The organism is Pantoea sp. JZ2 (genome assembly GCF_035191405.1).
In the GTDB taxonomy this organism is placed as follows: domain Bacteria; phylum Pseudomonadota; class Gammaproteobacteria; order Enterobacterales; family Enterobacteriaceae; genus Pantoea; species Pantoea stewartii.
Genome location: NZ_CP045247.1, coordinates 2,464,109 through 2,925,481, shown reverse-complemented (window position 1 = coordinate 2,925,481; position 461,373 = coordinate 2,464,109). Strand labels below are relative to the sequence as shown.

410 protein-coding genes, 3 tRNA genes, 1 other RNA gene, 17 pseudogenes and 1 other annotated feature (2 of these 432 only partly in view) are annotated in these 461,373 nt (G+C 54.1%); of the genes and pseudogenes, 227 read left to right on the top strand and 204 right to left on the bottom strand.

All coding sequences use genetic code 11. The annotated features are described in order from the left end of the window. Positions 1–384, top strand: the 3' portion of a protein-coding gene (locus GC087_RS13975) for a nuclear transport factor 2 family protein (protein ID WP_324028543.1). The gene continues 24 nt to the left of window position 1, outside the view; 384 of the gene's 408 nt are visible here — the last part of the coding sequence; the start codon falls outside the window, past its left edge; the stop codon is at positions 382–384. 221 nt (positions 385–605) lie between these two features. On the opposite strand, the gene GC087_RS13970 is transcribed toward GC087_RS13975, so the two are convergent. Further along, a complete protein-coding gene (locus GC087_RS13970) occupies positions 606–1,349 on the bottom strand; it encodes an SDR family oxidoreductase (RefSeq protein WP_324028542.1) in 744 nt (247 codons plus the stop codon). A gap of 160 nt (positions 1,350–1,509) precedes the next feature. Next, positions 1,510–2,361: a LysR family transcriptional regulator gene (locus GC087_RS13965; RefSeq protein ID WP_162286851.1), complete on the bottom strand. Its 852-nt coding sequence runs from the start codon at positions 2,359–2,361 to the stop codon at positions 1,510–1,512. A gap of 174 nt (positions 2,362–2,535) precedes the next feature. Here GC087_RS13965 and GC087_RS13960 point away from each other — a divergent pair, with 174 nt between their 5' ends. Next, a complete protein-coding gene (locus GC087_RS13960) occupies positions 2,536–2,940 on the top strand; it encodes a TetR family transcriptional regulator C-terminal domain-containing protein (protein WP_226376979.1) in 405 nt (134 codons plus the stop codon). A 159-nt stretch (positions 2,941–3,099) separates the two neighbouring features. Here the strand turns inward: GC087_RS13960 and GC087_RS13955 are convergent, their stop codons facing one another. The 8 genes from GC087_RS13955 to GC087_RS13915 all read right to left on the bottom strand — a co-directional run bounded on the left by GC087_RS13955 (position 3,100) and on the right by GC087_RS13915 (position 12,025). Next, a complete protein-coding gene (locus tag GC087_RS13955) occupies positions 3,100–3,594 on the bottom strand; it encodes a GNAT family N-acetyltransferase (protein WP_324028541.1) in 495 nt (164 codons plus the stop codon). A gap of 277 nt (positions 3,595–3,871) precedes the next feature. After that, positions 3,872–5,146 (bottom strand): MFS transporter, encoded by a 1,275-nt coding sequence (locus GC087_RS13950; RefSeq protein WP_039340877.1) that lies wholly within the window; start codon positions 5,144–5,146, stop codon positions 3,872–3,874. Then, a complete protein-coding gene (locus GC087_RS13945) occupies positions 5,121–6,191 on the bottom strand; it encodes an amidohydrolase family protein (protein ID WP_324028540.1) in 1,071 nt (356 codons plus the stop codon). The genes GC087_RS13950 and GC087_RS13945 overlap by 26 nt, the downstream gene beginning before the upstream one ends. Before the next feature lie 607 nt (positions 6,192–6,798). Then, positions 6,799–7,743: a cytochrome d ubiquinol oxidase subunit II gene (locus GC087_RS13935; RefSeq protein ID WP_324019957.1), complete on the bottom strand. Its 945-nt coding sequence runs from the start codon at positions 7,741–7,743 to the stop codon at positions 6,799–6,801. Continuing rightward, positions 7,740–9,101: a cytochrome ubiquinol oxidase subunit I gene (locus GC087_RS13930; protein ID WP_324028539.1), complete on the bottom strand. Its 1,362-nt coding sequence runs from the start codon at positions 9,099–9,101 to the stop codon at positions 7,740–7,742. Before GC087_RS13930 ends, GC087_RS13935 begins: the two co-directional genes overlap by 4 nt. Then, on the bottom strand, positions 9,101–9,454 hold the full coding sequence (locus tag GC087_RS13925) for a DUF1641 domain-containing protein (protein ID WP_110267641.1): 354 nt from the start codon (positions 9,452–9,454) through the stop codon (positions 9,101–9,103). The genes GC087_RS13930 and GC087_RS13925 overlap by 1 nt, the downstream gene beginning before the upstream one ends. An 858-nt stretch (positions 9,455–10,312) precedes the next feature. Next, the gene (locus tag GC087_RS13920) at positions 10,313–10,639 is read right to left on the bottom strand and encodes a four-helix bundle copper-binding protein (protein ID WP_110267640.1); all 327 of its coding nucleotides are present in this window, start codon (positions 10,637–10,639) and stop codon (positions 10,313–10,315) included. Between the two features lie 327 nt (positions 10,640–10,966). Further along, on the bottom strand, positions 10,967–12,025 hold the full coding sequence (locus GC087_RS13915; protein WP_324028538.1) for an SDR family oxidoreductase: 1,059 nt from the start codon (positions 12,023–12,025) through the stop codon (positions 10,967–10,969). 98 nt (positions 12,026–12,123) lie between these two features. Here GC087_RS13915 and GC087_RS13910 point away from each other — a divergent pair, with 98 nt between their 5' ends. Further along, a complete protein-coding gene (locus GC087_RS13910; RefSeq protein ID WP_324028537.1) occupies positions 12,124–13,014 on the top strand; it encodes a LysR family transcriptional regulator in 891 nt (296 codons plus the stop codon). Positions 13,015–13,153: 139 nt separating this feature from the next. Then, positions 13,154–14,104, top strand: coding sequence for a bifunctional helix-turn-helix transcriptional regulator/GNAT family N-acetyltransferase (locus GC087_RS13905; protein WP_324028536.1), 951 nt, complete (start codon positions 13,154–13,156; stop codon positions 14,102–14,104). Positions 14,105–14,211: 107 nt separating this feature from the next. Here GC087_RS13905 and GC087_RS13900 read toward each other — a convergent pair whose 3' ends face one another. Further along, positions 14,212–14,634, bottom strand: coding sequence for a MarR family winged helix-turn-helix transcriptional regulator (locus tag GC087_RS13900; protein WP_058709223.1), 423 nt, complete (start codon positions 14,632–14,634; stop codon positions 14,212–14,214). Between the two features lie 198 nt (positions 14,635–14,832). Between GC087_RS13900 and GC087_RS13895 the strand changes: the two genes are divergently transcribed. After that, positions 14,833–15,396 (top strand): non-oxidative hydroxyarylic acid decarboxylases subunit B, encoded by a 564-nt coding sequence (locus GC087_RS13895; protein ID WP_324028535.1) that lies wholly within the window; start codon positions 14,833–14,835, stop codon positions 15,394–15,396. A 33-nt stretch (positions 15,397–15,429) separates the two neighbouring features. After that, positions 15,430–15,522: pseudogene (locus tag GC087_RS13890) on the top strand (4-hydroxybenzoate decarboxylase); the annotation flags it as partial. A gap of 74 nt (positions 15,523–15,596) precedes the next feature. Here the strand turns inward: GC087_RS13890 and GC087_RS13885 are convergent. Together GC087_RS13885 and GC087_RS13880 are read right to left on the bottom strand one after the other, a co-directional pair. After that, a pseudogene (locus tag GC087_RS13885) lies at positions 15,597–15,893 on the bottom strand (NUDIX domain-containing protein); the annotation flags it as partial. 87 nt (positions 15,894–15,980) lie between these two features. Beyond that, entirely contained in the window at positions 15,981–16,562 is a 582-nt protein-coding gene (locus GC087_RS13880; RefSeq protein ID WP_324028534.1) for a DUF6886 family protein, read from the bottom strand. A 198-nt stretch (positions 16,563–16,760) separates the two neighbouring features. Between GC087_RS13880 and GC087_RS13875 the strand changes: the two are divergent. Then, positions 16,761–16,943 (top strand): annotated as a pseudogene (locus GC087_RS13875) (helix-turn-helix domain-containing protein); the annotation flags it as partial. A gap of 86 nt (positions 16,944–17,029) precedes the next feature. On the opposite strand, the gene GC087_RS13870 reads toward GC087_RS13875, so the two are convergent. Next, a complete protein-coding gene (locus GC087_RS13870) occupies positions 17,030–17,581 on the bottom strand; it encodes a GNAT family N-acetyltransferase (protein ID WP_324028533.1) in 552 nt (183 codons plus the stop codon). A 308-nt stretch (positions 17,582–17,889) separates the two neighbouring features. On the opposite strand from GC087_RS13870, the gene GC087_RS13865 reads away from it, so the two are divergent. Then, the gene (locus GC087_RS13865; RefSeq protein ID WP_164481820.1) at positions 17,890–18,465 is read left to right on the top strand and encodes a YceI family protein; all 576 of its coding nucleotides are present in this window, start codon (positions 17,890–17,892) and stop codon (positions 18,463–18,465) included. A gap of 28 nt (positions 18,466–18,493) precedes the next feature. On the opposite strand, the gene GC087_RS13860 is transcribed toward GC087_RS13865, so the two are convergent. The 4 genes from GC087_RS13860 to GC087_RS13845 are packed head-to-tail and all read right to left on the bottom strand — an operon-like array spanning position 18,494 to position 20,984. Then, a complete protein-coding gene (locus GC087_RS13860; RefSeq protein WP_058702771.1) occupies positions 18,494–19,300 on the bottom strand; it encodes an anti-sigma factor family protein in 807 nt (268 codons plus the stop codon). Beyond that, positions 19,297–19,854: a sigma-70 family RNA polymerase sigma factor gene (locus GC087_RS13855; protein ID WP_164483174.1), complete on the bottom strand. Its 558-nt coding sequence runs from the start codon at positions 19,852–19,854 to the stop codon at positions 19,297–19,299. Before GC087_RS13855 ends, GC087_RS13860 begins: the two co-directional genes overlap by 4 nt. Beyond that, entirely contained in the window at positions 19,835–20,386 is a 552-nt protein-coding gene (locus GC087_RS13850) for a tetratricopeptide repeat protein (protein WP_039340843.1), read from the bottom strand. The genes GC087_RS13855 and GC087_RS13850 overlap by 20 nt, the downstream gene beginning before the upstream one ends. 13 nt (positions 20,387–20,399) lie before the next feature. Continuing rightward, positions 20,400–20,984 carry a cytochrome b gene (locus GC087_RS13845; RefSeq protein ID WP_284181312.1) on the bottom strand — a complete coding sequence of 195 codons (585 nt, stop codon included), beginning with the start codon at positions 20,982–20,984 and terminating at the stop codon, positions 20,400–20,402. Positions 20,985–21,204: 220 nt separating this feature from the next. On the opposite strand from GC087_RS13845, the gene GC087_RS13840 reads away from it, so the two are divergent. From GC087_RS13840 to GC087_RS13825, 4 genes are all read left to right on the top strand, one after another. After that, positions 21,205–22,173: a D-2-hydroxyacid dehydrogenase family protein gene (locus tag GC087_RS13840; protein ID WP_324028532.1), complete on the top strand. Its 969-nt coding sequence runs from the start codon at positions 21,205–21,207 to the stop codon at positions 22,171–22,173. 318 nt (positions 22,174–22,491) lie between these two features. Beyond that, complete coding sequence (locus GC087_RS13835; protein WP_054633974.1) at positions 22,492–22,821, top strand: DHCW motif cupin fold protein; 330 nt, start codon at positions 22,492–22,494, stop codon at positions 22,819–22,821. 225 nt (positions 22,822–23,046) lie between these two features. Next, positions 23,047–23,502, top strand: a complete 456-nt coding sequence (locus GC087_RS13830) for a GNAT family N-acetyltransferase (RefSeq protein WP_033738395.1) — start codon at positions 23,047–23,049, stop codon at positions 23,500–23,502. 391 nt (positions 23,503–23,893) lie between these two features. Next, positions 23,894–24,460, top strand: a complete 567-nt coding sequence (locus GC087_RS13825) for a hypothetical protein (protein WP_033738394.1) — start codon at positions 23,894–23,896, stop codon at positions 24,458–24,460. 775 nt (positions 24,461–25,235) lie between these two features. Here the strand turns inward: GC087_RS13825 and GC087_RS13820 are convergent. The 5 genes and pseudogenes from GC087_RS13820 to GC087_RS13800 all read right to left on the bottom strand — a co-directional run. Beyond that, positions 25,236–25,568 (bottom strand): hypothetical protein, encoded by a 333-nt coding sequence (locus GC087_RS13820; protein ID WP_324028531.1) that lies wholly within the window; start codon positions 25,566–25,568, stop codon positions 25,236–25,238. Then, the gene (locus GC087_RS13815; RefSeq protein WP_324028530.1) at positions 25,561–27,105 is read right to left on the bottom strand and encodes a methyl-accepting chemotaxis protein; all 1,545 of its coding nucleotides are present in this window, start codon (positions 27,103–27,105) and stop codon (positions 25,561–25,563) included. The genes GC087_RS13820 and GC087_RS13815 overlap by 8 nt, the downstream gene beginning before the upstream one ends. 1,154 nt (positions 27,106–28,259) lie before the next feature. After that, complete coding sequence (locus GC087_RS13810) at positions 28,260–28,667, bottom strand: hypothetical protein (RefSeq protein ID WP_033737925.1); 408 nt, start codon at positions 28,665–28,667, stop codon at positions 28,260–28,262. Between the two features lie 751 nt (positions 28,668–29,418). Next, positions 29,419–29,910, bottom strand: a pseudogene (locus GC087_RS13805) (methyl-accepting chemotaxis protein); the annotation flags it as partial. Between the two features lie 98 nt (positions 29,911–30,008). After that, a pseudogene (locus GC087_RS13800) lies at positions 30,009–30,887 on the bottom strand (dihydrodipicolinate synthase family protein); the annotation flags it as partial. Between the two features lies 1 nt (position 30,888). Between GC087_RS13800 and GC087_RS25830 the strand changes: the two are divergent. Continuing rightward, positions 30,889–31,269, top strand: a pseudogene (locus tag GC087_RS25830) (methyl-accepting chemotaxis protein); the annotation flags it as partial. Between the two features lie 482 nt (positions 31,270–31,751). On the opposite strand, the gene GC087_RS13790 reads toward GC087_RS25830, so the two are convergent. Continuing rightward, positions 31,752–32,189, bottom strand: a complete 438-nt coding sequence (locus tag GC087_RS13790) for a VOC family protein (protein WP_324028528.1) — start codon at positions 32,187–32,189, stop codon at positions 31,752–31,754. Positions 32,190–32,524: 335 nt separating this feature from the next. Then, positions 32,525–33,448, bottom strand: coding sequence for an alpha/beta hydrolase fold domain-containing protein (locus GC087_RS13785; protein WP_324028527.1), 924 nt, complete (start codon positions 33,446–33,448; stop codon positions 32,525–32,527). 70 nt (positions 33,449–33,518) lie between these two features. Here GC087_RS13785 and GC087_RS13780 point away from each other — a divergent pair, with 70 nt between their 5' ends. Next, positions 33,519–34,475 carry a LysR family transcriptional regulator gene (locus tag GC087_RS13780; RefSeq protein WP_324028526.1) on the top strand — a complete coding sequence of 319 codons (957 nt, stop codon included), beginning with the start codon at positions 33,519–33,521 and terminating at the stop codon, positions 34,473–34,475. 174 nt (positions 34,476–34,649) lie between these two features. Then, positions 34,650–35,579, top strand: a complete 930-nt coding sequence (locus GC087_RS13775; RefSeq protein WP_324028525.1) for a flagellin N-terminal helical domain-containing protein — start codon at positions 34,650–34,652, stop codon at positions 35,577–35,579. Positions 35,580–35,898: 319 nt separating this feature from the next. Here the strand turns inward: GC087_RS13775 and GC087_RS13770 are convergent, their stop codons facing one another. Further along, a complete protein-coding gene (locus GC087_RS13770; protein ID WP_162285599.1) occupies positions 35,899–37,065 on the bottom strand; it encodes a methyl-accepting chemotaxis protein in 1,167 nt (388 codons plus the stop codon). Positions 37,066–37,457: 392 nt separating this feature from the next. Here GC087_RS13770 and GC087_RS13765 point away from each other — a divergent pair, with 392 nt between their 5' ends. Continuing rightward, a complete protein-coding gene (locus GC087_RS13765) occupies positions 37,458–38,033 on the top strand; it encodes a histidine phosphatase family protein (protein ID WP_205951782.1) in 576 nt (191 codons plus the stop codon). A gap of 152 nt (positions 38,034–38,185) precedes the next feature. Here the strand turns inward: GC087_RS13765 and GC087_RS13760 are convergent, their stop codons facing one another. Then, the gene (locus GC087_RS13760) at positions 38,186–39,760 is read right to left on the bottom strand and encodes a methyl-accepting chemotaxis protein (protein WP_324028524.1); all 1,575 of its coding nucleotides are present in this window, start codon (positions 39,758–39,760) and stop codon (positions 38,186–38,188) included. Positions 39,761–40,419: 659 nt separating this feature from the next. Here GC087_RS13760 and GC087_RS13755 point away from each other — a divergent pair. The 5 genes from GC087_RS13755 (at position 40,420) to GC087_RS13735 (ending at position 50,291) form a co-directional block, all read left to right on the top strand. After that, entirely contained in the window at positions 40,420–41,664 is a 1,245-nt protein-coding gene (locus GC087_RS13755; RefSeq protein WP_205951784.1) for a sensor domain-containing phosphodiesterase, read from the top strand. Positions 41,665–42,596: 932 nt separating this feature from the next. Next, a complete protein-coding gene (locus GC087_RS13750) occupies positions 42,597–43,730 on the top strand; it encodes a glutathione-independent formaldehyde dehydrogenase (RefSeq protein ID WP_033741031.1) in 1,134 nt (377 codons plus the stop codon). A 715-nt stretch (positions 43,731–44,445) separates the two neighbouring features. After that, entirely contained in the window at positions 44,446–47,412 is a 2,967-nt protein-coding gene (fdhF, locus tag GC087_RS13745) for a formate dehydrogenase subunit alpha (RefSeq protein ID WP_164481841.1), read from the top strand. After that, a complete protein-coding gene (locus GC087_RS13740) occupies positions 47,412–47,894 on the top strand; it encodes a helical membrane plugin domain-containing protein (RefSeq protein ID WP_039340755.1) in 483 nt (160 codons plus the stop codon). The genes fdhF and GC087_RS13740 overlap by 1 nt, the downstream gene beginning before the upstream one ends. Before the next feature lie 813 nt (positions 47,895–48,707). Further along, on the top strand, positions 48,708–50,291 hold the full coding sequence (locus GC087_RS13735) for an APC family permease (protein WP_033741033.1): 1,584 nt from the start codon (positions 48,708–48,710) through the stop codon (positions 50,289–50,291). 230 nt (positions 50,292–50,521) lie between these two features. Here the strand turns inward: GC087_RS13735 and GC087_RS13730 are convergent, their stop codons facing one another. The 4 genes from GC087_RS13730 to GC087_RS13715 form a co-directional block, all read right to left on the bottom strand. Next, on the bottom strand, positions 50,522–50,770 hold the full coding sequence (locus tag GC087_RS13730; protein ID WP_006119678.1) for a DUF2543 family protein: 249 nt from the start codon (positions 50,768–50,770) through the stop codon (positions 50,522–50,524). A gap of 107 nt (positions 50,771–50,877) precedes the next feature. After that, the gene (locus GC087_RS13725) at positions 50,878–51,570 is read right to left on the bottom strand and encodes a haloacid dehalogenase type II (RefSeq protein WP_033741034.1); all 693 of its coding nucleotides are present in this window, start codon (positions 51,568–51,570) and stop codon (positions 50,878–50,880) included. Between the two features lie 160 nt (positions 51,571–51,730). Then, positions 51,731–53,209 carry a SulP family inorganic anion transporter gene (locus GC087_RS13720; RefSeq protein WP_324028523.1) on the bottom strand — a complete coding sequence of 493 codons (1,479 nt, stop codon included), beginning with the start codon at positions 53,207–53,209 and terminating at the stop codon, positions 51,731–51,733. A gap of 640 nt (positions 53,210–53,849) precedes the next feature. Next, positions 53,850–54,110: a hypothetical protein gene (locus GC087_RS13715; protein WP_006119675.1), complete on the bottom strand. Its 261-nt coding sequence runs from the start codon at positions 54,108–54,110 to the stop codon at positions 53,850–53,852. Positions 54,111–54,465: 355 nt separating this feature from the next. Here GC087_RS13715 and GC087_RS13710 point away from each other — a divergent pair, with 355 nt between their 5' ends. Continuing rightward, on the top strand, positions 54,466–54,669 hold the full coding sequence (locus tag GC087_RS13710) for a hypothetical protein (RefSeq protein WP_072209556.1): 204 nt from the start codon (positions 54,466–54,468) through the stop codon (positions 54,667–54,669). Between the two features lie 257 nt (positions 54,670–54,926). Here the strand turns inward: GC087_RS13710 and GC087_RS13705 are convergent, their stop codons facing one another. After that, positions 54,927–55,202, bottom strand: coding sequence for a hypothetical protein (locus GC087_RS13705; protein WP_324028522.1), 276 nt, complete (start codon positions 55,200–55,202; stop codon positions 54,927–54,929). 90 nt (positions 55,203–55,292) lie between these two features. Continuing rightward, entirely contained in the window at positions 55,293–55,526 is a 234-nt protein-coding gene (ycgZ, locus tag GC087_RS13700; protein ID WP_006119672.1) for a regulatory protein YcgZ, read from the bottom strand. Between the two features lie 498 nt (positions 55,527–56,024). Between ycgZ (GC087_RS13700) and GC087_RS13695 the strand changes: the two genes are divergently transcribed. Next, positions 56,025–56,522 carry a glutathione peroxidase gene (locus GC087_RS13695; RefSeq protein ID WP_054633931.1) on the top strand — a complete coding sequence of 166 codons (498 nt, stop codon included), beginning with the start codon at positions 56,025–56,027 and terminating at the stop codon, positions 56,520–56,522. Between the two features lie 103 nt (positions 56,523–56,625). Here GC087_RS13695 and GC087_RS13690 read toward each other — a convergent pair whose 3' ends face one another. Together GC087_RS13690 and GC087_RS13685 are read right to left on the bottom strand one after the other, a co-directional pair. Then, complete coding sequence (locus GC087_RS13690; RefSeq protein WP_054633963.1) at positions 56,626–58,050, bottom strand: alpha,alpha-trehalose-phosphate synthase (UDP-forming); 1,425 nt, start codon at positions 58,048–58,050, stop codon at positions 56,626–56,628. 118 nt (positions 58,051–58,168) lie between these two features. Beyond that, a complete protein-coding gene (locus GC087_RS13685) occupies positions 58,169–58,720 on the bottom strand; it encodes a GNAT family N-acetyltransferase (RefSeq protein WP_054633930.1) in 552 nt (183 codons plus the stop codon). A gap of 683 nt (positions 58,721–59,403) precedes the next feature. On the opposite strand from GC087_RS13685, the gene GC087_RS13680 reads away from it, so the two are divergent. Then, complete coding sequence (locus GC087_RS13680; RefSeq protein WP_324028521.1) at positions 59,404–60,522, top strand: alkene reductase; 1,119 nt, start codon at positions 59,404–59,406, stop codon at positions 60,520–60,522. Positions 60,523–60,536: 14 nt separating this feature from the next. Continuing rightward, complete coding sequence (locus GC087_RS13675; protein ID WP_006119667.1) at positions 60,537–60,851, top strand: ArsR/SmtB family transcription factor; 315 nt, start codon at positions 60,537–60,539, stop codon at positions 60,849–60,851. A 308-nt stretch (positions 60,852–61,159) separates the two neighbouring features. Here the strand turns inward: GC087_RS13675 and GC087_RS13670 are convergent, their stop codons facing one another. Further along, positions 61,160–62,704, bottom strand: coding sequence for a methyl-accepting chemotaxis protein (locus GC087_RS13670; protein ID WP_033741048.1), 1,545 nt, complete (start codon positions 62,702–62,704; stop codon positions 61,160–61,162). 586 nt (positions 62,705–63,290) lie between these two features. Here GC087_RS13670 and GC087_RS13660 point away from each other — a divergent pair. The 7 genes and pseudogenes from GC087_RS13660 (at position 63,291) to GC087_RS13630 (ending at position 70,271) form a co-directional block, all read left to right on the top strand. Continuing rightward, positions 63,291–65,255, top strand: a pseudogene (locus GC087_RS13660) (methyl-accepting chemotaxis protein). Positions 65,256–65,901: 646 nt separating this feature from the next. Further along, entirely contained in the window at positions 65,902–66,894 is a 993-nt protein-coding gene (locus GC087_RS13655) for a DUF6387 family protein (RefSeq protein WP_324028518.1), read from the top strand. 148 nt (positions 66,895–67,042) lie between these two features. Then, the gene (locus GC087_RS13650; RefSeq protein WP_105077413.1) at positions 67,043–67,249 is read left to right on the top strand and encodes a helix-turn-helix transcriptional regulator; all 207 of its coding nucleotides are present in this window, start codon (positions 67,043–67,045) and stop codon (positions 67,247–67,249) included. Between the two features lie 32 nt (positions 67,250–67,281). Next, complete coding sequence (locus GC087_RS13645) at positions 67,282–67,512, top strand: hypothetical protein (RefSeq protein ID WP_324028517.1); 231 nt, start codon at positions 67,282–67,284, stop codon at positions 67,510–67,512. 83 nt (positions 67,513–67,595) lie between these two features. After that, positions 67,596–67,871, top strand: a complete 276-nt coding sequence (locus GC087_RS13640; protein ID WP_145393378.1) for a hypothetical protein — start codon at positions 67,596–67,598, stop codon at positions 67,869–67,871. 316 nt (positions 67,872–68,187) lie between these two features. Continuing rightward, positions 68,188–68,817, top strand: coding sequence for an ADP-ribosyltransferase (locus tag GC087_RS13635; RefSeq protein WP_324028516.1), 630 nt, complete (start codon positions 68,188–68,190; stop codon positions 68,815–68,817). Positions 68,818–69,179: 362 nt separating this feature from the next. Further along, a complete protein-coding gene (locus GC087_RS13630) occupies positions 69,180–70,271 on the top strand; it encodes a hypothetical protein (protein WP_324028515.1) in 1,092 nt (363 codons plus the stop codon). 228 nt (positions 70,272–70,499) lie between these two features. Here the strand turns inward: GC087_RS13630 and GC087_RS13625 are convergent, their stop codons facing one another. After that, positions 70,500–70,874, bottom strand: coding sequence for a hypothetical protein (locus GC087_RS13625; protein ID WP_324028514.1), 375 nt, complete (start codon positions 70,872–70,874; stop codon positions 70,500–70,502). Next, positions 70,861–71,457: a hypothetical protein gene (locus tag GC087_RS13620; RefSeq protein WP_063879300.1), complete on the bottom strand. Its 597-nt coding sequence runs from the start codon at positions 71,455–71,457 to the stop codon at positions 70,861–70,863. Before GC087_RS13620 ends, GC087_RS13625 begins: the two co-directional genes overlap by 14 nt. A gap of 1,283 nt (positions 71,458–72,740) precedes the next feature. Between GC087_RS13620 and GC087_RS13615 the strand changes: the two are divergent. Beyond that, positions 72,741–73,176, top strand: a pseudogene (locus tag GC087_RS13615) (replication protein); the annotation flags it as partial. Positions 73,177–73,261: 85 nt separating this feature from the next. On the opposite strand, the gene GC087_RS13610 reads toward GC087_RS13615, so the two are convergent. From GC087_RS13610 to GC087_RS13600, 3 genes are read right to left on the bottom strand one after another with little or no spacing between them, the layout of a single operon-like run. After that, positions 73,262–73,651 (bottom strand): hypothetical protein, encoded by a 390-nt coding sequence (locus tag GC087_RS13610; protein ID WP_324028513.1) that lies wholly within the window; start codon positions 73,649–73,651, stop codon positions 73,262–73,264. A gap of 11 nt (positions 73,652–73,662) precedes the next feature. After that, positions 73,663–77,874 (bottom strand): RHS repeat-associated core domain-containing protein, encoded by a 4,212-nt coding sequence (locus GC087_RS13605; protein ID WP_324028512.1) that lies wholly within the window; start codon positions 77,872–77,874, stop codon positions 73,663–73,665. 18 nt (positions 77,875–77,892) lie between these two features. Then, positions 77,893–78,330 carry a DcrB-related protein gene (locus tag GC087_RS13600; protein WP_324028511.1) on the bottom strand — a complete coding sequence of 146 codons (438 nt, stop codon included), beginning with the start codon at positions 78,328–78,330 and terminating at the stop codon, positions 77,893–77,895. Between the two features lie 413 nt (positions 78,331–78,743). Between GC087_RS13600 and GC087_RS13595 the strand changes: the two genes are divergently transcribed. Together GC087_RS13595 and GC087_RS13590 are read left to right on the top strand one after the other, a co-directional pair. Beyond that, entirely contained in the window at positions 78,744–79,028 is a 285-nt protein-coding gene (locus GC087_RS13595) for a hypothetical protein (RefSeq protein ID WP_146109183.1), read from the top strand. A 96-nt stretch (positions 79,029–79,124) separates the two neighbouring features. Further along, complete coding sequence (locus GC087_RS13590; protein ID WP_324028510.1) at positions 79,125–79,700, top strand: hypothetical protein; 576 nt, start codon at positions 79,125–79,127, stop codon at positions 79,698–79,700. Between the two features lie 57 nt (positions 79,701–79,757). On the opposite strand, the gene GC087_RS13585 is transcribed toward GC087_RS13590, so the two are convergent. The 6 genes from GC087_RS13585 to mobQ all read right to left on the bottom strand — a co-directional run bounded on the left by GC087_RS13585 (position 79,758) and on the right by mobQ (position 88,790). Beyond that, on the bottom strand, positions 79,758–80,147 hold the full coding sequence (locus GC087_RS13585) for a hypothetical protein (RefSeq protein ID WP_180254947.1): 390 nt from the start codon (positions 80,145–80,147) through the stop codon (positions 79,758–79,760). Further along, positions 80,140–81,006, bottom strand: coding sequence for a hypothetical protein (locus GC087_RS13580; protein WP_324028509.1), 867 nt, complete (start codon positions 81,004–81,006; stop codon positions 80,140–80,142). The genes GC087_RS13585 and GC087_RS13580 overlap by 8 nt, the downstream gene beginning before the upstream one ends. A gap of 82 nt (positions 81,007–81,088) precedes the next feature. Then, complete coding sequence (locus tag GC087_RS13575) at positions 81,089–84,328, bottom strand: type I restriction endonuclease subunit R (RefSeq protein ID WP_324028508.1); 3,240 nt, start codon at positions 84,326–84,328, stop codon at positions 81,089–81,091. A gap of 58 nt (positions 84,329–84,386) precedes the next feature. Next, entirely contained in the window at positions 84,387–85,652 is a 1,266-nt protein-coding gene (locus tag GC087_RS13570) for a restriction endonuclease subunit S (protein ID WP_167430943.1), read from the bottom strand. Beyond that, positions 85,649–87,196 carry a type I restriction-modification system subunit M gene (locus tag GC087_RS13565; protein WP_324028507.1) on the bottom strand — a complete coding sequence of 516 codons (1,548 nt, stop codon included), beginning with the start codon at positions 87,194–87,196 and terminating at the stop codon, positions 85,649–85,651. The genes GC087_RS13570 and GC087_RS13565 overlap by 4 nt, the downstream gene beginning before the upstream one ends. A gap of 112 nt (positions 87,197–87,308) precedes the next feature. Beyond that, complete coding sequence (gene mobQ / locus GC087_RS13560) at positions 87,309–88,790, bottom strand: MobQ family relaxase (protein WP_324028506.1); 1,482 nt, start codon at positions 88,788–88,790, stop codon at positions 87,309–87,311. Positions 88,791–89,178: 388 nt separating this feature from the next. Here mobQ and GC087_RS13555 point away from each other — a divergent pair, with 388 nt between their 5' ends. From GC087_RS13555 to GC087_RS13545, 3 genes are all read left to right on the top strand, one after another. Next, entirely contained in the window at positions 89,179–89,724 is a 546-nt protein-coding gene (locus tag GC087_RS13555) for a hypothetical protein (RefSeq protein WP_324028505.1), read from the top strand. 176 nt (positions 89,725–89,900) lie between these two features. Next, positions 89,901–90,365 carry a conjugal transfer protein TraD gene (gene traD, locus GC087_RS13550; RefSeq protein ID WP_324028504.1) on the top strand — a complete coding sequence of 155 codons (465 nt, stop codon included), beginning with the start codon at positions 89,901–89,903 and terminating at the stop codon, positions 90,363–90,365. After that, positions 90,358–90,705: a hypothetical protein gene (locus tag GC087_RS13545; RefSeq protein ID WP_324028503.1), complete on the top strand. Its 348-nt coding sequence runs from the start codon at positions 90,358–90,360 to the stop codon at positions 90,703–90,705. Before traD ends, GC087_RS13545 begins: the two co-directional genes overlap by 8 nt. 339 nt (positions 90,706–91,044) lie before the next feature. Here GC087_RS13545 and GC087_RS13540 read toward each other — a convergent pair whose 3' ends face one another. The 3 genes from GC087_RS13540 to pth all read right to left on the bottom strand — a co-directional run bounded on the left by GC087_RS13540 (position 91,045) and on the right by pth (position 94,221). Continuing rightward, positions 91,045–92,220, bottom strand: coding sequence for a tyrosine-type recombinase/integrase (locus GC087_RS13540; RefSeq protein WP_324028502.1), 1,176 nt, complete (start codon positions 92,218–92,220; stop codon positions 91,045–91,047). A 214-nt stretch (positions 92,221–92,434) separates the two neighbouring features. Continuing rightward, positions 92,435–93,526, bottom strand: a complete 1,092-nt coding sequence (ychF, locus tag GC087_RS13535; RefSeq protein WP_033741049.1) for a redox-regulated ATPase YchF — start codon at positions 93,524–93,526, stop codon at positions 92,435–92,437. 107 nt (positions 93,527–93,633) lie between these two features. After that, positions 93,634–94,221 (bottom strand): aminoacyl-tRNA hydrolase, encoded by a 588-nt coding sequence (gene pth / locus GC087_RS13530; RefSeq protein WP_185199531.1) that lies wholly within the window; start codon positions 94,219–94,221, stop codon positions 93,634–93,636. Between the two features lie 258 nt (positions 94,222–94,479). On the opposite strand from pth, the gene ychH reads away from it, so the two are divergent. Then, positions 94,480–94,755 carry a stress-induced protein YchH gene (gene ychH / locus GC087_RS13525; RefSeq protein ID WP_033741052.1) on the top strand — a complete coding sequence of 92 codons (276 nt, stop codon included), beginning with the start codon at positions 94,480–94,482 and terminating at the stop codon, positions 94,753–94,755. Here ychH and GC087_RS13520 read toward each other — a convergent pair whose 3' ends face one another. From GC087_RS13520 to lolB, 4 genes are all read right to left on the bottom strand, one after another. Further along, positions 94,756–95,904, bottom strand: coding sequence for a GGDEF domain-containing protein (locus GC087_RS13520; protein WP_058701701.1), 1,149 nt, complete (start codon positions 95,902–95,904; stop codon positions 94,756–94,758). 220 nt (positions 95,905–96,124) lie between these two features. Beyond that, the gene (gene prs, locus GC087_RS13515) at positions 96,125–97,072 is read right to left on the bottom strand and encodes a ribose-phosphate diphosphokinase (RefSeq protein ID WP_006118899.1); all 948 of its coding nucleotides are present in this window, start codon (positions 97,070–97,072) and stop codon (positions 96,125–96,127) included. 136 nt (positions 97,073–97,208) lie between these two features. Continuing rightward, positions 97,209–98,066, bottom strand: coding sequence for a 4-(cytidine 5'-diphospho)-2-C-methyl-D-erythritol kinase (ispE, locus tag GC087_RS13510; protein ID WP_324028501.1), 858 nt, complete (start codon positions 98,064–98,066; stop codon positions 97,209–97,211). Next, complete coding sequence (lolB, locus tag GC087_RS13505) at positions 98,063–98,689, bottom strand: lipoprotein insertase outer membrane protein LolB (RefSeq protein ID WP_006118901.1); 627 nt, start codon at positions 98,687–98,689, stop codon at positions 98,063–98,065. The genes ispE and lolB overlap by 4 nt, the downstream gene beginning before the upstream one ends. A gap of 216 nt (positions 98,690–98,905) precedes the next feature. On the opposite strand from lolB, the gene hemA reads away from it, so the two are divergent. Genes hemA through kdsA form a run of 6 tightly spaced genes read left to right on the top strand, consistent with a single transcriptional unit; the run spans position 98,906 to position 104,244 of the window. Beyond that, positions 98,906–100,162, top strand: coding sequence for a glutamyl-tRNA reductase (hemA, locus tag GC087_RS13500; RefSeq protein WP_033741057.1), 1,257 nt, complete (start codon positions 98,906–98,908; stop codon positions 100,160–100,162). A gap of 42 nt (positions 100,163–100,204) precedes the next feature. Further along, on the top strand, positions 100,205–101,287 hold the full coding sequence (gene prfA / locus GC087_RS13495; protein ID WP_006118903.1) for a peptide chain release factor 1: 1,083 nt from the start codon (positions 100,205–100,207) through the stop codon (positions 101,285–101,287). After that, positions 101,287–102,129: a peptide chain release factor N(5)-glutamine methyltransferase gene (gene prmC, locus GC087_RS13490; RefSeq protein WP_006118904.1), complete on the top strand. Its 843-nt coding sequence runs from the start codon at positions 101,287–101,289 to the stop codon at positions 102,127–102,129. Before prfA ends, prmC begins: the two co-directional genes overlap by 1 nt. Before the next feature lie 30 nt (positions 102,130–102,159). Then, positions 102,160–102,558: a SirB2 family protein gene (locus GC087_RS13485; RefSeq protein WP_039340706.1), complete on the top strand. Its 399-nt coding sequence runs from the start codon at positions 102,160–102,162 to the stop codon at positions 102,556–102,558. After that, complete coding sequence (gene sirB1 / locus GC087_RS13480) at positions 102,555–103,364, top strand: invasion regulator SirB1 (RefSeq protein ID WP_033741062.1); 810 nt, start codon at positions 102,555–102,557, stop codon at positions 103,362–103,364. Before GC087_RS13485 ends, sirB1 begins: the two co-directional genes overlap by 4 nt. 25 nt (positions 103,365–103,389) lie before the next feature. Next, a complete protein-coding gene (kdsA, locus tag GC087_RS13475) occupies positions 103,390–104,244 on the top strand; it encodes a 3-deoxy-8-phosphooctulonate synthase (RefSeq protein WP_324028500.1) in 855 nt (284 codons plus the stop codon). 63 nt (positions 104,245–104,307) lie between these two features. Here the strand turns inward: kdsA and chaA are convergent, their stop codons facing one another. Next, positions 104,308–105,399, bottom strand: a complete 1,092-nt coding sequence (gene chaA / locus GC087_RS13470; protein ID WP_006118908.1) for a sodium-potassium/proton antiporter ChaA — start codon at positions 105,397–105,399, stop codon at positions 104,308–104,310. A gap of 364 nt (positions 105,400–105,763) precedes the next feature. On the opposite strand from chaA, the gene chaB reads away from it, so the two are divergent. Together chaB and GC087_RS13460 are read left to right on the top strand one after the other, a co-directional pair. Beyond that, the gene (gene chaB / locus GC087_RS13465; RefSeq protein ID WP_006118909.1) at positions 105,764–105,994 is read left to right on the top strand and encodes a putative cation transport regulator ChaB; all 231 of its coding nucleotides are present in this window, start codon (positions 105,764–105,766) and stop codon (positions 105,992–105,994) included. A gap of 427 nt (positions 105,995–106,421) precedes the next feature. Then, positions 106,422–107,096 carry a gamma-glutamylcyclotransferase gene (locus tag GC087_RS13460; protein ID WP_324030631.1) on the top strand — a complete coding sequence of 225 codons (675 nt, stop codon included), beginning with the start codon at positions 106,422–106,424 and terminating at the stop codon, positions 107,094–107,096. 29 nt (positions 107,097–107,125) lie between these two features. Here GC087_RS13460 and GC087_RS13455 read toward each other — a convergent pair whose 3' ends face one another. The 7 genes from GC087_RS13455 to icmH are packed head-to-tail and all read right to left on the bottom strand — an operon-like array spanning position 107,126 to position 115,504. Next, positions 107,126–108,532, bottom strand: coding sequence for a serine/threonine protein kinase (locus GC087_RS13455; protein ID WP_185199527.1), 1,407 nt, complete (start codon positions 108,530–108,532; stop codon positions 107,126–107,128). Between the two features lie 44 nt (positions 108,533–108,576). Next, positions 108,577–109,518 carry a hypothetical protein gene (locus tag GC087_RS13450; protein WP_185199526.1) on the bottom strand — a complete coding sequence of 314 codons (942 nt, stop codon included), beginning with the start codon at positions 109,516–109,518 and terminating at the stop codon, positions 108,577–108,579. A gap of 10 nt (positions 109,519–109,528) precedes the next feature. After that, positions 109,529–110,308, bottom strand: coding sequence for a PP2C family protein-serine/threonine phosphatase (locus tag GC087_RS13445; RefSeq protein WP_324028499.1), 780 nt, complete (start codon positions 110,306–110,308; stop codon positions 109,529–109,531). After that, positions 110,305–111,432 carry a type VI secretion system-associated FHA domain protein TagH gene (tagH, locus tag GC087_RS13440; protein WP_039340694.1) on the bottom strand — a complete coding sequence of 376 codons (1,128 nt, stop codon included), beginning with the start codon at positions 111,430–111,432 and terminating at the stop codon, positions 110,305–110,307. Before tagH ends, GC087_RS13445 begins: the two co-directional genes overlap by 4 nt. Before the next feature lie 34 nt (positions 111,433–111,466). Next, the gene (gene tagF / locus GC087_RS13435) at positions 111,467–112,165 is read right to left on the bottom strand and encodes a type VI secretion system-associated protein TagF (RefSeq protein WP_006118915.1); all 699 of its coding nucleotides are present in this window, start codon (positions 112,163–112,165) and stop codon (positions 111,467–111,469) included. Between the two features lie 13 nt (positions 112,166–112,178). Beyond that, positions 112,179–114,287, bottom strand: coding sequence for a type VI secretion system membrane subunit TssM (tssM, locus tag GC087_RS13430; RefSeq protein ID WP_033741079.1), 2,109 nt, complete (start codon positions 114,285–114,287; stop codon positions 112,179–112,181). Next, complete coding sequence (gene icmH / locus GC087_RS13425; protein ID WP_324028498.1) at positions 114,287–115,504, bottom strand: type IVB secretion system protein IcmH/DotU; 1,218 nt, start codon at positions 115,502–115,504, stop codon at positions 114,287–114,289. The genes tssM and icmH overlap by 1 nt, the downstream gene beginning before the upstream one ends. 109 nt (positions 115,505–115,613) lie before the next feature. Here icmH and GC087_RS13420 point away from each other — a divergent pair, with 109 nt between their 5' ends. The 8 genes from GC087_RS13420 to cobA all read left to right on the top strand — a co-directional run bounded on the left by GC087_RS13420 (position 115,614) and on the right by cobA (position 128,402). Next, complete coding sequence (locus tag GC087_RS13420; RefSeq protein WP_146212546.1) at positions 115,614–115,811, top strand: hypothetical protein; 198 nt, start codon at positions 115,614–115,616, stop codon at positions 115,809–115,811. Between the two features lie 644 nt (positions 115,812–116,455). Then, positions 116,456–117,679 carry a nitrate- and nitrite sensing domain-containing protein gene (locus GC087_RS13415; protein ID WP_324028497.1) on the top strand — a complete coding sequence of 408 codons (1,224 nt, stop codon included), beginning with the start codon at positions 116,456–116,458 and terminating at the stop codon, positions 117,677–117,679. A 260-nt stretch (positions 117,680–117,939) separates the two neighbouring features. Then, positions 117,940–119,202, top strand: a complete 1,263-nt coding sequence (locus tag GC087_RS13410) for a CmpA/NrtA family ABC transporter substrate-binding protein (RefSeq protein ID WP_058701709.1) — start codon at positions 117,940–117,942, stop codon at positions 119,200–119,202. Next, complete coding sequence (gene ntrB, locus GC087_RS13405) at positions 119,202–120,074, top strand: nitrate ABC transporter permease (protein ID WP_006118920.1); 873 nt, start codon at positions 119,202–119,204, stop codon at positions 120,072–120,074. The genes GC087_RS13410 and ntrB overlap by 1 nt, the downstream gene beginning before the upstream one ends. A gap of 10 nt (positions 120,075–120,084) precedes the next feature. After that, positions 120,085–120,873, top strand: a complete 789-nt coding sequence (locus GC087_RS13400) for an ABC transporter ATP-binding protein (protein ID WP_006118921.1) — start codon at positions 120,085–120,087, stop codon at positions 120,871–120,873. Positions 120,874–120,883: 10 nt separating this feature from the next. Next, the gene (gene nirB / locus GC087_RS13395; protein ID WP_324028496.1) at positions 120,884–124,957 is read left to right on the top strand and encodes a nitrite reductase large subunit NirB; all 4,074 of its coding nucleotides are present in this window, start codon (positions 120,884–120,886) and stop codon (positions 124,955–124,957) included. After that, positions 124,954–127,575 carry a nitrate reductase gene (locus tag GC087_RS13390; protein WP_324028495.1) on the top strand — a complete coding sequence of 874 codons (2,622 nt, stop codon included), beginning with the start codon at positions 124,954–124,956 and terminating at the stop codon, positions 127,573–127,575. Before nirB ends, GC087_RS13390 begins: the two co-directional genes overlap by 4 nt. Continuing rightward, positions 127,572–128,402 carry a uroporphyrinogen-III C-methyltransferase gene (gene cobA, locus GC087_RS13385; RefSeq protein ID WP_324028494.1) on the top strand — a complete coding sequence of 277 codons (831 nt, stop codon included), beginning with the start codon at positions 127,572–127,574 and terminating at the stop codon, positions 128,400–128,402. The genes GC087_RS13390 and cobA overlap by 4 nt, the downstream gene beginning before the upstream one ends. A 34-nt stretch (positions 128,403–128,436) precedes the next feature. Here cobA and GC087_RS13380 read toward each other — a convergent pair whose 3' ends face one another. After that, complete coding sequence (locus tag GC087_RS13380) at positions 128,437–129,249, bottom strand: DeoR/GlpR family DNA-binding transcription regulator (RefSeq protein ID WP_033741089.1); 813 nt, start codon at positions 129,247–129,249, stop codon at positions 128,437–128,439. 343 nt (positions 129,250–129,592) lie between these two features. On the opposite strand from GC087_RS13380, the gene GC087_RS13375 reads away from it, so the two are divergent. The 8 genes from GC087_RS13375 (at position 129,593) to GC087_RS13340 (ending at position 138,103) form a co-directional block, all read left to right on the top strand. Continuing rightward, entirely contained in the window at positions 129,593–130,390 is a 798-nt protein-coding gene (locus tag GC087_RS13375) for a GolD/DthD family dehydrogenase (RefSeq protein WP_006118926.1), read from the top strand. A gap of 54 nt (positions 130,391–130,444) precedes the next feature. Beyond that, positions 130,445–131,380, top strand: coding sequence for a D-ribose ABC transporter substrate-binding protein (locus tag GC087_RS13370; protein ID WP_033741095.1), 936 nt, complete (start codon positions 130,445–130,447; stop codon positions 131,378–131,380). Positions 131,381–131,424: 44 nt separating this feature from the next. Next, on the top strand, positions 131,425–132,036 hold the full coding sequence (locus GC087_RS13365; RefSeq protein WP_324019866.1) for a DUF2291 family protein: 612 nt from the start codon (positions 131,425–131,427) through the stop codon (positions 132,034–132,036). Between the two features lie 10 nt (positions 132,037–132,046). Then, entirely contained in the window at positions 132,047–133,573 is a 1,527-nt protein-coding gene (locus GC087_RS13360) for a sugar ABC transporter ATP-binding protein (protein ID WP_324028493.1), read from the top strand. A 16-nt stretch (positions 133,574–133,589) separates the two neighbouring features. Next, the gene (locus tag GC087_RS13355; RefSeq protein ID WP_324028492.1) at positions 133,590–134,657 is read left to right on the top strand and encodes an ABC transporter permease; all 1,068 of its coding nucleotides are present in this window, start codon (positions 133,590–133,592) and stop codon (positions 134,655–134,657) included. A 12-nt stretch (positions 134,658–134,669) separates the two neighbouring features. Continuing rightward, positions 134,670–135,464, top strand: a complete 795-nt coding sequence (locus GC087_RS13350; RefSeq protein ID WP_172912407.1) for an SDR family oxidoreductase — start codon at positions 134,670–134,672, stop codon at positions 135,462–135,464. A 164-nt stretch (positions 135,465–135,628) separates the two neighbouring features. Further along, entirely contained in the window at positions 135,629–137,101 is a 1,473-nt protein-coding gene (locus GC087_RS13345) for a YchO/YchP family invasin (protein WP_133745311.1), read from the top strand. A gap of 96 nt (positions 137,102–137,197) precedes the next feature. Continuing rightward, positions 137,198–138,103: a bestrophin family protein gene (locus GC087_RS13340; protein ID WP_324028491.1), complete on the top strand. Its 906-nt coding sequence runs from the start codon at positions 137,198–137,200 to the stop codon at positions 138,101–138,103. Between the two features lie 68 nt (positions 138,104–138,171). On the opposite strand, the gene GC087_RS13335 is transcribed toward GC087_RS13340, so the two are convergent. Then, entirely contained in the window at positions 138,172–139,263 is a 1,092-nt protein-coding gene (locus GC087_RS13335; protein ID WP_058701715.1) for a porin, read from the bottom strand. Between the two features lie 875 nt (positions 139,264–140,138). Between GC087_RS13335 and GC087_RS13330 the strand changes: the two genes are divergently transcribed. The 6 genes from GC087_RS13330 to spy all read left to right on the top strand — a co-directional run bounded on the left by GC087_RS13330 (position 140,139) and on the right by spy (position 146,999). Further along, positions 140,139–141,359, top strand: coding sequence for an aspartate aminotransferase family protein (locus GC087_RS13330; protein WP_058701716.1), 1,221 nt, complete (start codon positions 140,139–140,141; stop codon positions 141,357–141,359). Further along, positions 141,356–142,387: an arginine N-succinyltransferase gene (gene astA, locus GC087_RS13325; protein WP_033741105.1), complete on the top strand. Its 1,032-nt coding sequence runs from the start codon at positions 141,356–141,358 to the stop codon at positions 142,385–142,387. Before GC087_RS13330 ends, astA begins: the two co-directional genes overlap by 4 nt. Then, positions 142,384–143,853 (top strand): succinylglutamate-semialdehyde dehydrogenase, encoded by a 1,470-nt coding sequence (astD, locus tag GC087_RS13320; RefSeq protein WP_324028490.1) that lies wholly within the window; start codon positions 142,384–142,386, stop codon positions 143,851–143,853. Before astA ends, astD begins: the two co-directional genes overlap by 4 nt. Beyond that, positions 143,850–145,175 carry an N-succinylarginine dihydrolase gene (gene astB, locus GC087_RS13315; protein WP_058708706.1) on the top strand — a complete coding sequence of 442 codons (1,326 nt, stop codon included), beginning with the start codon at positions 143,850–143,852 and terminating at the stop codon, positions 145,173–145,175. Before astD ends, astB begins: the two co-directional genes overlap by 4 nt. A 49-nt stretch (positions 145,176–145,224) precedes the next feature. After that, positions 145,225–146,220, top strand: coding sequence for a succinylglutamate desuccinylase (gene astE / locus GC087_RS13310; RefSeq protein ID WP_054633910.1), 996 nt, complete (start codon positions 145,225–145,227; stop codon positions 146,218–146,220). A gap of 290 nt (positions 146,221–146,510) precedes the next feature. Continuing rightward, a complete protein-coding gene (spy, locus tag GC087_RS13305; RefSeq protein ID WP_324028489.1) occupies positions 146,511–146,999 on the top strand; it encodes an ATP-independent periplasmic protein-refolding chaperone Spy in 489 nt (162 codons plus the stop codon). Positions 147,000–147,198: 199 nt separating this feature from the next. Here spy and cho read toward each other — a convergent pair whose 3' ends face one another. The 4 genes and pseudogenes from cho to GC087_RS13285 form a co-directional block, all read right to left on the bottom strand. After that, positions 147,199–148,062: an excinuclease Cho gene (cho, locus tag GC087_RS13300; RefSeq protein WP_033741457.1), complete on the bottom strand. Its 864-nt coding sequence runs from the start codon at positions 148,060–148,062 to the stop codon at positions 147,199–147,201. 67 nt (positions 148,063–148,129) lie between these two features. Next, positions 148,130–148,640, bottom strand: a pseudogene (locus tag GC087_RS13295) (hypothetical protein). Positions 148,641–148,719: 79 nt separating this feature from the next. After that, positions 148,720–149,544: an NAD(+) synthase gene (gene nadE / locus GC087_RS13290; RefSeq protein ID WP_033741113.1), complete on the bottom strand. Its 825-nt coding sequence runs from the start codon at positions 149,542–149,544 to the stop codon at positions 148,720–148,722. Positions 149,545–149,672: 128 nt separating this feature from the next. Beyond that, positions 149,673–150,863, bottom strand: coding sequence for a multidrug effflux MFS transporter (locus GC087_RS13285; RefSeq protein WP_324028488.1), 1,191 nt, complete (start codon positions 150,861–150,863; stop codon positions 149,673–149,675). 244 nt (positions 150,864–151,107) lie between these two features. Between GC087_RS13285 and osmE the strand changes: the two genes are divergently transcribed. Then, a complete protein-coding gene (gene osmE, locus GC087_RS13280) occupies positions 151,108–151,443 on the top strand; it encodes an osmotically-inducible lipoprotein OsmE (RefSeq protein ID WP_006118944.1) in 336 nt (111 codons plus the stop codon). A 53-nt stretch (positions 151,444–151,496) separates the two neighbouring features. Here the strand turns inward: osmE and GC087_RS13275 are convergent, their stop codons facing one another. From GC087_RS13275 to hxpB, 4 genes are all read right to left on the bottom strand, one after another. After that, complete coding sequence (locus GC087_RS13275) at positions 151,497–151,907, bottom strand: DUF6515 family protein (RefSeq protein WP_324028487.1); 411 nt, start codon at positions 151,905–151,907, stop codon at positions 151,497–151,499. Positions 151,908–152,100: 193 nt separating this feature from the next. Next, the gene (locus GC087_RS13270) at positions 152,101–153,492 is read right to left on the bottom strand and encodes an L-cystine transporter (protein WP_006118946.1); all 1,392 of its coding nucleotides are present in this window, start codon (positions 153,490–153,492) and stop codon (positions 152,101–152,103) included. A 149-nt stretch (positions 153,493–153,641) separates the two neighbouring features. Further along, on the bottom strand, positions 153,642–154,232 hold the full coding sequence (locus tag GC087_RS13265) for a metal-dependent hydrolase (RefSeq protein WP_033741117.1): 591 nt from the start codon (positions 154,230–154,232) through the stop codon (positions 153,642–153,644). A 131-nt stretch (positions 154,233–154,363) separates the two neighbouring features. Then, positions 154,364–155,032, bottom strand: coding sequence for a hexitol phosphatase HxpB (gene hxpB / locus GC087_RS13260; protein WP_205956386.1), 669 nt, complete (start codon positions 155,030–155,032; stop codon positions 154,364–154,366). Between the two features lie 153 nt (positions 155,033–155,185). Between hxpB and GC087_RS13255 the strand changes: the two genes are divergently transcribed. Continuing rightward, complete coding sequence (locus tag GC087_RS13255) at positions 155,186–155,722, top strand: YniB family protein (RefSeq protein WP_006118949.1); 537 nt, start codon at positions 155,186–155,188, stop codon at positions 155,720–155,722. A 4-nt stretch (positions 155,723–155,726) separates the two neighbouring features. On the opposite strand, the pseudogene GC087_RS13250 reads toward GC087_RS13255, so the two are convergent. Continuing rightward, positions 155,727–156,619, bottom strand: a pseudogene (locus tag GC087_RS13250) (fructosamine kinase family protein). Positions 156,620–156,698: 79 nt separating this feature from the next. Then, positions 156,699–157,001 carry a type V toxin-antitoxin system endoribonuclease antitoxin GhoS gene (ghoS, locus tag GC087_RS13245; protein WP_006118951.1) on the bottom strand — a complete coding sequence of 101 codons (303 nt, stop codon included), beginning with the start codon at positions 156,999–157,001 and terminating at the stop codon, positions 156,699–156,701. Positions 157,002–157,352: 351 nt separating this feature from the next. Between ghoS and GC087_RS13240 the strand changes: the two genes are divergently transcribed. The 15 genes from GC087_RS13240 (at position 157,353) to GC087_RS13170 (ending at position 171,049) form a co-directional block, all read left to right on the top strand. Further along, positions 157,353–158,114, top strand: a complete 762-nt coding sequence (locus tag GC087_RS13240) for a DUF481 domain-containing protein (protein ID WP_006118952.1) — start codon at positions 157,353–157,355, stop codon at positions 158,112–158,114. A 247-nt stretch (positions 158,115–158,361) separates the two neighbouring features. Next, complete coding sequence (gene thrS / locus GC087_RS13235; protein ID WP_006118953.1) at positions 158,362–160,290, top strand: threonine--tRNA ligase; 1,929 nt, start codon at positions 158,362–158,364, stop codon at positions 160,288–160,290. 3 nt (positions 160,291–160,293) lie between these two features. Then, positions 160,294–160,845, top strand: coding sequence for a translation initiation factor IF-3 (infC, locus tag GC087_RS13230; RefSeq protein ID WP_006118954.1), 552 nt, complete (start codon positions 160,294–160,296; stop codon positions 160,843–160,845). Between the two features lie 100 nt (positions 160,846–160,945). Continuing rightward, positions 160,946–161,143 carry a 50S ribosomal protein L35 gene (gene rpmI, locus GC087_RS13225; RefSeq protein ID WP_006118955.1) on the top strand — a complete coding sequence of 66 codons (198 nt, stop codon included), beginning with the start codon at positions 160,946–160,948 and terminating at the stop codon, positions 161,141–161,143. A gap of 44 nt (positions 161,144–161,187) precedes the next feature. Continuing rightward, complete coding sequence (gene rplT / locus GC087_RS13220) at positions 161,188–161,544, top strand: 50S ribosomal protein L20 (protein ID WP_006118956.1); 357 nt, start codon at positions 161,188–161,190, stop codon at positions 161,542–161,544. Positions 161,545–161,660: 116 nt separating this feature from the next. Beyond that, positions 161,661–161,786: a sequence feature (Phe leader region), on the top strand. Then, positions 161,666–161,710, top strand: a complete 45-nt coding sequence (gene pheM, locus GC087_RS13215; protein ID WP_201770422.1) for a pheST operon leader peptide PheM — start codon at positions 161,666–161,668, stop codon at positions 161,708–161,710. Its footprint overlaps the feature before it by 45 nt. Before the next feature lie 71 nt (positions 161,787–161,857). After that, a complete protein-coding gene (gene pheS, locus GC087_RS13210) occupies positions 161,858–162,841 on the top strand; it encodes a phenylalanine--tRNA ligase subunit alpha (RefSeq protein ID WP_033741123.1) in 984 nt (327 codons plus the stop codon). A 14-nt stretch (positions 162,842–162,855) separates the two neighbouring features. Then, on the top strand, positions 162,856–165,243 hold the full coding sequence (gene pheT / locus GC087_RS13205) for a phenylalanine--tRNA ligase subunit beta (RefSeq protein ID WP_324028486.1): 2,388 nt from the start codon (positions 162,856–162,858) through the stop codon (positions 165,241–165,243). Between the two features lie 4 nt (positions 165,244–165,247). Then, entirely contained in the window at positions 165,248–165,550 is a 303-nt protein-coding gene (gene ihfA / locus GC087_RS13200) for an integration host factor subunit alpha (protein ID WP_006118960.1), read from the top strand. A 100-nt stretch (positions 165,551–165,650) separates the two neighbouring features. Next, positions 165,651–166,658, top strand: coding sequence for a vitamin B12 ABC transporter permease BtuC (gene btuC / locus GC087_RS13195; RefSeq protein ID WP_324028485.1), 1,008 nt, complete (start codon positions 165,651–165,653; stop codon positions 166,656–166,658). A gap of 15 nt (positions 166,659–166,673) precedes the next feature. Continuing rightward, positions 166,674–167,219, top strand: coding sequence for a glutathione peroxidase (locus GC087_RS13190; RefSeq protein ID WP_039340642.1), 546 nt, complete (start codon positions 166,674–166,676; stop codon positions 167,217–167,219). Beyond that, positions 167,220–167,969, top strand: a complete 750-nt coding sequence (gene btuD, locus GC087_RS13185; protein ID WP_324028484.1) for a vitamin B12 ABC transporter ATP-binding protein BtuD — start codon at positions 167,220–167,222, stop codon at positions 167,967–167,969. A gap of 66 nt (positions 167,970–168,035) precedes the next feature. Continuing rightward, positions 168,036–168,494 carry an NlpC/P60 family protein gene (locus tag GC087_RS13180; RefSeq protein ID WP_324030629.1) on the top strand — a complete coding sequence of 153 codons (459 nt, stop codon included), beginning with the start codon at positions 168,036–168,038 and terminating at the stop codon, positions 168,492–168,494. Between the two features lie 292 nt (positions 168,495–168,786). After that, entirely contained in the window at positions 168,787–169,521 is a 735-nt protein-coding gene (locus tag GC087_RS13175; protein ID WP_006118964.1) for an EAL domain-containing protein, read from the top strand. A gap of 91 nt (positions 169,522–169,612) precedes the next feature. Next, positions 169,613–171,049, top strand: coding sequence for a protein adenylyltransferase SelO (locus GC087_RS13170; RefSeq protein WP_324028483.1), 1,437 nt, complete (start codon positions 169,613–169,615; stop codon positions 171,047–171,049). A gap of 1 nt (position 171,050) precedes the next feature. On the opposite strand, the gene GC087_RS13165 is transcribed toward GC087_RS13170, so the two are convergent. Together GC087_RS13165 and GC087_RS13160 are read right to left on the bottom strand one after the other, a co-directional pair. After that, complete coding sequence (locus GC087_RS13165) at positions 171,051–172,097, bottom strand: 3-deoxy-7-phosphoheptulonate synthase (protein WP_324028482.1); 1,047 nt, start codon at positions 172,095–172,097, stop codon at positions 171,051–171,053. Positions 172,098–172,248: 151 nt separating this feature from the next. Further along, positions 172,249–173,076 carry a posphoenolpyruvate synthetase regulatory kinase/phosphorylase PpsR gene (locus GC087_RS13160; protein ID WP_006118966.1) on the bottom strand — a complete coding sequence of 276 codons (828 nt, stop codon included), beginning with the start codon at positions 173,074–173,076 and terminating at the stop codon, positions 172,249–172,251. Between the two features lie 439 nt (positions 173,077–173,515). On the opposite strand from GC087_RS13160, the gene ppsA reads away from it, so the two are divergent. Next, positions 173,516–175,900 carry a phosphoenolpyruvate synthase gene (gene ppsA / locus GC087_RS13155; RefSeq protein ID WP_033741141.1) on the top strand — a complete coding sequence of 795 codons (2,385 nt, stop codon included), beginning with the start codon at positions 173,516–173,518 and terminating at the stop codon, positions 175,898–175,900. A 204-nt stretch (positions 175,901–176,104) separates the two neighbouring features. Here ppsA and rprA read toward each other — a convergent pair. Together rprA and ydiK are read right to left on the bottom strand one after the other, a co-directional pair. Further along, positions 176,105–176,214: antisense sRNA RprA (gene rprA / locus GC087_RS13150), an RNA gene on the bottom strand. Between the two features lie 259 nt (positions 176,215–176,473). Then, on the bottom strand, positions 176,474–177,568 hold the full coding sequence (gene ydiK, locus GC087_RS13145) for an AI-2E family transporter YdiK (RefSeq protein ID WP_006118968.1): 1,095 nt from the start codon (positions 177,566–177,568) through the stop codon (positions 176,474–176,476). 207 nt (positions 177,569–177,775) lie between these two features. Here ydiK and GC087_RS13140 point away from each other — a divergent pair, with 207 nt between their 5' ends. Continuing rightward, the gene (locus GC087_RS13140; RefSeq protein ID WP_324028481.1) at positions 177,776–180,829 is read left to right on the top strand and encodes a D-2-hydroxyglutarate dehydrogenase YdiJ; all 3,054 of its coding nucleotides are present in this window, start codon (positions 177,776–177,778) and stop codon (positions 180,827–180,829) included. 30 nt (positions 180,830–180,859) lie between these two features. Here GC087_RS13140 and GC087_RS13135 read toward each other — a convergent pair whose 3' ends face one another. After that, positions 180,860–181,264, bottom strand: coding sequence for a hypothetical protein (locus tag GC087_RS13135; protein ID WP_054633897.1), 405 nt, complete (start codon positions 181,262–181,264; stop codon positions 180,860–180,862). Between the two features lie 391 nt (positions 181,265–181,655). Between GC087_RS13135 and sufA the strand changes: the two genes are divergently transcribed. The 7 genes from sufA to GC087_RS13100 are packed head-to-tail and all read left to right on the top strand — an operon-like array spanning position 181,656 to position 188,255. Beyond that, positions 181,656–182,030 (top strand): Fe-S cluster assembly scaffold SufA, encoded by a 375-nt coding sequence (gene sufA / locus GC087_RS13130; RefSeq protein WP_006118971.1) that lies wholly within the window; start codon positions 181,656–181,658, stop codon positions 182,028–182,030. Positions 182,031–182,037: 7 nt separating this feature from the next. Then, positions 182,038–183,531 (top strand): Fe-S cluster assembly protein SufB, encoded by a 1,494-nt coding sequence (gene sufB / locus GC087_RS13125; protein ID WP_033741147.1) that lies wholly within the window; start codon positions 182,038–182,040, stop codon positions 183,529–183,531. Between the two features lie 46 nt (positions 183,532–183,577). Next, positions 183,578–184,324 carry a Fe-S cluster assembly ATPase SufC gene (gene sufC / locus GC087_RS13120; protein ID WP_006118973.1) on the top strand — a complete coding sequence of 249 codons (747 nt, stop codon included), beginning with the start codon at positions 183,578–183,580 and terminating at the stop codon, positions 184,322–184,324. Continuing rightward, positions 184,299–185,576, top strand: a complete 1,278-nt coding sequence (gene sufD, locus GC087_RS13115; protein ID WP_324028480.1) for a Fe-S cluster assembly protein SufD — start codon at positions 184,299–184,301, stop codon at positions 185,574–185,576. The genes sufC and sufD overlap by 26 nt, the downstream gene beginning before the upstream one ends. After that, the gene (sufS, locus tag GC087_RS13110; protein ID WP_324030627.1) at positions 185,576–186,799 is read left to right on the top strand and encodes a cysteine desulfurase SufS; all 1,224 of its coding nucleotides are present in this window, start codon (positions 185,576–185,578) and stop codon (positions 186,797–186,799) included. The genes sufD and sufS overlap by 1 nt, the downstream gene beginning before the upstream one ends. Positions 186,800–186,820: 21 nt before the next feature. Next, positions 186,821–187,237, top strand: coding sequence for a cysteine desulfuration protein SufE (gene sufE, locus GC087_RS13105; RefSeq protein ID WP_006118976.1), 417 nt, complete (start codon positions 186,821–186,823; stop codon positions 187,235–187,237). Between the two features lie 55 nt (positions 187,238–187,292). Next, positions 187,293–188,255: a L,D-transpeptidase family protein gene (locus tag GC087_RS13100; RefSeq protein WP_033741150.1), complete on the top strand. Its 963-nt coding sequence runs from the start codon at positions 187,293–187,295 to the stop codon at positions 188,253–188,255. Between the two features lie 244 nt (positions 188,256–188,499). Here the strand turns inward: GC087_RS13100 and GC087_RS13095 are convergent, their stop codons facing one another. From GC087_RS13095 to GC087_RS13070, 6 genes are all read right to left on the bottom strand, one after another. After that, positions 188,500–188,736 carry a major outer membrane lipoprotein gene (locus GC087_RS13095; RefSeq protein ID WP_006118977.1) on the bottom strand — a complete coding sequence of 79 codons (237 nt, stop codon included), beginning with the start codon at positions 188,734–188,736 and terminating at the stop codon, positions 188,500–188,502. Positions 188,737–189,041: 305 nt separating this feature from the next. Further along, positions 189,042–190,454, bottom strand: a complete 1,413-nt coding sequence (gene pykF / locus GC087_RS13090) for a pyruvate kinase PykF (protein ID WP_033741152.1) — start codon at positions 190,452–190,454, stop codon at positions 189,042–189,044. 344 nt (positions 190,455–190,798) lie between these two features. Next, positions 190,799–190,875: transfer RNA gene (locus GC087_RS13085), tRNA-Val, on the bottom strand. 10 nt (positions 190,876–190,885) lie between these two features. Continuing rightward, positions 190,886–190,962 (bottom strand) — tRNA-Val (locus GC087_RS13080). A 3-nt stretch (positions 190,963–190,965) separates the two neighbouring features. After that, a tRNA-Val gene (locus GC087_RS13075) sits at positions 190,966–191,042 on the bottom strand. A 152-nt stretch (positions 191,043–191,194) separates the two neighbouring features. Next, positions 191,195–192,568, bottom strand: a complete 1,374-nt coding sequence (locus tag GC087_RS13070; RefSeq protein WP_006118979.1) for an MATE family efflux transporter — start codon at positions 192,566–192,568, stop codon at positions 191,195–191,197. A 193-nt stretch (positions 192,569–192,761) separates the two neighbouring features. Here GC087_RS13070 and GC087_RS13065 point away from each other — a divergent pair, with 193 nt between their 5' ends. Beyond that, positions 192,762–193,430 carry a riboflavin synthase gene (locus tag GC087_RS13065; RefSeq protein WP_033741155.1) on the top strand — a complete coding sequence of 223 codons (669 nt, stop codon included), beginning with the start codon at positions 192,762–192,764 and terminating at the stop codon, positions 193,428–193,430. Between the two features lie 187 nt (positions 193,431–193,617). Here GC087_RS13065 and cfa read toward each other — a convergent pair whose 3' ends face one another. Next, a complete protein-coding gene (gene cfa, locus GC087_RS13060; RefSeq protein ID WP_033741158.1) occupies positions 193,618–194,766 on the bottom strand; it encodes a cyclopropane fatty acyl phospholipid synthase in 1,149 nt (382 codons plus the stop codon). A 284-nt stretch (positions 194,767–195,050) separates the two neighbouring features. Then, a complete protein-coding gene (gene punC / locus GC087_RS13055) occupies positions 195,051–196,253 on the bottom strand; it encodes a purine nucleoside transporter PunC (protein ID WP_205950100.1) in 1,203 nt (400 codons plus the stop codon). 108 nt (positions 196,254–196,361) lie between these two features. Here punC and punR point away from each other — a divergent pair, with 108 nt between their 5' ends. Next, the gene (punR, locus tag GC087_RS13050) at positions 196,362–197,267 is read left to right on the top strand and encodes a DNA-binding transcriptional activator PunR (protein WP_110267577.1); all 906 of its coding nucleotides are present in this window, start codon (positions 196,362–196,364) and stop codon (positions 197,265–197,267) included. Here the strand turns inward: punR and purR are convergent. Then, the gene (gene purR, locus GC087_RS13045; protein ID WP_006118983.1) at positions 197,264–198,289 is read right to left on the bottom strand and encodes an HTH-type transcriptional repressor PurR; all 1,026 of its coding nucleotides are present in this window, start codon (positions 198,287–198,289) and stop codon (positions 197,264–197,266) included. The two genes, punR and purR, sit on opposite strands and share 4 nt — an antisense overlap. A gap of 282 nt (positions 198,290–198,571) precedes the next feature. On the opposite strand from purR, the gene GC087_RS13040 reads away from it, so the two are divergent. Further along, positions 198,572–198,661: a cytochrome bd-I oxidase subunit CydH gene (locus GC087_RS13040; protein ID WP_100208612.1), complete on the top strand. Its 90-nt coding sequence runs from the start codon at positions 198,572–198,574 to the stop codon at positions 198,659–198,661. 306 nt (positions 198,662–198,967) lie between these two features. Here the strand turns inward: GC087_RS13040 and GC087_RS13035 are convergent, their stop codons facing one another. Next, positions 198,968–199,786, bottom strand: a complete 819-nt coding sequence (locus GC087_RS13035; RefSeq protein WP_164481865.1) for a C40 family peptidase — start codon at positions 199,784–199,786, stop codon at positions 198,968–198,970. Between the two features lie 364 nt (positions 199,787–200,150). On the opposite strand from GC087_RS13035, the gene GC087_RS13030 reads away from it, so the two are divergent. After that, positions 200,151–200,486 (top strand): Grx4 family monothiol glutaredoxin, encoded by a 336-nt coding sequence (locus GC087_RS13030; RefSeq protein WP_170317969.1) that lies wholly within the window; start codon positions 200,151–200,153, stop codon positions 200,484–200,486. 38 nt (positions 200,487–200,524) lie between these two features. On the opposite strand, the gene rnt is transcribed toward GC087_RS13030, so the two are convergent. The 4 genes from rnt to GC087_RS13010 form a co-directional block, all read right to left on the bottom strand. Then, positions 200,525–201,196: a ribonuclease T gene (gene rnt, locus GC087_RS13025; RefSeq protein ID WP_006118986.1), complete on the bottom strand. Its 672-nt coding sequence runs from the start codon at positions 201,194–201,196 to the stop codon at positions 200,525–200,527. Positions 201,197–201,318: 122 nt separating this feature from the next. Beyond that, positions 201,319–201,726 (bottom strand): lactoylglutathione lyase, encoded by a 408-nt coding sequence (gene gloA / locus GC087_RS13020; RefSeq protein WP_033741163.1) that lies wholly within the window; start codon positions 201,724–201,726, stop codon positions 201,319–201,321. A gap of 113 nt (positions 201,727–201,839) precedes the next feature. Beyond that, on the bottom strand, positions 201,840–202,937 hold the full coding sequence (locus tag GC087_RS13015; RefSeq protein ID WP_324028479.1) for an alkene reductase: 1,098 nt from the start codon (positions 202,935–202,937) through the stop codon (positions 201,840–201,842). Positions 202,938–202,983: 46 nt separating this feature from the next. Beyond that, a complete protein-coding gene (locus GC087_RS13010) occupies positions 202,984–203,586 on the bottom strand; it encodes a TetR/AcrR family transcriptional regulator (RefSeq protein WP_006118989.1) in 603 nt (200 codons plus the stop codon). A 124-nt stretch (positions 203,587–203,710) separates the two neighbouring features. Here GC087_RS13010 and GC087_RS13005 point away from each other — a divergent pair, with 124 nt between their 5' ends. The 4 genes from GC087_RS13005 (at position 203,711) to GC087_RS12990 (ending at position 206,154) form a co-directional block, all read left to right on the top strand. Beyond that, entirely contained in the window at positions 203,711–204,001 is a 291-nt protein-coding gene (locus GC087_RS13005; protein ID WP_191091045.1) for a DUF1289 domain-containing protein, read from the top strand. A 65-nt stretch (positions 204,002–204,066) separates the two neighbouring features. Further along, positions 204,067–204,963, top strand: coding sequence for an aldo/keto reductase (locus GC087_RS13000; RefSeq protein WP_033741168.1), 897 nt, complete (start codon positions 204,067–204,069; stop codon positions 204,961–204,963). 82 nt (positions 204,964–205,045) lie between these two features. Then, entirely contained in the window at positions 205,046–205,564 is a 519-nt protein-coding gene (sodC, locus tag GC087_RS12995; RefSeq protein ID WP_324028478.1) for a superoxide dismutase [Cu-Zn] SodC, read from the top strand. Between the two features lie 122 nt (positions 205,565–205,686). Continuing rightward, entirely contained in the window at positions 205,687–206,154 is a 468-nt protein-coding gene (locus GC087_RS12990; RefSeq protein ID WP_039340576.1) for a hypothetical protein, read from the top strand. On the opposite strand, the gene GC087_RS12985 is transcribed toward GC087_RS12990, so the two are convergent. From GC087_RS12985 to GC087_RS12975, 3 genes are read right to left on the bottom strand one after another with little or no spacing between them, the layout of a single operon-like run. Next, the gene (locus GC087_RS12985) at positions 206,155–208,161 is read right to left on the bottom strand and encodes an FUSC family protein (RefSeq protein WP_324028477.1); all 2,007 of its coding nucleotides are present in this window, start codon (positions 208,159–208,161) and stop codon (positions 206,155–206,157) included. Beyond that, a complete protein-coding gene (locus GC087_RS12980; protein ID WP_216850765.1) occupies positions 208,158–209,015 on the bottom strand; it encodes an efflux RND transporter periplasmic adaptor subunit in 858 nt (285 codons plus the stop codon). Before GC087_RS12980 ends, GC087_RS12985 begins: the two co-directional genes overlap by 4 nt. Before the next feature lie 5 nt (positions 209,016–209,020). After that, the gene (locus GC087_RS12975; RefSeq protein ID WP_006118996.1) at positions 209,021–209,263 is read right to left on the bottom strand and encodes a DUF1656 domain-containing protein; all 243 of its coding nucleotides are present in this window, start codon (positions 209,261–209,263) and stop codon (positions 209,021–209,023) included. Between the two features lie 143 nt (positions 209,264–209,406). Here GC087_RS12975 and slyA point away from each other — a divergent pair, with 143 nt between their 5' ends. Continuing rightward, on the top strand, positions 209,407–209,844 hold the full coding sequence (slyA, locus tag GC087_RS12970) for a transcriptional regulator SlyA (protein WP_006118997.1): 438 nt from the start codon (positions 209,407–209,409) through the stop codon (positions 209,842–209,844). A gap of 46 nt (positions 209,845–209,890) precedes the next feature. Here the strand turns inward: slyA and slyB are convergent, their stop codons facing one another. Next, on the bottom strand, positions 209,891–210,358 hold the full coding sequence (slyB, locus tag GC087_RS12965) for an outer membrane lipoprotein SlyB (RefSeq protein WP_006118998.1): 468 nt from the start codon (positions 210,356–210,358) through the stop codon (positions 209,891–209,893). Between the two features lie 282 nt (positions 210,359–210,640). Between slyB and anmK the strand changes: the two genes are divergently transcribed. Then, positions 210,641–211,762 carry an anhydro-N-acetylmuramic acid kinase gene (anmK, locus tag GC087_RS12960; protein WP_006118999.1) on the top strand — a complete coding sequence of 374 codons (1,122 nt, stop codon included), beginning with the start codon at positions 210,641–210,643 and terminating at the stop codon, positions 211,760–211,762. A 49-nt stretch (positions 211,763–211,811) separates the two neighbouring features. On the opposite strand, the gene GC087_RS12955 is transcribed toward anmK, so the two are convergent. Further along, positions 211,812–212,045: a DUF4060 family protein gene (locus GC087_RS12955; RefSeq protein WP_006119000.1), complete on the bottom strand. Its 234-nt coding sequence runs from the start codon at positions 212,043–212,045 to the stop codon at positions 211,812–211,814. Between the two features lie 228 nt (positions 212,046–212,273). Next, entirely contained in the window at positions 212,274–213,485 is a 1,212-nt protein-coding gene (locus tag GC087_RS12950; RefSeq protein ID WP_006119001.1) for a diguanylate phosphodiesterase, read from the bottom strand. A 701-nt stretch (positions 213,486–214,186) separates the two neighbouring features. Here GC087_RS12950 and GC087_RS12945 point away from each other — a divergent pair. Continuing rightward, positions 214,187–214,462 carry a hypothetical protein gene (locus GC087_RS12945; RefSeq protein ID WP_033741176.1) on the top strand — a complete coding sequence of 92 codons (276 nt, stop codon included), beginning with the start codon at positions 214,187–214,189 and terminating at the stop codon, positions 214,460–214,462. Positions 214,463–214,629: 167 nt separating this feature from the next. On the opposite strand, the gene GC087_RS12940 is transcribed toward GC087_RS12945, so the two are convergent. From GC087_RS12940 to GC087_RS12915, 6 genes are all read right to left on the bottom strand, one after another. After that, entirely contained in the window at positions 214,630–215,394 is a 765-nt protein-coding gene (locus GC087_RS12940; RefSeq protein ID WP_033741178.1) for a meso-2,3-butanediol dehydrogenase, read from the bottom strand. 138 nt (positions 215,395–215,532) lie between these two features. Next, positions 215,533–217,605, bottom strand: coding sequence for a glycogen debranching protein GlgX (glgX, locus tag GC087_RS12935; RefSeq protein WP_033741181.1), 2,073 nt, complete (start codon positions 217,603–217,605; stop codon positions 215,533–215,535). A gap of 59 nt (positions 217,606–217,664) precedes the next feature. Further along, entirely contained in the window at positions 217,665–220,196 is a 2,532-nt protein-coding gene (gene treY / locus GC087_RS12930; RefSeq protein ID WP_324028476.1) for a malto-oligosyltrehalose synthase, read from the bottom strand. Next, positions 220,193–221,980: a malto-oligosyltrehalose trehalohydrolase gene (gene treZ, locus GC087_RS12925; RefSeq protein ID WP_324028475.1), complete on the bottom strand. Its 1,788-nt coding sequence runs from the start codon at positions 221,978–221,980 to the stop codon at positions 220,193–220,195. Before treZ ends, treY begins: the two co-directional genes overlap by 4 nt. Positions 221,981–222,445: 465 nt before the next feature. Then, on the bottom strand, positions 222,446–224,710 hold the full coding sequence (katE, locus tag GC087_RS12920) for a catalase HPII (RefSeq protein WP_039340551.1): 2,265 nt from the start codon (positions 224,708–224,710) through the stop codon (positions 222,446–222,448). 513 nt (positions 224,711–225,223) lie between these two features. Continuing rightward, positions 225,224–225,400 (bottom strand): con-10 family general stress protein, encoded by a 177-nt coding sequence (locus GC087_RS12915; RefSeq protein WP_072021692.1) that lies wholly within the window; start codon positions 225,398–225,400, stop codon positions 225,224–225,226. A gap of 326 nt (positions 225,401–225,726) precedes the next feature. On the opposite strand from GC087_RS12915, the gene GC087_RS12910 reads away from it, so the two are divergent. Further along, on the top strand, positions 225,727–226,695 hold the full coding sequence (locus tag GC087_RS12910; RefSeq protein WP_058701997.1) for a UV damage endonuclease UvsE: 969 nt from the start codon (positions 225,727–225,729) through the stop codon (positions 226,693–226,695). A 46-nt stretch (positions 226,696–226,741) separates the two neighbouring features. Here GC087_RS12910 and GC087_RS12905 read toward each other — a convergent pair whose 3' ends face one another. Then, a complete protein-coding gene (locus tag GC087_RS12905) occupies positions 226,742–227,599 on the bottom strand; it encodes a manganese catalase family protein (RefSeq protein ID WP_039340546.1) in 858 nt (285 codons plus the stop codon). A 237-nt stretch (positions 227,600–227,836) separates the two neighbouring features. Further along, positions 227,837–228,094, bottom strand: coding sequence for a biofilm development regulator YmgB/AriR family protein (locus GC087_RS12900; protein ID WP_033741464.1), 258 nt, complete (start codon positions 228,092–228,094; stop codon positions 227,837–227,839). A gap of 590 nt (positions 228,095–228,684) precedes the next feature. Between GC087_RS12900 and GC087_RS12895 the strand changes: the two genes are divergently transcribed. Further along, positions 228,685–228,909: a hypothetical protein gene (locus GC087_RS12895; protein ID WP_039340544.1), complete on the top strand. Its 225-nt coding sequence runs from the start codon at positions 228,685–228,687 to the stop codon at positions 228,907–228,909. A gap of 248 nt (positions 228,910–229,157) precedes the next feature. Here GC087_RS12895 and GC087_RS12890 read toward each other — a convergent pair whose 3' ends face one another. Beyond that, positions 229,158–229,946: a BPL-N domain-containing protein gene (locus tag GC087_RS12890; protein WP_058701996.1), complete on the bottom strand. Its 789-nt coding sequence runs from the start codon at positions 229,944–229,946 to the stop codon at positions 229,158–229,160. 228 nt (positions 229,947–230,174) lie between these two features. Beyond that, positions 230,175–231,056 (bottom strand): class A beta-lactamase, encoded by an 882-nt coding sequence (bla, locus tag GC087_RS12885; RefSeq protein WP_052133179.1) that lies wholly within the window; start codon positions 231,054–231,056, stop codon positions 230,175–230,177. Between the two features lie 271 nt (positions 231,057–231,327). On the opposite strand from bla, the gene GC087_RS12880 reads away from it, so the two are divergent. Then, the gene (locus tag GC087_RS12880) at positions 231,328–232,194 is read left to right on the top strand and encodes a LysR family transcriptional regulator (protein WP_058708767.1); all 867 of its coding nucleotides are present in this window, start codon (positions 231,328–231,330) and stop codon (positions 232,192–232,194) included. A gap of 213 nt (positions 232,195–232,407) precedes the next feature. On the opposite strand, the gene GC087_RS12875 is transcribed toward GC087_RS12880, so the two are convergent. Further along, entirely contained in the window at positions 232,408–232,626 is a 219-nt protein-coding gene (locus GC087_RS12875; RefSeq protein WP_033741197.1) for a helix-turn-helix transcriptional regulator, read from the bottom strand. Positions 232,627–233,359: 733 nt separating this feature from the next. On the opposite strand from GC087_RS12875, the gene umuD reads away from it, so the two are divergent. The 5 genes from umuD to GC087_RS12850 all read left to right on the top strand — a co-directional run bounded on the left by umuD (position 233,360) and on the right by GC087_RS12850 (position 237,149). After that, positions 233,360–233,779, top strand: coding sequence for a translesion error-prone DNA polymerase V autoproteolytic subunit (gene umuD, locus GC087_RS12870; RefSeq protein WP_033741198.1), 420 nt, complete (start codon positions 233,360–233,362; stop codon positions 233,777–233,779). 2 nt (positions 233,780–233,781) lie between these two features. Further along, the gene (umuC, locus tag GC087_RS12865) at positions 233,782–235,047 is read left to right on the top strand and encodes a translesion error-prone DNA polymerase V subunit UmuC (protein WP_324028474.1); all 1,266 of its coding nucleotides are present in this window, start codon (positions 233,782–233,784) and stop codon (positions 235,045–235,047) included. 127 nt (positions 235,048–235,174) lie between these two features. Next, entirely contained in the window at positions 235,175–236,020 is an 846-nt protein-coding gene (gene hchA / locus GC087_RS12860) for a glyoxalase III HchA (RefSeq protein ID WP_039340538.1), read from the top strand. A 140-nt stretch (positions 236,021–236,160) separates the two neighbouring features. Further along, complete coding sequence (locus tag GC087_RS12855; protein ID WP_369974372.1) at positions 236,161–236,802, top strand: TetR/AcrR family transcriptional regulator; 642 nt, start codon at positions 236,161–236,163, stop codon at positions 236,800–236,802. Between the two features lie 143 nt (positions 236,803–236,945). Beyond that, entirely contained in the window at positions 236,946–237,149 is a 204-nt protein-coding gene (locus GC087_RS12850; protein WP_033741206.1) for a hypothetical protein, read from the top strand. Between the two features lie 144 nt (positions 237,150–237,293). Here GC087_RS12850 and ycgZ (GC087_RS12845) read toward each other — a convergent pair whose 3' ends face one another. The 4 genes from ycgZ (GC087_RS12845) to GC087_RS12830 form a co-directional block, all read right to left on the bottom strand. Then, positions 237,294–237,533, bottom strand: a complete 240-nt coding sequence (gene ycgZ, locus GC087_RS12845) for a regulatory protein YcgZ (protein ID WP_033741208.1) — start codon at positions 237,531–237,533, stop codon at positions 237,294–237,296. 238 nt (positions 237,534–237,771) lie between these two features. Beyond that, entirely contained in the window at positions 237,772–238,029 is a 258-nt protein-coding gene (locus GC087_RS12840) for a hypothetical protein (RefSeq protein ID WP_324028473.1), read from the bottom strand. A gap of 563 nt (positions 238,030–238,592) precedes the next feature. Next, positions 238,593–238,820, bottom strand: coding sequence for a YgdI/YgdR family lipoprotein (locus GC087_RS12835; protein WP_033741210.1), 228 nt, complete (start codon positions 238,818–238,820; stop codon positions 238,593–238,595). Between the two features lie 31 nt (positions 238,821–238,851). Beyond that, positions 238,852–239,085: a YgdI/YgdR family lipoprotein gene (locus tag GC087_RS12830; protein ID WP_033741212.1), complete on the bottom strand. Its 234-nt coding sequence runs from the start codon at positions 239,083–239,085 to the stop codon at positions 238,852–238,854. A 219-nt stretch (positions 239,086–239,304) separates the two neighbouring features. Here GC087_RS12830 and uraH point away from each other — a divergent pair, with 219 nt between their 5' ends. The 5 genes from uraH to pdxY all read left to right on the top strand — a co-directional run bounded on the left by uraH (position 239,305) and on the right by pdxY (position 243,319). Beyond that, complete coding sequence (uraH, locus tag GC087_RS12825; RefSeq protein WP_006119009.1) at positions 239,305–239,721, top strand: hydroxyisourate hydrolase; 417 nt, start codon at positions 239,305–239,307, stop codon at positions 239,719–239,721. Between the two features lie 275 nt (positions 239,722–239,996). Continuing rightward, the gene (locus tag GC087_RS12820) at positions 239,997–240,311 is read left to right on the top strand and encodes an MliC family protein (RefSeq protein ID WP_324028472.1); all 315 of its coding nucleotides are present in this window, start codon (positions 239,997–239,999) and stop codon (positions 240,309–240,311) included. A gap of 23 nt (positions 240,312–240,334) precedes the next feature. Continuing rightward, on the top strand, positions 240,335–240,991 hold the full coding sequence (gene pdxH / locus GC087_RS12815; protein ID WP_033741468.1) for a pyridoxamine 5'-phosphate oxidase: 657 nt from the start codon (positions 240,335–240,337) through the stop codon (positions 240,989–240,991). A 136-nt stretch (positions 240,992–241,127) separates the two neighbouring features. Next, positions 241,128–242,402 carry a tyrosine--tRNA ligase gene (gene tyrS, locus GC087_RS12810; protein WP_110267562.1) on the top strand — a complete coding sequence of 425 codons (1,275 nt, stop codon included), beginning with the start codon at positions 241,128–241,130 and terminating at the stop codon, positions 242,400–242,402. Between the two features lie 56 nt (positions 242,403–242,458). Continuing rightward, positions 242,459–243,319 (top strand): pyridoxal kinase PdxY, encoded by an 861-nt coding sequence (gene pdxY, locus GC087_RS12805; protein WP_324028471.1) that lies wholly within the window; start codon positions 242,459–242,461, stop codon positions 243,317–243,319. Positions 243,320–243,348: 29 nt separating this feature from the next. Here the strand turns inward: pdxY and gstA are convergent, their stop codons facing one another. Together gstA and dtpA are read right to left on the bottom strand one after the other, a co-directional pair. After that, the gene (gene gstA, locus GC087_RS12800; RefSeq protein WP_172912631.1) at positions 243,349–243,954 is read right to left on the bottom strand and encodes a glutathione transferase GstA; all 606 of its coding nucleotides are present in this window, start codon (positions 243,952–243,954) and stop codon (positions 243,349–243,351) included. A gap of 153 nt (positions 243,955–244,107) precedes the next feature. Continuing rightward, positions 244,108–245,592 (bottom strand): dipeptide/tripeptide permease DtpA, encoded by a 1,485-nt coding sequence (dtpA, locus tag GC087_RS12795; RefSeq protein ID WP_033741223.1) that lies wholly within the window; start codon positions 245,590–245,592, stop codon positions 244,108–244,110. A gap of 597 nt (positions 245,593–246,189) precedes the next feature. Between dtpA and GC087_RS12790 the strand changes: the two genes are divergently transcribed. Next, positions 246,190–246,894, top strand: coding sequence for a CTP synthase C-terminal region-related (seleno)protein (locus GC087_RS12790; protein WP_039340525.1), 705 nt, complete (start codon positions 246,190–246,192; stop codon positions 246,892–246,894). Positions 246,895–246,937: 43 nt separating this feature from the next. On the opposite strand, the gene nth is transcribed toward GC087_RS12790, so the two are convergent. The 9 genes from nth to ydgT form a co-directional block, all read right to left on the bottom strand. Next, on the bottom strand, positions 246,938–247,570 hold the full coding sequence (nth, locus tag GC087_RS12785; RefSeq protein ID WP_006119017.1) for an endonuclease III: 633 nt from the start codon (positions 247,568–247,570) through the stop codon (positions 246,938–246,940). Beyond that, positions 247,567–248,271 (bottom strand): electron transport complex subunit E, encoded by a 705-nt coding sequence (locus GC087_RS12780; protein ID WP_205954520.1) that lies wholly within the window; start codon positions 248,269–248,271, stop codon positions 247,567–247,569. The genes nth and GC087_RS12780 overlap by 4 nt, the downstream gene beginning before the upstream one ends. Further along, the gene (gene rsxG / locus GC087_RS12775; protein ID WP_006119019.1) at positions 248,264–248,896 is read right to left on the bottom strand and encodes an electron transport complex subunit RsxG; all 633 of its coding nucleotides are present in this window, start codon (positions 248,894–248,896) and stop codon (positions 248,264–248,266) included. The genes GC087_RS12780 and rsxG overlap by 8 nt, the downstream gene beginning before the upstream one ends. A 3-nt stretch (positions 248,897–248,899) precedes the next feature. Further along, positions 248,900–249,958 carry an electron transport complex subunit RsxD gene (gene rsxD / locus GC087_RS12770; protein ID WP_006119020.1) on the bottom strand — a complete coding sequence of 353 codons (1,059 nt, stop codon included), beginning with the start codon at positions 249,956–249,958 and terminating at the stop codon, positions 248,900–248,902. Further along, positions 249,959–252,568 carry an electron transport complex subunit RsxC gene (gene rsxC / locus GC087_RS12765; RefSeq protein WP_324028470.1) on the bottom strand — a complete coding sequence of 870 codons (2,610 nt, stop codon included), beginning with the start codon at positions 252,566–252,568 and terminating at the stop codon, positions 249,959–249,961. After that, positions 252,561–253,139, bottom strand: coding sequence for an electron transport complex subunit RsxB (gene rsxB / locus GC087_RS12760; RefSeq protein WP_033741239.1), 579 nt, complete (start codon positions 253,137–253,139; stop codon positions 252,561–252,563). The genes rsxC and rsxB overlap by 8 nt, the downstream gene beginning before the upstream one ends. After that, the gene (rsxA, locus tag GC087_RS12755; protein WP_013025663.1) at positions 253,139–253,720 is read right to left on the bottom strand and encodes an electron transport complex subunit RsxA; all 582 of its coding nucleotides are present in this window, start codon (positions 253,718–253,720) and stop codon (positions 253,139–253,141) included. The genes rsxB and rsxA overlap by 1 nt, the downstream gene beginning before the upstream one ends. 123 nt (positions 253,721–253,843) lie before the next feature. Beyond that, positions 253,844–254,287, bottom strand: coding sequence for a DUF2569 domain-containing protein (locus GC087_RS12750; RefSeq protein ID WP_033741245.1), 444 nt, complete (start codon positions 254,285–254,287; stop codon positions 253,844–253,846). 107 nt (positions 254,288–254,394) lie between these two features. After that, positions 254,395–254,610 carry a transcription modulator YdgT gene (ydgT, locus tag GC087_RS12745; RefSeq protein WP_058701988.1) on the bottom strand — a complete coding sequence of 72 codons (216 nt, stop codon included), beginning with the start codon at positions 254,608–254,610 and terminating at the stop codon, positions 254,395–254,397. 665 nt (positions 254,611–255,275) lie between these two features. Here ydgT and ytfQ point away from each other — a divergent pair. The 4 genes from ytfQ to yjfF are packed head-to-tail and all read left to right on the top strand — an operon-like array spanning position 255,276 to position 259,796. Next, positions 255,276–256,232 carry a galactofuranose ABC transporter, galactofuranose-binding protein YtfQ gene (gene ytfQ, locus GC087_RS12740; RefSeq protein WP_033741249.1) on the top strand — a complete coding sequence of 319 codons (957 nt, stop codon included), beginning with the start codon at positions 255,276–255,278 and terminating at the stop codon, positions 256,230–256,232. Positions 256,233–256,286: 54 nt separating this feature from the next. Then, positions 256,287–257,807 (top strand): sugar ABC transporter ATP-binding protein, encoded by a 1,521-nt coding sequence (locus tag GC087_RS12735; protein WP_324028469.1) that lies wholly within the window; start codon positions 256,287–256,289, stop codon positions 257,805–257,807. Then, positions 257,800–258,816, top strand: coding sequence for a galactofuranose ABC transporter, ATP-binding protein YtfT (gene ytfT, locus GC087_RS12730; RefSeq protein ID WP_033741250.1), 1,017 nt, complete (start codon positions 257,800–257,802; stop codon positions 258,814–258,816). Before GC087_RS12735 ends, ytfT begins: the two co-directional genes overlap by 8 nt. Further along, complete coding sequence (gene yjfF / locus GC087_RS12725; protein ID WP_033741251.1) at positions 258,813–259,796, top strand: galactofuranose ABC transporter, permease protein YjfF; 984 nt, start codon at positions 258,813–258,815, stop codon at positions 259,794–259,796. Before ytfT ends, yjfF begins: the two co-directional genes overlap by 4 nt. A gap of 211 nt (positions 259,797–260,007) precedes the next feature. On the opposite strand, the gene GC087_RS12720 is transcribed toward yjfF, so the two are convergent. The 5 genes from GC087_RS12720 to GC087_RS12700 all read right to left on the bottom strand — a co-directional run bounded on the left by GC087_RS12720 (position 260,008) and on the right by GC087_RS12700 (position 265,785). Next, on the bottom strand, positions 260,008–261,660 hold the full coding sequence (locus tag GC087_RS12720) for a methyl-accepting chemotaxis protein (RefSeq protein WP_324028468.1): 1,653 nt from the start codon (positions 261,658–261,660) through the stop codon (positions 260,008–260,010). 490 nt (positions 261,661–262,150) lie between these two features. Continuing rightward, positions 262,151–262,654 carry an Lrp/AsnC family transcriptional regulator gene (locus GC087_RS12715; protein WP_033741252.1) on the bottom strand — a complete coding sequence of 168 codons (504 nt, stop codon included), beginning with the start codon at positions 262,652–262,654 and terminating at the stop codon, positions 262,151–262,153. A 15-nt stretch (positions 262,655–262,669) separates the two neighbouring features. Next, complete coding sequence (locus GC087_RS12710) at positions 262,670–264,031, bottom strand: aspartate aminotransferase family protein (RefSeq protein WP_054687794.1); 1,362 nt, start codon at positions 264,029–264,031, stop codon at positions 262,670–262,672. Positions 264,032–264,045: 14 nt separating this feature from the next. Continuing rightward, positions 264,046–265,095: a phosphotransferase gene (locus GC087_RS12705; RefSeq protein ID WP_324028467.1), complete on the bottom strand. Its 1,050-nt coding sequence runs from the start codon at positions 265,093–265,095 to the stop codon at positions 264,046–264,048. 24 nt (positions 265,096–265,119) lie between these two features. Then, positions 265,120–265,785: a haloacid dehalogenase type II gene (locus GC087_RS12700; RefSeq protein WP_039340502.1), complete on the bottom strand. Its 666-nt coding sequence runs from the start codon at positions 265,783–265,785 to the stop codon at positions 265,120–265,122. Between the two features lie 267 nt (positions 265,786–266,052). Between GC087_RS12700 and GC087_RS12695 the strand changes: the two genes are divergently transcribed. Then, positions 266,053–266,535 carry a cold-shock protein gene (locus GC087_RS12695; RefSeq protein WP_033741260.1) on the top strand — a complete coding sequence of 161 codons (483 nt, stop codon included), beginning with the start codon at positions 266,053–266,055 and terminating at the stop codon, positions 266,533–266,535. A gap of 223 nt (positions 266,536–266,758) precedes the next feature. Further along, positions 266,759–267,298 (top strand): DUF2058 domain-containing protein, encoded by a 540-nt coding sequence (locus GC087_RS12690; protein ID WP_324028466.1) that lies wholly within the window; start codon positions 266,759–266,761, stop codon positions 267,296–267,298. Positions 267,299–267,374: 76 nt separating this feature from the next. Here GC087_RS12690 and GC087_RS12685 read toward each other — a convergent pair whose 3' ends face one another. Beyond that, positions 267,375–268,061 (bottom strand): RluA family pseudouridine synthase, encoded by a 687-nt coding sequence (locus tag GC087_RS12685; RefSeq protein ID WP_058701981.1) that lies wholly within the window; start codon positions 268,059–268,061, stop codon positions 267,375–267,377. 118 nt (positions 268,062–268,179) lie between these two features. After that, entirely contained in the window at positions 268,180–268,311 is a 132-nt protein-coding gene (locus GC087_RS12680) for a hypothetical protein (protein WP_263758101.1), read from the bottom strand. Between the two features lie 287 nt (positions 268,312–268,598). On the opposite strand from GC087_RS12680, the gene GC087_RS12675 reads away from it, so the two are divergent. The 3 genes from GC087_RS12675 to GC087_RS12665 all read left to right on the top strand — a co-directional run bounded on the left by GC087_RS12675 (position 268,599) and on the right by GC087_RS12665 (position 271,653). Beyond that, positions 268,599–269,273 carry a hypothetical protein gene (locus GC087_RS12675; RefSeq protein ID WP_241492903.1) on the top strand — a complete coding sequence of 225 codons (675 nt, stop codon included), beginning with the start codon at positions 268,599–268,601 and terminating at the stop codon, positions 269,271–269,273. 177 nt (positions 269,274–269,450) lie between these two features. Beyond that, on the top strand, positions 269,451–270,074 hold the full coding sequence (locus tag GC087_RS12670) for a protein phosphatase CheZ (protein ID WP_033741267.1): 624 nt from the start codon (positions 269,451–269,453) through the stop codon (positions 270,072–270,074). Positions 270,075–270,585: 511 nt separating this feature from the next. Next, a complete protein-coding gene (locus GC087_RS12665) occupies positions 270,586–271,653 on the top strand; it encodes a mechanosensitive ion channel family protein (protein WP_033741268.1) in 1,068 nt (355 codons plus the stop codon). 317 nt (positions 271,654–271,970) lie between these two features. Here the strand turns inward: GC087_RS12665 and GC087_RS12660 are convergent, their stop codons facing one another. After that, positions 271,971–273,515: a methyl-accepting chemotaxis protein gene (locus GC087_RS12660; RefSeq protein ID WP_058701978.1), complete on the bottom strand. Its 1,545-nt coding sequence runs from the start codon at positions 273,513–273,515 to the stop codon at positions 271,971–271,973. 285 nt (positions 273,516–273,800) lie between these two features. On the opposite strand from GC087_RS12660, the gene GC087_RS12655 reads away from it, so the two are divergent. The 4 genes and pseudogenes from GC087_RS12655 to GC087_RS12640 all read left to right on the top strand — a co-directional run bounded on the left by GC087_RS12655 (position 273,801) and on the right by GC087_RS12640 (position 281,397). Further along, a complete protein-coding gene (locus tag GC087_RS12655; protein WP_324030625.1) occupies positions 273,801–275,231 on the top strand; it encodes a purine-cytosine permease family protein in 1,431 nt (476 codons plus the stop codon). Between the two features lie 585 nt (positions 275,232–275,816). Beyond that, entirely contained in the window at positions 275,817–277,361 is a 1,545-nt protein-coding gene (locus GC087_RS12650) for a methyl-accepting chemotaxis protein (RefSeq protein WP_324028465.1), read from the top strand. A gap of 1,259 nt (positions 277,362–278,620) precedes the next feature. Beyond that, a pseudogene (locus tag GC087_RS12645) lies at positions 278,621–280,275 on the top strand (methyl-accepting chemotaxis protein). Positions 280,276–280,698: 423 nt separating this feature from the next. Continuing rightward, positions 280,699–281,397: a hypothetical protein gene (locus tag GC087_RS12640; protein ID WP_058701974.1), complete on the top strand. Its 699-nt coding sequence runs from the start codon at positions 280,699–280,701 to the stop codon at positions 281,395–281,397. Between the two features lie 89 nt (positions 281,398–281,486). Here the strand turns inward: GC087_RS12640 and GC087_RS12635 are convergent, their stop codons facing one another. Continuing rightward, on the bottom strand, positions 281,487–282,560 hold the full coding sequence (locus tag GC087_RS12635) for a LacI family DNA-binding transcriptional regulator (protein ID WP_324028464.1): 1,074 nt from the start codon (positions 282,558–282,560) through the stop codon (positions 281,487–281,489). 196 nt (positions 282,561–282,756) lie between these two features. Between GC087_RS12635 and GC087_RS12630 the strand changes: the two genes are divergently transcribed. The 4 genes from GC087_RS12630 (at position 282,757) to GC087_RS12615 (ending at position 289,383) form a co-directional block, all read left to right on the top strand. After that, positions 282,757–283,926, top strand: coding sequence for a Gfo/Idh/MocA family protein (locus GC087_RS12630; RefSeq protein ID WP_324028463.1), 1,170 nt, complete (start codon positions 282,757–282,759; stop codon positions 283,924–283,926). A 10-nt stretch (positions 283,927–283,936) separates the two neighbouring features. Then, positions 283,937–285,001 (top strand): Gfo/Idh/MocA family protein, encoded by a 1,065-nt coding sequence (locus GC087_RS12625; RefSeq protein ID WP_324028462.1) that lies wholly within the window; start codon positions 283,937–283,939, stop codon positions 284,999–285,001. A 99-nt stretch (positions 285,002–285,100) separates the two neighbouring features. Beyond that, positions 285,101–286,651, top strand: a complete 1,551-nt coding sequence (locus GC087_RS12620) for an MFS transporter (RefSeq protein ID WP_058709181.1) — start codon at positions 285,101–285,103, stop codon at positions 286,649–286,651. 401 nt (positions 286,652–287,052) lie between these two features. Beyond that, positions 287,053–289,383 carry an FdhF/YdeP family oxidoreductase gene (locus GC087_RS12615; protein ID WP_039340474.1) on the top strand — a complete coding sequence of 777 codons (2,331 nt, stop codon included), beginning with the start codon at positions 287,053–287,055 and terminating at the stop codon, positions 289,381–289,383. A gap of 427 nt (positions 289,384–289,810) precedes the next feature. Here the strand turns inward: GC087_RS12615 and GC087_RS12610 are convergent, their stop codons facing one another. Both GC087_RS12610 and GC087_RS12605 read right to left on the bottom strand, forming a co-directional pair. Next, positions 289,811–290,470 (bottom strand): MerR family transcriptional regulator, encoded by a 660-nt coding sequence (locus GC087_RS12610; RefSeq protein WP_324028461.1) that lies wholly within the window; start codon positions 290,468–290,470, stop codon positions 289,811–289,813. A gap of 140 nt (positions 290,471–290,610) precedes the next feature. After that, positions 290,611–290,778: a con-10 family general stress protein gene (locus tag GC087_RS12605; RefSeq protein ID WP_006119050.1), complete on the bottom strand. Its 168-nt coding sequence runs from the start codon at positions 290,776–290,778 to the stop codon at positions 290,611–290,613. Positions 290,779–291,505: 727 nt separating this feature from the next. Between GC087_RS12605 and GC087_RS12600 the strand changes: the two genes are divergently transcribed. Continuing rightward, a complete protein-coding gene (locus GC087_RS12600; RefSeq protein WP_269750921.1) occupies positions 291,506–291,628 on the top strand; it encodes a hypothetical protein in 123 nt (40 codons plus the stop codon). A gap of 332 nt (positions 291,629–291,960) precedes the next feature. Continuing rightward, positions 291,961–292,128, top strand: a complete 168-nt coding sequence (locus GC087_RS12595) for a con-10 family general stress protein (protein WP_006119054.1) — start codon at positions 291,961–291,963, stop codon at positions 292,126–292,128. Between the two features lie 239 nt (positions 292,129–292,367). On the opposite strand, the gene GC087_RS12590 is transcribed toward GC087_RS12595, so the two are convergent. The 3 genes from GC087_RS12590 to GC087_RS12580 all read right to left on the bottom strand — a co-directional run bounded on the left by GC087_RS12590 (position 292,368) and on the right by GC087_RS12580 (position 295,811). Beyond that, positions 292,368–293,396, bottom strand: coding sequence for a methionine synthase (locus GC087_RS12590; RefSeq protein WP_133745206.1), 1,029 nt, complete (start codon positions 293,394–293,396; stop codon positions 292,368–292,370). Positions 293,397–293,422: 26 nt separating this feature from the next. Further along, entirely contained in the window at positions 293,423–294,406 is a 984-nt protein-coding gene (locus GC087_RS12585; protein WP_324028460.1) for a DUF1852 domain-containing protein, read from the bottom strand. 502 nt (positions 294,407–294,908) lie between these two features. Next, complete coding sequence (locus GC087_RS12580) at positions 294,909–295,811, bottom strand: AraC family transcriptional regulator (protein WP_205950127.1); 903 nt, start codon at positions 295,809–295,811, stop codon at positions 294,909–294,911. A gap of 114 nt (positions 295,812–295,925) precedes the next feature. On the opposite strand from GC087_RS12580, the gene GC087_RS12575 reads away from it, so the two are divergent. The 4 genes from GC087_RS12575 (at position 295,926) to GC087_RS12560 (ending at position 299,447) form a co-directional block, all read left to right on the top strand. Continuing rightward, the gene (locus GC087_RS12575; protein ID WP_324028459.1) at positions 295,926–296,810 is read left to right on the top strand and encodes an SDR family oxidoreductase; all 885 of its coding nucleotides are present in this window, start codon (positions 295,926–295,928) and stop codon (positions 296,808–296,810) included. Positions 296,811–296,883: 73 nt separating this feature from the next. Next, a complete protein-coding gene (locus GC087_RS12570) occupies positions 296,884–297,711 on the top strand; it encodes an MBL fold metallo-hydrolase (RefSeq protein WP_039340466.1) in 828 nt (275 codons plus the stop codon). Between the two features lie 62 nt (positions 297,712–297,773). Continuing rightward, complete coding sequence (locus GC087_RS12565; protein WP_110267814.1) at positions 297,774–298,211, top strand: bifunctional diaminohydroxyphosphoribosylaminopyrimidine deaminase/5-amino-6-(5-phosphoribosylamino)uracil reductase RibD; 438 nt, start codon at positions 297,774–297,776, stop codon at positions 298,209–298,211. 240 nt (positions 298,212–298,451) lie between these two features. Beyond that, complete coding sequence (locus tag GC087_RS12560) at positions 298,452–299,447, top strand: hypothetical protein (RefSeq protein ID WP_282498753.1); 996 nt, start codon at positions 298,452–298,454, stop codon at positions 299,445–299,447. Between the two features lie 260 nt (positions 299,448–299,707). On the opposite strand, the gene araA is transcribed toward GC087_RS12560, so the two are convergent. Together araA and GC087_RS12550 are read right to left on the bottom strand one after the other, a co-directional pair. Continuing rightward, positions 299,708–301,198: an L-arabinose isomerase gene (gene araA, locus GC087_RS12555; protein ID WP_039340462.1), complete on the bottom strand. Its 1,491-nt coding sequence runs from the start codon at positions 301,196–301,198 to the stop codon at positions 299,708–299,710. A gap of 12 nt (positions 301,199–301,210) precedes the next feature. Then, complete coding sequence (locus tag GC087_RS12550) at positions 301,211–302,896, bottom strand: ribulokinase (protein ID WP_058701963.1); 1,686 nt, start codon at positions 302,894–302,896, stop codon at positions 301,211–301,213. A gap of 365 nt (positions 302,897–303,261) precedes the next feature. Here GC087_RS12550 and GC087_RS12545 point away from each other — a divergent pair, with 365 nt between their 5' ends. From GC087_RS12545 to GC087_RS12525, 5 genes are all read left to right on the top strand, one after another. Beyond that, positions 303,262–304,245, top strand: coding sequence for an arabinose ABC transporter substrate-binding protein (locus tag GC087_RS12545; protein ID WP_006119064.1), 984 nt, complete (start codon positions 303,262–303,264; stop codon positions 304,243–304,245). Between the two features lie 118 nt (positions 304,246–304,363). Continuing rightward, the gene (gene araG, locus GC087_RS12540; protein WP_033741304.1) at positions 304,364–305,884 is read left to right on the top strand and encodes an L-arabinose ABC transporter ATP-binding protein AraG; all 1,521 of its coding nucleotides are present in this window, start codon (positions 304,364–304,366) and stop codon (positions 305,882–305,884) included. A gap of 12 nt (positions 305,885–305,896) precedes the next feature. Beyond that, entirely contained in the window at positions 305,897–306,883 is a 987-nt protein-coding gene (gene araH / locus GC087_RS12535) for an L-arabinose ABC transporter permease AraH (RefSeq protein ID WP_324028458.1), read from the top strand. Positions 306,884–306,955: 72 nt separating this feature from the next. Next, positions 306,956–307,873 (top strand): arabinose operon transcriptional regulator AraC, encoded by a 918-nt coding sequence (araC, locus tag GC087_RS12530; RefSeq protein WP_006119067.1) that lies wholly within the window; start codon positions 306,956–306,958, stop codon positions 307,871–307,873. A 78-nt stretch (positions 307,874–307,951) separates the two neighbouring features. After that, a complete protein-coding gene (locus GC087_RS12525; RefSeq protein ID WP_324028457.1) occupies positions 307,952–308,992 on the top strand; it encodes an oxidoreductase in 1,041 nt (346 codons plus the stop codon). Positions 308,993–309,040: 48 nt separating this feature from the next. Here the strand turns inward: GC087_RS12525 and add are convergent, their stop codons facing one another. The 3 genes from add to manA form a co-directional block, all read right to left on the bottom strand. Continuing rightward, complete coding sequence (add, locus tag GC087_RS12520; RefSeq protein ID WP_039340455.1) at positions 309,041–310,036, bottom strand: adenosine deaminase; 996 nt, start codon at positions 310,034–310,036, stop codon at positions 309,041–309,043. A gap of 227 nt (positions 310,037–310,263) precedes the next feature. Further along, a complete protein-coding gene (locus tag GC087_RS12515) occupies positions 310,264–311,763 on the bottom strand; it encodes a YdgA family protein (protein ID WP_324028456.1) in 1,500 nt (499 codons plus the stop codon). A gap of 121 nt (positions 311,764–311,884) precedes the next feature. After that, positions 311,885–313,060 (bottom strand): mannose-6-phosphate isomerase, encoded by a 1,176-nt coding sequence (gene manA, locus GC087_RS12510; protein ID WP_054633837.1) that lies wholly within the window; start codon positions 313,058–313,060, stop codon positions 311,885–311,887. A gap of 191 nt (positions 313,061–313,251) precedes the next feature. Here manA and fumC point away from each other — a divergent pair, with 191 nt between their 5' ends. Continuing rightward, on the top strand, positions 313,252–314,649 hold the full coding sequence (gene fumC / locus GC087_RS12505) for a class II fumarate hydratase (RefSeq protein WP_324028455.1): 1,398 nt from the start codon (positions 313,252–313,254) through the stop codon (positions 314,647–314,649). Positions 314,650–314,683: 34 nt separating this feature from the next. Here the strand turns inward: fumC and tus are convergent, their stop codons facing one another. From tus to fetA, 4 genes are all read right to left on the bottom strand, one after another. Continuing rightward, the gene (gene tus / locus GC087_RS12500) at positions 314,684–315,586 is read right to left on the bottom strand and encodes a DNA replication terminus site-binding protein (RefSeq protein WP_033741473.1); all 903 of its coding nucleotides are present in this window, start codon (positions 315,584–315,586) and stop codon (positions 314,684–314,686) included. A gap of 356 nt (positions 315,587–315,942) precedes the next feature. Then, positions 315,943–316,560, bottom strand: coding sequence for an undecaprenyl-diphosphatase (locus GC087_RS12495; RefSeq protein WP_162285673.1), 618 nt, complete (start codon positions 316,558–316,560; stop codon positions 315,943–315,945). Positions 316,561–316,888: 328 nt separating this feature from the next. Further along, positions 316,889–317,659 carry an iron efflux ABC transporter permease subunit FetB gene (gene fetB, locus GC087_RS12490; RefSeq protein ID WP_324028454.1) on the bottom strand — a complete coding sequence of 257 codons (771 nt, stop codon included), beginning with the start codon at positions 317,657–317,659 and terminating at the stop codon, positions 316,889–316,891. After that, entirely contained in the window at positions 317,637–318,314 is a 678-nt protein-coding gene (gene fetA / locus GC087_RS12485; RefSeq protein WP_044241999.1) for an iron efflux ABC transporter ATP-binding subunit FetA, read from the bottom strand. The genes fetB and fetA overlap by 23 nt, the downstream gene beginning before the upstream one ends. Positions 318,315–318,817: 503 nt before the next feature. Here fetA and GC087_RS12480 point away from each other — a divergent pair. After that, a complete protein-coding gene (locus tag GC087_RS12480; protein WP_324028453.1) occupies positions 318,818–320,002 on the top strand; it encodes an MFS transporter in 1,185 nt (394 codons plus the stop codon). Positions 320,003–320,189: 187 nt separating this feature from the next. Next, a complete protein-coding gene (locus tag GC087_RS12475; protein WP_006119082.1) occupies positions 320,190–320,684 on the top strand; it encodes an RrF2 family transcriptional regulator in 495 nt (164 codons plus the stop codon). A gap of 261 nt (positions 320,685–320,945) precedes the next feature. Here the strand turns inward: GC087_RS12475 and oqxB are convergent, their stop codons facing one another. Together oqxB and GC087_RS12465 are read right to left on the bottom strand one after the other, a co-directional pair. Continuing rightward, positions 320,946–324,101 carry a multidrug efflux RND transporter permease subunit OqxB gene (gene oqxB, locus GC087_RS12470; RefSeq protein ID WP_054633833.1) on the bottom strand — a complete coding sequence of 1,052 codons (3,156 nt, stop codon included), beginning with the start codon at positions 324,099–324,101 and terminating at the stop codon, positions 320,946–320,948. Positions 324,102–324,113: 12 nt separating this feature from the next. Further along, the gene (locus GC087_RS12465; RefSeq protein ID WP_394564877.1) at positions 324,114–325,226 is read right to left on the bottom strand and encodes an efflux RND transporter periplasmic adaptor subunit; all 1,113 of its coding nucleotides are present in this window, start codon (positions 325,224–325,226) and stop codon (positions 324,114–324,116) included. 359 nt (positions 325,227–325,585) lie between these two features. Here GC087_RS12465 and GC087_RS12460 point away from each other — a divergent pair, with 359 nt between their 5' ends. From GC087_RS12460 to GC087_RS12450, 3 genes are all read left to right on the top strand, one after another. After that, a complete protein-coding gene (locus GC087_RS12460) occupies positions 325,586–325,933 on the top strand; it encodes a helix-turn-helix domain-containing protein (protein WP_006119087.1) in 348 nt (115 codons plus the stop codon). Between the two features lie 90 nt (positions 325,934–326,023). Next, positions 326,024–326,461: a ribonuclease domain-containing protein gene (locus tag GC087_RS12455; protein WP_006119088.1), complete on the top strand. Its 438-nt coding sequence runs from the start codon at positions 326,024–326,026 to the stop codon at positions 326,459–326,461. Positions 326,462–326,463: 2 nt separating this feature from the next. After that, positions 326,464–326,727, top strand: coding sequence for a barstar family protein (locus tag GC087_RS12450; protein WP_033741324.1), 264 nt, complete (start codon positions 326,464–326,466; stop codon positions 326,725–326,727). Here GC087_RS12450 and GC087_RS12445 read toward each other — a convergent pair. From GC087_RS12445 to GC087_RS12430, 4 genes are all read right to left on the bottom strand, one after another. Further along, complete coding sequence (locus GC087_RS12445; protein ID WP_324028452.1) at positions 326,724–329,099, bottom strand: virulence factor SrfC family protein; 2,376 nt, start codon at positions 329,097–329,099, stop codon at positions 326,724–326,726. The genes GC087_RS12450 and GC087_RS12445 overlap by 4 nt on opposite strands. Beyond that, complete coding sequence (locus GC087_RS12440) at positions 329,096–332,059, bottom strand: virulence factor SrfB (protein WP_039340438.1); 2,964 nt, start codon at positions 332,057–332,059, stop codon at positions 329,096–329,098. The genes GC087_RS12445 and GC087_RS12440 overlap by 4 nt, the downstream gene beginning before the upstream one ends. A gap of 2 nt (positions 332,060–332,061) precedes the next feature. After that, positions 332,062–333,405 (bottom strand): SrfA family protein, encoded by a 1,344-nt coding sequence (locus tag GC087_RS12435; RefSeq protein ID WP_162285677.1) that lies wholly within the window; start codon positions 333,403–333,405, stop codon positions 332,062–332,064. A gap of 162 nt (positions 333,406–333,567) precedes the next feature. Then, positions 333,568–334,743 carry a benzoate/H(+) symporter BenE family transporter gene (locus tag GC087_RS12430; protein ID WP_205950146.1) on the bottom strand — a complete coding sequence of 392 codons (1,176 nt, stop codon included), beginning with the start codon at positions 334,741–334,743 and terminating at the stop codon, positions 333,568–333,570. 92 nt (positions 334,744–334,835) lie between these two features. Between GC087_RS12430 and GC087_RS12425 the strand changes: the two genes are divergently transcribed. Both GC087_RS12425 and GC087_RS12420 read left to right on the top strand, forming a co-directional pair. Continuing rightward, positions 334,836–335,381 carry a helix-turn-helix domain-containing protein gene (locus tag GC087_RS12425; RefSeq protein WP_205955280.1) on the top strand — a complete coding sequence of 182 codons (546 nt, stop codon included), beginning with the start codon at positions 334,836–334,838 and terminating at the stop codon, positions 335,379–335,381. 194 nt (positions 335,382–335,575) lie between these two features. Next, positions 335,576–336,133, top strand: a complete 558-nt coding sequence (locus GC087_RS12420; RefSeq protein WP_039340433.1) for an isochorismatase family protein — start codon at positions 335,576–335,578, stop codon at positions 336,131–336,133. A gap of 106 nt (positions 336,134–336,239) precedes the next feature. Here GC087_RS12420 and GC087_RS12415 read toward each other — a convergent pair whose 3' ends face one another. Further along, positions 336,240–336,491, bottom strand: a complete 252-nt coding sequence (locus tag GC087_RS12415; RefSeq protein WP_324028451.1) for a PIN domain-containing protein — start codon at positions 336,489–336,491, stop codon at positions 336,240–336,242. Positions 336,492–336,567: 76 nt separating this feature from the next. Further along, positions 336,568–336,943, bottom strand: a pseudogene (locus GC087_RS12410) (hypothetical protein); the annotation flags it as partial. 457 nt (positions 336,944–337,400) lie between these two features. Here GC087_RS12410 and GC087_RS12405 point away from each other — a divergent pair. Together GC087_RS12405 and GC087_RS12400 are read left to right on the top strand one after the other, a co-directional pair. Next, complete coding sequence (locus GC087_RS12405) at positions 337,401–338,252, top strand: NAD(P)-dependent oxidoreductase (protein WP_253275860.1); 852 nt, start codon at positions 337,401–337,403, stop codon at positions 338,250–338,252. Then, positions 338,249–339,031 carry an AraC family transcriptional regulator gene (locus tag GC087_RS12400; RefSeq protein WP_324028450.1) on the top strand — a complete coding sequence of 261 codons (783 nt, stop codon included), beginning with the start codon at positions 338,249–338,251 and terminating at the stop codon, positions 339,029–339,031. Before GC087_RS12405 ends, GC087_RS12400 begins: the two co-directional genes overlap by 4 nt. Here the strand turns inward: GC087_RS12400 and leuA are convergent. Beyond that, positions 338,952–340,667: pseudogene (gene leuA / locus GC087_RS12395) on the bottom strand (2-isopropylmalate synthase). The gene GC087_RS12400 and the pseudogene leuA sit on opposite strands and share 80 nt — an antisense overlap. Before the next feature lie 185 nt (positions 340,668–340,852). Here leuA and GC087_RS12390 point away from each other — a divergent pair. From GC087_RS12390 to GC087_RS12300, 19 genes are all read left to right on the top strand, one after another. Next, the gene (locus GC087_RS12390) at positions 340,853–341,875 is read left to right on the top strand and encodes a dipeptidase (RefSeq protein WP_039340425.1); all 1,023 of its coding nucleotides are present in this window, start codon (positions 340,853–340,855) and stop codon (positions 341,873–341,875) included. A gap of 139 nt (positions 341,876–342,014) precedes the next feature. Next, positions 342,015–342,086 carry a pyrroloquinoline quinone precursor peptide PqqA gene (gene pqqA, locus GC087_RS12385; protein ID WP_009090272.1) on the top strand — a complete coding sequence of 24 codons (72 nt, stop codon included), beginning with the start codon at positions 342,015–342,017 and terminating at the stop codon, positions 342,084–342,086. Between the two features lie 52 nt (positions 342,087–342,138). After that, positions 342,139–343,065 (top strand): pyrroloquinoline quinone biosynthesis protein PqqB, encoded by a 927-nt coding sequence (pqqB, locus tag GC087_RS12380; RefSeq protein WP_033741347.1) that lies wholly within the window; start codon positions 342,139–342,141, stop codon positions 343,063–343,065. After that, positions 343,059–343,814, top strand: a complete 756-nt coding sequence (pqqC, locus tag GC087_RS12375; RefSeq protein ID WP_033741349.1) for a pyrroloquinoline-quinone synthase PqqC — start codon at positions 343,059–343,061, stop codon at positions 343,812–343,814. Before pqqB ends, pqqC begins: the two co-directional genes overlap by 7 nt. A 2-nt stretch (positions 343,815–343,816) precedes the next feature. After that, the gene (pqqD, locus tag GC087_RS12370; protein ID WP_033741351.1) at positions 343,817–344,095 is read left to right on the top strand and encodes a pyrroloquinoline quinone biosynthesis peptide chaperone PqqD; all 279 of its coding nucleotides are present in this window, start codon (positions 343,817–343,819) and stop codon (positions 344,093–344,095) included. Continuing rightward, entirely contained in the window at positions 344,082–345,224 is a 1,143-nt protein-coding gene (gene pqqE, locus GC087_RS12365) for a pyrroloquinoline quinone biosynthesis protein PqqE (RefSeq protein WP_058701944.1), read from the top strand. The genes pqqD and pqqE overlap by 14 nt, the downstream gene beginning before the upstream one ends. Further along, positions 345,224–347,485: a pyrroloquinoline quinone biosynthesis protein PqqF gene (gene pqqF / locus GC087_RS12360; RefSeq protein WP_054687764.1), complete on the top strand. Its 2,262-nt coding sequence runs from the start codon at positions 345,224–345,226 to the stop codon at positions 347,483–347,485. The genes pqqE and pqqF overlap by 1 nt, the downstream gene beginning before the upstream one ends. Before the next feature lie 118 nt (positions 347,486–347,603). Then, positions 347,604–348,188 carry a YceI family protein gene (locus tag GC087_RS12355; protein ID WP_039340419.1) on the top strand — a complete coding sequence of 195 codons (585 nt, stop codon included), beginning with the start codon at positions 347,604–347,606 and terminating at the stop codon, positions 348,186–348,188. 526 nt (positions 348,189–348,714) lie between these two features. After that, a complete protein-coding gene (locus GC087_RS12350) occupies positions 348,715–349,695 on the top strand; it encodes a 6-phosphofructokinase (RefSeq protein WP_054687763.1) in 981 nt (326 codons plus the stop codon). 9 nt (positions 349,696–349,704) lie between these two features. After that, positions 349,705–350,019 carry a PTS sugar transporter subunit IIB gene (locus GC087_RS12345; RefSeq protein ID WP_033741363.1) on the top strand — a complete coding sequence of 105 codons (315 nt, stop codon included), beginning with the start codon at positions 349,705–349,707 and terminating at the stop codon, positions 350,017–350,019. Continuing rightward, positions 350,012–351,379: a PTS sugar transporter subunit IIC gene (locus tag GC087_RS12340; protein ID WP_033741366.1), complete on the top strand. Its 1,368-nt coding sequence runs from the start codon at positions 350,012–350,014 to the stop codon at positions 351,377–351,379. Before GC087_RS12345 ends, GC087_RS12340 begins: the two co-directional genes overlap by 8 nt. Beyond that, entirely contained in the window at positions 351,366–352,208 is an 843-nt protein-coding gene (locus GC087_RS12335; RefSeq protein WP_058701942.1) for a class II fructose-bisphosphate aldolase, read from the top strand. Before GC087_RS12340 ends, GC087_RS12335 begins: the two co-directional genes overlap by 14 nt. Before the next feature lie 63 nt (positions 352,209–352,271). Further along, complete coding sequence (locus tag GC087_RS12330) at positions 352,272–352,541, top strand: hypothetical protein (RefSeq protein WP_039340416.1); 270 nt, start codon at positions 352,272–352,274, stop codon at positions 352,539–352,541. Between the two features lie 9 nt (positions 352,542–352,550). Beyond that, positions 352,551–352,988: a PTS sugar transporter subunit IIA gene (locus GC087_RS12325; RefSeq protein ID WP_054687760.1), complete on the top strand. Its 438-nt coding sequence runs from the start codon at positions 352,551–352,553 to the stop codon at positions 352,986–352,988. Then, entirely contained in the window at positions 352,985–353,626 is a 642-nt protein-coding gene (locus GC087_RS12320; protein WP_039340414.1) for a P-loop nucleotide/nucleoside kinase family protein, read from the top strand. Before GC087_RS12325 ends, GC087_RS12320 begins: the two co-directional genes overlap by 4 nt. Then, a complete protein-coding gene (locus tag GC087_RS12315) occupies positions 353,577–354,008 on the top strand; it encodes a thiol-disulfide oxidoreductase DCC family protein (RefSeq protein ID WP_033741374.1) in 432 nt (143 codons plus the stop codon). The genes GC087_RS12320 and GC087_RS12315 overlap by 50 nt, the downstream gene beginning before the upstream one ends. 151 nt (positions 354,009–354,159) lie before the next feature. Then, a complete protein-coding gene (locus GC087_RS12310; RefSeq protein WP_006119106.1) occupies positions 354,160–354,567 on the top strand; it encodes a DUF2231 domain-containing protein in 408 nt (135 codons plus the stop codon). Positions 354,568–354,579: 12 nt separating this feature from the next. Continuing rightward, positions 354,580–355,881 (top strand): PQQ-dependent sugar dehydrogenase, encoded by a 1,302-nt coding sequence (locus GC087_RS12305; RefSeq protein ID WP_110267525.1) that lies wholly within the window; start codon positions 354,580–354,582, stop codon positions 355,879–355,881. A gap of 628 nt (positions 355,882–356,509) precedes the next feature. After that, the gene (locus GC087_RS12300; protein ID WP_324028449.1) at positions 356,510–357,139 is read left to right on the top strand and encodes a DapH/DapD/GlmU-related protein; all 630 of its coding nucleotides are present in this window, start codon (positions 356,510–356,512) and stop codon (positions 357,137–357,139) included. Between the two features lie 49 nt (positions 357,140–357,188). Here the strand turns inward: GC087_RS12300 and GC087_RS12295 are convergent, their stop codons facing one another. Then, positions 357,189–358,655 carry a catalase gene (locus tag GC087_RS12295; protein ID WP_033741382.1) on the bottom strand — a complete coding sequence of 489 codons (1,467 nt, stop codon included), beginning with the start codon at positions 358,653–358,655 and terminating at the stop codon, positions 357,189–357,191. Positions 358,656–358,981: 326 nt separating this feature from the next. Between GC087_RS12295 and GC087_RS12290 the strand changes: the two genes are divergently transcribed. The 6 genes from GC087_RS12290 (at position 358,982) to GC087_RS12265 (ending at position 365,306) form a co-directional block, all read left to right on the top strand. After that, a complete protein-coding gene (locus GC087_RS12290; RefSeq protein WP_054633809.1) occupies positions 358,982–359,962 on the top strand; it encodes a TIM barrel protein in 981 nt (326 codons plus the stop codon). 64 nt (positions 359,963–360,026) lie between these two features. Further along, the gene (locus GC087_RS12285; protein ID WP_054633808.1) at positions 360,027–361,067 is read left to right on the top strand and encodes a sugar ABC transporter substrate-binding protein; all 1,041 of its coding nucleotides are present in this window, start codon (positions 360,027–360,029) and stop codon (positions 361,065–361,067) included. Positions 361,068–361,083: 16 nt separating this feature from the next. Further along, positions 361,084–362,583 carry a sugar ABC transporter ATP-binding protein gene (locus GC087_RS12280; RefSeq protein ID WP_054633807.1) on the top strand — a complete coding sequence of 500 codons (1,500 nt, stop codon included), beginning with the start codon at positions 361,084–361,086 and terminating at the stop codon, positions 362,581–362,583. A gap of 31 nt (positions 362,584–362,614) precedes the next feature. Beyond that, positions 362,615–363,586 (top strand): ABC transporter permease, encoded by a 972-nt coding sequence (locus GC087_RS12275; RefSeq protein ID WP_324028448.1) that lies wholly within the window; start codon positions 362,615–362,617, stop codon positions 363,584–363,586. After that, positions 363,586–364,443, top strand: a complete 858-nt coding sequence (locus tag GC087_RS12270) for a MurR/RpiR family transcriptional regulator (RefSeq protein ID WP_054633805.1) — start codon at positions 363,586–363,588, stop codon at positions 364,441–364,443. Before GC087_RS12275 ends, GC087_RS12270 begins: the two co-directional genes overlap by 1 nt. 2 nt (positions 364,444–364,445) lie before the next feature. Then, a complete protein-coding gene (locus GC087_RS12265) occupies positions 364,446–365,306 on the top strand; it encodes a PfkB family carbohydrate kinase (RefSeq protein ID WP_054633804.1) in 861 nt (286 codons plus the stop codon). Between the two features lie 47 nt (positions 365,307–365,353). Here the strand turns inward: GC087_RS12265 and GC087_RS12260 are convergent, their stop codons facing one another. The 6 genes from GC087_RS12260 to GC087_RS12235 all read right to left on the bottom strand — a co-directional run bounded on the left by GC087_RS12260 (position 365,354) and on the right by GC087_RS12235 (position 371,427). Next, positions 365,354–366,385 carry an NADPH-dependent curcumin/dihydrocurcumin reductase gene (locus GC087_RS12260; protein ID WP_283786753.1) on the bottom strand — a complete coding sequence of 344 codons (1,032 nt, stop codon included), beginning with the start codon at positions 366,383–366,385 and terminating at the stop codon, positions 365,354–365,356. 367 nt (positions 366,386–366,752) lie between these two features. Continuing rightward, positions 366,753–367,874: an NAD(P)/FAD-dependent oxidoreductase gene (locus GC087_RS12255; RefSeq protein ID WP_375124032.1), complete on the bottom strand. Its 1,122-nt coding sequence runs from the start codon at positions 367,872–367,874 to the stop codon at positions 366,753–366,755. A 28-nt stretch (positions 367,875–367,902) separates the two neighbouring features. Further along, on the bottom strand, positions 367,903–368,976 hold the full coding sequence (locus tag GC087_RS12250) for a Gfo/Idh/MocA family protein (RefSeq protein ID WP_033741388.1): 1,074 nt from the start codon (positions 368,974–368,976) through the stop codon (positions 367,903–367,905). Next, a complete protein-coding gene (locus GC087_RS12245) occupies positions 368,976–369,722 on the bottom strand; it encodes an amino acid ABC transporter ATP-binding protein (protein WP_039340407.1) in 747 nt (248 codons plus the stop codon). The genes GC087_RS12250 and GC087_RS12245 overlap by 1 nt, the downstream gene beginning before the upstream one ends. 1 nt (position 369,723) lies before the next feature. Next, on the bottom strand, positions 369,724–370,530 hold the full coding sequence (locus tag GC087_RS12240; protein WP_033741390.1) for an amino acid ABC transporter permease: 807 nt from the start codon (positions 370,528–370,530) through the stop codon (positions 369,724–369,726). A gap of 75 nt (positions 370,531–370,605) precedes the next feature. Continuing rightward, the gene (locus tag GC087_RS12235) at positions 370,606–371,427 is read right to left on the bottom strand and encodes an ABC transporter substrate-binding protein (RefSeq protein ID WP_039340405.1); all 822 of its coding nucleotides are present in this window, start codon (positions 371,425–371,427) and stop codon (positions 370,606–370,608) included. 194 nt (positions 371,428–371,621) lie between these two features. Between GC087_RS12235 and GC087_RS12230 the strand changes: the two genes are divergently transcribed. From GC087_RS12230 to GC087_RS12220, 3 genes are all read left to right on the top strand, one after another. Continuing rightward, a complete protein-coding gene (locus tag GC087_RS12230; protein ID WP_324028447.1) occupies positions 371,622–372,731 on the top strand; it encodes a LacI family DNA-binding transcriptional regulator in 1,110 nt (369 codons plus the stop codon). Between the two features lie 295 nt (positions 372,732–373,026). After that, a complete protein-coding gene (locus GC087_RS12225; RefSeq protein WP_324019708.1) occupies positions 373,027–374,349 on the top strand; it encodes a methyl-accepting chemotaxis protein in 1,323 nt (440 codons plus the stop codon). A gap of 116 nt (positions 374,350–374,465) precedes the next feature. Beyond that, positions 374,466–376,262: a sensor domain-containing diguanylate cyclase gene (locus tag GC087_RS12220; RefSeq protein WP_324028446.1), complete on the top strand. Its 1,797-nt coding sequence runs from the start codon at positions 374,466–374,468 to the stop codon at positions 376,260–376,262. A 76-nt stretch (positions 376,263–376,338) separates the two neighbouring features. Here GC087_RS12220 and iraP read toward each other — a convergent pair whose 3' ends face one another. Together iraP and GC087_RS12210 are read right to left on the bottom strand one after the other, a co-directional pair. Next, positions 376,339–376,683: an anti-adapter protein IraP gene (iraP, locus tag GC087_RS12215; protein WP_033741400.1), complete on the bottom strand. Its 345-nt coding sequence runs from the start codon at positions 376,681–376,683 to the stop codon at positions 376,339–376,341. Between the two features lie 167 nt (positions 376,684–376,850). Further along, positions 376,851–377,345 (bottom strand): MarR family winged helix-turn-helix transcriptional regulator, encoded by a 495-nt coding sequence (locus GC087_RS12210; protein WP_033741402.1) that lies wholly within the window; start codon positions 377,343–377,345, stop codon positions 376,851–376,853. Positions 377,346–377,595: 250 nt separating this feature from the next. Here GC087_RS12210 and GC087_RS12205 point away from each other — a divergent pair, with 250 nt between their 5' ends. The 8 genes from GC087_RS12205 to GC087_RS12170 all read left to right on the top strand — a co-directional run bounded on the left by GC087_RS12205 (position 377,596) and on the right by GC087_RS12170 (position 385,954). Next, entirely contained in the window at positions 377,596–379,140 is a 1,545-nt protein-coding gene (locus tag GC087_RS12205; RefSeq protein ID WP_033741404.1) for a methyl-accepting chemotaxis protein, read from the top strand. Positions 379,141–379,367: 227 nt separating this feature from the next. Further along, a complete protein-coding gene (locus tag GC087_RS12200; RefSeq protein ID WP_033741406.1) occupies positions 379,368–379,688 on the top strand; it encodes a hypothetical protein in 321 nt (106 codons plus the stop codon). A 24-nt stretch (positions 379,689–379,712) separates the two neighbouring features. Next, on the top strand, positions 379,713–379,913 hold the full coding sequence (locus GC087_RS12195) for a hypothetical protein (protein ID WP_033741409.1): 201 nt from the start codon (positions 379,713–379,715) through the stop codon (positions 379,911–379,913). A 150-nt stretch (positions 379,914–380,063) separates the two neighbouring features. Beyond that, positions 380,064–380,339: a hypothetical protein gene (locus GC087_RS12190; RefSeq protein ID WP_133745223.1), complete on the top strand. Its 276-nt coding sequence runs from the start codon at positions 380,064–380,066 to the stop codon at positions 380,337–380,339. Positions 380,340–380,708: 369 nt separating this feature from the next. Then, a complete protein-coding gene (locus GC087_RS12185) occupies positions 380,709–380,903 on the top strand; it encodes a con-10 family general stress protein (RefSeq protein ID WP_033741481.1) in 195 nt (64 codons plus the stop codon). Positions 380,904–381,599: 696 nt separating this feature from the next. Beyond that, positions 381,600–381,734 carry a hypothetical protein gene (locus GC087_RS12180; RefSeq protein WP_275044815.1) on the top strand — a complete coding sequence of 45 codons (135 nt, stop codon included), beginning with the start codon at positions 381,600–381,602 and terminating at the stop codon, positions 381,732–381,734. 274 nt (positions 381,735–382,008) lie between these two features. Beyond that, positions 382,009–383,673, top strand: coding sequence for a methyl-accepting chemotaxis protein (locus tag GC087_RS12175; protein ID WP_324028445.1), 1,665 nt, complete (start codon positions 382,009–382,011; stop codon positions 383,671–383,673). A gap of 223 nt (positions 383,674–383,896) precedes the next feature. Next, the gene (locus GC087_RS12170) at positions 383,897–385,954 is read left to right on the top strand and encodes a sensor domain-containing protein (RefSeq protein ID WP_058708163.1); all 2,058 of its coding nucleotides are present in this window, start codon (positions 383,897–383,899) and stop codon (positions 385,952–385,954) included. A gap of 97 nt (positions 385,955–386,051) precedes the next feature. Here GC087_RS12170 and GC087_RS12165 read toward each other — a convergent pair whose 3' ends face one another. Beyond that, positions 386,052–386,615, bottom strand: coding sequence for a DUF4142 domain-containing protein (locus tag GC087_RS12165; protein WP_033741414.1), 564 nt, complete (start codon positions 386,613–386,615; stop codon positions 386,052–386,054). A 770-nt stretch (positions 386,616–387,385) separates the two neighbouring features. Between GC087_RS12165 and GC087_RS12160 the strand changes: the two genes are divergently transcribed. Further along, a complete protein-coding gene (locus GC087_RS12160; protein WP_324028444.1) occupies positions 387,386–388,021 on the top strand; it encodes a DUF2268 domain-containing putative Zn-dependent protease in 636 nt (211 codons plus the stop codon). 266 nt (positions 388,022–388,287) lie between these two features. Next, complete coding sequence (locus GC087_RS12155) at positions 388,288–388,527, top strand: XRE family transcriptional regulator (protein WP_033741417.1); 240 nt, start codon at positions 388,288–388,290, stop codon at positions 388,525–388,527. Positions 388,528–388,803: 276 nt separating this feature from the next. Here GC087_RS12155 and GC087_RS12150 read toward each other — a convergent pair whose 3' ends face one another. Both GC087_RS12150 and GC087_RS12145 read right to left on the bottom strand, forming a co-directional pair. Next, positions 388,804–389,145 carry a hypothetical protein gene (locus tag GC087_RS12150; RefSeq protein WP_324028443.1) on the bottom strand — a complete coding sequence of 114 codons (342 nt, stop codon included), beginning with the start codon at positions 389,143–389,145 and terminating at the stop codon, positions 388,804–388,806. Further along, positions 389,138–390,682 (bottom strand): methyl-accepting chemotaxis protein, encoded by a 1,545-nt coding sequence (locus GC087_RS12145; protein WP_058701927.1) that lies wholly within the window; start codon positions 390,680–390,682, stop codon positions 389,138–389,140. Before GC087_RS12145 ends, GC087_RS12150 begins: the two co-directional genes overlap by 8 nt. An 826-nt stretch (positions 390,683–391,508) precedes the next feature. Here GC087_RS12145 and GC087_RS12140 point away from each other — a divergent pair. Both GC087_RS12140 and GC087_RS12135 read left to right on the top strand, forming a co-directional pair. Then, positions 391,509–392,405: an alpha/beta fold hydrolase gene (locus GC087_RS12140; protein ID WP_054687749.1), complete on the top strand. Its 897-nt coding sequence runs from the start codon at positions 391,509–391,511 to the stop codon at positions 392,403–392,405. 446 nt (positions 392,406–392,851) lie between these two features. Then, entirely contained in the window at positions 392,852–393,481 is a 630-nt protein-coding gene (locus GC087_RS12135) for a glutathione S-transferase family protein (protein ID WP_324028442.1), read from the top strand. Between the two features lie 52 nt (positions 393,482–393,533). Here the strand turns inward: GC087_RS12135 and GC087_RS12130 are convergent, their stop codons facing one another. Continuing rightward, a complete protein-coding gene (locus tag GC087_RS12130) occupies positions 393,534–395,153 on the bottom strand; it encodes a rhamnogalacturonan lyase B N-terminal domain-containing protein (protein WP_324028441.1) in 1,620 nt (539 codons plus the stop codon). A gap of 24 nt (positions 395,154–395,177) precedes the next feature. Further along, on the bottom strand, positions 395,178–396,395 hold the full coding sequence (locus GC087_RS12125) for a pectate lyase family protein (RefSeq protein ID WP_058708157.1): 1,218 nt from the start codon (positions 396,393–396,395) through the stop codon (positions 395,178–395,180). A gap of 722 nt (positions 396,396–397,117) precedes the next feature. Here GC087_RS12125 and GC087_RS12120 point away from each other — a divergent pair. Next, entirely contained in the window at positions 397,118–398,779 is a 1,662-nt protein-coding gene (locus GC087_RS12120) for a methyl-accepting chemotaxis protein (RefSeq protein ID WP_324028440.1), read from the top strand. Between the two features lie 169 nt (positions 398,780–398,948). On the opposite strand, the gene GC087_RS12115 is transcribed toward GC087_RS12120, so the two are convergent. Together GC087_RS12115 and GC087_RS12110 are read right to left on the bottom strand one after the other, a co-directional pair. Continuing rightward, positions 398,949–399,410 carry a helix-turn-helix domain-containing protein gene (locus GC087_RS12115; RefSeq protein WP_233255757.1) on the bottom strand — a complete coding sequence of 154 codons (462 nt, stop codon included), beginning with the start codon at positions 399,408–399,410 and terminating at the stop codon, positions 398,949–398,951. 75 nt (positions 399,411–399,485) lie between these two features. Further along, positions 399,486–399,719, bottom strand: a pseudogene (locus GC087_RS12110) (AraC family transcriptional regulator); the annotation flags it as partial. 99 nt (positions 399,720–399,818) lie between these two features. Between GC087_RS12110 and GC087_RS12105 the strand changes: the two are divergent. Continuing rightward, a complete protein-coding gene (locus tag GC087_RS12105; RefSeq protein WP_262959176.1) occupies positions 399,819–400,205 on the top strand; it encodes a nuclear transport factor 2 family protein in 387 nt (128 codons plus the stop codon). Positions 400,206–400,392: 187 nt separating this feature from the next. Here GC087_RS12105 and GC087_RS12100 read toward each other — a convergent pair whose 3' ends face one another. After that, positions 400,393–400,689, bottom strand: a complete 297-nt coding sequence (locus GC087_RS12100; RefSeq protein ID WP_054687746.1) for an NIPSNAP family protein — start codon at positions 400,687–400,689, stop codon at positions 400,393–400,395. A gap of 343 nt (positions 400,690–401,032) precedes the next feature. Next, entirely contained in the window at positions 401,033–401,764 is a 732-nt protein-coding gene (locus tag GC087_RS12095; RefSeq protein WP_262959061.1) for an SDR family NAD(P)-dependent oxidoreductase, read from the bottom strand. 99 nt (positions 401,765–401,863) lie between these two features. Between GC087_RS12095 and GC087_RS12090 the strand changes: the two genes are divergently transcribed. Then, a complete protein-coding gene (locus GC087_RS12090; protein WP_033741436.1) occupies positions 401,864–402,244 on the top strand; it encodes a winged helix-turn-helix transcriptional regulator in 381 nt (126 codons plus the stop codon). Between the two features lie 291 nt (positions 402,245–402,535). Then, positions 402,536–403,069: a GNAT family N-acetyltransferase gene (locus GC087_RS12085; RefSeq protein ID WP_054633783.1), complete on the top strand. Its 534-nt coding sequence runs from the start codon at positions 402,536–402,538 to the stop codon at positions 403,067–403,069. 167 nt (positions 403,070–403,236) lie between these two features. Here GC087_RS12085 and GC087_RS12080 read toward each other — a convergent pair whose 3' ends face one another. Further along, entirely contained in the window at positions 403,237–404,214 is a 978-nt protein-coding gene (locus GC087_RS12080; RefSeq protein WP_262959062.1) for an alpha/beta hydrolase, read from the bottom strand. Positions 404,215–404,226: 12 nt separating this feature from the next. Next, positions 404,227–405,108, bottom strand: coding sequence for an MBL fold metallo-hydrolase (locus GC087_RS12075; protein WP_262959063.1), 882 nt, complete (start codon positions 405,106–405,108; stop codon positions 404,227–404,229). A gap of 116 nt (positions 405,109–405,224) precedes the next feature. On the opposite strand from GC087_RS12075, the gene GC087_RS12070 reads away from it, so the two are divergent. From GC087_RS12070 to GC087_RS12045, 6 genes are all read left to right on the top strand, one after another. Continuing rightward, a complete protein-coding gene (locus GC087_RS12070) occupies positions 405,225–406,136 on the top strand; it encodes a LysR family transcriptional regulator (RefSeq protein WP_262959064.1) in 912 nt (303 codons plus the stop codon). A 633-nt stretch (positions 406,137–406,769) separates the two neighbouring features. Then, positions 406,770–407,225, top strand: a complete 456-nt coding sequence (locus GC087_RS12065; protein ID WP_039340368.1) for a hypothetical protein — start codon at positions 406,770–406,772, stop codon at positions 407,223–407,225. Between the two features lie 304 nt (positions 407,226–407,529). Continuing rightward, on the top strand, positions 407,530–408,552 hold the full coding sequence (locus GC087_RS12060; RefSeq protein WP_262959065.1) for a LacI family DNA-binding transcriptional regulator: 1,023 nt from the start codon (positions 407,530–407,532) through the stop codon (positions 408,550–408,552). 212 nt (positions 408,553–408,764) lie between these two features. Further along, a complete protein-coding gene (locus GC087_RS12055; protein ID WP_262959066.1) occupies positions 408,765–409,688 on the top strand; it encodes a TIM barrel protein in 924 nt (307 codons plus the stop codon). Positions 409,689–409,699: 11 nt separating this feature from the next. Further along, positions 409,700–410,869: a Gfo/Idh/MocA family protein gene (locus GC087_RS12050; protein WP_185199444.1), complete on the top strand. Its 1,170-nt coding sequence runs from the start codon at positions 409,700–409,702 to the stop codon at positions 410,867–410,869. A gap of 115 nt (positions 410,870–410,984) precedes the next feature. Continuing rightward, complete coding sequence (locus tag GC087_RS12045; RefSeq protein WP_039340362.1) at positions 410,985–411,875, top strand: sugar phosphate isomerase/epimerase family protein; 891 nt, start codon at positions 410,985–410,987, stop codon at positions 411,873–411,875. A gap of 207 nt (positions 411,876–412,082) precedes the next feature. Here GC087_RS12045 and GC087_RS12040 read toward each other — a convergent pair whose 3' ends face one another. Further along, positions 412,083–412,979, bottom strand: coding sequence for a LysR family transcriptional regulator (locus tag GC087_RS12040; RefSeq protein ID WP_033742190.1), 897 nt, complete (start codon positions 412,977–412,979; stop codon positions 412,083–412,085). Between the two features lie 375 nt (positions 412,980–413,354). Between GC087_RS12040 and GC087_RS12035 the strand changes: the two genes are divergently transcribed. From GC087_RS12035 to GC087_RS12025, 3 genes are read left to right on the top strand one after another with little or no spacing between them, the layout of a single operon-like run. Beyond that, positions 413,355–414,038 carry a nucleoside recognition domain-containing protein gene (locus tag GC087_RS12035; protein WP_324028439.1) on the top strand — a complete coding sequence of 228 codons (684 nt, stop codon included), beginning with the start codon at positions 413,355–413,357 and terminating at the stop codon, positions 414,036–414,038. Further along, on the top strand, positions 414,031–414,498 hold the full coding sequence (locus tag GC087_RS12030; protein ID WP_033741638.1) for a YjiG family protein: 468 nt from the start codon (positions 414,031–414,033) through the stop codon (positions 414,496–414,498). The genes GC087_RS12035 and GC087_RS12030 overlap by 8 nt, the downstream gene beginning before the upstream one ends. 17 nt (positions 414,499–414,515) lie before the next feature. After that, positions 414,516–415,619 (top strand): M20 peptidase aminoacylase family protein, encoded by a 1,104-nt coding sequence (locus GC087_RS12025; protein WP_324028438.1) that lies wholly within the window; start codon positions 414,516–414,518, stop codon positions 415,617–415,619. Between the two features lie 120 nt (positions 415,620–415,739). Here the strand turns inward: GC087_RS12025 and GC087_RS12020 are convergent, their stop codons facing one another. Continuing rightward, positions 415,740–416,711, bottom strand: a complete 972-nt coding sequence (locus GC087_RS12020; protein ID WP_324028437.1) for a GlxA family transcriptional regulator — start codon at positions 416,709–416,711, stop codon at positions 415,740–415,742. Between the two features lie 134 nt (positions 416,712–416,845). Here GC087_RS12020 and GC087_RS12015 point away from each other — a divergent pair, with 134 nt between their 5' ends. Next, positions 416,846–417,514, top strand: a complete 669-nt coding sequence (locus GC087_RS12015) for a cysteine hydrolase family protein (protein ID WP_324028436.1) — start codon at positions 416,846–416,848, stop codon at positions 417,512–417,514. A gap of 271 nt (positions 417,515–417,785) precedes the next feature. Here GC087_RS12015 and GC087_RS12010 read toward each other — a convergent pair whose 3' ends face one another. Further along, positions 417,786–418,340, bottom strand: coding sequence for a GNAT family N-acetyltransferase (locus tag GC087_RS12010; protein ID WP_277282175.1), 555 nt, complete (start codon positions 418,338–418,340; stop codon positions 417,786–417,788). A 70-nt stretch (positions 418,341–418,410) separates the two neighbouring features. On the opposite strand from GC087_RS12010, the pseudogene GC087_RS12005 reads away from it, so the two are divergent. Next, positions 418,411–418,801 (top strand): annotated as a pseudogene (locus GC087_RS12005) (VOC family protein). 132 nt (positions 418,802–418,933) lie between these two features. Continuing rightward, positions 418,934–419,569 (top strand): aspartate/glutamate racemase family protein, encoded by a 636-nt coding sequence (locus GC087_RS12000; protein WP_324028435.1) that lies wholly within the window; start codon positions 418,934–418,936, stop codon positions 419,567–419,569. A 27-nt stretch (positions 419,570–419,596) separates the two neighbouring features. On the opposite strand, the gene GC087_RS11995 is transcribed toward GC087_RS12000, so the two are convergent. Next, positions 419,597–420,697, bottom strand: coding sequence for an NADH:flavin oxidoreductase/NADH oxidase (locus GC087_RS11995; protein ID WP_054633768.1), 1,101 nt, complete (start codon positions 420,695–420,697; stop codon positions 419,597–419,599). 284 nt (positions 420,698–420,981) lie between these two features. Continuing rightward, positions 420,982–421,293 carry a YdgH/BhsA/McbA family protein gene (locus GC087_RS11990; RefSeq protein ID WP_033741649.1) on the bottom strand — a complete coding sequence of 104 codons (312 nt, stop codon included), beginning with the start codon at positions 421,291–421,293 and terminating at the stop codon, positions 420,982–420,984. 583 nt (positions 421,294–421,876) lie between these two features. Between GC087_RS11990 and GC087_RS11985 the strand changes: the two genes are divergently transcribed. From GC087_RS11985 to GC087_RS11975, 3 genes are all read left to right on the top strand, one after another. Further along, positions 421,877–423,490 (top strand): alkaline phosphatase, encoded by a 1,614-nt coding sequence (locus GC087_RS11985; protein WP_324028434.1) that lies wholly within the window; start codon positions 421,877–421,879, stop codon positions 423,488–423,490. Between the two features lie 211 nt (positions 423,491–423,701). Further along, positions 423,702–424,121 (top strand): hypothetical protein, encoded by a 420-nt coding sequence (locus GC087_RS11980; protein ID WP_033741652.1) that lies wholly within the window; start codon positions 423,702–423,704, stop codon positions 424,119–424,121. A 5-nt stretch (positions 424,122–424,126) separates the two neighbouring features. Further along, complete coding sequence (locus GC087_RS11975) at positions 424,127–424,687, top strand: RNA polymerase sigma factor (RefSeq protein ID WP_058708182.1); 561 nt, start codon at positions 424,127–424,129, stop codon at positions 424,685–424,687. A gap of 55 nt (positions 424,688–424,742) precedes the next feature. Here GC087_RS11975 and malG read toward each other — a convergent pair whose 3' ends face one another. Genes malG through malE form a run of 3 tightly spaced genes read right to left on the bottom strand, consistent with a single transcriptional unit; the run spans position 424,743 to position 428,424 of the window. Continuing rightward, the gene (gene malG, locus GC087_RS11970; RefSeq protein ID WP_162285723.1) at positions 424,743–425,633 is read right to left on the bottom strand and encodes a maltose ABC transporter permease MalG; all 891 of its coding nucleotides are present in this window, start codon (positions 425,631–425,633) and stop codon (positions 424,743–424,745) included. A 9-nt stretch (positions 425,634–425,642) separates the two neighbouring features. Next, positions 425,643–427,181 (bottom strand): maltose ABC transporter permease MalF, encoded by a 1,539-nt coding sequence (gene malF, locus GC087_RS11965; protein ID WP_263757984.1) that lies wholly within the window; start codon positions 427,179–427,181, stop codon positions 425,643–425,645. Between the two features lie 58 nt (positions 427,182–427,239). Continuing rightward, the gene (gene malE, locus GC087_RS11960) at positions 427,240–428,424 is read right to left on the bottom strand and encodes a maltose/maltodextrin ABC transporter substrate-binding protein MalE (protein ID WP_324028433.1); all 1,185 of its coding nucleotides are present in this window, start codon (positions 428,422–428,424) and stop codon (positions 427,240–427,242) included. 365 nt (positions 428,425–428,789) lie between these two features. Between malE and malK the strand changes: the two genes are divergently transcribed. The 3 genes and pseudogenes from malK to GC087_RS11945 form a co-directional block, all read left to right on the top strand. Beyond that, positions 428,790–429,923 (top strand): maltose/maltodextrin ABC transporter ATP-binding protein MalK, encoded by a 1,134-nt coding sequence (gene malK, locus GC087_RS11955; RefSeq protein WP_033741660.1) that lies wholly within the window; start codon positions 428,790–428,792, stop codon positions 429,921–429,923. 16 nt (positions 429,924–429,939) lie between these two features. Further along, positions 429,940–430,914 (top strand): annotated as a pseudogene (locus tag GC087_RS11950) (maltoporin); the annotation flags it as partial. Beyond that, positions 430,904–431,290, top strand: a pseudogene (locus tag GC087_RS11945) (maltose operon protein MalM); the annotation flags it as partial. The pseudogenes GC087_RS11950 and GC087_RS11945, both read left to right, overlap by 11 nt. Before the next feature lie 562 nt (positions 431,291–431,852). On the opposite strand, the gene malQ reads toward GC087_RS11945, so the two are convergent. After that, positions 431,853–433,907 carry a 4-alpha-glucanotransferase gene (gene malQ, locus GC087_RS11940; RefSeq protein ID WP_324028432.1) on the bottom strand — a complete coding sequence of 685 codons (2,055 nt, stop codon included), beginning with the start codon at positions 433,905–433,907 and terminating at the stop codon, positions 431,853–431,855. 5 nt (positions 433,908–433,912) lie between these two features. Continuing rightward, entirely contained in the window at positions 433,913–436,321 is a 2,409-nt protein-coding gene (gene malP / locus GC087_RS11935; protein ID WP_324028431.1) for a maltodextrin phosphorylase, read from the bottom strand. Positions 436,322–436,600: 279 nt separating this feature from the next. Here malP and malT point away from each other — a divergent pair, with 279 nt between their 5' ends. After that, complete coding sequence (gene malT, locus GC087_RS11930) at positions 436,601–439,303, top strand: HTH-type transcriptional regulator MalT (protein WP_324028430.1); 2,703 nt, start codon at positions 436,601–436,603, stop codon at positions 439,301–439,303. A 36-nt stretch (positions 439,304–439,339) separates the two neighbouring features. On the opposite strand, the gene GC087_RS11925 is transcribed toward malT, so the two are convergent. The 3 genes from GC087_RS11925 to GC087_RS11915 all read right to left on the bottom strand — a co-directional run bounded on the left by GC087_RS11925 (position 439,340) and on the right by GC087_RS11915 (position 442,464). After that, on the bottom strand, positions 439,340–440,572 hold the full coding sequence (locus GC087_RS11925) for an MFS transporter (RefSeq protein ID WP_324028429.1): 1,233 nt from the start codon (positions 440,570–440,572) through the stop codon (positions 439,340–439,342). A gap of 120 nt (positions 440,573–440,692) precedes the next feature. Beyond that, entirely contained in the window at positions 440,693–441,130 is a 438-nt protein-coding gene (locus GC087_RS11920) for a GNAT family N-acetyltransferase (protein WP_033741672.1), read from the bottom strand. Continuing rightward, positions 441,127–442,464, bottom strand: a complete 1,338-nt coding sequence (locus GC087_RS11915; protein WP_110267494.1) for a glycoside hydrolase family 10-like protein — start codon at positions 442,462–442,464, stop codon at positions 441,127–441,129. Before GC087_RS11915 ends, GC087_RS11920 begins: the two co-directional genes overlap by 4 nt. A gap of 113 nt (positions 442,465–442,577) precedes the next feature. Between GC087_RS11915 and GC087_RS11910 the strand changes: the two genes are divergently transcribed. The 5 genes from GC087_RS11910 to GC087_RS11890 all read left to right on the top strand — a co-directional run bounded on the left by GC087_RS11910 (position 442,578) and on the right by GC087_RS11890 (position 448,681). Next, on the top strand, positions 442,578–442,742 hold the full coding sequence (locus tag GC087_RS11910; protein WP_072209558.1) for a DUF2256 domain-containing protein: 165 nt from the start codon (positions 442,578–442,580) through the stop codon (positions 442,740–442,742). A gap of 143 nt (positions 442,743–442,885) precedes the next feature. Then, positions 442,886–445,216 (top strand): FdhF/YdeP family oxidoreductase, encoded by a 2,331-nt coding sequence (locus tag GC087_RS11905; protein WP_058701895.1) that lies wholly within the window; start codon positions 442,886–442,888, stop codon positions 445,214–445,216. 304 nt (positions 445,217–445,520) lie between these two features. Continuing rightward, the gene (locus GC087_RS11900; RefSeq protein WP_006119157.1) at positions 445,521–446,234 is read left to right on the top strand and encodes an MgtC/SapB family protein; all 714 of its coding nucleotides are present in this window, start codon (positions 445,521–445,523) and stop codon (positions 446,232–446,234) included. Positions 446,235–446,488: 254 nt separating this feature from the next. Next, on the top strand, positions 446,489–447,022 hold the full coding sequence (locus tag GC087_RS11895) for a C40 family peptidase (protein WP_006119158.1): 534 nt from the start codon (positions 446,489–446,491) through the stop codon (positions 447,020–447,022). Positions 447,023–447,334: 312 nt separating this feature from the next. Beyond that, on the top strand, positions 447,335–448,681 hold the full coding sequence (locus GC087_RS11890; protein ID WP_324030623.1) for an ISNCY family transposase: 1,347 nt from the start codon (positions 447,335–447,337) through the stop codon (positions 448,679–448,681). Between the two features lie 62 nt (positions 448,682–448,743). Here GC087_RS11890 and GC087_RS11885 read toward each other — a convergent pair whose 3' ends face one another. The 12 genes from GC087_RS11885 to GC087_RS11830 form a co-directional block, all read right to left on the bottom strand. Then, on the bottom strand, positions 448,744–448,974 hold the full coding sequence (locus tag GC087_RS11885) for a hypothetical protein (RefSeq protein WP_324028428.1): 231 nt from the start codon (positions 448,972–448,974) through the stop codon (positions 448,744–448,746). Between the two features lie 717 nt (positions 448,975–449,691). Then, complete coding sequence (locus tag GC087_RS11880) at positions 449,692–450,078, bottom strand: hypothetical protein (RefSeq protein WP_058701894.1); 387 nt, start codon at positions 450,076–450,078, stop codon at positions 449,692–449,694. Positions 450,079–450,303: 225 nt separating this feature from the next. Further along, on the bottom strand, positions 450,304–450,714 hold the full coding sequence (locus tag GC087_RS11875) for a VOC family protein (protein ID WP_324028427.1): 411 nt from the start codon (positions 450,712–450,714) through the stop codon (positions 450,304–450,306). A gap of 150 nt (positions 450,715–450,864) precedes the next feature. Further along, complete coding sequence (locus GC087_RS11870) at positions 450,865–451,311, bottom strand: NUDIX hydrolase (protein ID WP_033741683.1); 447 nt, start codon at positions 451,309–451,311, stop codon at positions 450,865–450,867. 44 nt (positions 451,312–451,355) lie between these two features. After that, positions 451,356–452,552 (bottom strand): ABC transporter substrate-binding protein, encoded by a 1,197-nt coding sequence (locus GC087_RS11865; RefSeq protein WP_324028426.1) that lies wholly within the window; start codon positions 452,550–452,552, stop codon positions 451,356–451,358. Between the two features lie 4 nt (positions 452,553–452,556). Beyond that, entirely contained in the window at positions 452,557–453,576 is a 1,020-nt protein-coding gene (locus GC087_RS11860) for a CobW family GTP-binding protein (protein WP_058701891.1), read from the bottom strand. A 20-nt stretch (positions 453,577–453,596) separates the two neighbouring features. Then, positions 453,597–453,881 (bottom strand): hypothetical protein, encoded by a 285-nt coding sequence (locus tag GC087_RS11855; protein WP_006119159.1) that lies wholly within the window; start codon positions 453,879–453,881, stop codon positions 453,597–453,599. 12 nt (positions 453,882–453,893) lie between these two features. Further along, positions 453,894–454,640 carry an SDR family NAD(P)-dependent oxidoreductase gene (locus GC087_RS11850; RefSeq protein WP_058701890.1) on the bottom strand — a complete coding sequence of 249 codons (747 nt, stop codon included), beginning with the start codon at positions 454,638–454,640 and terminating at the stop codon, positions 453,894–453,896. Positions 454,641–454,649: 9 nt separating this feature from the next. After that, the gene (locus GC087_RS11845; RefSeq protein ID WP_006119161.1) at positions 454,650–455,423 is read right to left on the bottom strand and encodes an SDR family NAD(P)-dependent oxidoreductase; all 774 of its coding nucleotides are present in this window, start codon (positions 455,421–455,423) and stop codon (positions 454,650–454,652) included. Positions 455,424–455,432: 9 nt separating this feature from the next. Continuing rightward, on the bottom strand, positions 455,433–456,803 hold the full coding sequence (locus GC087_RS11840) for an MFS transporter (RefSeq protein WP_162285735.1): 1,371 nt from the start codon (positions 456,801–456,803) through the stop codon (positions 455,433–455,435). A gap of 29 nt (positions 456,804–456,832) precedes the next feature. Beyond that, positions 456,833–457,708, bottom strand: a complete 876-nt coding sequence (locus GC087_RS11835) for a polysaccharide deacetylase family protein (RefSeq protein WP_033741691.1) — start codon at positions 457,706–457,708, stop codon at positions 456,833–456,835. A gap of 19 nt (positions 457,709–457,727) precedes the next feature. Next, positions 457,728–459,104, bottom strand: coding sequence for an amidase family protein (locus GC087_RS11830; protein WP_058702018.1), 1,377 nt, complete (start codon positions 459,102–459,104; stop codon positions 457,728–457,730). Between the two features lie 284 nt (positions 459,105–459,388). On the opposite strand from GC087_RS11830, the gene GC087_RS11825 reads away from it, so the two are divergent. Continuing rightward, positions 459,389–460,432, top strand: a complete 1,044-nt coding sequence (locus tag GC087_RS11825; protein ID WP_039340319.1) for a GntR family transcriptional regulator — start codon at positions 459,389–459,391, stop codon at positions 460,430–460,432. A gap of 122 nt (positions 460,433–460,554) precedes the next feature. Here the strand turns inward: GC087_RS11825 and GC087_RS11820 are convergent, their stop codons facing one another. Both GC087_RS11820 and GC087_RS11815 read right to left on the bottom strand, forming a co-directional pair. After that, positions 460,555–461,205: a hypothetical protein gene (locus tag GC087_RS11820; RefSeq protein WP_058701887.1), complete on the bottom strand. Its 651-nt coding sequence runs from the start codon at positions 461,203–461,205 to the stop codon at positions 460,555–460,557. 144 nt (positions 461,206–461,349) lie between these two features. After that, positions 461,350–461,373: the final stretch of a RidA family protein gene (locus GC087_RS11815; protein WP_006119165.1), read on the bottom strand. It continues 366 nt past the right edge of the window; only the last 24 of its 390 coding nucleotides appear in the window; its start codon lies off the right edge, out of view; the stop codon is at positions 461,350–461,352.

The following is a 461,373-nucleotide window of genomic DNA, read 5'->3' as shown; positions in this document are numbered from 1 at the left end:
GTAGTCGAAACCTTCTTTCATCGTATCGCCACCTCAGAGGCGGTGAGCGAGATCGCTGAACTGGTCAGTGAAAAGGTGGACTGGCTTATCGCCGGTAATACACAAGTGGTTCCCTGGATTGGGCGTAAAAAAGGCAGAACAGGTGTGGCCGTATTCTATGCGCAAATCCGGGCGCAGACGACGTCAGAAAAGTTCGACATCAACGACATTCTTATCAACGGCAACCACGTCGTCGCCACGGGCGAGCTTGCCACGCGCGTTAAAAAAACCGGTAAGTTAATTGAGACCGAATTTGTACTCGATATGTACATCGAACAGGGGCTCATTACGCGTTTCCGTATGTTTGAGGACAGCTACGCCGTGTCGGAAGCCTGTCGTGAGTGAGAAGCCTCATCCGGTACGAGGAGAGAGAGGCGGCACGACCAGCAGGCGCAATACGGGTGAGACCGGACGCAAAAGCGCCCCGCAGCATTCGCGGGGCTTCTACCTTTACGGTGAAGGGTGCGCATCTTTCATGGGCCCACGGCTTCCGTCAGGGAAGCAATGGAGAAGATGGCATGTTTCTTGTGCCCCTGCCGACATTCCAGCTTGTCTCAGGGCAATGGTCAAAAGTCTATTGCGGTGGGACGTATAACGATTTCGTTGATGTCGATGGCTTCTGGCTGGCTGATTGCAAACGCGATGGTTTCAGCCAGTTTTTCTGCCGGGATAGCCGTTTCGTGTATCTTTCTGACCTGCTCTGCTACGGCAGCATCTGTCACGCTTCCCGGTAAATCCGTATCAACCGGTCCGGGCGAAATAATCGTGCTGCGAATATTGTATGGCGCCATTTCCATACGCAGGCCCTCTGATATAGCCCGTACCGCAAATTTAGTCGCTGAATAAACAGCCGTAGTAGGGCGAACACGCAGGCCAGCTACAGAAGACACGTTAATGATATGGCCGCTTTTCTGGTCTTTCATAAAGGGCAGGGCTGCGGCAATGCCATACAGCGTGCCTTTAAGATTGATATCAATAGCCTTTTCCCAGTCCTCTACCCGCAACTGGTCCAGTCGTGAATTGGGCATAATACCCGCGTTGTTAATCAGCACATCAATCCTGCCGAACGTGTTTACAGCTGTCTTAATCAGTTTTTCGGCATCCTGACGGTTTGACACGTCCATCTGCACGACTTCTGCTTTTCCGCCCGCCCGAGTCAGTTCATCCGCCAGAGCAGTCAGCTTTTCAAGACGACGGGCACCCAGCACGACACTCGCGCCTGCGGCGCTTAAAAGCCGGGCAGTGGCTTCACCAATACCGCTGCTGGCACCGGTGATAACAATGACTTTTCCACTCATATTACTGTTCATAGAAGATTACCTTTACTGGGTTACCGGAAATGACGAGAGAACCTAAACGGGTCGGGTAATAAACACCGGGTTTATTACCCGTCTTCAGAGTCAGGGAGAGTATAGGAGGCTGCAACGCTGTGTGATATTCCAGATTATCACCTGCTCAGTATGCAAAAATTCACAAGCTACAGGCAGGCTCAAGGCAGCCTTTAAGGAAGTCAAGGACAGTACTGATGCGTCTCGCATACCGGACATCTTCATGAACGCTCAACCAGATGTCCTGAATGAGAACCGGGCCATCGGGATCTGTCGGCACAAGGTGATATTCCTTCGCCAGGTATTCGGGTAACAGCGCTATACCGGCATGGCCAGCCGCCGTAATAGCCTGTATACGTAAATCATTACTGAAGAACACAACTTTCAGCCCCGCGCACTGCGCTTTAAGCCAGGCCTGCTGTGGCGTCTCTGTCACGTCCTCATCGTAAGCGATGACGCTCCGTTCTCCTGGTGCGGCGAGATATTCTGCACTGCCGTAAAGCCTGAACTTAACCTGGCCAACGCGCTGCGTACGAACGGCAGACTCAATGGGGCGGACCATACTGATGGTTATGTCTGCCTCACGACGGGTAAGTGAAAGACGTTCTTTGGTCACCAGGAGACTCAGGCGAAGACCCGGGTGATCCTGACGGAGACTTCCAACGTAAGGGGCTATAAAAGCACCAATGAAAGCCGGAGGAGCAGCAACCACTACGTCACCTTCTGCAACATCCTGTTCAGCACTGGAGTAACGTTCCAGTGAGTAGGCTGCCGCATTCATCTGTTCTCCGTAACGTGCTATCTGATGCCCGTCTTCCGTCAGAACATAGGCCCGCGGCCGACGGTCAACCAGCCTGAGATTAACCGACGCTTCAAGTGAGGCTATCCGTCGGGCAATGGTTGCATGATCGACGCCCAGTTTTTTTGCCGCAGAGGCAAGCGAGCCAGTCTGGGCAAAGGTTGAAAAATAGCGCAGATCTTCCCAGTCAAACATAAGGCCTCTCAATACCGGTAAATCAAACTAAGGGTAAAAAGCGATAACTTGCGACATGCCTTTGCTGCAAGGCAAGACATCGTAACGGTGCATAAGACGGCCCCTGCAACTGAAAGGTAGCCGGAAAAAGCGTAAAAAACAGCGTTGTTAAACGGTTTTTTTGCCTCTGGTCAGATGAACGATTGTCTGTGGGACGACAACCTCGCTCCGCGCGAAGCCATTGAACTGGCGTTGCGCCGTTCGGTAACTATGCAGACAGAGCAGGGGCACCCAAGCGGTTGCCTTATCGCGTTATCCGTCAATACCTGTTCGCCCGGGCATGAGCATATCCGTAAGCTTCTTGAAGCACGCCGCAGCCGTATCCGCGAAGGGTTCCTGAAATGCGTTCTCAGAGCAACAGGCTCGGGCGAACTGGCTGCAGACACGAATGCACAGGCACTGGCCAGGTATCTGCACAGCGTTGAAACAGGTCTGTCAACCGAAGCGCGTGATGGTGCAACAGGCGAGGAACTGAATGCCGCGGTAACCTTCGCGATGAAGGCCTGGGACGCCAGTCGTTTGCAGCATGTTAATGAGTGAGGGCGTGAGGTTGTTTTAGTCTGCCTTTGGTACAGCGCGGACATCTGCATCCTTCATCGACTGCTATGAGCGGAAATGTGACGTTCGCAGTTGCTCTTTCAGGTGACAGTGAGCGTTGTTCAATTGATGGCAAGTGTATCAACTAAGGGAGCGATCTGGTTATGCTGTATCGCTTAATGCCAGCTGGCTCAGGCTCGCCCCATGCAGATAGTAATTTACGATCTTGTCATTTATTCTGCCGCCCAGAGACTGATAAAAACGGTTAGCGTCAGAATTAGATTTCTCAGCGTTCCAGTTGAGGCTATGGCATTCGTGTTTAAGCGCAAGCATGGCTATAAAGCGCATCATCGATTTACCGATACCTTTACTTCGAGCGTCCCTGGAAACATAGAGCTCTTTGATGTGCAACTGACTGCTGTATCGGGGAGAAGGGAAAAGCAGGCTGCAACAGGCCAGTCCAGTAATGCTATTGTCGCTGTGAGCCTTGATTACCATGGTTCCGGAAAGCGGGTTAAACAAAAAATTACGGAGATAATCCTTCATCAGCGATTCATGAATTGTTCCCTTGCCATAATAATGTTCTTCCATTTCAGTAAAAATGGTTACCATGGATTCCCATTCCTCAGGTGGACATAATGCTACCTTTACTTCCATGTTTATTCCCTTTCGTTAATTCAGTATCGTGGTCGCCAGGGGACATTTTCGCGCATCAATCTGCATTATTACCAGAACTTCAGGATGGCTGGCAGATTTGCAGGGGCGGCTTTGTCATTCAGAAAGGCCCGCCCGTTTCTCTCTTGATTGTCCCGATGTGTCGATTGTGGCTCTTTCTCAGTTGTTTAAAAAAGTCTTTAAAGAGCGAGGAGAGCCCATTACATACTAAAAAAGCACGACCAAAACAGTCGTGCCTTATCAGGCTTAAAGAAAAGGGCTATTGCAGCTTAATGCCTTTCGTTTCGGGTGCCATCCACACCACAACCATTGCGGCGATAAAGGCCAGAACCGTGGTCGCCAGCCCTGCGGTAAATCCCCCTATGCTGGCAACATAGCCAATAAGTAGCGGTGCAATAAACCCACCTAAGCGACCACCGTTATAAGCCAGGCCCATTAAAAAGCCGCGTGACTGTGTGTCGCCAATAATCTCGGCAAGGAAGGGCCCGGAGCCGGCAAAAATACCGTTTACACCAAACCCCGCCATAAAGATGGCTGCCATCAGAACCAGTGGCTGGCTTGTCGCCAGATACAGGCCGACTGCCACAGCGCCGATAAACAGGTAGAGCAAAAACATGGGCCTGCGCCCCCATTTATCTGCCAGGAGTGAAAACACAAGAAAGCCGGCAATTGCACCTGTTTGCAAGGCCAGTACAAATTTCAGGCTGTGCAGGAAATCAAGGTGCTTCACTTCACGTAGATAGGTGGGCGTCCAGGTAAAAACACCCCAGAACAGGTACTGAATGAAAAAAATAAAGGTAAAGGCCAGCAACAGTCCTTTCAGATTCGTTTTGCCCGACCGCGCCGTCTGGGTCGGTCTGTGAGCCCGTTCCCGCTGGCGTGCCAGCCAGACTGGCGATTCAGGCGTGATATAGGCAATGACCATCATGATAAAAACCGGCAAGGCGCCAATCATGAAAAGGTATCGCCATCCGCCGTTTTCCAGTTTGCCTGTCATCGCCGTGACCAGTGCCGTCAGCCCAATCGCTAAAATGGCCCCCACCGGCAAACCCATTTGCATCAGTGCACCACCCCGGGCACGGCGTTCAGGGCGCCACGTTTCGGCGATGAGCGCTGCCCCCGAGGTCCACATCCCACCCATTCCCAGTGCCCCGCAAAATCGCAGCAAAGCAAAAGTTTGTTGATGATGGGAAAAGGCCAGCAGTCCTGAGAAAAGCGAATAGATCGTAATACAAATGAAAGCGGTTCTGACTCGTCCGATTTTGTCGGCGACCATCCCGAACAGAATGCCGCCAATGATCTGTCCGCCAGCCGTGGTGCTGATAAACAGACCCAGTTCAGTTTTGCTGACAGCAAATACCACGCCAAGCACAGGCAATAAAAGCGAGAGCAAAAATGAGTCATAGCTTTCAAAAGCCCACCCGAGCCCACCCAGCGCGAGCGTTCGTTTTTCTGCCGATGTTTGAGAGAGCGTCAGGCTGGCTTCATTCTGTTCCAGTGGATGAGCCTCATGCGGTCTTGATTTGATATTCATCAGCATTCTCCAGGGAAGATAAGCGATAGCTCAACGCTGCGGTGCGCCAGAAAAGGTGTGCTTTTTCGTCGGCAGACACGTGTTCAGCCAGCCGTTTGCAGGCGTTCCAGAGCACGCCATAGCTGAACATGCCTTTGTCGACCGGGAAATTGCTGGCAAACATACAGCGTGTGACGCCGAACGTTTCGACCAGCGTTTCAAACAGTGGCCGCCAGGCGAGAGAGAGCGTCAGCGAGTCCGGTGGTGTGGCGTTTTGTGCGAAGGGAAAGCCCATGACAGTCATGCCAAAGCCGCTGATCTTCATGCTGACGTTTGGTCGTTCAGCCAGAGCGGTAATAGCGTTTTGCCACGCCTGAAAGGCGGTATCCCTTTTGCCAGCATAAGGCCCCGTGCCGATCGGCCCGCCGCAGTGGTCCACAATGATATGAAGATCGGGTAGCGCATCTGCCAGCGCAATAATGTCATCAAGCTGGGTGTGGTAAACCCAGACATCCAGCGAGAGTCCGTTCCGGACAAGGCAGGCTGCGCCTTTGCGAAATGCGGTAGTGGTGGCAAGGCCAGCAGGCGGTGTGACAGGGCTTGATACGACGCGGGGATCACTGTGCCAGGCAAGCGGATTACGCATTCCTCGTAAACGTCCCCCTGAGCGCGCCATCATGAATTCAATGACGGGTTGCAGGTCATCTCCTGCCAGCAGACTGGCACCACCTACAATCGCTTCGCAGCCTGCTGCCTTACCATAATGGCCACTGTCAAACATAGCGGCAGCGCCGCTCGCGAACTCAACCTCACCCACGGGCCTGAAAGCTTCAGGTCCGTTACAGCGCAGCATAGAACGGCACTGCACATAAACCGTTGACAGAACCCGGTGTCCGGACTGCTCAATATCGTGGCTGAACTCAGGAACCAGATAACGTCCTGACTGGCGATCCCATAAGTGGTGATGAGCATCCACTATCGTTAGATCGGGCATCAACGCGTTTTCGTGATGCCGTGCCAGCCAGTTTTCTCTGACAGGCAAATGCGGTGCGTTAACTGTCTCCATCGCTTCCTTATGCTTTGTAACCGAACCCAATCTGACGTTGCTGACAGGGCTCGGGAGCCAGTCTGCACGCAATGCGAGGTTTACAGAGTAAAACTGTGTTTTACAGAATAAATTGACTATAGAGTCATCGCCCAGCGGCAAGCCAGCAAAAAGAGGATGTTAATTGTGTAAATAAGATGTTAATCACAAATAGCCTGTCTTAACGTCAAAGCCGCGTTTTTAGCGCGTTGTTACCGCGCAATGTGTACGGGTCAATCAGTACACGTGATAACCCTGTCAGCTGCAGGTTTTAGGCAGAACATCGCGAAGGAGCCCCTGCACCGGGCATAAAGGGAGAACCGACACTTCCGGGGGCATTAAGATGCTGATAGCTACACGCGTCTGGCTGGAATACTGTATTTAACCGGAGGGTTATGTCATGCCGCGTACTTATAAACAGGTAAGACGGGATAGATGGGCGTTTTTCGGTAATGGAAACGGCAAGAAAGCGAATCGATGAAATCGATAGTGCACCGGTTAACCTCATCGCGCAACGCAGCGAATGTGTTAAGGCTGCCGCAGCGTTCAGTTCGTGCGCCAGAACGTATCCATCAGGTTATCCGTGGGATCATTTGACCCGTCCCCGAAAAACCCAGAAAGCCCAGCTATTGTAGGCCAGTGTCAGGGGCATAATGATGGCGATGCCTGCCAACAAGAAATACTGGCCGGAGGCACCTGACGAGGCGTCAGACAGCGTTAACGTACCAGGAATCAGCCATGGATACATGCCGGTCATCAGGGTGATAAACGTGAACGTCACCATCAGCAGCGCAAAAATTAACGGCGATAAAGCGGCGTTACTTTTCAACTTCACGATCAGCCCTGCCCAGCAGAGTGCGACAAGCGCGAGGCTTATTTTTCCGGGAAGCGTTGAGAGGGCTTTCTGCCAGGGGGCAGGTAAATACGCTATGTTAAAAATGAAAAACAGGAAAGTCAGCCCCAGTAACCACCCACTCAGTTGCCTCGCACGTATGTTTGCCTGATCGCCCACGCGCCAGCGTATCCAGCAACAGGCCAGCAGGCTGTTAATCCATACCATGCCCAGGCCACTGATTAATGCATATGCCGACAGCCAGCTAGATTCGGTTTGACCCGGTAAACCGCTCACCAGTAAGCCGGCCATGTAGCCCTGCAAAAAACCGGCCGCAAACGATGCGATAAAAAGGACGAAATCAAGCCAGCGCTTAACGCGAGATGAAGCCTGACCGCGGTATTCCAGCGCCAGCGCACGGCCAAAGAGGGAGAAAAACATCAGAAACAGCGGAACATAGATAGCATTAAAGATCCGACTGTAGGCCGCGGGAAATAATGCTAAAAGCGCACCCGCGGTCAGGACAAGCCAGGTTTCATTAGCATCCCACACAGGCAGGATGGACTGGACCAGGCGGCGGCGATCCTGCTCATTATCAAAAAAAAGAATAACGGAACCGACGCCCAGATCGGTTCCGTCCAGCAAGAGGTAGATGAGTAACGAAAAGGCTACCGTGGCGGCGGACAGATCATCGAGACTCATGAAGAGGCCTCCGTGCTGATTTCGTCGCTGAGCGCATGACTGTCGAACGAATTAACGAGGCGTACGAAATAATAGATTCCCAGGCCAAAGACCAGAGAATACACCCCGATGATGCCGGTGAAAGAGAAGATGACGGTCGATAAGGAAAGGGGAGCTATACTTTGGTCAGTACGTAATAACCCGTAGATCGTCCAGGGCTGACGGCCCACCTCAGTCACGATCCAGCCTGCGAGCAGGGCAATAAAGCCAGCGGGCGTCAGGCCCACAACCCACTTCATCAACCGGCGCGGCCACAGCGCGCGCCGGTAACGCAGCCAGAGCGCGGTCAGGCTGGTCACAAAAATAATGAGCCCCATACCTACCATCACGCGGAAGGCAAAAAAGACCGGCCAGACCGGCGGCTGTTGATCAGGCTGGAATTCGCTCAGACTTTTAATGTGCCCGGTGAGGTTATGGCGCAAATAAAGTGAGGCCACTGTCGGGATCGCCACTTCTGCGTGGTTAACCTGCGCTTTTTGATCGGGCAGGGCGAAAAGGCGTAAAGGCTCCCCCTCACCCTGAGGCGGCCTGCGCCAGCTGCCTTCAATTGCAGCCAGTTTAGCAGGCTGGTAGTCACGGGTTTTTTCGCCCTGCAGATCGCCCGTTACGATTTGCAGCGGCATAGCAATCAGCAGCAGCCAGAGGGACCATGACATCACACATTTCGCGGCACGGTCGGCGGGTTGCTTAAGTAACCGCCATGTACTGGCCCCGGCAGTCACGCAAAAACTCGCAATAAGAGAGGCCAGCACCATATGCGTAAACCGCAGTGGAAACGAGGGAGAGAAGACGATGCTTATCCAGCGCCTGGCATGGAAAATGCCATGCTCATCGCGGAGATAGCCAACAGGCGTTTGCATCCAGGAGTTGGCGGCAAGGATCCAGAATGCGCTGAGGAAAGCCCCTAACGCCACCAGGCAGGTTACAACGAAGTGCAGTTTTGGGTTTATTTTACCCATACCAAATAACATCACGCCGGTCAGGCCTGACTCCAGGAAAAACGCCACCAGGATTTCATAAAACATCAGGGGGCCCATGACGCCACCCACTTTATGAGCAAAGGGGCTCCAGTTGGTACCAAACTGGAATTCCATGACCACACCCGAGACGGCACCTACTGCAACCGTGAGCGAAAAGACTCGCATCCAGAACTGAAGCGCCTGCCAGTGGTGTGAACGGCGGTAGCGTAACCAGGCTCCTTCCAGCAAAACAATGATCAGGCCAAGCCCCAGGGTAAACGCCGCCAGCACAATGTGCATGCCTATCGTCAACGCAAACTGCGCGCGCGATAGCAAGAGTACGATTTCGGATTCAGGCATCAGCTTCGCTGACCACGGTAACGGCTGACACCGTTTCCAGACGATTGTCGGCTCTCCTGGCCCGACGCGCACATGTCTTGCCGGGCCGGTTTTATCTCCCGCCGTAACGTTTCGTCTTTCATTAACCTGATGATGTGCTCATCAGCCCGTCCTGCCATCTGCGCCGTTTTTGCGGCATGAACGATGACTAACACCACCGGATTAAACGCCCCGGACGGAATCGTTACCTGCGGCTCAAAGCGCCGTAACCGCTTCTGCACGGCATTGCGCACACCAGGCGGATGCGGGTCGTTGACTGGCTGCGCATAAATCGATGTGTGGCTATCGGCCTTGCCCGTGACAGGACGCAGCAAACCCTGTCGATGTCTGCTTCCCCGCAACCAGACAGAGCATCTGCTTGCCGTATGCCCGGTGCGGGAAAATTCCGCGCCAGGTCTAGCGGTTCGGCGATAAGAATGTCGCTGGACAGGCCGCCTGTTCAGGGGGCAGGGGGTAACACGGCCGACGCCTGACGGCTGTTCCGCATCGCAGACAGAGGAGTATGTTTCCATCGTATTCGCCTTTCTGACCAACAGGCCCGTGCGCTGAAAGGGTGACTCGCTGTTGCGCATAAACGGACCGGGTAATTTACTCAACGTTTTTTAAATTAGCTGTCAGACGGGAATAAAGCAGGCGAACCGGCAGACTGAATGAATGAAAAACCGCCGTCAAAGATAACAGTCAGAAATTTTTAATAACTGTAAACAGTTAGTTAGCGCAGCTGGATAGACGCTCGGGAATAATCTTAATTTTAGTCATGAGTGGGATGATCACGTTACCGCTTACTCCTGAAATAACAGGCTGCAATAAACGAAGCGCAGACGCTGATCTATTCGTTTGCCGCTGTGCTCTGAATGGTTATTCCAAATGGATTTTGATTCATAAAAGAATACATGTGCTGTAGAAAGTCAGGTAATGACAGAATTTCAACGCTACAGCTTACAACTCCTGTATCCTGTGACAGTCCTTTTAAAATGATTTTATGCACGCATTAAACCTGTCACCGCGCAGAACGTATCAGACAGGGCCTGGCAACCGGTAAACTGAGTCGGCGAGTCATGCAGGATAGCGTTGGCGCGACTGGATCGAGGTGACATCAGCTTCAGGCTGAATATTCACTCTGATCCTTTACCTTTATAAAAACCCGCCAAAGCGGGCCTGATAATCTGTCCTCATGCGGCCATCTTCCTGCAGTGTTCAGCACACTGGTGACAGGCTCTGGCGCAGTCCTGACAATGGTCATGTTTGTGCTGACCACATTCATCGCTACACCGCTGACAGACCTCCGCACAGAGCTGACAAAGCGCTGACGCAAATTCGCTATTAAGCGTCATAAACTGCGCGGCAAGACGACATATATTGGCACATTGCATATCCAGTTTTATGCACGTGCGCATCATATCGACATTTTCTTCTTCAAGGCATGAGGCGGCACAATGGTCGCATGCGGCTGCACACAAATAACAAGCCTCAATACAGCTTTTGTATTCATCACGCATAATATCTCCTTAGTTAAGGTGGATTAATAAGCATGAAGAAGATGGCTGTTTATTCAAGGCTGAAATGACGCAATAACCGGTTATACAGGCTACATGGTTGACTTCCGGTGAATTATTCATGAGTACTTAATTCCGTTATGCCGCGACGGACATAAAACGACGATTAACGTCAAAGAGGGGATAACGCCCGTGCGTCATAATCAACGCACAGGCATCATCAGCGGTTTGCTAAGCCCGCATTTTTTATACGACGGATCTGTTCCCGCGCAAGGGCGTCCCGACTGCCCACTTTTGTTTACGCCGGCCGGAACCCGCGGCGGTCAGCGATTAAGGAATTATGCGGGCAGCTCTGAACTGTCTGAACAGACGGAAGAACATCTCATCTGTTGCCTGCATGCCCCGAAATCCTGCACGGCGCAGCTTACTGCCATCGCCGAACATGTCGTAATCCCAGCTAAAAACAAAGTCTGCGAACTGCCCGTCGTTCAGCTTCAGAATGTCAGATTCTGCCAGACGCTTGCTCAGCGCAAGTTCACGCCAGACTGCGCGGTAATCTTTGAACATACGCTCAAACGACACTCTCACGGGCGGTGCGCATTCAATCTCAAACCAACGCGCAATCAACGGCCAGAGTTCAGCCCAGCGCCAGACATCGCCGTTGTTGACGTTGAACGCCTGGTTTGAGGCCGCGGGTGAGGTTGCTGCCCAGAGCGTTGCTTCGGCGAGTAAACCTGCATCTGTAAAATCAACGATGCTGCCCCAGGTCTGCGGTGATCCAGGAAAACGGAGCGGGAGATTCAGCGACTGACAAAGTGAAGCATACAGCGCGATGCTCAGTGCAAGATTCATGGTATTACCGGGCACGTTACTGCCTACTACGCCCGGCCTGACAGCATTCCATCGCCATAACCGTCCACGTTGATAATCGCTGAGCCACGTTAGTTGAGCCGCATTGAATTCAGCGCCAGCAACGCCAGGATCGCTTTCACACGCAGGCGTTTTAAAGGGACCAAGATGTGCGCCATACACTTTATAACCCTGCATCAGGCTTACCGTTTTTAACGATGCCACGGTATCAATGTTGGACACCAGATTACGCAGCATGGTGACGTTGGGTTCCACCATTTCGGCCCAGGTGGCCGCGTTAAGCCAGGCACTGTAAAAAATATGCGTGACATGCGTTAACGGCTGCAGCGCACGTGCGGCCTGCCCGGCATCCCGTAAATCTACGGTGACAACGGGTAGGTTTTGGAGATGCGGCGATGGGTTACGGCTCAGGCCAATCACCTCCCAGTCATTTTGCAGCAGCGTGTTAACGAGCTGACGCCCGACAATGCCACTGGCTCCCGCGACCAGCGCGACGTTTTTCGTTTGCAGCGTATTCATACATTTTCTCCAGATAAGGTGACGGGAGAGAGTGTGATATATTCATTTTTTTGCGCATATCCCCCTTAACTGATGGCACTTATAAGTGAAATCATTAAATGAACAACAAGCTTAACGCGATGGCGACGTTCCTGCGGGTCGCTGAGGCAGGCTCCTTTTCCGCCGCTGCGCGCCTGATTGGCATGAAACAGTCTGCCGTGAGTCAGCAGATTGCCGCACTGGAAGCAGAACTGGGTGTGGTGTTATTTCGCCGGACAACGCGCGTTATGATGCTCACTGAGCAGGGAGAGAGGTACAGACGCGACATCAAACCTTTGCTGGATGCCATACGGGAAGCCGAGAGGGCGCTCAATCCCGAGGATCAGCAGTGGCAGGGCACGGTGCGCGTGCAGTTGCCCAGCGGCTTAGGGCGCCTTTTTCTTCCCCATCTTCTGGCGCTCCAGAAATCGCACGCCGGATTACATCTTGAGCTTTTACTTGATGATCGTATTGCCGACCTGGTCAGTGAAGGGGTAGATGTTGCGGTGCGGCTGGCGGGCAAACCGCCAGACTTACATGCGGTACGCATGCTGGGCCGTGTGACATCCGGGCTTTATGCGGCGCCGGGATTTAAACAAATTCATTCAGTTGATGAGCTGACGCAGTTGCCTCATATCCGGTTCAGCGGTCTCGCGCTGGACAGGCCTCTGCAGTTAGTTTCAGGAGAGGAGGCAATCGAATTAGAGGTGAACACCGTTTTTCGGGCCAACACCAGCGAAGGGCTCATCGCTGCTATTCAGGCAGGTATCGGGATCGGGGGCATTCAGCATCCGCTGGCAACGGAAGGGCTGGCGTCGGGGTTACTGGTTCCTGTCCTGCCGACATGGCGACTCCCGGATAGATTTCTTTATGCGATTTTTCCTGATGCCCGTTTTATTCCCCCGAGCGTCAGGGGCGTTGTGGATGTGATCGCGCAGTTACTTCCTCAACTGGTGGGTATTCACAGTTAAGCCTGGTCTGTTCAGACGGGCACTGAGCGGGTCAGAAAGCGTTTTAGTCTGCGCCAGCCGCACAGCGGCCTGGCAAGATTGACAGGATCTCCCGTCATATGGTTGTATAATACAACTATATCGTAAAGGGTCTACGCTGATGAACACAGCCTCAAACACCATTAACACTATCCGCGTTGCATCACGTCTGATGGTGCGCGAACTGGGCTTTATGAATCAGACCCTGGCGGCAACCGATTATTCAGCGTCTGCCGTTCATACCTTACTCGAAGCAGAAGCAAAAGGGTGCGTGACCGCGTCCCAGTTGGTAGAGACGCTGGGGCTTGAGAAATCCAGCGTGAGTCGCCTGCTCACTAAACTCGTCGAGGCCGGTGAGCTGGATGAAGCCCCGTCCGCGTATGATGGCAGAACGAAATACCTGCGGCTCACAGACAAGGGGATAAAGACCGTGGGGGCGATTAATCAGTATGCTGATGAGCGGGTCGCCGCTGCGCTGAGAAAGCTTGACCCTGCGCGACAGCACACTGTCTCACTGGGGCTGTCATCCTACGCCCGCGCACTCAAAGCCTGTCGTGAAAACACAGAGCTTGATGAACACAGCCATGTGAGCATCGTCACTGGCTACCAGCCGGGCATGGCAGGCCGCATTATGGAGATGCATGGCCGTTACTATGCCAGAGAGCACAATTTCGGTGCCTTTTTCGAAGCAAAGGTCGCAGCGGGCCTTGCCGATTTTACGGGACGTCTCGGTAATGAAGGCAACCAGATCTGGCTGGCAGTCATGAACGATCGTATCGTTGGCTCTGTGGCCATTGATGGTGAAGATCTCGGGAACAATGAGGCGCATCTGCGCTGGTTCATTCTTGACGATGACTGCCGGGGCAGCGGTCTCGGTCGAAAACTGATGGCAATGGCGATGGCGTTTTGCGATGAGCAGAAGTTCTCTGCGGTGCAGCTATGGACCTTTAATAAGCTAACGGCGGCAAGGCGCTTATACGAGTCATTCGGGTTTGAATTATCGAAAGAGTGGGAAGGGGATCAATGGGGCAGCACGATTACGGAACAGCAATTTACCCGCAAAATCCGCTAACCGCGCCGTAAATATTCCCAGGCGGCGAAGATGGCCCTGGTGGTTTGTCATTCCGCTGCGGGTACGACCCGGCGGTTAAACCTGTTTCTGAAAAGGAAAGGATGCTTTCAGGAAACAGGATTTTTTAACATGATCTTCAGAAGGCTGATGACGTCGTTTTGTTCATTTTTTTCTAACCTGTTCAGAAAATGGGAATCAACGCGTTCAGCTATCGGTGCCGCAGTTTTAAGCATCTCTTCGCCCTGAACCGTCAGCGTAATAAATCTACGACGTTTGTCTTTTTTTCCCTCTGCACGATTGATCAGTCCTTTACCTTCCATTCGTACAAGCAGTTCTGCCAGCGTAGCCTTTGAACTCAACGCCGCCTCCATTAAGTCCAGTTGTTCGATTCCCGGTTGAGCATGAACGGCTGACAGAACAGCGAACTGTTGCTTTGTCAGAAAGGGCATCTTTTCCTGCCATAAGGCGGTATGTTCCTGAAGAAGTTTCCGCGTCAGATGAAAGAAAAGGTTGCTCAAGTCTTTGTGCATTAAGGTTTATTCCTGATTTTTTACCCGCTGTGTCCTGCTAATGTTAAATCATTATTCCCTCCGTTCAACACTCTTTGTCGGCAGACATAAAAGATAATGCTGATAATAGTAACCATAGAAATCAATTGACTTTCAGGGCGTGCCTGACGTACCGTCAATTTCATTCGTACACGAATATTATTTTAATGAGGCAGTCAGATGAGAATTGTCATCGGTATGACGGGAGCCACAGGCGCGCCTTTAGGGGTTGCGCTGCTCAGGGTTTTACAGGAAATCAGCGAGGTTGAAACGCATCTGATTTTGAGCAAGTGGGCTAAAACCACAATTGAACTCGAAACGCCTTTTTCATCGCGTGAGGTGATGAATATGGCTGATGTCGTGCACGGTCCTGCCGACCAGGCCGCTACCCTCTCGTCAGGCTCTTTTCACACCGATGGGATGGTGATTATTCCCTGCAGTATGAAAACGTTAGCTGGCATTCGCATCGGATACGCGGGAGGGCTCATTGGACGGGCTGCTGACGTCATCATTAAAGAAGGCAGAAAACTTGTCCTGGTTCCCAGAGAGACGCCTCTCAGTCCTCTTCATCTTGAAAATATGCTGGCCCTCTCCCGTCTTGGCGTCGCTATGGTTCCGCCAATGCCTGCTTTTTATAACCACCCCAAAACTATTGATGATGTGATCGATCATGTCGTCGCCCGCGTTCTCGACCAGTTTGGAATTGCCTCGCCAAAGGCAAATCGCTGGAAAGGCCTCAACTAGTCTTTAAAAATTTCTGAGTATGGAGAGTGAATAATGGCGTTTGATGACCTACGTAGTTTCCTGAAGGCGCTGGACGAACAGGGCCAGCTTCTTGAAATTGATGAAGAGGTGTTGCCCGAACCGGATAAATATTCGTTGTTCATCGGCGAAGGCAACTTTCTTGCAGAGAAAAATTCAAGCGCAAGTCCTTCTCTGGGGTCGTTGACTAACTCCCCGGACCAACTGTCAGTGAAGTAAAGTGCGGTAATGACATTAATTTCGTCCCGGTTGTGCAGAATGAAACTATAATTCTGCCCTGAAAAAACTTTCAGAAAGTGAAGGCAATGAATATCAATATTGGTCTCTTCTTTTACTTCCCTTAACGCAGTCTGTTCAAGTGATTCTCCCGGTTCAAGCAAGCCGCCCGGCAATCCCCAGGTAGAGTCTTTGCGCTGCTGAAGTAAAATTTTGCCATCATTCCGGACAATGATGACGTTGGCACCCGCAAGCAAAAGCATACGATGGCCGATGATGCTGCGCATCTCAGAGACATAGTCCATATAAACTCCATAATGAGAAAAACAAGCCTGACTGCACAGGCAGCGTCACACAATTACCTGACGGCCTGGTTTTGAATGAGTCCACCCAGGCTTCCCCCAGTCCTGGGCGTTCCTGAGTCTTATGCCGCCCGCGTGCAGCGTGGATTGCCAGATACTTTTCAGGGGCGTCAGCCTGTCCATAACGCGAAGACCAATATTCCTGTCCGTAAGTTCGGTGGGAAGGCTTGAAAAGCATTTAAGGCCGACAGGTACAACTTCTTCAGGACATACCCACATCCCGACCTCACCTGTAGGTTCAAAACCTGCGGTAGGCAGTTCATACCTGAAAATCTGTCCGAGGTTAAACCGCGAAAGCCATGTCTGCTCTATGCAGGCTATAGCCGATGAGCTGATCATATTACCCATCCACAATTCTCTGTCCTCGCGTGTGGTTTCCGCGACAGGCCAATAAACAATGCGAGGGCATTCGCGTGGAAACAGATACAAAAGCTCATAAGCTTCGGCGGTAGCCCATATGAGTGAACCGTTCAGCCATTCCTGACCTGCCGGTCTGTCAACACGAACCTTTAAGGGGCGAGGTCTGAAGACAGCGATGTCGGGATTATCACTGAAATGAAACAGGCGCATTCAGAAGTCCATTTAAAGTAGACGATGTATGATGAATTCATCATTCTATGTTGGAAAAGTTTTATTTAGATGAATACGTCAATGACGGTTTAAGCCACAACTTCTGAAAGATGTGCTGTATTTGCCGTGAGAAATTGTGCTGCTACGTCCAGATCCTCTTGTGCAATGCCTGAGTAACTAAACTGAACTTCAGTCTGGGTCCGTCAGCAGCTCACTGCCGCCGCCGCGAGCTACGCCGTTGGCTACGAGAGCCCGTCGCAGTTTAATCGCGAGTTCAAACGGCTGTTTGGCCTGCCACCGGCAGAAGAGATAAAGCGTATGCAACGTAATTTCGCCTTTCCGCCTTTGCAGCAAAACTCTGCATTTGTGTCATCGCACTGAAGCTGTGATGGCATCGCTGACGAGATGCAAAATGAGCAGGTAGAAAACCGCTCTTTTTCTGATTTATCACTCATATTTAAGCCGTGCTAATACCGGTAGATAACCGTATCATCAATCCGCCCCAGACTATCGAGGCGTTCGTTAACCAGTCTGGCTTCGGGTTTGAAACCGCACTTTAACGCAACAGATTGACTGCGTACGTTACGCCCTGCCGTACGAATTTCGATTCGCTTTGCCTGAAAAAAATCGGCGGCCATGTTTGTGACCAGCTTACAAGCTTCAGACATAATGCCTTTACCCCACATATCAGTGGCGAGCCAGTAGCCGATTTCATAATAAGGAATCGCGCGATTCCTGATAAATAAGCTAATACAGCCTGAGAGGTCATCTGACTGACGATCAATGATTAAAAACTTATATTCAACGTTGTCATTCAGGAAATTCCCGGCCGCCTCCGCCATACTTTTCTCAACAGCATTCAGAGAGTGAAAACCGGGAGACCAGAGCAGGAATTCATGATGAAGGGAACTAAATGCATTCAGTTTTTGCTGCATTTCTTCCGTACGACTCATGTCCGGGGCGATCAGATAAAAGGTTTCATGCTGCCGAAAATTAAGGGGAATATCATTCAGGTACATAACTCATCTCCTGAACTCAGATTAATTTTCTTTCTTATCACAAGCGATGAAGATCTGCATCCGCTTCAGATAACAGGTTGGGCAACCTCCACGCCGGACACCGCGCCAACAACCCGCTCACAGCGGAAAGACGCTCGCGCATCGCCAAAAACCGCCGCACTATCCTGCATCTACCTCACATAACCGTGCCGCTTCCCCATCCAAATGCGATCTCCGGCCTCACGAATGTTATATAACTGTAAGTATTAATCGAATAACGTTGTCACCTGGCGCGTTAACGCGTTGTCTGTTTACTGGAGAAACCTGCTATGACGCGCGCTGTTTCTTTTTTGGTTGCTGGAGTGCTGCTGAGTCCGTTCGCCCATGCGGCCCCGCTTTACTACACGATTTCCACGCCTGACACGGCAATAGGGCTGTCATGGCGTGCCTTTGGCGGGATGTCGCATGCGAAACTGACGGGCGTGACCGGCGAGGTGACGCTGAACCCGGCGAATGAGCTGGATAATCATGTCCGGGTCACCATTCCGGTTTCCACGCTAATCGCCTCAAACAATCTGCTGACCTATCAGCTTAAAAGCAGCATGTTTTTTGATGCGCCGCGCTATCCCAACATCGTCTTTACCAGCACCCGCATCGTGGCGCGCGGCAGCGGTAAATACCGGCTTTTTGGTGCGTTAGCGGTGAAGGACGTCCAGCGACCGGTGATCCTTGACGCGACGATGGAAGAGCATGATCGCACCGCAGAGACTGGCGACAGGATCTCGCTGCATGCGATGACCACGATCTCGCGCTCGGCCTACCATATGGATCGCTTTACCTCGCTGGTGGATGACAGGGTAACCATTACTATCGATATTCAGGCAGAGGCCAGCCATGTCCCCTGAACGCGCCTGGCTAACTGCCGCGTGGTGGTCAGGCGTTAAGCGCGGTTTTCAGGGCACTGGCGCTGGCGGATAACTCCCCGGCCGGATTGCGGCCAATCAGAACAAACTGGTAGCCGCGGTGATGCCACCACACCAGGCGCATATCATGGCGCTGTTCGCGCTCAAGCCCGGTTGAGGTCGGATGCGCATCGGGGGAAATGCACAGCGCCATCGGGCCATATTCCGCATGGATCCAGGCAATCTGCGCAATTGACGTACTGTCATAGCGTAGCATGCGCACCATTTTTAACTCTGCGTCGGGCAGCGTGAGCTGCTGCGTATTCAGATGCAGACCGATATCCTGTGCCGTGCGGGCCAGGCCATGCTGCAAGGCGGCAGGGGAGTTATCGGCATCCAGCAGGGTTTCTGCGCTGTAGAGCGACATGTACTGCGCTTCAAGATCGCGAATCTTCTCACTCTCACTCAGCGCGGTTTTGCCGGGGCGCGCCAGATAACCCAGTCCCGAGCCGATCAGCAGAAAACTCAGCGAGGCGGCGATCAGTGAACGACGACTGACGCCCGTAGTGGACGTCATTTTGGGTTCAGGCGTGGGGGGAGCTGAGAGCGCATCCAGCTGGCGCCGCATGTTGGCTTCCGGGGCTTTGTCCAGTAGCGGCGCAAAGGCCGCCTCAAAGTCGAGCTGGCTTTTCATCAGTTCATCAATGCGCTCAGCCAGATCAGAATCCGTCTCCAGCAGCGCTTCGAGCCTGCGCGCGTCAGCCGGATCCATCTCGCCATCCAGCCAGGCGACCAGGGCTTCGTCGCTGTACGGAGGCGTAAATTGCGACGTGTTCATGAGCGTTTCTCCTTTGCGGCATCCCTATCATCAAACGACCTGGCCAGCGCCGAACGCGCGGTGGCCAGCCTGCTCATGATGGTGCCGACAGGCACGACCAGCGTCTCTGCGGCTTCCTGATAGGTAAAGCCTTCTACATAGACCAGAAACACGGTATTACGCTGGGCTTCCGGTAGCGCACTGACGCGCTGCATGATTTTCTGAAAATGCAGGCGTTTTTCATCACGTTCCTGCGCGTCCGGGGCCAGCAGTTCGTCACTGTCAACAAAGCCCTGTCCCAGCCGCACGCGGCGGGCGCGCAGATCAGAAATCCAGATGGAGTGAAGGATCGTGAACAGCCAGCGATCGATGCGCGTGCCGGGCGTATACTGCGCGCTCTTTTCGAGCGCGCGAACGCAGGTCGACTGTACCAGTTCTTCGGCAACGTCGTGGTTTCGGGACAGCACCAGGCCGTAGCGCCACAGGCGCGTCAGATGGGCAGCAAGCTGTTGACGAACTTCGCTGGTCGTAATATCACTGTCCTCGCATTGCGTATCAGGATTCCGGATGGCCAGCAATGGCGGCCTGCAAATCACGATACTCCTCGCAGCCCGTTCCGCACAGGCGGGCGAGAGTATTTAACTGCGCTTTCGCCAGGTCGGGACGACCTTTAATCAGCCACGCTTCGCCGAGATATTCACGTACTTTGGCATAGCGTGGATTGAGCGCCAGCGAACGCTGATAATACCCGATACCTTCATCGGTTCGCCCGAGTTTTCGGGTGGCATAGCCGCGGTAATTCCAGGCTTCGGCGGTGTCAGGCTGTTTCAGCTTATCCAGCAGCGTCAGCGCGGCCTGGTACTCGCCTTTTTTCGCCAGATGATAGGCATAACGGGTTTTGTCTTCGTCAGTCAGACGCGCCGATTTATCGGGGACGCACTGTTTACGCTTGCTGTCATAAACCTGCCCATGCGGACAGTCCGGGATCGTACTGTTGGTGCTGTCATCCCCTGCGGCCAGCGCGGGTGCGGTGTGGATAACCAGCAGCAGCGCCGGAATCCATAGTTTACGGCCTGTATTATGCAGTATCGATGCAATGTTTTTCATGGCAGAGCTCCAGTTAACGGAAGGGGCGAACGGGCAGCATGCGACGCAGCACGTTATCGCGGAAAACAAAGTGATGAAGCAGGTCGGCCAGGGCATGAAACGCGGCCAGAACGATCAGCGCCCAGGCGATGGTGTTATGCCATTCCCTCAATGAATGTTTAAACAGGGGATCGACATGGACCCGCCCGCTCAGCCCGAAGAGGCCGAAAAAGTGAAACGGCTCCTGCTGTGCCCAGCGGAACAGAAAGCCCAATACAACCTGTGTGAACAGCAACAGACAGCGCGCGCCGTGCACGCAGTGAGACAGAATGGATGCCGTACGGGATATCGACGCCGCAGGCAGGGCATAACGCAGCGAGCATTGACTCATCACCCGCCAGACCGGACGAACCACCATCACCATCACCAGCGCCAGCAAAATACCGCAGGACATGTGCACTGACTGTAAGCCTTTCCTGAGCGGCGTGCCGCGCTCCAGCCATTGCCAGATGTGGGCGCTGGCGAATAAAAAGAGGAGGCTGGCGGCGGTGATCCAGTGCAGCGCCAGAGTCAGCCGGTCATCGTGCTGTCGGGGTTTTACGGGTTGAGCATGAATCATGACATGGGTTCTCTCGTTCAGGTTTCTGCTGAGTAAACGTGCGTCCTGCGATTTCTATTCACTCTTTTTTTCGCAACCCGTTGGCAGGGTCCGCCTTGCTCAAAAGCGTGGACAGAATGCGGCGAAGTCGATTGACGAAACCCTGTTGGTGTTTTAATGATGTAAGACTGCTTACAGGCGGCAGTGAAAAGCGAATCCGACTCTTGAGGCGCGCGTAACGATGACGATACCGGTATGTATTCCCGACGATTATCAACTGGCTACGGCAGGACTGGACTGCCTGAAACGCCATCCGGCCTTTCACTGTACCGCCGTTGGGGATATCCATTGCGATCCCGCCGCCGCTGAAGCGCTGGCAAGTGCTCAGGCCCTGATCCTGATTCGCGAGCGCACCACCATTGACGAGGCGTTTTTACAGCGTACGCCCCAACTGAAGCTGATCAGCCAGACCGGCAAGATCGCCCGCAATATCGATCTTGCAGCCTGTTCCCGGGCTGGCGTGGCGGTGGTGGAAGGCGTGGGTTCGCCCGTTGCGCCGGCAGAGCTGACATGGCTGTTAATCATGGCGGCCCGCAGGAAGTTCGTACAGGCCGTTAACGCCATGCGTGCCGGACACTGGCAGGCAGAACTGGGGCAGGGTGTACACAAACAGACGTTAGGGATTCTGGGCTACGGCAAAATCGGCAAGCGCATTGCGGCTTACGCCCGCGCGTTTGGCATGCAGGTGCAGATTTGGGGCAGCGATCGCGCCCGACAGGAAGCGCAGCAAGAAGGCTTAATCGTGCCAGCCAGACGTGAGGCGTTTTTTGCGACCAGCGATGTGATAACTGTTCATCAGCGGCTGGTGGCCGCCACCGAGGGCAACATCACGCTGAGCGACCTGGTGCAGATGAAGCCCGATGCATTGTTTGTGAACACCAGCCGGGCAGAGCTGGTGGCAGAGGGCGCCCTGCTGAGCGCGCTCCGGCAGGGCCGTCCGGGATTTGCCGCGCTGGATGTCTTTGAGGCAGAGCCCCTTTACGATCCGGCGCATCCAGTGTTATTGATGCCCAACGTACTTTGCACGCCCCACATCGGCTATGTTGAAAAGGACAGTTTCACGCTTTATTTCAGCACCGCGTTTGACAATGTGGTGCGTTTTTTCCAGGGTGACACAAGCCACGTGATCAACCCTGAGGCGCTGGATTAAACGCAATTTGCTGCGCTAAACCGTTACGTGGACGCAGTGTCAATACGTACGGGTGTTCAGGGAAAAGATAACACGTTTAAGAAAGCTAAACAGAAAGCCGGAAAGTGATAAAGCCATCCGCTGATCCGTTTAACTATCGCCAGGTTTGTCATCGAGTCCACTCGTATTCACGGCTCACATACCCGAGCGCAGAGGGTAGGAAATGTTTTAATGGCCTGAAGAAGAAGCGTCGCGTTTACTGAGCCGGCCGTTATCTGCCTGCTCCGCTTTAAATACCCCAGGTGACGTCACTCACCCTCGCGAATAAGGCATAAAAAAATGAAGATGGAAAATATCCCTTTTGGCACAACCGACTGGTCACAGATCGAGGAAGAACGCCATGAAGGTGAATGCGGCTTCGCGCTCTGGCGTGTGGCAAAGTTTGGCGCTATCCGGGTGAGAATGGTTGAGTACTCTCCGGGTTATGTCGCCGATCACTGGTGTTTAAAAGGTCACATTCTTCTGTGCCTGAAAGGCGAAATGACCACGGAACTGGACGATGGACGAGTGTTTGTCCTGACGCCTGGCGTGAGCTATCAGGTGGCGGACAATGCCGAAGCGCATCGCTCGACGACAATGCAGGGCGCAACGCTGTTTATCGTTGATTGAAGGGAGGTAGGGTGACTTTCTTGTTGTACGCCAGTAAAGGGGGAAGCGCGTTTTTTAAACGTGAGACCGGTTGTTGAAATAATGCGCCAGAACCCGGCATGGAGCACGACAGGTGATGGCCTGCGTCATTAAATAAGGCCTGTTCATGTGCTGAGTCAGACAAACAATATAAACAGGTCTGAAATATCGTGATGATTTCATCAGACGAAAATGAAAAGGACTATCATGTTCTACCTGTCAGAAATAAATAAAGATGACGCTGCGTTAGCCTGCCTGGTAAGTGAACTTGATGCGTTTCAACGCGCGCTTTATCCTGCAGAAAGTCATCATTGCCTGGACCTTTCCACCGTCAGTAATAAGAAACTGCGCTGCGTCATTGCGCGTGATGCTAATGGGTTGCCCGCTGGTTGTGGCACTTTACTTCTTCAGGACGGCAACGTAGGCGAAATTAAACGGGTTTACATTCGTCCAGAATATCGGGGACGCCAACTCGGCGAGCAAATTCTGGCCTCACTTGAAAAATTCGCGTCAGAGAACAGCTGTTATCAGCTACGCCTTGAAACCGGCATTCATCAACAGCCCGCTATAGCGCTGTATCGTCGCTGCGGCTACAGGCTTTGTGAGGCTTTCCCTCCCTATATCAGCGATCCTTTAAGCGTGTATATGTGCAAGGACCTGTAGCAGTACGGCTTACACTTCATACCTCCGCTTTTATAACGCGCGGTGACATCTTGAGCGTTTGTCGAGGGAGCTGCGTTGCAACTGAGGGTAAATAATTCAGGAAAGACGGTGCAGTAACCGGTTTGTAACCCCGTCATGTTTGCCTGTAAAGGCGGTCGTTTCCCTCTGCCAGGGTAACGTCTGCTGCTCTGGCACTGTTTCTAATACAAGGTTCGCGAGGAAGGTGTCGCTTGTCTGACGCATGAATGTTTGCGCGGTGGCAGAAGCGGACGTTTCTGACCTGCTTATGTAGTTGTTTGGGGCGCGCAGTCTGCTCACCCTGTCCCGGTTGCCTTGCTCACCCTCGCTCTGCGTCTATGCTTTTTCATTTAAGCTTTACAGGTAAAGTAAAATGCTTCCTTCTTCCGATCCTCAGATGTTGCTGCTGCTCTACTTTGTTTTGCCTGTCTGGCTTATTGCTGGGTTTGCGGACTGGCTTTGTCACAGAGCCACTGATATCGAAACCACCACCGGTCTGAAAGAAACCTATATTCATATTCTGATGTTTCTGGAGATGGGCCTGCCCTTACTCGCGGCCCTCTTTTTAGAGGTAAACGCGTTAGTCATTGCGTTTATGATAGTGCTGTTTTTCTGCCATGAGGCAACAGCGCTGTGGGATGTGACTTATGCTGTGACCGCAAGGCGGGTCTCACCGGTTGAGCAGCATGTGCACAGTTTTTTGGAAATGCTACCTTTAGTGGCGCTTCTGCTGGTGGTTTCCCGTCACTGGCCGCAGTTTTTGGCACTGTTTGGTTTCGGTGAAGAATCTGCACGATTTGAACTTAAACTCAGAACAGACCCGTTGCCAGGCCACTATATCGTGGCTGTGCTTACAGGAATAGTGATGCTTGAATTGCTGCCTTACCTTGAAGAGTACTGGCGCGGCAAAAAAGCAAAACAGCGCACACGAAACATCTGACCTGCCATCTGATACATCAGTCGTCCTGATGCACTAAGCGACGTCCGCTCAGACGCTTAAAGCCGTCGTTTGTTTAATCCTGCCTTGTCGGTATCCGGGGTGCCGATAAGCGTGGCGCAACCGTTATGACGCCGACGTGTTTCGTTGCGCTTCAGGGGGAATTTCACTGGGGTTCATGTGGGGTGCAAAGAGGAGCGGGAAGTCACAGTGTAAGGAAGATGAGCAGCAATGCGCGCGCTTTATGTTTGAAAAATGCCCGGTCAGCACGGGAGTCAAGGTGCTCATACCGCTATTGATGACGATGCCGCACGGAGTCTTGATGTAGTCAAATCTGGAAGCGTAATGCGCCCACAGGGAGGGATGATCCACATGCTGCTGCTCGGGGGCAGGCGCCTGGCGCAAGCAGAGACAATGCCGTGTCATCGTCAGCCACGGCAGGCTTCGGTTTACCCGACTGTCAGCGAATGCTGCCGGTCTGGAAATGGCGACTAACGCAAATCATAAGGGTAATAGTCGGCCCGGTGAGCCGGTAATGTCTGTTTATTCAGTTCGGTCCAGGGCGTCTTCTGACCGTGAAGAAACACGCTACAGGATCGGACAGGCCGGAGGCAGGGAAGAGCAGGGGAAGTCAGGTGCGGGGGCTGTCTGGCAGACATTATGCCTGTAAAAAAAGCCCGTCGGCATAAACGCGACGGGCCAGCCCGAAGGCGATAAGTATCTTTCTGACAACAACCACATCCATCAGAGTTAACTCGCACTTCATGACAGGCATATTTCAGCCCACGTCAGGTTTCGGCTTATCCGTTGTTTCTTTTGCGGCCTGACGGGAAAGGCAGTGAATAAAGTTTCCCAGTATGGCGACCGAACTGACGATACCCAGCAGATCTGCCGTGAGCAGCAAATCAGTTCGCGCCAGGCGATCAATAAGACCGGACTGTGCCAGAAAGGGCTCAATATCCTTAACCATTCGCAGCAGATGATGGAGATTGTTGGCAAAGGTATCCGGGCTGCTGTAGTCACCGCTTTTCAGTTGCGTAAAAAGTACATCAACATCTGCTTTTAGTCTCAGGACGAGAGTCATGTACTCGATGTCACCCTTTTCAGACACGGAATGCCTCCACCATGCCGCGCAGGGCATGCGCCTGCTCAGAGAGGGAGCGGGATGCCGACGATGACTCCTCGACCAGCGCCGCGTTGTTCTGCGTCACGCCGTCCATCTGGCTCACCGCCACGCTGACCTGCGAAATCCCCTGCATCTGCTCCGACGAGGCCAGCGCAATCGTGTCCATGGATTCGGCCAGTTCACCGACCATATCCACGATTTTCAGGATGCTCTGCCCGGTGCCAGTGGCAACCTCCACGCCGCTTTCCACCTGGCTCACGGCCTGTTCAATCAGGGCCTTGATGTCCTTCGCTGCCGTGGCGCTGCGCTGCGCCAGCGTACGGACCTCACCGGCCACCACGGCGAAGCCGCGACCTTCCTCCCCGGCGCGCGCCGCTTCAACGGCGGCGTTCAGCGCCAGGATATTGGTCTGGAACGCAATGCTCTCAATCACCGATGTAATATCCCGGACCTTCAGTGCACTTGCCTGAATGTTATGCATCGTCTCCGTCATGTCAGTGACCTTTGCCTTGTCAGCGTCGACCGTGCGCGCGGTTTCGCGGGCGGACTCCGCAGTCTGCTGCGCACCGGCAGTGTTGCTCTTCACTGTGGCGGTCAGCTGCTCCATGCTGGCGGCGGTTTCCTGCAGCGCGGCGGCCTGTTCTTCGGTGCGGGAAGAGAGTTCGGTGTTCCCCTGAGCAATTTCGTCGGCGGCCAGGGCCACGGAGGCGGCGGCATCCTTGATCTGCGACACCAGGCCGCGCAGGTTGGCCTGCATGCTGTCCAGCGAGGCCAGCATGCTGGTTGTGTCGTTGCGGCGAAGGACGACAGGGGTGGTCAGGTCACCTGCGGCGATGCTGGCAGCCAGCGTCTGCGCCTGAGCGGGCTCACCGCCGAGCTGACGCATCAGCAGCCGGGTAATGAAAACACCGGTGCCTGCCGCAACAAGCACGGATGCGACAGCGAGCAACATCAGGATGAATGAGGCATGTGCGATGGCGGCACTGTTTTGTTCTCCGGATGTGACGCTAACCTTCTTCTGTATTTTTACCAGGTCAGTAAGGGCGCTGAGCATCCTGTCCTGAACCGGATTGACCTCTTTTGCAAGATAGGCAATAAAGGCCTTGTCCTGATTGGCGAGTCCGAGCTGTCTGGCATTTTCAAAAACGGTAAAAAAAGCGTTCTGAGCGTCGTTCAGTCTTTTCAGCGCTTCCTGACCCGCTGGCGTTGAGTCTGCTTCCATGATCTGATGCATTTCTGCAAGGCTGGTCAGAAAGTCGGCTTTACTCTTCTGCATAAGTACATCAGCAGGTTTCATGTCTTCAGGAGTGCTGAGCAGGCCGAGTGTCCTCACCGAGATGGCCATGTCTTTCAGTTCACTGAGCATGAGGGTGGCAAGCTGGCTTTTTTTCATTTTGTAACGAACAACATCATCCAGGCTTTCACGCGCTTTAATGAGGGCATGAAGCGCAGTGCCAGTACATATGGCAGACAGGAGGATAAGAAGGCCGAAACCGGCGGCAAGGCGGGTGGAAATTTTCATGCGCTCTCTCTTTTAAGTTGTTATTTTGCTGTGTTTTTAGTTACTAACTACAATTTACTATCGGCACACCGCTCCGCTTGCTCCACACTTGTTTTGTTAAATTAATATTTCACTTTCCATCCGCAGCCGTCCGACACAGGACTGAGCGGACGTCGCTGGGCGGCGTGCTTTAGCGGATCACGCCTTCGCCTGATGCTGTGCTCTTTAACCCTTCTGCGTTCGTTTTCCGGGGACTGAACCCTCTCTGTACGTTAATGCCTGTGCCACATTTGGCGCGTCGAAAATGTTGGCGCACTGTAGGCTGAGCGCTGTCCTGCTCCCCGCCAGCATCTGACAGGCTGTCTGGCCGGACACCGGAAGGTTAAGCGTGCGTCCGAAGTGGGCGGCAGCCTGGCTGGAGCTCATGGACAGACGAGAGGAGGGCGCAGTGCATAAATTCGGCAGAAGCGGCTGGCAATGCTATCAGCAGGCGCGTCGCCTGATTAACATCTTTACTGACGCTCAGCAGACTGCAAACTTTCGCCACCTATGTCTGCGCAAAACGCGGCAGTGTGGGGTAGTCACCGTTATGAAGGAGTGATGATGCGTATTCGCGGAGCATTGATCCGTGTGATTGGCTGATGCAAACGCGATCGTTTATGAATCTGACCCGGAAGGTGGGTTTACAGAGTAAAAGGCGGTTTAAAACGACGCAACCCAGGCCGCTTTACGTCCGATAGTCGAGTTTCATTATCATTAAACCTGCTCTGCTAACGGGCGCAGAGCAGGTGATCAATCATCACACAGACAATGTAAGCGACTTTCGGCGTGCATCCCGGGCACATTGCTTTTCTGCTGCGGAAAACCAGCTTACCTGCAAAAAAGTGTAAGGTGTCGTGCGCAGAATGGCTGCGTATCGCTGACGTTTATCCTCTGTACGCACGGCGCATTTATTAAACGTCCTGGCTGGCATCAGATACACTCGCTCCCCGCCATCTGCGACTTGCGCATGCTGTAAACGTACGGCAAAGGTAAGACCGCGCAAACATGCCGAACCGCTGCTAACAGGTTGCGTATGGCCAACCAGGCGGAGAACAGGAGTAAGGAGCTGACGCTGATGGTCGGTGACGTCGCTCCGTCATTTGTCCAGGCGGAGGCAGAAAAGATTGGGGGATTTAGCCCGCAAATTTCATATATGCACACCTGATCAGGTAAGGTTCGACTGAATAATATGCCCAGACTGACGACAGGACATTCAGGTCATGCTGACTGTCACCTGAATAGGCTTTTAACAGTTTATCTTTCTTGTCTTTGGACAGTATCACCTCTTCAAGCGTGTCTTTCATCGCTTTCCGGACATCGTCAGGCGCAGCTTTAAAAATCTGGCTTGAAAAAACGGTATCAGACAGCGCTTTCATTTTTTCAGGGTGTCCAAACGCGTCAAAGATGACGGCATCAGAGGCGGCCTGAATTAACGGAATGGACGTGATGTGGCAGTATTCCTGTACTGTTTTAAGGTCTGGCGTCTGAGCCGCGAGAGCATTGCCTGTCATCAATAAGAAAAAATAAATTAATCGTTTCATAACTACCCTAGTGTAAAACCCCTGTTACAGAAACGCGGTCTGCCATAAAGTGAGAACACGACGTCATCGGGATAAAGTGAAAGGGGAAAGGTGCAATCTTTGCCCGTCGGGTATTAAACGCTGAAATATGAAGTATTCAACGCCTCTGCTCAGCGCTAAAAGCCAATCCCTGGTCGCGATCACAAGACGAATATTAAGTGTAATGCTTTTCGCTTTCGTCCTTATGCGGGTTGACGTCAGACGCGTATTCATGCTTTAAAACCACAGAAAAAAGGGGCCCGGACGTGAGCCCCAAATGACTGCATTAACTTGCTATCGATTATAGAGTGTTACTCACCGGTTAGCCGGTTCGATTAATGATAATCGGCAAAGTAAATGTAAATTGCAAGTTTTTGATTATGTTGAAATATAATTTATATATTAGTCCGAATATCTCAAGTAATAGTATATTTCGCTGATGATTTGCGTTGTCAAACCATAATGGACCAGTTCTTTATAGAATGTATAAAGCGCCGGGTGACAGACAAATCATAATGCGAAATGGTATCCGCCAGGACCTGGATTCTGATGTAATCCAGGCCTGCGTCAACATAGTTAATCAACGTGCTGTTCGCATCCTCAATAACGCGCTTAATACAGCTGTTTTATTGCCTGCAATATATTGCTGTGCATTCTGATTTGCCTTCGGTGAGCCGATAGCCCTGAGATGGCGGATATACCGCCGGGGCTGGCCGGCGGTATATCCTGTTTGTCAGAACTGCGTCCAGTTATTCTCGCTACTCTGGTACGTTCCCGCCAGCGGCGTTAAGGTTACTGGTTGCGCGGCAGATCTGCCCGGATGTGGCTTGATATCGGGCTTTCTGACGTTCCCGTCTGCAACAGGCGTAAACGCGGCGACCAGGCCGTTAAGCGCTTCTGCCTGTTCGGTCAGAGAGCGTGCAGCGGACGACGCTTCTTCAACCAACGCGGCGTTCTGCTGCGTCACGTCGTCCATCTGATTCACCGCCTGATGCACCTGGCTTATTCCCAGCGACTGCTCCTGCGCTGCAACCGAAATTTCTTCAATCAGATCGGTGACCTGACGGACTGCATCATCCATTCGCGCCATGTTCTCACCAACGTCACTGGCCTGAGACGCTCCGGCCTCTACAAACGCGATGGATGATTCAATCAGCTCTTTGATTTCATGCGCCGAGGCGGAGGATCGCTGTGCAAGATTTCTGACTTCGCCAGCCACGACCGCAACAGAAGTCGGTAATCGTATTCACTGACAGTCTTTTTGATAAAACATTAACCGGCCCGAAACGTCTGGCCGGCTAATCAAGCCTCAGACGAGGAACACTAATTGACAAGGCCAGGTTCAGCAGAACGCATCGCCGCATGGATTTCTTCTGCTGCGCCATCGCCTAAAGGAAGCAGGGGAGAACGCACTGTCGCATGGTCAAGAATGCCACGTGCAACCAGTGCATGTTTCAGTGCCACCGTGCCTTCCATGTGAGATCCGCGATGGTAAACCGCTTTCGTTACAGGCAGCAGGCGGTCGTGGATTTTACGGGCCTTACTGTAATCCTGATCCTTGCCCGCCTTAATCATTTCAATCCGAGGTTCCGGGGCGATATTACCGTAGCCCACTAGCATGCCATCCACATCAAAAACGGTGTGCAACAAATATTCATCGTGGCAGGTCAGCACCTGAAGATCAGGACGCTCCCGGCGAATCAAGGGGATTTCTGTATCCCAGCGACGCATGTTTCTGACACCGTTCTTCATGGCAAAAACCCCGGGCTGCGCTGAGATATCAAGTAAGGTTTTCAGGTTATAAGTCGCTTTGGTCACATCCGGGTACTGGAACAGAATCAACGGTAGCCCGCTTTCCTCATAAACAACGCGATAGCGGTCCTGAGGAGCACCATCCTGATAACCGAACCGGAGCCAGCCATGTGAAGGATAAAGAAGGCCAGCTGAAGCCCCCGCATCAACAGCCCCCTTAGCTTCAAGCGCTGCCACTTCCGTCCCCTCACCGGTGATACCTGCAATCACAGGAATTTTTCCTTCAACAGACGTAACGAAAGCACGTATTACCGAGGCCTGTTCTTCCTGGGTCAAAAATGTGCCTTCACCCGCACGCCCCAGGACAACACATCCTTTAACACCATTGATGCTGCCCAGCCAGCTCCCCAGGCGCTGAATGGCATCATAATCAATACGTCCGTCGCGCGTTGAAGAAGGCCGTGGTTTTGCCGTGGTGGCTGGCGAGGTGCGTAATCTTGCGCAACGAACCTCCTCCTCGGCAAAGGAAATCAGAGAGCTGATTGATTCGTCGATGCAGTTTATCCATAAAGGTTCGGAACAGACTGAGGGGGTCAGATATAATCTTGACCGCATGAACGATGCGGTGAATCAGGTGAACGACCTTATTAATGAAATATCAGTGGCGGCCAGAGAACAGTCGCAGGGTATCAGCCAGGTTCATCAGGCGGTCAATCAGATGGATGACGTTACACAACAAAATTCTGCACTTGTCGAAGAAGCTTCTGCGGCTGCGCTGTCCCTTAAGGAACAGGCCATGTCACTGAGCAAACTGGTTTCTGCTTTTATTATATCGCCCCGCAAAACCTCAGAAAATAAGAAGCCGGTAATCAGCCCGGAAACGTCAGGGCAGGGGCATGTTTATCCTTCCCCAGGCGAAGCGGGTCGTTCTGATAATAACTGGCAGACATTCCAGGAGCGTGTTCCGTTTAAGTGCCGGGTTGTCACGGTGGATAAATACTTTCCTGTTTATTCAGTAATATGCATCCGCCCTGCGATCAGGATTTGTGTGGATAGCCTGAACTTTATGAAAAGGAAGGATCGGGCCAACGTTAACAGACTCATCTAAGTCAGCTGTTACAGGGAAAAGCAGTGCCGACAGCCTCGCAACACTGCCGGCACAGCTTAACCAGTGTTTATTTTTTTAGAAATTAAGGGGTTATTTGGTAGTGATATACTGATGGCTCATCTTAAATGAGATAACCGGGAGTCTGCTTTGTGCCAGAAGCAAACATTGCAAATATTACTGTTTTAATAAGTCATAACATGTGGGCTTCATTGACTGCGTTCCATCAACTCAAGCGTCTGACCATCGGGGCTTTGTAAATATATTACTCTGGTTCCCTGCATGGGTCCTGACAAAACTGTCTGCGGTTTCCCTAGCGTCTTCCAGCCATAGTCCGATACTTTGCTCAAGAGCACATCAAGATCCTGCACTATAAACGCAAGATGCGCGTAGCCTGGGATATAGGGTGCTGAAGGCTCCTGTGGCTGTTCAATGTTATTGTATTGTAATAATTCAATTTTAATGCCAGCCAGTTCAAGCAAAGCCATTCGGACATCCGCTCCCCTTGCGCCTGTTACTTCATCAATAACAGGTCCAGACATTTTCCCTTCGCGTAATAACTTCCCTCCAAGGATATGGGTCCAAAAGAATAATGAGTCTTCAATATTTTTAACTGAAAAACCGACGTGATCAGCACTTAAAATCATGAGATTACCTGCTGTTTTTGAAAATTGAGCATACAACTATCTTAAATGCCTGTTTTATTTCTTCACGATAAGTGTGAGGGGATTTTTTTCAGGAAAAAAATCACAACCGTGTGTCTGAATAATGTATTTTTCGATTCCTCCATAGCGACAGCTGTACAGGTTAGCTGCTCCCGGTTGACTGATAAGAGGCTGCGTTACAAGTCTTTATCTGATGTAGAAAAACGACGAACGTCCGCTTTTCGCTCATAGCGGACAAAGGAAGAGATCTTAGCGTCCGCTCCGTGCCAGAAGCGGACGTTGGTTTTAAAATGCCGTGCTGATTTATTGTTAGCAGGTTAACCCTCTGTTAAAGCATCATCCAGGAAACGAATCGCATTGCGCAGCGCCTGGTCGGCCTCTGGCAGGGTACCGGCCAGTAAGTGCCATACATGGAACATGCCGGGCCAGACTTCAAGCGACGTGCGCACACGTGCTTCCCCTAAGTTCGAAGCGAGTTGAATCGCCCCACTTAACATAACTTCATTCTCACCCACCTGTATTAGTGTGGGTGCAAGCCCCTGAACATTCCCATAAACCGGAGAGGCATCAGGATGCGTCGGAAGCTCACCTGCAAGAAACTCTCTTGCTAATCGGTTGAGAAAACCAACGCTACAAACAGGATCAATTCCCTCACGGGTCGTGGCTGACAAACCGCTATGAGTGAGATCTGCCCAGAGTGAAATAGCCACTGCCGCAGCGGGGAGCGGAATACCCGCGTCACGCGCCTTGCGCATCACTGTAATTACCATTGCACCTCCCGCTGAATCGCCTGCCAGAACCAGATTCTTGGCATCGATACCACTGTCGAGTAATGACCGATAAGCTGAAAAAACATCATCTACAGTCGTTGGGAAAGGGAAGTCGGGAGCCTGTCGATAGTCTGGGGTATAGACGCTGGCTTTTAACGATGTGGCTATCCTGCCCGTTAATCCCCGATACGCTTCGACACCGCCATGCACATAGCCGCCGCCATGAATGTACAGCGCTACCCGGCTTCCGGCATGTTCTTGATTTTCGCTGATCATTACCGGCACGTTGCCCAATGTGGTGGTGTGACAGGAAACCCCTTCGATAGCAGGAAAAATTTTTTCAAGGTCTTGCATATAGTGTTTACGGATATCAGTCCAGCTGTCTTCAGACTGACCATACAGCTTCTGTACAACCGGGCCAGCGGCAGCTATCCATCCATTCAAGAGCTTTTGTGCATTTTTCGACAGCATTGTTGTGACCTTAATAAGTGAAATTCTACAATTTCACTTTAAAATAATTATTGACGAAAAAGGTTCCCTAATGACGGGCAGGAAAATCGCTTCGACAATGTCTACAGGCTCCGCTCTGGACATCAGGGCAATGCGGATCTTTGTCGCTGTTGCAGAGGCAGGGAGTTTTGTTGCTGGCGGCAAGGCGATGGGGTTAACGCGCTCTGCGGCGGGTAAAGCGATAACCCGGTTAGAAGAGCACCTGCAGACAAGGCTTTTTCAACGCACCACGCGGCGGTTATCTCTGACCACAGAGGGGCATGAATTCTATCACCGCTGCTGCAGATTACTGGAAGACATAGAAGAAGCCGAAGCCAGTATCCGGCATAATTCACCAGTGCCAAAAGGCATTCTGAGACTGACCGTGTCAGAGGGTTATGGCAAAATGGTTATCCTTCCTTTTCTCCAGACGTTTTTACAGAACTCACCAAATATAAACATTGAAGTCAGCTTTAGCGATCGGGTTGTCGATCTGGTGGAAGAAGGATTTGACCTTGCCGTTCGGGTAGGCAGTGCAGCCACAAGCCATCAATACATCACACAGGTGATCGACAGAGCAAGGTCACAGCTATTCGTATCACCGGACTATCTTAAGCAATGGGGTAAACCGGAATCACCCGCTGACCTCAAAGAACATCGTCGTCTTGTTTATGGGTTAGGAGCGGCTTCAGGCGCATGGACACTCTTTGACGAGGAGCATGGGCAAATAACGCTGAACGGCAGGAACCATGTCAGGTTCGACAGCGGCGATGCCATACGCTTAGCTGCCATAGCCGGATTGGGTATCGGTTATTTACCTTCATTCATGATTGAAAAGGATATTTTAGCAGGGCACCTGGTACAGGTATTGGCTGATACACGAGGCGAGGAGGTTGCTATCCATGCTATTTACCCCACTCGCTTACATCTCTCCCTGAGGGTGCGCATTTTTATTGATGGCCTAAAAAACTTTCTGAGTAATCATAAAAAAAGAAATATCTCTCGTTGAGAATATATATCTCCATTTCTCGCTCAACGCGGGCATTATCAGCAACGAGACCGGGTTAAAAAAGCAGCAGTCTATGACAGTTAAATGATTTCTCTGTGACACAGTTAAAGAAAGTAACTATTGTGGCGATAACGGTATAGCGTGATATACACGCTTTAACTACAAGGACTTAACATGGCCGTCATTAACACCAATACGCTTTCACTGGTTACGCAGAATAACCTGACCAAATCACAGTCTGCTCTGGGCACGGCAATTGAGCGTCTCTCTTCCGGTCTGCGCATCAACAGCGCTAAAGACGACGCAGCCGGCGAAGCCATCGCTAACCGCTTTACCTCTAACATCAACGGTATGACCGTTGCAGCCCGTAACGCCAACGACGGTATCTCTCTGTCGCAGACGGCTGAAGGCGCCCTGACCGAAATCAACAATAACCTGCAACGCGTACGCGACCTGACCGTTCAGGCGCAGAACAGCTCTAACTCAGCGTCTGACATTTACTCAATCCAGGCGGAAGTTAACCAGCGTATGCAGGAAATCGACCGCGTCACCAAACAAACCGACTTCAACGGCATTAAAGTCCTGAACACCGGTTCCGGCAGCACCACCTACAACTTCCAGGTAGGCGCAAAAGACGGTCAGACAATCGGCATTACGCTGAGCGCAAGTGACGGCTTCGACCTGGCGGCAGCGGGGCAGTCTGGCACCACCCAGAATACCGAGACAACCACGGGCCAGACCGTAAACGGCAATGCCCGCAGCACCTCTGCTATCGGCTTCGACGTTCTGAAGGGCGCGGTCACCGGCGGCACTGGCGGGACGGCGTCCAGCAATACGCCGCTGGCCGACATTGATAAAGCGATTAAGGCGGTCGACAACCAGCGCAGCCTGCTGGGTGCGTCTCAGAACCGTTTTGAGTCCACCATCAGCAACCTGAACAACACCGTGACCAACCTGACCGCTGCCCGCAGCCGTATTCAGGATGCGGACTACGCGACGGAAGTGTCAAACATGTCCCGCGCGCAGATCCTGCAGCAGGCCGGTTCTTCTGTACTGGCACAGGCCAACCAGGTGCCACAGACCATGCTGTCTCTGCTTCGTTAACAGACGCCGGTGAGCTGCATTCCGTAATGCAGCTCATCAGCATTCAGCGCCGTGAAGCGTAAGCGCTCTTCCTGCCTGCACACCCTGTGATACAGTCCATAAAACAAGCAAAATCCAGTCCATATTTTGTCTCATCGCGCGTTAACGCATATTCACCGATGACCAGGCCCGGTTTTGGACCCGTAGCAGGGGCAGTAAAGGGTATGATGCGCAATTCAGTCCGAGCCCGGCAAAATGGGATGTTGTGTTGAGTAGTGGGCACACTCCCCGGAAGCCAACCAGAAAGTGTGCGATGAAACTGAAGGGTGCAGTGATGATTTTAAAGGCGCGAAGAGGCATCCAGCCGGATTTGCAGACGGCTTATGTTTTCGGTTATCTCCGCGGTTCTGTCGGCCAGTTCGCGGATTTCGCTGGCAATAACAGAAAACCCTCGTCCCTGCACGCCGGCTCTGGCGGCCTCAATGCTGGCATTCAGTGAGATGAGTTTGATCTGAGCGGCAATATTGGCATTTTCAGAGACTAAATCAGCGATCTCACTGACAGAGGCTGATGCCTCATCTCTTCGCTGGCGTTCATGCTCAGCCTGAACTTCCTGGTCTTTCAGCGTCTGTATATCGATCAGCGCCCCGACCGCCCGCAAAGGTATACCCTCTTTGTCCCGTCGGGTCTGCCCACGTGCACGGAACCACCGGTAATTGCCGTTTTTGAGTTTAACGCGGTATTCAACGTCATAACCTGTTGCGCCCGAATGGTCGTTAAGGTGTTTGATAAAGGCATCCAGCGTGTGCTGACTGTCGTCGGGATGGAGACGGGAAGCCCAGCTGTCAATCACATCAGGAAACTCTTCAACGGTTTCGAATCCAAGCAGTTTTCTGAACTGTGGGGACCACCAGAAAACGTTATTCGGATGTAAAGGGTCACCATTGATGATCTGCAGGTCCCAGAGCCCGTCATTCAGCATTTCACGCGACAGGTTGAAGCGGGTCATGACAATGTCATATTCGCTTTCGTGCGCCACGTCCTCACTGATGTTCAGCAACGTACCTGTCAGCCTCTGGTTATGGCCGTCAGCGCCGCGCTCACGTTTAACGGCTACCTGAAACCATTCGTAGCTGCCGCCTGCCGTCATAAAACGGCATTTATGGGTCACACCGGAAGCGGCAGAGGGCTGAACGGTTCGTAAAAGCTGTCTGAAATGACTTTTGTCTTCATCATGAACAAGCGAGCAAAGCGCCGAGAGAGTCAGAATATTGTTGCCCCCTTGCGGAAAATTAAACGGCGCGGCAGATGAAATCCAGAGCGGAGTGCTGTCGGTGATGTCTTTCCCCTCACAGACCCACAAGAATTCTGGCAGCAGAGCCAAAAAACTGTCCAGACGATCGGATAACGCCCCGCATGGCGGCACTTCTTCGACGGGCACCTCCTGGCGTGGCGGTAAAATGACTTCTGGCGCGGGCGGGGATTTCCTGAATAATTTGCCTAACATAACTGCTCCCTGTGATTAAAATTAATTACAGACTGGTTATCGGCCATGTTGCAGGATGCATAAGTCAGCTAAATGATGAAATTTTCTACTGTTTAGCCGGGCAGCTTTGTCTGCAGATCATGTAGGGTAATGCCCGAATGGGGCTTTTTTTCGCGGGCCGGTCTCTTACAACGCAGAGAAAGGAAACGGGGCAGGCCTTATAATCACAGACCGCCGCCAAAAAATATTCGCGCCTGGCAGACGCAGTACAGCCGATAAATCTGACCACATCAACCGCGATATTTTCGCCAGTCTTTTGCTTTTGCCGTCTTACCCATCATTTACCCCTGGTTATTACAGGCCCACGTGAAGTAGGTTATCCACTCCGCCATCATCGCCAACAGGAAACCCGGATGAAAAACGTTTTCGCGCTGTTGTTTGGTCTTGCAACACTTATCCCGTTGCAGGCTTCGGCTGACAGTACATTTGTGTTTTTCCGTCATGGCGAAAAGCCCGACAACGCCAGCGGGCAACTGACCTGCAAAGGGCTGAATCGCGCCCTGAAACTGCCGAGGGTATTGCTCAGCCGTTACGGCAATCCCGATGCGCTTTATGCCTCGGCACCGAAAGAGGATAAAACCGGCAGTTCACTGCGCCCGCTTTCAACCCTTATTCCTCTGGCGGTACAGGTTTCTCAACCCGTCATACTGCGCTTTCACGCCGACAAGCCCAATAAGCTGGTCGCGGATCTGCTGGCAGAAAAAGCGGTGCCTCTGACGTTTATCTCCTGGGAACACAAAAATCTGGTGACCGCTGCGCGCAGGCTGGTTGAAAAAACGGGTGGGGATGCCGGGCAGGTGCCGGACTGGTCAGCAACCGATTTCGATTCTGTCTATGTGGTGAAAATTGACGACAATCAGCATTTTAAATCCTTTAAACAGGATGCCGAGGGACTGAATGGCGTTTCATCTGACTGTCCTGACCGGTAGAAATGAATGCGCAGGTGGTTTGACATGAAAGCCTGTAACGAAGCCGCTAAAAGACAGCGATGCCTGATGGCTGAGAAACGGGAAAGGGGAGAGCTGAGAGCGGCGCGTTGAGCATGAAAGAGGCCAGCATCTGCATCTGGCCTCTGTCGGGGTCAGACCCTGAACGTTTCCACAATCGCCTGGAGCGCATGCGCCTGATCAGACAGACCGTGAGACGCGGTGGAAGATTCCTCAACCAGGGCCGCGTTATTTTGCGTGACGCCATCCATCTGACTGACGGCGATGCTGACCTGCGAAATACCCTGCATCTGCTCAGTCGATGCCAGTGAAATCTCATCCATGGCGGACGCCAGTGAGCCGACCATACCGACAATCTTCAGAATACTTTCCCCCGTTCCCTGTGCGACGCCCACGCCGCTTTCCACCTGCGTAACCGCCTGCTCAATGAGCTGCTTGATGTCACGGGCTGCCGTCGCACTGCGCTGCGCCAGTGTTCTGACCTCCCCCGCAACGACCGCAAAACCCCGGCCATCTTCACCGGCGCGCGCGGCTTCTACGGCGGCATTGAGCGCCAGAATATTAGTCTGGAAGGCGATGCTTTCAATCACGGCGATGATGTCGCGAACTTTAAGCGCACTGGCCGAAATCGTGTGCATGGTATCCGACATTTTCTGCACGTCAGTTTCCCCCTTACGTGCCAGCAATGCGGTCTCACGGGCAGACTCGGCGGTCTTCTGCGCACTGGCGGCATTGTTTTTCACCGTTGTCGTCAGCTCCTCCATACTGGCGGCCGTTTCCTGTAATGCGGCGGCCTGCTGTTCGGTTCGGGAAGACAGCTCGGTATTGCCTCGTGAGATTTCATCGGCCGCCAGCGAGACGGAAGCGGATGAGGCTTTAATCTGCGATACCAGGTCACGCAGGTTGTCCTGCATGCCTGCCAGTGAGGCCATCAGGCTGAAAGCATCATCGCGGCGAAGTTTAACCGGCGTACTCAGATCGCCGGCGGCAATGGCGGCGGCCAGCGCCTGTACCTGGGCGGGTTCTGCGCCCAACTGTTTCTTGATACGGCGCGTAATCAGCCAGCTCATGACAAAGCCCAGAGCGATAAACACCACGGTGAGTACGCTCAGCGACAGGAACACGCCTGCGAGCCCCGTTTCGGTCTTCACTGCCGTACCGCCGGTCACACGATCCTGATAAGCCACCATATCGTTGACGGCTGAGCGGTAGTTCGCCAGGTCCGTCAGTAGCGCGTTGTCGATATGTTCACGGACGGCATTACCGTCCTGTTGCAGGGCTCGCGTCGCACTGGCTTTGAAAGACGGCGATGACGTTTCGATTTTTTTCAAAAAGTCAGAGGCTTCATCCACTTCGCTGAGATTAATACCCGGAATGGTACGCGCTCCGTTAATCAGCGTGCGGAAGTGGGCGGTGGTGTCATCACTGTTTTGTTGTAATGCCGCAAATTTTGCAGCGATATCCTGTATGGATGCGTGCCTGTCACCCGAGGATGCCGCCAGAAGCAGCGTAGTTTGCTGTGCAACATTGTCCTTAATGGTCTGTAAGGTGCGTAAATCATTCAGTCGGGCCACCGTCAGCTTCTGCTGATCTCTGACCGTACTGAGCTTGATACCGGCAAAAAGGGTAATACACACGCCGAGCATGATGACGGTCAGGAAAGCCGCGTTGAGCATCATGTTGAGTGACATTTTTCCTGGTCTGAACATAAGGTTCTCCATAAGAATTGTTTCCGCTAATGCTGCAAAAAGGTTATCGGCAGGCCCGGCCAGACAAGGAATAATTTACATAGTCAGCCTCTGTCTTTACAAAACCTACCCGCGTGGCGGCTTGTTCAGGATGAAGCAAGGCAGCGGTAGCACCGCGTTTTTGCTGCGGGGACAAGCCAGTCTGCCGTGACGGTGTCCCTCGTCTTCCCGGGGCGTTTGTCAGTGACACGCCACGCAGGACGAAAAAATTTCGCCCCAGCCCGATCATCACGGTCAATGCGCCGCCTGGCTGCGGCTCTTCAGCAGCCTGTCAGCAAGGCAGGGCAGGGGCTTGGCGGGGATCATGCGAGGTGATTCGCAACTGAAAAGCATAAATCACTACGGTTCGCTTGTTTAATGCCGATAACACGATCACAGCGCAAGTGCTGGCAGAAGAATGAAAGGCAAAACGTCCGGCGTTTCCCGACGTGCAGCAATATGATGCGGCCGTCTCACGGTGGCTCAACCTTTCATGACTGACTGAAAGAGAGGGTGACGGCAGACATTCCGCCGGCGCGCCTTTTTCAGATATGAAACCTCGTCATTTTATGAGGACTTAACGACTAACCGATCACCCATAACGGCCGGATGAAAACACGCGGCAGGTTGCAGGCACCTGAATGAACACGAAAAGAAAAAATGCGACATTGCATACCTGCTTTAAGAAACGGCTTCAGGCCGGTGAATTTACGCCTTATTTTCAGCCGATTGTGTCGCTCGAGGATGAGCGGGTCGTCGGCTTTGAAATGCTGGCCCGCCGCGTTTTACCGGACGGGCTTATTATCCCGCCCGATCAATTCATTCCCGAAATGGAACGTCAGGGCCTGCTGAATGAACTGACCGCCGTCCTGTTAACTCAGGGCATCCTGACCGCAGGCACCTGGCCCGAACAGCAGTTTTTATCGGTTAATGTTTCGCCTTCCCAACTGAAGGGCCGTCATCTGCCTGACATCATCAAGCACGTGGCAAATCAGTACGCCTTCAGTTTGCCCAGGCTCAAGATAGAAATCACCGAAACGGCTCTGATAGATGATGTGGATTCAGCGCGTGCGCAGATTGATTACCTTTCAGAGATGGGCTGCATGATAGCAATGGATGACTTTGGCACCGGCTTCTCAAGCCTGGCCTGGCTCATTCAGCTTCCTGCCACCACAATCAAAATCGACAGCAGTTTCATTCGCTCAATGCTGCACCAAAAGGACAGTCGCAAGATTGTTTCCAGCGTTGTCGGCCTGGGACGCAGTCTGGATATGGACGTGATCGCCGAAGGGGTTGAAACAGAGGAAGAGGCGGAAATGCTGCGGAAAATAGGCTGCACCTATGCGCAGGGCTATTTATTCGGCAAGCCGCTGACCGCAGATGAGACGCACGCGTTGCTACTCACCCGACCGGGTAAAAAATTTCATCGCAGGGTACAACGCATGTCTCTCGATCAGCGCGCGCATCAGATCTCGTCCATGTACGCTGCGCCCGGGACCTCCATCTGTTTCCTCAACACGGATCTCCGGATCGTGGATGCCAGTGAGACCTTCGCCGAACGCGTCTGCTGGGAACTGGACGATCTCATCGACCGTTATATCTATGAAGTCATCCCTTCGGAGGCGGATAAACTGTTATGGCTTCAGGATTTCCGCGAAAAAGGGCTGCCTTATCCGCCTTATGAAGTGACGCTGCCGGGCGGCCGTATTGATCTGGTTATCATTACCCGGGTGGAAGATGAAGCCAAAGACTTGCTGGGCTTCTGTGTGTTCGGTATCGACATCAGTAGCCGGATGGGCACAGAACACCCTGTGGAACAGGATTTTTCCGCTAAACAGCAGGGCGCGGAAAGTAAGATATTGCCGGGACGTTCAAAACCAGGCTGAATGGGCACGCTGCCGCATCGTAAAAACCTGCGCCCCCGCAGGCACCTCATCGGATGGGGCAGGCCGGAGATCACTTACCTGCTGTCATCTCTCTGCCTGATAGCGTTGTGCACGTTTATGTCTGCACACCGGTCTGACCCGCCAGACCGGCTCAGCACCGAAGGAAAAAACCGTTAGCACACAGGCAGGATCAGTGTATTGCCTGAATCTGTATTGACAGAGTAAGCATCCGGCAGTCTGTAATTAAAGCCCGGCGGGAACGGGCCACAAGCGCGAATACTGCCATGATAAATTAACACGCAGAAAGGTAATATAAGCCAGGCCGTGATAATCCCCTGCCGGCATAATGCGCAACCTGTGAAAAATAAACACGATTTTCTGTCAGACATAAGGAATGCATGTTTTCGGATACCGTCTGTAATTAATCTGTTCAGGTTTACGGCATTGCTGTGCATTAAATCAGCAGGCGGCTTCGCTTTTCTCCTTTGTAACTTCCGTTCACATAATCACCTTCTCAGATAAGTCATTGTAAAAAAAGTCTAAGTTATTTTTATTTGAATTAATTTTCACGATGAGCAGCAATTTTATTTATCTCAGTTACGCTTTTAAGACTGATTTAAAAAGAACATGAAGGCAAATCTTAACCACGAAGGAGAAATGTATCGCAGGTCATTCCAGAGGGAATCTGTCATTATTCCGCCGTAGTTAAATTTGTCGGAAATATCCGAAAATATTGCGCAACCCTAATTATTTTAAAAACAGGGCAGGCAATCACGCTTTTTAGTCACGCGTATTTTAAGCGAACGGCCTCTTTCCACAGCGAACGCACGATTAGCGTCAGGCTGATTAACCAGCCCAGAAAATCCGATGCCGCTCGCCGTCCCGGTCAGGGCCGGTGGGCGCCAAATCATCCATGACCCGAGGGGAAAAATATGAAAGCAGTCGTTTATAACGGACCATACGATGTGTCAGTAAAAGACGTGCCCGATGCCAAAATTGAGCGTCCCACGGATGTTCTGGTTCGTATCACCACCACCAATATTTGCGGGTCCGATCTTCATATGTACGAAGGGCGTACCAGCTTCGAACAGGGCCGTATCCTGGGCCATGAAAATCTGGGGCAGGTGGTAGAGATCGGCAGCGGTGTGGAGCGCGTGAAAGTCGGAGATTATGTCTGCCTGCCTTTCAATGTAGGCTGCGGATTCTGCGAAAACTGTGAAAAAGGGCTGACAGGCTTCTGCCTGACGACCAATCCAGGCACGGCAGGGGCGGCGTACGGCTTTGCCGAAATGGGGCCCTGGTCTGGTGGTCAGGCAGAATTATTGCGCGTACCCTTTGCCGATTTTAACTGCCTGGTGCTGCCACCCGATGCGGTTGAAAAGGAAGACGATTACGTCATGCTGTCTGATATTTTTCCCACCGGCTGGCATGCCACTGAACTGGCGGGGCTCAAACCCGGTGAAAGTGTGGCTATCTATGGTGCAGGGCCGGTAGGACTGATGGCGGCGCATTCGGCGATTATCAAGGGTGCCTCCGAAGTGTACGTCGTGGACACGCACGCCGACAGGCTGGCGCTGGCTGAAAAACTCGGTGCCATTGCCATTAATGCCACCGGGGCCGATGCGGTAAATAAAATTCTCGACCTGACGGATGGCCGGGGCACCGATTGTGGCTGCGAATGTGTGGGATATCAGTGCTGTAACAAACATGGGGTTGAAGATAACGCCGACACCATGAACAGCCTGGTGGCCTCCACCAAAGCGACGGGCGGCATTGGCGTGGTGGGCGTGTTTGTGCCACAGGATCCCGGTGCTGCCACCGATCTGGCGAAAGAAGGTAAAATGCCTTTCGACTTCGGCAGCTTCTGGTTTAAAGGCCAGTCTGTCCGCACTGGTCAGGCAAACGTCAAAGCCTATAACCGCCAGCTGGCGCGTCTGATCGCGCAGGACAAAGCGAAGCCGGGACAAATCATTTCCCACCGGCTGCAGCTGACAGAAGCCGCAGAGGGCTATAAACATTTTGACAACCGCGACAGCGGGTGGACAAAAGTGATTTTAAAACCCTGAATAATTCGCAGTTAACCGGGCCGCCGCAGTCTGGGATCTCGTCTGAGTACCGGGGACCGGACTGTTGGCGGTTAAAGACGGCCCCTGTGGTTAGCTGACTGACCGATGACGTTTTATCTCAACAGCATGGGTGGCAAAGGACGAGGCCGCCTCGCCTTCACCGTGCCAGCGTAAGTCACAGCCCATACCTGCTGTGGAAAGGTCTGGTACAGGGCGGCGTTTATAACACGAGAGAAACGTGAATATAATCGTTTGGCATCCGAAAGTGTGCACCGAAAAAACGCGGGTCTGTTATATGAGAACGCTACGTCATTTTACTAGCTTTATTTTAGCGAAAAAAAACCGCCGGCGCGGCGGTTAAGTGAAACAGTGAAATTCGGTTTGGGGGAAACCTGTCGCTAAGTTAATTTCACAAAATATTTTTTCGCAAGCGTAAGCGGCAACCAAAAACTATTAGGAAGGGAGCAAAAAAAAGAATTTAAGAGTTTTCCTGGTGGCTGGCTGCCTGTTTCATATTCCGTTGGTATAAGAATCCTGTTTCCGATATTGCGCTTACACTTTGTTACCCCTTTTCCCTCAAATTCTCCTGCCGTCTCGCCTGATTTATCGACTGTGCACAACTAGTTTTAACAGGAAATAAAAATTACCTGGCCTTTATACAGGCAGAAAGCCGATGACCGCTTATCCCATCCGCGAAAAGAAAAAAGGTAAAATCATGGAAACATGCACCATTGTCTACAACGGGGAACGGCTGTCAGGTCAGGCAGGTTTGCCCCTGATTGATTTTCTCGAACTGCACGGCAAAAAACTGCCGCATGTCTGTTATCACCCCGCTCTGAAGCCACTGGAAACCTGTGATGTCTGTTGGGTAGAGCATGCGGGCAAACTGGTGCGGGGATGTACGTTAGAAACCGCACACGACATGGTGGTGAGCAGTGTAGATCCGCAGGCGCAGGCGGCGCAGGAAGAGGGCATGGACCGCGTTTTAGCGCGCCATGAACTTTACTGTACGGTATGCGAGCACAATACCGGCGACTGCACCTTACACAACGCGGTCAGCGATATGGCGATACCGATTCAGTATTATCCCTATGAGCGTAAACCTGCGGAAAAAGACCATACCAACCCCTTTTATACTTACGATCCTGACCAGTGTATCCTCTGTGGTCGCTGTGTAGAGGCGTGCCAGAACGTCGAGGTAAACGAAACGCTGTCTATCGATTACACCGCCGACCATCCGCGCGTATTGTGGGACGGTGGCGAGCGCATAGCCGGATCAAGCTGTGTGAGCTGCGGCCATTGCGTTACCGTTTGCCCCTGCAATGCGCTGCTGGAAAAAACGATGCAGCCCAATGCCGGTCCCTTCACCAATATGCCGGAAACCGTGAAGCGTCCGCTGATTGACGTGGTTAAAAAACTGGAAAACAGCATCGGCGCGGGACCCGTTACCGGTGTTTCACTGATCGATATGGCGATGCGCCAGTCTGAAATTAAAAAAACGAAAACGGTCTGCACTTATTGTGGCGTAGGCTGCAGTTTTGAAATGTGGACGCGTGATCGCCACATCTTAAAAGTGCAGCCGGTTGCAGATGCACCCGCAAACGGCATTTCAACCTGTGTAAAAGGCAAGTTTGGCTGGGATTTTGTGAATGATCCGCACCGCCTGACCACCCCGCTTATCCGTGAGCAGGGGCGCTTTCGTCCCGCCAGCTGGGATGAAGCGCTGGCGGTTATCGTCCAGCGCCTGACGCAGATTCATCGACAGTCGGGCGGCAACAGCATCGGCTTTATCGGTTCCAGTAAAGCCAGTAATGAAGAAGCCTATCTGACACAAAAAATCGCCCGTTTAATCTTTGGCACCAACAATGTCGATAACTCCTCCCGTTATTGTCAAAACCCTGCCACCCAGGGATTGTTCCGGACCGTCGGCCATGGGGGCGACGCGGGAACCATCAAGGATATGCAGCAGGCGTCGCTGATCATTATCGTCGGCAGCAACATTGCAGAAAATCACCCGGTCATTGCCTCCCATATCAAACAGTCCCATAAACATCACGGGCAGCAGCTTCTCGTTGTGGATCCCCGTCGCCATGAAATGGCTGAGCGCGCGGATCTGTACCTGCGGATTAAGCCGGGTTATGACATGGTGTGGGCATCGGCGATGGCGCGTTACATGTTCGATCACGGCTATGCCGATGAGGCCTTTCTTGCCGAAAAGGTCAATAACGTCGCCGAGTTTCGGGCGTCGCTGGCACCTTTCACGCTCGACTATGCCAGTCAGTTAACCGGTCTGAGCGTGCAGGAACTGACGAACGCGGCAGAAATGATAGGCCAGGCCAAAAGCGCCTGTCTGTTGTGGGCGATGGGCATTACGCAGCACAGTCACGGTTCGGATACCAGCACCGCACTCTCGAATCTGCTGCTGGTGACCGGCAACTATGGTAAGCCAGGCACCGGCGGGTATCCCATGCGCGGCCACAATAATGTGCAGGGGGCCAGTGATTTTGGCTGCCTGAGTAATGTCTATCCCGGCTATGAAAGCGTCACGGATCCGGCCGTGCGGCAAAAATGGGCGGCGGCCTGGGGCGTCGATCCGGAAGCGCTTTCGGCGGAAGTGGGCGCAGATAATTACCGGATGATCGAGCAGGCGCATCAGGGCACGCTGAAAGCGATGTACATCATTGGTGAGGAAACGGCATTTGCGGATGCGCATTCCACAAAAGTCCATGAGGCGTTCAGTCGGCTCGATTTTATGGTGGTGCAGGATATCTTTATGAGCCGGACGGCAGAATTTGCGGATGTCGTGTTGCCTGCCTGCCCGAGCGTCGAAAAAGAGGGGACGTTTGTGAACACCGAACGGCGTATTCAGCGCTTTTACGAGGTGCTACCGCCCTTAGGCGACAGTCGTCCCGACTGGCGAATACTGACCGAACTCGCCAGCCGCTTGGGCCATCCCTGGTATTATCAGCATCCCGCCGACATTATGGCGGAAGCGGCGCGCATCGCCGGTATCTTTGCCGGCGTCAGCTATGACCGGCTGGCGGGCTGGCAGTCACAGCTCTGGCCTGTCAGCGCCGACGGCAGTAGCACGCCGTTGCTCTATACCGACGGTTTTCACTTCCCCGATGGCAAAGCGCGGCTCTATCCGTTGCAGTGGGAAGCGCCTGCCGAGGAGAGCGATGCCCATTATGATCTGCTGCTTAACAACGGCCGCATGCTGGAGCATTTTCAGGCCACCAACCAGACGGGGGCGGGGGGACGAATCACCTCGCTGTCGCCTCACTGGTACGTTGAAATCAGCCCCGCACTGGCACAGGAGCGTCACTTGCAGGAAGGCGACTGGGTCAGGCTGACGTCACGGCGCGGTGCGCTTGAGGTGCCGGTGATCATTACTGAACGCGTGGCAGGTAATATCCTTTTTATCCCGATACACCATGGTAAGCCGGGCGTAAACGGACTCACGGGGGATCATCACGATCCTGACGTGCAGACGCCAGCCTATAAAGAAATTGCCATTCGCCTGGAGAAGCTGGCGCGTCCTCCTCACGCTTCACCGCTGCCGTCGCACAATTTTCGCCATGGGCACCGCACGCCGCGCGATCATCTGCCCGTTGAGGATAAATGGCGTCAGCCAGGTTATACGCTGCCGCCTGAACACACCGCCCATCCGGAGAAGTTTTAATGGCTGAACCGCTAAAGTATGACGTGCCGCCCACGCGCACCGAGCCCACAGCAAACGAAGCCCTTGCCACGCTGCTGGAAAGCCTTCACCAACATGGCTTCCTGCGTCTGGCTACAGATATCGTCAATGCCAATACCCAGATTGCCGGAGTGCTGGTTGACGGCCTGAACCAGCCTGGAGCGCTTAATGCCATGCAGAATCTGTCCCTGGTCTTTAAGGCGCTGGCAACGATTCCCCCCGAAGAGTTCAATCCTGTGCTGTTGGGGATCGTTAATGCCGCAAAAGCGATGCGGGGGGCCGGACTGGCCGGGGAAGACAAAAGCGCACCCGGCATCCGCGGCATCATCCGATTACTGAAAGATGAAGAGTTATGGCGCGGGATTAAACCGGCTCTGGCAGGCGTCCGCGCGTTTGGACGTGAGATGAAACAGCCGTCTGAAAAACCGATCAGCCGGTATAGTGGGAAGCCTACCCAAAGTTGAGTATCGGGTAACGGTGGCTTTCCCGGGAGCCTGTTGTGCCGGTAATCCAGCCCGTCCGGGCTGGATTACCGGATCCGTTCAGGACGCTGGCAACAGGCGCAAAATGTGGCCGTTTAATAAAGATGATTCACTGACATCCGCTGTTTAAATAAGGGCACCGCACTGCGCCATTTTCTCACTTATTCTCCCTTAATGTTGCGGACAGGGTATTAACACACCATCAGCGGGCCAAATAAAAAAGTTCCGTGCCGCCTGACCAATCTGTTTTTATTCCCGGCAGGCCAGAACACATCTTTACGTGTCGGCCTGGTGCAAAAAACGCCGTCTGTGACTGCCCGCTCTTATTGATCATATTAATGAGGATGAGGAAAGCCTGTTTTTGCGTCTGACGTTCCCGGATCGGATGGCCCGGCAAAATGCGAACGGCGGGCGTACAAAGCCTGACTAAGGCAGGGCAGAAGGTAGGCGCGTCAGTTTCTCAGGGGGCTGTTTCACCGGCTTTCAGGCTCAGAGGCGTTCAAAACTGTGTCATGACTTTTTTACCGGTGATGGAATGTTTCAATTACCTTCACAATATATTTTTCGGATCATTGCAGTGCGCCTTGCACCGTGATCTCCTGCTTAATTTTGCCCTGATTGTCGACAGATCTGTTTATTTCCGTAGAAAGCATCGCCTGAAACCCTTTATCGCCTGCTTATGTGAACCAGAATGTTTCTTACATAAACCATCACGACAGTAAAATAGTGCTGGCACACAATATGCTTTATTCCCACGCACAACATCTAATAATCAAAATCATACAGGGGCATATTATGGCGTCCACGGGACTTAAAAAGAAATTAGGACTGGTCGATCTGTCGTTACTGGGCATCGGCTCCATGATCGGGTCGGGCTGGCTGTATGCCGCCCTTAACAGCTCCGGTTATGCAGGCAGCCATACCGGCTGGGCCTGGGTACTGGGTGCGGTGATTGTGCTGATGATTGGCCTGGTTTACGCCGAGCTCTCCTCGGCGTTGCCGCGCGCAGGGGGTTTTGTGCGTTATCCCAACTATTCGCACGGCAATATTGTCGGCTTTGTTATTGGTGTCAGTTCTCTGCTGGCGTATACCAGCACCGCCGGAGTGGAAGTGGAGGCTGTTCGTCAGTACGCGATTTACTGGTGGCCTGCCCTGGGGCATACGGACGGCAGCCCAACGGGATTGGGGTTTGTGGTGCAGATTGGGCTGCTGGTGGTATTTTTCCTGCTTAACTACTGGAGCGTGAGTTTCTTTGGTCGTGTGAATACCATTGTTACCACCTTCAAATTTATCGTGCCGGTACTGACCATCATTACGCTCCTGCTTTACTTTCATGCGCCGAATCTTGACGTTCCGCCAGCACCGCCGGGCGGGGCGCATGGTGTTTTTAGCTCGCTGACGGGGGCAGGGATTGTCTTTGCCTACCTTGGTTTTCGCCAGGCCGTGGATTTTGCGAGTGAAGCCAAAAACCCACAGCGCAACGTACCGCTGGCGATTGGTATTGCCATTGCCGTCAGCTTCGTGATTTACCTGGCCCTGCAGTATGCCTTTATGGGCGCGGTGCCGGCCGATTTACTGTCACAACATGGCTGGGCCGGGCTGAAGCAGGTGTTCCAGTCGCCCTATGCCGATTTAGCGCGCAGCCTGGGACTGACCTGGCTGATTAACCTGATTCTTATCGACGCCGTGATTTCTCCGGCCGGAACCGGCAACATCTATCTGGCGGGGGCTGCGCGCGTGCTGTTTGCCTGGGCGCGTAACGGTCATCTGTTTAAAGTGTTTGGTGAAGTGGATGCAAAATCGGGCGTACCACGCGGCGCATTGTGGTTATCGCTGCTGCTGGCCATCGCCTGGACGCTGCCTTCTGAGTTTCAGGTCTGGGGCGGATTAATCGGTGCGGTCACCTCGGCCACCGTCTTTACCTATATGCCGGGCCCGATCACGCTGGGCGCATTTCGTCGTCACCTGCCGGACATGCAGCGCCCGTTTCGCCTGCCGATAGCCGGGCTGCTCAGTCCGCTGGCGTTTGTAGCCAGTACGCTCCTGATTTACTGGAGCGGCTGGTCGGTCAATGAGATTCTTATCCCGATCCTGATTATTGCCTGGGTCGCTTACGCCGTCTTTGGTAAGAAGAACAGCGAATTCAGTCAGGATCTGCGTTGCGCCTGGTGGCTGCTGGCTTACTACATTGTGGTGATGGTGATTTCCATGCTCGGTACCTACGGCGGGAGCGGCGTGATTAGCACGCCATTCGACATGATCCTTATCATTGTCGCCTCCCTGGTCTGCTACTTTTGGGGCGTGAGCGCCAGCCTGGCGAAACCTAATATTACCAATGAGGAGGAGGAGTCGGTATCCTTCGGCAAATACGCGTCCTAGCCTTTATCGTCTGCGCCTGTGCCCGGCACAGGTGCAGTTTCTCATGACGGCGCTCCGTTGTGACATTCACTTTTTTGACCGCCCAATCCCGCCCACATCAGGCATTGTGCCGTTCCTCTTGCTCCTGCTGAGTGTGAAAAATCCTTTTTTTGAGTCCATATATTAAAAGAAACAGAAAGCGGACAGGCAGCCCATAAAACTGATGCACGGACGTGCATCAGTTATCGACATTAGTCCTCATTGCCCCATTGATTCAGAAAGGTGGCGATCTCGTCAATACGCGCCGCATCAATGCCTGCCTCGGCGGCCATCTCCTGCTGCGCGTCTTCGCTGATCGCTTCGTTATTCATCAGCCGGGTAATCAGTAACTGGAAGTAGTGCGCCAGCGCATCATGTTCTGACTCGCTGACCGGCGTTGCTGTTTCTGCCGCGTATTCTTCAGCAATGTCATAATACTTGAGTGGAACATCAGGGGTCATATCAGGTCCTCAGGGAAATTGCTTACTGCTCACAGGCGGCGATCATAGCAGGGTTGCGTGGGTTTTTCTGCCCTGCGGGCTGTCGTTACCGCGGGGCAGGTTCTGTTTCACCGGTGAGTGAACACAGCGGCAAGCGCGCCAATATCCCTGACGATCACATCGGGTTCAGGCGCCAACGGGAAAGGCGTTTGTCCCGGCCGCGCGATAAAGGCGGTTTTCATCCCCGCGCGCTTCGCACCGCCGACATCCCAGCCGTGCGCGGCTACCATCATGCATGATGTGGCTGGCTGTTTCATTTCATCCATTGCCCAGCGATAAACGCGCAAATCCGGCTTATAGACCTGTAATGACTCGACGCTGAGCACCCGGCTGAAAAAAGAGCTTAGTCCCGCCTGACTGAGTTGTTTTTCAGCCAGCGCCTGTGACGAGTTCGTCAACGCCACCAGCGTCAGGCCGTGCGATTTTAATGCGGATAAACCGTCTGCAACGTCAGGAAAAGCCGGCATGGCCGATAAGGCGTCAGCCAGCGAAGTAGCGTCAGGTAAAGGCGTGATCCCATAGCGTTCGGCGGTCATCTGCAGCACGGCTTCTGCGATATCACCAAAGCTGTGCCAGCTGCCTGTGACGGATTCCACCAGCGAGTAATGCAGCAGCGAAGTGAACCAGGCTTCTGCGCGTTCGGGTTTATTGCCCAGGCGACGCACCACACAGGCTTTTAACGGCGCGGTATCCAGGAGGGTTTCATTGACATCAAAAAAAAGCGTGTGGGTATCTTTACGGGTGACAGTCGTGTCTGTCATTTGACCTCCGTTAACCGTTGAATATAAACAGACGGTACAGTAACGCCCATCTGGTCAGGCTTAAGCGTAGAAGGCCCATCCGAAACACTCAACTGCGGGAAAGCGTGGCGCGTCTGGCCACGCCTCCAGTGGCTGGGACAAACAGCCCCAGCCCTGTTTCTCAGTGACCGTTCATCAGTCTTTCAACCTCGTCAGGTTTGTCATGCACGCCGAAGCGGTCAACCAAAGTTTGCGTTGCCGCATTCATTCCCCGCAGCCCGACCTCCGTGCCTTCCCGCCGGAACTTGATCACGATGCGGTCCAGCGCGCTCACTGACGTGATGTCCCAGAAATGTGCATGGGTGACATCAATAATGACGCGTTCCAGCTCTTCGCTGACGTCAAAATGGCGGGTGAAGCGATCGGACGAGGCAAAAAAGACCTGGCCCGTCACGGTATAAATTCGTGTGTTGCCTTGCCGCTCAGAGGACACCGCCATAAAGCGCGCCACTTTAGTGGCAAAGTTCAGCGAGGCAATCAGTACGCCGATCAGCACCCCCAGCGCCAGGTTGTGAGTGGCGACCACAACGACGACGGTGGCCAGCATCACCACGCTGGTGGACATGGGATGGGTGCGCAGGTTGGCAATCGACTGCCAGGAGAAGGTTCCTACAGATACCATAATCATCACGGCGACCAGGGCTGCCATCGGGATCTGAGACACCCACTGGCGCAGAAAGACCACCATCAGCAGTAACACCACGCCCGCCGTCAGGGTGGACAACCGTCCCCGGCCGCCTGACTTCACGTTAATCACCGACTGACCAATCATGGCGCAGCCCGCCATACCGCCAATAAAGGCGGTACAGATGTTGGCGATCCCTTGCGCTTTGCACTCGCGGTTTTTATCGCTGCCTGTATCGGTCATGTCATCCACGATGGTGGCGGTCATCATCGACTCCAGCAATCCCACCACAGCCAGGCCTGCGGCGTAAGGCAGGATGATCAGCAGGGTGTGCAGATTCAGCGGAATGTCCGGGATCAGAAACACGGGCAGGCTGTCGGGCAGCCTGCCCATATCGCCGACGGTGCGCACATCCAGATGGAGCCATACAGAGATTGCAGTCAGAACAATAATGCAGACCAGGGGGGAAGGGATGGCTTTGGTGATCCGGGGGAAAAGATAAATGATGCCGAGCCCGGCAGCGGTCAGGGCATAAACCTGCCAGCTCACATGAGTCAGTTCCGGCAACTGGGCCATAAATATCAGGATAGCCAGCGCGTTGACGAAGCCGGTCACCACCGAGCGGGAGACGTAGCGCATCAGACTGCCTAACCTGAGATAGCCTGCCAGCAACTGCAGAAGGCCGGTCAGCACGGAGGTCGCCAGCAGATACTGCAAGCCTTGTTCTTTAACCAGCGTGACCATCAGCAGCGCCATCGCGCCGGTGGCCGACGAAATCATCGCCGGTCGGCCACCGAGAAAGGCCATAACGAAGGGAATACAGAACGCGGAGTAGAGTCCGACCTGGGGATCTACGCCAGCGATAATCGAAAAGGCGATCGCTTCTGGAATAAGGGCGAGCGCGACCACAATACCGGCAAGGACGTCACCCCGGACGTTACCCAGCCAGTCCTTACGCGTCGAGGACAGCAACATGTTGATTTCTCAGCTTTTTAGATGAAAGTAAGCCCATGCGGGCAAAATTTAGTGATGCAAAAGCACATCCGCAGTCGGGATGTTATTGCGTGCGCGATCGGTTAAGCCGGTGCGCCAGGGAAGGGGGAAAACTCAGGGTGGCGTAAGACGCATGATGGTAATTCTCCTTTACGGCCATAAGGGGCTTTCAGGAAGGACATTCCTGCCGGGACGCGATGTCCGGGGCAGACGGCGATGCCTGTCAGGGGGCAAAATGGTGCTTTCCTGAGCAGAACAGCGACTCACTATAAACAAAACGACACGCAGGTCAACGTTAAATCGTCCTGCATATTTCTGACAGGCTGCAAAGTCAACCCGAAAGTGAGTGTCAGGGGAACACAGTGAGGAAGGGGGGCGGCCGTACTTGAAAGAAAGCGCCACGCGTCGTGAGCCAGCTGTATCCGCGTGTTTGACGCGATCGTTTCGTTTACAGAACGTGTTTTGACCGCACGAGGAGCAAAAGACAACACCGTGGTTATTCGCAACATGCCGTGAAGTGTCGTCCCTGACAGTATCTCCGGCCGGTACACGCTCGCGCGAGACCGATGAGGTTATCTCGTATCGTCGTCTTCCGGCCGGGGCCGGACTACGTCCATTGGCGTTATTTCTTTTCTTCGTTCAGGCCTGCAAGTGTCTGCAGGTAGGGCACTGGCTGCTTTACGAGACCGGGCGTTAAAAATGCTCTTAGCCATGTTCTGGCTTCCAGGATTTTACTCAGGCGATCGTCGCTGCAATTGTCTGTTGCCATGCGTCTCAGTTCATTCATCAGAGAAGTAATGTTTATTTCCCTGTCAGCCAGCGCCAGGTGCAATGCTGCTTCGCCAATAATGACGTGGCCTTTCTCGTCGTCTTGAAGTAACACGGTCAATCCTCCATAAGTACGATTTATGACAACCTCACCACTGACTGTAGTCGTCCCCGCAGATAATGCCTGCTTAAAATATTCAGCACTTACCCTGTTCTGTCGTGATGCGCTCAGAAACAGGTACGCGTAACCCAGACCAGGTCTGTTATTCGTGCGTTAAAGGGAACATAATGGCACTGCGACCGGAAGGGAGAAAATCTTTTTCATTTAAAGTTATTACCGTTAGCGTAATCTCTTCGGGTGTTCAGTTTCATTTGCACTGTCTTAACCTGAAAGCGCAAGAAAGAGCCAGGGTTGGGTGGTGGGATGAAAAGTGATAAACTGTATGTTTATACACCTGCCGGGAGGACGATTGAAAAACAATGAGCACGATATTTCACAAGAGGTGCTTGCTCTGGTAGGCAGAACCGTCAGCCAGCTCCTGAGACGGGAGGGCACTGTCATGCCTGAAGACCTGACGAAGGCCTTGCAGACGATGAGTGAACATAGCGTAGAGGCAAAAACGCGCGCGGACTGCGGTGAACTCATTATCCGGCTTATGAAAAAGATGCATTAATATCCGCTTCACGTCAGGCATCTTCTTATCTGCGTCGCAGTCGGGCCAGTCGCCGTAAGCTACGTGCGCAGAATATCGGGCCTTACTCTCTCTGGTGTCGTTCCGGTCACGGTAATACGAAACGTTTTGTCTTCCAGAAAGCCTTGCCTGGCAGGGATAGCGCTTCGACGCTGTTTTCACCCCCAAACAGACAGCCTGCTTGTGTCGTTAATCGTAAATGACTTGCTTTGACAGACGTGTATAACGCTGAGACACGGTCAGTTCCGTGAGGTTTCATCGGCATCTTGTGACAGATGGGCGGCATGGTCATCGTCCCTGTCATCAAGAGAGCGACGAGCGGCCATATCGGCTTTAATTTCACTGATGGCCATGCTGACTGCGCGGCTTTTCTCTTCGCTGTCAGAAGAACTCATGATGGCATCAAGATTTTCCAGCACGCTCTTGAATGTGACGCTGCCCTGCTCCTCAAGGGATGCCAGGGCAGCCTCTCCAATGAGTGTGTCACGGAGTTTTTCATCTTTACTGTATGTCATTATTACTCTCTGAATAAGTTTTGCCTGCCCGGCTGTCGTGTATGTCAGCCACTGTGCCGCAAAGTCCCTTTCAGAAGGTTCCAGCCAGTATCAGAACAGAAGGCGCAACAGTTCCTGCAGGTGTTCTTCTTCCTGAGGAGAAGAAACATGGCTCATACGTTCAATGAGCGACTTGCAAAGCGCTTTGCGGTTCAGCGTACGACCTGCTCTGAGTATTTCAACCACAACAACGCCCAACGTTTCCTGCTGAGAGGGCAGTGATGCGCGGCTGAAGAAGGATGAAACATCTTTACTTACGCCAGTTACGGGCAGTCTGTGTTGCATAAGTTTCTCCATTGTACAGTTATTATGCTGAGTGTATAGATCTAAGTTATACAACAAATCAGTCATTGTACAGGTTTATTTTGGGTTCTGATTTTTAGAGGCCAAATCATCAGGTTTCAAAGCAACTGATCGCCCAATGACGTTGGGAGAAAGAGACAGGATGAGCCAGACAGCCGCTCTGACGGGACAGGCAACAAACGCCTGTAAACATGGGGGCCGGGCCTTTTTCTTCTTAACGCGACATCGTTCCGCTGTACACCGCTGGTTTAATGACAGGCGTATTTCTCTGTTATGCTTTGGCCACGTCTTTTTAAATATCATAGCCAGTGTTATCCCTGGCTAAGCGCGAAGAGGGTGTGCCATAAAACGGGTGGGCCGGGTCACATCCTGTTGCCAGCGCCTTCGCCGCCGATCAAAAGTCGGCTTGCCGTGCCCCTGTGTTGTGATGTACGGCGCGCCAGTCCTGGCGGTAAATGTTTTTTCTCTGAGGATTACACTATGACGGCCTTTTATCAACTCAGTGCTACCCGTTTACATGGCGAGCGCATTACGATGGCCGACTACGCTGGCAAGGTGGTGTTGGTGGTGAATACCGCCAGTCATTGTGGCTTCACGCCCCAATATGCAGGCCTGGAAGCGCTTTACAAAAAGTATGCCGATCAGGGGCTGGTGGTACTGGGCTTTCCCTGCAACCAGTTCGGCAGGCAGGAACCCGGTAATGCCGACGATATCGCACAGACCTGCCATATCAACTATGGCGTGAGCTTCCCGATGTTCGAGAAAGTCGAGGTCAACGGCGCCGCAGCGCACCCGGTGTTTCGTTTCCTGAAACAGGCATTGCCAGGTGTGTTGGGTGGGCGGATTAAGTGGAATTTCACTAAGTTTCTGATCGCGCGTGATGGTAAACCGCTCAGACGATTTGCCCCCATCACTTCTCCTGAAAAAATGGAAGCCGCGATTGTTGCCGCGCTGGAAAGCACAGCGGCTGTGATTTGAAGCGTTGCTCTGAGTGCCAGCAAAGGACAGCGACCCGGTCAGGTTGTCTGCCGTGCCGCAACCGGCGCCAGGGGGCTGACTGGCGCAGCGTTTGCCTGTCACCTCAGTAGCGCACCCGGCTGCTGCTCAGACGCAACGCGGGCGCGGCTGCCATAACCGGGCCCGGAAGGACCGGCATGCCGCCCAGCACAGACAGAAATGCCTCTGCCCAGTGATGGCTGTCATGCAGATGTAACCCCTTCATCAGGCGCGCGTGCAGGTGTCGCCGTTCACGCAGCGGCATCAGCAGGGCACTGTGAATGGCATCGGCCATGGCATCCGGATCGTAGGGATTGACGATAAGCGCGCCGTCCATCTGCTCCGCCGCGCCCGCAAACTGTGACAGGATCAACACACCCGGGTTTTCCGGATCCTGCAGGGCCACATACATCTTCGCCATCAGACTCATGCCTGACATCAGGGGCGTGACCAGCGCGACGCGTGAGGCACGATAAATACCCGCCTGCTCCTCACGGCTGTAGGCATGCGTCAGGCAATTCACGGGATACCAGTTCATCATGCCATGCACGCCATTACATTCTCCGCACAGGGTTTCTAACGTGTGCGTGACAGCCGCTGCCCGGTCCGCGTAGCCCGCAGCAGGCGGGGCCAGTTGCAGCAGGGTAATATTTTTTTGATAGACGGCATGTTTGCGCAGTAACACTTCTACCGCGCTGATGCGGTAAGGCAGTCCGGCGCTTTCATCAAGATGACCGCCGCTCAGAACGGTGTTTTCCGGTAAGCTTTCACGACACTGCATTTCCATAAACGCACAGCTGTTGCTGTCACGCAGGCAGCGCACATCGTCCAGATCGATCCCGACAGGAAAGACGCCGAGCTTTACAATCCGCCCCTGCACGCGAACGCTGTCTACGCTCAGGCGCTCGGTGCGGAATTCGCTTTCCAGCCAGACGATAAAGTTGTTCAGGTCCTGAACGGTCTGAAAGCCGAGCAGATCACAGCACAGCAGCGACTGTGTGAGCCAGCGCCAGTCGGGAATCGCCTCAAACATCGTGCCTGAGGGAAAGGGCTGGTGCAGGAAAAAGCCCACAGGATTAGTCAGTCCGGCCTCACGAAGGTAATGGGCGCAGCCCAGCAGATGGTAATCCTGTATCCAGATGGTGTCATCGGGCATAGCGTTATCACAGATGACCCGCGCATAGGCTTCGTTAATCTTTTTGTATTCCCGATAGCCGTCAGCAGAAAAGCGGGCCAAATCCGGACGCTGGTGGAAAACCGGCCACAATCCCTGATGAACATAATGGTGATAACCCTCTTTCACTTCGGCGGAAGACAGAGGAAAGGTCAGCGTTTCATAAGGGCCTTTCTGCTGAATGCTCAGCGGTCTTGGTGCATCAGAAGGCAGCACCGTCGTCTCACCATCCCAGCTTATCCAGAGTCCGCCGTGGCGGGAAAGCAGACCTTCATAAATTGCAGACAGCGTGGAACGTTGTGAATGATTATGTGATACCAGGATAAAACCTGACATGGTGTTTTCCTTCTGGGCGGGCAGGGCATCAGTTGCCGTGCCCGGCGTCCAGCCGTTATCGGGTTGAGGTCGGATGAAAAACTGCAGCAGGCCACACATGGCAAAGCGTCCTGTCCGCTTAATGGTGGTGGGCGCGGTCAGCGCTCAACGAGTCGCTCAGGCCGTAAGGCGCAACCGCCCTGAGATAAAGACCCGGCAGTGAGGCATGGCAAATGAATCCGTTGCGTTCAAGAAAGTCCTGGGCGCTGTCGCTCAGTGCAATAATGCGATGACAGCCACTGGCGCCAGGGTGGGTCAGACAGCAGTGGAGCAGCCAGGATCCCAGCCCGATATAGCGATACTCTGGCGAGATAAACAGGTCCTGTATAACCCAGGTTTCGGCCATATCGGTAACGACCCGCGCAAAACCGATCTGCCGGGTATGACGATAGAGGCCAAAGCAAAGACTGCTGTTCAGCGCCAGCGTCAGCAGACGTGCATCGGGAATAGCCGAACCCAGCCACTGGGCAATCAGCCGCGGATTGAGCATGGACGGATCGGTGTTGACCTCCATTGTCTCTCTGAACCATTTACGGGGAGAAAGCAGGCGCAGCCGCTGCTGCTCGGCAAGATCCGCAATCACGGCATCACCACAAACCGGCAGGAAAGAGGCCGCATTCACACATTTCATCAACGGTTTCCTTTTACATGGACGCCTCAGCGCCCGGTGCCGTTGATTTAAGCGCCCGGCGTGTAAAAGTGGCGTAAAAAAGATCGGGTGCGGTGTAAAAAGGGTGCAAAGGAAAGGGCGCAGGCATGGGGCCTGTGCCAGTGAAGAAGCCCCCGTGGCGCAAAGATTACGTGCCGTCGTATCCCCAGCCTGATATATCCCTGTCTTCTCTCCTGAAAAGGGCGGCATGCATATGCTGAGGACGGGACAGAGAAGCAATGTTATGTGCAGGCGACTCGCCTTCGTCTCTGCCCGAGCTGTAGCGCAGGTCGCGTTTCAGGTGACCGGCTCTGACGATTTAACAGGGTATAAAGCGGCTATCTTCTGCTTTATGCGCCGAGCAGCCATTGTTTTGCTGCGTTCATCATCGAGGCTGCATCCGTTCAGACTGCGCTGATAAAGGACAGGGGGAGATTTCCCGACCGGCAGGGTGATGCCGATTTTTGCCGCAAAAAAGCCGAAACAGCCACCATTAGCACGGTCGTTCTGCCGTGAGGATAACGGTGCCGCTTAGGTGAAGGGCGCGGTGAAGGCAATCTGGCAGAGTCATCATGACAACGGGAGATAACCGCACACATTACATATTTACAAATTTAAATGTGTAAATATAATGCCAGCCCTGTTTCTTTTTAAGGATGTTAATTATGTCGTCTCTTTTCACGCCCCTGACGCTGGGTGATCTCACGTTGCGTAACCGCATTGCGCTTCCACCCCTGACCCGTTGCCGTAGCGAGCAGCCGGGCAACATTCCCGGCACGATGATGGTGGAGTACTATCGCCAGCGTGCCAGCGCGGGCTTCATGATCACCGAAGGTACGCAAATTGAACCGCGCGGGCAGGGCTATGCCTGGACGCCTGGCATTCACAGCGACGCACAAATTGCGGGATGGCGAAACGTCACCGACGCTGTGCATGCAGAAGGCGGAACGCTCTTTTGCCAGCTCTGGCACGTGGGCCGCGTATCGCACAATGCGTTGCAGCCCGGTAAACAGCCGCCTGTTGCTCCTTCCGCCGTTGCCGCCAGCGGCGTACGGGTCTTTATTGAAACCGGACCTGGTGCCGGTAAGCTGACGGAACCCAGCATGCCGCGCGAACTGACCACATCGGAAGTCAAAGCGATTGTGGCGATGTACCGCACGGCAGCAGAGAACGCGAAAAAAGCCGGTTTCGACGGTGTCGAGCTGCATGCCGCCAACGGTTATCTGATCAATCAGTTTATTTCTGAACACACCAATTTCCGTACCGATGAATATGGCGGCTCCCTTGATAACCGCCTGCGCTTTCTGCGTGAAGTCACCGAAGCGGTGAGTGCGGTATTTGGCAGTCACCGTGTCGGCGTACGTTTCGCGCCATTGTTCTCAAGCACAGAGGAAGAACGCGTTTATCTGGGGCTGGTTGAACGCGATCCGCATGCTACCTACATACGTGCTGCGCAGATGCTAAACGAGCTTGAAACTGGCTATCTGTCTATCGCCGAAGCGGACTGGGACAACAGTCCGGAGATGCCCGAAAGCTTCCGTATTGCGCTGCGTGAAACCTTCCGTTCCCCCATCATGTATTCCGGACGTTATACCAGGGAAAAGGCCGAACGTATGCTGGAAAAGGGATGGGGCGATCTGTTTGGCTTCGGGCGCACGTTTATCGCTAACCCGGATTTACCGGCGCGTTTCAAAATGGGCTACCCGCTGAACAACGCGGATCCTGCCTCACTGTATGGTGGAAGTGAGAAAGGCTATACTGACTATCCTTTCTATTCTGCTTGAGGTTCTGAGACGGCATGACACCTGAAAATGCCATTAAATTACTGGCTAACCCGACACGGGTTGCGGTGCTCAAATGGCTTAAACGCCCTGACGAAGCCTTTGCTGACTATTCTCAGCTGTATCCCTTCGATCAGTACGGTGTCTGTGCCAGTCTTATTCAGGACAAAGCGGGCCTCTCACAGCCCGCCACCTCGTTATGTCTGAAAGCGCTGCATGATGCCGGCCTGCTTGAGGCAAGCAAGGTCGGTAAATGGACATACTATCGCCGGCGTGAAGAGGCGGTTCACGAGATGAATACGTCAATTATCCAGGCCCTGCAGGATCTGTAGGCGGCTTGTCAACGACAGTCATACGGACGTCCGGTAACGCTGCGTTGTGGCACATCAGGACATGCATGAAAATCAGCGCCAGGCTCACGCATTTCGCTGGCGAGGAAGAGAGGGCGCATGAGCGCCACTCTCTTTTACCGTTGCGACGTTTAGGGCAGCCTGAATAAGTCACGATACAAAGCGCCATCCCTTCGCAACACGCGCCGGAATCTGTCGCAGATACCACAGCCTGTGGACCTGCGACAGACGGATGTGATTGCCCCTGTACCTTCCTGATGAAGCCTGGAACGCCGGCGTTACCTGAATGTTCAGACGCTAAACGACCCAACAATCTGTCGTAATGTTTGGGCCTGTTCAGACAGCGAACGGGAGGCCATTGACGATTCCTGGACCAGCGCCGCGTTATTCTGTGTGACGCCGTCCATCTGATTCACTGCCACGCTGACTTCTGAAATTCCCTGCAGCTGTTCAGAAGAGGCCCGGGCAATCGAGTCCATCCCTTCAGCCAGGTCGCTGACCATACTCATGACCTTCAGGACGCTCTGCCCGGTTAGCGCGGCAATTTCTACGCCGCTGTCAACGTGTGCGACGGCCTGTTCAATCAGACGCTTGATGTCTTTCGCGGCTGTGGCACTACGCTGGGCAAGTGTCCGCACCTCACCAGCCACGACGGCGAATCCGCGACCATCTTCACCTGCACGCGCGGCTTCCACGGCGGCATTCAACGCCAGGATGTTGGTCTGAAAAGCGATGCTTTCAATCACGGACGTAATATCACGGACCTTGACTGCGCTCTCATGGATGTTGTGCATGGTATCGGTCATGTGGCTGACCTTGGACTTGTCGGCGTTAACGGTCTCTGCTGTTGCCCGGGCAGATTCAGCGGTTTGCTGCGCACCGGCTGTGTTGCTCTTCACCGTGCTGGTGAGCTGCTCCATGCTGGCGGCGGTCTGCTGCAGCGCGGCAGCCTGCTGCTCGGTTCGTGATGAAAGTTCTGTATTTCCCCGGTCGATTTCATCGGCCGCCAGCGCAACGGACGCGGAGGCGTCTTTAATCTGCAACACGATCCCGCGCAGTCTGGCTTGCATCGCGTCGAGAGACGCCATGAGGCTGCGGTCATCATTTTTTCGCAGTTGAACCGTTGAGGTCAGATTCCCTTGTGAAATAGCGTAAGCGAGCCGTTGCGCTGTAACCGGCTCACCGCCGAGTTCACGCATAATCTTGCGAATCAGGTAACTTCCCGTCAGCAAGCCCAAAATGACCGCAATGCCCAGCAGAACCAGCAAAATAATATAGGCCTGCTCCGTTGTCTTACTGTTCTGACTGACGGCATTATCAGAGCGCTGAGTGAGCACTTCGCCCATTGAGGTGAGTCCGTCAATCAGGGGGTTCTGGGCTGGTCTGACGGTATCAAGAAGAAATTTCACTGTTGCTGCGTTATTTTTCCCCAATGCCAGAGGAACAGTATTACTGAAGGAGTCCAGGGCATTTTTTTGACTCTTTTCTATTGCCTCAAACGCTTTTTTTTCCTCGTTACTGCCCGACTGGTCAATCATCTGGCCCAGTTGAGAACTGCTGTCAACAAACCGGGCTTTTAATTTTTCAAGACGAGCGGATTGCTCTTCAAGACCTTTTTCATCTGTAAATAAAGACAAATTCCTTACCGTGATTGCCATATCACGCTGAATAAGTGTCAGGTCTGTGATTAATTTTGTTTTCTTCATATCACCCTGAACAATGGCTTCAAGGGTGTTTTTAGACTGGTATAAAGAATGAATGGCTACCACTATGCACAGGGAGAAAAAAATGATTAGCGTGCCAAAACCCAAACCGAGCCGTGTTGCGATCTTCATAAATCTATCCTGATAAAGGGAGAGGGGGACGGTGATCTTTCGGCACAGACAGACCAACCTTTATCGAAACCAGGACAATTAAATGTAAGAAAACACGTCATGGTAATTTCTGGAAAAATTAAATTTTGTCAATGAGTTAAGACGCATTATTCATAGGTTTTTCTTATATCCCTTCCGTCATCAAAGCATCGGTAAATCGCAGTAAAAAAGTCATGTCTTCCCCTCTGTCTTACGGCGTGACAGGTTTTAGCATGACTAAACAGAAGGGCAGATCACTGCGCTGGCCATGAAGGCGTCCGGGCGGAAAGGGCGCGTCGGTTCTGTGCGCATCTTAACTGCGGGCAGGCATCCCAATGAAAATGCAGAGAACCAGCCTGTCGCAACCGTCGCCCTGTCCAGCGCTGACCCATCAATAACAATAATCGCAGTAATCGTTGAAGCAATTGCCTCCTGTGTCGATAACGCATGCTCAGTTCAATGTTGGGGCTGAGCCTGAAGCGTCAAAGCTGATTATTACTCAGTCATTTGTGTGCTTTTTTACGACACCAGTACGTGCATTCCTTTTAATTACAGTGGAAACAAAAATATGTCTGTCATCAAGACAATGACCAGAAGCTTAACCGGTTCACGTTTTGCGGGGGGATCTCAGCCCGCCAACGGGATCTTTAACTGTGAAAGCTTACCCACTTCGCTCTCTGCAGCAGGCCTCAGCAGTCGTGCTGCGGGTATTTTGCTGACGTTTGTGCCGCCAGAGGCCGATTTTCATAAGGTCAGTCAGGCATGGCAACGCTTTACATCAACAGATTTGACCGTCATTACGCTCTCCTCTAACGGAGCGCTCAGCGCCAGCGGCAAGCAAACAACGTAATGCAAAGGCGACGGCCAGGAAGGCAGCTGGCTCTGGTTACCCCGTAACCTGATTGCAGAGCATGAAACACATGTGGTCGATCTGCACCTTCACGATACCCACACGGCGACGGATCGCATTCGTGCCATTCAGGATGAGCTGGCTGCGTTGAGGCTGAGCATGCCGCTCTCTGCTGACCGTACCTTTGCCATGATTTACTGTGACGGGCTGTCTGCATCGGAAGGGTTTTTAATGCAGGCCTGGTATAATACGGGCCGCTTTCCCTGCCTGGCAATCGGCGGATCCGCCGGTGGACGCGTCACCTTTGACGGGACATGGATTGGCGCTGGCGGGCGTGTACTGCAGGGGAAAGCCGTTATTGTTTTCTGCAAAATGGCGGCGGGTAAGTCCTTTTCACCCTTTAAGAGTCAGAACTTCGAGCCACTGAACAAGAGCTGGCTGATTGCCGAGGCGGATCCGGTTAAGCGTACCCTGACTTCCGTGTTCAACCCACAGGGGCAGCAACAGCCCTTCACCCAGGCACTGGCTGAACATCTGGGCTGCAATGAACAGCAGCTGACGGAGCGTCTGAAAGGTTTAACATTTGCGGTGAAGGTAGGTGACGCGTATTTCATTCGTTCTGTAGCGAAGATGGACAGCCACAGTGTACAGTTTTTTTGCGATCTGGAATTTGGCGATCGGCTTTACTTAATGCGTGAAACCGATTTTAAGCAGGCTACGCTGCGGGACTGGCAGGCCTTTACGCAACGTCACGGCAAACCGGCGGCGGTCCTGATGAATGACTGCATACTGCGCCGACAGGGCAATCCCGATAAGCTGCACGATGCGCATTTCTTTAAAGGCATCCCGGCTGCCGGGTTCTCCAGCTTTGGTGAAATTCTGGGCGTACCGATCAATCAGACCTTGTCTGCACTGGTATTCTTCAATCATAACGTAAACGCCATGGCGCAATTTCCGGTGGAATATGCCAGCTATGCCGCGCACTATGCGCAGCGCGCGTTACGTCGCTGGGAAGCGCTAAACCGCGTCCAGTCGGGCGTGCTGGCTCGCGTGGTGAATTATCAGCAGGAGTTGGCACCTATCGTTCAGGCGCTGCCGGTGCTTGAGGCGGCAACCCAGAGCCAGAGCGAAGCGTTGTCGATGGCCGAAAGCAACATTCGCGCTATCAGCACTCTCGCCAAAGAAAGCCAGCAGGCACAAGGGCGCCTGGGGGACGGGCTGGACGATCTGGAAGCGATATCTAACGGTATCAACGTTATTACGCACGGCATCAGCAATATCGCTTTCCAGACCAATATTCTGGCGCTCAATGCCGCTGTCGAGGCTGCACGCGCGGGGGAAGCTGGCAGAGGATTTGCCGTTGTGGCAGGGGAAGTTCGCCGTCTGGCGCAATCCTCGAAAGAGCAGGCTGAAGCGACCGCAAGCAACATTAATGATGCGGTCGACACGATCTCGCGTATCCGCGATGTCGCGACAAACACGGTACAAACCGCGACGGACATGGCAGACCGCAGTATCCAGGCTGCCGATGCGATTGCCGCCATGAGCGATCGAAGCCGCCATGAACGCGCAGGGATGGCGAAACAGCTGGATAATCTGCGCACCTTAACGGCAGGTATGGATGCGATGCAGGAAGCAGTCGCCGAGCTGAAAGTGCTGCAGACACTTTCAGCGTCACGGTAAATCACTGCTGGCGCCGCGACCAGGAAGGCCCTGCACCAGTCTCTGTTAAGCAGGGATAACAACTAAGGTAATGGCAAAGTGAACCCGGGCTTTCTTGTTGTGATTTATCATACCTCGTCAGATTGCTTATTTACCGCCTTATTTTCAAGACGGAAAATTCAGCATAGGTTGCGTTTGATCCTCAATGTTTTAGCGGCTTTTTTCAAACCTGTTCTGTGAAGCTTTAAAACAAAAAAGCCACGCATTCGCGTGGCTTTCACAACCCTGTTCACTCACGTGCAGTTCACTTCACCGTGTGGATTAGACGTTAAACAATGATTTTCTTGATATATTATTGATTTTTATGTTTTATTTATTTTTAATCGTTGTTTGTACTCATCATTGTACTCATTTTAAAGTCGGCTCGCATTCCTAATGTGAAGGTAACAGGTTCGACTCCTATTGTATTTACCATAAACTCAATGAGTTATAAAATCATCTGCCATAAAATCCTCCCATTTTTCCTCTCGCGTACTTACTGGCGTACTTATTTAACACGGTATAGCCCCTTATCATAACTTCCCCTTCTGAGAGCGTTAGCCTCTGACCCTTGGCTGAAATCCGGTTGTTGCATATAGTGGTTGCCTGTCTGTTGATCATGAGATCGATGATGCCAAAGGTAACCCAAAGACAAAAGGTAGAGTTGACTAGGTGGTTTAAACTGGGCAACTATCTGGCGCTGAAAGACCTAACCCTCTGGGAACTGTACTATGAATTCGTTCTTAGGCGTGAAATGCATGAAAGCTATCAGGAAGCGGCTGAGTCCCCGGATGCTGAGTGGTTGCTTCCAGATGTAAACAAGAGTCAAGAAAAGCTGATTTTTGGTGGTAACCCGATACTTAGCAAAAATGTCAATTTCATTGAGTCAGAGGATTTACTTGATGATTTTCATGTAAAGCCGCTTACAGTTAAGCGGGTAAATTTGTTGATACGCAATATCAAAAAAGTGGCGGGTGTGCAATCCGACAAGCACAATATCCTGGCACCAGAACAAACAGACATGCTTGAAATGTCGTTTACTCGATTTTATCTGGAAAGTTTAACAAAAGGGGCTAAAAAATCAGCCAGCACAGGTCGTGAGATTGATTTTGCGCTTAAAAATATGTGGGAACGCCGGATAAAGAAGGCCAAGGAACAGATCTATCTGCAAATCGATCTAGGAACCTCAACGGATAGCCAGATCGTAGGTTCAATCACTCATTTGCTGCCACAATGGCGAAAGGCGATGGAAGTAAAATCACCAAAGCTCCCTTCCTATGGTTTTGGTGAAGTTATGATCCAAAAGCTGATCAACTTCAACGTGATCCCAATGCTTGACCTGATGTATTTTGCGAAGCGAAATGGCTTTAAGTATAGCGATAAGGACATAGAGCAACTCTTGTATCCCTGGGGAGTAGAAAATCCTCGTGACTATGTTCAAATCCGGGAAACCGACAGGCCGATGGCTGAAAGAGCGCTACTGGATGAATTTGATAACCTGTTTACGGCATTCATGTATAAAAAAACAGAATATATACACAAAACTATCAACGGAATCCTGCATGATATAGCTGTACAACAGGCAGCAGCCAGAAGCGATTCTGATACCACTATTGATTAAAAAAATCAAGGGATAGGCCAAAAAAACCATCCCTTGTAAACACACTAATCCCCCCTTCTACGGAAAATCGTTTTTGTCCCGTCACAATTTTTAAACACTTTAAAACCGTATACTTCTCCTCATCAACACAACACAGGAGAAAATAGTAATGAACAAAAACTGCACAACATTAATTCGCTTGCCAGAAGTAATAAAAAGAACAGGCGTCAGCAGGACAACGATTTACCGGTTAATCGATAAAAAATCTTTTCCCTCACCGATAAAAATCAGTGAAAAAATGATTGCTTTCATTGAAAGCGAAGTCAATGACTGGATTGAAAACCTGATTAATTCTTCACGCAATAAAGCAGCATAATTTAAATTAACATAAAAATAAAAGAGGTATCTATGAAAACATTAATTAAAAAAGCAACAAGAGAAATGGATAAACTGGACTGGGGTTATTTGGATATACTAGCAGAGTACTTATACACTCCGCACTGGATTGCCGATTTCGACGATAAAAATAGCAAGTTTTACAATATAATCATAATCTATCGTGATCTTGATCGATTTGGTCAGGAATCACTGAAAAGTTATCTGGCGTATAGAAAAAATAAAATCATTTCAGAGCGGTAATAATATAACAGCAGATTTTAAAAATGGTGAGTAAACGCCATATGTCTGGCGTTTGCCTGAAATAAACAATGGGAGAAACAAAGATGAAAACATTTTATATAAGAAGCTTATGTTTTAAAATTGAAGTGAATGTTTTAGATGAGTTTTATGAAGAGGAACTAAGACATGCAGTGAGACGGGGTTTGGATAAATGGGTTACGGATACAGGGATCTGGAAACGGACAAACAAACAGAAAAAAGCGTCTGACAAAATAACTTTGCAGGATTATTTAAATAAATATGCGATCAAGGAATCGCATGTTAACGCAGTAGAGATTAAAGTAAAGATCATTTGGGATATGCCGTGGGCTAGGCAATAATGTGGAACAGCCCGAGATGGGCTTTCTCATCGTTTTTTATACCAAAAAGTGCTACTGGGTAGTGGTAGTGGCTGAACGGCGTGCTGATTTCTACGCGGAGAATGGGGAAGAAGCTGCACAGCAGTTGAAAATCAAGAAAATGATTTGTCAGATGAAAAGGGATCGGATTTGTTGCTTGATTACGGTGAAGCGGGGTAGTCTCTGAGGAAGGTCTGTTGTGTGTCAACAGCGGACAGTGACTTCAGATTAATTTGTATAATTTTGTTATTAAATTGTAACATAGAGATAAAACAGAAATTCATTTAAGGAGTTCTTAATGCAGCCAGACGATGATTTTTTTAAACATCTTGGAACATTAAACAATGGTTCAGTTCTGCAACAAACCTACGCGACTTATAAGAATTCACCAAACAACAACTCTTTTACATTGAATGGGGCATTGAGGTCTGGGTTCAATCTCAATAATTTTACCAACCAAATAAATAACCTGAATGATATTTTTAGAGCTAAAAATAATACTCCACTGAATTTATATCGAATGACGTCCAGTGCCGAATTCACGCCAAGTGGCGCAGAGGTTGCTCTGGGGCTACCGTTCAGATACCCCGCATTTTTATCTACGACAAGAAACCCGAATGTGTTACGGGGGTTTATCCCTCAAATCGGTATACCAACCATATTAAAAATAAAGTGTCCCATAGGTATTGGCATGGTTCTTATGGAGGCGAATAACAGTTTGCCAAATGAAGAGGAAATTTTATTACAATCTTATACTGAATATAAGATCACAAATGCCAATGTAAACTTTACTCCTTCCACTATAGCTCAGTATTTAGGAAACTATCAGGGTAGTAAACACTCATGCATATATGAAATTGAAATGGACATAACTGCAAATTCATCTTGTTTAAAAAATGTAAACCCGAATGATTTTTACCTATTTTAAATATTATCGAGCACATGCCCATGATTTGTGATTCTGGATTCTGTTCCATTTTTGGATTCATCCTTTACACTTTAACATCTGCTCCTCGCTCTTAGCAGACCACACGGCTCTTCAAGAGGTCCGCTACGTGCTCAGGCTGTGTAAAAACTCGGTTTTTGCTGTATCTGAGTATTATCCCCATATCAAGAATTGTTGCTCATATAACGCCACTGCTCAGACCAAAAGGTAATCAGCAGTTTTCACACAGCCTGTGCCGAAAGCGGACGTTGACTTTTGTCATATAAACATAGGAATATGAATGATAGTAGAATGAAAAGATGTGGCCCTTGATTCCAGTTGGTTTATATTAACGAGTAATATCAATGAAACAAAACCTAACAGCATCAGATATAGAGTTAGCAAAAAGAATAAAAGAGTTGAAAGGAATAACAAGTAAGGACGGATTTGAATCAATTTTGAAGCAACTAGTTCCAGTTGAAAAAATTCCTGAAATCGAGCGGATAATAAGTGGTTTAACCCAAGAAGACGAATTTGCATTGCTTTGCAAAATGTTAAATTGTTGTAGTTCAATAACTCCATTAAATCAAACTCCAATTGTAAGCGAATTCGAACTAACCCCGGATTTTCAAGCAACTTTACACGCTGGGTCTTTTTTTTCAAATATGAGCAGCAGGCAAGCACCTCCGTTTAACTGTATGATTGAGGTGAAGAGCACGGAGAAAATGAAATTTAAGTGCAGTCGAAAAGACATAGACAAGAGAAGAAAGTTTGCGCAAAGGTTTAACCTTCCTCTTATATATGCAATAAGATTCACCTTAATTAAAGAAAATCCACTCTGGCTTATAATACCAGCTGATGATCTTTATAATAAAAATCGTGTAGATATAAATGAAGACTACGTAGACAGCTTAACTCATCTTATCTTCGATAACTATAGCATAATAGCTAACAAAACTTATACGTTTGTTAGAAAGTATTCTTTAAATAAAACTGGTATTGGCGAAATTAGCGATAAATTAGGTCATCTACAAAGCGTTCAAATTATCAGTAATGAAGGAAAGGTTTACATCCCTCCAGATCATGACTCTTTATTGCTCGCGATGATGTATAATTTCTTTACGGTAACTAGTAGCTATACAGAAACGTATCAAGGTGAAAGTGTAGTATATTCAGGGTTTAATATGGGAACTTTTTTAACATTAGTCGATGTAGTTTACTTTTTAAACAAACTGCTCACAAATCCTGACAATAGTGATTACTACGAACCTCTCAGAGCTATTGCGAACATGGATTCAAAGACAAGTCCCACCTTCCTTATTTACCGTGATGATGTGGAAGATGTTATTCGCAGGACTAATGAATCTTGTGAAAACTTTTTCTTTTTCGGCTTGATAGGGAACCATGAAAAGAGAGTAGATAGATTATCCTCCTTAATGACATCGGTAAGAGCCTAAGTTGACTGTCAGGCGTCAGATTTGACGCTTGACAATAATTCTAGTAAATAATTTGTTCTGCATCACTTAATAAAAAATTAAGCACAGCTGATATCGTCCCTGTTGATATAAGTACTGCGGTATGACAATTCCTTTATAAAATAAAAATACGAACTTCTGCTTCTAGCTCACAACGGTCAGTCAGCCTCAACAATGGTGAGGAGTGTAGTATAACCGCTTTGTAGTTTGTTATTGGCTGATTATACTTAGAATCTGCCTATTATCAAAAAGCTCTACCAGAACCGCCTCCAGCGCTGTTGGTTGCCACATACTGGACAGGTAAAGCTCCTCCGTTCCGGTTTTGCCTGTAAGGTCTTCTCGAACTGCTACCATGACAGTGCTAAGGATCTGGTCTTTACATGACAGTAGTTTTTCTTTGTCTAAAAAGTGAAACTGATGACCGGAGAAAATCATTCTCAAGTAGTTTAGATAATTATTCTGGAACTGGTCATGGCTGATGCCATTAACCGAGTAATAACGAATAAGTGACTTTGTTATGACGTTGGCTATACCGTCTTCGTGGGTATGAATGTTTAGTATTTCGTTTATTTCATTTTTTAGCATTTTTATCTCCATTTTTTATTTTTATTTCTTCGATAAATCTGGCTCTGTCTCCATTAAACACCACCGCAGGATTGATATAGTAAATGTACTTGGATTTGCTTGGTGCTATGATCTGCTTATCTATAAGCTCTTTTATTCCTCGATAAAATACAGGATCGGATAAATTGAAATCACACTGACTTGCTATATCTTTTGCTGTTTCAAAATTCATATAAACCTGGTCTTTACCAATCGCGTCAGAAATGGAAAAGAGAAATATGTAAAATAGCTTATTACCTGTCAGGGACAGATCAAAGAGAACACGGATTTTGGAAATGAAAAGCTTAACGAACTTCTCTTTATCAACTTCCTGTATAGAGTGAATGACACTTTCGTATCGTTCTCCCTCTGGTGATTCAAATTTTTCTCCACGAGCTACTGTTCTTCTTTTATCTTTCGTCTGGATCTCAATGCCATTTTGCAATATAAATGGGTTCTTATCATAGGTGTTTTTATTCATCATAGTTCCTTTTTTATTATTATAATATACATATATAACTATGTTTTTTGAAATGTCAAATATATTTTGAAGTATTTTCTTCATTTTAATGCTCAGGAATGAAGAGAAATACAACAAACCCGAAGAGAAAAATAACAAACCCGAAGAAAGATCTACAAACCCGAAGAAAAATCAACAAACATGAAGAAAATGACTTTTTAATGCATTGTTTTATATGAATATTTTTATCTTAAGAAGTATAAGAAATATAAGATCTAAGAGGACAAAAGGAATCCTGTGCGATCTTAATATCGCCACAATGAGATTCCGACTGGAATAAGTTTGCTTAAACTGGACGTCCCGCCAGTTTTATTTATCAGGAAAACGTTTTCCTTAATTGTTTTATTAAACCCCTGCACAATATGAGGTCGTGCCTGTGGGGTTCATGGTAGTTGAAGATCTTCTTTTATTCAGTAACAGAAGACAACAACAGAGCATTTGCTTCTTTGCCTTTTAGGGGCAACCAGCAATGCCTGTATGGGCTATATGAGTAAAATAATAGTTTTACTGAGCTACATGCTCGCTTGCTCGCCCTACGCAAAAATTAAAACCTTGGATAAATGGCTGGTCTTGATTGAGCTAACGCGCTCAATCGCTAAAACCTAGCTCTCGCCCTTTTTATTTAAACTGTGAGGACGTTTTTCTTCACCTGATAAAGTGATTTACTTCATTTATATAGTCAGAAATGAAGAAAAGTCGTCACGCGATGAAGAAAATGGTTTCAACAGCAAACTCATGCTATTTAAGTCGTCAGTGCGCGTGAGCGCATAGCGGTTTTGCTGACAGCAGGAAGCAAAAACAAGACAGCTTCCTTTATCAAAGGGGTTTGATTTTGAAGCAGTATATGAGCAAACTAATGTGCTGCATTGAAAAACTAATTAAATAACAAACCATTATTCCCTGGTCTGCTGGTTGCCCCTAAAAGGCAAATAAGCAGAGTCCAGGATTTTGTGTTCTGATTATAAAATAAAAGAGAAGTAATGAATATTAACCCCAATGACACGGCACAACAACCGTGTTGGGTTACTTAAAATGAAAGAAAACAATCTTTTTTCACTTTATAAAATAAATAAAGAACATCTCTCGCTTCACTCTATAATAATAATGAAGAAGAAAACTGCTTTCAGGCCAGATATAACTTAAAACCAAGTCCGCGATCTCGGGAGTTAAAGTCCGCGGTTTGAGGACTTTAATCAACAATCATTCTAATCATGAAAAGAAAACTTCATTTTTATTCAAAATTTTGATACTTCAAATGTCAGGTGATGAAAATCAATATATTATTTAAAAATAATAACAAGAATAAAAGTAAAGAAAAATGACATGAGAGGGATAAACTCATGGTTGTAAATGAAAATACAGGAGAGCACCTGGGAGGTGCGGTTTTTTTTTCAGTATCAGGAAGTAGATGAAACACAATTTTTAAAACTCAATGTAAATGGCGTTAAAGCTATTACGGAATTGTCTTCCGCAGGAACAAAGGTTTTTGAAATACTGTACAGGGCAATGCAGGATAAAAAGGATATAGATACAATTTTAATGTCGTATGACATTGTAGATAAAACGATTGTTAAAATATCCAGAACGACTTATATTAAAAGTATGAAAGAGTTGGTTGAGAAAAGTTTCATTACTGAAACTATGATCCAGAATTTTCACTTCATTAAACCTGATTTAATATTCAATGGTGATCGCCTGTCATTTATTAAATTTTATATTAAATGCAAATCGAAAAATTTAAACCTAAACAAAAGCCCTTGTTAATGTAGAAACTGTACCTTAATATATTGTCTATATTAAGGTACAGTTCAATTTACTACGTTAGTTTTTTATTGAATATAGAGGTATTTTACAAAAATGCCGTTTCACTACTGCCAATTTTTTCTACATTTCCATTTATCATTTTTACACCAATTCCATGTTCACTATCAATTTTTGTTGAGAACATAAAACCATATTCATTTTCTTTATCTGGGAAAATGTACAGTTTAATAAGTTTAAGTTCAGACGGTTCTTGATTGTAAATTTTGATACAATACTCATGAACTGCTTTTTGAATTTTTTGTAAAAACTCATTTTGGTGATTAATTAGACAAAGTATATCATCTTTCATCTTTTCATCTGATAATTCAGATTCAAGATTAACACATTGTACTTCATCCGGACCGAATGCTTTTAACTTCAAATCGACAGCAATACCTTCATCATCTTCATAAAATTTTAAGTCTTCTGATTGCATAATGCACCTCACTATTTACAATTCAATGATTTTGCAGTTTTCTTCGCTTCAAGTGATTCATATTTAACACCATGATACTGTTCGTATTGGCTCACTGAGCCGGAGTGAGGGAAAGTGGCTTCATGAGCGCTTGTCTCTACAAGTTGCATGGTAGAAGTATTTGTTATGGGATCATAATCATTTAAATGGTGCCAGGTATAGCCATCTGGATGTGATTTACCTGTAATATTCCCAACTGAGTTTTTGTAATTTGCCAATTCGTTTGCTGCCTTAAAGTCGCCATAACGACTGCCTGTCATTGGTATTTTTACAATATTTTCACCATGAGGATAAAGTGCATCACTTCCTGAGAAATCGACCCCAGGATATCTTGACAGTCCCCACGGATCAATCCAACCCAACGGATTCGGTGCATACTGATAAAGATTCCAGCCTCCCAGTAATCCTATGGGGTCCTGTACCGTAAAGCGTCCAATCTGAGGATCGTAATACCTGAACAGATTATAGTGCAGACCCGTTTCACTGTCCGCGTACTGCCCGGCATAGCGCAGTGGCTGATGAGTGAGGGTAGTTTGTTGCGTGAATCTGTGGAAGCCTTCCATCTGTCGTGCAACCTCACCAAAACTCCCGTAATGACCGCTCCACCGGAGTTGTCCCTGTTCATCAGTGATATCCAGCGGTGCACCGTTCAAATCGGTGCTGAACCAGAGAATCTCTCCGCTGTTTTCTTCACGCAAATGGTCAATACGCGCCAGCGGGCTGTATGTTTCGTTCGGGTCGTAAACATATGTCTGACACTGCCCGTTCTGCTGCTGTTCCTGCAACAGTCGCAGGCCCTGCCAGAGGAAGCGGGTTTCTGTGATGCCGTGGGGCGTGGTAATCGTTTTGCGGATGCGTCTGCCCAGCACGTCATAGTGGTAGCGTGCCGTAAACCGGCCTTCCGGGCCGGTGCCTTCTGCTTTTATCAGCCGGTTTTCCGCGTCATATTCATAATGCTGTTCATGCAGGCCGCTGCGACGGCTGACAAGGTTTCCCCACCAGTCGTATTTCATAAACAGATTTTGCCATTGTGTGAGACGGTTATCCGCGAGCGGAAGGGCAGGCAGACCATCATCCGGCAGCAGATTATCCGCTGCGTCGTAGCGGAACGTCCTGTTACTGTGGTCCGGACGGGCTTCGTAGTGCCTGAGAAGACGGCCTTCCTCATCATAGCCATAAATTGTGTTGCCACGCAGGGTGTCACTGACGTCAGACAGTTCTCCCCGCCCGGTATAGTTGAAGGCGCGTTCTAAGATTGTCTGTTCTGGCAGGTCGGGTGTGAAGCTGCGCTGCCGGGTACGTCTGCCCAGACTGTCATACTGGCGGGTCTGTTCACGGGTTCCCTGAGTGCGGGCCACCTCCCTGTGAAGGCGGTCGCGTGTAAATTCAGAGATGATTTCCTGACCGAACCGGATGGCGCTGACGTGGCCGGAACCGTAATGCAGCCAGCTTATCTGCTGGCCGCCGGGCAGAGTCAGCGCAGTAAGATTACCCAGAACGTCATACGCAGAATGCAGTTCACCGTTGACTCCCTGTTCAGCGAGCAGGTTTCCTGCCGCGTCGAAGGTAAACTGAATTTCATCTTCTTCAATTCCCAGCGCCATGCCATCGGCGGTTGGCTTGCTGGTCAGGCCGGTAAGCTGCCCGCTGTTTTTACGCTGGTAATGGTACTGAGCATCGCGGGTAGTGCGTATGGTCAGAAGGCCGCTGCTGTCATAGCTGAAATGCTGAGCGCGTCGTGGGATGCCGCCATCGTCGTCTGGTCTGCCGCTTTCCATAAGCGTGGTGAGCAGTCCACGCGTGTTCCATTGCATCTGCCGGCAGGTGTCGTCCGGGCGGGTTTCGCTCAGTAGATGGCCTGTCGGGTCATAAGTAAAACGGTACTCGCCACCGTTGCCGTTTTCCAGACGCAGCAGATTGCCTCTCGGGTCATAGTGCCAGCGGCGGGTTCGTCCCGTGCGGTCGGTAACGCTTTCTGGCAGTCCAAGCGCGGAATACTGCCAGCGAACCTCACTTTCCAGCGGGTCTCGCCAGGCCGCAAGTTGCCCGTGCTCGTTCCATCGTAACGTTTCATGACTGCCATCGGCCCGAATTAAGGCGGTAAGCTGGCCTGCATCGTTCCATTCGCGGCGTGTGAGGTTGCCTTCTGCGTCCTCACTGGTGATAAGCTGACCGAAGCGGTCATAGGTAAAGCGGGTCACGCTGCCGGAGCAGTCGGTGCGTTGAGTCAGCAGTCCCTGGTGGTTCCACACCAGCAGCACGTCACCACCACTGGCATCGGTGATGCGGTCAGGCAGCGTTTCTTCTTCATCAGGGTAGTGATACGTGGTGGTGTGATTCAGTGCATCGGTTTCCGACAGCAGGCGACCGTTCAGGTCATACACAGACTGAGTGGCTGTTGAATCCGGGAAAACCGTGCGGGCGATTCGGTCAGTATTACGGAACCAGTAATACGCTGTGGTGCGGCCTGCCGGGTCGGTCTCTGACGTCAGGCGACCGTAACGGTCCCACTGGCTGCGCCGCATGGCTCCGTCAGGCAGGATAACATCGCACAACTCCCCATCACGACAGACGAAGCCGGTCCGGCGACCGTCATAATCGGTGAAACGTGCAACATTATCATCGTCGTCAACCAGCCAGTGTGCCTGTGCGCCATCCTCGCGGATGGCGCGGCGGGTGCCGTTTTCAAAATCGTAATCAAAAGTAAGCTGCTCACCCGCGCTGTTGCGGTAAGCCAGCACGCGGGGCAGCCCGTCAAGGCTCTGCCAGAGATACTCGTTCAGCAGACCGTTGCTGTCCTCATGGCTGCGCAGTAAATCCGTGCCGTCTCCGTCATCATACCAGCCAAAGCGGCGGCGTACCTGACCGCCGCGTCCGGTGACGCTAATCAGCCGGGCCTTAGCATCGTAATCGTAGCTGACCAGACAAATCTCATCATCCAGCCAGGCTCCGGCCAGGCGAACCTGTCCGCTGACGGTCTGATAACGGCAGACCACGCGCTGTCCGGCGCTGTCGGTGAGCGCATGCAGCGTATGGTCGTCGTTCCAGTCAAAAAGAATATCGTTACCACAAGGTTCGGTGAGTCGCAGCGGCAGGGAAGGGGAATCACCCTGCAGAGATGCGTAACACCAGCGTTCGCCGCCGATGTCATACACTGACCAGGTATCATCCTGATGGTGTTCCAGCCAGCGTTTTTCGGTTTCGCAGAAGGTACGCTTCCCTTTCGGCACGAGAGGAAATGACACGTAATCGCCGGACGGTGCACGCCACACCAGCCCGTCCTGATATTTTTCCAGTCGCGTTTCCCAGAAAAGTGACCAGCCACGGCCCAGTACGCTGTCGCCGGGATTGCCACTGCGCCAGTAACGCTGCCAGACAACCGGCAGACGGGAGGGTAATACAAAGTCCAGCTCGTCATCACCGGAGAGGAATTTCTGCCCACTGACGATATCAACCGGGCGGGCGATAATGCCCACGGCGGCGGCGCTGGTCATCAGCACGCCAGCGCGGCAGGCGACGCGGGCCAGTTTGTTGATACCCGGAATTTTACTGAACAGCCTTCCCAGCGCACCGACTTTACCTGCCGCTCCGCCCGCTCCACCGAGCAGTCCGGCAAATAACAGCGTCAGGTCAGAGGCTTTATAGAGCCATTCCGGGACTTCTGACTGTATTGGCAGTGTCTGTTCCGGCTCACCACCAATAGTCACATCTGAGGAACCGGTCATGACCTTTCCACCACAGGTGGTCCGATCGCCGAGACGGGCAGCAGGCAGGCCATTGATGTACACGCGTGAGGAGCCTTCGGCCATCTGCTGTGAGCCAGCATCTTTGGCGCATTCCACCATGCTGTCGGTGGCAAGGGCGGCAGGTCTGCCATTAATGAACACGTTATGAGAGCCGGTGGCGATAACGCCTTCCTTCTCCATGCTGGCGGCCCCGGCATCCGCAATGCTGTCCCTGGCCTTCGTTGCCAGTTCGCCCGTAAAATACCCAACCGCCAGACTGGCCCCGACAAGAAGCACACCAATGCCCAGGCATGACGCACCGATACCCGCCACCATAAGCGCACCTGCGGCGATACCCCCCGCTGCGGCAATCAGTCCACCGACAATCGTTCCGGCAATCATCCCTGCCAGCGCATGAGAATGGCCGATATCATCGCCCACGCGTGCCGCTTCAAACATAACAACGTTCCTTAATTGTCAGGTGTTAAAAGAAAAGCTGGCAAGCAGCGCATGGAACTGTTGACTGTCTCCGTCCGTCAGTATTGCGGTGCAGGATACAGTGAACACCAGAATATGGTTTGCAGACGTGTTGAATACCGCCTGTTGCTGGAAGACCCTTTTACCGTCACGCAGATAGCTGGCATGCACACATTCACCCTGCAACAGGTTATTGCCGAGCACAGCAGGCACCCGTTTCGTTTGCTTCCATCCTTTCAGATGCTTCTGCATCAGCGTTAACTGTCGGTCAATATAACCTGACAACGTCTCGTCATCATTCATCGAATCGCGGGAGATGTTAAAGGCTGGCCTGTTCTCACCGGGCAGGGTAAAGACATTAACGGTGCGATCCTGATAGTGGTCAGGAAGGGTGATGTGGCCTTCGGTAAAAACGCAGAGAGGGAGATTATCAGACATTGAGCAGCTTCCATATGCATCAGGACGGTTTAAGTGTGCCACAGGGCCAGGCAGCTTGCTATACAGAGGTTTCATTTACTTACCGAAGGTAAATGTTCTGAGATAAGTATCGGTTCAGCAACAGGCTGATTCAGCCGATGCCCGCTGTCGGAGTGCAAAAGCGGTCAATTAATCACACATTTCATTAACTTATTGATCTGCATAATCGATCAATATATGCATGTTTAATAGGTATCAACAATCAATAAGCTCTTATCGATCGGTCTTTAATTGTCTAAATCGATCGATATAGTTTTTTTGATAGTTTTTGTCTATTGTGAGTTGTGGGTTTGATCGATAAAAACGATATGACAGGCCCTTTGTTCAGATCAATTATATCAATTACTTAGAGTTAATCTGGCGAGGAAAAGAGCATGTCAGAATGTCCATTTTGCGGTACAGAAGTCCAGGAGCATGTGTCAGTGTGCAGGGGATGTGGTGCGGAAAGAGTAAAAGGTTATGTAAGCCAGCAGACTATGAAGGGGCTGGTAGTTGGTGGAACGATTATTGGCATTCCTGCGGGATTTGTCATGGCCTATCTAACCAAATCCACCCCAGTAATGGTGATAACTTTGCTCGCGTTAATGCTTGGCCCCTTACTGATTCTGAAATTTAAAACCAAAGATAAAGTCAGTTGGGTTCGTCCGACCGCACGTTAATGGCTTTGCCAACATCAGGGAAAACAGCACCACTCACTGTTCTGAATGACAAACTCAGGGCAGTGAGTTTTTTACAATCCTGTACAGGTTTTTAAAATGAATAAAACGATCACGGCTTTATTAGCATCTGCCGCTTTTACGCTCGCAGGTTGTCAACAGTTGTCTGACGCAACCGGGAAAGTAGGGGAGTCAATCAACTCTTCCTTATCTTCTTTGGGCGGAGCTTTAAGCCCATCAAACAGTAAGAGCACAACTCTTACCTCTGATAATGTTCCTGTGAACACCGTCAACGGTTTAGGCCCTGTTTGCCTTGATTATGAAGCAAATGCTATGGCAGGCAAAAAGAACTGGATTGGCAAGAAAGTCCGCATCAGCAATGCCACTGTATTAGAAGCGCAGGAAGCCTACGACACAATGAAGTACCTGGGTGCGCAGAGAGACCATAAAACTTACGCCATCATCTTCCAGACGCCTGATACAAACTACTGCGGTGGGGCTGTGCTGTTGTCTTACTATGCGGGTCAGGATGACGATATCCTGAAAATCAGGAAAGGACAGAAGATCACGATTACTGGCATTGTATACGATATTGGCGATAGGACATTTAACACGCATAATAACGGCAACATGGCAGGGAAAGTAATCAAGATGCGTGATGGTGTTGTGCGTTAACCTATGATCATTCTATATAAATGCCTTCATTGGGAAGGCTTTTATATGAGGTATGAACTATCGTTCTGACATTTTATTGATAAGCGTTAGTAGTGGTATATAAAATAGTATGGAGATAATAAAAAACGCCAGTTGGATAACATATGCACTTAATGGTATTTTCAGCACTAGTTGAAAACTTGCATAAAACACAATTGAAAGGATTGATAAAACAAAAACAATCACCTGAAATAATTGAAAGTTGCCATCTTTCTTTTTTGATTCACTAATTAACAATGTTTTTCCAAGTAATTGGCAATACATGATTGATGTTGCAAGAGAATAGTCAGATAATTTTAACATATCACTAATATTGTTTTGCATGAATTTTATGACAAAAAGTACTAAAAAAGGCAATAGTACAAATAATGCATCTGCAATGGCACTTGAATAAATAGACTTATTCATTTGATAAATCCATCACAGCTTGCTCAACATTTTCCTGATGAATTACATTTAACACTTTAATAATTTCATCCTTGAAGATGACCATACCGTTAGTACTTTTAACAATTCTTTTTGTCACAATATCGACGAGTAATGCATCACCTGGCCAAAATTGTACATGGTGGTTCCTCCACTTACTAAGCCATGCTTCATCTAAAATTTTAGCACTTACAGGTTTTGATTTTCTCTTAACACTAAGGAAATCCCACTGAGCATTTCCAACATAGTCCGGGCGTCTTATTATTAATAAATCCTTTGAAGGAAACTCAATGATCTTATCATCAAATAATTCGTCTACACTCTTTGGAAATCGAAAAGATTTACTTACTGAACAAAATTTATCGTTTATCCCAAATTCAGTACTATCAGTTGTTGAGAGTTTCTGTGTCCCTTCATAAATCAGTTTTAAACTTTTTGCAATTTCATAATTACTGGCATCACATCCACAGATAGTATCATCGTTAGCAGGGATATTTTGATAAACTTTCGCTGAAAAACTTTTTATATCTTCTTGAGAATTTATTTGTCCAACAGTTGATATGGATTGTTCCAATCCTTTAAAAATACCATCCCAGATGCGGAATATATTAAGAAACTTTGTTTTGTCTGTTATCTTGTGGGTAATATCAGCAATAAGAGAACCTTCTCTTGTTTCCTCTAAACCCGATTCAATGATTAATTCCTCATCGAATCCTTTAATGAATGCTTCATATAATCCGTTAAATCCTCTGACATAGAAGCTCATGGCTTCGAACACCCTTTCTGGATTCTCCATGAGTGTTTTGTCGAAGTCTATCTTGATTGAATATTTTGATGTCATAAGTGAGCCTCAGCCTAAATCACGAAATATTACTTAACATCTAATGTCAAAGGTAAAATTTGTATATTTATGCGCAAAAAGTTTAAGAAGTAAACTCTCCTGCTAACAACTCGGCCTGCTTCAAAACAGTTTCCGTAGCCAGCAATGACATATCAGGCGGATAACCATATTTTTTTAGCAGACGTTTTACCACCACGCGAATTTTCGCTCTTGCCGCTTCTTTCACTGTCCAGTCCAGACTAACATTGTTGCGGATAGCCTCCGTCAGAACGACTGCCAGTTCTCGTAGTTTTTCCTTTTGCATCAGCTCACGAGCGCTGTCGTTATCCGCAACAGCAGAATAGAAGGCGTATTCGTAGGTACTGAGATTTAACTGGCTGGCAAGGCTGTCGGATTCCTGGATAGTTTTGGCAAGCTTGATAAGTTCATCGATCACTTCCGCAGCGGTCAGTACTTTGTTCTGGTAGCCATTGATTGCAGAGGTCAGCATATCAATCAGTTTTTTCCCTTGTGTGATACTCTGGTTCGAGCGAACCTTGATCTCATCAGCAAGCAACTTTTTAAGCGTTTCCAAAGCAATATTTCTGTGCTGATAATCCTTCATTTCCTGGAGAAATTCATCAGAGAGCACAGAGATATCCGGCTTCTGTATTCCCGCTGCGTCAAAGATATCAACGACTTTATCTGTGACCAGTGCTTGATCGATAGTCTGTTTTACCCGCACTTCCAGACTGTCATTATGTTCCTCTTCTGAGCCGTCTGGGTTTTCAGTGAATTTATTCAGGCGAGCCTTCACTGCCTGAAAGAATGCGACTTCGGGGGCTGCTTCCATTGCTTTATCATGTGGCGTCGCCAGTGCAAATGCCTGGGACATGGCAGCAACAGCGGTAAGGAAACGCATTTTACCCTTGCCATTATCCAGCCCTAAAATGTGGTTTTCTGATTCAAGGATAATCGTCAGGCGCTGTGAAGTCTTTGCAGTAAAGTAGGCTTTGTAATCGTAGCCATGCATCATGCCTTCCAGGATTTCCAGTTTTTCCTGCATGAGCGTCACGGCTTCTTCCTGAACCTCAGCTGGATCACCCCGTCCTCCGGCATCGGAGTAGAACGACAGGGCTTCTTTTAAATCAGAAGCAATACCGAGATAGTCAACCACCAGACCACCGATCTTGTCCTTGTAAACCCGGTTGACGCGGGCAATCGCCTGCATCAGGTTATGGCCTTTCATCGGTTTGTCGATATACAGGGTATGCATGCTGGGAGCGTCAAAGCCGGTCAGCCACATATCACGCACTATCACCAGTTTCAGCTTGTCATCATCATCCTTCATGCGGTTAGCCAGAACCTGACGTTCTTTTTTGGTGGTGTGGTGTCTAGCGATTTCTGGCCCGTCAGCAGCGGAAGATGTCATTACGACTTTGATCACGCCATCGTTTAAATCTTCACTGTGCCATTCGGGTTTAAGGGCGATGATTTCCTTATACAATTCAGCGGCAATACGGCGGGACATGGATACAATCATACCCTTGCCATGATCGGCATTGGACTTTAAGCGTTGTTCAAAGTGCTGAACCATATCCACCGCAATGGCTTTAATACGTTTTGAACTGCCAATCAAACCTTCGATTCTGGCCCATTTAGAACGTTCTTTCTGGGTAATCGTCAGCTCGTCCTCGTTAAACTCATCGTCGAAGTCTTCAATGAGCTGGCGACCTTCGTCACTGATGGCAATTTTCGCTAAACGGCTTTCATAGAAGATACGCACGGTGGCACCGTCTTCAACAGCCTGCGATATATCGTAGATATCAACATAGTTACCGAAAACAGCAGGGGTGTTAACGTCTGTTTTTTCTATGGGGGTTCCGGTAAAGCCCAGATAGGTCGCATTGGGCAAGGCATCACGCATATATTTGGCAAAGCCATAAACGGTGCGTTTGCCTGTTACGTTGCCTTCTCTGTCTTTCACGTCAACTTCTTTGGCGCTGAAACCGTACTGTGAACGGTGAGCTTCATCAGCGATAACAACAACGTTGGTACGAGCTGACAGTAAATCATAGATATTGCTGCCATCATCAGGCTGGAATTTTTGAATAGTGGTAAATATCACGCCACCAGAGGCTACCCGCAAATATTCTTTGAGTTCGTCTCTGTTATCGGCCTGTTTGGGTGTCTGACGCAGTAGCTGGGTAGCGGAAGAAAATGTACCGAATAGCTGATCATCCAGGTCGTTACGGTCAGTAATCACCACTACGGTCGGATTATCCAGCGCCAGTACAATTTTTCCGGTATAAAACACCATCGAAAGTGATTTACCGGAACCCTGGGTATGCCAGACTACGCCCGCTTTGCGATCGCCGGTTTTTTGCGCATTAACGAGATCGTTACTGTTACGTCCCTGTTGGCGGACTGCCACTTCGGCAGAGGGGGAGTCTGCATTCACCGCCGATGCACGAATAGTGGAAAGTACTGCTGCATTGACCGCGTAGTACTGGTGATAAGCCGCCATTTTTTTATCAGTACGGATACTGATAATCCCTTTGTTGTCTTCATGTTTGCTGGCTTCAAACACGATAAAGTGGCGGATCATATCCAGCAGCGTTACAGGATTAAGCAACCCCTGTAATAAAATTTCTAGCTGTGGCTGGGTACTGGTGGCTTGCGTTTTACCGTTAGAGGTTTTCCACGTCATATAGCGGCTGAAATCAGCAGAAACGGTTCCCGCTTTGGCTTCCAGCCCGTCAGAAATCAGATTAAAGGCATTGTACGTAAACAGGCTGGGGATTTGGTTCTGATAGGTTTTAATCTGGTTATAAGCACCTAATACCGTAGCATTTTCATCCGTTGCGTTTTTGAGTTCAATAACGACAAGCGGCAATCCATTAATAAACAGAATAATATCAGGGCGGCGGTTATGACGGTCTTCCCGGATGGTTATCTGGTTCGCCACCAGAAATTCGTTATTGGCTGGATCGTTAAAATCAATTAACCAGGCCAGTTCGCCCTGGTTATTCCCGTCTTTACTGACTTCGATATTGATCCCTTCGGTCAACAGGCGATGAAAGGCCAGATTGTTTGCCATCAGATCAGGTGTGCTGATCTGCATCACCTGTTTTAGAGCTTCCTCACTCTTCTGTTCACTAAGGTGAGGATTTAGGCGTTGTAGGGCAGTACGCACTTTATCTTCAAGGATAACCTGCTGATAGTTACGTAACGGATTGATTCCACTGGGTTCAACGTCCGGGCCGTAAACATATTCATAGCCCAGCCCTTGCAGGTACTCAATCGCCATTACTTCAATATCGGATTCGGTCATCTTTGCCATGCGTACTGTCCTTATTACCGCTAAACCAGAGAGCAGGTTTTGTACCCGCTTAATTATTTTATGCTACTGACGCGATTGCTTCTTCTGCATACTGAACTCGTACTTCACCACTCATCAGTCTGGGGAGGAGAGTGTCGCGCAGAGATTCAATTTTTTTAATTTGTGAGTTGTTATTACTTATTTTGTTCCAGAAGGAAGCAATCTGTGCAGTGAACTCTTTCACCTTATACTCCGGGGGGAGTTTAAATTCTGGGCGTTGTAATCCGTCAGCCGACAACTGATTTACAGTTGAACCGTTTGTTGCAGCAACAACTTGCTCATGCATATCTTTGGCGCAAAGTAAATAGTACATAAAGGCATTAGTTAGGTAACTATCGTCATTGATATTAATTTTAAATAAATGGTGAGTATAGATTGATAATTCACTTTTAGTTTTTGGAATTATAGCAGGATAACCGATGAGTCGATATTCATGACCTTGTTCAGTATTGGCTACAATTATATCCCCAGGTTTTACAATATGTCTTTCTTTGAAATCACCATTGTAATATTTTAAACCAGCACTCTTATAACCACCCCCCTCAAGTACTGAGTTTAAACTAAAAAGTGGAATGCCATTATCCGACATGGTAAGACCAGACCCCTTATAACTTAACCCCTTGGCTACTGTAATATGACAATCCAGTGTCGTTGTTTTCCAATCTGCCTGCGATTCTTCAATAAACCACTGCCGAAAAAGTGTTTCGGCCATAGCTTCCAGTATTTGATTCTGATAATGAAGTAGGTCTATTTTTTCATCGAGCGAGCACAGCACAGAGGCAATGGCTATTTGTTCAGTAAATGGTGGAAGTAATAACTCTGTGTTTTCAATATCTGCTTTTGAAATATTTGCTTGGTTTGCACTTCCGGAAGACTGACTTGCTAAGTAATCATGGGTCGATTTATCTTTAAGAAAATAATAAATGAAATCCTTAAAGGCCAGATCAGGAATTGGATCTATTTTAGCAACTCGTTGATTAATATATGTAAGCGTATCAAACTTCTGCTTTGATACGGCTCCCACAACCTGAGTTAGGGCTTGTGGATGATTACCTGTTAAGGTTATTAGGATATCACCTTTTGAGGAAGTGTATTTCCCGTATTTGCTATCAAATAAGTGATATTGAACATCTTTTAAATGAACATCCCCATTAGCTACATTTTTTATTTTAAGTACCGGCAAAGTATTATATGTTGGGGATGTTAAAAAGTCTTTCGATTTAAATGCAAATCCATTTGTTATATTTACAATAGAACCTAATTTTATAGATGTCCACTGACTCATAAAACCACCTTCGCCAAATTATCAACGATAGCTTTATTTAGATATGCTTCTTCTTTCAATTGTGCTTCAAATTCTGCTTTCAGAACAGTAAATCTTTCTTTAAATTCGAAATCGTCTTCTTCTTCAACAAGACCGACATAACGGCCTGGCGTCAGAACGTAGTCAAGTTTAGCGACTTCATTGATATCGACAGATGCACAAAAACCAGCGACATCTTCGTAGTTGCCACCTTTGTTACGCCAGTTATGGTAGGTGTCAGCAATGGTCTTGATATCGTCGTCGGAAAGCACTTTGCTACGGCGGTTGATTAAATGACCGAGATTACGGGCATCAATAAACAGAATTTCTTTACTGCGATCTCGATACTGACTGCTGTTTTCACGATCACGGCGCATAAACCATAACGCCGCCGGGATCTGAGTATTCAGGAACAGTTTTGCAGGTAAGTTAACGATACAGTCAATCACATTTGCATCTTTAACAAGTGCTGCACGAATATCACCTTCACCAGAACTTTTCGAAGTCAAAGCCCCTTTTGCCAGCACAACGCCAGCCTGACCTTTTGGCGATAGGTGATACAGGAAGTGTTGCATCCAGGCAAAGTTAGCGTTACCAGCAGGCGGAATACCATGTTGCCAACGAGCATCACCACGAAGTTGTTCGCCTGACCAGTCGGAAACGTTAAACGGTGGGTTAGCAATGATAAAATCAGATCTTAAATCTTTGTGGGCATCATTCAGGAATGAGCCTTCACTGTTCCAGCGGACGTGTTCTGAGTTGATACCACGAATAGCAAGGTTCATCTTTGCCAGACGCCAGGTTGTCTGATTGGATTCCTGCCCGTAAATCGAAATATCATCGATATTACCCTGATGAGCTTCAACAAATTTTTCTGACTGAACAAACATACCACCAGAACCACAGCAAGGGTCAAAGACACGGCCTTTATAGGGTTCCAGCATGTTAACAAGCAGGCTTACAATGGATTTTGGAGTATAGAACTGACCACCTTGTTTACCTTCTGCCAGCGCGAACTCACCAAGGAAGTATTCAAACACATGGCCTAAAACGTCAGCAGAGCGTGCTTTGGCATCACCTAATGCAATATTGCCAATCAGATCTATCAGTTCACCCAGCACTGTGGCATCAAGATTCTGGCGAGCATAGACTTTCGGCAATACACCTTTTAGCTGTGGGTTACCCGCTTCGATAAGCTCCATCGCATCGTCTACCAACTTACCGATTTCGGGAAGTTTAGCCTTCGATATCAGGTAACTCCATCGTGCAAGTTCAGGAACAAAGAACACGTTATAGGCAGTATATTCGTCTTTGTCTTCTGGATCTGCACCTGCAAATTCACCTTCGCCCGCTTTCAGCAGTTCGTAATGCGATTCAAAAGAATCTGAAATGTATTTGAGAAAAATCAGGCCCAGTACGACATGCTTGTACTCGGCGGCATCAATGTTCTTACGCAGCTTGTCAGCCGCTTTCCACAGGATGACCTCTAACGGGTCTGTTTTGATTTCTTTGGGTTTTCTAGCCATTATGGTCATTTTCCAGATACGGACGATTGATCTATTTTGCCTTAAAGTTCCAGTTGTTACGAGCTTATCAAAGGATAATAAATCACTCTAAATTGATTGTTTTGATTAAAAATTATTCATCTTTGCCCTTGCTAGAACCAAAGCGAAGTTTTGGCAGTGTGAAACCTTTTGATTTTGTGGAAACTTTCTTTTCCTTTGGTAAAGGTGGAAAGGCAATCGCTTCGCTTGTTTTGTCTGGCTTTTGTTTTTTCTCAGGCTTGTGGTTGTAGTTAGCGTCCGGAGGTACGGAAACGTCTGCTGATTTACTGGTAGTCCCCATCGACTCCCACTGCCTGCGGGTTATCTTCAATTTAGTAACTGGGTCAATCATAATCTCATCCAGCGAAATATCCGTTAGGATTTTTGCGTCTTGCAGCGGATCAGCTACGGTAGGCATCGTAGGTTTTGGTGCTGTGCTGCCAATAGGTTTTTCTGCTTTCTGAACAGGACGTTTAACCAACACACTCATAAAAATTTTAATAAAATCATATAGCTTGTGCAGATTAATCTTACGCTTGCGCCTTAATAGCTTTGGTTTTTCTGTTTTTGACGCAACACCATAGTAAAGGGACATATCCCTTTGCTTCGCTTGGACAGGCTTGAAGCGACGTTTTCTTTCGTGAACAACCAGCTCAGGTAGATGAGCAGATTCTGGCGAACTCTGTATCGGATGTTGTGGTGCTGGTTTCGCTTTCAGACTTTCAATATGGAAGGTGTTGAGGTTAAGGATCATGAGATGACCCACATCACTATTAAACAACTGCCTGAAATCGTTAGCAGCTTGTTTGGTCTGTGCTGCCTGCACCTGTTCTGCGGCACGTAGGGTTTTGGCTCTTTTAGTGTGCCATGATTTGCGGTCTATCCTAGTAAGCGCGGGGCGGTTTAGCTCAATGGCCTTAGCCAGTTGTTCATTAGCGATATCCTGTCTTCCTGTTTCCTGTGCTGCATTCGCAAGAGCAATGGCTTCTTCACGCTGTGCTGCAAGGGAACGGTGATCAATACGATTCGCAGAACCAGTGCGTTCGAGAGCACGGTTGGACATTCTGGCCCATGATGCACGCCACTCGTCCATTAAATCATGCTCGTTCCAGCTTCTGTTCTTGTTGCCAAATCCTTGCGGTGTTATCTCGCGCAGCGTCAGCATCACGTGAGCGTGAGGATTATGACCATCAAGGTCATGGAAAGATATATCGGTAATCATGCCCTTACTGACAAAATTACGTTTGCAGTAATTTTTAACTAACGCGATTTTGGCATCGTTATCCAGTTCAACAGGAATAGCGATATCAAAATAACGTGAGAGCTGGGCGTCTTTCCTTTTTTCAACTTTCTCAATTTCATTCCACAACACAGCAGAGTTTTTAATAATATTCAAAGGTGTGTGTTCTGGGGCGAGAATGCAGTGATGGAATAGGTCGGAACGATATGAATAATCGTACACGTCTCCTGTTCTCACGTCTTCTATTCTTTCTCTTGCGTTATATGCGGCAAGATAACAGGACGATTTTCCTGCGGATCTTTTCAGCATACTAAACGATAAATGAAAAATTGCCATGCTATAATAAATACTCCTGTTGGTTTTAATTTTTTTAAAGGTGTTGACCTTTGCTGCTTTTAATTTTTCGCAAGAAAAACTCTGGTGTTGACTTTAAGGCCCCCGCCAGGCCCACACGTTGCGAAGCAATGTATAAGTGGGCATTGTATTTATTTTTTTCAGCTCGCGCCGAATCAAAATAAAACAATGGTCAAGTTTTTCTCTGGATCTAAGCGCCGAAAGAAGAGGCGCGTAAGCTTGGGGGGTAAAGGGATACAAATCGAAGAAGGGATATTTTCCTGTTGCTTATATTAATAATATAACTCGGTATTTCATATTTGTAAAATTTGCTAAATAAAAAATATGTGATAATTATTTTATTCAGGTTAAGACAACAATAGAGGTAAAGATGAATAAAATAATAAATGTCATTAACAATGAGGATGGTGATCTGGAAACAAAATGGTTTCTGATTGATTACAGCGACAACAGCGAAAGTATGCGCATCAGATTAAAAGAAAACACGGTTAAAGAAGCCTTTACTGCTATCCGCAGCGAATATGAACCTCAACTGCTGGAAGCCAGTGAGCAAACCCGTTTCAGAACCCTGTCAGGGCGATATGGTAATGCTGTCTCTTCACTCAAAAGAAGCATCATGCAGGAGCTGATTATCATTGTAACAGGTATTTTCCTGAATTATTTCAGCATCGACAGTACATATGCTACCGCCAGAGAAGTCATCAGGCAGCTATTTGGCCTTTCGGTTAAACGAGAGGTGATTTTATCTTCCTTTGCATCAGATAGTAGGCGAGCAGACAGGAAAGGCGGGTGGTTTAGTATACAGCAGTATGAAAAATCAATGCTGTTCGACTGTTTTAATGGCGTGATTAATGCCGGGCAACAATATGAAGCGATAAAAAGCCGTCTCGACGTTCTGGTTGCCGCCACTAAATGATAATAAAAAACAAAAAGATATATCCCTTTGTTTTACTAATAAATGGATTGCTGGATAAGAAAAGCTATATGAAGATCAAACCCTTAGTGGTTTTAATGAAAGTACAATGATATTACTGGGCCACAATACTGTTTTTGGTGCCTGGTGATCGGGTTTAATATTACAGGAGAAATTTAATGGAAAGAAAAAATTTACAGCAACTACTTGCATCAGCACAGCAGGAACTGAACAGATTAACAACAAAACAAAAGTCCCTGACACGAAAAGAAACAACACATAAAAAAATTGTATTAGGTGGTGAAGTAGCAAAGTATCTGGGGCTGGATATTAATCATGATATGTTAGTTGGTTTTCTTCTGACTTTCGTCAGTTCGACAGATGTACAACGAAAAACCTGGTTAAGTAACGGGGCCAGAGCCAGAGAGAATGAAAATCTGAGAAAAGAGAAAAAAAACAAAAATTACATTAAAAAAACAGATTGTGAAAAAAATGATACTAATGTACATCATGAATCGGAAAATGTTACTCATCCTGATGCAATGATAAAAAATATTGAAAAGGGAAAGGCAATGCAGCTTAATAACACTTTTTCCGCAATGCTTGAAAAGAAACTGACAGCTAAGAAAAATAAAAATGAATGAAATTAAACTGGAAAGTATAGAAAGCAATGATGAGGTCATCGCGGCAGCAACAGATCATATGGCTTTTTTTCTGTTCTCCATTCTCTCAGATTGTTATCCGGAAATCGCTACATCTGAATTTGAAAATATCTTCAATGATGAGTTTAAGTTTGATATTGAAAATTTTATTAAAAATTACAGAAGAAACATTGGAAGCAGAATTACGATAGCGGGTAAAGATATCGCTCAGGTTTATTCTAATCAGAGATTTTTTGAAAAACTATCAAGAGCACTTGAACAATGTAAAAAAGATAAGGGAGCTTTAACTACCAGAGATCAGGTACATACTGTTAAGTTTTAGCCTTTGATATAACGCTGAGCAGACTAAAACTTGTTTTTTGGCTGTGAAGGGTTGGACAAATTCACCGGGTGCGGCAGTAACTTATATTGTATTTTTCATTGAAGAGGAATATATAATTCCTAGTGCGGAGGGGAAATGTATATTATTTTTACTTCACTGTTTACTACCTTTTTTCAAAAGTGCCTTTTAATTGGATGGTATAATAATCGGTTTTCACATATGAGAAGGGTAAATAAATGGAAATAATTAGCCCTCGACAAAGCCATTCATTTTCTTTTAGCACATAGCGGAGCATGAATAGCGATTTTTATCTGTATGATTTACTGAATGCAATAAGTACTAATCGTATTCTGCTACCCACTCGTCCAGTTTATCTGCCCACTCCTGCATCATCGCTTTTCGTTCATCGATGTAAGTTGCATGATTGTACGTGCGGCGAACATTGTTTGTATCAGCGTGCGCTAACTGAGCTTCGATAGCATCAGCTCGATAGCCCATCTCGTTTAAACGTGTACTACCCGTAGTTCTGGTGGCATGAGGGCTGTAAGTTCCACTCCAACTGAGGCTTTTGAGTAGCTGACGCAGAGAGTGCGATGTCATTGGGCCTAGCGGGTTATCCCTGCCCGGAAAAATATGCTGTCGGTGCCCGGTTAATCCTTGTAGTGTTTTGAGCATGTTGACGGCTTGGGAGGGAAGGGGAATAACATGTTCCCTGCGAGCTTTCATGCGCGTTGCCGGAATGATCCATAGTGCATTGTCAAGATCGAATTCTTCCCACTCTGCCTCGGTGACTTCGGCTGGTCGCGCCAATGTCCACCACATTAGCCACATGCAATAGTTAACCTGATATGAGCCGCGACTGTTATCAAAACAGCTTAAAAGCTTACCGATTTGCTTCGTATTCAATGCTTGTTTGTGCTGTGTCTTATTCGCGGGAAGCGCCTTGCGCACAGACCAGACAGGATCACTATCAGCTCTAAGCGTTGCTACTGCTAACTCGAAAACCGATGATATGGTACGTCGGGCTTCTGCGGCAACAGTTGGTGCGCCGCGTTTAGCAGTTTCCTGAAGAATTTTAAGAATGTGGTGTGAGTTGATTTCTCTGACAGGAAGCTTACCGATTGAGGGAAATACCACACGTTCAAGCATATCCAGTCGGCGAGTTTTAGTTATTTCTGCCCAGTCTTTCATCTGTAACCATTCTTTGGCGACTAGCTCAAATGTGTTTAATGCATCATTGATCTTGCGGATCTTATCTAACTGACGAGCCTGTGCCGGGTTGATTCCATCTGCAACTTGCTTTCTCGCTTGCTCGCATTTCACTCGTGCTTCGGCGAGCTTTACTGCTGGATACTCACCCAACGCAAACATGCTTGATTTACCGTTGAGTTTAAATCGATAACGCCATGCTTTTTTGCCGCTGGGTTTCACTTCCAGGTAGAGACCGTTGAAGTCGTTGAGTCGATAGAGTTTTTCTTTCGGCCTGGCAATGCGGCATTGCGTATCAGTGAGCATAGCGGATCCATGTCTATTTACTAGATTATCATTGTACTCACCTAAAATGATAATGGAAACGGTTTGTACTCACCTATGTACTCATTTTAGAATGCGCTTTCATGGAATAACATGGGACAATATGGAATGAAAAATCCACGCAATGGCGTGGATTTTAAGGGCTTAGGTGGTTTTCATGGGATGTTATGACACCTCATGAGACGACACATTTTATTTAGACGTTAAACAAGAAATTCATCACATCGCCATCTTTAACGATGTACTCTTTTCCTTCTGAACGCATCTTGCCCGCTTCTTTCGCGCCTTGCTCACCCTTATAGGTAATAAAGTCTTCAAACGCGATCGTTTGTGCGCGAATGAAGCCTTTCTCGAAGTCGGTGTGGATTTTACCGGCGGCCTGTGGGGCGGTGGCGCCAACAGGGATAGTCCATGCGCGTACTTCTTTGACGCCGGCGGTGAAATAGGTCTGCAGATTCAGCAGTGCGTAACCGGCACGAATCACGCGGTTCAGGCCTGGCTCTTCGATGCCCAGCTCGGCCATAAACTCGTCACGATCTTCGTCTTCCAGTTCGGCGATATCAGATTCGACAGAGGCGCAGACTGGCACAACGACAGAACCTTCTTTGGCGGCGATTTCGCGCACTTTATCCAGGTACGGGTTGTTTTCAAAGCCATCTTCATTGACGTTAGCAATGTACATCGTGGGCTTAAGCGTCAGGAAGCTCAGATAGCGCAGGGCGGCTTTGTCTTCATCGGTCAGATCCAGCGCGCGCAGCATGCCCGCGTTTTCCAGATGAGGCAGACATTTCTCCAGCGCCGCCTGTTCCGCTTTCGCGTCTTTATCGCCGCCTTTAGCTTTTTTCTGCACGCGCTGCAGTGCACGTTCACAGGTGTCCAGATCCGCCAGCGCCAGCTCGGTGTTGATGGTTTCGATATCATCAGCCGGATCGACTTTATTATTCACGTGGATAATATTGTCGTTTTCAAAGCAGCGAACCACGTGGCCGATCGCTTCGGTTTCACGGATATTGGTCAGGAACTGGTTGCCCAGGCCTTCACCTTTCGATGCACCTTTTACCAGACCGGCAATATCGACGAATTCCATGGTAGTCGGAACCACGCGCTGTGGCTTGACGATCTCGGACAGCTGATCCAGACGCAGGTCAGGCATAGGCACAACGCCCGTGTTGGGTTCAATGGTGCAGAAGGGGAAGTTCGCCGCTTCAATACCCGCTTTTGTCAGCGCGTTAAACAGAGTGGATTTACCGACATTTGGCAGGCCCACGATACCGCATTTGAATCCCATGGTTTAATACCCTTTATAGCTGGATGGGCAACGCCTGAACGCAGGCGCTGCCGGAAACGTAAGATAATTTTCGCGCATTATACACAGATTCGCGACAATCGGGGCGATTAGACAGGCTTAAAGGCATGCAGGCGGTTCATTGCCTTAATGCGATCTTCCTTCAGCCACAGTTCGGTGCAGCGCGCTGCTTCATCAATGGCGTCATCGATCAGCTTTTGCTCGCTGGCGGGCGGTTTGCCTAACACAAATCCGGTCACTTTGTTGCGGTCACCGGGATGGCCGATGCCGATGCGCAGACGATGAAAGTTATTATTATTGCCCAGCTTGCTGATGATGTCTTTCAGGCCGTTATGACCGCCGTGACCGCCGCCTTGTTTGAATTTCGCAATGCCCGGTGGCAGATCGAGTTCATCGTGCGCCACTAAAATTTCTTCGGGCGCAATACGGTAGAAGGTCGCCATCGCCGCGACCGCTTTGCCGCTGAGGTTCATAAAGGTGGTGGGCACCAGCAGTCGGACATCTTCGCCCGCCAGCGCCAGTCGCGCCGTATAACCGAAAAATTTGGTTTCTTCTTTTAACGACTGATTGTGCCGCTCAGCCAGCAAATCCAGATACCACGCACCCGCGTTATGGCGCGTGGCGGCATATTCCGCACCGGGATTCGCCAGGCCGACAATCAGTTTAATGCTGCTCACAAGGAATATCCTGCTGTTATCACCAAAGGGCAGTAGTTTACTGTGCCAGGCTGCGGATCACAAAGTGTGAGCCACGAATTATTAGTGTCGGTGATTAATTGTTTTCCATCTAAATCAATAAGCTGTAATTATGCTTTGGTCACACTTATCCTGCTCTGAGTGTGACGAAGTGCACAAATTAGCCTGCTGTCATTGCCTAAACTACTGACAGGTTAACATTGTGTGCGCTCATCGGACCGCACCGTCAGGAGGTGAAAGATGAAACGTCATCACTCACGTATGGCAGGAAATGCCTTAATGGCACTGGGCTTAGTGACCATGGTACTCGGCGTTGGTTTTTCGATTATCAACCAACTTCCCTCTTTAAATCTGCCGCAGATACTGGCGCAGGGCGCGATGTTTGGGATTTTCTTTGGCGCACTGTTATGGCTGGCCGGTGCCTGCATTAGCGGTCGTGAGAAAGTCGAAGATCGCTATTACTGGGAGCGGCATTATGGCGATAAACGCTGCCGCCGCAGCCATCACTCGTCATAATCACGTTCCCGGCAACGTCAGGCAGGATTGGGTTCGGTTTCTGCCTTTGGCTTTTGCCTGATAGAGCGCTTTGTCAGCCAGCGCCATCAGTTCGCCAAAATCAATGTGGCGATTGTCGGCGGTAGAGAAGCCAATGCTGACGGAATAGGGAATCTGCCCCGGTCGGGAAAGGTGGATCGCCTGGCGCACCTGCTCGCACCAGACGTTAGCCTGTGCTGACATCATCGGCAGAAGGGCGGCAAATTCTTCGCCGCCCAGTCGCGCAAAGCGCGCCCCTTCAGGCAGCATGCCGGACACACGGTGACTGAAATCAATCAGAACCTGGTCGCCCTGATGATGCCCGTAGCGGTCATTAATGCCTTTAAAATGGTCCAGATCGAATAACACCACCGTCAGCGCTTTATTCTGCTTCTGACAGGCTTTAATCATCACCTCGGCCCCGGTAAACAGCGCACGACGGTTCCAGATATTGGTCAGAGGATCGTGCAGTGAAGCCGCTTTCAGCGCATTGCGCGTCCGCTCATTGACCATCGCCAGAATCGTCACGGTAAACCCAATGACAAACAGCATGGATTCCATAATCACATAGACGGAGAAATTCGATCCGCTTATCGCGCCCTGAACGCCGACCGGGCGGGAATTATCCAGAAATATGCGAGCCACATGGAATATCAGGTGAATCCAGAGCAGGAGCTGGGCAGGCCAGAACGTTGCATCCATATTGCGCCGCGCCAGCCAGAGAAAATAGATAAGCGCTCCGGTATACCCGATGCAGAGCAGGCAGAGCACCAGTACGCGCAGCGATAAGCTGTAATAAAATCCCGGAATCAGGCAGAGCAGTGACCAGATCAGCGCCCCGACCAGACCACTCATCCCCGGCTGCTTACCGCAAAAGGTGCGAAACGCGCTGAACAATCCCCCGTAAGCCAGCATAAGCAACACGTTGCTCATGGCCACCGGTAAAAACTGATAGCCCTGGCTGCGCAGGCTACTGAGAATAAAGGCGACCAGCGTCAGTAAAATGGCCACGCAAACATAGCCCAGCGTGCGATCGTAATGCGAACCGACCCAGGCAAATGCCAGGATCAGACTCATAAACCCCAGTACGTAGAGTTCGCAAATAAATAACGTATAGACGTCGAGGTTCATAGTGGAAAACGATCGCAATAAAAAGTGCGGGCAAAGTACCACTCAACGCAGAATGGCAAAAGAGCAGATAAGATAATTTCAGCGAAAGAGTTTTTCGTAGTAAGCGTGACAATAACGGCGGTGACTCATAACGAAAATTTCTGTGAATCAAGCAGCTTTGTCGGAAGGGGAACGGCACAGACAAAAGAAAAGGCCGGACAGCGTGTCCGGCCTGCGAAGATTAGTGTTCGAACATTGCCGAAATGGACTCTTCGTTACTGATGCGGCGAATGGCTTCTGCCAGCATGCCTGACAGCGTCAGGGTACGGACGTTTGGCAGCGACTTCATCTCTTCGGATAACGGAATGGTGTCACACACGATAACCTGATCGATGACAGATTTACGTAAGTTTTCCACCGCGTTACCGGAGAAGATAGGGTGCGTCGCGTACGCGAAGACGCGCTTGGCACCGCGCTCTTTCAGCGCTTCCGCGGCTTTGCACAGTGTGCCGCCGGTGTCGATCATGTCATCGACCAGCACACAGTCACGGCCCGCTACGTCACCAATGATATGCATGACCTGAGAAACGTTCGCACGCGGGCGACGTTTGTCAATGATGGCCATATCGGTGTCGTTCAGCAGTTTCGCAATAGCACGGGCACGAACCACGCCGCCAATGTCAGGCGAAACAACAATCGGGTTTTCCAGGCCAATCTGTAACATATCCTCCAGCAGAATGGGACTGCCGAAGACGTTATCAACCGGGACGTCGAAGAAGCCCTGGATCTGCTCAGCGTGCAGGTCAACCGTTAAAACACGGTCAACGCCGACGCTGGAAAGAAAGTCAGCCACGACTTTGGCGGTAATAGGCACACGCGCAGAACGCACGCGGCGGTCCTGACGGGCATAACCAAAGTAGGGGATAACAGCGGTAATACGACCAGCTGAAGCACGACGCAGCGCGTCGACCATCACGACCAGTTCCATCAAATTATCATTGGTGGGAGCACAGGTGGACTGGATGATGAAAATATCACCACCGCGTACATTTTCATTAATTTGTACGCTTACTTCGCCATCACTGAAACGACCGACAGCGGCGTCGCCCAGGCTGGTGTAAAGGCGGTTGGCAATACGTTGTGCTAGTTCCGGGGTGGCGTTACCAGCAAAAAGCTTCATATCAGGCACGAGAAGAACCTCAGGCTTTGCGTCCAGAGAATGAACGTCATGACAGTAACCGGCGAATACTGTCGTGATCGTTCACACGGGTATGTGAGTGCGAAACGTGCTGTATCTGGAACAGGGTGACACAGTCACGCTATCGCTAATCGCCTTGCAGAGTGCGCTGTAACGGCGAGACGTTAACGCCTCGGGCTACAAAACCGCGCACCCATGACGGGGCAAGTTCCAGCACCTGGCGAGCAGCGTACTCGGTGTCAAATTCAGCAAACACACAAGCACCTGTCCCTGTCAGGCGCGACGGCGCGTATTCTAGCAGCCATGAAACAAGCTCATCAACCTCACGAAAACGTTTTCTTACTACTGATTCGCAATCGTTAAGAAAGGGGGCCTGTAAAAGTGCTGATAAAGTGCGCACGGGCGTGTCACGGGGAAGTGCCGGATCGTTAAAGACCACTGGCGTGGCCACGCTGACGCCGGGATGGGCAACAAGATACCATTTTTCGGCAGGCGATGCGGGAGAAAGCACCTCGCCGACCCCTTCGGCGAAGGCGGCGTGCCCTTTTACGAACACCGGGACATCCGCACCCAGTTTCACGCCCATCTGTGCCAGTTCCGTCGGCGTAAAACCGGTTTGCCAGAGATGATTAAGCGCCACCAGAACCGTAGCGGCGTCAGAAGAACCGCCACCCAGTCCACCGCCCATTGGCAAACGCTTTTCAATGGCGATCCGCGCACCCGCCTGCGCCGGCAGCGTTCCCTTCTCGCGGGCAGCCGCCTTAAGCATGTCGGCGGCACGCACGATCAGGTTTTCAGCATCCGGCACGCCGGACACGGGCGTGAGAAGGGTAATGGCATCGCTCTGATCGGGAACAATCTCCAGACTGTCGCCATAATCCAGAAACTGAAACAGGGTTTGCAGGTTATGGTAACCGTCCGCCCGGCGCCCGGTGATGTACAAAAAAAGGTTCAGTTTTGCCGGAGCAGGCCAGGTGGTGATCATTTCAGCGTCCAGCTATCCATACGTAACTTGATGCGCTGATCGCCTTCTTTCAGCTCCAGGCTGGCGGGCAGCGCAGGGGTGACGTTGCTGTCGTAGCCGGCGATGGTCACCTGCCAGGTCTGGCCATCATGCTGATAGTTCAGGCTGCGCAACTGATACTGATCGTTAAGCTGGTAGTCGGTCGCATCGCCCGGCAGGCCCATCATCCACTGGCGCAGGTTGGTCAGCGGAATATCCATGCCGGTCAGCTGCGAGATCATCTTCTGCGCATCGTTGCTGACATAGCGTTTGCCCTGGCTATCCACGATCTGCACCACAGAACCCTGCGCATCAAGCTGCAGTTCTGTGCTGCCTAACGGGTTGGTTAACAGCAGACGATAACGGTCAGGTGCGGTCTGCTGCCAGTTGAAGCGGGCATAGACTTTTTGTTTGTCCGACAGATAGGCGAACGCGCCGCGCGTCTGGTACTGCGTCACTTTACTGACCGCTTGCTGATGATGTTGCCATTGGGGTGCAGTGGCGCTCGGGCCGGGACCTTGTGGTTTATTGATGCTACAGGCAGCCAGCAGAACAGCACCGGCCAGGGGTAAAAGGCGCAACAGATTGCGTGGGGAAGTAAGCATCAAGTGGTCATCTCCTCGGACTCATTTTTCATTGGTAACAGGTAACGCTAACCATCCGCATTTTAACCGTCAATGCTGTTATACGGCAAAATCGCTATGATCGGCTTAATCTTATTACAGTCATAGCCTTTGTATGGCTTTTCTTGATCTGCTGCATCTTGTAGAATGCGCTTCACAAAACCCTGACATTATTGGGACAACCCAACCTAAATCGCCATGACGCTGCTCGCTCTCGGAATCAATCACAAAACTGCACCCATTGCTCTGCGCGAACGCGTTGCGTTCGGGCCGGAGTCGCTGGAACAGGCCTTAGACAGCCTGTTATCCCAGCCCATGGTGCAGAGTGGCGTCGTGCTCTCCACCTGTAACCGAACCGAACTCTACCTGAGTGTAGAGCAACAGGTCGATCTGCAGGAACGTCTGGTGCGCTGGCTGTGTGACTATCACCAGCTTGATGAAGAGGATGTACGTAACAGCCTCTACTGGCATCAGGACAATGAGGCCGTCAGTCATCTTATGCGCGTCGCCAGCGGGCTGGATTCGCTGGTGCTGGGCGAGCCGCAGATTTTAGGTCAGGTGAAAAAAGCCTTTGCCGATTCGCAGCGCGGTCATGCACTGAGCAGTGAACTGGAACGTATGTTCCAGAAAACCTTCTCGGTTGCCAAGCGCGTGCGTACGGAAACGGAGATTGGCGCGAACGCCGTTTCCGTTGCCTTTGCCGCCTGTACGCTGGCGCGGCAGATCTTTGAGTCCCTCTCCACCGTCAACGTGTTACTGGTTGGCGCGGGGGAAACCATTGAGCTGGTGGCGCGTCATCTGAGCGAACATCAGGTTAAAAAACTGATTATTGCCAACCGTACCCGCGAACGCGCGGACGCGCTGGCGAAAGAAGTGGGCGCGGAAGTGATTGGCCTTGCGGACATCGACGCGCGCCTGGCCGATGCCGACATCGTCATTACTTCCACCTCCAGTCCCTTGCCCATCATTGGTAAAGGCATGATGGAACGGGCGCTCAAAGCGCGCCGTAACCAGCCAATGCTGCTGGTGGATATTGCGGTGCCGCGCGACGTAGAGCCGGAAGTGGGCAAGTTAGCGAATGCCTATCTCTACAGCGTTGACGATCTGCAGGCCATCATTGAGCAGAACCTTGCCCAGCGCAAAGCCGCTGCGGTGCAGGCCGAAAGTATCGTGGTGCAGGAATGCAGCGATTTCATGGCCTGGCTGCGTTCCCAGGGCGCGGTCAACTCTATTCGTGAATACCGTGCTCAGGCGGATGATATCCGCGCTGAACTGGAAGGCCGTGCGCTGCAGGCGCTGCAGCAGGGTGCCGATCCGCAAAAAGTGATGCAGGAACTGGCCCACAAGCTGACCAACCGTTTGATTCATGCACCGACCAAATCTCTTCAGCAGGCCGCGCGCGACGGCGACAGCGAACGCCTGCAGATTTTACGCGACAGCCTGGGTCTCGATTAGGCACACTGCTGTCGTCTTCTGTTACGGGAATCCCACAGTTAAATGAAAACCTCTATTGTTGCGAAACTGGAAGCGCTGCAGGAGCGCCACGAAGAAGTGGAAGCGATGCTGGGCGATGCAGGCGTCATTGCCGATCAGGAACGCTTTCGTGCTTTGTCGCGTGAATATGCTCAGTTGACCGATGTCACGCGCTGCTTCCGCGACTGGCAGCAGAACCAGGATGATATCGAGACGGCTAAAATGTTACTCGACGATCCTGAAATGCGCGATATGGCGCAGGAAGAGCTGCAGGCGGCGCGTGAGAAAACCGACGCGCTGGAGCAACAGTTGCAGTTGTTACTGCTGCCGAAAGATCCGGACGATGAGCGCGACTGTTTTGTCGAAGTCCGTGCCGGTACCGGCGGCGACGAAGCGGCCATTTTTGCGGGTGACCTGTTCCGTATGTATAGCCGTTACGCCGAGTCACGTCGCTGGCGGGTGGAAATCGTCAGCGCTAACGACGGTGAGCACGGTGGCTATAAAGAGGTGATTGCCCGTATTATGGGTGACGGTGCCTATGGCCGACTGAAATTTGAATCCGGCGGCCATCGCGTACAACGCGTACCTGAGACGGAATCCCAGGGCCGTATTCATACCTCTGCCTGTACGGTGGCGGTGATGCCTGAACTGCCGGAAGCGGAGCTGCCCGAGATCAATCCGTCAGATTTAAAAATCGATACTTTCCGCTCCTCCGGTGCCGGTGGGCAGCACGTTAACACCACCGACTCCGCGATCCGTATTACCCACTTGCCGACCGGTATTGTGGTGGAATGTCAGGATGAACGCTCTCAGCACAAGAACAAGGCAAAAGCCTTATCGGTGTTGGGCGCGCGTATCCATGCGGCCGAAATGGCAAAACGTCACGAAGCTGAAGCCAGCACCCGCCGTAACCTGCTGGGCAGCGGTGACCGTTCCGATCGTATCCGCACCTATAACTTCCCGCAGGGCCGTGTGACCGACCATCGCATCAACCTGACGCTTTATCGTCTGGATGAAACCATGGAAGGTAAACTGGACAGCCTGATCGAACCCATCGTTCAGGAATACCAGGCTGACCAACTGGCGGCGCTGGCCGGTCAGGATTAATGGATATTCGCCACTGGCTCAAACAGGCGGTTGCCACGCTGTGTGGGGGCGACAGCCCGAAGCGTGATGCGGAAATCCTGCTGGGTTATGTCACAGGCAAACCCCGCAGCTGGCTGGTGGCTTTTGATGAAACCCTGCTCAGTGACGCGCAGTTACAACAGTTGACGGCGTTGCTGGCACGGCGCGCCCGGGGAGAACCGATCGCCCATTTAGTTGGCGAGCGCGAATTCTGGTCGCTCCCGCTGAGGGTTAGCGACGCCACACTTATCCCGCGGCCGGATACCGAGATCCTGGTTGAACAGGCGCTGGCCCGATTGCCTGCCGCACCTGCGCGCGTGCTGGATCTCGGCACGGGCACCGGCGCCATTGCCCTGGCGATTGCCAGCGAACGGCCCGATTGCACCGTAATCGGCGTTGATCGTGTCCCTGCTGCCGTTGCGCTGGCGCAGGATAACGCTGCGCATCTGGCGATAGCTAACGCGACGTTTGTGCACAGCCACTGGTTTGCACAGCTCACCCCGACCCGATTTGATCTTATCGTGAGTAATCCGCCTTACATTGATGCCAGCGATCACCATCTGGAGGAGGGCGATGTGCGTTTTGAACCGCGCAGCGCACTGGTGGCAGATGAGGCGGGCATGGCCGATCTCCGGTGGCTGATCGCACAGTCACCCGCCTGGTTACAGCCGGGTGGCTGGCTGCTACTGGAACATGGCTGGCAGCAGGATGAGGCGGTGCGTCAACTGATGTGCCAGCACCACTATCAGGCGGTGGACACGGTGAAGGATTACGGTGGCAATCCCCGGGTCACATTTGGGCAGACCGCGCCGATACCGGTATAGTGCCGCAACGTAAAATCACAGGGATGAATGATGTTTACTTATTACCCACTGCTAAAAAACCTGCATCTGCTGACCGTGGCGATCACGGTTTCGCTGTTTCTGCTGCGCTTCTACTGGCAGCGCGTTGGCGCAGCCATACTGCAACGCCGCTGGGTCCGTATTCTTCCACATGTCAACGACACGTTGCTGCTGCTGAGCGGCGCAGCGCTGGTAATGCTGACCCACTTCTATCCGTTTTCACCTCAGGGAAGCTGGCTGACGGAGAAGCTGTTAGGCGTTATTATCTATATTGCCCTTGGGTCCGTGGCGCTGAGCCGCCGCCCTCGTTCTGATCGCACCCGCTGGATGGCCTTTGTGGTCGCCTTAATCGCGCTGGTGACGATCATTAAGCTGGCACTGAGTAAAATGCCGTTATTGGGGATAGTATGAGCTCCACCGAACAACTCGATTACAGTGAAACACCGCTCTGTGAGGCGGTGATGGGTGCAACCAAAGCCATTCGCACCGATTTTCCGACCCTGTCGGTCGAACAACAGTTAGCGGCGTTAGTGGCTGAAGCCCGGGATTACGTCAGCGACCAACAGGATGCGGATTTAAAGCTCGAAAAGCTGCTGGAGCTGTTTTACAAGCAGTGGAAATTTGGCGGTGCCAGCGGCGTGTATAATCTGTCTGATGCACTCTGGCTGGATAAAGTGCTGAAAACCCGTCAGGGAACCGCCGTGTCACTGGGCGTGATTCTGCTGCATATTGCGGCGGAACTGGAACTGCCCCTGATGCCGGTGATTTTCCCGACGCAGTTGATTCTGCGCGCCGACTGGCTGGATGGCGACAAATGGCTGATTAATCCCTTCAACGGGGAAACCCTGGATACGCATACGCTCGAAGTATGGCTGAAAGGCAATATCAGCCCGCTGGCGCGTCTGTATGATGACGATCTCGATGAAGCCAAAACCGTCAGCGTAATGCGCAAAATGCTGGATACGCTGAAAGCGGCGCTGATGGAAGAGAAGCAGATGGAGCTGGCCCTGAACGTCAGCCAGGTGTTGTTGCGCATTGACCCGGACGATCCCTATGAAATTCGCGATCGGGGATTAATCTATGCACAGCTTGAGTGCGATCATATCGCGTTAACGGACTTAACCTACTTCGTTGAACAGTGTCCTGAGGATCCGGTCAGCGAAATGATTAAAGTCCAGATTCACGCAATCGAACAAAAACGCGTGACGCTGCATTAAGCGTCACCCCAGATAAGGAAAGGGCATGACACAGAAAGTTGTCAGTATTGGTGACATCAGGGTCGCAAACGATCTGCCATTTGTTCTCTTTGGCGGCATGAACGTGCTGGAATCCTACGACCTCGCGATGCGCATCTGCGAGCACTATGTAAACGTGACCGACAAACTCGGCATTCCTTACGTTTTCAAAGCGTCTTTTGACAAAGCCAACCGCTCCTCCATCCACTCTTACCGTGGCCCCGGCCTGGAAGAGGGCATGAAGATTTTCCAGGCGCTGAAGCAGGCCTTTGGCGTGAAAATCATCACCGATGTGCACGAAGCGGCGCAGGCTCAGCCTGTGGCGGATGTTGTTGACGTGATTCAGCTGCCGGCCTTCCTGGCGCGTCAGACCGACCTGGTTGAGGCGATGGCGAAAACGGGCGCGGTGATTAACGTCAAGAAGCCCCAGTTTGTCAGCCCCGGCCAGATGGGCAACATCGTGGACAAGTTTGCCGAAGGCGGAAACGACAAGGTTATTCTTTGCGACCGCGGCAGTAACTTTGGCTACGACAACCTGGTAGTGGATATGCTGGGTTTCAACGTCATGAAGAAGGTGACGAATAATTCGCCGGTAATTTTCGACGTGACGCACGCGCTGCAAACCCGCGATCCGTTCGATGCCGCCTCAGGCGGACGCCGTGCTCAGGTGGCCGAACTGGCGCGTGCCGGTATGGCGGTGGGCATTGCGGGCCTGTTTATTGAAGCCCATCCGGAGCCGGACAACGCCAAATGCGACGGTCCGTCGGCGTTACCGCTGGATAAACTGGAACCGTTCCTGGTGCAGATGAAGGCGATTGACGATCTGGTGAAAAGCTTCCCGGAACTGGACACCAGCAAATAAGCCGCAGTGCAGACGAAAAAAGAGCGAATTCTCGCTCTTTTTTTTCGTCTCAGTTTTGTGAGATTACAGCATGATGGTCATCAGATAGCCGACAAATAAGGCCAGGTGCGCGGCACCATTCAGCACATTCGTTCTGCCGGTTGAGAAGCTAATCTGACACAGGATCAGAGAGGCAATCATAATAACCATCTGCGGCGGTTCCAGGCCGAATATCAATTCCTGGCCTGTCAGCGTCGCAATAATAGAGACCGCCGGTACGGTCAGCGAAATCGTGGCCAGCACTGAGCCAAAGAACAGGTTCATCGCGCGCTGTACCTGGTTCATCAGGACGGCCCGGATGGCACCCAGACCTTCTGGTGAGAGGATCAGTAACGCCACCAGGAAACCGGTGAACTGCTTCGGTGCGTTGAGGTCGGTCAGCAGATGCTCCAGCGGGTTAGCATTCATCTTGGTGACGGCAATCACCGCAATCAGATGCACGATCAGCCAGATGGCGTGCCAGAGGCTACTGTGCGCAGAGGGTTTACCGTGGTGGGGATCGCCATCATCACTGTCATCTTCATGCTCATAGACAAACAGGCTCTGGTGCGTTTTGGTCTGAATCAACAGGAAAACGCCATACATCGCGGCAGAAATAGCGGCAATCAGTAAACTTTGCGCAGCGGTGAAATTTCCGCCCGGCAAGGCATTCGGAAACACCAGCACCAGGATGGCTAACGGAAAAATAGCGATCAGGTATTGCTTTACCCCGGCCAGATTCACGTATTGCGTCGCAAACTTTCTGCCGCCCAGCAGTAAGGCAAAGCCCACCAGCCCGCCGGTCACGATCATAATGATCGAGTAGAGCGTATCGCGCATCAGCGCAGGTGCCGCATCGCCGGTGGCCATCAGTGCCGAAATCAGGCTGACTTCCAGAATCACGACAGACAGGCTGAGGATCAGGGAACCATAGGGTTCGCCCAGGCGGTGAGCCAGCACATCCGCATGACGCACCACGCTGAACGCGCTGCTGAGAATAGCAACCAGCGCCAGTAAATTAATGCCGACGACGAGCGGGAGTGAGGTTTGTGCACCAAAAAAATAGAGTACACCCAGGGCAATAAGGGGAAGTATCAGTGAAAACTCTTTGTGACGTGTTTTTTCATGTAAAGGCATTCACTCTCCTCGCTGCTGAATAAAAGGGCAATTCATTTACCCACCCTGACAGGGAAATATATAAGTCAGGCAGTGTAACTTTTCAATCGAACAGCAGGTGAAAATTTACCGCTTTTTACTTTCACACACATTCAGCCTGAAAAGGGGTTTATAAAAATTTATTCCCGCTTTTGTCAGATAAATCAGTCATCAAGTAAATCCTCTTTCGCGATAATCTTCCGCATTATTGCAAAATACATCCCAATAAGGTGATCGTTAATGCCGGAACAGAGAAATAACAAGCGGTGAGGCGCAGAAACCACAGTTTGCATTTTGGCTTATCTGCGCCAGACTTATAAACCATCATGTTAGAGGAGGATAAACGATGCCTTATGCTAAGCGAAGCGACCTGCCAGAAAGCGTTAAGCACGTCCTGCCAGCGCATGCCCAGGATATCTATCAGCAGGCCTTTAACAATGCCTGGTCACAATATAAGGATCCCGATGACCGACGAGGCAATGAATCACGCGAGGAAGTGGCCCATAAAGTGGCCTGGTCAGCGGTGAAACATGACTATGAAAAAGGGGATGACGATAAATGGCATCCCAAAAAATAGTGTGTTGCGTTGTGGGCCTGAACAGCAGGCCCGTTTATATGTCCCGTCCCGCCAGCATCATGTCCGTTCTCACGCGCATTTCTTCCCTCTGATCGCCCACGTTTCAGGCTTCTTGTCGCGCCCACGTTACGCATGTTTACTTCACGTTGCGCGAGCAGGGGTTATCCTGAACGCCAGGATGCCGTGAAGAAACTCATCAGCCCTTACCGTTTTACGCGCTGTAAAACACTTTTTTTGGGTGTTATAGCTGCCGCTTTTAATAGTTAAATAAAGGCTATTTTTTAGCGGATATTCCCACTCTTACTTGAAACTGATTTTGTTAATAATTAATGTCAGTTTAATGAATACAGCGTAAATTTGTGAATGTTCACGCAACAGAACCGAGGAGTGTCTTACACAGGACGTGGTGAAAGTCGAGGAGGTCGCATTGCTTACCCGGGAATTTTTATTAAAAGCGGATTGTAAAACATCATTTGGTGATATTGAGGAGACATTACTGTGGAGTTGTGAACAGCGCGCGGCGTCGCTGGCGGCAACCCTGGCATGTCGGCCCGATCACAGCCCGGTATGGATCTTCGGCTACGGTTCTCTGATGTGGAACCCGGTATTTGAAGCCGATGAAGTGGCATCGGCCTCGCTGCACGGCTGGCACCGTGCCTTTTGCTTGCGCCTCACAGCCGGGCGCGGCACGGCTTCCCATCCGGGGCGCATGCTGGCGCTGAAAGAGGGTGGCATTACGCAGGGACTGGCATTTCGCCTGCCGGAACCACGGCTGCACGACGAACTGGCATTACTGTGGAAGCGTGAAATGATCACCGGCTGCTATTTGCCGACCTGGTGTGAGTTGGTGCTGGACGATCAACGCCGCGTGAAGGCGCTGGTTTTTATTATGGATCCGCGTCATCCGCTTTATGAACCGGATACCTGTCCTCAGGCGGTTGCGCCCCTGATCGCAGCGGCCAGTGGACCGTTAGGCTCGAACGCCCAGTACCTGTTTTCGCTGGAAGAAGAACTGACTAAGCGCGGGATGCAGGAGGACGATTTGATCCGCCTGGCGCACCAGGTGCGTGAACTGCAGCAGCACTGGCCAAGACAGGCGTAATCCGCGCCCGCCAGGCCAGCAGCATCCGGTCACTGGGTTGGGTTAATCAGCCAGGTGCCCGGTCTGTCAATTACCACGGACTGACTGCGCGTCGTATTCCCGGCATGCACATCAATGCGGTACTGGCCTGCCGCCAGGTTCAGCACGGCAAAACCGTTGCTGCTGGCGTGCAAGGCCACGGGCTGACCGTTCAGGACCACCTGTTCATCACCGGCCAGTTTCAGGTAAACCATCGCCAGGCCCGTGGGCACCGTGCCGGTCGCTGGTGCAGCACTGCGTTTCGCCACCTGTGGCACCGAAGCGGTTTGCGAGTTTTCAACCCACACCACCGCGCCGACGGCAATAACGGCAACGGCGGCCAGCGCCAGAAGCCCCGGTGACGGACGACGCACCGTGCGTCCGGTCAGCGGTTCCGCCATCGTCGCCCCGTGATTCATCGCCAGGACCACCGGTGGGACCGTGTCGGCCGCGGCTGCGTCCAGTTGGTTTTGCGCGTCATTGCGCTGTTGCAGACTGTTAACGACCGCCTCCACATCGCTGACCGGTAAGGCAATGAGGGCAGCAAACACGTCGATGCTCTGCGGACGATCGTGCGGTTTCATCAATAGCGCACAGTCAATGGCATGCAGCAGCGGCAGCGAATAGCCTGAAGGCTTACGCACCACCAGCGGTTGATAGTTGTCTTCAATGCAGCGCACCACGCTGACCGGCGGCGGGGAGCCGGTAATCAGCGTGTGCAGTACCGCGCCCAGCGCATAGATATCTGTCCACGGGCCTTGTTCACCTTCGCCTTCTTCGCTGTACTGCTCAATGGGGGCAAAACCCGGTTTCAGCATGATTTCGGTTTCATCAGAGAGATTGCCTATCTCTTTGCGGGCAGAGCCAAAGTCGAGCAGCACCGGCAGTTGATTTTCCTGAATCTGAATATTATCCAGCGAAATATCACGGTGCAGATAGCCAGCCTGATGAATGGTATTGATAGCCCCCAGCAAGGGCGGCAGTAAGCGGCGAATCCAGTCTTCGGTGATAGACTCATGGCTGGTTAACTGCCACTCTTTCAAGGTCATGCCGTTGTAGTAAAGTGTGCCCATATAGGCGGTGCCGTTTTGTTCCCAGAAGCGCAGGACATGCAACAGGCCCGGATGATTGAAGCGTGCCAGCAGTCGGGCTTCCTGAATAAAGCTGTTCAGACCGGCATTAAACAGCTTCTGAAAACGTTCACCGCGCAGCTCCAGCGACATATCCGCCGTCCTGACCGCCAGCGAAACAGGCATGTATTCTTTAATGGCAATGGTGCGTTCAAGTTGATGGTCCCATGCGCGATAGACAATGCCGAAACCGCCGCCGCCAATCACTTCTTTGATTTCGAACTCGTTAAAGCGATATCCGTCAGGCAAGGCATTCGGTACTGCTTTCTGATTGTCATTAGCCGACATAGTGGACTCTCTGAACTGGGCCTGCTTGCCAGGCAACGCGATAATTAATGGATGTTACGCCAGGCACCTGCGCCGGGATCAACCTGATCCGCGCGCAAGGTGTCCACAAGTAACACATTCACTTTCTGTTGTGACGGTAAACTGCCTGCCCACCGGCTTCGCACCATGTCGAGCCGTGCAGACAGGGCGCTGGCATTCTGCTGCGCAGTGGCTTTATCCGCTCTGACCAGAAGGGTGCCCTCAAACCGCCACAGATGTTGCGTATCGTCGAAAGGCAGCACCAGCCAGCTGTCAGGCGCATCAGCACGGGTCACAATCATGCGCTGTTTATTGACGCTAACGATTTGCAGGGCGTTACCGGCAATGGCCAGACTGGCGATCGGGTAACCCTGGTAAAACGTGACGGCAAGCGTCTGCGGTTGGCCGTGTCCACTGACGGTAATATCACTGTTGCCTTCGAGCCAGCCTTCCGACGAGCAGCGCAACCGACCGCCTTGCGGGACAAAGATCGACAATCCGTTTTCGTCCCATGCGGTGCGAAAGCGGCAGCCATCAGGTAACGCAAAATGCTGTAACGGGGTGCTGTCTGCTGGCCGCGACGCGACAACCGGAACGTTACTGCTTGTGGCGGCATCAGCGTTCACAATCAGACGCCAGTTCTGCAATTTACTGGCGCTGCCGGAAGCCAGCACGCTGCCCTGGCTGTTGGTCATTTGCCAGGGCAGAACGTCCAGTTCATTGCACTGATTCGCTAACAGTGTCCCGACGCGCGGCAGGAACGATTTAAGGATCTCTGCATTCTGGCTCTTACCCGAGACAATACGCAGTGGCAGTGTCTCCTGGCACCAGTCGTCGGGCGTTTTGCCTTCAACGTTGTCGATATACACTTCCAGTTCGAGGCTGGGTGAGTACACCACGCGATAATTTTCTGCCTGCGCAGTAAAGGCCATCAACAAGGTAGCCAGAGCGGGCAACCACACTTTCATAGCGTTTCTTTCATCCATCACGAGAGGGCAGAAAACGGGTTGAGTCAGCCAGCGAATAAAGCAGCGTGGCCTCCTGCGGTTCGCCGATCCACACGGCCAGCGCACTCAGATTATCTTTCTTTACTTCACGGCTCACGGCATGTTCCATCAACGTCAGCCACTCTTCACAGGCATTCACCATGCGCAAGGTCTGCTCCATTTCCCGGGTGGTCAGATTGAGCCAAAACCCGTCGCTACAGACTAAAAACGCATCGCCGTCTTCCAGCAGTATTTCGTCAGAAAAGCTCACAGGATGGGCAGGTTCTGTGCCGAGCGCATTATAAAGTAAATTACTGTTAATTCCGGTATTTTCATAGCCTGCCTCGCTCAGTTTTTGCACAAGGCTGTGGTCGCGGGTGACCGCATTGAGCACGCCATGCCGAAAGTGGTAAACCCGGCTGTCGCCCGCGTGCACCCACCATGCGCGCTGTCGGGGGCGGTCGATAAACAGGCCCGCCAGCGTGGTGCACATCGTGGCAAAATTCGGATTATTACCCTGTGCGATTTCAAGCACAGAGCGGCACGTTTCTATCGCCTGCTGTGTGAAGGCGAGGGTAAGGTGCGGACAGGTGTGCAACTGAGTCAGCAGGCTGTCGCATACCAGTTGTGCCGCCTGTTCCCCACCGGGCAGTCCCGCTACGCCGTCGCATACCACGAAGCTGGCCTGATGGGCATTCAGTACCACACCGGTGCGATCTGCATGTTCATCACGCTGACCTTGCTGACTTCGCTGGGCAAACGCGATATTCATGCATCATCCGTACGCGTCTGGGAATCTTTGTACTGATTCACCTCCATGTCGTAAGCATGAAGGAAAGCTTCACCAAACAGCGTATGGAAATCGTCTTCGATTTCACCCGCAGTGCGCTGATAGCGGCGAGTGAAATAGTCCCACAGTGCGGCTTTTTGATAAGGCGTAAACGGGACTTTTGACACGGCACCGTCTGACTTCGCCTGCTCCTCCAGCCCCTGCGGATTAAACGACTGCAACATGGCGGCGATGATGGCGCGGATCCCGGCGATCATGCCCAACTGATGTGCCTGCAGATCCACCAGCGCATCCCGTACCGCCTGTTCAGGCTGCATAAAGCCCGGCATCTGGCTCTGGTACATCTGCATCAATACGGTTTTGCCCGAGGGCAGAATCTTGAACGGGTTATTTGCTTCGTTCAGGATCATCGTCATTTCCGCTTTGACGCCCCGTTTAAGGATAGAGCGCGACGACAGCAATGCCACCGTGCCCTGCGAAAACAGACTTAACATGCGGCCAGTGGTCCGCATCTGTTCTTCGTTAATCACCGTATTGTGGCCGTTGCTTAGTCCCATACCGTCAAGCAGCGCCGCGACCAGGTTATCGTGATCGTGTGCGGCGGGCGAGGGCGCATATCGGGACTCACCGGCCTGGGGATCGATGGCCAGCCTGGCATCGCCCCGGTGGTCGTGGCGTCTGGCGACAGGTTCCTGAGCGACCTCTTCGACTTCAGTAAATTCGGGGATATCCAGCGGATTCGTCTGCGGGCCCGCATGGCTAAAAAACGCCAACGGATCGCTGTTGATGCCCTGTACCGCAGGGTCACGTACGTCGATGGCATAGTCGCCGATGCGCAGAGCATCCCCGTGTTTCAGGCTCACCTGCATTCCCCGGCTGAGCGGCACACCGTTGTGTTCGACCGGTGTCACGCTGCCCTGATTAGTCAGGCGGCACTCTCCGTTACAGGACAGGTGCACCAGCGCCTGCAGACGAGAAATAGAACGGGCTTCATCCGGTAACACCAAATCGTTATCCTGACTGCGGCCGATCGTGCCGCCCGGCGGATGAAACGTGACGGTTTTCACCGGCACATCAGACGTGCATTGAACGATGGTAAATTGCATGAGCTATCCCGTTATGAAGGACAAAGGCAACGTCTCACTCGAACATCGGTGGATAGAGGCCGTTGCGTCCCGGCTGTGCACCTGCTGCCGGATTAAACAGTAATGAGAACAGTTCTGCCGTGAGGGTACCGCTATGCTTGTGTGTCGCATGTACGAAACCGTCACTGCGGTTGCTCCACCAGTAACTTATGTGTTGCTGCGGGTCGAAATGTTCGGCGACGTCCTGCCAGCTCAGTGTGCAGGGCAAATCCGCGAAACCGATTACATCCATAATATCTGACGGCTGCTGGACCGGGACCATCAGCGGAGCCAGGGCCTGGATGTGCTGATCGAGCTGGTCCGGGCTCAGACCGTGAGTCACGGCATTCAGCAGCGTGGCCCCCAAATCCTGATACCAGTCCCCCGAGATCGTTAACTGTGCCGGATGCCACTGACTGAGCGGAAAGCTCAGCAAGGCCAGCAGCGGCCAGGCGCGCCCCACACGATCGCATGACGGTAACAGGCAGCCCATCTGTACCTGCTGACGCGTTGGCGTGATCGGTAACACAAAATTCCACACCGGCGCGCGCAGAAAATCGGCGCTCACGGCCGCGTCCTGCTGATGCCAGTGAATGAGGCCCTGCTGAAACCAGTGATTCCACGGCGTGATGACCTGTTCAGTGAGCCGATGATGTATAAAGTCCCCTGTTGAGGGCAGTTTGCCAAACCAGCCAGGGGCCAGAGATACAGACATGTTCACCTCGCCATTATGGATTATGCGTTGTCGGGCGCTGTGCCTTCGCGGGGGCAATCGCCAGTACCGCGCCGCCGCGCCCCGCATTGTTCAAATTATCAGCCAGCTTGCGCATCATCAGCGCATTGTCACGCGCATAAGGTGAAGACTGAATTTGCTGATCGAGTAGCTGGCTTAAGTGCCAGTCAAGCTGCTGCAAATCCCGCGCGCTGACCTTTTCAGGTAACGAACGCTGCAGATTTTGCAGTAGCCAGGCCCGTAGAAATTCCCCATCGTAGTTTCTGGGCTGATACAGCATCTGATAAGCGCGGAGCGCATTACGACTGTATTCATTGTCATCACCGGGATCGTTACGCAGCAGGTTGGTGATCTGCTGAGCGACCCGGGGCAGCAGTAAAGACTTAAGCGCATTTTGATAAAGCGCCCAGGCGGCATCGCTGACCTGATTGCCACGATATAAGCCTGCCCGCATAGTAAGCGGCGGATTATCGAGAGAAAACTGGTCGGACACCGGTAACTTCACCAGGTTATTCAGAAAGGGTAGCAGATCAAAAATATTATCAGCGGGCTGATGTATCACCTGCTGACTTTGTGCAGAAATTGCCGGTACGCGCGCGGTAACCTGCTGCAGATAATGCTGGTTCTGATAGTAGCTGATCAACCACAGTCCGCTCATGATCACCAGCGCCCCGGCCAGCATACCGTAGCCAATCCAGTGCAGGAGCTGATTACGGTATTCCCAGCGACGATTGCTGCCCGCCAGGCCACTTTCTTTAAACACCAGATTGCTCAGCAAATCACGAATAAAAAAGCTCTGGCCTTTATTGCCGGGAATAGGGCTGTTGCGGTTGACCCGATCCCAGGCGGCAATCGAGTGTGCCCCCGCCTGACGCAGTTGCAGTTTGCGGCTCAGCTCGCCCATCACGCGGTCAAAAGGCAAACCTTCCTGTGTACCGCTGGTAAAGAACAGCCCACGAGGATTCCAGGCCACGGTCTCAGAACGCGGGGAAAAAATGCTGTCCAGGTATTCGCTGAGCAGGGGACGCAGCGAGGCAAACTCCTGCGGAAACAGAAAACATTCTGCCCGCTCATTGAGGTCGCGCTCATGGGTCATTTGCCCGGCCAGTTGCTGCTGCAGTTGCTGTTCTAACTGGGTAAACTGCCCCTCGAAGTGAAGATGCCAGTCCTGCTTGTGTGGCTTACCGGCTTCCCAGGGAAACGTGAAGCCCCAGATAGCATCGCGGCGGGCCTTCTCCATGCTGCCGAAATAACTCATAAAGCCTTTCAGCAGGTCGGTTTTGGTCACCATGACATAGACGGGAAAATGAATACCGGTGTGCTGATGCAGTTCGTTCAGCCGTTCGCGCAGCGCATTCGCCTGTTCGTAACGCGCCTCAGCCGAATCGCTGAGTAAATCCGCGACGCTGATGGTCAGGATGACGCCGTTGATCGGCTGCCGCGCCCGATAGCGCTTCAGCAGATTGATAAAACTCTGCCACTCGCTGGCATCGCGTGCCCGCTGACTTTCCTGTAACGCATAGCGCCCGGCGGTATCGATCAGCACGGCGCTGTCGGTGAACCACCAGTCGCAGTGCCGGGTACCGCCGACGCCGCGAACGGCCTCGTTGCCGAACGTATCGGTCAGGGGAAATTTCAGGCCGGCATTGAGCAGAGCGGTGGTTTTACCGGCACCCGGCGCCCCAATCATCAGATACCAGGGAAGCTGATAGAGATAATTGGCGTTAATCCGTGCCCACAGGCTGCCCTGGCGTCGGCCAAAATGGGTGCGCTTGAGGCGCATGGCCGCCTCACTAAAGCGCTGGCTGAGCAGCGCCTCAGTGGCCTGCCGTTCCGCCGGATCGTCGCTCTCTGCGACCTGCAACCGGTCAAGCAGGCGACTGTTGAACCAGGCACGGTACAGCGCAGGAATCAGCTGGAAACCAATCCAGAGAAGATAAAGCAGACTGACCACAATCTTGCGGTGTAGCGCGGGTTCAAGCGGGCGGGTTTCATTCCACGCGATAAGCGGTCCCAGCATCCACAGCAGGCAACTCAGTGCCGTGACGCCAATAAAGCTCCACAGCAGCCGATGCGTTAAGAATAAGCGGAAAGAAGCGCGCATCAGGGTGTTCCTTGGTGAGTACTCAGTGTTTCAGGTGCGGCAAACAGCGTAATTTCAACACGGCGATTACGGGTACGGTTCTCGCCGCTGTCGTTGGGCAGCAGCGGATCGCTGTCGCCGCGGCCTTCTGACCGCAGCACGTGTGAATCGGCCAGTTGCACCTGCAGTAACTGGCTAATCGCCCGGGCACGGGCGAAAGAGAATTCATAGTTTGAGGCAAACCGACTGCCGTCAACAGGCTGATCGTCGGTAAACACCGACACCAGAATGGTGCCTTTGACGTCTTTCATCGCTGCGGAGACGCGCGCCAGAAGCGCCCGGCCCACCGGATTAATCACCGTGCCCTGTTCGGCAAACAGCTTGTCTGCCGGGATAATCACTTTGCTGCCAAACGCACCGTCGCTGACTTCGAGCTGGCCGGCGGCGATCACGTCATTTAACCGCTGACGTAAGTCGAGCAGCGCCTGTGGCGAAGAAGGGCGACGATTCATCATGATTTGTGGCAACGGCATATTATACAGACTGCGCAGCAGAGGCTCAGCCGCGTTGCCGAGCCGCCAGTTGAGTCCGCTGTAAATCAGGCAGCCGATCAGGGCCACCAGCATGGCACAGGCCCAGAGTGGCACCATCGGACGGGCCAGCGTATTAACCAGCGGATGTACCTGCACCAGCGGCGTGGACTCCGTGGTTTGCTGCGCACGGGTTTCGTCGATCAGCGCTTTTAACCTTGCCCGCAGGCTGTCGCACTGCGCCCGGCCTTTTTCACTGCCCCGGTAACGCCCTTCATAACCCAGCAGCAGGCAGTAATGAATAATTTCCAGCAGCCAAAGGTGCTGCTGAGGGCTTTGTGAAATGCGTGAAAGCAGCTGGAAGAACTTTTCGCCGCCCCAGCTTTCATTATGGAAGGTCACCAGCATGCCGTTGCCGGACCAGACGCCGCGCGTGCCCCATGGCGTTTGCGCGGCGGCTTCATCCAGGGCACTGCACACACAGTACCGTGCACCGATGATCATCTCAAACGGCAGGCCTGCCTGCTTGCAGCGTTGTTCAAACAGGCGGATTTCATCAATCAGAGACTGACGTAAACCTGCCGGGTCATCGTGGGTAGCAGCCTGACGAATTTGCACCACCGCATTCAGCAGAGGCGCGGCCGCTTTAAGTAACAAATTTTCGCGACCAGAGGTCGTCACCTCACGCGGTGAAGATTCCACGCTCATGGCTGTGTGTACTTCCCGCGTTGCGTTGCGCGTCCGGCAGCATGCGCAGGACGGCAGGGGTTAAATTTCATCAGTTCATGATCCAGGTTGCCGTCGTGACAGGACCGCAGTGTCTGCTGTCGCCACCCACGTCAACGCACAGGGGTTAAGTTATCTGGCCATGCAAATGCGTGCTGCCTCGCGTGTCACCGTCAGGACGATGGTTCACACCGGTGGTCAGCTCAACCTCGCCGGGAGCCTGCCCGCGGACATCACCGCAAGGGCATATCCGTATCGGCAACGTCGGGGTGGACCGGGGCTGTGTTGAGCCTTTGCCCGCGCGGCCTGACTCAGGCAAGGGCGGTGGGCATGTCCCGAACAGGGCGCGCACGTTCCACTGCACGTCACCGGCGAATCGGCATTGACCGAGGAGGGGGCGTTTTGCTGCCGGACAAAAAATGTGCAGCTAACGGGCAAAACGCTAAATGATTTTTCACCCTTTTCCTCACGTCAGTGTCTCTGCCTGCACGATGTTTATCACACGTATCGCGCCTCCTCATCGGGAGGCGCACAGCCGGGCAGGTGATCTGTTCAGAGACAAGGCCGCTCATGGTCACTCTTTACAGCGCTCAGTCTACCTAAGACTTTTGAGAATTCAAACCATTGCACCCAATGATATAGCATGGTAATGGCCGTTTAGCCCGTTCCTTGTGCAGGGGCTTCAGGGATGGCGCCTCTGGGGCAGTATCGGGCGCATTACTCGCGACATTTCGCCTCAAAAAAGCGGGTGATCCCATCCCTGCCACGGCCCGGCGGCCTGGGTAAAAGAATAAGCCGCGTTAACCACTTTACACCGCAGTGAGAAACGGAAAGGGCGGAACGTGCGACACAAGCCGTCAGGCTAAGAAAAGACGGGGCGGAAACGGCACGGCTTTTGCTTGACTCCTTTTTTGTACGAAAAGGGGATGAGCAATGGATGACGCACTGAGCTGGGTGCAGGCCTCACGGCAAAGCGATATTGCCAGCCTGCAACGCCTTCGCCAGACCGGTAAACTCATTACCACCGTCAGCGAACTGGTGCATCAGCTTCAGCGTGAGCGGGGGGCGAGCACTCTGTGGATTTGTTCTGAAGGCCGGCTTTACGGTGAGCAGCGGCTCGCCAGTGAGCAGGATGTGACGCGCTGCCAACGGGATTTTTGCCAGGCCTTGCCCAAAGCCGAAGCCCAGCCGGGATACAGCCGGTTCTGTAACCTGATCGCCGCCGCGCTGCAGGCCCTGGCCGGGTTACCGGCGTTGCGCCAGCAGATTACGCAACAACAGATTGCGCACGCGCAGGCCGTTGCGGCATTCAACTCAATTATCCGTAGCTTACTGAACCTGGTCTTTGAAGCCGCCGACACCGCCAGCCATCCTGACATTACCCGCGCGCTCATTGCGCTGTTCAGCTTTATGCAGGGCAAAGAGCTGGCGGGACAGGAACGTGCTCTGGGAGCGGCCGGCTTTGCCGCCGGCCAGTTCAGCGCAGAGCAGCGCAGCGCCATGGTGGCCTTAATTGAAGCACAGGAACAAAGTTTTTCGACGTTCCAGCAGTTTGCCGATGAGGCGGTTTTGCACCACTGGCAGCCGCTGGCGCAGGCCAGTCGCGAGATTGAACGACTGCGGCGCATTGCCTGTACCGACGGGCGGCGGGATGACAGCGGCGCACCGCACTGGTTTTCACTGCTGTCACAGCGTATCGATCAAATGAAACTGCTGGAGGATCAGCTGTCAGCCACGCTGATGTTGCGCTGCCGCGAGGCGATCGCACTGGCACAGCATCAGGCCGCTGAACCCCTGCATGTGGCACAGTCGGGCTGCAATTTTACGTTATATGTCTCGGGGGCGGACTGGCTGGCTGCCGAGTCCGGTGCGCTGAACAGCGACGGGCTGGCGCCCCAGCTCGGTCGCTCGCTGCTGTCGTTGATCGCGGAGCAGTCCCAGCGTTTGCAGCATCAGGCCAATGAGCTGGCCACTCTGCGCGCCACGCTGGAAGAGCGCAAACTGCTCGACCAGGCTAAAAACTGGCTGATGCAGCAGCATGGGTTGAGTGAAGAGCACGCCTGGCAACGGCTGCGTAAAAGCGCGATGGATCAGAACAAACGGCTGCCGGAAATCGCTCAGGCGATCGTCACGGTGGCCGCCACGATGAAGAGGTAACTCGAAAGCGTTAGCTGCACAATGCTTGTGCGTGATCTGCGTCACCAATGTGCAAAATCGGTTAAAAACTCACCAGAGAAAACCCTGAAGCGCCACGCGCAGGACCGTTTCAAAGCTGGCACGCGGTTTGCTTTACCTTACTGAGTGTGTGCATTTGCTTTGCCAACGGCGGTAAAGCGAGTGCTTTGGATAAAGGCGTCCATCTCCCTGTGAAAGCAGTGGAGAGGACGCCTTTTTTTATTTCCTGAGGGTGGCAAAAAATGAGCAAATCGCCAGTTTCACTGTCTCGTCGTCAACTGCTGTTATCCAGCGCCGCCGTTGGCGGGCTGTGGCTGTTGCCGGGATTGCGCAACGCCGTATGGGCGGCGGGTTCCGATGCGCCAGAAAAAGCCACCGTGCGGGTGGGATTTATTCCGCTGACCGACTGTGCGCCGGTCGTCATGGCCTCGGTGAAAGGCTTTGACAAAAAATATGGTCTGACGCTACAGCCCAGTAAAGAAGCCAGTTGGGCAGCCGTCCGCGACAAGCTGATCTCCGGTGAGCTCGATGCGGCACACGTCCTGTACAGCCTGATCTATGGCCTGCAACTGGGCGTTGCCGGCCCGCAGCATGCGATGGCGAACCTGATGACGCTCAATAACAATGGCCAGGCGATCTCCCTGTCGAACCAGCTGAAAGCGCAGAAGGTTACCGATGCCGCCAGCCTGAAAAAGACCATCGACAGCCAGGCCAAAGGCAGTCTCACCTTTGCCCATACCTTTCCGACCAGCACCCACGCGATGTGGCTGTACTACTGGCTGGCGAATGCCGGTATCAATCCGTTTGATGACGTGCGCACCGTCGTCGTGCCGCCGCCGCAGATGGTGATGAATATGAAGATTGGCAATATGAGTGGCTTCTGTGTGGGCGAGCCGTGGAACCAGCGCGCCATCAGCGACGATATTGGTTTTACCGTCGCCACCAGTCAGCAGATTTGGCCCGATCATCCCGAAAAAATTCTCGGCACCCGCGCCGCGTGGGTGAAAGAGAACCCCAATACGGCGCGCGCGCTGACGGCGGCTGTCCTTGAGACGGCACGCTGGATCGATGCCTCCGATGATAACCGCCGCGAAACGGCGCAGGTGCTGGCCGGGCGCGCCTGGATCAACACCAAACCTGAGATTCTGCAAGGCCGCATGCTCGGCCAGTACGAAAACGGGCTGGGACAGAAATGGCAGGATCCGCATGCGATGCGCTTCTTCCATGACGGCAGCGTCAGTTTCCCGTATCTGTCCGATGGTATGTGGTTCCTTACCCAGCTTAAGCGCTGGGGAATGCTGACCCAGGATCCGGACTACCTGGCTGTCGCAAAGCAGATCAACCAGATCGATATCTACAAACAGGCTGCCAGCGCTGTCGGCAACGTCACGTTGCCCGGCAGTGAGATGCGCAGCAGCACCCTGATGGACGGCAAAGTATGGGATGGATCGAATCCTGCCGCTTACGCTGCCAGCTTTGCCATTAACCATAAAGAGAGGTCGTGATGAAAACCCAGACTCGCTCCCTGGCGCAGCCTGAGACGCTGCCCACCCACGCCACCGTGGTGCCCCTTCAGGTGACGCCAAAAAAGATGCGTTCACCTGCGCGCCTGCGTCCGTTTTTGCAGCGTGCCATTCCCGCGCTGTGCGGTGTGCTGCTTCTGCTCCTGATCTGGCAGATTGCGGCGCTTTCCAGCAAAGGCTTTCCCGGCCCGTACGCCACCTGGGAGGCGGCGAAAGTCCTGTTCGCCGATCCGTTCTATAACAACGGTCCTAACGATCAGGGCATCGGCTGGAATGTGCTGGCCTCGCTGCAGCGCGTGGCTGTCGGCTTTGGTCTGGCCGCGCTGGTGGGGATTCCCGCAGGCTTTCTGCTGGGGCGTTTTACCTTTGTGGCACGCATGTTCAATCCGGTTATCGCGCTACTGCGCCCGGTCAGCCCGCTGGCCTGGCTGCCTATCGGCCTGCTGCTGTTTCAGCGGGCCGAACCGGCCTCCAGCTGGACCATTTTTATCTGTTCCATCTGGCCGATGATTATCAATACCGCAGAAGGCGTACAGCGCATTCCCCAGGATTACCTCAACGTGGCGCGCGTGCTGCAACTGTCGGAATGGACCATCCTGCGCCGCATCCTGTTTCCCGCCGTTCTGCCAGCGGTGCTGACCGGGGTCCGCCTGTCGATTGGCATCGCCTGGCTGGTGATCGTGGCCGCCGAAATGCTGACGGGCGGCCTGGGGATCGGCTTCTGGATCTGGAACGAGTGGAACAACCTCAATGTTGAAAACATCCTGATTGCCATTTTGCTGATTGGCGTCGTCGGCCTGCTACTGGAGCAGGGACTGATGCTGCTGGCGCGTCGCTTTAGCTGGGATAAATAAGGGGAACACTATGCAACCTATCATTCGTGTACAGCAGGTCAGCCAGCGTTTTACCACCTCCGGCGGCGATTTTCTGGCGCTCGATAATGTCAGCTTTGATCTTCATCAGGGGGAAACGCTGAGCCTGATCGGTCACTCTGGCTGTGGTAAATCCACGCTGCTCAACCTAATCGCCGGTTTAACCCGGCCTACCAGCGGCGTCCTGTTATGCGATAACCGCGAAGTCACCGGCCCCGGCCCTGAGCGCGCCGTTGTGTTTCAAAACCACTCGCTGTTGCCCTGGCTGACGGCGTATCAAAACGTTGAGCTGGCGGTCGAGCAGGTGTTCAAAGGCAAGATGAACAAGGCCGAAAGGCGTGACTGGATCGAGCACAACCTCAACCAGGTGCAAATGAGTCATGCCATGCATAAGCGCCCCGGCGAGATCTCCGGCGGCATGAAGCAGCGCGTCGGCATCGCCCGCGCGCTGGCAATGAAACCTCGCGTGCTGCTGCTGGACGAACCCTTCGGTGCGCTGGATGCCTTAACGCGCGCGCATCTGCAGGACAGCGTCATGCGCATCCAGCAGGCGCTGAACACCACCATCGTCCTGATTACCCATGATGTGGATGAAGCCGTGTTGCTGTCCGATCGGGTGCTGATGATGACCAATGGCCCGGCGGCGCAGGTGGGCGACATCCTGACGATTGACCTGGCCCGGCCGCGTTCACGCGTGGCGCTGGCGGATGACGTGCGTTATCACCAGCTGCGTCAGAAAGTGCTGCATTTTCTCTACGAAAAACAGACCTCGGCGGCATAAGGACGACACCATGAGACAACGGTTGCTGGTTGTGGGTAACGGGATGGCGGGCATGCACATGGTGGAAACCCTGTTGCAGCTGGCGCCGACGCGTTACGACATCACCGTGATTGGCCGTGAGCCGCACGGCAACTATAACCGTGTGCTGTTGTCGCCACTGCTGGCCGGGGAAACCACCGTTGCGCAAACGCTGATCCACGATCGTGACTGGTATCACCGTCACGGCGTGACCTTGCTGGCGGGAGAGACGGTGGAACAGGTGAATGTTGCTGAGCGGACCTTACGCACCGACCAGCGCCTGCTGCACTGGGACCGCCTGGTACTGGCGACCGGATCGCAGCCCTGTCGGCCGTCAGTCCCAGGCAGCGACCTGCCGCATGTCAGCACCTTTCGCACGCTGCAGGATGTGGACACTTTGCTGGCGGGGCAGGGTCCGGTCGTGGTGGTCGGCGGGGGCTTTCTGGGTATAGAAGCGGCCGCCGGCCTTCAGGCGCAGGGGCGTCAGGTTACGCTGCTTCATCGACAGTCGTGTTTGCTGGACAGACAACTGGACGCCAGGGCAGGAGAATTACTGCTGGCCCAGCTCCGGGCGCGCGGCATTCGCTGTGAACTGAATACCAGCCTTGCGGCGATCCGGACGGATAGCGTGATCCTCCACGATGGCCGGGTGCTGGCGGCGCAGCAGGTGGTGATGGCCATTGGTGTCCAGCCGGCAATCGCCCTGGCGCAGGCCGCCGGGATTCCCTGCCAGCGCGGCATTCTGGTGGATCGCCAGTTGCGCAGTGCGCACGCGGGAATTTATGCCGTAGGCGAATGTTGTGAAATCAGCGGCGAGACCTTCGGTCTGGTCGCGCCCTGTCTGGCCCAGGCGAAGATTCTGGCGGCGCAACTGGCCGATCGGCCTCAGGCGGATTTCTACAGCGCGGCCACGGGCACCCGTCTCAAAGTCAGCGGAATTTCCCTGTTTAGCGCCGGTGACGTTCGCGAAGCCCCGTCTGTCATTAGTTTTGACCCGATCGCCGGGCACTATCGCCGCCTGTTCCTCAAAGACGGCCGGCTGAAGGGCGTGCTGCTGTATGGCGACTGCCAGCAAAGTGGTGCGCTGCTGAACCAACTCCATAATGCCGGACCGGTTTCTGTGAATACGCTGTTCGGCCTTGATGAACCTGAAACGCAGCCGCTGGCTGCAGGAAACCCTGTGATGAGCCAAACGAAACCTGTATTAGCCGTGGTGGGTCACGGCATGGTCAGCCACCATTTTCTGGAGCAACTGGTCGATCGTAACCTGCATCAACATTATCACGTGGTGGTTTACGGCGAAGAGCGCTATCAGGCTTACGACCGGGTTCACCTTTCCGAGTATTTCACCGGTAAAACGGCCACGCAGTTGTCGCTGGTAAGCGAAGAATTTTTTGCCCAAAACGCGATTGAACTGCGTAGCGGTTGCCGGGTAGAGGCGATCGATCGCCAGCAGCGCAGCCTGCGCGACAGCGCGGGCCGTGAGCTGGCCTGGGATAAGCTGGTGCTGGCCACCGGCTCGCGCGCCTTTGTCCCCCCGGTACCCGGCCATGACGGCGAGCGCTGCTTTGTCTACCGCACGCTGGACGATCTGGATGCCATCGCAGCCTGTGCCCGCCAGAGTCAGCGCGGCGTGGTGATCGGCGGCGGGCTGCTGGGCCTGGAGGCCGCCAACGCGCTGAAGCAGCTTGGGCTGGAGACCCACGTGGTTGAGTTTGCGCCGCGCCTGATGGCCGTGCAACTGGACGAAGGCGGGGCGCTGATGCTGCGGCAAAAGATCGACGCGCTGGGCGTGACGGTACATACCGCGAAGCAGACCGAACAAATTGCCAGCCAGCCTGACGGCAGTCTGGTGCTGCACTTTGCCGATGGCGGCGAGCTGGCCACCGACCTGGTGCTGTTCTCTGCCGGTATCCGTCCGCGTGATGAGCTGGCCCGCAGTGCCGACATCAGCGTGGGGCCGCGCGGCGGCATTACCATCAATGACCATTGCCAGACCAGTGACAGCGACATTTATGCCATCGGCGAATGCGCGCTGTGGAACGGGCAGATTTTTGGCCTGGTAGCGCCGGGCTACCAGATGGCGCGAGTGCTGGCCGGGCATCTGGCGGCCGAACCCGCGCAGTTCACCGGTGCCGACATGAGCACCAAACTGAAGCTGCTGGGCGTAGACGTCGCCTCCTTTGGCGATGCGCACGGCAAAACGCCGGGCAGCCTGAGCTACCACTGGGCCAATGGACCAAAAGGCATTTACAAGAAGATCGTCGTGAGCGCCGACAATACACGACTGCTGGGCGGCGTGCTGGTGGGAGACAGCAGCGACTATGCCACCCTCCTGCAAACGATGTTAAATGACATGCCGCTGCCGGCAGCACCGGAAGCGCTGATTTTGCCTGTATTAAATGGCGCGCCGGCCAAAGGGTTGGGCGTCGCTGCGCTGCCGGACAGCGCCCAGGTGTGCTCCTGTCATAACGTCAGTAAAGGCGATATCTGCCAGGCGGTGCAAAGTGGCTGTGGCGAGATGGCCAGTATTAAAAGCTGCACCAAAGCGGCAACCGGCTGTGGCGGCTGCGCTGCGCTGGTAAAACAGGTGATGGAGTTTCAGCTGGAAAACCAGGGCGTCGCCGTTAAAAAAGACATCTGTGAGCACTTCGCCTATTCCCGTCAGGCGCTGTATGACCTGATCCGTATCAATGGCATCAAAACCTTTGACGAGCTGCTGGCCAGCCACGGACGGGGCTGTGGTTGCGAGGTATGTAAACCGCTGGTGGGTTCGCTGCTGGCCTCGTGCTGGAACGATTACCTGCTGAAACCGGCCCATTTACCCTTACAGGACACGAATGACCGTTACTTTGCCAATATCCAGAAAGATGGCACCTATTCGGTAGTGCCGCGGGTGCCAGGGGGCGAGATCACGCCACAGGGCCTGATCGCCATCGGCGAAGTGGCCGCGCGTTACGATCTCTATACCAAAATTACCGGCGGCCAGCGTATCGATCTGTTTGGTGCGCGACTGGACCAGTTGCCTGCTATCTGGGAAACCCTGCTGGAAGCCGGCTTTGAAACCGGTCATGCCTACGGAAAATCCCTGCGTACGGTGAAATCCTGCGTTGGCTCGACCTGGTGTCGTTATGGCGTGCAGGATTCTACCGCCTTCGCCATCGCGCTGGAGAACCGGTATAAGGGCCTGCGCGCACCACATAAGATCAAGATGGCCGTGTCCGGCTGTACCCGCGAATGTGCGGAAGCGCAAAGTAAAGATATCGGGGTCATCGCCACGGAAAACGGCTGGAACCTGTATGTCTGCGGCAATGGCGGCATGAAGCCACGCCATGCGGAACTGTTTGCCAGCGATCTGGACGATGACACGTTGATCCGGTACGTCGACCGGATTCTGATGTTCTACGTGCGCACGGCGGATCGCCTGCAGCGTACCAGCGTCTGGATGGATAACATGGAGGGCGGGCTGGACTACCTGCGTGAGGTGGTGATTCATGACAGTCTGGGGATCGCCGCCACGCTGGAACAGGACATGCAACAGGTGGTGGACACCTGGCAGTGCGAATGGCAGACCACGCTGGCCGATCCTTCGCGACGTGCGCTGTTTACCGCCACAGTGAACAGCGATCACCCGGATGAAACGCTGCACTATGCGCGCGTGCGCGGACAGCGCCAGCCCCACAAGGCCAGCGGTATTCCCCTGATGCATCTGCCCGCCGAACCCTGGAGCGAAATCTGCCCACTGGAGGCCATCCCGCCAGAGGCCGGCATCGGGGCCCGTCTTGGCAGCGTCCGTATTGCCTTATTCCGTCTGGGTGATGACTGTTATGCGCTGGAGGATCGTGAGCCAGGCAGCGAAGCCAGCGTGCTGTCACGCGGCATCCTTGGCGATGTTGCCGGGGAGCCGGTGGTGATCTCTCCGCTTTACAAACAGCGGGTGCGCCTGCGGGACGGACAGAGCCTGGATAACCCTCAGCATCAACTGCGCTGCTGGCCGGTCAAACTGGAGAACGGCCAGGTGTGGGTCGCCAACCGTCCGCTTAACCTGATGGCGCAGGCATCATGAAAACCACCTGCGCTTATTGCGGTGTGGGCTGCGGCGTCGAGGTCACGCAGTCGCAGAGCGCGTCGGCTCAGGTCCGGGGCGATGCCAGTCATCCGGCGAATGCCGGGCGGCTGTGCGTGAAGGGCGCGGCGCTGGGCGAAACCCTGACACAGGCCGGACGGTTGCTGCATCCTCAGCTTCATCACCAGCGCGTCAGCATGGAGACGGCGCTGGATGCCGCGGCTGACGGACTGCGCAGGATTATCGATACGTACGGCCCGGAGGCGGTGGCTTTTTACGGTTCCGGCCAGTTGCTGACCGAGGATTACTATGTGGCGAACAAGCTGATGAAAGGTTTTCTCGGCGTCGCCAATATCGATACCAATTCACGCCTGTGTATGGCCTCAGCGGTGACGGGCTATAAACGGGCGTTCGGCGCGGATGCCGTGCCGTGCTGTTACGAGGATCTGGATCAGGCCGAGGTGGTTATCCTGGTCGGCTCGAACGCCGCCTGGGCTCATCCGGTGCTGTTTCAGCGCTTGAAGCAGGCAAAAACGCAGCGCCCTGAGATGCAGGTTGTGGTGATCGATCCGCGCCGCACGGCCAGTTGTGAATTCGCCGATCTGCATTTACCGCTCCGGCCGGGCAGCGATCCGGCCCTGTTTTCGGGCCTGTTGCACTGGCTGGAACAGCATGGCGGCATTGACGCCACGATGCTGCCGCATCTGGACGGTGTAGACACAACCATACAGGCCGCGCGGCAGTGGGATTGTGCGACGGTGGCAGCCCATTGTGATATCAGCCACGACATGATCGCCGCGTTCTACCGGTTGTTTACCCGGCATGAGCGCGTACTGACCTTATGGTGTATGGGCATCAACCAGTCACAAAGCGGCAGTGACAACAACAATGCCATTCTCAATGCGCATCTGCTCAGCGGCAAGATAGGCCGACCCGGCTGCGGCCCGTTTTCGCTGACCGGACAGCCGAATGCGATGGGCGGGCGGGAGGTTGGCGGACTGGCCAACCAACTGGCGGCTCATATGAGTTTCACTGCGGAAGACTGCGACCGTTTACAGCGTTTCTGGCGCAGTCCGTGTATGGCGCGTCAGCCCGGCCTGACGGCGGTCGATCTGTTCGACGCCATTGATCGCGGGGCGATCAAAGCCGTATGGATTATGGGCACCAATCCGGCGGTTTCGATGCCAGAAGGCAATCGCATTGCCCGGGCGCTGGCTGCCTGTCCGCTGGTGATAGTGTCAGACGTACTGGCGCAAACGGATACCACCGCCTTTGCGCATATTTTGCTACCCGCGCAGGGCTGGGGGGAAAAGAACGGCACCGTGACCAATTCTGAACGTCGGATTTCCCGCCAGCGCGCGTTTATGCCCCCGGCCGGAGAAGCGAAACCGGACTGGTGGTTACTCGCCCAGGTCGCCCAGCGTCTGGGCTTTCATGAAGGCTTTGCCTGGACGCACCCGGCAGCCATCTTCCGCGAACACGCGGCGTTGTCGGGGTTTGAGAACAACGGCCAGCGCGCGTTTGATATCAGCGGTCTGGCCGGGATGAGCGACGCACAGTGGGATGCACTGACGCCGGTGCAGTGGCCGGTCAACGCCCGCTATCCCCAGGGTTGCGCGCGGCTGTTTAGCGACCGGCACTTTTACCATCCTGATGGTAAAGCCCGCCTGTTGCCACCGGCCACGCCGCAGCCCGTCGCGTGCAGGGCGGCGTATCCGTTATTGATGAACAGCGGACGGATCCGCGATCAGTGGCACACCATGACACGCACCGGTCTGGTTCCCCGGCTCATGCAGCATTGTGATGAGCCGTTTGCAGCACTGCATCCGCAGGACGCACAACGCTATGGCCTGTGCGCGGGGGCACTGGCACGGGTGCAGTCCGACGCGGGCTGGATGACGGTGCGCGTGACGCTGGACAGCGGTCTGCGACGCGGTGAGATCTTTGTCCCTATGCACTGGAACCGACAGTTCAGTCTGCAGGGCACGGTCGGCGGGCTGGTGGCCTCAACCCGCTGTCCGGCCTCGGCACAGCCTGCCTTTAAACAAACCGCCGTGCGTATCCAGCCGCTCCACACCCGCTGGCAGGGCTGGCTCTGGCAGCGCGACGTAAGCCCGCCTGACGGACTGCGCTACTGGGCGCGTACACCCTATGAGGGCGCGCAACGTTTTAGCCTGGCCGGAGACGGTTCCCCAGAACAGTGGCTCACGGCAACGATCCCGCTGGACGGGCTGCAACGGCAAACCGCCCACGCGGCGGAACCGCATTACCGCCTGCTGGCCTGGCGCAACGGTGAGCTGCAGCTGGCCTTTTATACCGGCGCGTCGTTACCCGCGATCGATCATGACTGGGTTGCGCAGGCTTTTCGCCAGGCGCCGGCGAATGCGGCGGAACGGCATGCTCTGCTGGCGGGACAATCGGCACAACGTGCCGTGGCTGGCCGGACGATCTGTAGCTGCTTTGGCGTCGGAGAAAACACGATCTTACAGGCGATTAAACAGGGCTGTCACAGCACCCAGGCACTGGGTAACGCACTCAACTGTGGTACTAACTGCGGCTCCTGTCTGCCGGAGCTAAAACACCTTTTGCTTTCCGTTGCTGTACCGGAGGAAGAATGACGATCGCGATCAACGCTTTAGATAAACTGCTGGCGCCGGAAAACGCGTCCAGCCCGGGCAAGGTCTGGCTGGTCGGGGCCGGGCCGGGGGATGTGGAGCTACTGACAGTCAAGGCGCTGCGTCTGCTGCAATGCGCGGACGTCGTGGTTTATGATCGCCTGGTCAGCGAAGCGGTGATGGCGGAAGTCGCCAGCAGCGCGCTCTGTATCGACGTTGGTAAACAGCCGGGTCATCACGGCCTGAAGCAGGCACAGATCAATCAACTGCTGGTGGATCTGGCCGCCAGCGGGCGCAATGTCGTGCGGTTAAAAGGCGGCGATCCCTTTATCTTTGGCCGTGGCGGCGAAGAGATGGTCAGCCTGCAGCAGGCGAATATTGTCTGCGAGGTGGTACCCGGCATTACCGCCGCCGTGGGCTGTGCGGCTGCCAGCGGCATTCCGCTGACGCACCGTGACTGCGCCCAGTCATTGCGCTTTATCACCGGGCACGGGCGCAGCGGCGAACCGCAGCTGGATGCGGCGGCGCTGACCGCCACTAATCAGACGCTGGTGTTTTACATGGGGTTAAGCTGGAGCAGCGTGATTAGCGCCCGGTTACGGGAATATGGCCGCAGTGAGGCGACGCCGGTGGCAATCATTGAAAACGGTACGCGCCGGGACCAGCGGGTGCTGATCACCACGCTGTCCGGGTTGCCTGATACGGTCGAACAGCAAAAACCGGTGTCGCCGTCGTTACTGATTGTGGGCGACGTGGTGCGCTATTACCGTGCCGATCTTATGGCTGCCCAATCGCGCGAGACGGCGATGAGCGTGACGGCATCGCACTGACGATGACGGCGTCGGGGGAAAAATCAGGGACAGGCTATCCTGACCGGCGGGTCGGAGTGGGCGCAACCAGCACCCTGACGCCCAGCGCTTCAAAGGCCGCAATATGCGACGGGCTGATCCCACTGTCGGTGATCAGATAGTGGATGTGGCTCCAGTCGCAGGGCAGGGCAAACATCGAGACCTTGTCGATTTTGCTGGAGTCCGCCACAACATAAACGGTACTGGCGGAGTTAATCATCGCCATTTTCACTTTAATATCGGTTTCACTGGGGAAGCTCAGGCCCAGCCGCGGCGAAATACAGGCGGTGGCGAGAAACAGCTTTTCCGCCAGCACATTTTCAAAAAAGCTGGCCGCTTTCTCGCCCGACGTTGACAGCGTCGGAAACTTAAAGGTGCCGCCTGTCAGCAACACATTAATGCCCGGCTCACCGCCCAGTTTCAGGGCGATGTTGACGGCGGTGGTGACCACAGACAGACGGCGAATGTGGCTGATGGCATCGGCAATCGCCGTCGTTGTCGTACCGGAATCGAAAATCACCGTATCGCCATTTTCGATGTGCTGTGCGGCCAGACGACCAATGGCGTCTTTCTCTTCCAGATGCGTCTGACGTTCAAGCTGCAACAGGCCGGTGTTCTGCTTGCCTGTCATCAGCGTTGCGCCACCATGATAGCGTTGTACAAATCCCTGTTTTTGCAGCATGCGCAGGTCGGTCCGCAGCGTGGCCTCGGTAAGCCCAAAGGTTTGGGTTAACGCTTTAACCGTTACCGTGCCGTCTTCCCGAATCATCTCTAAAATCTTTTCACGCCGCTGCTGCATTTCAGCTAACTGCTCAGTTTTGCTTTTCAATCGAAATGCTCCCTCTTTTACTTGCATCGGGCTTCGTGCATTCACGCGCTGTGAAAGAGTTTACCTTGCCGGTTTCGCGTTGGCGAGTGAGCGCCGATTCTCTGTTTGTTTTCGAACGAAAATGAACGTGACTTATTGTCGCCTCCTGTCTCTCACCCTGTCACCGTTTGCACCGCCTGTTTCACGGGATCTGTAATCTGGATCACGGGATTTTAACGGGCTGTCGCTGCCTGAAGGGCATTTTCGCGAAATTTGATCTTAGCCACATTAACCATCAATTCGATAGCATATATTTTTGTTCGAAAATGATTGTGGGGAATTAAAAACCTGAGAGGACAGTCGGATGAGCAGTGAATATGACGTTAACCTGCGTTATGGCGTAGACAACAACATGGATCTCAGCGGCAAAGTAGCCGTGGTGACGGGCGGTCTGGGCGGCATTGCCATGGCCAGTAACGAGATGTTGTTGAAGAAAGGGGCTCGCCTGGCGCTGCTTTATCCGCCTTTTGAAGCCGAAAAAGCGGAACACCTGCGTGAGACGTTCGCCGGTCAGCCGGTGCAGCTGGTGTGCTGTGATGTGACGGAACCTGCCGACGTTGAACGGGCGTTCGGGGAGGTGGAAAACCACTACGGACATATCGACATTCTGGTGAACTGCGCGGGCTATGTGATGCTCCAGCCGGTGCTGGACACCGAATTTGCGGAATGGCAAAAGCAGATCGCCGTCAATCTGACCGGGCCTTTTCTGTGCTCGCAGGCAGTGGCGAAACGCATGGTCCGGGCTGGCAACGGCGGCAAGATTATTAATATCGCCTCTCAGGCGGCCTCCATCGCTATCGACAACCATGTGGCCTATACCTCGGCGAAAGCTGGCCTGCTGGGTATGACAAAGGTGATGGCGAAAGAGTTCGCCCCGCACCGCATTAACGTCAATACCTTATCACCGACGGTGGTACTGACGCCCATGGGCGAAAAAGCCTGGCGCGGTGAGAAGGGCACAGAAATGAAAAAACTCATCCCCTTAGGCCGCTTTGCCTATACCGACGAAATTGCCGCCGCCGTCCTGTTCTTTGCCAGCAATGGCAGCGACATGATCACCGGTGCTGACCTGATGATCGACGGTGGATTCACCATCTGGTAAGGCGACCGGCCCGTCATCTTTTCCCTGCCACAACGATAATAGCGAGACATCACCATGAAAAAAACGACGTTGCTCTGTACTTCGATTGCCGCCTGCCTGTTTTCCCACGCGGCGCTTGCCGTGGAAAAGGGCACCATCATGATTTTGGTTAACTCCCTGGATAATCCCTATTACGCCTCAGAAGCGAAGGGGGCCAATCTGAAAGCGCAGGAACTGGGCTACAAAACCTCGGTGCTGTCTCATGGTGAGGATGTCAAAAAACAAAACGAGCTGATCGATGCGGCCATCGGCAAAAAAGTGCAGGGCATCATTCTGGATAACGCGGACTCGACAGCCAGCGTCGCGGCCATTAAGAAAGCGAAAGACGCCGGGATACCGGTGGTGTTAATCAATCGCGAAATCCCGGTAGACGATGTGGCGCTGGAACAAATCACCCATAACAATTTTCAGGCCGGTTCGGATGTGGCCAACGTGTTTGTCGAGAAAATGGGTGAGAAAGGCAAGTATGCCGAGCTGACCTGTAACCTCGCAGACAACAACTGCGTCACCCGTTCAAAATCCTTCCACCAGGTGCTGGAACAGTATCCCGATATGCAAAGCATCGCCCGTCAGGATGCCAAAGGCACGCTTATCGACGGCAAACGCATCATGGACAGCATTTTACAGGCCCACCCGGACGTAAAAGGGGTGATTTGCGGTAATGGTCCGGTTGCGCTGGGCGCGATTGCCGCGCTGAAAGCGGCAGGCCGCAACGATGTGGTCGTGGTCGGGATTGACGGCAGCAATGACGAGCGTGATGCGGTGAAAGCCGGGACCTTAAAAGCCACCGTCATGCTGCAGGCCCAGGCGATTGCCGCGCAGGGCATGACTGACCTGGATAACTACATCCAGAAGGGCGTCAAGCCGGAGAAACAACGTGTGATGTTTCGCGGCATTCTGATCACGCCAGACAATGCCAAAAACGTACAAGATTTTAACTACAAGTCGTAATTCACGCGTATTGCGCCCGTCTTTACGGACGCCAGGGAGAATGTATGTACAACCGACTCTGTCTGATACTGGTGACCGCCGCGCTGAGTGGCTGCCGTATTGTCTCGCAGCAGGAACTGGCCGATCTCAAGAATCCCCCCAATCCGCACATGGCCAACATCCACGCCCTCTGGCAGCAGAAGCTGGTTCCGCAGATCGTCGCTCAGGCCAGACCGCTGGGCGAGTTGATGCAGCGGCTGCAGGCAGAGAAGGATCTGGACAGCGCCTGTAAGGCGCTCGGCTATCGCTCACAAAGCGAAAACCCCTGTGTCTTTAGCGTCAGTGTCAGCGGCGATGTCACGGCGCTGGAGACCACCTCGCGCAACGGCAAAATGAAAGTCAAAGATGCATCAGGTGACACTGTCACTATTCAGACGGGCCCGATCATTCGTGGTACGGCGCTGCGGGATGCGTATAAAGGCACCAGCTATCAGGACTTCAACAATCAGGATCTGTTCAGTGATTTTGGCAAAGCCATTAATCAGCAGGCCGTCAACATGATGAAGGACAGCCATATCAAAACCGGTGATCACGTCCAGGTGGTAGGGGTGTTCAGTAGTTGGGATATTCCGCGCGCCCTTCCTGCTATCACGCCAGCCCAGATTACGCGTCAGTGAGGAGGTGATCATGCCTGAAGCGCAACCGCAAGACGACGTCATTATTGAAACGCGTGGCCTGTCACGCGTGTATCCCGGTGTGACCGCGCTGGATCAGGTCAATTATCGGGTGTATCGCAACAAAGTAAATGTGCTGATCGGGGAGAACGGCGCAGGCAAATCCACCATGATGAAGATGCTGGCGGGGGTTGAAACGCCCTCATCAGGTGAAATCTGGCTGGATGGCAAGCCGGTTGCGCTCAGTTCTACTCATCAGGCTGAGAAGTTGGGCATCAGCATTATTTTTCAGGAACTGAACCTGTTTCCCAATATGAACGTGATGGACAACATCTTTATCGCCAACGAATTCTTTCAGCGCGGCGTCATCAATGAAAAGTACCAGTATCAGCTGGCCCAGGCGCTGCTGGAGCGGCTGGAGCTGGACGTCGATCCCTTTGCGCCGCTGGATGAGTTGGGCATTGGTCATCAACAACTGGTAGAGATCGCCCGGGCGCTGTCAAAGGACACGCGCGTGCTGATCATGGACGAACCCACCAGCGCCCTGAGTCAGTCGGAAGTCAAAGTGCTGTTCAACGTGATTGAGCAACTCAAGCGACGTGGTGTCACCATCATTTATATCTCCCATCGGTTGGAAGAACTGATGGAAATTGGCGACCACATCACCATTTTCCGGGACGGGCGCTTTATTGCGGAACGGGAGGTGCGCGAGGCCAGCGTGCCCTGGATCATTGCGCAAATGGTGGGCGACAAGACAAAACATTTCGACTATCAGCCTGCCGTACAGGGCGAAACGGTACTGAAAGTCGACGGGCTGACGGCGCTGCATCAGAACGGCGGTTACCGCCTGAATGCAGTCAGTTTTAGCCTGCGCAAAGGCGAGGTGATTGGGATTTATGGTCTGCTGGGTGCCGGGCGAACGGAGCTGTTTAAAGGTCTGATCGGGCTACAGCCCTGTCAGGACGGGCATATCTGTCTGGGTGAGCAGCGACTGGATACCTGTAATTTTCAGCAGCGGCTCAGGCGTGGGATTGCGCTGGTGCCGGAGGATCGCAAGGGCGAAGGCATCGTGGGGTTGATGTCGATCACCGCCAACATGACGTTGTCCGATCTCAGCCTGCGCGGGTTTCGACGCGCGCTGGGCCTCGTAAACCCTGAACGGGAGCAGCAGCGGGTGAATGACATGATTCGGCAGTTGGCCATTAAAGTCAGCGACAGCGAACTGCCCATCACCTCGCTGAGCGGCGGCAACCAACAGAAAGTGGTGCTGGGCAAAGCGCTGATGACCGGTCCTCAGGTCGTCCTGCTCGATGAACCCACGCGCGGCATTGATGTGGGCGCCAAAACCGATGTGTACCACCTGATTGGTCAGCTGGCGCAACAGGGGCTGGCGGTCATGTTTTCTTCGTCTGAACTGGATGAGGTCATGGCGCTGGCCGATCGCATTCTGGTGATGGCCGACGGACGTATTACTGCCGATCTTCCCCGCGCGGATGCCACGCGCGAAAAACTGATTAGCGCGTCAACCCCGCAAGCCTGAGGTGCCGGAGAACTCCATGAACCAAAAATATCTGCTTTATATGTATTTGCTCAAGGCGCGTACCTTTATTGCCTTACTGATCGTCGTCGGTTTCTTTAGCGTCATGGTGCCGAATTTTCTGACGCCCTCTAACGTACTGATCATGACGCAGCATGTGGCGATTACCGGCCTGCTGGCGATTGGCATGACGCTTGTCATCCTGACCGGCGGCATTGATCTCTCGGTGGGCGCGGTTGCCGGTATCTGCGGTATGGTCGCGGGGGCGTTGCTGACCGCAGGCATCCCGTTATGGGACGGGAACCGGCTCTTTCTGAACGTGCCGGAGGTGATTCTGGTGGTAGCGCTGTTTGGTGTGCTGGTGGGCATGCTTAACGGGGCGATGATTACCCGGTTGGGCGTCGCCCCCTTCATCTGTACCCTGGGCGTGATGTATGTCGCCCGTGGCGCGGCGCTGCTGTTTAACGATGGCGCGACCTATGCCAACCTGGTGGGCCTGCCTGCGTTAGGCAACACCGGCTTCGCGTGGTTAGGATCGGGCACCTTCCTGGGCGTGTACATTCCGATCTGGCTGATGATCGGCTTCCTGCTGCTTGGCCTTTATCTCACCCGTAAAACGCCGCTTGGTCGCTACATCTATGCGACGGGCGGCAATGAACCGGCCGCAAGGCTGGCCGGTGTGCCGATTATCAAAGTGAAAGTATTCGTCTATGCCTTTTCGGGCCTGTGTGCCGCACTGGTCGGCCTGATCGTTGCCTCCCAGTTACAGACTGCGCATCCGATGACCGGCAATATGTTTGAAATGGATGCTATCGGTGCAACGGTGCTGGGCGGTACCGCGCTGGCGGGGGGGCGCGGTCGTCTCTCCGGCTCAATCATCGGGGCCTTTGTTATCGTCTTTCTGGCTGACGGCATGGTCATGATGGGCGTCAGTGATTTCTGGCAAATGGTGATCAAGGGCGTGGTGATAGTGACCGCCGTGGTGATTGACCAGTTCCAGCAGCGCCTGCAGAGCAAAGTGATACTGCTGCGTCGTCATGAAAAAAAGCAGCCGGTCACGCCACGGGCTGATATCAGTCATGGATAACAGGGGAGCAGCATGAACCGCAATTTTAGTGGAAAAACCGTGGTGATCACCGGCGCCTGCCGCGGGATTGGTGCCGGCATCGCCGCCCGCTTTGCGCAGGACGGCGCAAACCTTGTGATGGTCTCCAATGCTGATCGGGTATTTGCCACGGCCGACAGTCTTCGCGCCACCGGGGCCGCTATCCTGGCCCTGCAGGCGGATGTCACGGATGAAGCGCAGGTACAACGCCTGTATCGGCAGGCCGCAGAACGTTTTGGCGGCATTGACGTGTCGATTCAAAACGCAGGGATTATCACCATTGATGCGTTTGATGCGCTGCCGAAAAGCGATTTCGAGCGTGTGCTCGCCGTCAATACCACCGGTGTCTGGCTGTGCTGTCGTGAGGCGGCCAAATACATGGTGCAGCAAAACGGCGGCAGCCTGATCAATACGTCCTCCGGCCAGGGACGCAAAGGCTTTATCTACACGCCGCATTACGCCGCCAGTAAAATGGGGGTAATCGGTATTACACAAAGTCTGGCACTGGAACTGGCGCGCTGGAACATTACCGTGAATGCGTTTTGCCCGGGCATTATCGAAAGTGAAATGTGGGATTACAACGATCGGGCCTGGGGGGCGATTCTCAGCAGCGATAAGAAAACTTATGGCAAAGGCGAGCTGATGGCGGAGTGGGTCGAGACGATTCCGTTGAAGCGCGCCGGACAGCCGCAGGATGTGGCCGGGCTGGTGGCGTTTTTGGCCTCGGATGATGCGCGCTATATTACCGGGCAAACGATCAATGTGGACGGCGGATTGATTTTCTCCTGATGTTTTCCCCGGCGCGTTACGTCGGTGAAGGGTGATCTTAACCCCGTTTCATACGGGGTTTGCCCCTTCGCTGAGCACAAATATCGCTTCAAATCATTAATCTGGGTCACATTATGCTAAAATAGTCTGCGCTGGTTTTGTCATTCTCGTTGAGAAACCACCTGATAATGTTTATGCCCGGACCTGATGATGTGATTTACAGACCTGTTCTCCTCGCGTTGACTGTCATGACGGCCATCGCCGCCGCCCCTGTTCGTGCGCTGCAAGCCGACAGTCAGATTCCTGCCACCCCGTTTGGCGATCCTGCTCGTTTCCGGCAGTCGCTTGACGACCTTCCGTCGCTGGGGCATGTCGAAGAGGATCATCAGTGGAGTGAAAAACTGGCGAAGGCGGCGAAAAGCATTGCAGAAGCCAGTGAAAGCAGCAGCGATGTGACCTTTGGTCAGCAGGCCGGGCAGTGGGCGTTTAATCATCTGCGTGACGAAGTTGCGACGCGGGTGGAAACGGAAGGGCAGTCGCTGCTCTCTCCCTACGGCAACGCAGAATTCGACCTGAAAGTCGACATGGACGGCAATTTTGACGGGACCGGCGGTAATCTGTTTAGTCCGCTGGCCGATGAAAACCGCTATCTGACGTTTAGTCAGCTTGGTCTGCACGATACGGTGGAAGGGGTGGTCGGTAATGCGGGACTGGGCCAGCGCTGGGATCTGGGCAACTGGCTGTTAGGCTACAACAGTTTTATCGATCGCAGTTTTCGCAGCGGCCTCCAGCGCGCATCGGTGGGAACGGAAGCCTGGAGCAACAACCTGCGGCTCTCCGCTAATTACTATCATCCGCTTTCAGGATGGCGCAATCGTGACAGCAGCCAGCAATACCGCATGGCCGAAGGTTACGACATCACCACTCAAAGCTATCTGCCTTTTTACCGTCAACTGGGCGTGTCATTCAGTTATCAGCAGTATCTGGGTGAAAAGGTTGATCTGTTTAACAGCGGTAATCGCTACCACAATCCGGCGGCACTCTCGCTCGGGCTGTCTTACACGCCCGTGCCGCTGGTGACCTTCACGGCCAGCCACAAAACCAGCAGTGCCGGCGAGACCCAGGATCAGGTTGGGCTGAAACTGAATTATCGTTTTGGCGTGGCTTTAAGCCGCCAACTGGATGCCAGTAACGTCGCCGAGATGCGTTCGTTGCGTGGCAGTCGCTACGATACCGTCACGCGCAGCCAAACGCCGGTAATGGCTTACCGGCAGCGCAAAACCCTCTCCGTGTTTCTGGCGACGCCGCCATGGCAGCTCAATCCGGGCGAGAGCGTTCCACTTAAGCTGCAGGTACGCGCCAGTCATGCGATTAAGGGGCTGAGCTGGCAGGGCGACACGGCGGCGCTGAGTCTGACTGCTCCTCCGAACAACAGTGCAACGGACGGCTGGAGCGTGATTGTGCCGCCGTGGGACAGCACGCCAGGGGCCAGCAATACTTACCATCTGTCGGTTACGGTCGAAGACAGTAAACAACAGCGCGTCACGTCCAACTGGATCACCCTCAGGGTCCAGCCGCCGTTGTCGCTGGATGAGCCGCCCGCGGAACAGGCGGAGGCGCGCTCGCCGGTTACCGATCCGCTGAGCTTCAGCGACTAACGTCACAATAAAGTGTGATTTTTGTCACACTTTTTCACTGGTAAAAGCACACGCACACTCGCAGAATCGGCAAAAATACCCATTCATCTGCACACCATGATTCTTCGACCACCTAACCATTGGTTTATCCGCCTGTTTGCCTGGCATGGCTCTGTTCTGCCCGATATCCTGTTCCGCCTGTTTCTTAACCTGTTAATGTCGCTGCTCGCCCTGGCGTTGCTGGACTGGTATGAAACCCTGGGCATTAAGCTCACGCTGGCGCCGTTCAGCCTGTTGGGCGTCTCCATCGCTATCTTTCTGGGTTTCCGTAACAGCGTTTGCTATGCGCGATTTAGCGAGGCCCGCCTGTTACTGGGGGCGTTGCTGATTGCCTGCCGTAATATTTTGCGTCAGGTTATTGCCTTCTGTCCGGCAGATGCGGAGCGGGTGCAGGCCATGCTGCTGGCATTCTGTGCCAGTCTGAAACATCAACTCCGTCATACGGATGCACGTGACGACCTGACGCGCCTGCTGGGCAGCGAGGCCGAGGTGCTGCTGGGCCAGCACTCGGCGGCAAATATGCTGCATCTGCAATTGTCGCAGTGGCTGGCAAAGCAGCGACAAATAGGGGTAATCAGCGATATTGTCTGGAGCACGATTGACAACAACCTCAACCAGATTGCGGCAGTGCTGGGAGGATGTGAACGGCTGGCCAGCATGCCGGTGCCGTTTGCCTATGGCTTGCTGCTACGGCGTACCGTTTATCTGTTTTGTGCGTTGCTGCCGTTTGCGCTGGCGCCGGACCTGCATGCGATGACGCCGCTGGTGTTGATGTTTATTTCCTACACCTTTTTGTCACTCGATACGCTGGCGGAAGAGCTGGAAATGCCGTTTGGCTATAAGAATAACCATCTGCCGATGGATGCTATCTGCATCAACATAGAAATCAATTTGCGGGAAATGTCGGGAGAGAAGGATCTGCCCCAACCGATGCAGCCGGACTGTCACTATCGCCTGAGCTGAGAGGACGGGGTAAAGAGAAACGGCCCGTCAGACACAGGCCGGGCCGTTTAACAATGAGGGGGTAACGCTTAGAACTGGTAGGTCAGACCGACGCCAGTAATATCGTCTGTTGCTCTGCCCAGCGCATTGTTTTTCTTCAACAGGTTAAATTTGTACTCTGCATAGACGGACATGTTTTTGTTGAAGTAGTAGGTGGCACCCACAGAGGTGTACTTGTAAAGGTCACCGTCGCCAATCCCTTCGACATCTTTCGCTTTCGATGTGACATAACCCACGGAAGGACGGAAGCCGTTCAGGAACTGATACTGAGCCACGAGTTCCAGATTTTGCGTTTTATTCGCAAAGCCCGAAGAATTACCCACTTTGATTGGGGTGGCGTTGAGCGTTTCACCGTACATTGCGGCCAGGTAAATCTGGTTAGCATCGTACTTGGCGGCCGTTGCCCACAGCTGCGCTTTATCACCGCGACCAAAGACCGCGCTGTTCTGTGCCGTAATGCGGTTCAGGCTGGCAAAGGAGCCGACAAAGCTCAGACCAAAGTCAAAGTCATAGGATGTTGACAGGGCATAACCATCGCCATTCGAACGACGGACTTCCAGACCTGCATCCGTGGTGCTGGTACGGTCGTTTTTGCCTTCATACTGCGCCGCGACGTTCCAGCCCTTAACCAGACCGAAGAAATCTTTGTTGCGCCAGGTCAGCAAACCGCCTGAACGCAGGCTCAGGAAGGCATCGGTGTTAGCGGAGTCACCACCAAATACCGGCAGCATGTCTGTATAGCCCAGTGCATCATAGACCAGGCCATAGTTACGACCATAATCCAGTGAACCCAGTTGACCAAATTTCAGACCGGCATAACCCAGACGGGTTTTGTTGGTGTTGTTGGCATCTGACCCTTCAGAGTTAGACAGACTGTACTGATACTGCCAGAAACCATAACCGGTGAGTTGATCGGTGATGGCGGTTTCACCTTTGAAACCGATACGAGTGTAGCTGGAGTCGCCATTATTCGAATCGTCTTTAGAAAAAAGACGCATGACGTTGACCTTGCCTGTTAAATCCAGCTTATTCCCGTCTTTATTATAAATTTGTGCAGCCTGAGCAGTCGGCAGGCCGATCAGTAACGGCATTAATGCCGCCACTAAAGTGCGCTTCATCATTTATTATTTACCCTGTGGTTGTCTTATTATTTGCCCCTCTGGTGGGGTGAAAAGAAAATGACACAAATTGTTAATCCAGCCTAGCGCAATAAGTGTAACTAATTGTGTATTCAGGGAACTAAACGATAAAATCGCCATTGCTGAGTAGTGTTTACCCGGTGTTATTGTTTTTTCTTATGATTTATCTGCCAATGAAAAGAATGAAATATCATATATAACAGTGGCTTGTTTGGTGTTGCTCGCCCGCCTTATTCAGCATGACAAAAAAATAAAAATGCCAGTAGGTGTGGTGAAATAATCACCCATATCTGGTTAATAAATAATCTTAAAAGGTAGCGATCATACCATTAGTCTGCATATTAATAATCGACCTGGCCTGGCAAAGGGTTATTAACTTCCTGATAGTCACCCAGGAAATAAAATAATAAAACAGATGAATAAATAATAATTATGGCGTCGTGAATGCGTTATTTTCAGCCTTTCTTTTATTTTTTATTTGAGTTTATTCATCCCGACCACGGCATTTTTCTTTTTTATGCACAACAACCATGCAAGCGCCCCATTGTGAGGCGCACTTTGCACGCTTTTAAACAAATAATTTATCAGCGATCACAAAAGCAATATTTCATATCGCCGTTGCATAATTCCGCTATAAAAAACGCTACTATCCCGTCTTCCTCAGACTATTATTCACTATTTATGCATTTTAAATGAATAGGCGCCACTCGTAAGTTATTGATAATTGGTTATGCGCTCCATTTTATGCATTTTAGTCCTTGGCTGGCACGCTATCTGCAATCTATCGTAGGACGAGTCTTTACATTCTTAACATTTAACAAACAAACAGATTACCCCTGGGGTACAGGAGAAGGACTATGCCACTGCAGGTTTCGCGTCATGATTTTGATCACTGGATGATGCCGGTTTATGCACCCGCCAGTTTTGTACCGGTCCGCGCAGAGGGCTCAACCGTCTGGGATCAGCAGGGAAAAGACTATATCGATTTCGCCGGCGGTATCGCCGTTAATGCACTGGGCCATGCGCATCCCGCGCTTCAGCAGGCGCTTCAGGAGCAGGCTTCACGTCTGTGGCATACAGGCAATGGATATACCAATGAACCCGTTTTACGTCTGGCGAAACACCTGATCGATGCCACCTTTGCTGACCGTGTGTTCTTTTGCAACTCCGGGGCAGAGGCAAACGAAGCGGCGCTGAAGCTGGCCCGAAAAGTGGCACATGACCGGTTTGGTAACCATAAAAGCGGCATCGTCGCATTTAAAAATGCCTTTCATGGCCGCACGCTGTTTACCGTTTCTGCGGGAGGGCAGCCTGCCTATTCAAAAGATTTTGCGCCACTTCCGGCAGATATTCAGCACGCGGAATTTAACGATCTTGCGTCTGCTGCCGCACTGATTTCCGATCAGACCTGTGCCGTCATTGTCGAACCTGTTCAGGGCGAAGGCGGTGTTGTTCCGGCAGAGCCCGCGTTTCTGCGCGGCCTGCGTGAACTGTGCGATAAACATCAGGCCTTGCTGATTTTCGATGAAGTGCAGAGCGGCGTTGGCCGGACCGGCTCGCTGTACGCCTATATGCACTATGGCGTGACGCCGGATGTCCTGACCAGTGCCAAGGCGCTGGGCGGTGGGTTTCCCATCGGTGCCATGTTAACGCGTGAAGACCTGGCGCAGGTGATGGGCGTGGGCACGCATGGCACAACCTATGGCGGTAATCCCCTGGCGAGCGCGGTGGCAGGGAAAGTCATGGAACTGATTAACCGGCCTGAAGTGATGGACGGCGTGAAGATGCGCCATGACTGGATTGTGGCGGCGCTGAATGACCTCAATCAACGTCTGCATCTGTTTAAAACGGTGCGCGGGTTAGGGTTATTGATTGGGGCCGTACTGAACGACGACTTTGCGGGGAAAGCCAAACAGATCAACCTCGCCGCCGCTGAACAGGGCGTTATGGTACTGATCGCCGGGGCTAACGTGGTGCGTTTTGCGCCGGCGCTGAATATCAGCGAACAGGAAGTAAAGACCGGTATGGCGCGCTTTGCCCAGGCCTGTGAACAGCTGTTTAAGGGCCAGGCATCATGATGGTGATTCGTCCGGTCGAGCGGGATGATCTGAGTCAGCTGATGGCACTGGCGGCAAAAACAGGCGGCGGACTGACCTCCTTGCCGGTTGACAGCGCCACGCTACAGGCCCGAATCGAACGCTCGCTGCATACCTGGCAGGGCACGCTGCCGCGTGCTGAACAGGGCTATGTGTTTGTGCTGGCTGACAGCCAGGACAATCGCGCGGTGGGGATCTGCGCCATTGAGGTGGCTGTAGGTCTACAGGAACCCTGGTACAACTTTCGGGTCGGCACACAGGTGCATGCCTCAAAAGAGCTGAACGTGTACGCCACGTTGCCGACACTGTCATTAAGCAATGACCATACAGGCAGTAGCGAACTCTGCACGCTGTTTCTGGATCCCGACTATCGTGACGGTAAAAACGGTTATCTGTTATCGAAGTCCCGTTTTCTGTTTATGGCGAACTTTCGCGACTGCTTTATGGCGCGGGTGGTTGCCGAAATGCGCGGCGTCAGCGATGAACAGGGGCATTCCCCGTTTTGGGACAGCGTGGGCATTCACTTTTTCTCGATGGAATTTCGCAAAGCCGATTTTCTGAGCGGTACCGGGCAGAAAACGTTTATTGCGGAACTCATGCCCAAGCACCCGCTTTATCTGCACTATTTAACCCCGGAAGCGCAGGCCGTCATTGGTCAGGTCCATCCTAAAACCGCGCCTGCACGGGCGGTACTGGAGGCGGAGGGTTTCCGCTACCGCCAGTATATTGACATCTTTGATGGCGGGCCGACGCTGGAATGTGACATTGATGACATCCGCGCCGTGCGGGACAGTCGGTTACTGACGGCACGAAAAGGCGAGGCCCGGCAGGATGCGCCACTTTGTCTGGTCGCCAACACCGATTATCACCGGTTTCGTGTCGCACTCATACCGGTCGATCCGAGCGCTGAACATATTCAGCTTAATGACGAACAGTTACAGGCGTTGCAGTGCCAGCCGGGTGACAGCCTGCGCGTAGTGACGCTGTGTAGTGAGGAGAAAAAGGCATGACGCACCTGATTAACGGACAGTGGCTCGCTGGCGAGTCAGATCACTTTTCCAAACAGGACCCGGTCAGCGGCGACACGCTGTGGCAGGGGTGCGCGGCTTCATCGGAGCAGGTTACAGCGGCCTGCCAGGCGGCCCGGTCGGCCTTTCCGGCGTGGGCAAGACAGCCTTTTGCCGCCCGTCAGGCCATCGTTGAACGTTTCGCGGTACAACTCGAGAACCATAAAACCGCCCTGGCCGACTGCATTGCGCAGGAAACGGGGAAACCGCGCTGGGAAGCGCTGACGGAAGTGACCGCGATGATCAACAAAATTGCGATTTCCGTTAAAGCCTATCACGCTCGCACCGGGGAGCAGCAACAGGGCGAAAATGCCCTGCGTCATCGTCCTCATGGCGTGCTGGCGGTATTCGGCCCGTATAATTTCCCGGGCCATTTACCGAATGGTCACATTGTGCCCGCCTTGCTCGCCGGTAACTGTGTGGTGTTCAAACCCAGCGAGCTGACGCCGGCCACCGCTGAGAGAACGGTACAGCTGTGGCGGGAGGCGGGCCTGCCAGATGGCGTCATGGGACTGCTGCAGGGCGGACGTGAAACCGGCCAGGCGCTGGCGGCTGAGCAGGGCATTGACGGCCTGCTGTTTACCGGTAGCGCACATACCGGTTATCAGCTTCATCGCCAGTTTTCCGGGCAGCCTGAAAAAATGCTGGCGCTGGAAATGGGCGGCAACAATGCACTGATCGTGGACGATCCCGCGGATATCGACGGGGCGGTGCATATCGCCATTCAGTCAGCCTTTATCACGGCAGGCCAGCGTTGTACCTGCGCGCGCCGCTTACTGGTCAAACGGGGCGCGGCCGGTGATGCCTTCCTGACACGGTTGGTTGAGGTGGCCGGGCGGTTGCAACCCGGCGCCTGGAACGCCGATCCGCAACCTTTTATGGGCAGCGTGATCTCCTGCGCCGCTGCCGAAAAAATTTATGCCGAATGGCAGCAGCGCGTCGCGGCGGGCGGCAAGATACTGCTGGCAATGCGCTGGCCCAACCGGCAACAGGCGCTGTTAACGCCCGGCATTATTGACGTGACCGCGGTAGACAATTTGCCGGATGAAGAAGTATTTGGCCCGCTACTGGCGGTGATGCGTTACGACGATTATCCGCGGGCGATTCAACTGGCTAACCAGACGCGTTACGGCCTGGCGTGCGGGTTAATTTCACCTTCCCGCGAGCAGTTTGACCAGCTGTTGCTGGAAGCGCGTGCCGGTATTGTGAACTGGAATAAGCCGCTGACTGGCGCTGCCAGTACGGCACCGTTTGGCGGGATTGGCGCCTCGGGTAACCATCGCGCCAGCGCCTGGTATGCCGCAGACTATTGTGCCTGGCCGATGGCCTCGCTGGAATCGCCGCAGCTTACGCTTCCGGCAACACTGTCACCGGGCCTGGATTTTTCACCGCAAGGAGGTCGCCCATGAAAGCCACAGAAGCCAACTTTGATGGGCTGGTCGGACTGACGCACCATTACGCGGGGTTGTCATTCGGTAACGAAGCCTCGACGCGCCATCAACACCAGCCGTCGAATCCGCGGCTGGCGGCAAAGCAGGGCTTACTGAAAATGAAAGCGCTGGCCGACATGGGATTTGTTCAGGGCGTGATCCCGCCGCATGAGCGGCCCGGCATTGCCGTGCTGCGTCAGTTGGGTTTTAGCGGCAGCGATGCGCAGGTTCTGGAAAAAGCCCATAAAACGGCCCCCGCGTTACTGTCAGCCGCCAGCTCGGCCTCGGCGATGTGGGTGGCCAATGCGGCAACGGTATCACCCTCAGCCGACAGCGCTGACCGTCGGGTGCATTTCACCGTCGCGAATCTCAACAACAAATTTCACCGTTCCATTGAAGCCCCGCAAACGGCCGCTCTGCTGCGAGCGCTGTTTCGCGATCCGCGACATTTTGTTGTGCATGATGCGCTACCGCAGGTGGCCAGGTTTGGTGATGAAGGGGCGGCCAACCATAACCGTCTGGGCGGCGACTATGGTGACGCGGGTGTACAACTGTTTATCTATGGTCGCGACGGCCAGTCTGATACGGCCCCCCGACGCTACCCGGCCCGGCAAACCCGTGAAGCCAGTGAAGCGGTCGCCCGCCTGCATCAGCTCTCGCCTGAAAAAGTCATTTTTGCGCAGCAAAATCCGGCGGTCATCGATCAGGGCGTTTTCCATAACGATGTCATTGCCGTGAGCAATCAGCAGCTGCTGTTTTGCCATCAGCAGGCTTTTGTTGATCAGCCCGGTTTACTGGCGCAACTGCGCGACCGTGTGCCGGGTTTTGTCGCCCTGGAGGTGCCAACAGCCCGGGTCTCCGTGCAGGATGCCGTCAGTACCTACCTGTTTAACAGCCAGCTGCTGACGCGCCCGGATGGCAGCATGATGCTGGTGCTGCCGGAAGAGTCGCGCCAGCATCCCGGCGTCTGGGAATACCTGCGTGAACAGGTGGAAGGCGGCGGTCCGTTACAGTCCCTGCAGGTGTTTGACCTGCGGGAAAGTATGCACAACGGTGGCGGCCCCGCCTGCCTGCGGTTGCGCGTGGTATTAACCCCCGAGGAGCGCCAGGCCGTTAACCCGGCGGTGCTGATGAACGATCACGTGTTCGCCACGCTGAACCGGTGGGTCGATAAGCACTATCGCGACAGGCTGACGCAAAGCGATTTAGGCGATCCGCAATTACTGGAAGAAGGGCGGGTTGCCCTTGATGAATTGACCAGGCTGCTAGACTTAGGAAATGTGTATACATTTCAGCAGTGAAGCAGGTGGTGCCGTCAGGGTTGCCCGCTTCCGCTTTTAAGGAGAAACGATGCAGGACTTTTTGCAGCAAACGCTGTCGGGTGAAGCGCCACGTTTGCGTAGCGGTGAGACGGCGCATCTTCGCTGGCAGTGGTTATACCATGGTCTTTTGCTTATGGAGCCAAAGGCACCGGTTAACCAGGCGCTGGTACTCTCTGCGGGCATTCACGGAAATGAAACCGCCCCGGTTGAAATCCTTAATCAGCTCATCACGCCTTTACTCCGGGGCGAAAAACCACTTCAGCAGCGTATGCTGGTGGTGTTAGGTAATCCTTCGGCGCTGCGCGCGGGGAAGCGTTATGTGACCAGTGACATTAACCGACTGTTTGGTGGCCGCTGGCAGCAGATTGATGATGGCGATGAAGCGCGGCGGGTGCTGCGGCTGGAACAAACGCTGGAAAACTTCTGGCAGCGGGGGGCATGTGACGAAACTCGCTGGCACCTGGATATGCATACGGCACTGCGCGGCTCTTACCATCCCCGCTTTGGCGTACTGCCGCATAATCCGCGTCCCTGGCCGGACGCGTTTTTGCACTGGCTGGGCGCAGCCGGTCTGGATGCGCTGGTATTTCATCGTTCGCCGGGGGGCACCTTTACCCATTTCAGCTGCGAACATTTTGGCGCAGCCAGCTGCACCCTGGAGTTGGGGCAGGCGCGGCCGTTTGGCGAAAACGATCTGTCGCAGTTCAGCGCCGCGTCTCAGGCCCTGGCTGCTCTGCTGTATGGTGAAACATTGCCTGAGCCCGCCGGTCGCCCGCGCCGTTATCGGGTCTGCCAGCAGATCACGCGCTTAAGTGAGGCGTTTCAGCTGCATATGCCGGATGACACGAAAAATTTTACCGCGTTTCCGCAGGGGGCGTTGTTAGCTGAGGATGGCGAGACGCGCTACTTTGTCCAGCAGGCGCGGGAATACGTGCTCTTTCCCAATCCCCATGTCGCGCTGGGATTGCGGGCGGGTTTAATGCTGATTGAAGAGAGCGAGCAGACTCAGGCGTTACCTCTCTGAACGGTCTCACCGCGCAGTATAAAAAAAGAGCGGAAGAGACCTTCCGCTTTACTGCTAAAGGCATTACAATTCTCCACGATTTATCCGAAATTTCCTGATTATTCATACTCTTTTGCAATTCCTGACGCCATTCTTCTTATTCCCTCCATGATCGCCTGAAATATGACTTTTGTGCTTTCACGCTTTTACGCTCACTCGCAGTAGTTGACGTTCAACGTCGTATGCTTGTTTCCGAAGACGCGACAGCGCGCTGTCGTAACGAAAGTGAACAAGTAAAAAAGGACACTGTTATGCGTAAACTGACTTCTCTGTTACTGGCTTCTACCCTGGCATTTGGTGCGGCATCTGTAGTGCATGCCGAAGCGGATAACCTGACGCCACCGCCAGCAGGCAGTGAGAAACCTATGCACAAGCCGATGCACCGGGGTGGGATGGACATGATGTTTGGCGGACTGAATCTGACGCCAGAACAAAAAACAAAAATGCATGAAATTATGAAAGCGGGCCGTGGCGAGATGCAGCGCCCGTCAATCGAAGAGCGTCGCGCTAACCATGCGATTATCGCCTCTGAAAGCTTCGACAAAGCGAAGGCCGAAGCCCAGGCGGAGAAAATGACCGCCAACGCCAAAGCGAACGCGGTGGCAATGATGGAAACCCAGAACAAACTGTACAACGTACTGACGCCAGAGCAGAAAAAGCAGTACAACGCGAATTTTGAAAAGCATCTGACTGAAAAACGCCCGATGCATGACAAAGCGGCTCCGGCCCCTGCTGAATAAGCTTCGGGTTAATCACTAAAACCGGTCTGAGACCGCCGGCCTTGTCCACGTTGCGTGGGCAGTGTCGGCGGTTTTTTTATGCACGCGCGCCAGCGGGAAGGCGGTTAAGGAAAAGGGCGGTTCTGTCGCGTCACGCGGTCAACTCAGGGTTGCGTTGCAGGTCGTCATATGTCCGCCTTTTGTGCCGTCAGCAGGCGCTTCAGAGCGGAATGACCGGATACTGGCCGGACAACACCGGACGGCACAGGATCTTATAACCATCGTGGTCGAACCCGCCTTTACCCCGTTTCAGCCGTCTGGCTTCTTCAATCGAGTCAACTGAGCCCAGATAGAACCAGTGGTCAATGACATGAATCTGCGTCATCTGTTTCCCTTCTTCCACCAGCGCCACCGCCCCCTGCCAGGGCCAGCAGAAGACGCGGACGTTTTCCAGCGCCGCCAACAGTCGGTCCTGATGATCGCTCACGGACTCTTTGCCACAGCAGGCACCCGCACAGCGGCGTAACGCTGAGCGGAAACAGCCCCGGCTGGGGCTCAGTGCTTCCAGACCTAATAAGCCGTGGCAAAGCTGATACTCATCGGCCAGCTGTTTCAGCCGTTCCAGGGCAGCGAAGCGACTGCGGTATAAACCAAACAGGTTGGGCGACTGACTGAAATCGACATCGCGCGCATACACGACCTGTGGTTTCCCTTCGGGCGTAATTTGCAGCGAGCAGAGCTGGCGATTTTTGCGCAGGCGTTTATTGAAGAGCGGCTGCTGAGTTTTAATCATCTGCGCCTCCAGTAGCAACGCGCCGAGATCGCCCGCCGTGGGGATCCAGCTAACGCGTCGCGACTGGCGCAACATTTTGGCTTCATCAGGTGTTCGGAAATGAGACATGACGCGCGAACGCAGGTTAACGCTTTTGCCAATGTATAACGGCAGCGTGTCGCTTTCGCCATGAAAGGTATACACGCCGGGCAGGTTGGGCAAGCCTTCCAGCCATTCACGCAAATGTTCCGGGTATTCATAAATCGCTGCCGCATCAAATTCGAGGCGGTGGGTTGCTGCACGTCTTGCCAAAACGAACTCCCTATACTGGTTGTCCATACAGCATAACAGGCAGGTTAAATGATCGCCAGCCTCAGATTCATAACCGGTATGTTGCCCGCCAGCCGATCAGCGAGCCTGCGGTGATCAGGGCAACACCTTGCCAGAAGCTGGCGGGCGGTGTCAGGCCCAGCCATAAGCTGGCCAGCAAGGCGGACAGCACGGGCGTAAAACAGGAGGCGGTCGCCAGCAGGGGCAAATTTCCCTGCTGAATGCCGTCGTTCCAGGCAGAGTAGGCCACGGCGGTAGAGGCATCCACGAACAGCACTTGCGCCAGCGCGGTGACGATAAAAAACAGTGAAACACCGTTGCTACCGCATGCATAACGGCGTGTCACATTGTTATAAAGCGCCCGGGCCAGGGCTGCCGCCCACCAGCAGATAGCGACGGGGCAGGACACGCGGATCGGGCAGGCCTCTTGTCAGGCACAACAGCAGGGCGGTGATGGAATAGATCAGGGCGGCACCGCCGGTGGGGCCAAAAGCCTCACTGACGCTACGCAGCAGACCCAGGGTGGTGCTCCAGAGTAAAATTGCGCTCAGCCCGGTCAGGGTGGCGTTCGTGTAACGTTACGGACATGGAGTTTCAGCAGTTAAGGCAACCCTTGCCGGGCGGCAAGGGTCGGCGGCGTTATTTCCAGAAATCGTCGAAAACAGTGATAGGCGGTCGACGTTTGTGCTCGGTTTTCAGATACCAGCCTTCAATGATTTTCGCGCTGTCCGGATCGATCGTTTTCCCTTCAAGGTAGTCATCGATCATGTCGTAGGTGACGCCCAGTGCGACTTCATCCTGCAGACCGGGGCGATCGTCTTCTAAATCGGCGGTCGGTTTTTTCAGATACAGATGTTCCGGGCAACCCAGCGTTTTCAGCAGCAGTTTGCCCTGGCGCTTATTGAGGCGGAAGATAGGGTTAATATCGCTGCCGCCATCGCCGTACTTGGTAAAGAAGCCCGTGACGGCTTCTGCGCCATGGTCGGTGCCCACCACCACGCCTTTGGTCATACCGGCAATGCTGTACTGCGCTTTCATACGCTCACGGGCTTTCTCATTGCCGCGGACGAAATCCGACAGCACAATGCCGGCGTCTTTCAGCGCGCGCTCACTGGCCAGCACCGCTTCTTTAATATTGACCACCAGCGAGCGGTCTGGCTGGATGAAGGCCAGCGCATCCTGGCAGTCCTGCTCATCAGCCTGCACGCCGTAAGGCAGACGCACCGCGATAAAGGTGTAGTCGTTATCGCCTGTTTCCTGGCGAAGCTCCGTGATCGCCATCTGGGCCAGCTTGCCCGTCAGGGTAGAATCTTGTCCGCCGCTGATACCGAGTATTAACGCCTTCAGGCCGCTGTGGCGCGTTAAATACGCTTTGAGGAAATCCACGCTGGTACGAATTTCCTGCTGCGGATCGATAGTGGGTTTCACACCCAGTGCGGTAATGATTTCCTGCTGCAGTGACATCAACATCTCCTTAAGTCTTTAGCCAGCCGGCACAATATAAAGCCTGTCTTAAAGCTAACGCGCATCCCCGAAAACAACAAGCCAAAGCGGGTGATGTTTTCTTTTTGCTGGTCTGAATCCGACAATTTTTACCTCAGCGGAGGTTTTTTTGCCAAAACGATAAAGGTCAGTATAGCCAGCATGAAGCAACCAAATATCGTCAACGTCATACTGATTACTGATGTGCCGCCCATCCCGGTTACCGGCACGGCGAGTGCGCCCAGAGTGAACATCGTCACGCCAATGACAGCCGATGCGCTACCGGCACGTTGCCCCTGACTTTGCATCGCCAGTGAGGCGGCGGTGGTGGCAATGACACCATTGCTGGCAATCGAAAAGAACAGCGCAACCAGCAGCAGCGGGAGCGGGGCGTGCGTTAACCCGGCGGCCAGCAGCGCGCTGGAGGCCACGAATGCCAGCATCAGGCCGCCTTTCAGGACGCGATATTCACCCCACAGCGGGCAGAGGCGGGCGCTGGTCTGCGAGGCAATCACTAAACCGATACCGTTGGCGGCAAAGCAAAAGCTGAACGCCTGGGGTGACAGACCATAGATTTCCTGCAGCACGAACGGCGATGCGCCGATATAGGCGAACATGCCCGACATCATAAACCCTTGCGTCAGGCAGAAACCCATAAAGGCACGGTGGGTGATGACCTGCCCCAGCGCAGCATAAGCAGCAAAAACCGAGCCCTGACTCCGCCGATCAACGGGCAGGCTTTCATGCAGTTTCCCGCGCGCCAGCAGGATGAGCAAAATGGCGATGCCGCTCAGCACAACAAAAATACCGCGCCAGTCCAGCACGGTCATCAGGGCACCGCCCAGTAAGGGGGCGCCAATAGGGGCAAGGCCGTTAACCAGCATCAGCAGCGCAAAAAAGCGCGTCAGTTCATGGCCATTGTACATATCGCGCGCTACTGCCCGTGACAGCACCGCACCGCCCGCTCCCGCTAATCCCTGAAACAGACGAGCCAGTAACAGTTGATCGATAGTCTGGGCAAGGGCGCAGCCCAGCGACGCGATAAACAACAACGTCAGTGACAGGGTCAGAGGGCGCAGACGACCAAATTTGTCGCTCATGGGACCAAACAGAAGCTGACCGGCGCCCAGTCCCAGCAGGCCAGCGGTAAGGCTGAGCTGTGCCGTAGACGTTGGCGTAGCCAGGTCACTGGCTAACTGCGGCAGGGCGGGCAGATACAGATCGATGCACAACGGTCCCAGCGCAGCCAGTAATCCCAGGGTGATGGCGTAAACCAGCCGGTTGGGTGAGGAAAGCGTCATTTGGCCTCTGATGATAATGTTTAAGTGACGTTGTCACAAAAGTGCATTCAGCGCGTCTTTTGTGCCTGTAAAAACGGCACTGGCCAACACGCAATGGTGCAGTGAGCCAGCATGCCTGGTCTGTTCCGGCGCATTTTAACAAATCCCGCGAGACAGATTGAGTTTAAGTCTGTCATTAACTTGATAAAAACCGTTTTATGTTCCAGGCTTTTCACCACATGGACAAAAAATGAGGAACAACAAGATGAATAAAGTGATGGGATGTATCGCTGCAGCGCTGACGCTGGCTGCGCTCTCTGGTTGTACGACTTACGATCGTGCGGAAAGCTACGTGACTAAGCCAGTGGTTAAGGACGTCAAAAAAGGCATGACCCGCCAGCAGGTCCGTCAGATTGCTGGCCCTGCTTCAACTGAAATCACCATGGTGCATGCGCGCGGTACCTGTCAGACCTATGTGATTGGCGAGCGTGACGGTAAAGCACAAACTTACTTCGTGAGCTATAACGATATGGGTCGCGTGATGAACTACGGCTTCCAGAGCTGTGCTGAATACGATACCGATCCGCAGGTTAAGCAGTAAATTTTCGCTGACCTGAAAAAACGGCTCGCTTATGGCGAGCCGTTTTTTTATCTCTACAGTCCAGCCGGACGCGGCACTTCAACGTAGCTGCCGTTAATCTCCCGCTGATAGTAATGCCCGTCCTGCACGTAGAAACGTCGGCCATTAAAATCCAGCACCTGCATACCGCCGACGCTGCTGACATAGGTCGGAGCAGGCGGCTCAACAACCACGTACTCATCACCGTGTCGCTGATAATAACTGCCATTCAGCAAATAGTAGGTTAATCCCCCAATCAGAACCGCCGTTGCCGCCAGTGGCAGAACGTGGAAATGGTCAGGACCATGCCAGCGCGGCGCAGGACCATGCCAGCCCGGGCCGGGCCGGTACCAGTGAGGGCCGGGCCCCCAGTCGCCGGGGCGAGCAAACACTGCGCTGGGCGTAATCATCGCTAACGCGAGGAATGAAGCGATAACCGTTTTCATGTGCATTCTCCTGCTGTGACTCGCTGCAGAATTCTCCTTTTAGCATCCAAAAACAAGCAGAAAGCGCACGTATTATTGCCCATTTACCACGCTTAACGTTTCCTTAACGTGAATGTAAAGACAGAGGGGAAATAAGGAGAAACAGGCAGGGAAAAGGGAGAAGACCTGGCACCGGGTGCCAGGTCAGATGTGATTAGCTGTGCTCTAATTCACGGTGTTCGTCTTGCTCAAGAACGCGTCGGTCTGTCAGGCCCAGCCAGCGACTGGTCAGGGAACCTGCGGTCATTGCACCATTCACGTTCAACGCGGTTCTGCCCATATCGATCAACGGCTCGATCGAAATCAGCAGCGCGACCAGCGTGACGGGCAGGCCCATCGCGGGCAGCACGATTAACGCCGCGAAAGTCGCGCCACCGCCGACACCGGCAACGCCTGCTGAGCTCAACGTCACAATGCCCACCAGGGTGGCAATCCACAGCGGATCAAACGGGTTAATGCCCACTGTCGGCGCCACCATCACGGCCAGCATGGTCGGATAAAGACCGGCACAACCGTTCTGCCCGATCGTAGCGCCAAACGACGCCGAGAAACTGGCAATGGATTCCGGCACGCCCAGACGACGGGTTTGCGCTTCCACGTTCAGCGGAATGCTGGCGGCACTGGAGCGGCTGGTAAAGGCAAAGGTCAGCACGGGCCAGACTTTGCGGAAAAAGCGCATAGGGTTGATGCCATTTACGGACAGCAGCAGACCGTGTACCACAAACATAATGCCCAGGCCCAGATAGGATGCGACCACGAAGCTACCCAGCTTAATGATGTCCTGCAGGTTCGATCCGGCAACTACTTTAGTCATCAGCGCCAGCACGCCGTAAGGCGTCAGTTTCATGATCAGGCGCACCAGCTTCATCACCCATGACTGCAGCGTATCGATCGCCGTCAGGACACGCTGGCCTTTCACTTCGTCATCTTTAAGCAGGTGCAGGGCCGCCACGCCTAAAAAGGCTGCGAAGATGACGACACTGATAATCGAGGTGGGGCTGGCACCGGTTAAATCGGCAAAGGGGTTTTTCGGGATAAAGGACAGGATAAGCTGCGGCGCCGTCAGATCGGCCACTTTGCCTACATAGTTATTCTGGATGGCACTCAGACGCGCCGTTTCCTGGGCACCCTGTACCAGGCCGGTTGCATTAAGATGGAACAGCCCGGTCACGAAAACCCCGACCAGCGCCGCAATCGCGGTCGTAAACAGCAGCACGCCAATGGTCAGGAAACTGATTTTGCCCAGCGAAGAGGCGTTATGCAGGCGCGCCACCGCGCTCAGAATTGAGACAAAGACCAGCGGCATCACGATCATCTGCAACAGCTGGACATAGCCGTTACCGACCACGTTAAACCAGCCAATTGACGCTTTGACCGTATCGCTGTTACTGCCGTAAATAAACTGCAGCGCCAGGCCAAACGCGACGCCAAACACTAACCCGACCAGCACTTTTTTTGACAGACTCCAGTTGGCGCGGCTCAGGCGTGACAGCAGAAGCAGCAGCACCACAAAGGCAATGATATTAAGCGTTAAAGGGATATCCATAGAAACTCCGAATCATGCAGCATTCCCCTGGTAAGGAAAGCAAAAGTAGTTATTGTTCATACAGGTGTCCGGAAATGGTATCAGGTGAATTTAGTGCGATCTTATATCCAAATGGAATAGCTTATAACGTTGCCTGAGCGGCCAGTGGCTCAGGAGCCGGAATGCCCCGACAGGAGGCGGCTGACGCCGTTTTGCAAGGTATCAAATACCTGAGTGGGCCAGCCATTTTCGCCAAACGCAGGCATCCCTGGCGGGAACCACAGCGCGTAAGCCATCAGGCACAGGCACAGAGCGCGCTCCAGCTGATTGCCTTTTTGGCTGTTCAGAATGGGCAGACGAAAACGCCAGCGACAGGGCCAGAGCAGAGGAACGCCGGCCGGAGTGAGCATATCGGCCACAATGTGGCTCAGGTAACCCAGCGTCATGCCCTGCAGAACATCGGCGGGCACCGGCCAGCTTTTCGGCACGTTAATCTGAAACAGCCACAGGCCAGCCGCGACGGCAAGCAGGCTGTGGGTGAACCCGCGATGACCAAATGCCCGGGCAATGGGATGCGACAACCAGCGCAGGCGCTGGCCCAGCAAGGACTTAGGATGATCGATGTCAGGCAGCAGGCAGGTCAGCAGGCTGGCGGGAATTAAATGCCACCAGTCCGCCTGAGCCATCACCGGGGTGAGCTCGGCCCGTTTCGCAAAAATGGCGCTGGCAACAGCAAAAAAGATATGGCCTTCGGCCGTCATGATAAACCTGGCTGCAAAAGAAACTGTCAATGCATCCAGTATAGGGATTTATCCAGTAAATGAGAACCTGTGACGCTGTAACGAAGCGTTAATTTTTTAAGGGGATGCAACAGGTTACAGCGCCTTTGCCGTCAAGCCTGCAAATGCTCCCGCGTTAACTGTGTCAGGCTGCTCAGCTTCACGTCGGCAAGCGCCCAGCGGGCATCATCCTGATGGCTGGCTGCCGGAATCACAATCGATCGCATTCGTGCGGCTTTGCTTGCTACCATGCCGTTCACCGAATCTTCCAGCGCGACGCAGTGAAGCGGATCAATGCCCAGCGCCTCGGCGGCGTTGAGGTAGACCTGCGGATGCGGCTTGCTGTAGGGCAGATGTTCGGCGGAAGACAGCACATCAAAATAGTGATTCAGGTTAAACATCGTCAGTACCTGTTCCAGCATGAAGCGGGGCGATGCGGAAACCAGGCCGGTCTTCAGGCCGTGCTGTTTGCACAATGAGAGGGCGGACTCGACGCCGGGCAGAAGCGGGCGGTTTATCGCAATCAGTTCCATTGCACGGGCGATGATACGCTGTGTGACCGCTTCCTGACTCGGTCCCGACCAGGGCAACGTTTCGTACCACATGCGCACCGTCTGATCGATACGTAATCCGAGCGTATCGGGTAATTCGTGGCGTCGGGTCAAATCGATATTCAGGGTTGAAAAGATGTCCATTTCAGCCTGATCCCAGAGAGGTTCAGAATCAATCAACAAGCCATCCATATCAAATAAAGCTGCAAAAACAGGGCGGTGGTAAGACATGTTTCGCTCCTTAAAAAGTTCAGGCTACCTTAGCATGAACACAGGGTTGGTGCGCAGATGAGGCGAAACGGGCGCAGACCGCTCTTTTTTTTGGGAAAATTCTGCAAGGGCAGGTAGACTGAAGCAAATGGGATTTTGGGTTCAGGAGATATCATGACCTATCAACAGGCTGGCCGCATTGCCATCCTTAAGCGTGTCGCTGGCTGGGTGATTTTTTTACTCGCGTTGCTGTCTACCATCATTTCACTGCTGAGCTTTTTGTTTAAGCACAGTGAAAAGAAACCCGGTATTGATGCCGTGATGCTGGATTTCATTCATGTCATGGTGGATATGATTCGCTTTAATACGCCGTTTCTGAATGTGTTCTGGCAAAACTCACCGGTGCCCGAGTTCAATGGACAGATGAATCTGGGCTTCTGGTTTATCTATATTTTGATTTTTGTCGGGCTGGCGCTGGAAGCGTCCGGTGCGCGCATGGGACGTCAGGTGCGCCATGTGCGGGAAGGGATTGAAGATCAGATGATTCTTGAGCAGGCAAAAGGCAGCGATGGCCGGACCCGGCAGCAGCTGGAAGAAAAGGTACGGGTCCCGCGCCACACCATTTTTCTACAGATTTTCCCGCTCTACATCCTGCCGCTGGTGATTGCCATCGCCGGTTACTTTCTGCTTTCTCTGCTCGGTTTTCTCTAAACGATCAGGCCGGTTTCACCTGACCGGCTGCCCGTGCATCGTCATCCAGCAACTGGCCCACGGCAAACTGCGCCGCGCCCAGCCAGTTGCCGCCAAACACGTTGGCCCGGTTCAGGAGATAGTAAAGCTGATAAACCGGCTGACGCTGCGAAAAGCCATCGGGTAATGGCCAGCTCTGGTGATAACCGTCAAAGATCGCCTTCGGCAGATCGGTAAACCAGCTCAGCATCGCCAGGTCGCATTCCCGGTCGCCCCAGTAACAGGCAGGATCGAAAATCCAGGGGCCAGTCTCGCTGCCCGCACAGTTAGCTGGCCACAGATCGCCGTGGAGCAGGGAAGGTTGAGGGTGATGGGACGCCAGGGTCCGTTGCACACAATCAATAATCCGTTCGGCATCGCCGTACAGAATGCCTTTCTCAGCGGCAATCTGCAGTTGCCAGCCGATTCGTTGCTCCGCAAAGAAAACTGACCAGCGCCGCAACCAGCTGTTGGGCTGTGGTGTAGAGGTCAGATTATTATCGAAATCAAGCCCGAACTGAGGTTGCTCGCTCCACTGATGCAGACGCGCCAACTGCTGGCCTAACTGGTAGGCGCTCTGCGGATCCAGGGGCTGAGGTTTGATATATTCCAGCAGCAGGAAACTGTAGTCACGATCGCTGCCAACGCCATAAACGTCCGGAACGCGGACCGTCTGGGTACGGCGCAGCAGGGCGAGTTGATCGGCTTCCCAGCTAAACAGGGACACTTTATCGCGGCTGTTGCACTTTACAAACACATCCTGCTCACCATAGCGGATGAGCCAGGCGGGATGAACATCCCCCCGGGGAGTTCATGACGTTGGGTAATTTCGGCGTTGCCAAATTGCTCGTTTAACAGACGACTAATGGCTGACCACATCGGGTTATCCTCTTTATTCGCTGCCTGAGTTCAATTGTAACGCGGACGCACGCGATAAAAACCTGCGCGTGTGCACAGACTAGTCTGCGGCACCTGTTGCTTGGCGCAGAAAGTCGTCAAGCGTGGTCAACGTCACGTCGGGTTTCTGGCCCAGCGCGCTTTCGCCCGCGGCAAGAGCCTGCTGTTTTAGCGCGGCCTCATCCAGTGTGGTGACAATGCCAAAACTGTTGGTGCCAAGCTCATGGGCGGTGCCACTGTCATCCATTAACGTGGTAGAGAAGCCCCCTGATGTCAGAGCACCGGTCAGGTTCAGAACGTCACTGAGTCCGGCTTCCTGATAATGAAAGGTCACGACATAGCGATGTAGATCTCCACTGCTCATTTTGCACCTCGAAAGGGTTAAATATCACACAGCGTAGTACAGGGTGAAAAAACAGGCGAATAATGAAGGGGATGAGCCAACAATTCGGACTAAACTGTTTACCGTTTGTGCGGATGCTGGCAACCCGAACGTATGTAAATCTTGTAAACGAACAGATGTTATTTGGCAAAAACAACTCTATAATGCGCGCCGAACTCAGGTTAACGTCCAGCAAATACGGGACGTTACGCTAATGCATGATGTTCTGAGCGAATTCATATCTCTTTACAAAAGTTACGGTAAAGGGGATTGATCGCACCGGGAAACCCTTCAGAATCTTCGTTTTCAAAACTGTTGCACGGATCACACTTAATGAACGCCTTTAACAAGCTGTCTGCTGTTCTATTGCTCTCTGCCGGAGCGTTTTGTCACCAGGCGCTGGCCGATAACGCGGTCTTCACCGCGATGGATGACCCTTCAACGGCGAAAAAGCCTTTTGAAGGATCGGCCTCTGCAGGTTACCTGGCGCAAACCGGTAACACCACCAGCTCATCGTTGACCGCACAGACCAACATGACCTGGTATACAGAATCAATGGCCTACAGCTTGTGGGGCAATGCCGCGAATACCTCTGCAAACGATGAGCGCTCGTCCGAAACCTATAACGTAGGTGCGCGTTCGCGTTACAACATGAGCGCCTATGACTACCTGTTTGGTCAGGCAAGCTGGTTAAGTGACCGTTACAATGGTTATGACGGACGCGATGTCCTGACCGCCGGTTATGGTCGTCAGATCCTGAATGGCCCGGTGCATTCACTGCGTGCGGAATTCGGTCCTGGTGTCCGTTACGACGATTACCGCGAAGGTGGCCATAAAACGCAGGCGCTGGCTTACGGTGCGGTGAGCTACCAGTGGCAGCTGACAGATACCACCAAATTCATTCAGGGCGTTTCCGTACTGAGCTCACTGGGTGACGATACGACAGTGAACTCTGAAACGGGCTTACAGGTAGCGATTAACGACCATTTCGCCCTGAAACTGGCGTATAACGTCACCTGGAACAACAATCCACCTGAGTCTGCGCCCGACCATACGGATACCAAAACCACGGTCATGCTGACGTACGCGATGTAATCCGCGTTAAGTCTGTCTGACGGAGAAGCGGTCTGGCCTGGTGCCCGGCCGCTTTTTTTTGATCTGTCTGAGAGTTAGCGGAAAGGCATGGGTTTTGCTCACGTCTGAAAACTGCTATTATCCGTGCCGCATCAACTTCCTGGCGACATTCCGACAATGTGGGTCTGATTTCACGCCAGGTGAATCAAACTACTCAATTTTGTATGTAGGCTTTCGTGTGGCTTACCACTGCAACTAAGGACATTCTATGCCTGTAATTACGCTTCCTGATGGCAGCCAGCGCACTTATGATCGCCCTGTCAGCGTGATGGACATCGCGCTTGATATCGGCCCCGGTCTGGCCAAAGCCTGTATCGCCGGACGAGTGAACGGTGAACTGGTCGATGCGGTTGATCCCATCACCGACGACGCGTCTGTCGCCATTATTACTGCAAAAGACGAAGCGGGTCTTGAAATCATCCGTCACTCTTGCGCGCACCTGTTAGGCCATGCCATTAAGCAGCTGTGGCCCGACACGAAAATGGCTATTGGTCCGGTTATCGACAACGGTTTCTACTATGATGTCGACATCGATCGCACGCTGACCCAGGAAGATATTGAGCTGCTGGAAAAACGCATGCATCAGTTGGCTGAGACCAACTACGATGTCGTGAAGAAGAAGGTCAGCTGGCAGGAAGCGCGCGATGTCTTCGCGGCGCGGGGTGAAGTCTATAAGACCACTATCCTGGACGAGAATATCAGCCATGATGATCGCCCTGGGCTGTATCATCATGAAGAATACGTCGATATGTGCCGCGGTCCGCACGTACCGAATATGCGTTTTTGTCACCATTTCAAACTGCAGAAAATTTCAGGCGCCTACTGGCGTGGCGACAGCGACAACAAAATGTTGCAGCGCATCTACGGCACCGCCTGGGCCGATAAAAAGCAGCTGTCTGCCTATCTGCAGCGTCTGGAAGAAGCGGCGAAGCGCGACCACCGTAAGATCGGTAAACAGCTCGACCTCTACCATATGCAGGAAGAAGCGCCGGGTATGGTTTTCTGGCATAATGACGGCTGGACAATTTTCCGTGAACTGGAAGTGTTCGTCCGCAGTAAGCTGAAAGAGTACCAGTACCAGGAAGTAAAAGGTCCGTTCATGATGGACCGCGTGCTGTGGGAAAAAACCGGTCACTGGGAAAACTACAAAGATGCGATGTTTACGACCTCTTCGGAGAACCGTGAGTACTGCATCAAGCCGATGAACTGCCCGGGTCATGTGCAAATCTTTAATCAGGGGCTGAAATCCTATCGCGATTTGCCACTGCGTATGGCCGAGTTCGGGAGCTGCCACCGTAATGAACCCTCAGGTGCGTTACATGGTCTGATGCGCGTTCGTGGCTTTACTCAGGATGATGCCCACATTTTCTGTACGGAAGATCAACTGCGCGCCGAAGTGAACAGCTGTATCCGCATGGTTTACGACATGTACAGCACCTTTGGCTTTGAAAAGATCGTGGTGAAACTGTCTACCCGTCCTGAAAAGCGCATCGGTTCTGATGAAACCTGGGATCGTGCAGAAGAGGATCTGGCTGCGGCGCTCAATGAAAACAACATTGCGTTTGAATACCAGCCGGGTGAGGGCGCCTTCTACGGCCCGAAAATTGAATTTACTTTATACGATTGCCTTGACCGTGCCTGGCAGTGCGGAACAGTTCAGCTAGACTTTTCCCTGCCTAAACGTCTGGATGCCACCTACGTGGGTGAAAACAACGATCGTCAGACGCCCGTGATGATTCACCGTGCGATTCTGGGGTCGATGGAACGCTTTATCGGTATTTTGACCGAAGAGTTTGCCGGTTTCTTCCCTAGCTGGCTGGCACCAGTGCAGGCTGTCGTCATGAATATTACCGACGGTCAGGCAGAATATGTTGAGACTTTGACACGTAAATTGCAGAATGCTGGCATTCGTGTGAAAGCGGACTTGAGAAACGAGAAGATAGGCTTTAAAATCCGCGAGCACACATTACGTCGCGTCCCTTATATGTTGGTCTGTGGTGATAAAGAGGTGGAAGCTGGCAAAGTGGCCGTTCGCACCCGCCGTGGTAAAGACCTTGGGTCGATGGATGTCGATGTGTTTGTTGAGAAGCTGCAGCAAGAGATTCGCAGCCGCAATCTTCACCAATTGGAGGAATAAGGTATTAAAGGCGGAAAACGAGTACAACCTACGCGTCCGAATCGCATCAACAGTGAAATTCGCGCAACAGAAGTGCGCTTAACAGGCGTTGAAGGCGAGCAACTTGGTATTGTCAGTCTACGCGAAGCTTTGGAAAAAGCTGAGGAAGCGGGTGTAGATTTAGTTGAAATCAGCCCGAACGCCGAACCGCCGGTTTGCCGCATTATGGATTACGGCAAGTTCCTCTATGAAAAAAGCAAATCTTCTAAGGAACAGAAGAAGAAGCAAAAAGTTATTCAGGTTAAGGAAATTAAATTCCGTCCTGGAACCGATGATGGCGACTATCAGGTCAAACTACGCAACCTGATTCGCTTTCTGGAAGAAGGCGATAAAGCCAAAATCACGCTGCGTTTCCGCGGTCGTGAGATGGCGCACCAGCAGATCGGTATGGAAGTGCTTAACCGCGTCCGTAAAGACCTGTGTGATGATCTGGATTTGGCTATTGTCGAATCCTTCCCTTCGAAGATCGAAGGCCGCCAGATGATCATGGTGCTCGCACCTAAGAAGAAACAGTAGGCATTCAAGTAGCAATGACCGCGCAGCGCTTGCGTTGTGCGGTTTGTTGTTCGCCTGTCTGGGTCATGTTATCAACAATGCGAAGTGGATATTTTTTAAAATGCCAAAGATTAAAACTGTACGTGGCGCGGCTAAGCGCTTCAAGAAGACCGCTTCTGGCGGCTTCAAGCGTAAACACGCGAACCTGCGTCATATTCTGACTAAGAAGTCTACCAAGCGTAAACGTCACCTGCGTCCGAAAGGCATGGTGTCTAAAGGCGATCTGGGTCTGGTTGTTGCCTGCCTGCCGTACGCATAAGTAAATTTTTTTAATTAATTCAGAATATTAAACAGGAGAGCTAAATGGCTCGTGTAAAACGTGGTGTAGTTGCTCGCGCACGTCACAAAAAAATCTTAAAACAAGCTAAAGGTTACTACGGTGCACGTTCACGTGTTTACCGCGTTGCCTTCCAGGCTGTTATCAAAGCTGGTCAGTATGCTTACCGCGACCGTCGTCAACGTAAGCGTCAGTTCCGTCAGCTGTGGATCGCGCGTATCAACGCAGCGGCGCGTCAGAACGGTATGTCTTACAGCCGTTTCATCAATGGTCTGAAAAAAGCAGCCATTGAAATTGACCGTAAAATCCTGGCCGACATCGCTGTATTCGACAAAGTGGCATTCACTGCACTGGTAGAAAAAGCGAAATCAGCTCTGGCGTAAGTCAGTTGAAAAAGGGAGCTTGCTCCCTTTTTTATTACCTGTAACCTGAGCAAAAGATTGACTTTTTCGCCTCTGCGCTTTTCAATAGTGCCGTTGAGTATCACGACAAGGTAACGCAAGCATGAATGCTGCTCTTTTCCGTTTCTTTTTTTACTTTAGCGCCTGACAATCAGGGGCTTTTGCGCATAAGAAAAGAAACGAAAAATCGCGCTGAAAGCCTCCCACGTGGAGGCTTTTTTATTTTTGGCGCTGGCATATTGGACCGGCAGGTCCCAACAAGTACTAACCAGCCTGACTGGAAAAAGAGGAAAACATGTCCCAACTAGCAGAACTGGTGGCGAACGCCACGGCGGCCATCGACGGGGCGACCGATATCGCCGCCCTTGACGCGGTGCGCGTCGAATATCTGGGGAAAAAAGGGCATCTGACTTTGCAGATGACCACGTTGCGTGAGCTGCCAGCAGAAGAGCGTCCAGCAGCCGGTGCCGTGATTAACGAAGCCAAACAGCAGGTGACAGATCGTCTGAATGCCCGCAAAGAAGCGATGGAGTCGGCGGCGCTCAACGCCCGTCTGGCGGCGGAAACCATCGATGTCTCACTGCCGGGACGCCGTATCGAAAACGGTGGACTGCATCCGGTTACCCGTACTATCGATCGCATCGAAACCTTCTTTGGTGAACTGGGCTTTGCGGTGGTGACCGGCCCGGAAATTGAAGACGATTACCATAACTTTGACGCGCTGAATATCCCCGGCCATCACCCGGCACGTGCCGATCACGACACCTTCTGGTTCGATGCCACTCGCCTGCTGCGTACGCAGACATCCGGCGTACAGATTCGCACGATGAAAAACCAGCAGCCGCCGCTGCGCATTATCGCCCCGGGCCGCGTGTACCGTAACGACTACGATCAGACGCACACGCCGATGTTCCACCAGATGGAAGGCCTGATCGTCGATAAGAACATCAACTTCACCAACCTGAAAGGCACGCTGCACGATTTCCTGAACAACTTCTTTGAGGAAGATTTGCAGATCCGTTTCCGTCCGTCTTACTTCCCGTTCACCGAACCGTCTGCGGAAGTGGATGTGATGGGGAAAAACGGCAAGTGGCTGGAAGTTCTGGGCTGCGGCATGGTGCATCCTAACGTGCTGCGCAACGTCGGTATCGATCCGGAAGTCTACTCGGGCTTCGCCTTTGGTATGGGCATGGAGCGTCTGACCATGCTGCGTTACGGCGTGACCGATTTACGCGCATTCTTCGAAAATGATTTACGTTTCCTCAAACAATTTAAGTAAGGGCAGGTTATCCAATGAAATTCAGTGAACTCTGGTTACGCGAATGGGTAAATCCAGCCCTTGACAGCGCAGCGCTGTCAGAACAAATCACCATGGCGGGTCTGGAAGTGGATGGCGTTGAGCCAGTGGCTGGCGCGTTTCATGGCGTGGTGGTCGGTGAGGTCGTAGAGTGCGGTCAACACCCGAATGCCGACAAGCTGCGTGTGACCAAAATCAACACCGGGGGCGATCGTCTGCTGGACATCGTGTGCGGTGCGCCGAACTGTCGTCAGGGCCTGAAAGTAGCCGTCGCCACCGTGGGTGCCGTTCTGCCGGGCGATTTCAAAATCAAAGCCGCAAAGCTGCGCGGTGAACCCTCGGAAGGCATGCTGTGCTCGTTCTCGGAGCTGGGTATTTCCGATGATCACAATGGCATTATTGAACTGCCTGCCGATGCGCCTGTGGGCACCGATATCCGTGACTATCTGCAGTTAGATGACAACACCATCGAAATCAGCGTGACGCCTAACCGCGCTGACTGTCTGGGCATCATGGGCATCGCTCGGGATGTTGCGGTCCTGAACGGCCTGCCGCTAAATGCGCCCGCCATCGAGCCGGTCACTGCCACGATTCCCGATACCTTCCCGATTCGCGTTGACGCGACCGATGCCTGTCCTCGCTATTTAGGCCGGGTGGTCAAAGGCGTGAACGTTGCCGCAGCAACGCCGCTGTGGATGAGAGAGAAACTGCGCCGCTGCGGTATTCGCTCTATCGATCCGGTCGTGGATATCACCAACTACGTGCTGCTGGAACTGGGTCAGCCGATGCACGCCTTCGATCTGGATCGTCTTGACGGCGGGATCGTGGTGCGCATGGCAGAAGAGGGCGAAGCACTCACGCTGCTGGACGGTACAGAAGCCAGACTCAGCAGCGATACGCTGGTCATTGCTGACCACCAGAAAGCGCTGGCGATGGGCGGCATTTTTGGCGGTGAGCATTCCGGCGTAAACACCGAAACGCAAAATATTTTACTGGAATGCGCCTGGTTTGAGCCGCTGGCGATTACCGGCCGGGCGCGTCGTCATGGTTTGCATACGGATGCTTCACATCGTTACGAGCGTGGTGTGGATTCGGCGCTGCAGCACAAGGCGATGGCGCGGGCGACGCAGCTGCTGCTGAGCATCTGTGGCGGCGAAGCCGGTCCGGTTATCGATCAGACGGCAGAGGCCGCGTTGCCGGTGCCTGCCACCATCACCTTACGTCGTGAGAAGCTGGATCGCTTAATCGGTCATGTGGTCAGCGATGCCCAGGTGACCGACATTCTGACCCGCCTCGGTTGTCAGGTGAACGTAGGCAATCAGGAATGGCAGGCGGTCGCACCGACCTGGCGCTTCGATATGGCTATCGAAGAAGACCTGGTGGAAGAGATTGCGCGCATCTACGGTTACAACAATATCCCGAACGTGCCGGTGCAGGCCGGGCTGGTAATGACGAAGCACCGTGAAGCCAACCTGTCGCTGAAACGCGCGAAGATGCTGCTGGTGGATAAAGGCTATCAGGAGGCCATTACCTACAGCTTCGTGGATCCAAAAGTCCAGCAGTTGCTGCATCCCGGCGAAGAGGCATTGCTGCTGCCAAGCCCGATTTCCAGCGATATGTCCACCATGCGTCTGTCGCTGTGGACCGGTTTGCTGAGCGCCGTGGTCTATAACCAGAATCGTCAGCAGAGCCGCGTGCGCCTGTTTGAGAGCGGCCTGCGTTTTGTGCCTGATACACAGGCAGATTTAGGTATCCGTCAGGATTTGATGCTGGCCGGCGTACTGAGTGGCAATCGCTTCGAAGAGCACTGGGATCTGGCGCGCCAGGCGGTTGACTTCTATGATTTGAAAGGCGATTTAGAGTCATTACTGGATTTAACCGGTAAGCTCGACGCCATCACTTTCCGTGCAGAAGCGAATCCGGCGTTACATCCGGGACAAAGTGCGGCAATTTATTTGCATGATGAACGAATCGGATTTATCGGAGTGGTTCATCCCGAACTTGAACGTAAGCTGGATCTCAACGGTCGCACCTTAGTCTTTGAACTGCTTTGGAATAAGGTCGCAGACCGCGTCCTGCCTGATGCGCAAGAGATTTCGCGCTTCCCGGCAAACCGCCGAGATATCGCCGTTGTTGTGGCGGAAAACGTGCCCGCAGCAGATATCATCGCAGAGTGTAAGAAAGTTGGCGTAAATCAGGTAGTTGGCGTAAACTTGTTTGACGTGTACCGAGGTAAGGGTGTTTCCGAGGGCTATAAGAGCCTCGCAATCAGCCTGATTTTGCAGGATACCAGCCGGACACTCGAAGAAGAGGAGATTGCCGCGACGGTTGCCAAATGCGTTGCGGCATTAAAAGAGCGATTCCAGGCAACCTTGAGGGATTGAACCTATGGCGCTTACAAAAGCTGAGATGTCAGAATACCTGTTTGAGAAACTCGGGCTGAGCAAACGTGATGCAAAAGAGTTAGTGGAGCTGTTTTTCGAAGAGGTTCGCCGCGCTTTGGAAAATGGAGAACAGGTTAAACTGTCGGGGTTTGGTAATTTTGATCTGCGTGACAAAAACCAACGTCCGGGCAGAAACCCAAAAACGGGAGAGGATATTCCGATTACTGCACGTCGCGTAGTCACCTTCCGTCCAGGGCAGAAGCTTAAAAGTCGCGTTGAGAACGCCACACCCAAAGACAGTGACTGATCCCAGTGTTTTTAAAAAGGCCGCGCAAGCGGCCTTTTTCATTTCTTTTTTTCGCAATCCTTTTACAATCAATTCCCTGTTACCCAGATCAATTCCGCTTATGTCCCAGCTTGAACAACTTGCACGGCACAGCACACGGCAAAATCAAAAATGGCTGGTGGGCCTGAGTCTGCTGCTGCTGGCGCTTTTTACGGTCAGCCTGTGTGCAGGCGAGCGCTGGATAGGGCCTGCCGCCTGGTGGAGTGAGAGCGGCAGGCTGTTTGTCGGCCAGTTACGTTTACCCCGTACCGTCGCGGTGATGCTGGTGGGGGCGGCGCTGGCGTTGAGCGGGGTGATGATGCAGGCGCTGTTTACCAATCCGCTGGCCGAGCCCGGCCTGCTGGGGGTGTCCAGCGGGGCAGGCATTGGCCTGGTGGCGGGCGTGCTGTTCAGCGGCGGCGCATTATGGAGCCTCTCGCTTTCGGCGATAGCGGGCGCGTTGGTGATTACGCTGATTCTGCTGCACTTTGCCCACCGCCATTTATCCGTCAGCCGTTTGTTGCTCACCGGCGTAGCGCTGGGCATGATTTGCAGCGCGATGATGACCTGGGCGGTGTATTTCAGCAGCAGTCTCGATTTGCGCCAACTGATGTACTGGATGATGGGCGGATTCAGCGGCATCGACTGGCGTTATGGCTGGATGATGCTGGCGTTATTGCCGGTGATTCTGGCCAGCATGACGGCGGCCCGCGCGCTCAATCTGTTGGCCCTCGGTGAGACCTCCGCGCGCCAGTTGGGACTGTCTCTGGTCTGCTGGCGTAATCTGCTGGTGCTGGCCATGGGCTGGCTGGTCGGGGTAAGCGTTGCGCTGGCCGGGGCGATAGGATTTGTCGGGCTGGTCATTCCTCGTCTGTTACGCCTGGTGGGATTGCACGATCATCGTGCGTTGCTGCCGGCCTCCGCGCTGGCAGGGGCCAGCGTACTGCTGGGGGCAGATATTATTGCCCGTCTGGCACTGGCCTCGGCTGAGTTGCCTGTTGGCGTGGTCACGGCCACGCTGGGTGCGCCATTGTTTATCGTTCTGTTAGTCAAATCGACACGTCAGCCTGCGCTGACAAACAAGTCTTAACCACAGGAACCCCGTATGAGCATTTATCAAACTGAACTGGTTACGCTGGATGGTGAGAAAACCACGCTGTCTGCCTGGCAGGGCAACGTCCTGCTGGTGGTGAACGTGGCCTCGAAATGTGGTTTAACGCCGCAATACGAAGCACTGGAAAATATCCATGAAGCCTGGCATGACCAGGGCTTCAGTGTACTGGGTTTCCCGTGCAATCAGTTCCTGGAGCAGGAACCCGGCACCAGCGAAGAAATCAAGACGTTTTGCAGCACCACCTACGGTGTGACCTTCCCTCTGTTCGAAAAATGTGAGGTGAATGGTGAACATCGTCATCCGCTTTATGCGCAGCTGGTGGCCGCAAAACCGGATGCCGTTCGGCCGGAAGAAAGTGGCTTTTATGAGCGTATGGTCAGTAAAGGCCGGGCACCAAAAGCGCCAGGGGATATTTTGTGGAATTTTGAAAAATTCCTGATTGGACGTGACGGCAGCGTGATCCAGCGTTTCTCGCCCGATATGTCGCCAGAAGACCCGATTATTCTGGAAACGATTAAGGTCGCGCTGGCGAAGTAGGTGTTACTCAGCCTGCAAGCGGTCGCCGTTGCCGGACGGCTGCAACCGGTAAGCGGTGCGCTTCATGCCGGGCATCTGATCCATCTGGTGGGGCCGAATGGCGCGGGCAAAAGCACCTTGTTGTCCGCGCTGGCCGGTCTGGAGCCGATAACCGGTCAGATGACTTTACAGGATAAAGCGCTGGCTGACTGGCCCGGACCGGCGCTGGCCCGGGTACGCGGCTGGCTGCCTCAACAGCAGCTGCCACCTGGCATGATGCCGGTTTATCACTATCTTCGTTTGCATCTGGCGTCTTCAGGGCCACACAATGATGCGCGGTTAATGAGCTTACTCGCCCGGCTGCAGTTGACAGAAAAACTCTCCCGACCGCTGAATCAGCTTTCCGGGGGCGAATGGCAGCGCGTCCGGCTCTGTGCGGTCATGGCACAAATCGATCCGCAGATTAATGCGGACGGTAAACTGCTGATTCTTGACGAACCCATGACGGCGCTGGATGTGGCGCAGCAACACGCTGTCGATAATCTGATTCAGGAACTCTGTCGTGCAGGGGTTTGTGTGATTGCCAGCAGCCATGACCTTAACCACAGCCAGTGGCATGCCGATCGGGTCTGGCTGTTGCATCAGGGCGCTGTTGTGGCACAGGGCAAACCCTGTGAAATCCTGCGTCCGGAACAGCTCACGCCACTCTACGGTATCCCTTTCCGACAACTCACCCTGGAAGGCCGTCCGCTGCTAACGGTTTTACCCTGAGACTTGCCACGCAGCGGGCTTTGCCGCTACATTTACCCCGTTATAACTGATTAAGGATGAGCTGTGATGCGCATGGGGTTGCTGTTCGTGGTGTTACTGTTGGTGGGCTGTAGCCATCGTGCACCGCCCGTCAATGGTCGCCTCTCTGACTCCATTACCGTTATCGCGCAGCTCAACGATCAACTGGGGAGCTGGCGGGGAACACCGTATCGCTATGGTGGCATGAGCCGCAAGGGCATTGACTGCTCGGGTTTTGTTTATCTGACATTTCGGGATAAGTTTGATTTGCAGCTCCCACGCAGTACCGTCGCCCAGAGTGATATCGGCACGCGCATCAGCAAAGAGGACCTTCTGCCCGGCGACCTGGTGTTCTTCAGGACCGGCAGTGGCGAAAATGGCTTACATGTGGGCATTTACGACACGGATAACGCCTTCATCCATGCTTCAACCAGTCAGGGCGTCATTCGGTCCTCGCTGGATAATGTCTACTGGCGGAAAGTGTTTTGGCAGGCGCGACGCATATAATTTGTCAACCTAAGCCCGCCCGGTTAGTGCGGATTAATTCAGAAAATGACCGGATCTAAAAAAATATTCCTAATTTGGCTTTAACCAACTCATTTTATTTATAACATTGGGAGCGGGAATCTTTTTCATACTTTACAGAATTGTCCCAAAAATTATTTGGCTTAAAGTTTATTTTCTTAAAACTAAAGCCAGTAATGGCCTAAAAATATCTATCTCATCAGTCCTTTGCTACTATTGCCAGTAAGTTTTTAATCATATACGATGCACTATCGCCACATATACTGGCTGTAAAATGAAAATTCATCTGTCGGCCGACTATGAGTCGGAAATTTGGTTTTATGCCGCCTGTTCCCAGGAAGGGCACTTAACCGCTATTGAGCTGGCTACCCAGTTCGTCCACGAAAGTGCGCCTATCACGTTGCCGCAGGATGTTCTGTTGCCGCAGCTTGATGAGACACAGCGCCTGCGCCTGCTGCAGCGGCAGGTTTCGTTACTGGAAAAGCATCAGACCTTTTTCGAAACGCACAACCTGCTGGCCTTTATGCCCACAGACGAGGGCATGGCAAGCACCCTGCTCGAAAGTGAGTTTCTGACGCGTAAAATAAAACAACTGCCCTTTTTAAGGTTGGATATCAGCGAAACGTTTCTCTCGCTCCATTTGGGAAAAAATAATCCGCTTCTCGCGGCGTTATATGGTGAGTTTAAATTGTCTCTGTCGCATTTTGGCGCGGGGAAATCGTCGACGACTGCCGTTTACGATAATCTGTTTAGCTGTATCAGGCTGGATAAACACTTTATTCAGTCGCTTGCTAAACGTGCTTCTTTTTTACCATTTATGCAAAGCATCATTGATAATTTCCGTAGCCATTGCGATCGGATGATTATTTGTGGCGTAGATGACGAAATTTTACTGGATAAAGTTAGCCATCTAAGTAATGTGCATCTGCAGGGTGCCTTGTTCCCGGTGGTGAAATCTGATGCGTTTGAGTCCTTGATCTACTCCGAGCAATTCCTGCACTCTCCCTGATATTTGCACGACTGTCGCCTGTTTAATCCCGGCTATCAACGCTACACTGTGGGTTTTATCATACGATACCCGGTGTCGTTTGGGAGTAGACATGGTCTTTGACAACAGCTGGTTTCGAGAGCTTTCGGGTACTTATACCGCCTTACATCCCACCCCGCTTGCCGGTGGCAGACTGTTATATCACAACGGTCCGCTGGCGCACGAAATGGCGCTGGAGAGCGATCTGTTTACCGGGCAGGGGCACGGTGTCTGGTACGGTGCGTCACTGTTGCCGGGTATGCAACCGCTGGCGCAGGTATACAGTGGCCATCAGTTCGGCGTCTGGGCAGGTCAGCTGGGTGACGGGCGCGGCATTCTGCTGGGTGAGCAGCGCCAGCAAGATGGCAGCCGTCTCGACTGGCATTTAAAAGGCGCAGGGCTGACGCCGTATTCTCGCATGGGCGATGGTCGTGCTGTGGTGCGCTCGACGGTGCGTGAGTTTCTGGCCTCGGAGGCGCTGCACCATCTGGGGATCCCGACCACGCGCGCGTTAACGATAGCCATCAGCGATGAGCCGGTTTACCGTGAAACCGCTGAGCGCGGTGCAATGCTGATGCGGATCGCGCCGAGTCATCTGCGCTTTGGCCATTTCGAACACTTCTTTTACAGCCAGCAGCCTGACAAGGTCAAACAGCTGGCGGAGTATGCCATTCGTCATCACTGGCCGCATCTGACGGAGGACGCCGACCGTTATTATCTGTGGTTCGCCGATATCGTCCTGCGCACAGCACGCCTGATTGCGCAGTGGCAGAGCGTGGGCTTTGCGCATGGTGTGATGAATACCGACAACATGTCGATCCTTGGCCTGACGATGGATTACGGCCCTTACGGTTTTCTGGATGACTATCAGCCGGACTTTATCTGTAATCACAGTGATTACCAGGGGCGCTACAGCTTCGAGAATCAGCCGATGATCGGTCTGTGGAACCTTAATCGTCTGGCGCATGCCCTGTCAGGATTACTCAGTACAGAGCAGCTAAAGCAGGCGCTGAGCGGTTATGAAAACGAACTGATGCGCGTCTGGGGCCAGCGGATGCGGGCGAAACTGGGCTTTCTGACCGAAGAGGCAGGGGATAACGCGATTCTGACCGATCTGCTCAGCTTAATGAGTCAGGAACGGCGCGATTATACGCTGACGTTCCGCCTGCTCAGTGAAACGCAGCAGTCAGAACAGCGATCGCCGTTACGGGATGAATTTATCGATCGCGCTGCCTTTGATCGCTGGTATCAGGATTACCGCACCCGTTTGTTGCAGGAGCAGGTCAGCGATGCGACGCGCCAGCAGGTGATGAAAGCGGCCAATCCGGCGCTGGTCTTGCGAAATTATCTGGCACAGCAGGCGATCGAGGCGGCGGAGCAGGGTGAGAGCGGGGCGCTGGCCCGTTTACATCAGGCGCTTCAGCAGCCCTTCAGTGACGCGACGGCCGCTGAGTATCGTCAACGGCCGCCGGACTGGGGCAAATCACTGGAAGTCAGTTGTTCCAGCTAAGTTATAAACGGTGAGTAACTGCCTCAGCTAACAGGGCCAGTACAGCTTCGCTGTCTTGCCAGTTGAGGCAGGGATCGGTGATGGACTGACCGTACGTCAGGGGCTCACCGCTCACCACTTTCTGATTGCCTTCTTCGATAAAACTTTCGATCATCACGCCCGCTACCGCGCGTGAACCTCCTTTGATCTGTTCAGCCACCTCAGCAGCAACGTCGCGCTGACGACGATGCTGTTTCAGGCAGTTGCCGTGGCTGAAATCAATCACCAACTGTGGCGCTAAGCCGAATTCATTCAGGCAGGCAGTCGCCTCGGCGACATCGGCGGCATGATAATTGGGCTGTTTACCGCCACGTAAAATCACATGGCCGTGCGGGTTGCCGCTGGTCTGGTAAATGGTCATCTGCCCCTGTTTATCCGGCGACAGGAACATATGGCTGGTTCGGGCAGCGCGAATGGCATCCACAGCAATACGCACATTGCCATCGGTGCCGTTTTTGAAGCCGACAGGACAGGAGAGCGCAGAGGCCATTTCACGATGGATCTGGCTTTCAGTGGTGCGGGCTCCAATGGCCCCCCAGCTGATCAGATCGGCAATAAACTGCCCGATCACCATATCCAGAAACTCCGTTGCTGTGGGTAAGCCGAGGGCGTTGATATCAATCAGTAGCTTACGGGCAATGCCGATGCCGCGGTTCACATCAAAGCTACCGTCCAGATCCGGATCGGAGATCAGGCCTTTCCAGCCGACCACCGTACGTGGCTTTTCAAAATAGGCCCGCATCACGATTTCCAGCCGGTCCTGATACTGCTCGCGCAGCACATTTAAACGCCGGGCATAGTCTAAAGCCGCCACCGGGTCATGCAGGGAGCAGGGACCAATCACGACCAGCAGACGGGGATCGTCGCCCGTGAGGATGCGCGCAATGCGCTTGCGTGCTGCGGTGATATTATCGGCCATGGCGGAGGAAAGCGGATATTCAACTGCCAGACTGGCAGGAGAGATCAGGCTGCCAATGCGCGCCGTGCGCAGTTCGTCAGTTTTATTCATGGTGTTCTCTAAATGTGTTCTTCGCAGCGGTGGAATACCGGGAAGTGATGAGGGTCACAATAAACCATTAGCTTGTGAATTCAAGCACCAACGTGACAATGGCAGGCAAAATTACGGCAGCGCCACGTTACAGGGCGCTGCCGGCGGCGGATCAGTACATGCGGCGCGTCAGGCCCATAATATCGAGGATCTTGGTGGCGATCTCTTCCACGGAATAGTTGGTACTGTTGAGATAGCGAATCTGGTGGGTACGGAACAGCGCTTCCACTTCGCCCACCTCCAGTCGACACTGACGCAGGGAAGCATAGCGGGTATTTTCCGCGCGTTCCTGACGTATGGCCGCCAGGCGTTCCGGGTCAATTGTCAGACCAAACAGTTTATGCTGATGCTGGCGCAGAGCGGGCGGCAGTTTCAGGTTATCCATATCATCGGCAATAAACGGATAGTTCGCGGCACGAATACCAAACTGCATCGCCAGATAGAGGCTGGTGGGGGTTTTACCACAACGGGAAACGCCTAACAGAATGACCTGCGCGTCTTCCAGGCCGCGCAGTGAAATGCCGTCATCATGTGCCAGGGTGTAATCAATCGCCGCAATACGCGCATCGTATTTGCCCAGATTGCTGGCATCCAGTCCGTGCGTTCGGTGTGCGACCGGTGCCGGTGCGAGACCAAGCTCCTGCTGAAGCGGAGCGACCAGCGCCTGAACAATGTCCTGACAAAACCCGTCACTTTGCAGAATGATGTCGCGCACTTCCGGCGTGACGATAGAAAAAAAGACCAGTGGACGCACGCCGCTTTGCTGAAAAAGGGCATTGATCTGCGCTTTAACCGCCTGCGCGCGCTGAACATTCTCAACGAACGGCAGGGTGACACTGTTGGTGTTTACGGGAAACTGCGATAGCACAGCGTGGCCTAACACTTCGGCGGTAATCGCAGTGCCGTCGGAGATATAAAAAACGCTTCTGTCGGTGGTCATGGAGCATGCCTCGTGCAAGGAAGTCGTGAAAAGACGGAGCAGGGTTAAGTTCAGGCGCGCGAATCCCAGCGGGGGCATGTGAAGTCTGGCTTAACCATTTGTCGTACAGTTTTAGCATAACCGACAGAAAATATTCCTTTTCTCCGCCACAGATTTGCCATGAAAATCGCGCCTGAAGCTGCCTTTTTCACCCGCCTTGTTGCGCAACAAAAACGACGCTTCAGGCGGCACTGAAATGAAAAACACTTTTAAATTAGTGGGTTGTGATAAAAAATATCCTTTGCGCAACGTCTTAAAAAAGCGGGTTATAGTCTGAAACTGCCGTGCAGAATCTGCTTTAACGATTCAACAGATCGTGTTTGCCAAAACGTTATGCCAGGCTGATTGTGTTAATAGCAGGATTTTCCATGTGCCCATTCATTAATAAAGGATCAGTTCAATGTCCAATAAAGGCGAACAGCCGTTAGTACTCTGGTACAACCAGCTTGGCATGCATGATGTTGATCGGGTAGGAGGCAAAAATGCGTCTCTGGGTGAGATGATTACCAATTTGTCCTCTCTGGGGGTTTCGGTACCCAATGGTTTCGCGACCACCTCCTGGGCCTTTAATCAGTTTCTTGAGCAGAGCGGTCTGAACCAGCGTATTTATGCATTGCTGGATGACACCAATATTGATGATGTTGATCAACTGGCGAAAGCAGGTAAGCAGATTCGTCAGTGGGTCGTCGAAACGCCCTTCCAGCCTGAACTTGAAGCCGCCATTTTGTCGGCCTACGAACAGCTCTCAGCAGACGATGCCGAGGCCTCTTTTGCCGTACGCTCCTCGGCCACCGCAGAAGATATGCCCGATGCTTCCTTTGCCGGACAACAGGAAACCTTTCTGAACGTGCAGGGCATCGAAGCTGTGATGGTAGCGGTGAAACATGTTTACGCATCCCTGTTTAACGATCGTGCCATCTCTTACCGTGTTCATCAGGGCTACGATCACCGGGGTGTTGCCCTGTCGGCAGGCATACAGCGTATGGTCCGTTCCGATCTGGCCGCATCAGGCGTGATGTTTACCATTGATACGGAATCTGGCTTCGATCAGGTGGTGTTTATCACGGCGGCGCTGGGTCTGGGCGAAATGGTGGTGCAGGGCGCTGTCAACCCGGATGAGTTTTACGTGCATAAACCCACACTGGCCGCGAAGCGTCCGGCAATCGTGCGCCGCAACATGGGCTCGAAAAAAGTGCGGATGGTGTATGCCGATTCACGTGAGCACGGCGAGCAGGTGCGAATCGAGGATGTGCCGGAAACGGAACGCGACCGCTTCTGCCTGAACGACAGCGAAGTTCAGGCGCTGGCACAGCAGGCGGTACTGATCGAGCAGCACTATAAGCGCCCGATGGATATTGAATGGGCAAAAGATGGGCATACCGGCAAGCTGTTCATCGTGCAGGCGCGACCGGAAACCGTGCGCTCAAATGGTCAGGTGATGGAGCGTTACACCCTGCAAGGCCAGGGAAATGTGGTCATTGAAGGCCGTGCAATTGGCCATCGCATTGGTGCCGGGCCGGTTAAGGTGATTCATGACATCAGCGAAATGAACCGTATCGAAAAAGGTGACGTGCTGGTGACCGATATGACCGATCCTGACTGGGAACCGATCATGAAAAAGGCCTCCGCTATTGTCACCAATCGCGGGGGGCGTACCTGTCATGCCGCGATTATAGCGCGTGAATTGGGAATTCCGGCGGTGGTCGGGTGCGGCGATGCCACCGAGCGCCTGAAAGAAGGTCATACCGTGACCGTGTCCTGTGCGGAAGGCGATACCGGCTATGTTTACGACGAACTGCTCGATTTTGACGTGACCAGTTCGCAGGTCGATACCATGCCGGACCTGCCGCTGAAGGTGATGATGAACGTGGGTAACCCGGATCGCGCCTTTGATTTTGCCTGCTTACCCAATGAAGGGGTTGGGCTGGCGCGCCTGGAGTTCATCATCAACCGCATGATCGGTGTGCATCCTAAAGCGCTGCTTGAGTTTGACCAACAACCGCCGGCGTTGCAGCAACACATCCGTCAGCTGATGAAAGGCTTTGACGATCCCGTCGAGTTCTATATTGCGCGCCTGACTGAAGGTATCGCGACCCTGGGCGCGGCATTCGCACCCAAACGGGTGATTGTGCGATTGTCCGACTTCAAAACCAATGAATACGCCAATCTGGTCGGCGGGGAACGGTACGAACCGGAAGAAGAGAACCCCATGCTGGGCTTCCGCGGCGCTGGCCGTTACGTGTCAGAAAGCTTCCGCGACTGTTTTGCGCTTGAGTGTGAAGCGGTGAAGCGGGTGCGAAATGACATGGGACTGACCAATGTCGAGATCATGGTGCCGTTTGTACGTACGGTGGACCAGGCGCAGGCGGTGGTCGAAGAGTTAGGTCGCCAGGGCCTGAAGCGGGGTGAGAACGGACTGAAGGTCATTATGATGTGTGAAATCCCGTCAAATGCTCTGCTGGCGGAGCAGTTTTTACAGCACTTTGACGGCTTCTCCATTGGCTCGAACGACATGACGCAGCTGGCGCTGGGGCTCGATCGTGATTCCGGCGTCGTGTCTGCCCTGTTTGATGAACGCAATGAGGCGGTGAAAGCCTTACTGTCCATGGCGATCAAGGCGGCGAAAAAACAGGGTAAATACGTCGGTATTTGTGGACAAGGGCCTTCGGATCATCAGGATTTTGCGGCCTGGTTGATGGAGCAGGGCATCGACAGTTTGTCACTTAACCCGGATACCGTCGTGGAAACGTGGCTGAGCCTGGCGGCCCTGAATAAGTCTGCCTGACGCGACGTTTACACTGTTACTTTAAGGCCAGCGCAAGCTGGCTTTTTTATTCCCGGCGGAAAAACAGACGGGGTTGATCAGTGCTGACCCGCTCCGGTTGTCGAGATATCACTTGCGCGGAAAGCGTATATGGGGCGAGGTTGCTCTTCGGCCTGTTCATACAACCTGACCGGTAAAAAGAGGGCGCAACCCCTTTTCGACAGGCAAAAAAAAAGCCCATCACGGGGGATGGGCAAAGACTACACACAGCAATTCTTTACGCTACTCAGGGGAAATAAGGGTGTTTAGAAATCAGTGAGTTGATTTCAAACTTGTTAAATATGTTATTCATACCGCTTGCTGGCGTCTTTAAGAATCCTCTTATTAGTTTAAAGGAAATAATATTTTGACCATCATTAAGAGCGTTCAGGAGAGTTATTATGTATGAAAAATAATCATTTCAGGTCGAAAAATGGGCTTAAAGCGCTAAATATGCGTTTTATCTTAAAAACTACTAATGGAAAAAAGGCTGGTGATATCTTAATCAGCCAGCCTACTTAACCACTACTAATCATATGAAATGCAGAACAGGGCCTATTGATCCGTCTTTTCGTCCAGGGCTTTGAGCGGATCGACCGGTGGTCTGGGCACTTCATTCATCCAGACGGACACCAGGCGATAGGAGACGGCCAGCACGACGGGGCCGATAAACAGTCCGATCATGCCAAACGCGATGAGTCCGCCAATGACACCGGATAAAATCAGAATCAGCGGCAGGTCGGCACCCATACGAATCAGCACGGGACGCAAAATATTGTCCAGTGTTCCGACGACGCAGCTCCACACCAGCAGCACCGTGCCCCAGGTCGTATCGCCGCTCCAGTAGAGATAAACGATGGCGGGCACCAGCACCAGCAGGGGACCAATCTGGACCAGACAGCAGAGGATCATCAGGACGGTCAGCAAGGTCGCATAAGGAATGCCGGAGATGGCCAGCCCGATACCGCCCAGCACGCCCTGTACCAGCGCAGTCACCACCACGCCCAGCGCCACTGCGCGTACGGCTTGCCCGGCCAGCAAAACGGCGGCATCACCGCGACGGCCCGCCATGCGCACAGCGAAATGGCGAATCCCCAGCGCCGCCTGTTCACCGCGCCAGTAGAGCAGCACGCTAAACAGCAGCATCACGGCCAGATGAATCATAAACCGGCCAAAGTGTCCGGCCTGCGCAACAAAGAAGCCTGTTGTACGACCGACGTAAGGCTGAAGCTTGGCCATGATGGCCGCACCGCCGCCGGCCACCAGTTTCTGGTAGCTGGCATACAGTTTTTCCCCGACCACAGGAATGTCATTCAGCCAGCTCAGCGTCGGCAGCATATGGCCCTGCGTCGCCCAGGCAATTACCGGAGCACTGTTATCAATCAGGCTGTTCACTAGCAGGGCAACCGGAATAATAAACAGCAGCAGAAGCAGAATGGTCATCACAATGACGGCCAGAGAACGCCGGCCCCAGAGCAGTCGCTGAATTCTCAGCATCAACGGCCAGGTCGCAATCACTACCATGCTGGCCCAGGCGAAGCCGAGGATAAAAGGTTGCACCACCCATAAGCAGGCGGCAATCAACAGCAAAATGAATATCAGAGTGAACAACATTTGGGGAAGGTCTATCTGCCGTTCCAGGCTTTTCATCTTAAGCATTACCTCTTTGAGATCCGTCAACGCAGGGGATGACAGTGACCCGTCATCATGAGCTATTTGAGGGCGTTTAAACAGGCTTGTAAAGAAATGGTTTCAGCCTTTCCTGAAAAAACGACAGGGCTGACAGAAATGTGATAAAACAGGAGATTAACGCACGCGACAGACGCAAACCTACACAACATCGTTGGTCACAGAATCATGATCCCACAGATTTCTCAGGCACCGGGTCTTATCCAGCGGGTGCTGACATTCCTTGAAACCCTCAAAGAACAGGGCTTCACCGGCGATACCGCCACCAGTTATGCCGACAGGCTTTCTCTCTCAACCGACAACAGCATCTATCAGCTGCTGCCCGATGCGGTGCTGTTTCCGCGCTCGACGGCTGATGTCGCGCTGATTGCCCGCGTAGCGGGGGACCCGGCGTTCTCGAGTCTGGTTTTCACCCCGCGCGGTGGCGGGACCGGCACTAACGGCCAGTCACTGAATCAGGGCATTATTGTGGATATGTCCCGCTACATGAACCGTATCCTGGAGGTTAACACCGAGCAGGGATGGGTGCGTGTAGAAGCGGGCGTGGTTAAAGATCAACTTAACGCGTATCTGAAACCGTTTGGTTACTTTTTCTCGCCAGAGTTGTCGACCAGTAACCGTGCTACGCTGGGCGGCATGATCAATACCGATGCCTCCGGCCAGGGATCGCTGGTGTATGGTAAAACCTCTGATCATGTTCTTGGTTTGCGGGCGGTCCTGCTGGGGGGCGATATTCTGGATACCCGGCCCATGCCCACGGCGCTGGCCGAAAGCCTGGCGCAAACGCCCACGCCAGAGGGCCGCATCTATCAGCAGGTTCTGACGCGATGTCGCGAACAGCGTGACCTGATTCTGGAAAAATTTCCCAAACTGAACCGCTTCCTGACCGGCTACGATTTGCGTCATGTCTTTAGCGACGATATGCAAACGTTTGACCTGACGCGCCTGCTGTGCGGCGCAGAAGGCACGCTGGCCTTTATCAGTGAAGCCCGGCTGGACATTACGCCCCTGCCTAAAGTGCGGCGCGTGGTGAATATCAAATACGACTCCTTTGATTCTGCTTTGCGCAATGCGCCTCTGATGGTACAGGCGCAGGCTCTTTCCGTCGAAACGGTGGACTCGAAAGTGCTCAATCTGGCACGGGAGGACATCGTCTGGCACTCCGTGAAAGCGCTGATCACCGATGTTCCCGACAAAACGATGTCAGGGCTGAATATTGTGGAGTTTGCCGGGGATGACGAAGCGAAAATTGAGCAGCAACTGACGCAACTGTGCAGCCGGCTTGATGCGCTGATCGCGCAGCAGGAAGGCGGCGTCATTGGCTATCAACGCTGTAACGACCTGGACAGCATCGAACGCATTTATAACATGCGTAAAAAAGCGGTGGGATTATTGGGCAATGCGAAAGGGCGGGCGAAGCCGATTCCGTTTGTCGAAGATACGGCCGTGCCGCCGGAACACCTTGCCGACTACATCGTCGAGTTCCGGGCGCTTCTTGACAGCCATGGCCTGAGTTACGGCATGTTTGGCCATGTGGACGCGGGCGTGCTCCATGTCCGGCCGGCGCTGGATATGTGCGATCCGCATCAGGAAATGATGATGAAGCAGATTTCTGATGAGGTGGTCGAACTGACCGCGCGCTATGGCGGTCTGCTGTGGGGCGAACATGGCAAGGGCTTTCGCGCGCAATACAGTCCGGCCTTCTTCGGGGACACCCTGTTCAACGAACTGCGCCGTATCAAAGCGGCGTTCGATCCCGATAACCGGCTGAACCCCGGCAAGATCTGTACGCCTTACAACAGCGATGCGGCGATGATGCAGGTGGACGCCACCAAACGCGGCAGCTATGACCGCCAGATTCCTGTACAGGTGCGTGACACCTGGCGTGGCGCGATGGAATGTAACGGTAATGGCTTGTGCTTCAATTTCGACGTGCGAAGCCCAATGTGCCCCTCGATGAAAATCACGCGCAACCGCATTCATTCACCTAAAGGGCGCGCCACCTTAACACGCGAATGGCTGCGCTTGCTGGCAGAGCAGGGCGTGGATCCGGTGATGCTGGAGAAAAAACTGCCGGAGAAGACGTTGTCGTTGCGGGGGCTGGTTGGCCGCATGCGGAACACCTGGTATGCGAATAAAGGGGAATATGATTTTTCGCATGAAGTGAAGGACGCCATGTCAGGCTGCCTGGCCTGTAAGGCCTGTTCAACCCAGTGCCCGATTAAAATTGACGTGCCGGCTTTCCGCTCGCGTTTTTTGCAGCTTTATCATACGCGCTATCTTCGTCCCCTGAGCGATCATCTGGTGGCCGCGGTGGAAAGCTATGCGCCCGTGATGGCAAAAGCGCCTACGGTCTTTAACTTCTTCCTTAAACAGCCCTGGGCCGCATCGTTCAGCAAAACGCACATTGGCATGGTGGATTTGCCCTTGCTTTCCTCACCTACACTCAAACAGCAGCTGAGCGGCCATCCGGCAATGCAGATGACGCTGGAACAGCTTGAAGGGCTGACGGAGGCGCAGCGGGTGAAAACGGTGCTGGTGGTGCAGGATCCCTTTACCAGCTTCTATGAGGCCCGGCTGGTCAGCGACTTTATCAGGCTGATTGAGAAACTCGGCTATCAACCTGTTCTGTTGCCCTTCTCGCCAAACGGTAAGGCACAGCACGTTAAAGGCTTTTTACAACGCTTTGCCCGCACGGCCAGTAAAACCGCCGATTTTCTCAATCGCGTCGCCCGACTGGGCATGCCAATGGTCGGCATCGATCCCGCCACGGTCCTGTGTTATCGCGATGAATATCGTCAGACGCTGGGGGAGGCGCGGGGCGATTTCAATGTGCTGTTGGTGCATGAATGGTTGCAGAATGCGGTGCAGGAACGGGACGTCCAGATTGCCAGCGGCGAAGCCTGGTATCTGTTTGCGCACTGCACCGAAATCACCGCCTTGCCTGCAACGCCCGGTCAGTGGCAGGCGATTTTTTTACGTTTTGGTGCAAAGCTGGAAAACATCAGCGTGGGCTGCTGTGGCATGGCGGGCACTTACGGACACGAGAGCAAAAATCTGGACAATTCGCTGGGCATTTACGCGCTCTCATGGCATCCGCAGTTGCAGAAGCTGCCGCGTCAACGCTGTCTGGCAACCGGTTTTTCCTGCCGGAGCCAGGTTAAACGTGTTGAAGGCAATGGTATGCGCCATCCGCTTCAGGCTCTGCTTGAGCTGGTGTAAAAAGGCAGGAGACGTCAACCGCAGGCTGGATTAGAATATCCAGCCTGCATGTTTGACAAAGTTACTCTGGAGCACCGTCGCCTGTTCCCATTCACCTGTAATGGCCAGCTGGTGGCATAGCCGGGTCAGTGACAGTCTTGCCAGCTGGTAAGACTGAATGCGAAACAGCCGATCCCGGTCGGGATTTTGCATTTCTACGACCAGTCGGTGATGAAGCTTACCCATGGCATGCAAATAACTCTGGTCGTCACCGTTCAGTTGGCAAAGTTCTGCCATATCCAGACAGGTATCATTGAACTGACGTAACTGCTGAACGGTACACTCAGCCCGGTCAAGTCTGGCCTGCGCCAGGTAAAAATCGACAGTGAGATCGCGAACCGAAAAACGGTATTCATCAAGTTTGTGCTGAAGCCAGGCGGAAACCGATAACGACATAACGCATCCTGATGCTGAATGATAATAATTATCATATTCAACTGAACAGCGATTGCAATTGGCAAATGAGAATTTTTTTCCGATTTATTTCACCTGTCGGTATAATCGGAAATAACAATCTGTTTACAACACAGAAAGGCGTAACCTATCAATAAAGGGTTTATCATAAAGTGATGATTTTAAAATTCACCAGTTATTAACAGGTTACGGGGTCGTGCTTCCTGCCGGTTTTGCGAATGCAAGCCTGGCTGAAGACGCTATGCTTAATAAATGCGCTGTTAAAAACAGCACCTAATGATTATCCCTGCAAAACAAGAGGTTGAAGTGATCAGTGAGATCACTACCATAGGGGGATAGCCTGAAAAGGTCCGGACTCACAAGAGGTAGCAACATGTCATCCGTGAATGCAGACTCTTTCTCACCTGACGAATATGTGTGGAAAGGGTTAACGCTGACCGAAACCGCAGCGAAACAAATTCTAAATCTGGCCGCAGAAAACCCAGAAGTCAAGGGGCTGCGTTTAGCGATTAAACAATCCGGTTGTGCCGGCTTTGGTTATGTCATGGATCTGGTGAAGCAACCAGAAGATGACGACCTGCAGTTTACCTACTACGGCGCAACATTGTTTGTACCGCTTCAGGCGATGCCATTTATCGATGGCACTGAAGTGGATTACGTCCGTGAAGGCCTGAATCAAATTTTTAAATTCAATAACCCTAAAGCTCAACACGCCTGCGGGTGCGGTGAAAGCTTTGGCGTCGAGTAAGTGAAATATGTCACGACACAGCGAAACATCTGACGATGTACAAATGTGGGAAGGCAAGCTCAATTATAAAGAGGGCTTCTTTACCCAGTTGCAAACCGAAGAATTTGCCAACGGCATCAATGAAGATGTCGTGCGCGCAATTTCGGCTAAGCGTAACGAGCCAGAGTGGATGCTGGAGTTTCGGCTTAAAGCTTTTCGTGCCTGGCTGGAAATGGAAGAGCCACACTGGCTGAAAGCGCACTACGAAAAGCTCGACTATCAGGATTACAGTTACTATTCCGCGCCGTCGTGCGGCAACTGTGACGATACCTGTGCGTCGGAGCCGGGAGCCACGCAGGCTTCAGGCGCGGCGCCTGCCAACGATTACCTGACGCAGGAAGTGGAAAACGCCTTCAACCAACTGGGTGTACCGGTGCGTGAAGGCAAGGAAGTGGCGGTTGACGCCATTTTTGACTCGGTGTCGGTGTCCACCACCTATCGTAGCAAGCTGGCGGAACAGGGCATTATCTTCTGCTCTTTCGGTGAAGCCATTCACGATCATCCGGAGCTGGTGAAGAAATATCTGGGCACGGTAGTCCCACCCAACGACAACTTCTTCGCTGCCCTGAATTCAGCGGTTGCGTCAGACGGTACCTTTGTTTACATCCCGAAAGGGGTGCGTTGTCCGATGGAGCTGTCAACCTACTTCCGTATTAACGCGGCGAAAACCGGTCAGTTTGAACGCACCATCCTGATTGCTGATGAAGACAGCTATGTCAGCTACATTGAAGGCTGTTCTGCACCGGTCCGTGACAGCTATCAGCTGCACGCAGCGGTGGTCGAGGTGATCATCCACAAGAATGCGGAAGTGAAATACTCCACTGTGCAGAACTGGTTCCCGGGCGGTGAAGGCGAGGGCGGTATCCTTAACTTCGTGACCAAGCGTGCGCTGTGTGAAGGCGACCACAGTAAAATGTCCTGGACGCAGTCGGAAACCGGGTCGGCCATTACCTGGAAATACCCGAGCTGTATCCTGCGTGGCGATCACTCTGTGGGCGAGTTCTACTCCGTCGCCTTAACCAGCGGACGCCAGCAGGCGGACACCGGTACCAAGATGATTCACATTGGTAAAAACACCCGGTCGACCATTATCTCCAAAGGTATTTCTGCCGGTAAAAGCCAGAACACCTACCGTGGCCTGGTGAAAATCATGCCGACGGCCACCAACGCACGTAACTTTACCCAGTGTGATTCCATGCTGATTGGGCCAGATTGTGGAGCACATACGTTCCCGTATGTTGAAACCCGCAACAACACCGCCCAGCTGGAGCATGAAGCGACCACTTCACGTATCGGCGAAGATCAGATGTTCTACTGTCTGCAACGTGGCATCAGTGAAGAAGATGCTATCTCAATGATCGTGAACGGCTTCTGTAAAGACGTATTCTCTGAGCTGCCGCTGGAATTTGCAGTGGAAGCACAAAAACTGTTAGCCATCAGCCTTGAGCACAGTGTGGGCTGATTGACGCCGTCACACGCGTTGCCGGAAGCAATGTGAAGGAATAAGTATGTTAAGTATTAAAGATTTACAGGTTAGCGTTGAAGACAAAGCGATCTTACGTGGTCTGAACCTTGAGATTAAACCAGGCGAAGTTCATGCCATCATGGGACCGAATGGTTCAGGTAAAAGTACGCTGTCTGCGACCTTAGCTGGCCGTGAAGACTATGAAATCACCGGCGGTTCAGTGACCTTTAAAGGCAAAGACCTGCTGGAGCTGGAGCCGGAAGAGCGCGCGGGTGAAGGGATCTTCATGGCGTTCCAGTATCCGGTTGAAATTCCTGGCGTCAGCAACCAGTTTTTCCTGCAGACCTCTGTGAACGCAGTGCGCAAATACCGTCAGCAGGATGAGCTCGATCGTTTTGATTTCCAGGATTTCATCGAAGAGAAAATTAATCTGCTCAAGATGCCTGAAGATCTGCTGACCCGTTCTGTCAACGTCGGTTTCTCCGGCGGTGAGAAGAAGCGTAACGATATTCTGCAGATGGCCGCGCTTGAGCCCGATCTGTGCATTCTGGACGAAACGGACTCCGGTCTCGACATCGATGCCCTGAAAATCGTGGCTAACGGCGTAAACAGCCTGCGCGATGAGAAGCGTGCGTTCATCATCGTCACGCACTATCAGCGTATCCTGGACTATATCAAACCTGATTTTGTGCATGTGCTGTATCAGGGCAAGATCGTGAAATCTGGCGACTTCTCGCTGGTGAAACAGTTGGAGGAGCAGGGTTATGGCTGGCTTACCGACGAAGAGTGATACTGCGCTGCAACAGTGGCACCACCTGTTTGAATCGCGCGGTGAACTGCGCTCCATGCAGGCACAGCAGCACTGGCAGCAGTTAATGCGTCTGGGCTTGCCCACGCGCAAGCATGAAAACTGGAAATACACGCCGCTGGATGGCCTGCTGGCACAGCACTTTGTGTTGCCTGAGTCTCAGGACGTCAGTGCTTCACAGGTTGAAGCGCTGGCTCTGCCGCTGGATGCTATTCGTCTGGTGTTTGTCGACGGCAAATTCCAGTCTGCGCTGAGCGCGACCGGGACTGATTTTTTCGAGATTCAGCACAGCGTTGCCGCTGAGCGTCGCGATCTGCCTGCGCCCGTTCAGCCAGAAGTCTTTCTGCATCTGACGGAAAGCCTGGCTGAAGAAGTGACCCATGTTCGTCTGCCGCGCGGTAAGGCGGCTTCACGTCCGCTTTACCTGCTGCACATCACCAGCGGCAAAGATGATGGCATGAACATCGTTCATTACCGTCATCATCTGCAACTGGAAGAGAGTGCAGAAGCGGAAGTCATTGAGCACTATGTCACGCTGAACGACAGCGCGCACTTCACCGGCGGTCGCTTTACCTTTGCTGTCGCTGATAATGCTACGCTGAAGCACACCAAGCTGGCCTTTGAAAGCACTAAAAGTTATCACTTTGCCCATAATGACATCGTGATTAACCGTGATGCGCAGGTGACCAGCACCAGCTTCTTACTGGGTGCGGGTTTAAGCCGTCATAACACCAGTACGCAGCTCAATGGCGAAAACACCCAGCTTTCTTTGAACAGTCTGGTGCTGCCCGTGAATCAGGAAGTGGCGGATACCCGCACCTATCTTGAGCACAACAAAGGCCACTGCCTGAGCCGTCAGATGCACAAAACCATCGTGCGTGACAAAGGGCGTGCGGTCTTTAACGGCCACATCAAAGTGGCGCAGCATGCGTTAAAGACAGATGGTCAGATGACCAACAACAATCTGCTGTTAGGCCGCCTGGCCGAAGTGGATACCAAGCCGCAGCTTGAAATTTATGCCGATGACGTTAAATGCAGCCACGGTGCGACCGTAGGCCGTATTGATGACGAGCAGATGTTCTACCTGCGTTCGCGCGGTATTGAGCAGGACGCCGCGCAGACCATGATCATTCACGCCTTTGCGGCTGAGTTAACCGAAACGCTGGAGAACCCCGTTCTTCGCCAGGCGGTGCTCCAGCGCATTGCTCAGCGTTTTCCAGGAGACAACTCATGATGAACTTCGATCTCGAGCGTATCAGAGCGGATTTTCCGGTTCTGAAGCGTGAGGTCAACGGTCATCCGCTGGCTTACCTTGACAGCGCGGCCAGCGCACAGCGTCCTTTGTCGGTCATCAATGCCGAAAGCCATTTCTACCAGCACGGCTATGCCGCCGTGCACCGCGGTATTCACACGCTCAGCCAGCAGGCAACCAGCGATATGGAAAACGTTCGCGAACAGGCGGCACGTTTTCTGAATGCGGCTTCTGCGGAAGAAATCGTTTTTGTTAAAGGTACGACGGAAGGCATCAACCTGGTTGCCAACAGCTGGGGGGGCAGTCAACTGCAACCCGGTGATAACCTGATTATCACGCAGATGGAGCACCATGCGAATATCGTGCCCTGGCAGATGGTGGCTGAACGCTGTGGTGCGGAAATTCGGGTACTGCCCCTGACCGACAACGGTGAGCTGGCGCTGGATCAACTGGCGGGGCTGATTGACAGTCGCACGCGCCTGCTGGCGGTCACCCATGTGTCCAATGTGCTCGGTACGGTGAATCCGGTCAAAGCCATCGTCGCGCAGGCCAGGGCAGCAGGTGTGGTTACCCTGATCGACGGGGCGCAGGCCGTGATGCACAGCGCCGTCGATGTACAGGATATCGGCTGCGACTTCTATGTGTTCTCCGGCCATAAGCTCTATGGCCCAACGGGCATTGGCGTGCTGTATGGCCGCAAGGCGCTGCTGGACATCATGCCGCCCTGGGAAGGGGGCGGATCGATGATTGGTGAAGTCCTGCTGCCCACCGGCACCACCTGGAATACGGCACCGTGGCGTTTTGAAGCCGGAACGCCGAATACCGGTGGCATCATTGGTCTGGGCGCCGCGCTGGAGTATGTTGAGGCGCTGGGACTGGATACGATTCATCAGCGGGAAACAATCCTGATGAATTATGCGCTTGATAAGCTCGCCTCCGTGCCGGATATCCAGATCTACGGTTCGCAGCAGCGTACCGGTGTGATTGCCTTTAACCTGGGCAAACATCACGCCTTTGATGTCGGCAGCTTCCTTGATCAGTACGGTATCGCGATTCGTACCGGCCACCATTGCGCTATGCCGCTGCTGCGCCATTATCAGGTCCCCGCGATGTGTCGCGCTTCTTTCACGTTCTACAACAGTGAAGACGAAGTGGATCGGCTGGCGGCAGGTCTGACGCGTATTCATCGCCTGCTGGGCGGCTGAACAACGTAAACGGAGTGATTCATGGCCACGTTGCCAGAAAAAGAGAAACTGGTGCGCAACTTTAATCGTTGCGCTAACTGGGAAGAGAAGTATCTGTACATCATTGAATTAGGTGCCAAACTCCCGGAATCGTCTGAAACACTGCACCAGCCTGAAAATGCCATTACCGGCTGTCAGAGTCAGGTGTGGATCAAGATGACCCCGCAGGCAGACGGTACGATCGCCTTTGAAGGTGACAGTGATGCAGCTATCGTTAAGGGACTGATTGCTATCGTATTTAGCCTTTATCAGAACCTGCAACCCGCTGAAATCGTGGCACTGGACGTTCGCCACTGGTTCAGCGAACTGGCCCTCGTTCAGCACCTCACGCCGACGCGCTCGCAGGGGCTGGAGGCGATGATTAAGTCAATTCGCCATACCGCTCAGAACCTCAGCTAAGATACACTCCAAAGACGCCATCCGGCGTCTTTTTACTGTCTGATGAGAACATCGCATGAAACCTGCTTTTTATATAGCCGGTGCATTGCTGCTGACCTGTTTTGGGCTCTCTGCACCCGGTTTTGCTACCGAATATCCCTTGCCGCCGCCTGGCAGCCGCCTGACAGGTGAAAATCTTGTTACCCAGGTGCCAGATAATAAACGCCCGCTGGAAGATATCGCTGCGCGTTATCAGGTTGGCCTGCTGGGCATGCTGGAAGCGAACCCAGGCACCGATCCGTGGTTGCCCAGGCCGGGTACACAGCTGACCATTCCGCTACAGATGATTTTGCCGGATACGCCACGCGAAGGCATTGTGGTAAACCTGGCGGAACTGCGGTTGTACTATTACCCAAAAGGTGAAAACAAGGTCATTGTGTATCCGATTGGTATCGGTCAGATGGGGATCATGACGCCCGTGATGGTGACCAGCATCAGCCAGAAAATCCCCAACCCCACCTGGACGCCTACCGCGAATATTCGCAAGCGCTACGCGAAAGAGGGCATTACCCTGCCTGCAGTGGTGCCCGCAGGCCCGGATAACCCTATGGGGCTGCATGCGTTGCGTATGGCGCGGGGAACCGGGCAATACCTTATCCATGGTACCAATGCCAATTTTGGTATCGGCATGCGCGTGAGTTCGGGTTGTATTCGCCTGCGCACGGACGATATTGAAGCACTGTTTAATGCGGTGCCGGTGGGAACGCGTGTGCAGGTGATTAACCAACCGGTGAAATATACCGTTGAGCCCGATGGCAAACGTTACGTTGAAGTCCATCAGCCCTTGTCGCGCAGCGAGAAAGACGATCCGCAAACCGCGCCTCTGGCCTTAAGTGCGGGCTTCAGGACGTTTATGAAGAGCGAGAAAAGTGACCAGGCCTTGATTAACGCTACGCTGACGCGCCGTTCGGGCATGCCGGTGCTGGTCAGTGCCGGTGAGCCGGTGCGGGATGAGGCAAGCGTCCTGACGGCACACTAATTAATGCGGGACAGGGCGCGAGTCCTGTCAGTGCAGTAACCGAAGCAGATTGAGGCGACAGGCCTGCCTGGACATAACCGATACGGAATGGGGCTAACGGACAGTCGCGACAGTAAACGAGGCAGGACAGGGCAAACGTGCTGTCGACGAACGACGCGGCATCAGTGAAAGAGAAGGCGTTAGTTGCGGATCAGCAGACAAAAAAAATGGTGCCACAAGGGCACCATTTTTAAAACCAAAACTCTTACTTACGGTAAGAGTGAGCCTGGTTGTCCAGACGCTGGTTAGCGCGAGCTGCGTCATCTTTAGCAGCCTGAACGTCAGAACGCACTGCGTTCACGTCGTTGCTCAGCTGGTCAACTTTAGCGTTCAGAGTCTGAACGTCTGAAGACAGCTGGTCGATTTTAGCGTTGCTTGAGCAACCAGCCAGCAGAGTTGAACCCAGGATTACCGCGCCCAGTACCAGTTTAGTACGATTCATTATTTATACCCTCTAGATTGAGTTAATCTCCATGTAGCGTTACAAGTATTACACAAAGCTTTTTAACTTGAGAATAATTTTTTGATAAGAACATGCTTAAACATGATCGTTCGCTCAAAGAAACAGCGGATCAAAGAAGAAGATAAAAAAATTTAGCTAAAACAGAGAGATTTAATCGGATTAACCTTAATTTCAGGGGCGTTTTTATTGTTGTTTTGGGCTGGCGTTTTCAGGAATCTGTATTACAAAGCCCATAAAAAAGCGCCTTTTAAGGCGCTTTCGATAATAAAGCCATAAACCCCGTATTACAGCACGTGTACCGATGCGGTATTCGTGGTTCCACTTGGCACCAGCGCGCCAGAAACCAGCACAACAACATCGCCTTTTTGAGCAAAACCGCTTTCCAGCGCCGCTTCTTTACCCAGACGATAGAAATCGTCAGTTGAGGCAATTTCGCTGACCATACGCGTCTCAATACCTTTGCTCAGAATCAACTGACGCGCTGTGGTGGCATTGGTGGTTAAGGCCAGGATGGTGGCGTTAGGGAAGTACTTACGCACGGCCTTCGCTGATTTACCGCCTTCTGTTGCGACAACGATAAGTGGCGCTTCCAGCTTCTCGGCGGTTTCAACGGCACCACGGCACACCGCTTCGGTGATACGCAGTTTGCGGTTGTCATTCTGCTCATCAATGCGCGGCTTCATCACGCGGTCGGTACGCTCACAGATGGTCGCCATGATGGTGACCGACTCCAGCGGATAACGGCCTTTCGCACTTTCGCCCGACAGCATGACGGCGTCCGTCCCGTCCAGGATGGCGTTCGCTACGTCGCCGGCTTCTGCGCGAGTAGGGCGTGGATTCTTGATCATGGAATCCAGCATCTGGGTGGCGGTGATAACAACCTTACGCGCCTTATTACATTTTTTGATCATCATCTTCTGCGCGAAGATCACTTCTTCAACCGGGATTTCAACGCCCAAATCGCCACGCGCGACCATGATGCCGTCAGACGCATCCAGGATCTCGTCGAAGTTGTTCAGGCCTTCCTGGTTTTCAATTTTAGAGATGATCTGAATATTTTCGCCGCCGTGCTGCTTCAGGTGCTCACGGATTTCCAGCACGTCAGAGCGCTTACGGATAAAGGACGCGGCAACGAAATCAACGCCTTGTTCACAACCAAAAATCAGGTCGCGTTTGTCTTTCTCGGCCAGCGCAGGCAACTGGATAGAAACGCCTGGCAGGTTAACACCTTTATTCTCACCTAAATCACCGTTGTTCAGGACTTCACAGATGACGCTGTTTTCGGTGACTTCAGTCACTTTCATGCCGATCAGACCATCGTCAACCAGAACGGTATTGCCGATTTTCAAATCGTTGGCAAAGCCAGAATACGTCACCGCAACACGTTCGCTGTTGCCAATCACGCTCTGGTCAGTGGTAAAAGTAAAGGTCTGGCCAGCTTTCAGTGACACATCATTGCCACCTTCCAGCTTCATGGTGCGGATTTCCGGACCTTTGGTATCCAGCAGAATAGCGGCAGGAATGCCAGTTTTTTGGGTGACAGCACGCATATTGGTGATGCGCTGACCGTGTTCTGCATAATCGCCGTGCGAGAAGTTGAGACGCATCACGTTCATGCCTGCTTCAAGCAGCTGGGTCAACATCTCTTCGGATTCGGTTTTTGGGCCGATAGTACAAACGATCTTAGTCTTTTTCATGACGGGTTATCTGTAAGTTGTGATGGATGATAAATAGGGTTTCGATGACAGCGCACCGAAATGAAAACGCTGGTTGAAAGAGAAAAGGGTGATACAGGATAAGAATAGGTGACGAAGGCCAGGCGTGCAGAGAAGTTGCGTGGTTAGTTGGCTTAACCACCGGGACGTTGTTGCGCAAACAATCTTAATTATCGTCATAAGCACGTAGTCGCTGAAACCTTTCAAGTAAACAACGCGGCCAGTATAATCACTAAGTATGCGAAAACCAATCGAAAAACAGTACGTAAAGGCAATGTAAATCAAGAAATGGGTCGTTGCGCAAGTGAAGAAAGGAAGTAAAAGAGTGGTGCGCTCTAATGGACTCGAACCATCGACCCCCACCATGTCAAGGTGGTGCTCTAACCAACTGAGCTAAGAGCGCAAAGTAAATTTGGTGCGTCCGAGTGGACTCGAACCACCGACCCCCACCATGTCAAGGTGGTGCTCTAACCAACTGAGCTACGGACGCACTTGGTGCGCTCTAATGGACTCGAACCATCGACCCCCACCATGTCAAGGTGGTGCTCTAACCAACTGAGCTAAGAGCGCAACATGCTGTCAGGGCGACAGCGGGGACGAATATTAACGACAGCGCAGAAGGCTGGCAAGGAGAAAAACGCAAAATTGCAAATGAATGAACATCATCTGTGCGAAGCGTCGTTTTTTTGAACGTAACGGGCCTGTTACGGCCCGTTCTGCTTTTAACGCGATGCGCGCGAAAGGATTAACGCGGCCGGGAGTTGCTGCAAACGCCGAACCCGCCACAGCATCATGACGGCGGCTGAGGTCAGGCCGACAATAAACCCACACCAGAATCCTGCCGGGCCCATGCGCGGCACCACCCAGTCGGTCAACGCCAGGATATACCCTGAAGGCAGCCCCAGTAGCCAGTAGGCGATAAAGGTTATAAAGAAAATAGACCTTGTGTCTTTGTAACCGCGCAGGATACCGCTGCCAATCACCTGAATGGAATCCGAAATCTGGTAAATGGCGGCCAGCATCATCAGTTGAGCAGCCAGCGTTACTACGTCGGGGTTATCGTTATAGAGCTGCGCAATGTGATGGCGGAAGGTCACCGTAAAGATCGCCGTAAGCACGGCCATACTCACGCCCACGCCCTGCGCGGTCCAGGCGGACACGCGCGCCTGTTCGGTTGATCCCTGACCCAGACGATAGCCCACGCGAATGGTTGTCGCGACGCCCAGTGACAGCGGCAGCACGAACATCAGTGAGCTGAAGTTCAGGGCAATCTGGTGACCGGCCACATTCACAATGCCCAGCGGGGAGACTAACAGCGCCACCACGGCAAACAGAGTCACTTCAAAAAACAGCGCCAGGGCGACAGGCAGGCCCAGACCGGCCAGACGTTTCAGAATGGCGGCCGAGGGCGATGACCAGCGCTGTTCAGGCCGGATATCCTGCATGCTGCGCATGCGCCGCACCCAAAAGCGCATACAGATAAACATCGCCCAGTAAACGGAGGCGGTGGCGACGCCACAGCCCACACCGCCCAACGCGGGCATACCAAAATGCCCATAGATAAAGACATAGTTGAGCGGAATGTTGAGCATCAATCCCAGAAAGCCCAGCACCATGCCGGGCTTGGTTTTAGACAGCCCTTCGCACTGGTTACGCATCACCTGAAAAAACAGGTAACCCGGCGCGCCAAACAGCAGGGCATGCAGATAACCTTCCGCTTTTTCAGCCAGCAGCGGATCGATATCGTGCATCGAGCGAATAAAATAGCCCGCGTTCCAGAGGACCAGCATGATGAGCAATGAGAGAAAAAACGCCAGCCAAAACCCCTGACGAATCTGTTCAGCAATGCGCTCGCGGCGACCTGAACCATTAAGTTGCGCAATGGTCGGCGTCAATGCCAGTAAAACACCATGACCAAACAGGATGGCGGGAAGCCAAATGGACGTGCCAACAGCGACGGCGGCCATATCCGTGGCGCTGACGGCGCCGGCCATAATGGTATCTACAAATCCCATCGCGGTTTGCGCCACCTGAGCCAGGATAACGGGAATCGCGAGGGCCAGCAATTGACGCGCTTCTGTTAAATACTTCTGCACGTAAACACCTGACTTGTGTGATTAATAAGGAAATGAGGACGACTTCAGGCGAAGTCGGCACTAGTGTAACTGCCGCAGCCGATTTCTCCAATCTTTGTCACGCTTTGCGGTTGCGCATCTCTCAGCACGTTGAAATCTAAAAGTTAAGCGCGCCTGTGATAAACTGGAGGCAAACGTCACAGAGGCAAAGATTATGTTTACCGGTATTGTGCAGGGCACCGCAGAAATCGTGTCCATTGAAGATAAAGGTTTATTCCGTACTCATGTTGTCCGGCTTCCCGCTGAACTGGTGCCAGGCCTGGCACTTGGCGCATCCGTGGCCCATAACGGCTGTTGCCTGACCGTTACCGAGATTAACGGTGATTTGGTGAGTTTTGACCTGATCAAAGAAACCTTACGCGTGACCAATCTGGGCGACTTGCGCCAGGGCGACGTGGTGAATATTGAACGCGCGGCCAAATTCAGTGATGAGATTGGCGGACACCTGATGTCGGGCCATATCATGACCACGGCAGAAATTTGCAAAATTATCCGCTCTGAAAACAATCGCGAAGTGTGGTTCAGGATTCAGGATCCTCTGCAGATGAAATACATCCTGCACAAAGGATTTGTCGGCATTGATGGCATCAGTCTGACTGTGGGTGATGTGACAAAAACGAAGTTCTGCGTCCATTTGATTCCTGAAACGCTGGAGCGCACCACTCTGGGAGCCAAAACCTTTGGCGATCGGGTCAACATTGAAATCGATCCCCATACACAGGCCATTGTGGATACGGTAGAGCGCGTGCTGGCGCAGCGTGAAGCCGCTGCCGTGAAGGCACTTGCGGAGCAGGCCGATCAGCCGGAAGCCGATCACGAATAAGGCCCGCCTGGCAACAATCTTGTTGTCATCCGCATGCGGGTATTGCAAAAAAAGCAGCCCTGTTATCAGGGCTGCTTTTTTATCGGGAAACCGCTGACGCGCCGTCGCGTTTCGTCGCCCCGGCATCTCAGCCAACCGACCTGAGCCGGTTCGGGCAATGCGCGGCGCCAAACCGCAGCGCGTCCTGTTACCGTGCTACGCGCAATCCCCCCTCTATGCCTCGGCTAAACACCACCTGCCATAGCTGGATCTCGCGGGCGCGAAACGCACCCGCGCAGGCATTCAGATAGTACGTGAACATGCGGCGGAAGCGTTCGTCATAGCGCCCGGCAAGCTGCGGCCAGGCATGTAAGAAGCGTTCGTGCCAGGCCATCAATGTCGTGTCATAGTCCGCGCCAAAGTTATGCCAGTCTTCCATAATAAAATGGGGTTCGCTGACGTCGGCGATATGGCGCAAAGAGGGCAGGCAGCCGTTCGGAAAGATATATTTGCCAATCCAGGGATCGACATGCATATCCGTTTTGATCGCGCCTATTGTGTGAAGCAGGAAAATCCCGTCAGGCTTCAGGTTGCGATCGACCGTAGCAAAATAGGTGGGGTAATTTTTAGGCCCGACATGTTCAAACATGCCCACGGACACAATGCGATCAAACTGCTGATCGAGATCGCGGTAGTCCTGCAACAGGATTTGGACATCCAGCCCCTCACAGCGCTGTTGAGCCAGTTTTTGTTGCTCTGCCGAGATGGTTACGCCCTGAACGCTCACGCCATAATTTCTGGCGGCAAAGGCCGCCAGGCCGCCCCAGCCGCAGCCGATATCCAGCAGGCGCATTCCCGGTTTGAGTTGCAGCTTGCGGCAAATCATATCGAGTTTGGCTTCCTGCGCCGCCTCAAGCGTGGTGGCGTCTTTCCAGTACGCGCAGGAATACTGCATGTAAGGATCCAGCATCAGGCTGAAGAGATCGTTGCCTAAATCGTAGTGGGCTTTACCCACCTGCCAGGCCCGCTTTTTGGATTGCAGGTTCACCAGACGCGCCAGCGCAATACGCAGGATGTCCTGAATATGATGCGGCAGTTGCTCATCGAGTTTATGCTTCAGCGCCCGATGAAAAAACATATCCAGCCGCTCGCATTCCCACCAGCCATCCATATAACTCTCGCCCAGGCCCAGCGATCCTTTCTGCAGAACGCGTTTGAAAAAATCGGGGTGTTTAACCTGAATATCCCAGGGCCGCGAACCGTTAATTTCAATATCGGCTTTTTGCAGTAACTCCTGAACGATGCGATACCAATGGTTACGTTCGATGCCTACTTCTTCTACACATGATGAACTCATAGCCACTCCATCACCAGAACCGTCAGAACCTGAGAAAAAGCAGGAGCTGTTTCTCAGGATTATGAGAAAAGTCACAGATGACGCCTTGCGCCAGACAACAAAAAGGGTACAGAGAAGAGAAAACGTCGGTATCCATGCAGCGTTGCTCACACAGATGCCGTCACAGCCTGAAGGCTGTGTGAAACATTTTTATTATGATGACAGTGCGAGTGGGTCTGGCAGAGGAGGCACACTGGCAGACCCTGATTCAGTCAGTGAAAACGGGTAACACGCAAATCGTTGCCTCAGTGATTATCCTGGCAGGGATGTGCAGATGAGGCAATATCAGTTTGTGCGCCGGCGCGGCGCTGTAGCTGATAGCCCATCCATGCCAGACCAATCGTCACCATCATAATTAGCGTGGTCGTAAACAGAGCCTGGATCAAGCCTGCGGACACCGCAAGGCTGGCGGCAAAACAGAGTCCGAGCTGAAGCGTGTTCTGCAATGCCGCCGCTTTCCCGGTGGCATTTGGGAAGGGCAGCAGCGCACTGGACACCACAATCGGATAAATCGCGCCATTTGCCAGCGCCATGCCGCAGAACGGCACCAGTAACGCCGTGAGTGACGGGCTTCCCGAAAGCGCGACGGCAAACAGCGCCCCGACACTCAGACTATAGACGCCGAGCAACCACGGCAGCAGCGTTGCGCCAGAAAACCGGTTGAGCAGCGCACGGCAGCCAAACCCGCCGATTAAAAAGGCGATGGTCTGGGGAATATAACTGAGCCCGATATCCGCAGGAGACAGACCAATATCAGCCAGAATAAACGGCGAACCCGTCAGCCATGCAAAAAAACTGGCCGAGCAGGCGGAATACATCAGTACGTTACCGCTGTAGGCGCGTGCGCGCAGCAGCGTCAGAAACCCAGGCTGCGGAGCAGAGGAACGTTGATTTTTTTGCGGCGAAGGCAGGCGCAGCGTGACCAGGATGAGCGCCACAGCAATTCCCGTCAGCACCGCAAAAATGGCGCGCCAGTGAAAATGGCCGATCAGCCAGGCGCCCAGTAACGGTGCCAGGGCGGGAGACAGCGCGACGAGCGGCATAATGGTAGCAAAGACTTTATTGGCCTGTGACTGAGGATAGCGATCGACGACCAGCGCCTGCCAGCTGACGGCCGCCGCGCACACGCCGATAGCCTGCACAAAACGCAGTACCAGCATCAGGATCACATTATCTACCCACAACATACCCGCACAGCCCAGAGCAAACAGGGCGAGGCCTGCCAGCAGCACCGGCTTACGCCCCAACCGATCAGATAAGGGGCCCCAGACCAGTTGACCACAGGCAAAACCGGCCAGAAACAGACTCATGCTGGCGCTGATCATCCCGGCTGACGTGCTAAAACTTTGCTGCATAGCGCCGAAGGCGGGCAGGTACATATCGGTTGCCAGAAAGCCCAGCATACTGAGCACGGCAAGATAGGGAATAAAGCCTTTTGAAGCGGACATCGGGTTCTCATCAGTTGCAGAATAAACGCGGGGCAGTGTAAAAGCTGTACTTCACGCTGTGAAACGGTAAAATTTGCCTGTTGCTGTTAAAAATTTTGAAGGCAAATTATGTGGTCTGAATATGCGCTGGAAGTGGTGGATGCGGTCGCACGCGGTGGCAGCTTTAGCGCGGCCGCCCAGGAACTGCACCGTGTGCCTTCTGCCATCAGCTATACCGTTCGCCAGCTGGAAACCTGGCTGGCTGTGCCGCTGTTTGAACGCCAGCACCGGGAGGTGATTCTCACCCCGGCGGGCGAGCATTTTGTGCGGGAAGGGCGCAGCGTTATCAAAAAAATGGATGCCACACGACGTCAGTGTCAACAGCTCGCCAACGGCTGGCGCGGTCAGATTGGTATTGCCGTCGACTGCATCGTCAAACCGCAGCGGACCCGGCAGTTTGTCAGGGATTTTTACCGCCATTTTCCCGACATGGAGTTGCACATCAGCTATGAGGTCTTTAACGGCGTCTGGGATGCGCTGGCAGACGGGCGAGTGGATGTGGCGATAGGTGCGACACAGGCGATTCCGGTGGGGGGGCGTTTCGCCTTTCGCGATATGGGCACCCTGAACTGGCGTTGCGTGGTGGCGCGTCAGCACCCTCTGACGCAGGTTGCTACGCTGGATGATGAGGCGTTGCGCAACTGGCCTTCTCTGGTGCTGGAAGATACGTCGCGCGCGTTACCGCGTCGTATGACCTGGGCGCTGGATAACCAACGCCGGCTGGTGGTCCCGGACTGGCAAACCGGTCTGGACTGTGTGCGCGCCGGTTTGTGTGTCGCGATGATACCGGGCCATTTAGCGCGGCCCTTACTGGACAGCGGCGAGATGGCAGAGCTGAACTTACCGCAGGCGTTTCCGGAAAGTCCCTGCTGCGTCAGCTGGGCGGAAGATCGCGCATCACCGGCGCTGGGGTGGTTACTCCAGTACCTGGGCGATGCGCAAACGCTAAATCAGGAGTGGTTGAGCGAGGATTAACGGCGATAATCGCGATAAGGACCATAGCCCACCGAGCGTCGCTCAATAAGCGTCGGGTGGACTTCAATCGTCTGCGACTCTTCCCGCTTACTGGTGATGCGATCTAACAACATCTCCAGCGCCTTCTCACCCAACTGGGCTTTAGGCTGATGCACCGTGGTCAGTGCCGGGGTGAAATAGCGCGCATTGCGCACATTGTCGTAACCGATGACGGAGATATCCTGCGGCACGCGCAAGCCCATTTCGTCGGCCGCGCAGATTGCGCCCATCGCCATGATGTCGCCCCCACAGAATACGGCGCTTGGGCGCTGCTTCTGTGACAGAATCTGCTGCATGGCCTGATAGCCAGATTCGGGTTCAAAGTCACCCTGCACAATCCATTCGGCACGTGGCTGAATACCCGCTTCTTCCAGCGCCTTGAGGAAACCGGCATGGCGACCGCCTCCCGTGTTACGCTCCATCTGGCCGGGAATGGCACCAATATCGCGATGACCACGCTCAATCAAATAACGTCCCGCCAGATAACCGCCCTGGAAAGCATTGTCCAGTACGGTATCGGTAAAGTCGGCACGGGATTCGCCCCAGTCCATCACCACCATCGGAATATTGCGGTTCGCTTCCAGCATTTGCAGCAGATCATCCGGATACTCTGAACACATCACCAGAAGCCCGTCAACGCGCTTTTGCGCCATCATTGACAGATAGGCGCGCTGTTTTTGCAGGTCATTATGTGCGTTGCCCAGAATCAGGGTATAGCCTTTATCGAAGCAGTGATTCTCAATGGCTTCGATAATTTCAGCAAAGTAGGGCGCTTCACTGGACGTGGCGAGCAGGCCCAGCGTTTTGGTGTGATTCACCTTCAGGCTACGCGCGACTGCGCTGGGAGAATAATGCAGTTCCCGAATCGCTTCCCACACCGCTTCGCAGGTATTTTCTGCGACAAAGCGCGTTTTATTGATGACGTGTGAGACGGTCGTGGTGGACACGCCCGCACGCTTCGCCACATCTTTAATTGTTGCCATGTAAATCGAACTCCCGGGCTTATCTAAATTATTGATAAGCATATTGTTAAACGTTTGCGTCAGCGGACGGTTATTTCTGCGAAAAACATCGCTTTTCTGTCCGGTATTGAGTCATCAGGGCAGGAAATAACGTCTGAAAAGGGCGCGGACGCAACCGATATTGCGCGCTGTTGCGCAACAAAGGGGGGATTCTAACAAGGCTGTGCGGATAAAACGAGATTTTTACCCACGCGTATGTGAAAATGCTTTCACCTTACAAACGTCAGGGTTAAAGGAGAGGGGATGAGTACCGATTTAAAACTGTCATTAATGACGACGGCAGCCGCACTGTTAATGATCATCGCGTTTAGCTTCACCGCTATTCTGCACTAGTCGCATTCGTTTGCAGCGAGGCTATACTGGCTGACTGGCTGACTGGCTGACTGGCTGACTGGCTGACTGGCTGACTGGCTGACTGGCTGACTGGCTGACTGGCTGACTGGCTGACTGACTGGCTGACTGGCTGACTGACTCGCTGACTGCGCGTCCAGCCTTGCCGGTGATACGTCCTGTCTGTCAGACCGTATCACCGGCAGGTGCGGCATTTTCGCCCGCAACACCCGGCTGCACAATCGGGGTGAGGTGGGCAATAAAAAAGCCGGGAAGTTGCCTTTCCCGGCTTTTTTGTATGAAGGACGTTTAGCGAACGGTCTTTGGCGTCATAACGCGACGCGCACCAATATAATGGCGCTGCCAGTAATCTTCGCTCAACGCACTGATTTGAATATCTTTACCGGTACGCGGTGACTGAATGAATTTACCGTTGCCCAGGTAAACCCCGACATGATCTGCGGTTCCACGCCCGTTGATGCGGAAGAAAACCAGATCGCCTTTTTCAAGGGATTCGCGGTTGACCGGTGCTGCATCCCGCAGATGGTACATTTCGTTAGCGGTACGGGGGATCTTAAACTTCACGACGTCTTTGTAGGCGTACCATACGAGGCCACTGCAATCAAAACCCGTATGGGGCGATTTGCCTCCCCACTGATAACGCTTGCCAAGTTGCCCCATCAGTTTTGCCATCGCCGTTTCACGCGCTTTCTGGTAACGCTGGCGATGCGCTTTACTCATTTTAATGGTGCCGGTTTCGGTATTGTCTGCCGTTAACGCCTTCGCAGCACGTTGATGACCATACCGTTTTTTGCTGGCGGCATTGGCGGCGACTTTTTTGCTCAGCGTCTTGTGCGAGGCAGTCGTTTTAGCGAGCGTTTTGTGCGTGGTGGTGTGAGAGGTCGTTTTGCTGGTTTTCGTGGTCTTACTGACTTTCTGAACAGCGGAGGTGCGACTTTTTTTAGATGAGGCTTTAACCGCGCGTCGTTTGCGCCGATCATCGTCGCGCGCACTTTTTTTCTCTACCTTATGCAAGCTGGCCTTAACCGTCGCATGCGGGGAGGCAGCAGCGATGTTAAAGAAGAGTTGCGCAAAAGCCAGAATAAGAAGCGTAATGATTGAACGCATAGTCCGTTTACTGGTTAAGCTGTCAGATCAAACAGGTCTCTGACAAAGTTAAGAAAAATCTGATCACCGATCAGCGCCGAAGTCATTCTAGTCCAGTTTTTTTTAAAAGAGTAAGTCCTTTTTTTATTAATTGATGGCCTGGATAAAAATCAGGCATAAATCAGGAATTTCAGTCTCTTATAACAGCAAATTCATTGCAAATTATGAATACATTCATAGTCTTTGTCACAGTTTCCTGCGAATGCCTGACCAGCCTACTTAGCAAACATGGCGATTTAACGTCGGACGAACCAAAATCTCGTTTTCAGTCCTGGCGTGAAGTCGCTACAATAAAGAAACACGAAGTGACGAATTAAGGAAGGCAATAATGAGTACTGTAGAAAAAATTCAGCGCCAGATCGCAGAAAACCCGATCCTGCTGTACATGAAAGGTTCGCCGAAACTGCCAAGCTGCGGTTTCTCTGCGCAGGCGGTCCAGGCGTTGTCTGCCTGTGGTGAGCGCTTTGCTTACGTGGATATTCTGCAGAACCCGGATATTCGCGCAGAGCTGCCAAAATACGCCAACTGGCCCACGTTCCCGCAGTTATGGGTTGATGGCGAACTGGTCGGCGGCTGCGACATTATTGTTGAAATGTTCCAGCGCGGCGAGTTGCAGCCGTTAATCAAAGAAACCGCTGAGAAGTTTAAAGAAGCGGAATAACTGAAAAAGGCCGACCTCGTCGGCCTTTTTTACGCGCGTTACTCGGTTGTTTCTCCACCCGTCGCCGACGCTTCCGTTACAGCTAACGGCCAGCCTCCCAGCCGTTTCCAGCGGTTAACCAGCTCACAAAATAAGGTCGCCGTTTGCTGTGTATCATAGAGCGCGGAGTGCGCCTGACTGCTGTCGAACGCCATTCCTGCGGCTTTGCAGGCTTTCGCCAGCACGGTCTGTCCCAGCACCAGTCCGCTCAGCGCGGCCGTGTCGAAGGTCGCAAAGGGATGAAAGGGATTGCGTTTCAGGCCCGCACGTTCCGCCGCCGCATTCATAAAGTTCAGATCAAACGTGGCGTTGTGAGCGACCATGATGGCGCGGTTGCATCCGGTCTCTTTGATGCCTTTTCGCACCATTTTAAAAATGGCATGCAGGGCCTCATATTCGCTGACTGCGCCGCGCAAAGGATTCGTGGGATCGATGCCCGTAAACGCCAGCGCTTCAGGGTGCAGAAGCGAACCGACAAAGGGTTCCACATGAAAATGCAGCGTCTCGTCGTGATGAAGCCAACCCTCATCATCCATTTTCAGGGTGATGGCAGCGACTTCCAGCAGCGCATCGGTTTGCGCATTAAAGCCCGCCGTTTCAACATCGATCACGACAGGATAAAAACCACGAAAGCGTTGATTGAGTGCGTTGGGGGAAGACGATTCAGACATCAGGATCTCATTGCAGAAAAAGGGCAGCGCGTAGTATGCCAAAAAAGCGCACTCTCTGCAGCAGATGTGGGCGAGGGAAGTAAGAATCAGCCTGCAGGAGGCAGGCTGATGGGCGGTAACGGTTAGTTACCGAGGCCGTGACCGGCATGTTTGTTTTCGATCAGCTCGATCTTATAACCGTCAGGATCTTCAACGAAGGCGATGATGGTGGAGCCGCCTTTCACCGGGCCCGCTTCACGGGTCACGTTGCCGCCGTCGTTACGGATACGTTCACAGGTCGCCGCGACATCATCAACGCCCAGCGCAATGTGGCCATAAGCATTCCCCAGGTCGTAGCTGTCTACGCCCCAGTTATAGGTCAGTTCAATCACCGCGCCTTCGCTCTCTTCGGTGTAGCCGACGAACGCAAGCGTATATTTATATTCAGCATTTTCGCTTTGACGCAGCAGACGCATGCCCAGCACACGGGTGTAAAAATCGATTGAGCGTTGTAAATCGCCAACGCGCAGCATGGTATGAAGTAAACGCATAGTTTCCTCTTTAAAAAAACGTCATCCCCGGATGACATAAATACGCAGTATAGCGACGATCATCGCCAAACAATAACCGCAGCCGTAACACCTTCTCACGGCTGCCTGCTGTTTTACAGCGCAGGATAATCAGTATAGCCCTCTGCGCCACCGCCGTAGAACGATTCGGGACGTTGTGGGTTAAGCGGAGCATCTTTTTGTAAACGCTGCGCCAGATCCGGGTTGGCGATGTAGTCACGACCAAACGCAACGGCATCGATCAGGCCACGGCTGATCAGGTCATCGGCTTTTTCGACGGTGTAGGCGCCGGCACCAATGATGACGCCCGGGAAGGTATCCCGCACTTTCTGGCGGAAAGCGTCGCTGTAAGGCGTGCCGCCTGCCCAGTCCGGTTCGGACATGTGCAGATAAGCGATGTTGCGTTTTGCCAGCTCAGCGATAAACCACAGCGCATCTTCTTCTTCGTTCGGACCGTTATCCAGGTTCTGGAAACTGCCAACAGGCGACACGCGAATACCTACGCGGTCTGCGGACCAGTGAGCAATGGCGGCATCGACGACCTCCAGCGCAAAACGGCCACGGTTTTCCACGCTGCCGCCGTAGGCATCGGTACGATGGTTAGACGACGGCGACAGGAACTGATGCATCAGATAACCATGAGCAGAGTGCAGTTCCAGCAGGTCGAAATCAGCTTCACGCGCATTGGCGGCTGCCTGACCAAAATCCGCCACAATCTGCTGGATTTCACTGACGCTCAGCTCGCGCGGCATCGAGGTATCTTCGCGATACACGCTGCCGTCTTCAGCACGCAATGAGGTGCGGGTGCCTGCCGGAATGGCGGATGGTGCAACCGGTGCCTTACCTTCAGGCTGAACGCTGTTATGTGAAATGCGGCCGGTGTGCCAAAGCTGGACTGCGCTGTGGCCGCCTGCCTGATGAATGCCTTCATTGATGACTTTCCACGCGGCAATTTGTTCCTGCGTGTGCAGGCCTGGCGCGCCCGCATAACCTTTCGCCTGGAAGGAGACCTGAGTCGCTTCAGTGATAATTAACCCCGCACCCGCACGTTGGCGATAGTATTCGGCCATCAACGGCGTCGGGATATCGCCCGGTTCGATGCTACGTAAACGCGTCAGTGGGGCCATAAAGACACGATGAGGAACGGTAATTGCGCCCACTTTTAACGGACGAAACAACTGAGTACTCGCCATAACAACTCCTTTCAAGTAGACCGGTCGTCTACAAATGGTGGTTTTTTTAAACCAGCGGTTTTGTTAGCCACTGTTCGATGGTAATTAAGGCCAGCCGCATGGGCTGTGCATTACGGGATAGCTTGCTCTGTAAACTTGCACCCAGCCAGAGAACATACAGCAGTTCAGCCAGTTGCTCCGGAGGCGAGGGCAGAGATAAATCCTCTTCGTGCTGTGCCTGCGTCAGCGCCTTAGCATAGGCGGCGATAACGTGGCTGGCTCCCTGCTGCAAGGCTATGCGCATAGGCTCTGACAGGTCGCAGACTTCGGCTGATAATTTTACGCTCAGGCAGCCCACAATATTGCCCTGCCGTTCAAACAGATCGAGCGCATGGCGAAAATGGGCCAGTAATCGCTCACCCGCCGATCCCGCAGGCTGGAAGAGCTGCTGCTCAAGGTTCTGCAGGTAACGGACAAAGTACCGCTCAAGCAACGCCACGCCAAAGGCTTCTTTAGAGGGAAAATAGTAATAAAACGATCCCTTAGGGATCTGCGCCTGGTTCAGTAGCTGGCTCAGGCCCATGCCGGTAAAGCCCCGTTGCAGACAAAGCGATTCGCCTGTCGTCAGCAGGTGTTCCCGGGTTTCATTACGTTGCGGCATCTTATTCATGGGGTTCATCCTGGTAGACCAATCGGTCTAATGCAAACTTTTATCGCGCGCCAGGCACGCAGTGTTAAATTGAAAGCGATTTAGAGTGAATAAATTGTTCAAGTTATGATTATTTCTTGCACAAATGCCGGACTCTGGCTTCAATAGACGTATCACCGTTTCAGTAGAGGCCGTTGTGGCAGAGCAGCTTGAGTTTTTTCCGGTACCCAGTCCCTGCCGGCGTATTTGCGAAACCGATTCACGTGGCTACTGCAAAGGCTGCCTGCGTAGCCGTGAGGAACGTTTTAACTGGCTGCAATACAGCGACAGTCAAAAGCGTGAGGTGCTCCGCCTCTGCCACCAGCGCCGTTTGCGCCTGTTACGTCAGCAGCACAAAGAAGAACCGCAGGAACCGCAACAACCCACCTTATTCTGACCGCATGGTGATTTCCGTTATACTCCCTGACACACATCAAGCCTCAAGGCCACAGGGAGAACACTATGTTACAACCGCAAGCCATCGCGCCACAGGGCCCCGACTTTTCACCGCTGATTATGGGCTATTGGCGTTTGATGGAATGGGGCATGACACCACAGCAGCTGGTGGGGTTTATTGAGCACCATCTTTCACTGGGCATTTCGACAGTCGATCATGCCGACATTTATGGTGATTACCGCTGTGAGGCCGCATTTGGTGAGGCGCTCAGACAGGCCCCGGGATTACGTGATCGGCTGCAGATCGTCACCAAGTGCGGTATCGCGACCCGCGCAAAACCTGAACACCAGATTGGCCATTACATTACGGAAAAAGCGCATATTGTGGCCAGTGCCGAACGCTCGCTGGGACATTTCAATACCGATCGCCTTGATCTGCTGTTGATTCATCGCCCCGACCCGCTCATGGCGGCCGATGAGGTTGCCGAAGCCTTTCTGCACCTGCATCAGGCAGGCAAAGTGTTGCATTTTGGCGTGTCCAATTTTACCCCCTCGCAGTTTGCCCTGCTGCAGTCTCGTTTGCCGTTTAGCCTCGTGACCAACCAGCTTGAGATCTCACCCGTTCAGCAACATGTTCTGCTTGATGGATCGCTGGATCACTGCCAGCAGCAGCGTTTGCGCCCAATGGCCTGGTCGTGTCTGGGGGGCGGACGTCTGTTCAGCGATCCGCATTTTCAGCCGCTGCGCGACGAGCTGGAAGCCATTCGTCAGGAGATCGGGGCATCAAGCCTTGAGCAGGTCGTCTATGCCTGGGTGATGCGTCTGCCGAGTAAACCCTTGCCCATCATCGGGTCAGGCAAAACCCATCGCATTACAGAAGCGGCAGGGGCGGCCGGGCTGACGCTCAGTCGGCAGCAGTGGTTCCGCATCCGCAAAGCCGCACTGGGCTATGACGTGCCCTGAGCGTAAACATTCGTCAATTTGCGGCAATCTTTGCGCTACGGGGCCAGGCTTAAGCTGAACCCCAGAGCAAAAAGGAGCCACAATGAAAGTGAACGCAATTGCGATAGCGACGCTGTTAGCCTGCGGTGCCGCGCAGGCGGCCAGCGAACAGGTGACAATTCATGCCGTTTCGGCGCAGGGAATCGGCAATGCCATCGGCACGGTAAATATTGAAGAGACGCAATACGGTTTGCAACTGACGCCCATGCTGGAAGGACTGAAGCCGGGCATTCACGGTTTTCATGTCCATGCGAAAGGCAGCTGTGAACCCGGCGAATCGGAAGGAAAAAGGGTGGCCGCGGGGGCGGCAGGGGGGCATCTTGATCCGGCGAACACCGGCAAGCACCTGGGGCCCTATGCTGAGGGCCATTTAGGCGACCTGCCTGCGCTCTATGTCGATGCGCAGGGTAAAGCCACCTATCCGGCGCTGGCACCGCGCATTAAAACGCTGAGCGAGGTGAAAGGCAAAGCGTTGATGGTGCATGTGGGCGGGGATAACCATGCGGATCACCCACAACCTTTGGGCGGTGGCGGGGCACGGTTTGCCTGCGGTGTTATCTGACGCTGTGTGTCGCTGATGGCGGCAGATTTTGCCGCCATCACGGCTTTTCGCTTGTTGACAATTTGTTGTAGCATCATCGTCTTATTCCCCTACAAAGCCTGACAAACTGAGGAGCAGTGCAAATGAAATGGAAGGGCGCCTGGCTACTGTGTCTGTTGCTGGCAGGATGCGATAAGCCCAATGATACGCAACTGATCACAGAAACAGGACGTGAACTGCAGCGCACCATTGATACCAGTTCAGCACGCCTTCGCTGCGAAGAGATTGCGAAGGGCCGTGAACGGCTCAGTCGGGATGTGCGGCAAAAGCTTGAAGCGCAGCATTGCCAGAATGTTCTGCGCAGCGCCACGGAAACCAATTTCACGGATACCACCATTTACCGGCATAACACGACAATGATTTGTGGTGGCATCCTGGGCAAAAGTTTTACGGGGTCGATGATTTACCGGCGTTTTATCTATTCACCCGACGAAAAAGCCCTGGTGATTGAGCCTGTTTCCGAAGCCGATAAAACCCGGTTCGAAGGGCAAAAAACCGTTCAGCAACTTCAGGATGATTTTAACCGGCAGCACCAGCAGTATTGCCAGTAATCAGTCGGGAATCGCCTGTTTCAGCTGCGCCAGTGAACAGCGCAACCGCCACAGCAGGCCGGCCAGGGTGCTGGCGTCGGCACTGTTGACACTAAGCGCCTCTTCTGTGAGGCCCTGAAGCGCGTCCAGCGCGGTGTCCAGGTGGCGATGCTGCACACCGTGTAAGCTCATAATATTCTGCAGATTGTGCAATGCTTCGCTCCGGTACTGGTTCAGTATCGGGGTGTCTGTTTGCCAGTCACGCAGTTGCCAGACGAGATGGGAACAGTTAAGCAGAACGACGCCCCAACGCAGTAGCCAGACGCGCGCCGTTTCATCTTTACTGTTACTGAGTTGACCAATTTTATGATAAATCAGCGACTCAAAACGGTTTTGATCCCGGTGGGGATGCTGACGAAGCTGATCCAGAAACGCCAGCCTCAACGCCTGGATATGGCGACGGCTGCGGCGTGAATCGGAGCTGGGACGCAGGATCTGGAAAGCCAGCCAGGCCAGCAGCACACCGCAGACTTTCGCTATGTTATCGTTCACGAACCCCTGATAATCCCAGTCGGGCGGATTGGTGACGGCCAGAAACGACCCCAGAAAAACAATAAACTGGCCCCACATCGCCGCCCGCTGTTTTTGCTGTACCCGGAACAGTTGTAGCGTCAGCAGCAGCGGAAACAGGATGGCCAGCAGTTGCCACAGCTGATTAAACTGCACCATCACACCAAATTTAAACAGCACGCTAAAAGCAAACAGCCAGAGCAACGTTTTCAGTAACAGCGTAATGCTGCCTGTGGGCGAAGGGGCCGAGGCGTAAAGGACACAGGCAATCGCCGTAAACGTCAGGGCCGAGGCACCCGAGGTCCATTGTGTCGCGATCCAGAATGCGCAGCCTGCCACGATGATGCTGAATGTTCGTAGCGCACTCCAGCCGGCTTCGGCGCTGTCACTTTCGCTGGCCAGCGCAGACACTGCGGGCGGTTGAAAGCGGGTATCGGCATCAGCCTGTTCCAGCTGCCTTATCCAGCGCAACACATTGAGGTACATCCAGCAGAAGTAGCGCAGCCGCTGACAAAACGCCCGTTGCCGGTAATCGCCATCGCTGGCAGGGGTGATGCTGCGTAACAAAGCTGCCAGCCGGTACTTATCGCAGTCCGGTTTTGCCAGCTCCTGTGTAATGCGTGTTAAAGCCTGATACAGCGCTTCCGGCGCATCTGGCCAGTTCAGCAGCATGCGCCGCAGGCTGGACAGGACGCTGGTCAGACGAAGCTGCTGATGCAGGATATAGTTCAGAACGTTATTTTGGCGACGAAAGCGGTAATGGCTCCAGAATGCCTGGATACGCAATAAATTCATGGTCAGGATCTGGCCAATCACCGCTTCGTGAGCGTGACGGATCTCGTCGTTCCGGGTGTCCTGCAAGAGCAGCGTGGCGTGATCCAGCAGACGCGTGTGCATCTGCTTCAGGGCGGTGATCAGGGCTTCACCGTCTGATGTACTGGGCAGGATCATCATCATTAAACCCGCACAGAGCAGCCCGGAAATCACCTCACAGACGCGCGCCTGGGCAATGTCCCACAGGCCACTGATATCGGTCAGATTGACACAGCTGAAGGCAATGATCGCCGCAGTGTACCCGGCCAGCGAAAACCCATAGGCGACATTATTTTGATAGTGGTTGGCCACCCAGGTACACAGCGCCAGCCAGCCTGCGATAAAAATAAAAAAGGCAAACAGCCAGGGTTCATTAAGCGTATGGCCCGCAATCAGCAAGGCGGCCGTTGCCCCCAGCAGGCTTCCAACAATACGTCCCAGACTCTTACTGATCACACCGCCGATTGTCGGGAAGCTTACCACCGCAGCGGAGGTCATGGCCCAGTAGGGTTCGTTAAGATCCAGTCCATAGGCAATGCTCAGGGCCAGGCACATGGCAGCCGCGTTACGCAGAGCATAACGCCACTGATTGCTGTCCGCTTTCAGCCAGGGCAGGTTTTGCCAGGCCAGTCCGTTGAGGTTCATGGTTGTATCGTAATCGTGCAGGTCGTACCGGCGATTAACAGAGCGTTATCCGGGAGAGCAGCGAGACGAATGCGTACAGGTACACGTTGAGCAAGGCGCACCCAGGGCACGTTCGGCTTGATATCGGGCAGCAGCCCACTGTCGGCGTCCAGACTCTGATCGTAAATCGCGCGCCCTATGCTCTCAACCTGACCGGATAACTGCCGGCCCGTACTGTAGAGCGTCACTTGTGCGGCCGCACCCGGACGAATATGGCGCAATTTGGTCTCTTCAAAGTAGCCCACGACATAAAAAGCGTGACTGTCCACCAGCGCAAAAAGCGGAGTGCCAGCCGTGGCGAAATTGCCGGGACGTAGTGTCAGATTGCTGACCCAACCGTCCGTGGGGGCGTTCACGGTGGTTTGCTGTAAATTCCATGCGGCCTGTTCACGCGCGGCCTGCGCGGCCTTGACGTTGGCCTGCGCCGCCGCTGCATTCAGTCGGGCGACATCCAGATCTTCGCCCGAGATGGTATTGCGCGGCAGTTTACTGCGCCGGTTGAATTCATTTTGGGCTTTCGCCATATCGGCCTGCGCCTGGCTCAGCTGTGCGTCGGCTTTATGCAGAGCGATTTGCCAGGGCACAGGATCCAGCGTCAGTAACCGATCCCCTTTATGTACATACTGATTATCGACCACGTTCAGTGCCGTGATCCGTCCCGAAATTTGCGGGGTGATCGTGACCAGCTCGGCACGTACTTTGCCGTCGCGCGTCCACGGTGACTGCATGTAGTAGTTCCAGGCCCACCAGGCGCTGAGAAGCGCCAGCGTGAAAACAATCAACGTAGAAAAGTACTTTAATCCTGAAAGGTTCATCTTTTTCATCCGTGCGCCATTAACCAGAGTGCGCCTGTTACACACAACACAAACAGCGAGAGATCGAACAGGGTGGGATGCCAGACCTCACCCGACGCAAGCCAGCCGCGCAGAAGCGGGTGGATAAATAACCAGAGAACAAAGCCGGCCAGCACCGCTTTAAACAGGGGAGGGAAATAGAGTGAGGCGCCGAAAATCAATTCGGAAAGCGGGCTGATGCTGAAAAATCCTTGGCGAATGATATCCATTGCAGTGCAGTATCCTGGAACCTGTGCGTGAAACAATTTCAGCCGAAACTGTTCACTTGGTTATTTGTAATTTAAACTTCGGGCTTGCAAAATGCTATACAATGCAGCTTGATAGCTGCGTACATACATTATAAGGAGATAGCATGGATACCCCTCTCGGCACGGATCTGTCCAGGCTGGTGCGAATCTGGCGAGCACTGATTGATCAACGTTTGAAGCCGTTAGAGCTGACTCAAACGCACTGGGTAACACTGCACAATATCCATCAACTGCCGCCTGAGCAGTCGCAAATCCAGTTAGCGAAAGCCATTGGTATCGAGCAACCTTCTCTGGTCAGAACCCTGGATCAACTTGAGGAGAAAGGGCTGATTACCCGGACCACTTGCGCCCACGATCGCCGGGCCAAACGCATTAAGCTGACACAACAGGCAGAGCCAGTCATTCAGCAGGTTGAACACGTGATTGATATTACCCGGGATGACATTCTCTCCGGTATCAGCCGCGACGAAATCAACCAGATGGTGACGCTGATTGCGCGTCTTGAAAAGAATATTCTCGAACTGCAAAACAAAGAGAAATAAGACCGACGCGCAGTGCGACCGGCACCGGCGTCGGTTGGTCACTGCGTTAACGCGGAGAAACGGTAACCTGACTACCGTCGGTGGCCAACGCAACACGTTGTCCGACTGAGTAACGGCTGGCTGCCTGTTTCTGCACCACCATAATGGTATTGCCGTCATCCTTACGGATTTCCAGCTCAACGCCGTCAGTTTTGTTCATTGCGCCTTGTACGCCCTGACCTGCAACGCCACCCAGCACCGCGCCTCCCGCTGTTGCCAGGCTACGTCCTGCACCACCGCCGATGGTATTACCCAGGAATCCACCCAGTACGGCACCGCCAATGGCCCCAATGATGTTGCTGTCGTCTCCACCCTGGATTTTAACCGGGCGAACTGAGACTAAGGTACCGTAAGAAACACTTTGTACCTGCTTGGCCTCACTGGCACTGTAGGTATCGCCCGATAACGTATCGGTATTGCTACAGCCCGCCAGCATCGCACCAGTCAAAGCGACCACAATTAAACGCTTAATCATTTGAAACTCCTTTATTCAAGAATGCGCCATCTCTATCGCGAAATCCTGTAAACAGTATAAGACAGAAAACTGGCGAATTAACCTTCTGCGGAATAAAACATGGCTGTCGACAGCATAGACCGCAAATTTTTAACAATGATTCAATCAATCATAAAAATACCCGGGACGTTAACCACCAGACAGTTTATTGATTTAAAACAAAGTAATCGTGGATTCAGGGCCGATATTTTGTCAGACTACAGGCAGCGTATTCACTTTTTCATCCCGATGAAAGGAACGGCTATGAAATCAGGACGCTACATTGGCGTGATGTCGGGTACCAGCCTTGATGGGGTCGATGTCGTGCTGGCCGCCATCGACGAAAATATGGTGGCGCAGCAGGCGAGCTACTGCCATCCCATGCCGCCCGATCTGCGCCAGAGCATTCTGGCGATTTGTCAGGGCCAGGCAGTGACGTTGTCGCAACTGGGGCAACTGGACACGCGACTGGGCCAGCTATTCGCTGACGCAGTACTGACGCTTATGCAGCGCGAGGCGCTGGAGATGAGCGATGTAGTGGCGATTGGCTGTCACGGTCAAACGGTATGGCATGAGCCGCACAGCGCGGCACCCAATACCTTACAAATTGGCGATAACAACCAGATAGTGGCGGCAACAGGCGTGACGGTTGTCGGGGATTTCCGTCGGCGCGATATGGCGCTGGGTGGGCAAGGCGCGCCGCTGGTGCCTGCCTTTCATCAGGCCCTGTTAATGGATGCCACGGAACGGCGCATGGTGCTGAATATCGGCGGTATTGCCAATCTCTCCCTGCTGATTCCGGGGCAGCCCGTGCGCGGCTTTGATACCGGGCCGGGCAATATGCTGCTGGACGCATGGATATGGCGTAATCAGGGGAAAGCCTATGATAAGGACGCGAACTGGGCGCGAAGCGGTAAGGTCAGTCCTGCATTACTCGAAGCGCTACTGCGTGAACCCTGGCTGGCGCGGGTGCCGCCCAAAAGTACCGGACGCGAACTGTTTAATCTGGGCTGGCTTGAACAGCATTTGCGCCACTTTCCCGGCATCGCTGCTCAGGATGTACAGGCCACGCTAAACGAGTTCACCGCCGTGACCATTGCGCAACAGGTGCAACTCAATGATGGCTGCGATCGGTTGCTGGTATGCGGGGGCGGCAGCCGAAATCCGTTGCTGATGGCCCGCCTGGCGGCGCATCTGGCCGGAACAGAAGTCACGACAACCGATACCGTCGGGATTAATGGTGACGACATGGAAGCGCTGGCATTTGCCTGGCTGGCTTACCGCACACTGTCTGGTTTGCCGGGCAATTTACCTGCGGTGACCGGGGCGCGGGAGAAAAGCATCATCGGGGCGATTTATCCGGCGAATCCGCGCTTTTACCGCTGAGAGAAAGGGGACAGGTTTGTCCCCTGAGCAGAAGGCGCGTAAAACAGCATCAGGCCACGCCGGGCAGGTGCGTCAGTTTACGCACGCCGGTAATGACGGTGGCGACGATCGTTTCACGTCGTGTAATGACTTCAACCTGGTAGTATTTGCTGCGATAGGCAATTGAATAGATAACCGGATGGTATTTGTTTCCCTCACCATAGCGGGACATATGGGCTTCAAGCGCGCGCGAGGCGGCTACGATATGGACGGGTTCTTTATCACCGCGGATGATTTGCTTCATTCAGTTCCTCAAATGCTGTACCTGTGGGGCGCGCCTTAAGACGGCGCGTGACTTCGGCCTTTAACACTGAACATCTGACTGCTTAACATCTTTGATAATTTAAAAACAGCGTGCACGTCGACTATTGCAATGCGATGACACAATCTGAAACGCGCTTCTAATATTTAGCAGCGCGTTTTCAGTCCGGCAAGGAAGAACGAAAAATTCACTTTCCTGCGGATAACCGTCTTATTTTAACTCGGGCCAGGTAACAGAGGAGACGCCGTTGACTTTCGGCCAGGAGAAAAGAAACCCCTGGAATTGTGAAACGCCGGCCGCTTCCAGCCACATCCATTCTTCGGGCTGTTCAATGCCCTCTGCAATCACGGTAATTTCCAGTGACGAACAACAGGCTAAAATAGCGTGCACAATAGCCTGCTTCGGGCCGCTTTTATGCACATTGCTGATAATGCTGCGATCAATTTTTATTTTGTCGGGCTGAATCTGCGTCAGTAAGGATAGCCCGGCATAGCCCGCGCCAAAATCATCCAGTGCCACGCTGATGCCCGCTGCTTTGAGCTGTTTCAGCGCCGCTGCAAAGTCGTCAGGACGGGAAATGATTTCATTTTCGGTAAACTCGACCACGATCTGCTCAGGAACCAAATCGTGGGCGTAGATTTCAGTAAGCAGAAACGTTACGGCATCCGGCACCAGCACCAGCGACATGGGCAACAGGTTGACTGACAGCATAATGCCGTCTATCCCCAGCGCCTTCGCCTGTGCAAAAGCGATGCGTTTGGACTGCAGATCGTCGCGGTAGATGTTCTCCGGCGGGAGGCGTGAAAAGTAATCCTGTTGTGTTTCGCCCTGCGAGCCCCGAAGCAGGGCTTCCAGCGAGACGATTTTACGTGCAAGGGGATCGATAATCGCCTGAAAGGCAAAATTGACGCCTTCGTGATTAATCAGCGCGTCGTCACCTTCGCGCACTTCCTCATCATCACTGATAAAATCCCAGCTTTCCGCTGAGGGAATTTCAAAATAATTCTCTTTTTCCCGTGCTTCGACAAAGGTGCGCAAAAATTTAAGCGCTCTGTCTTCATAGGTCAGCTGATATTTGGTTGTGCCTTTTTCAAGCACGGCATTAAGCACAGTGGTTTTATCGTATTCACGCAGATCAAACAGCTCCATGCCCACGTTACCGAAACGGCGGGAAGGCGCATAATCCCGCATTAATTCCACAATATTATGATGGCTGGTATCACGGCAGATACGTTCGTAAACCGCCAGTACATCATTCTCTGGACCTTCAAGAACCTGAAAAAAATGGGTGCCATTAAATAATAAGATGCCGGTAACGCTTGATGACTCATTAATTTTATTGGCTTTAGCGACCAGGCCTTCCAGCATTTTCAGTGGAACATGATCAGCGATGTGACTGCGATAGATAATTGTCGACAACATAACGTCTTCCAGATTCTTGTTCTTTTTACCGCACACATTGCCAAAACCCAGACCGGGCGGCCCCGAGCCTGCGTGAATGCCGTTGCAAAATGTGTTTGAGCCAGGCGTTTCCAGCATGGCGCAAGGAGGGTGCTTACCTGTGAGGTTCCGTTGTCACAGACGGGTTAATAGCGTTCAGATCACGCTGTCGGGCATCAACCGATTTGCTCTGGTTTTTTCTTTACCAGCGTGGTATCGCATCGTTTCCATTATATCAGTACTTCGACGTCCGGCGAGGAAATCCTGGTGTCTTTTTTGCAGTTTATGAACGGTTAATAAAGCGGTTTCTCTGCCTCAGCAGTCAGGTTACGCGAGGTAATCAAATTTTCTCTTTCATCTTCTCCTGCACGGGATTTAAAAAGGGTAGTGCCTTGATTTGGTATGATTTTCTTAGCGGGAGGCCAGACGATAAGCCTGAACGTAATGATTAAGACGGCGAACCGAACTTTCCGTATAAACCGTTTTGTAAAACAGGATGCTGATACAACATTAACGGAAGGGCGAAGATGGGTTGCGAATAAATCTCAAAACCACCGTTTTATAATTGCCTGCGTAGTTTTAGGCATAATTCTCAGCTAGTGTTAATGACGCTACATTATTAAATAAAATCATATTTTGCTTTTTCTCACCTGATTGATACAGCAACCACCGGGGGCAGTACCATGCTTAAATCAAGCTACTATTATGTGTGTCCATACAACAGAAGCGGATGGATCATTCATAAAGAAGGCTGTGTTCATCTTTATAACAGCCGTGGCCGGGAATTTATTGGTTCACTGTATAGCCGTCAGCAGGCGCTGACAGTGGCAAAAATCCATCATCCCGAAGCGATTCTGTGTACGGTCTGTCTGAGCCACTATGTCTGTCCCACAGCCGGCAACCGTCTCACTTCCCGTGGCCGTCCGCTGCCGACACGACATACGCCAAAATCATCCTGAATAAGGCTGAGTGATAAAGCAGGGACTATGATGTCAGAAGGCGGAGGGCGCCGGTCAGCCCGACGTGTCAGAAGTTGAAATGGCGATTGCTGAGCCCGTGAAATAACGGGCATCGACGCTGTCGTGCAGTCAATAAAAAAGCAGCTGCGAACAGCTGCTTAAGTCGGTTAAGCCTGTTTAGGCTGACCGTTTGAGGCGGTCAGGCCGCCATCGACAGGCAGATTCGCCCCGGTAATGTAGCGGGCGTCGTCGCTGGCAATAAACGCAATCGCATCAGCGATATCTTCCGGCTCTCCGGCGCGACGTAGCGGAATACGGTCGTAGAAGCGTTCAAGCAGTGCCTGATCGTTCTTAACGCCTTCGGTCAGGTCGGTAAACGTAAAGCCAGGACAAATGGCGTTGACCCGCACGCCATCGGTGCCGTAGTCCATCGCCAGTGAGCGGGTAAAATTGGTGATTGCGCCTTTCGCCGCGTTATACACACTCATGCCCCAGTCGCCGCCCAGGCCTGATACTGACGAAATGTTCACGACGTTGCCCCGGGTTTTCAGCAGGGCAGGCATAAAATAGTGCACGCAGTGGAAGACGCCGTCGAGATCAACGCTCATCAGCTTTTTCCAGTCAGCGAGTTCAATCTCGTGAATGCGGCCCTGCACGATGATCCCGGCGTTATTCACCAGCACATCAACGCGGCCATATTTTTCTTCAACGCGGCTTGCCAGGGCCTGAACCTGGTCGGCTTCAGCGACATCACAATCGGCAACCATATGGTCCTGACCCGACAGTTGTGCCGCGACCTTTTCCAGTTTATCCCGGGTACGTCCCACCAGCACAACAGACGCGCCTTCCTCCGCAAAGCGTTTTGCACTCGCTGCGCCAATTCCTGATCCGGCGCCTGTCACTACAACGATTTTTCCTGTAAATCTGGACATGTTGCCTCCTTAATGGCGTTGCTTTTCTGTTGATACGCGTTTAAGCCTGGCAGCCACCAGGCTCAGGTCAAGCGCAGCGCGTCCGGATGCGCAGAGTTTAACCTGAGCAATCGCGGTACGCGTTGCGCTAACGCCGGCCTACGGCCTTCTGAACAGCGCCATACTGCGGCCTTCCAGTTCGAAGTCCTTTTCCTTGGTAATCACCAGACCGCGTTTATCCACATCGCTGGTGGTCAGCTCCAGCACCCAGCCGCCGTCACCGAACTGCGGAATACGGAAGGGCACATTACCCTCGAAAGGATTAATTAACATCAGCACGTCATACCAGATTCCTTCCTGATTCTGCAGGTCGGGCCGACCGATATAAACGCCAAGGGTTGAGCCTTCATCCCACTGTTCAGCCTGTTGCAGACCGCCGCCCGCATTGAACCATTTAATTTCCATGCCATCGCGCCAGCTTTCGCGCCGCAATAACGGCTGGGTTTTACGTAAGGCGATAATGTGACGGGTAAATTCGCGTAACGCTTCGGCGGAAGGGGGCAGATTGTCCCAGTGAACCCAGGAAATTTCACTGTCCTGACAATAGCCGTTATTGTTGCCCATCTGGCTACGGCCAAACTCATCGCCTGCCAGCAGCATGGGCGTACCGTGCGAGAAAAACAGGGTGGCCAGGAAGTTACGCTTCTGACGCTCACGGACGGCATTGATGCCCTCGTCATCCGTCGGCCCCTCAACGCCATAATTGTACGAACGGTTATCGTTATGCCCGTCGTTATTGTCTTCACCATTATCGGCATTATGCTTCTCGTTGTACGACACCAGGTCGTTCAGCGTGAAGCCATCATGCGCCGTAATAAAATTGACGCTGGCCCAGGGGCGGCGACCGCGCTGGTCATACAGATCGCCGGAGCCAAGCAACCGCGCCGCAAAGTCGGTAGAGACATTATTGCCTTTCCAGTAATCACGCACCGTATCGCGATACTGATCGTTCCATTCCGCCCAGCCCGGCGGGAAACCACCAACCTGATAACCACCCGGACCAATGTCCCACGGTTCCCCGATCAGTTTTAATCGGGAAAGCAGCGGATCCTGAGTAATGGCGTCGAAGAAGCCGCCGCGTGGATCGAAGCCTTCCGGTTCACGTCCCAGAATTGTACCCAGATCGAAGCGGAAGCCGTCGATATGCATGGATTCTGCCCAGTAGCGCAAGGAGTCCGTGACCATCTGCAACACACGTGGATGCGAGGTGTTGACCGTGTTACCGGTTCCGGTGTCGTTAATGTAGTAACGATGCTGGTCCGGTAATGTACGGTAGTAGGAGAAGTTATCGATGCCCTTAAACGACAGGGTTGGACCGAGCTCATTGCCCTCAGCCGTGTGGTTATAAACCACGTCCAGAATCACTTCGATACCGGCATCATGGAAGGCGCGCACCATATCGCGGAATCCCTGAATTCCACGCGGGCCGAAATAGCGTGTGGCCGGGGCAAAAAAGTTCAGTGAGTTATAGCCCCAGAAGTTTTTCAGCCCTTTATCCAGCAGGTGTTGATCGTCGGGAAACCAGTGCACCGGCAGCAACTCTACTGACGTAATGCCCAGACTTTTGATATAGCCCACCGTCGACTGATGGCTCATGCCATCGTAGGTGCCGCGCATCTCCGGAGGTAACGCCATGTTCAGTTGGGTGAAGCCTTTCACATGGGTTTCATAAACGATGGTTTCTGACCAGGGAATCTGCGGCCGGTTCTGATCCTGCCAGTCAAATTCGTTCGGATCGATGACGCGACATTTCGGCGTAAAAGGCGCACTGTCGCGATCGTCAAACGTCAAATCTTTATCGTCGTGATACAAATCATATGCGAAGTGCGCCTCATTCCAGGCGATATCTCCGGCCAGTTCGCGCGCATACGGATCGACGAGTAATTTGTTAGGGTTGAAGCGGTGACCGTTTTCCGGGTCGTAAGGGCCATACACCCGGTAGCCATAAAGCGCACCTGGCTGTAAACCCGGCACGTAACCGTGCCAGATCTCATGCGTAAACTCTGGCAGCTCCAGACGGGCGATCTCCTGCTTGCCGCTGGGATCATAAAGACACAGCTCTACGCGTTCTGCATGCGCAGAAAACAGCGCAAAGTTGACGCCTTGCCCATCATAATTTGCCCCAAGCTGATGGGCCGATCCCGACGTAATTTCAAAACGATGATTTGACATCTGTCCCTCTCAATTAACGAACCCAGTAACGGCGTTTTAGTCCTTGTACCAGCCTGTTTCTAGCAAGCTAACAGTGCCAGTGCCCAAAAGTTATTTAATCTGTCCAGCGCAATATGGTCGGTCAGGGTGATTTCCTCGCCGCTCAGCAGATCGCGGTAGCGTCGATGCGCCAGCGCCTCAGGCAGCGGGATCGCGGTGTCATCCCAGCGTCCGGCAGGCGGGGACGTCAGCGTCTGTAGCGTGTTAAAAATCAATCGCGGCGTAATCACGATAATCGCCTCGCCACCCTGCGTGCGGGCAAACGCCAGCAGCGCGTCCTCATGGGCGCCCTGTGCCGTCAGCGGCAGGTACGCGCCCCGGGCAAACAGCGCGGGGTGCGACTGCCGGGCGTTCAGCAAGGCCTGCGTGGCATACTGGTTCACGTGACCACTGAGCCAGCCCTCAGGCGTATCGGGCAGCGCGGTGATGCCAGCATGCAGCATCTTGTCCAGCGCCGCGTAATCGGGCTCACGCCGGTTGTCCGGATCGACCAGGCTGAAGTCCAGCGCTTCACTTCCCTGATAAATATCCGGCACGCCGGGTGCGGTAAGTTTGATGATTCGCTGGCTCAGACTGTTTATCAGCCCGGCCTGAATAAACGGCTGTAATGCGGCGACAAAATCCTGCAGAAAAGCCTGATTATCAGGGGAGAGCAGATGATGAGCGTAATCCAGTACCGCCTGTTCGTAATCCGTATTGTTTTCCGTCCAGTCGGTACGCAGCTTGGCTTCACGCAGGGCTTTTTCAACGTAGCCGGCAAAGCGCTCGGCCAGGGCGGCCAGTCCGGCCCGATCATCCGGTTGCAACGTCGGCGGCCAGACGCCCGCCAGTGCCTGAAAGAGTAGCCATTCCACGGTGGCTTCGGGTGCCGGACCTTCCGCAAGCGAGCGGACCGCCGGGCGATTCAGCTCACGCCAGCGCGCGACACAGGCTGCCCACTGCTGCGGTGCTTCTGTCAGGGTATAGAGACGGGCACGGGCATCTTCGCCACGCTTGGTATCATGGGTTGAACTGGCGGAAAGAGCATCGGGCTGGCGCGCAAGGCGGTCCTGCATTTCCTCATGAAACTGCGCCGGTGAAAACTGCGCCTGCAGCGGTTCTGCGCCCACTTCATTCAACGCCAGCGCCATGTTTTGACGATAAAACAGCGTGTCTTCGATGGATTTCGCCATCAGCGGGCCGGTCAGTTGCTGGAAACGTGTACGGAAGCTGTCTGCCTGCCCGGTCACCGCATGCGCCACATCACCCTGCATAATGCGCAGCAGGAAATCCAGCGCGTGGCTGTCCGGTGCATGGGCTGATGCCTTGACGTCTGCGGCGACCGCCTGCAACCGTTGCTGGTCATCGGCGGTCAGGCCCTGCGTATTGCCATAGGTACGATAAACCGGAAACGCCACCAGCAGCTCACGCAGCGCGTTGCGCAGATCGTCCGGGCGCACGGCGACGTGTTCATCTTCGGCAATAGCCGTGGCCAGCTGCAGCAGACGTGAAAACTCGCCGGCAAAGTTACGGTCTGCCATCAGGCATTTCGCTTTACGCAGTTCCTCTTCCATCTGCACGTCAGCGCCGCTGACGTCTTCCCAGGCCTGACGCAGTGATCCAAGCGTTTTATTATCCACCAGCACATGAGACAACGCGCTGATAAATTCATAGCCCGTGGTGCCTGAGATGGGCCAGTCGGCCGGAAGGTGTTCTCCGGCGCCCAGGATTTTCTCAACGGTGAGATAACAATCTGGCCCGGCGGCCTGGCGGAGCTGCTCCAGATAGCCTTTGGGATCGGCCAGCCCGTCAACGTGGTCAATGCGCAGCCCGTCAACCGCACCGCTGTGTACGAGGCTCAGAATAAGCCGGTGCGCATCTTCGAACACCGCCGGATCTTCCACCCGCACGCCCACTAAACCGGTGACCTCGAAAAAGCGACGATAGGAGAGGTCGTGTGCAGCATCGCGCCACGACATCAGCCGCCAGGGCTGCTGCTCATGCAGTGCCGCCAGGTCGCCTTTGCCGCTGAGCTGGAGCACCGCCGCTTCACGACCTTCCCAGCTTGCCGGGGTCAGCGGATAATAGCTTTCGAAATAGGCCAGCGCGGGCTTGCCTGTATCGGGATCGCGCTTCACGCTGAGCTCGCCATTTTCCAGCACGGTATCGATATCGTCGCCCAGGAACGGCAGCGTTAAGCGCCGTGACCAGTCAATATCAAAGTAACGTGCATAGCGGCTGTCCTGACCATGCTCAAGGACGTCGCGCCACCAGCCATTTTCCAGCGAGGCCGCCATGTGGTTGGGTACGATATCAATAATCAATCCCAGTCCGGCGGCTTTCAGGGCGCTGACCAGACGATCAAAGCCCGCACGACCGCCAATGGCCGGATCGATCGCGTTGACGTCGGTGACATCGTAGCCGTGGGTGGATCCCTTTGTAGCGGTAAAAATGGGCGAGGCATAAAGATGGCTGATGCCCAGGTCTTTCAGATAGGGCACCAGCGCCGCAGCACGATCAAACGTCATGCCGTTACGAAACTGAATACGGTAGGTAGCGGTTGGAATACTCATTTGCTGTCTCCCGCAGCCAGACGAACTACGATGGAATGTTGGGGCAACCGATCGGCCGCTTTCGGCCAGACAAAGAGGGTTTCACCGGGCATTTCAGGCAGCGGCTGGGCCTGCTCACCTATGTTCAGCGCCATGGACAGTGTCCCCGCAGGAAAGGTCCAGCTCACGGCAACAAAGCCCTCGGCGGTCGCCAGCACCTGACCGCTGTGACCGCCTGCGGTGGCCAGCAGCGGGACAATGGACTGCTGTCGGATTGCCAGCAGTGACCGGGTCAGCGTCAGCCAGCGTTGGCCTTCCTCACTTTCCAGCTTGCGCCAGTCCAGCTTTGAACGCACAAACGTCGCTTCGTCGTTTGGATCGGGCACGCTTTCGCCCTCATGACCGGCATGGCCTTCAAACTCTTTTGCCCGGCCTTCACGCACGGCTTTAGCCAGATCACCATGAAAATCGGTAAAGAACAGGAAAGGGTGGGTTTCGCCATACTCTTCCCCCATAAACAGCAGCGGGATATGCGGTGATAACAGTAATGTCGCCAGTAGCACCTGTGTGCGTTCAGCGCCGGCCAGCGAAATCAGCCTTTCGCCCTGCGCACGGTTGCCCACCTGGTCGTGGTTCTGAATAAAATCAACAAAGGCCACAGGCGGCTGTCCCGTGCTGTCTACACCGCGTTTCTCACCGGACTGAACGGACACCTCACCCTGATAGACAAAGCCCTCGGCCAGCGCGCGCGCCACGCGTTTTTCAGGCTGATCGGCAAAGTCTTTGTAGTAAGCGTGCGTTTCACCAGTGGCGAAGACATGCACGGCATTATGGAAGTCGTCATTCCACTCCGCCGTAAACAGCGGCACGCCGCCGTTTTCCGTCCTGGGGTGCAGGAAAATAACGTTACGGCAATCTTCGGTGGTGAGGTGAATCTGGCGGTCAGGAATGTCCGCCCGGATCCGCTCAGCAATCTCCGTCAGCACGTGTTTGTCAGCGATATCCTCAATCTGATCGATGGCATCAAAACGCAGGCCGTCCAGACAATACTCCTGCAGCCAGAAAAGGGGCGCTTCCGCGATATAGCGGCGAACGGCGTCAACATCATAGGCAATACCCGCGCCCCACGGCGTCATGCGATCTTTGTGAAAGAAGTCGGGTGACAGCAGCGGCAAATAATTTCCGTCCGGACCAAAGTGGTTAAGCACGATGTCGAGTACAACTGCAATGCCATAGCCATGCGCGGCATCAATAAACGCTTTGAAATCGTCGGGCGTACCGTAGGCGGCATGCGGTGCGTAAAGCAGCACGCCATCGTAGCCCCATCCGCGCTGGCCGCCAAACTGCGAGACCGGCAACACCTCAATCATGGTGATGCCGGTCTCAGCCAGATAAGGCAGTTTTTTAATTGCGGCCTGGAAAGTACCTTCTTCCGTGAACGTGCCGATATGCATTTCATAGACCACGCTTTCCTGCCACGGACGACCACGCCAGTCGGTGTTCTGCCAGCGATAGTGTGTCGGATCGATAACCAGCGACGGTCCACTGACATCATCCTGCTGCGCGCGTGAGGCGGGATCGGGGATAACGGTGCCATCGTTCAGCACAAAGTTGTACGCTGCGCCCGCCTGAATGCCGCTGGCATGATATTCAAACCAGCCGTCTTCGGCGGGTGTCATGGCACTATCCTGACCGCCCAGTCGCAGCGTGACCTGCTGCTGGCCGGTCGCCCAAACGCGGAAACGCACGCTCCCGTCGGCCAGAAACTCCGCCCCCCAACTCTTACAAAATGCTGTCGATCCCATTCCGTTGCCTCTTTAATCAGAAAGTACGCAATAAGCACCCTCACGCTATCGGTCAGCCGAGGGTACGGGTTGAAAATGTTGTTAACGAGATCAGGCACCCAGGAGAGGGGAACGCCTTCATCACCTCTGCCTGCGTTACTATTCAGAAAGTGTTATGTGTCATACCGCTTCAGACGCCAGGCAGCGTCTGATTCACACCATGCTTAAGCCCTAATCATAGACTACGTTGCCGCATTTACTGCGCGTGCCCGCCTTTGTACACGATTTATTCCTCAGCGAGGCTGATACGCACCGCCATCGGGCCCGCCCTGGTTTTCGCTGAATTTTATGGAAAATCAGATAAAACCCTGTGCCGTTATGCACAAAAAAACCGCCGTAAACAGCGGTTTCGCGGTCAAACAGGTAAATTTATGTGACGTTGTCACGATAACGTCAGCCAGACCCGAAAGCCTGGCTGACGCGCCATCAGGCCGGGATGGTTTCCGCCTTTTGGCTACGTGACCAGACGCGGTGTTCGGCCATAGCCGCCGTGAAATCATTCATCAGCGCGATTTCAGCATTGTCGGCTTCCACGATGCCGTCTTCCTGCTGATTCTCATCCAGGTCAAACTGCGCTTTAAAGCGACGCGCTTCCCCACTCAGACCAATGACTTTCAGGTGCTTGTACGCTTCCAGCAGGAAGTAGCGCGCATCACCGCTTTTCAGCAGCGCATCCATGTTGCCATCGGGGACGATCACGGCGTCGAACGTAAGGGAAGGCAGGCCGTTAAAGGTGGCATCGATGGGTAACTGTGATCCATCGTCGGCACTGACCTGGCCCATGTGCGCCGCCAGCAGTTTCGTATGCACGCCGGCCGTTTTCAGGTGTTGCAGGATATGCAGCACATCATCGGCGTTGACGCCCTCGCTGACTAACAGCGCCACCTGGCGGCCTTTGATATCCCCATCCGGGATCGCGTACAGGCTCAGGCTGTCATCCTTTTGCAGGCCGTTAACCTCTTTTGGCGCGGCGGTATTCAACTGGTCGTCGCTGAGCGCAATCCCCAGATTGGCGGCAACGCCCTGCGCCAGCGTGACGTCAATGCGCAGCAGATGATCGAGCACGCGCTCACGAATGTAAGGGCGAGCCACTTTACTCAGTTCAAACGAATACGCGCCAATAATATGTTGCTGTTCGATGGCAGTCTGGCTGTTCCAGAACAGTCGCGGCTGTGAATAGTATTCGCCGAATGAAGGGCTGCGTTCGCGCACTTTATGTCCTTCAATGCGCTCCTGATAGCTTTCAAAGCCGCCTCCTTTTGCCGCCGGTGGGGTTTCCCGTGGCCAGTTGTCATTGATCGAGTTCGGCTCGTAGTTGGCCGGATTGGTATCAATGTCCATCCGGTGCATGCCCTGACGCTGAAAATTGTGGTAAGGGCAAACCGGGCGGTTAATCGGAATTTCATGGAAGTTAGGCCCGCCAAGACGGCTGATTTGCGTATCGGTGTAGGAGAACAGACGGCCCTGAAGCAGGGGATCGTTGGTGAAATCCAGGCCGGGAACGATGTGACCGGGATGGAAGGCGACCTGCTCGGTTTCGGCGAAGAAGTTGTCCGGGTTGCGGTTCAGCACCATTTTGCCGACGCGCACCACAGGCACCAGCGCTTCAGGAATCAGTTTGGTGGCGTCCAGAATATCAAAGTCAAACTTAAACTCATCCTCTTCCGGAATCATCTGCAGGCCAAGCTCGAACTCAGGGAAATCACCCGCTTCAATCGCTTCCCACAGATCGCGACGGTGGAAGTCGGGATCGCGGCCTGTCAGCTTCTGAGATTCGTCCCACAGCAGTGAGGCTTTACCGGCCAGCGGTTTCCAGTGGAAACGCACAAACGTGGCTTTACCTTCGTCGTTGATCAGGCGGAACGTATGAATGCCGAAGCCTTCCATCGTGCGGTAGCTGCGTGGGATACCGCGGTCGGACATCGCCCACATAACGTTGTGCAGGGTTTCGGGCTGCAGCGAGACATAATCCCAGAACGTGTCGTGCGCACTCTGGCCCTGAGGGATCTCATTGTGCGGTTCGGGTTTCACCGCATGCACAAAGTCCGGGAACTTATGCGCATCCTGAATAAAAAAGACGGGCGTATTGTTGCCCACTAAATCAAAAACGCCTTCCTCGGTATAGAACTTGGTGGCAAAGCCACGAATATCACGCACGGTATCCGCCGAACCGGCACCGCCCTGAACGGTAGAGAAGCGCACAAAAACCGGCGTGATCTGCTCAGGCTCGCTCAGAAAATGGGCTTTGGTCACGTCCTTCAGCGAGCAGTAAGGCTGGAAGTAACCATGGGCGGCCGAGCCGCGCGCATGGACGATGCGCTCAGGGATGCGTTCATGATCAAAATGGGTGATCTTCTCCCGCATAATAAAATCTTCAAGCAGCGTCGGACCGCGTGATCCGGCGCGCAATGAGTTCTGGTCGTCTGCAATACGGGTGCCCTGGTTGGTGGTCAGCGCGCTGCCTGTGCCGCCTTTGCGGTTCACCTCCAGCTGATCCAGCTTTGCATTACGCGTCTCAGGGGCTTTAAGGCTGCCGGGCGCCGTTGGTTGTTTCCCCGGTGGTGTGGGTTCGGCAGGAGGCTGATGTGAACCGTCTTTGGGGGCTAATGATCCCAGGCCGGGCTGTGAGGATTCGGGGCCGGTGGTTGGGGCACGGTGATTCAGGGGCGTAGTAGATTTCTCATTCGACATGACACATTGCTCCAGCTTTTTTTATACGACGTGAGGTGGCTGTAAATATAGAACACCTCACCGATTACGCCTGAAAATATTCTGTTTAACCGGTGCGCTTAAATATCGCACGGTGTGTGATGCCTGTTTTTTTATTTTCAGCAAAGCACAGGCGGAAATAATTTATTAGCGAAATTAAATGGCGAATTTTTGATGGTTTTTCTTTTTTTTTTCATCTGGTTGATTGTTTTCTGTAAGGGCGGGGAAGGGCCGGGGTAATCGCCGCACGTTTATTTTTCATGCGGTATTTTCTGAAACAGGTCGCCTCTCGTGATTAACGCACTTTGCTGGCGATACGGTATTTTACGCATAGCGTTATACCGCTGCGCTTATTAAGGTAAAGGGCGATGTGATTGAGTCAGACAAAAGACAAAGCAGAGCCGGTGATAGTGTGCAGAGCGGATAAAAGGGGAACTGACAGAGGAAAAGTGCCAGTCCATGGCGTCGTCCTTCCTTAAGGCGCCTTACTCAGAACTACTTAGACGTGCGTCGGCTGGTTTTGCCGCCTTTCCGACCGGCCTCCCTGGCTCTTTCAGGATCGTTCCTGAAATTACCTCCGCTGGCTTTGCCTCCTGCACTGCCAGCTTCACTGGCGCGATCAGGATCGTTAGCAAAATTTCCGGCTCCACCTCTGTATTTCTGTTGTGTCATAGTCAGACCTCATATCAGTGTTCCGTAAGATAAAAAGGACTAGCTAGTCACACTGTCATTTTAGTTGTTACAGGAAATTATGCCACTCTGCACGCGCAGACTTTTTGCGGCTTTCGTAAGTTATTTCCCGAAAAATCAGTAAGTAATATTCTGTTACGGGTGAGCGGCTGTGACGGGATGAGTGACGCTTATCGTTCACCCACTGTCAGAATGGGTTTAATGAAGCATTACCTGGAAAGATGGTCATTAACCTATTGATAAAATTGCCCAAAATGGCGAGTTAAAAATTAGCTGTTACACTTTCTGAATACCTTTCAGGAGTGACTATGAAATTAGGCTTTGCATGCAAGTACTTAAATGCGGACGGCAAGCAGTTCTTTCCCTTTCGCGCCACCACCCGGACACGTTTTCTCCGCCTGGATAAGGCGCAGGGCAGCGCACTGCTTTATGAGATCGCGCAAACCAATTTGCAGAATCTGTATTTAACGCTGGAGGCGATAGCGACACAGCCTGACGCGTTAAGAATGATGCGCATTGGCAGCGATTTACTGCCGCTGTACACCGTGCCAGAAGCAAAGCCGCTGTTTGCCCGTTTTTTGCCGGAACTGTATCCGCTTTTTGCCCGCTGCGGTGAACTGGCCAGACAGCATAACATTCGTCTGTCATTCCATCCGGGACAGTACAGCGTGCTGGCGTCAGACAATCCTGATGTAGTAACCCGCGCGCTGGAAGATGTGGAATACCACGCCCTGTGCGCCTGCCTGATGGGCTACGGCAAAACCTTTCAGGATTTTAAAATCAACATCCATATGAATGGCAAACGGGGTTTTGACGGGTTTAAACAGGCCTTTCACCGTCTCAGTCCCGAAGCCCGCCTGATGCTGACGGTAGAAAATGATGAGATATCCTGTTCGCTGGACGACGTGCTTCAGGCCCGTGCATTGTGTCCCGTCGTGTTAGACATTCATCATCACTGGGTGAAAGAGAATCAGTTTATTCAGGCCGATGATGTTCGTATTGCCCAAATTACAGAGTCCTGGCGTGGGGTACGGCCAGTATTGCACTATTCCATTTCGCAGGAGGGCCTTATCCCTGAGAAGGGGTTCCCCGATCAGCAGCAACTGGCGGTGCCAAAAACCAAACTGCGGGCGCACTCCGATTATTATTTCAACGCAACACTCAATGACTGGGCATTGTCGTTTAGCGATTTCGACATTATGTGCGAAGTGAAAATGAAGAACCTGGCCAGAGAAACGCTTTACACGCAGGCAAAAAGTCACAGGCTGGTGGCCTGACAGGACCGGCGGGCAAAAAAAGAAGGGCCGGTGGCCCTTCAGATCATCACAATCCCTTTTTCAGTGGCGGAACGCCACCTTCGATTTGTGCCTGCTGAGCACCGGAACCGGGGCGGGCATTCCCCAGCAGCGGCTCTTCTCCTAAAATATCCGGCTGCTCTTTCGCGCTAAACTCACCGCGACCGTCGAAGGAGGGGCCTTCACTCCAGCGGCCTTTCGGCAACGGTTTATCCAGTGAGGTATTCAGGCAGTAGTAAGCATGTTCCTGCGCTTCCCCTTCCTGTGGGAAACTGTCCGGGATGGGCAGCGACGCATCCAGGCCGCCTAAATCTTCGATTACCGCCAGCCACTGCTGCTGGTGCATCGTGTCGCGGGCAATCAGGAAAGACAGGAAATCCTTCATGCCTTTATCCTCAGTCAGATTGTACAGGCGCGTCGCCAGTACCCGGCCTGTGGCTTCAGCCGTCACGTTTGCCAGCATATCGGCCGCCACATTGCCGGACGCGTAAATATGGCTCATGTCAAAAGGCATGCCGTTCGCATTCACCGGCAGGGCAGCCAGTCCTGATGACAGGATATGACGGGGATTCATTCCGCCGAGAATCGCATTCACCACGGGATCTTTTGCCGAGGCTTCCTGATAAGAAAGGGGCGCGCCCTCCAGGTTGAGGGCCACCGCATGGCCCAGCATCTCAATATGGCTCAGTTCTTCAGTTGCCGTAGAGATAAGAAGATCTTTGATCCGCGCATCGCCGCGTGCGCCCATGGCCTGGAAGAAGTACTGCATTGCCACACGTATTTCGCCTTCCACGCCGCCAATGGCTTGCTGGAGTAACATGGCGAATTCAGGATCGGGTTTCTCTACTCGCACGGGGTACTGCAGCTTTGATGAGTGATGAAACATGGTTATCTCCTGGTTAGTGAGGAATCGATCAACAGCCAAAAGCCTGGTCATGAATGCCAGAGAAATAAAGCGCAGCGAGGTAGGTTTTCTTCATCGCCGCTGCGTTTAACCTGTTGATTTACCGCGAAAGGAGAGGCGAGGTAAGCTGAAAAAAAATAAAAAAAAAGCCCCTGAATCAGGGGCGAATTTTTAGGGAAGGCAAAGCATCCATGCTAATTAGCGTTTCATCACAACTTATCAAAAACGGACATCGCCCGGCGTACGCTGAAGCACAATCTCCAGGGCCTGACGATAGATATCCTGCATGGTCACATCGGTTTCACATTCGAGTTTGTGGATCAAACCCAGCACGATGTCTTTTTCAGAAACGTGAGCCTTATAGGCAGCAAGCTCTGACCAGGTTTCGGCAATCACATCTTTTTCGCTGGTGAAATGGGCACCCGCGTTCATGAAATAGTCTGAAATCTGAGACTCAGTATTCGTTGTCGTTTGCATCATGGCCTCAAAATCGTTAGAAAGAAAAATTTTGCATCTGAAGGTGGAAATCCACTCACCTTCAGATGCGGTGCAAAGCACCTTTCGTTACAAGTGACTTAACATCACGCCGTAAAGTTATACAAAAAAACCAAGTTTGTACAATTTTTTGTATAAAATTTTAAGTGGTCGGATGACTTTTCGGCGCTTATTGCAACATAAAATCTAAAAATATTAACATTTTCTGTTGATTTTTAAGGGGTTATTGAGGATGCGCCTCTGTGCGGCGCCTCTTTGGAAAGTTGTACAACCTTGTACAAGATGGCTTTTCTGAGCGGGCCGGGTTGTACAGGCGACGCGGGAACGGATCACTGTCACGCGTGCTGTGTGCGGCAGCGTCCTCCCTGGCGGCAACGTCGACATGGCAGGCTAATAACCCCTGAGCGCAGACGGGGAACCGCGTCTGGCAGGTGAACTCTGCAAACAGGCCGGGGCGGGCGCGTTGCCTGGAAGCGCCGTGTGAATCTGTCGGGAGCCGTGGTCATAATTTACTTTCTTATGAACGCGCAGGGCGTTAAGGTTTACGCCTCTTGAATCACAAGGACATGATAATGGTTAACGACTATTTTTCACTGCCGCCCGCGGGCATGACGCAGGAACAACACAAACGTACGGTCGCCGTTGCGGCGGCGCTGGCAGTGGCAAAAGCGTCCGTCAGCGCCTCGACGTCAGCGAATGGCTCTAAAGCAGCCTGGGATTTGCAGGCCGTGGCAAACGAAATTGCCAATCTGGCGGATGCGATTCAGGATGCGCTGGAGGCCGACAGCACCGTGTAATCTCCCTGCCTGACGGGATGCGCGACGCTGATTGCCTTCACGTGCCAGCCGTCAGGCACGGCGACCTGGCGGGCGCAGGGCGGATTAAGGAACGTGAGCGTCAGCTGTCCGCCAGCCGGATCTCCCGGTTATATTCACGACAGACAGCTACGCAGCGAGCCGGATGCCGCTCACATCGCGTACAGGAAAAGCGGCACCGTCACGACAGGGCCACGCCGCCCGGCCACGGACACTCACGCAGTGCGGGCTTAAGGCACGCGGTGGGTGTTATCAAACCCGGCCAACAGGCGGGACATTTTTGCTTGGGGCGTGGTGTCAACGCCGTCTTTACCGCCGTCTGCCTGGCCCATCCAGCTCTCGTCGGCTTCCGGATGCGGTCCGGTTAACACAACCGTGCCTTTTCCATACGTATAGTGGGCGATAGCGACGTCACCATTCCGGTAAAAGGCCAGAGGGGTAAAACCATCCCGGGCTTGATTGCCCTCAAGGTACGGACCGTCCTGATAATAGAACCGCGTTGGCTGACGCTGCCAGTCAACGCGAATCGTGTAATCGCCCTCATCAGCAATGCCCGAGCCTGGACGGCCCACTTCCGATTCCAGCGGTGAGCTAATCAGCCCCAGCCACTGACTGTCTGCCAGGTAGGCCCCCATGCAAAGGCCCAGAAACCCCTTGCCGCTGCGAACAAACTGTCGAATAGCCCGGACGCCTTCCTCTCCCAGTGCGGCATAAGCCGCGGGAATATCCTGACCGCCGCCAGGCTGAATATAGAGATCAAACTGACGCAGGTTCTGTGCCGTCAGCCTGAGCGTTTCATGCTCGCCGATGTACGTTGTGCTAACCGGCCGGGTGAGGCCGTGGAGCGATTTCACCACCATTTCCGAACAGCCGTCACATCCTGCCGCGCCGCGATAAACGGCGATGTTCAGCGGCGGCGGGACAGCCAGCACCGCGCCGGGCACCAGGCTTAAGGCAAGCAGCAGGGCGGTCAGTCTTCCGTTACGGGGGCGAAGGATTGCATGATAAGCCAGCCTCATAGGTTATTTCCTGTCGGTTAAATAACGTGGGTATGCACGGCGTAATCCCGGCCAGTCGCCTGTGCTCAGGCAGGCGTGCTGGCGGTAAACCGGCGACTTGAGCAAGCGCTCAATTTAGGGAAGTGACGGATGCCTGTCAACGGGTTTATTGACCTGACAAACCTTTTCAGCGGCGTGATACAGCCCGTACAGACAGGCCATATCACGTCTTAACGCCGTTACGGTCGCTTAGTTTTCATAACCTGAGGCGATAATTTTTGCGGCGCTGGCCAGCACATCCTTACGCGAGGCCGCGTGTTTGTCGGTCTGCGTGTAGTAGGTCACCAGCACCAGCGGGGCATGATGCGGTGGCCAGATCACGGCGATGTCGTTGGTGGTGCCGTAATCACCGCTGCCGGTTTTATCCGCGACCACCCAGTCAGCAGGCAGACCCGCACGTATGCTGTAGGTGCCGGTTGTATTGCCCTTCATCCAGTCGGCTAACTGCTGGCGTTGAGCAGGTGCCAGCGCCGTGCCTAAAACCAGTTTTTGCAGGCTCTGCGCCATCGCTGTCGGTGACGTTGTATCACGTGTATCACCCGGAATAGCGGTATTAAGTGTGGGCTCGGTTCGATCGAGACGAAACGTGTTATCGCCGATGCTGCGGGCGAAGGCGGTCACGGCATGCGGCCCGCCAAGGTGCGTCAGCAGTTTATTCATCGCCGCGTTGTCGCTGTACTGCAAGGCCGCCGCACTGAGTTCTGCCACGGTCATCGTGCCGCCCACCTGTTTTTCGGTCACGGGGTTGTAATTCACCAGGTCGGCGTGACGAATCGCGATGTTTTCATTCAGCAGGCCTTGTGCGGTTTCCGCTTTCTTCAGAATGGCCGCCACCGTAAAGACTTTACTGGTGCTGCAAAGGGGAAAACGTTCGTTACCACGATAAGTAAAAACAGAACCATCACCGGTGTCGATCGCCGCCACGCCTAAGCGTCCGCCTGCGGCATGTTCCAGCTGCCTGACAGGTTGCGCTAACAATGCGTCATTGAAATGGGCCTCGGCGACAAAAGGGACCGCCAGCGCCAGTAGGGTTGCCGCTGCACAGATGCGCAGCCGGGGAGCCGTAGCCATATAAACCTCCGTTAATGTGTATCTGCATTCAGACATACCCGGCACCTCACCGCCTCAGAAAGCGGCGCGTACTGAGCGAAACGTGTGAAATACGCCCCTCGTGAAACTTATGTCAGTTTCTGCCACCTGATGCCCCCGTTATGACACGAAGGTCGCGTTATTGCGGGACATATCGCCTGTCAAAAGTGTGACGAGGGAGAGAGTAAGGGATTTCAAATTATCGACAAGCGAGATAATTTGAGAGGAGCCAAAAGAATTTCTGGGGTTAACAATGAAAAATGATGTTCCGCTTAATGCACTCCGGGCCTTTTATGCTTCGGCCCGGTACCTGAATTTTACTCACGCAGGTATGGCACTTTTCGTCTCGCAGGCGGCCGTGAGCCAGCAGGTCAGGCTACTTGAAGAGCGGCTGGGCGTGACGTTATTCCGGCGCTTACCGCGTGGACTGGAGATGACGGATGAGTCCCGGCTGCTGTTTGCCGAGGTGTCCGAGGCGTTCACCCAGCTTGAAAAAGCCTGGCGCCGGTTTGAAGGGGGTGAATACCGCGAAGTGATGACCCTCGCCTGTGTCGGGACCTTTGCGCTGGGCTGGCTGCTGCCGCGTCTGGATGCCTTTCATCAGCAGCATCCTGCGCTGGAAGTGAACGTGCGCACCCATAATAACGTCGTGAATCTGGCGGGCGAAGGCATCGATTATGCCATTCGCTTTGGGACGGGGGCCTGGCCTGCAACGCACAACGAACCGCTGTTTACCGCACCGCTGACTGCGCTTTGCCGGCCGGATATCGCCCGTCGGCTGCAGCAGCCCGGCGATCTGTTACGGGAAACGCTGCTGCGTTCTTATCGCGCGGATGAGTGGGGTAACTGGTTCACTGCGGCAAATATCACGCCCCCCAGAATGACTGGTCCGGTTTTCGACTCCTCGCGGCTGATGGTCGAGGCAGCGGTTCAGACGGGCGGTGTCGCGCTGGTGCCGGTCTGCATGTTTCAGCGGGAGCTGGAGGCGGGCATCCTGCTGCGGCCTTTTGACATTGAGATTGATGTCGGTGGCTACTGGTTAACCTGGCTGCGATCAAAAACGCTGACGCCATCGATGGAGATATTTCGCGAATGGATAAGGCAGCAGGTAAATGGCTGACCGGACCGGTCACAAGCCCATGCGCCCCACACGCCGCTCAGGTTACGGTTGCCGGCGGAAAGCGCAGGGCGAGTCAGGCGCGCGGTGACGTTATCCCGGCATGATGACGGCGCAGGGTTAACCGATGATGCCTGCGCGGACATTGTGCGTATTCATCACAGGGGCGGAGGCAACGTATTATCCCGCCATGCGGGCAAAACAGCGCGACGTTTTTTATTTTCTGAGATGAATCAGCCAGAGGATAAACTCACTGTTATTTCTCACGCCTACTTTCTGCATGATTTTTTGCTTAAGATAATAGATGACGTGTACAGGTGAAGCCATCTGGTACGCGATCTGGTTAACCGTCATACCGGTCATAAAAAGCCAGCTTAAAGAAAGTTCCTGCTCGGTTAAATAGACCTTTTTTCCCTGTGTACTTTTCAATTCCATTTTTATTCTGCCTCTCAATGCTTTTTTTCAATGCCACGGTGATAGCCGTGTTCGGCGGTAATGCAGGCATGATAGGCAAACGTGTTGGATATCACAGTATAAATCATTTCACGTTATCTTATTTTTTTAACTATATGATTATTATCACTTTTAATCCGGATGAGACACGTTCACATCACAAAAGATGAACGTTGTATCTGGCGATCCTGTCTTCATTTTTGCAAAAAAGATTGGCTGTAGTGATTTTCCCGTCATAAAGGGCGAGCGTGCAGCGTGAAACAGCGCTGGCAAATCAGACCCCGTTTATCGCCTGCTATTTTGACGCCTTTTTCGGACTTGCTTAGGGCTATTTTTATCACTATGCACGGTCAGGCGGTTGTTTATTTCCGTTATCGTCTGCGCGCCGCTTGTACGCTTAGCCGATTGATGTTGCTAACGCTGTCAGCATTATTTCCGCCCGGGTTATGCGGCGAATAAATACGCGCCGCTAACGGGCAGCGTTCCGTGCTTTTTAAACATCCGTTCAGCGAAGAGAAGAATTCTGCATGCGCCGGCGAAAAAACAACCGGTACGGTTAATGGCTGCACAGGCCTGTCATAAGGCGGTGAAAAGGGCAGAAAAAAATATCCATCCACATCAACTGTTTTACATAAACCTCTCCGGTTTCGCTTGATCGCACTGGCGGATCGCGATTACTGTAATTATATACAGTAATTTGGCGTGAGAGGTGAATATGGAATTTATCAGGCCAGCAAAAGTGAGCACGCCTTTGCAATTACCGCTGTTTGTCGAGCGGGTGCCGTGCGGTTTTCCGTCTCCGGCGCAGGACTACGTTGAGCAGCGGATTGATTTGAACAAGCTCATCGTTCAGCATCCCAGTTCGACATACTTTGTGCGCGTCAGTGGAGAATCGATGTCCGGAGCGGGCATTAACGACGGCGATATGCTGGTGGTGGACAGCGCACTGGTGGCTTCTCATGGCGATATTGTGGTGGCCGCGATTGAGGGCGAATTTACCGTCAAGCGGCTTCAGCTTCAGCCCTGCCTGCAACTGATGCCAATGAACCGTCAGTTCAAACCCATTGTGATTAGCACAGAAGACGCGCTCGAAGTGTTTGGCGTTGTGACCTATGTGATCAAGTCGGTTTATTAATCATGTTTGCGCTGGTCGATGTGAACAATTTTTATGCCTCCTGTGAAACGGTGTTTCGACCGGATCTCAAGGGCAAGCCCATTATTGTGCTCTCCAACAACGATGGCTGTGTGATTGCGCGTAATGCCGAGGCCAAAGCCCTTGGCGTCACCATGGCCGTGCCGTTTTTTAAAATGCGAGAAATCATTGCCCGCCATAACGTGCAGGTCTTTAGCTCTAACTATGCGCTGTATGCGGATATGAGCACCAGGGTCATGACGCTACTGGAGGAAATGGCCCCGTCGGTAGAAATTTATTCGATTGATGAGGCCTTTCTGGATTTAACCGGCGTCAGCCACTGCATGTCGCTTGATACCCTGGGGCACCAGATTAAAAAACGCATCAAAAAAGAAATTCATCTTAACGTCTGTGTCGGGATTGCCCCTACCAAGACGCTGGCGAAGCTGGCGAATTTTGCGGCCAAAAAATGGGCAGGCTACACCAACGGTGTGGTCGATCTGTCCGATCCGGTGCGCCAGCAAAAACTGCTGGCGAAGGTGTCGGTCAAGGATATCTGGGGCGTTGGCCGCCGTCTCAGCCAGCGGCTTGAGGAGATGGGGATAACCTCGGCCGCAGACCTGGCGCGTCAGCGTCCCAGCCTGATTCGTAAGAATTTCAGCGTGGTGCTGGAACGCACGGTCAGAGAATTATGCGGTGAACCCTGTCAGGATTTAGAAGCCCTCGAACCCACCAAACAGCAGATCATGTGCTCACGTTCTTTCAGTAGCCGTCTTTCAGACTATGCACAGGTGCGTGAGGCAGTCTGTACCTATGCCGAACGTGCCGCCGAAAAACTGCGGAAAGAAAAACAGTACTGCCGGCAAATCGGGGTGTTTCTGCGCACCAGCCCCCATGCCGTTAGTGAAAACTTTTACGGTAATCAGGCCACTGGTCAGTTACTGACGCCGTCGCACGATACGCGCGACATTATCCGGGTGGCGACCGACATGCTGGACTACATCTGGATCGCGGGCCACCGCTATATCAAAGCGGGCGTTGTCCTGAGCGACTTCTTTGACCACGGCGTGACTCAGTTGGATTTGTTTGATGAGCGACCGGTCAAGCCGGGCCGTAACGATCTGATGCAGGTTATCGATCAGATCCACAAAGCGGGCAAGGGGAAAATGTGGTTCGCCGGACAGGGGACAGAGAAGCGCTGGGCGATGAAGCGCGAAATGCTGTCGCCGGCTTATACCACGCGCATCAGCGATCTGCCGGTGGTGAAGTAAGGCGCGGGCAGGGATGACAGCAACAGAATGCTCTTATAAGGAGGCCGTTTGGGCTGCCGCTCGGTTTAAATCTGGCGTTGTGGTCTAGTCTAAAACAGGTATCCATCCCCTTAAGGAGAGCTTTGTCATGTCAGAACTCAGTAAATCGCCAGTGGCAGATCGGGCCGAACATAACGCCTTTTTTCCTTCTGCCTACTCACTTGACCAGTTCACCCGCCCCACATCTGATCTCGGTGATGCCGACTATCCCCAGCCGTATTCAGGGAATAAAAAGGTCCTGGTGATCTGCACCGACGAGCGCTATCTGCCGCTTGATAACGACACCCTGTTTTCCACCGGTAACCATCCGATTGAAACGCTGCTTCCGATGTATCACCTGTATCAGGCCGGTTTCCAGTTTGATGTGGCGACGTTGTCCGGGCAGATGGTGAAGTTTGAACACTGGGCGATGCCCCAGCAGGATGAGGTGGTCATTGGCTTTTACAATCACTGCCTGTCGCTGTTTCGTTCCCCGCTGACGCTGAACGCTGTCGTTCAGTCACTGACGCCCCGGTCAGAGTACGCAGGCATCTTTATTCCGGGCGGTCACGGCGCGCTGATAGGGCTGCCCGAAAGTGAAGCCGTCGCTGAGGTGATCCGCTGGACGCTGGCCAACGATCGTCACCTGATTTCGCTGTGCCATGGCCCGGCTGCCTTTCTTGCTCTGGACAAAGGCGACAATCCGCTTAATGGCTATAAAATTTGCGCCTTCCCCGATGCGACCGACAAACAAACACCGGATATCGGCTACATGCCGGGACAGTTAACCTGGTTCTTCGGGGAGAAACTTCAGGCCATGGGACTGACGCTGGTGAACAGCGATATTAAAGGGACCGTGCATAAAGATCGCCGGGTACTGACGGGCGACAGTCCCTTTGCGGCGAACGCGCTCGGTAAACTGGCGGCAGACGAGCTGCTTAAAGCCAACGCCTGATCGACCTGCTTTTTATCCCACCACGGCATCGCCTGCACCGCACTTTGTGCAGACGATGCGCCGGGGTGGGATTCGGGTGTACTTGCACCCGGTGCCTGAGATACAATCGTTCTGCCTATCGTTTCCGGGTAATGTCGGAAATGCAGCCTCTCAAACTGGTCGTCATGAGCAGCCAACAATCCACAGCGAATAAACAAAAAGAACGCGGCAGGCCCAGAGAATTTGATATCGAACAGGCTCTGGACCAGGCGATGATCGTGTTCCGGCAGAAAGGATATCATGCCGCCTCGCTTAACGATTTGAGTGAGGCAATGCAGCTTTCTGTCGGTAGTATCTACAAAGCGTTTCAGGACAAGCGATCGTTGTTCCTGCTGGTTTTTCAGCGTTACATCACGGTCCGCAACGAGGATCTGCGCGGACGCCTGGCCCGCTTTTCGACCGGCCGCGCAAAGTTAAGTGAACTACTCCAGTTTTATCTGGATTCTTCCCGGTCAACGGAAGGGCGCACCGGCTGTCTGGTCGTAGGCAGTGCTATTGAATTACAGGTGCTGGATGCGGAGCTGTCACAACAGGTTACACAGGTTATCTTCCGCAATAAGGCCTTTCTGATGTCACTTTTGCAGGAAGGGCAGCATGATGGCTCCATCAGGCGCGACCTGGATGTGGAGACGGCTGCAGGACTGATTTTGCGTATTGCCTTTGGTATGCGTGTTACCGGCAAGGTGGCGGATGTACACGATGAACAGGCTACGATTGCGCTGGCCCTGAAAATCCTGGATTAATCTTTGCTCATTTAGGAAGTAAATATTCCCTTATGTCATCCATGCAGGGCGGCCGGTCACCCACGGGCTGCCAGACACAGGCACAGTGTGCCTTCTCTAAAACACTTTGCTGTTACATAAAAAGTAAAATTTGAGGATTATGCGTGAAACATGACAGGGCAAACATCGGTGAAGAGATTCACGCGCTTTTAGGGCGCGTTGTGTCAGGCATCCTGCAGCCGGGTAAAACGCTCACACTGCAGGAAATTATTGGTGCGTTGCACCAGCAAAGTCTCCAGACAAGCTGTAAAACGACCCGACAGACCTGCGAAGAGGCTATCCGTATCCTCGCGCATAAACTCCATTAATGACGACGGGCTGAAGCAAGGAAGCCTGTATGGCCGTCACGTCACAGTAACGACAGCAGCAACAATAATGCCAGCAGCAGCAGCGAAAAGGCCGCAACGGCTTCGCAACGATGCCCCGTCCCGTCACGGCAGTCACTGGCCGTCTTAACGACCAAACAGCAACCCAATCAGTTCACGGCAAAGGCGCTCTTCTTCCTGACTGGCTGACAGCTCAAGACGGCGCAGCAGTTTAGTGCAGATAGACTTACGGTTCACGTTCTGGCCGGCGCGTAAAATATCTACCACGATTTGCCCCAGCATTTCCTGCTGTGAAGGGAGACCCGCCGCAGAAAAATAGCGGGAGATATCGTCGGCGCTCTGCGGTAAGCGATGATTGCGTTGCATAGAGGTTCTCGGGTGGTTCAAAAGTAGTCAGTTAAAAGTAGCGTAAAGTTATACAATAAAATAAAACTTGTACAGCTATTTTCGCAGAAAAAGCGTGCGGCGCGATTCAGGCGGGGACAGAGAGAAGGGCGGAAAGCGGACACAGAGAGAATACAGACAGTTGGCACGCAGTAAACGCGGACGCATCCGGCGTCCGCGAAGCGCGGTATCGCATTAACCTGTCGGCGTTAATGCTCGGTCACATTGGCGGGAACCTGCCCGTTACTACCATCCAGTTGAGTTCGGCCCGCTCGCGCGTAGCCACGTTAATAAAGCTTTTCAGCCATTTACGCGCATCGGCGATCAGGAGCACGCGCTCATCGTCGCTTTCATGGTCCGCCATCGTGCTGAGCTGGCGAATCAGCGAAACCACCGTGATCTCCTCATTCTGTAGTGCCAGGTTCACCGCAGCTTCACCAATAATCTTATGACCGGTAGCCTCATCGTGAAAATTCATATGCACCTCCTGAGAGTGAGTGAGAATGTCGTCGACCCAGTAATTAGTTTAGTAAAAGGAATGGATAGCGATAGTGTGATTTCATTCGGTGATACCTATCAAAGAAAACATTAAAAACAGTGAACTTTTGTACCGCAGGCTAACACCTTAATAAGCGAGTGAAAATTTATACAGACCCGTTTTATCCGCCAGAATTGAAGTGATTAAACCACTAGATAGTGGCGAACTGGCCTGAAATTACGATAGGTCCCTGACACGGTGCCCTGGCCGTCAGCGGCATTCCGGACCGCAACCTGATGCTGTAAATAAAATGTACATAAGAAAGAGATGCTAATGTTTTTGTGTTGTCGCAAAGCAAAGTGAGAAGGAATGAAAAAGGCCGTAACAGGCGAGCGCCTGCGTCAGAAAGACAAAAGGATATATGAGCCATGATCATGCCGTGTAAGTCGTTATTACACTTTTTACGACGAACCGTTATTTCCGGATAAAAAGATATTGAGAGGGTGAAGCAATGAAGAGGCGGCAGGAAATAAAAAAGCCGCCCTGATCAGGCGGCAACGCTGTTATTTTGGCACTTCGGAAACGGCTTTAACGTCCGCTTTATTGATCTGCTGTTTCACACCATTGGCATCGGTATAACCCAGTAAACCGGCATCAGATTCAGACGGCTTACCGTCGCTGATAATAGTGCGGCCATCGTTGGTATGAATAGCGTAGCTTGTGCGGGTACAGCCTGTTAATGCGGTCATGCCGATCAAAACTGCCAGCGGTAAAATCAGAGTCTTCTTCATATTATCCACCTTATTTCTGTGATTGAGTCCGTTAGTTATCAAGTTCACTCATATTGCTGATCTGATCGCGATTAATTTGTTCGGTTTTGCCTGTCTGGGCGTCACGATAGGACACCAGCCCCGTATCGCTGTCAATTTGAGGCTTACCATCGGTCACTATTGTACGGCCGTCTGACGTTTTAATGGACTGGTTGGAAGAACAACCGGCTAACGTTGCCAGAGAGAGGGCAAGCAAAACGGCAGCTGACAGGGATTTAGTATGCATTTCATCTCCTTGAAGTGGACCTTGAATTAAACAGCATAGTCGCTTTTGAGAATTTTGCAGGGCGGTGAGCGAAACAATAAACGCACTTGCGCAGAAAAAGCGCGAATAGCTAAAGCGTATTTATGCCTCTCAGAAATTTCACATTTAGCGCCTGCGGTTTGGTATTTAGTCTGCGGCCCTTTACGCTCGTTGACAGGTTAACGAAAAAAGGAATCGAGAATGAAATGGCAAATGGGTGCAGTTGCAGCGTTATTAATGGGTTCCGTTGCTTGTGCGGCAGAAACAACCGCGATGAAGAATCCGCTGAGTGTACACGTATTAAATCTGGAGACCGGCACGCCGACTCCCGGTATTTCTGTTGACCTCGAACATAAAGAACAGGGCAAGTGGGTTAAGCTTTCCTCAGGGGTAACCGATAAAAACGGCAGAATTAGTGCACTATTCCCGACAGATAAACAATATGAAACGGGCGATTATAAAGTTGTATTTAAAACGGGAGATTATTATCAGAAGGTTCAGCACGCGTCCTTTTTCCCGGAAATTCCGGTGATATTTCACATGGACAAAAGTGAATCGCATTACCATATTCCATTGCTGCTGAGCCCGTACGGCTATTCTACCTATCGCGGTAATTAATCTTCACCGGCAACGCCTGAATACCCGGGTGTTGCCGGTCTCTTTCGCCCCCTCCACCCTGGTCATCGCCGCGCGATGTCGCGTTTTCCCGACCAAACCCTGGCTTTGCAGTCTTCACCTTCCCACGCCCGGACAAAAAAACTTTTGCTGCTACGGGTGCGATCATCGGTTAAATTGCCCCTCTGTGCCGGAACGGTTAACCTGCCGGTGCCGGAACCTTCATACCGAACAAAGCAGGGCGCGCTGTGCCTGCTTTACGTACAGGAGAATCGCTGATGCGAAAAGGATTAACTGTGTTTGCCATGGTCATGCTTTCAGGCTGCAGCCTGATGCACAAATCGTCGCCCGCGCCAGAAACGTTACACTATCGCTGTGGCACCTTGCCGCTCACCGTCACCCTGGATAACGCTAAAGATCAGGTCAGCTTTATCATGGATGGCAAACCGCTGACGCTGACGCAAACCGTTTCTGCCTCGGGGGCCCGCTACAGCGACGGACAGTATGTTTTCTGGTCTAAAGGAAACGGTGCTTTTATTGAGCGCAACGATAAAATCGTCGTGAATGACTGCGAGCTGCAACCGGCTGGTTAACGTTATCTGAGTGAGTGTGCATGATGAGTGACAATGAAATGCTGCAAAACATTGCCCACCTGCGTCGTGAATACACGCGTGGTGGTCTGCGTCGTAACGATTTGCCGGATAATCCGCTGGCGCTGTTCGAAAGCTGGTTAAAGCAGGCCTGCGAGGCACAATTGCCCGATCCTACAGCCATGACGGTAGCCACGGTCGATGAGCAAGGCCAGCCTTATCAGCGTATCGTGCTGTTGAAGCATTATGATGAACAGGGCATGGTGTTTTATACCAACCTTGGCAGCCGTAAAGCACAACATCTGGCCAACAATCCGCGTATTTCGCTGCATTTCCCGTGGCATTTTCTGGAGCGCCAGGTCATGGTGCTGGGCGAAGTCGAAAAACTGTCGCCGCTGGACGTCCTGAAATATTTCAGCAGCCGCCCGCGTGACAGCCAGATCGGTGCCTGGGTTTCGCGTCAGTCCAGCCGGATTTCTGCCCGCGGTGTGCTGGAAGCGAAGTTTCTGGAACTGAAGCAGAAATTCCAGCAGGGCGATGTGCCGCTGCCCAGTTTTTGGGGCGGCTATCGGGTAAAATTTAACACCATGGAGTTCTGGCAAGGGGGCGAGCATCGCCTTCACGATCGTTTCCTCTACCAACGGGATAACGACGGCTGGAAAATTGACCGACTCGCCCCGTAAAACTGCGCTTTCCCCTTATCAGCGCTGGCACAGAAGCCGTCAGCGCTTTATGCTATAGCCCTCATTTTTTTCTTCCGCAACTCAGCGGAAAGCTGTGTACCAGCCTAGGTGCAGTCTGATCAATTTGGAGTCAGTGATGACCAGCAGTAACCTGATACAACAATTGCAAGAACGGGGCCTGATCGCCCAGGTGACGGATGAAGACGCGTTAGTCGAGAAACTGGCGCAAGGGCCAATTTCGCTCTATTGTGGCTTTGACCCCACTGCTGACAGCTTGCACTTGGGCCATCTGGTACCGCTGCTCTGCCTGAAACGTTTTCAGGACGCCGGACACAGGCCGGTGGCGCTGGTGGGCGGCGCAACCGGTCTGATTGGCGATCCCAGTTTTAAAGCGGCAGAGCGTAAGCTCAACACCAGCGAAACCGTCGGTGAATGGGTCGAAAAAATCCGTAAACAGGTTGCGCCATTCCTGGATTTTGACTGTGGGGCGAACAGTGCGATTGCGGCCAACAACTATGACTGGTTTGGCAATATGAACGTGCTGACCTTCCTGCGTGACATTGGTAAACACTTCTCGGTTAACCAGATGATCAACAAGGAAGCGGTCAAACAGCGTCTGAACCGTGACGACCAGGGGATCTCGTTTACCGAATTCTCCTACAACCTGTTGCAGGGCTATGATTTTGCCTGCCTGAACGAACTGCACGGCGTAACGCTGCAGATCGGCGGCTCGGACCAGTGGGGCAACATCACTTCCGGTATCGATCTGACACGTCGTCTGCATCAGAACCAGGTGTTTGGTCTGACCGTTCCTCTGATCACCAAATCGGACGGCACCAAGTTCGGTAAGACCGAAGGCGGCGCGGTCTGGCTGGATGCTAAGAAAACCAGCCCGTACAAGTTCTACCAGTTCTGGATCAACACCGCCGATGCGGATGTTTACCGTTTCCTGAAATTCTTCACGTTCCTGAGCATTGAAGAGATTACTGCCCTGGAAGAAGAAGATAAAAACAGCGGAACCGCGCCGCGTGCACAGTATGTACTGGCCGAGCAGGTTACGCGCCTGGTTCATGGCGAAGAGGGTCTGGCAGCCGCGAAACGCATCACGGAAAGTCTGTTCTCCGGTGCGCTCAGTGACATGACCGAGGCCGATTTCGAACAGCTGGCGCAGGACGGCATGCCCACCATTACGCTGTCTGCTGAGGACGATCTGCAGCAGGCACTGGTTAAAGCGGAGCTGGTACCGTCACGCGGCCAGGCGCGCACCATGATTGGCTCAAATGCCGTATCGCTGAACGGTGAGAAGCAGTCGGATGCGGAATACCGCTTCCGCGACAGCGACAAGCTGTTTAACCGCTTCACGTTATTACGCCGCGGTAAAAAACATTACTGCCTGATCAACTGGCAGTAGCTTTTCAGGGCCGGTTTCCGGCCCTTTTTTATGGCAAGGCACGACAGGGTAAAAAAGTGAAAAACGTTTTAGCAATTCAGTCGCACGTGGTGTTTGGTTATGCAGGCAATGCGGCGGCAGAGTTCCCGATGCGCCGTATGGGCGTGAACGTCTGGCCGCTGAATACCGTGCAGTTTTCCAATCATACGCAGTATGGGCACTGGACCGGCACCGTCATGCCGGCGTCGCATCTCACCGACATTGTCAAAGGCATCGCCGATATCGACCGCCTGAAAACCTGTGATGCGGTGTTAAGCGGCTATCTGGGATCGGCCGAACAGGGCGAAAAGATTCTGGACATCGTGCATCAGGTAAAAGCCGCCAACCCCGATGCCTGGTATTTTTGCGATCCGGTCATGGGGCATCCGGAAAAGGGCTGCATTGTGGCACCGGGCGTGGCGGAGTTTCACTGCAAAATGGCGCTACCGGCCAGCGATATCATCGCGCCAAATCTGCTGGAGCTGGAAATGCTCAGCGAACGCACGGTAACCAGTGTCGAATCCGCCGTTGAGGCTGCCCGCCTGCTGATCACGCAGGGGCCAAAAGTGGTGCTGATTAAGCATCTGGCACGGGCAGGACGCCGCAGCGATCGCTTTGAAATGCTGCTGGTCACCGCCGACGAAGCCTGGCACATTAGCCGTCCGCTGGTGGACTTTGGCGTTCGCCAGCCTGTAGGCGTGGGCGATTTAACCAGCGGCTTATTGCTGGTCGATCTGCTGCACGGACAGTCGCTGCAGGCGGCGCTGGAGCACGTCACGGCCGCCGTCTATGAAGTGATGCTGAAAACGCATGAGATGGGGGAATATGAGCTGCAGTTGGTTGCTGCGCAGGACGCTATCGCCCGACCAACGCACTATTTTCCGGCAGAGAAGCTGTAAAAAAAGGGCCGGTAACGGCCCTGATCGCGTCAGATAAGGCCTTCCGCTTTTAGCGCGGCCTGAACCGATGGCCGTTCTTCAACGCGCGCAAACCACTGTTGCAGGTGGCTCAACGCGCTGACATCCAGGTTCAGCGCTTTCGCCCAGCGCGTCACCACATACAGATAAGCATCCGCGACGCTGAAATGCACGCCCATCAGCCAGGGCTTGTCCTGCAGTTCACCGTTTACCCAGGCAAATTTTGCCTCCAGCTGACGGCGCACCAGCGCTTTGTACTCGTCGGGCGCATCGTTGCGGAACAGCGGTGAAAAACTCTTATGTAACTCACTGCTGATGTAGCCGAGCCACTCAATGGTGTGATAACGCGTCAGGCTGCCGACGGGGGCCAGAAGATGACGATCGGGCTTGAGATCGGCCAGGTACTGCACAATCGCCGCGCCTTCGGTCAGGACATTACCCTCACTTAGTTGCAGCGCCGGTACCTGACCCTTGGGGTTGATTTGACGAAAATCATCCCCCCGCTCGGTGAGCTTGGTTTGCAGGTCAACATTTACCTGAGTGAAATCCAGACCACATTCACGCAGAACAATATGGGGTGAAAGAGAACAGGCACCAGCTTTACAAAACAGTTTCATCATGAAGCCACCATGTTGCGAGTCGTGTTTGCATAGTAATCCCCTGTGGCAGAATTACCAGTTATTAGCATGAGTAATCTACCAGGAACCGATCGGCGACAAAAACAAAAAAACCGGGCAAGGCCCGGTTTTTGCTGCGTGTCAACATCGCACTCAGGCTTTTTCCGCTTCGGTCGTCTGCGTCATACGGTTCAGCAGCGGGGCCGTCACCAGCATCAGCACAGCGATGACGGCGGTGGCAATCCCGATCTGCTGGAACACTTTGCCGTACGTGACCAGCGAAATCAGCGGATCGGTAACGTTTTCAGGCACCGCCATCAGGTTGGCCACTTTACCGGCAATGACGGCAGCACCCGCGGTGGTCAGGAACCATGAGCCCATGATAAAGCCCATCAGGCGCTGTGGAACCAGCTGTGCCACCATCGCCAGGCCCAGTCCCGAAATCATCAGTTCGCCGATACTTTGCAGGCCATAGCTGAGAATGAGCCAGTTCAGGGACACGATACCGGCATCGCTGGCAAATTTCGCGCCGACAGGCAATACCAGGAACGCGGCAGAACACAGCACCATGCCGATAGCGAACTTGTGCGGCATCGGCAGCTTGTCGCCCAGCTTGTTATACACGGCTGCCAGAATGGGGCTGGCCAGCATAATCCAGAACGGGTTCAGCGCCTGGAACTGCTCTGGCGCAAAGGTAATGCCAAAAAGGGTGTGCTCAACGTTACGAATCGCAAAGAAGTTCAGCGACGTAGGCATCTGCATGTAAAGCACGAAGAAGACGATGGCTTCGACCATCAGCAGGAAAGCGACAATCATACGGCGACGTGCCGCGCCCTTCAGTGCGAAGGCTTCTTTGGCAAAGATCACCATAATGCCCAGCGCAATCAGGCCCAGCAGAATACGGGCAATGGCCTGATGGTGCAGCATCCAGTTAGCCAGGGCGATCAACACCACAATACCTGCCAGCGTCATCAGCAATTTGCCGAACTGGAGTGGGGCAAAGTCCGGTTTGGAACCAAAGTCTTTCACCAGGCGCTTACAGAACAGGAAGTTAAGCAGCGTGATGACCAGGCCGATCACCGACAGCGAAAACGCCACGTTATAGCCATATTTTTCGGCTAACCACGGCGTCAGCATCATTGAGAACAGTGAGCCGATGTTGATGGACATGTAGAACATGGTAAAGGCGCCATCAATGCGCGGATCGTCTTTCTCATAGCAGGTGGAAAGCAGGGAAGAGGGGTTCGCTTTAAACAAGCCGCTGCCCACCGCAATAGTCGCCATACCGATATAGACGACGCTGACATTATGACCGGAGAAGGCGACAAGCGCGTAGCCGATGGCCAGCACCAGTACACCCAGCACGATAACGCGTTTGGTGCCCAGCACTTTATCGCCCAGCCAGCCGCCGATAGCGACCAGACCATAAACCAGTGCGCTAAAGGACGAGAACAGGGTAATGGAGTCGGACTCCGACATGCCCAGCTGTCGAACCAGATAGACGGCCATAATGGCCTGCAGGCCGTAGTAGCCAAAACGTTCCCATAATTCGATTGAAAAGATCAGGTAAAACGCTTTGGGCTGTTTAAAAGCATTAAGGCTGACGGCCTCGTCGGTGTGTTTGTTTGCAGTTGACACTTGTACCTCTGTTATTTCATATCCTGCGTCGTGACAGGCATTCCGTCCGCGCCATGTGATCACACCATGGGCCAGATTTTTATTAGATGGGAAAAACGGCGACTAATTTGGCTGAATAAAGGCGGCAGGGCAAGCGTTTTCTACCTTCTGCCAGACAGGGTCAATATGGTGTTAAAACCTAAATAAATATTACTGATTGAAATTTTGTCATGTTTTCAGGTTTTTTATTGGTTCAAAATACCTGCGTGGAGCTTTTCAGATCGTCAATAATGACATTAACCACTAAACGGCGGTTGCGTAGAGCTTTGCTTTGGAAAGTGATCTTTCATCAGAATAAAGCGCCGGAAATGCGGCTTTTGACGTCGTTTTGCTGAAATAATCTGCATATTATGACGCAAAACGACCTCGGGTGCGCAATAAAGTTGATTAAACTCACATTATTCGCTGTTATTTCAGCAGAAGAAAAATGGTTTCATCAGGAAATAATGCGTCCGGCCCTTAATTAAAAGGCGTAAAAAACCAGCAAAAATGCGCTCACCTGCTCGACAGCGCACGCGCACTCACGTAGCCTCTTTATTTCCTAAAAAGGATGTTGCTATGTCGTTATCTTTACGTCTCGCCTTAGTGGGTGACTACCGCCCGGACGCTGTTTCGCATCAATCCATTCCCCTGGCGCTGGCGCGCGCCGCGGCGCACCTTGCCATCCCGATTGAGCCTGACTGGATTCCCACCCCGGATTTAGATGATCTGTCCGCCGTTACGCAGCATGATGCCGTCTGGCTGGTGCCCGGCAGCCCCTATAAAAACGATGACGGCGTGTTTAGCATGCTGCGTTGGGTACGGGAAAACGGTAAGCCCTTTCTCGGCTCCTGTGGCGGGTTTCAGTATGCGGTTATCGACTATGCCCGCCACGTATTGGGCTGGGAAGATGCCAGTCATGCTGAAACCAGCGAAACCGGTCGGATGGTGATTGCGCCGCTAAGCTGCTCACTGGTCGAACAGCGAGGGGAGGTCACGTTTGCACCCGGCTCGCGTATGGCCAGCGCCTACGGTGCGCTGACCAGCGATGAAGGTTATCATTGCAATTTTGGCGTGAACCCGGCTTTCAGTGCGGCGCTGCAGGGTAAAAACATGCGGATCACGTCCTGGGATCTGAACGGCGATGTGCGCGGCATTGAACTGACCGATCATCCTTTCTATGTCGCCACCTTATTCCAGTCCGAACGGGCGGCATTACAGGATAAGGATTCACCGCTGGTGATGGCCTGGATGCAGGCGGCGCTGGCGCAGCGTCAGCGCTGAACAGTAAAACAGCCTGTGACCGGTCACAGGCTGTTATCCGGGCTTATTCGACCTTATCGGGATATTCACACAGGTCTTCAATCAGGCAGGACCCGCAACGCGGTTTGCGCGCCACGCAGGTGTAACGACCGTGCAGAATCAGCCAGTGATGGCAGTCGACTTTAAACGCCTTCGGCACGACTTTTAACAGTTTCTCTTCGACCTGCTCGACGTTCTTACCCGGCGCAAAATTCGTCCGGTTGCAGACGCGGAAAATGTGCGTATCCACCGCAATCGTCGGCCAGCCAAAAGCCGTATTCAGCACCACGTTAGCCGTTTTACGGCCGACGCCAGGTAAGGCTTCGAGCGCGGCGCGATCTTCAGGCACCTGACCGCCGTGCTGGTCCAGTAAAATACGGCAGGTCTTAATCACGTTCTCGGCTTTACTGTTGAACAGGCCGATCGTTTTGATGTACTCCTTCACGCCGTCCACGCCCAGCGCCAGCATCGCAGCAGGTGTATTCGCCACCGGGTACAGCTTTGCAGTAGCCTTGTTAACGCTCACGTCCGTCGCCTGAGCCGACAGCAGAACCGCAATCAGCAGTTCAAACGGCGAGGTGAACTGCAGCTCGGTCGTAGGGTGAGGGTTGGCCTGCTGCAGACGACTGAGAATCTCAATGCGTTTCGTCTGGTTCACACGGCTTTTCCCGTGTTGCCCTGCGGCGTATCAAGCGCCGCGTCTTCTGCGCGACGCGCTGCGCGCTGCTTCATTTTCTGATCGATCACATATTTCCCCGCCAGCATCATGCCCAGACCGATAAAGGCACCCGGCGGGAGCATTGCCAGCAGCATTGGCGAGTTAAAATGAATCACGTCAATCCGCAACACTTTAGCCCAGGGACCCAGTAACTGATCCGCACCGTTAAACAATGTGCCGCTGCCGATGATTTCACGGATCGAACCCAGTACCACCATTGCGCAGGTGGCGCCCATACCGATAGCAAAGCCATCCAGTGCGGCAAGGGGAATACTGCTTTTCGAGGCCACGGCTTCAGCCCGGCCCACTACGATGCAGTTGGTCACGATCAGCGGAATAAAAATACCGAGTGACTGATACAGACCGTAGGCGTAAGCGTTAATCAGCATCTGCACGCAGCTTACGACAGAGGCGATGATCATCACGTAGATAGGAATACGGATCTCAGAAGGCACCCAACGACGCGAGGCCGAAATAAAACTGTTTGTCAGGGTCAGCACCAGCGTCGTGGCAAGCCCCAGCCCCAGAGCATTGGTGGCCGTAGCGGTCACCGCCAGCAAAGGGCACAGGCCCAGCAGTTGCACCAGCGCCGAGTTATTTTTCCACAGCCCGCCGACCAGCAGGTTTTTCGCTTCACTCATTGGCGTCTCCACATTCGGGTAACGAAGAGAGTTTCCCTTTCAGGGATTCAATTAACAATGCCGTACGTTTGGTGGCATTCACGACGGCGCGCGGGGTAATGGTGGCACCGGTAAACTGGTCGAATTCGCCGCCATCTTTTTTGACGGCAAACGCTTTGTCATTCGGCCCGGTTACCACTTTGCCATTAAAACTGTTGATCCAGTCAGAAATCCGTAACTCGATTTTGTCCCCCAGGCCCGGCGTTTCATGGTGCTCAATCACCCGCACGCCGAGTACCTTACCGTGAAAATCCGCGCCGACCAGCATCTGAATCGCGCCAGAATAGCCATCCGGGGCGGTGGTTTCCAGGGCGGCGGCCACAGGTTCGTTGCCTTTTCGCGCCAGATAAAGATGATGAGGACTGGCATTACCCAGCGCCGCATCAGTGACAACGTAACATTCCTGCTGAATGTGGTTATCGTACATATCGGTCGGCACCACCTGATCCAGCAGATTTTTTTGCTGTAACTGCGTCTGGTGCTCAACGGTGGGTTTGGTCACGGTATTTACAACAGCAGTAACGCCGGTGGTGATCGCGGCAAAGAGAGCCAGGGTCACGCCATTCTTGCGTATGGTGTCCAGCATCATTTAATCCTTTTGATGACCGTAAACGCGCGGCTGCGTGTAATAGTCAATCAGCGGTACGCATATATTAGCCAGCAGAACGGCAAAAGCAACGCCGTCCGGGTAACCGCCAAAACTCCGAATGAGCCACACCAGCAGACCAATCAGGGCACCATAAATCAGACGACCACGGTCAGTGGTGGAAGCGGTAACCGGATCGGTGGCGATAAAAAATGCGCCCAGCATCGTCGCCCCGGAAAACAGATGAATCAGCGGACTGTTCAGCGAGGCGGGAGCCAGTAACCAACCGAGCGTGGCGCAGACGGTCAGCGACAGCAACATCGCGGCTGGAATATGCCAGCGAATGGTGTTTTTCCACAGCAGGAATACCCCGCCAAGCAGATAACCCACGTTAACCCATTGCCAGCCCAGACCGGCCAGAACGCCGCTGTAAATGGGCTGGGCTAACAGTTGCTCTGCACTGTGGCCTGCGCGCAAGCCGGTTTTGAAGGTATCCAGCGGTGTAGCCTGGCTGACACCGTCTACGCCCAACTGCAGTTGCTGTAACGTATCGCCCGCCAGGGTATGACCCGTAAAGATCATGCTCAGCGAGTCCAGCACGCCGGGTTTAATCACCTGTAAGGCTTCTGGCGGCATCCAGCTGGTCATCTGAACCGGAAATGAGATCAGAAGAACGACATAGCCGACCATGGCCGGGTTGAAGGGGTTTTGTCCCAGGCCACCGTACAACTGTTTGGCAATAACAATCGCAAATACCGTACCGACCACCACTAACCACCAGGGGGCCAGAGACGGGATGCTGATCCCCAGCAGAATTGCCGTCAGCAGGGCGGAGTTGTCGGCCAGCTGAGGGGCGACCGGTGTGTTACGCAGGCGCAGGATAGCCGCTTCTGTCAGCAACGCTGTCAGCGAGGCCAACACAACCTGCAATAAGGTTCCCACGCCAAAAAAGTAGCACTGCGCGGCAAAACCAGGCAGCGCCGCCAGGATAACCAGCATCATGATGTTACCGGTACTGCGGCGGTTATGAGTATAAGGTGAACTTGCGATACGGAACGCCATTTAATCCTCAGGTGTCAATGTCGATTGCGCTTTACGCGCTTTGGCACGGGCGACAGCCGCCGCAATCGCGGCTTTACGCGCATCGGCGGGGTGATCGAGTTCAGGTGCCTCTTCGGCTTCGGCATTGGCATGATTAGCCTGCTCCTGCGCCCTCTCTGCCTGCTCAACGTCCCTGTGCGCTTCGGCCGCCGCGACAGCCGCCTCACGGGACGCGTCTTCTGCCTGCGCCTGTGCGGCAGCGCGCTTTTTCGCTTTGGCACGTTCAATGGCGGCGGCCACCGCAGCTTTACGTGGATCTTCAGATGCGGTGTCGGCAGCCTCAGCGTCAGCCGCCGCCTGGGCTGCTTTCTTCGCTTTGGCACGTTCAATGGCAGCGGCCACCGCAGCTTTGCGCGGATCTTCGGATGCGGTGTCGGCAGCCTCAGCGTCAGCCGCCTGGGCGGCTTTCTTCGCTTTGGCTCGTTCGACGGCAGCGGCTACCGCAGCTTTGCGCGGATCGTCGGATGCGGTGTCGGCAGCCTCAGCGTCAGCCGCCTGGGCGGCTTTCTTCGCTTTGGCTCGTTCGACGGCAGCGGCTACCGCGGCTTTGCGCGGATCTTCGGATGCGGTGTCGGCCGTCTTAGCGTCAGCCGCCTGGGCGGCTTTCTTCGCTTTGGCACGTTCGACGGCAGCGGTCACCGCGGCTTTACGCGGATCTTCAGATGCGGTGTCGGTAGCCTCAGCCGCCGTCTGGGCGGCTTTCTTCGCTTTGGCACGTTCGACGGCAGCGGCCACCGCGGCTTTGCGCGGAACTTCGGATGCGGTGTCGGCCGTCTCAGCGTCAGCCGCCGCCTGGGCGGCTTTCTTCGCTTTGGCACGTTCGATGGCGGCGGTCACCGCGGCTTTGCGTGGATCCGCCACCGCCGTTTCAGTCGTGTCCGCACTGTCAGGCGTCACCGGTTTCTTCGCTCTGGCACGCGCAATCGCCGCTTCAACCGCAGCCTTGCGTGGATCGGTCGTCTGACGACTCAGCGCCTGGGTTTCCGCCCGTGCCTCAGCCTGCCGTAACCGGGCCTGCGCATGACGTGCCTCGGCAGCGGCATCTTCATTCTCAGCAGATTGTTTCGCTCTGGCGCGGGCTTTTGCCGCAGCCAGTTCTCCGCTTTCGCTGCGGGCTACGCGCTGTTTGGCTTCAGCATGACGTGCTTCACGCGCCTGCTTTTCCCGCTCCAGTCGTGCCTGGCGTGCCTCAAAACGCGCTTTCGCTTCCAGCGTGCGTTTGGCTTCCAGGTCGATGGCGCGCAGCTCAGCTTTTTCCTGACGATAGTACTGCACCAGCGGAATGTTACTCGGGCAGACGTAGGCGCACGCACCACATTCAATGCAGTCATCAATGTGATGGGCACGGGCTTTATCGTGATCGCCCCCCTGGCTATACCAGTACAGCTGCTGTGGCAGCAGGTTGGCCGGACAGGCGTCAGCACAGGCAGAGCAACGAATGCAGGACTGTTCCTGTTGCGTGTTGCCCATCTCAGTGCCGGACGGGGCCAGAATACAGTTGGTGATCTTCACGACCGGCACATCCAGCGACGGCAGGGTAAAGCCCATCAGCGGGCCGCCCATAATGACCATTTGTCCTGGTGAAGGGTGAAAACCGACCTGGTGCAACAGGTGGCTGATTGGCGTCCCTAAGCGGCTCCACACGTTCCGGGGTTGCGCGATGGCTTCACCGGTGAGTGTCACCACGCGCTCGGTGATCGGTTCGCCATTGATAATGGCGCGCTTCACGGCCCATGCCGTACCGACGTTTTGCATCAGCACGCCAATATCCGTAGAGCGACCACCATGCGGCACTTCCATGCCGGTGAGTATTTTGGTCAGCTGCTTAGCGCCGCCGGACGGATATTTCGTCGGGATAACGCGGATCTGTAAATCCCGCTCACCACCCAACGCCTGCTTCAGGGCGGCGATAGCCTCGGGTTTGTTATCTTCGATACCAATCAGCACGCGCTCCGCCTGAAGCACCCAGGCCAGAATGCGGCATCCTTCCAGCACCTCGGCGGCGCAGTCCTGCATCAGACGATCGTCAGCGGTGATGTAAGGTTCGCACTCAGCCGCGTTAATGATCAGCGTGTTGACGCCCTGCAGGCCGCCTTTCAGTTTGGTGGCCGTCGGGAAGCCCGCGCCGCCCAGACCGGCGATGCCGGCATCATGTATGCGTTTAAGAATGGCGCTGCGTTCATGCTGACGGTAGTCCGGAAGCGGGGAGAGCGGCATCCAGCGATCGTCACCGTCAGGCGTCAGAAAAATACACAGCTCTGACAGGCCAGACGGGTGCGCTGTCATGTGCTGAGCGATAGCGTCAATGACGCCCGAGGTGGGCGCATGTACAGGCAGCATTCTGCCCTGTCCAAACGTAAGCGGCTGGCCGCGCAGCACCTTATCGCCAGGGGAAACGCAAATTTCGCCTTCGTGGCCAATATGTTGCTTCAGGGGAATGATAAACCGGTGCGGCAGCGGCAATTCAGCGAGCGGCGTGCCGTTGGACTGGGTTTTCATTTCAGGCGGATGAATCCCGCCCTGAAAATCCCAGATCTTCTCTTTTTTAAAGAAATTAAGCAGATTAAGCATGACTCTCTACCGGGATCACCCGAACAGGAATGGTATTCAGATCCCACTTCCAGTTGGCCGTGGTGGTGGCAACCGGACGCATTTCAATGCAGTCGGTAGGACAGGGGGCAACACACAGATCGCAGCCGGTGCAGACATCGCTCAGCACGGTATGCATGGCGCGCGTGGCACCGACGATGGCATCAACCGGGCAGGCCTGAATGCACTTTGTGCAGCCAATACAGTTTTCTTCGTCAATCCACGCGACGGTACGCACGGGCGCTTTGGCCTCGTCATCGCCATCGATCGGTTGTGGCTCAACATTGAGCAGGGCGGCCAGTTTAAGCATGGTCTGCTCACCACCGGGCGCGCATTTGTTAATGGCTTCGCCATTGTTGCCCACGGCGTCAGCATAGGGGCGACAGCCGGGGTAACCACACTGACCGCACTGGCTCTGCGGCAGCACGGCGTCAATCTGCTCAACAATGGGATCTTCTTCGACTTCAAAGCGGCGTGACGCGTAACCCAGCAGGGCACCAAAGACCAGGCTCAGGGCGCTCAGTACCGCCACCGCTATCCAAATTGCACTCATCAGAATTTCACCAGACCTGTAAAGCCCATAAAGGCCAGTGCCATCAGCCCCGCGGTGATCAACGCAATAGAATTCCCTTTGAAGGGGGCCGGGACATTCGCCAGAACCAGACGCTCACGCATCCCGGCAAATAACACCATCACCAGCGAGAAGCCCAGCGAGGCGCTGAATCCATACAGCGCCGCCTGAAGAAAGGTGTGATTGAGGTTAACGCTCAACAGGGGGACGCCCAGTACCGCACAGTTTGTCGTGATCAACGGCAGGAAAATACCCAGCAGGCGATACAGCGATGGGCTGGTTTTGCGCACCACCATTTCGGTGAACTGAACGACAACCGCGATCACCAGGATATAAGCCATGGTCCGCAGATACACTAAGTCCAGCGGAACCAGAATGAGGTGATTCACCAGCCACGCGCAAATGGAGGCCAGCGTAATCACAAACGTGGTGGCGAGGCCCATGCCAATGGCCGTTTCCAGCTTTTTGGAAACGCCCATAAACGGGCAAAGGCCGAGAAACTTCACCAACACGAAGTTGTTCACCAGCACTGTGCCAACAAAAAGGAGAAGATAATCGGTCATTTTTTCGCCTGAATACCAGAAAGCGGCTTATTATCATTGATAAAGCGCTGCATCACAACTCCATCGCATTATTGTCAGCCGCCAACCGCACTCAGAATTAAACTCTTGACGAAAACAGCAGCGTTATCGCTGAGTAAATGTCGCTTTTACCCGCGCGGAACGTTTGAAATAGGGAACAAAAACGGCGGCGGCGGCCAGTGAGAGTAGCAAAGTCTGCAACGCGCGTGCATCAGACACCGGCGTAAAGGCAAAGGTTTTCAGCGCCAGCAAAACGGTGATCAGCAACCACACGATATAGTGACGCGGCAGACGGTGCGAACGTTTAAAGAACATCCACACAACCCACATGCTGTAAGCCCACAATGCGGTGGCGGTCAATAATGAAATGGCCCAATAGCCCGTCACCAGCGAACGGTGGTTAAACAAGGTTTCGCGCCATTGCGCATCAAACAGTGGCGTCAGATACATGGCCATCACCAGCGCGGTGGTCAGCAGCGTCATCAGCAACCATGCCAGTGGCAGTAAAAGCCAGCCGCCAATACGTGGGGCTGTCATCGGGGTCGTCATTGCGGTTCATCCTGTTTCAACGTCGTCAGCGGGTCAGAATAGCATGTTAAGACAGACGCAAACCAACAGTGAAAACAGGAGGGCGGGAACAGGGGAGATGCGCGGGATTACACCACGTAGCGCCAGACTGACTTTGGTATGCAGCCCAGGTCGAACAAGCGGCCACCCGATGCGAGTTCAGCACGACGATGGTCGGCTGCCCGGTACATATTGATAATGTCTTTGTCGTCCGACAGCGAATAATTCAGATGGTCATACAGTTTTTCAAGACTTTCAAGGTTATTCACTTTGCGAAATTTTAACAGGTAATCGTGCGCAGTCATTTTTGTCATAACGAATCAATAAGAAAGAAGGCCAAGTATAGGGAGCCGCTTAACGCTGTCCAGTTCCGCGGATGAAAAAAAGCAAAAATCAGACAAACGTGGGGCATAGCTCGCTAAAGGTGAATTTTATCAGGTTTTGAATAGTCGCCATAATCCTGTCGCTGTAAAGCGGTGCATCCAGACCCAACCTAAAAGAATCATTTCTGAGTCACAAGTCACTTTTTATCTGCTTTTATGTACGAATCGATTGTGTATAACTGCGATTCAGGGCCGGATAACAACATAACCAGGATAAACCTCAGGCCAGTGCGGTCAGCGGAATCGTTTCATGCCGGAGACAGGGGATTTCTGTGTGTGCTGGAAATCACAAAACAGACTTTTCCCGGGGCTGAAAACGGGATGGCTCATTCTGTACGCCTGGCTGTAATCGTTTTCAGCAGTGTCACACTTAAGCGATTCTGTTTATTACATTTATTTAACGTAAGTTGAAAAAAGACACAGGCGTTTTGTCCATAAGCCCGCGCTGAGAGCATTCCGTCAATCAACGTAACCCCTTTAAATCGCTCAGTTTTGTGAGGCGTGTCGCCCTAATCTGCCCTTTTTTACGTCAGGCTACACAGGCACTTTACCCTGTACAGCAAACGCCCTTCAGAGGAAGAAAAACTATGTGGAAACGTTTACTCCTGACGACAATGGTCAGCGCCGCATTAAGTGGCTCAGTGTTAGCGGCGGAAATGACAGTGGGATTCTCACAGGTAGGCTCAGAATCCGGCTGGCGTTCGGCTGAAACCAATGTCGCAAAAAGCGAAGCCAAAAAACGCGGCATTAATTTAAAGATCGCCGATGGTCAACAGAAACAAGAGAATCAGATTAAAGCCGTGCGCTCCTTTATCGCGCAGGGCGTGGACGCCATCTTTATTGCGCCTGTTGTGCAGACGGGCTGGGAGCCGGTATTAGAAGAAGCCAAAGATGCCAAAATCCCGGTATACCTGCTGGACCGCGCCATCGTCGTAAAAGATAACTCGCTGTATCAGGCCGTTGTCACCGCCGATAACGTTCTGGAAGGCAAGCTGATTGGTGACTGGCTGGTAAAAACCGTCGGCGATAAAAAATGTAATGTCGTAGAGCTGCAAGGCACGGTCGGCGCGAGCGTCGCCATCGATCGTAAAAAAGGCTTTGCTGAAGCGATCAGTGGCCACCCGAATATTAAAGTGATTCGCTCTCAGTCTGGCGACTTTACCCGCAGTAAAGGGAAAGAAGTCATGGAAAGTTTCATCAAGGCCGAGAACAACGGCAAAAATATTTGCATGGTTTATGCCCATAACGACGATATGGCCATCGGGGCCATTCAGGCGATCAAAGAAGCCGGTCTGAAACCGGGCAAAGATATTCTGACCGGATCGATCGATGGTGTGCCGGACATCTACAAAGCGATGCTGGCCGGGGAAGCCAACGCTAACGTCGAGCTGACGCCAGATATGGCCGGCCCGGCCTTTGACGCGCTGGAAAAATTCAAAAAAGACGGCACCCTGCCACCCAAAATTATCAGAACCGAATCAAAACTCTTTTTACCTGCTGACGCGCAGGCCGAGTTAGACAAGAAAAAGAACATGGGTTACTAAGCCGCAGGCCGCCCTTCGGGGCGGTCTTCTTTGATGTAGGGCGGAGTTGACAGCATGACGACACACAATGAATCACCTCTTTTAGCCATCAACGGCGTCAGTAAAGGTTTTCCCGGCGTGAAAGCGCTGGACGATGTCTCTTTCAGCCTGCGCAAAGGCGAAATCATGGCGCTGTTAGGTGAGAACGGCGCAGGCAAATCAACCCTGATCAAAGTGCTGACCGGCGTGTACACCCGCGACAGCGGCACGGTTACGTTAAACGGTCAGGCCATTTCGCCGCGTAGTACTGCTGAAGCACAGAAAATCGGTATCGGCACGGTCTACCAGGAAGTGAATATGCTGCCGAATATGTCGGTGGCCGATAATCTGTACATTGGGCGCGAGCCGCGTCGGTTCGGCATGATTGATCGTAAGCGCATGGTGCGCGAGGCGGATGCCCTGATGCGCAAATACGGTTTTGCACTGGATGTCACGCGGCCGCTTGGTCATTACTCCGTCGCGATGCAGCAGATTATTGCGATCTGCCGGGCGGTGGATCTCTCCGCCCAGGTATTAATCCTCGATGAACCCACCGCCAGTCTGGATGCCAGCGAAGTGGAAATGCTGTTCACCCTGATGACAGAGTTAAAACATCGCGGGATGAGCCTGATCTTCGTCACCCATTTTCTGGACCAGGTTTACCGCATTACCGATCGCATTACCGTTCTGCGCAACGGCAAATTTATTGCCACGCACGACACCGCTACGCTGCCGCAAATTGAGCTGGTCAAACTGATGATTGGCCGGGAACTGATGGCGACCGCGCTGCAGCGTCAGGGCAGTACGCTGAAGAGCAACCAGCCGGTCGTGTCATTCGAAGATTATGGTAAGAAGGGCACGATCGAACCCTTCACGCTTCAGGTCCGGCCGGGTGAAGTGGTCGGGCTGGCAGGCTTGCTGGGCTCGGGGCGGACCGAAACCGCAGAGGTGCTGTTTGGCATTCGCCGCGCCGATCGCGGCACGGCAAAAATCAAGGGCAGGGTTGAACCGATCCGTACCCCCGCGCAGGCTTCCCGTCTGGGGATGGGCTTTTGTCCGGAAGACCGAAAAACGGACGGAATTATCGGGGCGGCTTCTGTCCGCGAGAACATCATTCTGGCGTTACAGGCGCAGCGCGGCTGGCTGCGCCCGATCAAGAAACGCGAGCAGCAGGCGATTGCCGAGCGTTTTATTAAAAGTCTGGGCATTCGCACACCGCACGCGGAGCAGCCCGTCGAGCTGTTGTCGGGCGGAAACCAGCAAAAGGTGCTGTTGTCTCGCTGGCTGGTGACAAAACCGCAGTTCCTGATTCTGGATGAACCCACGCGCGGCATTGACGTGGGCGCACATGCCGAAATTATCCGCTTAATTGAATCGTTATGTGCCGATGGGCTGGCGCTACTGGTCATTTCCTCGGAGCTGGAAGAACTGGTGGGCTATGCCGATCGCGTCATCATTATGCGCGATCTGAAACAGGTAGCAGAAATCCCCCTCGAGGCGCTTTCTGTGGCGGCAATCGTTAACGCCATTGCTGATGGAGGTACGCAGCATGCTTGAATCACCGGTTACCCCGACCCGGGCGACACGTCGCACGTTCAGGCTGCCGCCAGGCATGCCGCAACTTATCGCGCTGTTGCTGGTGCTGTTGGTCGACAGCCTGGTTGCCACGAATTTCTTCGCCATCCATTTACAGGATGGCCGGCTGTTTGGCAGCCCGATTGATATCCTCAACCGGGCTGCGCCGGTAGCCTTACTGGCCGTCGGCATGACCTTAGTGATTGCCACAGGCGGGATCGATTTATCGGTCGGCGCCGTTATGGCGATTGCCGGCGCGACGGCGGCCACGCTGACCGTGGCGGGCCACAGCGTGCCGTTTATTATTCTGGTCACGGTGGCCAGCGGGCTGGCCTGCGGGCTGTGGAACGGCATTCTGGTTGCGTTGTTACGCATACAGCCATTTGTGGCGACCCTGATTTTGATGGTGGCCGGGCGCGGCATCGCCCAGTTAATTACGCAGGGACAGATCGTGACGTTTAACAACGACAGCCTGGGCTGGTTCGGCAACGGCGCACTCTGGCTGTTGCCGGTGCCGGTCTGGATCACGATTGCGGTCGCGCTGCTGGTCTGGCTGCTGGTGCGTAAAACGGCCCTTGGGTTGTTTATCGAAGCCGTCGGGATCAACCTGCGCGCTGCGCGTAATGCGGGCGTGAATGGCTGGCTGGTCGTGATGTCCACCTATGCCATCAGCGGAATCTGCGCAGCGGTGGCGGGGCTGATTGTGGCGGCCGATATTCGCGGGGCCGATGCGAACAACGCGGGGCTGTGGCTGGAGCTGGACGCCATTCTGGCGGTGGTGATTGGCGGTGCCTCGCTGATGGGCGGGCGATTTAACATTCTGCTGTCGCTGATAGGGGCACTGATTATTCAGGCGATGAATACCGGTATTTTACTGTCGGGCTTTCCGCCGGAACTTAATCAGGTGGTGAAGGCGGTGGTGGTGATGTGTGTACTGCTGCTGCAATCCCCGCGCTTTATTGCGATGTTTAAACGGAGACGTGCATCATGATTAAACGTCATCTGCCTTTAATGATTACGCTGCTGGTGTTTGTACTCGGCTATCTGTTTTGCCTGAGCCAGTTTCCCGGTTTTGCCTCGACGCGGGTCATCTGTAATATTCTGACGGATAACGCGTTTCTGGGCATTATCGCGGTGGGCATGACCTTTGTGATTCTGTCGGGCGGCATCGATCTGTCTGTGGGAGCCGTCATCGCGTTTTCTGGCGTCTTCCTGGCCAAAGTCATCGGCGATTATCACCTTAATCCGCTGGTGGCCTTTGCCCTGGTCCTCTGCATGGGGGCGCTGTTTGGTGCGATGATGGGCTGGCTAATCGACGCACTCAAAATCCCTGCGTTTATTATTACGCTGGCGGGCATGTTTTTCCTGCGTGGATGCAGCTATCTGGTCTCCGAAAACTCCATTCCGATTGATCATCCGCTGTACGCCACGCTTTCCGGCCTGGCCTGGAAAGTGCCGGGCGGCGGGCGGCTCAGTTTGTTGGCGTTGATCATGTTGCTGGTGGTTGTAGGCGGGATGATTCTGGCGCACCGCACCCGGTTCGGTAATCAGGTGTACGCCATCGGGGGCAATATGACTTCCGCGCAGCTGATGGGCGTTTCAACCCGCGCCACGACCATCAAAATCTATATGTTGTCGACCACGTTAGCCTCGCTGGCGGGTATTGTGTTTTCCATCTACACCTCTGCGGGTTATGCGCTGGCCGGGCTGGGCGTTGAGCTGGATGCCATCGCCTCTGTCGTCATCGGGGGAACCCTGCTGTCCGGTGGTGTGGGTACGCTTCTCGGCACGTTATTTGGCGTCCTGATTCAGGGGCTGATTCAGACCTGGATTAACTTCGACGGCACGCTCAGTTCCTGGTGGACCAAAATCGCCATTGGCATCCTGCTGTTTGCCTTTATCGCCCTGCAACGGTTACTCACCGTAATGTGGGACAGGCAGCAGAATGCACCGGTGAAGCGGCTGAGTTGACGTCAGGCAGGTGCATGAGAAAGCGGCGCTGCGGCGCCGCTTTTGTCGGTGTCGGGCAGGGAAGACGGACGCGACGAACCTGCGGCAACCTTATCGTCATCTCAGGCGCGAGCATCAACGATGAGGACTCGGGCGCAGGGGGAATAAGCCCGCACGGCCGCCGGGCTCTGTCTTTGAAACCGCCGCGCCGGTACTCGACGCGGTAAGGTTATTAAAAGCTCGTCCAGCCGTCGTCGGCATTGTCCGCCTTCGTGGTAACCGCCTTCGTCTGGCGTGAAGACATGACCGTGGGCGCGACACCGGCCGTCGCCACCGTGGTCGCCGGAGAACCCAGGCTGAACACGGAAACGGCCTGTAACAGCATGTCGGCCTGTTCTTTCAGACTGGATGCGGCAGACGCGGATTCTTCCACCAGTGACGCATTCTGCTGTGTGGTGCTGTCCATTTCCGTCACGGCGGTGCCCACTTGCTCAATGCCACGCGCCTGTTCGGCACTGGCAGTGGTAATCTCTTCTACCGTATCTGTCAGTTTGCCCACAGCAGACAGAATGCCTGACATGGTTTCAGACGCGTGAACGACCAGTTCATTTCCCTGGCCTACGCTTTGGGCGTTTGCCGCGATCAGCTGGCGAATTTCACCGGCTGCGGTGGCGCTGCGCTGTGCCAGCGATCGCACTTCACTGGCGACGACCGCAAAGCCTTTGCCGTGCTCGCCTGCACGGGCGGCTTCCACCGCGGCGTTAAGCGCAAGGATATTGGTCTGGAAAGCGATCCCGTCGATAACGGCGGTGATTTCAGCGATACGGCCGGAGCTGTCGCTGATGGATTTCATGGTGCCGGTGATCGCCTCTGTCGCGTCACTGCCTTTATTGGCCACTTCCCGCACACTGACTGCCAGTTGCCCCGCCTGACGGGCATTGTCGACGTTATTTTTGACCGTCATACCCAACTGCGTCATCGTTGCGGCGGTCTGTTCCAGCGAGCTGGCCTGTTCTTCGGTTCGTTGTGAAAGCTCTGCATTACCCTGAGCAATCTGTGTGCTGGCCGAGGCAACACTCTCCGCGTTTTTCCTGACCAGGCTGACCGTATTGATTAGCGAATCCTGCATTTCGCGGATGGCGGACAACAGTTTGCCCGTTTCATCTTTACCCGTGGTTACGACGACACCACTCAGATCGCCGTGGGACACGCGATAGGCGGCCTCAACCGCTTCTTTCAGTGGACGTGTAATACTGCGGGTGATAATCGCGGCGGATATGGCGGCCAACAGCAACGCAACAATCCCGGCAATAATGAGTATCATCAGCGCATCGGCGCGATCTTCCCCCGATTTGTCGGCCGCGTATTTCATGCGCGCTTCCTGAAACGTCTGCATCTCTTTCAGCGACGCCATGAAGTCACCCTGCGTCTGGTAACGGGGGCCAAAAAGCAGTTGCGTCGCCTCATCACTTTTTCCCTGCTGAGCCAGCGCGACAACCTCATCGATAAAAGGCAGGAACAGGGCTGAGCGGGCGTTCAGTTGGTCAAAAATCGCTTTGCCCTGAGACGTGCTGACCTGTTTGCCCATCTGCGCGATCAGCGTATCCACTTCATGACGTTCCCCACGGTAATCACTTATGGCTTTCTCTCTTTTCGTCATGTCTTTAAGAAGAATGGCATTTCGTGCCAGACGGCTCATATCAGAGGTGTAATAGCGCAACGCAGCAGACGAGGAGGATTTGCTGTAGAGCGCGCCCGAGATCTGATCATTGGCGTTGCCGAGTGAGTTAATTTTTATCACGCCGATCAGGACCATAAAAATAACCAGCAGCGCCATAAAGCCGAAGGCGGCCCCAAGCCGTATTCCAATTCTGATGTTGTTCATATGCATTCCATAGTGTCAGGCCCCGGCATGAACGAGCCCGATGGGCGAGCTGATGCGAAGATGTTTTACGTAAAAGTCGGAAGGTGATCGGTATAAAATTTTGTAAGGTTAACTATCGCCAGTCGTGGTATCGGCATTATGCGACAAAGGCTTTAGGTGAAATATTCACTTTGAGTAACATTTACTCAAGTAAATAATTTGTTAAATAAAGCACGGCTGAGTGGTTGTCTTATGGCCTCGTGCGGCGCATCGTCAGAACGAGACCGCTAAAAGCCGTGACAGGCGTAAACTGCTAGGTTCAGAAAGGGCGTAACCCGTCGGGTGAGGAAAAAACGTGTCTGTGTCGATATGGCCGCCAGACAGCAGCGGTAGTGGGCGCAAAGCGGCCGGACAGGGCGCGGACCCACACCGCAACGAAACAGACGGAAAGGCGGTTCAACGGTTGATGTCTCAGGTAACGCCCGTCCCCGTGCACAGGCCCGTTACTTGCCTATTCCCAGCTGCAGTTTCCGTTGGCAATTTCGCTCAACGGTTCTTCCCGCCACGGCCAGGGGTGCCTGAGCACCACGCGGCTGGCGAATTTGGCAATGCCGATTTCGTCGTCCAGCAGCCGCGCCATTAAATCCTGAAACCGGTAAAGGTTGGGGGCGATGATTTTCAACAGATAATCGTAGCCGCCGCTGATGTTGTAGCACTCGACAATCTCCCGATACTGACGGGCGCCGGTTTCAAACCGCAGGAAATCGGCAGGGTAATGACTCGCCAGGGTGATCTCGGAGAACACCACCAGATTGCAGCCCAGTTTATTCAGTGAAATCCGGGCGGCATAACCGGCAATAATGCCGCTCTGCTCCAGACGGCGGGTTCGCGCCAGACAGGGACTGGGGCTGAGGTTTATTGCCTCAGCCAGTTCGACAATCGAACAGCGTCCCTCGCGTTGCAGATGCTCAAGTATCCGGATATCGGTGCGGTCAGGGAGCCTGGCATGTGACATAGATGGCGTATTCTCTCAGGTTGAATGGCCCATGCGTGCTGCGGTGGCGTCCGTCAACGCCTGGTCGAGTACGTCGATTATTATTTCCGCCTGTTCGGCCGTCAACACCAGAGGAGGACGGATCTTCAATACGTTATGGCCCATGGCGCAGGCACTCAACAATACGCCTTTTTGCCGCATCCGGTTCACCACCTGACTGGTCAGCCAGCGGTCGGCTGCGCGGCTCTGCCGATCAGAAACCAGTTCCACGCCGACAAACAGGCCCGCTCCCCGGACATCGCCGATGGCTTCGTGCCGGTGGCTCAGGCCGCGAATGCCTTCCAGCAGCCTGTTCCCGGTTTCACGCGCATGCGCAATCAGTCCCTCTCGCTCAATGGTATCCAGCACCGCCAGGGCCGCCGCGCAGGAAACAGTATTACCGGCAAAGGTATTGAAGTAGCGGGAGCGCTGCCCAAACTCCGCCAGCACGTCGGCTGTGGCCAGTAAACCGGCAACAGGCTGACCGTTGCCCATGGGTTTGCCCAGCGTCACGATATCCGGTCTGAGTCCGTGACGTTGAAAACCCCACATGTTTTCGCCCGTGCGGCCAAAGCCGGGCTGGACTTCATCGGCGATAAACAGGCCGCCAGCCTGCCGGATGGCGTTCACCGCGCCGTGCAGGAAGCCGGTCGGTCCGGGCAGGATCCCGTCGCTGGTAAAGAGTGAATCCACGATCAACGCGGCAGGCTGAATGCCGTGACGTTGCAGATCGGCAATGGCCATTTCCACATCCTGGGTAAAACGTTCGCTCAGATCGACACCGTCGGCGTGATAGGCGCGCGGGGCAGGGACCAGCCGAACATGCGGCCCCAGATCGACGCTTTTGCCCAGCGAGGGTGAGAACTGTGAGACGGCGTCCGTAATGCCATGATAAGCGGTTTCGGTCACAATAATTCCGGTGCCACCGGTCCGGATTTTGGCAATACGAAAGGCCAGATCGTTGGCTTCACTGCCCGTGCAGGTCAGCATCAGGTGAGCCAGGTGGGTTTCAGGTACCGTCGCCAGCAGGCGCTCAGCCAGGGTCAGAATCGTGTCATGCAAATAGCGCGTGTTGGTGGCCAGCGTTTTGACCTGATTGCAGATGGCGTCCGTCACCGCCGGATGGCAGTGCCCCAGCGAGGTCACGTTGTTATACACATCCAGATAGCGGCGCCCTTCGGGATCGAACAGCCAGGCACCCTCACCGCGCACGATGTGCAGAGGATGTTCATACATCAGGCGATAGGCCGGGCCCAGCAACGCATCGCGGCGGTCAATCATCGCCGCGGTCACCGGGTCAACATCGGCCTGCCCGGGGATATAGGCATTAACCATATTCAGGTCGGTGGTGCTTTTCATGGAAGTCTCCCGTATCAGAGTTCGGCCAGCAGGCGATCACGTGCCGTGTCGCGGGACAGGTCTGCCAGCATCGACAGCGCCTCCCAGGCGGCAGGATTGTGACGCATGATGTAAGCGCGGTTATGTGGATAGCGGGCCGCGCGCCATTCGGTAATCAGGACAGTAATCAGATGACGCGTCGCCATCAGGTCGGTGACAATAGCCTGTTCCAGATCGGTGAGCGGCAGGGTTTTGTGGTAGGCACCGACGAACTGTGCAGCCCCTGCGAAGGGATCGTCACAGCCGGTCATCTGAAAGGCCGCGGCAGTGGCCACTTCGCCTACCAGCGGTGCATAGATCATGTCGCCAAAGTCAATGATGCCGGTGAGACGAGCCTGTGCGTCTGGCGCAACCAGCACGTTATACAGGTGATAATCGTTATGGATCACCTGCGCCCGCAGCGAGCCAAGACGCGGCAATACCTGGGTGGTGAAGCGCATCATAAATTTTTCTGCGAGGCGACGCCGTGCCGGATCGATGACTGCCTCCAGTTTGTCCATCAGGCGATGCGCGGCGGAAACATTCCACAGCAGATCGTGGCGGGCGGCCGGATGTAAAAAATCCTGTAACGCCAAATCCAGCCGGCCCAGACAGCACGCCATGGCCCGACGCTGTGCGGGGGTAGGTTGGGTATCCCTGACCTGAGCGCCCTCCAGCCAGCTCAGCATACGAACCAGCGTGGTGCTCCCTGCTGGTAACGTGACAACGTCACACTTCTTGCCCGCTGATGTGCGCACGACGCGCGGTATGGGCAGATCCGGTGCCACCTCGGCGATATGCTCAAGCGCGGCGATCTGGAAATCGACAATCGCCTTCGCTTCGGCGGGATTACTGATTTTCAGGACAAAACGCGTACCGGTCGGGGTTTCAATGCAGCAGTTCTGGTCGCGTTCGCTTGCCAGTGGCTGCACAATGGTATCCGTCATACCGTACCGCTCTGCCACTAACGCCTGTACGGCAGATAACGACAGCGCAGGCGCGGCGGTATTCAGGGCGACAGCCTGATGTGTCTCAGTTTCAGACATGATGTTTCCCTGCCGTTGAAGAGATTACAGGCCCAGCAGGCCGGGAAGCTGGCGGAAGTCGGTCAGGCGGTTCACACCGTAACCGTCAATGGCCGGCTCATGACCGCGATCGATAAACGCCCTGGCCATAAAGCCCAGATCGCACGCTGTCATCAGGTCATAACGAAAACTGGATGAGCAGTGCATCATCTGTTCGGGGCCGCAGCCCAGTTGGTCGAACATATACTCAAAGATCCGGGCACGCGGCTTGTAGGCCTGGGCTTCTTCGGCGGTGTACACCGCATGAAAGGGCGCGCCGAGACGGGTAACGCTGTGCGGGATCAGGTCGATCATGGAATTGGATAAAATCACTAACGGGATATGCTGTGCTATCGTCGTCAGCGTCTCAACCACATGCGGATGAGGTTGCCAGCTGGCCACGGCAGCATAAAGCGTCTGCGCATCGCTTTCCTGATAGACGACGCCATGGGCATGACAGGCGCGCTGAAGCGCATTTTCAATCACCTGGTAAAATGGTTTCCAGGCACCCAGCACCTCATCAAGCCGGTAGAAACGAAAATGCGCCAGGAAAGTCGCCATGTGCGCTTCGCTGACCCGATCGGCATAAATGCCCTTTGCCGTCGGGCCCATTTCGAAATTGATTAGCGTGCCATAGCAATCAAAGCTGATAAATTTTGGCCTGAAAATCATTTGCTTAACCTCTTTCATGTGGATGAAAGAAGTATATCGCGCGACGCAAACACATAATTTCTTATTACCGCGACAAAGAAGGGGTTTTTGCTCAATTGCGGCCGCTTTACGGCATCGGCCCGGGTGGTGGGGAAGATCCTCACTGACGGGGCAGGCTGAAACGGCGGGATCGGACGTAATGATGCCCAAAAACGTAGTGCGTACGTGCATTGTGTTTTACACTGCGCGCTGCAAAAATTAAGGTGATAAACGATTAAACAGGCGACAATGGCGATGAACGGTACAATTACTACCTGGTTTCAGGATAAAGGCTTTGGTTTTATTAAAGATGAAAACGGCGATAACCGTTATTTTCATGTCATCAAAGTTGCCAATCCTGACCTGATTAAAAAAGATGCCTCGGTCACGTTCGAACCTACGACGAATAATAAAGGGCTGTCAGCGTTTGCGGTGAAAGTCCTGCCGGAGAGTAAATACATTTATATTGCGGGTGAGCGCATCAAACTTACCGCGATTAAATCTTACGTTGTTTTCAGTGAAGACGTTCCGGCAGATGCAGGGATTGATAAAGAAAACACGGTGCTGTCGGTGGGAATACTGATGAATAATATCCGACCCAAATCAGCGCAAAAGACGAAAGCGATGCGCACCCTGAAAAAACTGGCGATCACGACCTTTCAGGGCGCAACCTTAATCTTCACGGAAGATGAGATTGATATTGACGCTACCGTCAAAATGCTCAAAGTCTGATGCCTGATAACGCCGCTGGGACGACGGCCTGGCCGACAAGGCGATGCCCACGGAGCGATGTCATGCGCCGCCAGCAGCGCCGTTATGACGACGCGCCGCCTGCCACGCGCCGCAGATCCGCACCTGACCTCGCGCTTTCCGCCTGTCTGCCGACGCAAAAAGGCGGGGCGGTAACGCTTCAGGCTCACTTCTACACCCTAATTTCACCGATGCAGAGACGACAATGACAAAACTCACTCTTCAGGAGCAGTTATTAAAAGCGGGACTGGTAACCAGTAAAAAAATGGACAAGGTCCAGAGAACCGCGAAAAAATCACGCGTGCAGGCGCGCGAAGCGCGAGAAGCCGTAGAAGAAAACAAAAAAGCGCAGATCGAGCGGGACAGGCAGCTCAGCGAAAAGCGTAAACAAGCGGTGCTGGCGAAAGAGTATAAAGCGCAGGTGAAGCAGTTAATTGAAATGAACAGAATCGTCGTGGCAAAAGGTGAGATCGGTTTTAACTTCACGGATAACAACCTGATTAAAAAAATCATGGTCGATAAACCTGTGCAGACCCAACTGATTAACGGTCGCCTGGCCATTGCCCGTCTGATGGCAGAAAACAGCGACGAGCCGCACTACGCGATTATTCCGGCCAGCGTCGCGGATAAGATCGCGCAGCGCGCTCCCGACAGCATTGTCTTAAACAGCGCACTCAGTCAGGACGCGCAGGAAGAGGACGATCCTTATGCCGATTTCAAAGTGCCAGACGATTTGATGTGGTAATCCACGCGACATCAGCCGCTTCAGAGCGCCTCCGCCTGGTCGCGGGGGCGCAGAATAACCGCGTGGCGTTTTCCCCCTAAAACGGACTGTCATGACGAGCCTGAATCGCGTCTCCGCTGACAGGATGGGTAAAATGCAGCTCGCTGGCATGCAGCATCAGTCTGGGTGGTCGTGCGCTGTGCGGCGGCAGACCGCCATACCACTCACAGCCTAAAATAGGGTGCCCCAGGTGCTGACAGTGAATACGCAGCTGGTGAGTGCGGCCGGTTTCAGGACGTAATTGCACTCGCGTGACCGGCAGAGACGGCCCGTCATCTGGGACATACGTAAAACGCGCCAACACCTGATAGCGCGAGCGCGCTGGTTTGCCGGTGCGTGCGCAAATCGCCATCAACGGAAACTGCTTCGCAATCGGCGCATCCACTCTTCCCTCATCATGTTCAACGTGGCCGCAAAGTAGCGCGGTATAAACTTTGCTGACGCTTCGCTGACTGAACTGCGCGCACAGGGCGGCATTGATCGCCTTATTACGGGCAATGACCATCAGCCCGGAGGTGCCGAAATCCAGCCGGTGAACCAGGGTACAACCGGGAAAGCGCGCTGCCAGCCGGAAATGGACCGAGTCCTGATTTTTCGGGTGCCTGCCGGACAGGCTCAGCAGCCCGCTGGGTTTGTTAATCAGCAGCAGGTGCGCGTCCTCATAGAGGATCGCGATCGCCTCATGGCAGGGCGGCGCAATAAAATCGTCGAACAGGGCAGACATCAGGCAGCCTCAAAGGGAAGCGGGCGCGGATAGTAACCCATTTTCCGCCCGTAGGCGAATCACGCCAGGCGCAGGACAAGCCCGCGCACGCTGCGTTAGTTAATGCCGGTCACAGCGGCTAACGGCTAATAGCCAGCGCGGTGATCGCTGGCGTGCTTACCGGCAGGCCGAACGTCATCAGTTCACTGCGGGGATCTGACCAGATCAGCACGGTTGCGGGCACCGCGCCAGTAAGCTCCGGGCGTGACACGCTGTTCACCGCCTTGTTGCAGGCGGGAACAGACATCACGACAGGGCGCGACAGACCAGGCGCATCCTGCCAGATAACCGGGCCCGCGCCACAACAGGCTGCATTATCTTTCCGTCTTTCCCTGGCGCTGGCAGCGACACAGCCGGTTACGGGGCGTCAAAAAAGGTTAATAAAAAATACCTAAAGGTTTTTCATGAATACCCGTTATAGATAAATGCAGTGTGATCATTATAACTGCATAAAAAATAACGATTTAGGGCGACTGAATAAAGGGAATGGCATTCATGATGAACAAAATTTTCGTTACGGGCACGCTGGCTTTACTCTTTCTGACGGGATGTGCGGAGAATAAAAATACGCATTTGATCAAGGCGGAGAACGGCAGTTCACTAACCGTCAACACGATTTTCGCACCTACCGATATGAATAATAATACCTACGCGGATGTTAAACTGCGCCAGGTCACGCCGGCCCGAGCCGGGACAGGAATGGGAATAGCGGTACTGAGTGCCGTGCTGGGGAGCGGCATCAGCACGGGTTCATTTGATAAGAATAACTACAAGGGCAGTGATATTGACAGCATGCCGGAACCCACCGCCGCGTATTTCACGCCCAAAGCCGACGTCAAAATCCAGCAATGGCTGAATAAAAATGGCGGGGGTTATGCTTACACACAACCCTTGTTCATTGCTGCCTCAAAATGGTCGCTGGTGTACACCGATATGTCGTCCGGCAACAGTAACTACGATTTAACGTATCGGGTCCTGTTTTATAAACGTCCGGAAGGCGGCACGATCCTGAGTCCCTATGTGGTTGCGGAATGTGAACCCGCGCATGTCACCGCACCGCTGAATGACTGGACGGCCAACCATTACGCCAAAGTCACGCAGGTGACGCAAAAGATGATGGATGCCTGCCTGCTGGAGCTGGATAATCAACTGCCACGCTTACTGAAAAAATAGTGAGCAGTACGGCCTGTTTTAACCGGCAGGCCGTGCAACAAGCGCCTCAGTCTCCGCTGTAAATCCGCCTCCCAACGTCCTTTATCCGCTGCGCCATAAAGATAATGACCACAGCAATTAATTTTCAGGCCGCGCCTGCCGATAATCTAATCACAACTCTGAACGGAGGGCGTTTCGATGTCTGAACTTAAACTGTCTTTATCTGCGGATGATACGCGCACACTGATCATTCGTGCAGGTTTTATGCTGCGTAATTTACGTAACAGCCTACGTGAACTGGGCTACGATCAAACCCTGTCCGAGGTCGCGGGCGGGATCCCGGATGCCCGCGCGCGTCTGGGCTATGTGGTGACCATGACCGAAAATGCGGCCAGTGAGGTACTGGGCTGCGTGGAGCTGACACAGCCTGCGCAGACAACGCTACAGGATACGGCGGAAAGTCTGCTGGCGCGCTGGAACAGCACGGCTATCACACCGGAAAACGAGGGCGCGGCACGGGCGCTGGCGGAAGAAACGCGCACATGGCTTGGCACAGTGCCGCAGTTAACCGGTTTCACCCGTCAGCAACTTCAGGCGGTGATGATGGCTCAGGGTTTCCAGGACCTGACGGGCCAGATTATCCAGCGCATGACGAAAATGCTGAACGAGCTGGAAGTCCACCTGGTTCAGGTGCTGAGGGATAACGTGCCCGCACAGCCTGTGGCCAAAGTGGCCAGTCCACCGGCTGCTGCACAGCCATCAGAGAGCCCGTCAGCCTCGCAGGATGACGTGGACGATTTGCTCGCCAGCCTGGGACTCTAAGGCTGGACTCGCTCTCTTTAAGACCCATCTCTTCCGGCATACTAAAGGGTTGCCTGCGCCATTCGTCAGGCAGGGGGGCGACCTCTCAGCGATACCGCCCACCGGCGCCTTTTCCGCAACACCGACGGCACAGCGGGACAGTTTTCTTATCCCGTTTTGCCAGCCGCACCGCGCATCCTGGCGCGGTACTGTCAACGGCGGCAGTCGCGTATGCCTGCCTGGCCGTCGGCTGTCAGGGCTTGCGCTGACATAAACATCCCCACACAGAACGGCGATCCGCTGCTTCGCGAAAGAATAAAAATGCTATAAATAACAGTTAATTGCATTCGGCTGTCTCGGGCCATATGCATGCTGGCAGGGCTTTTTTACCGACAGGTCAGTCAATTGTTAAAAAATTTCATAAACTAATGTGCGCAATGACTTCATTCGTAGATAACCGGGAACACAACGGTTACTGATTTTAGTGACTTATCCGACAACTCAGGTTGCTGACGGACTATAAGGGGAAATGATGCCATTACTTATTGGGGAGTTATCGGGTGCGCCAACATGGATACCTGCTGTATTGCTCGTCACGCTTTCATTTATCGTGGGCTTTCTGGCCCGGTTTATTTTTCTCAGGTTCATCCGCTTCTGGCAGAACCGGGACCGAAAACTGTTCAAATCACTGGAAAAGCACCTGCGCGGTTCGCTGTTTCTGTTTATCCCCTTGGTGTTGATCAATATCGGCATTAACTACATCGATCTGCGTCCTGAAACCGTGGCGTTTATAACCTCCACCGCCAATATCTTTATCATTTTATCGATTTGTTCCATTTTGATTCGGTTGACCAATGTGGCGCAGGATATGCTTTTCATTCGCTACGATATCAATCTGTCGAACAATCTGCGTGCCCGTAAGATTCGCACGCAGTTAATTTATGTGAAAAAAGTGGCCATCGTGATCCTGGTCTCGCTGAGTCTGTCGATGATCTTGCTCAGCTTTCCCGGCGTGCGTAAATTCGGCACGACCATCCTGGCCGGTGCGGGCGTCGCAGGCATCATCATCGGTTTTGCGCTGCAAAAGTCGCTGGTTAACCTGTTTGCCGGTATTCAGATTGCCTTTACCCAGCCGATCAAAATTGATGACGCTGTTGTGGTGGAAAAAGAGTGGGGCTGGATAGAGGAGATCAATCTGACGTATGTGGTCGTGCGTATCTGGGATCTCCGTCGGCTGGTGCTGCCGATTACCTATTTCACGGAAAACGCCTTCCAGAACTGGACGCGCAACAACGCGCAAATCCTGGGCTCGGTGTTTCTGTATGTGGATTACTCCCTGCCGCTTGAGCCGCTGCGTCAGCATTTCGAGAAAGTGCTCAGTGAAACCAAACTCTGGGATCAGCAAACCCAGGTGCTTCAGGTCACCGACACCTCTGAAAAAACCATGACAATCAGATTATTAATGACGGCACAAAATTCGCCCACCGCCTGGGATTTGCGCTGCTACGTGCGGGAAAAAATGATCGAATTTATTCAGCAGAACTACCCGCAGAGCCTGCCGCATGTCAGGGCAACGCTGACTGAGACGGACTCGCGCTGACGCCAAGGGTTCTCACGTCTGTATTGAGGCAGGAGGCTGGCTCACCCGTGTGGGGCAAACGGGCGTGGGGCAAGGAAAGTGTGGCGTTAAGCCACAGGCGGGCGCGACGTCTGGACTGCATTGACACGCCGGTCTCAGGGACGGTCAGAGGCACCGCTGCGTGCGGGGCGGTGGCGTTCCTGGCGGACAGCGTGATTGAGCAAGATAACTGCCGCTGTCGACAGTCCGCCAGGGACAGGCTTTGTCATGACGACGCCCGCCTGTCCCTGGTGGTTTGTGCCGAATTTATTGCTCTCTGGCGGCGGTTGCCGCCTTTTTTACACCTGGAATGCCGCGACCATGCCGCGCAGCGCATGCGCCTGTTCCGACAGTGAGCGTGACGCCGAAGACGATTCTTCAACCAGTGCGGCATTGTTCTGCGTCACGCCATCCATCTGGCTCACCGCGATACTGACCTGCGAAATGCCCTGCATCTGCTCGGAGGAGGCCAGAGAGATATTATCCATGGCGTCAGCCAGTTCGCCGACCATTCCAACGATTTTCAGGATGCTCTGCCCGGTTGAGGAGGCAACCGTCACGCCGCTTTCCACCTGTTCAACGGCCTGTTCTATCAGCGTTTTAATGTCACGTGCTGCCGTAGCGCTGCGCTGGGCCAGCGTGCGCACTTCGCCCGCGACCACGGCGAAACCGCGTCCTTCCTCGCCGGCACGGGCCGCCTCAACAGCCGCGTTCAGGGCCAGGATATTGGTCTGAAAGGCAATGCTTTCGATCACGGCGGTGATGTCGCGCACTTTAGTGGCGCTGACCGAAATGTCATGCATGGTGTGCGTCATGCGCTGCACGTCAGATTCGCCTGTGCGGGCAAGCTGTGCGGTTTCACGTGCCGAATCCGCCGTCTGCTGTGCACCGGCCGTATTGCTTTTCACCGTGGCCGTCAGCTGCTCCATGCTGGCGGCCGTTTCCTGCAAAGCCGCCGCCTGCTGTTCGGTACGTGAGGACAGCTCGGTATTGCCCTGCGCGATTTCATCGGCAGCCAGCGCAACGGAGGCCGAAGCCTCTTTAATCTGGGAAACCAGTGCACGTAGCCTGGCTTGCATGACGTCAAGGGAGGCCAGCAGGCTGGTGGTGTCCTTGCGGCGCAGTGACACGGTGGCGGTCAGATCACCGGCTGCGATGGAGGCAGCCAGCGCCTGCGCCTGTGCCGGTTCACCGCCCAGCTGGCGCATCAGCACGCTGATAGTGACCGCACAGGCACCGACCGCGACAATCACGGAAGCGGTGGCCAGTAGCATCAGAATCAGCGAGGCGCGGGCAGTAGAATGGCTGTTTTGTTGCACAGCAGCCTGGCTGTTTTTCTCCTGAATCTCTGTCATATCGCGCAGAGCATTCAGTAATTTAGTCTGAACAGGGCGCACGTCCTTTAACAGATAGTCCGTGGTTTCTTTATCAAGATTGGCCAGCCCGAGCCTGGTTGCCTGATCCAGGGCGGCAAATGTTGGTCCTTCGCTGTCGGTAATTCTTTTGAAAGCCTCGCGACCCGCCGGCGTAGAATCGGTTGCCAGGATAGCGCCGAGCGCCTGACGGTTAGCAATAAAGAGCGCTTTCTGTTTCTGAATCCGCGTGACTTCAGGCTGCATCGCCTCGGTGTCGCTGAGCAGCGCGATATTCCTGACGGCAATGCCCATATCTCTGACTTCACCGTACATGGATTGCGCTAACTGGTACTTTTTCATCTTGATGTTGACGGTATCGTCCATGCCTTCACGGGCATGATGCAGGGCCTGTTGGGCAATCCCGGTGCACAGGATGAACAAAAGAATAAGCAGGCCAAAACCTGCAATAAGGCGTGTGGATATTTTCATTATTGTCTCATTATGTAGGTTAATTTTGCTGTGTTTACGTTCGTAGCAAAAAAGACATTACTTTTACGGCTACGTTTAAATCGTATCAGAAATAAGCAGTTTTGCTTTTTCGTGCGCACATTTTGCCGAACGGACCTCATCACATTTTCCAATGACGCATGGCCTTGTCACTTCAGCGTGAGCATGACACTATCCTTGCTTGTCTATACATGTACTGTCACCCTGCGTTGGCGTCCGCCGGACGTAAACAGCAACGCACCCCATACACTGCCCAGTGAGGAAATGATGCCAGCCGAAACATCTGCAGCAGGTTATTCAGGCGTTGAGAAACCGCGCCTCTCTGAAAGCCGTTCCATTGATTACATCCCACTGCGGGAGCGACATGGTCATCCTTTTAGCCAGTTCACACTGTGGTTTGGCGGAAATCTGCAAATCACCGCGGTAGTTACGGGTGCGCTGGCGGTGGTGTTGGGGGGCGATGTGGTCTGGTCACTGGTGGGATTACTGGTCGGACAGATCCTGGGCGCAGGTATCATGTCATTACATGCGGTTCAGGGGCCGCGCCTGGGTTTACCGCAAATGATCACCAGCCGCATGCAGTTCGGCGTCTATGGGGCAGTCATTCCGCTGCTGCTGGTATGCATGATGTACGTCGGTTTTTCGGCCAGCGGTACCGTGCTGGCCGGCCAGGCGCTGGCTAAGCTGGTGCATGTCAGCAATGCGACGGGCATGATCCTGTTTAGCGCGCTAATCATCGTCATTGCGGTGCTGGGTTACCGGGTGATCCATCAGCTTGGCAAACTGGCCAGCCTTGTTGGTGTACTGGCTTTTGCTTATCTGTTTATCACATTGGTGGTAACGCATGACTTAACGCCTGTCTGGCAGAATCAGCACTTCACGCTGGCTCATTTCCTGTTGGCGGTGTCGCTCTCCTCCTCATGGCAGATCGCATTTTGCCCTTATGTCTCCGACTATTCGCGCTATTTGCCTGCGAATGTCTCCGCGAAAACGTTGTTCTGGTCAGTGTTTTTCGGCACCGTAACGGGGACGCAGGCGTCCATGACGCTGGGTGTGATTGTCGCGGCGCTGGCCGGAAAGGCGTTTGCGGGCAATGAGGTTGGCTATATTGTCAGCCTGGGCAGTACGCCCACGATGGCGATGGTGATCTATTTCGCTATCTGCTTCGGCAAAATCACGTTCACCACCCTGAACGCTTACGGCAGTTTTATGGCACTGACCACTATTGTCTCGGGTTTCCGCCAGCAATCCGCAATGGGTCGGGGTGCACGCATTCTGTTTGTGGTCCTGATGGTCAGTGTGGCCTGTGTGATTGCATTGCTGAGTGAACCTGCTTTTCTGAAAACGTTCACCCATTTTCTGCTGTTTTTACTGGCGTTTTTCGTGCCATGGAGCGCGATTAGCCTGATCGATTTTTATGTGATCACCCAGGGCAAAGTGGATATTCCTGCGCTGTCACAGCCAGACGGACGTTATGGCCGCTGGAACAGGGTGGGGATTACCGTTTATGTTCTGGGTGTGCTGGTACAACTGCCGTTTATCGACAATCCACTTCACCATGGTTCACTCACCTGGCTGTTTGCCGGTAACGATGTGTCGTGGTGTATTGGCTGGTGCATCACGGCACTGCTGTGGTGGATGGCCCGCCGCTGGGATCGCCGGGGCACACCCGTCCATTCAGTCTCCCCGGCAGAATAGCCGTTGCCATGCTTTCTGGCGGCAGGTAAGACGGGTTAACGGGGGAATGGAAAAGCGTTTTACGGCATCTTCCCCGTCTGAACAACGGACAACATCGCGTCACAGGCATTTCCGAAAGGGACCCGATGAATCATCCTGACCGTGTCGATGCTCATCGCAAACCGGGCACAGAACCGCCTCCGCCCGTACAGAATTCATGAGGTTACGTCTGGCCTTCGGGCGTTGCCGTCAACGTAACACACTGCTGTTCACAGAAGCTGGAGATCGCATTCGAACAGCATGATCCCCCTGTGTCGGGAGATGTCTGATACGCCGCGTTTTATCGTGACATGTTTACTAACAATATTCTGAAAAATAAGTTTTCGCCCTCCCAGCCGCGCTATGCGCGACTTTGCCGTATTGGCTTTGCTTTCTGTCCGCTCTGTCCCACCTAAATTCCATTTTGTCATCTATATAGATTTCCCTGTCAGCCGTTACTGACAGGTGAAGGAAACACACATTTTCATTTGCAGAGATCTTTCCGGCAAATGTATTCAGCAAAATCGGACTACACACAGCAGTAGCAACATTATCGGGGAAAACACCATGAAAATTGCCACACGTCTCGCTGCAGGCTTCAGTCTGCTCATCCTGCTTTTTGTGCTCTGCACAGGCATTGCGCTCCACGCACTCTGGCAGGCACGGGACGACATGGATAATGCCGTCAACAATAAAATGTATCGGTACAATCTGATCCAGGATATGCGCAGTGCTGCCCGGGATATGTCCGTTGCGGTAAGAAATATTGCCTTACTGAGCGATGCAAAAGAGAAGCAAACCGAGTGGGAGCGGGTGCAGAACCAGAAAGCGAACTACCTGGCGAAACGCGAAAAACTGGTGAGCAGCATGTCGCAGAATGTATCAGCGGAAGGGAAAAATGCCCTGGAGAACCTGCTCGCTAAAGATGACCAGGCGCTGAACCTGATCACCATGGCAGGCCAGAAGGCGATGCAAAGCGACCAGGCGGCCACAATTGATTACCTGCTGAAAACGGTACGGCCGGTACAGCGGAAAATGCTGGATGCACTGGATCGGCTTTCTGAAATTCAGATGGAGGTGAGTCAAAAAACGGTTTCTGATGCCAGAGAGTCAGCGTCACGTACGGCCAGTCTGATGGCGATAATGGTCTTTTTGTCTCTGGTTGTTGCTGTGATGGCCTGCGTTATCATTATCCGTACGCTGATGCGCCAACTGGGCGGCGAACCGGCGCAGGCACAGGCGCTGGCAGCATCGATTGCGTCCGGAAATTTAACGTCACCTGTCACACTTCGTCGCAACGACACGACCAGCCAGCTGGCTTCCCTTCATGTCATGCAGGCCAACCTGCGCAACATGGTCGCGAATATCCGGGATACGTCGAACGCTGTCGCGTTAGCCGCCGATGAAATTTCCAGGGGGAATGCCGAGCTTTCTTCCCGCACCGAACAGCAGGCGGCAGCTTTACAGGAAACGGCCGCCAGCATGGAGCAGCTGACGGCCACGGTGAAAAGCAACACCAGCGGCGCACGGCAGACCGCCGAATCTGCCCGCGAAACCGCCCGTCTTGCCCGAGGCGGCGAAGAGGATGTGCAGCGGATGGTCGATACCATGCAGGACATATCCATGAGCGCAACGAAAGTGCGTGATATTACGACCGTCATTGAAGGCATCGCTTTCCAGACCAATATTCTGGCGCTCAATGCTGCGGTTGAAGCGGCACGCGCAGGCGAAGAGGGCCGGGGATTTGCGGTAGTGGCCGGTGAAGTCAGAACGCTTGCGCAGCGCAGCGCTATGGCTGCGCGCGATATCAAACTGCTGATTGAAGAGGCGGTAGGTCAGGTAGAAAACGGCACCACGGTGGCGTCTACGACCGGACAGAGCATTGTCAACATTGTGGGGAGGGTGAACGAGCTGGCTGAGGCTATGGATAATATTTCTCTGGCTTCCTCTGAGCAAATGCAAGGCATTTCGCAGGTCAGCATCGCGGTGAGCCAGATGGATGGCGTAACGCAGAACAATGCAGCCCTGGTCGAGGAGTCATCCTCTGCCTCCCATTCGTTGTCAGAACAAGCGCATGCGCTGCGTAACATGGTGGAGGCATTTCAGGTCTGACAGATCACCGCCCGCCGGGCTATCCGGGCGGGCGGTGCAGTAACCGGATGAACCCTGTTATCTGATGCAACGTCATGAATGTTGAGGGGGATATCCTCACTGTCTCAGCTGACAGCGAGTCATTATCAGCATGACACGGGTGACTAACAGGATGCGCCTGGCTGCGAAAATCAACGCCCGGTGAGGCGCAGCCCCTGTCAGGGCTTTCTGATGCGCGCTGACCGGCTGATGGCGAAAGCCGCCTGTGAGACACTTTTCTGTTAACGTAAATATGTCCCGCGCCTGCGTCGTAAAAAAATAACCTCATGTTCACGATGCCGTTTAAAAAAGCAGATAGCAGCAAAGCGTTTATATGGCTGCAATGACACAGCATTGCAGAAAAGAGAAAAATGATATAAGGCTATTAAAATAGTGTGGCGCTTAATTGAGTTTTGCGAAAAAAATAACATCTGATTACATCTCTTATGGTATTCCCTACAGTAATAATGCGGCGCTCAACTACACTTCATGCGCTGCGCAATACAGTGTCGGCCTAAAGGTGGCAGTTTATTGATTGGTGTTAGCCCGGCATGCCGGGCTTTTTTTATGGCTACAAGTAATGAGTTATCGCTTAAGGATAAATTAAAAATAGGGTTTTATGCGTTGCCGGTTCATCACTGTACAGGCATTCAGCGTGGCTGATGACGTGAAATGTTCCCGTATTGAAAACGACAGGGTAACGGTTTAATGGCACGTGTCGCCACGCGATTTTGCCATAATTTTTTGTTTTAAAAGTGTTTTTATGGCGTTTTCGTGTAGTGAGGCTGGCTGTCGCATCAGAAAGCAGCAGGATGCCGCTCTGCAATGTGAGGACGCGATGCAGGATTCCCCCCCTTACAGAACAGCACTCCCGCGTAAAGAAAAAATATTTAAATATGTCATTTAAAATACTGCTTTAATTTTCTTGATGGTTTTTCCCTTTTAACAGGAAAAGTGAATGATAAAGGCGGAGGCTTAACGTCAGGCACAGAAAAAGGGATGTTATTACGTTTTAAATGCGCGGCATTAAATATTTAGAAAACAGCGTTGCAAAAATAACTGAGGCCTTTCAGTGAGTTGTTTTTTCAGGAGGGAGATATGTATAAATGGCGTGTAAACAGAGCGGGAACTCCGTTTGATTATTTTTTTATGGCGCCGATATTTTATTTGACTGTCTGTATGTCGCCTTTTTTCTGAATCATATCAGACGTATTTCTTTTCTCTTTTACCAGGTAAAAACAATGACTATAACTCAGCGTCTTTTATTCACGTTTTCGCTGCTTTCCGCAGCGCTGGTCGCTATGGTTGTCGTATCTGTCAGCGTGTCGCAAGGGTTTCAGACCCGCTTCAAATACGTTAACGAAAATACGGTCCCGTCAATCACCGGTATTTCAAAGATGATTGAAGGCAGTAATGCCGTCATCATCGCCCTTTATCATCATCAGAGCGTGACTGACCTGGCCAGGCAGGCTGTCATCGAAAAAGAAGTCAACGACACAATCAAACATATTCGTGCGCTTAATCAGCACTACCTTGCAGAGGACACGTCCAACGAGCAAGACAGGCAAATGACGGAAAGGCGTTTACGATGATTAATAAAATAGAACGCGACCTGCCGGCCTTTCTGGCCGCCTCACGTGCTCAGAATGATGCTGTGTCTCTGGGAATGTTGCAGGGGACAACAGGGATTGGTGCCGAAGCCCGACAGCTCATTGCGAATTATCAGCAGCAACTTCAGCTCAATACCAATCTCGCCAATGCGCTCAGCAGAGAAAACGACAGAACCTATCATCATACGCTGTTAACCCTGATCACCGGCTCAGCCGCCGCTATTTTGCTGCTGGGGTTTTTTACCGTTAAGACAATTTTAGCCATTCGCCGCCAGCTGAATGCCATGCGCCTGACGATGGAGCAGGCCAGCGAAAACCTCGATCTCACTCTCAAAGCAGATGACACACGCTCTGATGAAATCGGCCTGACGGCAAAAGCGTTTAATCATCTGATTCAGACTGTGTCGCTGTCACTGAACGCAGTAGAAAGTGCCGCGCAGTCTGTCAGTACAGCGTCATCGCAAATGTCAGCGGGTAACGAGGATTTATCGGCAAGGACTGAAGAGCAGGCGGCATCACTTGAGCAAACGGCTGCCAGTATGTCAGAGCTGAGTGAAACGGTGCGTCAGACGGCAGAAAATACCCGACTGGCCAGCCAGTTAGCGAAAAATGCGCGTGAGATTTCAGAAGACAGCGCAGATCGGGTGAAAACAATGCTGACGACGATGGGCGATATACGCGAAAGCTCGGCCAAAATTACCGACATTATTTCTCTCATTGAGGGGATTGCCTTTCAGACCAATATCCTTGCCCTGAATGCGGCGGTCGAAGCCGCACGGGCAGGCGAGCAGGGCCGTGGTTTTGCGGTCGTGGCTGGCGAGGTGCGCAACCTGGCGCAGCGTTCGTCGTCATCAGCCCTCGAGATTAAAGCGCTGATTGAATCGTCAATGGGCTTTGTGGAAGCCGGTGCGGTACAGGCTGAAGGGGTGGGTACAAATATGCACAAAATGAACGATGCCGTCCGGCAGGTTACCGATTTGGTCGATGAAATCTCTGTCGCCGCCCAGGAACAGTCTCAGGGAATTAGCCAGGTCCATCTGGCCGTCAATCAAATGGATGATGTGACGCAGCAAAATGCGGCCCTGGTGGAAGAAGCATCCTCTGCGTCGCGTTCATTAATGGAGCAGGCCTCAGCATTAAACCGCCTGGTTGCTGCGTTTGTTATCCAGCGTGCAGGACCTGACGCGCTTAAGGAAGTGAAAAGCGCGATAGCTCCGACCGCCATGATGCGCCCTGTCAGCAATATTGTTCCCGCTGCAGCGGAGACCAACTGGCAGAGTTTTTGAAAATCAACACAAACGCCTGTGCTGCTGAAAACGGGCGCAGGCTCTGAACGGCAGGGGTCACCACAGATTCTCCGTGGTGACCTTGCGGTTCTTACAGAACGTGACCCTTGCAAAAAAACCACCTGCCGGAGTAAGTTGAAATCCGCCTGACGTGTCACGTCACCGAGGCACGCCACGACCGGGCGTGCGATGACAGAAACACGCAGGCTGTTCGCCGCTTCAGGCGGGAAACCCGGAAGGCAGAGCTCAATTCGTCATGCAGAAACCCAACCCTGAAGATGTGGCAGAGGCGTAAAATAAAGGTGCAGGCAGGCGCGATGGGTTCCGGCGCTTCACCGCACGGAATGGCGGAAGAAGGGGCGTGCGCGCTTACTGAAGAAGCCCTTTCAATGACGAACCTTAATTCTATACAGTCAGGTCACTATGAAACCATCACTGAGCAGATATGCGTTGGCCGTCTTTGCGAGTGCGGCTTTTCTCGTCCCGGCCCTGTCGGCTGTCGCCAGCCCGGTTCCGGCTGGCAACGTCCAGTCCGTGCCGCCGCAGGATGCGCCCTGTTGCGGCGCGCTCACGCCCAACGCGCAAAAGATTCTTGCCGTGCTTGACCATGCGGACGTGGAGCATTTATGGCTGAATCATCATCACGTCAACTGGGAAACGGGCAAGCCTGACAGACCGGATACCTATTCTGGTCCCGGTAATCATACGCACTGCAGCGCGTTTGCGGCAGCGGTAGGCGCACGCCTGGGCGTCTATATGCTCAGGCCGCCTCAGCACAGCCAGATTTTCCTGGCGAGCGCACAAACGCGCTGGTTTGACAGTAGTGAAGGGCGTCAGTCAGGCTGGATCAGGGTCAGCGATGCGTGGCACGCTCAGCAGCTGGCGAATAAAGGCATGCTGGTGGTGGTCGCCTATGAAAGCCCCGATCAGCACAGACCGGGTCATATCGCGGTTGTCAGGCCGTCACGCATCTCGCTGGCAAGATTACGCGCTGACGGTCCGGATATCACCCAGGCAGGCAGCCGAAATATGACGATCGGTCACGCCGCTGCCGCCTTTTCAGGCCATCGGGGCGCCTGGCCTGATGGGGTTAAATTCTTTGCGCATGCACTACCGCAATAGTGCCCGTGTCAGCCGGCTAGTCACAAATGCTAGCGTTGAGTGGGGCCTGCAACAGATGACTTGCCCGCTGCAAACCCGCATCCCTCTGTTCAAACCGGTGTCTGATCGTCCCGTATTTCCTCCCGCGCCGCATGGCGTGTGGCATTGGCGACCGTGCCGTGGTCGATCAGTTTTGCCTGCAACAGCAGATTATACACGGGCGCATGGGGCCGGTTCAGACGGTTCTGCAGAAGCTGGATGGCTTCGTAGCCCAGCTCCCGACACGGGACGGCAAAGCCTGTCACCGGCCTGCCGGCCGCGCCCGCCAGCTGACTTGCCAGATCGGTCGTCATCAGTGAGATATCTTCGGGAATACGCAAGGAACGTGCCGCCAGCACAGTCTGAACACCGGTAATAATCCCTTTGCCCACCGGCACTATCACATCGGGCCACTCCTCACGCGGATGTTCGTCCAGCCAGCCATTCAGGGCGGCTTCGGTTTCATGCTCAGAATAGGCTTCAACCACAATCAGGTCCTTCTGCGCGCTAAAGGGCAGGTGAAAATGGCGGTACGCGTCTTTAATTCCCTCCAGCCGCAGAAACAGCGTTTCACGGCGCAGACAGGTGACGGTCAAAACCCGGCGGTGCCCTTGCTCAAACAGGTGCTGCATGGCGCTGAACCCAATCGCATGGTGATCGGGGGAGACCGCATCCAGTTTCATGTCTTTATCGCGGGAATTTATCAGGACGCAGGGTTTATTCAGCGAGGCTGCCAGGCTGAATATCGCCTGATCGTCGGTGCCGATGATGATGATCGCATCGTTGCTTTTTGCGCCCGCCTTCTCCAGAAACAGTTTCACATCGGCACGCTGTTCCTCCAGTGGGCAGTAACTGATGTGCACATCATGGCTGGCACAGGCTTCGGCAATCCCGCGCGTCACTTCCAGATAGAAGTGATCGCCGCGCGGCGCAAAGGTCCGGGCGGGCGCAAAGACCACCAGACCGTTAATTAACAGGCGGCTGCTGACCATGTCGTGCAACACACCCAGTTGACGTGCACAGCGCACAATCGCATTACGGGCTTTTTCACTGGTATAGGCCTTGCCGCTCAGTACGCGCGAAACGGTACTGACAGAGTACCCGGTTTTTGCCGAAATTTCGTCCATCCTGAGCTTGCCCGCCATAGTGTGATCCCCGTCCCAATCAATTTTTGCAATTTTTTGCAGCCGTAGTGGCTTGATAGTAATGCGGTTTTACATGCTGTTCACAAACTACCTTGCCGCTCTGCGAACATTCTCACAAAAACAGTTTGTCCCACGACAGCCGCTTTTCTATGTTCCTCGCAAAGACGACAGCGACGGTCAAAGACGGAGAAGTGGCATGTTAAAAATTGCGATAGTAGGTATGGGTAATATTGCCAATTTACATATTCAGGCGTTTTTGCAGTTTCCCGAACGCGGCAAAATTGTGGCGGTAGTGGATGTGTACCCGGACAAAGCCCGCGATAAATTGCAGCGTTACGGCCTGAAGGATGTACGCGTGTACAGCGATCATCTCGCCATGCTGGCGGATGGCGCAGATATCGATGTGGTGGATGTCTGCACGCCGCCTTATGTGCATGCCGAGAATACGATAGCGGCGCTACAGGCAGGCAAACATGTGCTGTGCGAGAAGCCGATGGCGGCATCGCTTGAAGAGTGCGATGCCATGATCGCGGCGCAAAAGGCCAGCGGCAAAGTGCTCTCCGTGGTGGCGCAGAACCGCTTTACCGATGCCTTCTGGCGGTTAAAAGCGGCGGTGGATTCCGGCCTGGCAGGAAAGATTTGTCACGCCCAGGTTGATTCATTGTGGTGGCGCGGTCATGCCTACTACGACCTGTGGTGGCGCGGGACGTGGGAAAAAGAAGGTGGGGGCTGCACGCTCAATCATGCTGTGCACCACATCGATGCGCTGCAATGGATGCTCGGCGCACCGACGGACGTGGTCGCCATGATGAGCAATGTCGCCCATGACAATGCGGAGGTCGAAGATCTCAGTGCCGCTATTTTCCGTTACCCGAACGGCACGCTGGCACAGCTGACGGCCTCGGTGGTGCATCACGGTGAAGATCAAAAAATCATTTTACAGGGCGAGAAAGCGCGGCTCTCTGCGCCCTGGCAACCCGTTGCTTATCAGGCGGCGGAAAACGGCTTTCCGGAAAAGGATCATCACATCGCGCTGGAAAACGAACTGGACCAGCTGTATGCGCAGATCCCGCCCTTGACATGGACACTGCATGCCGGTCAGGTGGATGACTTTTTCTCGGCCATTGAGCAGCAGCGTGCGCCGCTGGTAGACGGTGAGCAGGGCAAGCAATCCCTGGCGTTAATCACCGCCATCTACAAGTCGGCTATAACCCATACCACCGTCACGCTGCCGATTGCCAGCAACGACACCTTCTACCGTACCGGTGGCCTGATTGCCAGCGCACCGCACTTTTATGAAAAACAGGCCTCCGTGGAAAATTTCGCGGATGAGGATGCGATCCCGTTAGGCAAAAACTTTGCGTGAGGACAACACCATGAATCAAAAGGATGGCATGAACTACGCGCCGAAAGGCAAACCCCAGCCGGTTGTGAACCCAGGCGAGTTTATTATCGCTGCCGCCGGGCTGGATCATGGGCATATCTATGCGATGTGCAATGGCCTGACTGAAGCCGGGGCGACGCTGAAATGGGTTTATGACCCGGACGCGACCAAAGTCGACAGGTTCCTGCAACAGTTTCCGCAGGCTCAGGCGGCGGATTCCCTGGACACGATCCTCGCTGACACACAGGTGCGGCTGGTGGCAGGGGCGGCCATTCCCTCGGAACGCTGTGCGCTGGGACTGAAAGTCATGGCGGCCGGGAAAGATTACTTCACCGATAAAGCTCCACTCACCAGCCTGGAACAGCTGGACGATGCCAAAGCCATGTGCGCCAGAACCGGCCGCAAATATGCGGTGTACTACAGCGAGCGTCTGCACGTTGAGAGCGCGGTTTTCGCGGGACAGCTGGTGGAACAGGGCGCGATTGGACGGGTGGTGCAAACGCTGGGCACGGGCCCGCATCGCGAAGGAACCGGCCGTCCGGACTGGTTCTATCAACGTCGCTACTTTGGCGGCATTTTGTGCGATATCGGCAGCCACCAGATCGAGCAGTTTCTCTATTACACCGGCAATAGTCAGGCCCGTGTGGTTGCCAGTCAGGTGCGCAATTTTCACCATCCGCACCATCCGCAGTTTGAAGATTTCGGCGAGGCGATGCTGGCAGGGGAAAATGGCGCAACCGGCTATTTTCGCTGTGACTGGTTCACCCCGGAAGGCTTATCGACCTGGGGCGACGGGCGAATGACGCTGCTCGGAACCGACGGTTACATCGAAATTCGCAAGTATACCGATCTCACGCGTGACGAGCAGGATGTGGTTTACCTGGTGAATCAGGACGGTGAGTTTCGCTACAGCGTGGCGGGCACGGTGGGTTTCCCGTTCTTTGGCCAGTTGATCACCGACTGTCTGCATCGCACCGAACTCGCCATGACACAGGAACATGCGTTTAAAGCGGCTGAACTGTGTATCAAAGCCCAAATGTTAGCTAACGCGGTGTAGTCAGCCCGCACGCCCATTCTTTTCCAATTCTGTTGATAACAGCGACGGCAGGCACTGGCTTGCCGTTATAAAACACCGACCAGAACAGGAAGCAGATAAATGGTTAAACCGACTGAACGTCGCGTCGGGTATGGCGTAGCAACAGGCTACGGCATTACCGACTTATTTGGGGGCGGTGCCTTTGCAGTGATAGGTGCCTGGCTACTGTTTTTTTATACCACCTACTGCGGGTTATCGGTGCTGGAAGCCGGATCCATCTTCGCCATCGCCAGGGTGATTGATTCCGTACTGAGTCCGATCATGGGTTACATCACGGATAATTTCGGCCATACCTGGGCCGGGCGCAAATTCGGCCGTCGTCGTTTCTTCTTGTTAATTTCCTCGCCTCTGATGCTGCTGTACGGCGCATTGTGGGTCACGGATATGAGCTACTGGTATTATCTTGGCACCTATCTCACCATCGAATTGTTATCTGCCATGGTGCTGGTGCCGTGGGAAACCCTGTCGTCAGAAATGACCAACCGTTTCAGTGAACGCACTCGCCTTTCCGGCGTGCGGATGATGTTTTCCTCGCTGGGAAGTTTTCTTGCGGTCTCGGTACCGGGCGTCATCATGACGTACACGGGCAAAGACAACGCCATCACCTATACACTCACGGGCGTGATTTTCTCAGTGATTTACTGCGTCGCGGTATTTATTACCTGGTATACCACCTGGGAAGCGAAAGATATTCAGGATGCAGACGAGGTTCAAAAGCCACCGGCACCCGCGCGTCATTTTCTTTCGCATGTGAAACACATGTTTGTGGATCTCGCCTCGTCATTTAAAATTCGGGCGTTTCGTCAGCACCTGCTCATTTATATCTGCTCGTTCACAGCGATGGATGTGTTTCTTGCCGTTTTTACCTATTTCGTTATTTATGGGTTAAAACAGGATGCCTCATTAGCCTCGCTGCTTCTGAGTAATATGATGTTTATGTCTATCCCCGGCACCTTTTTATTTATGCTGTTGCTGGGCAGATTTTCTATGACGCCCTCTAACGCCTTGAGACTCTCTTATATATCTATTGCCGTCGTGCTGCTTTTTCTGTATGCCGTTTATCTCTGGCAGTGGCATGTACCCGTGCTGTTATTTAGCGCCGCCTTCCTGTTTATGGGGATAGCGCGCGCGGGGCTGTATTATATTCCGTGGAATATTTACAGCTTCATTCCCGATATTGATGAAATGGTAACCCGTCAGCGCCGGGAAGGCATCTTCGCGGGCGTCATGGTGCTTACGCGCAAAAGTTCGGTCGCGATTGCCATCTTTACTATTGGCGTGGTGCTCCAGGAAAGCGGGTTTGCCAAAGGGAACGGCGCTCAGCCTGATAGCGCAATCACCGCCATTGTCCTGCTGATGGCAGGCGTGACAGGCGCGCTTCTGGCCGTGAGTTTCTGGCTGACGTTCCAGTTCAAACTGACCCAGCGCAGCCACAAATTGCTGATTAAAGAAGTCGCACGCCGTAAGCTGGGCGGTTCACCTAAAGACTGTGATGCCGAAACCCGTGAGGTGATCAAAGCGCTGACCGGTTATGCCTATGATGATGTCTGGGGGGCCAGTAAAAAAGAACCTCTACAGGATGCTGCTGTAAAGTCAGAACTGAAAGGGTAAGCGAACAGGCCGTTGGCGTGACTCACCGGAGAAATATAAACCGCCAGAAGCGTCAATGGCCAGCCAGAAATAAGCAGAACGGATAAATGAATATCACGCGACGCGAGTGGATATGATTTTTCGTCGTCATTTTCCCGCTATTTGGCGGGCGCTGCCTGCCCATGATTATGCAAATGAAAGGTGACGCCGGCTCGCTATTTACGCGTGATTTAAAATTCTGCCTTTTAAGCGAAACACGGTGGGTAACGCCGTTGGGACACAAAAAGCGCATGGGCTGCAATTAACCGCAGCGAGGTAACATTTTGCAAAAATTAAATCAGGCTTTGCGCCCTGCTTAACAGGCGTGTTCCCAATCCTGTACCAGGCTTAAGCAAAAGCCATTGATACAGGTTGGGATAAAAATGAAAGAAACGAATCGTACTTTTGGGGTCAAACCGTATGGCGGCTCAGCGGGTGGCTGGGGCGCATTAAAAGCTGTAGCGGATGCGATTCGGGGACAAATGGCGGTGAAACAGGACGTCATTGCCCTGTTCAGGGTGAACCAGCCCCAGGGGTTTGATTGCCCCGGCTGCGCCTGGCCTGATCCGCAGCATACGTCTTCTTTTGAGTTTTGCGAAAACGGGGCCAAAGCGGTGTCGTGGGAAGCCACTAGTAAGCGTGCCACGCCCGATTTTTTCGCGGCTAACAAGGTCAGCGATTTGTGGGCGCGCAGCGCGTTGGATCTGGAAGGCGAAGGGAGGCTGACCCATCCGATGAAATATGATGCGGCCAGCGATACCTATCAGCCCATCGCATGGGAAACGGCCTTTCGTGAAATAGGTGAGCGGCTGCGCAGCTATAGCGATCCGAACATGGTTGAGTTTTATACCTCTGGCCGCGCATCGAATGAAGCCGCTTTTCTCTGGCAGTTGTTTGCCCGCGAATACGGTACCAATAACTTCCCAGACTGTTCCAATATGTGCCACGAGCCGACCAGTGTGGGGTTGCCGGAATCCATCGGCGTAGGAAAGGGCACCGTCGAGCTGGATGACTTTGACCATTGCGACCTTGTCTTATGTATTGGTCATAACCCGGGCACCAACCATCCGCGCATGTTGGGCACGCTCAGAGAGGTGTCAAAACGTGGTGCGACGATTGTTGCGATTAATCCGTTACGCGAACGCGGGCTGGAGCGGTTTACCTCACCGCAAAGCCCAATCGAGATGCTGTCGATGGGCTCAACCGAGCTGGCGTCAACCTATTATAAAGTGCGCGTAGGCGGTGACGCGGCCATGTTGAAAGGGATGATGAAATTCCTGCTCGCTATGGATGCGACGGCCAGAGAACAGGGCGAACCGGGTGTGCTGGATGAGGCCTTTATTCATGAACACACTGAGGGCTTCGAGGCACTGAAGGCCGATCTGGAGGCGACCAGTTGGGCGCACATTCTGAAAGTCTCAGGGATGGAGCGTGAAGAGATTCAGCATCTGGCCCGTCTGTATGCGGAGGCGGATCGCACCATTATTTGCTACGGCATGGGTATTACACAGCATCAGTACGGAACACAGAATGTACAGCAAATCGCGAATCTGTTGCTGATGCGCGGCAACATGGGCAAAAAGGGGGCCGGCATTTGTCCGCTGCGCGGCCACTCCAATGTTCAGGGTGATCGCACGGTTGGGATTACCGAAATCCCGTCTGACAGTCTGCTGAACAGTCTGGAAAAGGTGTTTGGCTTTACGCCGCCCAGACAACACGGTCACGGCGCGGTTGAGGCAATTCGCGCCATCCGTGACGGCAGTGCTAAAGCGCTGCTGTGCCTTGGCGGCAACCTGGCTGAAGCCATGTCTGACCCACAGGTCACCTTTCCTGCCATGCGCAACCTGGATTTGGTGGTGCACATGGCGACGAAGTTGAACCGTTCACATCTGTTGATGGCAAAGCACAGTTATCTTTTTCCGGTACTGGGACGCACGGAGGTGGATGAGCAACCCTCGGGTGCGCAAAGTGTCACGGTTGAGGATTCCATGTCGATGGTACATGCTTCACGAGGCACGCTCGATCCCGCCTCGCCGCACCTGAAGTCAGAGCCGCTGCTGGTGGCCAGCCTGGCGAAAGCCACATTGCCTGATACGGTTGTCGACTGGGACAAGATGACGCGTGATTACAGTAATATCCGCCAGGCCATTGAAGCGGTGTTTCCGGGCTTCGAAAACTATAATCAGCGCATTCAACAACCGGGTGGTTTTCGCCTGCCCAATGGCGCATCCGAGCGCATCTGGCACACGCCGTCAGGAAAAGCGCAGTTCCTGGTGATGGCGGGCATCAATGAAGATCCACGCTCACTGACCTGCCACGATCTGGTGCTGACGACATTGCGCAGCCACGACCAATACAATACAACGCTCTATGGTCTGAACGATCGCTACCGGGGCGTAACAGGACGCCGGGATGTGCTGTTTATCAACCCGGATGAGGCCGAAAAACGGCAGTTACGCGTCGGCGAGCAGGTCAACGTCATCGCCCTGGACCCGGACGGCAACCCGACCTCAAGGCGCATGGATAAGCTGACCATCGTGGTGCACGATATGGCCTATGGTTCGGTCGCAGCCTATTATCCGGAAGCGAACGTGCTGGTACCGCTGGACAGCCATGATACCAAAAGCGGTATACCGGCCTATAAAAGCACCCCTGTCAGGCTCGAACGCGTTCAGCCTGAAAGCGCACTGGCCGGCTCTGCCACGCGTCGTTAGCCCGGTATTCACAGAACGTGTGCGCCCTCTGAGAGAAGCGGTACGCAGCGGGCGCAGAATCGCGTCGCCACCGCATTGTGCGCCGCCAGTGGCATTGAGTTGTATGGGGCGCATCACTGGGGGCGTGCACCGCCGGGGATGCGTAACCGAAAAAGGCGGCCCGGAACTAACCTGTCCGGCGCAATCACCGCCATGCTATGGCCCGCGTTAGTCCACGGTCTTTCATAAAACGTCAGGATTGAAGGACAAATGAGTGCGTTTACTGTAAGGCTGGGGTCACGCATATCCACACCAGAACAGCACGCAAGGGGAGTGTCAGAACGCAAGGGAAAGCGCCGGAGAACATACCGCAGCCACGCGGAGTGAAGGGAAAACGCTAACCTGTTTGCGGAATGAAGAGGGGAAGGGCAGCATTAACGCGAACCGGCTACTGAACGCTGATTTGGCTGGCCTGCCAGATCAGATGGTGATCGTAAGACTTACGCTGATGAGCTGGCAGCGGCACAGAGGTGTCCACGCAGACATCCACACTAAAGCCCTGTGCCGTTAACCGGATGGCCTCAAGCAGCACATCCGTGTTCTGTACTTCACCTGCAATCTCAAGCAACAGCGGTACGCTGGCCGAGCGAGAGGCAGCGCGGGTCACACAGGCGTGATGATGCTCCGTGACATGTTCAAAGCGGGCAAGCCTGCGCGCAGCGCCACGACGTTGGTCCTCGCGCAGCCAATTGCAGAGTGGCCGCATTAAAGACCGGACAAAATCGTCACCGGCAAAGTCCCGACTCAGGCTACGGATAACCCGGATCAACTGCCTGTCTGAACCAAACTCCAGGCTGGTCAGGATTTCGCCACGACGGGCGGGCCAGCCATACGTCATTACGCCCTCTGATTGCCTGCGGCCATCGTGTATTTCCTGCGCCGTTGCGCCGTGGGCATTGGCTGACATGACTTCGCGGATTTCTTCGAGCTGGGCTTCTGTCCAGTAGTCTGTCACGGGATCTACAGCAACAAGTCCATACCGTTGCCAGCGTCGTACATTGGTCAGGGAGGCGCCTGTGAGCGCACAAAGCGTGTCGGATGACAACATAAAAACTCCTGTTTATAAAAATCAGATGTGCGCCAGCGCCAGGAAGATAAGCGGCCTTTCTGGCGTTGCGCGTTTCGGTGGAGGTATAAAGAGATGCTCGCCAGCGCGGCAAAGGCAGACGGGCGAAATCGCAAAGGGAACTAGCCCGTACGACGGCTGACTTTTCCCCCTTTACGGCCCGCCTCTACTGCACGCTCGGGGTTGTTCCTGAAATTTCCGCTACTGTTTTTGCCGCCTTTCCGACCCGCTTCAGAGGCTCTCTCGGGGTTTGCTGCAAAATTTCCTGCGCCGCCACGATATTTGACCATGGGTCTATCCTCTCTCATTTCATCATTAACAGTGGAAAGCCTCATTTTGGTCGATGGTTTCTGATAATTCCAATGCGAAACAATACAATGGAAAAAAATAAAAAACGGTTTTTTTAATGCCGCTTCGTCTTGAAAGGTTTTTTATTCTTTGAAAATGAGGATTATTAGCATTAAATTTGTACGAAAGTTTCATTCCATGTACAGCTTTACTGCCCGATTTTTTTAAGACGAATCTTAACTTTTTTATAGCCTGTCGGCCTGACGGCGACATATTCATGCTGCCACGCAACGATCCCATTTTCTTTTTTTACCCAACAGAAACGCTCAATCCGCTTATCAACACACAGGGCGCGATAGCATTTTTTGATGTCAGTGAATGCCACTATTTTCATAGCTGGCGTTGGGGGCGTCCTGTTATGTTTTAACCGACGAAACGGGAGGTCGTCTTTTTAAACAGCCAGGCGAGAAAATAAAGCGGTATATTCACTCGCGCGACAGGCACGGGGAGCCTTTTTTAGGCGCAGGGTTTTATTTAGAGCGCGATGAGTAATGAATATTCACAATCGCCGTGGCTTTTCCTGAGCGCGCGCTGTTGCCGCTGACGGATGACTGAAATACATTACCTGCTCCTGACGACAGACCACTCTCTTTTATTTCCAGGCAGCGTTAGTGTGCCCCTGATCAATAAGGCCGTTAACACGTGGCCGACGCCCACAGGTAAAGCTTAATGGCAGAGCACGGTATTACAGGGCAGGCGTCAGACGTGGTAGCGTCGTTTTCTGAGGCTGGCAAAAGGTTGAGTGGGATGCTGCGGGAGCACGTGGTGGTGCGTAAACAGATTGTCTTTTAACCGTGAAGGGATGTCAGCCTAAGGCTGAGTATTTATTTTGCCTGAAAATTGCCGTTCTACACGCCTAAATGTAACCTCTTGTTAATTTTTTGACGAATGAAAGCAGTCGCATTTAAACAAGAGAAGCGAGTTTTATGGTGATTATCTTGTTGTTTTTCGCTTTTATTTTCCGCCCTCCGTTGCGGTTGCGCGGCAGTATTAAAAGCGCTAAACAAAGCGGCGAATGTTTTATCCGCCACGCTTGCAGATTAACAGGCGCGTTATAACCTTAACAGTGCCATGCAAATGGTGAAGCAAAGAAGCAGACAACTTTAACCTGAAGAGGAAATATTATGACTGAACATCGTGGCGGATCAGGTAATTTCGCGGAAGATAAAGAGAAAGCTTCTGAAGCCGGTAAAAAAGGCGGCCAGAACAGCGGCGGCAATTTCAAAAACGATCGTGAAAAAGCCTCAGAAGCCGGTAAGAAAGGGGGCCAGAACAGCCATCGTGGCTCCTGATACCGGCTTATAAGGGACTGAACAGCGGAGCAGGGACTGCTCCATGATTGCATTATGTCCCACCGTTTCCGCAGGCATGATCAATGCCCAGGCTAATTCATCAGAGACGGCATCGATCCACGCACGAAAAAGCCCGGTCAGTGCCAGGCTGTTCTTACACAAAGGGATGATAACGACAAGGCAGGGATGGCAGGCGAGTCACGTCAGCGCGCTCACCTGCTACAGATTACCCGCGTGAACTACGCTGAAAGCTCCTGACGGACAATAGCCGCGCCCGCGCTTAAGGCATGGAGCTTGCCACGCGCCACCTCACGGGATAATGGCGTCATACCGCAGTTGGTTGACGGATAGAGTTTGTCGGCATCCACAAACTGCAACGCCTTACGCAGCGTCGCGGCCACTTCTTCCGGCGTTTCAATGGTATTGGTTGCTACATCAATGGCACCCACCATGACTTTTTTACCCCGAATCAGCTCAATCAGCTCCATCGGCACGCGCGAATTCTGACATTCCAGCGAAACGATATCGATTTTTGATTTTTGCAGTTTCGGGAAGACTTCTTCATATTGACGCCATTCCGTCCCCAGCGTCTTCTTCCAGTCGGTATTGGCTTTGATACCGTAGCCGTAGCAAATATGCACAGCGGTTTCGCACTTCAGGCCTTCCACAGCGCGTTCCAGCGCGGCGATGCCCCAGTCGTTGACTTCATCAAAGAACACGTTAAAAGCGGGCTCATCAAACTGAATAATGTCGATGCCAATCGCTTCTAACTCTTTGGCTTCCTGATTCAGAATTTTGGCAAATTCCCAGGCCAGCTTTTCACGACTCTTGTAATGGCCGTCATACAGCGTATCAATCATGGTCATCGGACCCGGCAGCGCCCATTTGATCGGTTGCTTAGTCTGCTGACGCAAAAATTTCGCATCGTCAATAAAGACGGGTTTCTGACGGCTAACCGCGCTGATCACCGTCGGTACGCTGGCATCATAACGATTACGGATACGGACAATTTCGCGCTTCTCGAAATCAACACCATTCAGGTGCTCAATAAATGTCGTCACAAAGTGCTGGCGCGTTTGTTCACCGTCGCTGACGATATCAATACCGGCCTGGATTTGATCGTCCAGAATTAAACGCAGCGCATCTTTTTTCCCTTCAGCCAGTTCTGAGCCTTGCAGCTTCCAGGGCGACCACAGCGTTTCAGGCTGAGCCAGCCAGGATGGCTTCGGTAAACTGCCTGCGGTTGAGGTAGGTAACAACATTTTCATAATAGGTGACCTTGTATTTCGGTTAATCAAAGCGCGTAACTGGCAGACCACTCTTCAAGAACGGCTTTATAAGGTTTAATGAATTTCTCTTCGGTAAATTTCCCTTGTTCTACCGCTAACAGGCTACGCTCTTCGCGATCGTAAACAATGCGCGTTAATGAATAGTCCAGATGGTTCAGGCTTGGCTGATAACACTGGCCAGCCGGTGAATTAGCATTGTAAATCTCAGGACGATAAATTTTCTGGAACGTCTCCATCGTACTAATGGTGCTGATCAGCTCAAGATTGGTGTAATCACTCAACAGGTCACCCGAGAAATAAAACGCCAACGGGGCAACACTGTTTTCCGGCATGAAATAGCGCGCCGTCAGGCCCATCTTGTGGAAATACTGGTCAGTCAGGGAATAGGCATCCTGCTGGTATTCAATACCCAGTACCGGATGACGGTTTCCTGTGCGGGTATAAACGTTTTTGCTGGACACGCTCAGGCAAATGACCGGCTGTTTTTTAAAGTTCTCTTTAAAGGTCGAAGAGTTCACGAAGCACTTGAAAATATTGCCGTGCAAATCGCCAAAGTTAGCAGGTGCGCTGAAGCCGGTGTTGTTTTTATTGTGCTCAGACAGCAGCACGCTGAAATCATAATCGCGCACGTAAGAGGAGAAGTTATTGCCAACAATACCTTCAATACGCTGCTGAGTTTTTTTATCGACGATATGGGTTTTCAGAATTTCAATTACAGGAAACGCGCCGCGTTGCGTCTCGTTTTCGATATTTAACTCAACCGAGATAATTTCAAGTTCCACACCATAACGATCGGCCTTTGGATTATCCCAGTGCGCCAGCGAGTTGAAGCGATTATCAATCATCGTTAAGGCATTGCGCAGGTTTTCCTGACGGTTTGTCCCGCGCGCCAGGTTAGCAAAATTGGTGGTGATGCGCGTATTTTCAGACGGGTTGTAATTCTCATCGAAAACACTGCTCTTAATCGTAAATGTGAATTCTTTTTTCATCGTGATGCACCCTGCGTTCTGATGTGAAAAACGGTCTGTGGCTGTTAGTTATCCAGACTGGCCTGCATTCTGGTTTTTCGTTTAACCGCTTTCACGTTGTGTGTTTGTCAATAAAGCATATTTTATGCCAGAGCCGCGGAGGAAGGGAAAGCGACTTAATTTCAACACAACATGAGCCATCTTCATGGTCGACAGAGGTAAAGCCTCTGCCATACGCGGAATGGAGACAAACGGACAGACTGTGCCGTGATGCAATGCGCCCTGAACCCTTGTGGCGTAAGGCCTGCCAATATCCCGGTTTCCGTCTCCTCATGAAAACGGCTCATGTGAAGGTTTCTCATGTTGCGGGAAAAGCGGTGATATTTATTCAGGTTAATGAGCCTCTTTCATGAGCGTTGTACAGGCCCGCAGCAAGCGCTACCGTACTCACGCAGGGATTTTCAGCCCCGCGCAGCCATATTCCCCTGAAGCCCGCCATCATCCCTGGTTTCGGGCCGCCCGATCAGGCGTTTTCTTTACTGAACTTGCCTGGTGAAACACCGATGACACGCTTGAAGGCTTTTGCAAAGGCGCTCTCAGATTCATAGCCCAGCCCGGCAGCAATCGCGGTAAGCCCGTCATTCCCTTTTTTTAACTGGTCGCAGGCAAGATGCATGCGCCATTGCGTGAGATAGTCGACGGGCGCGATGCCCACCGTTTGCTTAAATCGTTCAGCAAAAACCGCGCGTGACATTCCCACCCTGGCTGCCAGTTCCGCCAGCGTCCACTTGTGTTCGGGGTGCTGGTGCATGCAGGCCAGCGCTGCGCCCAGCTTTTTATCCTTCAGGGCCGCAAGCCAGCCCGACTGCTGCGGGTCATTTGCATACAGCCGTAACGCCTGAATGAGCAGCATAAATGCCAGCTGTTGCACGATGAGGACGCTGCCGGGCTGCGCTTCACGGACTTCCTGTGACATTCTTTCCAGCGCCCATTGCATGGCGGCTCTGTCTGCGCTGCGCCGGATGTGCACCACTGGCGGCAGCGTACCTAACAGCATCTGTGCGGGCCGTCCGGTCAGCAGAAAATGCCCGCCTACCAGTAAACAGGCGGAGGTTTCATCAAGCTTTGCCGCTGTCACGGCAACCATCTCAGACCGCACCGTCTGAAAATCGACAGTCTGCGCGTCCGGGTTTGTGGCCAGCCTGAAAGGTGCGCCTGGCGGGAGCAGATAGCACTCGCCGGCGTTAAGGCGCAAGGGTTCCGCAACACCGTCAACGGTCAGCCAGCAGGCACCCGCTACGACGGCATAGCACTTCACGCCATCATGAGCGGGCCATTGTACCGACATCTCCGGCGTCAGTATCACACCACCGGAAACGTAACGTTGTGGTTCAAGCAGGGCTAAGAGCTGTGAAAGCGGGTCCATGATCATCCCAGACGGTCAGACATAAAAAAGCGACGTTATCACATAGAGCGCATTCCTTCTCCACCGTAAAGTAGACAACCACGGTTGCGAAGGCTGACAAGAGGACGAACAGACATGCGGCTATTTCTTACAGGAGCAACGGGTTTTATCGGGTCGGCGATTGCGGCCGATCTGATCGCGGCAGGGCATGAGGTGGTCGGACTGACCCGACATCAGCAGGGTGTCGACAGGCTCAGCAAAGCAGGTGTCGAGCCCTTTTGGGGTGATATTAACGATCACAATAGTTTGCAACGGGGCGCGGCAAGCTGCGAGGGGGTGATTCATACCGCCTTTAACCATGATTTTTCGACGTTTCTGACAAACTGTGAAGCCGATCGGCAGGCAATCGCCGCGATGGCCACGGCACTGGCAGGAAGCGCACGGCCCTTAATCATCACCTCGGCGGTGGGACTGGGCTCGCCGGGGCAGGGAAGACCTGCCGTAGAAGACTATTTCAACCCGCTTCATCCTAATCCGCGCCGGGCATCCGAGCTGGCCGCGATGGCGGCACTGGAAAAAGGGGTCAACGTTTCCGTTGTGCGGTTACCTCAGGTACATAATCCGTTGAAACAGGGCCTGGTTACGTCACTGATTGAGGTGGCGAGACAGACAGGCGTTTCCGCTTTTATTGATGAAGGCCAAAACCGCTGGTCAGCAGTGCATCTTGACGATGCGGTTTGCCTCTACAGGCTGGCGCTGGAAAAGAACAGGCCAGGAAGCCGTTATCATGCGGTCGCCGAAGAAGGCATTACGCTGCGCGTGCTTGCCGACGCCCTCGGGCGGATCCTCAACCTGCCGGTCATATCCCTTTCAGCCGCTGAAGCTACCGATCATTTTGGCTGGCTGAGTCATTTCGTTGCGCAGGATATGTCCGCCTCAGGCAGGCTTACTCGGGCGCAACTGGGATGGCAGCCCACAGGGCCGGGATTGATTGCCGATCTTGAACGCATGCCGGGCTAAGCGTGCTTAACGGCCGGGAAGATGGCAAGATGCGACGAGTCAGTATCATTTTCCCCCTGATTTGAGAGGTCATATGTCTGTGACGCCGGTTTACCGCGTAGGTGAGTGCGAGGTCTTTAAAATTCCTGAACTGGACGCGTCTCTGTCCACGGAATGGCTGTTTCCCGCGCAGGCGTTAGCGAGCGGAACGCCGGAAACGATCACGCTCTCTGTTCACAGTTGGGTGGTCCGCACGCCTGACAACCTTATTGTGATCGATACGGGCAGCGGCAATGGTCGCGAGCGGGCAGGCTCTCCGCTCTCCCATCAGCTGAATACGCCGTATGCGCAGCGCTTACGTGACGCGGGCGTCGATCCTGACGCGGTGGATATCGTGCTGATCACCCATCTGCATGGCGATCATGTGGGCTGGAATACGCACTGGATGGACGGTAAATGGACACCGTTTTTCAAACATGCCCGCTACTACTGTTCGGATAGCGGGTTAAAAGGCTGGCAACACGATCCGGCACGCAAGACGCTGTTAGAGGACAGCATTAATCCGGTTATCGCGGCGGGTTTGCTGGAGACGTTCGATGTGACGCAAGAGCCGGTGTTTGCTGATGTGCTGCGCTATGTGCCCACGCCCGGCCACAGTCATGACCACGCGTCGATTATTCTGCACAGTGCGGGCGATTATGCGCTGTTTTCCGGTGACCTGATGCATAACGATTTGCAGGTCAGTCAGCCCCAGCTTGCCTCGCGCTTTTGTGCTGATGCCGCGCAGGCCGAAGCCCAGCGGCGCTGGGCAATGACATGGGCGAGTGAGCATCAGGCACGCTGGTTTAGTTCGCATTTTCCGGGCTCGTCGGCAGGTTATGTCAGCCAGACCTCTGCGGGATTTGAATGGCAGTTTATCTGAGTTTTACGTTCTGTAGCTAAGCTCACGGACGTAAAACGGTAATGAGACGAGTCCTGCTAATGATGCAAAAATCACAACAATTTATGCTGTTAGCGCTGGCGCAGTCCCGCCATGCGCTGCCGCATTGCAGACCTAACCCACCGGTAGGGTGCGTAATTGTTCACAATGGTCGGGTTGTCTCGACCGGATTTACCCGTTCACCGGGTCAGTACCATGCTGAGGCTGATGCACTTTCCACACTTACGTTACCTGTAGAAGAGTGCGAAATCTATGTCACGCTAGAGCCCTGTGCCTTTCAGGGCAGAACCCCGTCCTGCGCACTAACACTGGCCCGGCTCAGGCCCAGACATATTTACATCGCCATTGAAGATCCGCATCCGCGTAATCGCGGAGAAGGGATTGCGATCTTAAAGCAAGCGGGCATCGGCGTGACGCTGGGGGTGGCGAGAAATGACGTTGAGTGTTTTCTGGCACCCTATTTAATTCGCTCGCTTGCGTAAAATGTAGGTGAGAAGGCGTGCTGTTAGCCAGACATCGGCATTTACATCCCTGAACCGCTGGTGAAACATCGTGAGATTCCCTTTCAAAGCGTAACGACTGGAAATGAACTTCTGTTTTATCTCTGCTCCGGGGCATGTGATGTTAGGTGTGCGGTGAGGCCTTTTGCCCGCCAGGGAGCAAAACGTTTCCGCGACATCCCGTAAACAGACCACCAACGCGCACTGAGTTAAGGGTAAAAAATGGAAAAACCATTTTTACAACAGCCATCTCCTGAGTCGTCCCGCGTGGCCGCGGCTGGCGGCGTTTCCTCTGCCTCACTGTTTGTGCGGCGTAATCTGTTCTCGCTGGTGGTGGGGACGGTGAGCCTGATCTGTTTTGTCGACAATCATGCGTCCGCTCTGCGCCAGGTGTTGTCCAGCCGGCACGCGTCCGCGCGTCCGCTCAGCGCCGCTACTGCACCCAACCCAACCGGACAAATCGCTGCCGTCAGTGAACATTTGCCGCATGCCTCCGTGCCTTCAGTCGTTATGATCGCCGAGGCAAACCGTCAGGCACTCAAAGGCATGCAACTCGTCAGCGATCAGTTGAAGCTGGAGCAGGGCAGCCTGCTGCAGGACATGGCCCACACGCAGCAGCTGGCACTGCAACAGGTCAGTGATAACCACTTCCAGGCCGCTATGCTGAACGGACAACTGGCGCAACTTGATCAGCAAATCAAAATCGAGTCCGCGCAGGTTGGCATGGCGCAAAACCTGGTCAACAAATGGCGACCGCTGCTGAACAAAGGCTATATTTCGGCGTTGCAGTTTGCACAGGAGCAGTCGGTGGTCTGGGGCTATGAAAGCCAGTACCGCGCGTTGCTGCAACAACAGTATGCGACCCGTCAGCAGATTAGCGTGCTGGAGGATCAGGAACGTCAGATTCCGCTGGCGACCGCAGTGAAACTCAATGTGCTGCGGCGGCAGCTGGCGCAGGTGAATGAGAATCTGGCCCAAAATACGCTGACCGAGGCGCGGATAGCCTGGCAGCCTTCGGCAGCGCCCGTGAAGCCGCTTCTGGTCAAGGCAGACAAGGCCGCCGGGACGCCCACGCAACAGACAGAGCAAGACAGCCGCTTCCTGTCTGACAGGCCCGCTCGCGTCAGCCACAGCGACGTTCACTATCAAAACATTAACGATCAGACGGGCAGTCATAGCGTGACGCCGCGTCACACTGCCCTCACGCACAACGTCTGAGCCGCATGACAGCCATGTAACGGTGCCTCGCGGTGGGGAAGGTTAACGAAGATAACCTGTCCCGTTATCGGGCGGTCATATCGCCAGGCCGGCAGCGGCTTTTGCCGATCGACTGGCAAAGGAAACAGACAGCGGCCAGGGGGGATTATTGCCCGATATCAGGGCAGTAACGCTGTACCTCAGGTTGAGCGCGACGCATAAAAAAAGCGGGCCGCCAACGGGCTGGCCCGCCGCTTTGTTAATGCGTTCGCTAGCGGTGCTTAACGCTTCATATGGTAATAGGCGTCATTCCAGCGCAGCGCATCTTTAAAGGCCGGAAGCCGGGTGTGCTCATCAATCACCAGCACTTCAATGCCGTGCATCTCGCCGTACAGATACATATCGTCCAGCGTCAGAGCCTGACTGAACACCGTATGGTGCGCACCGCCTGCCAGAATCCAGGCTTCAGAGGCGGTCGCCAGAGACGGCTGCGCTTTCCACAACGCGCGGGCTACCGGCAGTTTTGGCAGTGGTTTAGGCTGTTCAATCGCGTCCACTACGTTAACCAGCAGGCGGAAACGATCGCCCATATCGATCACGCTGGCGTTAATGGCACGACCGGCCGGCGTGGAGAAAATCAGCCGCGCCGGATCGGCTTTGTTGCCGATGCCGAGGAACTGCACGTCGATCAGCGGCTTCTCTTCCCGCGCGATAGACGGGCACACTTCCAGCATATGAGAACCCAGCACTAAATCGTTGCCCGGAGAGAAGTGGTAAGTGTAATCCTCCATAAAGGAGGTGCCGCCGGGACGGTCACCCGCCAGCACTTTAAAGATGCGCAGCAGGGCGGCGGTCTTCCAGTCTCCTTCGCCCGCAAAGCCATAACCCTGGCCCATCAGGCGCTGTACCGCCAGGCCGGGCAACTGCGTCATGCCGTGCAGCGTCTGGAAGTTGGTGGTAAACGCCTTGCAGCCTTCATCGTCCAGAAAACGCTTCAGGCCCAGCTCGATGCGTGCGGCGTCCAGTACGTTTTGCCGTTTTTCACCGCCTGCGGCGGCCACGTCGGAGAAACGATACTGGCTTTCATATTCGTCAACCAGCGCATTGACATCTCCCTCGCTGACGCTGTTGATCACCTCCACCAAATCCCCCACGCCCCAGCCATTAACCGCATAGCCGAACTGGATTTGCGCCGCCACTTTATCGCCTTCGGTGACCGCGACTTCACGCATGTTGTCACCAAAACGCGCGACTTTCAGATGCTGACTGGCCTGTTTGGCCAGCGCCGCACGCATCCAGTTGGCGACGCGCTGCTGGCTGTGTTTATCCTGCCAGTGGCCGGTCACCACGCTGTGCTGCAGGCCCATGCGCGCACCAATAAAGCCAAACTCACGGCCACCGTGCGCCGTTTGATTCAGGTTCATAAAGTCCATGTCCATGCTGTCCCAGGGGATCTCGGCATTGAACTGGGTATGAAACTGTAGCAGGGGCTTCGTTAAGACATTCAATCCGCCGATCCACATTTTGGCCGGCGAAAAGGTATGCAACCACGTAATGATACCGATACAGTTTTGATCGTGACTGGCGTCACGGCACAGCGACAGCGCTTCATCAGGCGATTTGACCAGCGGTTTCAGCGTCAGACGTACAGGCAAACCCGCCTGATTTAATCCGTCCACCACCTGCCGGGCATTGTGTTCAACCTGACGTAACGTTTCCGCGCCGTAGAGGTGCTGTGTACCAATGACAAACCACACGTTGAACTGTTGCATAAAACCACTCCTTTACTTAGCGGAAGCGGAACGGGCGGCATAATGGGGTTCTGCCGTCTCGCACCATTGTTGATAGCGTTGATAAAGTGCCTGATAGCGCGCGACGCGCTGCGGATCGGGCTGCAGCGTCACGTCAATCGGGCTGGCCATGACGTCCTGCGCCTGCTCCACATCGCGGTGAACGCCCGCGGCGACGGCAGCGAAGATGGCTGCGCCCAGCGCACAGCACTCATCGGAGGCGACGATATCCAGCGGCCGGTTCATCACGTCGCAGCAGGCCTGCATAATGGCGGGGGATTTACGGGCAATGCCGCCGAGGGTAAGAATGTTTTCCACCGGAATTGCCTGCTGCTCGAAGCACTCCATGATGGCGCGGGCACCAAAGGCGGTGGCCGCAATCAGGCCGCCAAACAGGGCCGGAGCATCCGTGCCGAGATTCAGGTCGGTAATAACCCCTTTCAGGCGCTGGTTGGCATTGGGTGTACGGCGGCCGTTGAACCAGTCCAGCACTACGGGCAGGTGATCCAACTGCGGACTGGCGACCCAGGCCTCGGTCAGACGGGTGATCAGTGACGTTTGCATCTCCGCCAACTGCGGTTTAAGTTCGGGATGGTGCTGCGCTGCCAGCTGCAACGGCCAGCCCAGCAGGCGGCTGTACCAGGCATAAATATCGCCAAACGCCGACTGGCCTGCTTCCAGACCAATCGCGCCCGGCACGACGCTGCCATCAACCTGACCACAGATGCCTTTGATGGCGCGGTCGCCGACTTTCCCGGTGTCAGCAATCAGGATGTCGCAGGTCGACGTGCCAATCACTTTCACTAAGGTATAGGGTCGCGCACCGGCGCCGACCGCGCCCATATGGCAGTCAAATGCGCCGCCCGAAATCGTAACCTGCTGCGATAAACCCAGGCGTTGCGACCATTCCGGGCTCAGCGTGCCCACCGGGATATCCGCGGTCCAGGTCTCGCTGAACAGGGGAGAATCCAGCTGTTGAGTCAGCGCCGGGTCCAGCGCGTTAAGGAAGTCGGCGTCGGGTAAGCCGTTCCAGTCAGCATGAAACAGCGCTTTGTGACCAGCGGCACAACGCCCACGACGGAGTTTGTCCGGGGCGACGGTATCGCTGAGTAAGGCGGGCACCCAGTCACAGAGTTCAACCCAGGACACGGCCGCATCGCGCACGGCAGCATCCTGGCGGGTAATATGAAGAATCTTGGCCCAGAACCATTCCGACGAGTAGATCCCGCCGATATAGCGGCTGTAATCGGTAAAGCGGCCGCTGCGACACAGGCGATTAATCTCTTCCGCTTCTTCAATGGCCGTATGGTCTTTCCACAGCACAAACATCGCATTGGGGTTTTCCGCAAACTCCGGTCGCAGGGCAAGTACCTTGCCGTCACGATCGATCGGAGCGGGGGTGGAGCCGGTGCTGTCGACACCGATGCCGACGACGGCGGCCCGTTGCGTGTCGCTCAGCGCCGCGAGCACACCCAGCATGGCCTGCTCCATAGCATCAATATAGTCCTGAGGATGGTGACGAAAGCGGTTGCTGTGAGGATCGCTGTAAAGTCCCTGCTGCCAGCGTGCATAGTTGGCCACGGCACTGTGCAGCTCCTGACCAGTGTGACAATCCACCGCCAGCGCACGCACCGAATCACTACCAAAGTCCAGCCCCAGGGTGATGGCTTCAGTACGCATTTGACTCTCCTGTTGTGAATAAACCTCCTTATCCTGAGTTGTGTAAAAAAGAAGGGTTAGTCACGGCTGGCTGAGAATATGCACTTTTCTGCCACACGCAGTGAATTTGTGATCCATTGCAAAAGTTAACAGACGGTTAAATTTGCTGAATATATGGATCATTCTGTCGTGATTTTAAGATGTGATACCGCTCTACATTTTTCTTCTTCATTCCCGCTAAAACTAGGCCAGCGTTTAAGCAGGCTACCCTCATGGCTCCCGCTAACGTGCTGATTTACATCTGTACCTACAAAAGAGAGTTAACTGGTAGCGTTTACACCGATTCGTATTTAACAGCGATAAAACCACTAGCGCCGGAGAGCATCATGCATAAATTCACTAAAGCGCTGGCAGCCATCGGGCTGGCAGCGGTTATGTCACAATCAGCTATCGCCGAGACCATGAAGCTGGGTTTTCTGGTGAAGCAGCCGGAAGAACCCTGGTTCCAGACCGAATGGAAATTTGCGGATAAAGCCGGTAAAGACCTGGGCTTCGAGGTGATTAAAATTGCCGTTCCGGACGGCGAAAAAACCCTTAACGCTATCGACAGCCTGGCCGCGAATGGCGCAAAAGGCTTCGTGATCTGCACACCGGATCCCAAACTCGGCTCCGCCATCATGGCAAAGGCGCGCGGTTATGGCCTGAAGGTGATCGCCGTGGACGATCAGTTTGTGAACGCCAAAGGCAAGCCGATGGACAGCGTACCGCTGGTCATGATGGCCGCGACCAAAATTGGCGAACGTCAGGGACAGGAACTGTATAAAGAAATGCAGAAACGCGGCTGGGATGTCAAAGACACCGCCGTGATGGCGATCACCGCTAACGAACTGGATACCGCGCGTCGTCGTACCGGTGGTTCGATGGATGCCCTGAAAGCGGCCGGCTTCCCGGAAAAACAGATCTATCAGGTCCCGACCAAATCGAATGACATCCCCGGCGCATTTGATGCCGGTAACTCTCTGCTGGTTCAGCACCCTGAAGTGAAGCACTGGCTGATTGTCGGCATGAACGACAACACCGTGCTGGGCGGCGTGCGTGCAACCGAAGGTCAGGGCTTTAAAGCCGCTGACGTGATCGGTATCGGTATCAACGGCGTCGACGCCGTCAGCGAACTGTCAAAAGCCAACGCGACCGGCTTCTATGGCTCACTGCTGCCAAGTCCGGACATCCATGGCTATAAGAGCAGCCAGATGCTCTACAACTGGGTAAGCAAAGGACAGGAGCCACCGAAATTCACCGAAGTGACAGACGTCGTGTTGATTACGCGTGACAACTTCAAAACCGAGCTGGCGAAGAAAGGGTTGATGTAATAACAGGCAGTACGGATAACACCATCGGGTCATCAGGAAAGCAGGGCTGAACACCGCGACGGTGTTCAGCCTGAGCGTCAGGTGCCCCGATTCCTCACAGCCATCTATTGGAGACACCATGAACACTGATTCAGCCTTTCTGTCGTTTCATGGCATCAGTAAAACTTTTCCCGGCGTGAAAGCGCTGCAGGATATTTCATTTGAATGCCATGGCGGTCAGGTGCACGCGCTGATGGGGGAAAACGGTGCCGGTAAATCGACACTGCTTAAAATCCTCAGCGGCAGCTATCTGCCCAGTGGCGGCGAGATTCGCATCAAAGGCAAGCCGATGAATTTCCAGCACACCACGGATGCGCTGGATGCGGGTGTCGCCATTATCTACCAGGAACTGCATTTAGTGCCCGAAATGAGCGTGGCGGAGAATATCTATCTGGGCCAGTTGCCGCATAAGCATGGCCTGGTAAACCGCAAGCTGCTGCGTTACGAAGCCGGGCTGCAACTGAAAAATTTAGGTATGGATATCGATCCGGACATGCCGCTGAAATACCTGTCGCTGGGCCAGTGGCAGATGGTTGAGATTGCCAAAGCGCTGGCCCGTAACGCGCGCATCATTGCCTTTGATGAGCCAACCAGCTCGCTGTCCGCACGCGAAATCGACAATCTGTTTCGGGTGATCCGCCAGTTGCGCGCGGAAGGGCGCGTGGTGCTGTATGTCTCGCACCGTATGGAAGAGATTTTTGCCCTCAGTGACGCCATCACCGTGTTTAAAGACGGGCGCTATGTGCGCACCTTTACGGACATGGCCAATACGCATCATGACGATCTGGTACAGGCGATGGTCGGACGTAATCTGGGTGATATCTACGGCTACGCGCCGCGGGAAAAAGGCCCGGTACGGCTGGCGCTACAGGACGTGGAGGCGAAGGGCGTCAGAGCGCCAATCTCGCTGAATGTGCATGCCGGGGAAATTGTCGGCCTGTTTGGTCTGGTGGGCGCGGGACGCACCGAACTGCTGAAAGGGCTGTTTGGTGCCACGCGCCTGCGCGGTGGCCGCATTCTGCTGGACGGGGAACCCCTTAACGTGACGGCGCCAATTGATGCGATTCGGGCGGGCGTGATGCTGTGCCCTGAAGATCGCAAAGCCGAAGGCATTATTCCGGTGCATTCGGTGCGCGACAACATCAACATCAGCGCCCGCCGTCATAACCTCACCGCCGGTTGCCTGATCAAAAACGGCTGGGAGGTGAAGAATGCCGACAGCCATATCCGTTCCCTCAAAATCAAAACGCCCAGCGCTGACCAGTTGATCATGAACCTGTCCGGCGGTAACCAGCAAAAAGCCATTCTTGGCCGCTGGTTGTCCGAGGAGATCAAGGTGATTTTGCTGGACGAGCCTACCCGCGGCATTGATGTCGGGGCTAAACACGAAATTTATAACCTGATTTACCAGCTGGCGAACAACGGCATTGCGGTGCTGTTTGCCTCCAGCGATCTCCCGGAAGTGATGGGCCTGGCCGACCGCATTATCGTGATGCGCGAAGGGGCGGTCGCCGGGGAATTACTGCATGACGAGGCCACAGAGCAGCTGACGCTGAGCCTGGCCATGCCTAAAACGACACATGCGGCCGCCGTGGCCTGACAGGAGAGTACCGTGACTTCTTCCACGACATCAAATACGCCGCCAGCCGCCCCTCGCCGGGGTGTGCATTTTGGGCGCGTCTGGGACAACTTTGGCATGCTGGTGGTGTTTGCCCTGCTGTTCATCGCCTGTGCGGTTTTTGTCCCTAACTTTGGCTCCTTTATCAACATGAAAGGCCTGGGGCTGGCCATGTCGATGTCCGGCATGGTGGCCTGCGGTATGCTGTTCTGCCTGGCCTCCGGCGATTTTGACCTGTCGGTGGCCTCGGTGATTGCCTGCGCGGGCGTGGTCACCGCCGTGGTGATCAATATGAGCGAGAGCCTCTGGCTGGGGGTGGCGGCCGGGCTGTTACTCGGTGTCATCACCGGATTTATCAATGGGTTTGTTATCGCCCGACTGAAAATCAACGCCCTGATTACCACGCTGGCGACCATGCAGATTGTGCGCGGTCTGGCCTATATCTTCTCGGACGGTAAAGCGGTAGGCATCGAAGACGAGCGCTTCTTCGTACTGGGCTTCGCCAACTGGCTGGGCGTGCCTGCGCCCATCTGGATCACGCTGGGTACCATGGTGATCTTCGCCTTCCTGTTGAACAAAACCACCTTTGGCCGCAACGCGCTGGCGATTGGCGGGAATGAAGAGGCTGCACGGCTGGCGGGCGTGCCGGTTGTGCGTACCCGCATCATTATCTTTATTCTCTCTGGCCTGGTTTCTGCGGCGGCGGGCATCATCCTGGCGTCACGTATGACCAGCGGTCAGCCCATGACCTCAATTGGTTATGAACTGGTGGTCATCTCGGCCTGCGTACTGGGCGGCGTGTCACTGAAGGGCGGCATCGGCAAAATCTCCTATGTGATCGCCGGGGTACTGATTCTGGGCACCGTTGAGAATGCGATGAATTTATTAAATATCTCGCCATTCTCACAGTATGTTGTGCGGGGTTTGATACTGTTGGCAGCGGTGATATTCGACCGCTACAAACAAAAGAATAAAGTCTGATTTGGCGTGAAACCTTCCCGCGGACGCGAAAGGCGTCCGCGCGTGATCAATCAACGACGAAGTGAGGACAGTATGTATCACCGTGAATTACCGGCAGAGCAGCAGAACCCTTTGCTGCCCGGATACGCGTTTAATGCCTGGCTGGTGGCGGGATTAACCCCGATCACCGCGGATGGTCCGCTGGATTTCTTTATTGATCGCCCACACGGCATGAAGGGCTATATTCTCAACCTGACCATTAAAGGCAAAGGGCGGGTGTTCGACGGCGAAAAGGCCTTTGACTGTGAACCGGGTGAAATGCTGCTGTTCCAGCCAAAAACGGCTCACTATTATGGTCGGGCGCCCGACAGTCCGCAGTGGTTTCACCGCTGGGTCTATTTTCGTCCGCGCGCGTACTGGCATGACTGGCTGCGCTGGCAGGATGAACAGGAAGGCGTCGGGCGGCTGCGCTTACCGGAGTCACTGCGGGGCGAATTTGATCGCCTGTTTGCCACTATTGAACAAACCCACAACTCATCGCGTCGTTTTGCCGAAGAACTGGCAATGAATTTGCTGGAACGGCTGTTGTTACGCGCGGTGGAAGAAGATCCACGTAACCATCAGCAAATCCGCGATCCCCGTATCATCGAAGCCTGCCAGTATGTGAATAATCATCTGGCCAGCGAGGTCAAAATCGAGGAAGTGGCGCGCCATGTGTGTCTGTCACCTTCGCGGCTGGCGCACCTGTTCCGCGAGCAAATGGGCGTGAACCTGCTTCGCTGGCGGGAAGATCAGCGCGTCATTCGCGCTAAGTTGCTGCTGCAAACCACGCAGGAACCCATCGCGAGCATTGGGCGTGAAGTGGGCTACGACGATCAGCTCTATTTTTCGCGCGTCTTCCGTAAGCGCGTCGGTGTCAGCCCGAGTGATTTCCGCCGCCGCAATCAGGACGTACACGATAATCTGGCCAGTCAGAGCGCCTGGAACGGTGCACGGCGCTCAGTCTCCTGATTTTAAGGGGAATCCTCCTTGTCCTGACCCGACTATTAGTCTTAAATCAGTCTGGTTAGCGATTAATGAGGAAAAGGAATGAGCGAGAAACTGCGAGTAGGACTCATCGGCTATGGCTTTGCCAGCAAAACCTTCCACGCGCCCCTGATCGCGGGCACGCCGGAGGTTGAACTGGCTGCCATCTCCAGCAGCGATGCCAGCAAAGTCCATGCCGACTGGCCCGCCGTGCAGGTCGTCGCCGAGCCCCAGGCCCTGTTCGACGATCCTACGTTAGATCTGATTGTTACCCCTACACCGAATGATACGCACTTCCCTCTGGCTAAAGCCGCACTCAACGCAGGCAAGCACGTCGTGGTGGACAAACCGTTCACCGTGACGTTGTCACAGGCGCGCGAGCTGGATGCCTTAGCTAAAGCCAAAGGGCTGCTGTTATCCGTATTCCATAACCGCCGTTGGGACAGTGATTTCCTGACGCTGAAAGGCTTACTGGCAGCGGGTGAGCTGGGTGAGGTGCGTTATTTTGAATCGCACTTTGACCGTTTCCGTCTGGAAGTACGGCAGCGCTGGCGCGAGATGAAAGGGGCGGGCAGCGGCATCTGGTACGATCTGGGACCGCACCTGCTGGATCAGGCGCTACAGCTGTTTGGCCCGCCGGTGGCGATTAACGTTGATCTGGCGGAAATGCGGCCGGGTGCCCAGACCACCGACTATTTTCATGCGACGCTGACCTATCCACAGCGCCGGGTGGTGCTGCACGCCAGCATGCTGGTGGCGGCTGAATCCGCACGCTATACCGTGCACGGTACGCGCGGCAGTTACGTCAAATACGGTCTGGACCCGCAGGAAGATCGGCTGAAAGCGGGGGATTTCCCGCCGGGCGAAAACTGGGGTTACGACATGCGTGACGGTACGCTGACCCAGGTGGAGGGCGACGCGCTGAATGAAAAAACCGTCCTGACACAGCCGGGCAACTATCCCGCCTATTACGCTGCGATTCGTGATGCCATTACCGGGCGCGGGGCGAATCCGGTGACGGCGGAAGAAGCCATTCAGGTCATGGAACTGATTGAGTTGGGGGTGCAGTCGGCGGAAAAACGCCAGACCATGTCGCTGAAATAAGCGCTTTCAGCGCTAAAAAGGCCGCGAATAACGCGGCCTTTTTTATGCTTACTGCACTTTCGCCCGGATGGCGGCTTTTTCTGCCGCGCTTAAAAACGCGATAGTCAGGCCGTTGTCCTGTGCCTGACGCATTTGCGCCTGGCTCAGTCCCGCAGCCGGGGCGGCATGCAGGTACTCATGCGCCAGCTCAATGCCCTGTACGGCGGGATCGTCGGTGTTGATGGTCGCCAGCACGCCATGCTCCAGGAACATTTTCAGCGGATGCTGCGCCAGCGAGGCGACGGTGCTGGTCTGGATATTGGAGGTCAGGCAGGATTCGATACCAATACCGTTTTCCGCCAGATAGTCCATCAGCGCGCGATCTTCAATAGCCTTCACACCATGACCGATGCGTTCAGCGCCCAGATCACGAATCGCCTGCCAGATACTTTCCGGGCCTGCGGCTTCACCGGCATGCACGGTAATATGAAAACCGGCATCCCGGGCGCGACGGAAGTGGCTCAGAAAACGGTGACCCGGCGCACCGAGTTCATCCCCGGCCAAATCCACGGCGGTAATATGGTCGCGATGGGCGAGGAAGCCGTTCAGTTCATCCAGACAGGCCTGTTCGCCAAAAGTCCGGCTCATGATGCCCGTTAAGCGCACGGTGATATCATGCTGCTGGCAGCCGGCCTTTACGCCATCAATCACCGCCTCAACCACACCGGCAATCGGCAGATGGTGGGTCATCGCCATATAGCCGGGTGAAAAGCGCAGCTCGGCATAGTGAATCCCGGCGCGGGCGGCATCCTCGACGTTCTCACGCGCGATACGCTGACAGGCGTCAAGATCGCCCAGCACTTTCACGCCCCAGTCCAGCTTTTGCAGAAAGCTGACCAGATCCGGTTGCGTTTCGGTGACCTGAACATGCGGACGCAGGGTGTCCAGCGTATCCGCCGGTAAGGTCAGGTTAAACTGGCGGCCTAAATCAAGGATGGTTTGTGCACGGATGTTGCCATCAAGGTGGCGGTGAATGTCGGTAAGGGGAAGCGTTGAATCAATCATGGAGTGCACTCGTCTGGATATCTGTAAAGTGCAGAGCATTATAAAAATATCTTGCGCAACAACGCCAGTGATTTGCGCAACAAGTGTGAAAGGCAGGGGTTAACTGTTCACTTTATAAACGGGAACGCGGCGCAGGCCGTCTGATGAGAGCGAATCGGGAGAGAAAAGAGGGCGGTGCAGTGACGTAAAAAAGGCGGCCAGGGCCGCCTTGATCGAAAAGGTTGACCTTATTGCGGCATGCCTTCGTTTGTCGGGACGCCAAGCATATAGCGTGACATGAACTGCTCCAGCGACATCTTATCGCCGTTCATGTTCACCTGACCGTTGGCATACTGCAGGCTGGTAACGATGTTGTTGTCCTGCGTTTGTGTCAGACGGAACATCTGGCCCATCGCTGCCAGCCCTTTAACCTGCTGATCGGCCAGTTTCTGCGCGTCTTCAGCCTGATAACCTTCAGCCAGGCCAATATGGCGCATGGTTTCCGTCGCCATCGGCATGTTGACAGACAGCTTCAGATCCAGCGTTTTCAGCACGCGATCAACGGATGCCGCCAGCGTCTGCGGTTCGCCTGTCACCGTGGACGGATCGTTAAAGTGGGCGTTCAGGTTGAAGGTGCTCTCGCCTTTATCGTTCTTCCAGCTCAGTGGTGCGATGCTGATGGACGGGGCCCCTTTCAGCAGGGTCGGCAAATTGTTCAGCAGGATCGCGCGCACACCGTTCTGGAAACGCACCGGATCGTCTTCCACGCCAGGCTGGTTCATCAGGGTGGTCAGCTGAGCGTTATAGTTATCCGAGAAGGTTTTAACGCTTTGCGCATCAAACTGTGACAGCTTCATTTTTAATGCGAACTGACCCAGGTTCTGCTTCTGCACCTCAACGCCGTCAATTTTGTAATTAATGTCGCCATTGATTTTGCCGGACTGATTATCAAAAGAGGAATCACCGACCATCTTGTTAAGAATAACCGCGTCCTGACCGCTGACTGCGGCGGCCACTTTATCCACGCTGATGGACTGATCGCCAATGCGTACGCCTTCGTTGGTGAGATGCGTATCCGCTTTCAGCTTCAGGCCGTTCAGCGTAAACATCACCGGCTGATCGACCTGATTTTTGGTGGTGATGGCAATGCTGTCGATGTCACTGTCCAGGCCCACTTTATCGCCTTTGTTGTCTGCGCTGATATTCAGCGTGCCGCCGCTGGTGGCTAAGCGTTGCGCTGTTTGCGCATTTTGATAATCGATGGGCAGAATTTTTATTGCGGTGTCGGTGCTGCCGCTGTAACCCACACGCGTTTCGGCGTTGATAAACGACTGATTGTTGGTCAGTTCAAACAGCTTTTTGACCGCATCGGTATTGGTCAGCGTGGTATGCACGGACGCCATGCTGGGGATCAGGTTGGCTTTTTTCAGCTGTGCGAAGGGGAACGGGCCGTGGTCGATCTGCTCATTCAGGATGATGCTCTGGCCGGGCTTGAGCAGAGGATTATCTTCGGTCTGAGAGCTGGCCTGGATAACCACATTCATTTTACTGCTGAAAATGCCGCGTTGATAATCCTGATAGCTGACTTTCAGACGACTGTTGGGCGCCAGGGTGGTTAACTGAGCGTTAGCATTTTGAATCATTTGATCCATATTGCTTTCCAGCTTTTTGCCGGTAAACCACGCCGCGCCTGTCCAGACTACGCCCAGAGCGACTACCACACCAACGGCAACTTGAGTCTTTTTCATTGCTGAATCGTCCTTATCCTTGATTTCACCCGTGTCACAGACAGCGGGTGAAGAAGCGCCCGCAGGCATTTTAGCTAATAGTTTGAAATAATAGCAGTTAAGCGCAATGGCGTCAGCCGTCTCAGTTAAACGTGTTATACACGCGCGCCACCCGACCCTGGCCGGTGAGTGACACTGGCGCATCGGTGGCGGCCACGAAACAGGACTCGCCGGGTTTTAGCACCAGTTGCTGCTGGCGATTGGTGACGGTGGCCTCACCTTCAATACAAAACAGCAGTGCCGCGCTTTCCTGATGCAGGGTAAGCGGCTGCGCATTCACCGTATGAATGGAGAAAGCAAAGTCGTCTACCGGAATGGGAAAATACTCGCCATCCTGCTGTATCTCCGGTTGTGTAAGAAGCTGGCTGGCCGGCTTTTCGTCAAATTTGAGGTTGGCCATCAGTTCCGGAATATCAATATATTTTGGCGTCAGGCCAGCGCGCAAAACGTTATCGGAGTTGGCCATGACCTCCAGCGCCACGCCATGCAGATAAGCATGCGGCGTTTCCGCAAACAGGAACATCGCCTGTCCGGGCTGCAGAGTAATCACATTGAGCAGCAGCGGCGAGAATAACCCGCTGTCATCCGGATAATATTCCGCAATCTCATGAATGGTTTGCCAGGGTTCGCCTGTCTGCTGACTGACGACGTTTTTCAGTACGGTTAACGCCTGCGCTTTTTCGTCCTGTTGAAGCGACAGCAGGGTTGAAAACAGTTGCGCCAGGTTGTCGGGGCTGGGCTGGCGCAGAAAATGCGCGATCTCAGGATGCGCGTCCGCCACTGGGGTGAGCAGTGTCACCATCTCGTTGCGCTCGCGAAACCCATTGATGGCTTTAAACGGCGTTAAGGCGTACACCAGCTCCGGTTTATGGTTGGCATCTTTATAGTTACGCTCAGGCGAACTGAGCGGTACAGAGGCGGCATTTTCACGCGCAAACCCCTCTTCGGCGGCGGATTTGCTGGGGTGCACCTGAATTGAGAGCGGCTGATCGGCACACAGCACTTTAAATAAAAAGGGCAGTTCGCCAAAGCGTTTTGCCACGGCGTCGCCCAGCATCTGCGACGGATGGGCCGCGATGACATCGCGTAACGAGCGGGATTGCCCCTCAACGTCAACGGCGGACGGGCTTTTGGGATGCGCCCCCATCCACAGTTCCGCCATCGGTAAGTCTTCAGGATTGGCGATGCCATACAGGGAGGTTAATGCCGTCTTGCTCCCCCAGGCATAATATTGCACCGCATTACTCATCTTTTTCATTTCACTGCCTTTCTGGCATGGGAATATTGCGCTTATTAAAGCAGAAACTGGCATGGAAAATACATATCCAGCGCAAGAAGGATGCTAAGCTCGGATGATGTTAAAAATTTGTATGAGTTTATCTGCTTCATGCGTAGCGAACACCCGCGCGTGAACGAAGGGTTTATTTAAAACGGTGAAAGGAGAAAGTCATGGCAGCCAATCGCGTTGAAAAAGATTCAATGGGGCCAATTGATGTACCGGCTGATAAACTTTGGGGCGCACAGACACAGCGCTCCCTGGAGCATTTCCGTATCTCAACAGAGAAGATGCCGGTGGCGCTGGTGCACGCGCTGGCGATGACCAAACGCGCGGCCGCCAGCGTTAACCGGGATTTAGGCTTACTGCCTGCGGAGCGGGCGGAGGCGATTATTCAGGCCGCTGATGAAGTGCTGGCGGATAAACACAGCGATGAATTCCCGCTAGCGATCTGGCAGACCGGCTCCGGCACCCAGACCAACATGAACATGAATGAAGTGTTGGCCAACCGTGCGAGTGAGCTGTTGGGCGGTGAGCGCGGCATGTCCCGTCTGGTGCATCCCAACGATGACGTTAATAAAAGCCAGAGTTCAAACGATGTCTTCCCGACCGCGATGCACGTTGCGGCGGTCATTGCGGTACGTGAGCACCTGATTCCCCAACTGAACGTTCTGAAGCAAACCCTGCGTGCCAAATCTGACGCCTTTAAAGACATCGTTAAAATTGGCCGTACCCATCTGCAGGACGCCACGCCGCTCACGCTCGGTCAGGAGATCTCCGGCTGGGTCGCCATGCTGGAGCACAACCTTAAACATATTGAGCAGAGCATTCCGCATCTGGCCGAGCTGGCGCTGGGCGGCACCGCGGTGGGAACCGGCCTGAATACCCATCCTGAATATGCCGTGCGTGTGGCGAAAGCCCTGGCGGTACTGACAGAGCAGCCGTTTGTGACCGCCCCTAATAAGTTTGAAGCCCTGGCCACCTGCGACGCGCTGGTGCATGCACACGGTGCGCTGAAAGGCCTGGCGGCTTCACTGATGAAGATTGCTAATGATGTCCGCTGGCTGTCATCCGGTCCGCGCTGTGGTATCGGCGAAATTGCTATCCCGGAAAACGAACCCGGCAGCTCCATCATGCCGGGCAAGGTTAACCCCACCCAGTGTGAAGCGATGACAATGTTGTGCTGTCAGGTCATGGGTAATGACGTGGCGATTAACATGGGGGGCGCATCAGGCAACTTCGAACTGAACGTTTATCGTCCGATGATTATCCATAACTTCCTGCAGTCCGTTCGTTTACTGGCGGATGGGATGGACAGTTTCAATCACCACTGCGCTGTCGGTATCGAACCGGTGCGTGAGCGTATTGATCAGTTGCTCAACGAGTCGCTGATGCTGGTCACCGCGCTGAATACGCACATCGGTTATGACAAGGCCGCTGAAATTGCCAAACAGGCCCATAAACAAGGCTTAACGCTGAAAGCTTCGGCGCTGAAGCTGGGCTATCTGACGGAAGCGGAGTTTGATGCCTGGGTGCGTCCGGAAGACATGGTAGGCAGCATGAAGTCGTAAGTGAGGTCTGTCAGGGCCTGCACAGGCCCTGATATCACACCGGGCAGTCCACCCAGAGATGCAGCCGTGGGATCAGCAAATGCAGGGGTTCTGCGGCGGGTTTATAGCGATGCGTAATCGCCTCCGCATCGTAATTCAGCAGCTCACCTAACTTTGGCACCTGGGTGCGATCCCGGCACAGCACAAGAATCGGTGACGGGCAGGCAAGCTGCGTTTGCTTTTTCTCTTCCGCACGCCAGATGCGCGCAACCGGCTGCACTTTCACCGGACGTTTAATCTTCAGGCGCGCGGATGCGGGCAGGGCGCGTACATCCGCCAGTTCCTGCTGCACTTTTTCCGCCCACTGCTCGCGTGTCCAGGGAGCCTGGGCACGGCCAGCCTTCAGACTCTTTTCCAGTTGGGCGATGATCTCGTCCCGTTTAACGTTCTTAATGACCTGCTTGTTTGCCCAGCCAAAGCGCACACTCTCTGGCGCGGGAAGGGCGGTGATGGTCCGGTAAGCATTCAGGGTAATTAAGCCACGCAAATGCTGATGCACAAATTCGAACCGGGCTTCGGAAGGCAGACCGGACTCCACGGTGATCATGTGCTCAAGACGGGCTTTCAGCTGGTTGATGCTGTTGATAAACGCGGTAAGCTGCTGCGTGTCCTGCTCGCTGCATTCGATGCAGAGCGCACCCGGCAGGCGCACGGCGGCTTTAGTGCTGAGCTTTTCTGACTGGTGCTGCATGAACAGACGGCAATAGTGGTTGAGCGCCCGCTCCCGCGCCTCTGTGCCCAGGTGCTGCTCCACGGCAATCTGAGTAATCGCATCGTGTTCATGCCCTTTTTCAATCGGGGGCAGACTGAAGACCCGGGCGATTAACAGCGGCTGCGCCTCAATCTGCTGCCGTAATGCTCCCAGGGCTTCTTCGAGATCCTTGACGCACTGCTGCATATCTGTGACTAAATCATAACGCACCGAAGTCTCTCCTGTAGTTACAACATGCTCAATGTGGCAGAAAGATCGCGCTGCTGCAAACGTCTTTATAGTTACAACATACTAAACAGGCTTTCTGAAATGGTGCGGTCTGTGGCATAAGCAGGGCGAAGATAGCACAGGGTGCGATGGGGCCCACCAGAAAAAAGCGAGTGACAGCTCCACGCGGGACAGGGTGCATTACCATCGTCACCAGCGTAGACAGAATCGGCGGGAAGCGGCTGGTCACCGACGGTGACAAAACCAAAAAAGGTTATTCGGTGCCTGGCGGGCGCTCTCGCCGCCTTCAGGCACCGGGGTTAAGCGGCGCAGGATTACGAATGTCGGCTGAACAACTGATAAATCCGTTCCGGGAGCAGGCTGAATAAACATATTGATACGGCTTCGCAACATGACAGCAGCGTTTCGCCTTTTTTGCGCCAGAACAGGGTTACGATGATCACGGCTACGGCCGCTACACCGAGCGCGCCTGCCATATCCAGTGGGAAGTGAACCCCGAGAAAGATGCGTGACCAGGCAACCAGCAGTGAGACGAGCGTGAGAATGCCACCGGAGCCCCAGTTACCCCTGGCCCATAATGCCAGCGTGATACTGAAAAACAGCGTGCCGTGGTCGCTGGGAAATGACGTATCCGCAGCGTGATCGATCCACAGATGACCCAGCCGAATCATAAAAGGGCGCGGATGAAAATAGAATGCTGAACAGAGAAAATTCAGTGTCAGCCCTGTGATGGCCGTTACGATGGCAAACAGGGCGGTTTCGCGTTCTGCGCGCCCACCTGTAAACCAGTAAATCAGCAGCATAAGCGGCAGCAGAAAGATCAGATACTCTGCGCTGAATGTCGCAAAATCGATGAGCCAGCCGGGCGTGCCGGGAAGGGCATTAATGGTAAGGAACAGATCCTGATTATAGGTTTCCAGCAAAGTATTCATCAGCGCGTGGGCTCTGTGGTAAGAGAGGACAAGGGCCATTTTCCCCGCGCAAGATTAATAAAACCTTAATCGTCATTCGCCGCGTTCATCTGTTCAGCCGGCTGAATGAGTGGAAACACGTTCTCAAGAAAGAGGCCCGCCTTGCGGCTGCCATAAACACCACAGCGGTAAGCGCAGGGTATCCTCAGGCGGGCATGATATGTCAGCGGCAACGCGCATTTTCTCCCTCACAAACAGGGGGGATCTCGTTCAGTCAGTGCCTGACCGTTAACCCCACCCATGAATGAAGAACACACCGCATCGGTAACGTGACGTGGTGCCTGAAACATCACTTCGCTAAGACTTTCAACTGCGATCGGGCCGTGAAAAAACGACGATACGACAAATAGACGGCGATGATGGTCGATAAACTGGCTGTGCCAAGCAGCATAAACGTAACCATAATCTGGTACTTAATCGCCTTAAGTGGGTCAACACCCGCAAAGATCAGCCCGGACATCATGCCGGGTAAACTCACCAGACCAACAGTTTTGGCGGCATCAACGGTGGGGATCATCGCGGCGCGAATGCTTTCGGCAAGGATTCGCTGCGAGGCCAGTTTGACTGGCGCGCCAAGGCTCAGCATCTCCTGAATTTTTTGGGCATTGTCGCTGAAGCGCTGGTTCAGGTTGCTGTAACACAGCCCCACAGCAACCATGGCATTGCCGGCAATCATGCCGGAAACCGGAATGACCTGCATAGGCAGAAAGGCGATTGCACCGCTCATGACCAGAATGGTCAGCGTAATGGCGGTGCCACTCGCGATCGCAACGAACGAAATCACAAAGGCATTATCAATGTTACGGCTGCGCTTACGGGCATTAAGCGCCGCATTGACGCAGATAAACAGCACCATCAGCACGGTCAGCCCGCCGTTATTCACATCGAAGACCGACTTGAGGACATAGCCTACGATGGCCAGTTGAACGATCGCGCGGCTGACGCTCCACAAAATATCTTTGCTCATGCCAAGCTTCTCTTTCTGGCTGATAAGCAACGCAATCAGGACCAGAACCAGCGACAGCAGTAGCGAGTTGTCACTTATTGTTGTCTGATGCATTCATCTTCTCCCTGTCAGGTGACGTGAGGCGAAGCACATGCTCTGCCTGCTGTATGTCGTTAACATCGTGACTTATCCAGACGACGGCCATCGGGTGTTCTGCGACAAGCCGCCTGATCAGCGACTGTACCGTCAGGCTGTTTTCTTCATCAAGCGCGCTGGTCACTTCGTCAAGTAACAGCACGGCTGGCACAAACTGCAGATGGCGCAGCAGCCCAATGCGCTGCTTTTCGCCGCCAGAGAGGGGCTCAATCGCAGCATTCAGCATATCCGGCGAGAGATTAACACTCTCCAGCGCCGCCTTAAGTTTTGCCTGTGGCGGCGTCTGGCGGCGAAGTTGCCAGGGCAGGGCAAGGTTGTCATAAACCGTCTGACCGAAAAGCTGTGGCGTCTGAAAACAGTACGATACCTGCTGACGGTATTCCTCGGCCCTGAGCGTGGCGATATCGCGGCCCTGAAAGCGGATCTCTCCGGTCGTTGGCGTTAACAGAGAGGCAAGGATCTTCAGGAAGGTACTTTTGCCACTGCCGGAGGCACCGGTGAGCACGACAACGTCGCCCGGCGACAGCTGTAGAGAGACCGGCTGCAATAGCTGTCTGCCGCCGTGTGAAAAGGTGACATCCTGCGCATCGAGCAGGGGCAGAGAAGGGGCCATCGTTGCTTCCTGGATAGGGGTTAATAAGTCCGGTTCGTCGATATCTGAAAGGCGGTGCATTCAGCCTTTTACTCCTTGCGTGGCTTTCCAGCCCGGCCTGGCATCTTCCTGTTTATGCCGTGTCCTGTCAGCCATGAGTCAGAATAGCCGAATTCACCACCGGTGCTAACGGAACGCACAAGCCGGTTCAGACGGGCAACGACATCACGCCGCGCGTCCCGCTTCGCCTCAGGCCTGAGCGTGACGCGCCTTTTTCATTTTGGTTGCTGATTTTTTCACACCCTGCCGGGCGATTAACTGTGCGGCAGGGCAACAGCACATTTTGAATGTCCTTATCGCCTTAGCTGCGTGTGCTCTACCACCACAGGGAGAAGAAATCCCGCTGGGGCGCGTTGGTAACCGGACCGTTGGGGCGCGTAAAAAAGCGGTAAAGCCAACGGCGGCATTTTTCCTTTTAGCTGAACATGTTATAAAAACACTTTGTTTGCTAACGGATCCTCAACATGGACGTGATTAAAAAGCCGGGTGTCACGCAAATTGTCACGCTGGGCCTGGTTCAGATCCTCTCCTGGGGCGGTTCGTTTTATCTGATGGCGGTCATGGCCGCGCCTGTTGTAGCAGAAACCGGATGGTCGCAACAGTGGGTTTACGGCGCGTTATCGCTGGGCATTTTAGTGTCTGGGTTGCTCGCTCCGCGCTGTGGCCACCTTATTGTACGCACGGGCGGTCGCCTGATGCTGGCACTCAATGGCATCGTGATGGCGGCAGGGCTTACCCTTATGGGATTCAGCCATCACTTACCGGTGTTTTTACTGGCCTGGGTCATCATCGGCATCGGCATGGCGATGGGGCTGTATGATGCGCTGTTTGCGACGCTGGGCACCCGCTATGGTGGGCAGGCACGCAGCGCCATTACCGGCATAACCCTGATTTCCGGTTTTTGTACCAGCGTGGTCTGGCCTGCCACCGCGCTGCTTATTCACTGGCTGAACTGGCGGGGCGCGTGTTTCGCCATCGCCGCGCTGTTGCTGGTCAGCGTCTTACCGGCCTATTTTTATGCTTTGCCCAAAGGCCATCTTATCTCACCCGTCAAACGTAAAAGCGCACCCGGCACAGCGCCGGATTTGCCCGCAGTCTTGTTTTACCTGTTGTGCGCCATTTTCACGCTGGCCTCGGTGATTATGACGGCCATTTCGGTGCAGCTTATCACCCTGTTGCAGGCCAGTGGTTACAGCATGGCGGCGGCGCTGGCAATCAGTACGCTGCTGGGGCCGTGCCAGGTGGCATCCCGTCTCATTGATATGGCCTTTAAAGGGGGCCATCCCATCTGGACCACTTTTTTTTCGGTGGGGCTGGTGGCGCTGGGGTTGTTGTTGCTGGCGCTGTTTCCGCAACTGGCCCTGTTAAGTATGATCTTTTACGGTGCGGGAAACGGCTTACGCGCCATTGTGCGCGGCACTTTGCCGCTGATGATGGTAAAACCTGAAGCGTACGCGGTACTGGCAGGCCGGATGGCGCGTCCGGCGTTAATGGGGCAGGCGGTAACGCCGTTAGGCGTGGGCTATGTGTTTGCGACGTTGGGGCCCAAAGCCACGCTGTGGTTACTGTGCACACTGGCAGTGATAAATCTGCTGCTGGTGGTGGCACTGAAAAAGCGGCTTCCAGCGCCAGCGCCATCTGTGCGCTAATGCTGTCCGCTACCGCTGGGCAAATAAGCACCTTGTGCGGTCGCGGGTTTCCGGGTGGGGAATATGTGCCTTGTGGCGGGTGGGTTGCTTCTAAAAAGTGACAGTGTTTGTTATATTCATCCCTGTTTGTTGGTTCACTTAGGCGGCTATATAACAACAAGAATGCACCGCAATTCAGGATACAAAGATGCTTGATTATCGCTTCCCGACAGCTTTGCAAATGGTTCTGAGTGTGGCGGTGGCGGAGCAAATGGGAAAACGCTCTACCAGCGCGATTCTCGCTTACGGGCTTGAAGCAAACCCGAGCTTTATACGTAAGTTAATGGTCCCATTAACCCGTGATGGCATTATCGTGTCCACGCTGGGTCGTACGGGTTCCATTCATTTGGGCAGACCCGCAGCTGAAATCACGCTGCGTGATATTTATGTCTCTGTGACAGATGATAAAAAACTCTGGGCGGCTCGCCCGGATGTGGCACCGCGTTGCCTGGTCAGCGCCAACCTGTGCTGGTATTTTAAATCGATTGCCGAGGAAGCCGAGCAGGCATCACTGGCGGTACTCGCGAAGCGCACCGTCGCCGACGCGTTAAATGAGCTGAAAACCCACGACACCAGCAACTGCACCGCCGTGCCTGAGCCTGAGGTGACGGAACCGGATACCGACTGCAAAAAAAGCCGCTGATGCGGCTTTTTTTACGTCTTATGTAAACTGACGACCATCACGTGCGAGGGTGTTGCATTCATCATCGGCAGGTTTCACCGTCACGTCCTCTCTGCCTGTCTCTGACGAACACCCGTACTCAGTTATCCCGTCCGCGCGCGCACAGCGCCTTTTAAATAAAATAAATGCTAACCGGCTCCGCCAGGGCACGGGTCAGGCGTTGTATATACTGACGTTGAGAGGCAGTGCCCCGACGTCCGCAGGATCGTCGGGGCACACGCATTACTGCGCGTGTTCCGTAACCGGGCGAGCGGCGTTACGCGTCACCAGCTTACGCAGCGCCACATAAAACACCGGCGTTAAAAACAGGCCAAACAGCGTCACGCCTAACATACCGGAGAACACCGTGACGCCCGTCACGCCGCGGACTTCCGCGCCTGCGCCTTCCCCCAGAATCAACGGAATAGTTCCGGCGATAAAGGCGATAGAGGTCATCACGATAGGGCGCAGACGTAACCGACAGGCCTCAAGCGCGGCGTCGACAATCCCTTTACCCTGCATCTCCAGTTCGCGCGCAAACTCCACAATCAGAATGGCGTTCTTACAGGCCAGGCCCATCAGCACCACCAGACCGACCTGCACAAAGACGTTGTTGTCTCCGCCTGTTAACCACACGCCCAGCAGGGCCGACAGCATGGTAACCGGCACAATCAGGATCACCGCCAGCGGTAACGTCCAGCTCTCATACAGCGCGGCCAGCACCAGGAAGGCCAGTAACACCGCCACCGGGAAAACAATCAGCGCGGTATTGCCCTGCGTCGCCTGCTGGTAGCTGAGGTCGGTCCATTCGATGTTCATGCCATTCGGCAACAGCTGGCCGGACATCGCCTCAAGCTGGCGCATCGCCTGGGCGGAGGACAGTACCCGAGGGTCCGCATCACCGATCAGGTCCGCCGCCGGATAGCCGTTGTAACGAATAACCGGATCGGGCCCGTAAGTGGTGGTGATATGCACCATGCTGCCGATGGGCACCATCTCGCCACGATCGTTGCGGGTACGCAGGTTGGCAATGTCCTCCACGCTGTCACGAAATTCGCCATCTGCCTGTGCCATCACCCGCCAGGTCCGACCAAAGCGGTTAAAGTCGTTAACATAGGATGACCCCAGATAAGTTTGCAGCGTACTGAACAAATCCGTCAGCGCCACGCCCTGTGCCTTGGCCTTATCACGGTCAACCTGCACATCCAGTTGCGGTACGTTGGCCTGATAAGACGAGATGGGGAAGTGCATGCCTGGCGTCTGCATTACCGCGCCGGAGAGTGTATTAATCGCGGTTTGCAGTGCGCCATAGCCCAATCCGGCCCGATCCTGCACGTAAAGCGAATAGCCCGAACCCTGGCCCAGACCCAGAATCGGTGGCGGCATAATGGAGAAGCCAAACCCCTGCTGAATACGGGCGATTTTTGCATTGATGTCCGCGTTAATCTCCGCCGCCGTGCGCTTACGTTCACTGAAAGGTTTCAGGCCGAAAAACACCGTGCCGCTGTTCGGCGTATTGGTAAACTGCAGCGCATTCAGGCCCGGAAAGGCAACCGCATAGGCCACGCCTTCCGTTTGCAGACCGATTTCGCTCATCTGCCGGATGACCTCATCCGTGCGCGCCAGCGACGATCCTTCCGGCATTTTCACGCCGCCAATCAGGTAAAGCTTATCCTGCGTGGGGATAAATCCGCCCGGTACGGCATGGAACATCCAGCCGGCACCCGCCAGTAACACCAGATACACGCCAAACACCGCGCCGCGCCGCCGCAGGGTTTTCGCTACCATCGACTCGTAGCCATGGGCCGTGCGGTGAAAGAAACGGTTAAACGGGCGGAAAATCCAGCCAAACAGCCAGTCGATCAGGCGCGTGGGCCTGTCTTTGGCGGCCTGGTGATCCTTAAGCAACATTGCTGCCAGCGCAGGCGATAAGGTCAGCGAGTTGATGGCAGAGATGACGGTCGAAATGGCAATGGTGGTGGCAAACTGCTTGTAAAACTGACCGGTGACGCCCGACAGAAACGCCATCGGCACAAACACGGCACAGAGCACGAGCGCGATAGCGATAATCGGCCCCGATACTTCGCGCATGGCCTGATGCGCCGCCGCTTTGGGTGACAGACCCATTTCAATATTGCGCTCAACGTTTTCCACCACCACGATGGCATCATCCACCACGATGCCGATGGCCAGCACCAGACCGAACAGGCTCAGGGTGTTAAGCGAGAATCCGAGCAGGTAAAGCACGCTGAACGTGCCCACCACGGAAACAGGGACCGCCAGCAGGGGAATGATCGAGGCCCGCCAGGTTTGCAGGAACAGAATCACCACCAGCACGACCAGAAAGACTGCCTCCAGCAGAGTCTGGACCACGGCCTTGATGGAGTCGCGCACAAACACAGTGGGATCGTAGGGCGCTGCCCATTTCACATCGTCAGGAAAGCGGGTGGCCAGCTCATCCATTTTGGCTCGCACCGCGTTGGAAAGATCGATCGCGTTGGCCCCGGGGGCCTGAAAAATACCAATGCCGACGGCATCTTTATTGTTCAGCTGCGAACGCAACGCATAGCTGCCCGCACCCATTTCGATGCGTGCCACATCGCGCAGCCGCACCAGCGAGCCGTCCTCAGCGGTTTTTAAAATGATATCGCCGAACTGCTGCTCATTTTCGAGCCGGCCCTGCATGTTGATCGACAGCAGAAAATCGCTCTGCTTTTTCAGCGGTTCCGCACCAAGCTGCCCGGCAGAAACCTGCACGTTCTGCTCCTGCATTGCGCTGACGACGTCGGCGGCGGTCAGGCCGCGTGCGGCCACCTTATTGGGATCCAGCCAGACGCGCATGGCATATTCGCCTGCACCAAAGATCTGGATCTGCCCGACGCCTGGCAGGCGGGCCAGTTCGTCTTTCACTTTCAGCGTGGCGTAATTACGCAGGTAAAGAGAATCATAGGTACTGCCCGGCGAAAACAGATGCACCACTAAGGTCAGCGTAGGCGACATTTTTTGCGTCGTAATGCCCAGCCGGCGCACGTCTTCAGGCAGTCGCGCTTCCGCCTGAGCGACACGGTTTTGTACCTGAACCTGCGCCTGGTCCGGATCGGTGCCGGGACGAAACGTGACGGTGGTCACCAGCACGCCATCCGAACCGGCGACGGACTTCATGTACATCATGTTTTCGACGCCGTTAATCGCTTCTTCCAGCGGGGTCGCCACGGAATCGGCAATGACCTTTGGGTTCGCGCCGGGGTATTCGGCACGCACCTGCACGCTCGGCGGCACCACGTCGGGATACTCACTGATGGGCAATAACGGTATGGCGATCAGGCCGGTCATGAACATCAATACCGACAGCACGGCGGCAAAGATTGGCCGATCAATAAAAAAGCGGGAAAAATCCATATCAACCTCGGGTTATTGAGCGGCGGTAGCGGCCATATCGACAGTTTTGGCCGTCACCGGCATTCCGGGCATAAACACTTTTTGCAGTCCGGCAACGATGACCCGGTCGCCCGCCTGCAAACCGGCCTCGACGATACGCAGTCCGTCAGCCATGGCACCAGGCTTAATGTCGCGGCGCTGCGCTTTCCCCTGAGCATCAACGATATAAACATATTTGCGATCCTGGTCGGTCAGCACGGCTTTATCGTCAATTAACAGGGCGTTGAAGGTTGCACGACCCGGCAGGCGAACCCGCGCAAAGAGGCCAGGCGTAAAGATACGCTGATGGTTATCCAGCTGCGCACGCATGCGAATGGTGCCGGTACTGGCGTTGAGTTGGTTATCCAGGAAGTCGACGTTACCCCGGTGCGGGTAACCCTGTTCGCCTGCCAGCGCAATCTCGACGGGCAGGGCATGACGTTGCTGGCCCTGACGCGCCATGGCCTGGTAGTGCAGGAAGGTGGTTTCATCGATGTCGAAATAGACCACCATCTTGTCTTGCGAGACCAGCGTCGTCAGAACGCTGGCGCTGTCCCCGGCGGTTACCAGGTTTCCTGCGGTGATCATGGCCCGGCTAGCGCGGCCGTCAATGGGCGCCGTGACGCGGGTAAAATCCAGATTCAGTTGGGCCATGGCCACAGCCGACTCGGCGGCCTGCACATCGGCCTGCGCCTGGCTGGCGCTGGCGCGTCGCTGCTCCCACATCTCACGTGATACCGCCTGAGTACCGAGCAGTTTTTCTGTGCGCGCCGATTCACTGCGGGTCAGGCTGGCCTGACTCCGCGCACGCGCCAGCGAGGCTCTCGCCTGATCCAGTGCGGTGCGGTAGCTACGGTCGTCAATGGTGAACAGGACCTGACCCTTTTTCACCTCATCCCCTTCATGGTAATTAACCGTGGTGATGTAGCCTGAAACCCGTGGACGCAGTTGGACGCTTTCAACCGTTTCTATGCGGCCATTAAAGCTGTCCCACTGACTGACCGGTTTTGTCACCACCACAGCCGCACTCACCTCGGGCGGCGGCGGCGGGGCGCTGTTCGCCTGACCCGTGTCACATCCACTTAACTGACTGATGACCAGTCCCATCCCCAGCAGGGTAACTCCCTGACGAACCCAGTTGCTTATCATTGTTGTGATTCCGCGATGAACAGTGAAGTAAAGCCCGCAGGCCAATATTTGCAACTTCTATGGTTGCAATTTATCGCGAGGAGTGTAGGCTTGTGTGTCTGAGAACTGCAAGAATAACTGATACACTTTATGTGCGGTCTGATGAGCGATGATTTATCGGCCAGCATCCAGCCTGACAGGGCATGAGGTAAGTCCCCATAAAATGTGCGGCATTTAATGTATTAATTAAACTTGCATTAAATGGCATTGTCAGTCACGCTTTAAGTGTAACTGCAACTGATACTAATACTGTTCGCTGTCGCGACCGGAGAAGACAAATGATGAGTAACGCTTTTATTCACGATCTGATTAACTGGATTGACAACAATATTGAAGCACGCCTCGATCTCGATACGGTTTCTGAGCGCGCGGGCTACTCAAAATGGCACCTGCAACGGATGTTTAAAGAGCACACAGGCTATCCACTGGGTGAATATATCCGTATGAAAAAATTAAAAAAATCAGCGGATCGCCTGACCAGCACCAACGAACCTATCCTGAACGTAGCCATTTCGCTGGGCTTTGACTCGCAGCAGTCGTTCAACCGCAGCTTCAAGCGTCAGTATGGTGTTGCTCCGGGTGCGTGGCGCCGTCACAGTGTGCCGTCGCAGGCTGCAATGCAGTAAACCCCGCCAGGGCCAGGTCATCTGGCCCGCGCTGTTTTATCCGCTGAGAAAACTGCTATTATCTGCATCCTGTTTTCCGGGGATGTCATCATGTCAAAAAAACTGTGGTTAGGATTAGTCCTCATCCTTATCCTCTCCTGGATAGGTCTGCGACCCTATCTGACGTCTGCACCTGCCAAAACCTCTGCCGCAGACATCGCCGCCTTAACGGATGTGCGAACCGTCGCCCGCTGGGTGCTACAGCATCAGCAGTTGCCCGATTACTACATCACAAAGAAGCAGGCCCGCCGTCTGGGCTGGAATCCTGCGAAGGGCAATCTGTGTGACGTGCTGCCGGGTCGGGCGATTGGCGGCGATCGCTTTTCCAACCGCGAAAGAAAGCTACCTGAACGTTCCGATCGGCAGTGGTATGAGGCGGATGTGAACTACCGCTGTGGCCATCGTGAGGCGGATCGCCTCGTGTATTCGTCAGACGGGCTGGTGTTTCTTTCCACTGACCACTATCGCAGTTTTAAGCCGGTGCAGTAACGATGTTGCGCCTACGGTTTGATCTCGGTGAGCTGGCGGATCGCGATGCCTTTTACCGGCAGTTTGCCGCGCAAAGCGACTGCTCCGGCGACTTCGGCAATAACCTGGACGCGCTCTGGGACTGGCTGACAGGTGGCATGGCCCTGCCGGCGGAGATTTATCTGCTGAATGCCGATCGGCACGACGCGGATCTGGCTCCGGTTCTGGCGTTGCTGGAAGAGGCGGCGCAGTCGCTGAGTGGCGAACTGCGCCTGATATACGCTTAGTTACGCAGTGGTTTGAGCAGGTCGGCTAGCGCTTCGCGCGCGCTGACCGGCAGATCGCCCCCACCGGTATAGCCGTTGTTTTCGATAATGACCGTGTTCAGGCCCACCAGCCAGTCATATATGTAGTACGCCGTGTGGTTTGCTGGCGTAGCCGACAGTTTTGTCAGTCGCTGACCGGCGCTGAAATTCACACTCGGCGCAGGCGGACGTGAGAAGATCGACTGGCCACGGTTAACCCGGCTGGCCGGACGTTCTGTTTCCGGACGCTGCAGGAAGCCCAGCCACGCGACGAAATCCCCCAACACCGTCATGGCACGCGTCACCTGACGATCGGCGCGCGACTCATGCGACATGCTCTGCGCGTCCGGTTCATGCAGGGCGGTTTGCAGCGACTGCAGGATACCGGTGCGGAAACTGGCGGTGATCAGTTCTTCTATTAACCATTCCATCGTGGCTTTGTCGATATTCAGCAGCGTGAGCAGGCTCTGATTTTCCGGCAACTGGCGCAGATGGTTCAGCCACAGGCTGAAGACCTGGCGCGGGAACTGAGTCAGGCCTTGGCCAAAGCTGGACTGCTGAGGCGCGGGCTGTTCAATTTCAGCATCGCTGAACAGGTCGAACTCAAAACCGATACCAAACTGGTTCTCCGGTGCCTGAATACTGGTGGTGGCGGCAGGAACGGATGAGCCTGACTGATTCAGCCACAGCTGACGCAGGGCTTCGCGGGAAGGCTGTAGCCGCTCCAGCAGTTCTCCATGCAAACCGGTGCGATGTTGCAGGCATTTCAACAAGGTATCCGCGATGTTCTGCTTGCGCGCCGCCTGATCGGGCGACGCACCGGCTTCGGTCCAGGGCTGTAGCCGACGTTCAACGACCATGTGCTGAATCTGCGCCAGTTGCGCGATAAGCTGATCGCGGCGGGCCTCTGGCTGCATCTCATCCTGTAACCATTCGGACATGCGATCCACACCGGCGCGATCCAGTGCCAGCATGGAACCCCATTGCTGACCCGGCTGGCCGACCTGACGCTGTACCGCCTCATCCACATTCACCTGCTGATGGCGCGCATCATAAGGCGTGATCGCCCAAATCAGACGCGGTTTTTCACCCGCGTCGTTTTTTGGCTGAAGGCGTTGCCATTCGCGCAGGGCGCGGCTGGCGATATCCACATCCTGACGCTGGCTGGCGGCGGTGCAGATCAGCAGCAAATCGATGCCCTGGCGGGCGGCATAGATGCCGGGGAGCAGTGTACGTTTGTGCTCCAGCAGCCGTGCGCGCAGCGCATCCTGCTGCTGCAGGCGCTGGCGTTCTTCCCGCAGCGCCGCATCACTCGGCGTACCGGGTGCAGGCAGCTCCAGCATGTCCGCTTCGTCATAGATCGCGGTGCGCGGCGTGGAGCTGAGCGGAATCGTCACCTCCAGCGTCAGCAGCGCCAGTAATCCCAGCGCCACATGTTGCGGCTTGGCCAGGCGGTTTCCGTTTAACGGGCAGATCTCAATGTGCAGCGAGAGATCCTGTTCGCTGGCCGGGACGATAAGCTGTTCGGCAGGCAGCAGAGACGAATCGGTTAACAGGCTAAGCGGCCCCAGCACGCGTGTGCTGTTGCGCAGTTGGTGGCGCAGATGCAGCAAGCTCCGCACCAGCTCATTCAGGGCCGGTTCGGCGGGCCAGAGCAGAGAGAACAACTGGACCCGATCGTCAACGCTCAGCCACGGGGCCAGTTCAACCGCCTGAGGCCAGAAGTGCCGATCCAGTTGTGCATCATACAAATGATGGCGGCGGCACCATGACCAGAGCGTGACCAGCGCATCGCTCTCCAGGCCAGGCAGTGGCGTCGTTAAGCGGTGACGCTGCAGACGTTGTATCACGCTGTCGATGTTTGCGGTATCGGGCTGGCTGACGCCTTCGCCACACGAAATCGCCAGGCGTAGCACCTCGGCTTCGCTCATCAGGGCCAGCTCTACCGGCCACTCCGACGACAGCGGCTCGCGCTGATGGGTAAACCGCGTCGCCGTGGCGAAATCAAGGTTACCCGGGTTGATATGCTGAAAATAGTTAACCGGCTTGTCGCTTAGCGCGGTGATTAACTGTCCCTGGGCATCCGCGACCATCTCCGTTAATAACCAGGCTTTGCCTGCCTGAGACTGCCCAAACAGGGCTAAGGTGACGGGGCGGGCCACCTGCTGCGCCAGCGCCTGCGTTTGCACACGGGCCTGACGTAACTGCAGGGTCAGGGTTTCGGCTTCCAGTGCCAGACGGGGCGACTGTTCGCGGGTGTTTTCAATCCATGCCAGGCTGCCATTCAGGGCGTCCTGCAATAAACTCAGGCGTTTTGCCAGCGTTTGCGGCTGGCGGGGTTTAACCGATCTCATCGTTTACATACACTCCCGCTGTCAATCCAGTATTGCGCATTGGCATTGCCAGTGGCGGAGAGAGTATTCAGTTTGAGGCTCAGATGTTCAAGCGGAACGCGCGTACCATCGTCCAGTCGGGCTTCGCTTAACACCAACGTCTCGGGGCCAGGCGCATCCGGACCGGCCTTCACCGCCAGCTTCACGCGCAGCACGCTTTCACCTGCAACCTTGCGCGCCAGCGCGGCATCATTGAGCGTCAGGCTGTACAACGGCGACGCGGGCCAGCGTTCATTATCCAGTTGGCGGAAGCCCAGACAGACATTGCCACGAATCCGGAAGCTGCTTTTGCGATCCAGCGAGAAAGCGGGATCGTCCAGGTCGATGTCGCTGTAGCACAGGTTCTCATCGGTCAGGGCCTGGTTTTCGTCCAGCATGCCGAGATAACGGATCGTGGAATAGGGCTCGAAATCGCCGGCGCGGAACCAGAAGCTGCTCAGGCGCAAATCCAGGGCCAGCAGGCATAACATCGCGCCCACGGCGGCCGTGGATTTCGGGTTATCGATACGGCCATGTTTGTTAAACGGATACCAGTCACTGGTGTGATAGCCTTCCAGCGACAAAATTCGGCTGCCCGGCAGCGGTTGCAGATGACGCACCAGCGCCTGAATGCCGGGGAAGCGTGAGGGCCGTCCGGTCAGCAGCAGGACGTCACACTGATACAGTGAGACCACTTCACACATAGATCGCAGTGCCGGAATGATCGCCATGCGATGCTGCATAAACTCGCCGTGAAGCTGCGCCATGCTGACCACCAGCGGCACCTCAAGCAGGTCAAAGCGGCTGTTGCCGCCTAATTCACGCTGGATTTCGCCATTAACAAACGCCAGCACCGCGTCTGCCGGACGCTGATCGACCAGCTCACCAAACAGCGCATTGATTTCGGCATGGCTTTCCAGCGGATCCCAGTTCTCGTAACGTTCAAGCACCGCCTGCGCCAAGGGAATAAACACCTGCAACGTGGCTTGCTGCCGCAGCGTTGCCTGACCGTCCATCCGGCTGTCGTGGCCAAACAGTTTGTTGATCAGCGGTTCGGCCAGCGTCAGGCCGGCTTTCTGCAGGCTCTGTTGCAGGGCCGGCAAAACCCACAGCTGAATCACATCCAGTAATATATCGTCGCCGGCCACTTTAAAGCCTTCACGGAACAGCAGACGCGGCGTAATTTTGACGTTATTGCCCTGGCCGTCATCGAGACGGTACTGGGTAATCGCCAGGTCGGTGGTGCCGCCGCCAATGTCGATAGAGGCAATGCGCAGGCTCTTGCCGGGCTGCTCATCGGCTTCACGCGGACGATCCGGACGCGCCATGCTGCTGAAGAAGTCTTCTGCGCGGCCGGCAAAGTTCACCTGGGTTTCGTTAAACAGCCACACCATCTGACCGCAGGTGGCTTCATCCCACTCCATCTGTACGTCCGGCACGGGTTTACTGCTTTGCGCCTGCGTCTCCGCCGTAAATTCCTCGTCGGCCGGATGCCAGCCTTCAGCTTTCCACACCAGCGCAATCGCTTCCTGCATGCGACGACGAAAGATTTCACGTTCAGGTTTTGGCATGGCGGACGGAAGCGTCAGAATCACATGACGCAGCTGGCGCGGTGCATGACTTTGCGGCATGCGCTGACGCTGTGCCGCGCTGTTCATTTGCATCAGTGCCTGGGCCAGCAGCTCACACAGCATAAACGTCATGAGTGAACTGCGGCTGTAGTGAGCGGAGAACACCGGCAGGCGTTCATCCAGCGGCAGCGCATACAGCGGCTGACCTTCGTCATTCATCAGTGAGGTGAAAGGGGCGGCGCAGGCCTGCGGTTCACCTTGTGGGCTCTGCTGATTAAACCGCCAGCCCGGCTGATAGCGGGCTTCGTCCCACAGGTAACGCCGCGGGCTGGACAGCCCGGTGCTGCCTTCCAGGCCGGCACGCTGCAAGGCCAGGCGGCTGGCTTCGCGTCCGACGCGGGTCAGTGAAGGCCACATAAAGGCCTGCTCACGGCCGCTTTCCAGCGAAAAGTTGGCTTTACCAAAACGCGCTTCGGCAAATTCCAGCCGACTGTCGAACAGCTCGTTATACACACGATGTGGTTGAGACAGATCGCGCATCTGCAGCTCGTAGGTCTGCTTCAGGCCGTTGCTCTCTTCCGGATGGTCTTCAACCAGAATACCGCAGGTGTGCGAGTTGCCGACGTCAAGAATGATATCCACGTTGACGGCTGGCGTTTGCAGCGTGGCGGCCTGGATGTGAATCTCCGTGAGGTTAAGCTGCTCGCCCAGCAATTCCAGCAGGTTGAGGTAGTGCGCCTGATATTCAAACTCACGTAGCGCCTGGCTGATGGCCTGTTCACGGCGATCGGACACGCGGTCAGTGAAGGATTCGCGCAGCCAGCCATCTACCCAGGTGTGATCAAGAAATTCCCCCAACTCGTAGTTGTGCCAGGCCAGGGCAAAGGTAACGCCGTTCTGTGCGTCGGATGGCGTCAGTCCCAACTGTTCGCCGCCATCTTCTTCCGCCACGCAGCGCGTATCAAACGCCAGCGTAACGCGGTGCGTGTTGCCTGCGCTGTCAGGTTTTTCCAGCGCCACTAACCGCATGCGCGCCCAGTTTTCCGGGCCGCCGATAAAGCGACGACCTGAGGCGCAACGCAGCATTGGCAGCGGCAGCCAGCAGGCTTCCAGTAAGGTCAGGGAGTCGGACAGCGCGATATCGGTTTCGGGACGCACGACTTCCGGTGCGCCACCGTCCTGCGGGTAAAGTAAAAATTTACCGCTGTTACCGTCCATATTCAGACGCAGTAACGGACCATTTGCGGTCTGGCGCACAAACTGACGGCGCGCCTGGGTTGCGGAGAGTTGCAGACCAAAATCCAGGAACTGCACGCCGCTGTTCTCAATCAGAGAAATTTTTTGCTTATCATCGATCAGGGGAGCCAACATAGTTACTTACTCTCACGCTTAATCGTAATGGGATACACACGATCCCCGGTGTATTGCGCTTCGCAGGCGGCGGCGCCAATGCTGGAATGACACACTAACATCGGCATACGGTAACGCGATTTGTCCGCGCACCGGGCGGTAAAGCGGCTTTCTATCACCATGTTACCCGCGCTGGTCATCGCCGCCGTGACATCGGCCTTACAGGTGGTGTTCCCCTGGTTGATCTGTACGCTGCCCTTGCCATTGTTAAACTGGAAGTGCATGACAGGGGGTTTACCGGTTGGCGTTTTGATGTTTTCGATCTCTACGCGCCAGCGTCCGTCAATCACCTGAACCTGACCATCACGTACGGCATCCGGTGTCACCACCAGATCGTCGGGTTTCGCGGGCACCGCAGGCGCAACCACGTTGGAAAGCGTCGCAGACGGTGCCGCTGCAGGCACAGGCGCAGCGCTGGCGGCGGTTTGCGCACCCGCTACCACGGCGGCCGGTTTCTGCGGCAAAGTGTCAGCCAGTTTTTCAGCCGGCACCATGGCTGCCGGCCTGATAGCGGCAACAGGGGCGGTATTTTGGGCGACCGGGGCGGACGGCGTGACGGGCTCCGATTGCGGCATATGCAGGATAACCGCCGTCGCGGCCGCTGCGGCAACGGCCAGCGTCGGAATCAGATACCACAGACGGAAAGCCGGACGACGCGCGGCCTGAGCGGGCACAGGCTCTGGTACAGGTTCCGGCTCAGGCGCGGGCACCTCTGCGACCGGCGGTACCACCGCGGCGGTTTCGGGCACCACCACCGGTTCGGGCGCAGGCGGCACAACAGGCTCGGGTGGCAGTTCGACCAGCGAAGCAGGCAGCGACTCCTCCAGGCTTTCACGCAGGCAGGCGAGTGCATCATCACGGTTGCGCTCCTGCGCATCCACAAATCCCCAAAAGGTGATGACAGGTTTACCGTTCACCAGATAAACATATTGCTGATTGGGGAATTGCAGGCTCTTGCCGAGTAGCGCGCCAAACAGGCGCATCGCCGGATTGGCAGCCTCGCGGGCGCGGGCGCTAATGGCTTGCAGATCCTGCTGGCAGGCGGTGAGATGTTGCAACGCCTGACGGCGTTCATAATCGCTCGCGGCCATCCAGGATTTGACTTTGCCGGAAAAAGGCGCGTACCAGTCAAGCCGGTCGCCACGTTCATTGGTTTGCGGAATCGCCAGGCAGTCTGCCAGTGCGCTTTGGCGGCGCAAACGCAGGGTCTCACGGATTTGCAGGGCGGACGTAAATACCGGCTGGCCGTTCTCACCTAAAGCCAGAACCGCATCCAGATTGCCGCTGCGCAGAAAAGTTTTTGCCACCTGTTAGGCCCTTATCGGTCGTTGTCTGAGGCAGAAGATCGCGTGTTATCGTCAATTACGGTGATTTTACGTGGGGCAATGGCAAATCAAACCGCAGAAAAAGAGGTCAAATGCGTGGTTTTTTCGCCCGCTGCCGGGAAAATAACCAATGCCCAGATGATGTTACGCTGTTTTACGTTTTAATAACAGATGCGCGATAACGCCACCCACTAATCCCCAAAACGCCGACCCGATCCCTAAAAGCGTCACGCCCGACGCCGTGATTAAAAAAGCCAACAGCGCGCTGTCGCGGTCAGCAGGCTCTGCCAGTGCCCGTTGCAGACTGCCGCCCAGGGTCGTCACCAGCGCCAGGCCCGCCACTACGTGCACCATTACAGCCGGCAGTGCGCTGAACAGCACCGCAATCAGCGCACCGGACAGGCCAGCCAACAGATAACATCCGCCGGCCACTGCCGCGGCAATCCAGCGACGACGGGGATCGGGATCGACCTCTTCGCCCATACAAATCGCTGCCGTAATGGCCGCCACACACACCGAAAATCCGCCGAACGGCGACAGAACCAACGCCAGTAATCCGGTCCAGCTCATGAGCCCGGACACCGACGGACGATAGCCGTGTGCCTGTAGGGTGGCGACGCCGGGCGCATTTTGTGACGCCATGGTGACTAAAAAATAGGGTAGACCAATACCGATAAGCGTGTGCAGTGAAAACGACGGCCAGACAGGCGCAGGAAGGCTGAAACGGGCAGCCTGCGCCGGAAAATGAAGACTGTTCTGGGCTACCGCCAGGGTAACACCGACCAGAAGCGTAATCAGAATGGCATAACGGGCCAACCAGCGGCGCGCCAGTAACCAGCTCATACACATCGTGGCGGCGAGGGGAAAGTTCACGGCGAAGTCGCTAAACGTCTGCAAGCCAAAGCGCAGTAAAATGCCCGCCAGCATGGCAGCCGCCAGCGACGCCGGGATGTGATTCATCAGGCGGGCAAACAGGCCCGTGACCCCGCATAACACAATCAGGACATTGGCAAAAACAAATACGCCCACAGCCTCATTGAGAGACGTGCCCGGCAGGCTGGTGGCCAGCAAGGCCGCCCCCGGCGTGGACCAGGCGGCCAGCACCGGCATGCGGTAAGCCAGGGAAAGCCCCGTTGAGGCGATTCCCATTGCGATGCCAATGACGGAGAACCAGCCCGCGATCAGCGCAGGCGGCGCACCAGCCGCCTGGGCGGCCTGATAAATAATCGCACCTGTGCTGCTGTAGCCGACCAGCACGGCGACAAAGCCTGACACCACCATAGGCAGGGTAACGGGAAACGGCGGATGGCGCAGTGACATGGTCTCTTCCTCTTGTGCGTTATAACGCACATCGTCGCATAGTGCGCTATAACGCACAAGTGCTACACTGATGCGCTTATGCAGGAGACAATATGGAAAATTTGCATCACTATCTTGGCGAGGCGCTGAAACAACTGAGGCAAGCCAATGGCTGGAGCCTTACGTTAACCGCTGAGAAAACAGGCGTCAGTAAGGCGATGCTGGGGCAGATTGAACGCGGCGAGTCCAGCCCGACGATTGCCACCCTGTGGAAAATCGCCACCGGCTTTAATGTCCCGTTCTCGTTTTTTGTTCATCAGTTGCCCATCGCGGAAGGGGAAGTGGCCCGTTATCGCCAGCACAATGCGCAGATGGCGGTGACGCCGTTGTTACCTTATGACGATCGGCTACGCTTTGATTTGCTTGCCGTTGAGCTGGCACCGGGCGCGCAGAGTGATTCTTCCGCGCATGAAAAAGGCGTGATCGAGCAGGTGGTGGTGCTGGAAGGCGAGCTGTTGCTGGGCATTGCTGATACCTGGCGGCGGCTGAAGCGGGACGAGGCCTTTCAGTTCCGCGCGGACGTGGCCCACAGTTATCGCAATCCGCTGGATACGCGCCTGCGTTTTCACAGCCTGATTCACTATGTCGAGCGACGCTGAGCACCGGATCGGGTTTGCCCATTAATCAGCCTGACTTACAAATTGAAACGACCCGCGCCTGTTCAGCGCTGCCTGGCACGCTATAATTGCCTCCCCCTGTATGGCGCGCCTGTTCGGGCACTGGCGGCGAACCGGCGGTGCGTAGCGGCATCAGCCTGCGCCATACTTCTTATACTGTTTCCAGAGGACTCACCATGGCTTTAACCACACTTGATGCGAAAACCGCTCTGATTGTTATCGATCTGCAAGAGGGGATTGTTGCGCTGCCGGTTGTGCATGAGCCACAGCCGGTTATTGAACGCTGCGCAGCCCTGGCGGCCGCCTTTCGTGAAAAAGACCTGCCTGTCGTGATTGTGAATGTCGCGGGCGGCGCACCGGGCCGAACCGAATCCCCCCGGCATCAGGGCGAATTACCGGCAAACTGGGCCACACTGGTACCGGCGATGACACCGCAACATAACGATATCACCGTCACTAAGCACACCTGGGGCGCGTTTAATCAAACCACGCTTCATGATCAGCTACAAAAACGCGGTATTACGCAGGTGGTGATCTGCGGTATTGCCACCAGCATCGGCGTGGAGTCGACGGCACGTCAGGCTTACGAATTAGGTTACAACGTCACGTTAGCGGTCGATGCGATGACGGATTTAAATAGCGACACGCACGAAAACAGCATTAAACGCATTTTTCCTCGCCTGGGGGAAACCGGCAGTTGTGACGATGTGCGTGCAAAACTTAACGCCCTGTAAGGGTTAAGCGACTTGCCAGGGGATGAGCAGCATCACGCTCATTCCCTGACGTCTTTCGGCTGACGCGTCGCCAGAATGAGATCAGGCTGCATCGCCGTCGCTGCAATCAACGCATGGGTTTCAGCACGTCTAACGGGCATATACAGCCGTGCGCAGTTGCGTGCAATCCTGCCAGCGTCCGCTCATGATACACCGCCAGCACCTGGGTCTGGTACGCGTGGTGAAAGCGCTGCGCCTGTTCACTGTCCTGCCTCGCCAGGCGCGCGATGCCGCGTCTGGTTTCCAGCCATGTCGCGGCCGAAATAAAGGTCCTGTCAGCCTCAGCACCACCGGCCCCCGCGAGAACGCAGGGATCCATTCGCGGCGTCCCGCAAAATTATCCCGGCATGTAACAACGTCATGCCTGAAAAATAAGGGAAAGAGCGAGTCAGCGGTCACGAAGCACCTGCGCAGCCGCCTGCGTTTACTGGAACTGTCAGGCCAACGCTGTAGTTGCGTCCCGGTACCGATTCGTAATAACGGCCATTGCTTTCGTTGACGATGACTGAGCCATGATGACTGAGCCATATAGTCAAACAAATTATCGACCCGGCCAACCAGATCCTGTGTTTATGCATCAACCAGCCATTTGTAGCCGCTGTTTACCACCGTTACGGCATACGAAGGTGCACGCACTGTGTTGCTGTCATCTGCGGCAATATTGCTCATATAACGCCATTCCGCGACCGCATAAAAGCCCTGTTCAGGGGCTGATTCTAAGCCGGTATCGACCCGGTTGCGCACGATACCGGGCATCCGCTTGCCGTCGCAGTCAGCGGCAGAGAAAAGATGGCAGGCAGCACAAAAAACGGCAGGCTTTACCGGCGTAATCGCTTAATATCCCTCTGTATTTGGCCTGAAATCGCCTATCCAGGGGGAGGTCGCCAGCCCGATGCGGGGCGAACGCCACGACGACTGGCGGCAGGTCGCAGTATAGGGGGATAAACGAACCCACGGGCACAGTCGCCCTCATGTTAATCGTTTTGTCTGTTGTCTGGAAAAACGTAAATGTTCAGCCGATGTATGTAACCGTGAGACGGGCATCCTGGGTAGATCTCTCCCGCGTTTGGCACGGTTGCGGGCCGAACGACAGGCGGCGTTGTCAGTAACTGGTTTGGGAAGCCACAGCGGACGTTAACGGAAGGACGAGGTAACCGATGCTACCTTTTATCTTACGCCAACCCGTATGAGCAACACGGGCCTGACTATTCACTACAAGGAAATCAGCATGAACGTAGCGGTTTTAGGATTGGGTGCCATGGGGCACGCCTTTGCAGCGAATTTACTGAAAAAAGGGTTTGAGGTTCACGGCTGGAACCGCACGCGCGCACGGGGCGAAGACCTGGTTGACGCCGGGCTGAACCTTGCGGATTCGGCATCTGAAGCGGTAAGCGAGGCTGATGTCGTGATTGCGATGTTATCCGATGGCGAAACGACAGCGCAGGTGCTGCATGAGGTGAACGCGGTTCTGAAGCAGGGCGCCACGCTGTGTCAGATGGGGACCATTGGCGTTGAAAAAACCGATGCGCTGATCGCCTTCTTTGCTCAAACGCGCCCGGATGTGGTGTTTATCGATGCACCGGTTTCCGGCACCAAAGCGCCTGCGGAAAACGCCCAGATTCTGGTGCTGGCCAGCGGCGACCGTTCGCGTGCCCAGGCTGCTGAGGCGGTGTTTGCCGCGATAGGTAAAGGCACGCAGTGGCTGGGCGAGGCGGGCAAAAGTTCGCGTATGAAACTGGTGATCAACAGCTGGTTAATCGGCCTGATGCAAAGTCTGGCGGAGAGCAACCGGCTCGCTGAACAGTTTGGTTTTTCAACCCACGATCTGTGGCAGGTGCTGGACGGCGGTCCGCTGGCCGCGCCGTATGCCAAAATGAAGCTCGCCATGATGGAAAGCGAAGATTACACGCCGCAGATGCATCTGCAGTGGGCGCTTAAAGATGCCCGGCTGGCGCTTGAGGCGTCGGACAGCACACTGCCCGCGCTGGAAAATATCGCCCGCGTCTGGCAGCAGGCCGTTGAGGCCGGGCACGGCGAAGAAGATTTAGCGGTGATCTATAAGTACCTTAAGTCGCAATGAGTGCAACGATCAGTTTCGATTTCAGCACGCGTCCGCTGGTACCGCTGGCGCACGATTATCCGCACGGGGCAACGGAGCCCTGGCATTTTCATCGTTGTGCGCAGTTGATTCATACCTTAAGCGGCGTGGTGCGGGTTGAAACCGAACAGGGCAGTTGGGTGGTACCGCCCAGCCGCGGCGTCTGGCTGCCAGCCATGACGCGCCATAGCTTACAGATTACCGGCGCGGTCGCGGCCCGGGTGCTGTTTGTGGACCCGCTGGCCAGGGCCGATCTGCCTGCCAGTTGCCAGGTCGTACAAATTTCGGCCCTGCTGCGGGCGCTGATCGTCAGCGCCATGGATTTACCGGTTTCCTATGCGCCCGCCAGCCGGGCGGAACGGATTTACGAGCTGATCCTGGATGAAATTCGCGGCATGGATGTGCTGCCCTTTGCCTTGCCCGTGCCCGACAGCCCGCGTTTACAGGCATTGTGCATGCAGATTCAGGCGGAGCCCGCAGGTGACTGGACGCTGGCCCGCGCCAGCGAATGGCTTAATGTGTCTGGCCGGACGCTGGCCCGTCACTTCGAACGTGAAACCGGGCTTTATTTCAGCGAGTGGGTGCGCCGTGCGCGCGTGGCCATTTCCCTGACCCGGCTGGCACAGGGCGACCCGGTTCTACAGGTCGCCCTCGATCTGGGCTATGAGAGCCCCGGTGCGTTTAGTGCGATGTTTCGTCGTGTGCTCGGTGTGGCACCGACGGACTACTTCCCGGCGGCAGAAAGTGACCTGCCGCGTTGAGGAGGGCCTGCAGGGCGGCACGTGACGTATCGCTGTCGATGCTGACGCCCCATGCGCGCTCTCCCTGAAGATTGATACAGCTGACATAGGCAACCGATCGGCTGTCGCTGCGTTTTCCCAGCGTGTGTTCATGGTAATGTTCGATCGTTAACGTCAGATCGCAGGCGTGACGCAGCGCGTTGACGGCGGCGGACAACAGCCCGTTACCGCAGCCTGTCAGCAGGAGAAGGTGGTCGTGATGGCGGACGTGGGCGCGCAGGCGCGTTTGCTCGCCTTGTTCGCTTTCGCTCTGAGCATCCATCAGACGCAGCGTGGGCCGATCAATCTGGTAGTGACGACAGAACAGTTGTCAGACCGCGTGCTGCGTCATTTCTTTTCCGTGGGCATCGGTTTCCTGTTGTACACACCGACTGAAATCCTGCTGAAGGGCGCGCGGCAGTTGCAGACCGTGGTTCTGCTCCAGCAGCCAGGCCGCCCCACTTTTCCCCGACTGGCTGTTAACCCGAATCACCGCTTCATAACTGCTGCCGATATCCGCCGGGTCGAGGGGCAAATAGGGCATCTGCCACACGGTTTCCTGCTGCTGTGCGCGCCAGGTAAACCCCTTTTTGATCGCATCCTGATGCGAACCGGAAAACGCGGTGAACACCAGTTCGCCGGCATAGGGATGACGCGGATGGACGGGCAGTTTATTGCAGGCGGTGACGACCTCAATCACGCGTGCCATGTCACTGAAATCCAGTCCGGGGGCAACACCCTGGGTATAAAGATTTAACGCCAGCGTCACCAGATCCACATTCCCCGTGCGCTCTCCGTTACCCAACAGGCAGCCTTCAATGCGGTCCGCACCGGCTAACAGCGCCAGTTCCGCGCAGGCAACGCCCGTGCCGCGATCGTTATGCGGATGAACGCTAATGCACACTGCCTGTCGACGACTAAAGTGACGACAGAAAAATTCAATCTGATCGGCATACACATTAGGCGTGTTGACCTCAACCGTGGCGGGTAAGTTGATGATCATGGGGCGCTCAGGCCCGGGTTCCCAGACGGCGGCCACCGCCTCACAAATGTCGAGGGCAAACGCTGGCTCGGTAAAGCAGAAGGTTTCCGGCGAGTATTCAAAGGTCCACAGTGTCTCGGGTGCGGCCTCGCAGGCGGCCCGGATTTGCCGCGCGCTGTCGGTAGCCAGCGCCACAATCTGCGCTTTACTCTGGTTAAATACACGTTCCCGGAACAGCGGTGCGGTGGCATTGTACAAATGGATAATGGCGCGCGGTGCGCCTTTCAGGGCGCAGAAGGTCGTCTCAATCAGATCGTGGCGCGCGGGGGTTAAAACCTGCACCGTCACGTCTTCAGGAATGCGCTGCTGTTCAATCAAATCCCGTACGAAGTCAAAGTCGGTTTGTGAGGCTGACGGGAAGGCGACTTCGATTTCTTTGGCCCCGCAGTCCAGCAATAATTGCCAGAACTGCAGCTTTTGGGCGCGACTCATCGGTTCAGCCAGCGCCTGATTGCCATCCCGCAGGTCGGTAGACAGCCAGCGCGGCGCACGGCTGATTGACCGCGAAGGCCACTGACGGTCAGGCAGGTCAACCAGGGGGAAAGGGCGGTATTTCTCGGCGGGATTCGTTAACATTGCGTTCTCCTTTTCGGTGTCAGCTCAGTGTGGCGAAAGCGCAGCCATGCGGCGCGCGCAAAACTGACAACCTGATACGCAAAAGTGACAACCGTGATTCATGGGCTGTGGCACGGCGTGCGCTGCCATTTGCCGAAGCGGGGCGACAGCGTTAGCATAACCCGATGTTCTTGAGGGGGTTTTCTATGCAGGTTTTCGACGGGCACAACGATCTGTTACTGAATTTGTGGCTGCACCATCGTGATGCGCCTGCTGAGGCGTTCTTTGCCGGCGTGCCTGAGGGCCATCTGGATTACCCTCGCATCCAGCAGGGCGGATTCGCAGGTGGGCTGTGCGCGATTTTTGTTCTGCCGAAGGATTACCTGGCGCAGGTCGCGTCCACGCGTGCTGCAGAAGAACCTTATGATCCCCTGACGATAATGTGGCAGCAGCTTGACCTGCTGCAGCGTATCGTGGCGCACGCGGAGGGGCGGGTAAAACTGTGCCGCAGCGCGGCAGAAATCGACGCCTGTCGCGCAGAGGGCGTTTTGGCGTTAGTCGCCCATATCGAAGGCGCGGATGCGCTGGATCCCGACGGCGAGGCGTTGACGGCGTTTTATCATGCCGGGGTGCGCTCGATTGGGCCTTTCTGGAATCTGAAAAACCGCTTCGGCGAAGGGGTTAGCGGCAGCTTTCCGGGATCACCCGACACCGGTCCCGGCCTGACGGCAGAAGGGGAAGCGCTTATCAGGCAGGCGGCCGCGCTGAATATGATGATTGATGTGTCCCATATGAACGAGAAGGCATTCTGGGATACCGCGCGGCTCGGCCTTTCCCCACTGGTCGCCAGTCATTCCAATGCGCATGCTCTCTGTCCGCAACCCCGTAACCTGACGGATGATCAGCTTCGGGCGATTCGCGACAGCGGCGGTGTGGTCGGGATTAACTTTGGCAACGCTTTTCTGCGTGCTGACGGAAAACGTGACAGCGACACCGATTTGACAGAAATCGTCAAACATTGCGATCACCTTATTAACATAATGGGCAGCGATCATGTGGCCTTCGGGTCAGACTTTGACGGCATTTCGGTGCCCGATGCGCTCGGCGATGTCAGTGGGTTGCCCCGGTTGCTCGCTGTTTTTCGCGACAAAGGCTATGATGAAAGCGTGCTGGAGAAATTGACGTGGGGAAACTGGCTGCGGGTTTTACATCTTACCGGCATCCGTTAACACGTTTTCTTACGGGCTTTTCGTTGATTTCACCCCGGGGTCTGCGAGAAAATAGCGTGACAAGGTTCGCATTTTAATCCCTGTTACGATGCTGTCTTGCAGTACGTTCTTTGTCTGTTTATTTATAAGGAAGAAAATTATGTGGAAAAAACCAACATTTGTTGATCTGCGCCTCGGTCTGGAAGTAACACTGTACATTTCCAACCGTTAATCCTTTGCCCGCCGCTTGTGCGGGCATTTTGTTTCAACACCTGGTCCCTTTCATGTTTATTAAAGTCCTTGGTTCGGCGGCAGGCGGCGGATTCCCGCAATGGAACTGCAACTGTCCCAACTGTCAGGGTGTCCGTAACGGCACCGTTCAGGCGACGCCGCGTACGCAGTCCTCCATTATTGTCAGCGATAATGGCGAGGACTGGGTGCTGTGCAATGCCTCCCCCGATATCAGTCAGCAGATTTTGCACACGCCAGAACTCATCAAAAAAGGTGTGCTGCGCGGTACGGCGATCGGCGGCATTATCCTGACTGACAGCCAGATCGACCATACTACCGGTCTGCTCAGTCTGCGTGAAGGTTGTCCGCATCAGGTATGGTGCACGCCGGAAGTCTATGACGATCTCACCACGGGTTTCCCGGTGTTCACCATGCTGAAACACTGGAACGGCGGCTTACAGCATCGGCCCATTCGCCCGTTAGCGCCGTTTAGCGTGGACGTCTGTCCGGATCTCCAGTTCACTGCGATTCCAATCCTCAGTAACGCACCACCGTACTCGCCTTATCGCGATCGGCCGTTACCGGGCCATAACGTGGCGCTGTTTATTGAAAACCGCGCAAACGGCCAGAAACTGCTGTATGCGCCCGGACTGGGCGAGCCGGATGCGGTGATTCTGCCGTGGCTCGAACAGGCGGACTGCCTGCTGATTGACGGCACGGTCTGGCAGGACGATGAATTACTCTCCGCGGGCGTGGGCAAAAATACCGGCAAGGCCATGGGCCATCTGGCGCTGGCCGAAGAGCAGGGACTGATGGCGTTACTCGCCCGTTTGCCCGCAAAACGCAAAATCCTTATTCATATTAACAACACCAATCCCATCCTTGACGAACAGTCGCCTCAGCGTCAGTACCTGACTGAACAGGGCATTGAGGTGAGTCAGGACGGAATGGCGATACAGTTGCAGGACGAAAGATGCTGATTACGGAAACCCTGTCGCCTCAGGCCTTCGAACAGGCGCTGCGTGATAAAGGCGCGTACTACCATATCCATCACCCTTATCACATCGCGATGCACAATGGCCAGGCCACACGCGAGCAGATTCAGGGCTGGGTGGCGAACCGCTTCTATTATCAAACCAGTATCCCGTTGAAGGATGCGGCCATCATGGCCAACTGCCCGGACCCGGCCACCCGGCGTAAATGGGTACAACGTATTCTGGATCACGATGGCAGTCAGGGCGCTGATGGCGGCATTGAGGCCTGGCTGCGGCTGGGCGAGGCGGTCGGGCTGACGCGTGAGGCATTGCTTTCTGAACAGCATGTCCTGCCGGGCGTGCGTTTTGCGGTAGATGCCTATGTCAACTTTGCCCGCCGCGCTAACTGGCAGGAGGCGGCCTGCAGTTCGCTGACGGAGTTGTTCGCGCCACAGATTCATCAGTCACGGCTCGACAGCTGGCCTCAGCACTATCCGTGGATTAAAGAAGAAGGCTATTTTTACTTCCGCAGCCGTCTGAGTCAGGCTAACCGCGACGTGGAACACGGTCTTGCCCTGGCGCTTGAGTTCTGTAATACGGCGGAAAAACAGAACAGGATGCTGGAGATTCTGCAGTTCAAGCTGGACATTCTCTGGACGCTGCTGGATGCCATGACCATGGCTTACGAACTTCACCGCCCGCCTTATCACAGCGTGACCGATAAGGCCGTCTGGCACACAACCCGACTGGTATAATGATGAACGAACACACAATTGTCGCCTTTCGCCGTGGCTACCGTATGCAATGGGAAGCGGCACAGGACAGCCATGTGGTGCTTTATCCCGAAGGCATGGCGAAGTTAAATGAAACCGCTGCGGCCATTCTGGCGCTGGTGGACGGCAAACAGGATATCGCTTCCATTATTGCCACGCTGGATGCTCAGTTCCCGGACGCGGGCGGCGTGGGCGAAGATGTGAAAGAATTCCTGCAGTCAGCTTATGAACAGAAGTGGATACAGTTCCGTGACCCAGCTTAAACCCGGCGTCAACCCACCGCTCTGGCTGCTGGCAGAGTTAACCTATCGCTGTCCGCTGCAGTGTCCGTACTGTTCGAATCCCCTGGATTTTGCCCAGCAGGCGCGCGAGCTTACCACCGCACAGTGGATCGAGGTCTTTCGCCAGGCCCGTGCCATGGGCAGCGTGCAACTGGGCTTTTCGGGCGGTGAACCGCTGACGCGTAAGGATCTGCCCGAACTCATCAAAGCGGCGCGTGATTTAGGGTTTTATACCAACCTGATCACCTCCGGCATTGGTCTGACGGAGAAAAAACTCGACGCATTCAGCGAGGCCGGTCTGGATCATATTCAGATCAGTTTTCAGGCCAGTGATGAAACCCTCAACGCGGCGCTGGCCGGCTCGAAAAAAGCCTTTCAGCAGAAGCTGGAGATGGCGCGCGCAGTGAAAGCTCACGGCTATCCGATGGTGCTGAATTTCGTACTGCATCGCCATAACATCGACCAGATCGATAAGATTATCGATCTGTGCATTGAGCTGGAGGCGGATGATGTTGAACTGGCGACCTGCCAGTTTTACGGTTGGGCACAGCTGAACCGCGAAGGGTTATTGCCGACGCGCGAGCAGATTGCCCGGGCGGAGGCGGTCGTTAACCGCTACCGCACGCAGATGAACGAGCGGGGCAGCCTCACTAATCTGCTGTTCGTTACGCCAGATTACTATGAAGAACGACCAAAGCCGTGCATGGGCGGTTGGGGCGCGATTTTCCTGAGCGTCACGCCAGAAGGCACGGCGCTGCCGTGCCACAGCGCGCGACAGTTGCCGGTGGCCTTTCCCTCGGTCCTGGAGCAGTCGCTGGAAGACATCTGGTATCACTCGTTTGGTTTTAACCGCTACCGGGGGTTCGACTGGATGCCGGAACCCTGCCGCTCCTGTGATGAAAAAGAGAAAGACTTTGGTGGCTGCCGCTGCCAGGCCTTTATGCTGACCGGCGATGCCGATAATACCGATCCGGTCTGCAGTAAGTCACCGCATCACGGCACAATCCTTGAGGCGCGCCGTCAGGCAGACTGCAGTGATATCAAAATCGGTCAGCTACAGTTCCGCAACCGCACCAATTCTCAGTTGATCTATAAAACGCGGAATCTGTAATGCACACACGCAGCCTGACCCTGAACGGACTCCGCGTGACGCTCGTCCACCAGCCGGACGCAACGCAGGCGGCGGCGCTGGTGAAGGTGGCGGCGGGCAGTCACGATGAACCTGATAACTGGCCCGGCCTGGCGCATCTGCTTGAGCATATGCTGTTCAGCGGTGGCCAGCGCTGGCCCGACGAAGGGCGGCTGATGAGCTGGGTGCAGGCGCAGGGTGGGCAGGTGAATGCCACCACCCTGGCGCGCCAGAGCGCCTTTTTTTTTGAAGTCGCCCCGGACAGTCTGACTGATGGTCTGCTGCGCCTGCAGGATATGCTGAGCGCACCGCGGTTAACGCCGGAGGCCATTACTCAGGAAATTGCTGTGATTGATGCCGAGCATCGGCTGCTGCAGCATCACGCTGCGGCCAGAGCAGAGGCGGCTATATTCTCAACGGTCATCGCACCGGCCAGTTTCCAGCGCTTTCAGACCGGCAACAGGGCGGTTTTTGGTGACAACGTCACTGAATTGCAGGCCGCGCTGCGGGCGTTTCATCAGCGTTTCTATCACGCCGGCACGATGACGCTGTGGCTTCAGGGGCCGCAGCCGCTGGACGAACTGGCAACGCTGGCTGAGATTTTTGCTGCTCCTTTTGCCCTTCGGGATGCGGGCAGTCTTCCGGCACCAGACGTTGAATTATCGGCCGACAGGAGGCTGATGTTGCAGCAGGACGGCCCGTCCGAAGTGACGCTGAGCTGGCTGTTACCAACGGCGTTAAGTGACAGTGTCACGCTGTTGCGCGAGTTTTTGCTGGATGAAGCCCCCGGCGGCTTGCTGGCCGCCTTCTACGCGCGCGGGCTCGCCAGTCAGCTACAGATAAAATGGCTGTATCAGTCCGCAAAAACGCAGTGGCTGATGATGACAGTGACGGGTGAGCAACCCGCCGTGGTACAGGCATTGTTGATGTCATTTTTCGCCGCCTTGAGTCATACCACAGCGACGCAGCGGCAACACTACTGGCACCTTGCGCAGCGGCGGCTGGCTGCATTGTCGCCCTTAATGCAGCTTCAGGCGCGGGCTTTAGGGTTTGCCGCCACGGGCGACTGCCCCGAACTCTCGCCCTTATTACAAACGCTGGCCGGTGTGCCAGCAACCACCCTGGTTTGTGCCGCCGACGTGGCTGGCGAATCACGCAGCGTACAGGGTTATGCGCTCACCCTGGCGCGCTGGCAGGTGCCCGACATCAGTGTTCCCCCTGTTAAGTGGTTTTTTTATCCCGGCCCTAATCCTTTCCCGCCCGCCAGGCTGCCCACCACCGCGGTGACGTTGCCACACATTCACCCGGATGAAACCTCCGGCACGCTGATACTTCGTCCCGAACTGTACAGCACCCTGGCGGCAGGTCAGGCCTGCGAAAGCGCCTTGCGGCCGGTGTTTGCAGTACTGCGTCACTTTGGCGGCGGTGGGGAATGGTGTGAAAGGCAGGGCGTCTGGCAACTGACGCTGGACTTACCCGCCGACGAGGCGTTGCTCAGCGCGGCGCTGGCGCAACTGTTATCCTGCCTGATGCCGACAACGGAAGAGGCCAGCTCTGCCATTCCCGGTATTGCAATACGCGAACTGCTACGACAATTGCCTTACTGCCTGGCGTCGTCCGTGCAGCCGCAGCGCTGGCGGGCCATCCTTCTGGGCGGTAATGCCCGTCGACATCAACAACTTGCGCAACAGCTCAGCGTGCTGAAGGTCAATTCTGCTACATTACCCGCGCGGGCATGGGTGAGCGGCGAAAGCAGGATACCGCACCCCTCGGACGACAGCGCCATTCTGCTGTTCATACCACTGGCCGATCCTCAACAGCTGGCCGCCCTGCGCGCGCTGGCGCTGCTATACGCGCCGCGATTTTATCAGCGCTACCGTGTTGAACACCCCATCGGTTATGTCGTCAGCTGCCGTTACCAGCGTTGTGTGGATATCGACGGTATTCTTTTTGCGCTTCAGTCACCGACCCTGTCTGCCACAACGCTGATTCAGTATTGCGACGATTTCCTGCAGCAGATGACGTCCGTGACAGACGCGGCCGATCTCGACGGGGTGAAAACACAGTTAGCCGCAGCGCAGGAAGAACCCACCGTCGAGGCGCTGCGTCAGGCTAACGGACTGCCCACACTGACGTCACAGGATATTGCTGCCCTCAGCACTCAGCAGTTAACGCAGCTGCATCACCAGTTATGCAGCCAGAAATCAGCGTGGCGCATCTTACGTACAGACGATAAGCAGTAGAATAATTACTCGTCGATATTGTTGAATGATTTTGATTGTTTACGCCAAATCTCTTCACTTTTTATTCCTGCCGCTTTGCACCAGACTCAATGTGACGCCATAAAAAAAGGAATGAAAAGTGAAAGATGTTAAACGTTTTACACTGCCACTGATCGCAGTTGCCGCGCTGTATATCCCGGTTTCTCAGGCTGAGACAATGCACTACCAGCTGGATCCACAGCATACGTCGGTCGTTATGAGCTGGGAACACTTCGGCTTCTCGCATCCTACCGCCGATATTCCGGATGCCACGGGGTCACTGGTGTTCGACAGCAGCAAACCCGAGCAGTCGCGTGTTGACGTGACCTTGCCTGTCACCAAAATTGACAGCCATGTGCCTGCACTGACGAAAGAATTTAAAGGCGCCGACTATTTTGACGTCGCCAAATACCCGAGCGCGACCTTCCGCAGCACCAAAGTCATTGCTAAAGGCGATAACAAATTTGACGTAGAAGGTAATCTGACGCTGAAAGGCATCACCAAACCGGTTACGCTGCACGCCACGCTGAACAAGCAGGGTGAGCATCCGATGGTGAAAAAGCAGGCGATTGGTTTTGATGCGACCGGCACCATCAAGCGTTCTGACTTCAAACTGGATAAATACGTGCCTGCGGTCAGCGACGATGTCAAACTGACCATCTCCACCGAAGCGTACGCAAAATAACGCTTTCAGCATGTTTTCCAGCCCGGCACATCTGTTGCCGGGTTTTTTTATGCCCGCTTCACCCAACGTCACCGGTACAGCACAGCTCGCTTTGCGCAAACGTTCATCATCGTGCCGCGCGTGTAAGAAAACCCGGTGAACGGTTAACCGGACAAGATGAATCCTTTTTCGCTGCCGAAATAACCGGTATCTATGCTGACCGCCAAAATAACCCGTCAGCATCACAGTGAAAAGTGAGGCGAAAATCACAAATCTGCATCGCGGTTTTTTTGTTATCCGGACACGCGCCAGAAATAACGGTTTCTCTTCGCCTGATGATATTTAACCCGTTGTTTTATCAACCGAAGCTCACAGACCGGGCGCGCTTATTAATTGTGATTTAATTCACATAAACACCTGTTTTAACCCCGCTGTCAATCTATCCACCCGGCAAAATACTCTCGTTTTTGTGATCTCACTTGCAAATATAAGGCTTGTATCCCGAAACAATAGCCCGCAGACGCATTGAGCCAGAGAGGAATGGAGAATGAGAATCGGGATGGTAATCAGCGGCGGCGATGTTACCGGCATAAATAATTTTATTTTTCAGATTGCGAGAATGACGCAGGCGGAAATGCTGTTATTTAATGGCGGTATTCCGGGACTTCTCGATAATGTCTGTCAGGAAATTGCGCAACGCGATTTAGTGGATTTCTCTGTTACCTCGATTCCGGTTATGCAGTCGGGAAGGACCACGCGAAAATTAATTCGCAGCGAATACGAAACCATCACCCGACAGCTTAAGGCATTGCGTATTGATGTATTAATTATGGCCGGCGGAGATGGCTCACTGCAATTTTTACATACGCTGAGCGAATTCGGTGTGAACTGTTTTGGCATCGGTATGACGATTGATAACGATGTCTTCGGCAGTGATTACACCGTGGGCTTTTCAACTGCCTGTGAGCAGGTACTTAAAGAGGTGGCAAAACTGCGGAATACGGGCCGCGCATTAACCGGCCGGGTATTTATGGTCGAGTTGCTCGGCGGTTACTGCGGTGAACTGACGCTGCAATCGGCAATAAAATCGAATGCGGATTTTGCGTTAATCCCCGAGTGTCAGATTCCGACGGCGACGCTGGCTGGGCGCATCACTCAGCGCCTCAGTGAACAGAACAGCGTCATTATCCTGTGCTCTGAGGGCTATACACGTGAATATTCACCGGGCTTTCAGGGCGCAATCGATACCTTAATTAAGCAACTTGAACCGTTGATCGGTGTGCGCATTCGCAAAACGATTGTCGGTTATGGACTGCGTAATGGCGATCCCACCTGTGAAGAAATTTATCAGGGCACCATTATGGCAAGTGAAGTGGTTCGTTGTATTCAATCCGGAATGCGCAATAAAGCCGTCATTATTAACGGCAGCAATAAGCCTATTCCGATTGACTTAATAAGCATGAAAAAACGCCTGGTCGATACAGAAGGGCACCATTATAAACTCGCTAAACAACTGCAAATAGTGTGAGGAGAAAACATGCTGAAAATTTTATGTGTTTGTGGTTGTGGTCTGGGTTCAAGTTTCGCCATCGAAATGAGTGCGAAAGCCGTTTTAAAAAAACTGGAAATTGAAGCCGATATCGATCACACCACAATTTCAGAAGCTAATGCATTTAAATCCGACATGATTCTGACGCAAAAAGCGTTTGCGGATGTTTTAAATGCTGACGCCACACCAGAACAGATTAAACGGGTCATTATATTAAATAAACTTACCGATAAAGCCGAAATTGAGCAAAAGATCGTGGCTTTCTTAAAAGAACGTAATATGAAGGTTGCTAATCATGAATAGTGTAATCAATTTTCTGGTTAAAGATTTACTGGGACAGGCATCCATTCTTATCGCTTTTATTGCGCTGATTGGGCTGGTGCTGCAAAAGAAATCTGCGGGAAAAGTGGTAGAAGGGACATTTAAAACCCTGCTCGGCTTCTTAATTATGATGGCGGGCATCAATATTATTGTCGGCGCACTGACCTTCCTGAACAGTATCTTCACCCACGGCTTTGGCATGCAAGGCTACATCACCGATGTGGCTGCCATCGCCGGGCTGGCCAACCGTGAACTGGGTTCCGAAGTGGCCATGACGCTGCTGGTGATCTTTATCGTCAATATCATCATTGCCCGCCTGACGCCGTTTAAATACATCTTCCTGACCGGACAGGCGTTGTTATGGATGGCCACGATTGGTGCGGTCATCGGCTATAAAGCAGGCTTAACCGGCTTACCGCTGATTCTGACCGGCGGGATTTTTGGTGGCGTTATGGCTGTCGTGATGCCCGCGCTGGCCCAGCCGGTGGTACGGCGTATTACCGATTCGGACGATGTTGCCCTGGGCCACTTCTGTACCATCGGCTATCTGCTGACGGCGGCCGTGGCGAAGGTTGTCGGTAAAGGGTCACGTTCGACGGAGGATCTGAAGTTACCGGACAACTTCAAATTTTTACAGGACACCTACCTGTCAATGGCGGTGGTGATGGTGCCAATGTACCTGATCCCTGCGCTGGCAGCCGGTCCCGCCTTTATTGCGCAGTACAGCAGCGGCACCAACTACCTGATGTATGCCTTTATGCAGTCCATTCAGTTTGTCGCGGGCGTGTTTGTCCTCTACAGCGGTGTGCGACTGCTGCTGAATGAACTGGTTCCGGCATTCCGTGGCATTGCCATGCGGCTGGTGCCGGATGCGAAGCCTGCACTCGACTGCCCGGTCATGTTTCCTTATGCGCCTAACGCAGTCATTGTCGGTTTCCTGGCGACCACGCTCGGCTCCGTGGTCGGCATGCTGGTGTTCCCGATGTTTGGTCTGGCAATGATTCTGCCGGGTCTGCTCACCAACTTCTTTGCAGGCGGCACGGCAGGCGTGTTTGGTAATGCGTTGGGGGGCCGGCGCGGAGCGATGATCGGGGGCTTCGTGCACGGCTTATTCATTACCTTCCTGCCGGCCATTCTGGTGCCGATGCTGGAAAGTTATGGCTTTACCGGCGTGACCTTCAGCGATTCCGACGTCATCAGTACCGGCCTGGTTTTGGGACATGCTTTCCAGAATAACTGGTTGTTCGTCGCCGTATTCGTCGCCTTTGTTACCGCTATCGCCTGGTTTGTTAACGGAAAATCCACTTCATCCCGTGAGGAAAACGTGCATGAAACTTTATAATTTTACTGACCTGCTCAAGATTGCCAAAGAACGTGATTTTAAAGCAGTGGGCTCGTTTAATTTACATTGTCTGGAAATGCTGCCCGCCTTTTTTAAGGCGGCAGAACAAACCCACAGCCCGTTAATGATTCAGATATCTACCGGTACGGCAAAATATCTCGGACACGAATTACTGGTCGATGCCGTTAAATCTTTAGCGAAAAGTAAAAATATTCCAACCTGTCTGCATCTGGATCACTGTTCTGATTTAGAGGCGATTCAGACAGCGATTAACGCCGGATTCAGTTCGGTCATGTACGATGGCTCACATTTACCGCTTGAGGAAAATATTGCTAATACCCGACGGGTTATTGATATGGCGCGCCCGCTAAATGTCTCCGTGGAAGCTGAGCTGGGCGCAATCGGCGGATCGGAAGATGGTAAATGCGTGGAGATGGATGAAATTGCGTTTACCCCTGTAGAGGATGCCAGGCGCTTTGTGCACGAAACGGGCGTCGACATGCTGGCGATTTCCATCGGCACCGTGCACGGCCTGTATACCGGGAAAGCCCATATTCAGCACCAGCGCCTGGCCGCAATCACCGACGCCACCGCGACGCCGCTGGTCCTGCACGGCGGAACGGGCGTGAGTGATGAAGATATGCGCCTGGCTGTCAGCAGCGGTATCGACAAAGTGAACGTGGGCACCGAGATGAATGTCCAGTGGGTGGCGCAGTGCAAAACCACGTTCGAAAAAGGCAAAGTAAACGACAGCGTGCGTAATTTCCTGGTGCCCGCTAATAATGCGGTAACCAATGTATTAGTGGAAAAAATGCAGTTATTCCGCTAACCCCATTTATCCCGACGTAAATAAACCTGAAGTGCCCGCGCGCTTTTCGGGGCAGGAGTCGCTATGTTTGGATTCATGAAAAAGAAAGTGGAAAATCAACCGCAGGATGCGGCCGAACAGGATCGCCTGGCAGAATCCGTCAGCGAGAAAATAAGGCAGCTGGAAGCGAAGCTGGCCAGTAATACCGCCGATACCGACACGCAAAAACAATTAATGCTGGAATATAACCGGGCATTATCACTCTATGCAAAAAGCCGTCGTTACCGGGATCACATCGATCCTCTGTTTGTGAAAATTGATGAATTACGCAATCTGGTGCGAAAATCAGTTTAAGGAGCAGTAATGACCATTAAACAGTTATTACAGGAAGCCAGTGCCATTCAGGTCGGGGTTGCGGCCAGCGACTGGCAACAGGTGATCGCCATGGCGGCCAAACCGCTGGTGGCGGGCGGCTATATTCGGGCCTCGTATCCTCAGGCTGTCATTGATAACACGCTCACGCACGGTGCCTATTATGTGTTTGAAGAAGGTATCGCCATTCCTCATGCCCGCCCGGAAACGGGCGTTATTCGCGACTGTTTTAGTCTGATTGTGCTGGCAGAACCGATCTCGTTTGGGGGCAGTGAAAAGGCCGATATCGTCATCATGTTCGGTGCCCGTGACAGTAATGCCCACATTGAAGAGGGCATTCGCGCGATTGTCTCGCTGCTTGACGATGACGCGACGCTGGTCAAACTACGCCAGGCCAGTAGCATGGCGGACGTCATGGAGATCTTATGACCAGACAGGCGGAAAGTAAGCGAGTAGTACTGGTCAACGGAATTCCCGCCTCGGGCAAAAGTACGCTGACCCGGATGCTGTCCGGGCGTTTCACCTTACCGGTATTAACGCTGGACAGCATTAAGGAGCCCTTCATGTCCAGCTTCGCCCCGGTCGATCGTCAGCGTAACCGACAGCTCGGCTGTGCGGCTTACCAGGCGATCTGGAATATTGTGGGCCAGTCACCGGTGAACACGGTTTTTCTGATTGATGCCTGGTTTGGGTTTCAGTCGAAAAGCGTGCTGGAGCAGGGTTTGCAGCGAGCGGGCGTGGATGAGGTGCTGGAGATCTGGATGCAGATCTCACCCGATGAGGCGGTGGCGCGTTACCAGGCTCGCCTGGCGCAACGCATGCCGGGTCACCCCGGCGCGGAGTATCTTCCGGAACTGCGTCGTCTGGCGGAAGAAGCACAACCCATGGCACTGGGGCCGCTGCTGCGGGTTAATGCCAGGGCCATCGATGAAGCGGCGGTTTGTCAGTGGCTGGCTCAGCATACGGGAAAGAAGGACTATACTGCGTCTGTTGAGGATGAAACAGAGGAGCCACCCCATGCCACAGCCCCCTTATCTGCAAACGGGCGAGAGCGTCGTGCTTTATGATGGTGTGTGCAAACTTTGTACAGGATGGGTGCGTTTCCTGTTGCGCCACCGGCTGGCGCGGCAGGTCCGTTTTGCTTCCGTCCAGAGTGAGGAGGGCAAAGCACTACTGAGATGGGCCGGCCTGCCTGACGACAATATCAGCACGATCGTCTACATTCGGGATGAACAGCACTGGCTTCGGGCGCAGGCTATTTTTCGCGTTTTTCAACAGTTGCCGCTGCCGTGGCGCATCATGAGCGTGCTGCGCTGGTTGCCGAAACGCCTCAGTAACCTTTTTTACGACGCCATTGCGCTGAACCGCTACAGGCTGTTTGGCCGCTATGCGACGCAACAGCCCATTCGCGCCGATTATCCAGGCCGGTTCCTGTCGCATCAGGCCTGACGACACCGCTTTACCCGTCATCGCCTGCAAAGGTGAATTAAAACCATCATTTTTCTTCAGGTTTACTAATATTTTACAGGCAGGTTAACAACGTAATGGGAAGGTAATACGTTGTGCCTGGGCTGTATAACTATTGAAAATGGAGAAAATCATGCGCAACACCTCTGGACGATCGGCCATCGCCGTGACGCTTTACGCTCTCCTCGAACCTCTACCGGTGGGCTTTTTTGTAGCGGCCTGGCTGTTCGATATCGTCTATATGAAGACGACTGTCATCTTCTGGTCTGTCAGTGCCAGTTGGTTAATCGCAATAGGTCTGGTCATTGCTGTTCTGCCACGAGTAATTAGTCTTATTTATCTGTTCCGCGGCAGCAGCGCGCCAGAGAAAACCCATTTCTGGATCTCGCTGGTGGCTATCCTGCTGGCTATCGCCAACGCCTTTATTCACAGCCGTGATGCGTACGCCGTGGTGCCCACGGCGGTGATTCTCTCAACGCTGGTGGTGATACTGCTACTGCTGGCGAATGTGCAACTTGCCCTTCGTCAACGCATCGCTTAAGGAGAAGCCCCAATGAAAATGCCACAATATTCCCTGATAGCGTTGGCGCTGACGGCCCTGTTAGCCGGGTGTGATAACGGTGCGTCGGTCGCGCCTGAAAAACAGATTGGTGCGAATCCTGAGCTGCCGGAAGCCAAAAATTTTATGGTACCGCCGATGCAGGTGCCCAAAGGTGTTCCGTGGAAGAACGGCGAAATGCCTAAGGTCGCCGAGGGGCTGAAGATAGAGAAGATTGCCGATAAGCTTCAGCATCCACGTCAGGTCTACGTGCTGCCGAACAACGATATTTTGGTCGCGGAATCCAACGGCACACCTAAACCCACGACCAAGCCGAAAGAGCTGATTACGGGTCTGGTAAAAAATGCCTCAGGCAAAGGGGGCAAAGGTGGTAACCGCATCACCCTGTTGCGTAATGTGAATGGCAAGTGGGAGCAACACCGCTTTATCGAGAATCTGACCGCGCCGTTTGGCATGCAACTGGTCGGGAATACCCTGTATGTGGCAAATGCAGACAGTCTGGTGAAATTTCCCTACAGCGAAGGACAAACCGAGATTCGCACCGCGCCGGAAGAGGTGACCGAATTACCCGGCGGGCCCATTAACCACCACTGGACAAAAGCGCTGTTAGCCAGTCCTGATGGCAGCAAACTGTACGTCGGCGTCGGGTCGAACAGTAATATCACCGAAAACGGTATTGGTGCGGAATACCGCCGTGCCGCCGTGCTGGAGGTCGATGCCGCCAGCGGTGCCAGCCGTATTTATGCCAGCGGCTTGCGTAACCCGACGGGGCTCGACTGGGAGCCGCAGACGAAGCAGCTGTGGGCGGTTGTCAACGAGCGTGACGAAATTGGCTCGGATCTGGTGCCCGACTACCTGACGTCTGTTAAAGAGAAGGGCTTCTATGGCTGGCCCTACAGCTATTTTGGTCAACACGTTGATGTACGCGCTCAGCCGCAGCGACCGGATCTGGTCAAAACAGCCATCAAGCCTGATTACGCTCTGAGCTCGCATGTCGCCCCACTGGGCCTGTTGTTTTATGGTGCAGAGAATATGCCGCAGTACCGGGGCGGTGCCTTTATCAGCGAACACGGGAGCTGGAACCGTAAGCCACTGAACGGCTACAAGGTCATCTGGGTGAAATTCGAAAACGGGAAACCGGTGGGGCAACCGCAAACCGTGGTGTCCGGCTTTTTGACTGAGGATGAAAAAGAAGTGCACGGCTTACCGGTGGGCCTGGCCAGCGATAAGCAGGGCGGGTTAATTATCGCCGATGATGCAGGTGATACGATCTGGCGCGTCAGTTCAGCGAAGTAATTGCGACTGCGCAGGCATAAAAAAAGGATTTGGCTTAACGCCAGATCCTTTTTTCTTTTGTTCGTCCTGCGGCGGGTAACCGGAGGACAAACGAGGTGCTCAGCACTCTCCACAGGTTGAGTGTAAAGAGTGACAGCGAAGACTTCAAGTTTGGTCAAAATACTGTATATTTATACATGTGTTGAGCGTCGGGCATCGCACCGTGGTTAACTGATTGCTTCCAGGGGAGCACGGTTATGTAAATCCCGGCAGGTCCCAGGTGGTGCTGGCCTGTGGCTTAAACCATGAGTGCCGCTCAGCCCTCTCCACAACGTTGTGCTCAGGCAGTCGGCGGGTAATGTCAGAGTCCTGGCTGCTGAACAGCGCGCTCCCTAAGCAGGAGAAGGAAAGTGATGGAACTGACTAAGCTGATTCTGGAGATTATCCGGGTCATCTTGCAGATCATCGTTGCCCTTTTGCAACTGACCGGTCATGCAAAATAACCGGAACTTTGATCAAGGCGGAGCTAACCACTCCGCCTTTTTCGTTGTCAATTGTCTGTCATGTTATCCGGCTACAGTGGCGCGGCAGTCAGGCGCCTTACGGGCATCACTTATCCAGACCTCAGACCAGAGCCGGGAGCGTTTCCATGTCACTTGCCGCGGTAAAACCCGCCAAACTTCAGCAAACCGAAATCGATGCCAGCGTACGCATGCGTGAAACGCAGGTTGGCGCGCAGTGTGAAATTCTGGCTCACAGCTATCTGGAATACAGCACCCTGGGCGATTTCTCCTATGTAGGTGAACATTGTTGCATTGCCGACAGTGAGATTGGCCGTTTCACCGCGATCGCTAATCAGGTCCGGATTGGCGCGCCGAATCACCCGATGAATCGCGCGTCACAACACCGCTTTACCTATTGTCCGGAGTATTACGACGCGACCGCCACGCGCGACCACGGTTTTTTCACCGCCCGGCGAGAAGACAGAGTGATCATTGGCAATGACGTCTGGATCGGTCATGGCGTGATCGTATTGCCCGGCGTCACGGTGGGCGACGGGGCGTTGCTGGCGGCGGGCGCGGTGGTGACGAAAGACGTTGCAGCCTATACCGTGGTCGGTGGCGTGCCCGCCAAACCGATTCGGGTTCGCTTCCATCCGGCGATTGCCACGCGCTTACAACACATCGCCTGGTGGAACTGGCCACGGGAAAAGATCATGGCAAACCTTGCCGATTTTCAGTCAGAGGATATTGAGCAGTTTTGTGCAAAGCATGGCTGAATGCGACGGGGATAAAACGGTGGCGGATGCCACCGTTTGGCAGGGCGGTTTAGCGTTTAGCCCGCGCGTCCAGCACGGCCGTGGCGATGCGGTCGCCAATGGTTTTGTCGATATTGCGCCAGTACGCAAAAGCCCGCGACAGCACTGGCTCTTCCACGCCGTTTAACAGATGACCTGTAACGTTGTTGACCAGCCGGTCACGCGCGGCGTCATCCATCACCTTATTGATCAACGTATTCGCCTGGCCTACGTCGTCGTCGTCACGGCGCAGAGAATAGGGTGCCCGTACCATATCGCCGCTGGCAGACCAGACCGAGTCGGTTGGATAACGTTCACCATCGGCAACCGGGCCGCCTTTGCTGTTGGGCGCATAAACCGGGTCGGATACCGGGTTAATGCGCATCGCACCGTCTTTGCTGTAGCTGTTGACCGGCGACTGCGGGGCGTTAACCGGAATCTGCTTGTAATTTACCCCGAGTCGGGCGCGGTGGGCATCCGCATAGGCAAACACGCGCCCGAGCAGCATCTTATCCGGGCTCAGACCAATACCGGGCACCAGATTGTTAGGCTCAAAGGCAGCCTGTTCAATCTGCGCATGGTTGTCGGTAGGATTGCGGTTCAGCGTAAGTTTTCCAACCTTGATCAACGGGTAATCGCTGTGCGGCCAGACCTTGGTGAGATCGAACGGGTTGTAGCGGTATTCATCTGCCTCCGCAAAGGGCATGATCTGCATATAGAGCGTCCAGCTCGGAAAGTGGCCGTTTTTAATGGACATGAACAGATCGCGCGTATGGTAATCGCCGTCCTCACCTGCCAGCTTATCGGCTTCCTGCTGCGTCAGGTTTTCAATGCCCTGATCGGTATGGAAGTGGTATTTCACCCAGAACTTCTCGCCCTGTGCGTTTACCCACATATAGGTGTGACTGGAGTAGCCGTTCATATGACGCCAGCTTTTGGGAATACCGCGATCGCCCATCAGCCACGTGACCTGGTGCGACGATTCCGGTGACAGCGTCCAGAAATCCCACTGCATATCGTTGTCACGCAAATTGTTGTCCGCACGGCGTTTTTGCGAGCGAATAAAATGCTGAAACTTCATCGGGTCGCGAATAAAAAACACCGGCGTATTGTTGCCCACCAGGTCGTAATTGCCTTCGCGGGTATAAAACTTGATGGAAAAACCGCGTGGATCGCGCCAGGTATCCGGGCTGCCGCGCTCGCCAGCCACGGTTGAGAAGCGCATCAGCACATCCGTTTTCGTGCCGGGCTGAAAAACGTTGGCTTTGGTGTAGCGACTGACATCTTCAGTCACCTCAAAAAAGCCAAAGGCGCCGCTCCCTTTTGCATGTGGCTGCCGTTCAGGAATACGTTCACGGTTAAAATTCGCCATCTGCTCAATCAGATAGTGATCGTGCAGTACCAGTGGGCCGTCCGGTCCTACCGACAAAGAGTGTTCATCGCTGGCAACCGGAATGCCTGCATCTGTGGTGGTGGGTTTACGCGCATCGTGACTCATTCAATTAGTCTCCATGTTTATACGGGTATTGCATGGAATAAGCGTAGCGTAAAACGCAGAAGCGCAACGGCAGATTGCATCCCAATAGCCGTTTTCTCTCACACACACGTGACCTTTATCGCGCCAGGCCCATCCCGTTGGGACTTTTCGCACTCTGAACCCGGCTTTCCACTGACGAGCTATCCGTGACGGTTATCGCATTTCAACGATCCTGTCTGTTTTGGTGCTTGCGTGTGGCGCGGCAAGGTGTAAATTATCTTATAACTTCACAATTAAGTGTGAAAAAGAAAAGTACATTACAACCCTGTGATGAAGGATTGCGCCACATGTCTGATTTAAAATTTGCCACACGTCTTAACTCGTTTGCATCGGGGGCACATCGCTACTGGCCAGCGTTACAGGGGAAGCCCTCCGTTATGCAAATGGTGGCGCGTGCGGGTACCGTTAATGGCCTGACCCACCTGGATCTCAACTATCCCCAACACCTTACGGCAGATATCAAAACGCTGCGTCAGGCCATTGAGGACGCGGGACTGGCAGTGAACGGCATGCAGATGCGTTGGGATGCACCGCAGTTCAAGATTGGCGCCTTTACCCATCCTGATGCCAACATTCGTCGCGAAGCTATCGAGCTCACCAAGCGCGGCATTGATGCCGGACGGGAATTCGGCTCAACACTGATGACGTTGTGGATGGGGCAGGATGGCTTTGATTACTGTTTTCAGGTCAATTACAAAAAAATCTGGGAAGACGCGGTCAGCGCAGTGCGCGAAATTGCAGAATATGCCCCGGATGTCGACGTGAGTATTGAGTACAAACCTAACGAACCCCGCGCCTACAGCATCTTTCCTAACGTCACAACCTGCCTGCTGGCGGTGGAAGAAGCGGGCTGCCCGAACCTGGGGATCACCCTGGATTTCGCTCACGTCCTGTTCGCCAATGAAATTCCGGCCTGGGCTGCCGCCATGGTCGCACGCCGCTCCCGGCTGCTGGGGCTGGATCTGAATGATGGCTGGGGTAAACGTGATGACGGGTTAATGGTCGGAGCGGTGAATCCGCGTGCCACGCTGGAATTCCTGTGGCAGATGCAGCGCGATGGCTATCAGGGCGCATATTACTTCGACACGTTCCCGGACGCCAGCGGGCTGGATCCAGTGCGTGAAGCCGAAACCAACATCGCCACCGTGAAACGCCTCCTGAAACTGTGCGAGCAATTTAATGATAACGCGGCGCTGGCCGAGGCTATCCGTCATCAGGATGCCGTGGCGTCGCAGCAGATCGTCAACGACATTATGCTGGCGCGTTAGTCATCGCGTCGGTGTGAAACCATCCAGATGTACCTTACAAATGCATAATTAGAAGGCTAACAATATGAAAAAACGTCTCCTCGCTGTGCTGGCCTCGTTGCTGCTCGGTTCCAGCGTTTACGCAGCCGATCTGGCACCCCTCAAATCCGATACCGAAACGGACCGTACTGACTGGTCACAGCTTGACAGTCAATACGGTGCGATGCCCAAGGTCGATAAGTCGCTGAAAATTGGCGGCGTATCCAAAACGCTGACCAACGAATACTGGCGTTTACTTGGTGAAGGCTACCAGAACGCGGCCAAAAAATATGGTATCACCGTGGCTTATCAGGCCGCGGCAAATGAAGACGACCAGCTGGGACAACTCTCGATTGCCGAAACGCTAATCTCTCAAGGGTTTAACGGCCTGTTGGTTTCACCTCAAACCGATATCAACCTCGAACCCGCACTGGAAAGCGCCAACAGCAAAAAAATTCCGGTCGTGAACGTCAACGATGCCGTCATGCCAAACGCGGAACACTACGTTGGCAACGTCCAGAAAGACAACGGGGTTCGGGTGGCGAAGTGGTTTATTGAGCACCATCCCCAAGGCGGCAAGGTTGCGGTCATTGAAGGGCAACCTGGCGTTTACGCGGCTGGCCAGCGCACCAGTGGTTTTAAAGAAACGCTGAAAGCGAACGGCAAGTTCAATGTGGTGGCCAGCGTGCCAGCGAACTGGAGCCGTGAGCAGGCTTACAATGCGGCCAGCACCATTCTGCAACAGCATCCCGATCTGATTGGTTTCTACGCCAACAATGACACCATGGCCCTTGGCGTGGTGGAAGCGGTGCGCGCAATGGACAAGGCAAAACAGGTTGCGGTATTTGGGACTGACGGTATTTCAGATGCCTATGCCTCGATCAAGCGCGGTGAGTTGACCGGCACAGTAGACAGCTTCCCGATGCTGACTGGCGAAGTGGCGATGGATGTGATGCTGCGTCTCATCGACGGCCAGAAAATTTCACGTGTCGTCTCAACACCGCAGGCGCTCATCACCAAAGAGAATGCCGATGCCTTTTCTACCAAAGACATGGATAAGCTGCGTCAGCTGTTAGCGCAGCAGTAAGCCAGGCGGAGAGTGTATGGAACAGTATCGCTTAATGATGCGCGGCATCAGCAAAACCTACGGCAGCGCTGCAGCTTTACAAAATGTCGACTTTTTTGTGAAGCCGGGTGAAGTGCATGCCCTGATTGGCGAGAATGGTGCGGGAAAATCCACCCTGTTAAACATTCTTTCCGGCGTGCGCGATGCGGACAGCGGTGAAATCAGCGTGAACGGCCAGACGGTACACATGAAAAACCCGCTCAGTGCGCGTCATGCAGGCATTGCGATGATCCATCAGGAGCTGCAGCATGTTCCCGAACTCTCCGTTGCGCAGAACATGTTTCTGGGCCGCCCGTTAACCAAAGCGAAGGGGTTGTGGGTCGATAAAGCGGCACAGTTAGCGCGTGCCACGTTAATCCTGAAGCGCCTGGATCCGACGATCGATCCTGATATGCCGATTAAGGCGCTAAAGGTTTCGCAACAGCAGGTGGTGGAAATTGCGCGTGCCTTACTGGATGACGCAAAAATCATCGCCATGGATGAGCCGACGTCCAGCCTGACACCGCAAGAGTTTGACCGTCTGGCTGAACTGATTGCCGACCTGAAGTCTCTGGGCGTTTCACTGATCTACGTGTCACATAAGATGAACGAGATCTTCAGCGTGTGCGACCGGGCAACCATCATGCGTGATGGCAAACAGGTCGGGGTCGTTAATATCTGTGATGAAACTGAAGAGAGCATTGTGGCCAAAATGGTGGGCCGCAAGATCGAAAAGCTCGACCACAATGCCTTCGTGACGTCGCAGGAAGTATTACGGGTAGAGAACCTGGGACGGAGCAACGTCATATCGCCTGCAAATTTTAGCGTCAACGCCGGGGAAGTGTTGGGCATTGCAGGACTGGTGGGTGCAGGACGTACCGAACTTCTCAAACTGATCGCCGGTATTGACAGGCGCACCAGCGGCACGGTGCAGGTCAATGGCCGGTTGGTCCCCAACCACAATATCAGCGCAGCGATCCGGGCAGGCATCGGCCTGGTACCGGAAGATCGTAAAAAAGAGGGCATCATCAAAGCGCGCGCCGTGAAGATGAATATGGCGCTGTCGTCTATGCGCCAGTTCACCCTGGCCGGGGTAATCAATAAACTCCGGTTAAATCGCGTGGCGCACGATGTGATGAGCGACCTGAAACTTCGCCCGCTGGATATCGAAAAAACCATCGGCACGCTTAGCGGCGGTAATCAACAGAAAGTGATTATTGGTCGCTGGGTAGCAGCTGATACCAAAGTTTTCTTATTTGATGAGCCAACCCGGGGAATTGATATTGGTGCCAAGTCCGAAATTTACAATCTTATTGAGCGCCTGGCACAGGCAGGTAAAGCGATTATTGTTGTCTCGTCAGAGATGACAGAAATTATTCGTATTTGCGATCGTGTTCTGGTCATGCGGGAAGGGAAGATTACCCAGACATTAACCGGTGATGCGATTACCGAAGAGAATATAGCCCGCTTTGCCATTAAAGAAACAGAAATGGCCTGATCGAACACCTTTAAAGATAAAGGCGATAAACATGACAACGCAAACTAATATGCAGCAGCCAGGGCGTTCTTCGTCGCTGCTTAAATTCAACCTGCGCGATGCCGGAACCTTAATCGGTTTGATCATTATTGTGGTGACATTCTCATTTTTGTCACCGGTCTTTTTAACCGTTCCCAATCTGCTGAATATTATGCAGCAGTCGTCAATAAATGCCTTAATTGCGCTGGGCATGACCCTGGTAATCATTTCGGGCGGCATTGACTTATCGGTCGGGCCCACGGCGGCGCTGTCCGCCGTATTAGGGGCTACGCTGATGGTTTCTGGCGTACCGGTCCCCCTGGCAATCATGGCGACGCTGGGCATCGGGGTCATTAGCGGCATGTTTAGCGGTTCACTGATTGCTTATGCCGGGCTACAACCGTTTATTGTGACGCTGGGCGGTCTGTCGCTGTTTCGCGCCGTTGCCCTGATTTATACCGGTGGCAATCCGGTCTTTGGCATTCCGATGTCGTTCCGTAGCCTGATTAACAGCACGCTATTTGGCGTGCCCACGCCCATCGTGGTGGTGGCGGTCATTGCTTTGTGCTTATGGGTCGTTATGAATAAGACGCCGCTGGGCGAATACATTCTGGCGATTGGCGGTAATGAAGAGGCTGCCCGGGTAGCGGGTGTGCCGGTGAAGCGCACCAAGGTGACGGTGTACGTGATCTCCGGCATGCTGGCGTCACTGGCCTCGTTGATTTTGATTGGTCGCCTGGGCGCGGCGGAACCCACCATTGGCAATCTGTGGGAGCTGGATGCGATTGCCGCCGCCGCCATCGGCGGGGCGTCACTGATGGGAGGGAAAGGCAGTATTTTTGGCACCCTGATCGGCGTCATTATTCTGGGGGCGCTGCGTAATGGATTGACACTGCTTAATATTCAGGCGTTTTATCAATTGCTCGCTACCGGTCTTATTATTATCATAGCGATGTTGATTGACCGAGCGACCCGAGGCAAGTAATGAAGCAAGATCCGCGAGCCATTGGCGCTCAAATTCGTATGCGATTACCCCAACTGACCCCGTTAGAACGGCGCGTGGTTGAGGCGATCACGGCCCGAACCGACATCACTGAACAAACCTCATTAAAAGAGATTGCGCAGGAGAACGGTGTATCGGAAGCGATGATAGTGAAGATAACAAAAAAGCTTAACTTCACGGGATTCAGAAATTTCAGGAGCAGTTTAATTTATTATAACGCGTCTGAAGTGGCCGGTTTGCATGCAGAAATTGAGCCTGATGATTCTTCGGAACAATTACTGGCAAAAGTTTTCCGCACGTCTATTCAGGCTATTGAAGAAACCCTGTCGGTTTTAGATGTGTCCGAATTTAATCGCGCGGCAGATATTATTTTTAAAGCACGTCATATTGATCTTTATGCTGTCGGCGGTTCGGCAACGGTCGCCCGTGATTTATCCCACAAGATGCTAAAAATAGGGATTAAATCCAGCGCCTATGATGATGCCCATATTATGCTGATGTCTGCCGCCGTATTATCTGATGACGATGTGGTAATTGCCATTAGTCACTCAGGCGCAACGCGTGCCGTGAACGATCCGGTGAAATTAGCCGGTCGCAACGGCGCCAGAGTGATTGTCATTACTAATTACGCGGAGTCGCCTATTGCGCGTCATGCGCATGTGGTTCTTAATTCAACTTCTCAGGGATCGCATCTGTTAGGGGAAAACGCCGCGTCACGAATCGCCCAACTGAATATACTGGATGCGCTTTTTGTGGCTATCGCGAAAAAGGATTTGAAGCGGGCGGAGAAAAACCTGATGAAAACCCAGCATGCGGTTCAGGATCTGCGGGAATTCTGAGCATGAGCAAAATTGCAGTCACCGGCAGTCTTCATTACGACATTATGCTGGATGCCCACCATCGCCCTGAAAAAGGCGAAACGGTCATGGGTACCGCGTGCCGCTATAAGTTTGGTGGCAAAGGCGGCAACCAGGCAATCGCAGCGGCCAGTGCGGGCGCGGCGGTGTGTTTTATCGGGGCCGTAGGCGCGGATGAACAGGGCCGGTTCTTACTGAATCGCCTGCAACAGGCGGGTGTAGAAACACAACGCGTTGCGGTGCTTAACGACATGCCCTCTGGTATGAGCGTGGCGATTACCGATGCGGAAGGGGATTACGGCGCAGTGGTCGTCTCCAATGCCAACCAGCATATTTCCTGCCTGCCGTTTGCGCAGGCAGATTTCTGGCAGGGCGTTTCGATGCTGGTACTGCAAAATGAGGTGCCGGAAGCGGTGAATCTGGCGGCGGCGCAGGCAGCACGGCAGCAGCATATTCCGGTCTGCATCAATGCGGCACCGGCGCGCCCGCTCTCTGCTGAATTTGAACGCAGCATTGATGTGCTGGTGGTCAATGCGGTTGAAGCGCGAGACATGAGTGGCATTGTGGTCACCGATCTGTCGTCGGCACAGCAGGCGGCAACCCAACTGGCTGCTCGCTTTCCGTGCGTAGTGGTGACCGCCGGTGAACACGGTGTGGCGTTCAGCGAAGCCGGGAATACGCAAACGTTGCCAGCCCGAAAGGTGACGCTGGTCAGTACGCATGGCGCGGGTGACTGTTTCATGGGCGTATTGTGTCAGGCGCTGGCAGACGGTGAGGCGCTGGCGCTGGCCGTCGCGAAGGCCAATGATGCAGCCGCTACGCATGTTTCGCAGCCCATCCGCTAAAAAAAATGCAACGTCAGTGACGTTGCATTATTACGTGATGCGTGGGATTACGAGGCTACTTTCACCACAGTCTTACCGAAGTTTTTACCGTTCAGCATATCAATAAATGCCTTAGGCGCATTTTCCAGCCCGTCAATCACGTGCTCGCGATACTGAATTTTCTTGCTTTCCACCAGCGGCGTCATGGCTTTCAAAAACTCAGGATAGCGGTGGTCATAATCCTGGAAAATGATAAAGCCCTGCATGCGAATGCGCCGGGTCAGAATACCGGCCATGATGCGTGAGGTACGGTCAGGGCCTGGCGGCAGCTCTTTTTGGCTGTAGGCAGAAACCAGTCCGCAAACCGGCACCCGCGCCGCCGGGTTCAGCAGCGGGAAGACCGCATCGAACACCTTACCGCCCACGTTTTCAAAATAGATATCAATGCCATCCGGGCAGGCATTTTTGAGCTGCTCTTCAAAGTCCTGGCTGTGGTGATCGATACAGGCATCAAAGCCCAGATTTTCCACCGCATGACGGCATTTTTCTTCACCACCCGCGACACCTACCACGCGACAGCCTTTCATTTTTCCTAACTGGCCCACGGTCGCGCCCACCGGACCGGTTGCCGCCGCGACAACCAGGGTTTCGCCTTCTTTCGGCTGACCGATATCCATTAATCCCATATAGGCCGTAAATCCGGGCATGCCGAGAATTCCCAGCGCCCAGGAGGGATGCGGGAGGTCGCTATTCAGACGGGCAACGTCTTTACCATCAGACACGGCATATTCCTGCCAGCCGCTCTGGCAAAGCACCCAGTCACCCGCTTTAAATTCACTGTTTTTGGATTCGGCGACCTGACAAACCGTGCCGCCAACCATCGGCTTATCCAGCTCTGCCGGTGGCGCGTAAGATTTCCCTTCATCCATACGTCCGCGCATATAAGGGTCGAGTGACAGATAAATCGTACGCAGTAAGATCTCGCCATCTTTGATTTCAGGTGTCGGCTGCGCAACATAACGGAAGTTGTCTTCCGTTGGTTCACCCTTGGGGCGTGAAGCCAAAAGCCAGGCGTGATTTGTTGTCGATTGTTCAGTCATAAAGTCGTCCTTTGCATGGGCAAACCGCTCAGGGTTGCCGGGAATGAATGGCTAAGTGTAGATGACAGAACAAAGCATGCTTAACCGTGCTGGCGGTCAACGGGCAGGGCAAACAGGACTCGCCCGGCGTACCGCTACGCACAGCGCGCGCCACGTGGCCCGTTCAGATTGCTCCGAATCCAGCGCGTCGTGACGGTGTCACACGGGGAACAGGGGGCACAACGTTATACCGGTCGTCACGGCGTCTGAAGGGCGGTGACGCTGAAAGTCGCGTCAGGTGGCGGGGAAAAAGGGGGCGAAGATGCCCCAGCGTATAACCATGTCGCAGACGGTTCCCGCGCCGTCGGGCGACGGCGCGGGGGCGGGCTTAGTTAAATCGTTCCGGCCGGAAGGTCGCGAGCATGGGATGCCGGACATCGTTGAGGATCTCCTCCGTCAGCAATTCGCCCAGAATCAGTGCCAGCGTCGCGCCCGAATGGGTAAAGGCCACAAAGCAACCGGGGACTTTTTTCAACTCCCCGACAACCGGTTCACCATCCCCCGGCACGGGTTTCAGGCCAATTTTCCAGCTGTCTGCTTCCAGTGGTGCGCCGTCGCCAAGCAGGTGACCCGCATCCGCCATTAACTGGCGAATAACGGCATGATCGATGCTGTACTGACCATCAGCATGCGCAACGATATCCTCTTCATACCAGTCATGATCGACCGCCAGCGTACGGCCAGGGTTGGGACGTATCGCCGCGCGGGGCGTATTTAATACCACGTTAAGATCGCGTTCCTGTGCGGTAGTGGTAACCAGCATGGACACCGGCGACCCGTTGGGAATGCGTACACCAAGCGGCGCAACGACATCGGGCGTCCAGGGACCACAGGCGACAAGCACCCGATCGGCCATGATGTCGCCCCGTTTCGCGCTGCGAATGCCTGTGGCCCGTCCACCTGCGGTCAGCACACTGGCTTTGCCTGCCTGTTCAATCACTTCGCCGCCTGCGGCTTTGAAATCCTCAACCAGTTTTGCGGCCAGATGCGGCAGGCTTACCCAGCCCTCACCAGGGTTGGCAATAGCGACGCTGGCCAGCGCGCTGGGGTTAACCTGCGGATCCACCTCATGCACCGTGCGCGGATTAACCAGCCGGGAAGCATAGCCAAGGGCGTTTTCATAATCATGACGCGCTTTGGTGCCCGCCTCGTCATCCGCCGCCCAGAACAGCGCGCCGTCAAAGCGCAGCCAGCTGAGATCGGGATGGCGGGCAAACAGGGTGCGGTAGCGGTCAATGCCCGCCATTCTCAGCGCATGGTAAGGCGCAGAACGCTCTCCGGCAGAGTTAAGCCAGGAAAGTGAACGTCCTGATGCGCCAGAACAGAGTTCGGCTTCGGTGACCAGCGTCACTTTCGCGCCAGCCTGTGCCAGCTGGCATGCCGTGGAAACGCCTAAAATGCCGCCACCCAGTACAACAACGGTTTTGGCCACAGAGTTGTCAGTCATCATGGATTCCTTCTGTCAGAAAATACCCCATTCAGGCAAGGCGTACGCGACTTTGCCGATGGAGTTGCTCAATAAGTTTCAGCACGCCCAGCGCCTCGCTGGCGTCCACTGGCGGCGGACCGCCGTGTACCAGAGCACGGGCAAGACGGTGATAAAATTCAGGGTAATTGCCGCGCTGCAGCGCCACCGCCTCACTTTGCTCCACGGTGCCCAGCCGGGCTGCGCGTTCAGGCGGCGTTACGCCGTAGGCGCTGTCAGTCGGGGACATGCCCGCGGCCAGTTGCGGCTCCTGGTTATCCAGGCCCCAGTGCGTAAAAGCTCGCTGGCTGCCCAGCAGATGGAAGCGGGGAGCATTAAGCGCGGCCTGGCCATTCATCCACAGCCGCGAACGCACGCCACAGGTATGCAGTAAAGAAACGAAGCAATCCTCATCGCTGTCGGACTGACTGCCGGAATAGCGTGCCAGCTCGGCGCTGGCCTCCTGCACCGGACCAAACAGCTGTATCGCCTGATCGATCAGGTGGCTGCCCAGATCCAGCAGCAGGCCGCCCCCTTGCGCAAGCGAAACGCTGTCGCGCCAGTTACCAAATCCGTCAGGTCGCCACCACTCAAAGCGCGACTCAAAGCTTCTGACGGTGCCAAATGCCTCGTCCTGCACCAGACGTTGCAGCGTCAGAAAATCGCCGTCCCAGCGGCGATTGTGAAAGACCGTTAACAGGGTGCCAGCCTCTCGGGCGGCGTCAATCATCGCTTCCGCCGCGTTGACGTCAGGCGCAAAAGGTTTATCCACCACCAGATGAATACCGCGCAGGCTGGCCTGGACAGCCTGCTCACGGTGCTGAGCGGGCGGCGTCGCCAGCACAATAAGATCCACCGCGATGTCGCCGTTGTCGATCAACTGCAGCAGTGACGGCCAGTCCGGCACAATTCGCGCCTGGGGATAATGCGTTTTTGCCGCGGCGACGCGTTGCGCATTACCGGTCACGATCACCTCAAGACGGTAAGCGGCATCGTGTGAAATGAGTGGGGCATGAAAGACCTTGCCGGCAATGCCAAATCCCACCAGCGCCGTGCGTATGGGACCTGTCACCTTATGCTGTGCCATCAGAGCACCTCCGATAAAAAACGTTGTAAACGGGCAGACTGTGGACGTTCAAATAACTGATCGGGTGGCCCTGCTTCGACAATCTCGCCTTCATCCATAAACACCACCTGGTCGGCCACGCGGCGGGCAAATCCCATCTCATGCGTGACCACCACCATCGTCATGCCGCGCTCACAGAGTTCAGCCATCAGCGTCAGCACGCCTTTCACCAGTTCGGGATCGAGCGCCGACGTGGCCTCGTCAAACAGCATCACCTCGGGCTCCATCGCCAGCGCCCGGGCGATCGCGACACGTTGTTGCTGCCCGCCGGAGAGATCGCGCGGACGATGGTCGGCGCGCTGTGCTAAGCCGACCTCAGCCAGACGTTGCCGGGCAATTGTCTCTGCCTCCGTTTTCGAGCGGCCTTTGACTTTCCAGGGGGCCAGCGCGACGTTTTCCAGCGCACTGTGATCGGGGAACAGATTGAAGTGCTGAAAGACCATGCCAATGCGCAACCGCAGCGCATCGGGTTTGTCCTTCAGTACCGAACGCCCGGCCAGCAAAACGTCGCCGCTTTTGGGTTCATGCAGGCGATTGATACCGCGCAGCAGGGTCGATTTTCCCGATCCGGAAGGGCCGATGATGCAGGTAGTGGTGCCGGGCGCGATGGTCAGTGACACATTGCGCAGCACCTCAATCGGGCCGTACGCCAGGGTCAGATTACGCAGCTCCAGGCTTGCGCCGTGAAATGCAGTGGACGTTGCCATCTCAGTGTCCTCGTTCGCTGGTCAGGGAGGCCGTGGGCGTGACGGCGCGTTTTACCGCCACCTCATCAATTTCTTTCAGTCCGCTCTGCGGCGCCGTTGCCCGGCGGCGTCCGGTGCGGTAACGGACGTCAATATGGTTCACCGCATGGGTTAAGGGCACGGTAATCATCAGGTAGAACAGCCCCGCCAGCATCAGCGGTGACAGATTGCCGCTCAGCACCGCGGCATCCTGGCCAACCCGGAACAGTTCGCGCTGGCTGGACATCAGCCCCAGCAGATAAACCAGCGAAGAGTCTTTAATAATCGCGATGAACTGATTCACGATGGCAGGCAAGACGCGGCGGATGCCCTGAGGAATGATCACCAGCCGCATCGCCCGACCATAGCTCATGCCCAGCGCCCGGCAGGCTTCCATCTGGCCTTGCTCAATGCTCTGGATCCCTGAGCGAAAGATTTCGCCCATATAGGCGCTGGCAATCAGACTCAGGGCAAAAATGCCCAGCGGATAAGGTGAGGGGCCAAACAGCTGATAGCTGAAGCGCGCCAGCCCCTGACCAATCAGCAAAATGGTCAGGATAGAGGGCAGGCCGCGAAACAGATCGGTATACAGCCGGGCCGGTACACGCAGCCAGCGCGAAGGCGAAATCCCCATCAGCGCCAGAATCAGGCCGAAAAAGGTGCCCAGCAGCGTGGCGGCCAACGAGATGATCAACGTGTTGACCAGGCCCGTTGCCAGCAGCTGCGGCAGGACGTCCTTCATTGCAGAAAAATCAAAGAAGGTACGGGAAAGAATAGTGATCAGATCCATAGCCGATTCTCTGTTGCGGGTGACGGACAACGCCCGTCACCGAATGTATTCACTCGCACACCGGTTGCGCGGGGACTAATTGTGCTGAGGCAGATACTGTTCAGGCATAGGCGAGCCCGGAAACCACTTCTCATAAAGCTGTTTCCACGTCCCATCCTGCATCGCCGCTTTGATGGCTTTGTCCAGCGCCGCTTTAAAGGCCGGTTTGTTTTTCGCTATCGCCACGCCCGCCGGGGCGTCGAAAGAGGGGATGTTGGCTGCCGTCACCAGTTTGAAGCGGGTGGCATAATCTTTGGCGGCTTCGTAATCGAGGAACATGGCATCAATAGTGCCGTTGTTCAGCGCAGAAACGGCCGCGTTGTTATCGGGAAAGCGCACCAGATCGGTCTGTTTGAAGTTGGCCAGCGCATAGCTTTCCTGCAGCGTGCCCTGAATGACGCCCAGTCGCTTGTGCGCCAGCGTTGCCACGTTTTTCACGCCGGAATCGCTGCGGGTGAGCACCGTCAGGTAACCCGCCAGATAGCCCGTGGAGAAATCAACGGTTTTTTCACGGGCCGGTGTGATTCCGATCGCGGCCACGCCTGCATCATATTGTCCGTTGGCGACGGCGGGCAGGATGGCGGAAAAATCCTGTCCGACAAAATCCACCTTATCAATGCCCATACGATGGGCGACATTTTTGAAAAATTCGACGTCAAAGCCGGTGAAATTTCCGTCTTTGTCCGTAAAGGTATAGGGTTTCGCGTCGCCCAGGCTGGCGACACGCAGATGGCCCGGTTCAATCAGCCCATAGGGATTGTTGTCGCTGGCTGCCCGTGCACTGACGCTGGTTGAGAGCATTACCGCGAGGCCGAAGACAACGGCGGTTATTTTGGTTAAACGTTTATGCGATGTCATAAAGCTCTTCCATTTTGCAGGTGAAACGTCGAAGGTCACTGAGCCAGTACTGTCTGATTGAGACCGGTCTCAATGCGGGTCAAAATGAAACCGGTAGTTGTTGTGAGACCGGTCTCAAGTGGATACAATGATATTAAGCACACGCTTTCAGCAGCGTCAATTACGATGTTATCAACTTGTGATTCAAAATAATTATGACCAGCAAAAAACAGCAAGTACGCGGACCCACAGTAGCCGATGTGGCACGTCAGGCGGGCGTGTCAAAAGCCCAGGCGGCCAGAGCATTGGGCGGATATGGCGCCGTAAGTGAAGAGGTACAAATCCGCGTCACCCAGGCGGCAGAAACCCTGGGTTACCGGCCCAATGAGCTGGCGCGCAGCATGAATACGGGGCGTTCGAACACGATTGGCGTGATCGTTGGCGATATTGAAAACCCGCATTTCGGCCTTGCGCTGCGTGGCATGGCGGATGTGGCGCGCCAGGCGGGGTTTCATTTGCTGCTCAGCAACAGCGATGAAACCGTGGAAGAGGAACGGGAAGCCGTGCGCGTCATGCTGGACAAGCGCGTTGATGGCATCATCGTGGCCCCCTGCAGCTCGCTGGCGTGTGATAACGACCATCTTAAACAGGTGCTGACGGAAGGCCGCGCGCTGATGACCTTTGACCGTTCCGTCGAAGGGCTGGACGTGGAAACCATTCAGGCTGACTTTCTTAACGTGGCGAGGGATGCGACGCAGCTGTTGCTTAACGCCGGTCATCACCGTATCGCATACCTTTCCAGTATGCGCATTGCCGCGCCTTACACTCACGCGATGAGCTTAGGACCCACGCCGGTGGCGCAGCGGGTGAAAGGAATGATTGATGCCCACCACGATGCCGGTATGGCACTCGACCCGAATCTGGTGCGCCTGAATGCCCTTAACGAAGCGTGCATCGAACAGATTCTGACGGAGCTTCTCTCGCTTCCCGAACCGCCCAGTGCGCTGATTGCGTCCGACAATTTGATTGCAATGGGAATTCTACGTGGACTGGCCAGACGTGGGTTCCGTGTGCCCGAGGATATTTCGTTTGTTATGTACGATGATTTTCCCTGGACCGAACTGATGACGCCCGCGCTTACGGTCGTGGCCCAGCCGGTTTATGAGATGGGCCGCGAAGCCGCACGCCGGTTAATCTGCCATATCCGGCAGCAGCCCGCCGGCGCGTTACCGGCATTCGACAGCTGGATGGTGGTGCGGGGATCGGTCGGGCCAGTGCGGGCAGGAGGAAAGCCGGTTCCAGCCGCCTGGGCGCTGAGCAAATAGGGGATTGTTCTTACAGCGGTCTTACTGCCGTGTCCCGTCATTATCCTCAGACGAGCAGGCCCGAGCGGTCAGTCAGGCTGCCGAGGTTGCCTGCATGACGCAGTTTGCGCAGCAGCATGCCTTTTGCAACGGAGTCGTTTACGCATCCTGTTGAAGGTCATACAAAAAATTTATTTTTTTATTAGTGAATTAATTTCACCCGGTAATAATCAACGGAAACTATCACAACAATACATAATGCCAGGGTCTTAACAGCCGATAACCAGATTAGTCAACTCAGATTACGGTCGTGGTTATGCGCTTTAATGTATTAAAAAATGTGTTTTCCTTTCTTAACGATCTTCGCAGCGGGCGTAGATCGGCGCCGTTCAGGGCGCTGAACAGCGCGATGCCGGTTATTGAATTCAGCCCTGACGGAACGATTCAGAAAGCCAGCCCGCTTTTCCTGACCGCAATGGGCTACGAGGCGCACGAAATAATTGGGCAACATCACAGCATGTTCTGCCCGTCTTCCCTGACGGATTCACCTGAATACCGCCATTTCTGGCAGCGCCTTGCCGCCGGTGACGTTCGCAGTGGTAAACATCTGCGGCTGGCTAAAGGAAACCGTCCTGTCTGGCTGGAAGCCAGTTATATCCCGGTCAGGAACCGCCGTGGCAGGGTGTGCAAAATCATTAAGATAGCGGCGGACATCTCAGAACGCATAGAGGCAGGGCTGGAACAGGAATCTGTGATCAACGCCATCAACCGGTCAATGGCTGTGATTGAGTTCAGTCCTGACGGTCGTGTCCTGGATGCTAATGACAATTTCCTGAAAACGACCGGTTACAAACGTGAGCAGGTTGTGGGTCAACATCATCGGATGTTCTGTTCAGAACAGCTTTCTGCAAGCGACGCGTACCGGCAGTTCTGGAAAAGGCTTAATCAGGGCGAATTTTTTTCGGGGCAGTTTCCCAGACTCAATCATCACGGGAAGCCACTCTGGCTGCGCGCGACGTATAATCCTGTTTTTAACAGCAATGGCGAGTTATATAAAATCGTCAAGTTTGCCACGGATGTGACCGAACAGGTTTTGAATAACCAAAAAGAGCACGATGCCGCCGTACAGGCCTGGGAAATGGCTGTACAGACGCTGGGTAATGCGCAGAATGGGGCGAATGTAATTGAGAGTAGTATTGAAGTTGTGGACCGGATCGCGCAGGACATGAACGCGATCTCCGCTGACATCGCGCGCCTCAACAGCCAGTCAGGAAGCATTGACGGCATGGTAGAGACCATCAGACGGTTTGCGACACAAACACGGCTTATTGCCCTTAACGCCGCGATTGAAGCTGCCAGAGCAGGGGCGTCCGGCAGGAGCTTTGCGGTTGTGGCCGCCGAAGTGCGCGCGCTGGCGGCAAGCGTCAGCGGGGCCACAGAAGAAATAGAACAGGTGGTATCAAATAATAATCAGCTGGCCCGGGAAGTGCTGAAAGGTATGGAACTCAACCAGAAAAATACGGAGCAGGGCGTCATACTGATGCGCGAGGCCGGCGAGGTCATCGCCATCATTAAGAAAAACTCGGAACGCGTGGAAGGGGCGGTCAGGGAGTTTACGCATACGGTTGAAACTGAGTAACGAATCCGCTTTAGCCGTTTTATCATTCAGCATTATCCTGCTTTCTGAGCACAGGGATGTCCTTCAGTGCAGCGCCTTGCTTTTTTAACTTTTGCCTTTCAGGGAAAGGATACGCCATGTTGATAAACATTCGTCACGGAGCGCAGTCTTCGCCACGCTCCGCAGACATTCTGCGATTGCCCGATCAGGAGCGTGATGAGGTACTCAACCACTTCGCCGCCCTGACCAGCACGTTGCTGGGCATACCGACCAGCTTTATATCCGTTCTTGATGAGCAGCATCAGACGTTTCGCGCAAAGTACAACACGACGCTGTGTCAGACTGAGCGCAAGGATGCATTCTGCCGCTTCGTCGTGGAGAGCGCGATTCCGGTCATTGTGCCAGATACCTTACTGGACGCACGTTTCGCCACGAATCCGCTTGTCACGGGGGAGCCTTACCTCCGCTTCTACGCGGGCGTGCCGTTGATCAACGCGCAAGGAAAGGTTATGGGGACGCTATGCGTCACAGACAGTCAGCCACACGCCTTTCCGGCTGAAAAGGTCAGGTTGCTCAGCCGACTTGCCGCGATGGTGACGGTCTTTCTGAAGGCCTGGCAGGTCGCGGGATTAACGGATGCGGTAACAGGCTTGCCTAACCGTCAGCAACTCATCCGCCATCTGGATCAACTGTCTGAGGCGGGGCATTCCGACGTCCTCAGGCTCACCGTTATCGACTGCATTGATATGCCCCGTGCCTATGAGCTGGCCCGGGCACTGGGTATGCCGCCAATGGAAGCGCTCCTGCGGGACAGCGGGCGTCTGTTGCAAAACAAGCTGGCGCTGGGGCCTGAAAAAATTTTTTACACGGTAGCCACTGGGCGCTTTGCCTTCCTGTCCCGCTCAGATGAGCCGTTTTCGGCCGATGCTGTTCTTGAAGCAATGCGCGACGCGCGGCCTCTCGCGCCCGAAGGTCTTGCTATGGACCTGACATTGTACGCGGGCGATGTCTGCTTTACGCCAGCGGCGCTACCGGCCCAGGAAGCCCTGCGGCGCGCGGTCAGCGCACTCCACGAAGCCATCAGCATCAATGGTGGCGCTCGTTCGTTTAGTGAGGTGAGTGACAGCAGGCGCAATGGCGATTTCATGTTGATGAACGATCTGTCGGCAGCCCTTAAAACCGGTACTGGCGGGCTGTATCTGGTTTATCAGCCCCGGCTTTCCTTATCTGATGTGCAACCGACGGGGTTTGAGGCGCTGATACGCTGGTGTCATCCCGAGCGGGGCGAGCTTTCGCCCGCCGAATTTCTGCCCGCAGCGCAGTTAACCAGTCTGATGAGCGATATCACTGACTGGGTGATCACGGAGGTGATCCGTCAGCTGCGCGTCTGGTTATCCGAGGGCATCAGTCTGCCGGTATCCGTTAACGTCAGTGTCAGCGACCTTGCACGAAGTGGCTTTATTGACCACCTTGACGCGAAGATGGCGCAGGCCCAACTGCCACCCGCTCTGCTGGAGTTCGAATGTCTTGAAACGGAGCTGGCCACGGAAAACCCTGCCGCCCTGGCAATGATGGCGCAGTTAAGACAACGAGGATATCGTCTTTCGCTGGACGATTTTGGTGCCGGTTACAGTAATATTGGTTATCTGCGCAGGATGCCGGTGGACGTTATCAAGCTTGACAGGGCGCTGATAGCCGATTTGACCTCGAATGAAGCAAGCCGCATTATCGCATCAAGCGTGATAGGTATGCTGAAATCTCTGAACTATGTTGTTGTGGCTGAAGGCGTTGAAATACCAGAGGCTCTGGATATGCTCGCTTCATGGGGATGCGATCAGGCACAGGGTTTTTACATTTCTCATCCCTTGCTTCCGCAGGCACTAAAAAGCTGGCTCTCCACCTTTAAATACGGTCAGCTGGGCCACGCAACGTAAATAACGTCCGGTTGCTGGCCCGTTGGGTAAAGGATGACGGGCGGTAAGGTGTGGCCTGGCGCTTAACCAAGCCGGCTTATTCCACAGAGGGGGATAATCCTTTAAGTTTAGTCATTCCTTCATGATTAATTTCGTCATCCGCGCCATCGACAGCCCTCGAAATGGTGAGCAGGCTCTGAAATTCACTGAGCAGGAGCGCGGCGTCAGACTTCAGCAGATCATCGCATTCAGCAGAGTCGATGACGGTGTTAATGGCTTTGTTAGCACTTTCAATCATTTCAGTCACACCGCCTTCTTTACTCACCGCCAGCACAAGTGCGCTGATGAGCAGAGACTGCGCCTCAACACGGGCTGTTAACTGCTTCATCCCTGCGTCGATATGCGATATTTTAGCCAGCATGCTAAGTACAACGTTTTTCATTATCGTCCCTCTTAAACTTTCAAACGGAATCGGTCAGCAAGTTGCTCTCAAATTAAAACCGGTCTGTCCGGTTGACCATAATCAGTGCCATTGTGCTTCTGTGGATAAGATGGGGCACTCTGCCGCCAGCCCCAGCCTGTCATCCCGTCTGAGATAATGACAAAACATCAGGCGTCAGGGTTCCGCTGTTCCGGCAATGCCTGGATAATTTTTTCCTGAACCTGTCTTATCCCGTCGCGCAGGCTGGCCAGGGTTTCAAACGGGATGCCCATTTCACAAATCATCGCTGCAGGTACGCCTGTGGCCCGCCTTTCAAGTTCACGGCCTGCTTCAGTCAGGCGAATAATCACTCTGCGTTCATCATGACCGGTATCGCGCAGGCGACTGATAAAGCCTGCCTGCTCAAGTCGCTTGAGGAGATGGCTGAGCGTGCCGGAGTCCAGTTGCACGCGCTGACCTACCTCAGAGACCGTGATGCCATCCTTTTCCCACAAGACCAGCAGCGCCAGATACTGTGGATAGGTCAGCCCCAGCGGTTTCAGGTGAGGCTGATAAAGCTTTGTCATAGCCAGCGAGGCCGAGTAAAGCGCAAAGCAGAGAAACTCCTCCAGACACTGAGGTTGGGTGTCTTTACTCGCGCTGGCGTCATTAATCTCTTTCATGCCGGGGCTCCAGATATGGGGGAAGCCGGCAAGCGTTCGGTGAATCGTGTGATGCGACAGACGTCAGGAAGCCGGAAACACAAGATATCACGGACACGTCATGGATGCTTTAAACCGCCGCCAAACTGAACGTGACCGCAATCATATCGACGTCAATTAAGTTGTGTTCAATTTATTTTGTAAAGTCTGTGCAGTTGACGCGTCTGCGGCCGATAGAACCTGACAGTGACATAACATTCGGGAAAATATAATGAAGGTTTCGACGCGTCTTGCTACAGGCTTTGGTTTACTTGTTCTGCTTTTAATTATCTGTACGGGCACTGCGTTACATGCGCTGACAGATGCACAGCGCGGCATGAATGACGCGATAAACAACAAAATGAAACGGTTTGCGATCGTTCTGGATATGCGTGGTGATATCCGCGATATGGCCATCGCCGCACGCAATCTGGCGTTGCTGACGGATGAGAAGGAATCCAGGCCCGAATGGGACCGTATGACGACACAGCGGGAAAAATATATCCACGAGCGGGAGCAACTGGTTGAAAGCATGACACACAGCGTCAGTGCACAGGGTAAAACCGTGCTGGATGAAATACTGGCAGCTGAAGATGACGCCATGCAAACCCTGATGACCGCGGCCAAAATGGGGCTGGAAAACCGTCAGCAGGACGCGACTGTCTACCTGATGAAGACTGCGCGACCGGCTCAGCAAAAGCTTCTGAAACTGCTCAACCAACTGACAGAGATTCAGAAGGCGCAGACCGTTCTTACGGTTGGCGAGACCAGCGAGACCGTTTCCCGCACAAGAGCAATGCTGATCGTGCTGACCCTGCTGTCAGTGCTGACTGCCGTAGCGGGCTGCATGATTGTCAGCCGCAGCCTGATGCGCCAGCTGGGTGGCGAACCAGCTCAGGCTCAGGCGCTCGCCGCCGCCATCGCCGCCGGAGACCTGACGGGACCGGTCGTGCTGCGCCGCAATGACACAACCAGCCTGCTGGCCTCACTGGATGGGATGCAGGCGAACCTGCGTGGCCTGGTGTCAAAAATTAAGGATTCGTCCGCCTCCGTTGCGCTGGCCGCCGATGAGATTTCACAAGGCAATACGGAACTGTCATCCCGCACCGAGCAACAGGCCGCGGCGCTGCAGGAAACCGCGGCCAGCATGGAGCAGCTTTCCGCCACTGTGAAAAGTAACGCGGCGGGTGCCCGGCAGACAGCCGAGTCCGCCCGTGAGACCGCGCAGCTGGCCCGCAGCGGCGAAACGGATGTGAAGCGTATGTCAGACACGATGCACGACATTTCCGTCAGCGCCACCAAAGTGCGTGACATCACCTCCGTCATTGAGAGCATCGCGTTCCAGACCAACATCCTTGCCCTGAACGCCGCTGTCGAAGCGGCGCGGGCAGGCGAGGACGGACGCGGGTTCGCCGTGGTGGCGGGTGAAGTCAGAACGCTCGCACAGCGCAGCGCCACGGCCGCAAAAGACATTAAAACGCTGATCGAGCAGGCCGTTACGCAGGTGGAGAGCGGCGTCACGGTGGCCTCCTCAACCGGTCAAAGCATCCTGAAAATCGTCGGCATGGTCGGCGAACTGGCTGAATCCATGGACGAGCTTTCCCTGGCATCATCTGAACAGATGCAGGGCATCTCGCAGGTAAGTATCGCCGTCAGCCAGATGGACGGTGTGACGCAAAACAACGCGGCGCTGGTGGAGGAATCCTCCTCCGCCTCACAGTCGCTTTCTGAGCAGGCGCATGCCCTGCGCACGATGGTAGAAACCTTTAAGGTATGACACCCGGTAAATCAGACGCCGCGTAACGGCTCAGATGTATCCCTCTGAATGACGGCGTGGGAGGTCAGGGAGAATCAGCGGAGGTGGGGAATAACCCATTCACTTCCGCTTTCGCCAGCAAACTGCGTCATATGGGCCGGGCGTTAAGCCCGGCCCATCCCAGTGCTGTGTTAACGAGCGGCGCCGGGCAGAGGGGCTGCCTGCGGTCAGGATGTGCGACTGCGAGGGTGAACAATATTTTATGCTGTATGACAGGCCATAACGTGATTGGGCAACTTCCCGTCAATCACGACTTCAACGTTTCTTATTATCTGCTTCATCTGAACCCCGCCTCAGAGCCTGTTCAGGCGCGACAGATCGCCTTCTCCATGGGGACGTTTTGCTTGCCACTGGGTTCGGTTGCGGTGATGAATACGCTGCCGGCGGGAAGGGGCCGGACGGCCATCGAAAACGGAAATCATCCTGTTAACCGGGCCGTTTTTTGCGTCCTGCAGGAAGCGGTCCAGCAGGCGCTGCCGGGCCGCTTCGGTCAGGATGCTATACTGTAAGAACGTTTGCTTTACGGAGGCTTCATGGGGTCCAGAGAAGATACCGAAGAAAAAGCGCTTGAACTGGCGGGTAAAGTTATCTCGCAGTTGCTTAGCGAAAAAGCCAGTGTAAAGAAAGAAGAGATTATCTGCGCGCTACACCGCCTGGGGCAGGAAACCGGAGACTGGCGGGTGCGGGCAGGCTGTGAGAAGGCCGTGCTGATGATGAAACGCAGAGTTCACTGACCTCTGCGACACGCTCTGCCACGTGTATCAGCCGATGCTGTCAGGAAGTTAGTGGCCGTTTCCCGCCCATAACTGGAGATGTCTTTCTCCGAAAAAATTGCTGTCTTCACTGGCTGCGCCGCTTAAAAGTCTGCGGGTCTGGCGCAAAGCGTGATCGATAAGCTGACGCCGGGCATCATCAGTTTCCGTTTCGAGCATCCTGTTCAGCTGCACGCGCAGCGCCTCAGAACTTATGTCTGCATCATCTTCAAGCAGCGTCAGCAGGGCTTCGCCGATAACAATGTTTACCTTTTCTTCTTCACTCCTGAACATATCAACCTTCTTGTTGCTGGCAGTAAAAGTCCGTTGCGGCGGACAAGCGGTATTGCGCTAAAGCATCATTTTTGTATGTTTTTCGAGTGTAGTCCCGGCCACCCGAAACTGTAAAATCAGAACATGCCTTGTCCGCCCGGGAGCCAGCATCGTTAATAAGCATACGCTGCGTCAGGTCCCGCAGGCTGACTCCTGCAAGCGCTGTCTCGTAAAGAAGAAGACAAGCAGCAAACCTGTTCGGGATGGTGGTAAGAATCTTCTTAAAAGACCGGGTGTGGAAACTGTACACGACCCAATCATGGTGTACAAATTTTATTTTGTTAACGCTGTTTTAAATAGATAAAAAATCTGTAGAAAGCGAAGCGGTGAATCTAAAACCCTTTATTCTTCCGACGTAAATCTATGTTTATTCCTGTTTTTATTCAAAATTACAGCCATGCTTATATCCTCATCAACATTTTACACAATCAAAAGGTAACAGATATGAGCAACAGACGTGGTGGCGCGGGAAATTTCGCGGAAAATCCCCAGCGCGCGGCGGAAGCCGGAAGGAAAGGCGGAGCCGCCAGTAGCGGTAATTTTAAAAATAACCCGGAAAGAGCGGTTGAGGCCGGACGAAAAGGGGGTAAGGCAAGCCGCCGGGGCAGCGCACAGGAAACCGCTTCCCGGCCTGGTTGAGGGGCCGCCTTTGCGACTTGCGGGCTTGCGGCTTTCCCCGCCTGTTTTAAAGAGGACCTTAGCAGTACTGGATTAACAAGACGAAAGGGCTGTAAATCAGTGGCCCGGTAAGCCTGCCGGGCCGTCTCGTTAACAAGTTTTATACGCTGTTGGCCCTGTTCTTCAGGGCGGGCTCATGATTTTCAGTGAGGATACGCGAAAAGCGCCTGAACGGCTCATCATCCCTGATAATGTTGATTCTTCTCTGTTTTATCGGGATAAAAAAAACCGCCCGTAGGCGGTTAAGTCATCTTCCATGCAACAAGATCTTTCCTTAGAGGGATAGCCTCAATCAGCCTGGTCCTGCAGGCACTTCCCTGCAAGCGTAAACGGCAAAAAACTTCCGCATTGATATTCCATCCTGCCCCCGGTCATCACGCTTTTGTTATCCGTCAGTGTCCGAATGGTTCGGCTTTATGTCATGGTCAGAACTCTGCGCCTGACGGAGGCTGGCGCGAACGGCCGCTTTTTGCGCGTAGCGGAACCGTTACGCGCTCGGCCTGGCTGTGTTTCTCTCCATCGCCGTACATTAAGAGCGAATTAAGATGTGTGTAATAACGCTTTAAAATAATTGATGTATGTCACAGTTAAAGAAAGTAACTACAGTGACGATAACTTTAAAACGGGATAAACGCGCTTTTACCAGAAGGATTTAACATGACCGTTAGCCACATAACCAGGCTGTCATGGGTTACCCAGACTAACCTCACGCTTTCACCGTCTTCACTGCGCAGGGCGATTGTGCGCCTGTCTTCTGTGCTGGCGCAGACCATGCTGTCACTACTGCGTTAATCAATGCGGAGGGACTGCCTGCGATGCCGTTCCTCACGTACTTACGTCATGAGGAAGCCACAAACACGTATTTCTCTGTGCGGCCAGTCCCGTTAAACAGGGTGTTAAAACGGCACCTGATTATAAATTGCGCGCAGCTTGTTCCCGAACAGCTTAATCATCCTGATCGCTGTTTGCTGAAAGAGAGCGGTAAAACGCGCGCGGGATTAGGCTCGTCAGGTCTGAACCCTGGCTCTGAATAATTTTATTTTCATATTTTAACCGAGGAAAGGTAATGAACAACATACGCATCGGCATTCGACTGGGTGCCGCTTTTGGCTTTATTCTGCTTCTTCTTATCGGTATTGCGCTGGCCGGTTTAATTCGTATCGACTCCCTGGGCGACACCGTGGATAAACTGGCTGGCGATCGTTTTGATAAAGCGACCGCTGCCAGTAACCTGCGCTTTTACGTTACGGATATGAGTCGTATGGTCCGCAGTATCGCACTGGTCGATGACCCGGCTCAAAAAGAAAGACTGAAACAAAACTATGAGCAGTCCCGCGCACGGCTTGAAACGGCTTTTAATAAAGTCGATCAGATACTTCATGCGCCCAGAAGCCGTGAGCTCATCGCCGTGATGAAACGGGCCGGTACGCAGTATCTTGCCTACTCTGAACAGGCGGTAAAACTGGGCATGGAAGGTAAGCGGGATGAGGTAACGCGGCTGCTCACCGGACCCGCTTATGAGGCGCAGGACGAATACACAAAGGCTATCACAGACCTTGCGACCTTTCAGGGCCAGCAGATGAAGACCGCCGGTGCCAAAGCAGCGGCAGAGCAGCGCAGCGCTCAGGTTGTTCTTGTCTCCCTCAGCGTGGCGGCTATTGTGCTGGCAGCAACCCTGGCCTGGTTTATTACCCGCAGCATTGTCAGGCCCGTAAACATCGCGCTGCAGGCCGCAGAGCGCATTGCTGACGGCGACCTGACTGCAGAAGTGCCGGTCAAAGGACGTGACGAAACCGGAAAACTCCTTATAGCGATTCGTGGGATGCAGCATTCACTGGTACAAACCGTCAGCGCTGTCCGGGTGAACGCGGAGAGTGTTGCCGCCGCGAGCCTGCAGATAGCTCAGGGAAACACCGATCTGTCACAGCGCACTGAAGAACAGGCCAGCGCGCTGGAACAGACCGCCGCCACAATGGGTGAACTGGGCGTCACGGTCAGGAATAACGCAGACAATGCCAGCCAGGCCGCGATGCTGGCGGTAACGGTGCGTGACGTTGCCCGCCAGGGTAATGACATCACCACAGATATCACCGGTACCATGAAGGGAATTGGTGAGAGCTCAGGACGCATTGCGGATATCACGTCAGTGATTGACAGCATTGCTTTCCAGACCAATATTCTGGCGCTTAATGCCGCTGTCGAAGCCGCGCGGGCAGGCGAGCAGGGGCGTGGCTTTGCCGTGGTGGCTGGTGAGGTCCGTTCGCTGGCGCAACGCAGTGCAACAGCGGCAGGGGAGATTCGTCAGCTCATCGAAGCCAACGCACAGCGCGTCAGCGAAGGGACTTCACTGGTGGCGCGTTCTGCTGACACCATGTCTGCCGTGGTTTCGTCGGTCGGTCAACTGACTGACAGGGTGGAGGAAATCACCGCCGCCACCGCAGAACAGGCTCGCGGAATTGAACAGGTCAGCATTGCCGTGACGGAAATTGATGATGTGACGCAGCAGAATGCTTCCCTGGTGGAAGAGTCCGCTTCAGCGGCAGCAAGTCTGCGCGAACAGGCCGATATATTGCTGCAGTCCGTCTCTGTTTTTACGCTGTCAGAGCCGTTATCGCCCGTCGCTCAAACCGCACTGGTTGAAGCGCCGGTCACGGTTTCCGCCTCAACGACAACGCCTCACTCCAGCCGACCAGCCGGGAAAGATGCTGAAGAAAACTGGAAAACATTCTGAAACCATCCCCCGGATTTGAGGGGGCTGATTTGAGCCAGAAGCGGATAACATTGCGACCGTCTTGCATGCATTATTTTGTGACAGGTAGAAATACCTGTCGCTCTTTTTTCTCTGACTAAATTTTTACAAAATTGTGTCACTGTTTTAGGCCACCGGCGCCGATACTCATCTGTAAAGCAGGATCATCTCCGAACAGGTCGGTGAACTTTTCAAGGACAGCCGCATGAAATCCGTAACCAATGACCAACTGGGGGCCGCCGTGGCCAGAACGTCTCTTTGCGCAATATACCTGCTGTCTTCAACCGGAGAAGTCATGAGCTGGAATCTGGGGTGCCGCGAGATTAAGGGCTGGGACAGCCGTGATATCAGAGGGCAACATATTTCGGTTTTTTATGATGAAGATGAACAGGCCAGGAACATACCTGAGGCAAACCTGAGAGAGGCCCGCGAGCATGGCAAGTTTACAGGCGAAGGCTGGCGGCTGCGGAAAAACGGCAGCGCATTTCGTGCATCCGTAGAAATTGAATTCCTTAATCCCTCCGATCAGGAACATGCGGCATTTATTAAAATCGTGCGCGACGTCACGCATGATTATCAGGAAAGGGCGGCATTACGCATCGCTCAACAGGTTATCCTGAAAAGAGAAACGGAGTTGTCAGACACCAATAAGGTGCTTGACGCGGTTTTCTGTCACACGCCCTGTGCGCTTATCCTGTGTGACGCAAAATCCGGCGACATTATACGTGCGAACCCGACTGCCAGAAATTTGCCCTGTTTGCAGGAACTGGTGCTGAGCGGTAACACTCAAACCTCGCTTCACGCGGATCTGCCAGACGATCTGGCGGGTGTGTTCAGGCAAGCCTTTACGCTTCTTCCCGATGAAGGTTTCAGCGAAACGGTCTCGTCGACGGCGACAGAGTCGGCCTTTTCACTCCGCATCACGGCTGAAAGGCTTAATTCGGGCGGGGGAGAAGACTATCTTCTGTATACCATCCTGGACGTCACCGCGGAGTTTCAGGCTGCGGCAAGGGCGAATCACCTCGCCCTTCATGACCCACTGACAGGGCTCCTCAACCGGCGGGGCCTGATGCCCGAACTGGAGACGCTTCTTAGCGGTGACAGCCCCTTTGCCGTCATGGTGTCCGACATCGATCGTTTCAAAAGTATCAATGACGTGCTGGGACATCCTACCGGAGATGCACTGCTTATTGAGGTTTCCGCGCGGCTGCAATCCGTCCTGCGCCCTGAAGATATACTGGCCCGTACAGGCGGCGACGAGTTTGTTGCCGTCCTGCCAGGTATCAGCTCAGCCTCTGAAGCCAGCGAAACGGCATCACGCCTTACGGCCGTATTGCAGGAGCCGTTCATGCTGAAGGGCCGGAAAGTCACGTCGGGTTGCAGCTTCGGCGTCTGCCTCTTTCCCGGCTATGCGCGGGATGCTGAAAGTATGTTATCGGCGGCGGATATTGCCCTGTATGCGGCCAAGTCAGCCGGACGTAACGGCTGGGTCATCTTTACCGATGAGCTTGCCCGCTCTGCAGCAGAGCGCTTCAGCCTGGAAAACGACCTGCGTGGGGCACTGGAAAACGGTGAGCTACAGCTTTTTTATCAGCCTGTTGTCTGCAGCGTCAGTGAAGAGATTGTGGCTTATGAAGCCCTGCTGCGCTGGCATCATCCTGTGAGAGGAAGTGTGCCGCCAGATATTTTCATTCCTCTTGCTGAAAAAACCGGACTTATCCATGATATCGGTGCCTTCGCGCTTGCGCGCGCCTGTACGGATATGGCGGGCTGGTCAGGACAGGAGCGGATAGCCGTAAACATTTCCCCCCGACAGTTCAGGGACCCGCAACTGTCTGACAGAGTGAAAAACGTTCTCATCCATAGCGGGCTACATCCCAACAGGCTCGAACTGGAAATTACCGAATCGGCCTTGTTCGACAACCCGGATTTCAGTTACGAAGTGATACGGAAGTTTCGGGAGACAGGCATTAATGTCGTTCTGGATGATTTTGGCACGGGGTTTTCTTCACTGAGCCACCTCAGTTCCGGGCTTTTCAGCAGAATAAAGATAGACAGGTCATTCATCAGCGATCTGCACCAGGATGCCGGGGCGGCAGCCATCGTCAGTGCTGTTCTTTCACTGTGCCGTCAACTGAACGTGGAAGTGACTGCAGAGGGTGTGGAAACGTTGGCTCAGGCGGCCTGGCTCAGGACATATGAATGTCCTTTAATGCAAGGGTATCTTTTTGGCAGGCCGGGACCGTACTGGATTCAGACGTAAACGCGTTACCGTCCTGAAAAGCTGAATAAGAGGTTGCCCGGGCGGCATGACAAAAGTTCACCGGACAACCTGTTTAGTTGATGGCTGGCACAGAGCCTTACATTGACGCGTCCTGGGCGGACTTCAGGTGCTGCTCAACAACCGGAGTATGGGCGTCTGCCAGCGCCTTCACATCGGGATCTTTTATCTTTTTCGCGTCACTTTCCAGCGTCGACAACACCATCTTGTGGTCTTTGACGCCGGCATTTTCCATATACATCTTGTCAAAAGCCTTGCCGCTCTGTTTTTCCAGTTTAGTGGCCATGGCTTTATGTTTAGCATCAGGCGCGGTCGGCAGCGTAACCCCTTTTTGCTGAGCGACGGTCTGCACTTTGGTCAAGGCACTGGTGTGATCATCGATCATCTTCTGCGCGAAGGCTTTGGTTTCGCTGCTTTCAGCCTTACTCAGCGCGATTTTAGCGGCAGCGATTTCATTGATATTTGCCTGCGCCATGTCTTTGATTGCTTTTTCGTCACCGGAACTAAGCTTTGTCCCTGTTTGTCCAGCTGTGGTGCTCTGCGCCGCGCTCGTTGGCGTCTGCGCCTGCACGCTCACGCTGCTGAACATCGCGACGGCAGCTGAAACGGCCAGCAGGCCAGTTAACATCTTACTCTTTTTCATTTCGTTCTCCTGAAGCTTACAGGGAGGCTGACGACAGGGAATTTTCTGTGTACAGCCATGTAGGGAGATAACAAGTGCACTGGTCAGTATAGTGGAGTTTCGGATTTATCCAGCAATTTTTTTTATGTTTTAGGCGGTTGCAGAGAAGCGGAGCTGATATCTTTTTTCTTTTTGTTGTGTATTTAAGCCAAGCGAGACGTTGGATTAAGCCCCCTTTGTACAGCATGGTGACATACTGGCGACCTGGAAGGCGAAGTAGTTAATATAAATTTAATTAAAGTTTTTTTTAGCTGGGAAACGCCCCGGTGATGTTTTCTCGCCGGCTGCATTTTTGCTATAAAGCGTTAAACGCGGCAGCGCGGTAAGCGGGACGTGATGCTGATTGTGTGCTGCCCGTTCTTAACGGGAAACGATAAAACCTCCAGGAGTCAGCCTGTTTTCGCGTTGACCCCGTAAAGGAAAGAGGCGATAAAGTCAGCACCTTTCTACGGGAAGGGCACTGGCTGCTGTCCTCCAGACTCAGGATGCATGTAAAGCCGGTCGGCAGCTTATCAACTTCAAAAACACGTTCCCGCATGGGGAGAATAGAATCAAATCCCGCCTCTGGTTGTGACCGTAAACCCGGTGTGAGCGGGGCCCATTAAGCCAGCGGCAGGCACACAAATGAAAACCCACACTGTGCGCGATGCAGGCGCGGGGCGACAGTTTTTTCAGCACAATAAGATCTGACAGAATAGTGTCATTTCCTGACGGGCTGGGGGGGTAAGACGATGTCTTATATGATGCTGCACTTTCTGGATGCGCAAAAGACACTCACCGCACACAGTGACTGGATTAAGGACTGCCTGACGGCGACGCACAGACGTGCGGATAGCCTTATGTCTCTCCCGGCGCTGGATGTGGTGGTTAAAACGGGAAACAGAGTTGTTCCGGAAAAAGGGCATAGCGGATTTTGCCCCGAACCCGGGATCGTGTATGTGACGGTTGATCCTGACAATCCTGCATTCTGCCAAAATGCGGCACAATCGCTTGAACGGATGTTCGCGCATGAACTTCATCATGCCGCGCGGTGGGCAGGTCCCGGCTATGGCACCACCTTGGGCGAAGCGTGTGTTTCTGAAGGGCTGGCCGGGCATTTCGTGCTTAAGCTTTTTGGCGGAGAACCTGAACTGTGGGAATGCATCAACGCCGAACTGATTCACGCTTATCTGCCACAACTGCATCAGGACTGGCTGTGCACCGATTACGATCACAGCAAGTGGTTTTATGGCGCCGGCGATATGCCGCGCTGGCTGGGCTATACCCTGGGTTTTAATCTGGTGGCCAGCTATCTTGCTGCCAGGCCGGAACGTCGGGCTTCGCAGCTGGCCTATACAGAAGCCGATGCGTTCAGCGTCTTTATTTAGCATAACGCCGACATATGTATTGGTCTGTGTTCTGCCGCTGAGGGGGCGGGGCCACAATGAGCCCGTCTTTATAAAGCAAACGCCTTTATCCGGCTAAATCCTGCCGCTTTTTATCAGGCGGTGTGAAGCCTACGGAGCAGGGGAATCTGCCCGTTTACGCGCCCTCGTTTAGCGTTTCGCTTATCCCAATAAGATATTGCATGCGTATTGAACAGGGCTGATGAGTGTTTTATGCTCGGGGGAAACCATGGAAGAAGTGAGGCTTTATGGACGAGCATTCAGTCGGACGCTTTCTGGCGTCTTTGTTAGCCGAATACAATATGAGCGTAGAGCAGCTCTGCCGCCGTTCCGGGCTGCAGATGCATGAGGCCCGGTTCCTCCTGCGCGGCACGCTGACCGTTACGCCAGCCGTGGCTGAAAAACTCGGTCGGGCGTTTTATTCCCCTGGCTTCTGGCTGGTTCGTCAGGCGATGTCTGAGCTTAATAAACTCAGTCGGGAAACTTAAATAACAGGGCTGCGTAGCCCCAAAAGCCTGGCTGGCTCGTCTGCATCACAATGCCTGCCTGGCGGAGTAGGGTCAGCATAAGGCGTGAAGGAATATTCAGTTGACAGGCTCTTCGCCCGACCAACACGAAAGTGCCGTTGAAAAGGGGATTCACAGCCGAAATCAGCACCTGATTCAGGTAAAAAAAATCCCGCCTGAAAAACGCGGCGGGCCATGCTCTGTTGCATGCAGGCTGAAGGCAATCGCGCGGCCCCCCCTGAGCGTCCGCGCCATCGTTTATCCCTGTCGGTCTTTCCCGTCTTTCGCCTGCTGTGCGGCGCAGGCCATGAAATTTTCAATGATTTCTACGGCATAACTGATCGCCATCAGATCTGCCGTCAGCCGCACATCCGTGCGCAGCAACGTTTCGGTGACGCCGGGCCGACTCAGCAGGGGCTTTATGTCCTGAACCCGACGTATCAGATGCGCCCAGTTATTGGCAAAGGTGTCCATACTGGCGTAGCCACCGTGCCTGAGCTGAATAAAAATGACATCAATATCGGCCTTCAGCGCACTTATCTTCGCGATGTTAAGCGGATCTTTCTCTGGCGCATCAGGCTGCGGATGGGGCTCAGACACGGAACGCCTCCACCATGCCGCGCAGGGCATGCGCCTGTTCAGAAAGCGAACGCGAGGCCGTAGAAGACTCTTCAACCAGCGCGGCGTTGCTCTGCGTCACACCGTCCATCTGGCTCACCGCCACGCTGATCTGCGAAATACCCTGCATCTGCTCTGAAGAGGCCAGAGAGATGTTATCCATCGCCTCCGCGAGTTCGCCGACCATTCCCACAATTTTCAAAATGCTTTGTCCGGTGGAAGAGGCTACGTTCACGCCGCTTTCTACCTGTGTTACGGCCTGTTCAATCAGGATTTTAATATCCCGCGCGGCCGTGGCGCTGCGCTGTGCCAGCGTGCGTACTTCGCCTGCAACTACCGCGAAACCGCGCCCTTCCTCACCCGCGCGAGCCGCTTCTACTGCGGCATTGAGGGCCAGGATATTAGTTTGAAAGGCGATGCTCTCGATCACCGAGGTAATATCACGCACTTTGGTGGCGCTGACCGAAATGTCATGCATGGTATGTGTCATGCGTTGCATATCAGATTCCCCCTCGCGCGCCAGTTGCGCCGTCCCCCGTGCCGCGTCGGCTGTCTGCTGCGCACCCGCCGAGTTGCTCTTCACCGTTGCGGTGAGTTGCTCCATGCTGGCGGCGGTTTCCTGCAGGGCGGCTGCCTGTTGCTCGGTGCGGGATGAGAGTTCGGTATTACCCTGGTCAATCTCATCAGCCGCCAGAGAAACGGAAGCCGAGGCATCCTTGATCTGCGAGACCAGCCCGCGCAGGTTCGCCTGCATACTGTCGAGCGAGGCCAGCAGGCTGGTGGTATCATTACGACGAAGCACGACAGGCGAGGTCAGATCGCCAGCCGCAATGGTCGCAGCCAGTGCCTGGGCCTGTGCGGGCTCACCGCCCAGTTGACGCATGAGGATGCGGATCACCACGACGCAGGCACCCACGCCCACCAGCACCGAAGCCCCGGCGAGCAGCAAAAGAAAAAGGGTATCACGGGCGGTAGCCGCGCTGTTTTGCTGCACCTCGGCCAGACTGGTTTTCTGCTGAATGTTAGTGACGACCAGCAGATCTTTCAGCATCTTATCCTGGACAGGTTGTACCTCTTTTGTCAGGCACTCGAAAAATTCTTTATCACGGTTGGCCAGCCCAAGCTGACTGGCTTTGGCGAAGATGCTGAAGAACTCGCTCTCGGTGTCGGTCAGTCGTTTAAAGGCCGCGCGACCCGGCGGAAGCGAGTCGATCTGCAACAGATCGCCCAGCGCCTGACGATTGGCAATGAAGTCAGCTTTATTTTTTTCCATCTGCGCAGCGACGGGTTTCATAGCAACCGGATCGCTAAGCAGGCCAAGCGTTCTGACATCAATAGCCATCTCCCTTAATTCCCCCAGCATATCCTGCGCAAGCTGATATTTTTTCATCTTGATATTCACGACGATATCCATGCTTGCCCGGGCTTTATGAAGGGCATTGAGCGCCGTGCCTGTGCAGATAATAAACAGAAGGATAAGCAGACCGAAACCTGCAGTCAGACGGGTTGAAATTTTCATTTTGTTCTCGTTATAAAAGTGAATTTTGCTGTGTATCTTTCCCCGGCAACATTTAATGATGCCTGTCAAAGCGATTAAATTATAATTCGCCTTGACAATTTCGTATGTTTCCTGGTTATACCGTTCCTAAACAGACCTCAGATAAGGGGGCAGAATAACGGGATGGCCTTGGAACGGCGGAATGCGCCATCCTGACATCCCTGTTACGGCTCGTATTCAGCCCGCCTCGCGTTGTCGCCAGGTATCTCAGCTAGCGTGTTATGAAGTGAAGCATTGAGCTTGACATGATAACCGCTGCAGATTTATATAGGAAATGATCATTTCCAAACTGTCAGACCCTGACAGAAGCGGGCGAACAGGACGGCTCTGTGGCGGCAACGGCGAATGAAACCGCTGCGGCAGAGAGCTTTCTGGCGCTTCACCAGGGAATGCGAGGAGTAGGTAAAGCATCGATTCTTACGCACGATACCGATCTATCGGCCGGACGCTGAAAATACTGGCGTACATCCAACGCTCGCGACGAGGTGTTCTTCCGACTGGAAGCCGGCTTCGATCCCGTACTCTGCGGACCTGACAGCGTACTGCCGAGCCGTTTCCCGACGTTGAGTCCGTTGCTGACCGGGTTAATGAACGTGTTCAGGTCACACGAAATGAACAGGCCGCTCAGGAAGCTGTGTGCGAAAACGGGGCGGTTATCACGATTGTGCGGGCGACTGCCGGTCGGGTTGGTTCACCAGAAAATGGCACAAGTCCGTCCGTCGGGTTTGTTTTCATTCACGCACCTGTCGGTTGCCGACGAGTGATCGTATGACAAGAGGAACAGGTTATGTCTGCTTCTGTGATCCCTGATGCGCCCGACGGTTTTCGTCACTGCTTTGCACGTGTGGAAGGGTTGCGTTTTCATTATGTCACCGGTGGCCGACCGGATGGCTTTCCGCTGGTATTGCTGGCCGGTTTCCCTGAAAGCTGGTTTGCCTGGCGAAAGGTTATGCCCGGTCTGATGGCGCACTTTCGCATTGTGGCCGTCGACTTACCCGGCCAGGGCGATACCGATAAACCGCTTGCGGGCTACGATACTCAAACGGTTGCCAGCCGACTGCACGCCTTCGTCGCATCGTTAGCATTAGGCCGGTATTTTCTGGCTGGACACGACGTCGGTGCCTGGGTCGCCTTTACTTATGCGATGCTTTACGGCGAGGAGATCCGGGCGCTGACCCTGATGGACGCCGGTATACCCGGCATATCGCTGCCGGATACGTTGCCCACAGATTCCCGTCAATCCTGGAAGACCTGGCACTTCGCCTTCAATGCCGTTGCGGATCTTCCCGAAGCCTTACTGACGGGGCGTGAGCGCATTTATCTGGAATGGTTCTTTCGGGAGAAAGCGGCCGACCACCGTTGTTACGGCGAGACGGAAATTAACGAATATGAACGCCTGCTCAAAGCCCCTGGTGGATTGCGCGCAGGACTGGCGTTTTACCGCGCCCTGTCACAGTCAGCGGCACAGAATGCTGCGCTTGCACAGCAAACGCGTCTGACGATGCCGGTACTGGGGCTGTCAGCCGATCAGGGCTCTATTGCGGATATGGCCGCCACCCTGAAAGCGTATGGGGACGATATTCACAGCCAGCGGCTGGCGGATTGCGGCCATTTTCAGCCGGAAGAGCAACCTGAAGCGACGGCCAGGGCACTGATTCAGTTTTTTGGACATTATGCCCATTAATGCTGACTCCTGCATACAACGTCATTGAGCAAGCAGAAGGGGATTTCTGTCACGGAAGTCCCTGAAGCTGTCTGTAACGAGGAGCGGGGAATTCGCTGTCACTTTCTTTTTATTAAGGAAGTGACAGATAACGCCACGAGAAGAGTGATAAATATGACCGTGTTTCGTCATCAATGGCGTATATGAAGACGCTGAGCAACATCAAAACACGTGCTGTTATTTCAAAAAAGAAACCTGTTTAAGACATGATGTAATTCTTTTCGCGTCGATAACATGCCTGATTTTGTCCGATGCTTATTACGCGATTACTCAATACCGCCTTTATTCTCTTCTGTAGCAGGGAGTGATGCTACTTCTGGTGCCACCCTGATGAACGTCATCACTGCTGGTAATATGTATGCAGGCTCGCCTCAGGGCGCGGGATTAACTCATACAGGGTATCTTATATGTACACACTCTATGGAAGCGCACGTTCGGGCGCTGCCGCGATTGAGATGGCGCTCAGATTGGCCGGGGCGGAATACACAACGGTTGAGGCGAGTTCATGGCACAAAGACAGTGGGTTTGAAACCTTAAAGCGGTTGAATCCGCTGGTCCAGATCCCCACGCTCATCCTGCCTGACGGGTCCGTGCTGACTGAAAGCGCAGCCATCATGATTTATCTTTGTATGACCTGTCCTGATGCCGTCATCCTTTCAACTGACGCCAACGTTCGTGCTCAGCAATTACGGGGGCTGGTGTATATAAGTGCAAACTGTTATGCCGCCATCGGCATCATTGATTACCCGGAAAGATGGCTGGATATGGGCTCGCCGGATCAGCGTAAGCAGCTGGCCGAGGGGGCGGTCAAAAAACTCTATGACCAGTGGGACATGTTCAGCGATCTCTTTTTGGACACGCGCGCATGGCAGCCTGCTAACCCCGGCGCGCTTGAAATGCTGGCCTGTGTCGTGAGCCGCTGGAGCAATGCGCGTGCGCATCTCAGCCGCACCAGACCCGCTTTCTGTGCTTCGCTGGAAGAGGCAGAAACACATCCTGTCATCAAGGCTGTTGTGCGCCGTCACTGGGGAACCTGACCGCGATGGAGACAGCGTTTTCTCCGCCTTTTCAGGTCTGATAACGCGCCGCTCATCGTACTAACTGAATACTGTCATAGACGAAGCCTGGGCTCAGAAATCCTGTGCCTTTTTGCCCCGAGGCCACATTAATATCCAGTGTGTTAATTCCTGCCTGCAGGGCGGAAGCCGGCAGGACAAAAGTAAAAAGCGCATTATTGCCCCGGAAAGTGCCGCGGGTGATCCCCCGACTCGCAGGCTGGCTAGAAGCCGGCGGAATCGGCGCGGTCCAGCGCTGATTGACGCTGACCTGAGGGCGTCCTCCAGACTGCGCCAGAGTAATAAAAATCCGTAAAGTTAAATCATGCACATCGTGACGGGACAGCATGAAACGGATGCGGGTTGGCGAGTTAATATCCCGCCACTGCGCGGCAGGAAAATCGCTTTCTGATGCGGTTCCCACAAGGTAATCAGCGGCTGTCCAGGGCGACATACGCCGATCGGACGGGTGAGCGGACATCAGCAAACGGGCGTTACGAAACCCTGACGGAGTCCCATCCGGTGAACCCGTCTGCCAAATAACCTGACCCGGTAAGGTCTGTGCGGCTAATGCAATCTGAGTTTGTCTGCCGGCCTGGATTTCTGCTGTACGTTGCGTGACTTCCCGTTCCTTATCGTACAGCGTTATCTGATAGTGCCCCTGACGCACGCCCGTCAGTGTAAAACGCCCCTGGCTGTCCACGCGCGTCCAGTATTCGGCGCTGGCGTTTCGCAGGCCGACAACGGCGGCAGGGCGATCGCTCATTCCTGTCACCACACCTGACAGCGTGCCGCGTTCAGTCTGATCGACAAACCCTTTCAGCCCCAGTGACGCATGAATAAATCCCACATCGGTTAACGTGGCGGAGGGCTTCTCTCCGGTCGTAAACAACAGCCCATAGATACCATGCAACCCCGGTCGAAACGGTTCTGTCTGGGTATGACTGGAATACATATAGTTGTACAGCTCGTGTGTCATCTGCGTTTTTTGCGTCGCGATGTCCTTAAAGAACGGGCCACCTGAACTGAGCTCATGATTGCCCGTCAGCATAAAGACCGCTACGCCCGGGCCGTGGACGCCGTGCAGATCGTCATCAATCATGGGACGGGCGGAGTAAAACTTGGAACTGGTCCGTCCGTCAGGCAACAAAAAGACGTCGTTGCCTTCAATCGCTTTTCCGACGTTTGAATCGTTGCCCCAGTCGGCCTTTGGGAATTTTTTGACATCCAGACGCGTCACGAAACGCAGTTCCCCGACCGGCAGAAGCGCGGGCGCGTAGGTCGCCATATACAGGGCATTACGGCCTTTTTTGGCGAGGTAGTAGTGGATAAGTTCCCCTGCCTGCGCACTGATGACAATGACATCGCCTGCCGTTTTCACTGCAACCTGCGCGTGCCCCAGTCCGGAGGCGACTTGTGAGGCCTTGTGCTCTGATGATGCCAGTTCACTGCCATGAAACCGCATTGATGCCAGTTCACTGCCATGAAACCGCATTGATGTCAGATCACCGTTGCGGTCATCGATGCTAAACACCAGATCGGCACCGGTATCCACCACCAGAGTGTTGCCGGAGTGTGTCACGCCGAAGGCACTGGCAACGCCCAGCCTGCTGAACAAACAGAAGACAAAAATGCGCAACAATAAACGTGCCATCGGGGAAACCCTCACATTAAAAACTTACCGCACCGGACTGTGAATATGGCCCACGCCAGCTTCACGGGGCACCTGGACGCTGGCCACCTCTGCGGAAACAGGCGAGACGAGCCAGGCACGATCGTATCTGAAAGCCTCCAGGACCGTGATATCTTGTGGGCGATAGTCGGTGCCGCTCTGGGTTTGCAGATTACTGACACAGCGCCTGCCCAGATTTTTCAGACAGGCGTTTTCCCCAGCGGCGGCGTTCGTATCAAAAAGCGCGAAGGCATTACCGGGCTGCCTGATGTCGTTAAACAGCGGATGAGCCACATTTTCAAAGGCGTTACCTTCCACCAGCAGACGCGAAGAGGGTGTTCTGGACATTATCGCGCCCTGATACGTCAGATTGACAAAGACATTGTTAACCAGCTGCGCCAGGACACTAGCATTGCCCATCCCACCGGCATGCGGGGCACGCCCGGAGGTATCATGAACATAATTGCGCGCGACCGTTAATGTGTCATGGTGTCCCAGAAACAGCCAGACCCAGTAATGGTGGCCGTCGCAGGTCGCGGAATAGGGTGTTCTGCCGTCAAATTCGTTATCGGAAAGCGTGACATGGGACGCGGAGCCCCAGCCCGTGACAATCATCTGTCGGCCAATGCGGGCGAAAGTATTGTGATCAATCCACACACCCTCCGCATTATCAACGGTAAGGGCATCCCCTCCCCAGACCAGCTGCGGATTGATATCTGACAGTGTCAGATTGCGGATAATCACGTTGTGAACGCCGCCACCGACGTAAAGCCCGATGCCCTGAATCCCCGCATGTGCCCCTACACCAATCAGCGTCTTATTTGATCCCACCTTAAGACGGTCTAAACCGGCATTATCATAGGTCACCGAAACCGGCGCTTTGCCCTGACAAAACTGGTTGGCACCGTTGCGCGCCCATTGGCCACCGCCTCCTGGGCAGGCATTTGCCATGCAACCCCTTTCCGTGGTCGTGGCTTTGCCGTTGACCATGACCGTTCCACGAAAATCGACGGTATGATCCAGAGCGATGATCCGGGGACGATCATCCGTACAGTTTCCGTGTCGGTCATAGGTGGCGCACAACGCCTTCACCAGATCATCAGTGCGGATGGGATGAACAACCGCGCCACCGCTACCGCCCGTCACGCCTTTGGCAAAGCCGTCCGGCAGATCTGCAGCGCGCGATAACGCGGACGTCAGGCAAAGAACCGCAAGGAGGAACATCGTGAACAATCCGTAAAAAGGGCGGAAAACAGCCTGTCTACAGAGCGTGTGAACTGAAAACCTGAAGCGACAGTGCGGGCTTTTCATTCCTGTCCTCTCAACGACGCCGTGTTGCGCTGACATACCGGGCCCGCATCGATGTCGAGCGGGGGAAGAGCCTGTCGAACCCACCAGGCCACTCGCATCGTACAGGAAAGTCGAAATGAACGTACAGCCGTGACCCGCAGGTGCGTCACAGGACGATCATGGGCATACAGGCAACGTAAACATGTCCCTGCGCATCAGACCTCGCGCTCAGGGCTGATCGCGTCAGCCGAAAACTGCGCCGTTACCGCGCTGTTCCGCTGCCTGCCAGAAGTGGATGCAAATACAACAGTTTCTACTGTAAATAAGGACGCCATCCTGCCGATGTAAGGTTAAACCTGTCGCAACAACTGGAGCGAACATAAAGACATATGCGTCATATAATTTATACTTCGCGTAGTGTGAAAAGTGCCATTTGTCATGTCTGCCTCAGGCTTTTACTCACCGAATCTGAACCATGTTGAACGTGCTGTTTATGTCCCCGGCCCAACTTTGTTTTCATCACCTGTCACAGTAATAGGTCATTCTCTGATCATTTTTATTAAATGATATTTTTCTCCCGCCGATAAATCGTCTGAATGTTTGAGTTAGTACTGATATTCATCAGTCATCAGAATCCCTTTATGGCAGGAAATAACATGACCATTACACAGCGTCTACTCTTTACCTTTTCACTCCTTTCTGCTGCCCTGGTGACAATGGTTATCGTTGCAGTGCTGGTGGCGAGCGGCTTTCAGTCCCGCTTTAACTATGTTCAGGAAAATACGGTTCCGTCCATTCTGGACATCGGGAAAATGGTCGACAGCAGTAATGCGCTTGTCATCTCACTTTACCGCCACCAGAGTGCGACAGACCCGCGCCGTCAGGCTGTGCTGGAAAAGGAAATCGAGGGGGCGATTAGCCAGATTAAGTCGCTCAATCAGTATTATCTGAAGAATGATATTTCAAGCGATGAGGACCGTCAGTTAACGGAAAATTCGTTTGCCGTTATCAAAAAAGTTGAGGACACTTTACCGGCTTTTCTGGTCGCCTCTCGTGCACAAAATGATGCGGCTTCACTCGGCTCCCTTCAGGGTAACGACGGCATTGGTGCCGCTGCGCGTCAGCTTAATGCCGGTTTTCAGAAACAGCTGAAACTCAACGTAGACATTGGTAATGCGCTGCGCAAAGAAAATGATCACACTTATAACGTAACAGTGTGGAGCCTCATCGGCGGTTCTGCCATGGCTATTATCATTCTTGCATTCTTCGCCCTCAGAACCATTTTGGGCATCAAACGTCAGCTGAACGGTATGCGTCATGTAATGGAAACCGCCAGTGAACGCCTTGACCTGACGCTGCGTGCAGATGTGAGTCGCCGGGATGAAATTGGCCTGACCGCCAGCGCCTTTAACCATCTGATTGAGAATGTGTCAGACTCACTTTCTAAGGTTGAAGCGTCGGCTCAGTCTGTCAGTTCAGCATCGGCGCAGATTTCGGCCGGCAACGAAGATCTGTCTTCGCGCACGGAGGAGCAGGCCGCATCGCTTGAGCAGACAGCAGCAAGCATGTCTGAACTCAGTGAAACCGTCCGTCAGACCGCAGAAAACACACGGCTTGCCAGCCAGCTGGCCAAAAATGCACAGGACATTTCAGAAGACAGCGCAGGCCGTGTCCGCACACTGCTGTTGACGATGGGCGATATCAAAGACAGTTCCGCAAAAATTACTGACATCATTGCGCTGATTGAAGGTATTGCCTTCCAGACCAATATTCTTGCCCTCAACGCCGCTGTTGAAGCGGCTCGGGCAGGGGAGCAGGGGCGCGGATTTGCCGTGGTGGCAGGTGAAGTCCGTAATCTTGCACAGCGGTCATCCTCTTCAGCCCGTGAAATTAAAGAGCTGATCGAATCGTCTATGAGTTTTGTCCAGGCAGGCTCCGAACAGGCTGAGGGTGTTGGCAGTAACATGTCACGCATGAATGATGCCGTCAGGCAGGTTACCGATCTTGTGGATGAAATCTCTGTGGCCGCCAGTGAGCAGTCACAGGGGATCAGCCAGGTGCATCAGGCCGTTAACCAGATGGATGATGTCACTCAGCAGAACGCCGCGCTGGTTGAAGAAGCCTCGGCTGCCTCAAATTCGCTGATGGAGCAGGCCGCATCACTGAACCAGTTGGTCAATAACTTCACCCTTAAACCGGTTTCACACGTCTCTGCGGTGGTCCGCAGCAAGGGGGTACCTTCTTCACACGCGCCATCGTCTTTTCGTTCAGGTCCTGCCGTTGCAGCAGCAGATGAAAACAACTGGCAGAGTTTCTGATCTTTACGTTAACAGCGTTTCATTTAATTAAGGGCTGACACCGGCCCTTTTACTTTTTTATGCAGGAAACTTTTTCAGCATAAAAGCCTGAATCTGTTTATTAGTGCGTTTTATCAGAAGCACCGTCTGCTTTGAGCCAGAAGCCGATGCTTAATGCGGGCCTGCATATTTAAATTCTGAATCGTGCAGGAGTGGTGCCAAATACCCTGCGAAACATGGCGATAAAGGCACTCACGTTGTCATATCCAAGTTCCAGTGCAACTGTCGTCACTTGCTTGCCTGCGGCAAGAAGCTCAAGAGCTTTGAGTAACCGTATGCGCTGTCGCCATTCATTAAAGCTAAAACCGGTTTCGGATCTGAAACGCCGTGTCAGTGTGCGTGACGATACTCCCGCCCAGAATGCCCATTCTTCAAGTGTGCGACCGTCATCTGGACTCTCAGACAGCACCTGAGCAACTTTTAAGAGCCGTATATCCTGCGGCATTGGCAACCCAAGATTAACGCTGGGAAGCGAACCGATTTCATCAAGGATAACGTCAGATAAACGTTTTTGAGGCGCATTAAGCTCTGCAACCTTCCAGGAGGCTGCTCGTGTTATCGCTTCGCGTAGCAGATTTGTAACTGAGAGCACAGCAGGCTTATCAGATAATGCGCCACAGGCCGCAGCAGATATATAAACACTCCATCCTGAATATGGGCCGTGCGAGCGTAGACCATGCGGAATATTTGGAGGTATCCACACGGCATGCGTTGCCGGTACGACCCAGCGACACTCTTCCGCATCGATCGTAAGCAGCCCATGCTCAGCGCCGAGTAACTGTCCACGAATGTGATGGTGACGTGGTGTTTCCCTTATTGCATCCGACTGGCGGGCCGCGACAATCAAAGTGGGTCCATCAGAAGAAAAAGCCCGGGAGAATGGAATTAACGGGTCGGTCATATTGGCTTATTTGAGGTATTTATTGTCTTTTATACCGTACCGAAGCCATCAGGTCGATTGTAGAGTACTGATAACTTATGATGAGAACTGACCATGAAAATGATTTCTATTGCTAACGTATTGGATGAGATTATTAACCAACAGGAAATCCCCCTGGAAGAGATACTTAATCGCCACTTTAGTCCCGGTTATCGGCAGCGCACTGATAATGAGTGGGGAAGTTTAGATAGCTTTGCTCATCATGCTCGTAAACTTCGCGAAATAATTTCTTTCGGCAACATTGATGTGCATGACGAACTTCGTGAAGGCAATCTCTATGCTACCAGACATCGTGTATTGTGTACTAAGCGCAATGGGGAAGAGGTTGAGATGGAAGTTTATATGTTTGCTGAAACAGATGATTCAGGGCTATTTGTTCGTATTGAAGAAGCCACACTTATGCTTAAAGGTCTGGAAAGTGACCGGGACCTGGGTAGCACCAGGTAACAGGGGTTTAAATGTCCGCTTCTCGCTTATAGCGGACAAAGGAAGAGATTTTAGCGTCCGCTTTGTGCCAGAAGCGGACAGGCCAAATGCGCTTTGTATGACCCCGCCTTAACGGCCGGTTAATTGCTGTGTATCAATTTAAGTGACTGCGACAGGAATGTTCCTGCTGGCTGAGAAAGTCGCAAAGTCAGAAAAGTGTTTCCTTAATAATGATTTCATCCACCCGGAGGATTGAAGACATATCGAAACCTTCCATGTCTGACATGAACTCCTTGCTGGCCATATATTTCTGATTTATAGCTTGTATTTCGGTATCCTCCTGATAGGTAACGGTTGCAATGACCTGACATTCTTTCCCGAGATAAACATGATTTACATATATACCAAAGGCTGGGAGAGAGGCCATATGTCTGGGCCAGTGTCGGTGAAAATAAATTTCTGCTGACTGTTTGTCTTTGAGTGTATAAATTCTGACCTGTTTCATATTTTCAATCCTGCTGTTAAGGCTTTCATACAGAACAAAGTCAAAGCATACCTATTCTATTTCTGAGAAATTAGCAAAAGACCACTTTTCGCGCATAGCGGATCTTCAGCTCAGTCAGCCTGTCCGCTTTGTGCCAGAAGCGGGCCTTGCTGAAATGATGTCGGATTCATTAACGGCGAGCGCGCCAATGCCGCAATAAGCCGCAGCATACCGCCTGCCGGACACCGATACAAATAAACGGGAATTTGAGCACAGCCATTCTGGCTAAAGAAAAACCGGGTCGTCGCCCGGTTCGTTTCTCGTACAGCTTTTCTCTGATCTTAGTGAAACTGAACGCCATGCCTCATACCTGTGTCATGCCACCATCCACACAGATTTCTGCTCCGGCTATATAGCTGCTTTCATCACTTGCAAGGAACAGGACGGCACTGGCAATTTCTTCAGGTTTGCCCATTCTTGATAAGGGAATGGTGCGGATTATCTCATTTCGTAGCTCTTCAGAGGCTGCACGCATCATCTCCGTATCGACAGGGCCGGGGGCGACAACATTAACGCGGATGCCACGGGCGGAGAGTTCACGTGTCCATGTGCGGGCAAAAGAACGAAGTGCTGCTTTACTGGCACCATATACGCCATATCCCGGCGTGCCAATCACATCGGCAACCGAACCTATCAAAACGACGCTCGCTCCCTCCTTCATCAGAGGAAGGGCTGCCTGCAGAGCAAAAAGCGGTGAGCGCACATTCAGGCCAAAAACAGCATCAAAATGTGTCGGCGTGACATCATCAATCGTCGCGTATTCTGCCATGCCGGCGTTGATGACCAGCACATCTATCTGGCGGGATTCTGTCTTGATTAAATCGACTATTCGCGTCAGTTCACTTATCTGGCTGACGTCAGCACGGACTGGCCTGGCAGTGCCCTTTATGGTCTGACTGGCTGCTTCTAACTCCTCATTACGGCGTGAGGTCAGCCAGGTTGTGGCACCTTCACTGGCAAATCGCTGGCTGATAGCCAGACCAATGCCTTTTGCACCGCCGAGTATCAGGGCAACTTTATTCTCTAATCTACTCATCTGCTCTCTCCTCTCAGGGTGGAAAACAGATGATATAATTTGTAAACTTAATAACAATTACGCACTTTATTTATATCAGGTATCGGGGAATATATCGCCATGTCTCAAACTGATTGTAATGACCTGAAAGAAATAGGGAAAACGCGGCCGGTTCTGGAGAACATAACCAATAAATGGTCAATTTTAATTCTCACTGTGCTTTGTAATGAACCTGTGCGCTTCAACGAACTCCGTCGCCGGCTGGAGGGTATTACGCACAAAGCATTGTCTGATGCGCTGAAGCGGCTTGAGCGCAATGGATTGGTGCTCCGAAAGGTGCTGCCTACTTCACCAGTGAGCGTGGAGTACAGCCTTACACCGCTGGCACAGACGCTTCAGGAGCCATTCAGTGCGCTGTATGGATGGGCGCTAAAACATGGAGCGGAAATGGAACGGGCTCAGTTGATGTATGATACCAGACAGGCGGAAGAGATTTGCTGAAGAGTCGTAATGTTGAATCCTGTTGCGATGCGCGCTCAGTTTTACAGGCCAGCATCGAAAACATGTTGATTACTGAAGCCCCACGTTTCCTGAAAATGCTTTATGTGAATGTCTGCTTTGTATCAGAAGCGGACATTTACGTATGAGGTAAGCACTCTGTCAGCATGAGTTTTCCAGATTCATTTTCATCCTTGCATAAGATGTGATGTATGGTTTGAACCGGGTAAGCTGATTTTCGACTGAATGTGATTTTGCTAACATGAAACGCCATTGCGTTTGTGAGAGGTAACAGTGATTCACTTAAGACAGGCTCAGCGCAGTGATGCCGATGCAATAGCACATCTGCACACCGCCGGATGGAGAGATACCTACACGAAAGTGATGTCTGCGGATTTCCTTGAAAATCAGGCGCAGGAAGATCGTCTTTCACACTGGCGCTCAGCTCTGAATCAGAGCAATGAAAGCGAAACAGTGTTTGTAGCTGAATATGATGGAAAGGTTGAAGGCTTCATATGTATTAAGCTCCACTATGACGCGCAGTGGGGCTGTTATATAGACAGCCTGCATGTAAGCTCTTCACTACGTGGTCACGGTGTAGGAAAACAACTTCTCTGGCGCGCAGCCGAATGGGTCAAGAGCAGGGATGATGAGTCACCGCTCTATTTGTGGGTGTTTGAAGATAACACCCAGGCAACAGCTTTTTATCAGCGCCTCGGGGGCACCATTGTGGAGAGAACATTATCCGATATGCCTTCATCAGATCATGCCCCGGTATTCAGAATCAGCTGGAAAAATGCCGGTCAGCTTCTGATATCTGCTTGCTGAAAGGTTAGCCGAAATGCTTTTTATTTGTATCAACAGCGGGCAGGGCGAAATTCCCCTTTTCGCACCTGACGGACCTTAATCTGTTTCAGAGGTTGCTTTGTGCCTGAAGCGAATGTTGTCTGGCACGATACTTTTCTGAACATGAGGCTTGAGTGATACAGGCCTCATTACATATCCAGAACCTGACTGATAAAATAGCGGGTAAGCTCAAACACCTGACGTCGGTTTTTCTCCAGCACCATCATGTGTGTGGCTTCACCAATTTCTGTCCAGCGCTTCCAGGGGGTGCCTGTCGCTCGCAGGAACCAGTCCTGGATTGCATTCACAGGTACATCACGATCCCATTCACCATGTAAGAGCAATACGGGGACGCGGATGTCGGCGGGATCGTAGACGCCTTTATTTTTTGCCCAGTAACACCGTGTATCCTGAATCGGACCGGTGCTAACCCGGATTTTGCGCTGGGCTCTCAAAACCGGATCGGGTTCCTCATCCACTGTTTGCCGGGCCCACTCCATAAATCCGCCGGGACAAATAAGGCTGTTCTTTTTATTGTCTGGCGCGGCCTGAAGCCAGCGTGATTCCACTGCATCAATGTCAATATCGCGCCATGCGCCCATTTCGCCGCCGGGATCCAGCGCGTATTTACCGTCCTGAATCCACTGTGGCGCAATAAGCGTCAGACGCCGCACGTTAGCGCTATTCCGTGTGGTGTAAAGCGACGCCACCGTTCCTCCCCATGACATCCCGATGAGGTTCAACTGCGTCAGTCCATGATGTGCAAGAACGTAATCAACCGCACTTCCTAAGTCCCTTACTGCGGTTTCAGCACGCGCTGACGGCGGATTTTCCCGCGCAGGCAAAGAGAAAGAAGGTAGTCTCGATGCGCGGCCGTATCCACGCACATCCACTGCCCAGACATCCAGACCGGCTGCGGCAAGGTAATCAAGGAAAGATTCCCCCTCAAGCGGTGTATCAAACAGACTTCCCGATGAGAAAGTGGCGCCGTGCATCAGCAGAACCGTCTGTGCCGCATCAAAGTCCGTAGTATCAGCGCGCCGCCTGTGACGCAGCCACAATGAAATGTCTCTGGTATCGGAGGGTATGGCGAAAGCTTCGCTGAACAGCGGTGGTGTGTTTGTCATGATATTCTGCTGTCAGGCGTGCTGCCAGGTTAACTGGCCGTTTGTATTGAGAACCCGTCCTGCCGAGCTGTCCGGAAAGTGAGAGGTAAAAACCAGCGCTCGGGTCTGAGCAGCAAAATTCATCATCACTGTCCGGGATTTTTTTGCCGTATCAGGAAATTCGCAGTAGCGGCTGTTCCACTCGGGGAGGCATATCTGAAGCGGGCTGTGCACGACGTCACCCCAGAACAGGGCCGTCTCACCGCCGTCTGAGAAACTGAATGCCAGGTGATCAACGCTGTGCCCCGGTGTTCTGTGAATCTGCAGCCCGGCAACGACCTCTGTCTCGGCGCTGTCCAGAAACACGGCCTGCCCTGAAGCGACGACCGGATACACACTGTCATCCATTGCACCTGTGCTTTCCGGCATGACATTAAGTGGGTTCTGATAAAAATGGTATTCATCTGCGGAGAAGTAGTAGCGGGCGTTCGGAAAAGTGGGGCGCCACTGACCTTTCTTCAAGACAGTATTCCAGCCGACGTGATCGACATGAAGGTGCGTTAAAACGACCGCATCCACCTGCTCAGGCTCAACGCCTGCCGCTCGCAGCGCATGCAGCCAGTGGCTGTTCATTTCATGAAACTTTGCATTGCCAGGGCGTTTTTTGCCGTTACCCGATGCGGTGTCGAGGATGATGACCTTACCGTCTTTTTCAATCAGCCAGCTGTGTGTGCTGAGCGACACGGTCTCGTCTGTAAAATCCAGATCATGACGTTGAATGTGTTCAGCAAAACGCAAGGCTGACTGACGATCCCACTGTGGAAACAGAGACAACACGGGAATGCCGTTGCTCTGTTGCTCTGGAATCTTTGTGATTTTTGCACCGGCGACGTGCCAGCTTAACAGCTTGCTCATGTGCTTTTCCGTTGGGGGAATGGACTGGATGGCCTTATATTCAGGGTTGTGGGCGTAATGAACAATCGGGCGCCAGGCAAACTTAAATTGCAGATACAGCAACAATAAGGCGGGGCATGGATAAATTTTCTGCGATACGCAGCTTTCTACAGGTCGTTGAAACCGGAGCCTTCACCCGTGCTGCGGAAAGTCTCGGGTTACCCAAGTCAACGGTGACACGGCAGATTCAGGCCCTTGAAAACGAGCTGGGTGTAAAACTCTTACATCGTTCTTCACGACGGCTAAGCCTCACGGAACAGGGTGAGGTTTACCACAAGGGCGCGCAGGCATTACTTATCCAGGCGGAAAAACTGGACAGCAGCGTTTCGGGAGCGGCTGGAACGTGGCGTGGCCAGCTCAGGGTAGACATGCCGGGCGCGCTGGCATACTGCCTGATTATTCCGAGGTTGGGGGATTTCATGGACCGCTACCCGGATTTACAGATCATCACGAGCGTGGGCAACCGAACCAGCGATCTCATTGAAAATCAGTTTGATTGCGCGATACGCATAGGACGACTTCACGATGACTCGCTTGTTGCCCGCTCTCTGGGAGCACTGCCCATGGTGGTATGCGCCGCGCCCGCATACCTTAAAAGACAGGGTAAACCCTCCCATCCCACGCAGTTAGTGCACTTTCATCATATTCAGGTGCGTTCCCCACAGAGTGGCAGACGTTTTGAGCATCAACTGATGAAAGCCAGCGAATCGTTTCCGCTTAGCGGTCCGTTTCAGATATCCGTCAACGACGCTTACGCGGCATTCAGTGCGGCGCGCGCGGGCCTGGGCATCGTAACGACCTATGAGTTTCTGGTGGCAGACGCGCTGAGAAAGGGGGACCTCATCAGGCTGTTTGATGACTGGCAGGTTGATGAACTCCCGGTTCATATTGCCTGGCCGGAGAACCGCCAACTGGCTCCCCGTATACGATTATTTGCGGACTGGGTCAGGGAACAGTTTTCAGAAACAGGTATGACAGGACGCTCCTGAGGCAATGGTTGACGCTGACTGGTAGTGTTTTGCTGCTGAGGTAACGTGTTTAGTGACTGTTGCCGCTCCTGAAAATGCTTCCTCTCAGCGAGTGATGCAAAGATCAGGCATGACTTATAAAGCAATAGAACAGTTTTACCTTGTGCCCTACGTCGTTCATGAACCTGGTATTTAGCGCGATCAGTTATAAGGCGGATGTTTACACAACGCCCCCCTGATAAAGGAGCGCGTTTCATCGACCCGTTGAACTCACAGCGCAAACCGGACCTTACGATTTAACCGGACTGGCCTGTGCAGGATTTCAGGCCGAAACATACCTCTTCAGACACAGCCATGGATTTTCCTGATCATAATGGTAAATCATCATTAGGTTTTCCCTTACAGACGTAATACTTACAGAGCCGAACGATAAAGAACTGGCTGAATCTGAACCACAGATATGAACCAGATGCAGAGCAGCGGCTAGCTGGTGAAGCCGTAAGGCAAAAGCAGGGCTCGGCTGTCATCACTCAGTCCCTCTGGTTATGATTAAGCAGACCTTAATTTTCCAGCCCCTGAGAGTCCTGTTCTTATGGAGTTTTGCGCCGGAACCCCATATCATTGATTAACAATGGTCAAGTAAAGGAAGCGCTGATGCAACTGATAAAAACTGAATACACCCTTAGATCCGGTTATCCGATTGTCAGGCGCACGCTGGAGAACAAAAAGAATTTAGTGAAACAGCCTGGTTTCGGTCCTGAGTCCTGCTGTGCAGTAGTCGAGTACCGGCTACGGGGTAATATTCGTTATGCGTTCGGAAACAGTCGGATGCAGGTAAGCGTGCCACCAGGAATCTATACTAATAACTGGGTAAGGCTGCATGGCGAAATGGCTGCACTCGTTGCTGCGATAGAACGCATTGAGCGCTTTTCCAGCGATGATGTCATACCCATCACGGCTGCCTATATTGAATTGCGACCCTGTGAGGCCAACTGCATGCAGGCACTGCATAATATCCTGCCTGAGAACGCTAACGTCTATTACTCTTTTGACCACCCCACTCAGGTTGAGGAATGGAAATTACGTGCTCACGAGCTTTGTGGTGTTTGAAACTTTTCACACATTTCCCGGCTAAAACACAGGACCGCCACTAATACACAGGGGAAAACTTAGGGTGTTTTTCTGGGGTAATGCTGCCTGCCGGGACTGGTGTATGAAACCGCACGGACTGGAATGTTAATCACGCATTCTGCTGAATAACCTACATCCACTTTTTCATTGCCTGCTGTCATGCGGCGGTCACTTTCTGCCAATGCGTCATCCTGTAAAAAACGCCGTAAAGCAGCAGAAGTATTTTGCTGCTGCACACTTTTTGTGTTTAAGATGATAGAAATCTATCATCTCGGGCTGTGTAATGAAAAAAATATCCATGTCAGCGGTTGCCAGAGCGGCGGGTGTCGGGGTGGCTACCGTTGATCGTGTTCTAAATAACAGAGCGTCAGTGAAGCAGGAAACCCGGGACCGTGTTCTGCGCGCAGCGGAAGCGCTCGGTTACCGGGAAGATCTGCGTAAGGTGATGACGCCAGAAGCCACGGCGGTTAAAAGCGCGGTGCGCACCGGGTTTATTCTGCTGCCCAGTGATTATTCGTTTTACCAGGTGCTGTCAGAGGAAATCCGCCGGTATGCAGACGGAAAACTGGCGACAGAGCCGGCGTTTGTGTGGGCTGATATACATGATGTGGAGAAAGTCGTGTCGTCTCTTGAAGCCTTGGCAAAACGCGTCGATATCATTGGAGTAGTTGCGCTCGATCATCCTCTTATACGGCACACCATTAAGCAACTATCCGCTTCAGGCGTGCAAATTTTCACTTTGTTTTCCGATCTTTCTCCCTGTGGTCAGGCGGGCTATATCGGTCTCGATAATCTGAAAGCAGGGCGCACAGCGGGATGGTTTGCTGAGCGCATGATGGAAAAAGACAGTGTTATTGGTGTGCTGCTCGGCGATCACCGTTTCAACTGCCAGGAAAGCTGTGAAATAAGCTTCCGTTCGTACCTGCGCGAGAACAGACAAGATGCGGTGGTGCTTGAGCCGTTACAGACGAGGGAAAGCATCAGTGGGGGCTATCTGGCTGCCAGCCAACTGCTCAAAAACCATCCCAGTGTGACCATGATTTATGCGCCGTGCGGTGGCATAGAGGGCGTAATCAAGGCGGTCTGTGAAAGCGCGCGACATGATATAAAAATTCTCTGCCATGGCCCGTTCATCGGCGATGAAATGGCGCTTATCGCGGGGCATGTTGATGTGATGATGCGCCACCGTATCGATGTTGTGGCTGAGACGATCGTCTCTGTTTTTATCCGCAGATATCAGGAAACCGACCGCAATCCTCTATCTGTTACCGTTCCCTTCGATCTGGTTACCCGGGAAAATATCTGACTCTCACGACGTATCACGCAGAGGGTTGCGCTGTCTGAATTTGATGTAAATCTATCAAAAATATGAGTTAAAAAAATCATGATCTCTATCAAATAATCCACGACGGAGGGTTGCTGGTATCAAAAAACCGGCGCAATACTGCGCGCACTGAGTCAGGCATTTGTCGCCTGCATGTCAGTGCTTACCTGTGTTGCCGCATCCGGAGAAAAACCATGACCATTTCCATCGCGACTGCACCCTGTAGCTGGGGAGTGGACGACCCGAAAAACCCGTTTCTTCCCCCCTGGCAGAGCGTGCTAAAAGAGGCCGCGCTCGCGGGATACAAAAGCCTGGAGCTGGGACCATGGGGATACTTGCCTGTTGAGCCCGAAGCCCTGACGTCTGCACTTGAGGAACATCAGCTGTCTGTTATTGCCGGCACCCTTTTCGACGATTTAGTCAGTGAAGAAAACTTCCCGGCAATGATCGATCTGACCCATAAGATCTGCCACAACCTGAGCGCCGTTACCCGGCAGGCTGACGCTGTCAATGAGGGGACATCGCCACCTTATCTTGTCATCATCGACTTTGGTGATCCTGAACGTGCCGCCACAGCCGGTCAGTCAGAAAAGGCCCCGCGGCTCAATCCCAGTGACTGGCAGACGATGATAAGACATATCACCATTCTGAGTGAGATTGCCTGGAAAGTGTACGGTGTCAGGCCGGTCATTCATCCCCATGCTGGTGGCTGCATTGAGTTTGCCGATGAACTGGAAAAGCTGGTCCACGATATTCCCCATACCGTAGCCGGGCTTTGCCTGGATACCGGCCATCTGTATTACGCTGGCATGGCGCCGGTGGCTGCGCTGGAACGTTACTGGGACAGAATCGATTACCTGCACTTCAAGGATGTTAACGAGGCTGTCTGGCGCCAGGCAGTTAAAGAAGGGCTGGATTTTTTCACCGCCTGCGCCCAGGGCGTCATGTGTCCTCTTGGCAGTGGTGCCATCCACTATCCGGACGTTCATGCATTTCTGCGCCAGCGTCGTTACAAGGGCTGGATAACCATTGAACAGGAAAGAGATCCGCGTGATGCGGATACAAGCCTGCGTGATGTTACGGCCAGTCTGCATTATCTGCATTCCGTCGGTTTCTGAGGAGAATAATCATGATTAACGGCATTAAACCGCTCGAAAAATCACTTCGGTGGGGCATGGTCGGCGGTGGCGGGACCAGTCAGATTGGCTACATTCACCGCTCATCGGCACTCCGTGATCATACCTTTACGTTAGTCGCCGGCGCGTTCGATATTGATGCCGCACGTGGGCGCGCCTTTGGTGAAGCACTGGGCCTTTCACCAGACCGGTGCTATGCCGACTACGAAACTCTGTTTGCTACAGAAGGACAACGCGAGGACGGTATTCAGGCCGTCTCCATCGCCACACCAAACAACACGCATTTTGCTGTCTGCTGCGCCGCGCTTGAAGCGGGACTTCATGTGATATGTGAGAAGCCGCTGTGCTTTACGGTCGAAGAGGCTGAGCATCTGGCGAAACTGAGCCGGGAGAAAAACAAGATCATCGGCGTGACATATGGTTATACCGGTCATCAGCTCATTCTCCAGGCCAGAGAAATGATTGCGGAGGGGCTTCTTGGCGACATCCGCATTGTTAACATGCAGTTTGCACATGGTTTTCACAACGAATCCGTTGAACAAAATAACGCCAGCACCAGCTGGCGCGTTAACCCGCGCTTTGTCGGACCCAGTTACGTGCTGGGGGACCTAGCAACCCATCCGTTGTGCATCGCTGAAACTATGGCTCCCGCCTTAAAAATCAGGCGACTGCTGTGCTCGCGGCAGAGCTTTGTTAAAAGCCGTGCTCCCCTCGAAGATAACGCGTTTGTCCTGATGGAATATGAGAATGGCGCAGTCGGCAGTCTGTGGGCCTCCGCCGTTAACTGCGGCTCCATGCATGGGCAAAAAGTGCGCATCGTCGGCGCTAAAGCCAGTATCGAGTGGTGGGATGAACAGCCGAACCAGCTCCGGTTTGAAATTCAGGGCGAGCCGGTACGCATCCTGGAAAGGGGCATGGACTATCTTCACCCGGCCGCGCGTGCAGATGACCGTATCGGAGGGGGACATCCGGAAGGTCTTTTCGAGGCCTGGTCAAACCTCTACAGACGTTTCGCGCTGGCTATGGATGCCACCGATCGGGGTGACGACGCCTTCCTTAAGGATTTCTGGTATCCCGATGTGCATGCGGGGCTGGCGGGCGTCAAATGGGTGGAAAACTGTGTCCGTTCAGCCGAATCCGGCTCGACGTGGGTGGAATGCTGATATCGACTGTAGTGGATGAGCGCATCAGTCTGTTGGGGATGAGATTTGCGATGAAGTGACTTTCTCTGCCTGAAACCCGACTCAGGTAGCATGAGATAACGTAAAGGTGGCATAAATGAAAATTGCATTCGACGTAGATGTAATCAAAGATCTGGGTATCACCAAAATGGTCCGTCAGGTGTCGGAATGGGGCTACAAGTACATCGAGCAGTCTCCGCATCCGGAAATTAATCCGTTCTATAAGCATCCCCGCGCAAGCCGCGAAATCATTGCGGAGTATAAAAAGGCCCTGCGCGAAACGGGCGTTGAAATTTCCTCTTTCATTTGTGTTTACCGATGGTCTGGCCCGGATGAACTGCGCCGACAGGCGGCGGTAAAAAACTGGACACGCCTCGTTGAAATCGCGGTCGAAATGGGGGTTCAGGTTATTAATACCGAACTGGCGGGCGATCCTAATCAACCTGAAATCTGCGATGAGATGTTTTACCGCTCGATGGAAACACTGCTTCCGCTGTTCGAACGTGAAGGCATCCGTGTAGAAATACAGGCGCATCCATGGGACTTCTGCGAAGAAAGCGACGAAACCGTCAATATGGTCAGGTCATTCAGGAGTGATAACGTTAAATACGTTTACAGCGTCCCGCATACCTTTTTTTACGATAAAGGAAAAGGGGACGTAGAGAGGATGCTTCGTCATGCGGGGCACGATCTCTCTCATGTTCTCATTGCCGATACGATGAATCACACCAAACATTGCCGCTACATTGTCAATCCACCCGGTGTCGATGCGACCATTCATCAGCATGTTGGCATCGGAGAAGGCGAGGTGGATTTTGAGACGCTGTTCCGCACCCTGCGGGAAATGAAGTTTGCAGAGCAGACGTTCAAAGTGGGTGGCGAACCTATCGTGGCCGCTTCGCTGTTCGGTTACCCGGAAAAAATGAAATATCAGGCCGTTGAGACCCGCGAGCGGATAGAACGGGAATTGCTCACGCCGTCTCGCTGAGTCATCTGCCCGGCAACATGGGGAAGGTATTTCCGCCTTCACGCCGGGCTTTTAAACGATACCTCTCTGACTGTTACTACCTCAGTACTGACTGTCTGACTCAACGGTTTATCGCTTCTCCTTGCTCACCGCTGGCTTCAGCCATCTTCGCTGTCCATTTGTTTCTGCATTTGGCATGACATCCAGTCCTTACGGCTGTCTCTGCCTTTATCTGTCGCGAAACGCATTATGCAGAAGTCGCCACATATGATGGGCTGCCGGGGTAAAGCGCCTGTCGGAGTTCCGTAACAGGTGACACTGAGCGCTACTGGCAATCGGATGATCGATTGGCACGGCGACAAGTGTGCCCTGGCGAATCGGGTCGGCGGCGGCGTGGGCCGTCATAAATGAGACGCCGAGCCCGGCCTGACTGAGGTTCATGGCGGTCGAGAAGAGGTTACACCGGTAAGCCGGATGAAACTGCAGGCCCTGGCTTTTGAACATCGCGTTCATATGCCGCTGCAGGCCGAAGTTCTCTGTGAGGGCGATAAGCGGGTGAGCAGTCAACGCTTCAATGGTGATGCTGGCAAGACTGGCGACAGGATGCTGCGGCGCGACGACGGCACAGATCGGCCCCCACTTAAAACTGTGCCGCTTCAGTTCCGGTGTGCCAATCGGACCAAACGCCAGCGCCATATCCGCTTCGCCGCTGACGATATCGTTCATCATCTCCTGCATGCTGCCGACCACAATATCGACAAACACCTGCGGGTAAGACTGGGCAAATTCGCGCATAACCCCTTCGATAAACGCCGTGATCAGTCCGCCGCCAATGCGCACCGAAAGCGTTCCGCCGCGCATATGGCGCAGATCTTTAAGCTGGCTCTCCAGCTTTTCGCGACGCATACGGCTGACAAAATAGTCCTCTGCCAGCAGGCGTCCCGCTTCGGTCAACACCACGTTACGCCCACGCCGTTCCAGCAAGGGAAGCTGTAGCGCACGCTCAAGTTGTGCGATTTGACGGCTGACGACCGACGCATTAACCCCGAGGATATCTGCCGCGCGGCGAATGCCGCCCTGGTTACCGACTTCATACAGATAGCCCACCTGTTTATCCTGGAACATCTGCCACATTTCCCCGTTACTGTTGACCTTAAGGCAACAATAACATCACTCCACGGCTATTTATCAAGCTCTTTAAATAGTGATAATCAAATTAACCGTTAATTTTCGCCCGTCAGAAAAGAAAAAAGCGAACAACATCGTACTGCACCAAAAGTGCGCCCAAAAACGGTGAGAAGTTATTTGCCTGCGCCTTTAGGCAGGCAGAGAAAAATACACTTCTCCGAAAAGGGATATGACGTTCTCATGTTTTTTTGGGAAGGGTTTTTACTGCACTAAAAATCTTAATAAAAGAGGTTTATTTCACGGCTGGGCTATTCAGGCATGGATCCTGCTTAGTATCAGGACTTTTCCATTACAGATGTAAAGAGAGATGATATGAGCGAATCAAAAACACTGAAGCAGCCAGATAAAGAAGCGACAGAGGAGTGGAAAGTGGGGCCGGGCGCGTGGATTTCACTGATCATTGTGCTGCTGGTCTTTTCCGGCTTCTTTTTTAATGTTGACGGTATGGCCTGGCTGGGTGCATTCGATTTTACCACGTTAGGTGGCGCGTTCGGCACCATGAAAACGCCGGAAACCAATACCTTTATCGGTAGCGGCGGCCTGAGCGCCAAAGCCGGCTTTCTCTTTGCACTCTCGCTGGTGCCCACGGTAATGCTGGCACTCGGCCTGCTGGAAATCTTCACTCATTATGGCGCGATCCGCGCGGCACATAAATTACTTACTCCGCTGTTAAAACCACTGCTCGGGATTCCGGGTTATACCGGTCTTGCGTTGATTACCGATCTGCAAAGCACCGATGCCGGCGCGGCATTAACCAAAGAGCTCTATGACAGCAAAAAAATCACCCGTAAAGATGTGGTGATTATGGGCTCGTGGCAATACTCGGGTGCCGGGTTGATTAATAACTATTTCTCTATCGGCTCGGCGATGTTCGCTTCATTAACGCTCCCCATTATTATTCCGCTGATTTTAATGTTTGTCCTTAAATTCGTCGGTGCCGCCGTGGTTCGCCTGGCATTAAATACTGTTTATAAGCGAGATTTCGACAATGAATAATCAGGCAAAAGTCTCCGGTAATCCGTTTGATATTTTCGTTATTGGTGCGCGCAAAGGGTTTAATATCGCCATTAATAATCTGATGCCAAATGTATTAATGGCCTATGTCATCGCAGAAATGCTCAATTTGCTGGGCGTGATGCAGATTATTGGGCACATTTGCGCCCCGCTGATGGGGCTTTTTGGCCTGCCGGGCGAGGCGATCACCGTACTGTTAACCGCCTGGCTCTCTTCCTCTGCGGGCACCGGCGTTGCCGTCAGCCTGCTGAGTAAAGGCCAGCTTGATATGGCCCAGATTACCATTCTCGCGCCCGCCATCTTTTTGATGGGCTCGCAACTCCAGTACATGGGGCGCCTGCTGGGCGTGGCCGATGTGCCGAAGAAGTACTGGCCGTTACTGATGGCGGTCAGCATTCTCAATGCCGTAATCGCCATGCTGATTATGCGCGTTATTGCCTGAGCACTAAGGAGTAAGACGTGTCGCGTACACTTGAGCACTTTAATTACCTGCACCAAATCCCGGAACTGGGGTTCGAAGAGTTTAAAACCTCCGCCTATATCGCGGGCGTACTGGAGGCGGCGGGCTACCGTGTCACTCGCCAGGTAAATAACACCACCGGTATTGTCGCCGTTCTGGACAGCGGTAAGCCTGGCCCGACGTTAGCGCTGCGCGCCGATATGGATGCGCTGGGGCATATCATTGACGGCCAACATGTGGCGCGTCACACCTGTGGGCACGATGGCCACTCCACCGTCGTACTGACCACCGCCCAGGAGGTGATAGCTGAAGGATTGGTGAAAAAGGGTCGGTTAAAATTCATCTTCCAGCCTGCGGAAGAGCTGGGCACCGGGGCGATTGCCCTGACCGAAGGCGGCGTGCTTGATGATGTCGACATGTTGCTCGGCTTCCACCTGCGCCCGCTGGAGGAGTGCCCGATGGGCCAGGCCGTGCCGGCGATGTACTACTCAGCGTCCGCTACCGTGGAAGTGATGTTCCACGGCAAAGCGGCGCACGCCGCGCGGCCACATTTGGGCGTCAATGCACTGGATGCCGCTGCGCACGCGGTGCAGGCGGTGAACGGCATTCATCTTGCTCCGTCGCTGACATGGAGCGCAAAAGCGACACGGTTTCTCTGTGATGCGGGCGTGACTAACTCGATCCCTGATAAAGCGCAGGTGTGCTGGGATCTGCGTGCGGCAGAGAACGAAGCGATGGCTACCCTCAAACCACAGGTGGTACGCGCGATTGAGAGCAGCGCCGCCGCCTATGGCGCACACGCAGAGATCCGCATTCTGAAAGAGATGCCCGCCGCCATTATCCATGACGAGGCCACAGACGTGATCGCACGCGGTATTCGCAGCGTATTTGGCGAAACCGGCCTCACTGCGCCGAAGTCGACACCCGGCAGTGAAGACTTCTTTCACTATCTGCGTCTTCGTCCACAGATCAAAGGCGGCTTCTGGGGACTGGGGGCTAACCTGACGCCCGGTCTGCATCATCCGGAGATGCATTTTGACCGTGACGCGCTGGCGCTTGGGGTGAAAGTGTTTAAAGCCTGCGTGCAGGATGTGCTTGGCTGATTATCACGGATGCCCGTGGCGCAGGGATGTGCCATGCCCGCCGGACATTAGCGACAGATAAGAGAGCCGACGAGGCTGTCTCACAGTGCCACCTCAGCAAAAGTGAAGGATAAATATCGTTTACCCTACATGAGCAAACAGTGCCCGCCATGCGGAGGGTGAGGTATTAAACGCTTTATTAAAATATTGGCGTAGTGATACGGCGCTGCCGAAGCCTGATAACTGCGCCACATATTCTACAGAATGGGGTGTGCTTTCGAGTAAGCGTTGCGCATAGGCCAGCCTTTGTCCCTGTAACCACTGACTGACCGTCATACCTGTCAGGTCGCGAAAACGGCGGGTGAAATTACGTCGGCTCATTGCAACCCGCTGCGCCAGTGAATCCAGAGAGTGCTGCTCTGCAAGATTGGCCACCATCCAGTTCAGCAGGTCTGACAGACGATCGCCTCCCGGCTGGCTATGGAGAGGCTGTTCAATGAACTGGGCCTGTCCTCCCTGGCGATGCGGGGCCGTGACCAACCGGCGCGCAATCTTATTGGCGATATCGGCGCCGTGCCAGCGACGAACCAGGTGCAGGCAGCAATCAAGACCGGCGGCTGTCCCGGCAGAGGTAACCAGCCTGCCGTCATCCGCATCCTGATACAACACATCTGGCATCAGCTTGATTTTGGGAAAATGCTGCGCGAAATACGGTGCTGCGCTCCAGTGTGTAGTCGCTTTGTATCCGTCCAGTACGCCAGCCTCTGCTAACACAAACGCACCCAGGCACAACCCCACGACCGTAGCACCGCGCTGTCTTGCCATTCGTATCGCATGCAGCATAGCGTCCGACGGACGCTCCTGTGGGCTACGCCAGGAGGGAACAATTAAGACATCCGCGTCTGTTGCATCTTCGAGCGTCAACTCACTTTTCAGCATAAAACCCGCACAGGTACGAATTAAATCACCGCTGGCGGTCTCGGCTGCGCAAACCCGCAGGTTAAAAGCGGGCAGGTCATGTTCGGTACGGTTTTCAAAAACCAGACAAGGCACTGAAAGATGAAAAGGACTGATGTCATGAAAAGCCAGTACAGCGATATTTTTGCACGACATGATCATTCTCCGTAACGATGGCCCAATACTTTCGTGCGTTGTCTTTCGGGACGCTGTTGCTGAGATTATCGTCGGGTGAAGATGGTGTCTACGGCTTTACGCTCTGTAGAGCCACTAATCAGAGGAATTTGGCTATGACCGTTTCCGCTTTACCTCAACGCGCGCTTATTGTCATTGATGTACAGAATGAATATTTCAGCGGCGCGTTGCCGATTGAATATCCACATCCGCAACATTCACTGGAAAACATCGCGATTGCCATGGACAGGGCGAGTGCGACAAACATACCGGTAATCGTGGTACAGCATACTGCGCCCGCAGAATCACCGCTTTTTGCGATTAACAGCGATGGCTGGCAGTTGCATCCCGTTGTCGCTTCACGTCCCCGAGCGCTTCTTTTGAGTAAAAATCGGGCCAGCGCTTTTACCGAAACGGGACTGGCGCACTGGTTAGCCGATCACGCCATTAACACGCTGACGGTAGTGGGCTATATGACTCACAACTGCAATCTTTCTACCATTAATCATGCGTGGCATAACGGCATTGCTGTGGAATACCTCAGTGATGCTTCAGGTTCAGTTCCTTACCAAAATCAGGCAGGGCGCGTGAGTGCAGAAGAGATTCATCGGGTATGCTGTGTGGTGCTGCAGTCAAACTTTGCGGCTGTGCTGACTACTCAGCAGTGGACAGCCTGCATTGAGAGCGGCACCGTACCGGTGCGCGATAGCATTCTGCGCTCCAACCAGCGCGCCCGGGGGTTGCTGTGTGATGCAGCGCCATGCCTGGACGGAAATGTGGTCTGAAAGCAATACCGGTGACAGTGATAAATGCCTTCGACTGTTAGTGTCAGGGACACCACCTCAGGCGGCCCGTCCAATAAAAAAGCAGAAACCAGCAAATGCACCCTCATGCAGAATCCCATTTACACGGGTTCTGCGTGTGAATCGACAATCATCGCGGGGCGCCTTTCAGCAAGTCGTCTTGACAAATCCTCTGGCGATCACCGTTACGATAAGTACACATCCTGGTGCGTTCTCATTCGTCTGCGCACAGTTTAATTAGCAGCTCACCCTGCTAACATTTAGATTCCGCAGTGGTTTGTGCGGCCTGCCACTGCTCACGCGTGATCGCATAACACAGGCTTGGCGGGGCATTTTCGACGTCATAAATCTCTTTGATGTAGCGCAACCCGCTTTTCTCCAGCACGTGAATTGACGCCTGATGATGACGTCGTACCGAGGCGGCCACGGACGCCAGCCCCAGCTCGTTGAAGCCGTAATCCAGGGCAAAACGTGACAGCTCAGTAGCATAACCTTTACCCCATGCCTGGGTATCAAAGCGATAGCCGAGATTATTGGTCAACTCACCGGCAAACTTACGTACGCTCAACCCACCAAAGCCAATCAGCGTATCGGGCGCATCTCGCGTCGATATCGCCCAGCTTTCAAACCCGTACCGTTCAAAAGCGGCCAGCCTCTCGGCCAGCTTCTGCTGCGCGAACGCCAGGCTCGGATACGGGCCCGCCGGGTTAAACGTGTTGGTCGCAGGATCGCCATAAATACGGAACAGATCCTTGTCGTCGGAAGGGCGCATAGCTCTGAGCAACAAACGTGCTGACTGCAGAAACATTATAAACCTCACTGTTATGTCGTTATCCACGCTCACTATTAATAGCCTTTTTACAGAATCAGGAGAAGCAATGGTGATACAACAACTGCGCATTGCGCGCCCGGTCAGTAACCTGACCGCGAGCGCAGACCTGTACTGCACAGGCCTTGGGTTGCATAAACTGGGGGAATTCAGGGACCATGACGGATTCAGCGGCATTATGCTGGGCGATAAGACCTTGCCCTGGCATCTGGAGTTTACGTCTTGTCAGCACCATCCTGTCCAGCCCGCGACAACGGTTGACGATCTGCTGGTGCTGTATCTGCCGGACGCGGCGTGCTGGCAGCAACGTTGTCAGGCAATGACGCGTGCCGGGTTTACTGAAGTGACGTCTTTTAACCCGTACTGGGCAAAAAACGGCGCAACCTTTCGACAGGGATGGCTATCGGATCGTTATCCAGCATGCCGCATGGCAGGCCTGACGGCATAAGTAATAAGCAGGCGCTACCACACGGGCTGGTGGGTTGGCGTGCGGCTCTCTCTTACAGAGGAGACGTTTGAATCTGGCGTCGCCCATGGCATGATGAAAACCTGTTTTTACGCCGAGCCCACACATGATCGCCATTGCCTGTTTACATACTGCGGCCAGCAATATTTGCATCTTTGACGATGCAGCGAGCCAGTTGCCGTCGGGAGATCTGCAACTGAGTCATCTGGTGATGCCGCAGCTGCTGGCGGAGGCCGAAGCCAGTGGCGGACTGACGCCGGAACTTCATGCACGGATCGGCGCGTTGCTGGCGAGTCTGCAACCCCATTTTGACGCCATTCTGATGACCTGTTCCACGCTCGGACCGGTGGCTGAAAGCTTTACAAACGCATCTTCGCCGTGCGTGGTCTGGCGCACAGACAGCATGCTGGCAGAGGCGGTCCGCGAAAATCCCAGGCAAACGGTCGTGCTTTGTGCGGCTGAATCCACGCTGGGCGCCACGCGGGCACTGTTTCACGGTGCCAACGGGCGGGCAGAGGTCGTTCTGATTCCGGGGGCGTGGCAGAAGTTTAAAGCGGGGGATCAGACCGGCTATCTTGCCTGTGTAACAGAAGCGGTTGAAGCGGCCTGGCAGCAGGGCGCGGAGCAGGTTGTGCTGGCGCAGACGTCAATGGCACCGGCGGCGGCGCATTTCGCATCAACACGTCAGCCCCTGACCGGCCCGCATCTGGCGCTACAGCGCTGTCTTCAACACTATCAGTAAGGCCGCACGCCGTGCGGCCATAACGGTTTACTCGTCCGGCGTCAGTGTTCCTTTTGCGCCGTGAGGTTCAGAGCGCAGATACTGCGGCGGCGCTTTCACCGTTGCATCGAATGCGGCAGCGGCGTGCCATGGCCAGCGTGGGTTATAGAGCATACCGCGTGCCAGCGCGACCAGATCCGCTTCCCCCTGCTGCAAAATATCTTCGGCTTGCTGCGGCTCGGTAATTAAACCTACCGCAATCACCGGGATACCGATTTGCTGACGAATATCCCGCGCGAAAGGGACCTGATAGTTCGGGCCGACGCTGATCTGCTGCTGTTCTGACAGGCCCCCACTGGAAACGTGGATATAGGCGCAGTTCAGCGCTTCCAGCTGTTGCGAAAAGGCAATGGACTGGCTTACATCCCAGCCGCCCTCAACCCAGTCGCTGGCAGAAATACGCACGCCCACCGGAATGGCGGCCGGGACGGCCTCACGTACTGCTTTAAAGACCTCAAGCGGATAACGCATTCGGTTTTCCAGTGAGCCGCCGTATTCATCATCGCGGGTATTGGAAAGCGGCGACAGAAACTGGTGCAGCAGATAGCCGTGCGCGGCATGCACCTCAATGAGTTCAAGGCCAAGACGAACGGCCCGTTTTGCCGTAGCGACAAACGCCTCTTTGACACGCGCCAGCGCGCTGGCGTCCATTGCGCTGGGCGGATGATCGCCTTCACTGAACGGCAGGGCGGAAGGGGCCACGGTTTGCCAGCCACCGTTCTGAGGCGAGATGTGTTCGCCGCCTTCCCACGGCACGTCGCAGGATGCTTTGCGCCCGGCATGACCCAACTGAATACCAATCGGCATATCGGAATAGCGACGGATGTCAGCTAATACCGCCGCCAGTGCGGCTTCGGTGTCATCATTCCATAACCCCAGGTCGCCGTAGGTGATACGACCAATATCTTCTACCGCGGTCGCTTCAATGATTAACAGTCCAGCCCCTGAAAAGGCGAGCTGCCCCAGATGGATACGATGCCAGGCGGTTGCGCAACCCTCTTCAGCGGAATACTGACACATTGGCGCAATAACAATTCTGTTATCGAGCGTTAATTCACCGAGTGAAAAAGTGGAAAACAGCGTGCTCATAAAAACCTCATGTCTGAGAATCAATACGTTGAAAAACTATAGTGGCTGAATGCAAAACAGGGGCGACAGGCGGCAAAACAATTTATCCCTTAACTGATATTAGTTACATCATACAGTTAAGTTTCTGATTTACACCGCACGATGAGACACCGGAGAAATGTTTAAAAATGCAGACTATGCCGGCGTTGGCAGCAGGAAAAGGATCAAAAAACCCTGCTGTTATCATCCGGATAATCAGCAGGGTTCGGAAGGGCTAAAAACGCGTTGCGAAGATGGAGATGTCACTAGTGTGCTCTCTGCAATGCCTTCTCATCCAGCGCATACAGGGTCGCGGTCGCTTCCAGAATATGCTGCTGGTCATTACCGGGTTTGTGAGAATCAACCTGGGTAATGTGGTAACCCACAGCACCGGCCTCGGTGGCTTTGCGCAGCAGCGCATCAGTCACTTCCTGCATTGAGGTCGCCCAGGTCACCGTCGTTACGCCCATCGGGGTGATGGCATTTTTTTCTTCCTGAGATAAGCCGCTACGGATAAACACAGGGCTGACTGTCTGAGGAGAGAAGATAGACAAAAGATCCTGAACAAGTGCTTTCATTTTAATGCTCCTGAATATCGGAATGTATCGCTATCACGGGCAAACGACGCGACAGTGATCGTTACGGGTTTGCTATGTGCTTACGTTTTATTGCCGTGTTAAATACTGTCGGCAGAAGTTATCAAATACCTTTTCAAGTAAATGAATTTGGCTTTTCTTGCTAATCAGAGGCTTATGAAAGCTTCCGCCACACTTGAGCTGAAATTTGGCAGGATTTTTGTGTCTGCTTACAGGTTGTGAAATTAAGACACAAAATCCCAACATCAAATTAACAAACAAAATCGGCACGCCCTGGCATTAACGTTGGGTCATCCGTGTGCTCACTTACAGAGCTTTACACAGCACGCTTTCTGCAGCAGGTTTTTTAAAGTGATGCCTCAATGCATTGATATAAAAGCTTTTTATCCGTTACGCCGCAAGCGATGGCCAGACAGGGGGCAAACAGAGGGGGATTTTCTTCATAAAACTGTCACACGTCGTCGTAATACTGCGCAGCCATCAATGTTACAAACAGACATTGTTTGACATGGGTTGAAACCTGGCTTGTCTGTCAGGGGCTTGCCGCAATAATAGGGAGAGTTTTATGTCACGCAAACCACGTCTTTACCGTACCGCTGCCGCGTTTTCTCTGTGTAAACTCAGTCTGCTTATGCTGGCAATGGGCGGTATGACCGCCAGCTCCGCCGTGCTGGCGGCAGAAGTGAAAGCCAAAAATGTGATTATCATGATTAATGACGGGGCAGGCTGGGGCACCTGGGATGCAACAGCCTACTGGCAGTATGGCAGCCGTGAAAGTACGCCGTATGCCGCGTTTCCGGCAAAATATGCCATGACAACCTATCCCCTGAATGCCTCAAAAAAAGCCACGCACAATAATGCCTCTCTGGTTAATTACGATCCGCAGAAAGCCTGGGATACAACCCGAACAGATAACAAGGATCTGCCGTTCAGGGGTTACGACTATCTGGCGGTGAATCCAACGGACAGCGCCGCCGCCGGCACAGCGCTGGCTTCAGGAATTAAAACCTATAACAATGCCATCAACGTCGATAACAACGGACAACCGGTTGATTTTGTCACACTAACGGCGAAAGCCATGGGCAAAGCGACAGGCGTCGTCACCAGCGTGCCATTCTCTCACGCCACGCCCGCCGCCTTTGGCGCACAAAACGCGTCGCGTAACGATTATCACGCGATTGCGAAACAAATGCTGACGTCAGGGAAACTGGATCTGATTATGGGAACCGGTTTGCCGGGCTTTAACGCCAACGGCACCGACTGTCAGCATCTGGCTTCAAACGAAACCACCGTGGGGTGCGGAGAAGATGCGCACCGTTACCTGTCTGAAGCTGACTGGTCATTGCTCAATGCTGGCAAGCTGGCCCCTGCGGGTGGTCAGCCGTGGAAAGTGGTGCGCAGTACTGAGGCGTTTGCCCGCCTCGCCAGTGGCGCGCTGGTTCATAGCGGCCCGTTACTGGGATCGCCGAACGTTGCCCCCAACGGCACGTTGCAGCAGGGCCGTCAGGCCGCCATTGTTGGTAAAGATGCGGCGAATCCGTCCGGGGATGCGTTTATTGCCACGGTACCGACCCTGAATACGATGACCCGGGGAGCCATTCAGCACCTGAGTAAAAACCCCGACGGCTTTTTTATGATGGTCGAAGGCGGTGCGACTGACTGGTCCGCGCATACCAGCAATGCCTGTAGCGAAAAAGGCGACTGGGGGAATTCCTACAACCCTAACTGCGTCGGCGTGGAATATGGTCGCCTGATTGAAGAAAGTGCAGACTTCAACAACGCTGTGGCCTCCGTGATTGAATGGGTAGAGAAAAACAGTAACTGGAACGAGACGCTATTGATCGTGACGACCGATCACGACAACGGCATGCCAATGGGACCCGATGCGCAGAACATCCCTTTCCAGGCCGTCATTAATAAAGGGAAAGGCATGATGCCCGGCATCTCATTCCGTCCAACCGGCAACCATTCCAACGCGCTTGTGCCGCTGTGGGCAAAAGGCGTTGGGGCCGATGCCTTTGCGGAGCGCGTGCGTGGCATCGATGCGGGCTATGCTAAGCATGTAGGCTACAACCAGGGCGACTATATTGATAACACCGACGTTTTTACCGTTGTGAAGGCGGTGCTTGAAGGCAGGGCGGTCGAAAAAGTGACGCCTGACCAAGTAAGTAAATCATGATGTGACGTTGTCACCATGAGCGGGATTTTCTGTCCCGTGGTTTTAACCTCTTGCCCGTTGCCGGTCGGCCTGTGCTGATCGGCAGCGCGGTTTTATGCCAGAACTGACCGCCACCTTTCACACTCAACAAATTTTTTTTAACGAGCCAGCAATATTTTGCGGGCTCATTCGTCTACCTCATCATGTTAATCACTGCTGAGGTCATACAACTATGAGAAATGTCGATAATCACCCGTTTCACCCTTCTCGCGGCATGGGCAGGCACCGCCTGCCAAAGGCGTTCATTGTCGGGGGCGTGTTAATTGTCGTGCTGTGTCTGCTGGTCATGACACTATGGAATGCCATACTGCCTGCCATTACAGGCGTTAAAACAATTGGTTTCTGGCAGGCCGCCGGACTGCTGCTGCTGTGCCGGATTCTGTTTGGCGGCCTGGGCATCAGACCGGGGATGTTTGGCAAGGCGCGGCGGCGCATGCATGAGCGCTGGATGCAGATGACACCGGAAGAACGGGATGAATTTATGAAGCAACGGCGTGAAGGGTTCGGCCATCGTGCTCACCACCGTCGGGACAGATGCCGGGAAGAGCAGCCACCGTCTGCGGACACTCACTCTGACACCCGGACAGAGTAATGACGATGAAGGCCAGCGCATTACAAGCCGCATCACTGGTAAAAGCGCTTGAACGCTGCAAAACAAAACTCCACGCTTTTATCCGGGGTCGCATCGCCGTTCGCGATGAGGCTGAGGATATTTTGCAGGAAGTGACCTGTCAGCTGATCGGGGTAGAACAACCTGTAGAGAATATCTCGGCGTGGTTGTTTCGGGCGGCGCGTAATGAAATGACCGACCGGGCGCGTAAGAAACGAGAACTGCCGCTTTTTTCTTATGAGCAGGATGAGGAGGAGGAGGCGGTAGACGTCGAACTGGCGGAAACCCTGTTTGGCACGCCGCAAACGCCCGAAGACGATTATCTCAGGGGGCTGCTTTGGGAAGCCCTGGAAGCGGCACTGTCTGAACTGCCGCCAGCGCAGTTTGAGGTGTTCGATAAAACAGAACTGCAGGGCATAAGTTACAAAGCACTGTCTCACGCCACCGGCGTAAGCGTTCAGACTCTGTTGTCGCGCAAGCACAAAGCCGTGCTGTATCTGCGTATGCGCCTGCGTGCCGTTTATGACGATCTCACAGACGACAACTAAAAAAGGCGGCCAGTGGCCGCCAACACGAACACAGCAGTGGCAAATGATGAAGCTGTCAGCCTTTAACGCCACCAGCGGTCAGGCCATTAACCAGCCAGCGTTGCGCCAGCAAAAACACCAGGGTAATCGGAATGGCAGAGAGCACGGCAGCGGCAGCAAAATCCCCCCACAGATAATTTTGCGGATTGAGGTACTGCTGCATCCCGACGGCCAGCGTATAGCTGTTCACGTCGCGCAGCAGTAAAGACGCTACCGGCACTTCCGTCACGGCGGCAATAAAAGCCAGAATAAACACGACGGCTAAAATGGGCACGGACAGCGGCAGCAGCACCAGACGAAATGCCTGCCACGGCGTGGCACCGTCAAGGGCAGCGGCCTCCTCCAGCGATCGGTCAATCGTTTCGAAATAGCCCTTAATCGTCCAGACATGCAGCGCAATACCGCCCAGATAGGCGAAAATCACACCGCCGTGAGTATTCAGGCCGATAAACGGCACGTATTGTCCAATGCGATCAAACAGGGCATAGAGCGCCACCAGGGACAGTACCGCCGGGAACATCTGAAAAATCAGCATGCCTTTCAACAGGCTGGCGCGGCCTTTAAAGCGCATACGGGCAAAGGCATAGGCGCAGGTGGTGGACAGCGCCACAATGCCCAGTGCGCTGATCGCGGCAATTTTCACGGAGTTCCAGAGCCACAACAGCACCGGAAAGGGCGGCGGCGTAACGGAACCGTCGGCGTGCTGGACGCTGAACCCCAGCGCCAGCCGCCAGTGCTCCCAGGAGATCTGATCGGGGATCAGGCTGCCGGTGGCAAAGTTACCGACGCGCAGCGAGATGGCCACGACCATCAGCAGCGGAAAGACGATTGCCGCGATAAACGTCAGCAGCAGCAGATGCGTCAGAAGCAGACGCAACCGTTGCGATTTGGGTTGCACCATAGCCATAACGTCTCCTTAATCAAATTTCATTCGCACAGCTTTCAGATTCAGCACCGCCAGAGCGCCAACCAACAGGAAAATCAGCGTCGCAATCGCGGCCGCCAGACCAAAATCCTGCCCGCCGCCGCCTTCAAACGCGATGCGCCATGTGTAGTTCACCAGCAGGTCGGTGTAACCGGCCGGTGTGGTCGTGCCGAGTCGGTCAGGTGCGCCATTGGTCAGCAACTGAACCAGTACAAAGTTATTAAAGTTAAAGGCAAAACTGGCAATCATCAGCGGCGTTAACGGCTTCAGCAGCAGCGGCACCGTAATTAAAAAGAAATTTTGCAGCGGGCCCGCACCGTCCATCGCAGAGGCTTCATACAAATCCTCTGGGATCGCTTTCAGCAGTCCCATGCACAGGATCATCATGTAGGGGTAACCCAGCCAGGTATTCACAATGATCAACATCGTGCGGGCCAGCGTGGGATCGCTAAACCATGCCGGTTTGATCCCAAACAGCGTACTGAGCAGCACATTGATTTCGCCGAAGCTCTGATTAAACAGCCCTTTGAAAATCAGGATGGAGATAAACGCGGGCACGGCATATGGCAGAATCAGCAGGACGCGATAAATCGCTTTGCCTTTCAGCGCCTCCCATTGCACCAGACAGGCCAGCACCATGCCGACAGCGACCGTCAACACCACCGTCAGTAAGGAAAAGATCATCGTCCAGCCGAAAATCGCCAGGAAGGGCTTTTGAATCCCCTCATCGGTAAACACCCGCACAAAGTTTTTCCAGCCCGCGCTTACGGTGAAGCCGGGACTTAACTGTTCATTTCCCCATTGCCCCTGCGCAGTGATCGCCTGGTAGAACCCCGTTTCCGGGTTTGCCCGATAGCGAAGGCCGCTTTGCTGATTTTTCAGCGTGTCACGATCCACCACCTGATACAGCGGACGTGTGCCGGAAAACTGACGCAGCGAACTCATCACCAGTTCACGACCATCCGGCATTTCAGCGCGGATCTTCCCCAGGGCCTGGCGATGCGTCGTAATGACACGGAGCGACGCGCGCGTTCCTTCTGGAATCGGCCCACTGACCATCTTCAGGTTTCCGACCGCCGCAAAGGAAAAGGGCGAGGAAACCCAAGACTGATTATCTGCGCTGTTCGTCAGGACCAGCTGCCAGCGATCGTTTATCGCAAACAGCGAAAAATTCAGACCTGCGCCGTCCTGATAGTGTCGGCTGAGTAAGACCTGCTCCGCCCGTTCCTGACTCAGCTGATGGGTGCTGCTGTAGTTGGTGAAAGCAATGCCCACCGTGCAGGCCAGGGGAAACAACACAAACAGTGTCATTCCGGCCAGGCCCGGATAAACATAGCGCCAGGCGTAAGCCCGGCGCTGGCTGTAAATCCCGATCCCCAGTCCGCTGATCACCAGCGTGAGCAGGGCGAACAGGTATTCCCCCTGTGCGTACATCAGCACTAACAGGTAGCCGACCAGCAGGCAGCACATGCCCACCACCAGACCTTTCAACAACGCACGATGCCGTCCCGCTTGCGGTTTTTCTGACATGACCCGATTTCCTCAACGGCAAGAGGCGGACCCGTTTTACCGGCCCGCTTTATAAGGTTTATTTATTCAGACGTGACTGCGCATCCTTCAGCGCGGCATCGACGGTTTGCCGACCGCTGAGGGCGTTAAGCGTGGCGGTGCGCATGGAGTACCAGAAGGCCGCCATCTGCGGAATATTGGGCATAATCTCGCCGTTTTGCGCATTGTTCATGGTAGCGGCGATACGGGTGTCTTTTTCCAGTTTTTGCTGGAAAGACTTCAGCGCCACCGCGCCCAGGGGTTTGTCTTTGTTGACGGTTTCCAGACCCGCATCCGTCAGCAGGTAGTTTTCCAGAAATTCTTTTGCCAGCTCTTTATTGGGGCTGGCCGCATTGATGCCGGCGCTCAGCACGCCAACGAAAGGTTTAGACGGTTTACCGTTTAACGTCGGCAATGCCGCAACGCCGTAGTGAATACCGCTTTTATCAATATTGCTCCAGGCCCAGGGGCCGTTAATCGTCATGGCCGTCTGGCCTTTATTAAAGGCGGCTTCAGCAATGGAATAGTCGGTATCCGCATTCAGGACCTTTGCCTTGACCTGATCGACCAGAAACTGCAAACCGGCTTTCGCCCCGGCACTGTCGACGCCCGTGTTGTTGACATCGTAATGGCCCGCGTTTCCTTGATAGGCATAAGCGCCACCGGCGGCCAGCAGAGGCCAGGTGAAATAGGGTTCCTGCAGATTAAACATGATGGCGCTTTTGCCTTTTGCGCGCAGTTGCTTATCCAGCGCGGCCATCTCTTCCCATGTTTTCGGCGGCGTTGGCAACAGATCTTTGTTATAAATCAGCGACAGTGATTCCACCGAGACCGGATAGCCGATCAATTTGCCATTGTAGCGAACCGCATCCCAGGTGAAGGGGAAGATCGTTTGCTGAAAGGTCGCGTCCGGCGTGACTTCGGCTAATAAACCCGACTGGGCATAGCCGCCAAAGCGATCGTGCGCCCAGAAAATAATATCCGGGCCATCACCCGTTGCGGCAACCTGGGGGAATTTTTCTTCCATCTTATCCGGATGTTCGACGGTGACGTGGATACCGGTTTCCTGCTCAAACTTTTTCCCCACCTCGGCCAGGCCGTTATAGCCTTTGTCACCGTTGATCCAGATGACCAGTTTGCCTTCTTCAATTTTTGCCATGGCTGAGGCCGAGAACAGCACAGCCGCAAGGGCTGACAGAGCCAAAATCTTTGCGCCGGTTTTCATCTTTAACACTCCATCCTGTTAGCGGAAACACATCTGTTGCCTGCGCCACATTGTGGGTGTTCTGTCGGGCTTCTCATCCTCCTGCGGTCTACGCCTGCGCCAGCCGGGCCGTGATCGCCGTAGCAAAATAAGCGCGTTATCACGGTACAGCTCACACAATGGCCCCCACCAGACTGCGTTATCCATCACAAAAAACGGCGCGATGGCACGCAGTCCGTCAAGGTCGCCATGTTCTCCTCCTCCCGGCTCCTCCCCCAGCAAAAGCGCGTTTGCGGAGGATGTGACGGGGTAAGGCTCTGCGCATAGTAAACGCCAGAATTTTCCGCTGCCGTGCAGGCCGCATTCGTGAGTGAGAGGAAAGCACTATGGCAAGCGTCGTATTACGCAATGTCACCAAAGCCTGGGGCGACACGGTGGTGTCGAAGAACATTAACCTGGAGATGGCTGAAGGGGAGTTCGTGGTCTTTGTCGGGCCGTCGGGGTGCGGCAAATCCACACTGTTACGCATGATCGCCGGGCTGGAAACCATCACCAGTGGAGAATTGTTGATCGGCGATCGGCGAATGAATGATGTCCCACCCGCTGAACGCGGGATCGGGATGGTGTTTCAGTCCTATGCGCTTTATCCCCATCTCTCTGTCGCTGAAAACATGTCTTTCGGCCTGAAGCTTGCGGGCGTGAAGAAAGCGGACATTGAACAGCGCGTGACGCAGGTCGCCGAAGTGCTGCAACTGGCACATCTGCTTGACCGCCGCCCCAAAGCGCTCTCCGGCGGGCAACGTCAACGTGTGGCCATTGGCCGCACTCTGGTGGCAGAGCCGCGCGTCTTTTTGCTGGATGAACCGCTCTCTAATCTGGATGCCGCGCTGCGGGTGCAGATGCGCATCGAGATCGCCCGTCTGCATAAGCGCCTCGGACGCACGATGATTTATGTCACCCACGATCAAATCGAAGCGATGACGCTGGCCGACAAGATCGTCGTGCTGGACGCCGGACGCGTCGCACAGGTTGGCCGACCGTTGGAGCTGTATCACTATCCGGCCAACCGCTTTGTCGCAGGGTTTATCGGCTCGCCCAAAATGAACTTTCTGCCCGTCAAGGTCACGGCGACCGCCATTGAGCAGGTGCAGGTGCGCCTGCCCAACAACCAGCTGGTATGGCTGCCGGTCGACAGCACCGGTGTGCAGGTCGGCAGCAACATGTCTCTGGGCATCCGTCCCGAACACCTTCTCTCCAGCGAGATCGCCGACGTTACGCTGGAAGGTGAAGTCCAGGTTGTCGAGCAACTGGGACATGAAACGCAGATCCACATCCAAATCCCCGCCATCCGTCAAAACCTGGTGTACCGCCAGGAGGACGTGGTGTTGGTAAAAGAGGGCACCACGATGGGTATTGGCTTGCCGCCCGAGCGTTGTCACCTGTTCCGCGAGGACGGAAGCGCGTGCCGCAGGCTGCATCAGGAACCCGGTGTTGAGCCCGCCAAATACAAAAAGCAATAACCTCAGGAGATCGAAAATGTTAACTCTGCGCAAGCTTTCCCTCGCCGTGGCCGTGGCGACAGGCACGCTGTCTGCGCCGCTTATGGCGGTGGATTTTTCCGGTTATGCGCGCTCCGGCATCGGCTGGACCGGTAGCGGCGGCGAGCAGCAATGCTTTTAGGCAACCGGTGCACAAAGTAAATACCGCCTCGGCAACGAATGCGAAACCTACGCGGAACTGAAGCTGGGTCAGGAAGTGTGGAAAGAGGGCGATAAGAGCTTCTATTTTGACACCAACGTGGCGTACTCGGTTTCTCAGCAAAATGACTGGGAATCCACCTCACCGGCGTTTCGTGAGGCCAATGTCAAAGGCAAGAACCTGATTGATGCGCTGCCGGGTTCTACGATCTGGGCCGGTAAGCGTTTTTATCAACGCCACGATGTACACATGATCGACTTCTACTACTGGGATATTTCGGGACCGGGGGCGGGCCTGGAAGATGTCGATCTGGGATTTGGAAAGCTTTCTTTTGCGGCAACCCGTTCCTCAGAAGCGGGCGGTTCGTATACCTTCTCCAGCGATCGAATCCGCAATTACGCCACCAGCACAGCTGACGATGTCTTTGACGTGCGGCTGGCCGGACTGGAAACCAACCCCAATGGCGTGCTTGAGCTGGGCGTGGACTATGGTCGTGCCAATGCCCGTGACGGTTATCGCCTGGACGAGGGCGCCTCAAAAGATGGCTGGCTGTTCACCGCAGAACATACCCAGAGCATGCTGAAGGGCTACAACAAGTTTGTGCTCCAGTACGCCACGGACGCGCTGACGTCACAGGGCAAAGGGTTAGCGCAGGGCAGCAATATCAATAACAACGGCCGGCTGTACCGGATCCTGGATCACGGCGCGATCTCGCTGGCAGAGCGCTGGGACATGATGTACGTCGCGATGTACCAGAACACCGACCTCGATAACAACCGGGGCAACGAGTGGTACACCGTGGGCGTGCGGCCGGGGAACCGGCCACGCGGTGCCGGATATTCCCGATCCCGTTGCCCGCCATAGCCTCTCGGGCAGGCTAAAAATCAACGTCAGCACCAGTTCCGCCTCCTCGATACTGGTCGGGCCGCTGTTTGGCGCTTCCCGTTCAACGCCCGTGACGGTCGGACAAACACAACCTGCCGTGCAGGCCGCGCAACCCACTGCTGCGCCTGACACAAAATCGCAGCCCCTTGTCACCGATACCGAAAGCTATTTTAACCAGAGCATCAGGCAGGCAGTGGCCCAGGGCAATATTGATAAAGCGCTTAAACTGCTCGACGAAGCAGAGCGGCTCGGTTCACCTTCCGCACGAAAAACATTTATCAGCAGTGTTAAAGGCAAGGAGTAATCACTCCGCAGTGCTGATTTGCTCCACCTGGTGCGCTGAGGCGCACCTTTTTTTGTCAGTCAGAGAAGTAAATACGAATGTCGGCCGGAAAATTGAACGACTATTCGAAATGATGACATGTTAAGCCATGCTGAAATACTCTCGATGGGTTGTCTTTTTCTGAGGCGGGCCTGCAACTTTCACAATAACTTTGAAGACCTTGAGGATTATTTATCGTTTCACGCGCGGGTGTGGTTCCAAAGTGATTAGGCGTCTGAAAGTAAATATGCTGCCGTCCATGTGTCACAGAGCATTTCGGGCAACTTTTATATTCAACGTTGTTTTTGACTTTGGGAAGCCCCCTGTTTAAAGCAATACCGCAACACGCACAGCAACCGATCATCGCACCCTCTCAATATATTAATAAATCTGATTAATATCTTTGCCAGTGTGCAAGTTTCGGTCCAAAGGTAAATTGAACCCGGCCACAGAAATGACATATACGAAGCGTAGCCAACACCCAAATTCATTTAGCAGTCCATATCGGCATTGTATTTTGGTTGATATGGACCGCATTATTTTCTTATCCGCGCTTCTGCGTCATGGTCGCCAGCAGCCCGTTAATCCGCGCATCGGCAAACATCGCCTCCAGCGGCAGGCTGAGCTTACGTCGCCAGTTCGGATAGGTCTCCACCGTGCCGGGTACATTGACCGGAGAAGCCATATCCAGCCAGTCTTCGGGCTGCAAGCCCAGCAGGGCGCTGTTGCAGTCAGCCAGATAGCAATGAAGCGCGGTATTCAACACCAGACTCATGCGCGGGCTGTTGGCCTGCACCAGTGCGCCGTTCTTCAGATAACCCTGGCGCTGCAGGCTCTGCAACAGCGCCGCGCGGGCTGTCCTGCGCTGGCGATGGAGCCCGGCCAGCACCGCGTTGTCAGGATAGAGTCCCAACTGGCTGCCGAGCGTCAGATCGTCGTGTTGCCACCAGCCGCGCAGCGTTGGCATATCATGGGTGGTGGCTACCGCCATGGCCTGCGCAGGCCATGCGGCAGGCGGACGAAAGGCGCGTTCAGCGGTTCGTTCAAAGTAGAGCACTTTGTAGGAGTAAACGCCGGCATCACGCAGTTTCGCCACGATGGTATCCGGTACTGTACCCAGATCTTCTCCGATCACCATGCAGCGGTGACGCTGGCTTTCCAGCGCCAGAATGGCCAGCAAATCGTCGACAGGATAGGTCACATAGGCACCTTCCGCTGCCGTTTCACCCGCCGGAATCCACCACAGACGCAGTAACGCCATCACATGGTCAATACGCAGTGCGCCACAGTCACGCATATTCGCACGCAGCAGGGTTATCCAGGGTTCGTATGCCCGGTCATACAATTCCCCGGGATGCAGCGGCGGTAATCCCCAGTTCTGGCCCAGCGGTCCCAGAATATCCGGCGGCGCGCCCACGCTGGCCGCCAGGCAATACAAGGCGCGCTGGCTCCAGGTTTCAGCCCCATTCGCGGCCACGCCGACGGCGAGATCGCGATAAAGCCCCAGCGTCATCTGTAGCCGCTGGCTGTCCTGCCAGCACGCCGCAAATTGTCGGGCGGCAAGCCATTGTAACCACTGATAAAAACGGATCTCATCGCCGTGTTCGATGCGAAAGGCGTGCACGGCGGCGCTGTCCGGCTGTTGATACGCAGCGGGCCAGGTATCCCAGCCGTGACAGGTTGGATCCTGACCCACAAACCAGGCCTGTAAGGCATCGAAAATGCCCTGATGCAGCAGGCTTTCACCGCCCTGAAGGATAAACACCTCGAATGCGACGGCCTCACTGTCCTCTTTATCACACTGCAAAAACTGCGCCCACGCAAACCGCAGTGCGGTGAGCTTGAGCGACGCGACAGCGGGATAATCCACCCACTGTGCCGCGCGGGCGCGCTGGAGAACGTCCTGTGTTTCTGCCGTGAGCCACCAGGCCTGTGCGGCGGCGCTCAGCGTAAAATCAGCCACATCGGGCACGCTGATATACAACACATTCAGCCAGCGCCGGGAAGAGGGACTGTAAGGACTGGCCTGATCGGGCAGCGCGGGGAACAGCGCATGTAACGGATTCAGGCCGATAAAGGCGCCGCCTCGCTGACCGGTCTCGTTCACCAGTTGCCGCAGATCGGCAAAGTCGCCCATGCCCCAGTTGCCCGCTGAGCGCAACGAATAGAGCTGCACACAGGTTCCCCAGCGCCTGCGCCCCTTAAGCAACGCCTCCGGCGCATAGCAACGTGACGGTGTCACAATTATCTGGCAGATAACCCGTTGCGTGCCTTGCGTCAGGCGCAATTGATGGTAGCCGTCAGGCAGTTCCGGTAAGCACAACGGTTTATCCGGCTCACATTGCCCCGACCAGTGCTGCCCGTATTCGCTCGTTAACTGCCAGCGCGTGGGACCGGTCAGCACAGGCGTTAACACTATCGGTTTACCCTGCGCGATAACCCATGCGGGGGGCAATGGTGTGGATGGGGCCGACTCGCGCGCCATCGCCGTCAGCAAACGCTGACGCGTGAGGGCAGAAACCGTCTGCACCGTTCCATGCGCATCCACATATTCCGTTGCTATGCGGCCCGTCTCCTGAGGGGGGTGAAAAGGCGTCATTGTAATTATCCTTTACGCTGCCAGATGCGCTGCTGGTAATGGCGAATCGCACGGTCCGCGCTGAACATTCCGCAGCGGGCGGTATTCAGGATGGCTGCGCGCGTCCACGCCTGCTTATCGGCCCATAAGGCTTCGGCACGTTGCTGAGCATTCAGATAGTGACGGAAGTCAGCCAGCACCCGCCAGGGATCGCCGTTCTCAGGACCGAGACTGTTTAACAGCAGGTCAAACGCGTGCGTATCGCCCGCGCTAAAGGTGCCGTTTTCCAGCGCCTGTAAGGCCTGATCGAGTTGGACGTCGTTGGTGCGCCACTGAACAGGATCGTAATGCCCGGCCTTCAGCGCCTGCACCTGCTCCACGGTGTAGCCAAAGATAAAGATATTGTCTTCACCGACCTGTTCGGCAATTTCGACGTTGGCACCATCGAGCGTACCTATCGTAAGCGCACCGTTCAGGGCCAGCTTCATATTGCCGGTGCCGGACGCTTCTTTGCCCGCCGTTGATATCTGCTCTGACAGGTCCGCGGCAGGGATCAGCCGTTCAGCAACAGAAACGTTATAGTCCGGAATAAACACCACTTTCAGGCGATCAGCCACGCGCGGGTCGTGATTTATGACCTCAGCAACCTGATTAATGGCGTAAATGATGTTTTTGGCCAGCGCATAACCGGGTGCCGCTTTGGCCCCGAAGATCACCACGCGCGGACACAGGTTCGCCTGTGGATCGCGATACAGCATCTGCCAGAGGGCGATGATATGCAGCAGCGTCAGATGCTGCCGTTTGTATTCATGCAGTCGCTTGATTTGCACATCGAACATCGCCGCGGGATTAACGACAATGTCGGTCCGCTCAGCAATCCACGCGGCCAAATCCTGCTTGTTTTGCTGCTTGATCTGCTGATAGTCGGCACAAAAACCGGCATCATCCACCCAGTTTTCCAGAGAGGCGAGCGCGTCCAGATCGTTTATCCACGGCCGCTTCAGCGTGTGGCTTATCAGGCGGGCAAGGCGGGGATTGCACTGGTTGATCCAGCGGCGTGGCGTAATGCCGTTAGTGACGTTATGAAACTTATCAGGCCATAGTGCGACGTATTCCGGGAACAGCTCTTCTTTGACGAGTCGGGAGTGCAGCGCGGCGACGCCATTTACGGCAAAGCAACTCATTACACACAGGTTAGCCATGCGGAGTTGCTTATGATGTACGATAGCCAGTCGGGCCCAGACCGCGTCATCGCCCGGCCAGCGTGCATCCACTTCTGCCTTTAGCTGGGTATTGAGGCGGTGGATGATCAGCATATGGCGCGGCAGCAGGGCGCGGACGATGCCGGTATCCCAGCACTCCAGCGCTTCAGGCAACAAAGTATGGTTGGTATAGGCAAATGTGCGCTGGGTGAGGGTCCAGGCGCTGTCCCAGCTGAATTGGTGCTCATCGATCAGCAGCCGCATCAGTTCGGGGATCGCCAGCGTGGGATGCGTGTCGTTTAGCTGAATCACTTCGTAATCGGCCAGGCTGTCGAGCGAACGGCCCGCCTGCAGGTGGCGGCGAAGGATATCAGTCAGCGAACAGGCGCACTGAAAATACTGCTGCATCAGGCGGAGTTTTTTGCCGGCCTGATGATGGTCGTTAGGGTAAAGGACTTTCGTCAGCTTCGCCGCATCCATGCCCTGTTTTTCAGCCCGCATAAACGCCCCGTTGTTGAAGGTTTGCAGGTCAAATGGCTGCGCATGCGTGGCCTGCCACAGCCACAGCCGCAGCGGCTGCGTCACCCCGTTTTCAAAGCCGACCACCGGCAGATCCCAGGCTTCGCCCTTGAGGTAAAACGCGGGCTGCCAGCGGATTGTGCCGTTTTCGTTGCTGACTCTGCCGCCTAAGCCCACCTGGACATCCCGCCGGGCATTGTACGTAAACCAGGGATAACGCTCGCGCTGCCAGTCGTCGGGTTGTTCATCCTGCGCGCCGTCGACAAAACGCTGACGAAACAGACCGTACTGGTAATTGAGGCCATAGCCGGTAGCGGGCTGACCGACAGTGGCCATCGCGTCCAGAAAGCAGGCTGCCAGACGCCCTAAGCCGCCATTACCCAGCGCCGGATCGCGCTCGTTTTCCAGTACGTCACTGAGTGACACATCCCATTGCGATAAGGCGGCAGTGACGGCGTTATACCAGCCCAGGTTGAGGAGGTTATTGCCGGTCAGTCGTCCGGTCAGAAACTCCATCGACAGATAATTGACATGGCGTTGATCGCCGGAAGCGGGCCGGGCAGGGAGCGCGCGCAGCATTTCAGCCAGCGCACCACTCAGTGCGTGCCACCACTGATGCGGCGTCATCTCGTGTGCCTCTTGCAGGCCAAACTGTTGCCACTGGCGCGCCAGCGCAGCGTTAAAAAGCGATTGATCAAAGGGATGCTGTGTCATAGCCGAAAATCCTGTTTTAAGGAGAAAAGGGAATAACCCACAGTGTGCTTTTGCGTTTCGGCGCGCGCCTCCTCCCGGCAGAATTTCGCGCAGGCGGAGCCGCAGGGTGGAGAGCCTGAGGGAAGTCCGAAAGTTTTACTTAAGTGTGATTAGATTCGCTTTTGTGAAGATTCACTTAAGCGTCTGCTTGCTTTATCCGAAGGGATAGCTGAACGTGTGAAGAATAATTACGAAGCGTAAAAAAATGATGCGCCGAAGCAAATGGAGAAGCGTGCGTCTATGTTAATTCCCTCAAAACTCAGCCGTCCTGTCCGGCATGAAACCACGGTGAAACGCGAGCGACTGATACGAAAATTATCCGCCGCCGGTAACTATCGCCTGGTGCTGGTGACGAGCCCCGCTGGCTACGGTAAAACCACCTTGATCTCCCACTGGGCAGCCGATAAAGCCGAGCTGGGCTGGTATTCCCTGGATGAAAGCGACAACCAGACGGAGCGCTTTGCGGATTATCTGGTGGCGGCCCTGCAGCAGGCCACGCAGGGATGCTGCCGCCGTAGTGAAGTGCTGGCGCAGAAGCGGCAGTACGTCAACCTTAACGCACTCTTTACCCAACTCTTTAACGATTTGCAGGAATGGCATAAGCCGCTGTGGCTGATCATTGATGATTACCATCACATCACCAATCCGGCGATTCATGATGCCATGCGCTTCTTTCTACGCCATCAACCTGAAAACGTCACGCTGGTCGTACTCTCGCGTAATCTGCCGCAGTTAGGCATTGCCAATCTGCGCGTGCGCGAACAGCTGCTGGAACTCAGCAGCCAGCAACTGGCCTTTACCCATCAGGAAGCGCAGGCGTTTTTTGCTGCCCGGCTGCCCGCACCGCTGGCGTCCGACGAAACCGGGCGCCTGTGCGATGACGTCGCAGGCTGGGCAACGGCTCTGCAGCTGATCGCCCTGTCGGCCCGGCAGGGCGCAGGCGCGGCGCAGCATTCGGCCCGACGTCTGTCGGGTATTAATGCCAGTCACTTAAACGACTATCTGGTCGAGGAAGTGCTGGATAACGTGACGTTGCCCACCCGCCATTTCCTGTTAAAAAGCGCGCTGCTACGTTCGCTAAATGCGGCGCTGATCGCCGAAGTCACCGGTGAGGAGAACGGCCAACGCTGGCTGGAGGAGATCGAGCGCCAGGGGCTGTTTCTGCAACGCATGGATGATTCCGGTCAGTGGTTCAGCTATCACCCGTTATTTGGCAGCTTCCTGCAACAGCGCTGCCAGTGGGAGCTGGCTGCAGAGCTTCCCGCCCTGCATCGTGCGGCGGCAACCAGCTGGATGGCGCAGGGCTTTCCGGGTGAAGCCATTCATCATGCGCGCGCCTCAGGCGATGCTGAGATGCTGCGGGACGTGCTCATTGAGCACGCCTGGTCTCTGTTTAACCAGAGCGAGCTGCCGTTACTGGAATCGTCGTTGAAAGCACTGCCCTGGAGTATGCTGCTGGCGCATCCCAACCTGGTGTTATTGCAGGCCTGGCTGATGCAGAGCCAGCACCGCTTCACAGAGGTGAACAGCCTGTTGGCCCGGTTTGAGCAGGAGAGCCGTTGCGAAATCGATGCGGTCCTGCGCGGCGAGTTTAACGCACTGCTGGCGCAGGTGGCGATCAATGACGGTAATGCGGATGAGGCCGAGCGTCTGGCGATGCTGGCGCTGGACGCGCTGCCTGAAAGCCGCCACTACAGCCGGATTGTCGCGACCTCGGTGCACGGCGAAATTCTGCATTGTAAAGGCGAACTCAGTAACTCGCTGGCGCTGATGCGCCAGACGGAGCATATGGCTCGCCGGGAAGATGCCTGGCACTATGTGCTGTGGAGCCTGATTCAGCAAAGCGAGATTCTGTTTGCCCAGGGCTTTCTGCAAACCGCGTATGAAACCCAGGAGCGGGCCTTCGCGCTGGTAAAGGCACAGCATTTGTCTCACTTCCCGTTGCATGAGTTTCTGCTGCGCATCCGCGCCCAACTGTTATGGGTCTGGGGACGGCTGGATGAGGCGGAGCAGGCCGCGCGCGACGGCATGAAAGTATTACAGGGTTTTCAGCCGCAGCAGCAGATCCAGTGCCTGGGCTTACTGGTGCAGAGCGCCATCGCCCGTGGCAACCTTGATAACGCGCGCACCTTATTAAATCGCCTGGAGAACCTGCTGAACAACGGCCGCTGGCATCATGACTGGCTGGCCAATGCAGATAAAGTGCGGGTACTGTACTGGCAGATGACCGGCGATTTGCAAAGCGCGCGTGACTGGCTGCGTCAGACGCCAAAACCGGTCAGTGCCAGTAACCATTTTTTACAGGGCCAGTGGCGTAACGTGGCGCGGGCGCAGATTCTGCTGGGGCAGTACACTGAGGCCGAGGTGATTCTGGACGAGCTGAATGACAACGCCCGGGCGTTGCAGCTAATGAGCGATCTCAACCGCAATTTGCTGTTGCTGAATCAGATCTACTGGGAAACGGATCAGCGCGCAAAGGCACAGCAGGCTTTACTCAGTGCGCTCAATCTGGCACGCAGCACCGGCTTTATCAGCCATTTCGTTGTGCAGGGTGAAACTATGGCGCAGCAGCTCCGTCAGCTGTTACAGCTGAATACACTTGATGAGCTGGATCACCATCGGGCGCGGCGCATCCTGAACGAGATCAACAAATATCACCGCCACAAGTTTGCGCATTTTGATGAAGGCTTTGTCGGCCGGTTGCTGAACCATCCGGACGTACCGGAGCTGATCCGCACCAGCCCACTGACGCAACGTGAATGGCAGGTACTGGGATTAATCTATTCCGGCTACAGCAACGAGCAGATCGCGGCCGAGCTGGATGTGGCCGCCACCACCATCAAAACCCATATCCGCAACCTGTATCAAAAACTGGGCATCACCCATCGGGCGGAAGCGATGACGCAGGCGCAGTCGATGCTGAAAATGATGGGGTACGTGTAAGAAAAGCAACAGGCAGCCGGGTGCTGCCTGGACGTTTTACGCTTTTTTGTTTCGCGTGTCAGGCATCAGTAAGGTCACAAAGCCAAGCAGCGGTAAAAAGCCACAGGCGTTGTATACCGTGGTAATACCGTACCAGTCCGCAAATTTCCCCAGTACGGCCGCGGCGATACCGCCAATCCCAAACATCGTGCCAAACATGATCCCGGCCACCATGCCCGTGCGACCCGGCAGCACCTCCTGGGCATAGACGACCAGCGCGGCAAACGCCGATGAAAACACCAGGCCAATGCAAACGGTTAACACCGCGGTCCAGAACAGGTTGGCGTGCGGCATCAGGAGCGAGAAGGGAATGACGCCCAGGAAAGAGATCCAGACCACCGCCTTACGTCCGATACGATCGCCCACCGGGCCGCCAACCAGCGTCCCAATCGCCACCGCGGCCAGAAAGGTAAACAGGTAAATCTGGGCTTCCGGCACCGGTAACTGGAAGCGCTCGACCAGATAAAAAATGTAGTAGTTGCTGATCGAGGCGATATAGGTGAATTTAGCCAGTAACAGCACGCCCACAACGGACAGCGCCAGCTTCACATCGCGCGACGACAGGGCGCGCAGTGACCGCTGGTTGTGCTTTTTCATGTGGGCATGACCGTGCTTCACCGTCCAGCGGCTGATACCTGACAGAATGATGACCGCAAACAGCGCGATCAGCATCAGCCAGCCCACCGCCAGCTGTCCGTGCGGGATGATCAGCATCGCGGCGACCAGCGGCGCAAAAGCGGTACCGACATAGCCGCCGACCTGGAAGGTGGACTGTGCCGTCCCAAATTGCCCGCCCGAAGCCATCCGTGCCACACGCGACGCTTCCGGATGAAACGTGGCTGAACCTACGCCGATAAGCGCCGATGCCATCAACACCACTGAGAAATGCGGCGCGATGGCCAGCAGCCCGATGCCGATGAGTGTCGCAACCATACCAGACGGCAGTAGCCAGGGCTTGGGATGTTTGTCGGTATAAAGACCAATCCACGGCTGCAGCAGCGAGGCGGTCATCTGATAAATCAGCGTGATCAAGCCAATCTGGGCGTAGCTGAGCGCGAAGTTGGTTTTCAGCAGCGGATAAATGGACGGCAGCATGGCCTGGATAAAGTCATTACAGCAGTGGGAAAAGGCCACTGCGCCCAGTATCGACATCACAATTTTCTGACTGTCATCAACGTTGGCGGCCAGTCCGGGCTGACTGGTTTTCACTTCACTTGAGTATTGAGACATGCGCATTTCCGTGTGGGAGGACTTTACGTTTATTGACGTATATTACGCCACGCAGCGAATGCGGTGCTGACAAAAGTGCTATTTTGGGCTGAATAGTAAAATATTTGTTAATGATTTGCGTCAGAGGGCTTTGATCAGACACACAGAAGCGGGCTTATCGACATAAGCGCCGTAAGGTGCGGTTTCCTGAAAATGGCAACGATGATAAAACGCCACTGCGCGGGTATTCACCCGGCGCGTTGAGCACCGCAGCGCGCGATAGCCGCGCGCGCGGGCAATCTGCTCAAGCGCAGCCAACACGGCCGCGCCCGTACCGGGGATATCGCGGGTGGAAAACATGCGCTTCAGTTCGGCTGTCTCAGGAGAGACATGCACCAGCGCCCCACAGCCAATTGCCTTGCCCTGGCTGTCACGGGCCAACACCCAGGTCGCCGCCTCAGGCGCGCTGAAGTGCTGTGTCCCCGCATCGCCAGTAAGGGCAGACAGTTCCGCTGACAGCCGGGCCGTTAAGACCTGTAACGCCGGGGTTGCCGCCTCGACAACCGCCACGGTTATCACGGCTGTTGCCCCCAGCGGCTGCGCAGGTAATTCACTGCTGGCTGCGTTTGTGGCTGATTCAGGTAATCTTCCCGGAACAAAATCGTGCCGCTGACCTGCGGCAGGGAGGCGTTAAGGTCAAGCTGCCGTTTCAGTTCCGGCACGCCGCCCTGAATCGTCCATTCCGGCTCGTTTTTGGCGGGCACCCCGACTTTGTATAAGGCGATACCGATGTACAGACGCGTTTTAGTCGGCTTAACAACGTTAGCCCACCAGTTCGCCAGCACATCGTAACGGGCGGCGCTGCGTGAGAAGGGCCAGTAAATCTGGGGCGCAATATAATCCAGTAAGCCGTCCTGTACCCAGCGGCGTGTATCCGCATAGGACTCATCGTAGGCCGCCGCGCCGCGCGTATCCGAGCCGGCAGCATCGTGCGAACGGTTACGCCAGACGCCCGCCGGGCTGACGCCAAACTCCACCTGCGGCTTGAGCTGCTTGATCGTGTGAGAAACCTGCTCGATCAACAACTGTGTATTATGCCTGCGCCAGTCTGCCTTCGAGGCAAAGCCCTGGCCGTATCGAATAAACGTCTGACTGTCGTTCAGGGGCGAGCCGGGCGACTCGGCGTAGAAGTAATCATCAAACTGCACGCCATCGATATCGTAGTGTTTTACAACTTCAGCCACGATGCTGGTTATCCAGTCACGCACATCCGGAATGCCGGGATCAAGCACGTAACGATCCCCCGACGTGCGAATCCAGTCACGATGCAGAACAAAGACGCTGGCAGGCTGCTGTGACAGGGTGCGGTTCAGCTCGGCGACCGTTGAGGGTTTGGTATTCACGGAAACGCGGTAGGGATTAAACCAGGCATGCACGCGCATACCGCGCTTATGGGCTTCATCCAGCATAAACTGCAGCGGATCAAAGCCTGGGTTCTGACCTGTTTCGCCTGTCATCATGTCTGACCAGGGCAGGATCTTCGATGCCCACAGTGCGGTGCCATCCGGTTTGACCTGAAAGAACACCGTATTGATTCCCAGGCTTTTCAGCTTGTCGAGTTTATCGGTCAGCGCACGCTTTTGCTGACTGACGCGCAGCGCCTCATCGCGGATATTCACCGAGGCGATCGGTGGCCAGTCGAGACGGGAAACCGTCGTCAGCCAGACGCCGCGTACAGGCACATTCTCCCGCACCGGTTGGCTGGTTACCGGCGGTTTACTGACGGTCGGAAAGGGCGTGACCAGCGATTTTGGCGGTTCCGACGAACAGCTGGCTAATAACAAAGCCGAGGCGGCGAACAGGCCGGCTCGGCGTCCCGTACGGGCGCGATAAACGTCGCGAAAAGTGGCGATGATAAACTCCGTGTCGCGTAGTCCTTAACTGGAACAGTATTCTGATCCTATTTGGCGTAAAGTCAATCAACCCGGCCTGTCTATACTTATCACCTGATGACAGGAGGCAGACGATGCACACTTTTAAAGGAAATAAACAGGCGCTTCCGGTGCGCTACTGCAGGCAGTGCCATAAACCCATGACCTGGCGTAAAAAGTGGGCAAAATGCTGGGATCAGGTACTATACTGCTCTGAACGTTGCAGGCGACAGCGTCGAAATACCGCTGGCGGAGCATAACATTTTCGCGCGCCGCCTGGCTTTGCCGCCTCGGTGAAACATTTAGCAAAAGTTAACCTGAATTTTACACGACTGTTCTCACGCGCCGTTGCGATTACTGTACCAGGCTTAATAAAAACAAAAACAGTCAGTCTGGAGCAGCAATGAAAGAGCAAAACAGGACGGAAGGTGTGAAACCCTATGATGGCGCAGCGGGCGGCTGGGGTGCCCTGAAAGCGGTAGCAGGGGCGATTCGTGGTCAGATGGCCGTGAAACAGGACGTGATTGCCTTATTTAAAGTTAACCAGCCTGAAGGCTTTGACTGTCCCGGCTGTGCCTGGCCCGATCCCAAACACACGTCCTCCTTTGAGTTCTGTGAAAACGGCGCGAAAGCGGTGTCATGGGAAGCCACCAGTAAACGCACGACACCTGAGTTTTTCGCGGCCCATCCGGTCAGCGAATTGTGGCAGCGCAGCGCTTACGAGCTTGAAGGCGAAGGCAGGCTGACGCATCCAATGAAATACGATCCGGTAACGGATACCTATCAGCCCATCGAGTGGCAAACCGCCTTCAATGAAATTGGTGAGCGGCTGCGCAGTTATCACAATCCCGACAGCGTGGAATTTTATACCTCGGGACGTGCTTCCAACGAGGCCGCCTTTCTGTGGCAGCTGTTTGCCCGCGAATTTGGCACCAATAACTTCCCCGACTGTTCCAATATGTGCCACGAGCCAACCAGCGTCGGCTTACCTGAATCGATTGGCATCGGCAAAGGCACGGTAGAGCTGGATGATTTTGACCATTGCGATCTGGTGATCTGTATCGGTCATAACCCCGGTACAAACCATCCGCGCATGCTGGCCACGTTGCAGGAGGTGTCGAAACGCGGTGCGAAAATCGTCGCGATCAATCCGTTGCGCGAACGGGGACTTGAGCGTTTTACCGCCCCGCAAAATCCGGTACAGATGGTGACGCTGAGCTCAACGGAACTGGCGTCAACCTATTACAAAATCCGGGTTGGCGGTGATGCGGCCATGCTTAAAGGCGTGATGAAGTGCCTGATGGCGATGGATGAAGAGGCCAAAACCCGCGGCAATCCTGGCGTGTTTGACGCCGCGTTTATCGCTGAACATACGCAGGGCCTGGATGCCTTAAAAGCCGACCTTGAGGCGACGGACTGGTCGCATATTCTTAACGTTTCGGGTATGTCACGCGAACAGATTGAGCATATCGCCCAGCTTTACGCTAATGCTGAACGCACAATCATTTGCTATGGCATGGGAATTACTCAGCATCAGTACGGCACGCAGAACGTGCAACAAATTGCGAATCTGCTGCTGTTACGCGGCAATATGGGCAAGAAGGGCGCGGGCATTTGTCCGTTACGCGGTCACTCGAATGTGCAGGGCGATCGTACCGTTGGCATCACCGAAGTTCCCTCCGAAAGCCTGCTGAAGCGTATCGAAGCGGTCTTTGGTTTCACGCCACCGACAAAACACGGACACAGTGCCGTTAAGGCCGTTCAGGCCATTCGCGATGGTGAGATAAACGCGCTGCTGTGCCTGGGCGGTAATCTGGCCGAAGCCATGTCGGATCCACAGCAAACCTTTGCTGCGATGCGCAAGCTGGATATGGTGGTGCACATGGCCACCAAACTGAACCGCTCGCATTTGTTGCTGGCAAAACACAGCTATCTGTTCCCGGTGCTTGGCCGCACCGAGATTGACCAGCAACAGTCTGGCGCACAGAGCGTGACGGTTGAAGATTCCATGTCGATGGTGCACGCCTCACGCGGCACGCTCGATCCGGCGTCGCCTCATCTGAAATCCGAACCCGCGCTCATCGCGGGCCTGGCCAAAGCCACGTTGCCGGACACGGTCGTGGACTGGGACACGTTGACAGGCGACTACAGCCTGATTCGTGACGCCATCGAAGCGGTGATTCCGGGTTTTGACAACTTCAACGAACGTATTCAGCAGCCGGGCGGGTTCCGTTTACCGAATGGCGCGTCTGAACGTGTCTGGCATACGCCATCGGGCAAAGCACAATTCCTGGTGATGGAGGGCATCAATGAAGATCCGCGCTCGTTGAAATGTCATGATCTCGTTCTGACGACACTGCGCAGTCACGATCAGTACAACACCACGCTCTACGGGCTGGATGACCGCTATCGCGGCGTTTCAGGCCGCCGCGACATTCTGTTTATCAGTGAAAACGAGGCGGAGAAAAAGGGCGTTCGCATGGGCGATCAGGTTAACATCATTGCGCTGGACCCGGACGGCAATCCTACTCATCGCCGTCTCGATAATCTGACTATCGCAGTGCATGATATGGCCGAAGGTTCGGTTGCGGCCTATTACCCTGAAGCTAACGTGTTGATTCCCTTAGACAGTTACGACACAAAAAGCGGTATTCCCTCCTATAAAAGCACACCGGTGAGGATGGAGCTGGCCCGCGCCGACGTGCCGGTTGAGGCGTCCGCAACGCGCCGTTAAACGTCCGTCCAGCTAAACCAATCCTGAACGAAGCGCCATCTGAGTGGAAATCCGCCCTCAGATGGCTATACAATCGCCGCGAATTTTACGCAAGAGGCAACCTACATTGGACACAAGTCCCGAACGATTACACCAGGCTTCTGCAGTAAGATAGTTTTGGCTGTCTTAACTGCACGTTAAGATGGCGGCTGTATCAACATCCTTCCCTGACGTGATGCGCTTTGCATCAACGCCCGCTGTGATCCATTTTATTCATCTTTGTTTTTCCGTACTGCGCCTGCTGCGCGGCGGAGAGAGGTTTATCATGGACTGGAAAATCTTTTTACTGCGCGTATCGGCCGCGCTGATTCTGGGTGCGCTCATCGGTAGCGAACGTCAGCTGCGTCAACGCATGACCGGTTTACGTACTAACGCGCTGGTCAGCACCGGCGCCTGTCTGTTCGTTCTGATGACGCAGTGTGTTCCCGGCATTGCCACCGACGCAACTCGCGTTGCCGCCTATGTGGTTTCCGGTATCGGCTTCCTGGGTGGCGGTGTGATTATGCGCGACGGATTAAACGTTCGCGGCCTGAATACCGCCGCCACCTTGTGGTGTACCGCGGCCGTCGGCGTCCTGTGCAGCATGGGGTTGTTACTCGAAGCCGCGATAGGTTGCATGGTGATTCTCTGTGCCAACATTCTGTTGCGTGAACTGGCGCTGGGCATTAATCGCCAGTCCATCGTGTCGGCCGACGAGGCAGTACAACATTACAAAGTGCAGATCGTCTGTCTTGCGCAGGATGAAGTTCAGGTGCGCAGTTTGATGCTGCATAGCCTGGGCAACAGCGGCCTGCGCCTGCAATCGCTCCACAGTGAAGATTTGGATCCGCCACATCGCATGGAAGTGAATGCCGAAGTGATGGGCCAACCCAGCATGACCGGACAGCTGGAAAGTCTTGTAAGCCGCATCAGTCTGGAGAAAGGGGTCAGTTCGGTGCGCTGGCAGGTATGCGGTCTGGATTCGAGCGAAAACGGATAGCACAAAAAACAGGCGCCGCTACGTGAATTCTGATAAAAGAGCAGGGGATTTATGCGTCAGATTTCGCGTAGCGTTGTTATTTTATTCGCGAAAATCCGTTTCCAGGTGCGCTTTTTTACGCTATATAAAGAGAGCCTGCCGTTTGAGTGTAAGGTTAAGTAAAGCAGAGCGTAGATATTTCTATAAGCGATTGAATGGGTTATAAAAGCCCTTAGCGTTGCTCACCTTGTTATCTTTACTGTGCGGATTATTCGATGAAGCGTAAAACCTCATTCTTTTTTCTTTCCGGCCTTATGCTCCTGCTTTCTGGTTGCAGTCATCATCATTCAGATGAACCCGAGGACACCGCCGCCGCTGACGCATCGCAAAACCCGGATTTGATTCCTATCGTCGCGGCGTTGCATGACCAAATGCACACCTGGCATGATACGCCGTACCAATGGGGCGGCACACAGCTGTCTGGCGTGGATTGCTCGGGCTACGTCTGGCGAACCTTGCACGATCGTTTCAATCTGCCAATGGACCGCGTCACCACAGCCGATCTGCTGCATATGGGCGTTCGTGTCACACCGGAACATCTGCAACCAGGCGATCTGGTGTTTTTCCGCATTGGTGGCGGCATGCACGTAGGCTTCTACGATACGGATAATCAGTTTATTCACGCGTCGGCCAGCAAGGGCGTGATTCGCTCATCACTGAACAACCCATACTGGAAATCGGTTTATTACCAGGCGCGTCGTCTGACGCGAGAATACGGGGCGCAGGTAACACTGAACAGAGCCAGCTAAACGTGAATTATGCCAGGCAACGCTACGTGAAATCTGCCAATCCAGCACAGGGATAAGCGCCAGTTTTTTACGTAGCGTTGTTGTGATTTGTGGGTACAGAAGCGGACAAAAAGAAGCGGTGAGGCAGGAAAGGCGTAAACGGGCTGACTGAGTGCGTAACCGGACATCCTATTTAACATAATATACATTATGCGTACTTTTATTGTGACACCAATATAGTAATGTCACTTTTTAACCATTTAGAAATGTCACTTTTTGCGGCATAAGGGATGAATCTTATGCTACAAAAAGGACATTCGAATGTTGGTGACTATGTCAGATAAGGAATTACACCGGGCCAGCGTCATTCAGGCCGTTGTTGAAAAACGTTTGCGCCGTCGCGATGCAGCCATTCAGCTGGATCTTACTGAACGCCAAGTTCAGCGCCTTATGAACTGCTACCGCGAGTCTGGTGCTGCGGGGCTGGTTCACGGGCACCGGGGAAATCAGGGCAACCACAATCTGCCGGAGTCGTTCAGATTGCGTGTGCTGGCTCTGCTGCATGAAAATTACAGTGATTTCGGGCCAACGCTGGCAGCAGAAAAGCTCAGAGAACGGCACGAGATTGTTGTTTCCGTTGAAACGCTACGCAAATGGATGATCGCGAGTGGCCTGTGGGTTCCTTACGTCAGGCGTAAACCTCGTGTATATCAGCCCCGCAACCGGCGTGACTGCCTTGGAGAACTAATCCAAATCGACGGATCACCTCATGACTGGTTTGAAGGACGCGCTCCGAAATGCTGTCTGCTCGTCTTTGTTGATGATGCAACCGGCCAGCTGATGCACCTGCGTTTCGGGGAAACCGAATCCGCGTTTGATTATATGCTGGCCACCCGCGAATACATTGACAAGCACGGTAAGCCCCTGGTTTTTTACAGCGATAAACACGGGGTTTTCCGTGTTAACCACCCGAATGGGGCAAAGACGGGAACAACGCAGTTCGGACGGTTACTTCATGATATCGGTGTGGATCTAATCTGTGCCAACAGTCCTCAAGCAAAAGGCCGGGTCGAACGGGCTAATCAGACGCTACAGGACCGGCTTATCAAAGAAATGCGTCTGGCAGGGATCTGCAGTATTGAGCAAGCCAATGCCTGGTTAGAAACCTTTATTGATAGTTTTAACGGTCGTTTTGCCCGTGTGCCCAGATTCCCTAAAAATCTGCACCGGCCGATCACTGAAAGTGTTGAGGAACTTGATGACATGTTTGCCTGGCAGGAAACAAGAAAACTCACCAAATCACTGACATTCCGTTATGACAAAATTATTTACCTGGTTGAACCGACAGAAGAAAACTCACGCCTTGCTGGCGAAAATATCATGGTATATGACTATCCAGACGGCACTTTAGCCTTTAAATATGCCCACCGCTCACTGAAATATCATGCGTTCGACAAACTTGACTGCATTGACCAGGGAAAAATAGTTGACAACAAACGCCTCGGTACGGTGCTGAAACTGGCACAGGATAAAATGGATGAGCTGGACCGTCAGGGCAAACGCGAACGAAGCAAAAGCATGCCGAAACGCCGGGCACAGGCCCGTGTTCAGGAACAACTCAAAGCCATCAATCCTGTTCTGGTCAATCCAGAAGAGTTCAGAGCAAGTCTTAAAAGATAGCGTTGGCTGATATGCTCCAGACTGAATACAAAATTAATTAGCCATTGATAGTAATCAGTTATCTATTTTTTTGATTGTAGGTATTTTTCTGCATGACTGAAGCACTTGTTAAAAAGCATATCCATATGTCTTTTATCTTCAGGCGTCTGTGGTGGATATTGTTTCGGTACATCAACGGTATTTGTAACTCTGTTTACTTTACCTGCAAGGCCGACAGGCCTCCCTTTTGAATCATTATAGATGCGCCCATCGGCAGCAGTATGCTGAGTTGATGATGATTTACTAACGTTCATGGCATACCTCGTAGCAGAGTGTGAAGTGATGAATTATTAAAAATAATAGCCAGAAGGAAGATCTTTTTTCAAATGGAATTTAAGCCATTCCCTACAAAAGTGACATTTCTATTTTGGGGGATTGCGTGACATTTTAAACTTGCAATAACATTTATACATCAGGCTCCGATATGGGGTGTTCTGCGTCTTTTCCGGTTTTGCACCATTTTCTCTGCTTTTTCGCTTTGTCTTCGCTTCGCCTGTTTATGTGCTCTCATATCTCGTCTTCAGGCCACATCAAAATCTGATGCCGTGCGCGTTACCAGTGATAACCGAGTCACCACTGCAACTCATGTCTGTCACCCGAAACGCGCATCAGCCGTTCTTGATGACAACTCACCTGACGTTGAGAAAACATCTTACAGGCAGTGAATACCGAAAAGCGGCGACGTGATGTTTTGCCTGGTTCCATCGCTGAGGCTGATCAGCCACGAACTGACGTCTGCAACCTGAACTGACGCGGCTACGTAAAAATTAGCGTACTGAGGTACCGAAATCCCCACAACATTCACCCATATCGATTAATACGAAACGCTGTCTGATATCGGTACCCACAGATCTATGATGCCTGATGAAGGATATTAAAAGCCAACCCAGGGGCCGGCCCCGAATTTAGCAGTTTGCAAGGTGCTCACGTTGACTATTAACTTCCCCATTGGCCTTCCAGGCAATGAATATTTAAGGATGTTTGAAAATTTGCGTCACATAAAACTGCGCGGATAATTGCGAGACGGGTTGAGGCAAAAGCGGATCAAAAAACAGACCATCGTGGTAAGCAATCCAGTGACGTGTCCCGGTTTTAACGTTATTCCAGCGACCATGAAAAATACCACAATCCGTCGGTACGCTGGCCCCGTTGTGTCTTTTATACGATACGTTCTCTAATCCCTTATAACCCAGAAATCTTTTCATTTGCGCGAGATTGACACGTTTCTTCTTGTCGCAGAAGCCATTTTCCATAGCAATTGACAACATCTCATCATAACTTTTTTGATGTAATCGGGCCATAACCGCGATACCACATCCTTCGTCGTCTGATGGCTGTTTAATATGCAAATACGTCATTTTAGGTTCTCCTTAACGCAATAGCTGATGTGAATTAACTAATATCGGCTTCTAAAGACGTTTCTTGAAAAAAATAACGATGTCGCGGTGTAATCACAACGCGCGTTATCAAAATATGGCGTGCCTCGAAAAAAGACCGCCCTTTTCTTTTTTATTCTGCGTTTAATGAGCATAGAGAGTGATGGTCAGTCTCAATTAACGTTACCGGACAAGGCAAGTGCCTGTTTATGGCCGATGCACGCTGTCCTCAAATATCGCCAGGTTTTCCTTCGCTTCCGCGTACTGATAAGACGTCAGTTCAATCTGATTTCCGTCAGGATCGCAAAAATAAACGGACATCGACACCTGATGATCGCTGACTGTATAAGGTATGGATTGCGCGACCAGGATGCGTAATAACTGACAGAAACACGTGGCATCCAGGCTAAATGCCACGGTGTTACCCGGCGGCTGATGGGTTCTTAAAAACAGCGATATTACGGCAGCATTATTTTTCAGCACCAGTGGACCGCCCTGCGTAAACCAAAACAGCAACGATTCATCGCGTGAAAAACCCAGCATCCGTTTATACCAGTGTTCTGCTTTCTTCAGGTCATGCACATAAATATGGACGTGGTCGATCTTGAGTAAGTTCACTTTCACCTCTTTGGTCAGGCGTAAAGAGAACCAGCATTAAACAGATTATGCCGTGATGCAAAAGCACGCGCACATAATAGCCTGCTATTTAACATAAATCAGAATTGCAAAAAAAACGAGGCGAATTAATCAGAGCCGGTCAGAATGCATTCAGGTATATTGCAGAGGCAACAGGCTCATAATATTGGCGGGATAAACCGTTTCGGTTGTTTCACTGAGTGCTTTGACGGTCCACCAGCGCGAACTGGCAATGACTGATTTCTCATTTTCACTCCAGCCCAGTGTGTTAATCTCGTTCCCTGCGGCAGTAACAATAAAGAACCGCTCATGTGCCTGCACGATCTCGCCCGAAGGCAGCGTCATGGCAAAGCATCGCTCACCGACAGACGGACCCACATCGGCACGGTGAATGCCGGTTTCTTCATACAGTTCCCTGACCGCCGCCTGCTCAAAAGATTCGCCCTGCTCTACGCCGCCGCCGGGCGTTGCCCAGTATGCGCTGCCCGCCAGCGCATCCTGCGAATGCACAAAACGAAACAGCAACACCTCATGGGAAGCATTCAGGATCAGTAACCGGGCCGAGCGGCGCGTGCGCATAGTCTCTTCCTTTTATTGGGGGCGTGCTCACGGATAAAGATTTTTCAACGGGGCCGCAAAAAATCCTGCCAGCGGCGCGTCAGATAGTTATGTTCATCCATCACGGCGTTCCAGACGGCAATGTGGCTCATCCGTTGCTCGTAACTTCCGCCATCGCGCACTTCCCCCTGGGGAATCAGCGGTGCGCCCCAGGCATCCAGCAGCACTTCGCGTGCGGGTTGACCACCGTACCAGAAATCCCATTCCGCTGCCGACAGATGCGTCCGGCTGCGTTCCGCGTTAGAAATGTAATAACCCTGCCGCGCCATGACCGCACCGGGCCAGCCAGACTGCCACCAGTTAAGGTAGTCGTAGGCCGCCTCTTTGATTTTGCCGGTCGCACAGCGAGAAAGCGACATGCCGCCGTACCACGCACGGTAGCCTTCACGTGGTCGCGCCATTTTATAGCCGCGCTGATGGAAATGATGACGAAAATAGATGGGTGCCCATAGACTTTGTACTTCAACCTGCTGATTGGCAATCAGATCGCATGCCTCATCCTGCGATGCCCAGAAGGCCGCAAAATGGCCGTTACGGTGAAGGCGCGCCAGCTGTTGTGTTAACAGGTCGATCTCATCAAGCGTCAGATTACCGATATTCGCAAAGCGTGCCAGCCCGGCCCCCTGCATGGCCAGCGCCGCATCAATACCGCCCATGGCCGCATCTTCCTGTAGCGCCACCTGCCCCGTCAACGAAGGATGTACCAGCCAGCCCCAGCTCTCTTCCTGCTGTTGCAGCACCGCAGGCAGCCGGTCGGCATGATAGGCAAAACTGTCCACGTTATGGGTAAGCGGCAACATGCTGATATGGTCACTCGCGTGGCTACCTAAATGCATATCGCGCTGAACATACAGTCGCTCCGAAGGTACACTGCCATCGGCTAACGGCAGATCGGGACGTAGCCTGCCGGTTTTGGCCAGCGGCGTAATCTCGTTCCAGTATGTCAGTCGCTTGATTTCCAGCGGCTGGATTGCCCGGGCAGGCCAGACAAAATCGATATTATGAAACCACTGATCGTAAAGGTCATAACTTTCCGGATGCATGACCGCAATGCGCTGGGCATCTTCCACGCTGTGCAGTAGATATTCGATGCGAATACCCAGATCGCTTTCCGCACGGACACGCAACATTTCAAGCAGCGTGACCGAGGTGCCCAGTACGCGCAATGTCAGTTGATCGTTAACTTTCGCCGCAGCGTTCATTGTTTTACTTATCCTTTACCGCCTGCTGAAAACGGCTGAATCCCTGTTTCAGTCGCTCGGGATCCAGTCCGCGCAGAATAAACACCAGTTTTGAGGTATCGACATCGCCGGGCCAGTCATTCAGGTGAACGGGCGGATGTAACGTATGCTGTACGCCATGAATCACCACGGGTGAGCTGCTGCCGCTGAAACGTAAGATGCCTTTCATTCTCAATACAGACTGACCATGGCTATGTAACAGCATTGACAACCAGATAGCAAACGCGGGCCAGTTCAGGGCGTTCTCTAAGGTGATCACGCAGGTTTGCGTAAGCGGATGCGGATTCTCGTCATGGGATGCAAGACGATAACCGGACGCACCGGCTGCGCCAAGCCAGCGAAACCGCTGTTGCCCACTGCCTTTTGCCAGGCGCAGGCCAAATAAGGGGTCCGGATCGGCCAGCGCCTGCACGGTGTCACTCAGTTCCGCCATAGGGTTCAGCCCGGCAATCCAGGCCTGAAGCGCCACACGTTCGGTCTGTCCGATACGGTCGCATTTGCTGAGCAACAGCTTATCCGCCGCGCTGACCTGGGCTATCCATTCCGGTTGATGCATCGACTGCTGCCGGGCATGCTCGGCATCGACCAGCGTCACCAGCGTGCCCTGACTGAAGTGATGTTTAAGCTGGGGATCGTGCAGCAATGTTGACAGGATGGGCGCAGGATCGGCAAGGCCGGTGGTTTCCAGAATGACCTGGCTGAACGGCGGCAGCATGCCGCGCACGCGCCGTTCATAGAGATCCAGTAACGCCGTTTTCAGTTCGCCGCGAATCTGGCAACAGACGCAGCCGCTGGGCAGCAGCACCGTATCGGGCGCGACTTCATTCAGCAGATGATGGTCGATGCCCACCTCACCAAATTCATTAACCAGCAATGCAACGTCGTTCAGATCTTGCTGCGCCAGCCAGCCTTTCAGCAGCGTGGTTTTGCCGCTTCCCAGGAAACCGCTAAGGATATGCAGCGGCAGTTTTTTATCGTGCAGCATAGCCGCTCCTCTTGTATGCCTTACAGCGCCGCCAGCCAGGCTTCATCCAGTGGATCAAGCGGGCGTTTGGTGATCTTCTCGACCTCTTTCCACAACAGGTCCAGTGAATTCACCATCACCTGCTGACCGGTTGGGCTGGAGAGCACCCAACTGGCATGAAACTCAGTCAGCGTGAGCCGCCAGGGTTTAAGCGTTCGGTTGAGCAGCGCCAGCTGCTTTAACCGCAACTGGCGCTGGGGCAGATCGTTTTGTAGCGCATCGCTCCATTGCGGACCGCTGTCCAGTAAACCACAAACGCCGCACATATCGGCTTCTCCTCAGGGCATAACATCGCCGGAATTTGGGCCAAGCGTCTGGCCAACAAACAGGTTACCGCCGGGCTCACTTGCCAGCAGTAACGCTACCGGCGCGACCTCTTCCGCCCGGCCAAAACGTCCCAGCGGCAGTTCGGCTGCCTTAGCCGTTTTCCATGCCTGATTGATGCCATCGATAAGCGGCGTTTCAATCGGACCGGGCGCGATGGCGTTCACCAGCACATTATCTGCGGACACCTCCAGCCCCAGCGAGCGGGTAAAGCCTAATACGCCGGCTTTGGCCGCCGCATAATGGCTGAGTTCGGCACCGCCTTTGATACCGAGCTGCGACGCGATGTTGATCACCCTGCCCCAGCGCTGCGCCAGCATGGACGGCAACGCCCGTTGCGTCGCCAGGAAGACACTGCGTAAATCCACAGCCATCATCTCTTCCCACATGGGCAGCGTGATATCGGTACAGCGCGCCTGGGTCAGCATTCCGGCGTTATTCACCAGAATATCGATTCCGTCGAACTGCGCCAGGCAGGCATTCACGCCCGCCGTGGCGCCTTCCACCTCGCCGACATCGGCCACAATGCCAAAACACGGCACGCCAGACTGGCGACACTGATCAACCACAGTCTTGAGCTTTGTACTGTCGCGGTCAGTGAGTATCAGATGGGCACCTTCGCGGGCGAACAGCATCGCGATGGCCGCCCCGATGCCGCTGGCCGCGCCGCTGATTACACAACGTTTCATCCTGAGTTGCATGGGTTCTCCTTAATCCGGCCAGCGAACGGTGAGTCCACCGTCGACAATCAGACTCTGTCCGGTGAGGTAACTGCTCTCGTCGCTGGTGAGAAACGCAATGACTTTCGCCACTTCCTCGGCGCGTCCGACGCGGCCCAGCGGAATTGCCTTCGCCGCCTTCGCCAGCCCTTCCGGGCCAAGCGAATTATCCTTATCCAGCGACTGCGGCGTTTCAATCAGCCCGGGGATGATGGCATTACATCGCACCCCGCGCGGCGCGAGTTCGACGGCCAGCGAGCGGCAAATGCCGGGCACCGCCGCCTTCGCGGCGGCATAGTGCGCGTGCGCCTGCCAGCCATATACACCGCCCGCAATCGACGACACCGCAACTAGGCTGGCCCCCGACTGAAGGTGGGCGGCAGCGGCACGGAACAGGCGCATCACGCCGGTCAGATCGACATTGAGCATCTCATCCCAGCGTGCGTCGCTCATCTCCTCAATCTCTGCCCGACGCAGAATGCCCGCATTGGCGACGACCGCGTCAAGCCGTCCAAAGTGCTGTACGCCTTGCGCAATAAACGCGTCCACCGAGTCGGTGGATCCGACGTTAAGCGGCAGCCAGAGCGCGTCACCGCCCGCCGCTTCAATCTGCGCGGCCGCGACGGCCGGATCGTGGGGATCCTGCGGATAATAGCCCGCTATCACCCGCACGCCTCTCTGGGCATACAGCGTTGCCAGCGCCAGTCCAATCCCACTTGCGGCTCCGCTGATCGCGGCAACCGGGGCTGTGTTTGCATTCTGCATAGGGTTTCCTTAGGCCTGAGGTTGAGTGGAGGCGGCGGCGATGTGCGTATTCAGTTGCGTGACCGGCCGGGCGAACAGAATAATGATGCCCGAGACAAAGCACGGAACCGCACCAAACCACAGTGCCGCCTCCTGCCAGTGTCCACCCTGACTCAGCACTGAGGTGGTGCCGACACCGGCCACAATTGCGCCCACCGGCCCCATCGCCATAATTAATGCGCCCGCAGTAGCACGAATGGCGGTCGGGAAACTTTCACTGATAAAGAACAGCGCGGCCGCATACGGACCAATCAGGAAAAACAGACCGACGCTGTACAGGGCCACGATGATGGCAAAGTTGTCCGGGCAGAACAGCATCGCGGCAAAGGCGATACCGCCCAGCATCCAGCCGGCCGCGATGGTGTTGCGACGACCGATGCGGTCACCGAGCCAGCCGTGTGCCAGATAGCCGCAATAGCCCACCAGGTTAGACAGAATCAGGATCAGTAAAGAGTTATTGAACGAGACCGCGTGGGTTTTGGTAATTACCGTGGTGCCCAGAACGCTGAAGATCTGAATGGCGAACCAGTTCAGCAAAATGGCAACACCCAGTACCACGGTTGAGCGCAACGCCGTGCCGCGAAATGCCGAGGCAAAACCTGACTTCGGCTGATCTTCATACGGAACCTGATAGTCGGCTGCGACCTGGCGTGCATCTTTCTCTTTACCCTGCTCCCGCAGCGTTTTGATTTTTTTCTGCACTTCAAACTGAGGCGTTTCTTTCAGCTTCAGCGCCAGTAGCGCGATCACCAGCGACGGAAAGGCTGCGAAGATAAAGCTGCCCTGCCAGCCGATAATCGGCAGCAGAATCGCGGTCAGCGCCGAGGCCACCAGCGCACCGACCGGCCATCCGCCCTGCACCAGGCTGTAGACAAATCCCTTCCGTTTGTTGAGTTTGGGATCGTCCAGCGCGGTATAGAGTTCTGATAAATAGGTGGCGTTAACCGTTTGCTCTGCATAACCCAGACCGGCAACGGAGCGAATGGCGGTCAATGCGCCCTTACCCCATAATCCCCCTATTGCGGTCAGCAGCGAACACAGGGCCGCGCCTCCCACGGTAATAACGATGCCCATGCGCCGTCCCAGGCGATCCACCAGCGGGCCAATGGCCAGAGCGATCACTGCCCCACCAAACGCGACCCAGGTAGCAATTTCAGACTGTTCGACTTCGCTCCAGCCAAAATGACCGCCGATCTCCGGCAGCAAGGTGCCGAAAAGGATGAAGTCATAGACGGCGAAGATCCAGGCGAAGAAGGCGATCCATGTAGCGAATTTGACATCCCTGGTGGTTAACTGCTGGGGCTGCCAGCCGTTAACGGATTTTTTTTTGTAGATGCTCATGTCGTGATCACTCTGCAAGAGAAAAAGGCTTAACGCGGTTGGCGCGCTAAGAAGTCGTCGGCAATTTCGTCGAAAGTGACGAAACGCACGCCCTGGTGACTCTGGATGTACTTAATCAGGCGCTCCAGCATCAGCAGCACCTGCGGACGGCCTGATACGTCGGGATGAATCGTCATGGTAAAGACGGCATAGTCGTTTTCGCGATATACCCAGTCGAACTGATCGCGCCAGATCTCCTCCAGATGGCGCGGATTGACAAAACCGTGGCTGTTCGGTGACTTCTTGATAAACATCATGGGTGGCAGATCATCCAGATACCAGTTAGCGGGGATCTCTACCAGGTCGGTCTCTTCGCCGCGCATCAGCGGCTTCATCCAGGTGTCCGGATGCTGGCTGTAGTCAATTTTGGTCCAGCTGTCGCCTACGCGAACGTAGTAAGGATGAAAGTCGTTGTGCATCAGGCTGTGATCGTATTTGATGCCTTTTTTCAGCAGCAGCTCATTAGTCACATTGCTGAATTCCCACCAGGGCGCGACGTAACCGGTTGGACGTTTACCCGCAAGCTGCGTCACCAGTTCAATACTGCGATCCAGCACCGCCTCTTCCTGCGCGGGCGTCATGGCAATCGGGTTTTCATGGCTGTAGCCATGCACGCCAATCTCGTGGCCGGCGTCAACCACCGCTTTCATCTGCGCCGGGAAGGTTTCGATTGAGTGACCGGGGATAAACCAGGTGGTGCGCAGATTATGTTCAGCAAACATTTTCAGCAAACGCGGTGCGCCCACTTCTCCGGCGAACAGCCCGCGAGAGATATCGTCAGGGGAATCTTCCCCGCCGTAAGAGCCGAGCCAGCCGGCAACAGCATCCACATCCACACCAAATGCACATAAGATTTCTTTCGCCATCTTTTCTTCCTCTGGAGCGTTAAGCGCAGACCGAATCGTCTGCGGTAAAAAGACCTGCCAGTCGGCTGGCAGCGTGAAGAAGCCGGCGATCTTCGCCAGCCGGTAGAGAGAAAAGCAGACTGGTATGCAACCCACGGTCATCGGTACCGCTCGGCAGGGCGATGCCCGGCATATCCAGCAGGCTGCCCGGCATGCTCAGGCGCAGCGTGGCCACGTTGGTCTGGGCGAACAGCGCGCTGTCCTGCATCAGCGGACCGAGTTCCGGTGCGGTATGGGCCACCGTGGGGGTGATCAGTATTGCGCCCGCCAGCTCCGCCGCCAGGGCCTGTTGCCACTGCTGACGTTGGGTCAGAAAGGTATCGAGCACGGCCGGGTCCTGCTCGCTGGCGGCAAGCAGACGTTCGCGCACTCTGGCATCCATGCGTTCTGCGTCAGGTGAGGCTAATAAGAGGCGATGCAGCAACCAGGCTTCGCGCCCACCCGGCCAGCCTTTTTCAGCGATCCAGTCAAGCGCCTGCGTAAACGCGGTAAGCGGCTGGCGGTCAATGGCAAAGCCGGCCGCGTCGAGGCGATCCAGCATTCTCAGGCCGTTATCGCGAACGGCGGGCTGGCATGTCATGAGGAGCGCGTCGTCAACCCGGAAACGGGGTTCAGGAAAGGCGGTGGTATCCGGACCGCACAGGATGTCATCAAGAGCGATAGCATCCCGGACGCTGCGGCATAACGGGCCGAGGGTATCCAGCGAGCGGGCCAGCGGAAAAACGGCGTCCATGGCATAACGGCCACGGCTGGCGCGGTAGCCCGTAATGCCGCTGAATGCGGCCGGAATACGAATGGATCCGCCGGTATCGGTGCCAAACGCGATACAGGCCAGGCCTTCCGCGACTGCCCTGCCTGCCCCGCTGGACGATCCGCCCGGCGCGTGCAGGCTGCCCGCTGATGACCGGATAACCGGTGTACCAAACGCGGGATTCAGGCCGAGTCCGGAAAACGCAAATTCGCTGAGATTGGTTTTGCCGATCGTGACCATGCCCGCCGCCGCGCACCGGGCAACGACGGGTGCATCCTGTCGGGCGGGCGAAACGTGTTGCCGGGTGGCCGAACCGGCGGTGGTCTGGCAGTCCTGAAGGTCGAACAGGTCTTTCCAGGCCACCGGAATTCCATCCAGTGGACTCAACGGCTGGCCCTGCCGCCAGCGCTGCATTGAGGCTTCGGCCTCTTCACGGGCGCGCGCCGGGGTGAGCGAAATAAACACCGAAGGTGCATTTTCTGCGGCGGTCAGGCAGGCCTCAGTAAACGCCAGGGGTGAAAGGCGGTGCTGTGCATAAAGCGCACTGATTCCCAGCGCATCGATCTGACCCTGAATGTATAGCTGACGGACGGTATCTGGCTGCACACGCTTACCTTTAAATGTATATTGCAATTTAATGTACATTTGAAGATAGCAATAACAATGCCAGGAAAAGGACTGTTAAGTTACATATTTGTGATCTTATCGATCATTAAATAATTTAAATCAGTAATAACAAAAGCTTAAATTGGGGGTGGTGACGGACATTTGTGCAGGCTGAGTAAAATCCTGTCTTTGTATTAAATGTACTAATTTATTTATGATCCATTTTAGAGCGCCGTGCACTAACGCAGTGCTGTGCGCGGGCAGCCGTCGTTATTTCCTCAGATGTGATAATCTGGCGGGCAGGATGGGAGCGGAAAAAGACAATGCGAAACATAATGAATGGAGCAGACATGGATGACGCCGGTTCTGCGCGTTATGAAATCATCCGCCAGGTGCTGCTTAACGTGCTGCAGCAAAACGCTGTTCCTAAAGGCCTGGTGTTGCTGGAAGGTCCGTTAGCACAGCTGTTCGGCACCAGCCGCGTGCCGGTCAGGCGGGCGTTAAGTATGCTGCATGAAGAAGGCTGGATTGCCCGCTTTGAAGGCCGGGGCTTTATCGTGGCCCGCGACGATGAGGACGTCGAACCCGTGCGCATTGCCCTGACGCGCGAACTGTTGGGGCTGGCGCATCATGAGGAACTGGTCGACACCCGCAGTACGGGTGAAAAAGTGCTGGAGCACCTCCAGGGTGTGCTGTCGACCGCGATGATCTTTGGTTGCTATCAGGTGGATGAGCAGGACGCGGCACACTATTACACCACCAGCCGGGGCGTGATTCGTGAGAGTTTAATGCGCCTGCGTGATAAAGGCCTGGTGGAAAAAGAACCCTATTCCCAGTGGCTTACCGGTCCGTTAACGGCGCGCGAGCTGGGCGACCATTTTGAAATCCGGGCCAATCTTGAACCCGCAGCGCTGCGTAAAGCAGGCGAACGGCTGGACGTCGACTGGCTGAAGTCGCGGCTGGATAACGCGAAAAAATCGCAGGGTAAGCAGTTAACGGCTATTGAACTGGAAACCCTGGAAGAAGATCTGCACATTCGCTGCCTGGAGCCTGCCGGTAACAAGCTGATGATGCAGATACTGCGACAACACCAGTCGCCCTTCATCGTCACGCGCATTTTCTATGACCTGCTGCGTATCCCTGTCGACAGTGCCATGCTGGATGAACACTGCCTGGTCTATGAATTTTTGCTGAAACGGAACTGGGAACTGGCGGCCGCCTGCATGAAGGATCATCTGGAGCGCGCGCAGGTTCGCACGTTGCAGCGGCTGAAAGTGTTATCTGTGCTGCCTGTTCCGGCCTTTCCGGATTTTATGGCACGGCGCTAGCCGCTTATAAAGGTGACGCTGTCACGTCAAAAGCGACGTCTTCTCCTTCTGTCACACTAGCCCGTCACCGGTTCCCTCTTCAGCGCTGAACGCGTCATGTCGGACATGCTGACTCAGCCTCTTTACCGACGCGCGTAAAACGCTTGAAAAACAGTCACCGGTGCGCTGACCGCCAGCGGCTGAAGCGGAAAACCGGTCGCCAGGCGGGAAGGATGAAACTCGCCCTGAATATGCTGATACAAGTGCGACGCACGTTCTGCTCTGAGGCTACCGTCCCAGCGCAAAAACTGTCCCCAGAGCGGCATATTACGGTAGCGGTCTTTGACCGGCATGGCCGAACGCAGGTACGCGGGCGGAAACAGCCGACGATAGCGGTGATGATGGTAGAGCCACGACAGCCCACGAAGGGTTTTTACCGCGGGCGTGAGAGTCACTATCTGCGCCAGTAAACCGCACAATTCGCGCTGACGCGCGGCGACCTCGCTGTCACACAGGGGCGAAACCGTTCCGTCAGTGGGCTCAAAATGAATGCGTGCGGACCGATCCGTTTCCAGACTGAATGAGAAACAGCCCGAACGACCCACCACATCGGGTGGGGCAACAGGCGGCCGGGATTGCCAGACAGCCAGCGTATACTCAGCATCTTTATCGGGGTTGTGCCGCAGGCCGCGAATATAGTCTGACCAGGCGGGAAGCTTACGATCGAACCGCCGCCCGCACCCCAGACGAATAAAAATGTTCGTGTAATCCATAATCGCGTTGGCCAGCGGCATGCCTGTGCCTGACGCCACTCAACTCGCGAAACCGGTATCCTGAAGAATTCTGCGGTGAGCTTCATGCCTGGCGGCCTTCTCCTGACGAGCATATGCGCATTTTACCATCCCTTACGGCGACGCGCCGCGGGCAAAGCGCGCCGTTCAACGCGTCTGCACCGCCGTCGC

Bases quoted from the DNA above. Each gene is read 5' to 3' on its own strand.
- GC087_RS11910 (WP_072209558.1), top strand. From the start codon at position 442,578: ATGCACACTTTTAAAGGAAATAAACAGGCGCTTCCGGTGCGCTACTGC.
- GC087_RS12945 (WP_033741176.1), top strand. From the start codon at position 214,187: ATGCTTAAATCAAGCTACTATTATGTGTGTCCATACAACAGAAGCGGA.
- GC087_RS13360 (WP_324028493.1), top strand. From the start codon at position 132,047: ATGCCTGAAGCGCAACCGCAAGACGACGTCATTATTGAAACGCGTGGC.
- GC087_RS12575 (WP_324028459.1), top strand. From the start codon at position 295,926: ATGCGGCTATTTCTTACAGGAGCAACGGGTTTTATCGGGTCGGCGATT.
- GC087_RS13920 (WP_110267640.1), bottom strand. From the start codon at position 10,639: ATGCGTGATGAATACAAAAGCTGTATTGAGGCTTGTTATTTGTGTGCA.
- GC087_RS13035 (WP_164481865.1), bottom strand. From the start codon at position 199,786: ATGCGTTCAATCATTACGCTTCTTATTCTGGCTTTTGCGCAACTCTTC.
- GC087_RS12290 (WP_054633809.1), top strand. From the start codon at position 358,982: ATGTCTGATTTAAAATTTGCCACACGTCTTAACTCGTTTGCATCGGGG.
- GC087_RS12625 (WP_324028462.1), top strand. From the start codon at position 283,937: ATGAATCAAAAGGATGGCATGAACTACGCGCCGAAAGGCAAACCCCAG.
- GC087_RS12250 (WP_033741388.1), bottom strand. From the start codon at position 368,976: ATGGCACAGCATAAGGTGACAGGTCCCATACGCACGGCGCTGGTGGGA.
- GC087_RS13850 (WP_039340843.1), bottom strand. From the start codon at position 20,386: ATGAAAAACATTGCATCGATACTGCATAATACAGGCCGTAAACTATGG.
- GC087_RS13960 (WP_226376979.1), top strand. From the start codon at position 2,536: ATGAACGATTGTCTGTGGGACGACAACCTCGCTCCGCGCGAAGCCATT.
- GC087_RS13755 (WP_205951784.1), top strand. From the start codon at position 40,420: ATGAACACGAAAAGAAAAAATGCGACATTGCATACCTGCTTTAAGAAA.
- GC087_RS11840 (WP_162285735.1), bottom strand. From the start codon at position 456,803: ATGAGCATCTACAAAAAAAAATCCGTTAACGGCTGGCAGCCCCAGCAG.
- GC087_RS12820 (WP_324028472.1), top strand. From the start codon at position 239,997: ATGCGAAAAGGATTAACTGTGTTTGCCATGGTCATGCTTTCAGGCTGC.
- GC087_RS13445 (WP_324028499.1), bottom strand. From the start codon at position 110,308: ATGAATATCGCGTTTGCCCAGCGAAGTCAGCAAGGTCAGCGTGATGAA.
- osmE (WP_006118944.1), top strand. From the start codon at position 151,108: ATGAATAAAGTGATGGGATGTATCGCTGCAGCGCTGACGCTGGCTGCG.
- GC087_RS13845 (WP_284181312.1), bottom strand. From the start codon at position 20,984: ATGATTCATGCTCAACCCGTAAAACCCCGACAGCACGATGACCGGCTG.
- GC087_RS12295 (WP_033741382.1), bottom strand. From the start codon at position 358,655: ATGAGTCACGATGCGCGTAAACCCACCACCACAGATGCAGGCATTCCG.
- GC087_RS12020 (WP_324028437.1), bottom strand. From the start codon at position 416,711: ATGTCGTGCAAAAATATCGCTGTACTGGCTTTTCATGACATCAGTCCT.
- GC087_RS12320 (WP_039340414.1), top strand. From the start codon at position 352,985: ATGACCAGACAGGCGGAAAGTAAGCGAGTAGTACTGGTCAACGGAATT.
- rnt (WP_006118986.1), bottom strand. From the start codon at position 201,196: ATGTCTGAATCGTCTTCCCCCAACGCACTCAATCAACGCTTTCGTGGT.
- GC087_RS11855 (WP_006119159.1), bottom strand. From the start codon at position 453,881: ATGTGCGGCGTTTGTGGTTTACTGGACAGCGGTCCGCAATGGAGCGAT.
- GC087_RS13275 (WP_324028487.1), bottom strand. From the start codon at position 151,907: ATGAAAACGGTTATCGCTTCATTCCTCGCGTTAGCGATGATTACGCCC.
- GC087_RS13750 (WP_033741031.1), top strand. From the start codon at position 42,597: ATGAAAGCAGTCGTTTATAACGGACCATACGATGTGTCAGTAAAAGAC.
- GC087_RS12780 (WP_205954520.1), bottom strand. From the start codon at position 248,271: ATGAGTGAAGCGAAAAACCTGCTGGTCGGCGGGCTGTGGAAAAATAAC.
- thrS (WP_006118953.1), top strand. From the start codon at position 158,362: ATGCCTGTAATTACGCTTCCTGATGGCAGCCAGCGCACTTATGATCGC.
- GC087_RS13945 (WP_324028540.1), bottom strand. From the start codon at position 6,191: ATGGAGACAGTTAACGCACCGCATTTGCCTGTCAGAGAAAACTGGCTG.
- ychH (WP_033741052.1), top strand. From the start codon at position 94,480: ATGAAACGTCATCACTCACGTATGGCAGGAAATGCCTTAATGGCACTG.
- sodC (WP_324028478.1), top strand. From the start codon at position 205,046: ATGAAAGTGAACGCAATTGCGATAGCGACGCTGTTAGCCTGCGGTGCC.
- GC087_RS12600 (WP_269750921.1), top strand. From the start codon at position 291,506: ATGGCAGAGCACGGTATTACAGGGCAGGCGTCAGACGTGGTAGCGTCG.
- rsxB (WP_033741239.1), bottom strand. From the start codon at position 253,139: ATGAGTGCAATTTGGATAGCGGTGGCGGTACTGAGCGCCCTGAGCCTG.
- GC087_RS13705 (WP_324028522.1), bottom strand. From the start codon at position 55,202: ATGACATACAGTAAAGATGAAAAACTCCGTGACACACTCATTGGAGAG.
- tus (WP_033741473.1), bottom strand. From the start codon at position 315,586: ATGCAGCAGTGCGTCAAGGATCTCGAAGAAGCCCTGGGAGCATTACGG.
- GC087_RS11880 (WP_058701894.1), bottom strand. From the start codon at position 450,078: ATGACGTATTTGCATATTAAACAGCCATCAGACGACGAAGGATGTGGT.
- GC087_RS12890 (WP_058701996.1), bottom strand. From the start codon at position 229,946: ATGAGGCTGGCTTATCATGCAATCCTTCGCCCCCGTAACGGAAGACTG.
- GC087_RS12100 (WP_054687746.1), bottom strand. From the start codon at position 400,689: ATGAAACAGGTCAGAATTTATACACTCAAAGACAAACAGTCAGCAGAA.
- GC087_RS12185 (WP_033741481.1), top strand. From the start codon at position 380,709: ATGAGCAACAGACGTGGTGGCGCGGGAAATTTCGCGGAAAATCCCCAG.
- punC (WP_205950100.1), bottom strand. From the start codon at position 196,253: ATGTCCGCTTCAAAAGGCTTTATTCCCTATCTTGCCGTGCTCAGTATG.
- GC087_RS12955 (WP_006119000.1), bottom strand. From the start codon at position 212,045: ATGAAGCAAATCATCCGCGGTGATAAAGAACCCGTCCATATCGTAGCC.
- GC087_RS13670 (WP_033741048.1), bottom strand. From the start codon at position 62,704: ATGAAGATCGCAACACGGCTCGGTTTGGGTTTTGGCACGCTAATCATT.
- GC087_RS13880 (WP_324028534.1), bottom strand. From the start codon at position 16,562: ATGCGCCTGTTTCATTTCAGTGATAATCCCGACATCGCTGTCTTCAGA.
- sufC (WP_006118973.1), top strand. From the start codon at position 183,578: ATGTTAAGTATTAAAGATTTACAGGTTAGCGTTGAAGACAAAGCGATC.
- GC087_RS12735 (WP_324028469.1), top strand. From the start codon at position 256,287: ATGACGACACACAATGAATCACCTCTTTTAGCCATCAACGGCGTCAGT.
- GC087_RS13555 (WP_324028505.1), top strand. From the start codon at position 89,179: ATGAATAAAATAATAAATGTCATTAACAATGAGGATGGTGATCTGGAA.
- malQ (WP_324028432.1), bottom strand. From the start codon at position 433,907: ATGACGCCTTTTCACCCCCCTCAGGAGACGGGCCGCATAGCAACGGAA.
- ntrB (WP_006118920.1), top strand. From the start codon at position 119,202: ATGAAAACCCAGACTCGCTCCCTGGCGCAGCCTGAGACGCTGCCCACC.
- GC087_RS12120 (WP_324028440.1), top strand. From the start codon at position 397,118: ATGACCATTACACAGCGTCTACTCTTTACCTTTTCACTCCTTTCTGCT.
- GC087_RS13415 (WP_324028497.1), top strand. From the start codon at position 116,456: ATGGATGACGCACTGAGCTGGGTGCAGGCCTCACGGCAAAGCGATATT.
- rsxG (WP_006119019.1), bottom strand. From the start codon at position 248,896: ATGCTGGACACCATACGCAAGAATGGCGTGACCCTGGCTCTCTTTGCC.
- GC087_RS12220 (WP_324028446.1), top strand. From the start codon at position 374,466: ATGTTGATAAACATTCGTCACGGAGCGCAGTCTTCGCCACGCTCCGCA.
- GC087_RS12450 (WP_033741324.1), top strand. From the start codon at position 326,464: ATGTTGCGCCTACGGTTTGATCTCGGTGAGCTGGCGGATCGCGATGCC.
- GC087_RS13565 (WP_324028507.1), bottom strand. From the start codon at position 87,196: ATGGCTAGAAAACCCAAAGAAATCAAAACAGACCCGTTAGAGGTCATC.
- GC087_RS12610 (WP_324028461.1), bottom strand. From the start codon at position 290,470: ATGTTGTCATCCGACACGCTTTGTGCGCTCACAGGCGCCTCCCTGACC.
- GC087_RS13285 (WP_324028488.1), bottom strand. From the start codon at position 150,863: ATGACGCTTTCCTCACCCAACCGGCTGGTTTACGCCATCACCCTGGGA.
- pqqB (WP_033741347.1), top strand. From the start codon at position 342,139: ATGTTTATTAAAGTCCTTGGTTCGGCGGCAGGCGGCGGATTCCCGCAA.
- GC087_RS11925 (WP_324028429.1), bottom strand. From the start codon at position 440,572: ATGTCTCAATACTCAAGTGAAGTGAAAACCAGTCAGCCCGGACTGGCC.
- GC087_RS11900 (WP_006119157.1), top strand. From the start codon at position 445,521: ATGGACTGGAAAATCTTTTTACTGCGCGTATCGGCCGCGCTGATTCTG.
- GC087_RS13840 (WP_324028532.1), top strand. From the start codon at position 21,205: ATGACGATACCGGTATGTATTCCCGACGATTATCAACTGGCTACGGCA.
- GC087_RS12570 (WP_039340466.1), top strand. From the start codon at position 296,884: ATGTCTGTGACGCCGGTTTACCGCGTAGGTGAGTGCGAGGTCTTTAAA.
- GC087_RS12440 (WP_039340438.1), bottom strand. From the start codon at position 332,059: ATGTTGGCTCCCCTGATCGATGATAAGCAAAAAATTTCTCTGATTGAG.
- GC087_RS13190 (WP_039340642.1), top strand. From the start codon at position 166,674: ATGAGCATTTATCAAACTGAACTGGTTACGCTGGATGGTGAGAAAACC.
- GC087_RS13610 (WP_324028513.1), bottom strand. From the start codon at position 73,651: ATGCAATCAGAAGACTTAAAATTTTATGAAGATGATGAAGGTATTGCT.
- GC087_RS12580 (WP_205950127.1), bottom strand. From the start codon at position 295,811: ATGGACCCGCTTTCACAGCTCTTAGCCCTGCTTGAACCACAACGTTAC.
- GC087_RS13815 (WP_324028530.1), bottom strand. From the start codon at position 27,105: ATGAAAATTTCCACCCGCCTTGCCGCCGGTTTCGGCCTTCTTATCCTC.
- GC087_RS12690 (WP_324028466.1), top strand. From the start codon at position 266,759: ATGACAAAACTCACTCTTCAGGAGCAGTTATTAAAAGCGGGACTGGTA.
- umuC (WP_324028474.1), top strand. From the start codon at position 233,782: ATGTTTGCGCTGGTCGATGTGAACAATTTTTATGCCTCCTGTGAAACG.
- mobQ (WP_324028506.1), bottom strand. From the start codon at position 88,790: ATGGCAATTTTTCATTTATCGTTTAGTATGCTGAAAAGATCCGCAGGA.
- GC087_RS12255 (WP_375124032.1), bottom strand. From the start codon at position 367,874: ATGATGACTGACAACTCTGTGGCCAAAACCGTTGTTGTACTGGGTGGC.
- GC087_RS13865 (WP_164481820.1), top strand. From the start codon at position 17,890: ATGACGCGCGCTGTTTCTTTTTTGGTTGCTGGAGTGCTGCTGAGTCCG.
- GC087_RS12345 (WP_033741363.1), top strand. From the start codon at position 349,705: ATGCTGAAAATTTTATGTGTTTGTGGTTGTGGTCTGGGTTCAAGTTTC.
- GC087_RS11885 (WP_324028428.1), bottom strand. From the start codon at position 448,974: ATGAACGTTAGTAAATCATCATCAACTCAGCATACTGCTGCCGATGGG.
- fdhF (WP_164481841.1), top strand. From the start codon at position 44,446: ATGGAAACATGCACCATTGTCTACAACGGGGAACGGCTGTCAGGTCAG.
- GC087_RS12950 (WP_006119001.1), bottom strand. From the start codon at position 213,485: ATGTTGTCGACAATTATCTATCGCAGTCACATCGCTGATCATGTTCCA.
- GC087_RS12980 (WP_216850765.1), bottom strand. From the start codon at position 209,015: ATGAACCTTTCAGGATTAAAGTACTTTTCTACGTTGATTGTTTTCACG.
- chaB (WP_006118909.1), top strand. From the start codon at position 105,764: ATGCCTTATGCTAAGCGAAGCGACCTGCCAGAAAGCGTTAAGCACGTC.
- GC087_RS11980 (WP_033741652.1), top strand. From the start codon at position 423,702: ATGAGAAATGTCGATAATCACCCGTTTCACCCTTCTCGCGGCATGGGC.
- GC087_RS13645 (WP_324028517.1), top strand. From the start codon at position 67,282: ATGAAAACATTAATTAAAAAAGCAACAAGAGAAATGGATAAACTGGAC.
- pheT (WP_324028486.1), top strand. From the start codon at position 162,856: ATGAAATTCAGTGAACTCTGGTTACGCGAATGGGTAAATCCAGCCCTT.
- prfA (WP_006118903.1), top strand. From the start codon at position 100,205: ATGAAAACCTCTATTGTTGCGAAACTGGAAGCGCTGCAGGAGCGCCAC.
- GC087_RS12210 (WP_033741402.1), bottom strand. From the start codon at position 377,345: ATGAAAGAGATTAATGACGCCAGCGCGAGTAAAGACACCCAACCTCAG.
- GC087_RS12055 (WP_262959066.1), top strand. From the start codon at position 408,765: ATGACCATTTCCATCGCGACTGCACCCTGTAGCTGGGGAGTGGACGAC.
- GC087_RS12515 (WP_324028456.1), bottom strand. From the start codon at position 311,763: ATGAAAAAGACTCAAGTTGCCGTTGGTGTGGTAGTCGCTCTGGGCGTA.
- GC087_RS12830 (WP_033741212.1), bottom strand. From the start codon at position 239,085: ATGCATACTAAATCCCTGTCAGCTGCCGTTTTGCTTGCCCTCTCTCTG.
- GC087_RS13165 (WP_324028482.1), bottom strand. From the start codon at position 172,097: ATGAATAAAACTGACGAACTGCGCACGGCGCGCATTGGCAGCCTGATC.
- rplT (WP_006118956.1), top strand. From the start codon at position 161,188: ATGGCTCGTGTAAAACGTGGTGTAGTTGCTCGCGCACGTCACAAAAAA.
- ydgT (WP_058701988.1), bottom strand. From the start codon at position 254,610: ATGACTGCGCACGATTACCTGTTAAAATTTCGCAAAGTGAATAACCTT.
- GC087_RS12390 (WP_039340425.1), top strand. From the start codon at position 340,853: ATGCAGGTTTTCGACGGGCACAACGATCTGTTACTGAATTTGTGGCTG.
- ydiK (WP_006118968.1), bottom strand. From the start codon at position 177,568: ATGAAAAGCCTGGAACGGCAGATAGACCTTCCCCAAATGTTGTTCACT.
- pheS (WP_033741123.1), top strand. From the start codon at position 161,858: ATGTCCCAACTAGCAGAACTGGTGGCGAACGCCACGGCGGCCATCGAC.
- rsxD (WP_006119020.1), bottom strand. From the start codon at position 249,958: ATGGCGTTCCGTATCGCAAGTTCACCTTATACTCATAACCGCCGCAGT.
- GC087_RS13015 (WP_324028479.1), bottom strand. From the start codon at position 202,937: ATGGCGAGTACTCAGTTGTTTCGTCCGTTAAAAGTGGGCGCAATTACC.
- GC087_RS13140 (WP_324028481.1), top strand. From the start codon at position 177,776: ATGATCCCACAGATTTCTCAGGCACCGGGTCTTATCCAGCGGGTGCTG.
- GC087_RS12445 (WP_324028452.1), bottom strand. From the start codon at position 329,099: ATGAGATCGGTTAAACCCCGCCAGCCGCAAACGCTGGCAAAACGCCTG.
- GC087_RS13520 (WP_058701701.1), bottom strand. From the start codon at position 95,904: ATGAACCTCGACGTCTATACGTTATTTATTTGCGAACTCTACGTACTG.
- malE (WP_324028433.1), bottom strand. From the start codon at position 428,424: ATGAAAACCGGCGCAAAGATTTTGGCTCTGTCAGCCCTTGCGGCTGTG.
- GC087_RS12050 (WP_185199444.1), top strand. From the start codon at position 409,700: ATGATTAACGGCATTAAACCGCTCGAAAAATCACTTCGGTGGGGCATG.
- GC087_RS13910 (WP_324028537.1), top strand. From the start codon at position 12,124: ATGAACAACAAGCTTAACGCGATGGCGACGTTCCTGCGGGTCGCTGAG.
- GC087_RS12685 (WP_058701981.1), bottom strand. From the start codon at position 268,061: ATGTCTGCCCTGTTCGACGATTTTATTGCGCCGCCCTGCCATGAGGCG.
- GC087_RS11850 (WP_058701890.1), bottom strand. From the start codon at position 454,640: ATGCAACTCAGGATGAAACGTTGTGTAATCAGCGGCGCGGCCAGCGGC.
- GC087_RS13725 (WP_033741034.1), bottom strand. From the start codon at position 51,570: ATGACAGACACGACTGTCACCCGTAAAGATACCCACACGCTTTTTTTT.
- GC087_RS13265 (WP_033741117.1), bottom strand. From the start codon at position 154,232: ATGACGGCCGAAGGCCATATCTTTTTTGCTGTTGCCAGCGCCATTTTT.
- GC087_RS12905 (WP_039340546.1), bottom strand. From the start codon at position 227,599: ATGTTTCATCACTCATCAAAGCTGCAGTACCCCGTGCGAGTAGAGAAA.
- purR (WP_006118983.1), bottom strand. From the start codon at position 198,289: ATGGCAACAATTAAAGATGTGGCGAAGCGTGCGGGCGTGTCCACCACG.
- astA (WP_033741105.1), top strand. From the start codon at position 141,356: ATGATGGTGATTCGTCCGGTCGAGCGGGATGATCTGAGTCAGCTGATG.
- GC087_RS12090 (WP_033741436.1), top strand. From the start codon at position 401,864: ATGTCTCAAACTGATTGTAATGACCTGAAAGAAATAGGGAAAACGCGG.
- GC087_RS11870 (WP_033741683.1), bottom strand. From the start codon at position 451,311: ATGCGCACGCGCCGCTCGGCCCGGTTACTGATCCTGAATGCTTCCCAT.
- cobA (WP_324028494.1), top strand. From the start codon at position 127,572: ATGACGATCGCGATCAACGCTTTAGATAAACTGCTGGCGCCGGAAAAC.
- GC087_RS12145 (WP_058701927.1), bottom strand. From the start codon at position 390,682: ATGAAAATTTCAACCCGTCTGACTGCAGGTTTCGGTCTGCTTATCCTT.
- GC087_RS12750 (WP_033741245.1), bottom strand. From the start codon at position 254,287: ATGACGACCCCGATGACAGCCCCACGTATTGGCGGCTGGCTTTTACTG.
- GC087_RS12710 (WP_054687794.1), bottom strand. From the start codon at position 264,031: ATGAAAAGCACCACCGACCTGAATATGGTTAATGCCTATATCCCCGGG.
- tssM (WP_033741079.1), bottom strand. From the start codon at position 114,287: ATGCGCGCTTCTTTCCGCTTATTCTTAACGCATCGGCTGCTGTGGAGC.
- GC087_RS13915 (WP_324028538.1), bottom strand. From the start codon at position 12,025: ATGAATACGCTGCAAACGAAAAACGTCGCGCTGGTCGCGGGAGCCAGT.
- icmH (WP_324028498.1), bottom strand. From the start codon at position 115,504: ATGAGCGTGGAATCTTCACCGCGTGAGGTGACGACCTCTGGTCGCGAA.
- GC087_RS13590 (WP_324028510.1), top strand. From the start codon at position 79,125: ATGAATAAAACGATCACGGCTTTATTAGCATCTGCCGCTTTTACGCTC.
- GC087_RS12480 (WP_324028453.1), top strand. From the start codon at position 318,818: ATGGACGTGATTAAAAAGCCGGGTGTCACGCAAATTGTCACGCTGGGC.
- malF (WP_263757984.1), bottom strand. From the start codon at position 427,181: ATGTCAGAAAAACCGCAAGCGGGACGGCATCGTGCGTTGTTGAAAGGT.
- GC087_RS13740 (WP_039340755.1), top strand. From the start codon at position 47,412: ATGGCTGAACCGCTAAAGTATGACGTGCCGCCCACGCGCACCGAGCCC.
- GC087_RS11860 (WP_058701891.1), bottom strand. From the start codon at position 453,576: ATGCTGCACGATAAAAAACTGCCGCTGCATATCCTTAGCGGTTTCCTG.
- GC087_RS12475 (WP_006119082.1), top strand. From the start codon at position 320,190: ATGCTTGATTATCGCTTCCCGACAGCTTTGCAAATGGTTCTGAGTGTG.
- cfa (WP_033741158.1), bottom strand. From the start codon at position 194,766: ATGAGTTCATCATGTGTAGAAGAAGTAGGCATCGAACGTAACCATTGG.
- astD (WP_324028490.1), top strand. From the start codon at position 142,384: ATGACGCACCTGATTAACGGACAGTGGCTCGCTGGCGAGTCAGATCAC.
- ychF (WP_033741049.1), bottom strand. From the start codon at position 93,526: ATGGGATTCAAATGCGGTATCGTGGGCCTGCCAAATGTCGGTAAATCC.
- GC087_RS13400 (WP_006118921.1), top strand. From the start codon at position 120,085: ATGCAACCTATCATTCGTGTACAGCAGGTCAGCCAGCGTTTTACCACC.
- ycgZ (WP_006119672.1), bottom strand. From the start codon at position 55,526: ATGCAACACAGACTGCCCGTAACTGGCGTAAGTAAAGATGTTTCATCC.
- GC087_RS13370 (WP_033741095.1), top strand. From the start codon at position 130,445: ATGAAAAAAACGACGTTGCTCTGTACTTCGATTGCCGCCTGCCTGTTT.
- malK (WP_033741660.1), top strand. From the start codon at position 428,790: ATGGCAAGCGTCGTATTACGCAATGTCACCAAAGCCTGGGGCGACACG.
- GC087_RS12605 (WP_006119050.1), bottom strand. From the start codon at position 290,778: ATGGTCAAATATCGTGGCGGCGCAGGAAATTTTGCAGCAAACCCCGAG.
- GC087_RS12060 (WP_262959065.1), top strand. From the start codon at position 407,530: ATGAAAAAAATATCCATGTCAGCGGTTGCCAGAGCGGCGGGTGTCGGG.
- GC087_RS11820 (WP_058701887.1), bottom strand. From the start codon at position 461,205: ATGCCGCTGGCCAACGCGATTATGGATTACACGAACATTTTTATTCGT.
- GC087_RS12715 (WP_033741252.1), bottom strand. From the start codon at position 262,654: ATGTCACATGCCAGGCTCCCTGACCGCACCGATATCCGGATACTTGAG.
- GC087_RS13765 (WP_205951782.1), top strand. From the start codon at position 37,458: ATGAAAAACGTTTTCGCGCTGTTGTTTGGTCTTGCAACACTTATCCCG.
- prmC (WP_006118904.1), top strand. From the start codon at position 101,287: ATGGATATTCGCCACTGGCTCAAACAGGCGGTTGCCACGCTGTGTGGG.
- GC087_RS12285 (WP_054633808.1), top strand. From the start codon at position 360,027: ATGAAAAAACGTCTCCTCGCTGTGCTGGCCTCGTTGCTGCTCGGTTCC.
- GC087_RS13950 (WP_039340877.1), bottom strand. From the start codon at position 5,146: ATGAATATCAAATCAAGACCGCATGAGGCTCATCCACTGGAACAGAAT.
- GC087_RS13810 (WP_033737925.1), bottom strand. From the start codon at position 28,667: ATGAAACGATTAATTTATTTTTTCTTATTGATGACAGGCAATGCTCTC.
- GC087_RS13585 (WP_180254947.1), bottom strand. From the start codon at position 80,147: ATGAATAAGTCTATTTATTCAAGTGCCATTGCAGATGCATTATTTGTA.
- GC087_RS13790 (WP_324028528.1), bottom strand. From the start codon at position 32,189: ATGATTTTAAGTGCTGATCACGTCGGTTTTTCAGTTAAAAATATTGAA.
- GC087_RS12430 (WP_205950146.1), bottom strand. From the start codon at position 334,743: ATGTCACTGCGCCATCCGCCGTTTCCCGTTACCCTGCCTATGGTGGTG.
- GC087_RS12240 (WP_033741390.1), bottom strand. From the start codon at position 370,530: ATGGATCTGATCACTATTCTTTCCCGTACCTTCTTTGATTTTTCTGCA.
- GC087_RS13570 (WP_167430943.1), bottom strand. From the start codon at position 85,652: ATGAGTCAGTGGACATCTATAAAATTAGGTTCTATTGTAAATATAACA.
- rsxC (WP_324028470.1), bottom strand. From the start codon at position 252,568: ATGCTTAATCTGCTTAATTTCTTTAAAAAAGAGAAGATCTGGGATTTT.
- GC087_RS13240 (WP_006118952.1), top strand. From the start codon at position 157,353: ATGAACGCCTTTAACAAGCTGTCTGCTGTTCTATTGCTCTCTGCCGGA.
- GC087_RS11975 (WP_058708182.1), top strand. From the start codon at position 424,127: ATGAAGGCCAGCGCATTACAAGCCGCATCACTGGTAAAAGCGCTTGAA.
- GC087_RS12105 (WP_262959176.1), top strand. From the start codon at position 399,819: ATGATTTCTATTGCTAACGTATTGGATGAGATTATTAACCAACAGGAA.
- lolB (WP_006118901.1), bottom strand. From the start codon at position 98,689: ATGCTTACTTCCCCACGCAATCTGTTGCGCCTTTTACCCCTGGCCGGT.
- GC087_RS12615 (WP_039340474.1), top strand. From the start codon at position 287,053: ATGAAAGAAACGAATCGTACTTTTGGGGTCAAACCGTATGGCGGCTCA.
- GC087_RS12915 (WP_072021692.1), bottom strand. From the start codon at position 225,400: ATGACACAACAGAAATACAGAGGTGGAGCCGGAAATTTTGCTAACGAT.
- GC087_RS12640 (WP_058701974.1), top strand. From the start codon at position 280,699: ATGAAACCATCACTGAGCAGATATGCGTTGGCCGTCTTTGCGAGTGCG.
- pqqD (WP_033741351.1), top strand. From the start codon at position 343,817: ATGAACGAACACACAATTGTCGCCTTTCGCCGTGGCTACCGTATGCAA.
- GC087_RS12065 (WP_039340368.1), top strand. From the start codon at position 406,770: ATGCAACTGATAAAAACTGAATACACCCTTAGATCCGGTTATCCGATT.
- GC087_RS12675 (WP_241492903.1), top strand. From the start codon at position 268,599: ATGAACAAAATTTTCGTTACGGGCACGCTGGCTTTACTCTTTCTGACG.
- GC087_RS12855 (WP_369974372.1), top strand. From the start codon at position 236,161: ATGCAGCCTCTCAAACTGGTCGTCATGAGCAGCCAACAATCCACAGCG.
- GC087_RS12180 (WP_275044815.1), top strand. From the start codon at position 381,600: ATGACCGTTAGCCACATAACCAGGCTGTCATGGGTTACCCAGACTAAC.
- GC087_RS12130 (WP_324028441.1), bottom strand. From the start codon at position 395,153: ATGGCACGTTTATTGTTGCGCATTTTTGTCTTCTGTTTGTTCAGCAGG.
- GC087_RS12225 (WP_324019708.1), top strand. From the start codon at position 373,027: ATGCGCTTTAATGTATTAAAAAATGTGTTTTCCTTTCTTAACGATCTT.
- sufD (WP_324028480.1), top strand. From the start codon at position 184,299: ATGGCTGGCTTACCGACGAAGAGTGATACTGCGCTGCAACAGTGGCAC.
- rsxA (WP_013025663.1), bottom strand. From the start codon at position 253,720: ATGACCGATTATCTTCTCCTTTTTGTTGGCACAGTGCTGGTGAACAAC.
- GC087_RS13870 (WP_324028533.1), bottom strand. From the start codon at position 17,581: ATGTACCTGAATGATATTCCCCTTAATTTTCGGCAGCATGAAACCTTT.
- GC087_RS12595 (WP_006119054.1), top strand. From the start codon at position 291,961: ATGACTGAACATCGTGGCGGATCAGGTAATTTCGCGGAAGATAAAGAG.
- astB (WP_058708706.1), top strand. From the start codon at position 143,850: ATGAAAGCCACAGAAGCCAACTTTGATGGGCTGGTCGGACTGACGCAC.
- ghoS (WP_006118951.1), bottom strand. From the start codon at position 157,001: ATGAGCAGTGGAGATCTACATCGCTATGTCGTGACCTTTCATTATCAG.
- slyB (WP_006118998.1), bottom strand. From the start codon at position 210,358: ATGATTAAGCGTTTAATTGTGGTCGCTTTGACTGGTGCGATGCTGGCG.
- GC087_RS12405 (WP_253275860.1), top strand. From the start codon at position 337,401: ATGAACGTAGCGGTTTTAGGATTGGGTGCCATGGGGCACGCCTTTGCA.
- GC087_RS13330 (WP_058701716.1), top strand. From the start codon at position 140,139: ATGCCACTGCAGGTTTCGCGTCATGATTTTGATCACTGGATGATGCCG.
- GC087_RS12940 (WP_033741178.1), bottom strand. From the start codon at position 215,394: ATGTCCAGATTTACAGGAAAAATCGTTGTAGTGACAGGCGCCGGATCA.
- GC087_RS13620 (WP_063879300.1), bottom strand. From the start codon at position 71,457: ATGAAGAAAATACTTCAAAATATATTTGACATTTCAAAAAACATAGTT.
- GC087_RS11835 (WP_033741691.1), bottom strand. From the start codon at position 457,708: ATGGCGAAAGAAATCTTATGTGCATTTGGTGTGGATGTGGATGCTGTT.
- GC087_RS12635 (WP_324028464.1), bottom strand. From the start codon at position 282,560: ATGGCGGGCAAGCTCAGGATGGACGAAATTTCGGCAAAAACCGGGTAC.
- GC087_RS13485 (WP_039340706.1), top strand. From the start codon at position 102,160: ATGTTTACTTATTACCCACTGCTAAAAAACCTGCATCTGCTGACCGTG.
- GC087_RS13010 (WP_006118989.1), bottom strand. From the start codon at position 203,586: ATGAATAAGATGCCGCAACGTAATGAAACCCGGGAACACCTGCTGACG.
- GC087_RS12170 (WP_058708163.1), top strand. From the start codon at position 383,897: ATGAAATCCGTAACCAATGACCAACTGGGGGCCGCCGTGGCCAGAACG.
- GC087_RS13770 (WP_162285599.1), bottom strand. From the start codon at position 37,065: ATGTTAGGCAAATTATTCAGGAAATCCCCGCCCGCGCCAGAAGTCATT.
- GC087_RS13775 (WP_324028525.1), top strand. From the start codon at position 34,650: ATGGCCGTCATTAACACCAATACGCTTTCACTGGTTACGCAGAATAAC.
- GC087_RS13335 (WP_058701715.1), bottom strand. From the start codon at position 139,263: ATGATGAAGCGCACTTTAGTGGCGGCATTAATGCCGTTACTGATCGGC.
- GC087_RS12260 (WP_283786753.1), bottom strand. From the start codon at position 366,385: ATGACTGAACAATCGACAACAAATCACGCCTGGCTTTTGGCTTCACGC.
- GC087_RS13455 (WP_185199527.1), bottom strand. From the start codon at position 108,532: ATGTCGGCTAATGACAATCAGAAAGCAGTACCGAATGCCTTGCCTGAC.
- GC087_RS12460 (WP_006119087.1), top strand. From the start codon at position 325,586: ATGATGAGTAACGCTTTTATTCACGATCTGATTAACTGGATTGACAAC.
- hchA (WP_039340538.1), top strand. From the start codon at position 235,175: ATGTCAGAACTCAGTAAATCGCCAGTGGCAGATCGGGCCGAACATAAC.
- GC087_RS13825 (WP_033738394.1), top strand. From the start codon at position 23,894: ATGCTTCCTTCTTCCGATCCTCAGATGTTGCTGCTGCTCTACTTTGTT.
- manA (WP_054633837.1), bottom strand. From the start codon at position 313,060: ATGAAAAAGATGAGTAATGCGGTGCAATATTATGCCTGGGGGAGCAAG.
- GC087_RS13065 (WP_033741155.1), top strand. From the start codon at position 192,762: ATGTTTACCGGTATTGTGCAGGGCACCGCAGAAATCGTGTCCATTGAA.
- GC087_RS12330 (WP_039340416.1), top strand. From the start codon at position 352,272: ATGTTTGGATTCATGAAAAAGAAAGTGGAAAATCAACCGCAGGATGCG.
- GC087_RS13965 (WP_162286851.1), bottom strand. From the start codon at position 2,361: ATGTTTGACTGGGAAGATCTGCGCTATTTTTCAACCTTTGCCCAGACT.
- GC087_RS13720 (WP_324028523.1), bottom strand. From the start codon at position 53,209: ATGTTGCTGTCCTCGACGCGTAAGGACTGGCTGGGTAACGTCCGGGGT.
- GC087_RS12305 (WP_110267525.1), top strand. From the start codon at position 354,580: ATGAAAATGCCACAATATTCCCTGATAGCGTTGGCGCTGACGGCCCTG.
- uraH (WP_006119009.1), top strand. From the start codon at position 239,305: ATGAAATGGCAAATGGGTGCAGTTGCAGCGTTATTAATGGGTTCCGTT.
- GC087_RS12310 (WP_006119106.1), top strand. From the start codon at position 354,160: ATGCGCAACACCTCTGGACGATCGGCCATCGCCGTGACGCTTTACGCT.
- GC087_RS11895 (WP_006119158.1), top strand. From the start codon at position 446,489: ATGAAGCGTAAAACCTCATTCTTTTTTCTTTCCGGCCTTATGCTCCTG.
- GC087_RS12545 (WP_006119064.1), top strand. From the start codon at position 303,262: ATGCATAAATTCACTAAAGCGCTGGCAGCCATCGGGCTGGCAGCGGTT.
- fetB (WP_324028454.1), bottom strand. From the start codon at position 317,659: ATGCATCAGACAACAATAAGTGACAACTCGCTACTGCTGTCGCTGGTT.
- GC087_RS12280 (WP_054633807.1), top strand. From the start codon at position 361,084: ATGGAACAGTATCGCTTAATGATGCGCGGCATCAGCAAAACCTACGGC.
- GC087_RS13630 (WP_324028515.1), top strand. From the start codon at position 69,180: ATGAAACAAAACCTAACAGCATCAGATATAGAGTTAGCAAAAAGAATA.
- GC087_RS12495 (WP_162285673.1), bottom strand. From the start codon at position 316,560: ATGAATACTTTGCTGGAAACCTATAATCAGGATCTGTTCCTTACCATT.
- treY (WP_324028476.1), bottom strand. From the start codon at position 220,196: ATGAGTATTCCAACCGCTACCTACCGTATTCAGTTTCGTAACGGCATG.
- GC087_RS12010 (WP_277282175.1), bottom strand. From the start codon at position 418,340: ATGTTTCTGCAGTCAGCACGTTTGTTGCTCAGAGCTATGCGCCCTTCC.
- add (WP_039340455.1), bottom strand. From the start codon at position 310,036: ATGATTGATTCAACGCTTCCCCTTACCGACATTCACCGCCACCTTGAT.
- ihfA (WP_006118960.1), top strand. From the start codon at position 165,248: ATGGCGCTTACAAAAGCTGAGATGTCAGAATACCTGTTTGAGAAACTC.
- GC087_RS13410 (WP_058701709.1), top strand. From the start codon at position 117,940: ATGAGCAAATCGCCAGTTTCACTGTCTCGTCGTCAACTGCTGTTATCC.
- GC087_RS13690 (WP_054633963.1), bottom strand. From the start codon at position 58,050: ATGTCAGGTTTTATCCTGGTATCACATAATCATTCACAACGTTCCACG.
- GC087_RS13255 (WP_006118949.1), top strand. From the start codon at position 155,186: ATGACCTATCAACAGGCTGGCCGCATTGCCATCCTTAAGCGTGTCGCT.
- GC087_RS13735 (WP_033741033.1), top strand. From the start codon at position 48,708: ATGGCGTCCACGGGACTTAAAAAGAAATTAGGACTGGTCGATCTGTCG.
- GC087_RS12790 (WP_039340525.1), top strand. From the start codon at position 246,190: ATGTCGTTATCTTTACGTCTCGCCTTAGTGGGTGACTACCGCCCGGAC.
- pykF (WP_033741152.1), bottom strand. From the start codon at position 190,454: ATGAAAAAGACTAAGATCGTTTGTACTATCGGCCCAAAAACCGAATCC.
- GC087_RS12015 (WP_324028436.1), top strand. From the start codon at position 416,846: ATGACCGTTTCCGCTTTACCTCAACGCGCGCTTATTGTCATTGATGTA.
- tyrS (WP_110267562.1), top strand. From the start codon at position 241,128: ATGACCAGCAGTAACCTGATACAACAATTGCAAGAACGGGGCCTGATC.
- ytfQ (WP_033741249.1), top strand. From the start codon at position 255,276: ATGTGGAAACGTTTACTCCTGACGACAATGGTCAGCGCCGCATTAAGT.
- GC087_RS12705 (WP_324028467.1), bottom strand. From the start codon at position 265,095: ATGTCTGAAACTGAGACACATCAGGCTGTCGCCCTGAATACCGCCGCG.
- GC087_RS13625 (WP_324028514.1), bottom strand. From the start codon at position 70,874: ATGCTAAAAAATGAAATAAACGAAATACTAAACATTCATACCCACGAA.
- GC087_RS12340 (WP_033741366.1), top strand. From the start codon at position 350,012: ATGAATAGTGTAATCAATTTTCTGGTTAAAGATTTACTGGGACAGGCA.
- GC087_RS13340 (WP_324028491.1), top strand. From the start codon at position 137,198: ATGATTCTTCGACCACCTAACCATTGGTTTATCCGCCTGTTTGCCTGG.
- araA (WP_039340462.1), bottom strand. From the start codon at position 301,198: ATGCAACAGTTCAACGTGTGGTTTGTCATTGGTACACAGCACCTCTAC.
- yjfF (WP_033741251.1), top strand. From the start codon at position 258,813: ATGATTAAACGTCATCTGCCTTTAATGATTACGCTGCTGGTGTTTGTA.
- GC087_RS11905 (WP_058701895.1), top strand. From the start codon at position 442,886: ATGAAAGAGCAAAACAGGACGGAAGGTGTGAAACCCTATGATGGCGCA.
- GC087_RS12075 (WP_262959063.1), bottom strand. From the start codon at position 405,108: ATGAGCAAGCTGTTAAGCTGGCACGTCGCCGGTGCAAAAATCACAAAG.
- GC087_RS13955 (WP_324028541.1), bottom strand. From the start codon at position 3,594: ATGGAAGTAAAGGTAGCATTATGTCCACCTGAGGAATGGGAATCCATG.
- GC087_RS13375 (WP_006118926.1), top strand. From the start codon at position 129,593: ATGAGCAGTGAATATGACGTTAACCTGCGTTATGGCGTAGACAACAAC.
- GC087_RS12420 (WP_039340433.1), top strand. From the start codon at position 335,576: ATGGCTTTAACCACACTTGATGCGAAAACCGCTCTGATTGTTATCGAT.
- GC087_RS12455 (WP_006119088.1), top strand. From the start codon at position 326,024: ATGTCAAAAAAACTGTGGTTAGGATTAGTCCTCATCCTTATCCTCTCC.
- GC087_RS12525 (WP_324028457.1), top strand. From the start codon at position 307,952: ATGAGCGAGAAACTGCGAGTAGGACTCATCGGCTATGGCTTTGCCAGC.
- GC087_RS13640 (WP_145393378.1), top strand. From the start codon at position 67,596: ATGAAAACATTTTATATAAGAAGCTTATGTTTTAAAATTGAAGTGAAT.
- GC087_RS12835 (WP_033741210.1), bottom strand. From the start codon at position 238,820: ATGAAGAAGACTCTGATTTTACCGCTGGCAGTTTTGATCGGCATGACC.
- GC087_RS13180 (WP_324030629.1), top strand. From the start codon at position 168,036: ATGCGCATGGGGTTGCTGTTCGTGGTGTTACTGTTGGTGGGCTGTAGC.
- nadE (WP_033741113.1), bottom strand. From the start codon at position 149,544: ATGTCACTGCAGCAGGAAATCATTACCGCACTGGGTGTGAAACCCACT.
- umuD (WP_033741198.1), top strand. From the start codon at position 233,360: ATGGAATTTATCAGGCCAGCAAAAGTGAGCACGCCTTTGCAATTACCG.
- astE (WP_054633910.1), top strand. From the start codon at position 145,225: ATGCAGGACTTTTTGCAGCAAACGCTGTCGGGTGAAGCGCCACGTTTG.
- GC087_RS13650 (WP_105077413.1), top strand. From the start codon at position 67,043: ATGAACAAAAACTGCACAACATTAATTCGCTTGCCAGAAGTAATAAAA.
- sufE (WP_006118976.1), top strand. From the start codon at position 186,821: ATGGCCACGTTGCCAGAAAAAGAGAAACTGGTGCGCAACTTTAATCGT.
- GC087_RS13175 (WP_006118964.1), top strand. From the start codon at position 168,787: ATGAAAATTCATCTGTCGGCCGACTATGAGTCGGAAATTTGGTTTTAT.
- malG (WP_162285723.1), bottom strand. From the start codon at position 425,633: ATGGCTATGGTGCAACCCAAATCGCAACGGTTGCGTCTGCTTCTGACG.
- sirB1 (WP_033741062.1), top strand. From the start codon at position 102,555: ATGAGCTCCACCGAACAACTCGATTACAGTGAAACACCGCTCTGTGAG.
- katE (WP_039340551.1), bottom strand. From the start codon at position 224,710: ATGTCGAATGAGAAATCTACTACGCCCCTGAATCACCGTGCCCCAACC.
- GC087_RS11995 (WP_054633768.1), bottom strand. From the start codon at position 420,697: ATGAGCACGCTGTTTTCCACTTTTTCACTCGGTGAATTAACGCTCGAT.
- GC087_RS12070 (WP_262959064.1), top strand. From the start codon at position 405,225: ATGGATAAATTTTCTGCGATACGCAGCTTTCTACAGGTCGTTGAAACC.
- GC087_RS12245 (WP_039340407.1), bottom strand. From the start codon at position 369,722: ATGGCAACGTCCACTGCATTTCACGGCGCAAGCCTGGAGCTGCGTAAT.
- GC087_RS12230 (WP_324028447.1), top strand. From the start codon at position 371,622: ATGACCAGCAAAAAACAGCAAGTACGCGGACCCACAGTAGCCGATGTG.
- GC087_RS13905 (WP_324028536.1), top strand. From the start codon at position 13,154: ATGAACACAGCCTCAAACACCATTAACACTATCCGCGTTGCATCACGT.
- gloA (WP_033741163.1), bottom strand. From the start codon at position 201,726: ATGCGTTTACTTCATACCATGCTGCGCGTTGGCGATTTACAACGCTCA.
- sufS (WP_324030627.1), top strand. From the start codon at position 185,576: ATGAACTTCGATCTCGAGCGTATCAGAGCGGATTTTCCGGTTCTGAAG.
- GC087_RS13685 (WP_054633930.1), bottom strand. From the start codon at position 58,720: ATGAAATGTGTGAATGCGGCCTCTTTCCTGCCGGTTTGTGGTGATGCC.
- GC087_RS12695 (WP_033741260.1), top strand. From the start codon at position 266,053: ATGGCGATGAACGGTACAATTACTACCTGGTTTCAGGATAAAGGCTTT.
- GC087_RS12895 (WP_039340544.1), top strand. From the start codon at position 228,685: ATGGTTAACGACTATTTTTCACTGCCGCCCGCGGGCATGACGCAGGAA.
- GC087_RS13780 (WP_324028526.1), top strand. From the start codon at position 33,519: ATGACGGGCAGGAAAATCGCTTCGACAATGTCTACAGGCTCCGCTCTG.
- btuC (WP_324028485.1), top strand. From the start codon at position 165,651: ATGTCCCAGCTTGAACAACTTGCACGGCACAGCACACGGCAAAATCAA.
- GC087_RS12175 (WP_324028445.1), top strand. From the start codon at position 382,009: ATGAACAACATACGCATCGGCATTCGACTGGGTGCCGCTTTTGGCTTT.
- GC087_RS13655 (WP_324028518.1), top strand. From the start codon at position 65,902: ATGATGCCAAAGGTAACCCAAAGACAAAAGGTAGAGTTGACTAGGTGG.
- tagF (WP_006118915.1), bottom strand. From the start codon at position 112,165: ATGTCTGTATCTCTGGCCCCTGGCTGGTTTGGCAAACTGCCCTCAACA.
- GC087_RS13450 (WP_185199526.1), bottom strand. From the start codon at position 109,518: ATGAAAGTGTGGTTGCCCGCTCTGGCTACCTTGTTGATGGCCTTTACT.
- hxpB (WP_205956386.1), bottom strand. From the start codon at position 155,032: ATGTCTTACCACCGCCCTGTTTTTGCAGCTTTATTTGATATGGATGGC.
- GC087_RS12620 (WP_058709181.1), top strand. From the start codon at position 285,101: ATGGTTAAACCGACTGAACGTCGCGTCGGGTATGGCGTAGCAACAGGC.
- spy (WP_324028489.1), top strand. From the start codon at position 146,511: ATGCGTAAACTGACTTCTCTGTTACTGGCTTCTACCCTGGCATTTGGT.
- tagH (WP_039340694.1), bottom strand. From the start codon at position 111,432: ATGCAATTTACCATCGTTCAATGCACGTCTGATGTGCCGGTGAAAACC.
- GC087_RS11845 (WP_006119161.1), bottom strand. From the start codon at position 455,423: ATGCAGAATGCAAACACAGCCCCGGTTGCCGCGATCAGCGGAGCCGCA.
- malT (WP_324028430.1), top strand. From the start codon at position 436,601: ATGTTAATTCCCTCAAAACTCAGCCGTCCTGTCCGGCATGAAACCACG.
- GC087_RS12700 (WP_039340502.1), bottom strand. From the start codon at position 265,785: ATGATTTTCAGGCCAAAATTTATCAGCTTTGATTGCTATGGCACGCTA.
- GC087_RS12160 (WP_324028444.1), top strand. From the start codon at position 387,386: ATGTCTTATATGATGCTGCACTTTCTGGATGCGCAAAAGACACTCACC.
- GC087_RS12665 (WP_033741268.1), top strand. From the start codon at position 270,586: ATGCCATTACTTATTGGGGAGTTATCGGGTGCGCCAACATGGATACCT.
- GC087_RS12400 (WP_324028450.1), top strand. From the start codon at position 338,249: ATGAGTGCAACGATCAGTTTCGATTTCAGCACGCGTCCGCTGGTACCG.
- GC087_RS12415 (WP_324028451.1), bottom strand. From the start codon at position 336,491: ATGGATCCCTGCGTTCTCGCGGGGGCCGGTGGTGCTGAGGCTGACAGG.
- GC087_RS12300 (WP_324028449.1), top strand. From the start codon at position 356,510: ATGTCACTTGCCGCGGTAAAACCCGCCAAACTTCAGCAAACCGAAATC.
- bla (WP_052133179.1), bottom strand. From the start codon at position 231,056: ATGGCTACGGCTCCCCGGCTGCGCATCTGTGCAGCGGCAACCCTACTG.
- GC087_RS12155 (WP_033741417.1), top strand. From the start codon at position 388,288: ATGGACGAGCATTCAGTCGGACGCTTTCTGGCGTCTTTGTTAGCCGAA.
- pdxH (WP_033741468.1), top strand. From the start codon at position 240,335: ATGAGTGACAATGAAATGCTGCAAAACATTGCCCACCTGCGTCGTGAA.
- fumC (WP_324028455.1), top strand. From the start codon at position 313,252: ATGGCAGCCAATCGCGTTGAAAAAGATTCAATGGGGCCAATTGATGTA.
- oqxB (WP_054633833.1), bottom strand. From the start codon at position 324,101: ATGGATTTTTCCCGCTTTTTTATTGATCGGCCAATCTTTGCCGCCGTG.
- GC087_RS12035 (WP_324028439.1), top strand. From the start codon at position 413,355: ATGAGCGAATCAAAAACACTGAAGCAGCCAGATAAAGAAGCGACAGAG.
- GC087_RS13830 (WP_033738395.1), top strand. From the start codon at position 23,047: ATGTTCTACCTGTCAGAAATAAATAAAGATGACGCTGCGTTAGCCTGC.
- GC087_RS12030 (WP_033741638.1), top strand. From the start codon at position 414,031: ATGAATAATCAGGCAAAAGTCTCCGGTAATCCGTTTGATATTTTCGTT.
- GC087_RS12270 (WP_054633805.1), top strand. From the start codon at position 363,586: ATGAAGCAAGATCCGCGAGCCATTGGCGCTCAAATTCGTATGCGATTA.
- GC087_RS13095 (WP_006118977.1), bottom strand. From the start codon at position 188,736: ATGAATCGTACTAAACTGGTACTGGGCGCGGTAATCCTGGGTTCAACT.
- GC087_RS13575 (WP_324028508.1), bottom strand. From the start codon at position 84,328: ATGGCAAAGATGACCGAATCCGATATTGAAGTAATGGCGATTGAGTAC.
- ispE (WP_324028501.1), bottom strand. From the start codon at position 98,066: ATGATCACCACCTGGCCTGCTCCGGCAAAACTGAACCTTTTTTTGTAC.
- nirB (WP_324028496.1), top strand. From the start codon at position 120,884: ATGAGACAACGGTTGCTGGTTGTGGGTAACGGGATGGCGGGCATGCAC.
- ytfT (WP_033741250.1), top strand. From the start codon at position 257,800: ATGCTTGAATCACCGGTTACCCCGACCCGGGCGACACGTCGCACGTTC.
- GC087_RS12425 (WP_205955280.1), top strand. From the start codon at position 334,836: ATGGAAAATTTGCATCACTATCTTGGCGAGGCGCTGAAACAACTGAGG.
- glgX (WP_033741181.1), bottom strand. From the start codon at position 217,605: ATGTCAAATCATCGTTTTGAAATTACGTCGGGATCGGCCCATCAGCTT.
- GC087_RS12990 (WP_039340576.1), top strand. From the start codon at position 205,687: ATGAAATGGAAGGGCGCCTGGCTACTGTGTCTGTTGCTGGCAGGATGC.
- GC087_RS12350 (WP_054687763.1), top strand. From the start codon at position 348,715: ATGAGAATCGGGATGGTAATCAGCGGCGGCGATGTTACCGGCATAAAT.
- sufA (WP_006118971.1), top strand. From the start codon at position 181,656: ATGTCATCCGTGAATGCAGACTCTTTCTCACCTGACGAATATGTGTGG.
- GC087_RS13860 (WP_058702771.1), bottom strand. From the start codon at position 19,300: ATGAACACGTCGCAATTTACGCCTCCGTACAGCGACGAAGCCCTGGTC.
- pqqC (WP_033741349.1), top strand. From the start codon at position 343,059: ATGCTGATTACGGAAACCCTGTCGCCTCAGGCCTTCGAACAGGCGCTG.
- GC087_RS13135 (WP_054633897.1), bottom strand. From the start codon at position 181,264: ATGTCGTTATCGGTTTCCGCCTGGCTTCAGCACAAACTTGATGAATAC.
- GC087_RS13040 (WP_100208612.1), top strand. From the start codon at position 198,572: ATGAGTACCGATTTAAAACTGTCATTAATGACGACGGCAGCCGCACTG.
- fetA (WP_044241999.1), bottom strand. From the start codon at position 318,314: ATGGCCCCTTCTCTGCCCCTGCTCGATGCGCAGGATGTCACCTTTTCA.
- sufB (WP_033741147.1), top strand. From the start codon at position 182,038: ATGTCACGACACAGCGAAACATCTGACGATGTACAAATGTGGGAAGGC.
- GC087_RS12195 (WP_033741409.1), top strand. From the start codon at position 379,713: ATGGGGTCCAGAGAAGATACCGAAGAAAAAGCGCTTGAACTGGCGGGT.
- anmK (WP_006118999.1), top strand. From the start codon at position 210,641: ATGAAATCAGGACGCTACATTGGCGTGATGTCGGGTACCAGCCTTGAT.
- GC087_RS13270 (WP_006118946.1), bottom strand. From the start codon at position 153,492: ATGGATATCCCTTTAACGCTTAATATCATTGCCTTTGTGGTGCTGCTG.
- GC087_RS12315 (WP_033741374.1), top strand. From the start codon at position 353,577: ATGCCACAGCCCCCTTATCTGCAAACGGGCGAGAGCGTCGTGCTTTAT.
- GC087_RS13970 (WP_324028542.1), bottom strand. From the start codon at position 1,349: ATGAACAGTAATATGAGTGGAAAAGTCATTGTTATCACCGGTGCCAGC.
- GC087_RS12985 (WP_324028477.1), bottom strand. From the start codon at position 208,161: ATGAACCTCAACGGACTGGCCTGGCAAAACCTGCCCTGGCTGAAAGCG.
- GC087_RS12840 (WP_324028473.1), bottom strand. From the start codon at position 238,029: ATGAATTTTCACGATGAGGCTACCGGTCATAAGATTATTGGTGAAGCT.
- GC087_RS13005 (WP_191091045.1), top strand. From the start codon at position 203,711: ATGCCGGACTCTGGCTTCAATAGACGTATCACCGTTTCAGTAGAGGCC.
- iraP (WP_033741400.1), bottom strand. From the start codon at position 376,683: ATGAAAAACGTTGTACTTAGCATGCTGGCTAAAATATCGCATATCGAC.
- GC087_RS13580 (WP_324028509.1), bottom strand. From the start codon at position 81,006: ATGACATCAAAATATTCAATCAAGATAGACTTCGACAAAACACTCATG.
- traD (WP_324028504.1), top strand. From the start codon at position 89,901: ATGGAAAGAAAAAATTTACAGCAACTACTTGCATCAGCACAGCAGGAA.
- GC087_RS13760 (WP_324028524.1), bottom strand. From the start codon at position 39,760: ATGTTCAGACCAGGAAAAATGTCACTCAACATGATGCTCAACGCGGCT.
- GC087_RS13595 (WP_146109183.1), top strand. From the start codon at position 78,744: ATGTCAGAATGTCCATTTTGCGGTACAGAAGTCCAGGAGCATGTGTCA.
- GC087_RS12720 (WP_324028468.1), bottom strand. From the start codon at position 261,660: ATGAACAACATCAGAATTGGAATACGGCTTGGGGCCGCCTTCGGCTTT.
- GC087_RS12880 (WP_058708767.1), top strand. From the start codon at position 231,328: ATGAAAAATGATGTTCCGCTTAATGCACTCCGGGCCTTTTATGCTTCG.
- araG (WP_033741304.1), top strand. From the start codon at position 304,364: ATGAACACTGATTCAGCCTTTCTGTCGTTTCATGGCATCAGTAAAACT.
- GC087_RS13635 (WP_324028516.1), top strand. From the start codon at position 68,188: ATGCAGCCAGACGATGATTTTTTTAAACATCTTGGAACATTAAACAAT.
- GC087_RS13365 (WP_324019866.1), top strand. From the start codon at position 131,425: ATGTACAACCGACTCTGTCTGATACTGGTGACCGCCGCGCTGAGTGGC.
- gstA (WP_172912631.1), bottom strand. From the start codon at position 243,954: ATGAAACTGTTTTGTAAAGCTGGTGCCTGTTCTCTTTCACCCCATATT.
- malP (WP_324028431.1), bottom strand. From the start codon at position 436,321: ATGACACAGCATCCCTTTGATCAATCGCTTTTTAACGCTGCGCTGGCG.
- ppsA (WP_033741141.1), top strand. From the start codon at position 173,516: ATGTCCAATAAAGGCGAACAGCCGTTAGTACTCTGGTACAACCAGCTT.
- GC087_RS12125 (WP_058708157.1), bottom strand. From the start codon at position 396,395: ATGTTCCTCCTTGCGGTTCTTTGCCTGACGTCCGCGTTATCGCGCGCT.
- GC087_RS11865 (WP_324028426.1), bottom strand. From the start codon at position 452,552: ATGAACGCTGCGGCGAAAGTTAACGATCAACTGACATTGCGCGTACTG.
- slyA (WP_006118997.1), top strand. From the start codon at position 209,407: ATGGATACCCCTCTCGGCACGGATCTGTCCAGGCTGGTGCGAATCTGG.
- GC087_RS12975 (WP_006118996.1), bottom strand. From the start codon at position 209,263: ATGGATATCATTCGCCAAGGATTTTTCAGCATCAGCCCGCTTTCCGAA.
- GC087_RS13605 (WP_324028512.1), bottom strand. From the start codon at position 77,874: ATGTTTGAAGCGGCACGCGTGGGCGATGATATCGGCCATTCTCATGCG.
- GC087_RS13835 (WP_054633974.1), top strand. From the start codon at position 22,492: ATGAAGATGGAAAATATCCCTTTTGGCACAACCGACTGGTCACAGATC.
- GC087_RS12000 (WP_324028435.1), top strand. From the start codon at position 418,934: ATGATCGCCATTGCCTGTTTACATACTGCGGCCAGCAATATTTGCATC.
- GC087_RS12550 (WP_058701963.1), bottom strand. From the start codon at position 302,896: ATGCGTACTGAAGCCATCACCCTGGGGCTGGACTTTGGTAGTGATTCG.
- GC087_RS12135 (WP_324028442.1), top strand. From the start codon at position 392,852: ATGTACACACTCTATGGAAGCGCACGTTCGGGCGCTGCCGCGATTGAG.
- GC087_RS12655 (WP_324030625.1), top strand. From the start codon at position 273,801: ATGCCAGCCGAAACATCTGCAGCAGGTTATTCAGGCGTTGAGAAACCG.
- GC087_RS12565 (WP_110267814.1), top strand. From the start codon at position 297,774: ATGCAAAAATCACAACAATTTATGCTGTTAGCGCTGGCGCAGTCCCGC.
- GC087_RS13930 (WP_324028539.1), bottom strand. From the start codon at position 9,101: ATGCCTGAATCCGAAATCGTACTCTTGCTATCGCGCGCGCAGTTTGCG.
- GC087_RS13680 (WP_324028521.1), top strand. From the start codon at position 59,404: ATGTCGTCTCTTTTCACGCCCCTGACGCTGGGTGATCTCACGTTGCGT.
- GC087_RS12670 (WP_033741267.1), top strand. From the start codon at position 269,451: ATGTCTGAACTTAAACTGTCTTTATCTGCGGATGATACGCGCACACTG.
- GC087_RS12165 (WP_033741414.1), bottom strand. From the start codon at position 386,615: ATGAAAAAGAGTAAGATGTTAACTGGCCTGCTGGCCGTTTCAGCTGCC.
- GC087_RS12080 (WP_262959062.1), bottom strand. From the start codon at position 404,214: ATGACAAACACACCACCGCTGTTCAGCGAAGCTTTCGCCATACCCTCC.
- GC087_RS13900 (WP_058709223.1), bottom strand. From the start codon at position 14,634: ATGCACAAAGACTTGAGCAACCTTTTCTTTCATCTGACGCGGAAACTT.
- GC087_RS13355 (WP_324028492.1), top strand. From the start codon at position 133,590: ATGAACCAAAAATATCTGCTTTATATGTATTTGCTCAAGGCGCGTACC.
- GC087_RS12560 (WP_282498753.1), top strand. From the start codon at position 298,452: ATGGAAAAACCATTTTTACAACAGCCATCTCCTGAGTCGTCCCGCGTG.
- araC (WP_006119067.1), top strand. From the start codon at position 306,956: ATGTATCACCGTGAATTACCGGCAGAGCAGCAGAACCCTTTGCTGCCC.
- GC087_RS11890 (WP_324030623.1), top strand. From the start codon at position 447,335: ATGTCAGATAAGGAATTACACCGGGCCAGCGTCATTCAGGCCGTTGTT.
- GC087_RS13160 (WP_006118966.1), bottom strand. From the start codon at position 173,076: ATGACCACCGACAGAAGCGTTTTTTATATCTCCGACGGCACTGCGATT.
- GC087_RS12900 (WP_033741464.1), bottom strand. From the start codon at position 228,094: ATGCAAACGACAACGAATACTGAGTCTCAGATTTCAGACTATTTCATG.
- treZ (WP_324028475.1), bottom strand. From the start codon at position 221,980: ATGGGATCGACAGCATTTTGTAAGAGTTGGGGGGCGGAGTTTCTGGCC.
- hemA (WP_033741057.1), top strand. From the start codon at position 98,906: ATGACGCTGCTCGCTCTCGGAATCAATCACAAAACTGCACCCATTGCT.
- GC087_RS13100 (WP_033741150.1), top strand. From the start codon at position 187,293: ATGAAACCTGCTTTTTATATAGCCGGTGCATTGCTGCTGACCTGTTTT.
- ycgZ (WP_033741208.1), bottom strand. From the start codon at position 237,533: ATGCAACGCAATCATCGCTTACCGCAGAGCGCCGACGATATCTCCCGC.
- GC087_RS12335 (WP_058701942.1), top strand. From the start codon at position 351,366: ATGAAACTTTATAATTTTACTGACCTGCTCAAGATTGCCAAAGAACGT.
- rpmI (WP_006118955.1), top strand. From the start codon at position 160,946: ATGCCAAAGATTAAAACTGTACGTGGCGCGGCTAAGCGCTTCAAGAAG.
- GC087_RS13785 (WP_324028527.1), bottom strand. From the start codon at position 33,448: ATGCTGTCGAAAAATGCACAAAAGCTCTTGAATGGATGGATAGCTGCC.
- GC087_RS13540 (WP_324028502.1), bottom strand. From the start codon at position 92,220: ATGCTCACTGATACGCAATGCCGCATTGCCAGGCCGAAAGAAAAACTC.
- GC087_RS12590 (WP_133745206.1), bottom strand. From the start codon at position 293,396: ATGAAAATGTTGTTACCTACCTCAACCGCAGGCAGTTTACCGAAGCCA.
- GC087_RS12325 (WP_054687760.1), top strand. From the start codon at position 352,551: ATGACCATTAAACAGTTATTACAGGAAGCCAGTGCCATTCAGGTCGGG.
- punR (WP_110267577.1), top strand. From the start codon at position 196,362: ATGTGGTCTGAATATGCGCTGGAAGTGGTGGATGCGGTCGCACGCGGT.
- GC087_RS12585 (WP_324028460.1), bottom strand. From the start codon at position 294,406: ATGAAAAAAGAATTCACATTTACGATTAAGAGCAGTGTTTTCGATGAG.
- GC087_RS12095 (WP_262959061.1), bottom strand. From the start codon at position 401,764: ATGAGTAGATTAGAGAATAAAGTTGCCCTGATACTCGGCGGTGCAAAA.
- GC087_RS12040 (WP_033742190.1), bottom strand. From the start codon at position 412,979: ATGTTCCAGGATAAACAGGTGGGCTATCTGTATGAAGTCGGTAACCAG.
- GC087_RS12875 (WP_033741197.1), bottom strand. From the start codon at position 232,626: ATGGAATTGAAAAGTACACAGGGAAAAAAGGTCTATTTAACCGAGCAG.
- GC087_RS12630 (WP_324028463.1), top strand. From the start codon at position 282,757: ATGTTAAAAATTGCGATAGTAGGTATGGGTAATATTGCCAATTTACAT.
- GC087_RS13000 (WP_033741168.1), top strand. From the start codon at position 204,067: ATGTTACAACCGCAAGCCATCGCGCCACAGGGCCCCGACTTTTCACCG.
- GC087_RS12650 (WP_324028465.1), top strand. From the start codon at position 275,817: ATGAAAATTGCCACACGTCTCGCTGCAGGCTTCAGTCTGCTCATCCTG.
- pqqF (WP_054687764.1), top strand. From the start codon at position 345,224: ATGCACACACGCAGCCTGACCCTGAACGGACTCCGCGTGACGCTCGTC.
- GC087_RS13935 (WP_324019957.1), bottom strand. From the start codon at position 7,743: ATGAGTCTCGATGATCTGTCCGCCGCCACGGTAGCCTTTTCGTTACTC.
- GC087_RS12275 (WP_324028448.1), top strand. From the start codon at position 362,615: ATGACAACGCAAACTAATATGCAGCAGCCAGGGCGTTCTTCGTCGCTG.
- GC087_RS12465 (WP_394564877.1), bottom strand. From the start codon at position 325,226: ATGGGACTGGTCATCAGTCAGTTAAGTGGATGTGACACGGGTCAGGCG.
- GC087_RS12045 (WP_039340362.1), top strand. From the start codon at position 410,985: ATGAAAATTGCATTCGACGTAGATGTAATCAAAGATCTGGGTATCACC.
- GC087_RS13545 (WP_324028503.1), top strand. From the start codon at position 90,358: ATGAATGAAATTAAACTGGAAAGTATAGAAAGCAATGATGAGGTCATC.
- GC087_RS13350 (WP_172912407.1), top strand. From the start codon at position 134,670: ATGAACCGCAATTTTAGTGGAAAAACCGTGGTGATCACCGGCGCCTGC.
- GC087_RS12235 (WP_039340405.1), bottom strand. From the start codon at position 371,427: ATGACATCGCATAAACGTTTAACCAAAATAACCGCCGTTGTCTTCGGC.
- GC087_RS13170 (WP_324028483.1), top strand. From the start codon at position 169,613: ATGGTCTTTGACAACAGCTGGTTTCGAGAGCTTTCGGGTACTTATACC.
- chaA (WP_006118908.1), bottom strand. From the start codon at position 105,399: ATGCCTTTACATGAAAAAACACGTCACAAAGAGTTTTCACTGATACTT.
- GC087_RS13600 (WP_324028511.1), bottom strand. From the start codon at position 78,330: ATGTCTGATAATCTCCCTCTCTGCGTTTTTACCGAAGGCCACATCACC.
- GC087_RS11990 (WP_033741649.1), bottom strand. From the start codon at position 421,293: ATGAAAGCACTTGTTCAGGATCTTTTGTCTATCTTCTCTCCTCAGACA.
- GC087_RS12140 (WP_054687749.1), top strand. From the start codon at position 391,509: ATGTCTGCTTCTGTGATCCCTGATGCGCCCGACGGTTTTCGTCACTGC.
- GC087_RS12660 (WP_058701978.1), bottom strand. From the start codon at position 273,515: ATGAAAATATCCACACGCCTTATTGCAGGTTTTGGCCTGCTTATTCTT.
- GC087_RS13390 (WP_324028495.1), top strand. From the start codon at position 124,954: ATGAAAACCACCTGCGCTTATTGCGGTGTGGGCTGCGGCGTCGAGGTC.
- GC087_RS11985 (WP_324028434.1), top strand. From the start codon at position 421,877: ATGTCACGCAAACCACGTCTTTACCGTACCGCTGCCGCGTTTTCTCTG.
- GC087_RS13675 (WP_006119667.1), top strand. From the start codon at position 60,537: ATGACACCTGAAAATGCCATTAAATTACTGGCTAACCCGACACGGGTT.
- kdsA (WP_324028500.1), top strand. From the start codon at position 103,390: ATGACACAGAAAGTTGTCAGTATTGGTGACATCAGGGTCGCAAACGAT.
- GC087_RS13895 (WP_324028535.1), top strand. From the start codon at position 14,833: ATGAGAATTGTCATCGGTATGACGGGAGCCACAGGCGCGCCTTTAGGG.
- GC087_RS12910 (WP_058701997.1), top strand. From the start codon at position 225,727: ATGAAATTAGGCTTTGCATGCAAGTACTTAAATGCGGACGGCAAGCAG.
- GC087_RS12265 (WP_054633804.1), top strand. From the start codon at position 364,446: ATGAGCAAAATTGCAGTCACCGGCAGTCTTCATTACGACATTATGCTG.
- GC087_RS12205 (WP_033741404.1), top strand. From the start codon at position 377,596: ATGAAGGTTTCGACGCGTCTTGCTACAGGCTTTGGTTTACTTGTTCTG.
- GC087_RS13730 (WP_006119678.1), bottom strand. From the start codon at position 50,770: ATGACCCCTGATGTTCCACTCAAGTATTATGACATTGCTGAAGAATAC.
- GC087_RS13695 (WP_054633931.1), top strand. From the start codon at position 56,025: ATGACGGCCTTTTATCAACTCAGTGCTACCCGTTTACATGGCGAGCGC.